Source organism: Pseudomonas sp. Pso3, assembly GCF_055393275.1.
Map to the genome: position 1 here is coordinate 2,052,928 of NZ_AP043687.1, position 445,230 is coordinate 2,498,157.

Here is a 445,230-nt window from a genome sequence, read left to right on the forward strand (position 1 = left end):
AGGCCGAGAAAGGCGATGGAGGTGACCTGCAAGGCCACGCTCATGCCATTGCCCATGGTCAGGAAGGCGCTGCTCATGGAGGAAAACACCGCGATCAGCGCCAGCAGGCTGACCAGGGCGCCAAACTTCTGCAGGAATTCTTTTTGTTTTTCGGTCATTTCTCTGTCTCGCTCGACACGCGTGGGCGAGCTGCCGTCAGTGCGACGTGCAGCCGGAGGCGTAGTGCATGATCTGGTCCTGGGAGGTGGCCCGGGTCTCGACGTCGCCGGTCAGGCGACCTTCGTGAAAGACCAGGATCCGATCGCTCATGCCGAGCAATTCCGGCAGCTCCGAACTGATCAGGACGACGCCGATGCCCTGGGCCGCCAGCTGGTCCATCATTTCGTAGATGGCGTACTTGGCGCCGACGTCGATACCCCGGGTGGGCTCGTCGAAGAACATGATCCGGGCGTCGCGGAACAGCCATTTGCCGATGATGATCTTTTGCTGGTTGCCGCCCGAGAGATAGCGGGTGACCTTGTCGATCGAGGGCGTGCGGATGTCCAGCCGCCGCACGTAGTCCTGGGCGACCCGCGCCTCCTCGCCGAAGCGAATGAACCCCAGCGGCCCGCAGAGGGCGTCCAGATTGGCCAGGGTCAGGTTGTGCGCCAGGGTCATCTTGACCGCCAGGCCATCCTTCTTGCGGTCCTCGGACAGGTAGGCGATGCCTTCATCGATCCCGTCGCGCGGACTGCGGATGGTGACCGCGCGGCCGTTGATCTCCACCTCGCCGGCATCCAGCCGGTCGGCGCCAAAGATCGCCCGGGCGATCTCGGTGCGGCCGGCGCCCATGAGGCCGGCGAAGCCGAGGATCTCGCCGCGGCGCAGCTCGAAGCTGATGTCCTGGAAGACCCCCTTGCGGGTCAGGCCCCGCGCCCGCAGCAGCACCTCGCCGGTGGGCACGGCGGTGCGTGGCGGAAATTTCTCGTCGAGGGAGCGCCCGACCATGCCCGCTACGATGGCGTCGACACTGGTCTCGGCGAAGCGCTGGGTGGAGACGTAGCGACCGTCGCGCAGGATGGTCACCCGGTCGACGATGTGGCGCATCTCGTCCAGCCGGTGCGAGATGTAGAGCATGCCGACGCCGCGCGCCTTGAGGTCCTGGATGACCTTGAACAGCGCCTGGGTCTCGCTTTCGGTCAGGGAGGAGGTCGGTTCGTCGAGGATGAGCACCCGGGCGTCCAGCGACAGCGCCTTGGCGATCTCCACCATCTGCTGCTGGGCCACCGACAGCTTGGAGACCGGCGCGCGGGGGCTGATGGCCACGCCCAGGCGCGCCAGGCAGGCTGCGGTGTCCGCCTGCATCTTGCGTCTGTCGATCAGGCCGAAGCGCACCGGCTCGCGGGCCAGAAAGATGTTTTCCGCCACCGTGAGGTGGGGTACCAGGTTGAGCTCCTGGTGAATGATGGCGATGCCCACCTGCTCGGCTTCCGATACCGACTTGAATTGCCGCTCTTCGCCCAGGTAGCGGATCCGCCCCTCGTCCGGCGGCTGCTGGCCGCTGACGATCTTCATCAGGGTGGACTTGCCGGCGCCGTTCTCGCCGCAGATGGCGTGGACTTCGCCCGGGTAGAGGCTGAGGCTGACATCGTTGAGGGCCACGACGCCGGGAAAGCGCTTGGAGATGTTTTCGAGCGTCAGACAGGGCGCGGGCGCAGCCGGTACGGGGCCGCCACCTTCGCCGCGGGGCGATGGGGTATCCAGCATGGTGCTCTCTCTTGTTGTTGTTCTAGGGTCGCTGCCCTATGTGAGATCCATGGCAGGGAAAGCTACACCCCAGTCTGGATAGCTGGCAAGACCAATTGGATTTTTTCGAATTGGTCTTGCCAGAGTGCGGTCTGATTAGTGAAAGCCTTCTTGCTCAAGGCAGGCGATGGGCGCCGGAGGGTCAGGCGCTCGGGCCAGCGTGGCCTTGCTGCAGAGGAGGGCGCGGGAGAGATAGCCCCAAGGCGCAGACCCGCAGGCGCAGCGCCTGGGCCACGGGTCCAGCTGGATCGTCGGGGAGGAAGGCGCTGTGGGAGGCCCGACCCAAGTCGAGTCGGACCTCCGATCGCAATGTCCTAGCGCAGGGGCGCAGCCGCCGTGGCGCGCGCCGGGCGGGCGTCGCGGAAGGTGACCAGGAAGGCCAGCAGCACGCCCAGGGAGAACAGCGCCGGGAACAGCCAGATGCCCTGCCAGTCATGGCCGGTGGCGCTGGCGTAGTGGTCCGAGACCATCCCGGCGACCCGGAAGCCGACCAGCATGCCCACGCCATAGGTGGCCAGGGTGATCAGGCCCTGGGCCGCGCTCTTGTTCGCTTCGCCGGCCTTGGCGTCGGTGTAGATCTGCCCGGAAACGAAGAAGAAGTCGTAGCAGACGCCATGCAGGGCGATGCCCAGCAGCAGGTAGGCGAGGGCGTCACCCTGGGCACCCAGGGCGAAGCAGCCATAGCGCACCGCCCAGGCCAGCATTCCCACCAGCAGGGTGCGCTTGAGGCCGAAGCGGCGGATGAACAGCGGCAGCAGCAGCATGAAGCCCACCTCCGACACCTGGCCGAGGGTCATCATGCCGGTGGGATTGGCCACCCCCAGTTCAGCGAGAAAGAGGTTGGCGTTCTGGTAGTAGAAGGCCAGCGGAATGCAGATCAGCACCGAGGCGGCAAAGAACACCGCGAAGCTGCGGTCCTTGAGCAGGCGCAGGGCGTCCAGGCCGAGCATCGCGCCCAGGCCGCCGCGGGTGGCCGGCAGCGGCGCGGTGCGCGGCAGGCTGAAGCTGTAGAGCCCTAGGAGCAGCGAGGCACCGGCGCCGAGCAGGAAGGTGTTGCGCAGGGCCCCGGCGGCGATGCCGCTGCGGCTGTCCCAGGCGAAGACGAAGCTGATCGCCAGGCCGGCGGCGATCCAGCCCAGGGTGCCCCAAACCCGGATCCTGGCGAATTGCCGGGCTGGATCGGCCAGGTGGCGGAAGGCCACGGAGTTGGCCAGCGCCAGGGTCGGCATGTAGCAGAGCATGTAGGCCAGTACCAGTGGATAGAAGGTGGTGAAGTCGACCGCCGCATAGAGCTGGTAGAGCAGCACCGCGCCGGCCAGGTGCAGCAGGCCGAGGATGCGCTCGGCGTTGAAGTAGCGATCGGCGATCAGGCCGATCACGAAGGGCGCCAGGATCGCGCCCCAGGACTGGGTGGCGAAGGCCTGGCCGATCTGGCCGCCATTGGCGCCCAGGGTATTGCCGAGAAAGGTCGCCAGGGTGACGAACCAGCTGCCCCAGATAAAGAACTGCAGGAACATCAGGGTGCTCAGGCGTAGCGAAAGTGCGTTCATCGTCGATTCCTTGTTGTGGGTTATGTGACGAAAAAACGAGGCGGATCCTTACTCCAGGCCGAGCATCCGCCGATTGCGCGCCGGATCGGCGTCGCTGCCGGCGAAGTCGTCGAAGGCGCGGGTGGCCGGCTGGATCAGGTGGCGCTGGATGAAGGGCGCTCCTTCGGCCGCGCCCTGGGCCGCGTCCTTGAGGCAGCACTCCCATTCCAGCACCGCCCAGCCGTCGAAGCCGTACTGGGTGAACTTGCTGAAGATGGCGCCGAAATCGACCTGGCCATCGCCCAGGGAACGGAAGCGTCCCGGCCGCTCGGCCCAGTCCTGGTAACCGCCATAGACACCGCTGCGGGCATCGGGACGGAATTCCGCGTCCTTGACGTGGAACATGCCGATGCGCGCGTGATAGCGGTCGATGAAGCCCAGGTAGTCCAGTTGCTGCAGGACGAAATGGCTGGGGTCATAGAGGATGCGCGCGCGGGGATGGTCGTCCACCGCCGCCAGGAAGCGCTCGAAGGTGGCGCCGTCGTGCAGGTCCTCGCCCGGATGCAATTCGAAGCAGAGGTCGATGCCTTCTTCGCCGTAGACGTCGAGGATGGGACGCCAGCGCCGGGCCAGTTCGGTGAAGCCCTCGTCCACCAGGCCGGCGGGCCGCTGCGGCCAGGGATAGACATAGGGCCAGAGCAGGGCACCGGAAAAGCTCGCCACCGCCTTGAGACCGAGGCGGTGACTGGCCTTGGCGGCCAGCTTGAGCTGCTTGACCGCCCAGGCCTGGCGCTCGTCCGGGCGGCCACGGAGCGCCGGCGGGGCGAAGGCGTCGAAGGCCTCGCTGAAGGCCGGATGCACGGCCACCAGTTGCCCCTGCAGGTGGGTGGAGAGTTCGCTGATGGCCACGCCGGCTTCGGCGCACTGCCCGAGCAGTTCGTCGCAGTAGTCCTGGCTGGCGGCGGCGCGTTCCAGATTCGGGCACTGGGGGCCCAGCGTCGGCAGCTGGATGCCGCGGTAGCCGAGGTCCGCCGCCCAGCGCGCCAGGTTGGGCAGGGTGTCGAAGGGCGGTTTGTCGTCGAGAAACTGGGCGAGAAAGATCGCCGGGCCCTTGAGGCCGGGACGAGCGTTGGCGGCCATGTTCAGGCTCCTAGGGTCGGTAAGGGGGTCCAGGCGCCCTGGTGCCGATGGCTGGCCAGGGCGGTTTCGATAAAGGCCAGGCCGCGCCAGCCGGTGGTGATGCCGGGCAGGCCCGGCGCGGGATCGGCGGGATCGCGAATGGCCGCGGCCAGCTCGCGATAGAGATTGGCCAGGGCTTCGAGATAGCCCTCCGGGTGCCCGGCGGGCAGGCGCAGGCGCTGCTGGGTACCGGCACTCAGCCAGGGCAGACCGAGGCCGGCGCGCAGGGTCTGTGGCGGTTGGTCGAGGCTGCGCTGCAGCAGGCTGTTGGGTGCCTGCTGCTGCCATTCCAGACTGCCGCGCTCTCCGTAGAGGCGGATGCGCAGGCCATTCTCCTCGCCAATGCAGACCTGGCTGGCCAGCAGGCTGCCGCTGGCGCCCGCGGCGGTTTCGAACAGCACCATGACATCGTCGTCCAGCCGCCGACCGGGTAGGTGGCTGCGCAGGTGGGCACTGAGGCGGGTGATGGGCTGGCCGCCGATGAATTCGGCGAGGCTGAAGGCATGGGTGCCGATGTCGCCCAGGCACCCGCCCGGGCCGGAGAGGGCCGGATCGTCGCGCCAGGCCGCCTGCCGGTTGCCGGTGGCGGCCAGGTCTTGGGCGAGCCAGCCCTGGGGGTATTCCACATGGATCTTGCGCAGTGCCCCCAGCTCGCCGCGGGCGACGCGCTCGCGGGCTTCCCACACCAGCGGATAGCCGAGGTAGGTGTGGGCCAGCGCATAGCGCAGGGGCCGGGGCAGGGCGGCCAGCGTGTCCGCCAGGCGCTGCACCTGGGCCAGGGAGATGCCGGCGGGTTTTTCCGAAAAGACGTGGAAGCCGGCGCTCAGGGCCGCCTGGGCGATGGGCACATGGAGGTCGTTGGGCGTGACGATCACCAGCAACTCGGCCCGTTGCTCGGGGGGCAGTCGGGCTTCGCTGGCCAGCAGGGTCTCCCATGAGGCATAGACCCGTTCGGGCGCCAGACCCAGCTCGCGACCGGTCGCCTCGTTGTTGGCCAAATCACGGCTGAAGGCGCCGCAGACCAGTTCGAGCGCGCCATCCAAGGCCGCGGCGCGCCGATGGGCCGCGCCGATGAAGGCGCCCTGGCCGCCACCGATCATGCCGTAACGGACCTTGCCGCCGGTTTCAGCCTGCATCCTCTTACCCTCGGTTTGTTATTGTGTTGAGTGTAACCGGTTACATCTGCGGGTATTTGGAGCCTGCGGCGATCGTTAGTCAAGCGCCCGGCGGACGTACGGCTTGCCCGCACGCCGGGCTTTGCGCACAGTTGCACCCTTTCCCACGCCAACCGAGGCCGCATGTCCAATATCCGCAGGGTCGCCGAACTGGCCGGGGTATCGGTCGCGACCGTATCGCGCACCCTGAAGAATCCCGAGGTGGTGGCGCCGGCGACCCGCGAACGGGTGCAGGCCGCCGTGACCGCGGCCAACTACCGGCCCAACGGTATGGCGGTGCAATTTCGCTCGCGCCGCACCGGCAACCTGGTGGTGCTGGTGCCGCTGATCGCCAACAGCTTCTTCGCCCGCGTCATCGCCGGGATCCAGCAGGCGGCCCAGGCGGCGGGGTATCGGGTGCTGCTGTGCGATACCGCGGGGGACGAGGCCCGCGAGCGCGAGTACGCCGAACTGGTCTATGCGCGGCAGGCGGATGGGGTGATCCAGCTGCGCGCCTTCGATCCCTTCGCCGGTGACCCCGACGCACCGCCGGCGGTGAATGCCTGCGAGGTGCTCGCCGAGCATTCCTGGCCCAAGGTGCGGCTGGACAATCGCGCCGCCGCCCGCTGCCTGACCGAACACCTGCTGGCGCTCGGTCACAGGCGCATCGCCCTGATCAAGGGCCCGGAACGCAGTCCGCTGACCCTGGAACGCCTGGCGGGTTATCAGGAGGCGCTCAGCCAGGCCGGTGTCCCCTTGGATCCTGACCTGCTGCACCCGGGTGATTTCACCCTGGCCGCCGGCGCCGCCGCGGTGCGGGCGCTGCTGCGGCTATCGGAGCGGCCGACGGCACTGTTCTGCTGCAGCGACGAGATGGCGATCGGCGCCCTCCAGACCCTTCGCGGCGCCGGACTGCGGGTGCCCGAGGATCTGTCCCTGGCAGGCTTCGACGACATCGCCTTCGCCGCCTACAGCGATCCGCCGCTGACCACCATCGCCCAGCCCGCGGAAGCCTTCGGCCAGCGCGCGGTCGCCCTGTTGCTGGAGACCCTTGCCGGTTCGCCACCGCCCTGTCGGGAGGTGGTGCTGCCCTTCGAGCTGGTGGTACGGGGCAGTACCGGCCCCTGCCGCCCTGGCTGAGAGGCCGGTTGCGCGGAGGTCCGCTCAGACGCGGGAGGCGCGCACCAGCGCCAGTCGCTCGCGGATATAGCTGTCGTTATCGATCGCCTGGACGTCGAAGGGGATGACGATCGCGCGCCGGTCGGCGCGCGAATACAGGCGCGCGAAGATCGAGCCGTCCGGGCAGGTCGGGCTGACCAGCACGGTCCAGCCGTCCAGTTCAGGCGTCAGGCGCTGCATCAGTGTTTGCGTGGGCAGCGTGGCAAGTTTGGCGTTCTTCATCGGTCTGGCCTTGGATGCTTGGTGATGACTTCATTGGGGGCTCGGCGCCGCTCGGCATCGCGCTCGCCGGACGTGCTCGAGCCAGCCGTGCGGCGCAGTCGCTCCAGCAGTCTGGACAGCGTCGGACGCCTCGCGGGGTGGCGCCGCGCCAGGGCGCTGGCGAAGGCGGGTGGCTGCCGGCTGCCGGTCGTGTCGTTCAGCTTTTCGAGAACGGAGTCGAGCCGGCAGCTCTTGATCTGCGAATGGACGCTCATGCTGGACGGAGCCTGATCGTGCGCGCCTTCCTCCTTGAGGGCGACGTTACCCAAGGTCTGCATTTGCCGGCAGCGATGCGGATCCCCAGGAGGCGTTTCGCCTAAGAGTGCCGCGCCGCCTGGACTTGCACTGTCAGTCGTCAGCTAGCTTGTTTCCGTGGCAAGTCGAACTGCGACTTCCTCCACCAGTTGGATAGTTTCCGCCGTCAGGGCTTCGAACTGAAAGAGCATGTCCTGTAGTTGCGGACTGCCCATATCCACATTGCGCAGTTGATCGATTCTCAACGTCAGCAATCTGTGGATCTGCAGCAGGCAGTCACGATCGGGATTCTCGGGGATGACGAACAGGCGGCTCATCGTTGTCTCCATGGACAGGTTCCTCACGCCCATCGATATCGCCTAACCCGCTTGTTTTTTAAGGCAATTCGTCGCCGACGATCTACTTGGAAAGAGCGCCTTGCGTGCTTGACTCTGGTTGTCGGAAGAGCGCTTGAGGGCTCTTGGTCGCATTAGCGACCTTATCTTCAAAAAGCTCGTGAAGAATGCGTGAAAAATTCGTTAAAACCTTTTTAGGTGGTTGTTTAAGTGGGACGTGGTGTTTCAAAAGTTTTAGGCAAGTTGGCAGCAAAACGGACGAACGAACGCTGCGCTTCAGGCCTGACAGACATCCGCTATCCGCGCCTTCAACAGATTCGCCAACTCATCGAAGAGGATCTGCACCGAGCGCAGCGACAGATTGTCCGGGCGGGTTAGCAGCCAGATATCGGTGTCGCAGCCATGCAGCGCCGGACCCAGGCGTTCGACGCCCTCCAGGCTGCTGATCATGAAGTCGGGGAGGGCGGCCACACCGAGGCCGGCGCCGACCAGGCTGCCTACCGAAGACATGCTGCTGCAGCGATAGCGCGGAGTGAGGCTGGGATAGGCCTGTCTCAGCCAGGCGACCGAGACGTGATCGGCGAGGGAGTCGTCCGGGGCGATCCAGGGCAGCTCGGTGGCCAGCTGGCCGTAACCGCTGCGATAGCGTTCGTGACCGCAGACGAAATAGGAGCTGCGACCGAGCCGGCGGCCGATCAGGTGTTCGGGCGGGGCGTTGGACAGGCGCAGGGCGATGTCCGCATCCCGTCGGCTCAGGCTGGCGAAGGTGTTGGAGGTGGCGACTTCCAGGGCGACCGCGGGATAGCGCGGCATGAGGTCGGCGAGGCCGGGCAGCAGCAGGCTGCGCAGCACGGCATCGGTGCAGGTCAGGCGGACCGTGCCGCTGATGACGTTCTCGCCCTGGGTGAGGGCGATGCGCGCCGCATCCAGCGCCTGTTCGGCGCGCTCGGCCTGTTCGGCGAGGGCCTTGGCGCTCTGGGTCGGGGTGTAGCCGCGGCGGGTCTTGTCGAACAGCGCGACCTGCAGATTGGCTTCGAGCTTGCGGATGGCGCGAAAGACCGTGGAGACGTCCACCTGCAACTGTTCCGCCGCGCGGGCCAGGGTCCTGCCGCGGACCAGGGCAAGGATCAGCTTGAGATCGGCATGACCTATCTGATATTGCATCGGTGCATTCTTCCTTTGTCGATTCGCCGATATGGGTTGCGCTCATGCCAATTTATACTGGCCCGGCCCCCCAAGGGCAATCAGGTGGAAGGGCGGACCTTGCAGACAGGGTCGGCGCCTGCAGCAACCACCGCCCACAGCCACGCTGCCAGACCCGCACGAGCAAGCACAACGAAGCGGGCCAGCGTCAAGGATGCCTCCCATGAATTCGATATCCCCCCGCGTCGTCCAGCTCACCGAAGCCAACGGCTTTCTCAAGGAGCACCCCGAGATCCAGTACGTCGATCTGTTGATCACCGACATGAACGGCGTCATCCGGGGCAAGCGCGTCGAGCGGGCCAGTCTCTCCAAGGTCTATGAGCGCGGCATCAATCTGCCGGCCTCGCTGTTCGCCCTGGACATCAACGGCTCCACGGTGGAAAGCACCGGCCTGGGCCTGCACATCGGCGACGCCGACCGCACCTGCTTTCCCATCCCTGGCACCCTGAGCTACGAACCCTGGCAGAAGCGCCCGACCGCGCAACTGCTGATGACCATGCACGAACAGGACGGCTCGCCATTCTTCGCCGATCCGCGCGAGGTGCTGCGCCGGGTGGTGAAGAAGTTCGACGACCTGGGGCTGACCATCTGCGCCGCCTTCGAACTGGAGTTCTATCTGATCGACCAGGAGAACGTGAACGGCCGGCCGCAACCGCCGCGCTCGCCGATCTCCGGCAAGCGACCGGTCTCCACCCAGGTCTATCTGATCGACGACCTGGACGAATACGTGGATTGCCTGCAGGACATGCTGGAAGGCGCCAAGGAGCAGGGGATACCGGCAGACGCCATCGTCAAGGAATCCGCGCCGGCGCAATTCGAGGTCAACCTGCATCACGTCGAAGACGCCATCAAGGCCTGCGACTACGCGGTGCTGCTCAAGCGGCTGATCAAGAACATCGCCTACGACCATGAAATGGATTCCACCTTCATGGCCAAGCCCTATCCCGGCCAGGCGGGCAACGGCCTGCACGTGCACATTTCGCTGCTGGACAAGCAGACCGGGCAGAACATCTTTGCCACCGGCGATCCCGAGCACCATGCGCCGCTGCGCCATGCCATCGCCGGCATCCTCGAAACCCTGCCGGCGTCGATGGCCTTTCTCTGCCCGAACGTCAACTCCTACCGCCGCTTCGGCGCCCAGTTCTATGTGCCCAATGCGCCGAGCTGGGGCCTGGACAACCGCACCGTGGCGGTGCGCGTGCCCACCGGCAGCAGCGAGGCGATCCGCATCGAACACCGGGTCGCCGGGGCCGATGCCAATCCCTATCTGATGATGGCCTCGATCCTCGCCGGCATTCACCACGGCATGACCCAGCGCCTGGAGCCCTGCGCCCCGGTCAGTGGCAACTCCTATGAGCAGCTCGAACAGAGCCTGCCCAACAACCTGCGCGACGCCCTGCGCCAGCTGGACGACAGTGCGGTGATGAATCAGTACATCAGCCCCGAGTACATCGACATCTTCGTCGCCTGCAAGGAAGCCGAGCTGGAGGAGTTCGAGACCACCATCTCCGACCTCGAATACAACTGGTACCTGCACACCGTCTAGGAGGCGTGATCATGACCGTGCTGACGCAACAGGACTGGGAGCAGCGTGCCCAGGCGTTGACCATCGAAGCCCGTGCCTTCATCGACGGCCGCTACCAGGCCGCCCAGGGCGGCGCGACCTTCGCCGACCTGAGTCCGGTGGATGGTCGCCCGCTGGCCCGGGTGGCCAGTTGCATGGCCGAGGATGCCGAGCTCGCCGTGCAGGCTGCGCGGGCGAGCTTCGCGCGAGGCGACTGGGCCCATCGGGCACCGGCGCAGCGCAAGCGGGTGCTGATCGCCTTCGCCGATCTCTTGCTGGCCCATGCCGAGGAGCTGGCGCTGCTGGAAACCCTGGACATGGGCAAGCCGATCAGCGATTCGCTCGCCATCGATGTGCCGGCGGCGGCCAATGCCATCCGCTGGAGCGCCGAGGCCATCGACAAGGTCTACGACGAGGTGGCGCCCACGCCGCGCGACCAGCTCGGCCTGGTGACCCGCGAACCGGTCGGGGTGGTCGCGGCCATCGTGCCCTGGAATTTCCCGCTGATGATGGCCTGCTGGAAACTGGGGCCGGCGCTGGCCACCGGCAACTCGGTGATCCTCAAGCCGTCCGAGAAGTCGCCGCTGACCGCCATTCGCATCGCTGCCCTGGCGCTGGAGGCCGGCATTCCGGCGGGCGTGTTCAACGTGCTGCCCGGCTACGGCCACACCGTCGGCCAGGCGCTGGCGCTGCACCCGGACGTCGATACCCTGGTCTTTACCGGTTCCACCCGCATCGCCAAGCAGCTGCTGGTTTATGCCGGCGAGTCGAACATGAAGCGCGTCTGGCTGGAGGCGGGTGGCAAGAGCCCCAACATCGTCTTCGCCGACGCCCCGGACCTCAGGGCCGCAGCCGAGGCAGCCGCCGCAGCCATCGCCTTCAACCAGGGCGAGGTGTGCATCGCCGGCTCGCGGCTGCTGGTCGAGCGCTCGATCAAGACGCGCTTCCTGGCCTTGGTGGCGGAGGCGCTGCAGGCGTGGACGCCCGGCCATGCCCTGAATCCCGATACCCGCGTCGGCGCCCTGGTGGACGAGGGCCATCTGCGCACCGTGCTGGAGTTCATCGAGGCCGGCCGCGCCGAGGGGGCGCGACTGGTGAGCGGCGGCGAGCGGGCCCTGAGCGAAACCGGTGGCAGCTACGTCACGCCGACTATCTTCGAAGGCGTGGACAACGCCATGCGCATCGCTCGGGAAGAGATCTTCGGCCCGGTGCTGGCGGTGATCGACTTCGATGGCGAAGCGGAGGCCGTGCGCATCGCCAATGACACCCCCTATGGCCTGGCCGCCGCCGTCTGGACGAGCGACCTCTCCCGCGCCCATCGCGTGGCCCGCGCCTTGCGTGCGGGCAGTGTCTGGGTCAACCAGTATGATGGCGGCGACATGACGGCGCCCTTCGGCGGCTTCAAGCAGTCCGGCAACGGACGCGACAAGTCGCTGCACGCCTTCGACAAATACACCGAACTCAAGGCGACCTGGATCAAGCTCTGAACAGGCGCGGCGGCCAGGGCGTTCGCGCCGGAGCCGCAGGCAGAGGAATCTCACCATGCAGCAACACGTCGGCAGTTACTACGCGGCTTCGCGCAACATTCACACCGAATACCCGGTGCTCCAGGGCAGTGTCGACAGCGACGTCTGCATCATCGGCGCCGGTTACACCGGGCTTTCCACCGCGCTGTTCCTGCTGGAGCACGGCTTCAGCGTGACGGTGCTGGAAGCGGCGCGGGTCGGCTTCGGCGCCTCCGGGCGCAATGGTGGCCAGATCGTCAACAGCTACAGCCGCGACATCGATACCATCGAGCGCCAGCTGCCACCCAGGCAGGCGCAACTGCTGGGCGAAATGGCCTTCGAGGGCGGTCGCATCATTCGCGAGCGCATCGCTCGCTATGGCATCCAGTGCGATCTCAAGGACGGTGGCGTCTTCGCCGCCCTGACCGGCAAGCAGCTCGGTCACCTGGAAGCCCAGCAGAAGCTCTGGGAGCGCTACGGCCATACCCAGCTGCAGCTGCTCGACAAGGCCGGCATCGGCAGGGTGGTCGGCACCGATCGCTACCTGGGTGGCCTGCTGGACATGAGCGGCGGCCATATCCACCCGCTCAACCTGGCCCTAGGCGAGGCGGCGGCCGTGGCGTCCCTGGGCGGCAAGATCTACGAGCAAAGCGCGGCCACCCGCATCGACCGCGGCGCCAACCCCGTGGTGCATACCGCTCAGGGTCAGGTGAAGGCGCGCTTCGTGGTGGTCGCCGGCAACGCCTACCTGGGCGGGCTGGTGCCGGAACTGGCCGCCAAGTCCATGCCTTGCGGCACCCAGGTGCTCACCACCGAGCCGCTGTCCGAGGAGCTGGCGCGCAGCCTGCTGCCCCAGGACTATTGCGTCGAGGACTGCAACTACCTGCTCGACTACTTCCGCCTCAGCGCCGATCGCCGGCTGATCTACGGCGGGGGCGTGGTCTATGGCGCGCGGGATCCGGCGGACATCGAGGCCATCATCCGGCCGAAGATGCTGCAGACCTTTCCGCAACTCAAGGGCGTGAAGATCGATTTCACCTGGACCGGCAACTTCCTGCTGACGCTGTCGCGGCTGCCCCAGGTGGGCCGCCTCGGTGACAACATCTACTACTCCCAGGGCTGCAGCGGTCACGGCGTCACCTACACCCACCTGGCCGGCAAGGTGCTGGCCGAGGCCCTGCGCGGCCAGGCCGAGCGCTTCGATGCCTTCGCCGGCCTGCCGCACTATCCCTTCCCGGGCGGGCAACTCCTGCGCGTGCCCTTCACCGCTCTGGGCGCGACCTACTACCAGTTGCGCGATCGCCTCGGTATCTGACCCTGTCCGCCCGCCGGCTACCGGCGGGCACTCTGGAGGTAAGCCATGTCCCCTATGCCCCTCATCGGCGTGACGGCGTGCCGGCAGACGCTCGGCAAATACGATTCCCATACCGTCGGCGACAAGTACGTCGAGGCGGCGGGTCATGCCGGCGTGCCGGTGGTGCTGCCGGCGCGCAGCGTGCCGAGCGATCCGCAGGCGCTGCTGGCGCACCTTGACGGTCTGCTGTTCACCGGCTCGCCTTCCAATGTCGAGCCCCATCACTATCAGGGACCGGCAAGTCTCGCCGGCACCCACCACGATGCTGCGCGCGACGCCTACACCCTGCCGCTGCTGCGCCTGGCCATCGACCGCGGTATCCCGGTGTTCTGCATCTGCCGCGGCTTTCAGGAGCTGAACGTGGCCCTGGGTGGCAGCCTGCACCAGCGCGTCCAGGAGCTGCCCGGGCATGCCGATCACCGCGAGCCCCAGAGCGAGCTGCTCGCCGAGCAGTACGCGCCCACGCACCCGGTCGCGGTGCCGCCGGGCGGGGTGTTCGAGCGCCTCGGCCTGCCGGCCAGCTTCCAGGTGAATTCGCTGCACAGCCAGGGTATCGCGCGCCTGGCGCCTGGGCTGCGCATCGAGGCCCAGGCGCCGGATGGCCTGGTGGAAGGGGTATCCCTGGCCGACGCGCCCGGTTTCGTCGTCGGGGTGCAGTGGCATCCCGAGTGGAATTTCCGCGACAACCCCGAATCCCTGGCGCTGCTGGACGCGTTTCGTGACGCCTGCCAACGCCATGCCGCCGCGCGCTAGGCACCTTGCCGCACACGCCGCACTCTGAATAACAAGACCAACAGCAGGACAGAGACCTATGACTGAACAGCGCAAGGGCACGCCGGTCGGCGGCTCGGACACCGCCGGGCCGGCAGCCCTGGCCGATCCGTCCGCCAAGGGCCTGGCCGCCGGCTCCCTCGGCCTGCTCGCCTGCGTGGTGCTGGGCATCTCCACCATCGCCCCCGTCTACACCCTGACCGGCGCCCTGGGCCCCACCGTGCGCGAGGTGGGCGTCTATCTGCCGGCGGTCTTCATCGTCGGCTTCCTGGCGATGCTGCTGGTGGCCCTGGGGTATCGCGAGCTGAACGCGGTTGATCCGGACAGCGGCACCTCCTTTACCTGGTCGACCCGCGCCTTCGGTCCCATGATCGGCTGGATCGGCGGCTGGGGCCTGGTCACGGCCACCACCATCGTGCTGTCCAACCTCGCCGGGGTGGCGGTGGACTTCTTCTATCTGTTCCTCGCCCAGCTCAGCGGCCGGGCCGAGTTGGCGGCGCTGTCGCAGCACCTGCTGGTGAACGTCGTCACCTGTTGCGTCTTCATCGCCATCGCGGTCTGGATCAGCTGTCGCGGCATCGGCATGACCATGAGCGTCCAGTACGGTCTGGTGGCCCTGCAGCTGCTGGTACTGATCGGCTTTTCCCTGGCGGCCTTCAATGCCGCGCCCGAGGCGGCGCCGGTGGTCTTCCACCCGGAGTGGTTCAACCCCTTCAATGTCGAATCCTTTTCCGCCTTTGCCGCGGGGCTGTCGCTGTCGATCTTCATCTTCTGGGGCTGGGATGTCTGCCTCACGGTGAGCGAGGAATCGGTGGGCAGCCAGAAGGTGCCGGGGCGGGCGGCCACGGTCACGGTGCTGCTGATCCTGCTGCTGTACCTCTTCACCGCGGCGGCGACCCTGCAATTCGCCGGCATCAGCGAAGCCGGCCTGGGCCTGGGCAATCCGGAGATCCAGGAAAACGTCTTCGCCCACCTGGCCGGTCCGGTAATGGGGCCGCTGGCGATCCTGATGTCCATCGCGGTGCTGGCCAGCACCGCCGCCTCGCTGCAGTCCACCTTCATCTCCCCGGCGCGCACCCTGCTGGCGATGGGGTACTACGGCGCGGTGTCGCGGCGCTTCGCTCATATCTGCCCGAGATCGCGCACGCCGCGCTATGCCACCATCGCCGCGGGCATCGCCACCGGCGGCTTCTATGTGGTCATGCGTACCCTGAGCGACAACGTCCTGGCGGACACCATCACCGCCCTGGGCATGATGATCTGCTTCTACTACTCGCTGACCGCCTACGCCTGCGTCTGGTACTTCCGCCGCAGCCTGTTCGACAGCCTGCGCCATGCGCTGCTGCGCGGCCTCTGCCCGCTGCTGGGTGCCATCATCCTTTCGGTGATCTTCTGGCAGACCGCCATCGCCAGCCTCTCGCCGGACTTCGGCAGCGGCTCCCACCTCGGCGGCATCGGCCTGGTGTTCATCATCGCCGTGACGATCCTGGCACTGGGTCTGGTGCTGATGCTGTTCGCCCGCTGGCGCGCGCCGGCGTTCTTCCAGGGCGAGACCCTGGAAGCACTTCCGCACCGGGGCTGAGGAGGTGGGCAGGGCGCCCGCCCCCCGGGGTCAGTGACCCATGACCGCTGAGCCGCTCGCCCGGGTGCCGGCGGGAAAGCCGTGGCGCCGGGCAGTGGCGGCGATGGCCAGGGCGCTCAGGGACAGCGCCACCACCGCCCAGCTCAGCGCCTGGGGGCCGATGCCGTCCAGCAACAGGCCGCCGAGGATGCCGCCCCCGGCGATGGCGCTGTTCCAGGTCACCACGTTCATCGCCAGAGCAGCATCGGCGCCACTCCCCGCGGTATCCGCCAGGGCGGTCTGCAGCAGGGTGGCCGCACCGCCAAAGGTCAGGCCCCAGCCAAAGACGCCCAGGTACTGCAGCGACGCCGAGTCACGATTGAGTCCCAGCAGCAGCGCGATCGCGGCGAAGCCGAGGAGACTCAGCAGCACCGCCCGCCGCAGGCTGTGGTCGACGATCCGCCCGGTGATCCAGATCCCCAGCAAGGACGCCGCCCCGAAGGTCAGCAGCACCCGGTCGACCTGGTGGCCCAGCCCGGCCTGGGCGACGAAGGGGGCGATATAGGTGTAGAGCAGGTTGTGGGCCAGCATCCAGGTAAAGACCACGCCGAGGATGGCGCGAATGCCGGGCGTGGCGAACACCTGGCGCAGCGGCAGGCGCTGCCCCTCGGTCTGCCCCGGATAGTCGGGCACCTTGGCCAGCACCCAGACGATCAGGCCGAGGGTGAGGGCGGACATGCAGGCAAAGGCCAGCCGCCAGCCCAGCAGCCCGCCCAGCCAGGTCCCCAGGGGTACGCCCAGCGACAGGGCGACCGGCGTGCCGAGCATGGCGATGGCCATCGCCCGCCCTTGCAGGCGCGGCACTACCAGGCGCCGGGCATAGCCGGCCAGCAGACTCCAGGCGAGGCCGGCCGCGGCCCCGGCGGCGAAGCGGGCGACCAGGGTCAGCGGATAGCTGGAGGAGAGCGCGGTGAGGGTGTTGAACAGCAGAAAGCCCAGGATGGTCGCCAGCAGCACCCGGCGACGCCGCCAGCGCGCCGTCGCCAGGGTGAGGGGGATGGCGGCAGTCAGCGAGCCGGCGGCATAGGCGGTCACCGTCTGCCCGGCCAGGGCATTGGAGACCTGGAGTCCCTGGGCGATCCCGGGGAGCAGGCCGGCGGGCAGGGTCTTGGTCATGATGCAGATGAAGCCGGTCATCGCCAGCGCCAGCAGCGCGGCCACTGGCAGGCGTTCAGGGTTGGGGGTCGCGGTCACGGCTAGGCTCCTTGGATATGTATCGATCGGTATATATCTAAGCAGCAGGTCCTCTAGCTGGTCAATGAATTCTGTATCGTCTAGTATAAAAATCGATTTTGACGAGGAGTACGGCTGTGGCTCAGGTGGGGCGTCCGCGGTCCTTCGACCGCACCCAGGCAATCGATGACGCGATGCTGCTGTTCTGGCGCTATGGCTATGAGGCGACCTCCCTGAGTCGGCTCAAGGCGGCGATCGGCGGCGGCATCACCGCGCCCAGCTTCTATGCGGCCTTCGGTTCGAAGGAGGCGCTGTTCAAGGAGGTAGTCGCCCGCTACATGGAGACCCATGGCCGGGTGAACGATCCGCTGTTCGACGAGACCCTGGCCCCGCGGGAGGCGATCGCCTCGGCCCTCGGGCGTTCCGCGCGGATGCAGTGCGACGAGCGCCTGCCCAAGGGCTGCCTGGTGGCGCTCGGCACCCTGGGCTCCTATGCGGATGAAGACTCCAGCATTCCGCTGCCCCTGCGCGAGGCCCGTGCCCGGATCCGCGCCGGTCTGCTGGCCTGCGTCAGGCGCGGTATCGACCGTGGCGATCTCGCGGCGGGCACCGAAGCGCCTGTCCTGGCGACGCTGTTCGAAGGCTTGCTGCTGGGCATTTCACCCATGGCGCGGGATGGCGTGGCGTTGCCCGTGATCGAGGGCGCCATCGCCCTGGCGCTGACGCTCTGGGACGCTCATCGGCCGTGATCGCACGGGGGTGGCGTCAGGGCGCCTGCCGTTCTGCGCTGGGCATGGCGGGCGAGGAGTCTGCCAGGGCTATGCGGTCGATGACGTCCTGGTAGGGGACGAGATCGAGAAAGGCCTCGACCTGGGTCGCCCGTGCCCCGTCCATCCTGAAGATCCACACGTATTCGTTGCGATAGGGCGCCCCATCGCGCGCGGTGGCCGTACCCATCCAGCGCACCACGACCTGATCCTCGCGTGCCCAGATGCCCTCGACCCGGGGCACGATGGGCGTGGCCAGGCGCTGCGCGAAGGGGCGTACGGCGCGTTGCAGAAAATCCTCGCGGCCATGGTAGGTGCCCGCTGCCGGACCGCTGCCCCGGATGGTCCAGACCACCGTGGGCGAGAGCAGGTCGTCGAACAGACTGCCGCGGCCCGCGCTCCAGTTCGCGAAGGCCCGTTCGACCAGGCGTTGGTTGCGTTCAGCGGTGGATTCGGCGGCTGCGACGCCGCTCCAGAGAACACTCAAAAGGGCGAGCGCCAGCAGCGCGCTTCCGGTCAGACGTTTGGCTGGATTCATGGCGGTAGGCTCGTGCAGGTCGGAATGAGGTGGGCAGCGGCGCCGGCAAACGGCACCTGCCTGGAACCCACCTTAGGCCGCTGGCGGCGTCCGCATAACCGGCCCGTGGCTGGACACTCCGGTTAGCGCGCCTTGACGCCAGGGGGCATCCTCCGATTCCGGCCGCCGGGTGACGCCTGGCGGCCAGCGTCCACGCCGTCTCCGCTCAACCCACCAGCGGCGGCGTCCGTGGCGGTATCTGGCGCTTGGAGCCGGTCGCCTCGTAGGCGGCGGCCAGGCGCAGCAGGTTGGCGTCGTCATAGGCGCGACCGGCGAAGGTCAGGCCCACCGGCATGCCGATGTCGGCCATCACGCCCATGGGCACGGTCACGGTCGGCACGCCCAGGTGGCGGATGGCGAGGTTGCCGTTGGCGACCCAGACGCCGTTGCTCCAGGCGATGTCGGCCGAAGCGGGATTGATCTCGGCATCCGCCGGGGCCACGTCGGCCACGGTGGGAAAGAGCACCGCGTCCAGGCCCTGGGCTTCCAGCCAGTCTTCCAGGTCCAGCTTGCGCGTCCGTTCCAGGCCGCGCAGGCCGTCGGGGAGGGTGGCGATCTGCTCCAGGGTCTTGAGTCCCCGCTCGGCCATGCGCACGTATTCGGCCATGCCGGCGGCCAGGTCGCCTTCCCGATTGGGCAGGGTGCCGGGCTCGTGGGGAAAGATCAGCTCGCCGTCGACGTCCACCAGGCGATTGAGCCTGGGATCGTTGTTGTCGCGCAGGAAGGTGTCGAAGCCCCAGGCGGACAGGTCCCAGAGTTCGTCATGGAGAAATTCCCGGGAGACGATGCCGCGGTTGAACACCGTGGGTGCGCCGGGGCGGTCGCCTTCGCAATTGGAGACCAGCGGGAAGTCCACCTCGATCACGCTGGCGCCAGCGGCTTCCAGGGCCGTGCGGGCCTGTTCCCAGAGGGCGATCACCGAGTCGCGGGTCTGGATGCGCTGGCCGGTGGGACCGCCGATGCCGGGATTCTCGCTGGTGCCGGCGTCCGGATCCTGGTTGATGAACATGCGCGGCACGCCCAGGCGCTTGCCGGCCAGAGCATTGGGACCGGTGGCCAGGGCCGGGTAGGACGCCGGACGTACCGCCGAGGCCAGCGGCAGCGGCACCCAGGGTTGCAGGCGCCAGAGGTCGCCGGAGGTATCGGGATCGTCGGCCACCACCACGTCGAGCACTTCCAGCAGATCGGCCATGGTGCGGGCATAGGGCACCACCACGTCCATGGTCGGCGTCAGCGGCCAGTTGCCGCGCACCGAGATGATTCCGCGCGAGGGGGTGTAGGCGCACAGGCCGTTGTTGGACGCCGGGCCGCGGCCGCTGGACCAGGTTTCCTCGGCCAGGCCGAAGGCGGCGAAGCTGGCCGCGGTGGCGGTGCCAGCGCCATTGGAGGAGCCGGAGGCGAAGGGCGCGGTCAGGTAGCCGGCGTTGTAGGGGCTTTCGGCGCGGCCATAGACGCCGCGCTGCATGCCGCCGTTGGCCATGGGCGGCATGTTGGTCTTGCCCAGGCAGATGGCGCCGGCGGCGCGCAGCCGCTCGACGGTGAAGGCGTCGCGCTGGGCGACCAGGTTCTTGAAGGCCGGGCTGCCGGAGGCGGCGGTAAGGCCCTTGACCAGGTAGCTGTCCTTGGCCGTGTAGGGGATGCCGTCCAGCGGCCCCAGGGTCTCACCGCGGGCGCGCCGGCGATCGGACGCGGCGGCTTCGGCCAGGGCCTCGGGGTTGCGCACCACCACGGCATTGAGCGCGGTGGCGCTGCTGGGTGGATCGTAGGCGTCGATCCGGGCCAGGTAGGCCTCGACCAGCGCTACCGCAGTGGTCTGGCCGGTTTCGAGTGCGCGACGCAACTCGGCGATGGAGCGTTCGGTAACTTCGATCATGGTGGGTCGCCGTTGAGGATTCCACGGTATGGGACAGGCGGCTGCCAGAGATCCCGGGAGAAAAAAGCACCGCTGCAGTGTACACCCGAAGCCCACCGCCTTTTGATTGCGTCCGCGCATGGAAGCCTTGCCGGACCGCCCATGCAGGTTGAGCTGTCGGCCTCTATGCTTGGCGTTAACTCAACCCGTTGGCCACGCCTGGAGGCGATCCCGTGGCCGGAGTCGATCATGCTGAAATGGCTGAGCAACGAGCGCAGGGTGCTGCGCTTTTCCATTGCCGTCACGGTGCTGCTGGCGGCCGTGGGTATCGCCTTCGGGGTGCTGTCCGGTTCCTATGCCATCGTCTTCGACGGCTTCTATTCGCTGACGGACGCCTTCATGAGCGGCGTGGCGCTGCTGGTGGCCATGCTGATCCACCGGCATGCGCAGGAACCGGAGGGCGATCGGCGGTTGGCCGAGCGCTTCAACATGGGTTTCTGGCACCTCGAACCCATGGTCCTGGCGCTCAACGGCAGCGTGCTGTGCATCGTGGCCTGTTACGCGCTGGTCAACTCGATCATCAGCCTGATGAGTGGCGGCAAGGCACTGGCATTCGGCATGGCGCTGCTCTATGCGCTGGTCGCGGCCTTGAGTTGCTTTGGATTCGCCGCCCTGGTGCACCGGTTGAACCGCGACATCCAGTCGGACTTCCTCAGGCTCGACATCAAGAGCTGGATCATGTCGGGCAGCATCTCGGCTGCCCTGGTGGTGGCCTTCCTGATCGGCGCCCTGGCCCAGGGCACGGCCTATGCCTGGGTCACGCCCTACATCGATCCCCTGGTGCTGTCGATCATCTCCGTGCTGATCATCCCCATACCGCTCAGGCTGGTCTGGCAGGCCGTCAGGGAGATCCTCATGGTGACCCCGCCGGAGCTCAAGCGGCAGGTCGATGAAGTCGCCCGGGGCATGGTCACGCGCTTCGGCTTTCTCGACTATCGCGCCTATGTGGCCAAGGTCGGCCGGGCGCGGCAGATCGAGCTGTACTTCATCGTGCCCCTGGGGTGGCCGGCCAAGACCCTGGACGAATGGGACGCCATCCGCGACCAGATCGGCGAGGCCATCGGCGGCGAGGGGCCGGACCGCTGGCTGACCATCGCCTTCACCACCGATCCGGCCTGGTCGCGCTAGCGCTGCACTACTGGCGCGCCGTGCAGAGGCGTTCGACGTCCGCGGCCAGCTGCTGGAGGATGACGCGGTCCTCGGCCTGGCCAAGGGTGGCCTCGGCGCGGGCCAGCGCCAGGCGCGAATGGCGCAGGCACTCGCGCCTGATCCGGGCATCGCCCTGGACCGCCAGGCGCGCCAGGGCTTTCTGCAGCCGCATGCCCACTTCCACCAGCGGCGCCGCATCGCGACCCACCGGCAGGAAGAAGTCGTCGAACAGGTCATCCAGCGACAGCTCCGGCACCTCGATCCGCGGATAGCGGGGCTCGACCGCATCCCGCGGTTCGGTGAGCGCCGTCAGCAGCCGTTGCGCGCGACCGAGGATGGCGATGGCGGTGCCCGAGTCGCTGCGCGAGGGCACCAGCGCCCCGGTGGCGATCTCGCCGAGCACCGTCAGGCCGAAGCGCGGATCCTGGTCGTGTACCCGCCGGGCATCCAGGGTGAAGGCGGTGCGCAGACGCTGGTCCTTTTCCGGTGGCAGGCCCTCGACCCAGAGCAGCGGCTGCGCCGGATCGAGAAAGGCGCCGGGCAGAACGGCCAGACGCAGGCGACCCTGGTCGCCGCAGAGGTCCGCCAGCAGCGGCATGTCCACCCGTTGCAGATAGCCGGTGCGATCGGCCATGACCGGGCGGCCGCTGGCGGGCTCATCGACGGGCGCCGCCACCCCGCCCAGGTAGGGCTGGGCCAGCCAGCGCTGCAGACTGTGTCTGGCGGCGTCCTCGATGCTGTCGCTGGTGGCATCCAGCTGGCCCAGTCGCGAGAGATGGTCGATCCAGCGCAGCAGGGTAAAGACGATCAGCAGGATCACCACCAGGGTCACGGCGAAGAGCACCACCCGGCCGTTGTCGCCGTAGAGCCCGGTGCTCAGGGCGATGATGCCGACCAGGCTGAACAGGAAGGAGCCGAGAAAGGTGGCCAGGGCGTTCTGGGTGGTGCTGTCTTCCAGGAGCAGCGGATAGGCACGGGGCGTCACGCTGCTGGCGGCGGCGTTGTAGGCCGTCACCATGGTGCTGAGGGAAAAGGTGGTCACCGCCAGCATGCTGCTGGCGATGATGGTGAGGATCTTGTCGACCGCATCGGCGCCGACCTTGGCCGGCAGCGAGGTCGGGATATGGTCGCGCAGGAGCAGGGCGAGGAGGGCGGTCGCCACCCCGGCGACCGAGAACAGGGTGGCGCGAAACCACAGGCGTCGCTGCAGTCCGCGCAGGACCCAGCCCAGGCGGGCCAGCACCGCGCGTCAGCCCATGGCCGGCGGTACGGGGGTGGCGCTCAGCTGGGCGAGACGCTGGTCGGCCTGCTGCTGGAGCTTGTCGCGCATCTGCCGGGCGGCCTCCCGGGCGTCACCGGATTTCAGGCCATTGCGGTCGGCATCCACGGTGGTGAGCACGGCGCCCAGGGCACCATGGACCAGGCGGCCACCGGCCAGGGTGTCGCTGCGCAGCGGCTCGACGGTGAGCGGCGTGGCCGTGGCGGCCAGGTCCAGGGCCTCCAGGCACAGCTGGGCGGTGGCGATGGGGATCTGCACGGCATTGGCCGCGGCCAGATTGAGCGCCTGCTGGCGGCGTTCGCCCTCGGCACTGGCGCCGCTGGCCTGGCGATCGGCTTCCAGGTAGTTGGCGAAAGCCTGCACATCGGCATCGGCACAGGTGCTCAGGGCTTCCTGCAGGCGCTCGCCGACGGTGATCAGGTCGGCGTGGCGGGTCACCGGTTGGCGCTGCTGGCTGAGCTTGAGGCCCTTGAGGATCAGGGCGACACCCAGGCAGGCCGCCACGGTGGCCGCCGCGCCACTGCCCGGGGTGGGCAGGGTGGAGCCGGTGCCGTCGCGGAACTGGGCGAGGGTCTGCTGCCAGAGAGTAGAGGTTTCGTTCATGCCAACCGCCTGCAAGCAAAGGGTAAGGGATTCGGTCACGACCGAACGCTGTTTGGATCGTGCGAAACGGCTGAGGTTCGCAAGCTAAGTGCAATAAGCGACAGGCTTTATTTCGATTTACGTCGTACCTCGGCCGGCGTTTCGGTTAAGGTGATCCTGAAACAATAAGTTACAAGGAGTCACCTGTGGATCCTGCTGCGCTCGCCTGGGTCGCCCATGACACCCGGCTGATCTCGTGCTGCCTGGCCGCCATTCTGGCCATCGTCCTGCTCATCGGCGTCACCCGTCTGCCGCCCTTCCTGTCCATTCTCATCGGCACCTTCATCGCCGGCCTGGGCGCCGGCTTGCCCGCCGAAGGCGTGGCCAAGGCCTTCAGCAAGGGTGCGGGCGGCATCCTCGGCGAGGCCGGCATCATCATCGCCCTGGGCTCCATGCTCGGCGCGCTGATGGCCGAGTCCGGCGCCGCCGACCGCATCGCGAGTACCCTGCTGGGGCTGGGCAAGGGCCGCAGCCTGCCGTGGGTGATGGCGCTGGTGGCCATGGTCATCGGCCTGCCGCTGTTCTTCGAAGTGGGCCTGGTGCTGATGGTGCCCATCATCTTCGTCATGGCGCAGCGCTCCGGACAGCCGCTGCTGCGCATCGCCATTCCGGCGCTGGCGGGCATGACCACCCTGCATGCTCTGCTGCCGCCGCATCCCGGTCCGCTCATTGCGGTCGGGGCGCTGCACGCGGACCTCGGTCTGACCATGCTCCTGGGGTTGGCGATCGCCATCCCGGCGGTGATCCTGGCCGGGCCGCTGTACGGCGGCTGGCTGTCGCGGCGCATGACCATCCAGCCGCCGGCGGAACTGGGCGAGCTGTTCAGCGCCCGCGACCAGCACGCCCGCCAGCCGGGTTTCGGCCTGTCGCTCCTGGTGATCCTGCTGCCGGTGCTGCTGATGCTGGGCAGCACCTTCGCCAAGGTCGCCCTGGATCCCCACAGCGGCCTGGCGGAGGGGCTGAAGTTTCTCGGTGAACCCCTGATCGCCCTGGGTCTCGCCGTGCTGGCGGCCACGGTGCTGCTCGGCTGGGGCAGCGGCATGCCGCGCGAGCGCGTCGGTGGCGTGCTGCGCAAGAGCCTGGCACCCATCGCCGCGCTCCTGCTCACCATCGGCGCCGGCGGCGGCCTCAAGCAGACACTGCTCGACGCCGGCGTCAGCCATACCGTGGCCAAGGTGGCCGAAGGCGCCCATCTGCCCTACATCCTGCTGGCCTGGCTGATCGCCGTGGCGCTGCGCCAGGCGACCGGTTCGGCGACGGTAGCCACCACCACCACGGCCGGGATCCTCGCGCCGGTGGTGGCCGGGCTGGCCGGTCCTCAGGCTTCGCTGATCGCCCTGGCCATCGGCGCCGGCTCGGTGTTCTTCTGCCACGTCAACGACGCCGGCTTCTGGATGGTGCGCGAATACTTCGGCCTGGAGCTCAAGCAGACGCTGTGGGTCTGGTCGGTGCTGCAGACGCTGGTTTCCGTCACCGGCCTCGCGGGTACGCTATTGTTGTCGCTCTGGCTCTAGCTGAGAGGTGCCCATGGAGACCGCTCCCACCCTGAACCGCCCGCGCCGCCGCGATCTGTTCCTGGGCTTCTTCGGCCTGGGTATCACGGCCTTCGGCGGGGTGTTGCCGCTGGCGCGGCGCTACCTGGTGGAGAAGCGTCGCTGGCTGTCGGCGGAGGAATTCACCGAGTTGCTCGGTCTCTGTCAGTTCCTGCCGGGTGGCAACATCATCAATCTCTCGGTGGCGGTGGGCATGAGATTCGCCGGCTGGAGCGGCGCCCTGGCCGCTGCCGCCGGACTGCTGGTGGGGCCGACCCTGGTGGTGGTCGGCCTGGGCGTGCTCTATGACCGCTACCACGACGATCCGCTGGTGGGGCGCGCCTTCGCCGGACTCGCCGCCGCGGCGGCCGGGCTGCTGGTGGCCATGGCCGTCAAGCTGGTCCAGCCCCTGCGCGGTCGCTGGCTGGCCCTGGGCATCGCCTGCCTGGCCTTTCTCGCCCTGGCGCTGCTCAAACTGCCGCTGCTCTGGACCATGCTGGTGCTCACCCCCATCAGCGTGCTGCTCAGCTATCGGCAGGGCCTATGAGCACGACTCTCCTGGCCCTGGCGCTGATCTTCACCCAGCTGTCGCTGCTGGCCTTTGGCGGCGGTAACTCGGTGCTGCCGGAGATGCAGCGCCAGGTGGTGACGGTGCACGGCTGGATGAGCGCCGCCGACTTCGCCGCCCTGTTCGCCCTGGCCCAGGCCGCGCCCGGTCCCAACCTCATGATCGTGCCGCTGATCGGCTGGCACGTGGCCGGCTGGCCGGGGCTGCTGGTGACCTCCCTGGCCAAGTTCGTGCCGTCCTCGCTGCTGACCCTTGGCGTGCTACACCTCTGGCAGCGCTTCGCCGATCGCCCCTGGCGGCGGCATCTGCAGGCCGGGCTGGTGCCGGTCACCGTCGGCCTGGTGGCGGCCAGCGCCTGGCTGGTGGGCAGCAGCGTGGCCACCGCGCCGCTGTGGGTGCTGATCCTGGCCGCAGGCGCCCTGGGCTCGCTGTTCACCCGCTGGCATCCGCTGTGGCTGCTGGCCGGCGGGGCCCTGGTCGGGGTGCTGTTCGGACCCTGAACCGCGAGGGGCCCCAGGCACCGCCGGACGCGGATAGCGTCGAAGTCCTTACCTCAATCGAGAACACCGCTGTGATCACCCGTCCCCAGAATCCCTCGTTGCGCGAGCTGCTGTTCACCGTGCGCGGCTCCATCGTCCAGGCGATCTGGCCCAAGCTGCTCTATGTGGTGCTGCTGAGCCTGGCGGTGACCCTGAGCCATGACGTCTTCCTGCGCTTCGACTTCGGCCTGACCACCACGCCGCTGACGCTCTGGGGTCTGACCCTGGCGATCTTTCTCGGCTTTCGCAACACCACCGCCTACCAGCGCTTCTGGGAGGCGCGCGGTCTGTGGGGCGAATTGCTGATCGCCGGGCGCAACCTGGCGCGCCAGGTGGAGACCCTGGTACCGGGCCTGACTGCGCCTGAGCGCCGCCAACTGCTGACTCCGCTGCTGGCCTTTGGTTATGCCCTGCGTGACCACCTACGCCGTGAAGCGCCGTCGGCCGATCTGCAGCGCGTGTTGGTGGGAGAGGATGCTTTGCTCGCGGCACCGCACCGACCCAGCGCGCTGATCCGCCGGCTGGGCACCCGGCTGGTCGCCAGGGCCCGCGAGGAAGGCCTCGGCGATCCGCTGATCGCCAACCTCGACCACCAGCTGGACCGGCTGACCGCGGTGCTCAGCGGCTGCGAGCGCATCCGCCAGACGCCCATTCCCTATCCCTACATCCTGATGCTGCACCGGGTGGTGCACGTCTATTGTTTCCTGCTGCCGTTCTGCCTGGTGGACAGCCTGGGCTGGTTCACGCCCCTGGCGGTGCTGGTGCTGGCCTACACCTTCTTCGGCCTGGACGCCCTGGGCGACCAGATCGCCGATCCCTTCGGCACCCAGCCCAACCACCTGCCACTGGACGCCCTCAGCCGCGGCCTGGAGATCGCCGTGCTGGACCTGCTGGGCGAGCCTACGCCCGAGCCGATCCGGGCGGAGGCGGGGTTGTTGCGGTGAGGGCAGGGCGGATAGCCCCCTATCCCCGTGGGAGAGGGCTGGAGTGAGGGCACGCCTCACCGCGGACACTGGGCACGACAGTGCGCCCACGGTGATAGCCCGATGACCGATCGGCAGCTACCGGTTCCGCAAGCGCCGAACGCCTGCACGAATAGCCCCCTCTCCCCGTGGGAGAGGGTTGGGGTGAGGGCACGCCTTACCGCTGACACTGGGCACTACAGTGCGCCTACGGTAATAGCCTGACGATCGATCGGGAGCCTACCGGTTCCGCGAGCGCCGAACGCCTGCACGAATAGCCCCCTCTCCCTGTGGGAGAGGGTTGGGGTGAGGGCACGCCTCACCGCGGACGCCCAGTGGAAAAGGCTGCGCCGTTTTCCACGCTACGGCTGTCGATACGCCCGGCGTCGATTCAATCTTCCGGGTCCTTTGGTACCCGCCGCGGTCGCCTGAGCAACTCCCCCTGGCAATTCGGGCAGCGCTGCTGTAACGGCCCCGCGGCGCATTCCGCGCAAAAGGTGCACTCATAGGAGCAGATCAGCGCCTCCTCGCTCTCCATCGGCAGCGCCTTGGCGCAGTGTTCACACGAGCTACGCATGTCCAGCATGACTGTCTCTCCCTGATCAGGCGCCAAAACGCGCCGCGTAGTCCTGGGGGCTGACCGCCAGGTGCTTGTGAAAGGTGCGCCGGAGATTTTCCGGATGGCCGAAGCCGCACAGGCGTGAGACCGTGGCGATGGAGGCCTGGCCGTCCTGCAGGAGCACCCGCGCCGTCTCCAGGCGGACCTGCTCGACATAGCGCCCCGGTCCCATGCCCACCTCGCGGCTGAACAGGCGCGACAGGGTGCGCGGCGCCATATGGGCGCGTTCGGCCAGGCGCTCAAGACCCAGGTCTTCCCCCAGGTGACCGGGAATCCAGTCGAGCAGGGCGGCCAGTCGCGGCGTCCGCCCCGGGTCAGGGGCCAGGCAGGCGCTGAATTGCGCCTGGCCACCGGGGCGGCGCAGGAACATCACCAGCCGGCGCGCCACCGCCAGGGCCAGAGGGCGCCCGAGATCGGCTTCCACCAGCGCCAGCGCCAGGTCGATGCCGGCGGTGACACCGGCCGAGGTGAAGACATGGGGATCGCCATCGCGTCCCTGGGGATCGTAGGTATGCAGGCGATCGCCCTGCACCGCGATGGCCGGAAAGGTCGCGAGTTCGTCGACATAGGCCCAGTGGGTGGTGGCGCGCCGGCCGTCCAGCAGCCCGGCACTGGCCAGCAGCAGGGCGCCGGAACACACCGAGCCGAGTCGTCGTACCCGGGGTTCCAAGTCGCGCAGCCAGGCCAGCAGCCCGGCGTCCTGGCGCAGCGTCTCGATGCCCAGGCCGCCGGGAACGAGCAGGGTGTCCACCTCGCCCACGTCGAGGTCGTACCAGCTCTGTTCGGCCTGGATGCCGATCCCGGCGGAGGTACGCACCAGCCCTTCGGCGGCGCCCAGCAGGCGCAACTGATAGTGGGCGGGCAGCCCCTGGCGCTCCCGTTCCAGATTAGCCGAGGCGAACACCTGCAGCGGACCGGTGACGTCCAGACTCATGACATCGGGATAGAGCAGGGCGGCGATCAGCGGCATGGGTGGCTCTCCGTAGCGATCTGCCGAGGATGCCCTGGCCGCCAGGCTGGCGACAAGGTCAAACACCCCACGAATCTGGCCATCCTGCGACAGGTTGGATTTGGCGGCACCCGCGCCCGGCCTTATCATCGCCGCCCATGAACTACACCGATCCCAAGCAACTGGCGCCGCTGCTGGAAGCCATCCTGCTCGCCGCCGGCCGACCTCTGACCCTGGAGCGCCTGGCCGAACTCTTCGAAGAGTACGAACGCCCCGAGCCCGCCCACCTGCGTGCTGGTCTCGCGGTGCTCGGCGGCTCCTGCCGCAAGCGCGGCTTCGAACTCAAGGAAGTGGCCTCCGGCTATCGTCTACAGGTGCGCGAAAAGTACGCGCCCTGGGTCGGACGGCTCTGGGAAGAGCGCCCGCCGCGCTATTCCCGCGCCATGCTGGAGACCCTGGCGCTGATCGCCTATCGCCAGCCCATCACCCGCGGCGAGATCGAGGAGGTGCGCGGGGTGGCGGTCAACAGCCAGATCGTCAAGACGCTGCTGGAGCGCGACTGGATCCGCGTGGTCGGCTATCGCGACGTGCCCGGGCGCCCGGCCATGTTCGCCACCACAAAGACCTTTCTCGACTATTTCGACCTGCGCAGCCTCGACCAACTGCCGCCCCTGGCCGAAGTCCGCCAACTGGAGCCCGAGCCGGCCTCGGTGCTGGAAGACCCCGAACTGAGCCTGGCGGCCCTGGGCGTCGGTGATGCGGAAGAAGCGGAGGAGGGCTCCCTGGTGCTTCCCGAACGAACCAGCTTCCGCACCCTGCTCACCGAGCTGGACGCCATGGAAACCGGCCTTAAGACCGATTTCGATGATCTGCAGCAGGCGGCGGACGAGGAAGACCAGGGTTGAGTCGGGCCCGTTGGGCTTCGCGTTGCTCAACCCAACCTTCACGCTGAACCGCCCCTTTCCCGCCGAAAGCAGACCCCTTGCTCGAACAGCCCCCTCTCCCTCGGGGAGAGGGTTGGGGTGAGGGCACGCTTCACGATGAAGGCCCAGGCGGAAAAGGCTGCGCCGTTTTCCACGCTACGGTGCTTTCCTGGCCGCGGAAGACCAACCGCTCGCTCGAACAACCCCCTCTCCCTCGGGGAGAGGGTTGGGGTGAGGGCACGCTTCACGATGAAGGCCCAGGCGGAAAAGGCTGCGCCGTTTTCCACGCTACGGTGCTTTCCTGGCCGCTGAAGACCAACCGCTCGCTCGAACAGCCCCCTCTCCCTCGGGGAGAGGGTTGGGGTAAGGGCAGGGCTCACCGAGGGTGCTTGACCGGAACAGGCTCCGATGCGTATCGCGGCCATGGGCCGCTCCTACGGAAGATCCAGCTGCTGTAGGAGCGGCCCATGGCCGCGATAAAGACAGTGGCTCTTATCCTCGGAACTCCCCCGCAGGAGCGGCCGCATCCGTGGACCGACCTTGCCGCAAACGAAAACGAAAAAAGCGCCCGAAGGCGCTTTTTCAGCTGAGTCCTACAGACCTCAGGCCGGCGCGTTGACCAGCGCCTTGCAGGTATCGAGCATACGGTTGGAGAAGCCCCACTCGTTGTCGTACCAGGCCATAATCTTCACCAGCTTGCCGCTCACCTTGGTGTGGTTGGCGTCGAAGATCGACGACAGGCGGTTGTGGTTGAAGTCGATGGAAACCAGCGGCTTGTCGTTGTAGCCCAGTACCGGCGAGGCTTCGGCCGCGGCCTTCATGAAGGCGTTGATGGTCTTGGCGTCGGTTTCCTTGGCGGTCAGGATGGTCAGATCGACCAGTGACACGTTGATGGTCGGCACCCGCACGGCCATGCCGCTAAACTTGCCTTGCAGCTCCGGCAGTACCAGGCCCACGGCCTCGGCGGCACCGGTCTTGGTCGGGATCATCGACTGGGTGGCCGAACGCGCCCGGAAGGGATCGGAGTGATAGACGTCCGACAGGTTCTGGTCGTTGGTGTAGGCATGGATAGTGGTCATCAGACCGTTCTCGATGCCGAGTTCGCGCTGCAGCACCTGGGCGACGGGCGCCAGGCAGTTGGTGGTGCAGGAGGCGTTGGAGATGATCTGGTGCGACTGGCGCAGGATGTTGTCGTTGACGCCATAGACGATGGTGGCGTCCACGTCCTTGCCCGGGGCCGAGATGATCACCTTGGAGGCGCCGGCTTCCAGGTGGGCAGCGGCCTTGTCGCGGTTGGTGAAGAGACCGGTGCACTCGAACACCACGTCGACCTTCATCTCTTTCCACGGCAGCTCGGCCGGATTGCGGATGGCCGTCACGGCGATGCGATCGCCATTGACCACCAGCTTGTCGCCCTCGACGGACACCTCGGCAGGGAAGCGGTCATGAACGCTGTCATACTGTAGGAGATGCGCATTGATGGCGGCGTCGCCCAGGTCGTTGATCGCGACGACCTCCAGGTCCTGGCGATAGCCTTCGGTATACAGCGCCCGCAGCACGTTGCGGCCGATGCGTCCAAAACCATTGATGGCAATACGAATACTCATTGAGAGAAACCTCGCGATAGCTGGGTTTTGTTGTAAAAAACATTACACATGACGCGTGCTAAGCGGAATAATAGCGCCAATTTGGCTGTGAATGTTTTAAATAACAACAAATTTAGCCCGGTGGAGAATCGAAACCATGCATCCTCGCGTCCTCGAAGTCACACAGCGGTTGGTGGAACGCAGTCGTCCGACCCGTGAGCGTTACCTCGCCATGATCCGGGCCGCCGCCAGCGACGGTCCGCAGCGCGGCAAACTGCAATGCGCCAATTTCGCCCATGGCGTCGCCGGGTGTGGATCCTCGACGGATAAGCAGCGCCTCCGTTTGATGGACCAGGCCAACGTCGCCATCGTTTCCAGCTACAACGACATGTTGTCGGCTCATCAGCCCTATGAGCACTATCCGGAGATCATCAAGCAGGCCCTGCGCGAGATCGGCTCCGTCGGTCAGTTCGCCGGTGGCGTACCCGCCATGTGCGATGGCGTGACCCAGGGCGAGGCCGGCATGGAGCTGAGTCTGGCGAGTCGCGAAGTCATCGCCATGTCCACCGCCGTGGCCCTGTCGCACAACATGTTCGACGCCGCGCTGCTGCTCGGCATCTGCGACAAGATCATTCCCGGCCTGATGATCGGCGCGCTGCGCTTCGGCCATCTGCCGATGATCTTCGTCCCGGGCGGCCCCATGCCGTCGGGCATCTCCAACAAGGAGAAGGCGCGCGTGCGCCAGGCCTTCGCCGAGGGCAAGGCGACCCGCGAAGAGCTGCTGGAATCGGAGATGAAGTCCTACCACAGCCCCGGCACCTGCACCTTCTATGGCACCGCCAACACCAACCAGGTGGTGATGGAGGTCATGGGTCTGCACCTGCCGGGTTCCTCCTTCGTCAATCCCTACACCCCGCTGCGTGACGAACTCACCCGCGAGGCGGCGCGCCAGGTGACCCGCATCACCCACCAGGGCGGCAACTTCATGCCGCTGGGCGAGATCGTCGACGAGAAGTCCATCGTCAACTCGGTGGTGGCCCTGAGCGCCACCGGCGGCTCGACCAACCACACCCTGCACATCCCGGCCATCGCCCAGGCCGCCGGCATCCAGCTGACCTGGGACGACATGGCCGAGATTTCGGCGGTGACCCCGACCCTGGCCCAGGTCTACCCCAACGGCAAGGCCGACGTGAATCACTTCCACGCCGCCGGTGGCGTCAACTTCATGGTGCACACCCTGCTCGAGGCCGGGCTGCTGCACGAAGACGTCAACACCATCATGGGTCGCGGCCTGTCGCGCTACCTGCAGGAGCCCTTCCTGGTGGACGGCAAGCTGGAATGGCGCACCGGTCGGGCCGAGAGCCTGGACGAAGACATCCTGCGTCCGGCCAGTCGCCCGTTCAACGAGGAGGGCGGTCTGCGCGTCATGCAGGGCAACCTCGGTCGCGGCGTGATGAAGGTGTCGGCCGTGGCGCCCAAGCACCAGCTGGTGGAAGCCCCGGCGCGGGTCTTCCATGACCAGAGCGAACTGGCGGCCGCCTTCAAGGCCGGCGAGCTGGAGCGCGATTTCGTCGCGGTGGTACGCTTCCAGGGACCCAAGGCCCTGGGCATGCCCGAGTTGCACAAGCTCACCCCCTATTTGGGCGTGCTGCAGGATCGCGGTTTCAAGGTGGCGCTGGTCACCGACGGCCGCATGTCCGGCGCCTCGGGCAAGGTTCCGGCGGCGATTCACGTCTGCCCGGAAGCCATCGATGGCGGTCCGCTGGCCAAGGTCTGTGATGGCGATCTCATCCGCGTCGATGGGCGTACCGGAGAGCTGAAGATTCTGGTCCCGGCGGACGAATGGATGGCCCGCCAGGCGGTCGAAGCGCCCCAGGGCACCGGGGTAGGCTGTGGTCGTGAGTTGTTCGCCTTCATGCGCGGCGCCATGAGCACGGCCGAATCAGGTGCCAGTGCATTTACTTCCAGCCTGGAGGCGCTGAAATGAGTTTGGCTTTGGTTGGCGACATCGGGGGCACCAATGCCCGCTTCGCCCTGTGGCGCGACGGTCGCCTGGAGGCCATCGAGGTCTTCGCCTGTGCGGATTACGCCTGCCCGGAAGACGCCGTGCGCAAGTACCTGGCGCAGACCGGCGTGGCGCTGGACGACATCACCGCCGTGTGCCTCGCCTGTGCGGGCCCGGTGGGCGAGGGTGACTTCCGCTTCACCAACAATCACTGGGTGATCAAGCGCGAGCAGTTCTGCCGCGAGCTGGGCCTGACCCATCTGCTGCTGATCAACGACTTCACCTCCATGGCCTGGGCGATCGCCCGCCTGGACCCGGCGGACTCCGTCCAGGTGCGCGACGGCATCGCCCTGCCGACCCGCCCGCGCCTGGTGATCGGGCCGGGCACCGGCCTGGGTCTCGCCAGCCTGGTGCCGAGCGGCAAGGATCGCTGGATCGTGCTGCCCAGCGAGGGCGGTCATGTCGACCTGCCGATCAACACCCAGCGCGAATTCGATATCTGGAAGATCCTCAAGCGCCAGTTCGGCAACCACGTCTCCGCCGAGCGCGTGGTGTCCGGCAGCGGCCTGGTCAACCTCTATCACGCGAGTTGCGAACTGGACGGCCGGACCGCCGCCCTGCACAGCGCGGCGGACATCTGCGAGCTGGCGCTCAAGGGCGATGCCTATGCCGACGCCGTGCTGGAGCAGTTCTTCATCTGGCTGGCGCGGGTCGCCGGCAACGCGGCCCTGACCCTGGGCGCCCTGGGTGGCGTCTATATCGCCGGCGGCATCCTGCCGCGCTTCGTCGAGCGCTTCCAGAATGGCGCCTTTGCCCATGCCTTCGCCGACAAGGGCAAGACCAGCAGCGCCTACCTCAAGGACATCCCGGCCTGGCTGGTGACCGCCGAGTACCCGGGGCTGTTCGGTGCCGGCGTTGCCCTGGATCAGACCATTGCCGAGGCACGGCAGGCCTGATCCATCCCCGGGGACGGGCGACTACTCAAGGTCGCCCGACCCCGGTATGCTGCCGGCACTACCGGTAGCTGGCCTCCGGCCAAGACAACAAGAGCGAACATCGCCATGTCCACCCTGGGCAAATCCCTCCTGGTCGTCGATGACGACGGGGAAATCCGTGAGCTTCTCGACGCCTATCTCACCCGTGCCGGCTATCTGGTGCGCGCCGTCGGCGACGGCCGCGAACTGCGCCGGGCGCTGGGCGACTTCGTCCCCGATCTGCTGATCCTCGACGTCATGCTTCCCGGCGAAGACGGCTTCGCCCTCTGCCGCTGGATGCGCGAGCAGTCGAGCTGCCGCCAGGTGCCCATCATCATGCTCACCGCCAGTTCCGACGAAGCCGATCGGGTGATCGGCCTGGAGCTGGGCGCCGACGACTACCTGGGCAAGCCCTTCAGTCCGCGTGAATTGCTGGCGCGCATCAAGGCGCTGCTGCGCCGGGCCGGCTTCGGCGAGACGCGCCCGGCGGCCACCGGTCTGCTCACCTTCGACGACTGGCGCCTGGATCCGGTCAGCCACCGGCTGTTCCATCGCGACGGTGAGGAGGTGATCCTCTCCGGCGCCGATTTCACCCTGCTCAAGCTGTTTCTCGACCATCCCCAGCAGATCCTCGATCGCGACACCATCGCCAATGCCACCCGCGGCCGCGAGGTGCTGCCGCTGGAGCGCATCGTCGACATGGCGGTGAGTCGCCTGCGCCAGCGCCTGAGAGACACCGGCAAGTCGCCGCGGCTGATCCGCACCGTACGGGGTTCCGGCTACCTGCTCGCCGCCGAGGTCAGCGGACTGGTCGCCGATGCGGTGTAGCGGTCTGCTCGCGCGGCTGGTGCCGCGTTCCCTGTTGGCGCGGATGCTGCTCCTGACCCTGCTGGCGGTGCTCCTGGCCCAGGGTGCCTCGGCACTGTTCTGGTCCGCCTCCCTGCGCAGCGACCGCAACCAGGGCCTGCAGACGGCGGCCCGCAGCCTGGGCTATTCCATCGCCGCCAGCGTGCGCTACTTCAGCCTGCTGCCGCCGGCCTATCGGCCGCTGGTGCTGGAGCAGTTGCGCAACATGGGCGGCACGCGCTTCTTCGTCTCCCTCAACGAAAAGCCGCTGACCATGCAGGCACTGCCGGATACGCCCGGCCGCCGGGCGGTGCTCCAGGGGGTCGAGGCGGTGCTGCGCGAGCGCCTGGGCGCGGCCATGCCCATGTACGTCGAATTCATCGGCCCGCAGCAGCTGCGGCTGTTCAACGGCGCCGTGGCGCTCGACGAATTGCCGCGCTCCTGGGCCCACTACGCCCTGAGTCTGGAGCCGCTGGAGCCGCCGGTGCTGGTTACCCAGATCCGCATCGGCGAAGGGGAGTGGGTGTATCTCGCCACCTTGATGCCGGCGCCTTACTACAGCCTGGACGAGTCCTGGCTGCCGCTGCAGCAGCTGCTGTTCATGGTCTTCAGCAGCGCCTTCCTGCTGCTGTTCATCGGCCTGCTGATCCGCTGGCAGAGTCGCCCGCTCAAGCGGCTGTCGCGTGCCGCGCGAGAGCTCTCGCTGGAGGTGCATACGCCGCCGGTGCGCGAGGAGGGCGCCCAGGAGATCCGCGAGGTCACCCGCGCCTTCAACGCCATGCGGGAACGCATCGCCCGTTACCTGGACGAGCGCGCCCAGCTGTTCAGCGCCATCTCCCACGACCTGCGCACGCCCATTACCCGGCTGCGCCTGCGCGCCGAGCTGGTGGACGACGAGGTGATGCAGGCCAAGCTGGTGCGCGATCTCGACGAGCTGGACCTGCTGGTCAAGGGCGCCCTGCAGTGCGTCAAGGACACCGACATCCACGAGAATCTGGAGCCGGTCGACCTGCAGGCGCTGCTGCGGCAGCTGGTGGAGCCCTTCACCCAGGAGCAGCCACCGCGGGTGCGCCTCACCGGGGAAGCCCGGGGCACCCTGCTGGGCAAGCCGCTGGCGCTGAAACGCTGCATAGGCAACCTGCTGGACAATGCCCTCAAGTATGGCTATCGCGCCCACCTGCAGGTGGAAGACGACGGCCAGGCCTTCGTCCTGCATGTCGATGACGAAGGCCCGGGAGTGCCGGAGCAGGAGCTGGAGCAGGTGTTCCAGCCCCATGTCCGTCTGGCCACCGACCGCCAGGGTTACGGCCTGGGCCTGGGCATCGCCCGCAACCTGGCCCATGCCCATGGTGGCGAGGTGGAGTTGCGCAACCGCCGCGAGGGCGGTCTGCGGGTTACCCTGACCCTGCCGCGCAGCTAGGTAGCCGTCTTTCGCTATGTCACCAGCCCGTGACAAATCTCCTTCCCTTCGTTACCCACGGCCGCAGTCGTCTGACTAGACTCGGCCCAGCTCCAATAAAAAAACAACAAGGAACGATCCCCTCATGAATGCGTTGAATCGTCTCGCTCTCGCCGTCTCCCTTTCCTGCGCCGCGCTCGCCGCCCCCCTGACCGCCCATGCCGGTGAGGTAGAGGTGCTGCACTGGTGGACCTCCGGTGGCGAGGCTCGCGCCGTCGATGTACTCAAGCAACTGATGCAGAAGCAGGGCGATACCTGGAAGGACTTCGCCGTGGCCGGTGGCGCCGGCGAGGCCGCCATGACCGTGCTCAAGACCCGTGCCGTCTCCGGCAACCCGCCGTCCGCCGCCCAGCTCAAGGGCCCGGACATCCAGGAATGGGCCGGCATGGGCTTCCTGGCCAACATCAGCGACATCGCCAAGCAGGGCAACTGGGACACCATCCTGCCCAAGCGCGTGGCCCAGACCATGCAGCACGATGGCGAATACGTCGCGGTACCGGCCGGCATCCACCGCATCAACTGGCTGTGGATCAACCCCGCCGTCTTCAAGAAGGCCGGCGCCAAGGTCCCCACCACCCTGGACGAATTCTTCGAGGCCGCCGACAAGCTCAAGGCCGCCGGCGTCGTGCCCCTGGCCCATGGCGGCCAGAACTGGCAGGACGGCACCATCTTCGAATCCCTGGTCATGGCCATCATGGGCCCGGAAGGCTACGACAAGGTCTTCGTCCAGACCGATGCCGACACCATCCGCAGCGACAAGATGGTCGAGGTGTTCAAGACCTTCAAGCGCATCAAGGGCTATGTCGATCCCAACGCCGCCGGTCGCGACTGGAACCTGGCCACCGCCATGGTCATCGAGGGCAAGGCCGGCATGCAGATCATGGGTGACTGGGCCAAGGCCGAATTCACCGCTGCCGGCAAGAAGCCGGGCGTCGACTACGAGTGCGTGGTGATGCCGGGCACCCAGGGCGACTTCATCTACAACATCGACTCCCTGGCCATGTTCAAGATCAAGAACAAGGATAACCAGAAGGCCCAGGACGACCTGGTGCGCACCGTCATCGACAAGCCCTTCCAGGAGGTGTTCAACCTCAACAAGGGCTCCATCCCGGTACGCAACGACATCGACCTGGCTAAGTTCGACAGTTGCGCCCAGCAGTCCGCCAAGGACTTCCAGGCGGCCAACGCCGACGGTAAGGCCGAGCCGAGCATGGCCCACAGCATGGCCAACACCAGCTATGTGCAGGGCGCGATCTTCGACGTGGTGACCAACTTCTTCAACGACGCCAACGCCGATCCGAAGAAGGCCACCGAGCAACTGGTCGCCGCCATCCAGGCCGCCAAGTAAGGCCAATCGCGGCCATGGCGGTCCGCCGCTGAGACCGCTCCTGCAGGCGCCCGAACTGCCTGTAGGAGCGGCCCATGGCCGCGATAAGCCCAGGTGCTGTGCCGCGATGCATTCTGAGACCGGCCAGCTCCATAAAAATAATACCACCCCTTGGGAGCGCCCCATGGCTCTTACCGAAACCCTTCCCGTCGCGACCGTCAGTCGACGTCCGGACCGGCTGCAGCGCCTGCTGCCCAAGCTGGTGCTGGCGCCCACGGCCATCGCCATGGTCGTCTGCCTCTATGGCTACATGCTGTGGACGGCGGTGATCTCCTTTACCAACTCGCGCTTCCTGCCCAGCTACAATTTCGCCGGCTTCGCCCAGTACGCCCGGCTCATGGAAAACGATCGCTGGCTGGTGGCCTGCAAGAACCTGGCGATCTTCGGTGGCCTGTTCATCCTGCTGAGCCTGGCCATCGGCGTCTTCTTCGCCATCCTGCTGGACCAGCGCATCCGCCGTGAAGGCTTCATCCGCACCATCTACCTTTATCCCATGGCGCTGTCGATGATCGTCACCGGCACCGCCTGGAAGTGGCTGCTCAACCCCGGCATGGGGCTGGACAAGTTGCTGCGCGACTGGGGCTGGGAGGGCTTTCGCTTCGACTGGCTGGTGGATCCCGACCGGGTCATCTACTGCCTGCTGATCGCCGCCCTCTGGCAGGCCTCGGGCTTCGTCATGGCCATGTTCCTCGCCGGCCTGCGCGGCGTGGATTCCTCCATCCTCAGAGCCGCTCAGGTCGACGGGGCAGGGCTGCCGACCATCTACCTGCGCATCGTCCTGCCCAGCCTGCGGCCGGTGTTCTTCAGCGCGGTGATGATCCTCGCCCACATCGCCATCAAGAGCTTCGACCTGGTGATGGCCATGACCGCGGGCGGCCCCGGCTACGCCTCGGACCTGCCGGCCGTGTTCATGTACCAGCACACCTTCACCCGCGGCCAGATGGGCCTGGGTTCGGCCAGTGCGGTGCTGATGCTCGGCGCGGTGCTGGCGGTGCTGGTGCCCTACCTCTACTCGGAATTGCGGAGCAAGCGAAATGGCTAAGGCTCTGAACGTCAATCGCGTGGCCATCCACGCCACCCTGATCATCGCCTGCGCGGTCTATCTGGTGCCGCTGCTGGTGATGCTGCTGACCAGCTTCAAGACTCCGGACGACGTCCGCACCGGCAACCTGCTGAGCCTGCCCCTGGACTGGACGATCATCGGCTGGCTCAAGGCCTGGGAAGTGGTGCACAGCTACTTCTGGAACTCCTTCATGATCACCGTCCCGGCGGTGCTCATCTCCACCTTCATCGGCGCGCTCAACGGCTACGCCCTGTCGAAGTGGCAGTTCCGCGGGTCGAATCTGCTGTTCAGCCTGCTGCTGTTCGGCTGCTTCATTCCCTTCCAGGTGATCCTGCTGCCGATGTCCTTCACCCTCGGCCAGCTGGGCCTGGCCAACACCACCGCCGGCCTGGTGCTGGTGCACGTGATCTACGGCCTGGCCTTCACCACGCTGTTCTTCCGCAACTACTACGTGGGCATTCCCGACGCCCTGATCAAGGCGGCGCGGCTGGACGGCGCGGGTTTCTTCACCATCTTCTTCAAGATCCTGCTGCCGCTGTCCACGCCCATCGTGATGGTCAGCCTGATCTGGCAGTTCACCCAGGTGTGGAACGACTTCCTGTTCGGCGTGGTGTTCGCCAGCGGCTCGTCGCAGCCCATCACCGTCGCCCTCAACAACCTGGTCAACACTAGCACCGGCGCCAAGGAATACAACGTCGACATGGCCGCCGCCATGATCGCCGCGCTGCCGACGCTGCTGGTCTACATCTTCGCGGGTAAGTATTTCGTCCGGGGCCTGACCTCGGGCGTGGTCAAAGGATAAGGAAGGCCACCATGGCAGCTCTCGAACTCAAAAGCGTACGCAAGACCTACGGCAACGCCGCCCAGGAAGCCCTGAAGGGTATCGACATCCGCATCGACGCCGGTCAGTTCCTCATCCTGGTGGGGCCCTCCGGCTGCGGCAAATCCACCCTGATGAACGCCATCGCCGGCCTCGAAGACATCAGCAGCGGCGCCATCTGCCTGGACGGCGAGGACGTCACCCAGGTCGAGCCCAAGGACCGGGACATCGCCATGGTGTTCCAGTCCTACGCACTGTATCCGACCATGACCGTGCGCGAGAACATCGCCTTCGGCCTGAAGATCCGCAAGACGCCCAAGGAGCAGATCGACGCCGAGGTGGCGCGGGTTAGCAAGCTCCTGCAGATCGAGCATCTGCTGGACCGCAAGCCGGCGCAACTCTCCGGTGGTCAGCAGCAGCGGGTGGCCATGGGCCGCGCCCTGGCCCGCCGGCCCAAGCTTTATCTGTTCGACGAGCCGCTGTCCAACCTCGACGCCAAGTTGCGGGTGGAGATGCGCACCGAGATCAAGCTGATGCACCAGCGCCTGCAGACCACCACCGTCTACGTCACCCACGACCAGATCGAAGCCATGACCCTGGGCGACCGCGTCGCGGTGATGAAGGACGGCGAGGTGCAGCAGTTCGGCACCCCCGAGGAGATCTACAACGATCCGGCCAATCTCTTCGTCGCCAGCTTCATCGGCTCGCCACCGATGAACTTCGTGCCGGTGCGCCTGGAAGCGCGCGAGGGCAGGGTGGTCGCCCAAGTCACCGGCGATACCGGCGACAGCCAGGTGGACCTGCCCGATCTGGACCCGGCGCTCGCGGGGCGAGAGGCTATCCTTGGGGTGCGCCCGGAGCAGATCCAGTCGGCGCATCCGGCGGACAACGCCGTGCCAGGCATCCTGACGCGGATCCAGGTGGTCGAGCCGACCGGTCCCGATACCCTGCTGTATGCCGAGTGGAACGGCACCAAGGTCTGCTGCCGGGTGGCCCCGGGGGAAGCGCCGCGGGCCGGCGACCAGGTGCTGTGGCGGATCGATTCGCGACGGGCGGTGCTGTTCGATCCTGCGAGCGGTCGCCGACTTTCTTGAACGGAGCTCATGGCTGAAACGTTACAGCAATGGTAAGGTCCGCCCGCCGCCGCGCCTGACGTCGGGTCGCGGCCCTACCAGAGGCCAGGAGTGCACCTCCGGCCGCCGTGACAGAAAGGAGAACAACAATGGCACTACCCCGCGTCGTGGTCTTTGGCGAAGCCCTCACCGACATCGTCCAGGGTAATCCTGGCGAATGGCGGGGTTACCCGGGCGGTGCCCCCTGGAACGTGGCGCGTGGCCTGGCCCGGCTGGGCGTGGAAAGCGCCTTTGGCGGCGCCATCAGCCAGGACGGTCTGGGTGACGAGATCGCCTGGCAGTCGGAAACCGCCGGCCTCGATACCCGCTTCCTGCAGCGCGTCGCCGCCGATCCGCTGGTGGCCATCGTGCCGTCGAGTCGTCCGCCGCGCTATTTCTTCGCCGGCGAAGCCGATCTCCAGTTCGATCCGGCGCTGCTGCCCGAAGGCTGGCTGGAGGCCGCCGAGGTCTGCCATTTCAGCTGCATCAGCCTGGCCCGCTATCCGCTGGCCGACACCCTGCTGGACCTGGCCCGTCAGGCCAAGGCCGCCGGCAAGCGCCTGAGCTACGACCCCAACTGGCGCAACCTGATGGACGATCGCTATCGCCAGCAGACCTTTCCCGAGCTGGTGCGCCTGGCCGACGACATCAAGCTGTCCGACGAAGACATCCGCCAGATCTATCCAGGCCTGGACGAGCGTGCCGCGCTGGACGAATTGCGCGCTCTCAATCCCCACGCCCGCATCCTCTTCACCCGCGGCGAACACGGCCTGGTGCTCTATACGCCGGAAGGCGAGTGGCAGCAGGCCGCCATCGCCGTGGACGTGGCCGACACCGTGGGTGCCGGCGACGCCTGCATGGCCGGCTGGCTGGCCTCCGGCCTGCTGGGCCTGACCGATCTGCAGCAGCGCCTGAGATTCGCCGCGGCCAGTGCCTCGGTGTCCTGCCGCCATGCCGGCGCCTATGCGCCGACCCGCGCCGACGTCGAAGCCCTGCTGCAGGTGAGCCCCCACTAGACCGCGTTCCCACAACAACAATAGCCGCCAAGGAAACCCGATGGACTTCCCCGATTTTCGTCGTCGCGACACCCTGCTGGAGCACGTCCGCCACACCCTGGCGTTCTACCATCCCCGCTGTGTCGATCCGCAAGGCGGCTTCTATCACTTCTTCAAGGACGACGGCACGGTCTACGACAGCCGGACCCGCCATCTGGTCTCCAGCACCCGCTTCGTCTTCGATTTCGCCATGGCCTACCGGCACTATGGCGATCCGGCCTTTCTGGACGCGACTCGCCATGGCCTGAGATACCTGCGCGAGCGGCATCGCCAGGCCAATGGCGGCTATGCCTGGCTGCTCGACGGCGACACCGTGGTGGATGGCACCAATCACTGCTATGGCCTGGCCTTCGTGGTGCTGGCCTATGCCCACGGCCTGCAGGCCGGCATCGAGGAAGCCCGCGGCTGGCTGAGCGAAGCCTGGGAATCCCTGGAGACCCATTTCTGGCGCGAAGCCGATGGCCTCTATGTCGACGAGATCAGCGCCGACTGGCAGACCGTGGCGCCGTATCGCGGCCAGAACGCCAACATGCACGCCTGCGAAGCCCTCCTGGCCGCCTTCGAAGCCAGTGGCGAGGTGCGCTACCTGGACCGCGCCGAGACCCTGGCGCGCAACATGACCCAGCGCCAGGCCGCACTGACCCTGGGGCAGGGCGGGGTGGCCGACGAGGTCCCCGGCGGCCTGGTCTGGGAGCACTACCACAGCGACTGGTCCATCGACTGGGACTACAACCGCGACGATCCGGCCAATCTGTTCCGGCCCTGGGGTTTCCAGCCGGGGCACCAGATCGAATGGGCCAAGCTGCTGCTCATCCTCGAGCGTCATCGCTCGCAGCCCTGGCTGCTGCCGCGCGCCCAGGCGCTGTTCGACATCTCCTGGCGCCTGAGTTGGGATGACGAGCACGGCGGTCTCTACTACGGCTTCGCCCCTGACGGCTCGCCCTGCGATCCGGACAAGTATTTCTGGGTGCAGGCCGAAGCCCTGGCCGCCGCGGCGCTGCTCGCGGAGCGCAGTGGCGAGGCGCGCTACTGGGAACACTATGAGGCGCTCTGGCGCTACAGCTGGACGCATTTCATCGATCACGAGCACGGCGCGTGGTGGCGCCTGCTCGACCGTCGGAACCAAAAGTACTCCGACGACAAGAGTCCGGCCGGCAAGGTCGACTACCACACCATGGGTGCCTGTTACGAAGTCCTCAACGTCCTGCCGTAAGTATTAGAGACGCGGGTTTCGGGCACCCGGGGTGTCATCACTTCAATAAAAAGGGATCTCAGTAATGAACAAGCAAAACCACAAGAATCGTCCGGGGCGCGCACTGCCCCTGGTGTCGCTGCTGGCCCTGGCGGTCGCCGCGGGTGCCCAGGCGGCGCCCCAGGCCAATCCGGGTGGCAACTTCAGTGGCGTCAACAACACCGAGGCCGCCTTCGAGCCGCTGGGCAACACCATGACCGGTGACTGGGGTGGCGTGCGCAAGGACCTGCGCGACAAGGGCTGGGACATCAAGCTCGAATACGTCGGCGAGGGCGCGACCAATCTGCGTGGCGGCTATGACGACGACCGCACCGGGCGCTGGAGCTCCCAGTACATGTTTGGTCTCTGGGGCGACATGAACAAGATCGCCGGCTGGGAGAACTCGGTGTTCAAGCTGGCCATCACCTCCCGCGACGGCCGCAACCTGACCGACGACCGCATCACCGATCCGCGCGTCGGCGGCTACTCCTCGGTGCAGGAAGTCTATGGCCGTGGTCAGACCTGGCGTCTGACCCAGCTGTGGCTGTCCAAGGGCTTCTTCGATGGCCGTCTGGACATCAAGGCCGGTCGCTTCGGCGAGGGCGAGGACTTCAACTCCTTCGAGTGCGACTTCCAGAACCTGGCGTTCTGCGGCTCCCAGGTCGGCAACTGGGAAGGCGTCTGGTACAACTGGCCGGTCAGCCAGTGGGCCCTGCGCGTCAAGTACAGCCTGACCCCCGAGCTGTTCGTCCAGGTCGGCGCCTACGAGCAGAATCCGTCGCTGCTGGAAACCGGCAACGGCTTCAAGCTCAACGGCAGCGGCACCAAGGGTGCGGTCCTGCCGGTGGAAATGGTCTGGTCGCCCAAGGTCAACGGCCTGCCGGGCGAATACCGCGTCGGCTACTACTACAGCACCGCCGATGCCAACGACGTCTACGAAGACGTCAACGGCAACTCCGCGGCCCTCACCGGGCTGGATTACAAGGAGCACTCCAGCAAGCACGGTTACTGGGTCGTGGCGCGTCAGCAGATCACCGCGCACAACGATGACCCGAGTCGCGGCCTGTCGGTCTTCGCCAACTTCACCGCCCATGCCAAGGACGTCAACAAGGTCAGCAACTACGTCCAGGCCGGCCTGGTGTACAAGGGCCCCTTCGATGGTCGTCCCAAGGATGACATCGGCTTCGGCGTCGCGCGCATCAGCACCAACAGCGACTTCCGCGACAACCAGCGCGCCCTCAACCAGGCCGCCGGTGCCACCGACTACGACGATCCGGCCTACACGCCCCTGCAGCACAACGAGTACGACGCCGAGCTTTACTACGGCGTGCACGTGACCAACTGGCTGACCGTGCGCCCCAACATCCAGTACATCAAGAGCCCGGGTGGCGTGCGTGAAGTCGACAATGCCGTGGTCGGCGGCCTGAAGGTTCAAGCGGTTTTCTAAATCGTCCCCATAGCCCGCCATCCTGCCGGATGGCGCTGGACAGGGCCCTGCAGTGGTTATACTGCAGGGCCTTTTTCATTTCCGAGGTTGCCGTGGGTAAGGTCGAAAGTCCCTGCATCAGCCAGTGCAAGATCAAGGACGAAGTCTGCCAGGGATGTGGCCGCAAGCGCTCAGAGATCAAGGGCTGGAAGGAATTGAAGGACAAGGAGCGCAAGGAAGTCATCGACAAGTCCAGGAAACGCCTGAAGAAGCTCAAGAAGGGATAGGGTTGCCGGCGAATATCGTTATCGCGGCCATGGGCCGCTCCTACAGCACAGGCCAAATTACAGGAGCGGCCGCATCGGCGGACCGCCATGGCCGCGATAAAGACATCCAGCCCAGGTCGAGCCCGCGCTGTTGGAGCTGAACCCCTACTCGGACAGCCCCCTCTCCCTTGGGGAGAGGGTTGGGGTGAGGGCGCCCCTCGCCAACAACCCCCCTTGCGGAAAAGGCTGTGCCGTCTCCACGCTACGTATCTATGCGTACGGAGCCTGCCTGTAGGAGCGGCCCATGGCCGCGATCTCAGGCACGGCTAGTCCCCAATCACGGCTCAACCCGCCTCATCCAGCAACCCCATGAACGCCTGCGCCGCATTCGAATGGGTGCGCTCGGTATGCAGGATGTACCCGAGCTGGCGCTCCAGCTGAATCCCCGGCAACGGCAGGCGACGCACCTGGTCGTCCAGCAGGGTACGCGGCAACACGCTCCAGGCCAGGCCGATGGACACCAGCATCTTGATGGTCTCCAGGTAGTTGGTGCTCATGGCGATATTGGGTGTCAGTCCCTGGGCATCGAACAGCCCATGCACGATCAGCCGGGTAAAGGTATTGCCACCGGGAAACACCGCCGGATGGCGCGCCACGTCGGCCAGGGTGACCTCCGCCTGGTTCGCCAGCGGATGTTCGGGCGCCGCCACGAAATCCAGCGGATCGCTCCACACCGGCACCGCCTTGATCGGCGCCGCGGTCTGGGGCGCCAGGGTGATGATCGCCAGCTCCACCCGCCCATGCAGGATCTCGTCGTAGGCCGCTTCCGAATCGAGAAAGCGGATGTCCAGGGCGACGTCGGGATAGTCCCGGGTGAAGCGCCTGAGGATCGGCGGCAGCCGGTGCAGGCCGATGTGGTGACTGGTCGCCAGCGTCAGCCGCCCGCCGATGGCACCATTGAGATTGGTCAGGGCACGCCGGGTGTCATCGATCACGCCTAGAATCTGGTACGCGCGGGGGAGCAGGGCGCGTCCCGCCTCGGTCAGGCTGACCTCGCGCCCGATGCGATCGAACAGCCGCAGTCCCAGCTGCAGCTCCAGGGCGGCGATGCGTTTGCTCACCGCTGGCTGGGTCAGGTGTAGCCGCTCGCCCGCATCGGAAAAGCCGCCGGTTTCGGCCACCGCGACGAAGGCATTCAGATTGGCGAGATCCAAGACGTCGAATTCCTTTTGGTTATGCGCTTCATGAAAAAGATGAATTTGTTTCATGCGAGCCTAGCGCGGTATCTTTGACCCCACAAGCACCAAGGGCATGCAAAGGCCCGTGCCGTTCCACGCCTGATGAGGAATCGATCCATGGCTGGCAAGACGCTCTACGACAAACTCTGGGATATGCACCTGGTCAAGCAGCGCGACGACGGTTCCGCGCTGCTCTACATCGACCGCCACATCATCCACGAAGTGACCTCGCCCCAGGCTTTCGAAGGCCTGCGTCTGGCCGGCCGCAAGCCCTGGCGTCTGGACGCCAACCTGGCGACCCCCGATCACAACGTGCCGACCACCCCCGATCGCAAGGAAGGCCTCGACTCCATCAAGGACGAGATCTCGCGCATCCAGGTCCGCACCCTGGACGAGAACTGCGACGACTTCGGCGTCACCCAGTTCAAGATGAACGACGTCCGCCAGGGCATCGTCCACGTGATCGGCCCGGAGCAGGGCGCCGTGCTGCCCGGCATGACCGTGGTCTGCGGTGACTCCCACACCTCCACCAACGGCGCCTTCGGTGCCCTGGCCCATGGCATCGGCACCTCCGAAGTCGAGCACGTGCTCGCCACCCAGTGCCTGGTGGCCAAGAAGATGAAGAACATGCGGGTGTTGGTGGAGGGTGAATTGCCCTTCGGCGTCACCGCCAAGGACATCGTGCTCGCCGTCATCGGCAAGATCGGCACCGCCGGCGGTAACGGCCATGCCATCGAATTCGCCGGCAGCGCCATCCGCGCCCTGTCCATGGAAGGCCGCATGACCATCTGCAACATGTCCATCGAGGCCGGTGCCCGGGTCGGCATGGTCGCGGTGGACCAGACCACCATCGACTACGTCGAGGGCCGTCCCTTCGCGCCCACCGGCGCCGTCTGGGAAGCCGCCGTCGCCCAGTGGCGCGGCCTGGTGTCCGATGCCGATGCCCACTTCGACACCGTGGTCGAACTCGACGCCGCCCAGCTCAAGCCGCAGGTCAGCTGGGGCACCTCGCCGGAGATGGTCCTGGCCGTCGACCAGCAGGTACCGGACCCGGCTCGCGAAGCCGATCCGGTCAAGCGCGGTTCCATCGAGCGCGCCCTGAAGTACATGGGCCTCAAGGCCAACCAGCCGATCACCGACATCGTGCTGGACCGCGTCTTCATCGGCTCCTGCACCAACTCCCGCATCGAGGACCTCCGCGCCGCCGCCGCCGTGGCCAAGGGCCGCAAGGTCGCCGCCACCCTCAAGCAGGCGCTGGTGGTGCCGGGCTCCGGCCTGGTCAAGGCCCAGGCCGAGCGTGAAGGCCTGGACAAGGTGTTCATCGAAGCCGGTTTCGAATGGCGCGAGCCGGGTTGCTCCATGTGCCTGGCGATGAACGCCGACCGCCTGGAGAGTGGCGAGCACTGCGCCTCCACCTCCAACCGCAACTTCGAAGGCCGCCAGGGCGCCGGTGGCCGTACCCACCTGGTGAGCCCGGCGATGGCCGCCGCCGCCGCCATCGCCGGTCGTTTCGTCGACGTCCGCGACTTCGCCAACGCCTGAGGAGCCTGACCATGCAAGCCTTTACCCAGCACACCGGTTTGGTCGCACCCCTGGATCGCGCCAACGTCGACACCGACCAGATCATTCCCAAGCAATTCTTGAAGTCGATCAAGCGCACCGGCTTCGGCCCCAACCTGTTCGACGAGTGGCGCTACCTGGATGTCGGCCAGCCCGGCCAGGACCACAGCAAGCGTCCGCTGAATCCCGAGTTCGTGCTCAACCAGCCGCGCTACCAGGGCGCCAGCATCCTCCTGGCCCGCGAGAACTTCGGCTGCGGTTCCAGCCGCGAGCACGCGCCCTGGGCGCTGGATGGCTACGGCTTCCGCTCGGTGATCGCGCCGAGCTTCGCCGACATCTTCTTCAACAACAGCTTCAAGAACGGCCTCTTGCCGATCATCCTCAGCGATGCCGACGTCGACGAGCTGTTCCGCCAGGTCGAAGCCAGCGAGGGCTACCAGCTGGTGGTCGATCTCGAGAGCCAGACCGTGCGCCGTCCCGATGGCGTGGCGCTGTCCTTCGAGATCGATGCCTTCCGCAAGCACTGCCTGCTCAATGGCCTGGACGACATCGGCCTGACCCTGCAGGATGCCGACGCCATCGCGAGTTTCGAAGACCGCTATCGCCAGAGCAGTCCCTGGATGTTCCCCAGCGCCTGAACCCAGTCGCCGGCCCGCGAGGTCGGCGCTCTTTCCGGAGGCTCCATGAGCGGTGACCACGAGCAACACGTACAGCAGCAATTCGGCGCCACCGCCGAGGCCTATCTGACCAGTGCCGTCCATGCGCAGGGCGCCGAACTCCTCGAACTGCGCGACGCCGTGGCCCAGCGCGAAGGCGCCAAGGTGCTGGATCTCGGCTGCGGTGGCGGTCACGTCAGCTACAACGTGGCGCCCGTGGCCGGGCAGGTTGTCGCCCTGGACCTGGCCGAGGAAATGCTCTCGGTGGTCAAGCGCAGCGCGGCCGAGCAGGGCCTGGACAACATCAGCGTCCAGCCCGGCATGGCCGAGCACCTGCCGTTTGGCGACGCCAGCTTCGACTTCGTCTTCAGCCGCTATTCGGCGCACCACTGGCGCGACATCGGCGCGGCCCTGCGCGAAGTGCGCCGGGTACTGCGCCATGGCGGCGAGATGGCCATCATCGACGTGATCTCGCCAGCCAACCCGCGCCTGGATACCTACCTGCAGACGGTGGAGATCCTGCGCGACATCAGCCACGTGCGTAACTATTCCTTCGCCGAGTGGCACCGCCTGCTGGACATGGCGCGCCTCGGCGTGACCCGTTGCCGTCGCCAGCGCCTGCGCCTGGACTTCGCCAGCTGGACTGCGCGTATGCGCACCCCCGAGCCACAGTGCCAGGCCATCCGCAGCCTGCAGAGCAAGATCGGCCAGGAAGTGCGCCAGTATTTCGAAATCGACCGCGACGGCTCCTTCACCGTCGACGTCATGGTTCTCTGGGCCCAGCCCATCTGATTTGGAACAGGAAAAGACAATGAGCAAGCAGATCCTCATCCTGCCGGGCGACGGCATCGGTCCGGAAATCATGGCCGAGGCGGTCAAGGTGCTGGAAGCGGTCAACCGCGACCATGACCTCGGCTTCGAACTGGTTCATGACGACCTGGGCGGCGCCGCCATCGACCGTTACGGCGTGCCCCTGGCCGATGAGACCCTGGCGCGTGCCCGCGCCGCCGACGCCGTGCTGCTGGGCGCCGTGGGCGGTCCCAAGTGGGACAAGCTCGAGCGCGACATCCGTCCCGAGCGCGGTCTGCTGAAGATCCGTTCCGCCCTGGGCCTGTTCGGCAACCTCCGTCCGGCCATCCTCTATCCGCAACTGGCCGAAGCCTCGACCCTCAAGCCGGAAGTGGTCTCCGGCCTGGACATCCTCATCGTCCGCGAGCTGACCGGTGGCATCTACTTCGGCTCGCCGCGCGAGACCCGGGTGCTGGAGAACGGCGAGCGCCAGGCCTTCGATACCCTGCCGTACAGCGAAGGCGAGATCCGCCGCATCGCCCGCGTCGGCTTCGACATGGCCCGCCTGCGGGGCCGCAAGCTGTGCTCGGTGGACAAGGCCAACGTCCTCGAATCCAGCCGCCTGTGGCGCGAAGTGGTGGAGGAGGTGGCCAAGGACTATCCGGACGTCGAACTCAGCCACATGTACGTCGACAACGCCGCCATGCAGCTGGTCCGCGCGCCCAAGCAGTTCGACGTCATCGTCACCGACAACATGTTCGGCGACATCCTCTCCGACGAGGCCTCGATGCTGACCGGTTCCATCGGCATGCTGCCCTCGGCGTCCCTGGATGCGCACAACAAGGGCATGTACGAACCCTGCCACGGCTCGGCGCCCGACATCGCCGGCCAGGGCGTCGCCAACCCGCTGGCCACCATCCTCTCGGTGGCCATGATGCTCAGATACACCTTCGGTGCCGCCGCGGCGGCCGAGGCCATCGAGGCGGCGGTGGGCCAGGTGCTGGACCAGGGCCTGCGGACCGGCGACATCTGGTCGGAAGGCAAGCAGCGGGTCGGTACCCGCGAGATGGGCGAAGCAGTAGTAGCGGCGCTCGTTAGGCGTTAATCTGATCGGCCGCCAGGGGAGGCGGCCGTCCTCAAGACAACAAAGGTGCAGTAGCGATGAAACGTGTAGGTCTGATCGGTTGGCGTGGCATGGTGGGCTCCGTGCTCATGCAGCGCATGCTCGAAGAGCGGGATTTCGACTTGATCGAGCCCGTGTTCTTCACCACCTCCAACGTCGGCGGCGAAGGCCCGGCCATTGGCAAGGGCGTGGCGCCGCTCAAGGATGCCTACAGCATCGACGAGCTCAAGACCCTCGACGTCATCCTCACCTGCCAGGGCGGCGACTACACCAGCGAGGTGTTCCCCAAGCTGCGCCAGGCTGGCTGGAAAGGCTACTGGATCGACGCGGCCTCCAGCCTGCGCATGCAGGATGACGCCGTCATCGTGCTGGACCCGGTCAACCGTCGCGTCATCGACCAGGCCCTGGCCGATGGCCGCAAGGACTTCATCGGCGGCAACTGCACCGTCAGCCTGATGCTGATGGCCCTGGGCGGCCTGTTCGAAGCCGGTCTGGTGGACTGGATGAGCGCCATGACCTACCAGGCTGCCTCCGGCGCCGGTGCGCAGAACATGCGCGAGCTGATCCGCCAGATGGGCGCCACCCACGCCGCCGTCGCCGACAGCCTGGCCGATCCGGCCAGCGCCATCCTGGACATCGATCGCCAGGTCGCCGAAACCCTGCGCAGCGAAGCCTTCCCCACCGAGCAGTTCGGTGTTCCCCTGGCCGGCAGCCTGATTCCCTGGATCGACAAGGAACTGCCCAACGGCCAGAGCCGCGAAGAGTGGAAGGCCCAGGCCGAGACCAACAAGATCCTCGGTCGCTTCAAGAATCCGATTCCCGTGGATGGCATCTGCGTGCGCATTGGCGCCATGCGCTGCCACAGCCAGGCCCTGACCATCAAGCTCAACAAGGACGTGCCGCTGTCCGACATCCATGGTCTGATCAGCCAGCACAACCCCTGGGTCAAGCTGGTGCCGAACAACCGCGACGTCAGCATGCGCGACCTGACTCCGGCTGCCGTCACCGGCACCCTGAGCGTGCCGGTCGGCCGCCTGCGCAAGCTGAACATGGGCTCCCAGTACCTGGGCGCCTTCACCGTGGGCGACCAGCTGCTGTGGGGCGCCGCGGAGCCGCTGCGGCGCATGCTGCGGATCCTGCTGGAACAGTAGGTCGACGGCTAAACGTTTGCCTAGGGAGGAGGGCCGCCAGTAAAGTGCGGCCCTCTTTCGTTGCGGACGCCCCATCATGACTGCCAGAGATATCGCCCTCGTCGGCGCCACCAGCGCCTACGGCGAAGCCATTCGTGAACTCCTCGACGAGCGTGACGTGCCTCTCGGGCGGCTGCACCTGCTCGCCAGCGGTGAGTCAGCGGGGCAGAATCTGCCCTTCCGAGGCAGCAACCTGCGCGTCACCGGGCTCGAAGGCTTCGATTTTGCCCAGGTCGGCATCGCCATCCTCGCCGTGCCCGCCGCCGTGGTGGAAAGCCTGAGGCCGCAACTGGCCGCCGCTGGTTGCGCCGTGCTCGATCTCAGCGGCGCCTCCGCCGCGCTGTCCGTACTGCCGCGCATCAATGGCGAACGCCTGGACAGCCTCGCGGCGAACGCCTGGCTCGGCGTCCCCCTGGCGGCTGCCCAGGCCGCTGCCAGCGTGGCCGCCGTGCTGGCCCGCCTGAATGCGCTCACCGATGCGTCCATGACCGCCTGCCTGGCGGCCTCCGGTGCCGGCCGTGGCGGCGTCGAGGAATTGGCGCGGCAGGCCACCGAATTGCTCAATGGGCGCCCGGTGGAAGCCCGGCTGTTCGAAGGCCAGCTGGCCTTCAATCTGCTCGGTCGCACCGGTGCACCGGCCGCGGATGGCTATACTGCCCAGGAACATCGCCTGCTGGACGAATGTCAGCAGGTGCTGGGAGCGACCTTGCCGGTGCTGGATGTCACGGCCCTGCAGGCCCCGGTCTTCTTTGGCGACAGCCTGGCGCTGAGTCTGAGGGGCAAGGAGCAATGGCAGCTGGAGCAGGTGCTCGAGGCCCTGGGTGACGAGCCGGGTCTGGCGCTCGACGAAGACGTCGATTGTCCGTCGGCGGTTGGCGATGCCCTGGGGCGGGAAGAGGTGCTGGTGGGGCGGGTACGGCGACATCCGCGGGATGCGCGACGGCTGGAATGCTGGCTGGTGGCGGACAATGTCAGATTGTCGGCACTGACGGCCGTTCAGCTGGCCGAATTGTTGCTTAAACAGTCGGCCTAAAAGATACTTCGTGAAATGCTTCGCCCTTTTGGCTTGAGTAAAAGGGCAGTGGACGTGGCACGCAGCGATGGACACAGGCGCCCGCACGGTGGCGCGATCGACAGCTTCTAAAAAGGGACGGTCATGGTTCGAGTTCAGAAACTGGTGCGGGCAATTGCAGCGGCGAGCGCCTTGATGTCTGGCGCGGCCCAGGCGCTCAGCCTGGGGGAGATCCACCTCAACTCCGCCCTCAATCAGCCCTTCGATGCCACCATCGATCTGTCGGACCTGCGTGACCTCGGCACCGCCGACTTGCGCCCCAATCTGGCGTCCGTCGAAGAGTTCGGCAAGGCCGGCGTCGACCGTGCCTTCTTTCTCAACGACCTCAAGTTCACCCCGGAGGTGCGCAACGGGCGCACCGTCATCCGCGTGACCTCGGCGCGTCCGGTGCGCGAGCCCTATCTCAACTTCCTGCTGGAAGTGAACTGGCCCAGCGGCCGTATCCTGCGCGAGTACACCGTGCTGCTGGATCCGCCGCTCTATACCCCGCAGGCCGCCGCCGCGCCGTTCGCGCCCCAGGTCCCGGCCACGCCGCGAGCACGCGCCAACACGCCGAGCGCACCGCGTCCGGCCACGCCGCCAGCCGCGCCGGCGCCGAGTGCGACCCAGACGCCTGGCACCTACACCACCGAGCCGCGCGACACCCTCTGGGAAGTGGCGGCGCGCAATCGCCCTGCCTCCAGCGTCAGCGTCGACCAGACCATGCTGGCGATCCAGGATCTGAATCCCGACGCCTTCATCGATCGCAACATCAATCTGATGAAGAGCGGACAGGTGCTGCGCCTGCCCGATCAGGCCCAGGCCGGTACGCGACCCCAGCGCGAGGCGGTCGCCGAGATCGCTCGCCAGACCCGTGCCTGGAAGCAGGGTGGCACCGCCGCACCAGCCGGTACGCCGCGCCGTCAGGTGGACGCCTCCGCCCAGCTGAGCGGCAACGAGGCGCCGGCCGCCGCCGCCCCCAGGGACAATCTCAAGCTGCTCTCCGGTCAGCCGGCCGGGCGCGCGGGCGAGTCCGCCGGTGGCAAGGGCGGTGACCAGTCCCTCGCCGATCGCCTGGCGGTGACCCAGGAAAGCCTGGACACCACGCGCCGCGAGAACGAAGAACTCAAGAGCCGCCTGGGCGATCTGCAGTCGCAACTCGACAAGCTGCAGAAGATCATGCAGCTCAAGGATGCCCAGCTGGCGCGGATGCAGGCCAACATGGCCAATCCGCAGGCCGCGGGCCAGCCGGCCCAGCCGGCGGCGACCCCGGAAGCCGCGGCGCCGGTCGCGCCTGCGCCAACCGAGAACACCGCCACGCCGGCGCCCCAGGAGCCGACGGCCGCGACCCCGGCCATGCCGGTCGAGGCCACCCCTGCGCCCGCCACCACGCCGCCGGCCAGCGAGGCGGGTACCGGCTCGGCGCCGCCCGCGGCCAGCGAGCCCAAGGTCATTCCGGTCACCCCGAGCACCCCGGCCACCGAACCCACCGAGGCCACCAACAGTTTCCTCGACGAGATCCTCAGCAATCCGCTGTGGCTGGGCATCATCGGCGGCAGCGCGTTACTGGCGCTGCTGGTGCTGCTGATGATCAACTCGCGCCGCAATGCCGTGAAGGAGGCCGAGCGTGAGCGCGACGCCGAAGCCGCGCGCAGCGATACGGTGTTCGACGCCGATCCCGAACTCGGTGATCACCACGCGCTCGCCGGCCTGGAATTGAACCAGGGTACCCAGGACGCCGCACGAGACGCCGATGCCCAGGACGATGCCCTGGGTCAGGCCGACATCTACATGGCCTATGGTCGCTTCAGCCAGGCGGCCGAGGTGCTCAAGAAGGCCAGCGACCAGGAGCCCCATCGCGCCGATCTGCGCCTCAAGCTCATGGAAGTCTATGCCGAGATGGGCGACAAGGACGGCTTCCAGCGCGAAGAGCGCGAACTCAAGGAGATCGGCGGCGCCCAGCCGGCGGTCGAGCACCTGAAGTCGCGATATCCGGCCATGGCCACCGTCGCGGTAGCCTCCGCTGCGGTCGGCGCGGCTGCCCTGGCCGCCGCCCACGAACTGAGCGAGGAGCAATCCCGCAACCAGGGCTTCTCGGCCACCGAAGACAGCCAGGACTTCGATCTGTCCCTGGATGACTTCGGCAGCGAGGACACCCAGGGTCATCAGCCTGCCGGTCCGGCCGAGGAGCCGCTGTTCGGCGAGGCCTTCGCCGATGCTCAGGCCAAGGCGGCCGACCCGCGCGACGATTTCGACTTCGATCTGAATTTCGATGCCGAACCCGCGGCCACCCCGGCGGCGACTCCCGCCGCCAAGGACGACGACTTCGCCCTGGACTTCAGCGAATTCGAACGGCAGGGCGACCTGGCGCACGAGGAGCCTCTTGCGGATTCCAGTGCCGGCTCGGCCTTCGACGAGCCGCTGGCGCCGCCGGCGACCTCGACGACCGACGCCGAATTGCCCGCGAGTTTCGATCTGTCCGACTTCGACGACGAGCAGCCGGCGCCCAAGCGCGAAAGCGACGAGGAATTCGCCGCCCGCCTGCAGGAGGCCTCCCGCCAGTTCGATGCGGAGACCACCAGCGGCACCACCGGGGGCGATGGTCTGGACGACTTCGACTTCCTGTCCGGCGAAGACGAGACCGCCACCAAGCTGGACCTGGCGCGTGCCTACATCGACATGGGCGATCCGGAAGGTGCTCGGGACATCCTCGACGAGGTACTGGCCGAGGGTAACGCCGGGCAACAGCAGGAAGCGCGCGAGATCATCGCCCAGCTCAGCTGAGGCTGGCCGGACTTGGCAGAGGAGGGGAGGCGCTATAAGCTGCCTCCCCTTTTTTTCGCCTGGCCGTCGCCTTGGATTTTCTAGACCCCACCATCATCGTCCCGCCGCAGCGCATCGCGCTCGGCGTCGAGTACAAGGGCGCCCGCTATCGCGGTTGGCAGCGCCAGCAGCCGGGCGTGCGCTCCGTTCAGGAGACCCTGGAAGACGCCCTGTCCGAGGTCGCCGCGGCGCCCATCGCGCTGCATTGCGCCGGGCGTACCGACTGTGGCGTGCACGCCACCGGCCAGGTGGTGCATTTCGAGTCCCCGGTCGCGCGGCCACTCAAGGCCTGGGTGATGGGCACCAACGCCAATCTGCCGTCCGACATCAGCGTCACCTGGGTCAAGCCGGTCAGCAACGAATTCCATGCCCGTTTCAGCGCCATGGCGCGGCGTTACCGCTATGTGATCTATAACGATCCGATCCGGCCTGCGCACCTGGCGGAGGAGGTCACCTGGAATCATCGTCCGCTGCGCATCGAGCCCATGCGCGAGGCAGCCCAGGTGCTGCTCGGTACCCATGATTTCACCTCCTTCCGGGCCAAGGCCTGCCAGGCCAAGTCGGCGATCAAGACCATCCACCACCTGCGCCTCTGGCAGAGCGGGCGGCTGATCGTGCTGGACATCCGCGCCAACGCCTTCCTGCATCACATGGTGCGCAACATCGCCGGGGTGCTGATGGCGGTGGGCTGTGGCGAGCGACCGGTGGAGTGGGTCGCCGAGGTCCTGGCGGCGCGGGAGCGGCGCCTGGGTGGCGTAACCGCCCATCCCTACGGCCTCTACCTGGTGGACGCCGAATATCCCGAGAGCACGCCGGTGCCCAAGCGGCCGCTGGGTCCGCTGTTCCTGGGGCATATCCCCGAGCTGGATGACCCCCAAGGCTGACGCTGCGCGGGTGGTCTGCTAACATCCATCGATTTGGAACGAGGTCATTCCGGTTTGGCTAACGTTCGAGTGAAGATCTGCGGGATCACCCGGGTCGAGGATGCGCTGGCCGCCGCGGCCGCCGGCGCCGATGCCATCGGCCTGGTGTTCTATGCGCGCAGCCCACGGGCGGTGAGCGCTGCCCAGGCGCGCCAGATCGTCGCGGCGCTGCCGCCCTTCGTCACCAGTGTCGGGCTCTTTGTCGATGCCTCGCCCTGCGAGATCGAGGAGACGCTGGACGCCGTGCCCCTGGACCTCCTGCAATTCCACGGCGACGAGACCCCGGCGCAGTGCGCCCGGTATCGCCGTCCCTATATCAAGGCCCTGCGCATGCGCGAGGATATCGACCTCGCCGCCATCGCCCGGGACCATGCCGGCGCCCGCGGGCTGCTGCTCGACACCTATGTCGCCGGCGTACCCGGTGGGACAGGGCAGGCCTTCGACTGGACGCGGGTACCCCGGGATCTGTCGCTGCCGCTGATCGTGGCCGGTGGCCTGGACGCGACCAACGTCGCCACCGCCATCGCCGCGTCCCGCGCCTATGGCGTGGACGTGAGCGGCGGCGTAGAGCAGGCCAAGGGCATCAAGGATGCCGCCGAGATCGTGCGTTTCGTGGCGGCCGTGCGGGGTGCGCCGGTCGCCTGATGTGACCCTCGTCGGGTGGTTGCCGTCCACACCTGCGACATATTCAAGCAGATCCGCCCTGGTGGGCCTGCCGTCCGACTCCCCGGGAGTCGGCATGAGACAACAGGGTAGCGGCCCGGGCAACAGCGGGCGCTGCCGAACCTATTACAGATGCTCAAGGAAGGCGCGGCCGCGGTCGCGCTGGGAGCCCATGCAAGTGGAGAGAGATGCATGAGCAATTGGCTGGTCGACAAACTGATTCCTTCCATCATGCGGTCCGAGGTGAAGCGCAGTTCGGTGCCGGAAGGTCTTTGGCACAAGTGTCCGGCCTGCGAAGCGGTCCTCTACCGTCCGGAGCTGGAAAAGAACCTGGACGTGTGCCTGAAGTGCGGTCACCACATGCGCATCAATGCGCGGCGCCGCCTGGACATCTTCCTCGACGCCGAGGGTCGTGAAGAGCTGGGCACCGAGCTGGAGCCGGTGGACCGCCTGAAATTCCGCGACAGCAAGAAGTACAAGGACCGTTTCACCGCCGCGCAAAAGGAAACCGGCGAAAAAGACGCCCTGATCTCCATGCGCGGCACCCTCAAGGGCATGCCGGTGGCGGTCTGCGCCTTCGAATTCTCCTTCATGGGTGGCTCCATGGGCGCCGTGGTCGGCGAGCGCTTCGTGCGCGCGGCCAATGTGGCCCTGGAAGAGCGTTGCCCGCTGATCTGCTTTTCCGCCTCGGGCGGTGCGCGGATGCAGGAAGCCCTGATCTCGCTGATGCAGATGGCCAAGACCTCCGCGGTGCTGGCGCGTCTGCGCGAAGAGGGCATCCCCTTCATCTCGGTGCTGACCGATCCGGTCTATGGTGGCGTCTCCGCCAGTCTGGCGATGCTGGGTGACGTCATCGTCGCCGAGCCCAAGGCCTTGATCGGCTTTGCCGGTCCGCGGGTGATCGAGCAGACCGTGCGCGAAAAGCTGCCGGAAGGCTTCCAGCGCAGCGAATTCCTGCTGGAGCACGGCGCCGTCGACATCATCGTCTCGCGCAAGGAATTGCGTGATCGCCTGGCGCGTCTGCTGGCGACCTTCCAGCACCAGCCGGTACCGGCGGCCTGATGGCTTCGCGCAGCCTCGCGCAGTGGCTGGCCTATCTCGAGCAGCTGCATCCGTCGGCGATCGACATGGGCCTGGACCGGGTGCGCGAGGTCGCGCAGCGGCTGGGCCTGACCCGGCCGGCCCCGCGGGTGGTGACCGTGACCGGCACCAACGGCAAGGGCTCCACCTGCGCCTTTCTCGCCAGTCTGCTGCGCGCCAGCGGACAGCGGGTCGGCGTCTATGCCTCGCCGCATCTAGTGCGCTACAACGAGCGCGTCGATGTGGACGGCACCCTGGCCAGCGATAGCGATCTGTGCACCGCCTTCGCCGCGGTGGAAGCCGCGCGGGGCGAGATCAGCCTGACCTATTTTGAAGTGGGTACCCTGGCGGCCTTCTGGCTGTTCGAGCGTGCCCGGCTGGACGTCGCCGTCCTCGAAGTCGGTCTGGGCGGACGCCTGGACGCGGTCAATCTGATCGACGCCGATCTGGCGCTGGTCACCAGCATCGGCCTCGACCACGCCGAATGGCTGGGCGACACCCGCGAAAGCGTCGCCGTGGAAAAGGCCGGTATCTTCCGCGCCGGCAAGCCGGCCCTCTGCGGCGATCTGAAGCCCCCCGCGCCGCTGATCCAAGCCGCCGAGCGCCTGGGTGCTCCCTTGCTGCTGCGCGGCGAAGCCTTCGACCTGCAGATCGAGAGCGCCGGCTGGTTCTGGCGCGGGCGCGATGCCCAGGGCAACGCCCTCGCGCTGCCCGGTCTGCCGTTGCTCGACCTGCCCATGGAAAATGCCGCCCTGGCCTTGCAGGCCTACGCCTTGCTCGACCAGCCCTGGCTGCCGGAGCAGATCGCCGCGGCCCTGCAGGCGACGCGCATGACCGGACGGCTCGATCGCCGCCAGGTCGAGCGGGCAGGGGAGGCTCGCAGCGTCCTGCTGGACGTGGCCCACAATCCCCACGCCGCCGAGTACCTGGCCCGGCGCCTGGCCATGAAGCCGATCGCCGGCGTACGTCGTGCGGTGTTCGGCGTCCTGGCCGACAAGGACCTGGACGGCATCCTGGCGCCCCTGGAGGGTCTGTTCGCCAGCTGGGCGGTGGCGACCCTGCCGACCCCGCGCAGTCGCGACGGTGCCGAGGTGGCCGCACGCCTGGTCGAGCGCGGTGCCCAGGCCGAGGCCCATGCCTCCCTGCTGGCCGCCTTCGAGGCGCAACTGGCCGCCAGTGCGGCCGACGACGAGGTGGTCGTGTTCGGCTCCTTCTACAGCGTCGCCGAGGTGCTCGCGCAGCTCTCTTCCCCATCCGAATCCGCGGAGGCATAACCCATGCTCAAGCAAAGAGTCATCGGAGCGCTGGTGCTGCTGGCGCTGATCATCATCTTCGTGCCCATGCTCTTCAATCGCCAGGACGACGCCCGCAAGGTGGCGGTCGAGGCGCCGCCCCAGCCGGCCGCACCCAGCGTGCCCGCGACCGAGGTGCAGCCGGTACAGACGCCCGAGGCGCCGCCCGTGGTGGTGGTGCCGGACGAGCCGGCCAAGCCGCTCGGCAAGCCGCAGACCCCCATTGCCGGTACCGCCGGCCAGGCGCCGACGCAGAATGCGCCGGTAAGTCCCGCGCCTGCCCAATCCCAGCCTGCCGCGCCGGTCGCCAAGGCACCTGCCGCCCCTGCGCCCGTTGCCAGCGCGCCAGCGGCGCCCTCAGCTACACCGGCGCCGGCGGCCAAGCCGGACTCGCGGCTGGGCGCGGCCAATCTGCCCAACAGCTGGTCGGTCCAGCTCGCCAGCCTGTCGTCCCGGCCCAGCGCCGACGCCCTGCAGGCCAAGCTGCGCAGCCAGGGCTACAACGCCTATGTGCGCACCGCCGATGGCATGAATCGCGTCTTCGTCGGGCCGGTGATAGAGCGCAGCGAGGCGGATCGGCTGCGCGATCAGCTCAACAAGCAGAATGGCGTCAAGGGTTTCGTCGTGCGCTTTCAGCCGGAGCGCGGTTAACCCGGTCACAAGGCTCTGCTAGAATGCAGGGCCTTTTTGTAAGTGGACCTTGCCGTGGGCTTCACCTGGGTGGACTGGGCGATCGTCGCCGTTGTCATCGTTTCCAGCCTGATCAGTCTCAGGCGCGGCTTCGTCAAGGAAGCGTTGTCACTGGCCACCTGGATCGTCGCCGGTGGCGTGGCCTGGGTCTTCGGTGGGGCACTGTCCACCTATCTGGTCGACTATATTCAGGTGCCGTCCGGGCGAGTGATCGCCGCCTGTGTCATTCTTTTCGTGCTGACGCTACTCGTGGGTGCCCTGGTGAGCTTCTTGCTTGGCGAACTGATCCGCGTCACCGGATTGTCGGGCACCGATCGCTTTCTCGGCATGGCCTTTGGCGCCGCCCGCGGTGCCTTGCTGATCACCGTGGCCGTGGGGCTGTTGAGCCTGGGGCCGGTCCAGCAGGATGGCTGGTGGCAGCAGTCGGTGCTGGTTCCACATTTTCTGCTGGTGGCCGATTGGTCGAAGAATCTGCTGTTGGGCTTTGCCGGCCAGTGGCTGGGCGCGACGCCCATGCCCAGTCTGCAACTGCTGCCGCAGCTGGGGCCCAAGGCTCCTTGAACGCTTTTCCAGGCCTCGCCTTGCGGGGTCATCCTGCGATGGTCCGCCGTCGCATCACTTGAAACAGTGGGGTCGCGTCACATGTGTGGCATCGTAGGTATCGTGGGCAAGACGAACGTCAACCAGTCTTTGTACGACGCGCTCACCGTCCTTCAACATCGCGGTCAGGATGCCGCCGGTATCGTCACCAGCCTGGACGGTAAACTCTTCCTGCGCAAAGACAACGGCCTGGTCCGCGACGTCTTCCAGCAGCGGCACATGCAGCATCTGGTCGGCCACATGGGCATCGCCCACGTGCGCTATCCCACCGCCGGCAGCTCCAGCTCCGCCGAGGCGCAGCCGTTCTACGTCAACTCGCCCTATGGCATCACCCTGGCGCACAACGGCAACCTGACCAACGTCGAGCAGCTGTCCCGCGAGATCTACGAATCCGATCTGCGCCACGTCAACACCACCTCCGATTCCGAGGTGCTGCTCAACGTCTTCGCCCACGAGCTGGCGGTGCGCAACAAGCTGCAGCCGACCGAGGACGACGTCTTCGCCGCGGTCTCCGAGGTCCATGAGCGCTGCCGTGGCGGCTATGCCGTGGTGGCCATGATCACCGGCTACGGTATCGTCGGCTTCCGCGATCCCAACGCCATCCGTCCCATCGTCTTCGGCCAGCGTCACACCGAATACGGCGTGGAGTACATGATCGCCTCCGAGAGCGTCGCCCTCGACGTACTCGGCTTCACCCTGATCCGTGATCTGGAGCCGGGCGAGGCGGTGTACATCACCGAAGACGGTCGCCTCTACACCCGCCAGTGCGCGCAGAATCCGCAATACGCGCCTTGCATCTTCGAGCACGTCTACCTGGCGCGTCCGGATTCCATCATCGATGGCATCTCGGTCTACAAGGCGCGCCTGCGCATGGGCGAGAAGCTCGCCGAGAAGATCCAGCGCGAGCGCCCCGAACACGACATCGATGTGGTCATCCCGATTCCGGACACCAGCCGCACCGCGGCGCTGGAGCTGGCCAATCACCTGGGCGTCAAGTTCCGCGAGGGCTTCGTCAAGAACCGCTACATCGGCCGGACCTTCATCATGCCCGGCCAGGCCGCGCGCAAGAAGTCGGTGCGCCAGAAGCTCAACGCCATCGAACTGGAATTCCGCGGCAAGAACGTGATGCTGGTGGACGACTCCATCGTCCGCGGCACCACCTGCAAGCAGATCATCCAGATGGCCCGCGAAGCCGGCGCCAAGAAGGTCTACTTCTGCTCGGCGGCTCCGGCGGTGCGTTTCCCCAACGTCTACGGCATCGACATGCCCAGCGTGCACGAGCTGATCGCCCACGGCCGCACCACCGAGGAAGTCGGCGAACTGATCGGCGCCGACTGGCTGATCTACCAGGATCTGCAGGACCTGCAGGAAGCCGTGCGTACCCGCAAGGCACCCAAGGTCGAGCAGTTCGACTGCGCGGTGTTCGATGGCGAGTACATCACCGGCGACGTCGATGCCGCCTATCTGAACCGGATCGAACAGGCGCGCAACGACGCGGCCAAGGTCAAGCACAAGGCGGTCAGCGCCATCATCGATCTCTACAACGACTAAGGAGCTGCACATGAGCCAAGACTGGGATGCCGGACGCCTGGACAGTGATCTCGAGGGCGCGGCCTTCGAGACCTTGGCGGTGCGGGCAGGGCAGCAGCGCTCGCCGGAAGGCGAGCATGGCGAAGCCCTGTTCCTGACCAGCAGCTACGTGTTCCGGACCGCCGCGGATGCCGCGGCGCGCTTCGCCGGCGAGGTGCCGGGCAACGTCTATTCGCGCTACACCAACCCTACGGTCCGTACCTTCGAGACCCGTATCGCGGCCCTGGAAGGCGCGGAGCAGGCGGTGGCCACCGCCTCGGGCATGTCGGCCATCCTGGCCATGGTCATGAGCCTGTGCAGCGCCGGTGACCATGTGCTGGTTTCGCGCAGCGTGTTCGGCTCGACCATCAGTCTGTTCGAGAAGTACTTCAAGCGCTTCGGCATCGAGGTGGACTATCCGCCGCTGGCCGATCTGGACGCCTGGCAGGCGGCCTGCAAGCCCAACACCCGGCTGTTCTTCGTCGAGTCGCCGTCCAATCCCCTGGCGGAGCTGGTGGACATCGCCGCCCTGGCCGAGATCGCCCATGCCCGGGGCGCGCTGCTGGCGGTCGACAACTGCTTCTGCACCCCGGCGCTGCAGAAGCCGCTCGCGCTGGGTGCCGACATCGTCATCCATTCGGCGACCAAGTACATCGACGGTCAGGGTCGCGGCATGGGCGGCGTGGTCGCCGGTCGTGCCGAGCAGATGAAGGAGGTGGTGGGTTTCCTGCGTACCGCGGGCCCGACCCTGAGTCCCTTCAACGCCTGGCTGTTCCTCAAGGGCCTGGAGACGCTGAAGATCCGCATGCAGGCGCACAGCCAGACCGCACTGGAGCTGGCACGGTGGCTGGAAGGCCAGCCCGGCGTCGAGCGGGTCCACTATGCCGGCCTGGAAAGCCATCCGCAGCATGAGCTGGCGTGCCGCCAGCAGAGCGCCTTTGGCGCCGTGGTGAGCTTCGAGGTGGCCGGTGGGCGCGACGCCGCCTGGCGCTTCATCGACGCCACCCGGATGATCTCCATCACCACCAACCTGGGCGATACCAAGACCACCATCGCCCACCCGGCGACGACCTCGCACGGGCGGCTGTCGCCGGCCGAGCGCGCCAATGCCGGGATCAGCGACAGCCTGATCCGCATCGCCGTGGGTCTCGAAGACCTGGGCGATCTGCGCCAGGACCTGGCCCGCGGACTGGCGGCGCTATGAGTCTGACGTTCGCACCGGTAGAGCTGCGTGTCGCCCTGGTCACCGGCGCGGCGCGTGGGATCGGGCTGGGTATCGCCGCCTGGCTAATAGCCGAAGGCTGGCGGGTAGTGGTGGCCGATATCGAGCAGGAGCGCGGCGCCAAGGTGGCCGCCGCACTCGGCGAGCGCGCCTGGTTCGTGGCTCTGGACGTGGCTGACGAGGGTCAGGTGGAGGCCGCCGTGGCCCAGGTGATCGGCCAGTTCGGTCGGCTGGACGCCCTGGTCAACAACGCCGGTCTCGCCACCGCCCAGGGCCAGCCGCTGGAAAGCCTGGCGCTGACCGAGTGGCGCAAGGTGCTCGGGGTGAATCTGGACGGCCCCATGCTGCTGGCCAAGCACTGCGCGCCCTATCTGCGCGAGCAGCAGGGCGCCATCGTCAACATCGCCTCGACCCGCGCCCGGCAGTCCGAGCCCCACAGCGAAGCCTATGCCGCGAGCAAGGGCGGGTTGCTGGCCCTGACCCATGCCCTGGCCGTCAGCCTCGGCCCGGAAGTGCGGGTGAATGCCCTCTGCCCGGGCTGGATCGACGCCCGCGATGCCCATGTCCGCGCGGCCGAACCGCTGTCCGCCTCCGACCACGAGCAGCATCCGGTCGGACGGGTAGGGACGGTGGAGGACGTGGCGGCCTGCGTGGCCTGGCTGCTCGGCGGCAACGCCGGTTTCCTCACCGGCGAGGCCATCACCCTGGACGGCGGCATGACCCGCAAGATGATCTACCTGGAATAGCGCCCGAAAAAAATAAAATTGGAAAAATCCTTGACGGATCAAGGGGCTACGAGGAGAATGCGCGTCACCCGAAGGGGATGGCTGATTAGCTCAGCTGGGAGAGCACCTGCATCACACGCAGGGGGTCGGCGGTTCGATCCCGTCATCAGCCACCAAACTCTTCGGGAAGTGTTCCGCAAGGTGCACGCAATGCGCGGCGGTAGTTCAGTCGGTTAGAATACCGGCCTGTCACGCCGGGGGTCGCGGGTTCGAGTCCCGTCCGCCGCGCCATACGAGTCGTTCCGGGTCCTCTGAACTGCCCGAACGACGCAAGAGAAGCTGCCCTAGGGCAGCTTTTTTTGTGCCTGGAGAAAAGGCCGGCCGATCCTTCGCGGACTGCCACCGTTTTGGCGGCCAGCGCCGGCCCCGGTCAAATCACGAATTCCGCCACCACCTGACGGAGACCGGCCGCCAGGCGCGACACCTCATTACTGGCGCTGGAGGTCTGACTGGCGCCCGCGGCGGTCTGGTCGGACAGGTCCTTGATGCTGATCAGGCCCCGGTCGATGTCCTTGGCCACCAGGGCCTGTTGTTCGGCGGCCGTGGCGATCAGCGCCGTACGCTCGTCGATGCCGTTCATGGCTCCGGCGATGGCCAATAAGGCACCGTTGGCTTCCCGGGCAACGGCCAGGGATTGTTCGGCGGTCTGGCTGCTCTGCTGCATGGCCTTCACCGCGTCCGTCGAATCCTGCTGGATGGTGCCGATCATGGCCTCGATCTCCCGCGTCGACTGCTGGGTGCGGTGGGCGAGGGCGCGGACCTCATCCGCGACTACGGCGAAGCCGCGACCCTGATCGCCGGCGCGTGCCGCTTCGATGGCGGCATTGAGCGCCAGCAGATTGGTCTGCTCGGCGATGGCGCGGATGACGTCGACCACGTTGCTGATGGCCTGGGCGCGCCCCGACAGCGTCTGGATCTGGCCGCTGCTCTGATCGACCTGGGTAGCCAGCCGTTCGATGGCGGTCAGGGTCGCGGCCACGTGTTGCAGGCCGGCCTGGGTCAGGGTGCTGCCCCTTTGCGAGGCGCCGGCGCTTTCCTCCGCGTGGCGCGCCACCTCGTCCACCGCGGCGCTCATTTCCGTCACCGCGGTGGCCACCTGGCCGATCTCGTCGTTTTGCCTGAGCAGGCCGCGATTGCCAGCGTCGATCACCGCGGTCATCTCCTCGGCGGAGGCGGCCAACTGACTGGAGCTGTCCGCCAGATGGGCCACGGTATCGCGCAGATTGGCCTGCATGTCGGCCAGGGCGGTCAGCAGGCCGGCGGCCTCGTCGCGGCCCGTGACCTGGATGTCTTCGGCAAGATCCTTGTTGGCGATCCGCTGGGCGATGCGCAGGGCTTCGCCGATGGGCAGGGTGATGCTGCGCGTCAGCAGGAAGGCCAGGGCGATGGTGGCCAGCAGGGTGGCGAGGATCAGCCCCGCGACCCAGGCCAGGCCGTGGTCGTAGATCCGTCCCGCTTCGATGCCCGAGGCGACGGCGCCCCGGTCATTCAGCGCGGCCAGGTTTTCGATCTGCGCCTGCAGCTGGTCGGCGGCCGCCCGCATGCGGCCGTTGGCCAGGGCCTCGGCACCGGGCAGATCCCCCGTCCGGTAAAGGGTCTCGAAGCTGTCCAGCAGGCCCAGATAAGCCGTGGCCCCGTCCTGCACCGCCTGGTACAGCCGCTGCTCCGCATCGCTGGACACCAGGGGCGCATAGTCCTTTACCCCGGTGGCGAAGCGGCTGCGCAGATCGACCAGGGCCGTGGCCATGTCCGGCTGGCGCGCGGGGTCCCGGGTGCCCAGGGCTCTCAGGCTTTCGAGGCGCAACCTGAGCAGCGCCGCGGTCATCTGGCCGGCCTGGCGGACGCTGGGCATCCAGTCCGTTTCCACCTCGATTTCCGACTGCCTGAGTTGCCGCATCTGGATCAGGGCGATGGCCCCGAGCGCGATGACGATTGCTACGATAATCGAGAAGGCCAAGGCCGACCGGCGACCCACCTTGAGTGTGCGCATCATCATGACAGTCACCGTGAGGGTAGCCCCGGCGGGACACCGGGTTGGAGTTGTGATGTGCATCACACGCTATAGGGGGTGGCTTAGCGGCGGCTTAAGGCCGAGCCGGCCATAGGACCATTGGTCTGACTATGGCTGGACGCCCGAATCAGTGCCCTCGTGGGAGCGACGATCCCGGCTGGCGCTAGCCGGCCGGGGCACCCATCTGCGCCGAGATGCGCGCCGTGGTGGCGAGCATCTGCTCGACGTACTCGGCCTTGAGGTCTTCGCGGAAGCGGAAGCAGGGAAAGGACACGCTCAGGCCGGCGATGACCTGGCCGAAGCGATCGCGGATCGGCGCCGCCAGGCACCTCATGTTGGCCTCGAATTCCTCGTGGTCTTCGGCGAAGCCCAGCTCACGAACCCGCGCCAGTTCCGCGAGGTAGGCGGCCAGGCTGTCGAGGGTGTTGGGCGTGCGACGGACAAAGGTTTCCTGGGCGAGGATCTGCCGCACCTCGGCATCGGGGCGCCAGGCCATCAGCACCTTGCCGATCCCGGTGCAATACAGCGGAGCCCGCCGACCGATGCGTGAATACATGCGCAGGGTGTAGCGCGAATCGAGCTTGTGCACATAGACGATGGCGCCCTCGTCGAAGATGCCGAGGTGGACGGTCTCGCCGGTGAGGTCGTTGAGCAGGCGCATGCCCGGTTCGGCTTCGCGGACCAGCTCCAGCTGGGGCAGGGCGCGGGCGCCCAGTTCGAACAGCTTGACGCTGAGGCGGTAGCGGTCCTCGGCGTCCTGGACCACATAGCCCAGCGCCTTGAGCGTCTGCAGGAAGCGGTGGACGGTGCTCTTCGACAGGTCCAGCTGCTGCGCCAGCTCCGAGACGCCGCAGTCGTCCTCGCGCTCGCCGAGGGCTTCGAGCACCGCCAGGGTGCGCCCGACGGCGCTGACCATGTCATTGCCGAGTTGCTGAATCTTTTCCATGGGACCGCCGGTCGCCTGGTTGCCGGAACACTGTTCCATTCTGATTGACGGATGCGGGAAAGGCCAGCAACACTGTTCGCCAGCGAATGGAACAACGTTCCAAAGCATTTCGCGCGTAAGGGTCTTCTCTCACCGCTGGCGGTCGCCGGGGGTGCGAACAAAAACAACAACGGAACCCGCGACGATGAAATCCATGACCAAGGCCCCGGGCGCATTGGCGCCTGCCGCTCATACTCCCCGCTGGCTGCCCCGCGCCCATCCGGTGTCCTGGCAGATGCTCGGCATCACCACCCTGGCGATGCTGATGATTTCGGTGGATCGCCAGCTGTTGCCGACCGTGCTGCCGGCGATCATGCAGGAATTCGGACTGGACGCCGCCCAGGGCGGCTGGCTCAGTTCGCTGAGTTTCGTCGGTACCCTGGTCGGCGCCCTGGTGGTAGGGGTGCTGGCCGACAGCGTCGGCACCGGCCACCGCCGTGCCTGGAGCTGGGTGGGGGCCTGCGCCCTGACCATAGGCTCGGCCTTCGCCACCGTGTACGCGCGCTCGCTGGGCGCCCTGCAGGTGCTGAGATTCACCATGGGCCTGGGCACCGGCGCCATGGAGCCGGTCAACATCGCCGTGGCCAGCGAATTCTGGCAAAAGGAAAATCGCGGCTTCGCCCTGGGCGTCCACCATACCGGCATGCCCCTGGGGCAATTCGTCGGCCCGGTCCTGATGGGACTGATCCTGGCCAATGGCGACTGGCGCGCCACCTTTCTCTGGATTCCCCTGATCGGTCTGCCGATCATCCTGCTGCAGCTTTACCTCGGCCGCCGCCGCAACGAGGAACAGGTCTATGCCTGGATCCGCGAGGAGGGGCTGACCGTGCCGGTCGACACCGCCGCGCCGGTCTCGCGCAATCCGCTGAGCAACCTGCGTCAGGCCTTTGCCGAGCGCAACGTGCGCCTCTGCCTGGTGATGAACTTCCTGTTTCTCTGGACCGAGATGGGCGTGGCCACCTTTCTGACCTACCAGCTCACCAGCCAGCTGGGGCTGAGCCTGGCCGAGGCCGCGGTGATCTCCGGCGCCTCGGGGCTGGTGGGTTGGGCGGGGCAGATCTTCTGGGGGACGCTGAGCGATCACCGCGGCCGCAAGTTCGCCCTGGGCATCCTGACCGTCGGTTTCTCGATCTGTGTGGCGCTGTGCATGTTCATCGACAGCCGCACCATGGCCTGGACCCTGCTGCTGGCCTGGGGCCTGTTCCGCAACTCGCCCTATGTGGTGCTCTATTCGCTGGCGGTGGATTCCTCGCCCCGCGCGGCGGGTAGCGGCCTGGGCCTGCTGATTGGCGTGGGCCTGGGCCTGGCGGGCTTTCTGGTGGGGCCGGTGGCCGGCTACGTGATCGAGCATTTCGGCTGGCACTGGAGCTACGCCATGCTCGCCCTGAGCTGCCTGCTGGTGCTGATACCGCTGCGCTTCGTGGAGGAGACCCAGCATGGCGCCACCTGAGTGCCTGTTCGATCATGGCGATGAACTGGGCGAAGGCCCGGTGTGGGATGCCCGGCAGCAGCGCCTGCTGTGGGTGGATATCCTCGCCGGTCGCCTGTTGCGCGCCGCGCCGCAGCCGGCGGCTCCGGTCGAGGTGCTGGAGTTCGGCCGACCGCTGGGCTGCGCCGTGCCCCATGTCGACGGTTCCACCTGGCTGGCCTTGAGCGACGGCGTCTGGCGCCTGGCCGTCGGCGCCGCCCAGCCGACGCCCGTTGCGCAGCCGCCCCGGGCGGTCCATGGGCCTCAGCACCGTTTCAATGACGGCAAGTGCGATGCGCTCGGCCGCTTCTGGCTGGGCACCACGCTGCTCGACGAGGCGCCCGGCGGTGGCCGGCTGTATTGCCTGGACCTGGATGGCCAACTGCATCAGGTGCTCGACGGCATCACCGTGTCCAACGGCCTGGGCTGGAGCCCGGACAACCGGACCTTCTACTACATAGATTCGCCCACCCGCCGGGTGCAGGCCTTCGACTTCGATCTCGCCAGCGGCCAGCTCGGTCGCGGGCGCACCCTCATCGACTTCGGCGAGCAGCCCGGCGTGCCCGATGGCCTGGCCGTGGACAGCGAAGGCGCGCTGTGGATCGCCCACTGGGACGGCTATCGCCTGAGTCGCTGGAGCGCCGAGGGCGTATTGCTCGCCTGGGTGGAGCTGCCGGTGGCGCGGGTCACCTCCTGCGCCTTCTATGGCGCGCGCCTGGAGCAGTTGCTGATCACCACCGCCCGGGTGGGTCTCGATGATTCCGCCCGCCAGGCGCAACCCCTGGCCGGGCGCAGCTTTCGCCTCGATCCCGGCGTGACCGGCCTGGCGGTGTCCGCCTGCCGCGTCCGGGTTCCGGACCATCCTCAGGAGTCTGCATGACGCTACCCCTCGTTTCGTCCCCCCTGACCCGCATCGGCCTCATCGGCGAATGCATGGTCGAGTTGCGCAGTCAGGAAGATGGCCAGCTGGGCCAGGCCTTTGGCGGCGATACCCTGAATGCGGCGGTCTATCTGCGGCGGCTGCTCGGCGACGACCCGGTGCAGGTGGATTACCTTACCGCGGTGGGCGACGACAGCCTGAGCCAGGCCATGCGCGCACGCTGGCGGGAGGAGGGGGTGAGTGACGCGCGGGTGCGGGTATTGCCCGGGCGTCTGCCGGGACTCTATCTGATCCAGACCGATGCCGACGGCGAGCGGCGGTTTCTCTACTGGCGCGGCGAGGCGGCGGCGCGGGAGTGTTTCGACGGCGCCGAGGCGCAGCCGCTGCTGGCGGCCCTGGCCGAGTATCAGCTGCTCTATCTCAGCGGCATCAGCCTGGCGGTGCTGACCGATACCGGTCGCGAGCGGCTGCTGGAGGCCCTGCGCCAGGCGCGCGCCGCCGGCACCCGCATCGTCTTCGACAACAACTACCGGCCGCGGCTGTGGCCGAATCTGCAGGCGGCGCGCACGGCCTATCACCGGTTGCTGCAGCTCACCGACCTGGCGCTGGTGACCTGGGAGGACGACGCCGCGCTGTTCGGCTTCGCCGACGAGGCGGCGCTGCTTGCCCAGTACGCCGAGTGGGGCGTGGCCGAGGTGGCGCTCAAGCGCGGCGCGCGCAGCTGCCTGCTGCAGCATCGCCAGGGGCGCCAGGAGGTGGCCGGCGAAGCCGTGGCCCGGGTGGTGGACACCACCGCCGCCGGGGATTCCTTCAGCGCCGCCTACCTGGCCTGCCGCCTCCAGGGCGGGGCGCCCGAGGTGGCCGCCGCCTGGGGGCATCGCCTCGCCGCCACGGTCATCCAGCATCCCGGCGCGCTCATCCCGCGCGCCGCCATGCCGGCGCTGCCGCCCCTGATTCCCGCGCTCACTGCCCAGGCCTGAAGTCATGAAGATCACCGAAGCCCGCGTCATCGTCACCTGTCCCGGTCGCAACCTGGTCACCCTCAAGATCGTCACCGACGAAGGCCTCTATGGCCTCGGCGACGCCACCCTCAATGGCCGCGAACTGGCGGTGGTGGCCTACCTGGAAGAGCACGTGCTGCCGGCGCTGATCGGTCGCGACGCCCACCGCATCGAAGACATCTGGCAGTACCTCTATCGCGGCGCCTACTGGCGGCGCGGACCGGTCACCATGACCGCCATAGCCGCGGTGGACGTGGCGCTCTGGGATCTCAAGGCCAAGGCCGCCGGTATGCCGCTGTACCAGTTGCTCGGCGGCAAGAGCCGCGAGCGGGTGATGGTCTATGGCCACGCCACCGGCAAGGACATCGAGAGCTGCCTGGACGAGGTGGCCCGCCATGTGGAGCAGGGCTATCGCGCGGTGCGGGTGCAGTGCGGGGTGCCGGGCATTCCCACCACCTACGGCGTGGCCAAGCGCGAAGGCGAGCGCTACGAGCCGGCCGACAGTGACCTGCCGGCCGAGCACGTCTGGGACACCGCCAAGTACCTCAATCACGTACCCAAGCTGTTCGCCGCGGTGCGCGAGCGCTTTGGCGACGACCTGCACCTGCTGCACGACGTGCATCACCGGCTGACGCCCATCGAGGCGGGACGGCTGGGCAAGAGGGTCGAGGAATACAACCTGTTCTGGCTGGAGGACTGTACCCCGGCGGAAAACCAGGAGGCCTTCCGCCTGATCCGCCAGCACACCACCACGCCGCTGGCGGTGGGCGAGGTGTTCAATTCCATCCACGACTGCCGCGAGCTGATCCAGGAGCAGCTGATCGACTATATCCGCGCCACCCTGGTGCATGCCGGCGGCATCACCCACATGAGGCGCATCGCCGATCTGGCCGCGCTCTACCAGGTGCGCACCGGCTTCCATGGCGCCACCGACCTGTCGCCGGTGTGCATGGGCGCGGCGCTGCACTTCGACAGCTGGGTGCCCAACTTCGGCATCCAGGAGCACATGCCCCACGAGGCGCGCATCGAGGAGGTCTTTCCCCATGCCTATCGCTTCGACAACGGCCATTTCACCCCGGGCGAGGTGCCCGGCCACGGCGTGGACATCGATGAAGACCTCGCCGCCCGTTATCCGTACAAACGCGCCAGCCTGCCGGTGAACCGGCTGGTGGATGGCACCCTGTGGCACTGGTGAAGGAGGAGTCCAGGATGAAAGCCTTTCAGGTCAGAGCGCCCCACGAATTCAGCATCGCAGAGGTCGCGGTACCCACGCTGGCGCCCGGTGAGGTCCGCGTCGGAGTGGCCTATGCCGGCATCTGCGGCTCGGACATGCACATCATCCATGGGCAGAACGCCTTCGTGCGCTTTCCCCGCGTCACCGGCCACGAGTTCGCCGGCGTGGTGCGCGAGGTGGGCGCGGGCGTGAGCGGCCTGGCGGTGGGCGATCCGGTCTGCGTCGATCCGGTGATCGCCTGTGGCAGCTGCTATCCCTGTCGCATCGGCCGGCCCAATGTCTGCAGTCGCCTGCAGGTGCTGGGGGTGCACCGCGATGGCGGCTTCAGCGAAGAGGTCTGCGTACCCGCCGCCAACGCCCATCGCCTGCCGCCCGGTCTGCCGCTGGCCCAGGCCGCCCTGGTCGAGCCCTACAGCATCGCCCTCAATGTGCTGGAGCGGATGCAGTTCCTGCCCGGCGATGGCCTGCTGATCTACGGCGCCGGCGTGATCGGCCTGACCCTGGTGCAGATGGCCAGGGCACTGGGCATCGCCGACATCACGGTGACCGATTTGCTGGACGATCGCCTGGCCACCGCCCGGACCCTGGGCGCGACCCGCACCCTCAATGGTAGCGAGACCAATGTCGAGGCGGCCATGCGCGAAGCCACCGGCGGCGAGGGCCTGCCGCTGATCGTCGACGCCGCCTGCCATCCGGCCTTGCTGCCGGAGATCGTCCGGCTGGCGTCGCCGGCCGGGCGCATCGGCCTGCTGGGCTTCAGCGCCACGCCCAGCGAGCTGGTGCAGCTGGAGATCATCAAGAAGGAACTGACGCTGGTGGGCTCGCGGCTCAACAACGGCCGCTTTCCGCGGGTCATCGAGCTGCTGGCGACGGGCCGGCTGGATGCCACGGCGCTGATCAGCCACCAGGTGGCCAGCCAGGAGATGCCGGGCGCCATCGAGCTGATCGAAAGGCACCCCGAGCAGACCCGCAAGGTGCTGGTGCAATGGGGTGGCAACGCCTGACAACACGGGCTCCCCGAGGGGCGCCGCTGCGATGCCTTACCGAATAAAGACAATGAGCGGGAGGTAACAAATGGCTGGACAAGGTCGTGGACTGGTACTCGTCATGCTGTTCCTGGCGGGGGTCGTCAACTATCTGGATCGCTCGGCGCTGTCGGTGGCGGCGCCGCTGATCCAGAAGGACTTCGCGCTCAGCGCCGGCGAGATGGGGTTGCTGTTCAGCGCCTTCTTCGTCGGCTATGCGGCGTTCAACTTCATCGGTGGCTGGGCCGCCGACCGCTATGGCGCCAAGACCACGCTGCTGCTGGCCATGGTGCTCTGGTCGGCGTTCAGCGGCCTGACGGTGCTGGCCTCGGGCTTTGCCGCGCTGATCGTGATCCGGGTGCTGTTCGGCATGGCCGAGGGGCCCCTGAGCGTCTCCACCAGCAAGATGGTCAACAACTGGTACGCGCCGCACAACCGCGGCCGCACCCTGGGCCTGTCGATGTCGGGCACCCCCCTGGGCGGCGCCATCTCCGGCCCCATCGTCGGCGTGATCGCGGTGGCCTACGGCTGGAAGGTGTCCTTTGTCGTCATCATGCTGATCGGCTTCGTCTGGGCGGTGGTCTGGTACCTCTGGATCAAGGACAAGCCAACCGGCCAGCTGGCCGCCGACATCGCCGCCGAGGAGCGCGCCGTGGCCGTGGTGGACACCGAGGTCAGGCCGCTCAAGTACTACCTGCGCCAGCCCACGGTGCTCTTCACCGCCCTGGCGTTCTTCGCCTACAACTACACCCTGTTCTTTTTCCTCACCTGGTTTCCCAGCTACCTGATCCAGGCCTATGGCCTCAACGTGAAGGACATGAGCATCGCCACGGTGATCCCCTGGGTGCTGGGCTTCATCGGCCTGGCGGTGGGCGGCTATCTGTCCGACTGGGTGTTCCGCAAGACCGGCCGGTTGATGTTCTCGCGCAAGGTGGTGCTGGTGACCTGCCTGCTGGCCTGCGCCCTGTGCATCGCCGTGGCCGGCCTGGTCAGCACCCTCTATGCCGCGGTGGCTCTGGTGGCGCTCTCGGTGTTCTTCCTCTACCTGACCGGCGCCATCTACTGGGCGATCATCCAGGACACGGTGCCGGCGGCGCGGGTGGGCGGGGTGAGCGGCTTCATGCACTTCCTGGCCAACACCTCGGGCATCATCGGCCCGGCGGTGACCGGCTACCTGGTGCAATTCACCGGGGCCTTCACCAGCGCCTTCCTGCTAGCCGGCGCCCTGACCGTGATCGGTTCGCTGTGCGTGGCGCGCTTCGTCAAGCCGCTGGCCGAGCGGCCGGCGGACGCACCCGCCGAGCTGGCCACTGGAGGCGCCCGATGAGCGATTTCGAACGTATTCCTTCGCGCTATCCGGCGCCCGCCATCGGCATCGTCCACCTGGGCCTAGGCGCCTTCCATCGTGCCCACCAGGCGGTCTACCTGGAGCGCAACCTGGCCCGCCATGGCGGCGGCGCCTGGGGCCTGTGCAGCGCCAACCTCAGATCGGGGCGGGCGCTGGTGGAGACCCTCAGCGCCCAGCAGGGTCGCTATCACGTGGCCGAATACCGCAACCGGCGCGAAGGGGTGCTGCGCGAGATCGGCGTCCTGCGCGAGGTGCTCTACGCTGGCGACGGCGGGGCCGGGCGCGAGGCCCTGCTGGCCCGGCTGGCCGATCCCGGGGTGCGCATCGTCACTCTGACGGTGACGGAAAAGGGCTATTGCCTGAGTCCGGCCAGCGGCGCGCTGCGCCGCGACGATCCCGGCATCGTCCACGACCTAACCGAACCGCGGGCGCCGCGCACCGCGCCGGGGCTGCTGGTGGAAGGCCTGCGCCGGCGCCGGGCGGCCGGCATCGCGCCCTTCACCGTCCTCTGCTGCGACAACATGCCGGACAACGGCCAGCGGACCCGCCAGGCGGTGGTATCCCTTGCCGAGGCCCAGGACGCCGGGCTGGCGGCCTGGATCGCTACCGAGGTGGCCTTTCCCTGCAGCATGGTGGATCGCATCGTTCCGGCCATGGACGAAGCCGCCTTCGCGCGGCTGCGCGATCTCGGCTGCGATGACCCGGCCGCCGTGGTCGGCGAGGCCTTCAGCCAGTGGGTGGTCGAGGACCGCTTTCCGCAAGGGCGCCCGGACTGGGAACGGGAAGGGGTGCAGATGGTGGCGGACGTCCGCCCCTTCGAGACCATGAAGCTGCGCCTGCTCAATGGCAGCCATTCGCTGCTGGCCTATGTCGGCAGCCTGGCCGGTCACGGCACCGTGGCCGAGGCCATGGCCGATGAACGCCTGGCGGCCCTGGTGCACCGCTATATGAGTCGCGAGGCGGCGCCGACCCTGGACATGCCGGAAGGCGTGGATCTGCCGGGCTATGCCCAGGCGCTGGTCGCGCGCTTCCGCAACGATGCCCTGCAGCACCGCCTGCGGCAGATCGCCATGGACGGCTCGCAGAAGCTGCCGCAACGCTGGCTGCTGGGCGCCCGGCAGCTGCTGGAGCAGGGCGGTGATCCGGCCTGCACCGCCCTCGGCGTGGCGGCCTGGATCCACTATGGTGAAGGCGAGGGCGAGGCGCTGGACGATCCCCTGCGCGCGACCCTGGCCGCCTTGCCTACGGGCGCGGCGCGGGTGGACGCCGTGCTGGCGCTGGCCGAGGTCTTTCCCCCTGACCTGGCCGCGCACCCCGTCTTTCGCGCCGCGGTGCAACGGGCCCACGCGCGCATCGCCGCGGCGGGTATCGAAGCGGCCATCGCCGATCTGACCGAGCAAGGAGTCTGACATGGAACACACCTGGCGCTGGTTCGGCCCGCGCGATCCCATCTCTCTCGCCGACATCCGCCAGACCGGGGCCACCGGCATCGTCACGGCGCTGCACGAGATCGCCAATGGCGAGGTCTGGCCGGTGGCCGCCATCGCTGAGCGCAAGGCGCTGATCGAGGCGGCGGGGCTGTCCTGGTCGGTGGTGGAGAGCATCCCGGTCCACGAAGACATCAAGCGCGGCCTGCCGGGTCGCGAACGCTATCTGGAGAACTACTGCCAGAGTCTGCGCAACCTCGCCCAGTGCGGCATCGACGTGGTCTGCTACAACTTCATGCCGGTGCTCGACTGGACCCGCACCCAGCTGGCCCATCGGTTGCCCGACGGCGGCTGGGCGCTGAGATTCGATCAGGACGCCTTCGCCGCCTTCGATCTCTGCATCCTGCAGCGTGACGGCGCCGAGGCCGAGTACAGCACCGCGGAGATCGAACGGGCGCGCCGCTATCACGCCGGGCTCGACGACGCCGGTCGCGACGAACTGGTGCGCACCCTCATCGCCGGTTTACCGGGCGCCGAGGAGGGCTATACGGTGGCCGACCTGCGCGCCCTGCTGGCCACCTATGCCGGCATCGACGCCGCGCGGCTGCGCGAGCACCTGGCGACCTTTCTCCAGGCGGTGGTGCCTGTGGCGGAAGAAGTGGGCATCCGCCTGGGGGTGCATCCGGACGATCCGCCGCGACCGCTGCTGGGTCTGCCCCGGGTGGTCTCCACCGCCGCCGATGCCCAGTGGCTGCTGGATGCTGTGCCGAGCCCGGCCAACGGCCTCACCTTCTGCACCGGCTCCTATGGCGTGCGCGCCGACAACGACCTGGTGGCCATGGCCCGCCAGTTCGCGCCGCGCATCCATTTCGTCCACCTGCGGGCGACCCGGCGCGAGGCGGATCCGCGCAGCTTCCACGAGGCCCATCATCTGGATGGCGACGTCGACATGGTCGGGGTGATCCGCGAACTGGTGCGCGAGGAGCGTCGCCGCGCACGCGACGGCGGAGCGCGCCTGCCCATGAGGCCGGACCATGGTCATCAGCTGCTGGATGACCAGGGGCGGCGGACCAATCCGGGCTATTCGCTGATCGGCCGGCTCAAGGGGCTGGCGGAATTGCGCGGCGTGGAACAGGCCGTGCGGCAACTGGAAGAGGAGGGCGGTTGATGCGGATCTGCACCTATCAGGCACCCCTCAGGCGTGATCCGGACCAAATTCGAAGGCTGACGTGGAGACTCCTATGGAATTGATCACCCGCAGCGGCGCCGCGGCCGCTGCCCGCGCCACCCTGCGTCTGCATCCGCAAGACGATGTGCTCATCGCCCGCCAGGCGCTGGTACCCGGTCTGGAATTGCCGGAGGAGGGCGTGCAGGTCCGCGAGCCGGTGCCCGCCGGGCACAAGGTCGCCGTGCGCGCCATCGCCGCAGGTGCGCCGGTACGCCGCTATGGCCAGATCATTGGCTTCGCCCGCGAGGCCATCGCCGCCGGCAGCCATGTGCACGTACACAACCTGGCCATGGGCGACTTCGCCCGCGAACACGCCTTCGGCATCGAGGCCCGCGGGACACCGGCGCCCATCGAGCGCAGCTTTCTCGGCATCGTCCGCCCGGATGGCCGGGTGGCGACCCGCAATTACATCGGCATCCTCACCTCGGTGAATTGCTCGGCCACGGTGGCCCGGGCGGTGGCCGACCATTTCCGCCGCGACGTCCATCCCGCGGCGCTGGCGCCCTATCCCAACGTCGACGGCGTGGTCGCCCTGACCCACGGCGTCGGCTGCGGCATCGACACCCAGGGCGAGGGCATGGCGGTGCTGCGCCGCACCCTGGGCGGCTATGCGGCCCACCCCAACTTCGCCGCCGTGCTGTTCATCGGCCTCGGCTGCGAAGCCAACCAGATCCCCTCACTGCTGGCCGACCAGGGCCTCGCCGAGCATGCGGGACTGCAGACCCTCAATATCCAGGACAGCGGCGGCACCACCGCCACCGTGGCCCGTGGCATCGCCGCGGTCGAGGCGTTGCTGCCCGCGGCCAATGCGGTGCAGCGCGAACCGGTCAGTGCGCGGCATCTGGTCCTCGGCCTGCAATGCGGCGGCTCGGACGGCTATTCCGGCATCAGCGCCAATCCGGCCCTGGGCCGGGCGGTGGACCTGCTGGTGGCCGCCGGGGGCACCGCCATCCTCTCGGAGACGCCGGAAATCTACGGCGCCGAACACCTGCTCACCCGCCGCGCCGCCAGCCCGGCGGTGGGCGAGCGCCTGGTGGAACGCATCCGCTGGTGGGAAGACTATTGCGCCCGCTTCGGCGCCAGCCTGGACAACAACCCCTCGGCGGGCAACAAGGCCGGCGGCCTGACCACCATCCTGGAAAAATCCCTGGGCGCGGTGATCAAGGCCGGTTCCACCGATCTGATGGCGGTCTATGGCTACGCCGAGCCGGTGCGCACCCCGGGCCTGGTGTTCATGGACACCCCCGGCTACGACCCGGTCTCGGCCACCGGCCAGGTGGCGGGGGGCGCCAACCTGATCGCCTTCACCACTGGCCGGGGTTCGGCCTATGGCTGCGCACCGACGCCGTCGCTGAAGATCGCCACCAACACCCGGCTGTGGGAGAGCCAGCGCGACGACATGGACGTGGATTGCGGGGGCCTGGTGGACGGCAGCACCACCCTGGAAGAGCGGGGCGCCTTCATCTTCGAGCGCCTGCTGGCGCTGGCTTCGGGGGAGCGCAGCCGCAGCGAGTTGCACGGCTACGGGCAGAACGAATTCGTCCCCTGGCAACTGGGCGCCACCACCTGAGTGGGCGGTATCAGGGCTCTGCCAGCCCGGTGTCGATGCCGCTGGTCACGGCCTCGCCATCCGGTTGCAGGTGCCGCCAGATGATGATCGCCGCGGTGTGGGTGAAGGCCGCGGCCAGTTCGAGATCCATCGCATCCGGCAGTCGGGGGTGTTGGAAATACATCGCCAGGGAACCGAGGCTCTCACCGTCCGCAGTCTTGACCGGAAAGGACCAGCAGCCACGGAAGTCGTATTGACGTGCCATCCACGCCCGGGATTCCCAGAGCGGCTCCTCCAGCACATCGCGGGTGATGACCGGCTCACCCAGCGCGATGGCCAGCCCGCAGGCCAGCGAATCAAGGGAGATCGGGCAACCCTCCACGTCCCGGGCGTAGCGCTCCGTCATACCCACCACATGGCTCAGACCCGTGCTCTTGGAGAGAAAGAAGGCGCACCGGCGCTGATCACCCGCTTCGGCGATCAGGGCCTGGATCAGAATGCCCAGCGACCGGCGTAGGCCTTCTCCCCTCATGGCGGACTGGAAGGCGTCCTTCTGCGCGGTAAGCCATTGCTGACTGCGTTTCAGCTGGCGTTCGCGTTCACGCAGTGCCAGCTCCGCCTGGGTGCGCAGGGTGATATCGGCGAAGGTGACGGCGACACCGGCGACGGCTCGCGGATTGCCCGTATCCGGGTAGATTCGCCGCAAAAACCAGCGGCTGTCCCGGGACTGCACCACCGCCGTGCGGGGCTCGCCATCCTGCAACACCTGCCGAATGTCCTCGAACAGCTGGGGATCCTGGAACTTGGGTACCAGATCCCGCACATGCCGCCCGGTATCGGCCTGTTGCAGCGGCAGCAGGTCGGTCATGGCCGGGGTGAACCAGAGGATCTTCAGCTCGGCATCCAGGCAGAGGGTCATCACGGCGCCGGAGGACAGGACCCGCCGCTGCATCTGCAACTGCCCGATATGGTCCTGCAGCGAGTCGTTCGCCCGGTTCAGGTCCTCGTTGCTCAGTTGCAGCTGGTCGTTGGTGTCCTTGAGTTCGTTGTTCAAGGCCTTGAGTTCTTCGGTGAGTGCCTGCAGCTCCTCGCGCGAGGCTTCGAGCTCTTCCTGCGAAAGGCGGATCGCTTCACGCCAGTCCGCTTCCTCTACCACCCGAGTGTCATCGAAAACGTCTGGAGACGCGGGTGTCCCCGCGCTCCCTGACTGACGGATGAAGGACACCAACACCTGATCCTGTTGACCCGGACCATCCAGGGGCGTGATGCGCAAGGTGACGCTCAAGGTGGCGTCGAAGCGATCCGGCAAGCCCGCGACCAGCGTTGGCTCGCCACCGTGCAGGGCGCCGGTGAGGTGATGGCGCAGGGTGGCGACCCAGGGGCGGGGCACCAGATCGAGCAGTCGGTAGCTCGGTTCACCGACCGGCAGGCCGAGAAAGGCCTCGGTGTTGCCGTACAGGCGCAGCACCTGCCCCTCGACGTCGATCAGCACCGAGGGCAGCTCGAAATGTTCGAGGGCGGTGCGCTCGGCTTCGAGGGCGCGCGCTGTCCGGCCGGATCGTCGCCGGGGCAGGGTGGGCGGCGGGCCTGGCAAGGGCCCTGCCTTGCGATGGATATTCCAGCGCAGGGCCACGGGTTCGAAGCCGAAGCGATGCAGGGGATAGGCCTCGCTCTTGCCCAGCAGCAGATAGCCGCCAGGCCGTAGCGCGCCGTGCAATAGCTGCAGCACGAAGTCGATGGTCTCGGGTTCGAGGTAGATCAGCAGATTCCGACAGCTGATCAGATCCATCGCGGCGAACGGCGGATCGAGCAGCAGGTCCTGGACCGCGAAGACCATGCGCTCGCGCAAGGAGCGCCGAACCCGATAGGCCCCATCGACGGCATAGAAGAATCTTTCCAGACGTGCGGGTGACAGCGTCGCCAGCTCTCTGCCGCGATAGGCGCCACGGCTGGCCTGGGCCAGCATCTCCGGGGCTGGCTCGGTGGCGAACAGCTGCGCTCCGGTGGTGCAGCCATGGGCGGTACGCAGTTCGTCGAGCAACATCGCCATCGAATAGGCTTCCTGCCCCGTGGAGCAGGCGGGGATCCAGATGCGCAGGGGCTCGGTCGCCGGACGCTTCAGCAGCGGCAGCAGCACCTCTTCGCCGAGTACGTCCCAGGCGTCCGGATCGCGAAAGAATTCGGTGACATGGATAGGGATGCCCTTGACCAGGGCCACCAGCTCGGCGGGGTCGTCCTCCAGCAGCGCGGCATAGTCGCCGAAGGCCCAGACCCGGCGTACATCCATGCGCTGCTGGATGCGCCAGAGCAGGGGGGACGTCTTGTAGCCGCTGAAGTCGAACGCCGCCTGGCGGCGGATCAGTTCCAGGATCTGCTCCAGGGTCGTTGCCAGGGGGGTCGGCTGGGTCGTGGGCTCCGGCCAGCGGTACTCCGGCGCGGCGCAGCCGATCAGATAGCGCGCGATAGCGGCGATGGGCAGGGCCAGATGATGCAGACCGCGCTGGGCGATGGCGTTGGGCATGCCCTGATGGGCGGCCGTCAGCGGATCCTGGACGATGACCGTGCCCCCGCACTGGCGGATGTGGATAGCCCCGGCGGTGCCGTCCATGCCACTGCCGGACAGGATCACCGTGACGGTACGGGCGGCCGCCTGCGGCGAAAGGCTCTCCAGGAAGGCATCGATGGCGTCGGTTTCCGGCCGTCGCTGCCCACCTTCGGCTGGGCGCGTGTGAAAACGCTGGTCTTCCAGGGTCAGGATGGCGGCGGGCGAGGGCAGATGGACAGTGCCGGGCTTGGGGTGGGTGTCACTCGCGGCCGTCTCGACCGGCATCGCTGACCAGTTTTGCAGGAGGCTGCGCAGACCACTGGAGCTGCTGGGCGGTAGATGCTGCAGCACGACGAAGGCGAAGGGCAACTGGGTGCCGATGGCCTCGAACAGCTGCTGCAGCGCGGTGATGCCGCCGGCGGAGGCGCCGATCACGATGAGCGGGGGAAGCGCGACAGCCTCCGATGGGGACTGGAGTCTGGTCATGGGAGAGTCCTTGGCGGTGCCCGGGCGGGGGCATCGGGGCGAGGGGCGGCCACAGGAGCGGGTGGCGCCGGATCCCTACCAGCATAACGTCACCCCGCCTTTGCGCCAGCGAAGCGGCGCCTTCTCGCGCCCGGTTGCCCGCTAACGGCGCCCATGGAGCAAGCCATAGAGCACCGGGATCAGACCCAGGGTCACCAGGGTGCCCAGGGCCAGGCCGCCGATCATGCTGATGGCCATGCCCGTCCACAGGGGACCGGCAAAGAGCATCAGCGGGATGAGACCGAGGATGCAGGTCAGCTTGGTCATGATGATCGGCCGCAGGCGCTCGCCGGCGGCGTCGAGCAGCGCCGGGATCAGGGGCTTGCCGGCCTGGCGTTCGGCTTCGATGCGTTCGAGCAGCAAGACCGCGTTGTTGACGATGATGCCGGCCAGAGACAGCAGGCCGAAGGTGGCCATGAAGCCGAAGGGATGGCCACTCAGCCAGAGCGCCAGGGCCACGCCGATGAGGATGAAGGGGATGCTGGCAACGATGATGAGCACCTTGCGCCAGGAGTCGAATTGCCAGAGGAACAGTAGCAGCATGGCCACGGCGGCCAGCGGCAGGTAGCGCAGCAGGGCGTCGTTGGCGGCGGCGGAATCCTCGCTCTCGCCGCCCAGCTCCAGGCGGTAGCCGGGCGGCAACTGCAGGGTCGGCAACTGGGGCGCGAGGGTGGCGACCAGGGTAGCGGCGGTCATGCCGGGATTGCGCGCGCTGACCGTGAGGGTGCGCTGCAGATTGCGTCTGACCTTGACCCCGGCCTCGCTGGCCAGCTCGATCCGGGCCACCGCCCCCAGCGGCAGCGGCGCGCCGCCGCCCTGGGGATAGACCAGCAGGCTGCCTGGATCGCCGTCAGGGGCAGGGCTGCGCGCGGCGATCTCGACCGCATACTGGCCATCGCGCAACCGGGCGCCGCTCAGGCCGTCGCCGGCCAGTTGCAGCGTCTGGGCCAGGTCGCGCCGGTCGAGTCCGGCGGCGCGGGCCCGAGCCGGGTCCACCTCGACCTGATAGCGCAGCAGCCGCGGACCCCAGTCGTCCTGGATGTCGCGGGTCCCGGGGACGGCGGCGAGCAGGTCGGCAAGATCGCTGCCCAGCTGACGCAGGACCGCCTCGTCCGGGCCGCTCAGGCGATAGACCGCCAGGCCGCTCTCGGTGGTGCCCAGGGAAAAGCGCTTGGGCTGGGCGCGCACCTCGGGATAGCCACGCGCCAGCTCGGCGCCGACCCGGGCCATGACCTGGGCGAGATCGGCGTCCGGGCGAGTGGTCACGGTGAAATAGGCGACATTGGGACCGGGCAACGGCGGATTGAGTCCCAGCACGATGCGCGGCCCGCCGTCGGCGACGTAGCCGATGCTTTCGACGATATCCGCATCCTCGCCCAGCCAGCGACTGAAGCCCTGCATGAGGTCCAGGGTGCGCTGGGCGGAGGTCCCCGGTTCCAGCTGGACGGGGATCTGGAACTGATTGCGATCCGAAGGCGGCAGGAAGTCGTAGGGCAGGCTGAGCACCTTGAGGGTGGCCAGCACCAGCAGCCCGAGCATGGCCAGCAGATAGGCCAGCCGGTGCCGCAACAGGGCTTCCAGCAGGCGGCGATAGCCGCGGTGCAGGGCGCTGTCGGTGCTGGCGCCGGTATGGGTGGAATCCGGCACCAGGTGCAGGCAGAGCAGCGGCGTCACGGTCAGGCTGAGCGCCCAGGAGCCCAGCAGGGTCAGCGCCAGCACCACGGCCAGGGACCTCAGGTATTCGTTGGTGCTGGTCTGGCCGAGAAAGAAAGGCGAGAAGGCCAGGATGATCACCAGCGAAGAGGTCAGCAGCGGGATGGCCAGGGTCCGGCCGGCGGCCTCGCAGGCGGCGCGGCGGTCCTCGCCGGCGCGCAGGCGCCGTTCGATGTCTTCGGCGATGACGATGCCGTTGTCCACCAGCAGTCCCAGCGCCAGGATCAGCGCGGCGATGGACACCGTCTGCAGTTCTATGCCCAGGGCGCGCATGACCAGCAGGGTGGCCAGTACCGTGAGCGGCACGATGGCGCCGACGATCAGGCCCAGGCGCCAGCCCAGGAACAGCATGACCACCGCCATGACGATCACCATGGTTTCCATCAGCACGTGCTGCATGCGCGCCATGGCGTGATGGACCACCTCGGCCTGGAAGGTCACCCGGTGCAGGGCGAACCCGGCGGGCAGGCTGGCCTCCAGGGCCTTGAGCCGGTCGTGCAGCGCAGCGCCGAAGGCTTCCACGTTGCGTCCCGGGGTCATGGCGATGCCCAGCACCAGGGCGCGCTCGCCGCGATAGAAGGCGGCGCTGCGCACCGGCTGCGCGGGTTCGACCCGCACCTGGGCCAGCTCGGCCAGGGGCACGGCGCGGCCGTCGGCCAGCTGGATCGGCACGGCGCGCAGCGCGGCGGGATCGGCCAGTTCGCCGCCGATGGCCAGGCTCAGCGCACGGTCGCCCTGGCGCAGGCTGCCGCCGCTGACCAGTGCGTTGCGCGCCCGCAGCTGCGCCAGCAGGGCCTGGGGCGAAAGACCGGTCCGCGCCAGGGCGGTGGCGTCCAGTTCGAGGGTGACGCGGTCTTCCTGCAGGCCATAGAGGGCGATGCGATCCACCCCGGGCAGATCATAGAGCGCCCGACGCAGCCGTTCGGCTTCGCTGCGCAGTTCGCTCGGGCTGAAGCCGGGCGCGGTCACGGCGATGGACGCCACTGCCACCCGGCCGAAGTCGTCGTCCACCACCGGCCCCTGGGTGCCTTCGGGCAGCTCTTGCGCCACCTCGGCGACCTTGTTGCGCACCCGTTGCCAGAGCGCCGGCAGGTCCGTGATCTCGTCCCGTGCGGTGAGCTGGACGATGGCCTGGCCGGGTCTCAGGGTGGTCACCAGGGTCTTGAGTTCGGGCAATTCGCGCAGCCGGTCTTCCAGCGGCTTGGCCAGCAGCTCTTCCACCCGGTCGCTGGGCAGGCCGGGCAGGGCGACGCTGACCAGGGCGTCGCGCACCGTGACGCTGGGCTCCTCCTGGGAGGGAAAGCCGAGAAAGGCATAGAGACCGCCGAGCAGCAGGGCCAGGGCGACAAAGAGCACCAGGCGACCCCGGCGCAGGGCGAAAGCGGTCAGGGACATAACTTACTCCCCCGTGAGCACGGTGCCGGGCCGATAGGGCAGCACATGCTCGCCCGCGCGCAGGAAGGCGGCGCCGGCCACCACGATCTGGTCACCCTCGGCGAGCCCGCTGGCGATCAGCGCCTGGCCCTGCTGCAGGGCCGCTACCGTGACCGGGCGCGGTTTCACCTGCTGGGTCTCCGGTTGGTAGACATAGACCTGACCGGCGCTGCCGCTCTGACCGGGCAGCAGCGCGCCCAGGGGCACCGCCAGCTGCGCCTGGGCCGGCAGCGGCAGACGCACGTCCAGCAGGCTGCCGCTGGGCAGGGCCGGTGCCTGCTGGTCGAGGGCGAAGACCGCTTCCTGCAGCAGGCCCTGCTCGGCACGCGGCGAAAGACCGACCAGCCGGAGCGGCAGGGGCGCGCCGTCGCGCGTGGCATAGGCCTGGGCCTGAGTGCCGGGCGCCAGCCTTTGGGCCAGGGCGGCCGGCACCTGCACCACCACCTGACGTTCGCCGTCGGCCTGCAGCCCGAACAGGGTCTCGCCCGCGCCCACCAGCCGCAGCGGCTCCGGCGCGCGCAGGACGATCTGGCCAGCGAAGGGCGCTATCAGCCGGGTCTGGGCCAGGGCGCGGCGCGTCAGGGCCAGTTCCGCCTCGGCGCCTCCTTGCTGGGCCTGGGCCGCACCCAGGGCTGCGTCGGCGGCTTCCAGCTCGGCCTTGGCCAGGTTGCCGTCGGCGAACAGCTGCCGAGCACGCCGCTGTCCGGCGCGGCGCTGGTCCAGCTCCACCCGAGCGGCCTGCACCCGAGCGCTGGCTTGGGCCAGGCGCAGGCGTGCCGGTTCGGCGTCCTGCTCGGCGAGCAGTTGCCCGGCCGCGACCCGGGCACCCACGTCCACGGCCACCCTCAGCACCCGGCCGCCATTTTCGAAGGCCAGCGCCGAGCTGTGCGGCTGGCGCACCAGGCCGGGTAGCAGCGGGGCCTGGGCCGCAAGGCGCGCGACCGGCGCGAGCTTGACGGTGCGCAGGGGCACCGGACCGGGGCGTTCATCGGGTGAACAGCCGCCCAGAAGGGGCAGCAGCAGGAGTAAGGCGAGGGCGGAGGTCAGGCGCGGGCCAGGCATGGCGGGCTCCAGGATCAGAAGCTGTAGGTCAGGGCGACTTGGGCGGTGGTGGCGGTGGCGCGCTGCCGCAGCGGGCTGTCGCGTGCCTGGTCGCCGTAGTAGGCGGTGGTCAGGGTCGCCACCGAACTCCAGTGCGGATCGAAGGCGTGCAACCAGTTCAGCGCGGCGGAATAGGCATAGATGCCCCGGTCGAGCCGCGCCGGGGCGAAGCCGCTGGCGGCGCTCTGGGCGGCGGTGACGCCGAAATAGGTCTGGTTGAAGCGGCTGTCACCGGCGTGGGCGTCGAGATCCAGCGCCAGGGTGTCCTGGTCGGTGTGCAGGCCGATGGCTTCCACGCCCAGGCGATAGCGATTGCCGCGCTGGGCCCCGGCCAATCGCCATTCGCCCTCGGCGTTGAGGCTGAGCCAGGGCGCCAGGGCCTGGCTCAGATTGAGGTCCAGCACCGTGGCGCCGTCGACCTCGCCCATACCCTTCAAGCGGTCGGCGCCTGGCCGCGAGGCGTTGTCGCGGTCATCGCGGCCGAAGTCGTAGTTGAGGGCGCCGCTGAGGGTCAGTCCCTGGGCCGACTGCCATTGCAGGCCGAGGCCGCGACTGGTGTCGGCAAAGAAGGGTCCACGCTGCACCACCACCAGCGGCAGCAACTGCGGCCGGTAGGCGGCCGAACCCATGTAACGACTGACCGCGCCGGCCACCAGGCCGAGGCTGACGTCGGTGTGGTCGCCCCAGGGCGAGGCGTCGGCCGCCTGGCCGGCCAGGGGTGTCAGGCAGAGTAGCAGCGGCAGCAGGGTGGTGCGGGTCATGGCGAGTCCTCTCAGGTGGCGGAAGGGTGGTCGAGGCCGTGCAGGGCGCGGTACAGGCGCAGGCGATTGAGGCGCAGGGCCTGGCCGGTCTGGCGCAGCGCCTCGCCGGCGCGCAACCCGTCGAGACCGGCCTGCAGGCTGTCGCCGGGATCGCCGGCCCCGGCCTGCCACTGGCGCGCCAGACGCTGGCGGCGCTGTTGGCTCAACTGCAGCTGGGCGGCCAGGGTCTGCCGCTGCGCGAGCAACAGGCGGCGCTCTTCCAGGCCGTCGGCCAGTTCGCGAAAGGCGTCCTGCAGGGTGCGTTCGTAGGCGGCCAGGGCCAGGTCGCGAGCGGTCCTGGCAGAATCCAGGTTGGCCTGGTTGCGCCCGCCGTCGAACAGCGGCAGGGACAGCGACGGCGTCAGCAGGCGCAGCCCCTGGCCGGCGCTGAACAGGTCCTGCAGTTGCGGACTGGCCAGGCCCACCGCGGTGCTCAGGCGAATGCTCGGGAAAAAGGCGGCGCGGGCCGCGCCTATGCTGGCGTTGGCCGCCTGCAGGCGCTCCTCGGCCGCGCGTACGTCGAGACGCTCCAGCAGGCGGCTGGAGGGCAGGTCGGCCAGCTCGCCCGGCAGTTCCGGCGGCGGACCGGCCGGGGCAGGCGCAGCGCTGGGCGAGGGCGCCAGCCGGTAGCCGGTGACCCAGGCCAGCGCCCCATAGGCCTGGGTGCGTTGGCTCAGGCGCTGTTGCTCCAGTTGGCGTGCGTCCAGGGCGGCCTGGGTCAGGGGCTCCAGGGCAGCCGGGGCCAGGTCGCCGGCGGCGATGCGTGCCCGGGTCCGCTGCACCAGCTCATCGCTGAGGGCCGCCATGGCCTGGGCGCTGAAGACCTGGGCATCGGCCTCGCGGGCCAGCAGGAAAAGGCGCGCCACCTCGGCTACCAAGGCGCCGCGCGCGGCCTGCTGGCCATAGGCGCTGGCCAACAGTTGGTGGCGGGCCTCTTCGCCGAGGCTGGCTACCCGCCCGAAGAAGTCCAGTTCGAAGGCGTCCACGCCGAGGGTGGCGGTGGCCAGGTCCTGCTGGTAGCGCTCGTCCAGCGCCTGGTCGGCGAAGCGCTGGCGCGGCCGCTGCACCGCCAGGCCCAGGGTGGGCCAGCGGTCGGCCTGGCGCGCGCCCAGCTGCGCCCGCGCCTGCTCGACCCTGAGCTGGGTTATCCGGTAGTCTCGATTGCCCGCCAGCGCCTGGCCCACCAGCTCTGGCAGGAGAGCTTCAGCGCTGACCGCGGCCAGCAGTTGGCGCTCGTCAGGGCTGAGATCAACGCCCACCGCGGGGGCAGCGTCCTGCCGCTGCCACAGCCCCTGGTGCGCGGGCACCGGCAGGGGCGGCCGCTGGTAGTCGGGAATCAGCGAGCAACCGCTGAGGCCTAGCAGACCGATCAGCAGCAACTGGCAGGTGATGGAAGCGGCGAGTGAAGGCATGGCAGGCGGACCCGGTGCAAGGCATGGGTCGCAGCCTAGGGACGCCGAATCAAGATTCCTTCGGCGAATTGTCGAGATTCGATCAAGAGAGCGGACGTGGGCGACAAACTCATACTCATCGTCGAAGACGACGCCGACAGCGCCAGCGTGCTGGAGGCCTATCTGCTGCGCGACGGCTTCGCGGTCATCCTCGCCGAAGACGGTCGCCAGGGGCTGGAACTCTTCCAGCGCGAGCGACCCGATCTGGTGCTGCTCGACATGATGCTGCCGCGCCTCGGTGGCACCGAGGTGCTGGCACAGATCCGCCGCGCCGGGGATACCCCGGTGATCATGGTGACCGCCATCGGCGACGAGCCGGAAAAGCTCGGCGCCCTGCGCTATGGCGCCGACGACTACGTGGTCAAGCCCTACAACCCCAAGGAGGTGGTGGCGCGGGTGCACGCGGTGCTGCGTCGCTGCCACCAGGCGCCGCGCGATGACCGCTGGCTGCGCCATGGCGCCCTGACGGTGGATCTGGAACGTTTCAGCGCCACCGTTGAGTCACGGGCCCTGGAGCTGACGCCCACCGAATTCGGCCTGCTCGCCACCCTGATGCGCACTCCGCACAAGGCCTTTACCCGCGAGGAATTGCTGGAGCGCTGCCTGCCGGAAAGCGAGGCCCTGGCGCGGGTGGTGGACACCCACCTGCACAACCTCAGGCGCAAGCTGGAAGCGGCGGGCCTTCCCGGCGTGCCGGTGACGGTGCGCGCCATTGGCTATCGCTTTTCATGAAGCGCCAGGCGCCGCTGGGGCGCTGGGTCGGCTGGCGCATGAGCCTGCTGGCCCTGGGCGCGGTGCTCTTGATCGCTGCCGGCATGTACCTCTGGTTTCTCTTCGGCGACTGGTGGGTGCTGCGCCAGGTGCCCCAGGCGGCGCGGGCGGAAATCCTCCAGCTGCGCGCCGATCCGCAGGAAAACGAGGCGCGACTCTGGGCGCTGTTCAGCCACTATTATCCGGTGCGCTATTTCCTGCCCGGCATCGCCAGCCGCGACTGGTGGGTGCTGGCGGGGCTGCTGCTGGCGGCCGTGCCGCTGATCCTGCTGGCCGGCTTCCGGCTGTCACGCCCGCTGTCGAGCCAGTTCTCCGCCATCGCCGCGGCGGCGCGGCGGGTGGCCTCCGGCGATCTGGAGACCCGCCTGGAGGTGGCCGAGACGGCGCCGGCGGAATTGCGCCGCCTGGCGCTGGACTTCAACAGCCTCACCGCGCGGCTGCAGCAATACGAGCGCGACGTGCGGGATTCCAGCGCCATCCTCGCCCATGAGCTGCGCACCCCGCTCAACGCCGCCTCGGTGCGGGTGCAGGGCATCCTCGACGAGGTCTTTCCCGCCGATGCCCGCCAGTTGCAGATGGTCAAGCGCCAGCTCGACCTGCTCAACACCCTGGTGGGCGATCTGCACACCCTGTCGCTGGCCGAGGCCGGGCAACTGGCGCTGGATCAGCGGCCCTTCGCCCTGGCGGCATTGGTGGAAGAGCGGCTGGCCTGGTTCGCGCCCCAGCTGCAGGCCGAGGCCATCCAGCTGCGCCTGGAACTGGATCCCCGCCAACGGCTGTGCGCCGACCGCCATCGCATCGGCCAGTTGCTCAACATCCTGCTGGAAAATTTCCTGCGCTATGGCGCCAGCGGCGGCGAACTGGAGATCGTCCAGCTGGCCCTGGCCGAAGGTCTGGTGCTGGAATTCCGAGATCGAGGCCCGGGCATCGCCGAAGCCGATCGCGAGCGGGTCTTTCACCGCTTCTGGCGCGCCGACAGCTCCCGGGCACGGCACCTGGGCGGCAGTGGCCTGGGCCTGTCCATCGCCCGCGCCATCTGCGCGGCGCATCAGGGCCGCATCGTCGCCCTGGGGCGCGAGGGTGGGGGGACGGTCATGCGCATCGAATTGCCGGGACGGCTGTCCTAACGCGGCGGGCGTCTGGAACGACTGCCCCTGTCTGGGCGACAGGGGCAGCGGGGCTCAGGCGGAGGCGTCGTCTGCAGGAGCGGCAACGGTCTCGGCCGCTGCAGGCGCTTGCGCTTCGGCAGGCGCGGCGGTGTCCGCCTTGGCCTTGGCCTGCTCACGGCGGGCCTGGGCGCGCTGGCGGCGTGCCTGCTGCTTGGCATAGACCGCCTGGGAGGCGGTCACGGTGCCAGCCGGCTGGCCATCCAGATCCAGGCGCGGGGCGTTTTCGGTCATGGCCGCCCAGTAGCGGGTGCCGCGACACCAGGTGGCGATCGACTGCTTGAGCTGATCACCGGAGATGCCCAGGCGCTCAAGGTGCTGCTCGGCGTCCTTCAGGATGCCTTCCTTGAGCGGCACCTTGGGTGCCGGATTGACCGGGAAGGCCAGCGGGAAGTGCTTTTGCAGACGGCGGATGCCTTCGACCACCGGATCCTGCTCGCGGGGCTTCTGCTCGCGGGGCTTGGCTTTCGGTGAAGGTCTCCGCGCCGGCCGCTCGTTGCTCTCGGTCTTTACCTGCGCTTTTTCGGCCCGCAGGCGGTCGCGTAGTTCAGCTAGTTGCTCAAAGCCCATCGTTCAGCTCACCGCTCCAAATAGAATTCACGTGCAAGGGTAACCCATGCCGGGCTTGGACCGCGCCAATCGCAGATCGGCACGCCCAAGGCTGGCGGCCCGTCATTCTAAAGGCTGGTTTGCCGCTCGTGCATCCTTGGCGGCGTCATTCCCGGCGGATGGTGTGCCCTGCTGGGCGTTTTCCAGGTCCGGTACGAAAGTCGCCGAGCGAAGGTGAGGCGGATTGAAACGACCAACGGGAGTAACCGCCCAAGGCTGCTCAAAGGGGTAGCGCTCACCAACCAAAAAGCAGAGGGAGCGCAGTGTACGTGCGGTAAAGGAGCATTCCGACCGGGCTGGCGATCCAGGGGTTTTCAACGAAGCATCGCCGATGCGCAGGCACTTCTCGTACTGGACCTAGCCGCCTCCGGTCAGGCGCGACACCCACTGCGCCAGTCGCAGCTTGAAGGGCGAATAGGGCGGCAGCAGCAGACGAACGGCCAGCAGCGGACCGGCGGCGAGCACGCTGCGCTCGTGGGAAAAGGTGCGAAAACCGGCCTGACCATGGGCGCTGCCGCTGCCGGAGTGATTGACGCCGCCAAATGGCAGGTGCAGCTGGGTGTACTGCTGCATGCACAGATTGAGGCCGACGCTGCCGGAGCTGGTGCGGGCGATGACTCGCTGCTGGATGTCGCGGTCGCGACTCCAGAGATAGAGCGCCAGGGGCTTGGGCCCGGCGTCGATGCGCTGCAGCACCTCTTCCAGGTCGTCGTAGGCGATCACCGGCAGGAGCGGACCGAACAGCTCCTGACTGTCCAGGGGGCTGTCGATAGCCGAGCAATCCAGCAGGGTCGGGGCGAGATAGCGCCCGGCCACATCGTGCGCGCCGCCATGGATCAGCTGCGCACCGGCCGCCCGGGCCTGTTCCAGCAGCCCGATCAGTTGGCTGGCGTGGCGTTGATGGATGAGTCGGGCGTAGTCCGGGCTGGCCGCGGCATCGGTGCCGTAGCGCTGCACCAGCAGGGCGCGACAGCGCTCCTTGAAGGCCGGCAGCAGGCGGCGGGCGACGAAGACATGATCGGGCGCCACGCAGGACTGGCCGGCATTGAGGAACTTGCCCCAGAGCAGCAGCTCGGCGGCGGCGTCCAGGTCGGCGCTGGCGTCGATGATCGCCGGCGACTTGCCGCCCAGCTCCAGGGTCACCGAGGCCAGGTGCCGGGCGGCGGCCTGCATCACCAGGCGGCCCACGGCGGTGGAGCCGGTAAAGAAGAAGTGGTCGAAGGGCAGCGCCAAGAGCGCCTGGGCGGTGGAGACATCGCCTTCGCAAAAGGCCACGGTGTCCGGGGTGAAGGCCTCGGCCAGCAGTTCGCGCAGCACCGCGTTGACCGCCGGGGTGAATTCCGAGGGCTTGAGCATCACGCTGTTGCCAGCCGCCAAGGCCGACACCAGGGGGCCGAGCAGGGTAGAGATCGGGTAGTTCCAGGGGCCGATGATCAGGCAGCGCCCGCGCGGCTGGCTGTGGATGTGCGCCGGGCAGCCGAGGGACGTCAGGGTCGGGCGCACCCGCCGTGGCTTCATCCAGCGGCGCAGGTGGCGGCGCGCGTGCTGGATCTCTTCCAGCACCGGCATGATCTCCGACAGTTCCACCTCCACCTCGGGCTTGCCGAAGTCCTGGCGAAAGGCCGCATAGAGCGCCCCCCGCCGCGCCACCAGGGCGCCATGGAGGCGCTGCAGCAGGCTCAGGCGCTCGGCGGCGCTGGAACCGCGCAGGGCCAGGGCACGCGGTCCCTGGGCGGCGAACAGCCGCTGCAGCATCTCGGGGTCGACCAGGGCGGGAGCGGGATCGGGGAGGGGCGCATTCATGGCAGCAGTCCGCAAGGGGGCAGGAAGGGGACGATTCGGTGACGACGGCAGTCTTCAGCCTGGGCGCTGCCAGCGCCAGCGCGGCACCGGCCGGGGGCCGCGGGCACTGAGGGCGAGAAGGGCCGCCAGCCCCAGGGCCAGCAGGGCGAGCAGGGCGCTGGTCAGGGCGGCCGGTCGGACCGCGGCGCCCTGCAGCCAGAGCGACGCCAGCGCCGGGCCGGCGGCGCAGCCGAGCAGTTGCAGCGAGGGCACCAGGGTGGCGACGCGGCCACTGGCGTCCAGCCGCAGGGCCAGGCTGATCTGGAAGGGGGTGAGGGTCTGCCAGAGAAAGGTGAAGGTCAGGCACAGCAGCACGAAACTCAGGTGCGCCCCCGGCGCCAGGCCATAGATCAGCGCGGCCAGGCTGCCCAGCGTCAGGGTCGCCAGGGTCAGGGTGGTGGCGGCCGGCAGCCAGGCCACCAGGACCGCGCCGGCCAAGCCGCCGAGCAACTGGGCGGCGAAGCTGGCGGCGATCAGGGTCTGGGCTTGGCTGGCGTCCAGTCCGAGGGCTTCGCCATAGGGTTCCAGGTAGGCCCAGAGCGCGCCGATGGCCGCCAGCTGGCAACCGACGAAGGCCAGCAGCAGTGCCTGGGGCAGTCGCCATCTATGGCGGACCGGCGCGCTGCCAGGGACGTCCACTGCCGCCAGCCGGCGTGGCAGGGCGACGGTCAGCGGCAGGGCCAGGGCGGTGACACCGGCCAGCAGCCGGAAGCCGCCGGCGCTGCCCAGCCGGGGCAGGATCCACAGCGCCAGCAGGGCGGCCAGCAGGCCCTGGCAAAAGGTCTGCAGTGCCATGAACAGGCCGGACAGCCGCTCGGCGGTGGGTTGACGGACGATCAGCGCCACCGCCGCCCAGAGCAGCAGGCCTTCGCCAAGGCCGGCGAGGGCGCGCAGGCCGAGCAACGGCAGATCACCGCTGGCCTGGGCGCTGGCCAGGTCGGCGGCGACCGCCAGCAGCGTCGCCGGCCACAGTACGGCTGGCAGCCCCAGGCGCGGGCCCAGGGCCTCACCGGCGATCACGCCCAGGCCCAGGGCGACGATCTCGCCCATGGCCACCAGGCCGAGGCCGTCGAGGCTGGCCCGGCCGCTGGTGAACAGCTCGCCGAGCAGCAGCGGCTGCAGGCCGAGGATGAGCAGCGCCAGGGAGCCCAGCAGCAGCGCGGCTTGGACCTGGCGAGGCGGAGCGGGCGCGGTGACGGTCATGGGGTTTACCTTCGAAGAGTGGCTAGTAACCACGGCTTTCCGCCGGCAGCCGGCCCTGACGAAAGGCCTCGGCGGCGGCGCGCTGGTCGCGCTGGAGTCGGCGGGTGGCGATCAGCACCACCCACCAGGGCAGGCGGGTGAGCACCGCGCCGGTGGCCTGGGCCAGGGTGTAGGCCTTGGCGCATTTCTCGAACAGCTCGGCATTGAGGGCGGCGCGACTGGCGGTGGTCCCCAGGCACAGTGGCTGGCCGCCGAGCAGCTGGACGTTGCCGCGCGCGGCCAGGGCTTCCGCCAGGGCATCGCCCCGGGCCACCGCGGGCGCCATCCGCCCCAGGTGCCGGGCCTGCTCGTCGAACAGGTCCGGCAACTGGCCGCCGAAGTCCGCCACATGCTGCCCGTAGCGCCCCGCGCCCTGGATGATGGCGCCGACATCCGGTCGCGACCGGTAGACGAGTGCATGATCCAGGGCGGCGCCGCTGCGGCGGGCCAGCTCGATCTCGCAGGGCGCGGCATCGCCCAGGGTGCCGTACCAGAGGCTCGCCGCCCCCGGTATGCGCACCGACAGGGCCAGGGCCGAGCGCTCGCCCTGGCGGGCCAGACGCTGCTGCAGATCCAGCCATTGCTGGCGCGATTCGGCTTTCATGGGCAGCCTCATACCAGTTGGAAGACCCGGTCGAAACGCTCCAGGGCGTCGTCGATCACGGCGTCGGTGTCGGCCAGGCTGGTGTAGATGCGGCTGCCGGCCAGGGTGATGAGGCCATGGGCGGTGTAGGCCGCGCCCATCTCTTCCATCATGTGCTTGCGCGCCTTGGCCTCGTTGCGCACCCGCAGCAGCTTGAGCGGATTGCCGGTGTCGAGCAGCAGCACCCCGGAGGTCTGCAGGTGGACGATGGAGCCCAGGTTGTAGGCGACATAGGGCAGGTTGCGGCGCTGGATGATCTCCTCCAGGCCCTGGCGCAGTCGATCACCGGCGCGGCCGGCCTGGCCGGCGGCGTCGAGCCGCTGGATCTCCTTGAGGGCGTAGTAGCCGGCCACGCAGCACAGCGGATTGGCCGACAGGGTGCCGCCGACGAAGGCGCGCTTCGACGAGGTGCCGATGCCGCCCACCAGCAGCTGCATGACCTCGGCCTTGCCGCCCAGGGCCCCGGCCATGGGATAGCCGCCGGTCAGGCATTTGCCGAGCACGGTGAGGTCCGGCAGCACCTTGAAGTAGCCCTGGGCCCCACCCATGCCGGCGCGGAAACCGGTCACCACCTCGTCGAAGATCAGCAGGGCGCCGAATTCGTCGCAGAGCTTGCGCACCTCGCGGTTGAAGTGCGGATGCACCGGGCGAGTACCGCTCTCCGGGCCGAAGGGTTCCACCAGCACCGCCGCGGTGCCGCCGCGCAGGCGATTGAATTGCAGGCGCCGGCGCAGGGCTTCGAGGTCGTTGGGCGGGCTTTCCTGGGTGTGGGCGGTGGCGCCCCGGGGAATGCCGAGGGCCTCCATGCGCCCGGTGCCGGGCAGGCGCATGCCGTACACCAGCTGATCGCTCCAGCCGTGGTAGGCGCCGCCGATCTTGATGATCCAGCGGCGCCCGGTATAGGCCCGCGCCAGGCGTACCGCGGCCATGGCCGCCTCGGTGCCCGAACCCAGCAGCCGCACCTGGTCGATGCCGGGCACGCTCTGGCAGACCAGTTCGGCCAGCTTGACCTCGTATTCGTGCAGCAGGCCGGTGACCGGGCCGCACTCGGCGAGGATGCGCTGCACCTGGTCGCGCACGCCGGGATGATTGGAGCCGAGCAGGGTGGGGCCGCCGGCCTGGAGGAAGTCGATGTACTGGTTGCCGTCGACGTCGGTGAGGTGGGCGCCCTCCGCCCGGGCGATGGCCAGGGGGAAGGGATGGTTGAACGCCAGGTTGTGCTGGATGCCCCCGGGAATGAAGCGCTTGGCTTCTTCGGCGAGCCGCCGCGAGCCCTGGCAGCGCTCGTCGAAATAGCCCATGACCTTGGCCAGCGCCTCGCGGCGCAGCGGGCGCATGGGCTGTTTGACCAGGGCGTCGAAACGGCGATAGAGCGTCTCGGTATCCGGCCAGGCGGAAATCGCCGGAGGCGTGGGTACCAGGGGCGGCGGGGTGGTCAGGGGCTGATTCATGGCGGACCTCAGGACGGGAGGGAGGCGGTGAGGGTGGTCAGCAGGCGCTGGCGCGCCAGGCTGTCGGCTGCGGAGACACCTGGGCGGCTGGCGATACGACCGACCAGGTAGTGCTCGCAGAAGGCTTCCAGCTGCTCCAGCACCGCCAGGGTCTGGCGCGCGCTGGCGCCGTAGCAGAGCACTCCATGGTTGCGCAGCAGATAGGCCGGGCTCTCGGCGCTCAGGGCGCGATCCAGGCGCTTGGCCAGCCAGCCGGTACCGGAGGGGGCATAGCCCACCAGCGGCAGGCGGCGGCCCAGTTCGGGCCAGCGCTCGGGATCGTCGACGCTCAGGGCCTCGCCCAGCAGGGTGCAGGCGCTGGCCAGCGGCTGGTGGGTGTGCAGGCTGCAGCCCGCCGCCGGAAAGCGCCGCAGCACCCGGGCGTGCAACCCGGTTTCCACCGAGGGCGCGCGATCGCCTTCGAGCTGGTGCAGATCGGCCAGGCGCAGGATGCAGACGTCTTCCGCGCCCATCTGGTAGTAGTCGAGGGCGGAGGGGGTCACCGCGATGCGCTCGGCGTCCAGGCGCAGGGCCAGGTTGCCGCCGGTGGCGGCGAAGAAGCCGCGGCGCACCAGGTGCAGGCAGAGATCGACCACCTGTTCGCGCGCTTCGAGGGTATCGCTCATGGTCGGGCTCCCTGGTTGGGGTTGAGGCGGCGATAGAGCGGCGCCAGGCGCCGGCGGACTTCGAGAAAGGTGGCGTAGCTGTCGTCGTAGCGCGCCCGCGCCTGGGGGCAGGGCTGGTAGAGCCGCGGCGGTCGCTGCAGCGCCGGCACGTCGCTGAAGGCCAGGGCGCCGATGCCGGCGGCGGCGATATAGGCCGAGCCCCGGGCATTGGCCTGGATCGGCGCATCGGGCTGGGCGATCACCTGGCCGGTGACGTCGGCCATGATCTGGCACCAGAGATTGGACTGGGCGCCGCCGCCCACCGCCGTTATCCGCTCTGGCCGGCGGCCGAGGAAACGGCCGAAGGGTTCCAGCATCCAGCGGGTGTTGAGCGCCACCCCTTCGAGAAAGGCGCGGATGATGTCTTCCCGCGTGTGCTCCAACGACAGATTGATCAGTGCCGCGCGCAGGCTGGGATCGTCCACCGGGCTGCGCTCGCCATACAGCCAGGGGGTGTAGAGCAGCCCGCGGGCGCCCGCCGGCACCCGGGCGGCGATGCGGTCGAGCAGGGCATAGAGATCCGGGTGCTGTTCGTCGCTGAGGAGTTCGTCCGGGTGGTAGAGCACCTTGTCGCGCAGGAACGACAGGTTGGCGCCCGCCGCGGTCTGCAGCGCCATGGCCAGGTAGCGGCCCTTGACCGCGCTGGGCACGGCGGCCATGTGGCGCAAGACATCGGACTTCTTGAAGGGCACATGGGCGCCCAGCCAGGAGGAGGTGCCGAGATAGAGGTGCGGCGCGAAGTCCTCCACCGCCGAACCCACCGCCACCGCCGAGGTGTCCACCGAGCCGGCCACCACCGGGGTGCTGCGCGGCAGGCCGAGCTGGTCGGCCACCGCGCCGGTCAGGGTGCCGATCACCTCCGCCGAATCCACCAGGTCGGGCAGCTTGTCGCGGTCGAAGCCCAGGGTGCGGATCAGCCCGGCGTCGTACTTCACCTGGCGCGAATCGCGGTTGTCGGTGATCCAGGCGGTGCAGATGGAATCGGCGGTGGCGCAGCAGCGACCGGTAAGGCGCAGATTCATGAAGTCGAGGACATTGAGAAACTTCACCGTGCGCGCATAGCGCTCCGGCTGGTGGTCCTGCAGGTAGGCGATGTGCCCGGCGGAATCCTTGCCCGACAGCGAGGGCGCGCCGCCGGTGAGGCGGATCCAGCGCCATAGCTTGAAGGGCGAATACCCGGCGACCTTCAGCCGGCCGCCGCCGACCCGCCGCGCCACCGACTCGGCCCCGCGCATGTCCAGCCAGAGCAGCGCCCGGCCCAGGGCTTGGCCGTTGGCGTCCACGCACACCGTGCCCTCGGTCTGGGTCGAGCAGCACACCGCCACCACGCGCCGCCGCCGCGCCGGATCCGCCGCCAGCAATTCGCCGGCGCCGCGCAGGAAGGCCTGCCACCAGTCTTCCGGCTCCTGCTCGGCGCTGTGCCCTTCGACGTGCAGGGTGACGCCGTGGAAGGTCCAGGCGACCACCTCGCCGCCAAGGGTGACCAGGGCGCTCTTGCAGCCGGAGGTGCCGAGGTCCACCACCAGCACCAGGCCATCGAGGGCGGTGGCCTGGACCGGCGCGGGCGGCGTGGCGAAGACGTGAGGTTTCATGGGCGCCAGCTCAGAAGGGGCGGGCCACGGACAGCACCCAGCGGGCCTCGTCCGTCGCGCGCTGATGGTCGCCGTCTTCGGCAATGTAGAGTTCGCGCGCCCGGGTATGGGGACTCAGGTAGTCCAGGCCGAAGTCGAAGCCCCAGTGGCGATGCACCAGGCCGACGCCGTAGTCGCTGAAGTTGGCCTCGGAGAAATTGCGGATCTGCTGGTAGCCGGCGTGCAGCTTGAGGCTGGTGCGCGGGGTCAGCTCGTAGCGATAGTCCAGGTCGTAGAGCAGGCTGCCGCGGGAGTTGTGCTCGCCCTTGGCATAGCACTCCAGGCCCTTGGTGGGGTCGGGGTTGAATTGCAGCTGGGCGCCGCAGACGCCGGCGGTGTTGGCGCCGCGGTAGTTTTCCGAGAGCACGTTGAGGATGCGCCCCTGCAGTGCCCCGTAGCCGATCTCCAGCACGGCGAACTGGCTGTTGTAGTTGGTGCTGCGAAAGCCATCGGGGGCGCCGGTCTCCGGATCGATGCGGCTGGGGGCCTTGAAGTGGGCGCCGGGAAAGAATTCCCCTGCCAGGCCCACGCCAAAGTGCCAGGCTTCCGGATCGCCGAAGCGGTAGCCGCCAGCCAGCAGGACGTTGGCGCCATCGCCGTCGAGGAACTGCTTCTTGCTCACGCTGCCGATTTCCGCCAGGCCGATCAGGCCGCTTTCATGGGCGAATTCCACGGTGACCTTGGCCCCCGGCCGATTGAGCGAGTCCGAGATGCTGCGGTTGCGCACGTCCGAGAGCAGGCGCGGGGTGATGGTCAGGGCATAGCTGGCCAGGTCGTCATCGGCCTGGACCGCGCTGCCGAGAACGCTCAGGCACAGCAGGGCCGCCGCCTGGGTGCGGTGAAGAATCCGGTTCATGGGGTCGCTCCTTGCGGTGGCTTAGCTGCAGTGCGGGGTGGCGGGGAGGGTGCTCAGCGGGGTGAGCTGTTCGGTCTTGCCGAGCACCTCGGTGCCGACATAGGCGCGGATGTTGAGGTCGTCGCCCTTGCGGCGGACGTAGCCCTTGTACTTCTTGCCATCGCGCGGATCGAACACCCAGCCGTCGCGCCAGGTGCCGCCGTCGTCGCGACTCATCTGGAAGATGCGCGTGCCGCAGGTGTCATGGGCATTGCCGGCGTCCTTGTCCCAGACGATGGTGCCGCACAGGGCACTGGCGTTGTCGGCGCAGGGCGTGACCCTGACGGCGGCGCCCTGGTCGGCGGTCAGCCAGAGGCCCTGGACAGGTGCCGTGTCGGCGGCCAGAGCGGGCGCCAGGGGTAGCGCCCAGAGGGCGACGGCGAGCGCGAGGGGTGTTTTCATGGAGGTGGCTCCTGCTGTTTGTTGTGGTTGTGGCTGGAGGCAGTAAGGGCAACGCGGTTGCTGATATGATAGTTATCGCTACACGATAGTTATAACTATCATTTTACTGCCCATCAAGGTGTTTTTTCGTCTAGACGAGAGCTTTTTCATGGTCGCCAAAGAGTCCGCTCCATCCTCCCGCGCCACGCCCAAGGCCCGCCCCAGCCAGCAGCGGGCAGCGGAAACCTACGAACGCATCCTGGCCGCGGCGGCGGAGGTGCTCTGTCAGGTCGGCATCGAGCGGCTGTCGACCAATCTGGTCTGCGACTGCGCCGGGCTGACCCCGCCGGCGCTCTATCGCTACTTTCCCAACAAGTACGCCCTGCTGGAGGAGCTGGGCCGGCGCCTGCTGGAAAAGCAGAATGCGCAGATAGACGGGCGGATCAATGCCGAGCTGCTGGCCGGTCCTTTGGAGCGGGTGGAAGACGTCTTGACCGGACTTTTGCTGGATACCTACCGGGTCACCGCCGAGACCGCCGGTGGCATGTGGATCCTCAAGGCGCTGCGCGCGGTGCCCTCGCTGGAGCACGTGCGCCTGGATTCGCACCGCCGGGTCGCGGCGCAGCAGACCGAGTTGCTGGTGCTGTTGCTACCCAGCGTGCCACCGGCCGCCGTGGCCCAGGTCGCGCGGATCGTGGTCGAGCTGATCCACTCCACCGTGGAGCTGCTGTTCGATGAGGGTCTGCCGGCGGAAAGCACCTGCCGCACCGTCGCCGCCATGCTCAGCGGTCATCTGGGGCGCCTGCGCGACGGCTGAGCCGTTCGCCCGCCGGAGCGAGCATCAGTGGGGGACTCAGGTCAGAATCGGCAGGCGTTTCACCACTGTCGAGGCCCGTCATGCCTGATCTGGATATCGCCACCTACATCGCCGCCTGGCCCAGCCTGCGCCTGGAAGCTGCCCCGCCCTGGACGCTAACCGGTGCCTGCGAGCACCAGGTCAGGCTGCTACTGGCGCGGCTCGGTCCCGGCTATCGGCGCCAGGGCGACAGCGCTATCCATGAGACCGCGGTGGTGGAGGCGGGCGCGGTGCTCAAGGGGCCGGTCATCATCGGGCCCGGCACCCTGGTGGCGGCGGGCGCCTATCTGCGCGGCGGTGTTCATCTGGGCGCCCACTGCGTGGTGGGGCCCGCCTGCGAGCTGAAGAGCAGCCTGCTGCTGGACGGCAGCAAGCTCGCCCACTTCAATTTCGTCGGGGATTCGCTGATCGGCAGCGGGGTGAATCTGGAGGCGGGCGCCATCGTCGCCAACTACCGCAATGAAAGTGACGGCGCGGTCATCCGCATCCGCCACGGAGACCGGGTGATAGAAACTGGGGTGATCAAGTTCGGCGCCCTGATCGGCGACAATTGCCGGCTGGGCGCCAATGCGGTCATCGCGCCGGGCGCGCTGCTGTCGCCCGGCACCCGGGTCGCGCGGCTGGAGCTGGTTGACCAGGGCGTGCCTTAAGGCGAGTCGGGCGCCGCAGTGCCCTGGCCAGCGAGATAGGCGTCGGTGGCTTCCAGCGTCGCATAGGCGAAGGCCAGCGCCGCCATCAGGGCGGCATGCACCTGGGCCGCCGGCACCCGGACCCCGTTGAAGTCCAGATCCAGGGTGGCGCAGGCGTCATGGATCACGGTCACGGCGTAGCCCAGATCGGCCGCGGCGCGGACGCCGGCGTCGATGCACATATGGCTCATGGCACCCACCACCACCAGCGATTCGATACCGCGCTCGTCCAGCAGTTGCCTGAGATTGGTTTCGCGAAAGGCATTGGGATAGTGCTTCACCACCACCGGTTCGCCGGCGCGGGGCACGACGGCGGCCTGGATCTCGACGCCATCGCTGCCGGGCACGAAGATCGGCGCCTCGGCGCTCAGCGACAGATGCTGCACATGGATCACCGGCACGCCCTGGTCGCGGGCGTGGGCGATGATCCGCGCGGCATTGGCGACCGCGGCCTCGATGCCGCTGAGGGGCAGTTTGCCGCGGGGGAGGTACTCGTTCTGCAGATCGATGACGACGACGGCGTGCTTGCTCATGTCCAGCCTCTCGGAAGATGCTTCAGGTTTTGGGTCCGGCCATGATTGGCCAACCGCGCCCGCCGGCGAAGGGGCGTGACCGACAACTTCAGGGGCGCCAGCGACACATGCACGATCAACCACCGATCGAACTCGGCCTGCTGCTCTATCCCGGCGTGCAACAGGCGACGGTCCATGGCCTCACCGATCTGTTCGAGATCGCCGGGCGCCTCACCGGGACCGCGGAGGATGCCGAGCGCCCGCGGTTGCGCGTCAGCCACTGGCGGCTGGAGGAGGGCGAGACGCTGCCCAGGCGGGTCTACGATTCCCTGCCCGGGGCAGGCGGCGCGCCCCAGGTGCTGATCCTGCCGCCCAGTCTGGCCGAGCCGATTTCACCGGCCGCCGCCGCGCCCTATCGTGACTGGCTCCGCCAACTGCATGGCGAAGGCGTGCGCCTGGCCTCGATCTGTGCCGGTGCCTTCCTGCTGGCGGAAACCGGTCTGCTCGATGGCCGTACCGCCACCACCCACTGGCTGCATGTCGAGCGCTTCGCCACCCGTTTCCCCCGCGTGAGTCTGGACGCCGACCAGTTGCTCATCGACGGCGAGGACCTGGTCACCGCCGGCGGCCTCATGGCCTGGACCGATCTCGGTCTGCGCCTGGTCGACCGCTACCTGGGCGCCAGGCGGATGCTCGACACCGCGCGGACCCTGGTCATCGACCCGCCTGGCCGACAGCAGCGCTACTACAGCGCCTTTTCGCCGCGCCTGAACCACGGCGACAGCGCCATCCTCGCCGTACAGGAATGGCTGCAGGCGACCGGCGCCCAGGACCTCGCCCTGGACACCCTGGCCCAACGCGCCGGACTGGAACCTCGTACCTTTCTGCGCCGCTTTCGCCAGGCCACCGGCATGACCACCACCGCCTACGGCCAGCAACTGCGCGTCGGCCGTGCCCGCGAGTTGCTGCAGGCCAGCCGCCTGCCGCTCGAACGGGTCGCCTGGGAGGTCGGCTACAGCGATCCAGGCGCCTTCCGCAAGGTCTTTACCCGGGTCGTGGGGCTGAGCCCGGGGGATTACCGGCGGCGGTTTGGCGGATTGGCGGGAAGCGGACGCTGAGGGCGAGGGCGGGGCCAGCCGACCGCCACCCCGGCGGTCCCTCGGGCGGTATGCGGACGGCCAAGGACCCGCTGAGCGCAGCTCGTCCAGAAAGCCGTAGCTGTGATCGGAAAGGCCCGCCCGCAGGAATCCGTTGTCGCCAAGCGCAACGGTAGAATCCGCCGGTACCGATCCTTTTGGGGCAGCTGCCGAGAGCGGTAGGGCCGTCCCAGTCTCAGGTGTTCACCCTCTATCTACCGACGGATGCCCGGTGCGCGGAACGGGCGATTCGTCTCCCTGTTTGAACTGAGCCCTGATCCATTCCTCCACAGAAAGAGTACAGATGACGGTGCCTCCAGCTTCCGCGAGGCATCGATCCGAGCGCCGCGCGCTCAGAGATGACAAGCCCCATGCAGGTAACAATGAGTCAAGATCCAAACTTTCAGCTGCTGTTCGAGGCGCTGCCTCACCTGGTCCTGGTACTGACGCCTGGTCCCGATTTCATCATGGTGGCGGCCAACGAAGGGCGGCTTCGCGGCACCAATACCCGACGGGAGGACTGCATAGGTCGCTCGATTTTCGAGGTGTTCGCCCGCAACCCGGACGGGCAGTCGGAGTTCGGCGCCGGTGTGCTGCGGGCCTCGCTGGAGCGGGTGGTGCAGACCGGCAAACCGGATCGTATGGCGATCACCAAGTACGACATTCCCCGGCCGGCCAGCGAGGGGGGTGGTTTCGAGGTCCGTTACTGGAGCCCGCTGAATGTCCCGGTGCTGGATGACCGGGGCGAGGTTCGCTACATCATCCACCAGACCGAAGACGTCACTGACCAGGTGCTGGCCGAGCAACATTCCAGCACCCATCTGAAGCTTGCCGACGAACGCTTTCGCGCTGCCCTTCTGGCCTCCGAGGCAGGCATTTTCGACTGGTACATCGATGAACACAGCTTCTATTGCGATAGTGCCTTGCAGCAGCTGTTCGGCTTGCCGGACGTCCTGACCTCGGAACCCGTCGAGCGCTTCCTCGACCATGTGCATGTCGCTGACCGGGGCATCGTCAGAACGGCGCTGGCGGAATGCGTCCATGGCAAGGATTTCGTCGTGGAGTTTCGCCTGAAGCGCGACGCAGGCAGACAGTGGCTCCTGAGCAAGGGCAAGGTCTTCCGGGATGCCGCCGGCAACCCGTCCTACGTCACCGGCACCTGCGCGGACATCACCGCGCGCAAGCAGGCGGAAAAGGCCTTGTCCGACCTCAATGAAACGCTCGAGGCGCGGGTCGCGGCCGAGGTGGCGGAGCGTTCCCGCGTGGAAGACACCCTGCACCAGGCGCAGAAGATGGAGGCCGTGGGTCAGCTCACCGGGGGTATCGCCCATGATTTCAACAATCTGCTCACCGGGGTCATCGGCAGTCTGGAGCTGATGCAGCGGCGTCGGCGCAGCGGTGACGAGACGAATGACGAGCGCTACATCACGGCGGCGGTCACCTCGGCGCAACGCGCGGCGGCCCTTACCCAGCGGCTGCTGGCCTTTTCCCGCCGCCAGACCCTCGATCTGAAACCCCTGGAGGTCAATCCCCTGGTGGCGTCCCTGGAGGACCTGCTGCACCGCACCACCCGGGAAGACATCACCATCACCACGCACCTGGCCGCGGGCCTGGCCCTGGTGCGGATGGACGCCAACCAGCTGGAAAGCGCCGTGATCAACCTGGCCATCAACGCCCGCGATGCCATGCCGGATGGCGGCACCATCACCATCACCACTGCAGCCGTGCATCTCTCGCCGGAAGAGGGTGCCGCGATGGATCTCGCTGAGGGTGATTACGTGACGCTCACCGTGGCCGATACCGGGGTGGGAATGACGCCCGAGGTGCTGGCCAAGGTGTTCGAGCCCTTCTATACGACCAAGCCGATCGGGCAGGGGACGGGCCTGGGGCTGTCCATGGTGTATGGCTATATGCGTCAGGCCAACGGCGGGGTCCGCATCCTGTCCCAGCCGGGGAAGGGCACCCAGGTGCAGCTGTACATGCCGTGCCTGGGCGGTGACCTGGACATCCTGCCCAGCGAAGAAAGCCGCAGCGCTCCCCTTGGCGTCGGGGAGGTGGTGCTGGTCGTCGAGGATGAAGCCGTGGTGCGGTCGCTGATCGTGGAAGTGCTGGGCGAACTCGGCTATCAGACCCTCGAAGCCGGGAATGCCCAGGAAGCCATGCCGTTCCTGGAAAATCCCCAGCGCATCGACCTGATGATCTCCGACGTGGGCCTGCCCGGCATGAATGGCCGCCAGCTGGCCGATCTGGCCCAGGCCAACCGCCCGGAACTCAAGGTGCTGCTGGCGACCGGCTATGCGGAAGGCTCGAACGTGGAGGGCTATCTCGCTGCCAACATGGAGATCATCACCAAGCCCTTCGCCATCGATGCGCTGGCGAACAAGATCAGCGAGATGTTGAATCCGGCGGGTTGAGGAGAGCCCGGGGACGGGCTTGCGCGACTGCCCGCGTTCGGCCATCCGGGCTGTTCCCCGAGCAACAGTTGTCCGGGAAACTGTTCGGTCAGGGACTTCCAGGCGGCGAGGTTTTCACTTAAGTCACTGATATAGCGAGATTTTCGCGCTGGCACGGCATGTGCTCCAGCTCAGGGGCCACCTTTAAGGGAGTCCCTGCATGGCCGTCGCCCCCTCGCTCACTGCCGTTCCCCACGCCTTACCCGAACGTCCCGCCACCGTGTTGCGCGACGCCACCGAGGCCCTCGATGCCGCGGCGGCGCTGGCGGAGGATTTCGCCCGCGAAGCGCTCAGTCGCGATCAGGAGCGGCGCCTGCCCTGGGCCGAGATCGAGCGTTTCTCGGCCAGTGGTCTCTGGGCCATCACCGTGCCGCGGTCGTTCGGCGGCGCCGGGGTGGGCTTCGGCACCGTGGCGGAAGTCATCGCTCGGATCTCCACGGCAGACCCCTCCCTGGGCCAACTGCCGCAGAATCACCTGGGCGTGGTCAACAACCTGCTGCTGACCGGCAGCCCGGACCAGCAGCGTCACTACCTCGGCCTCGTGCTCCAGGGCTATCGCTTCGGCAATGCCTTCTCCGAGGCGCGCAGCAAGACCGTTACCCAGTTCGAGACGCGCATCCGCTTTACCGGGGACACCGCCTGGATCGATGGCGAGAAGGCCTATTGCACCGGCGCGCTGTTCGCCCATGTGGTCCCCACGGTGGCGCTGGACGAGGAGGGTCTGGCTCATCTCGCCCTGGTCCCGCGCGATGCCGGTGGCCTGACGGTGATCGATGACTGGGACGGCTTCGGCCAGCGCACCACCGCCAGTGGCCGGGTGCAACTCAAGGGCGTCAGTGTCCGGCGCAGCGCGGTGCTGCCGGCCTGGAAGGCCTTCGAACGGCCGACGGCGGACGGCCCGGTGTCCCAGATCATCCAGGCGGCGGTGGACGTCGGCATCGCCCGCGGCGCCTTTGCCGCCACCCTAGCGGCTGCCCGGGTGGCGCGGCCCTGGACCGACAGCGGACTCGAGCACGGCTGGCAGGATCCGCTGAGCCAGGCGCTGATCGGCGACCTGAGCTGGCGGCTGGCCGCCGCCGAGGCCTTGCTGGAAGACGCCGGCGCCGCCGTCGACCGGGCTCTGGCGGCGCCCTCCGCAGCCAGCGTCGCCGAGGCCTCGGTGGTGGTGGGGCAGGCCAAGATCGCCTCCACCGAGATCGCCCTGGCCGCCGCCAATCGCCTCTGCGAGCTGGGCGGCACCCGCAGCGTCTCGGCGCGCTTCGGCCATGACCGCCACTGGCGCAATGCCCGCACCCATACTCTGCACGATCCGGTGCGCTGGAAGTACCACCTGATCGGCAACCACCTGCTCAACGGCGTCGAGCCGCCCCGTCACGCCTGGAACTGATGCCATGACCGATCTCGCCCCTGCCATCCAAGCCGAACTCGCCTTCGCCGACCAGGTACTCGCTGACCTGCGCGAGGCGCTGCCCCTGGACGCCCGCGCCCGCGATCCGCTGGTGATCGCCACGGTGGGTGACCTCCAGGTGCGCCTGGCCGCCGCTCGCGCCCTGCAGCGACCGCACCGCAGCGAAGACGCCCCGGTACGCCAGATCCAGGCGCGCCTGGCTGCCGACCATGCCCGCCAGCTTGCGGCCGAACTCAAGCGCGAATGGCTGACGGACGCCCCGGCGCCCCGTCAGCCCGGGCCGAGCGTTCGCGACCTCCGGCGCCTGCTGGGCGAGCACCACCTGACTATCACCGACTAGAAAAGGACTGCCATGTCACTGCGTACACTGCTTCGTTCCCTCCTGCTAATGCCGCTGCTGGCCACGACCGCGCTGGCGGCTGCCGACGAGATCCCGTCGCTGGCCGGCAAGCGCATCGCCATCAGCATGACCGGCACCAGTCACTACTTCGATCTCAAGGCCTTCCAGGCCCAGGTGGAAGAGGTCAAGCGGCTGGGCGGCACGCCCATCACCCTGGACGCCGGTCGCAACGACAAGAATCTGGTGACCCAGCTGCAGACCCTGGTGACCCAGAAGCCGGACGCGGTGATCCAAACCCTGGGCACCCTGAGCGTGATAGACCCCTGGCTGCGCCGCATCCAGGCGGCCGGCATCCCGCTGTTCACCATCGATGCGCCCTCCCAGTACAGCCTCAACAACACCACCTCGGACAACGCCGCCGCTGGGCGGGAGCTGGCCGAGCAACTGGCAAAGGACACCGGCGCCAAGGGTGACATCCTGGTGTTCAACGGCTTCCAGGGCGTGCCGGTTTGCGCTATCCGCTACGCCGAGTTGCGCAAGGTACTCGACGCCCATCCGGGACTGAAGATCATCCAGCCCGAGTTGCGCGACGTGATTCCCAACACCGTGCAGGACGCCCGTGGCCAGATCGCGGCGCTACTCAACAAGTATCCCAAGGGGCAGATCGCCGCCATCTGGTCGGCCTGGGACATTCCCCAGCTCGGCGCCAGCCAGGCGCTGATCGAAGCGGGCCGCACCGAGATCAAGACCTATGGCGTCGACGGCACGCCCGAGGTGCTGGAGTTGCTCAAGCGCGGCGACAGTCCGGTCGGCGCGGTGGTCGCCCAGCAACCGGCGCTGATGGGCCGGACCGCGGTGCAGAACGTTGCCCGCTATCTGGCCGGTGCGCGCGACCTGCCTAGGGAGACCCATGTGGCGACCCTGCTCACCACCCCTGGCAACCTGAGTCAGGTCGCGGCGCTGCGAGGTGATCCATGAGCAGGGCGATCCTCGAACTGCAGGGTATCTCCCGGCGTTATGGCGCCACCCGGGCGCTGGACGGTGTGGACCTGACCCTGAGGGCCGGCGAGATCCACGGCCTGATCGGCGAGAACGGTGCCGGCAAGTCCACCCTGATCAAGGTGCTCGGCGGCCTGGTGACGCCCGACACCGGGGCGCTGCGCCTGCATGGTGAAGTCCTGACGGGCGTCGGGCCGCGCGAGTTGGCCCGCCGTGGCATCGCCATCATCCACCAGGAGCGGCTGCTGCCGCCCAACTTCACCCTGGCCGAGGCGCTGTTCTTCGGGCAGGAGCGGCGCCTCGGCCCGCTGCTGGATCGCCGTGGGCAGGAACGGGCGGCGGAGCGGTTGCTGGCCGAGCGTTTCGGCCTGGACTGCCGCGCGCGAACCCGGGTGGCGGACCTGAGCAGCGCCGAACAGCAACTGCTGCAGATCAGTCGGGCGCTGCTCGGCACGCCGGAGGTGCTGGTGCTCGACGAACCCACGGTGGCCCTGGCCCATGGCGAGGTGGAGCGCCTGCTGACCCTGCTGCGCCAGTTGCGCGACCAGGGGCTGGCCCTGCTCTATGTGTCCCATTACCTGCAGGAGGTCGAGCGCCTTTGCGATCGCGCCACGGTATTGCGTGGCGGCCGGGTGGTGGCCGAGGTTACGCCCAGCGTGACGCCGGCAGCGGCCATGGCGCGGTTGATGATCAACAGGGACCTGGGCGAGGCCTATCCCAAGGCCCGGACCGCGCCAGGCGAGGTGCTGCTGGAGACCCGCAGGCTGGGCCGTCCGGGGGCCTTCGCCGAGGTCGACGTGCAGGTGCGCCGTGGCGAGGTGGTCGGAATCGCCGGCCTGGTGGGCTCAGGTGCCAAGGAGCTGCTCAAGACGCTGTTCGGTCTGTTGCCGGTAGCCGAGGGCGAGTTGCTGCTGGACGGTCGCCCGCACCGCTTCGCCAGTCCCCGCGCGGCGGTGCGAGCAGGACTGGCGTTGTTGCCGGAGAATCGCCGCCAGCAGGGCGTGGCACTTGATCTCACCGTGACCGAGAATCTAACGCTGGCCGCCCTGGAACGTTTCAGCTGGTTCGGTCTCCGCCGGCCAGGCGCCGAACGCCAGGCGGCGCTACGGCTACGCGAGGCGCTGGACATCCGTACCCCGGATCTGGAGACGCCGGTGCGTCAGCTCAGCGGCGGCAACCAGCAGAAGGTCGCCCTGGGCAAATGGCTGGCCCGGGACGCGCGGCTCTATCTGCTCGACGAACCCAGCGTGGGCATCGATCTCGCCGCCCGCGCCGAACTCTATCGCCAGGTCGCCCGGCTGGTGGAGCAGGGCGCCGGCGTCCTGATCCTGTCAGTGGATCTGCCCGAATTGCTCAATCTCTGCGACCGCATCCACGTGATGCACCGCGGCCGCCTGCTGCCGGCACGCCCGGCGGCCGAGTTGACGGCGGAGGAGCTTCTGGCCGCCGCCACCGGCGCCCGTGAGTGGCCCGCCAGACCGCAGCGGAGGGCAGATCTTGGCCTCGCCTCCTGAGCGGTTGTCGATCCCGGTCTTGACCCGGCGCCCGGACCTCTGGCGCCATGGCGCGCTGCTGGCCTTCGCAGTGATCGCGGTCCTGTTCGCCTGGCGCGCACCGGGCTTTCTCGGCGCCGGCAATCTGGCCAACATCCTGGCCCAGGCCGCCATTCCCGGCATTCTCGCCCTGGGCCTGACCCTGGTGATCGTCGGCGGCGGAGGTAACGTGCTTGCCGGTGGCCTGGACCTGTCGCTGGCGGCCAATCTCGGACTCTGCGCGGCGTTACAGGCGACCCTGGTCAACGCCGGCTACGGCGCGCCGCTGGCCATTGGCCTGACCCTGGTCTGCGGGTTGCTGGTCGGAGCGCTCAACGGCCTGACGGTGACCCTGCTGGGCCTGCCGCCGCTGCTGGCCACCCTGGCCAGTCTCAACGTGGTAGCCGGTCTGGAACTGGTGCTGAGCGAGAATACCGTGCTGCCGGCCAGTGCGCCCTGGCTGGATCTGCTGGGCCTCGGCAGCTGGCTGGGCATACCGGCCGCGGGTTGGGTGCTGCTGGTGACCGCTCTGGCGCTGGCGGTGCTCCTGCAGCGCACCCCCTATGGGCTGCGCCTGGCGACGGTGGGCGATCATCCCGAGGCGGCTCGCGCCGCGGGTCTACCGGTGCGCGGGCTGGTGTTTTCCAGCTATCTGCTGGCCGGCGGCTGCGCGGGCCTGGCGGCGCTGTTGTCGGTCGCCTGGTTCAGTGGCAGCACCCCGGGTTCGGGCGAGTTGCTGCTGCCGGTGGTGGCCATCGCCTTTCTCGGCACGGTGTTCTCCTGGCGCTCGCAACCCAGCGTCGGCGGCACCCTGCTGGCGGCCCTGCTGGTGGGGATGCTCGGCAATGGCTTTCAGTTGTTCGGGGTGAGCAGCTTCCTGGTCAATGGCGTCCAGGGCACGCTGATCCTGCTGGTGGTGGCCGCGGCCAGCCTGCGCCAGGAGAGCCGTCGATGAACGCGACCCTTGCCCTCGGCCGGTCCGGTCTGCGCCTGGCGTTGCCGCTGCTGTTCCTGGCGCTGGTGGTGGTCTTCGCCCTGGCCGCGCCCGGCTTTCTCAGCCAGGGCAACCTGCTCAGTCTGTTGCTGAACAATGGCCTGGTCCCGGCGCTGGTGGCCCTGGGGTTGACCTACGCCATCGCCGCGGGCGGCATCGATCTTTCGGTGGGCATCGCCCTGGATCTGGCGGCCTTCGGTTGCATCGCCTTACTCAACGCCGGTTGGCCACTCGCCGTGGCGCTCGCTGGCGGGGTGGGGCTGGGCTTGCTGGTGGGGCTTGCCAACGCCCTGCTGGTGGCCGGCGTGGGGCTGTCGCCGTTCCTGGCCAGCCTGGGCGTGCTGTTCATCGGTACCAGCCTGCAACAGCTGCTGTCCGAGGGCGGCCTGCCGCTCTACCTCAAACCCGAATTCCGACCCCCCGCGAGCAGCTGGCTGGGCGCACCGGCGGCGGTCTGGGCGGTGGCGCTGCTGGCACTGGTCTACGGGGTGGTACTGGCGCGCGGACGCCTGGGACGCGCGCTGCTGGCCCTGGGCAGCCAGCCGCTGGTGGCGCGTCATTCGGGGTTGGCGCTGCGCCGCCTGGCGCTCTGGACCTGCCTGGCCACGGCCCTGGCGGCGGCGGTCGCCGGCATCCTGCTGGCGCTGCGTATCGATGCCTATGTGCCGCTCTCGGGCAATGCCTACCTCATCAACGGCATCGGCGCCGTCTTCATCGGCGCCAGCCTCAATCGCCACGGCCGGCCCAACGTCCCCGGCAGTCTGCTGGGTGTACTGCTGTTGGCGGTGGCCGCCAACGGCCTGCTGCTGGTGGGCTGGAATTTCTACTGGCAGCAGGTGGCCACCGGGCTGCTGATCCTGCTGGTGCTGACCCTCAACCAATTAGCGCGGCGCCGCGACGCGTCGCGCTAGGAGTCCCCCATGTCCCGCGAAATCCGCCTCAATGCCTTCGACATGAATTGCGTGGCCCACCAGTCGCCCGGACTGTGGCGCCATCCGCGCGACCGCTCCTGGGAGTACAAGGACCTCGAATACTGGACGGAGCTGGCGCAACTGCTCGAACGCGGGCTGTTCGACGGCCTGTTCATCGCCGATGTGCTCGGGCTCTACGACGTCTACGGCGGCGGCCCGGCGGCGACCCTGCGCGAGGCCACCCAGGTGCCGGTCAACGATCCCCTGGCGCTGATCACCCCCATGGCGGCGGTGACCCGTCACCTGGGTTTCGGCCTCACCGCCTCCCTGAGCTTCGAGCATCCCTATCCCTTCGCCCGGCGGCTTTCCACCCTGGATCACCTGACCCGGGGGCGCATCGGCTGGAACATCGTCACCTCCTATCTGGAAAGCGGCGCGCGCAACCTCGGCCAGTCCGCGCAGGCCGATCACGATGCCCGCTACGACTACGCCGAGGAATACCTGCAGGTGGTCTACAAGCTGCTGGAAGGCAGCTGGGAAGAGGGCGCGGTGCTGCGCGACCGCGCCTCCGGCCGCTTCACCGATCCGGCCAAGGTGCATCCCATCGGCCACCACGGGCGGCACTTCCAGGTGCCCGGCTATCACCTCTGCGAACCCTCGCCGCAGCGCACGCCCGTGCTCTACCAGGCCGGCGCCAGCAGCCGTGGCCGGCAATTCGCCGCCGAGCACGCCGAATGCGTCTTCGTCGCCGCCCCGTCCAAGACGGTGCTGAAGAAAACCGTGGCCGATATCCGCCGCCGGGCTGCCGAGGCCGGTCGCGATCCGCGCCAGGTGCTGATCTTCAACCTGCAGACGGTCATCGTCGGCGAAACCGATGCCCAGGCGCGGGCCAAGTGGCAGGACTACAAGGGCTACGTGAGCTACGAAGGCGCCCTGACCCTGATCTCCGGCTGGACCGGTATCGACTTCGCCGCCTACCGCCCGGACCAGGTCCTCAAGCACCTGCACACCAATGCCATCCAGTCCGCCGTGGAGGCCTTTTCCACCGCCGATCCCGGCAAGCAATGGACGGTGCAGGAACTGGCCGACTGGGTCGGCATCGGCGGCTTCGGGCCGCTGCTGGTAGGCAGTCCGGCGACGGTGGCGGACGAGTTGCAGAGCTGGGTTGAGGAGACCGACGTGGATGGTTTCAACCTGGCCTATGCCGTGACCCACGAGACCTTCGCCGACGTGGTGGACTTGCTGGTTCCGGAGCTACAGCGGCGCGGGGTCTACAAGCGCGCCTATCAGCCGGGCACGCTACGCGAGAAGCTCGGCAGCGCCGGCCCGCGGCTGCCGGCGGAGCACCCGGCCGCCGGCTATCGCGACCTGGCGCGGCAGCGGGAGGAAAGCGCGATACGGGTGCCGGCCTAGTCCGGACTCCCCGCACTCATTTGGCGAAGATGACCTTTTTCCATTGCCTGTTGGCTCCTTGCCCTTGAATGGATCGTGAAGGCTAACCCTTATCCGGAGATCGATGGTCTTTGCATCAAGAAACGCTGTCGCTCTGGTAGCCATGCGCAGATATAGGCAACGTAATCACGCAACGCCGAGTGCTAGCACCTAGGCTGCTGGTCCTGCCCCTTCATGTCGTCAAAGAGCTTAAGATTAAGGTGGAAGTACAGGTGTCAAGCCAAAACGTCTTCCTCGACTATGTCTAGGGATGCTTCAGCTTCGATCTGGTGACGAGTCCATTCCGCAGCCACCACCGGATTCTCTCGAATTTGATCTTCGATGCGTAGCGTTTCACGGAACTCGCGCGCGAGTGCGTTCATAGTCCAGTGAGGTTCGACGCCAAGCGTCTCGAGTTCTTGGCGTATCTCGGCCAACGCCAGGCGGAAGAACTCTTTGCGCGGATTCACCTTGTTGATTTGCTGGCGTAGGAAATGCCTGTGCAATTTTTTTTCCAGCCCCGGTGCGTCGTCGCTGAAAATCATGGCGTGGACGTCAAATTCGAAGGGCACGCTGGCATCACCCAACTCACGGATTCGGTCAAGCGGTTCCAGGCGCCGCGTCATCCCAATTTTGAAAACTTCCTCACCAAAAGAGCCGATGTTGGAAATGACGTATACGTGACCTGCCCGGGTCTGTTGCGCCATTGAAAGAGCACGTTGGTTCTTTTCTTCTGCGGTCTTTAACTGCTCTTGTAGCGCTGCTAGGCGTGCCTCGAAGTCTGCACGCTGGGCCTCGTTGGCCGCCGCAACCTGCTGCTGTGCTTTTTCCATAGCCTTGCGCAGGGTGCTCTCTTCTTTGGCCGCTTCTTTTAAGGCGCGTTCGTATTCACGGCGTGCCTTCTCTTCTTCTCGGATTTGCTCACGTAGCTGGCGTTGCTCTTCGCGCTCACGTTCTTTCAAGGCATGCGCGGTTACCGCCCACTTTAGTTCGTTAAGGCGAGCTGCATGGTACTCCACCGTAATTCGCGCGTTACGGAACGGCGAGCCATTGAGATTGACGAGCGCGAAGGCATCGCGGATTTCCTGCTCAAGCTTGCCGTGATTATCCGTCTTGGTCCGTGACAGGATTGAATCGACCTTGCCGTTGTAGGCATCGGTGACGAAGCGAATGGCAATCTGGCGACGGTTGGCCTCGGCATAGTCGCAGGTTGCGGACCGACCGAGCTTTACCAGAAGGCGAGAGGATTCTCGCGCCTGTTTGAGTTCTTTTCCGGCTTCAGTGAAGCCAAATTCTTCGGCCAAATCATCAAGAAGATTATAGGTCGGTACGATGTATTCATCGCCATACCCTTCGATAAGGTTTTTCATCGCCTGAGCGGCGTCCGTCAATTCTTTAGCCTTACCCATTGCGGCATAGGCATCACCCGCGATCTTATGCGCCTGAACGTTTGCCATAACCACGATTCGATCGGCTTCGCCTGTCGCGGATTGAAGCTTGGTCTCTGCCTTTTCAAGGTGAAGCCGGGCGCTTGCTAGCAGGTTATCCCGTTGCCCCTTGGCATCGATAAGCAGGCGCTCGGCTTCTGCTTCTGCATCCATGACAGGTTGGAAGCGCTGCATTTCATTTAGCGTGGTCTCCAATTCGGCCCGTAGCTGTGCCTCCTGGCGCTCGAGCTCCTCAATCTCCTTATGACGTGCCGAGAGGCTAAGCAGTAGTTCGGCGATACGGCCCTTAGCCTTGGTGTGCTTGATCAGCAATACGAAGGCTGCCACCAGAGCGGTGATCAACAAAAATTCCATCTAGGCTTCCTTTCCCTGTAGTGATGTCAGGCAAGGATACACCGGTATGATGGTTTTGGGTGGTCCGAAAGCACCGATTGGCTAGAACATGTAGAGAGGATAGGAGGTATTGATATATTTTGTGTTTAATGAGGGTTTATGTCTGGAGGATCTAGTATGTGTGAGGTTTATAGGTCCTCATTTTAAGAGGTTGCAGTAATTTTAGATTAAATTTTGTGTTTGGTTGTCGGATCGATAGTGCTGCTAGGATATCTAGGCGTGCTAGGGTGCCATATAGTAATGATGCGAAATGTCAGTTTATTTGAATGGAGGCTGGCGTTCAATGTGGCGCATGATGGGGCGCTGTAGATGAAATATCCCTGTTTTGAATTAGGCAAAAGCTTATTGGATGTCAAGTGGCATTCGGTCTGTCCGTTGCTATTACTTTAACGCTATTGCTATAAACACTAATGCAGCCTCGCTCGAGGCTGACAAGCCTCTAGACTAACGGCTCGGCGATGCGCTCCAGCAATTCCGGCCCATCGTTCTTCACGCTGCCCACGGCCTTGCCCACCGGGTACCAGTCGAAGGCGTCCACCGGCGTACCCTCGACCTCGCCGATCTCGCTGGCGCGTTCCATGGGCAGCTCGGGGTCCAGCCATTCGCGCGCCACGGCGGGTGGCAGGACCAGCGGGCGGCGGTCGTGGATGTCGACCATGCCGGCGTCGGAGGCAGCCGTGATGATGACGAAGCCGTCATCGTCCTGAGGTGCCTGGTCGGCCGGGCGGAAGTGGCCGATGGCGGCAAAGAACAGCGGTTCGCCGGATTTCAGCCTGATGAAGTAGGGCTGCTTGAGCTTGGGATCGGCGGAATCCTTCTTCCATTCGTACCAGCCATCGGCGATGACCAAGGCGCGGCCTCTTTGCCAGAGGCCGCGAAACATTCGGCTGGTGGCCGCCGTCTCCACGCGCGCGTTGATCACCGGCGGCCGCTTGGCCTGGCGCGCCCAGGCGGGCTGGTAGCCCCAGCGCACCGGATCCAGGTGCAGGCCATCGGCCTGCTGGTGGAGCAGCTGAACCCGGGTGCCGGGCGCCACGTTGTAGCGACCCAGGGCGCGGGGCTCCAGGCCGGTGCGGACGTCCGCGGGCTGGGCGCCCAGGGCGTCCAGGTAGTCGAGGGCATAGCGGTACTGGGCGAAACGGCCACACATGGGATGCTCCTGGGCGAGGGAGACACAGGCTGAAGCGCCGCGCGTCCCTACTTTGGACCGCGCCCCACGCGCGAAGTACCTGGCGCTCAGGCCTTGGGCGCCGCCGTCTCGCGTCCGGCCAGACCACGGTCGTGCAGCATCATCCCCGCGACCAGGGCTGCGACGAAGCCATAGATCTTCGCGATACCCAGCCCCAGCGCCGCCAGGGCCGGGCCCGGGCAGAGGCCTGCCAGACCCCAGCCCAGGCCGAAGAGCGCTGCGCCCAGCAGCAGGCGGCGGTCGATGGGTGCCATTGGCGGCAGATGGAATCGGGTGTCAAGCAGAGGGCGGGTGAGTCGACGCTGCAGCTGGACGGCGGGTAGGGCGACCAGCAGGGCGCCGCCCAGAACGAACAGCAGGCTGGCATCCCAGTGACCGCTGGCGAGATCGAGGAAGCCCAGGACCCGGGCGGGATCGAGCATCCCCGAGAGGGCCAGGCCACTGCCGAAGAGCAGACCGGCCAGCAGCGTGATGACCAGCTGCCAGAGCATCATCTTAGCAACCCACCCAAGGTGGCGGTCGCCAGTCCAAGGAGCAGGAAGACGGCGGTCGCGGCCAGCGAGCGGCGCGACCCTCGGGCCACGCCGAGGATGCCATGACCAGAGGTGCAGCCCGAGCCCAGCCGGGTGCCGAAGCCCACCAGCAGCCCGGCCAGCAGCACTGTCGGCCAGGTCGCGTTCACGGTCGGCTGGGGGAGGTCGTGCAGACCGCGCACCAGCAGCGGACCCAGAACCAGGCCCAGCAGGAAAACCAGACCGGTGCCAACCTGCTGGCCGCCCAGCAACCGACCAAAGATGCCGCTGATGCCGGCGACCCGGCCGTTGACCAGCAACAGCAGGCTGACCGCCGCACCCAGCAGCAGTCCGCCCGCTAGGGCAGGGAGATAGGCGGCGAGGGTCATGCTGGCGTGTCCTGCGCCTGGCAGAAGATCTGGTAGAGCGCCTGCAGCAGCTGGGCGGCCTTGTCTTCGGTGAGCCGGTAGAAGATCTGCTTGGCCTCGCGGCGGGTGGTGACCAAGCCGGCTTCGCGCAGCACGCCGAGTTGCTGGGAAAGGGTGGGCTGGTGGATGTCCAGGCGGGCTTCCAGTTCGCCGACCGCGTACTCGCCTTCGGCCAGGGCGCAGGCCAGCAGCAGGCGAACCGGATGCGCCAGGGTCTTGAGCAGGGCGGCCACCTCCCGGGCGCGGACCTGCATATCTTGGGCAGAGAGGGCCGCGCCGGGGGAGGGTTGGGCAGGAAGAGTCGTCATAAGCACGCCTGAGCGAGGACAATATAAATATTTATATAATGTATATTGTCTCTCCGGCAAGCGTGATGTGGCGCGTTGATCCGCGCCTGGGTGGTACCCGTCAGCCGATCAGCGCCCGGGCGAAGTCGCGATAGCCGTGCAGCGGGCGCCCCAGCATCTGCACCAGCCGCTCGCGGTCGCCGGGTTGCGGCAGCATGCCGTCGCTGACATAGCGCTCGGCCATGAGCCTCATCTCGTAGGCCATCCAGGCCGGCATGAAGGTCGCCATGTTCTGCTCGAAGCTTTGGGGATCGTCGCCGGCGTAAAGGATAGGGCGACCCAGCAGTTCGCTCCAGATCGCCGCGGCGCCCTCGCCGGTGAGGCTGTCCGGGCCGACCAGGTTGAGCGTCGTGCTGGGCAGCCTGCCCGGCGCCTGATCGCGGCGGATGAGCTCGAGGGCGGCGACCTCGGCGATGTCCCGGGCATCGACCATGGCCACGCCCTTGCCGCCGAGAGGCATGGGATAGATCCCGTGCTGCAGGATGACGTCCTTGAGCATGGCTTCGTTGTCGATGAAATAGCTGTGCCGCAGGATGGTGGCGCCAAAGCCCATGGCCGCGAGCATGCGTTCGGCGCCGAACTTCACCGCGAAGTGCGGCACGTTGACCGCGCTGTCGGCGCCGAAGACCGAGAGATAGACGACCCGCTCGACGCCGCTCTCCCGGGCGATGTTGAGGGTGATGAGCGCCTGGGTGAATTCGTCGCCGGTCACGGCGTTGAGCAGGAAGAGGGTGGAAACGCCGCTGAAGGCGCGGCGCAGGGCGGCGAGATCGAGCAGGTCGCCCTGCATGACCTCAACGGCGGCAGGAAAATCGGTGCCGGCCGGGTTGCGGGTCAGCACCCGGACCTTGGCATCGCGCTGCACGAGTTGTTGCACGAGGTGGCGGCCTACGCGGCCGGTGGCGCCAGTGACGAGGATGGTCATGTCGGTAACTCCAGGTGGGTGAGGGGTGGAGCCACCTTAAGTCGTCTCACCTTGAGTCAATAGCCGCTAAAATAGGAAAACTTCGTTCCATAATCGAGACACTGCCTTGGACTTCAGTCTGCTCTTCGACTTCCAGCTCATCGCCACCCACGGCGGCATCGGCAAGGCCAGTCGCGCCAGTGGCCGACCCAAGGCCAGCCTGTCGCGGCGGCTGGCCGAGCTGGAAGAGGCCCTGGGCATCAGGCTGATCGAGCGGGGTGGGCGCAGCCTGCTGCTGACGCCGGCCGGTGCCGAGCTGGCGGCTCGTACCCTGGGGCCGCTGCGCGAAGTGCAGGAGGCGGTGGCGGCGGTGCAGGAGGGGGTGGCGGTGCCGCGTGGGCGGTTGCGCATCGCGGCGCCGCTGCTGTTTTCCCAGGTGGCGCTGGGACGTCTGAGTGCGGATTTTCGCCGGCAGTATCCGGAGATCCTGATCGAAGCGGTGGGCGAAGATCGCCTGGCCGATCTGGTGGACGAGCATTTCGACCTGGCCATCCGCATCAATCCGGCGGCCGACAGCCGCCTGGTGGGGCGCTGTTTCGCCCGGGATCGAAGGGTGCTGGTGGCAGCACCTGGCCTCGATCGCCCCCCGGAATCCGCTGCCGAACCCATGCCCCTGCCGGCGGTGGTCATGCCCGGCCATGGCGACGGCGAGGTCTGGACGCTCGCGGAGGACGGGGCGCGCTTCCTGCCCCAGCCGGTGGTGCAGCTGACCTCGCTGTTGACCGTCCGCGAGGCGGTGCTCGCCGGGGCGGGTGCGGCGCTGTTGCCGCTGTCCCTGGTGCAACGGCAGCTGGACCAGGGCGCGCTCAGCCGCTGGGGCACCCAGGCCGGCGAGACCGAACTCTGGGTGCTGCACACCTCGCGGCGACTGCAGAGCCCCAAGGTCAGGGCCTTCGTCGATTTCCTCTGCGCGCGCTATCCGGACGGCATCTTTCGGCTGGACTAGCGGAGTCCGCTGGCGGCGAGACGACAGCCTGCGTATCACCCGCCGCCCTTTGTCCGGATAATGGCGGCCACTCTGTCGCCAAACCGGAATGCTGTGCATGGAAATCAAGGTCAATTTTCTCGACAACCTGAGGCTCGAGGCCAAGTTCGACGACTTCTCGGTGATCGCCGATCAGCCCATCCGCTACAAGGGTGACGGCTCGGCCCCGGGGCCCTTCGACTATTTCCTGGCGTCCTCGGCGCTCTGCGCGGCCTATTTCGTCAAGCTCTATTGCCAGACCCGCGACATCCCCACCGATAACATCCGCCTGGCCCAAAGCAACATCGTCGACCCGGAGAATCGCTACAAGCAGACCTTCAAGATCCAGGTCGAGCTGCCCGCCGAGCTGTCCGACAAGGACCGCCAGGGCATCCTCAGATCCATCGATCGCTGCACGGTGAAGAAGGCGGTGCAGGCCGGTCCGGACTTCATCATCGAGGCGGTGGAAAGCCTCGACGCCGATGCCCAGGCCCTGCTGCTGCCCAGCGATGGCACCCGCCAGACCTACATCCCCGGCAAGGACCGGCCGCTGGAAGAGACCATCGCCAAGCTCTCCGGCATCCTCGCCGAGCTGGGCATGAAGGTGGAGATCGCCTCCTGGCGCAACATCGTGCCCAACGTCTGGTCGCTGCACCTGCGCGATGTGCAGTCGGCGCTGTGCTTCACCAATGGCAAGGGTGCGACCAAGGAAGCGGCCCTGGCCTCGGCGCTGGGCGAATTCATCGAGCGCCTCAACTGCAACTTCTTCTACAACGACCAGTACTGGGGCGAGGCCATCGGCAACGCCGCCTTCGTCCACCATCCGGACGAACGCTGGTTCCAGCCGGGGCCCAAGGACGCGCTGCCCCGGGAGATCCTCGACCGCTACTGCCGCAAGCTCTACGACCCGGAAGGCGAACTGCGCGCCTCGCACCTGCACGACACCAATTCCGGCAACGTGGCGCGCGGCATCTGCGCGCTGCCCTTCGTGCGCCAGTCCGATGGCGAGGTGGTGTACTTCCCCTCGAACCTGATCGAGAACCTCTACCTCAGCAACGGCATGAGCGCCGGCAACACCCTGGCCGAAGCCCAGGTGCAGTGCCTGTCAGAAATCTTCGAGCGGGCGGTGAAGCGCGAGATCCTCGAAGGCGAGCTGGCGCTGCCGGATGTGCCTGAAAAGGTATTGGCCCGCTATCCCGCCATCGTCGAGGGCATCCGCGGCCTGGAAGCCCAGGGCTTCCCGGTACTGGTCAAGGACGCCTCCCTGGGTGGTGAATTCCCGGTGATGTGCGTAACCCTGATGAATCCGCGCACCGGCGGGGTGTTCGCCTCCTTCGGCGCCCATCCGCGCCTGGAGATCGCCCTGGAGCGCAGCCTCACCGAGCTGTTGCAAGGCCGCAGCTTCGAGGGCCTCAACGACCTGCCGCAGCCGACCTTCGAGAGCCAGGCACTGATGGAGCCCAACAACTTCGTCGAGCACTTCATCGATTCCAGTGGCCTGGTCTCCTGGCGCTTCTTCAGCGCCAAGGCCGATCACGAGTTCGTCGACTGGGACTTTTCCAGCGAGGGTGAAGACGCCACCGCTCAGGAGGCCGCCACCCTGTTCGGCATCCTCGCCGAGCGGGACCTGGAAGCCTACATGGCGGTGTACGAGGAACTGGGCGCGCCGGCCTGTCGCATCCTGGTGCCGGGCTACTCGGAGATCTATCCGGTCGAGGACCTGATCTGGGACAACACCAACAAGGCCCTGCCGGTGCGCGAGGACATCCTCAACCTGCACCGCCTGGACGATGCGGCCCTGGAATCCCTGCTCGAACGCCTGGACGATACCCAGGTGGACGACTACACCCGCATCGCCACCCTGATCGGCGTGGAATTCGACGAGAACACCGTCTGGGGCCAGTTGACCCTGCTGGAACTCAAGCTGCTCATCCACCTGGCGCTGCAGCAGTTCGAAGAGGCCAAGGAAGAGGTCGAGACCTTCCTGCAGTTCAACGACAACACCCTGGAGCGCGGCCTGTTCTACCAGGCGCTCAATGCGGTGCTGGAAGTGGAGCTGGACGACGAACTGGAACTGGCCGACTTCGAGGTCAACTTCCGGCGCATGTTCGGCAATGAGCGACTGGACGCCGCCCTGGGTTCGGTTTCGGGCGAGGTGCGCTTCCACGGCCTGACGCCCACCAGCGTCAAGCTGGAAGGCATCGACAAGCACCTGCGACTGATCGACAGCTATCGCAAGCTGCACGCGGCGCGGGCCAGGGCGGCCGGCATCGCGCTCTGAGGTAGCGCCCCGCCCGTAGCGGGGCGGGGCCTTCCCAGCGGTCAGCAGACCGCGATATGGGAATCCGCGCGCGGCTCGGTGCCGCCGCAGAGCACGCCGGTTTCCGGATCGCGGACGATGATCTGGCCGCGACCGAAGTCGGTGGAGTCGTGGGCGATCTCGATCTGGTGGCCGCGCCGCGCCAGGCCACTGGCCAGGGCGCGGGAAGCCGCCTGCTCGATGCCGACCTTCATCTCCCCCAGCCATTGCCAGCGCGGCGCATCCAGCGCCGCCTGCGGATTCAGGCCGAAGTCCACCAGGTTCATCACCATCTGCACATGCCCCTGGGGTTGCATGTAGCCCCCCATGACGCCAAAGGGTCCGATGGGCACGTCACCTCGGGTCAAAAAGCCCGGGATGATGGTGTGGAAGGTCTGCTTGCCCGGCGCCAGGGCGTTGGAATGCGCGGCATCCAGGCTGAATTCCGAGCCGCGATTCTGCAGGCCGATGCCGCTGTCGGGCAGCACCACGCCGGAGCCGAAGCCGTGGTAGGCGCTCTGGATGAAGGACACCATGTTGCCCTCGCCATCGGCGGTGGCGATGTAGACGGTGCCGCTGGCCTGGGGATCGCCATGCAGCGGCGGCTGGGCCTGGTCGGTGATCTCGGCGCGGCGGCGCTCGGCATAGGCGTCGTCCAGCAGCACGCTGGCGGCGACCCTCATGTGCTCGGGATCGGTGATGTAGTGCAAGCCGTCGGCATAAGCCTTCTTCATCGCCTCCAGCTGGCGGTGCCAGGTGAGCTGGCTGTCGCGCTGGTCGAAGTCATAGCCCTTGAGGATGTTCAGGGTCATGAGGGCGATCAGGCCCTGGCCGCTCGGCGGGATCTCCCACACCTGATAGCCACGGTAGTCGACCTTGATCGGCTCGACCCAGCGCGGCTGGTAGCCGGCCAGGTCAGCGGCGGTCAGGTGGCCGCCGGTCGCGGCGGCATGGGCGGCCAGGCGCTGGGCGAGGGCGCCGCGGTAGAAACTCTCGCAGCGGGTCTGCGCCAGGTCTTCCAGGGTGCGCGCCTGGGCCGGATTGCGAAACAGCTGGCCGGCGACCGGGGCCTTGCCGTCGATGAGGAAGGTGTCGAACCAGGCTTCCAGTTCGGGCGACTTATCCCGGCTGGCCTGGTACTCGGCCTGGGCGATGCGCCACTGGTGGGCGACCACCGGCGAGACCGGGAAGCCATCGCGGGCCAGGGCGATGGCGGGCTCAAACAGGGTCGCGAAAGGCAGCTTGCCGAAGCGCCGCGACAACTCGGCCCAGGCCGCCGGACAGCCCGGCACCGTGACCGGCAGCCAGCCGTGCACCGGCATGCGTTCGTGGCCAGCGGCCTTGACCGTGGCGATGTCCAGGCTGGCCGGGGCATGACCGCTGGCGTCCAGGCCGTGCAGCCTGTCCTTGACCCAGACCAGGGCGAAGGCATCGCCGCCGATGGCATTGCCGGTGGGTTCCACCACGGTCAGGGCCGCGGCGGTGGCGATGGCCGCGTCGATGGCGTTGCCGCCCTGGCGCAACATGGCGATGCCGGCCTCGGCGGCCAGCGGCTGGGAGGTGGCGACCATGCCATTGCGCGCGAAGACGCTCTGGCGTTGCGAGGCATAGGGGTAGTCGTGGGCGGAGAAATTCAGCATGGCAGGCTCTTCGTCTTCAATCGGGTAGCGGCGTGCGTCGGCTCAGAGCACGCGACTGAGGAATTCGCGGGTGCGCGGATGGGTGGGATTGCCGAACACCTGGGCGGGCGGGCCTTCCTCGATCAGTTCGCCCTGGTGCAGCACCACCACGCGATCGGCCACCTCGCGGGCGAAGCCCATCTCGTGGGTCACCACCACCATGGTCATGCCGTCCTCGGCCAGTTCCTTCATCACCTGCAGCACCTCGCCGACGGTTTCCGGGTCGAGGGCGCTGGTGGGTTCGTCGAACAGCATGGCCTGGGGCTTCATGGCCAGGGCGCGGGCGATGGCCACGCGCTGCTGCTGGCCGCCGGAGAGTTGCGCCGGATAGTGGTCGGCCTTGTCGGACAGCCGCACCCGGGCGAGCAGGGCGCGGGCCTGCTCCACGGCGGCGGTGCGCGCCACGCCGAGCACCTGGATCGGGGCCTCGATGATGTTTTCCAGCACCGTCATGTGCGGGAACAGATTGAACCTCTGGAACACCATGCCGATGTCGCGGCGGCGCCGGGCGATGTTGCGCTCGGAGTCCCTGACCCTCGATCCATCGGGACGCTCGCGAAAGCCCATCAGCTCGCCGTTGACGCGGATGGTGCCGCCCTGGATGTCCTCCAGGTGGTTGAGGCAGCGGATGAAGGTGGTCTTGCCGGAGCCGGAGGCGCCGATCAGCACCACCACCTCGCCGCGGCGCACCTCCAGGCTCACGCCCTTGAGGATGTCCAGCTCGCCGAAGGCCTTGTGCACCTCCAGCGCCTGGATCACGGGTTCTTGCGTGGTCGTCATGGCTAGCGTCCCCGTAGCTTGAAGCCCTGCAGGCTGAACAGCCGGCCGGTGGCGGTGGGTCTGTGACCGTCGGCCTTGCCGAAGCGCCGCTCCAGCCAGGCCTGGAAGAAGCCCCAGAGGGTGGTCAGGACCAGGAAGTAGATGGCCACCACCAGGTACAGCTCGAAGACGCGAAAGGTCGCCGAGGTGATCATCTGGGTGCTGAGCAGCAGCTCCTGCACCCCGATGACGCTGACCAGGGTGGTGTTCTTGAGCATCACGTTGAACTCGTTGCCGAGCGGCGGAATGATCACCCGCAGCGCCTGGGGCAGCACGATGCGCCGCATCAGCTTGGCCGGCGTCATGCCCAGGGAACGCGCCGCCTCGTACTGGCCGCGATCCACCGCACCGATGCCGGCGCGGATGATCTCGGCCATGTAGGCGCCTTCGTTGAGACCCAGGGCGATGATGGCCGCCTGGATGTTGCCCGGGATCACCAGGAAACCCAGGTCCAGGTCCTCGAAGCGGAAGATGCCGCCGGCCGCCAGGGCCGTGTAGAGGAAGACGATCTGCACCAGCAGCGGCGTGCCACGCATCAGCCAGACATAGAAGCGCACCGGGTATTGCAGCGCCCGGTAGCGCGACAGCCGTGCCAGCGCCGCCAGCAGGCCGAGCGCGCAGCCCAGCAGCATGGCGCCGACGGCGATGACGCAGGTCAGCCCGAGGCCGTAGAGGTAGACGTCGCTCGGGTGCAGCAGGTACTGCCAGAACACATCCCAGCTGAAGTTCATCGTGACCGTCCCTTAATCGAGCTTGTCGCCTTCCAGGTGCCACTTGGCCATGAGGGCGGCGTAGCTGCCATCGGCCTTCATGTCGGCGAGGATCTGGGTGAGGGCGGCGCTGAGCTGGCTATCGTCCTTGCGCACGCCGATCCCGGTGAGGATGCGGGCGAAGGCCGGCACCCCGGTCTCGAACTGGCCGGGCGCCACGCCCTGGTAGTAGGCGGCGGTTTCCACGGTTGTGCCGTAGGCGTCGGTCTGGCCCAGGCGCAGGGCCTGGAAGGCATCGGTGTCGCTGTTGTAGGCCACCAGCTTCATGGGCGCCTTGCCGGCCTTCTTCAGTTCTTCGTTGTGGGCGTCGAGCAGGGTGCGGATGGTGGAGCCGTTGAGCACCGCCACCTTCTTGCCGGTGAGGTCATCCAGGGTATGGATGCCGGCCTTGTTGCCGGCCGGCACCACCACCGCCTGGCTGGAGTACATGTAGTTGACGATGTCGATCACCTGGCGGCGCTCGGGCTTGTCGAACAGCTGGTCGATCAGCAGGTCGCACTGACCGGCCAGCAGCGCCGGGATCAGGCCCGAGAAGGGCACTACGCGCCAGTCGACCTTCTTGTCGCCGAGGCGCTTGGCGATCTCGGCGCCGAGGTCGACGGTGAGGCCCTTGGGCTTCTGGGCTTCGTCGAAGAAGCCGATCGGCGGGGTATCGAGGGCGCCGCAATAGGTGATCTTGGAGGCCTTGGCCAGGCGCTCGGGGATCTGGGGAGCGGCCTGGGTGAAGCCGGCAGCGAGGGTCAGGGCGAGCAGACTGCAGGAAAGCCGGTGGCGGGTCATGGTCTTCTCCGGAAGGACGGGGGTGGGCAGGGCGGATGGCTCAGCGCGGGGGCGCACTTCGGGTCTGGTCGCCCGATCGTTCGATAAAGGTCAGCAGGTCGGGCACCGTGCCCTCGATGTGCTCGCGCAGCACCCGCTCGGCCTCGGCGGCATCGCCGGCGCGCAGGGCGGCGAGGATGGGCGCGTGTTCGTCGCGGGCCGACTGGGGCCGGTCGGCGTGCAGCCAGAGCTGCATGTGCGGCTCGATCAGGGCATAGAGGCCGTTGATCTGGCGCAGCAGCCGCGGCCGGCCGGCCAGGCTGCACAGGTATTCGTGGAAGGCGCGGTGCTGGGCGACCCAGGCGCCGGGTTCCTGCTCGTCGTCCAGGTCTTCCAGCAGCCGCTCCAGGCGCGTCATCTCGCGGGGGCCGACATGGGGCGTGGCCAGGCGGATGGCCAGGCCTTCGAGGGCGCTGCGCATCTCGAACACCTCGCGCATGTCGTCCAGGTCCAGGCCGCTCACCACCGCGCCGCGGTGCGGCCGGAGGATCACCAGGCCTTCGGCGGCGAGGCGCTGGAAGGCGCTGCGCACCGGCATGCGACTCATGCCCAGGGTGGTGGCGATGTCCTCGGCGATCAGGCGTTCGCCATTGCGATAGTGCCCGGCGCAGATGGCCTGCAGCAGATGGCGATAGGCCTCTTCTTCGGCGCTCAGGGCGGTGGAGCGGGAAAGGGCGGAGAGCGGCATGGGCTGGCTTCCTGGATTTTTGTATCCAATCTGCCAAGGCAAGGCCCATGCCAGGGAACCAAATGCTTGCCAGCGCTGGGCCGCGGGTCAGGGCGGTCCGGCGCCGGCGTTACCTTTTGCACCAGCCTGGGTCGCAGTTGCCGCCGCCTTGGTACCCCAGTACCCGAAACGGGGCGGCGTCAGTCCAGCAACTGGCCGTCGGCGGCGAAGAAGGGATAGGGCCCGGGATAGTTGCCCAGCGGCAGATGGTGGGTCACCAGCGCCTCGTCCGCCCAGCGATGCAGCAGCAGGCCCGGCGGCTCCAGGCGGAAGCGCGAGGGCGCCGCCTCGCGCAGGTCCAGGTCGACCTGGTGCGACACGCCGGGGCAGACGCAGGCCAGGGTGCCGCCGAAGCGGCGCTGGATCAGCCGGTGCAGGTGACCGCAGAGCAGGCGTTCCACCTGGGGATGGCGGCGGATCACCGCTTCCAGTTCGGCACCGCCGGCCAGGCCGATGCGATCCATATGGCCGATGCCGACCGGGAACGGCGGGTGATGCAGGAGCACCAGGGTCGGCTGTTCGGGTGCCTGGGCGAGCTGGTCGTCGAGCCAGGCCAGTTGCCTGGCGTCGAGACGCCCCCCGTGCTCGCCCGGGATATGGGTATCCAGGCCGATCAGCCGCAGCGGGCCGCAGTCCTGCTGCCAGTCCAGGGTGCCCTGGGCCGGCAGATAGGGGTGATCGGCGAAGGCGGCGCGCAGGGCGGCGCGGTCGTCGTGATTGCCGGGGATGACGAAGAAGGGCATGGCCAGCTCGGCCAGCACCTCGCGCAGGGTGGCGTATTCCTCGGGGGTGCCGAAGTCCACCAGGTCCCCGGTGATGACCAGGGCATCCGGGCGCGGTTGCAGGGCGTTGAGGCGGTCCACCGCCAGGCGCAGGGCGCCGAGGGTATCGACCACCCCGTAGGACAGCCGGCCGCCGGCCTTGATGTGCAGGTCGCTGAGCTGGGCCAGCAGGAAGGGCGCGTGCATTAGGGTCTCCAGTCAGGAAGCCAGGGTGAAGAGGGCGTCGGGGCGCACGTTCAGGTGCAGCAGGTCGCCCGGTTGCGCCTGCAGGGGCTGGGCGGTGTCCACCAGCAGCGGCTGGCCGGTGCCCACCTCCACCAGCAGCCGCGAATGGGCGCCCTGGAAGAATTGCCCGACCAGGATGCCGGTGAGGTGCGCGGGCGTCGCGCTCGGCTCCAGGTGTTCCGGGCGACAGAACAGGGTGCTGGCCGCGCCGGTCCAGGGCAGCCGCCCGCCAGCGACCGCCACCTCGGCGCCGCTGTGGGCGCGCACCTCGAAGCGGTTGAGCTGGCCGACGAAACCGGCGACGAAGCGACTGGCCGGGCGCTGGTAGATCTGCGTCGGGGTGCCGATCTGGGCGATGCGGCCTTCGCCCATCACCACGATGCGATCGCCCAGGGCCAGGGCTTCCTGCTGGTCGTGGGTGACGTAGACGGCGGTAGTGCCGAGTTCGCGCAGCAGCGCGCCGATGTCGGCCCGCAACTGCTCGCGCAGCTGGGCGTCCAGCGCCGCCAGGGGTTCGTCGAACAGCAGCACCCGGGGGCGCGGCGCCAGGGCCCGGGCCAGGGCCACGCGCTGGCGCTGGCCACCGGACAGCTGCTGGATGCGCCGCTCGGCCAGGGGCTCGAGGTGCATCATGGCCAGCAGCTCGGCGACCCGGGCATCGCGCTCGGCGCGCGGCAGGCCACGGATCTTCAGGCCGTAGGCGATGTTGCCGGCCACGTCCAGGTTGGGAAACAGGGCGTAGTTCTGGAACACCATGCCGACGTCGCGCCGCTCGATGGGCAGGCCGGTGACGTCGCGGTCGTCGAACAGCACCTGGCCACCGGCATCGGGCTGCTCCAGGCCGGCGATCAGGCGCAGGGTGGTGGTCTTGCCACAGCCGGACGGGCCGAGAAACACCAGGGTCTCGCCCGGGTGGATGTCGAGGTCCAGGGGCTGCAGCACCTGGCGGCCTCCGGCAAAGGTCTTGGCGCAGTGGCGCAGGCGGACGGCGGTACCTTGGGTCATCGCAGGGCTCCACGGGACAGGCGGGCGCTGAGGGCCTGGAGGGCGACCAGCAGCGGCACGATCAGCAATAGGAAGATCAGGGTGTAGGCGGAGCCCACCTCCAGCCGCGCCGAGGCGTAGCTGTCGGCCAGGCCCACCGGCAGGGTCTTGGTCAGGGGCGTGTGCAGCATCCAGGTGAGGTTGAATTCACCCAGCGAGAGGGTGATCACCATGAGGCTGCCGGCGAGGATGCCGGCGCGGGCATTGGGCACCACCACGCCGAAGAAGCGCTGCCAGGGACCGGCGCCGAGGCTGGCGGCGGCTTCCTCCAGCAGCGGCAGCTGGCTGCGTCTGAGCACCGCCATCACCGGGCGGATGAGGAAAGGCAGGGTGAACAGCAGGTGGCCCACCAGGATGATCGCCGGGCTGCGGCGAAAGCCGCCCAGGTGACCGTAGGTCAGCAGCAGCGCCAGCGCCGAGGCGAAGCCGGGCATGGCCACCGGCAACACCAGCAATTCCTCGAAGGCGCGGGCGAAGCGGTTGTCCAGACGCACCAGGGCATAGGCCGCCGGGACGCCGAGCACCACTGCGAGGGCCGCCGTGCCCAGCGCCAGTTGCAGCGACAGCCAGACGGTGGGCGCATAGGCCTGCCAGACCTGGATCACCCAGTCGAGGGTGAGGCCGCTGGTGAGGCCCTGGAAGTAGTGGCGGGTGAGGCCGGCCAGTACCGAGAGCAGCACCGGCACCAGCAGGAAGGCTGCCACCAGCAGGGTGAACAGCAGTTGTAGCCAGAAGCGCAGGGGTCGATTCATCGCAGGTCTCCCTGGACGCCGCCGAGGCGCCGCGCCAGCAGCAGGACCAGCCAGGTGACGAGGCCGAGCACCACCGAGAGCGCCGCGGCCACGCCGAAGTTGGCGAAGTTGGTGAAGGTGTCGTAGATGGCGATGGGCGTCACCGCCAGCCGCGTGCCGAGGGTGAAGGCGGTGCCGAAGGCGCCCATCGCGGTGGCGAAGCACAGGGCGCCGCTGGACAGCAGCGCCGGGGTCAGGCCCGGGATCAGCACATCGCGCACCACAGCGAAGAGCCCAGCGCCCAGGGAGCGGGCGGCTTCTTCCAGGCTGGTGTCGAGGGTCTCGCAAGCCGCCATCACCGTGAGGATCACCCGCGGGATGGAGAAATAGAGATAGCCGAGAAACAGCCCGAACAGCGAATAGGCGAACACCCAGGGCTCGCCGACCAGGCTGCGGCCGAGACCGGCGAACAGCCCCTGGCGGCCGCCCAGCAGGATGATCAGGAAGCCCACCACCACGCCCGGAAAGGCCAGCGGAAAGGTCAGCAGGGCCACCAGCAGGCTGCGCCCGACGAAGGCATGCCGCGCCAGGAAGCAGCCGGCGATGCCGGCCACCAGCAGGGTGGCCAGGGTGGTGACGGCGGCCAGGGCCACCGTCTGCGCGAGTCCGGACAGGTAGCCGGCGCTGGTCAGCACCTGCCAGTAGCCGGAGCGGCCGGCAGCGTCCGGACGGGCACCGAGTACCAGCAGCTGCGCCAGCGGCAGCAGCCAGAAGGCCAGCAGAAAGGCGCTCGCCGGTGCCAGGGCGACGAGCACCGGCCAGGGCAGCCGGCGCGGCACCCGGCGGCGCCCGAGGGAGACGGCGAGGCCCTGCATCTCAGCGCACCTCGGCCTGATAACGCTTGGCGAAGGCTTCCTGGACCGCCGCCATGTGACCGTAGTCGACGGTGCCGGCGCGGGCATAGTCGGCGTCGGGCAGGAAGCGCGCCTTCACCTCGGCCGGCAGCGGCACGTCCCGCACCGGGCGCAGATAGGCCTGGGCCCAGAGCGCCTGGCCCTTGTCCGAGAGCACGTAGTCCAGCACCTTCTCGCCATTGGCGCGATGCGGCGCGCCTTTCACCAGGCTCATGGTGTAGGGCACGGTGAGGCTGCCTTCCTGGGGGATGACGAAGGCCACCGGGGCGTTGTCCTTGTAGCGGGCGCGGTAGGCGTTGAAGTCGTAGTCGACCAGGATCGGGATCTCGCCGGAGAGCAGGCGGGCATAGGCGGTCTGCTTGGGCACGATGGGATCGTTGGCGGCCAGCTTCTTGAAGAAGGCCATGGCCGGGCCGAAGTCGTCGAGGTTGCCGCCCAGGGCCTGGTTGAGCGCCACTGCGGTGACGTAGCCAACGAAGGCGCTGGAGGGGTCCAGGTAGCCGACCAGGCCGCGGTACTCGGGGTTGAGCAGATCGGCCCAGCGCTGCGGCACCGGCTTGCCGCCCAGGGCCTGGGTATTGACCATGAAGCCGAGGGTGCCGGAATGGATGGCGGTCCATTCACCCTGGGGGTCCTTGAGGCCCGCCGGGACCTGGTCCCAGTGCTTGGGCTGGTAGGGCTGCAGCACCCCGGCCTTGGCGGCCTGGATGCCGAAGGTCACCCCGTAGTAGACGACGTCTGCCACCGGGGCTTCGCGTTCGGCCACCAGCTGGGCCAGCGACTGGCCGGAATTCTTGTTGTCCTGGGGGACTTCGATGCCGGTGTCGGCGGCGATGGCCTTGAGCTGGGCGCCCCAGTCGGCCCACTCCAGCGGGCAGTTGTAGCAGATGGCGGTTTCGGCGGCCTGGGCGCTGGCCAGGCCACAGGCCAGGACCACGCCGGCCAGGAGGCGACGCACGGGGAAGAGTGATTTCATCGGTAGGGCTCCTTCAAGGGGCCGGCACTGGTGCCGGGACGGACGAGGCAGGGCAGACACTGCTGGTGGGTGGCACTGCCGGCGATCAGCGCCAGCAATTCGGTGACGAGCACGGCGCCCAGGCTCTGCAAGGGCTGCATGACGCTGCACAGGCTGGGTTCGAGGCGGGCGCCCATGGCGATGCCGTCGAAGCCCACCACCGAGAGGTCGGCGGGCACGGGCACCCCGTGGCGCTGCAGTTCGGCGATGACGCTGATGGCCAGCAGATCGTTGGTGCAGAGCAGGGCGGTCGGGGCGTGGCGCTCCAGTAGCGGCGCCAGCTCCGCCCAGTCGGCGTCGGTGTGACTGGCCAGTTCCAGGCGCGGCAGCGTCGGCAGGCCGGCGGTGGCCATGGCCTGGCAATAGCCGGCGAACCGGCGCTCGCTGCGATCCGATTGCTGGGCCGGCCCCGAGACCAGGGCGATGCGGCTGTGTCCCAGGCCGAGCAGGTGCTCGGTGGCCATGGCCATGCCCTGGCGGTTGTCCACCGCCACCGCCGCATAGGGGCGCTGGGGTTCGTGATAGGCCAGGATGAAGGGCGTCTGCTCCTGGCTCAGCTCGGCCAGCACCCCGCTGCGGTCGGCATCGGCCACCGTCAGCACCAGACCGGCGACGCGCTGGCGCAGCAGTTCCTCCACCACCGCCGCCTCGCGCTCCGGCTGGTAGTCGGTGGTGGCGATCACCAGCGAATAGCCCTGGCTGCGCGCGGTGCGCTCCATGGCCTGCAGCTGTTCGGCGAACACCGGGTTGAGCAGGCTCGGCACCACCACGCCGATCAGCCGGGTGCTCTGCTGGCGCAGCTGGCGGCCCAGCAGGTTGGGGCGGAAATTGAGACTGCGCGCGGCGTCCAGCACCCGCTGCCGAGTGCTCTCGCGCACCTGCTCGGGCGTGGCGAAGGCACGTGCCGCGGTGGCCCGGGAGACTCCCGCCTGTTGCGCTACCTGTTTCAGATCGGTCATGCCGGCCTCGTTTGAGATCGATCTCATTGGGGGCAGACAATGCCGGCGGCAGATGTCGGGACGATGACAGCGAGATGAAGCTTCTGCTCTGGCCCTGCGCGCCGGTAGGTCCTCCGGCGCGCAGGGCAGCAGGCGAGGGCGGGATATACCTTGGTATAGCCAAACGTCCATCGTTTCGATGGCTGGGACGGGGTGGCGCGCCTAGATTAGCCCGGTGTCCGAACCCTGCGCGGCAGGGCCGGCCGCTCTCCCAAGGCCCCCATTCAAAGAGGTACGCCATGAAGACCCTTCCTGGCCTCTACACCCCCGCCGTGGCGCCGCGCTCGCTGCGGCAACGTCCCACCTCCCTGTGGGCCGATGCCCTCTGCCTCGCCCTCGGGCTGATCGCCCTGGCGCTGATCTGGCATGGCGTCGCCGAGATGCGCGCGCCCCTGGCCGTGCTCGACGCCGATCCCATGACCCTCGACCTGGCGCGACTGCCCGAGTACGCCCTGCGCACCACCCTGCGCATGTTCATCGCCCTGGGCGCCTCGCTGCTGTTCACCTTTGTCTTCGCCACCCTGGCGGCCAAGAGTCGCAAGGCGGAGCTGCTGATCCTGCCGGCCATCGACATCCTGCAGTCGGTGCCCATCCTCGGCTTCCTGACCTTTACCGTGAGTTTCTTCCTGGGGCTCTTTCCCGGTCGCCAGCTGGGCGCCGAGTGCGCGGCCATCTTCGCCATCTTCACCAGCCAGGCCTGGAACATGGCGTTCGGCTTCTACCAGTCGCTGCGCACCGTGCCCGAGGACCTGCAGCAGGTGAGCCGCCAGTTCGGGCTGTCGCCCTGGCGCCGGTTCTTTCGCCTCGAGCTGCCGTTCGCCATCCCCGGCCTGGTGTGGAACACCATGATGTCCATGTCCGGCGGCTGGTTCTTCGTGGTGGCCTCGGAAGCCATCACCGTGGGCGACAACACCATCAACCTGCCGGGCATCGGCTCCTGGCTGGCGCTGGCCATCGCCCGGCAGGACATCGCCGCCATCGGCTGGGCGGTGCTGGCCATGGGCCTGGTGATCCTGGTCTACGACCAGCTGTTCTTCCGCCCGGTGGTGGCCTGGGCCGATCGCTTCCGCGTCGAGCAGACCGCCAGCCAGCAGGTGCCGCGCTCCTGGGTCTACGACCTGGTCCGGCGTGCGCGCCTGGGACGCATGCTGGGCGGCTTCGGCAGCTTCTGCACCCAGCTCGCCACCCCGCGGATCCGCCGCGCCTGGCCGCACTGGCACCTGGCGCCGCACCGCCGCGCCTGGCTGCAGCGCGGGCTGGACGTGCTCTGGTACGGCGCGCTGCTGGTGGTGCTGCCCTATGGCGTCTATGCGCTGTACCGCTTCATCGCCGCCGACGTCTACTGGGTGGAAGCGGTCGCGGTGCTCGGCCTGGGGCTGCTGACCATGGCCCGGGTGCTGCTGCTGATCGCCGTCGCCAGCCTGATCTGGGTGCCCATCGGCGTCTGGATCGGCCTGCGCCCCGGCTGGTCGCAGCGCCTGCAGGCGGTGGCCCAGTTCCTGGCCGCCTTTCCGGCCAACGTGCTGTTCCCGGTGGCGGTGGTGGGCATCGTCAGCTTCCACCTCAATCCGGACATCTGGCTGTCGCCGCTGATGGTGCTGGGCACCCAGTGGTACATCCTGTTCAACGTCATCGCCGGCGCCAGCGTGCTGCCCAACGACCTGCGCGAAGCGGCCCGGCTGTTCGGTCTCAAGCGCTGGCAGTGGTGGCGGCAGCTGGCCCTGCCGGCGATCTTTCCCTACTACGTCACCGGCGCCCTGACCGCCGCGGGCGGCTCCTGGAACGCCAGCATCGTCGCCGAGGTGGTGAGTTGGGGCAATGAACGCCTGCAGGCCCATGGCCTGGGCGCCTACATCGCGCAGATGACCACCGCCGGCGATTTCCCGCGGGTCGCCCTGGGCATCGTGGTGATGTCGATCTTCGTACTCGGATTCAACCGGCTGCTGTGGCGGCCCCTGTATGCCTACGCCGAGCGGCGCCTACGGCTCGACTAAGAGCCTGTTCAAAGGCTGCTTCGCGTCGGCCGAACTGCGTTGGAAATGGCTTCGGAATGCTCATTTACCACTCGTAAACTCCGCTTCCTCAGCCATTTCCGCCTTGTCTGTCTCTAGCTCGCTAGCCTTTAAACAGGCTCCAGAGGAGAAATGCCATGAACCTGACCGCGCTGAATGCCCGTCCCCTGATCGATGTCCAGAACGTCCGCCAGCTCTATGGCAACGCCGGCGGTCCGGCCCGGGTCGTGCTGGACGAAGTCTCCCTGACCCTGCACGAAAACGAGATCGTTGGCCTGCTGGGGCGCTCCGGCTCGGGCAAGTCGACCCTGCTCAGATCCATCGCCGGCCTGCTCACCCCCAGCGGCGGCACCGTCCATTTCCCGCCCAAGGACGACGGCCAGCGCGCCCGGGTCAGCATGGTGTTCCAGAGCTTCGCGCTGTTTCCCTGGCTGACCGTGCTGCAGAACGTTGAGATCGGCCTGGAAGCCCTGCACGTGCCGCTGGACGAGCGCCGTCGTCGCGCCCTGGCCGCCATCGACCTGATCGGCCTGGACGGCTTCGAGAGCGCCTATCCCAAGGAGCTCTCCGGCGGCATGCGCCAGCGCGTCGGCCTGGCCCGTGCCCTGGTGGTGCACCCGGACGTGCTGCTGATGGACGAACCCTTCTCGGCGCTGGACGTGCTCACCGCCGAGACGCTGCGCACCGACCTGCTCGACCTCTGGGTCGAGGGGCGCATGCCGATCCGTTCGATCCTCATGGTCACCCACAACATCGCCGAGGCAGTGCTGCTCTGCGATCGGGTGCTGATCTTTTCCAGCAATCCCGGGCGCGTCGCCAGCGAGATCCACATCGACCTGCCGCAGCCGCGCAATCGCCACGATCCGGCCTTTCGCGAACTGGTGGAGGAGATCTATGTGCGCATGACCGGCGAGACCACCCCGGCGCCCCACGACGCAGGGGTTCCCGGCAATGGCCTGGGCATGCGGCTGCCGACGGTCTCGACCAACGCCCTGGCCGGCCTGCTGGAGGCGGTCCAGGCCGCGCCCTACGACGGTCGCGCCGACCTGCCGGAACTGGCCGGCGGGCTGGGCTATGCGCTGGACGAGCTCTTTCCCCTGGCCGAGGTGCTGCAGCTGCTGCGCCTGGCGGTCCTCGAGGGCGGCGATCTGCGCCTGCTGCCGGCCGGGCGCGCCTACGTCGAGGCGGGGGTGGACGTGCGCAAGCAGCTGTTCGCCCGCCAGTTGCTCAACTTCGTGCCGCTGGTGGCCCATATCCGCCGGGTGCTGGACGATCGCCAGGGCCACACGGCGCCGGCGCGGCGCTTCCGCGACGAACTGGAGGACTTCATGGACGAAGCCGACGCCGCCCGCACCCTCGGCAGCGCCATCCAGTGGGGGCGCTATGGAGAGCTCTTCGCCTATGATCAGGCGGCCGATATGTTCAGCCTGGAAAATCCAGGTTAAGAGCGACCACGAACGAGAAACTGGCCATGGATCGACGACCCTTCGCCACCACCACCCATTGGCTGCGGCTAGGGGGCCTCTGCGCCCTGGCGCTGGGCATCGCCCTGCTGGACACCCTCACCGACCGGGAGATCGCCATCGGCGTCTTCCAGGTGGTGGTGGTGCTCCTGGCGGCCGGTTTCCTGTCCGCGCGCGGGGTCACGGTCACCGCCCTGGGCTGCACGCTGCTGGTGCTCTGCAGCTATGTCGCCACCCGTAGCGGCGACCAGGAGGCGGGGCTGGTCAACTGCATCATCAGCCTGCTGGCCATCGTCGCGGTCGCCGCCCTGTCGCTGCGCCTGGAGGCCGCCAAGCGCGCCGCCGATGCGGCCCGGACGCGCCTGGTCCAGGCCGGGCGCCTGAGCCAGCTGGGTGAACTGGCCGCGTCCATCGCCCATGAGGTGAATCAGCCGCTCACCGCCATCGCCGCCAGTGGCAACGCCTGCCAGCGCTGGTTGAGCAATCAGCCGCCGCAGGTGGAGCGCGCCGTGCAGGCCGCGCAACGGGTCATCGACGACGCCCACCGCGCCAGCGCAGTGATCGCCCGGGTGCGCAGTCTGGTGCGCCAGGCGCAGGTGGCCAAGGATTGGCTCAACGTCGCCGATACCGTGGAGAAGGTGCTGGATTTCGTCCGCGCCGAATTGAGCCAGCGCCAGGTCGCCGTGGAGGTGCGCCTGCAGGAGGGCCTGCCGCCGCTGCTGGCCGACGAAAGCCAGCTGCAGCAGGTCATCCTCAATCTGCTGCTCAATGCTCTGGACGCCCTAGAAGGGATACCGCCCGAGCAGCGGCGGGTGGTCATCCAGGTGGGGCAGGACACCGCCGGCGCCATCCGCCTCGGCGTCGAAGACAGCGGTCGTGGCTTGACGCCGGTAGCGCGCGAGCAGATGTTCGAGGCTTTCTACACCACCAAGGCGCAGGGCATGGGCCTAGGCCTGGCGCTGAGTCGCTCCATCGTCGAAGCCCACGGCGGGCGGATCTGGGCCACCTCGTTGCCGGAGGGCGGCACCGGGGTCTACTGCAGCCTGCCCAAGGATCCACAACCATGACCTCAGCGAGCATGACCGACCAAACTCAGCCCACCCTGGTCCACCTGGTGGACGACGACGCCTCGGTGCGCGCCGCCGTGGAAGACCTGCTGGCGTCCGTGGGGCTCGATACCCGCAGCTATGCCTCGGCCGCCGACTTTCTCGAGCGGGCCCGGCTGGACGCGCCGGGCTGCCTGGTGCTGGACGTGCGCATGCCCGGCATGAACGGCCTGGATCTGCAGCAGGAGTTGCAGCGGCGTGGCCTGGCGCTGCCGATCATCTTCATCACCGGCCATGGCGACATCCCCATGTCGGTCCGGGCGATGAAGCAGGGCGCCCTGGAATTCCTCACCAAGCCGTTTCGCGACCAGGACCTGCTCGATGCCATCGACCAGGCACTGCGCAAGGCGCAGGACGCCCATGCCCAGCGCCGCCAGTTGCAGGATCTGCAGAGCCGCCTCGACACCCTCAACGACGGCGAGCGATTGGTGCTGGCGCGGGTGGTGACCGGGCTGCTCAACAAGCAGATCGCCGCCCAGCTGGGGGTCAGCGAGATCACCGTCAAGGTGCGTCGCGCCGCCCTGATGCGCAAGCTGCAGGCCGGTTCCCTGGCGGAGCTGGTCAAGATGGTCGAGCGGCTGGAGGCGTCGCGCGGCTAGGCCTTTCCTGTCGGGCGTACAGGCGCTGGACCGGCTCCGCAGCCTGGTTGTCGCGCCAATCACTTGCGCGCTAAAGAAAGGCAATAGTCAGTCGATACGGGTTTTAGAGGATCGCCTTTCGCCGATCCAAGGAGCCCGTCTTGAACCTTCGTCAGCTACGCATCGCCCCCCGCGCCATCCTCTGCTTTGGTGCAGTCACCCTGTTCGTGATGCTGCTAGGAGCCTTCGCCCTGGTCCAGCTCAAGGCCCTGCGCGCCACCGAGCAGGCGATGGAGGCCGAGTGGCTGGCGAGTATCCAGACCACCGATGACATCCAGATCGCCTTGATGCACACCCGGCTGGAGAGCATTCGGCTGCTGGCCACTGAGGACAGCGCCGCCATGGCCATGGCAACGCGGAAGATCCAGCAGAATCGCGATCTGATGAATGCGCGCACGGCCTATTACCGCGACCATCTGATCTCTACCGCTGAAGAGCGCGCCAATTTCGAGCAGGCCGCGCTGCAGATGAAAGGCTACCTGGACGGGCTGGATCGCATCGTCACCCTGGCCGCCAGCGATCGCGCCGAGGCCCTTAGGCTGGCCAATGGCGAGCAGCGCCAGCGGGCCGAAGGCTATCAGGAGCAACTGACCCGCCTGCGCGATTTCAACGGCGAAGGCGCCCGTCACGCGGGGGAGGCGGCCACCGGCATCTATGACCGCAGCGTCAGCATCGTGGTCGGCATCATGCTGCTGGCGGTGCTGGTGACCCTGCTGCTGGCCTGGCGTCTGACCCGTAGCCTGGCTCAGCCGATCGGCGACTCCCTGGCCGTGGCCAATGCCATCGCCCAGGGTGAGCTGACCGGCCGGATAGATCCCACGGGCAAGGACGAAGCCGCCGGCCTGATGCGCGCCCTGGCGCAGATGCAGGACAATCTCAAGGATACCCTCCACGGTATCTCGCGTTCGTCCGACCGCCTGAGTGATACCGCCCGCACCATGCACGCCGTCACCGACCAGGCCAGTCGCGCCCTGGCCAGCCAGAACGCCGAGATCGACCAGGCCGCCACCGCGGTCACCGAAATGAGCGCCGCCGTGGAAGAGGTGGCGCGCAACGCCGCCTCCACCTCCCAGGCCGCGCGGGAATCCAGTGCTGCGGCGGAAAACGGCAACACCAAGGTCGGCCAGGCCCTCGACGCCATGCAGCGTCTCACCCAGCAGGTGCAGTCGACCTCGGTCCAGGTCGAAGGCCTGGCCGGGCAGGCCCAGGACATCAGTCAGGTGCTCAGTGTGATCGGCGCCATCGCCGAGCAGACCAACCTGCTGGCGCTGAACGCCGCCATCGAGGCCGCCCGCGCGGGCGAGCAGGGTCGCGGCTTCGCCGTGGTCGCCGACGAGGTCCGCGCCCTGGCGCACCGCACCCAGACCTCGACCCGCGAGATCGAGCAGATGATCCAGGCGATCCAGAAGGGCTCAGCCGAAGCCGTGGATTCCATGCAGCTCAGCACCACCCAGGCCCAGGCCACCTATGTGATCGCCCAGGAAGCCGGCACGGCCTTGAGCGACATCCTCCAGGCCGTGCGCCTGATCGACGAGCGCAATCTGCAGATCGCCACCGCCTCCGAAGAGCAGGCCCATGTCTCCCGCGAGGTGGACCGCAACCTCATCAGCATCCGCGATCTGTCGGTGCAGACCAGCGATGGCAACCGCGAAACCGTGGGCGCCAGCGAGCAGCTGTCGGAACTGGCCGGTGAACTTCAGACGCTGGTGCGCCGCTTCAAGCTGGCGTGAGGGGCAGGGCGCGCTGACGGCGGTCGCGCGCCCGCTCTTCTTACATTCGGTTACCTTTGGCCACCCTGTTTCGCCGGCTCATCAGCCCGAACCCGCCGGGCGCTTTCCCGAGTAGTGGCTTTTTGGTATCAATGGTTATTGTAATACCTATTTAGTTGCGTCCCTCGACGCTCTCGCAGAGAAACCATGGCGCTGCCCCAATACAGTCTCAGAGTACCTGTCTCCCAATTGCAGCTGGGCATGTACGTCTGCGAACTGGATCGACCCTGGGCGGGCACGCCCTTCCTGTTCCAGGGCTTTCCCATCCAGAACGCGCACGACCTGCGCACCCTGCAGGAGACCTGCGAATTCGTCTGGGTGGATCGCCGCCAGAGCCATACGGTGACGCCGCTGTCCGCCAGCCTGTCGGCAGGCGCTCAGGCCAAGACCTATGCCATCGACTACCGCGATGAGGTCAAGACCACCGAACCGGTGTGGCGTGAAGCCCGCGCCGTGTCGATGCGCATGCTCGACGCCGTTAAGTTCGGCAAGGAACTCGACGTCGGCGAAGTGCGCCGCGCGGTCGGCGAGTGCGTCGAGAGTGTGCTCAAGCACCCCGCGGCCAGCCTCTGGCTGGCGCGCATCAAGCAGCGCGACCACTACACCGCGGAGCACTGCCTGCGCGTCTCGCTCTATGCCATCGCCCTGGGCAAGGCGCTGGGCCTGCTGCCTCTCGAACTGGAAGAACTCGGGGTGTGCGGCATGCTGCACGACGTCGGCAAGATCAAGGTGCCCGACGAGATCCTCAACAAGCCAGGCCGCCTGACCGACGAAGAATTTCGCATCATGCAGGCCCATACCACCTACGGCTATCAGTTGCTGATGGCCAACAGCGAGGTGCCGCCGGCCGCCGTCGACGTCGCCCATACCCACCACGAGCGCATGGATGGCAAGGGGTATCCCCGCCAGCTGCCGGCGCACCGCATCCCCTTCAAGGCCAGGATCATCGCCGTGGTGGACGCCTACGACGCCATCACCAGCGATCGCCCCTACAGCGAGGGCCGCTCCAGCCTGGAAGCCCTGCGCGTACTGTTCGAAGCCCGGGGCACGCAATTCGACGAAGTCGTCGTGCTGGCCTTCATCCAGCTGATCGGCGTCTATCCGCCGGGCGAGATCGTCGAGCTGAGCACCGGCGAGGTGGGCATCATCATCGGCTTCGACGCCGGCAGCAAATTGAAGCCCCGCGTGCTGATCGTGCTGGACGCCAGCAAGCAGCCGCGCCCGGAGCGGGTGCTCGACCTGGCGCGCAATCCGCTCGATGAGCAGGGCCGTCTGGTCAGCGTTCGCGAAGTGAAACCCTCGGGTGCCTATGGCATCGACATAGACGCCTACCGCGCCAAGGGACTGGTGGTGCCGGGCTGAACGGGTGAGGGGTCGCCGTTTGGGGGCCGACCGTCAGAGGGTCTTCAGACCCGTCGGCGTCTCCAGGTAGGCCAGCAAGCCGGGTCTCTCTTCAGGCAGCACCGCGACGGGTCCGGCAAAGCCGATCGCCTCCAGCTGCTGCCCGAGCCCCGCGGCATCGGGATGCCTGAGCTCCAGGCGCTGCAGGCGACAGCCCTGATCGATCAGCCCAGCCGCCGGGTGCCGGGCGTTGCCCCAGTCGATCAGGCTGGGCAGGACCCCGCCCAGTGGCAGCTGCCCATCGGCATGGATCGAGATCTGCCAGGCCAGCGCGCCGCGACTCATCGACTCGATGCGGCCGAAGGTCCGCGTGAGGTGCGCATCCGCCTGCGCCAAGCCCTGGGTCCCGGCCACCCAGTGGGCCAGGCGGGGCGCAGCATCCGGTGCTAGCTCATCCAGCCCGAACCAGCGCGATCTGGTCGGCGGCGGCGCGTCCGGGTCCGGGGCTATGACTTCCAGATAGCCGTCCCCCAGCCCCAGCAGCAGGTTGTGGGTACCCATGCGCGCATGCTGGCCGCCGGGCTGCAGCGCCACGCCGAGGCGCTCCTCGACATACCGGGCGCCCGCGGCCAGGGTCGGGGCCACGATGACCAGGTGGTCCAGATGGGAGAGTCTCATGGGGTCGATTCCTGAGCGGGCAAGTTCGAGCAGGGGCGGAGCGGCCTGATCCGCTCAGGGCTCACAGGCCGGGCTCGGATCAGGGCGCCAGCCACTGTGGAGGGTAGCGGTTGCACTCAAGCCCGTGGGTCTTCGCCAGTAGGCTCGTTCGGCATCGGTCTGGGCGATTGCCACGCCGGCTTCTCCGGGCCTCGCTCATCGAAGGCGCGGCGCGCTGCCCGAAAATCTTCCACATTCTCGATAACCCAGGTCCAGATGGGCGTCATCCGGAGCAGCAGGCTCATGCCCAGCGGCGTCAACTCGTATTCGACCCGGGGCGGGACTTCGTCGAAGTCGTGCCGCAGCAGCAGGCCGTCGCGTTCGAGGGCGCGCAGGGTCTTGGTCAGCATCCGCTGGGTGATGCCCGACAGTTGCCGCGCCAGTTCGGCGTGCCGCATGACGCCATAGACCCCCAGCGCATGCAGGACCCCCAGGGACCAGCGACTGCCCGCATGGGTCAGCACCTCGCGGCGTACGCCGTCTTCGTCCCGCCTGAGTGTCTGGCAGATGGCTTCGGACTGTTGGAGGAGTTCCAGATCGGTCATCTCGTCCCCTGGTATCACGCGTGTGCCTTCTTCTGAGCGCCGCTGGCGTCTGCCAGCATTCGCTCATCTTATACCTGACGTCAGGAGTCATGATGACTAACCCATTCCCTACCGCTACCCAATCCATTCTCGTGCTTGGCGCGGGCGAACTCGGCTTGCCGGTACTGCGCAATCTCGCCCGGCTTGCCAAGGAGAAACCCGGTTCGAAGGTGAGCGTGTTGCTGCGCCAGTCGACCCTCGACAGCCAGGACGCTGGCAAGAAAAGGGAGCTGGACGAGCTGCGCGCGCTCGGCGTCGCCCTGGTGGCAGGCGACCTGGTCAATGATTCCATCGCCGAACTGGCGGCGGTCTTCGCGCGATTCGATACCGTCATTGGCTGCGCCGGCATGGTCGCTGGCCGGGAAACCCCCATGAAGCTGGCGCGTGCGGCACTCGCCTCGGGTGTGAAGCGCTACTTTCCCTGGCAATTCGGGGTGGACTACGACGTCATCGGCCGCGGCAGCCCCCAGGACCTGTTCGATGCGCAACTCGAGGTGCGCGAATTGCTGCGCGCCCAGAGCCAGACCGAGTGGGTGATCATTTCCACCGGGATGTTTACCAGCTTCCTGTTCGAACCCGCGTTCGAGGTCGTCGATCTCGTGACGGATACCGTCAGAGCGCTGGGCAGTCTGGATACCCAGGTGACCCTGACGACGCCAGAGGATATCGGCAGGCTGACGGCGGAGATCGTGTTTTTCGAGCCGCGCTTTCGTAACGAGATCGTCTATCTCGCCGGTGATACCCTGGCCTATGGCGAGTTGGCCGCGCTGCTGGAGCGGGTGCTGCAGCGGCCCTTCAGCACCCGGGTGTGGACGCTTCCCCAACTGCTGGATGAGCTGGAGAAAGAGCCTGACGAGCAGCTCAAGCACATCTGGAAGTACCGCGCCGTCTTCGCCCAGGGCCGCGGCGTCGCCTGGCCGATGGAGACCACCTTCAATGCCCGACACGGTTTCCCGGTGACCAGTGCTGAGCAGTGGGCGCGAGAGCACCTGGTCGAGGCCGGACGGGCCGAGTGAAGCATGCAGGACTTCGGGTCATTCCTTTCCTGCATCGCCAAGATTCCCTAGAGACGTAGGGCGGCTTTGGATATTTCCGATAAAACCTTCCCGTCGCTTTTGCCCGTGCCGACCCTCCCGCATGCCGCCTTGGCCGAACGCGGCACCGAGATCTGCCCCCGACTGCGGCGACTGGCCGCCTAGGGGCGCAGATTTCTGGACGCCTGAGTCGCGCAGAGCACCCTGAACGACGCCACATATCCGAGAGCGTCCCGTGCTTTGACCTTTCGTGCGCGGACACCTAGGGTCAGGCAGGGCGCATTCGTCTGACGATTGTGCTCAATCGGAATACCAATTCAGGCAATGGGAGTGTCAGATGTCTTTTGCTCGTTCGGCCTTGGCCAACCGCTTTTCCGCTCTAGTGCTCACCGCCGCAACCGCTACCCTGGCGCTGCCCCTGGCCGCCGCGCCGGGGGTCGAGGGTTCCCTGTCCGCCGTCCAGGGCGATGCCCGGGTCGCCAAGGCGCTGGAAGCGCTGCGCGCCGACGATGGTCGGACCTTCACGGAACAGAAGCACATCGCCCAGATTCCCGCGCCGCCGTTCAAGGAAAAGGTGCGCGCCGAGTATTACCTCAAGCGCTTCCAGGAGCTGGGTCTCAAGGACGCCAGCATCGCCCCGGAAGGCTATGTGATCGCTACCCGCAAGGGCACTGGCCAGGGTCCGCAGCTGGTGGTGTCGGCGCACCTGGACACGGTGTTTCCCGAGGGCACCGACCTGACCCTCAAGGAAAAGGACGGCAGGACCTACGGCCCCGGCATCGGCGATGACGCCCGGGGCCTGGCGGCGTTGCTGTCGGTGATCGACGCCCTGAACAAGAGTGGCATCGAGACGGTGGGCGACCTGGTCTTCGTCGGCACCGTGGGCGAGGAAGAGCTGGGCAACCTGCGCGGGGTGAAGGCGCTGTTCAAGGATCGCCAGGGCATCGACGGCTTCATCTCGGTGGATGGCATCGACGTGCGCCGCATCGTCAATCGCGGTACCGGCAGCCACAGATACGAGATGACCTTCAAGGGACCGGGTGGCCACAGCTTCGCCGAATTCGGTCGGCCCAGCGCCATCCACGCCATGGGTCGCGCCATTGCCAAGATCGCCGAGGTCCGTCCGCCCAAGGAACCCAAGACCACCTTCACCGTGGGCACGGTGCAGGGCGGCACCTCGGTCAATGCCATCGCCGGCGAGGCGCGCCTGACCCTGGACATGAGATCCAACGAAGAGGCCGCGCTGCTGGCCGAAGAGAAGGAGATTCTGGCCCTGGTGCAGGACGCGGTGAAGGAAGAGAACCAGCGCTGGGAGACCGACCAGATCTCGGTGGACATCAAGCTGATCGGCGATCGTCCGGCCGGGGGCACGGCGGAGGATTCGCCCATGGTGCAGACGGCGCAGCGCTCCATTGCGGCGGTCACCAAGGGCGCCAAGGTCACCCTCAGCGGTGGCAGCACCGATTCCAACACCGCCATGTCGCTGGGCATTCCGGCCATGACCATCAGCGGTGGCGGGGAGGGTGGCAGTGCCCACTCGCTGGCGGAATGGTACAAGCCGGTGGACGCCTACCAGGGTCCGCAGAACGTGCTGCTGACCAGCCTGACCCTGGTCGGCGTCAAGGGCGTCAGCGAGCCGGTGCTGCAGGCCAAGGGCAAGTAGCCCGCAGCCGGCCCTGGCAGCTGTCCGCAAGGGACAGGTGCCAGGGCCGGCGGCCTCATTCGCTCGCCGGCTTCAGTCGCAGGCAGGCCAGGGAGCTGGCCAGGATCGCCACGCCGGACAGCGGATACAGCAGGGTCGAGGGCACCAGCGGAATGAGCGCCCCGGCCAGCAGCGGACCGACGCTGGCGCCCACGTCGCGCCACATGGCGTTGGAGGCCAGCGCCGGCAGCCGGGCCTGACCCGGATGGCGGGTGGCGACCAGGGTCACCACCAGGGGGATCTGCAGGGCGCGCAGGATCAGCACCCCGCCCGCGCCGAGGATCAGCCAGTGAAAGCCGAAGGCGATCAGGAACAGCGCGGTCAGCGTCGAGCAGACCACCAGCATGGGCGCCGCGCCATAGCGATCCGCCGCCCGCCCGCCGAGCGGGCTGAGCAGCATGTCGGACAGATAACGCAGCGCCATCAGCAAGCCAGCGACCAGCACCGCATTGCCTCCGAGTACCGCCTGGGAAAAGGCCGACAGACCAAAGATGAACAGGCCGTCCAGGGTCACCCCTTCGATAAAGGACCAGGTGACGATGCGATCCGGCCAGCGCAGGCGCCGTCCGGGCGCCGGCAATTCGTGCCCGGCGCGGGGCAGCCCCAGGGCCAGCAGCAGGCCGATCAGGCAGAGTCCGCTGCTCAGCAGCAGCACGGCGCGCGGTCCGTACTGCAGGGTCAGCCAGGCGCCCACCGAGAGCGCCAGCATGGGACCGATGGCGATCAGCGACCGGGACGTACCGGTGCGCCGGGCGGCGCCGGCCGGATCGGCGGTGGCCAGCACCTGGGTGGACAGGTTGAAGGTGGCGAAGCTCAGGCCCCAGGCCAGGCGCAACCCCACCAGTGCCCAGAAACCCGAGAGATTGGCGTTGCCCAGGGCGCAGAGGGCGGCCACTGCGGAAGCCACCACCAGACTGCGGCGATCGCCGAAGCGGGCATAGAGCTGCACCACATAGCGGTAGCCGACGATGCGGATCACCCGGTTGGCGGCCAGCAGGATGCCGGCCTCGATCAGGGTGATGCCGAAGACCGGGGCGTACATGGGCAGGACGAGATAGAGCAGCACGTCGCTGGGCAGGCAGCAGGCGAGGACGATGGCCGCGCGCCGGGAGGCCTGGTCGACGGACCGGGAAGAGGTCATGCGCGAAAGATTCCTGTGGGAGGTGACGTCCAGCCCGGCGGTCGGCGACTGGACAGCGGATTGCAGTGACGGCTCGGCCCTACAGGCGCCAGGCAGAGGCCGTGGCTGCAACGAGACTGTCATTATCTCTTCTTTTGCAAGAGGTGTCCGCCAGGCGAAACGGCTGAACTAACCTCAGCCGCGCGCAATCCGTTTCAGTGCGTCTTGCGCCGCGCAGTGGCTGCCCGGCCCTGCCACGTCCCGTCATGAAAAGGAGTCGTCAGTGACCGTAGCTGCCCATCATTACCACCCTGTCCGGCCCGGCCCGCTGCACGCGCTGCTGCTGGCCGGTTCCGTCCCGCTGTTCATCGGCGGCCTGCTCAGCGACATCGCCTACTACCAGACGATGCAGATCCAGTGGGCCAACTTCGCCGCCTGGCTGATCGCCGGGGCGCTGTTGCTGTCCGGGCTGGCCCTGCTGTTCGCCCTCGGCAATCTGTTCGGCGCGCGCTTCCGCGGCCGCCGGCCGGCGGCCTATTTCCTCCTGCTGTTGCTGGCCTGGGTGCTGGGGCTGGTCAATGCCTTCGAACATGCCAAGGATGCCTGGGCGGTGATGCCCGCCGGGCTGATCCTCTCGGTGATCGTGTCGGTGCTGAGCCTGGTGGCTGCCTGGATCGGTCTCTCCAACCTGCGTTCGGAGGTGGTCCGATGAGCACTCCACGAGTCTTGAGCGTCCTGGGTCTGGCCGTGCTGCTGGCCGCCTGCGGCAACGAAGGCGGTGCCGACACCCAGGCCCGCGGACCCGATCCCAAGCTGCCCGAACCCCAGCGCGGCCTCCTGCCGAGCATGAAGATCGCCGAGCCCGCACCGTGGGGCGATCGCACCCCCAGCGTGCCCCAGGGCTACACCATCACCGCCATCGCCACCGATCTGCGCATTCCGCGACAGATGCTGGTGCTGCCCAATGGCGACATCCTGGTGGCCGAAGGCCGTGGCGGCAACGCGCCCAAGCTCAAGCCCAAGGACGTCATCGCCGGCTACATCAAGGCCCAGGGCAACACCCAGGTGAAGGGCGGCAATCGCCTGACCCTGCTGCGCGACGCCGATGGCGACGGCAAGTACGAACTCAAGACGGTGTTCGCCGAGAACCTCAACGCGCCCTATGGCCTGGCCTTCGCCAACGGCCGGATCTACGTGGCCAACCAGGATGCCCTGGTCAGCTTTCCCTATCAGGACGGCCAGACCCAGGCCAGCGGCGCGCCGGACAAGCTGGTCGAGCTGCCGGCGGCGATCAACCACCACTGGACCAAGTCCCTCGCTGCCAGCGCCGATGGTCGCTATCTCTATGTGGGCATCGGCTCCAACAGCAACGTCGGCGAGCGCGGCATGGACGTCGAGGTGGATCGCGCGGTGATCTGGCAGATCGATGCCCAGAGCGGTGCGCACAAGAACTATGCCACCGGGGTGCGCAATCCCACCGCCCTGGCCATACAGCCCGACAGCGGCCAGCTCTGGGCGGTGGCCAACGAGCGCGACGAGATCGGCCCGGACCTGGTGCCGGACTACCTGACCTCCATCCGCGAAGGCGGCTTCTATGGCTGGCCCTACAGCTACTGGGGGCAGAACGTCGATACCCGTGCCCAGCCGCAGGATCCGGCCAAGGTGGCCGCCGCCATCAAGCCCGACTACAGCTTGGGCTCCCACGTCGCCGCCCTGGGCGTGACCTTTTCCACCGCGGCGGTGGGCGGGCAATTCACCGATGGCGTCTTCGTCGGCGAGCACGGCAGCTGGAACCGCGACAAGCCGGTGGGCTACCGCGTGGTCTTCGTGCCCTTCCAGCAGGGCCGTCCGGCCGGCGAGCCCATCGACTTCGCTACCGGGTTCTACGGCGACGACGGCAAGACCCGCGGCCGCCCGGTCGGGGTGGCGGTGGATCAGCGCGGTGGCGTCCTCATCGCCGACGACCTGGCCAACACCGTCTGGCGCGTGACGCGTACCCAGTAAGGTGCGAGATGGATCGGCTTGCCGCGCAGTCGGGCGGCAAGCCGATCAATGCATGCGGTGCTGCAGATCGCCGAGCACCACCAGGCTGCCCACCACCATCAGCACCAGGATCAGGCTGGTGAACAAGAGCAGATAGAGGTCGTGGCGGTGCGAGCGGCCCAGGCTGATATGCAGGAAGCAGCGCAGATGCACCAGGATCTGCAGCAGACCCAGGCCGAAGATGACCCCCAGGGTGGTGCCGCGCGGCCAGTTCGGGAAGAGCACCAGGCCGATGGGGATCAGACTCAGCGTCACCGCCAGCAGCAGGCCGACGACGTAGCTCGTCAGCTCCCGACGATAGTCATCTCTCTTCATGGCAGCAGCCCCTGCAGGTAGACCACCGAGAGGATGGCTACCCAGACGATATCGAGAAAATGCCAGAACAGGCCCAGCCGCATCAGCCGGGTCTTCACCGGCGTATCCAGGCCGAACACCCTGAGTTGCACCAGCATCACCACCAGCCACAGACAGCCACTGGCGACGTGCACCCCGTGCATGCCCACCAGGGCGAAGAAGGCCGAGAGAAAGGCGCTGCGCTGGGGCAGGGCACCCTTGTCCGCCATGCCGAGGAAGTCGTGCACCTCCAGGCCCAGAAAGACCAGGCCCAGCGCCAGGGTTACCAGCAGCCAGGTCACCAGGGGCCGCAGGCGACCCTCGTGGTACTTCATGGCCAGGGACGCCAGGCCATAGGTGAAGCTGCTGGCCAGCAGCACCAGGGTCTGCAGGGTGACACTGCCGATCTCGAAGACGTCCCGGGCGACCGGGCCCCCGGCGGTGGCGTGCTGTAGCGTCGCGTAGATGGCGAACAGCAGCGCGAACACCAGGGCGTCGCTCATCAGGAAGATCCAGAAGCCGAACAGCGAATACTCGGCCTCGGCGTGGGTGGCGTGATCGGTGGCGCCGACATTGAGGCCGGCGTGGTTCATGTCGCGCGGACTCATGGGCCCATCTCCGCCAGGCCACGGTTGCCCGGCCCGGTTTCCTCGTCGCGGTTGACCGCTCGCGTCGCGGCGACGAGATCCAGCCAAGCCTCGTGTTGGCGGCGGATGTCTGCAGCGGAAATCAGCCGCTCGGTATCGCGCTGGAAGCTGCGGGCGATCACCGCGCCCCAGGCCACCCCCAGGCCGAGCACGGCCAGCCAGCCGATGTGCCAGACCAGCCCGAAGGCGCAGGCAAAGCCCGCCGCCCCGACGATGGCAGGCACCGCGCTGTTCTTTGGCAGTTCGATGTCGGCATAGGTGCGCGGCCGGTCATAGGCCAGGTCGTGCTCCTTGAGCCAGGTGAAGGGGTCGCGGTCGTTGATCGGCAGCGGCACGGCGAAGTTGTATTCCGGCGGCGGCGCGGCCACGGCCCATTCCAGGGTGCGGCCATTCCAGGGATCGCCCACCGGCACCCGGGTACTGTCGCGGTGGCGGATGCTCACCACCAGCTGGATCACCAGGCTGGCCAGGGCGGCGAGCAGGATCACCGCACCCAGCTCGGCGACCCACAGCAGCGGGGCGAAATCGGGATTGTGGATCGCCTGGCTGCGCCGCGGCAGGCCGGAGACCCCAAGCACGTACAGCGGCATGAAGGCGAGCAGGAAGCCCAGGCCGAAATTCAGGGCGGCGATGCGGCCCCAGCGCTCGTCGAGGCGAAAGCCGAAGGCCTTGGGAAACCAGAAGTGATAGCCGGCCAGCATGCCGAACAGCATCCCGGGGATCAGCATGTTGTGGAAGTGGGCGACCAGGTAGACGGTGTTGTGCACCTGATAGTCCACCGGCGGTGTGGCCAGGGTGATGCCAGTAAGGCCGCCGATGACGAACAGCATGATGAACATCACCGCATAGATCAGCGGCGTGGTCAGGCGGATGCGCCCGCGGAACATGGTCGCCATCCAGTCGTAGATCTTCACCCCGGTGGGAATGCCGATGAGCATGGTGGCGATGCCGAAGGCGGCATTGATCTTCGGGCTCTGGCCCATGGTGAAGAAGTGGTGCAGCCAGACGGTAAAGGACAGCACCGCGATCACCAGGGTGGCCCAGACCAGGGAGTGATAGCCATAGAGCCGCTTGGTGGAGAAGGTGGCGAAGACCTCGGAGAACACCCCGAAGGCCGGCAGGATCAGGATGTACACCTCTGGATGGCCGAACAGCCAGAAGAGGTTGATGTAGTTCATCAGGTTGCCGCCCTGGGTGTTGGTGAAGAAATGGAAGTCCAGGTAGCGGTCCAGGGCCAGCAGCAGGGTGGCCACGGTCAGCGGCGGCATGGCGAAGATCATCAGGATGCTGGTGCACAGCGCCGTCCAGCTGAACAGCGTCATATGGAACAGGCGCATGCCCGGCGTCCGCTCCTTGTAGAGGGTGACGGCGAAATTGAGGCCGGTCAGGGTGCTGCCGATGGAGCTGAGGGTCAGCGCCCAGATCCAGTAGTCGGGGCCGACGCCGGGCTGGTATTCGGCGCCGGTATAGGGCGGATAGCCGCTCCAGCCACCGGTCGAGAAGCGACCCAGCACCAGCGAGACCATCACCAGGGCCGCACCGGCCACGGTCAGCCAGAGGCTGATGGCGTTGAGCAGCGGAAAGCGCACGTCGCGGGCACCGATCTGCAGCGGCATGACGAAGTTGATCAGCCCGGTAAGGAAGGGCATGGCCACGAAGAACACCATGATGGTGCCGTGGGTGCTGAACAGCTGGCCGAAGTGCTCCGGTGGCAGATAGCCCGGGGCATCGATGGCCAGGGCCTGCTGGGTGCGCATCATCACGCCTTCCACCACGCCGCGGCTGAACATCACCAGGGCCAGCACCACATACATGACGCCGATGCGCTTGTGGTCCAGGCTGGTGAACCACTCCTGCCAGAGATAGCGCCACTTGCCGAGCCAGGTGATCACCCCGGCGGTGGCCAGGGCGCCAAGGATCACCACGCTGGCGCCGCAGGTGGCGACCAGGCTGTAGAAGGGCAGGGCATCGTAGCCCAGGCGACCGAACAGCAGGTGCCAGAGGGCCGAGGAATCAGTCATGGGTGGCTCCCTGGAAGGTGGCGCAGGCGGGTACCGGATCCTGGCGATAGCGCGCCAGCACCCAGGCGAAGAGGGCGGGTTGGGTCAGGCGCAACGCGGCGGCCTGCTCCAGGGTGCCGGGGCGGGATAGCACCTGGTAATGGGCGCAATCCAGCGCCTCGCGGGTCTGGCTGACGCCCTGGGTCCAGCTGGCGAAGTCCTGCGCATCCAGCACCCGGATCGGGAAATGCTGATCCTGGAAGCCTTCGCCGCTGTACTGGGCATTGCGGCCCTCGAACTGGCCGGGCGCGGGAATCTGCAGGTAGCGCTGGGTCTGCATGCCGGCCATGGCGTAGATCTGGCCACCGAGGCGCGGCAACAGCAGGGATTGCATCACCGTATCGCTGGTGAGTCTGAGCTGCACCGGGCGTCCGGCTGGCAGGACCAGTTCATTGACCGTGGCGATGCCCTGTTCGGGATAGAGAAACAGCCACTTCCAGTCCAGGCCGATCACCTGGACCTCCAGCGGCGCCTGGCTGGGTGTCGGCGAGCGATAGGGATCGAGGCTGTGGGTGCGGGTCCAGACCAGCACCGCCAGCACCGCGACAATCAGCGCTGGCACGCCCCAGGCGAAGACGTCCAGCAGCCAGGAGAATTCCCAGCGCGGCCGGTAGGCGGCGCGCGTGTTGCCGTGGCGATAGCGCCAGACGATCAGCGGGGTGAGCAGGATCACCGGCAGGACCACCACCAGCGCCAGGCCGACGATCCACAGCAGCAGGTCGCGTTCGCCACTGGCGGCGAGACCGGCCGGGGCGAGAAAGCCGTGCTGTAGCGGCGAACAGCCAGTGAGCGAAGCGGCCAGCAGCAGGCCAGCCAGGGACCCGACCGCCAGGCGGCGCCTCGAGGTGCTCCCCGGGCAGGGAGAAGAAGGACGCGACTTTCGCGCAAGGGACATGAGCGGACTCGACCGTAACCAGTTGTTGCAGCCAACAGACCGCCCGAGCAGGCGAGCCGTTCACTGCATACTGGCGCTTGGCCGCCCCCCCGCTCGGGGCACGACCGCGTGCGAGGTGCGGGCTAGGGCTGTTCGGTCTTCCACTGGCCGAGCAGGATGGCGACGAATTTTTCTGCGGCGGGCGACAGGGAGGCGCCGCGACGCGAGACCAGGCCCAGCGTCCGGGTCACCTCCGGATCACTGAGGGGCACGCTGACCAGGGTCGGGTGGTCGGCATCCGGCATGGCCAGACTGGGCATGGCCGAGACGCCGAGGCCGGCTTCCACCATGCCCAGGGAGGTGGACAGGTGCTGCACCTCATAGAACCACTTGGGGCGGATGCCGCGGGCGGAGAGGGCATGATCGAGCAGCACCCGGTTGCCGCTCAGACGTCCCACGCCGATCAGCCGGTGCTCGACCAGCTCGGCCCAGCTGATCGACGGGCGCCCGGCCAGTTCGTGGTCGCGCCGGCAGGCCAGCACGAATTGCTCCTGCACCAGGGGCACGAATTCGATGTCCGGGTGCTGACCGCTGAGCATGTTGATGCCGAAGTCGGCTTCGCCGCGCAACACGGCTTCCAGGCCGTCGTTGGCGCTGAGGTCCAGCAGGCGGATGCGGATCTTGGGGTATTGCTCGTTGTACTGGCGGATCACCGAGGGCAGAAAGTAGAAGGCCGCGGTGGGGATGCAGGCCAGGGTGACCTGGCCGGTCTGGCGCTCGGCCAGTTCGCGGATGCTGAGGATGGAGTCCTCGAAGTCGTCCAGCAGCCGCCGCGCCTTGGGCAGGAAATCGCGCCCGACGCTGGTGAGGCCGACGCGACGAGTGGTGCGTTCGAGCAGGGGCGTGCCCAGGCCGTCTTCCAGCTTCTTGATGCGCCGGCTCAGGGCCGGCTGCGACAGGTGCAAGGCATCGGCGGCCTCGTGGAAGCTGCCCAGTTCGGCGATTTTCACGAAAGATCGAATATCTTGCAGCTCGTAGTCCATGAACGCCCCGTTTCGTAAAGCCGGCTTTATTAATTATCCAAGTGGAATAATAGCGCTGATATTTGCATTGGATAGATTTATATCCGGCTGCCAATCTTGTTCCCAGAACATCAATAACCGCTATTGATCAACAAGAGTCAGCAGTCATGCAACGTATTCCCTGCGTTCTCATGCGAGGTGGCACCTCCAAGGGCCCCTTCTTCCACGCCAGTGACCTGCCCAGCGATCCCGCCGCGCGCGACGAGATGCTGATCGACCTCATGGGTGCCGGCCACGAGCTGGAAATCGACGGCATCGGTGGCGGCAGTCCCCAGACCAGCAAGGTGGCCATCATCAGCCCCTCCAGCCACGCCGATGCCGACGTGGATTACCTCTTCGTCCAGGTGATGGTCGCCGAGCGGCGCGTCGATACCGCACCCAACTGCGGCAACATGCTCTGCGCCGTGGGGCCCTTCGCCGTGGAGCAGGGGCTGGTTGCCGCGAGAGACGGCAAGACCCTGGTGCGTATCCGCAACCTCAACACCAACAGTTTCGTCGATTCCCTGGTGCATACGCCCGGCGGCCTGGTGCGCTATGAAGGCGACACCGCCATCGACGGCGTGCCCGGCACCGCCGCGCCGGTGCAGCTGACCTTTCTCGACGCCGTGGGCAGCAAGACCGGCCAGCTGTTTCCCACCGGCCAGGCCACGGATGTCTTCGACGGCGTGCCGGTGACCTGCATCGACATGGCCATGCCGATGATGATCGTCGAGGCCCGCCACCTGGGCGTGACCGGCAGCGAGCGGCCGGCCGAACTGGACGCCAACGCGGCGCTGCTGGCCCGGCTGGAAGCCCTGCGGCTGCAGGCGGGTCGGGCCATGGGCCTGGGCGATGTCAGCGGCAAGGTGATCCCCAAGCCGGTACTGATCTCCCCGCCCCAGCAGGGCGGCACCCTGCAGGTGCGCTATTTCATGCCGCACAGCTGCCACCGGGCGCTGGCCATCACCGGCTCCATCGGCCTGGCCACCGCCTGCGTCACCTCGGAGACCGTGGTGATGGCGCTGCTCGGCGAGTCGGCGCGTGACCTGACCCATGTCCGCCTGGAGCATCCCAGCGGCGGGATCGACGTGGTGCTGTCGCGCGGCGGCGCGGACGGCACTACCATCCAGGCCTCGGTCGTCCGGACCGCGCGCCGTCTGTTTTCCGGTCATGTCTATGCGCCTACCGCGCGGAGGCTCGCCGGCTAACGCGACACCCCCAACCACCAGCGCATCCGCACAACTTCAATAAACGGTGATGCCCATGAAACTTGCCAAATCGCTGTACTTCCAGATCCTCTGCGCCGTGGTCCTCGGGGTGCTGGTCGGTCACTTCTGGGCGCAACAGGCCGTCGCGCTCAAGCCCCTGGGTGACGCCTTCATCAAACTGATCAAGATGATGATCGCCCCGGTGGTGTTCTGCACCATCGTCACCGGCATCGCCGGCATGACCGACAAGAGCACCCTGGGCCGGTTGATGGGCAAGACGCTGCTGCTGTTCCTGGTGCTCACCGTCATCAGCCTGTTCATCGGCCTCGGCGCGGTCTATCTGTTCCAGCCCGGCGTTGGCATGAACATCGATCCCGCGACCCTGAGCACCGCCAGCATCGCCCAGTACACGGCGTCGGCGGCCAAGCTCAGCGTGGTGGACTTCTTCATGCACATCATCCCGGACACCTTCATGGGGGCGTTCAACAAGGGTGAGGTGCTGCCGGTGCTGTTCATCGCCGTGCTCTGCGGCTTCGCCCTGTCCGCCATGGGCGAGCGCGGCCGGCCGGTGCTGGACGTGCTGGAGTCGGCGTCGCAGATGGTCTTCCGCATCTTCGGCTACCTGATGCGCTTCGCCCCGGTGGGTGCCTTCGGCGCCCTGGCCTTTACCGTGGGCCAGTACGGCATCACCTCGCTGGGCTCCCTGGCCAAGCTGATCGCCACCCTCTACATCGCCTGCGCCTTCTTCGTCTTCGTGGTGCTGGGCGCGCTGTGCCGCTCGCGCGGCTTCAGCCTGTGGAAGCTGTTGCGCTACTTCCGCGAGGAATTCCTGGTGGTGCTGGGCACCTCGTCCACCGAGCCGGTGCTGCCGCGCATGCTGCAGAAGCTCGAAGGCCTGGGCTGCAAGAAGGGCGTGGTCGGTCTGGTGCTGCCCACCGGCTACTCCTTCAACCTGGACGGCACCGCCATCTACCTGTCGCTGGCCGCGGTCTTCATCGCCCAGGCCTGCAACATCGACCTCACCGTCGGCCAGACCCTGACCATGCTGGCGATCATGCTGCTGTCCTCCAAGGGCGCGGCAGGGGTGACCGGCAGCGGCTTCGTCGCCCTGGCCTCGACCCTCACCGTGATCCACGACATCCCCCTGGCCGGGCTGGCGCTGCTCATCGGCATCGATCGCTTCATGTCCGAGGCCCGCGCCCTCACCAGCCTGGCCAGCAACGCCGTGGCCACCGTGGTGATCGCGCTGGGCGAGGGCGCCTGCGATCGCGACAAGCTGATGCGCGCCCTGGCCAGTGGCAAGGCCGAACCCGTGGCGCTGCCCGAGGCCGCCGAGTGGACGGCACCGGACGTTCGTCCCCACGCCTGATCGTTCCAACCCCGCTACCGCTGCAATCCCACCTCCGCGCCGTCAGCTGGCCGGAGGCGGGGATCGGCTGGCCCGCGTCCGGCCAGACCCACAACAAGAACAAGGGATATGCCTATGCTCGCGCTTCTCGGTCTGATCATGGTGGTGACCTTCACCTACCTGATCATGAGCAAACGTCTGTCGCCCATCGTGGCGCTCACCGTGGTGCCCATCGTCTTCGCCCTCATCGGTGGCTTCGCCCCCACCACCGGCAAGATGATGCTCGACGGCCTGAAGATGGTGGCGCCCTCGGCGGCGCTGCTGCTGTTCGCCATCCTCTTCTTCGGCCTGATGATCGACGCCGGGCTGTTCGATCCGCTGATCCGCAAGATCCTCAAGCGCGTCAACGGCGATCCGGTCAAGATCGCCATCGGCACCGCGCTGCTCTCGCTGCTGGTGGCCCTGGACGGCGACGGCACCACCACCTACATGATCACCTGCGCGGCCATGCTGCCGCTGTACAAGCGCATCGGCATGAATCCCATGGTGCTGGCGACCGTCTCCATGCTCTCGCTGAGCATCATGAGCGGCATGAGTCCCTGGGGCGGCCCGGCCACCCGCGCCATCGCCGCGCTGGGGCTGGACGCCACCGCCTACTTCATTCCCATGCTGCCCACGGTGATCGGCGGAGCGGCCTGGGTGGTCTTCACCGCCTACTTGCTGGGTCGCCGCGAGCGCGCGCGCATCGGCAACGTCGCCCTGGAGAGCGGCGGGGCAGCCGGCGGCAAGTGCTACATCGAGGAGATCCTCGGTGATTCGCCGACCAAGCGGCCGCGTCTGGCCTACGTCAACCTGGTGCTGGTGATCGCGGTGATGACCGCCCTGGTCATGGGCGTGATGCACGCCGCCATCCTGTTCATGATCGGCTTCGTGCTGGCGCTGATGATCAACTATCCGCAACTGGAGCTGCAGAAGGAGCGCATCCTGGCCCACTCCGGCAATGCCATGACCGTGGTGCTGCTGGTGTTCGCCGCGGGCATCTTCGCCGGCATCTTTTCCGGCACCAAGATGGTCGACGCCCTGGCCCAGACCCTGGTCGACTGGATTCCGCCGGCCTGGGGCCACTGGTTCCCGCTGGTGGTGGCCATCACCAGCATGCCGCTGACCTTCGTGCTGTCCAACGATGCCTACTACTTCGGCGTGGTGCCCATCCTGGCCAACGCCGCCGCGGCCTACGGCATCGATCCGGTGGAGATCGCCCGCGCCTCGGTGTTGGGCCAGCCGGTGCACCTGATGAGTCCGCTGGTGGCCTCGACGCTGCTGCTGGTGGGTATGGTTGACCGCGACATCGGCGACTTCCAGAAGGCCACCGTCAAATGGGCGGTGCTGACCTCCCTGGTCATCACCGCCATCGCCCTGCTCACCGGCGCCATCTCCTTCTTCGTCTGACGCCGGTGGAGCAACTGTCTTTATCGCGGCCATGCCGGTACGCCGTAGCGGCCGCTCCTACGGTGGCGTCCGTGCCTGTAGGAGCGGCCCATGGCCGCGATATGCGATCAAGACAGTTGCTCCCACAAAAGCATCAACCGCTGTGGGAGCGGCCTTATTACTGCTGTGCCGGAATGGGCTTGAGACCGCTGTCCTCGATGGCCTTGGCGGCGTCTTTCGAGGCCAGGTACTGCAGCAGGGCGCGCGCGGCATCCGGGTGCGTGCTCTTGCTGACCACGGCGCCGGAGTAGAGGGTCATCTTCTGCGCCTGGTCGGGGATCAGGCCGACGATGTCGATGCCCTGCACCGGCTTCAATTCGCTCAGCTGCTGGAAGCCCAGCTGCGCCTCGCCACGGGCGACGACTTCGCCCACCGGCTCGGCGGGGATCATGCGCGCCTTGGCCTTGAAGGCATCGCTCAGCTGCATGCGCGGGAACAGGATGTGCGCCAGATAGACACCGCTGGCGCTGTCGGAATAGGCCACCGACTGGGCACTTTCCAGACTCTGCTTGAAGGCCTCCATGGTGGAGATGTCCGGCTTGGGCGCGCCCTTGCGCACCGCCATGGCGATGAAGGATTGCCCCAGGTCGACCCGGCTGTCCTTGAGCGCCTGGCCGTTGGCGACCAGCTTGTCCAGCGCCGAACCCACCATCAGCACTACGTCGGCCGGCTCGTTGCGGGCCAGGCGCTGGGGGATGGCCTGGGGCGTGTCGCCCATAGACGGCGCGGCGGCGATGTCCAGTTTCACGCCAGTGGCCTTTTCATAGGCCGGGGCGACTTCGCGGATGGCGCCCATGATGCCGCCCGAGCTCAGCACCGTGAGGGTGGTGACGGGTTGTGCGGCCAGCAGTGGCGTGGAGGCCAGCAGCAGGGCGCCAAGGGCGAGGGTGGGCAGACGTCGAAACATGGTGAAGACTCCAGGGTGAAAAGACCGACGATAGACCGCGGGCGAGGCGGAAGCGCGTTAGTCCGAATGAAGAAAAATTTAATTTACCGACCTGGTCGTTTTCCCTAGGGTGTCCGGTCCGCCAGACCGGGCGCCAGATCCAGAGGCCATCATGACCCAGGCTTTGGTCATCGAAGACGACGAGGTGACCGCCCACGCCATCGCCAGCGAATTGCGGGCGCAAGACTATCAGGTACGTTGGGAAAGCACCGGCCGCGAGGGCCTGGCCGCGGCCATCGCCGGCGGCCACGACATCATCACCCTCGACCGCATGCTGCCGGATTTCGATGGCCTGACCATCGTCAGCACCCTGCGTGGCCTCGGCATCGCCACCCCGGTGCTGATGCTCAGCGCCCTGTCCGATGTCGACGAGCGCGTGCGCGGCCTGAGATGCGGCGGTGACGACTACCTGACCAAGCCCTTTTCCCTGGTGGAGATGATGGCCCGCCTGGAGGCGCTGCTCAGGCGGCCGGGCGCGCAGTCCGCCAGTCACCAGTTGCGGGTCGGCGAGCTGACCCTGGACCTGATCGAGAACACCCTGACCCGGGCCGGCGAGGCCATCGCCCTGCTGCCCACTGAATTCAAGATCCTCACCTACCTGATGCGCAACGCCGGGCAACTGGTGACCCGCACCATGCTCTTCGAGCAGGTCTGGGGCTATCACTTCGATCCGGGCACCAACATCATCGACGTGCACATGGGGCGGCTCAGACGCAAGATCGAGCGGGCGGGGCGGCCGCTGGTGCATACCGTTCGCGGAGCCGGCTATGTCCTCGTCGTCCCGGACTAGGCGCTGGCGCTCGGGCAGCAGCCGCCTGCTGGCGCTCTATGCGCTGCTCTTCGTGGCCTGGGGCGCGGTCTTCACCGGGGTGCTCTACTGGCAGATCTCCGGTTACCTGGGCGCCGTGGCGGAGCGCACCTTGCTGCAGCGGGCGCACTACTACGGCAAGGTGGCCGATGCCGACCTGCTGGGCGAGCTGCAGGCCAGCGAGGTCTATTCCATGCCCGGCATCGACGCCTACGGCCTGTTCGAGGCCGATGGGCGCTATGTGGCCGGCAACCTGGTCAAGCTCCTGGGCAACCTGCCGGACGACGGCCGGGTGCACTACCTGCAGCGCGGCCTCAGGACCACCGATGCCCTGGACGAGACCCGCAGCAGCCATGCCTTTCTGCAACGCCGCGCCGACGGCCGCATCCTGGTGCTGGCCCGCGACGGCGGCTCCATCTCGGCGGTGGGCGGCATCATCGGCCAGGCGCTGTTCTGGGGCCTGTCGCTGACCCTGATCCCTGGCCTGGTCGGCTGGCACCTGTTGCGGCGACGACCGCTGCGGCGCGTCGAGCGACTGCAACGCAGCCTGGAACGGATCGTCGCCGGTCACCTGGAGGAACGCCTGCCACTGTCGCCGCGCCACGACGAGCTGGACATGCTGGCCGATGCGGTCAATACCACCCTGGCGCAGCTGGAGCGCTCGATGCACGAGGTGAAGGGCGTCTGCGACGGCATCGCCCATGACCTGCGCACCCCGCTGACGCGGCTGCGGGCGCGCCTGCACCAGCTGCAGCAACTGCCGCTGGCCGAACCCCAGGCCGACAGCCTCGGCGAGGCGCTGGCCGAGACCGAGGCCATCATGTCGCGCTTCCAGGGCCTGCTGCGCATCTCCGAGCTGGAGGACACCCGGCGGCGCATGGCCTTCGCGCCCCTGGACCTGGCCGCGCTGCTGCGCCAGGCCCATGACTTCTACGAACCCCTGGCCCAGGAAAAGGCCCAGACCCTGAGCCTGGAGCTGGGCGAGGCGCTGCCGGAGGTGCAGGGCGACGCCGAGTTGCTGTTCGAGGCGCTGGTCAATCTGCTCGACAACGCCCTCAAGTTCGCTCCCGAAGGGGGCAGGGTGCGGCTGGTGGCGCGTGGCGTTGGCCTGGCGGTGCGCATCGAGGTGATCGACGACGGCCCCGGCATTCCCGAGGCCGAGCGCGAGAGCGTGCTGCGCCGGCTCTATCGCGGCGATGCCAGTCGCCAGCAACCGGGCTATGGCCTGGGCCTGTCGCTGGTGGCGGCCATCGTGCGGTTGCATGGCTTCAGCCTGAGCATCGAGGCGGCCGAACCGGTGGGCGCGCGGGTGATCATCAGCAGCGCCGGGTGAGGTGCGCCTTCCTAAATTTTTCTTCATTTTGCTTCATTTGAGACCGGGGCAGGGCTCTCCCAGGATGGCGGGCCCCTCCTGCCACACCGGATCTGCCGCTCGTGAAACACCCCTTGCTACTGGGCCTCGCCGCCCTGGGTCTCGCCTGGCTCGGCCAGGTCGAAGCCGCGCCCGCCGCTGCGCCCGCCACCACCGTGCTGATTCCTTCGCCGCCCCAGCTCTCGGCCAAGGCCTGGGTGCTGATGGATGCCACCACCGGCCAGGTGATCGCCGAAGAGAATGCCCACGAGCACCTGCCGCCGGCCAGCCTGACCAAGCTGATGACCGTCTACGTGGCGACCCGCGACATCCAGGCCGGCCAGCTCAAGGCCGACGACCCGGTCACCGTCAGCGAGCACGCCTGGCGCACCGAAGGCTCGCGGATGTTTCTCGATCCGCGGAGCCAGGTGTCGGTGCACGATCTCCTGCAGGGTATCGTCATCGACTCGGGCAACGACGCCAGCGTGGCCCTGGCCGAGCACATCGCCGGCAGCAACGAGAGCTTCGCCAGCCTGATGAACGCCACCGCGCAGCGCCTGGGCCTGCACGACAGTCACTTCATGAATCCCACCGGGCTGCCCGACCCCGAGCACTTTTCCTCGCCCTACGACATGGCGCTGCTGGCCCGCGCCATCATCCAGGACGAGTCGGCCTACTATGAGCTCTATGCCAGGAAGTACTTTACCTGGAACGGCATCCGCCAACCCAATCGCAACCTGCTGCTGTGGCGCGACCACACCGTGGACGGCCTCAAGACCGGGCATACCGAGGCGGCTGGCTATTGCATGGTCACCTCGGCGCTGCGCGACGGACGCCGGCTGATCACCGCGGTGTTCGGTTCCAACTCGATCAACAACCGCGCGGCGGACACCCAGAAGCTGCTGACCTATGGCTATCGCTTCTTCGACAACCTGAGCCTCGACAAGGCCGGCGTCGCCCTGGGCACCCCGGCGATCTGGGAGGGCGAGCAGGCGAGCCTGCCGGTGGGCGTGACCGAAGACGTGGTGCTGACCCGTCCCAAGGGCCAGCAACCACCCGAGCGCCGCCTGGTGCTGAACGAGCCGCTGGTGGCGCCCATCGCCCAGGGCGCGGTGGTCGGGCGCCTGGAGCTGGTGGAGGGCGACCGCGTCCTGCAGACCCGCCCGCTGGTGGCCCTGGAGGCGGCGGCGCAGGGCGGCTGGTGGTCGCGCTGGCCGGAGCACCTCTACCGGCTGGTGCTGCACTGGTTCGGCCGGGTCTGACCCGCGCGGGCGGCCTCAGGCCGCCTGCTGCAGGTGCTCGCGCAGAAAGGCATTCATCCTTTCCAGGGTCCAGCGCACGCCTGGCAGCACCCCGAGCATCTCGATGAAGCCATGGATCATGCCCGGCAACTCGTGGTACTCCACGGCGTTGCCGGCGCCGATCAGCGCCTGGGCATAGAGGCGGGCATCGTCGCGCAGGGCGTCGCATTCGGCGCCAAAGATCAGCGCCGGCGGCAGGTCGGCGTGGGAGCGGGCATAGAGCGGCGAGACGCGCGGATCGCGGGTGTCCACGTCCTGGAGATACATCCCGGAGAAGTAGTCCATCATCGGCCGGGTCAGCGGCGGGACCTCCGCATTCTCGATGCGCGAGGGGTGATTCCAGGCCTCGGGCGTGTTGTCGACGCCGGGGTAGATCAGCACCTGGGCCTTGAGCCTGAGCGGTCCTTCGCGCAGGTGCAGCGCGGCCATGGCCGCCAGGCCGCCGCCGGCGCTGTCGCCGGCCACGGCGACGCGGTCGAGATCGAGATTCAAGGCGCTGCCGGCCTGGGCCAGCCAGTGCAGGGCGGCCAGCACATCGTCGGGGCTCGCCGGTGCCGGATGCTCGGGGGCGAGGGCATAGTGCACCGCCAGCACCGCGAAGCCGGTGCCCAGGGCGATCTGGCGGCAGAGCGAATCATGGCTGTCCAGGTCGCCGATCACCCAGCCACCGCCGTGCAGATAGACCACCAGCGGGCGCGGTCGATCGTCTTCCGCATAGGGGCGGTAGAGGCGCAGCGGGATGGGGCCGAGCGGACCGGGGGCGCTGAGTTCGTCCACCCGCGTCACGGGCGCCGGCGGCAGGCCAAGGGCGCGATTCAGCTGCACATAGGCGGCGCGCGCCTGCGCCGGGGTGAGGCTATCCAGCGGCGGCTGCGGGTGGGCGGCCAGCTGCGCCAGCAGGCCGCCCACCTCGGGAGTGAGGCGCGCGAAGACGTCGGGCATGGGGCTTCTCCTGTGGTCCCGGGCGCCAGGATGGACGCCGGGTCGCCGCCAGCCTCGCCGCAGGCTTGGGGCGGGTCTATCGATCAGATGAACGATGGCGGCGGCTGTTGGACCTCGGCTAGCCCGCGGCCGTTGCGCGGTCGCGCCCGTGGCTGAGGGCGGCCTATCCTGCATCTGAACGATAGGCGCGCCGCCGCGGTACGGTAGACTCGGACCCAAGCCAGGCCCCGTCAGGGGGCCGGCATCCTACCCAGACAATCAAAACAATGGGGGTAGCATGGATCAGTCAGCCGTCGTTTCCTGCAGTGTGCCCAGCGACGTGGTCGCCCGCTTCAGCCAGGTCGTCCTGGCGCTGCAAGCCCGCCTGCGGGGCGGGGCCATCACCGAATTCCATGCCCAGGCCCTGGCGCAGCTGCAACGCCTGGTCGCCTTCGACAAGGCCTGGTGGGGCAACTCCGCCTGGCGCGACGGCGTCCCCGTGGCGCACAGCACCTTTCTGCTGGGGCTGCCCGGGAGCTATACCCGCGAATGGGATGCCCTCAAGGCCGACGACCGCACCCTTGGCGACCTGCACCTGGTGCAGGGACGCTGCCAGGTGTTCGACTGCCAGGACCTGACGGCCTCGCCGAGCCTGGCCGCGCTGGGGCAGCGGTATGGCCTGGCCCACGGCCTGCGCATCGTGCTCACCGACGACCAGACCCGCCTCGGTGTCCATCTCACGCTGTTCCGCGAAGATCCCGCCATCCCCTTCACCGCCCTGGAATGCCAGCTGGTGGAGTGGCTTATGCCGCATCTGCTGCATGCCGAGCGTGAGAGTTGCCTGCGCACCCTGGCGACCCTGAGAGACAGCCAGGGCAGCTTCGACGAACTGGCCCTGGCGGTGTGCGATCGCTATGGCGTGCTGCTGTCCATGGAGCCCGGCTTCGCCGCCCTGCTGGCGGGGGAGTGGGAGGGCTGGCAGGGCAATCGCCTGCCGCCCGCCTGCGATCCCCAGGGCACCTACCAGGGCCGTACCCTGCAGCTCGAGGCCCAGCCGCTGGGCGATCTGCTGCTGCTCAAGGCGCGCCGGCGCAGTTCGGCGGAACGCCTCAGTGCCCGCGAGCTGGAAGTGGCCCAGTGCTTCGCCCTCGGCCAGACCTACAAGGAAGTCGCCCGCAACCTGGGCATGGCGCCGGCCACGGTCCGTCATCACCTGAGGCGCATCTACGAGAAGCTCGGCGTCAACCGCAAGGCGCAGATCGCGCAACAGGTCGCCGCCGCGCCGGACTGATCTCCCCCTGATCCCTACGCCAAGACCGGGCGCCTCGCGCGCCCGGTGAGGCCTCGCTCGCCCGCTCGAAAGCCCTGAGGAATCCCGCCATGCCGTCTCTGCCCGGAATGCTGACCCGCGCCGCCGTCCTGTCACTCGCGGCGCTGGCCGCCACCACCCACGCCACCGAGAAGGGCATGCCGACCACCGCCGCCGGGGTACAGGACTTCGGCGCCGGCTTCATGCCGCCGTCGACGCCCGTCGGTACGATCGGCATGCGCTTCAGCGACTACCAGGCGCGAGTGATCAAGGACAGCCATGGCCGGGACGATGGCAACGATTTCAACATCAACGTCCTGGCCATCGGCCTGGCCTATCTGCGCATGACCGATCAGCAGCTGTTCGGGGCGCGCTACGGCTTCGGCGCGGTCTCGGTGTTCTTTCGCATGGATGCGGACCTCGGTATCAACGCCGGCGGGCAGCGGGTGTTCAGCGACAGCGCCGAGCTGTTCCGCCCGGCCGACTTGCAGCTGATCCCGCTGATCCTCGCCTGGGAGCCGGCGCCCGGCGTCGGCATCAACACCCAGCTGTCGATCCAGGCGCCCACCGGCGACTACGACAAGAATCGCCTGGTCAGTCCCGGGACCAACCACTGGACGGTCTCGCCGATCTTCAATGCCAGCTACATCAGCCCCAGCGGGCTGGAGCTGTCGTCCAGCTTCCAGGTCGACATCAATGCGCGCAACTCGGCCACCGACTACCGCAGCGGGGTGGAGTACCGCCACGAATTCGCCGTCGGCCAGCACGTCGGTCCCTGGACGGCGGGGCTGGGCGGCTACTACTACCGCCAGCTCAGCGACGACGACGCCCCGGGCCTGACCCGCGGCAACCGCGCCCGCACCCTGGCGCTGGGGCCGGCGCTCAGCTACTTCGACCCCGCCTCGGGGCTACCGGCCATCTGGTTGCACGCCTACAAGGAATTCGAGACGCGCAACCGGGCGGAGGGCTATACGGTGGCGCTGAAGATCGGCGCCAGCTTCTAGCGGGGTGGACTAGCCGCCCATCATCTCGCGCACCCGCGCCGCCAGGGTGTCCACGGCGAAGGGCTTGGTCAGGATCTCCATGCCGGGGTCCAGGTGGCCGTTGCCGATGGCGGCGTTCTCGGCATAGCCGGTGATGAACAGGGTCTTGAGCCCCGGGCGTGACTGGCGCCCCGCATCGGCCATCTGCCGGCCGTTCATGCCACCGGGCAGACCAACGTCGGTGATCAGCAGATCCAGGTGCACATCGGACTGCAGGATCTTCAGGCCGGTGAGGCTGTCGGCGGCTTCGATCACCGCGTAGCCGAGGTCTTCGAGGATATCCACCACCAGCATCCGCACCGTTGGCTCGTCGTCGACGATGAGCACCGTCTCGCCCTGGGCGCTGCCGGCCATGTCCAGGCGCGTGGCCAGGTCTTCGTCGGCCGGCGCCTCGCCCAGGTAACGCGGCAGATAGATGCACAGGGTGGTGCCCTGGCCGACTTCGGAGTAGAGCCGCACCTGGCCGCCCGACTGGCGCGCGAAGCCATAGATCATCGACAGGCCCAGGCCGGTGCCCTGGCCGATGGGCTTGGTGGTGAAGAAGGGCTCGAACACCCGGGCCACCACCTCGGGCGGGATGCCGACCCCGGTATCGGTCACGCACAGCGACAGGTACTGGCCTTCCGGCAGATCCTGGGCGCGGGCGGTCTCGCGATCCATCCAGCGATTGGCGGTCTCGATGGTGATGCGGCCGTCGTCGGGCATGGCGTCGCGGGCATTGATGCACAGGTTGAGCAGGGAGTTTTCCAGCTGGCTGGGATCCACCAGGGCGGGCCAGAGGCCGGCGGCACCGACCGTCTCGACCTGGATGCTCGGACCCACGGTGCGCTGGATGAGGTCGGTGAGGCCATCGATCAGCTGGTTGACGTCCACCGGTCGTGGCGCCAGGGTCTGACGCCGGGAAAAGGCCAGCAGCCGGTGGGTGAGGGCGGCGGCGCGCTTGGCCGCGCCCTGGGCGGCCACCAGGTAGCGATCGAGTTCGCGCAGCCGACCCTGGGCGATGCGCGTCTCCATCAGTTCCAGCGCGCCGGAGATACCGGCCAGCAGGTTGTTGAAGTCGTGGGCGAGGCCGCCGGTGAGCTGGCCGACGGCTTCCATCTTCTGCGCCTGGCGCAGCTTTTCCTCGGCCTGCATCAACTCGGCCGAGCGTTCGGCCACGCGCACCTCCAGGGTGTCGTTGAGGGTGCGCAGGGCGGCCAGGGCCTTGTCGCGCTCGGCCTCGATGGCGCGGCGCTCCTCGACGTCGATGAGCACGCCGGGAAAGCGCAGCGGCGTCCCGTCGGCGGCATGGTCGACCCGGCCGTTGGCCTCGATCCAGTAGTAGTGGCCGTCGGCGCGGCGCACCCGGTACTGATGGGCGAAGGATCCGGCCTGGGCGATCACCACCTCGATGGCCCGGGCGAGGCCCTCCTTGTCATCGGGATGGACGTTGGTGACCACCTGCGCCAGGCTCAGGCCCTCGCGGCCCAGCTGCGGATCGAGGCCGAAGACCGTGGCGAAGGCTTCGTCCACGGTGAATCTGTCGGTCGGCAGGTCCCAGTGCCAGGTGCCGATGATGGCGCCTGCGGAAAGCGCCAGCTGCACCCGCTCGATGTTCTCCCGGGCCAGGGCCTCGCTGACGCGCAGCCGTTCCTCGGCGTTGCGCCGCTCGGTCACGTCGCTGAAGAGGATGGCGATCTGGCGCTCGTCCGGGTCGCCGACCCGCACGGCGCGCACGTCGAACCAGCGTTCGAAGGTGTTGGCGTAGTTCTCGAAGGTCGCCGGTTCGCCGGTCTTGGCCACATGGCCATAGGTGTCGAACCAGAACTGCTCCAGGTTGGGGGCGAACTCGGTCACCCACTTGCCGCGCAGATTGACCCCAGCCTGGCGTTCGAAGGCCGGATTGGCCTCCAGGAAGCGGTAGTCGATGGGCTTGTCGTCGGCATCGAACTTGACCTGGACGATGGCGAAGGCCGAGCCGATGGTCTCGATGATGGCGCGAAAGCGCTCTTCGCTCTTGCGCAGGGCGGTTTCCGCCGTCTGCAGCTGGCTCATGTCCAGCATGGCGCCGATCATCCGCGTGGGGCGGCCGTAGACATCACGGATCACCCGGCCGCGGTCGAACACCAACGCATAGGAGCCGTCCGCACGCAGAAAGCGGTATTCGTCGGTCCAGACCAGGCCGTCGCCATCGATCACCCCATGGATGGAGGCGTCGATTCGCGTGCGGTCGTCCGGATGGATCTGGGCGAGCCACCAGCTGCCGGTAGAGTCCACCGCTTCCGGGGCGTGGCCATAGGCCGTGGTCAGGGCTTCGTTCCAGCGCACCTGGCCGGTGCTGAAGTCCCAGTCCCAGATGGCGTCGTTGGTGGCTTCGGCCACCAGCCGGTAGCGTTCCTGGGTTTCCTTGAGCGCCAGGCCCGCCAGGTGTTCGACGGTACGATCGCGGAGGATCTTGACGAACCCCAGGGGCTCGCCGTCGTCGTCGGTCAGGGCCATCATCTCGCCCGAGGCCCAGAAGCGCTGGCCGTCCTTGCGCAGGTGCCAGCGCTCATCCATGGCGCTGCCATCCCGCAACGCCTTGGCCATCTCGTACGCGGCACGACGGTTGGCCCGGTCTTCAGGGGTGAAGAAGCGCGAGGCATCCTGGCCGATCATCTCCTGGGCGGTCCAGCCCATGACCTGCTCGGCGCCCGGATTCCAGTCCGTGATGAGCCCCTCGCGGTCGCAGACCACGATGGCGAACTGGGTGGTGCTTTCCAGCACGGCGCGGCTGCGTGCCTTGCTGGGGCGGCGGGGGGCGTCTTTGTCCGGCAGGGCCTCCTGCAAGGCGGCGCGCAGGCGCAGCACCTCGGCTTCGAGTTCGGCGCGCGTCAGCGTGGCCAGGGGTCCCTCACTCATCTTGCTGGGCATCCTCGGGGGCAGGGATCTTCAGGGTCGTTCGACCGCAAAAAGTCGGAGAGTGTGGCAAGGGCCCGCGAGGGCGAAAAGGCCCTGCCGCTGATCGGCAAACCCGGCGGATCGGTGGCTTGCCGGTGGCCGGGCAAAACCGCTGCATGCCAGCGAAACGGTGCGCTCGCGCGGGCTCCCGGGCTAGACGAGGGCAAGCGCAGCGGCGGCTAGCCGGCAGCCGGGGCCCAGGATCGCGCTATGCCCGCGCGCCTGACCGTCCGGCCCGGGGGACGAACGGTCAGGGGCTGGAACCCGGTCGGCGCGCGGGCTCTCTACGGTTGCACGCGACGGGTTCGGCAAGGGCCCGCGTCCGTCTCTTCGACCGCTCCAGGAGCACCACGCCATGGCCACGGAATCTTCCCCCGCAACCACCACGCTCAAACGCGCCATCACCCTGCCCATGCTGCTGTTCTTCATCCTCGGCGACGTGCTGGGCGCGGGTGTCTATGCCCTGGCGGGGACGATCGCCGGGCGGGTCGGCGGTGCCATCTGGGCGCCGCTGCTGATCGCCTTGCTGTTCGCCCTGCTGACCGCTGCCTCCTATGCGGAGCTGGTCACCAAGTACCCGAGGGCGGGCGGCGCGGCGGTCTTTGCCGAACGCGCCTTCGGCCGGCCCTGGCTGTCCTTTCTGGTGGGTTTCTCGATGCTGGCCGCTGGCGTCACCAGTGCCGCGGGGCTGGCGGTGGCCTTTGCCGGTGGCTATCTGCAGGCCCTGGTGCCCTGGCCGGCCGGCTGGGTCTGCCTGGCCTTCCTGGTGCTCATCGGCCTGCTCAATGCCCGGGGCATCAAGGAATCGCTGTCGGTCAACCTGGTGATGACCCTGGTCGAGTTGTCGGGCCTGGTGATCGTCATCGTGGCGGCGGCCTGGTTCGTCGCCCAAGGGCAGGGTGAGCCAGCGCGGCTGCTGGAGGTGGATGCGCCCTCGGCCACGGTGGCCATTCTCAGCGCCTCGCTGCTGGCCTTCTATTCCTTCGTCGGCTTCGAGACCTCGGCCAACCTGGCCGAGGAGGTGCGCGATGTCAGCCGCGTCTATCCGCGGGCGCTGTTTGGCGCCCTGGTCATCGCCGGCATCGTCTACATGCTGGTGGGGGCGGGCGCCGCGCTGGTGCTGCCGGTGGCGCAGCTCAAGGCCTCGGGCGCGCCGCTGATGGACGTCCTCGGCGCCTCGGGGCTGGGCGTGCCGACCCGGCTATTTGCCGTCATCGCTCTGATCGCGGTAGCCAATGGCGCGCTGCTGACCATGATCATGGCCAGCCGCCTGGCCTACGGCATGGCCCGCCAGGGGCTGCTGCCGGCGGTGCTCGGTCGGGTACTGCCGCGGCGACAGACCCCGGGGGTCGCCATCCTCGCCACCACCGCGGTGGCCATCGCCCTGACCTATACCAGCACCCTGGATGTGCTGGCCGAGACCGTGGTGCTCTTGCTCCTGGTGGTGTTCATCAGCACCAACCTGGCGGTGCTGGTGCTCAAGCGCGACCGGGTCGAACACGCGCATTTCCGCGTCCACTGGCTCTTTCCGGTGCTGGCCCTGGCCTCCTGTGCGCTGCTCCTGGCCCAGCAGGGCGCGGCGACCTGGTGGCGCGCCGCCCTGATGCTGCTGGTCGGCGCCGCGCTCTATGGCCTGACGCGGCTGGCCGGCGCGCGCCGGGTCACCGCCTAGCCGCCCACCAGCGCATAGAGGGTCTGCATGTCGGCCGGCTTGGTCAGGTGATGATCGAAGCCCGCCGCCAAGGCCTCGGCCTTGTCCTGGGCCTGACCCCAGCCGGTCATGGCGATCAGCTTGACGGCCTGCCCGGCCGGGATCTCGCGGATCGCCCGGGCCAGTTGGTGACCGGTCAGCCCCGGCATGCCGATGTCGGAGATGACGATGTCGGGGCCATAGCTCTGGAACAGCGTGAGCGCCGCCTGGCCGTCGTAGACGACCCGTACCTCGTGGCCATCCAGCTCCAGCAATTCGGCGATGGTGTCGGCGATGTCGGGGTTGTCGTCCGCCACCAGGATCCGCCGGGTGGCCGGCAGCGTTGGCGCCGCTGCGACGGGCTCGGCAATTGCCGCCGGAGGCGCCACGGTCAGCGGCAGGCTCACGGTGAAGCGGCTGCCCTGACCCAGGCCGGCGCTGGTCGCGGTGATGTCGCCACCCTGCAGCCGCGCCAGTTCGCGGGACAGCGCCAGGCCGATACCCAGGCCCGGCGAGCGTTCCGCCAGGCGCGGATCGATCTGGCCGAACATCTGGAAGAGATCGGTCAGGCATTCGGGCGCGATGCCGATGCCGTTGTCGGCGATCTCCACCCGTACCTCGTCGTCGCCCGCTTGTACGGCGAGGGTGATCCGACCGCCCGCCGGTGTGTAGCGGGCGGCGTTGCCCAGCAGGTTGATGAAGATCTGCTCCAGGCGCAGCGTATCGGCGTACAGCCAGAGCGGCGCCTCGGGCAGTTGCAGCATGAAGCTCTGACCCTTGTCCTGCATCGGCGCCTGGGCCGCGTCGGCCGCCGCTTGGAGCACCGTCTGCAGGGTAACGAAGGCGTTGTGCAGGGTGATGCGCCCAAAGGTGATGCGTGAGATGTCCAGCAGGTCATTGAGCAGGGCGCCCATGCGTTCCACCTGCCGCTCGATGGTCTGGCAACTGCGCTGTTGCTGTTCGAGCGAGGCCTGGGGCGCGGCGATCAGCGCCGCCGCATGGCGGATGGGCGCCAGGGGATTGCGCAGCTCATGGGCCAGCACGGCGAGGAATTCATCCTTTTGCCGATCGTTGTCGCGCAGCTGCTGTTCCTGGCGCTTGCGCTCGGTGATGTCGAGAAACCAGACCGCCACGTTGCCGTCGAAGGGCGTGGCGCTGATCTGCAGCCAGCGGCTGGTGCCACTGGCATCGGCGCCCTGTAGTTCGACGGACCAGGCCGCCTCGTCGGCCTGGTGCTCACCACAGGCCTGCAGGATGCGCGGACCGGCCCAGGGCAGGCTGGGATGCGCGGCGCTGCCGTCGTGGCCCAGGGTGGCGGCGCCGATGGGGTTGAGATAGTCCCAGACGAAGCCGCCTTCGGCAGCGGGCACGGCGATGCCAAAGGACACCTGCGAGCTCTCCAGCGCCACCCGCAGGCGGCGTTGCGAGTGCAGCGCGGCCTCCTGGATCCGGGCGCGATCGATCACCAGCGCCGCCTTGGAGGCGCACAGATCGGCCAGGCGCTGCTGGCGCGGCGTGGGTTCCCCGGCCTCCGGCAGGTGCACGGTGAGCGCGCCGAGGGTGCCGTGCAGGGTACTGCGCAAGGGCACGGCATGCAGGGCGGCAAAGCCCAGGCGGCGGCCAAGCGTGGCCAGGGCGGCGAACTCAGGCGCGGTCGCCAGCTCCGGTATCACCACGCGGGTACCGCTGCGCAGGGCGGCGGCACAGGCGCTGTCCGCGGGCTGCAGGGCGGCCAACTGGTCCTGCTCCTCGGCCGCGAAGCCCGGCGCGAAATACAGCTGCGGCGGCTTGCCGTCTTCCAGCAGCGAGACGCAGCCCAGGGACGTCTGATGAAAGTGGCAGAGGACCTCGAGGATCTCCTGCAACTGTTGCGACAGCGAGGGCAATTGCAGCAGGCGATGATTGAGCCGTTGCAGGACCTCCAGATCGGCGACCTGCAGCTGCAACTGTTCCTGACTCCGCTGCAGGCCCCGCAGGTAGTCGTCCCGCTCCTCTTCCAGCAGCCGGCGGGCGTCGGCTGCGGCCAGCAGGGCTTCGCCGACCTGGCGGATCTCCAGGACGTCACTGTCCGGCAGCACGGGTGGCTGGCGCTGGCCCAGCGCCTGGGCGGCGGCCTGCAGCGCCTGTACCGGCTGGCTGATGCGCCGCGACAGCAGCAGGGCCATCGCCCAGGCGAAAGCCACCGACAGCACCAGGCCACCGCCATAGAGGGCGAAGGAGCGATTGGCGGCCGCGGTCACCTCTTCGGTGGGGATGGCGGTGGTCACGGTCCAGCCGGAATCGGGCAGGCGCACGAAGGCGGTATAGACCTGGCGGCCTTCGCGGGTACGGGCGGTGCCGACGCCTTCCTCACCCGGTTGCGTCAGGATCGCCGCCAGGCCTGGCAGGGCGGGCTCGCCCAGGCTTTCCTCATGCAGACTGGTACGGGCAATGCGCAGGCCGTGGCGATCGAATACCGAGCCCACCCAGTCCTTGGGCAGGGCGCGGGCCAGACGCGCCGCGCGGATGCTTTCCGGTGTCATCACCGCGGTCAACACGAAGCTCAGCTGACCCTCACGCAACACCGGGACCCTAATCGGAAAGGCCAGCTGGCCGGAGGGCCCCTTGCCCAGCTGACCGATGACCGGGTGACGTCGGGCGACCACCTCGGCGAAGCTTTCCGGCTCGGCCAGCGAGCCCGCGGGTTGACGCTGTTGCGTCGAGATGCGCCGGACCACCTGGCCATCCGGTGTGGCGAGCAGCACCGAGCGCCATCCCGGCGCCAGCGGCAGGACCCGCTCGACCAGGGTGGCGAAGCCCTCCAGGTCGCCCGCCGCCAGCAGGGGCGACTCGGCCAGGGCCTGGAGGATGGTCACCGAACGGCGCAGTTCGCTCTCGATGGTGGTGGCGGCCTGGCGGCTGGATTCCAGCGCCCGCTGTTCAGCTTCATGCTGCTGGTGATGGACGAGCAGCCACAGCCCCAGCCCGGCAATCAGCGCCAGGGGTACGATCCCGGCGAAGGCGATGGCCAGCAGGCGGTTGCGCAGCGGGACCAGGTGCGCAGGGCGGGACTTGATAGGCGACATGGGCATTTCGATGGTGGAGAAGGCTCATTCTAGCCTGAGTTAGAGTGGTCCTTTGCCAGGCTTGAGCTCCCGTCGTCGGGCCGGTGTATATCGCTGCAGGCCGCGCCAGCTCTAGCCTGCAGCTTATCGAGGGGGTGCCGCTGATCGGCGATGGGTGGCTATTCAGTCAAGGGACGGTGACGCCGAACAGAAGGAGGTGAATCTGCCCTGTCTGCCCGGAGTCATTCCATGCGTACCCTGAGATTGTCGGCCCGTTCGGCCGTGTGTTTTGCCGCCGTCACCCTGTTGCTGCTGGTCCTGGCGGTCACCTCGGCCGTCGGCCTGAATTCGCTCTATAAAGCGGAGCAGGACGTCGAGACCAATTGGATGGCCAGCATCGCCCAGACCGCCAAGATGGATACCCTGGTGCTCCGTCTGCGCCTGGAGACCTTGCGCATGGTGGCCTCGGAGGACGACCAGATGAAGCAGACCGCCGCGGCGACCATCGCCCAGACGCGCGGCCAGCTGCAGAAGGAGGTGGCGGCCTATCAGGCCCTGGTCGCTTCGCCTGAGGAGCAGCGGTTGGCCGATGCCGTGTCCGCCGGCGTCAAGGCCTACGACGCCCGGCTCGACGAGATCGTTGCCATCGCCCGGACGCGTCCGGCCAGCGAAGGGACCGCCTACGTCAACGCCAACATCCGTCCGCTGACCAACGACCTGCAGGAGAAGATCGTCGCCCTGGGTGACTTCAACCAACGCGGCGCCAAGCAGGCGGGCGAGCTGGCCAACCAGACCTATAGCCGTAACCTCTGGCTGCTCGGGGTCATCTCCGCCGTGGCCGTGGTCCTCACCGTAGTAATGGCTGTGCTCTATACCCGCAGCATCCTGCAGCCGCTGCGCCAGGTGCTGGCCATCAACAAGCGCATTGCCGAAGGCGATCTGCGGGTGTCGGTTGTGGCAGAGGGTCGCGACGAGATGGCCGACCTGATGCGGGCCACGGTGCAGATGCAGCAGACCCTGCGCGACACCGTCAGCCACATCGGCGAAGCCTCGACCCAGCTGGCGTCCGCCGCCGAAGAGATGAATGCCGTGACCGAAGAAGCCAGCCGTGGCCTGCAACGCCAGAACGGCGAGGTGGAACAGGCTGCCGCGGCGGTCAACGAGATGACCGCCGCCGTGGAGGAGGTGGCGCGTAACGCCGCCTCGGCCTCGACCTCGGCGCAGCAATCCGAGCGCTCCACCGGCCTGGGCGCGGCCCGCGTCACCGAGACCGTCAATGCCATCAACTCCCTGACCAGCACCGTGTCCCACACCAGCGAGCAGATCGTCGCTCTGGCCGGACAGGCGCAAGGCATCGCCACCGTGGTCGATGTCATCCGTGGCATCGCCGAGCAGACCAACCTGCTGGCGCTGAACGCCGCCATCGAAGCCGCCCGGGCCGGTGAACAGGGTCGCGGCTTCGCCGTGGTCGCCGACGAGGTGCGCGCCCTGGCCCACCGAACCCAGGAATCCACCCGCGAGATCGAGCAGATGATCGGCGGCATCCAGAGCGGTTCGGAAGGCGCCGTGCAGGCCATGCAACGCAGCCGCGACGAGGCCACCGCCACCCTGAAGATCGCCCACGAAGCCGGTGCCGCCCTGGAGGAGATCGCCCGCTCCATCACCGAGATCAACGAGCGCAATTTCCTCATCGCCACGGCTTCGGAAGAGCAGGCCCAGGTCGCCCGATCGGTGGACCAGAATCTGGTCAGCATCCGTGACCTGTCGATCCAGACCTCGGCCGGTGCCCACCAGACCGCCGCGGCCGCCCATGAGGTCTCACGCCTGGCGGTGGACATGAATCGCCTGGTCGGTCGCTTCTCGGTCTGATCCAGCTGAACGCCTGGAAAGGCCCTGCCGAGAGCCCCTCGGCAGGGCCTTTTCGTTTCCAGTCTCCCGGCAGGCCGGTATGGCGGGACCAGCGGCGGGAACCGGTTCGGGGTGCCAGGGGGTCTGCAGCGAAAGATCCCAGGAGAGACGGCCATGTACCTCATCCAGTTGCTGCTACCCCTGAACGACAACGACGGCCAGCGCCTGCCCGGGGCGCTGTTCCAGGAGGTCCGTGAGGAACTGGTGGTGCGCTTCGGCGGGCTGACCGCCTTCAGCCGGGCGCCGGTGGAGGGCCTGTGCCAGGACGAGGCGGAGCGCGTCGAGGACGACGAGCTGCTGGTCTACGAGGTCATGACCGAAGCCCTGGACAGGGCCTGGTGGGCGGACTATCGGCGCCGGCTGGAAGCGGCCTTTCGCCAGCGCGAAATCCTGATCCGCGCCCAGCCGACCGAACGCCTCTAGGCTTCGGCCAGCACTACCCGCGCCCGGCCGGCGCGCTTGGCCTGGTACAGGGCGCCGTCGGCGCGGCGGATCAGTTCATGGACATTGAGGCTGCCATCGGTGCAATGGGCGATGCCGATGGAGGAGGTGGTCTGGAGGCTGATGCCCTGCAGCTGCCAGGGTCGCTGCAGGGCACTGCACAGGCGCTCGGCCAGGGCCAGGGCCGCATCGGCGGAGGTCTCGCGCAGGAAGACGATGAATTCGTCGCCGCCGATCCGGCCAAGCAGATCGCCAGTGCGCAGGCAGGCGCTGACCCGGGCGACGAAGGCCACCAGCAGCAGATCGCCGAATTCGTGGCCGAATTCGTCATTGATGGCCTTGAAGCGGTCGAGGTCCAGATAGAACAGGGCGCAGGGCAGGTGGCCGGCAGCGCCAGCCCGGTAATGGGCGATCTGGTCGAGGATGCTGCGGCGGTTGGCGATGCCGGTCAGGGCGTCCAGGTAGGCCAGTGACCGGAAGCGCCTTTCGCTTTCCTGCAAGGCGGTCTCGGCCAGTTTGCGCTCGGTGACGTTGCGACTGACGATGGTCAGCAGCCGCCGTCCACCCTGGGCATCGAAGTGCGGGGTCTTGACCACTTCCCAGGTGTTGATGCGACCGTCCGGGCCCAGGAAGGACTTTTCGATCTGGGTGGGCGCGCCGTTCTGCCAGGCCTGCTCGTCGGTGTCGATGTTGTAGCGGAAGGCCTCGGCATGGGTCGGAAACCGCTCGATCAACTCGACATCGGTGATGCCCACATAGTCGAAGCCGACCATGGCATAGGCTTCGAGCACGATGCGATTGACGAATAGCCAGCGCCCCTGGCCGTCCTTGGCGACGATGAACTCCTGGATCGAATCGAGGAGGGTGCGCAGATCGACGTCGGAATCGGCGGGGGACATGGGCAGGGCCTGGCGGTCGCATGGGTTTCCAGGCTATCGGCCTGTCAGGGTGGGAAATGAGGTCCCTCGTCGGGTCACCCGTCGCCTGGCCAGGAAGGTGGCAACAGGCGAAGCGGCGCGGACCGGCCGCCGACGAACGGCAGTGTTCCCGAGCCTGCGCCTTTGACGGCCACAAGCGAGGCGGCCCGCTACAGCGCGGGTTCGGTCAGGAACCTAGGTCTGTCCCATGGGCCGAATGAGGTATTCATCAGCTGCCAGATGTGCCCCTCATGCAGACCACGACAAGAGCCGTTACCGGCCAGCACGCCACCTCGAACCCGGTCACTCTCGAACCCGCCAAGGCGCTTTACCAGGCGTTGCTGGTAGACCACCCGGGTGTCCAGGCGCAGGAGCGGGCCCGTCTCTTTCTCGACGACCAGCTGCAGGCGGTAGCCGGTATGAGCGCCGACCTGCCGGAAGACTCCGACGGCCTGGAGGCCTGGGTGCTGGAGAACAACGCCCGGGTCGGCGCCCAGTACCGCGACTACCTGGCCGCACGCAAGGCCGGGGCGCCGCGCCGCTATTTCGGCAGCAAGGCCCATGCGCTGTATTTCCTGCGCGGCGTGGCGCCGACCAAACTGGTGGATGGCGCCTGGCTCTATGGCACCCTGGCCCACTGGGACGACCTGCGCTATCGCGCCGCCATCCAGATCTACCTCGAAGAACTGGGCGACGGCCAACCGGACAAGAATCACGTGGTGCTCTATCGCAAGCTGCTGGCCAGCCACGGCTGCGAGGACTTCGCCGACCTGAGCGACGACCACTATGTGCAGGGCGCCATCCAGCTGGCCCTGGCCCATAACGCCGATCACTACCTGCCCGAGGTGCTGGGTTTCAACCTGGGCTACGAGCAACTGCCGCTGCACCTGTTGATCACCTCTTACGAGCTCAACGAACTGGGCATCGACCCCTATTACTTCACCCTGCACGTGACCGTCGACAACGCCGGCACCGGCCATGCGCGCAAGGCCCTGCAGGCGGTGCACGACGCCATGCCCGCGGAAGGCCGCGCGGTCTTCTACCAGCGCGTGGTGCAGGGTTATCTGCTCAACGAACTGGGCGCCAGCACCACCTCGGTGATCGCCGGCTTCGACCTGGAGCAGGCGGTGATCGAGGTGCTGGCGGAAAAGAGCAGCGTCGGCCGCTATGTGCATTCCGACTATTGCCGCATCGGCGGGCGCAGCGTCAGCGACTGGCTATACGATCCGTCGCAGATTCCGGACTTCCTCCAGGTGATGCAGGAACAGGGCTGGATCAAGCGCCACGAGGACCCCACCAACAGCCGCTTCTGGCGGCTGATCCAGGGCGAACGCGCGGAGATGTTCGGCGTCTTCACCGCCTACGAGCAGCAACTGATCCACGACTGGATCGCCGGCGATTTCGTGCACAACGGCGCCCGCAAGCAGGCCACTGGCGAGCGAGTGGCCGTGCTGCCGCGCCGCGAGGTGAGCTTTCGCGCCCGCCAGCGCCAGCAGGAACGCCTGTGCCCGGCGCTGGAAGCGGAGCAGGGCGGGGCGGCCAATGCGAGCAGGGCCCAGACCAGCGATTTCGACAGCGAGGAAGCCGCACTGGAGCAACGGCTGGCGAGCCAGCCCAGTCGCGCCGCCGCCATGGCGCTGCTGGTCGAGCAGCTGTCGCCGGCGCGCCATCACAGCCGCGCCGGCCTGCTGGCGACGCGGCTGTTCGTCTCGCTGTTGGGCTGACGCCCAGGCCAGGACCCGCGAGGGTCCTTTTTTCATTTCGATTGCCACCTAAGGACCTGCCCGTGACGGCCATGGAACACCCCGAACACCCCGCGACGACCCCGGACCCGACCAAGGCGCTGGAGCTGCTGGTCGAGACGCTGCGTGCAGCCGACTATCACTTCATCACCCCGACCCCGGCCTCTCACGCCCGGGTCAATGCCCGACCCGGCAATGCCTGGGCGCGGGATCTGCAAGGCGTCTTCGGCTGGAGCCGGCCGTTTTCCCGCGAGGTGCTGCCGGAGTCCCTCATCGACGCCCTGGCCGCGGCCGAGCTGCTGACCCCGGTGCCCGGCGGCTGGCGCAGTCGGGTGCGGGTATCGAGCCTGGGCGATCAGCTGTTCGTGCATTCCGCCTATCCCACCGAAGAAGCCGATGCGGTGTTCTTCGGCCCCGATACCTATCGCTATGCCAATGCCCTGGAAGCCCAGTTGCGCTTCGAGACCGGCACCATCCGCCGGGCGGTGGACATCGGCAGTGGCGCCGGTCCCGGTGCCATCCTGATCGCCCTGGCGCGGCCTGATGCCGAGGTGCTGGCGGTGGACATCAACCAGCGCGCCCTGGCACTGACCCGGGTCAATGCCGCGCTGGCCGGAGCCGACAATCTGCAAGCGTGCTACAGCAATCTGCTCAAGGACGTGGACGGAGACTTCGACTTCATCCTGTCCAATCCGCCCTATCTGGTCGATCCGGGCGAGCGCGCCTATCGTCATGGCGGCGGCGCGCTGGGCGCTGGCCTGTCGCTGGCCATCCTCGACACGGCGCTGGAGCGCCTGGCCCCGGGTGGCACCCTGCTGCTCTATACCGGCGTCGCCATGGTCGAGGGGCGCGATCCCTTCCTGGAAGAGGTCCGCACGCGTCTGGCCGACCAGGACGTGGCTTGGCGCTATCGCGAGCTGGACCCGGATGTCTTCGGTGAAGAACTGGAGAGCGGCGTCTATGCCCATACCGATCGCATCGCCGCCGTGGTCCTAACGGTGACCCGACCGCACTGAGGGTGTACGCCAGCGGCTACACTGGCGGGCACGTCTTTATTGCCCACCCGTGTCCCGGAGTCCGCCATGCAACTGCTGCTGAACCAGACCTCGCCCTATGCCCGCGCTGCGCGCGTCACCGCCCTCGAAGCCGGCTTCGGCGAGCGACTGACACTGGTGTGGAGCGATCCCTGGAACGACGATCCGACCTTGCTGGCGGCCAACCCGGGCAACAAGGTTCCGGTCCTGATCACCGACGAGGGCCTTGCCCTCAGCGAGACCCTGCTGATCTGCGTCCATCTGCACCAGTTGGGTGGCGGCAGTCCGCTCGCGGCCGAACGGCTGCAATTGGCCGGCCTGGGCCAGGGCCTGATCGACGCCGCCTTCGGCACGGTGATCGCCCGCAAGCATGGCGGTGCGGCCCAGGATGACTCGGTGCTGGGTGCCCGCCGACTGGCGGCCATCGACCGGCTGCTGGCGCGCTTGGCGGAGACGTCTGCGCTGGATGCACAGGACCTCGATTTCAGCCACTACCTGGTGGCCGTCGGCCTGGACTACCTGAGCTTTCGCCTGCCGGAGATCGACTGGTCCGCGCACCCACGGCTGGTGGCCTTCCACCAGCGCCTCACCGCACGCCCGAGCTTTAGCGCGACGACCTTCCAGTAGGGCGAGAAGAACCCCACGCGGCCGGCCGCGTGGGAAAGCCCTACAACTCGATCAGGATCTTCAACTGGGTCCCGGCCTTGTCCAGCAAGGCCTCAAAGCCCTGTTCCACCACGTCGTCCAGGGCGATATGGCGGGTCACCACCTTTTCCGCCGGCAGCTGGCCACTGGCGATCAGGGCCGCCACCTGGGGCCACATCAGCGTCGAGTAGCACCAGGAGCCGCGCAGGTCGACGTCCTTGTAGGTCAGGGTGAAGCCGTCCAGCGCTGGCGGCTTGCCCTGCATTCCCACCTGCACCACCACGCCCTGGCGGCGCACCGCTTCCAGGCACAGCCCCAGCGGGGCCTCGGCGCCGACGCATTCGAAGGCCACGTCCACGCCGACGCCACCGGCGGTGTGGGCGCGCACCTCGCGTAGCACATCGGTGCTGCCGGGATTGAGGGTGATGAGGTCGTCCACCAGGCGCCGGGCCATCTCCAGGCGGTTGTCGTTGAGATCCACTAGGAAGATGCGGGTCGCCCCGGCGGCGCGCGCGGCCATCACCTGCAACTGGCCGATGGGCCCGGCACCGGCCACCAGCACGCTGTCGCCGGGTTTCACCCCGCCCCTGTGGGTGGCGTAGACGGTGACCGCCGTGGGTTCGATCAGCGCCGCGTGCGCGGTGCTGAGGTCGTCCGGCATGGGGATGGCGTTGTAGTCCTCCACCAGGGAGTACTCGGCCATGCCGCCCCAGGGATGGGACAGGCCGATGATCGCCAGCTGTTCGCTGAGCTGGTACTGGCCGCGGCGGCCGTAGTAGTCGTCCCGCGGCGAGACCATGGGCTGGATGGAGACCCGGTCACCGGGTTTCACCGCGGTCACCTGGCTGCCCACGGCCTCCACCACGCCGGAATACTCGTGGCCGAGGATCTGCGGCACCTGGCCGCCGGTGTAGCTGTGCGGCGCGGTGGGAATGAAGATGGGGCCGCCCAGGTATTCGTGCAGGTCGGTGCCGCAGATGCCGCAGAACTGGTTCCTGACCAGCACCTGGGTGGGGCCCGGCGCTCCGGGTGGCGGGACGTCTTCCACCCGGATGTCGCGGGCGGCATGGAAACGGGCTGCTTTCATGGCGAGGCTCCTCTAGCGTTCGCAACGGGGCAGAAAGGCCTGGATCAGGGCGTTGACCTGGTCGGCGGCTTCCATCTGCACCATATGGCCCTGGCCCTCCAGGATCTCGACCTGGACGGCCGCGGGCAGGCCTTCGGCATGCTGGACCGGAATGATGGCGTCGGCCTTGCCCCAGATCAGCAGCGCGGGAATTTCACCGCCCAGTACCTGGCGCATTACCTGGGCCTGCTGGCCATTGGCGAAGAGGTTACCCGCCAGCTGGTGCAGCGCCTGGTCCACGCCTTCCAGCCGCTTGTACTTCAGCAGATCCTCCAGCAACGGCCGGGTGACCAGGCCCGGATCGCTGAACAACAGGCTGACCGGGCCCTTGAGCTGGTTGCGGCTGGTGGCGGCGATGAAGCCTTCGAGGTAGTCACCGTTGATCTCCGAACCCAGCCCGGCACTGCCGATCAGCACCAGGCCGGCGACCCGCTGCGGCGCCACCTGCGCCAGGTGCAGGGCCACGGCGCCCCCCATGGAGTGACCGACCAGCACGGCGCGGGGGATGTCCAGATGGTCGAGCAGCGCCAGCACCGCGGCGCCCAGCTCGGCGAGGTCGCCCGTGGCCAGCGTCTTGCCGGACTGGCCATGGCCGGGCAGGTCCAGGGCGATCACCCGGCGCTCGGCGGCCAGGGCCTCGTGGTTGAACAGCCAGTTGTCCAGATCGCCGGAGAAACCATGGATCAGCATCACGGGCAAGCCACCTTCACCGCGCTCCAGATAGCGCAGCGGCCGGCCGTCGAGTTCGATGCGCTGGGCCTGGGGACCGGCCTCGGCGGCGTCTTCGCCACCGGGCACGAAGTCTTCCTCGAACCGTGCGATTACGGCGTCGATCTCTTCGTCGCTGGCCTCGCCTTCCACTACGATGGCCAGCAGGGCGCCCACCGCCAGGGTCTCGTCCTCGCGGGCCAGGCAGCGGCGCAGGGTGCCGGAGAAGGGCGCCTCGACGCTGCTGCTGATCTTGTCGGTCTCGACGTCGAGCACCTCATCGCCCTTGGCGATGGGGTCGCCTTCGGCCTTGAGCCAGGCGTTGACCCGGCCCTCGCTCATGGATAGCCCCCACTTGGGCATGGTCAGGGTATGGATCTGGCTCATGCGGCCTGCCTCCCTTGGGTGATCTTCAGCACGGCGCGCTCGATCTTGGCCGCGTCGGGGATGTAGAGGTCTTCCAGGGCGTCGGAGAAGGGCACCGGAGTGTGCGGCGCGGTCACCAGCTGCACCGGGGCGCGCAGGTCGTCGAAGGCCTGTTCGGCGAGCAGGGCGGCGATGTCGGTGGCCACCGAGCAGCGCGGATTGGCTTCGTCGATGACCACCGCGCGACCGGTCTTTTCCACGCTTTCCAGGATGCTGTCCCTATCCAGCGGGCTCGTGGTGCGCAGGTCGAGCACCTCGCAGGAGACGCCCTGGCGCGCCAGGTTGGCGGCGGCGTCCATGGCCAGGTGCACCATCCGGCCATAGGTGATGAGGCTGACGTCGTCGCCCTCGCGCAGGAAGCTGGCCTCGCCGAAGGGGATGGCATAGGACTCTTCCGGCACCTCGCCCTGCATGCCATAGAGCAGCTTGTGCTCGCAGAAGATCACCGGGTCGTTGTCGCGGATGGCCTGGATCAGCAGCCCCTTGGCGTCGTAGGGGGTGGCCGGGCAGACCACCTTGAGCCCGGGGATGTGCGTCCACCAGGAGGTCAGCATCTGCGAATGCTGGGCCGCGGCCCGCAGGCCGGCGCCGACCATGGTGCGCAAGACCAGCGGGGTGACCGCCTTGCCGCCGAACATGTAGCGGAATTTGGCGGCCTGGTTGAGGATCTGGTCCAGGCAGCAGCCGGCGAAATCGACGAACATCAGTTCGCATACCGGCCGGGTGCCACGGGCGGCGGCGCCCACCGCCGCGCCGACGTAGCCGATCTCCGACAGCGGGGTGTCCAGCACCCGCCCGGGAAACTTGTGATAGAGCCCCTTGGTGACGCCGAGCACGCCGCCCCAGGCGTCCTGTTCGCCGGGCGCGCCGGCGCCGCCGGCGTTGTCCTCGCCCATGAGGAAGACGGTGGGGTCGCGGCGCATCTCCTGTTCCAGGGCTTCGTTGATGGCTTGCTGGTAGCTGATCTTTCTGGCCATGGTGGCGCTCCTTGTTGTTTTCCGATCAGGCGTAGGTGACGTAGACGTCGGTGAGCAGGTCTTCCGGGCCAGGCTTGGGATCGGCCTTGGCCTTGCGCACGGCGTCCTCGATGAGCTGTTCCACCTCCTGGTCGATGCTGTCGAGCAGGGCGGGTTGCAGCTGGCCGGAGCGCGTCACCCGCTCGCGGAATTGCATGAGGCAGTCGCGCTGCTCGCGGGCCTGCTTGACCTCGTTGGGATCGCGATAGGTCTGGGCGTCGCCCTCGAAGTGGCCGAAGTAGCGGGTGAACTTCACCTCGATCAGCGAGGGGCCTTCGCCGGCCCGGGCGCGGGCCACGGCGGCCGCGGCGGCTTCATGGACGGCGAAGAAGTCGAAGCCGTCCACCGTCACCCCGGGCATGCCGAAGCCGGCCGCACGGTCGGCGATGTGGTCGCAGGCCACCGACCAGTTGGAGGCGGTGGCCTCGGCATAGCCATTGTTCTCGGCGACGAAGATGCAGGGGAGATTCCACACCGAGGCCAGGTTCATGGCCTCGAACACCGCGCCCTCGTTGGAGCCGCCATCACCGAAGAAGGCCACGGCCACGGCGTCGCTGCCCTTGAGCTTGGCGGCCAGGGCGGCGCCGGCGGCCAGGGGCGCGCCGGCGCCGACGATGCCATTGGCGCCGAGCATGCCCTTTTCCAGATCGGCGATGTGCATGGAGCCGCCCTTGCCCTGGCAGACCCCGGTCTTCTTGCCATAGATCTCGGCCATCATGCCGTAGACGTCCACGCCCTTGGCGATGCAGTGGCCATGGCCACGGTGGGTGGAGGCGATGCTGTCCTCGTGGCCCAGGTGCGCCATGACGCCGGCGGCCGAGGCTTCCTCACCGGCATAGAGGTGGACGAAGCCGGGAATCTCGCCGGTGGCGAATTCCACGTGCAGCCGCTCCTCGAAGGCGCGGATGGTGCGCATCACCCGGTAGGCATGGCTCAGGTTTTCGACGCTTGGGGTCTCGCTCATCTTATTGTTCTCCAGGATTGCCGAGGGCCGACGTGGGCCGGCGGCGGACCAGCAGGCGCTGCTGCGCCGCCAGCTCCAGCACCCGCTCCACGTCGATGCTCAGGGGGCCGTCGAGGTCCAGCGTCACCTGCGGACGCGCCTCGGGGCCGAATTCGATTTCCCGCTCGCCGTCCAGCGCCAGGGTGCCGGCGGCCAGCGACAGGCTGCGTGGCTCGCCTGGCAGCAGCAGGCCGCTGGCGGCGATCCCGGCCTGGGCCAGCACGCCGGGGGCGAGGGGGACGGTCAGTTGCGCCGGCGCCTCGGGCTCCAGCCGCACCCAGCCGCCATGGGGGGCGCTGCGGGCGACCGGATGCCAGAGGCCGCAGAGGGCCGACAGGCCGATGGCCCAAGGCTCGGCGAAGGTGGTGAAGACCTCGGCCAGATCCTCCACCCGGGTCACCGCCCGGGCGCCGAGATAGGCCTGGCGACAGACCGCCACGTCCACCAGCGCCCAGTCACGGATGCCGCGCTCCGGCACCTCCACCCGCAGCCGCTTGTTGCGCCGCAGCGCCAGCGCCGGATCGACCCGACCACTCGCCACCAGGCCGCCGGCCAGGCCCGCGCTGGTGGCCTCGCGCAATTCGGGAAAGGCGTTGTTGGTGCCGGTGGACAGGGTCAAGAGCGGCAGGTCGCCCACCTCGGCGGCCACCGCCTTGTGGGTGCCGTCGCCGCCGAGCACGGCGATCACCGCCGCGCCCTGGGCCAGCAACAGCCGCGCGGCGCGGCGGGTGTCGTCCACGGTCTGGGTCAGCGGCAGATTGAGAAACACCAGCTCCGGCCAGCGCTGCTCGCGGGCCTGGCGACTGCCGCTGGCCTTGAGCACGGCGGCGGCGATACCGGTCATGTCCGGCGGTAGGAGCACCCGCTCCACCCCGGTGGCACCAAAGGCCGCCAGCAGGCGCATCACCACCCCGGCCTTGTCGGTGCTGGAGGTGAGGGCGGCATTGCCGGTCAGCCGGCGCAGGTCACGCCCCGAGGCGGGGTTGGGCAGGATGCCGACGGTTATGGGCATGGCAGCGCTCCTAGAGGGAAAAGCCGCCGTCCACGGCGATGGCCTGGCCGGTGACGTGGGACGCCTGGGCGAGGTACACCACCAACTGACCCATGTCGGCTTCGGTCTGGGCCTCGCCCTGCGGCAGCAAGGTGGCCTGGTGGCGGGTCCAGGATTGCTCCTCGCTTTCTCCTGGCTGGCGCCAGCGCCCGGACAGACCGTCGTCGCCGCGCCACATGCCGGTGCCGACGATACCGGGGCAGAGTGCGTTGACCGTGATGCCCTCGCGCGCGACCTCCTTGGCCAGCGCATTGCTGAAACCGATCACGGCGAACTTGGAGGCGCTGTAGTGAGCAAGATCGGGAAAGCCGACCTTGCCGGCGATGGAGGCCGTATTGACGATTCGACCGAAGCCCCGTGGTCGCATGACTTCGAGCTCGGCCTTGCAGCAAAGAAAGACACCCTTGGCGTTGATGTCCAGGACCAGGTCCCACGCGGCTTCGTCCAGTTCCCGCACCGAAGCGATGCTGATCACCCCAGCATTGTTCACAGCGATGTCCAGCCGCCCAAACTCATCCTGGCAGCGCCGCACCATGGCCTGAACACTGGCCGCGTCGCGCACGTCCACGGCGAGGGCCAGGGCGCGTCGTCCAGCGGTCTCCACAGCGGCGGCGCCTTGGAGCGCCAGGTCCAGTGTCAGATCTGCCACAGCGACATCGGCGCCGGCCTCGGCCAGGGCGGTCACGATGCCAAGGCCTATGCCACGTCCGCCACCCGTCACCAGGGCGGTCTTGCCAATCAGGGGTGCGCTCATGGGTCTGGCCCTCTTGTCGTTGTCTTGGGAGCGTCGCAGAGCCCTGAGCAAGGCGGGTGCCAGGTCGCTATAGCTTCGCTGCAGGCCAGGCTGGGTGCGGCTTTGCGGGGGGATGGCCAGGTCCGGCGGGACGGGCGCTTTGCGCCGGGGCGTCTCAGGGCTGCGACGGCAGGGCGAGACGCTGAGACGATTCGTCTCACGGCGCGGCGGACTTGAAGGCCGGGGCCAGGGGGCGCTAAATGAAGGGCAGAACAATGACCGGCCTTCCATGCCATGACCGGAATTCAGGGAGAGACGCCCATGTTGTCTACCCAGGCCCGCTATCACGCCCGCGCCATCGACCAGGCCCTGCGCGCGCCCTTGCGCACGGCCAGTCCGCCCGGGCGCATCCTCGATTCCTGGCGTCGTTCCTTCGAGCAGTATCAACTCGACCCGGGCAGCCTGCGCGGCCCGCGCATCCTCTCGCGCTACGAATTGCGCCAGCACCAGCAGGCGGCGGAAGACTTCCTGCGCGTTGCCGATGGCGAGCTGGGCGCCCTGCATGCGCGGGTCGAGGCGGCCGACTACTGCGTGCTGCTGGCCGACGCCCAGGGCCATACCCTGGATTACCGGGTCAGCGATCGGCTGGACGACGAATGCCGCCGCGCCGGGCTCTACCTGGGCACCTGCTGGTCCGAGCAGGAGGAGGGCACCTGCGGGGTCGCCGCGGTGCTCACCGACCGGGCGCCGGTGACGGTGCACAAGGCCGATCACTTCCGCGTGGCCTTTACCGGCCTGACCTGCACCGCCGCGCCGGTGTTCGCGCCGAGCGGCGAGTTGCTCGGGGTACTGGACGTCTCGGCGCCGCGTTCGCCGGACGACCGCCGCAGCCAGCTGCTGATCCAGCAGTTCACCCGCGACAGCGCCCAGCGCATCGAGAATGCCTACTTCATGCACAGCGCCCGGGGCGACTGGGTGCTCTGCGGCCATGCCCAGGCCAGCTATCTCGACACCCAGCCGGACTTGCTGCTGGCCTGGGATCAGAGCGGACGCCTGACCGGTCTGAATCGCCCAGCCCGGCAACTCTGCCTCGCTCAGCTGGGCTATCTGCCGCAGCGCCTGGACGAGCTCTTCGGTCGCGATGCCCCGGCGCGGTTGCAGGAGGACCATGGCGAACCTCTGCGCCTGGGCGAAGCACATTTCCACGCCCGGGTACGGGCGCCGCGTCAGCGTCTTGGGGTGGTGATCCCGCTGGTCCGCGAGCCGCTTGCGGCGAACCCCGAGGAGGAGCCGCGGGTCAGCCAGGCGCTCGCGACCGCCCTGCGGCTCTATCGCCATGGCCTGCCGATCCTGGTCACCGGCGAGACCGGCACCGGCAAGGAGGTGTTTGCCCGCGGCCTGCACCAGGGGGGCGATCGTGCCAGTAAGCCCTTCATCGCCCTCAATTGCGCGGCGCTGCCGGAAAGCCTGATCGAGAGCGAATTGTTCGGCCATGCCGCGGGGGCCTTTACCGGCGCCCAGCGCCAGGGTCGCGATGGTCTGATCGTGGCGGCCGATGGCGGCACCCTGTTTCTCGACGAGATCGGCGACATGCCCCTGGCGCTGCAGACCCGGCTGCTGCGGGTGCTGGCCGAAGGCGAGGTGCTGCCGGTGGGCAGCGCCCAGCCGCGGCGAGTGGATGTGCGGCTGGTCTGCGCCACCCACCGCGACCTCCATGTGCAGGTCGCCGCCGGGCTGTTTCGCGAAGACCTGCTCTATCGCCTCAATGGTGCCGTCTTCCAGCTGCCACCGCTGCGCACGCGTGCCGACCGCCTGGCGCTGGCGCGGCGGCTGCTCGAAGAAGAGTGCGGCAAGCGTCCGGCGCCAGAGCTGGCGCCCCAGGTGCAGGAGGCCATCCTGGCCCATGACTGGCCGGGCAATGTGCGCGAATTGCGCAATGTGCTGCGCTACGCCTGCGCCCTGTGCGATGGCGCCCTTATCACCCTCGATCATCTGCCGGTCAGTCTGCGGATGGGTGACGCGCCGGCCGCCGAGCCGCCACCCGAGATCGACAGCCCCGAGCGGCGGGCGATCCTGGCGGCCCTTGTCCGCCATCGCTGGAAGGCGATTCCGACCGCCCGGGCGCTGGGGATGTCCCGGGCCACCCTCTACCGGCGGCTCAAGTTGCACGGCATCGCGATGCCGCATCGCCAGTCCGAGGACTGAGGCGTTCCGCCGAACGGTCATGGCCAGCAGGGGCTGCCCTGGCACGGTGGTTACCGCAGACAACCGAAACGGCGGGCGCCGGCATCGCTGGCCCCGGTCGTCTCGCTGCGGGACGTCAGCGCGGTCGCCCAGGAGTCACACCTCAGACACAGACCCTGAGGAAGCCCCCCTGATGCGTACCCTGCCGCTGTTGCTTGCCCTGCCTGCCGCCCTGGCTCTGCTGAATCGCACCTCGTCCCGGCGTTCGCCGCAGATCGATCACCAGCAGCTGAATGGCCGGACTATCGTCGTGACCGGCGCCTCCAGTGGCGTCAGCCGCGGCGTGGCCCTGGCGCTGGCCCGGCACGGTGCCAACCTGGTGCTGGCCGCGCGGCGCAGCGAGGCGCTGGAAGCCCTGGCGGTCGAGGTCCAGGCCTTGGGCGTGGCCGCCCTGGCAGTGCCCACCGACGTGGCCGACGTGGCGCAGATGACCGCCCTGGCCGAGCAGGCCGAGCAGCGCTTCGGCCGCATCGACGGCTGGATCAACAATGCCGGCGTGGTCGCGGTCGGGCGTTTCGAAGAGGTGCCCCTGGAAGACCACCTGCGCCTACTGGATACCAATGTGAAGGGTGTGGTGATAGGTACCCACCTGGCCCTGCAGCGTTTCCGCCGCCAGGGCTACGGCCGGCTGGTCAACGTGGCCTCGGTGGACGGCGAGATTCCCCACGCCTACCAGGCGTCCTATTCGGCATCCAAGGCCGCGGTGCTCAGTCTCGGTCGGGTGCTGCAGCAGGAATTGCGCCGTGGCCGCCAGCCGAACATCCAGTTGTCGACGGTGCTGCCCTGGGCGCTGGATACGCCGATCTGGGGCCATGCTGCCACCTATACCGGCCACCGCGCCGACCTGCCCACCAAGGATTCGCCGGACAAGGCGGTGCAGGCCATCGTCGGCGCGCTGCTGCAGCCACAAAAGGAAATCACCGTGGGCTACAAGGCCAAGCTGGCCTACTGGGGGCATCGCCTGGCGCCGGAGCTCAACGAGCGCTTCACCGCGGCCGCGGTCCAGCGCGCCGAGATCGACTGGAATCCGGCCAAGGCCGCCACCTCGGGCAATCTGCAGCAGCCCGATCAGGCGGGACCGACTATCCGGGGTTCGAATTTCTAAGGCATGGACGTCCCAGCTAGTGCCAGGACGCGCTATGTGCTCCGGTACGCGCTTCGGGACCGGTGATGGTCAGCGAGGGTAGCGCGCCAGGGTATAGGGCGGTCTGGAGTGTCTGGGCCAGGATAGCCCGGGTGCAGAGCAGGGCGGTCGGAGCAGCGCCTTGCAGGCGGGTGGCGAGCTCGGGCCAGCACAGGATGGCTGCCGGATCGAGCTCCAGGCAGGGCAGCAGGGGCAACCCCTCCGCCAGCATGATCTGACTGTGAGCCTGCAAGTCGGCGATTGGCGGCTCCCCGGCGGTGACCAGCAGGATTCGCCGATGCCCGAGCACGATCAGCCGCTGGGTGGCCAGCGCGATGCACTGGCCGTGCGCCTCGGCGGAGCGGCAGTGGTCAAGGTCGTTAGCCAGCGCCAGCCTTTGCGATGGCGTGGCGAAAGGATCGAGCGGACGGATGGCGGGACGAGTATCCATGGATGGGCCTCTGCCACGGCGTGGTGGTCAAGAGGTCCAGCGTGCCGGTAGTGGATGGCAGCTTCATGACAGCCTCGCATCCGTTTACGCCCCCGTGCCCGAGTGAACGGAGGGCATTTCCCGTCGGCGGACAGGCCCCGAATAGAGACCTTGCGTTCTTCACCGAGGCGGCTAGCCTGAACAGGGTGACGTTCCTCCGGGAGCCCTGCTGATGGACAGGTTGCATGAACGCTTGGCCCAACTCGATCCGCCCGTGCGCCACGAGCTGGAGCGGCGCAGCGACGGCTTGCTGATCACCCTCATCGAGGCCGATCACAATGTGCGGGTGTCGCGCCTGCTGAAGGCGGACGACATGCGTGAGGTGGAGCAGGTCAATCTGATCCTGCTGCACGCCATCAACGAACTCAGACGCAAGGGTGCCCAGGTACCCCTCGACAAGGACACCGTTCTGCTGACGCGGCTGCCCTGCGCGGGGGTCGGTACTCCAGGTTGAGCGGCGTCTCTAGTCCTCCAGCTCCAGATCCAGCAGCGCCGCACCCAGGCCCTTGCCGTGGGCGTCCAGCGCCAGCGAGCGGGTGACGCCGCCGCGCAGGGCACCGGGCAGCACGAAGTTCAGCGCGCCCAGGGCCGGCAATTCGTAGCGGCGCACCGGCGCGGCATCGGCTGGGCGACTGTCGGCGAACCAGGCGGCGACCCGTTCCGCGGTGAGCGCCTGGCGCAGGCGGTCGAAGTCTTCGCGGCGATAGGCGATCACCGCCATGTTCGAAATGTCCCCCTTGTCGCCGGTACGGACGTGGGCGATCTCGCGCAATTTCATGGCAACGTCTCCAGCTTCAGGGTAGGGGTGACGGCCGCACGCGGCCACAGCAGCGAGGCCACGGCGATCACCTCGCGGACCGCCTTGGTGGCGCCGCCGCCGCCGGCCGGACCATTGGTGTACAGGGTTTCCACCTCGTTGCCGATCTGCACCGCCGCCGCCCGGCTGGCGCAGCGGCCGACGACGCGCAGGCGCACCTCCCAGGGTTCGCCGCTGGCCCGGGCCGCTAAGGTGGCGCCGTGCAGGGCGTCGCAGCCGACCAGTTCGCAGCGCAGCTCTTCCACCGGTACACCACAGAGTTGCAGGCGTTCGCGCACCACGTCAGCCGCCAGCCTGGCCCGGCCCACGGCGCCCGGGCCGGCGTAGGAGATCTGGCCTTCGCCATGCCAGCCGTCGCGATAGCCCACCGAGACCTTGAGCTGGTCCGGGCGCGGCTTGCCCCGGCCTCCGCTGACCGCGACCCGATCAGGTGCGGACTGCTCCAGGGCGACGCCGGAAAAGTCGGCGGTGACGTCCGGCGTCAGGTAGGCCGCCGGGTCGTGGACCTCATAGAGCAATTGTTCGGTACAGGTCGCCGGGGTCACGCAGCCACCGGAGCCGGCGACCTTGGTCAGGGTCGCCTGGCCGTCGGCGTCCACCTCGGCCAGGGGAAAGCCCAGGCGGGCGAGGTCGGGGACGTCCTTGTAGCCGGGATCAGCGAAGTAGCCGCCGGTGACCTGGCCGGCGCATTCCAGCAGGTGGCCGACCAGGGTGCCGCGTCCGCGACGCTCCCAGTCATCCGCCGCCCAGCCGAATTCATGCACCAGCGGCGCCAGGAATAGCGAGGGATCGGCAACCCGCCCGGTGATGATGATATCGGCATCGGCCTCCAGCGCCTGGACGATGCCTTCCACGCCCAGGTAGGCGTTGGCCGAGATCAATCGGTCGCCCAGTTCGGCCAGGGTCTGGCCGTTGTCCAGCCGGGCGTCGGCGGGCAACTGGGCCAGCACGTCGTCGCCGGCCACGGCGGCGATCTTCAGACCGGTTACGCCCAGCTCCCGCGCCAGGGCCGCGACCTTGCGCGCCGCGGCGGAGGGATGGGCGGCGCCCATGTTGGTGACTACCCGCAGGCGCGGCCGTCCGGCCTTATTCAGCAGCGGCAGGATACGGCGCATCCTGGCTTCCAGCAGCGGATCGAAACCGGCCTTGGGATCGGCCAGCCGCGCCTGTTGCGCCAGGGCGATGGTGCGTTCGGCCAGGCATTCGAAGACCAGGTAGTCGAGCCGGCCATGCTCGGCCAGTTCCACGGCGGGTTCGATGCGATCGCCGGAATAGCCGGCGCCGCAGCCGATGCGAAGAAGACGGCTCATCTAGAAGACTCCCAGGAGCAGGGCGGTCAGGGTCATCAGTACCGAGGCCGCGAACAGGAAGGGGATGGTGAAGCGCTGATGATCGGCCAGGTCCAGCTTGCACAGGCCCACCAGCAGGAAGGTCGCCGGGGTCAGGGGGCTGACCGGGAAACCGGTGGTGTGCACCCCGAGCAGCGAGGCCTGGGCCACCTGTACCGGATCGACCCCCAGGTTGCGGCCGACCTCGGCGATCACCGGCATGACCCCGAAGTAGTAGGAATCCGGATCGAACAGCAGGCTCAGCGGCATGGATAGGAAGCCCACCACCGCCGGGATCAGTTGGCCATGCCCGGCCGGAATGGCAGCGACCGCTACCTGGGCCATTGCCTTGAGCATGCCGCTGCCCTGCATGATGCCGGTGAAGACACCCGCGGCGAAGAGGATGCTGGCCATGGTCAGGGCGGTCTTGGCATGGGCGTCGATACGCGCCTTCTGGGCGTCGACCGAGGGGTAGTTCAGGCACAGCGCGGCCACGGTGCCGAGCATGAACATCACCACCGGATCGACCCAGCCGGCGATCATCACGATCATCACCACCAGGGTCAGCAACAGGTTGAGCCAGAAGCGCTCTGGGCGCCGCAGGGCGCGCTCGGCCTCGCTGAGCACCCGCTCCGGCGCGACGCCGGTGCCCCCGGCTTCCAGCCAGGGCGCCTGGCCGGCCAAGGTCAGGCGCTTTTCTTCACGACGACCGAGCCACCAGGCACTGGCGAAGACGAAGGCCAGGCCCACCAGCTGTACCGGGATCAGCGGCTGGAACAGCTCGGCCACCGGCACGTGGAGGGCAGCGGAAGAGCGCAGCACCGGGCCGGTCCAGGGCAGGAAGTTGACCCCGGCGGCCATGGCGGCGACACAGGCGAGGATGCGCCGGTCCAGGCCCAGGCGGGTGTAGAGCGGCAGCATGGCGGGGATGGTCACCAGGAAGGTGACCGCGCCGGAGCCGTCCAGATGCACCAGCAGGGCGAGCAGGGCGCTGCCGCAGACGATGCGCGTCGGCCGGGTGCCGACGGTGCGCAGGATGCGGTCGATGATGGGATCGAGCATCCCGGCGTCGGTCATGATGCCGAAGAACAGGATGGCGAAGACGAACATGCCGATCACCGGGGCGACGCCCTTGATGCCGGCGATGATGAAGGCGCTGGTGCCCAGGCCGAAGCCACCGATCAGGGCCGCGGCGATGGGGATGACGATCAGGGCGACCAGGGGCGAGACGCGTTTGCTCATGACCGCGACGAGCAACGCGAGAATGGTGACGACACCGAGCAGGGCGAGCATGGCGGACTCCTTGGACCGTGGCGCGGCAGGCGGGCGCACGGGAGGTTTTGTTGTTGTGGGTCCAGTATTCGAAGACGTCCGATGTCCTGTAAATTGGAATCTTCCGAAGCAGCGTTCAGAAAAACAAAATGAAGAATCTGCTCCAGCATGTGCAGGCCTTTCTCGCCGTGGCTCGCCAGGGCTCCTTCGCCCGGGCGGCGGAGGAATTGCACCTGTCACCCCCGGCGCTCACCGTGCAGATCCAGCAACTCGAAGCCTGGCTGGAGGTGCAACTGCTGGAGCGCACCCCGCGGCGGGTCCAGCTGACCACCGCCGGGGAAGAATTGCGCGGCCCCCTGGAGCGCATCCTGGTGGACCTGGGCGATGTCCAGACCCACGCCCGGGACCTGGCCGGCCTGCGCCGCGGGCGGATCACCCTGGCGGCCTTGCCGTCCTTCTTCATGGGGCCCTTTCCCGAGTTGCTGAAGACCTTCCAGGCCCGTCATCCGGCCATCGAGGTCCGCCTGCAGGACGTGGTGGCCGGCCGGGTCGAGGCGCTGGTCAGGGAAGGGCAGGTGGACCTGGGCATCGGCGTCCGTCCACGGGCCGTAGGCCTGGACTTCCAGCCGCTGTACGTCGATCACCTGCAGCTGTTCGTCCCCCGCGACCATCGCTGGGCAGGCCGCACCGAAATTACCCTGGCCGAACTCGACGCCGTGCCCCTGCTGCTCACGGGGCGTGACAGCAGCGTGCGCGAGTGCCTGGACTTCGCCTTCGCCGCCACCGGCCTGCGCCTGGTGGCGGCCCTGGAGGCCAACTACATGAGCACCCTGCTGGCCCTGGTGGCGGCCGGGCAGGGCCTGGCCCTGCTGCCGGAATCGGCGGGTGGCGAGGCCCCGGTGGTGGCCCTGCCGGTCCGCGGCGAGAGCCTGGCCCGGCCGCTGGGCATCCTGACCCCCACCGGCCGCAGCCTCACCCCGGCGGCTCAGGCCTTCGTCGCCTTGCTCCGGGAGCGGCTGCAGGCCGGCTAGTACTCGAAGGGCTGGCCCAGCTCCTGTTGCAGCCAGTCCAGAAAGCGCCGCACCCGGGCGTAGCGCGAGTGCGCCCGGGGAAACACCAGGTGGTGAGCGGCCACCGGCAGGTCGTCATCCTGAGGCAGCACCCGCACCAGATCACTGCGGGCCAGATAGTCCGCCGCCAGCACCGTGCTCTCCAAGGCGAAGCCCAGGCCATGGCGAGCGGCTTCCAAGGTCATGTAGGAGCGATCGAAACTCAGGGTATAGGGGCGTTCCGGCAGCGCCAGGCCCTGCTGGGCGAACCAGTTGGGCCACTTCATCAGAGTGGCCTCGGACAGAATCAGCTCGCTGTGCAGCAGATCCGCCGGCGAGTGGATCGGACGTTTTTCCAGCAACTGCGGCGCGGCCAGGACCGCCAGGCGCTCGCGCTGCAGGGTGCGGATCTCCAGGTTCGGCCAGCTGGGCAGGCCGTGGCGGATGTCGATGTCCACCTTGTCGCGGCTGAAGTGCAGGGATTCGTAGGAGCAGGAGAGATTGATCTGCAGGTCGGGATGGCTCTGGCGGAACTGTTCCAGCCGTGGCATCAGCCAGAGCAGGCCGAAGCTCGGCGCCGAGTGCAGGCGCAGGCATTCCAGGCCGGCATCGCTGGCGGCGCGATCCGTGGCCATGGCCAGCCGGTGCAGCACCTCGCTGACCTCTTCGAGGTATTGCTCCCCGGCCGGGGTCAGGGTCATGCCGCGCGCGCCGCGGACGAAGAGGGCGCGCCCCACCAGGGCTTCGAGCTTGGCCAACTGATGGCTGACCGCCGAGGGCGTCAGCGCCAGTTGCTCGGCCGCGCGGGCGACGTTGGCGAAGCGGGCGGTCTGCTCGAAGGCTTGAAGGGCTTTCAGGGGTGGCAGGGAAAGCGTCTTGCCGGAATCCATGAGTTGCGGGTCCTGTGGCCAGTTCGAGGTCGATTCTCAGGTGGTAAGACCCGACTGCCAAGTCGCAGGCATGAATTTTATTCAGCACGGTCTGACGCAGGCTGCGTTGCTGGGGCCCTGGGGCGGGGGCACTCTGGCCCTCAGCGAAAGCCCTCCACAACAACAAGAAGGATAGCGTCATGCCCCTGCATTCCCTGCTGCTGCAAGACAAGATCGCCCTCGTCACCGGCGCCGCCTCCGCGCGCGGCATCGGTCGAGCCACGGCCCAGGCCTTCGCCGCCCAGGGCGCGCGGGTCATCATCCTCGACCTCGATGCCAGCGCCGCGCGGGATGCCGCCGCCAGCCTTGGCGAAGGCCACCTGGGCCTGGCGGCCAACGTGGCCGACGAGGCCCAGGTCAGGGCCGCGGTCGACCAGGCGCTCGCCCACTACGGTCGCCTCGACGTGCTGGTCAACAACGCCGGCATCACCCAGCCGGTGAAGACCCTGGAGATCGGCCGCGCCGACTACGACCGCATCCTCGACGTCAACCTGCGCGGCACCCTGCTGATGTCCCAGGCGGTGATCCCGGCCATGCGCGAGCAGGGCGGTGGCAGCATCGTCTGCCTGTCCTCGGTGTCCGCCCAGCGCGGCGGCGGCATCTTCGGCGGTCCGCACTACAGCGCCGCCAAGGCCGGGGTGCTGGGCCTGACCAGGGCCATGGCGCGGGAATTCGGACCGGACGGCATCCGCGTGAATGCCCTGACCCCCGGCCTGATCCAGACCGATATCACCGGCGGGCTGATGCACGACGAGCGCCGCCAGTCGATCATCGACGGCATCCCCCTGGGTCGCCTGGGCGAGCCCAGGGACGTGGCCAATGCCGCGCTGTTCCTGGCCAGCGATCTCTCCGGCTACCTGACCGGCGTCACCCTGGACGTCAACGGCGGCATGCTGATCCACTGATCGCCCCCTCGTTTTCAACGCTCTGCATCGACAAGGGCGCCGCGTCTGCGGCGTCCATAACAACAAGAGATCAGACCATGACTACGCTCACCCTGGCAGCGGCCACCTCGGCGCGCGCCAACGCCTATCGCAAGACCGCCTGGCGGCTGATGCCCTTCCTCATGCTGTGCTACTTCTGCGCCTATCTGGACCGGGTCAACGTCGGCTTCGCCAAGCTGCAGATGATGAACGACCTGGCCCTGAGCGAAGCCGTCTACGGCCTCGGCGCCGGCATGTTCTTCATCGGCTACTTCCTTTGCGAGGTACCCAGCAACATCATCCTGCACAAGGTCGGCGCCCGCCGCTGGATCGCCCGCATCATGATCACCTGGGGCATCCTTTCCGGGATGTTCGCCTTCGTCGAGACGGCCTGGCAGTTCTACCTGCTGCGCTTCCTGCTCGGCGTGGCCGAGGCCGGCCTGGCGCCGGGCCTGCTGCTCTATCTCACCTACTGGTTTCCTTCCTACCGCCGCGCCCGCATGACGGTGCTCTGGTTCGTCGCCATTCCGCTGTCGGGCATGATCGGCGGACCGCTGTCGGGCTGGATCATGAATCAGTTCGCCGGCGTCCACGGCTGGGCTGGCTGGCAGTGGATGTTCGTCATCGAAGCCATCCCCACGGTGGTGGTGGGGCTGATGGTGCTCGGCTACCTCAAGGATGGCGTGCACCAGGCGACCTGGCTGGACGACGAGGAAAAGGCGCTGATCCAGAAGGAGCTGGCCGAGGACAACCAGCACAAGACCGAACACGCCAGCGTGCGCGACTTCATCCGTGATCGCCGGCTGTGGCTGCTGGCCGCCATCTACTTCTGCGTGGTCATGGGCCAGTACGCCATCACCTTCTGGCTGCCGACCCTGGTGCGCAATTCGGGGGTCGCCGATCCGCTGCACATCGGCCTGCTCACCAGCCTGCCCTATATGTGCGCCATCGTCGCCATGCTGCTGGCCGGGCGCAGCGGCGACCGGCACCGCGAGCGCCGCTGGCACCTGGTGATTCCCATGCTGCTGGGCGCCTGCGGCCTCAGCCTCGCGGCGGTGTTCGGCCACAACGTCACCCTGTCGATCCTCAGCCTGTGCCTGGCCGCGGCCGGCATCCTCTCCGCGTCCTCGCTGTTCTGGATGCTGCCCACCACGCTGCTGGGCGGGGTCACCGCCGCCGCCGGCATCGCCGCGGTGAACAGCTTCGCCAACCTGGCCGGCTTCTGCTCGCCCTACCTGATCGGCTGGATCACCACCAGCACCGGCTCCAGCGCCATCGGCATGTTCCTCATCACCGGGGTGCTGGTGATCGGCGCCACGCTGGTCCTGCGCATTCCCGCCGCCCTGGTCAATCGCTAATCGAGGTACAGATCATGACCGCTTCTTCGCCACTACCCGCAACGCTCTCGCTGGCCGAGCGCGCCCACAACATTCGCCGCCATGCCCTGCGCATGGGCCAGATCCAGGGCCAGGGTTATGTCGGCCAGGCCCTGGGCGTCGCCGACGTCCTGGCGGTCGCCTACTTCCATGCCCTGAGCTACCAGCCCCATGAGCCTGAGTGGGAAGGGCGCGACCGCTTCTACCTGTCCATCGGCCATTACGCCATCGCCCTCTATGCCGCGCTGATCGAGGCCGGAATCGTGCCGCAGGAAGAACTGGAGACCTATGGCTGCGACGACAGCCGCCTGCCCATGTCGGGCATGGCCGCCTACACCCCCGGCATGGAGATCACCGGCGGTTCCCTCGGCCAGGGCCTGGGCATCGCCGTGGGCGCCTGCCTCGGCCTCAAGCGCAAGCAGTCGAAATCCTTCGTCTACAACCTGCTGTCCGATGGCGAACTCAACGAGGGCGCCACCTGGGAAGCGGCCATGTCGGCCTCCCACTGGCAGCTGGACAATCTCATCGCCCTGGTGGACGTGAACAACCAGCAGGCCGACGGCCATTGCCGCGAGATCCTCGCCTTCGAGCCCCTGGCCGAGCGCTGGCAGGCCTTCGGCTGGTTCGTCCAGCGCGTCGACGGCAACGACCGCGCGGCGTTGGTCACCGCCTTCGACCGGGCTCGCCAGCACCCGGGCGCGCAGCCCCGGATCATTCTCTGCGATACCCGCATGGGCAAGGGCGTGCCCTTCCTGGAAACCCGCGACAAGACTCACTTCATCCGCGTCGAGGCGCACGAATGGGCCCTGGCCCTCGACGCCCTGGATGCCGGGAGGGACTTCTGATGACTACCACCGCCACCAAGCCACGCCTGACCACCTCGGCGATGATCGCCAGCATCGCCGCCGAGGGCCAGCCGACCCGACCAGCACCGTTCGGTCATGCCCTGGCGGCCCTGGCCGAACAGCGCCAGGACATCGTCGGCCTCACCGCCGACCTCGCCAAGTACACCGACCTGCACATCTTCGCCAAGGCCCATCCCGAGCGCTTCTACCAGATGGGCATGGCCGAGCAGCTGCTGATGAGCGCCGCCGCCGGTATGGCCCGCGAAGGCTGCGTGCCCTTCGCCACCACCTATGCGGTGTTCGCCTCGCGACGCGCCTACGACTTCATCTGCATGGCCATCGCCGAGGAGAATCTCAACGTCAAGATCGTCTGCGGCCTGCCCGGGCTGACCACCGGCTACGGCCCCAGCCACCAGGCCACCGACGACCTGGCGATCTTTCGCGCCATGCCCAACCTCATGGTGATCGACCCCTGCGACGCCCTGGAGATCGAGCAGGCGGTACCGGCCATCGCCGCCCACCAGGGGCCGGTCTACATGCGCCTGCTGCGCGGCAACGTACCCCTGGTGCTGGATCGCTACGACTACCGCTTCCAGCTGGGCAAGGCCCAGGTGGTGCGCCCCGGACGCGACGTGCTGGTGGTGTCCACCGGCCTGATGACCATGCGCGCCCTGGAGGCCGCCGAGGCCCTGGCCGCGGATGGCGTGGACGTCTCGGTGCTGCACGTACCGACCATCAAGCCACTGGACGAAGCCACCCTCCTGGCGGAAGCCCGCAAGCCGGGACGACTGGTGGTGGCGGCGGAGAACCATTCGCTGATCGGTGGCCTGGGCGAGGCCGTCGCGACCACCCTGTTGCGCAACGGCGTGACGCCCACCTTCCGCCAGATCGCGCTGCCCGACGCCTTCCTCGACGCCGGGGCGCTGCCGACCCTGCACGACCGCTACGGCATCTCTACCAAAGCGGTCTGCCAGAAGATCAAGGGTTGGTTGTAGGGCGGGGAGAGGGCGCCTGGTTACCTCAGGGAGTGCACTGAGGAAGCCAGGCGCCGCCAGGGCGATTCGAAGACTCGACGCCGCCCGCCCATCCGGGCAAGGTGATCAGCTGTCTCTCACCGCCCGCTGGCCGCCATGTCCGATACCGATGACCTCACCCTGCGCAAGCTGGAGATCTTTCTGGCTTTCATGCGCAGTCGCAATCTGGCGCGGGCCGCCGCCGAGCTGGGCACCAGCCATGTCAGCGTGCACCGCGCCATCCATTCGCTGGAAAACGCCCTGCGCTGTCCGCTGTTCAAGCACGAGGGGCGTACCCTGACGCCGCTGGACGGCGCCTTCGTGCTGGAGGCGCGGGCCGAGCGACTGATGCAGGACCTGGCGGAGACGGTGCGGCTGACCCGGCAGGCGGCGGGCTTCTCGGCCGATCGCTTTCGCCTGGGTGCGCTCTATTCGCTGACGGTCAAGACCGTGCCCCAGCTGATCATGGGCCTCAAGCTCAGGCGTAGCGAACTCAACATCGACCTGGTGCTGGGTTCCAACGCCGATCTCGCCGAGCAACTGCACGACTTCAAGCTGGACGCCATGCTGGTGGCCCTGGACGACGCCGTGGTGGATGCCGATTGCGAGAGCGTCGAGCTGTTCAGCGACGATATCTTTCTCGCCGCACCCAGCGACTCGCCCTTCGCCGACCAGGCCGAGGTGGACCTGCGCGATCTCGCCGGGGTGCCCTTCGTGACCCTGACCCAGGGCTTCGCCACCTTTCGCGACGGCCGCCAGGTGTTCGCCCAGGCCGGCTTCGAGCCGGAGGTGATCATGCAGGTCAACGACATCTTCTCGCTGATGAGCATGGTCAGCTCAGGGGTGGGCTACGCCCTGCTGCCCGGGCGGGTCGAGGCGGTCTACCAGAACCGCCTCAAGCTGCTGCCCCTGGCCCCGCGCTACCGGCTGCAGCAGCGCATCGGCGCGGTCTTTCTGCGCAGCCGCGAGCGCGATCCCAATCTGCTGGCCTTCGTCGCCGAATGCCGGATGTACGCGCGCAACTAACCCACCAGCGCCCGCACGCAGAAAAACAGCAGCGACGGCCCCAACAGGCAGCCCAGACCCGTGTGGAAGGTGGCGGTGAGGGCGCCATAGGGCACCAGGCGGCGGTCGGTGGCGGCGAGCCCCGCGGTGACGCCGCTGACGGTGCCGGCCAGACCGCCGAAGACCATCGCCGAGCGCGGGTTGTCCAGCGCCAGCAGGCGCGCCGACGCGGGCGTCGCCACCATGACGATGATCGCCTTGATCAGGCCGGTGGCGATGGACAGCGCCATGACGTCGGAGCTGGCGCCCAGGGCGGCGCCGGTCACTGGGCCGACGATGTAGGTCACCGCGCCCGCGCCTATGGTGGTCATGCTCACCGCGTCGCGGTAGCCGAAGGCCCAGGCCACGGCGGCGCCGACGATGAAGGGCAGCACGGTGCCGAGCAGCAGGGCCACGGCGCCGATCATTCCGGCCTTGCGCGCCTCGGTGGCCTGGACCTCGAAGGCGGTGGCGACGATGGCGAAGTCGCGCAGCATGGCGCCGCCCATCAGACCGATACCGGAAAACAGCGCGAGGTCGGCCAGGCCTTTCTGGCCCCCGGTGACGGTCCCGCCGACCCAGGCCAGCACCAGGCCGATGACGATGGCGATGGCCGAGCCGTGCACCCGGCCAAAGGTCAGCCGGCGCGAAAGGATCACCGAGATCCACATGATCAGGCCGATCAGCGCGAAGGCGGCGACCAGGCCGTTGTGTTGCAGGGCTTTGGTGACGATGTCGTTCATCCTAGCGACCTCCGACCGGTGCGGCATGAGTGACCGCTGGCGCGGGGGCCACGGCGGCGTCCGGCAGTGGCGGTAGCGGTTCGCCGCGATGGCTGCGGCTGATCAGGGCGATGGTCAAGCCGCAGATCCCCACGGCGCCCACGGCGGCCAGCACCGCCACCGGTCCGCCGTGCAGGGCGGTGACCACGTTCTGCTGGGCCGCCATGGCCACCACCACCGGGATGTACAGCGCGCCCCAGAAGCCGACGCCGAATTCGCATTCCTTGCTCATGCCTCCATGCCGCTCCATGTAGAGCCGGGCGCAGATCAGCAGGAGCATGGCGATGCCCACCCCGCCGACATTGGACTTGACCCCGAGCAGGACGCCCAGGAAGTCGCCGATGATGACGCCTGCAAGCATGCAGACGGCCAGGAGCGCTACACCGTAGATGATCATTGTTGTTGTCCTCGGTTGTGCTTGGGGTGGGGTGAAGCCTGGGGCAGCGCTCCCGCTCTTGCCCCCTCTCCCTGAGGGAGAGGGCTGGGGTGAGGGCAGCCGCCCTGTCTGAAGGTCTCCGTTGTTCCTGTAGGTTGGGTGTAAGCCTGGCACGGCTCCCGCTCTTACCCCCTCTCCCTCGGGGAGAGGGCCGGGGTGAGGGCGGCCGACTCGTGCGAAAAGCTCAGTCCAGTCGCGCCGCCTCCTCGCGCCGCAGCGCGTCCAGGGTGTCGGGGTGGGTATCCTGCCAGGCCAGAACACCGCTGGCGGGCAGCACGCGCCTGGCCAGCTGGGTGAGCACGCTGCCCGGCGCCAGCTCGATGGCCAGGCGCACGCCGCGCTCGCGCGCGGCTTCCAGGGTGGCGTGCCATTCGATGGGCCGCGCCATGTTGAAGGCCAGGTCGTCGCGCAGCTGTTCGGCGCGCACCAGCCGCCGTGCCGAGGTGCCGCTCAGATAGGCCAGGCGCGGCGTGCGCAGCTCCACGCCGGCGAAGGCCTGGTCCAGGGTCGTGGCAGCCTCCGCCAGCAGCGGGCAATGGGAGGGCACGCTCATGGCCAGGCGCTTGGCCGCCGCCGCGCCCTGGGCGCGCGCCGCCTCGGCCAGCGTGGCCAGGCCCGCGTCGCTCCCCGCCACCACGTATTGCTGCTCGGCATTGGCGTTGGCCAGGTACAGCGGCGCGTCAGGACGCTGGTGGTCAGAGACCAGCTTCTCGACCGCACCGCGCCCCAGGCCAAGGATCGCCAGCATGCCGTAGCCGGACGGGTAGGCCGCCTGCATCAATTCACCGCGGCGGGCCACCAGGCGCAGGGCATCGGCGAAGCCCAGGGCCTCGGCCACCACCGCGGCGGCATAGGCGCCGATGGACAGCCCGGCCACCAGTTGCGGCGCCGGGCCGCGACTCAAGAGCAGGCGCGCCGTGGCGACGCCGGCGATCAGCAGGCAGAGCTGCACGGCGCGGGTGTGTTCCAGGGCCTGGGCGGAGTCCAGGCTCAGGGGGTCGGTGTCCAGCACCTCGGCGGCTTCCGCCAGCGTCCGCCGGATCTCGGCGTCGTCGGGCAGAGCGTGCAGCATGTCGGGCCGCTGGGCGCCCTGGCCGGGAAATTGGAAGAGGGTACTCATGCGGCATGCGCCTCCGGCCAGGGATCGCCTACCAGATGGGGACCGGCGGCGGTCTTGAGCAGTACGCGTGGGGCGTTTCCGGCCCAATCGGCCAGGGCCACGCCGCCGAGCGGAGTTTCCAGCAGGATGTCCAGACGACAAAGCGCTTGCCCCTGCAGGGACGTCAGCAAGGCCCGGGCCTGGTCGCGCGACAGCGGGGTTGCGCAGCGGATCAGCAGATCCAGATCGCTCCCGGCGTGCAGCGCCGGCCAGCCGGAGGCCAATTCATAACCCGCGGCGCCGGTGGGTCCCCAGGGCAGCCCCAGGTCATCCAATAGCGGTTCGATAAAGGCCAGGGTCGAGAAGACGGGCAGGTCACGGCAATCCGTGGAGACTCTCAGGGCCTCGGGTGAGATCTGGCGTCTCACGGCAGAAGGCTCCAGTAAGGCCGCCAGCCGTTCGGCGCGGGTGGTGCCGCGCAGGCCGACCGGAATGCGGTCAGCCTCGGGTGCAGCCCGCCGGACCACCACCGGCAGGCCGGCCTGGACAACCTCTACCGCCCAGGCCGGGGCTTCCGGCGGGAGGCCATCCGGCGTCAGGCCCCAGAGCAGGTCGTGGGGTCTGTATTGGGCTCCCATCGACCGCCCGCTCATCACGCGTTCCATCCTGCCCGCAGGCGTTCGCGCACCTCGCGAGAGGCCGCGCGATTGGCGCCATCCAGCCGCAGCCTGAGATCGGTGGCTCCGCTGGCCAGCACATCCGCCTGGGCGTCGGCCAGGGCCTGGCGCACCTGCTGCACAGCTTCGGCCGAGGGCTGGTCGGGCTGGGCCACTTCCAGCTGGCGCCAGAGCAAGCCCAGGGAGGCATAGCTGTCCAGGTCATAGGCCATGGGCGGGATGTCCGCCGCCAGGCGCTCCAGCTCCTCGACGCTGCGCAGGGTGACCCGGGCCGCCGAGGCCTTGCCCATGGCATGCACCTGCACCTGGGGATCGCGCAGGGCCAGCAGCCGATTGGCCTGGTAGCCATGGGCGAGAAAGCCACCGGACATGGCCTTGCCCACCAGCAGCCCCAGCACCGGGTGCCCGGCCAGACGCGCCTCGGCATAGGCCCCGGCGGCCCCGGCCAGGGCCTGGTGGATGCCATAGGCTTCCTCGCGGCGCCCATAGGCCTGGCTGGGCACGTCCACCAGGGCGATCAGGGTGCGTTTCATCTCAGCGCCACCATCCTCGGCGATGGCCTGTTGGATGGCCCGGGCCAGGCCCCAGCCCTCCAGCAGGCCCACCTCGCCCTGGCGGGCGCGGGGAAAGGGATTGCCGGCATCCGCTACCACCGCCAGCCAGCGCGCGGGGCGTCCGGCCAGTTCGAGGTCGGCGACGCGCAGGGAGGCGGGCAGGCCGTTGACGGCCTCACCCTGACCGGCCAAGGCCTGGAACCAGGTCAGGCCGCGTTGCGAAGGCTGGGTGCTCATGGCTGGTCTCCGGCATAGAGGTGGCGGACCGCGGCGGCGTCCGCCTGGGGACGGGTGTCGAGATCGGCGAGGCGCGTCAGATAGTGTTCGGCCTGCTGGCTGCGCAAGGCGCCGGCAACGCCCTGGCTGAAGCCCTGGCGGATGGCGGCGGTCACGGCGGCGCTGTCGTCGGCGACGAAGACATCGGCCAGGCCCGTGGCGACCCGCTGCTCGCCGCCGGTCAGGCTCCAGATGAAGGGGCGGTCGCGGGAGTCATATTCCTCGATGCCGGCTTCCTGCTCGATCACCTGGGGTCCGTTGAGGCCCAGGCGGGCCTCGCGGGTGACGATCAGCTGACTGCAGAGGCCCGCGGCAATGGACATGCCGCCAAAGCAGCCGACGCTGCCGGCGATGACGCCGATGACCGGCTGATGCGCACGCAAGGCGACGATGGCCGCCTGGATCTCGGCGATGGCCGCCAGCCCCAGGTTGGCTTCCTGCAGCCGTACACCGCCGGTTTCCAGCAGCAGCACGGCGCGGGTCGGGGTGCCGGCGAGGTTGTCTTCCAGCGCCAATTCCAGCGTCCCGGCGATCTTGGCGCCGCCCACTTCGCCCATGCTGCCGCCCTGGAAGGCACCTTCGATGGCGCAGACCACCGCCGGCTGGCCGTCGATCAGCCCCTTGGCCACCACCACGCCGTCATCGGCCTGGCAGACGATGCCCTGCCTGGGCAGCCAGGGCGACATCAGCCGCTCGAAGGGCCCGACCAGCTCGCGAAAGCTACCGGCGTCGAGCACCGTGCGCGCCCGTTCGCGGGCACCGAGTTCAACGAAGCTGCGGCTGTGCAGCAATTCCCGCACGTCGGGAAGGGTGGCTTCAGACATGGGCGGCTTCCTCCAGGTCGAGGGTTTCCAGACCTTGCTCCAGGCGCAGGCGCACCACGCCGGGGGTGGCGCCGAAGTCGTGGATGTCCAGGGTCAAGGCCGGCAGGTCATCGCGGGCGGCGAACAGCCGGTCGAAGAGGGCGCGCCAGCGCGGTTCGCTGCCATTGACCGAGGTGGTCACCTTGAGGGTGAAGTCGGCATTGGCGGGTTCGAGGAGGACTTCGAGATCCCCCGAGCCGACGCAGCCCACCAGGGCACGGCCCTGGCGGCGCTGGCTGGCCGGATAGCTGCAGCTGAAATGTTCCATCAGAGGTCTCCAGGGAGCCGTGGCTCCAGGCGATCGACGAGAAGGGTGGCGGCCAGCAGATCGGCGGCCCCACCGGGCGAGGCATTGGCGGCCAGCAGCTCCCGGTCCAGGGCCAGCAGCTGGCGGCGGCCGGCCAGACTGGCGCTGCCACCGGCGTCCAGTACCGCCTGGGCACCCTGGTGCATGGCGCTGAGGGCGGCGGGGCCGGCGCGGTGTAGCACGCAGGTGTCGTCCAGCCGGGTCATGATCGCCAGCAGGGCATCCAGGCGCGCGTTCTGCTCGCCGGCACCGGCCTGGCGGCTGGCGCGCAGTTGCGGCAGGCCGCGCTGGTGGATGGCGGGAAAGCCGGCGGCGGCTTCAGCCCGGGCGCCGCCGACGCCATAACGTTGGGCGACGCGCTGGCCGTGGCTCGACAGAGTGCTGGGAGCATCAGGATCCGGGAGGCTAGCCAGGCGACCTGCCGCAAGGCACAAGGCCTCAGCAGAGCCAGGACGCCCATGCACGGCCGCCGTCACCAGCAGTCCCAGCGCCCAGATGGCGCCACGGTGGGTGTTGACGCCACCGGTCACGCTCAGCATCGCGGCTTCGCCATCGCGACCCAGGCGGCCGATCAGGCGGCGCAGGTCGGCCGCGGGCAGCCCCAGCTTGGCGGCTTCGGCCATGGCCTGGAAACAGGGCCTCAGCGCCTGGGCGGAGGTCAGCATCAGGCCAAGGCTGAGGTCCTGGTGGGCACCCTGGCCGCGACGATCCACCAGGGCCGGCTTGGGTGAGAGTTCGGCTTCGTCGACCAGGGCCGTCACGGCCAGGTCGGCCAGGCGTTCGGCGGGAGACGGGGCAAGACGGGCGAGGGCGCGCATCACCAGCTCCTGAATTTGGCCGGGGGTTGATAGAGGCCGCCGGACCATTCCACCAGTTCGCCGATGCTCTTGGCGGCGAGCAATTCGCGACTGGCGTCGGTGCGGCGGATGCCGAGGTCCTCGGGCAGCGCGACCAGGCCTTCCTGGCGCAGCCGCCGTGCTTCGGTCGGATCGCTGCGCAGACCGATGGCGGTGACCCCGGCCACTGCGGCGATCATCGCCCGGCGCTCTTCCAGGGAGCGGGCGCGGTAGAGATAGGCGATGCCTTCTTCGGTGAGCAGGTGGGTGACGTCGTCGCCATAGACCATGATGGGCGCCAGGGGCATGCCGCTCTTGCGCGCCACCTCCACGGCATCCAGGGTGTCGACGAAGGTGGGTTTGCCGCCTTCCTGGAAGGTCTCGACCATCTGCACCACCAGCTTCTTGCCGCGCTCCAGCAGCGCCGGGGCGCTGTCGCCCGTCTGTTGGCGCATGTCCAGCCAGGCCGGGGTGGGATGGCGGCGGCCGCGCGGGTCATGACCCATGTTGGGCGCGCCGCCGAAGCCGGCCAGGCGCCCGCGGGTCACGGTGGAGGAATGGCCATCGCCGTCCACCTGCAGGGTGGCGCCGATAAAGAGGTCGACGGCGTACTGACCAGCCAGCTGGCAGAGCAGGCGGTTGGATCGCAGCGAGCCGTCGCGACCGGTAAAGAAGACATCCGGGCGCTGGGCGATGTAGCCCGCCATGCCCAGCTCGGTGCCGAAGCAGTGCACGCTTTCCACCCAGCCGCTCTCGATGGCCGGGATCAAGGTGGGATGGGGATTGAGCGTCCAGTGCCGGCAGATCTTGCCCTTGAGGCCCAGGCGCTCGCCGTAGGTGGGCAGGATCAGCTCGATGGCCGCGGTGTTGAAACCGATGCCGTGGTTGAGCGACTGCACCTGGTGGCGCTCGTAGATGCCGCGGATGGCCATCATCGCCATCAGCACGTGCACCGGCTTGATGTGGCGCGGATCGCGGGTGAACAGGGGTTCGATATAGAAGGGCCGGTCGGCCACCACCACGAAATCCACCCAGTCCGCGGGGATGTCGACCCGCGGCAACTCGGACACGTCGTCCACCAGCTGGTTGACCTGGACGATGACGATGCCGTCGCTGAAGGCCGCCGGCTCGATCAGCGCCGGGCTGTCCTCGGTGCTGGGGCCGGTATAGATGTTGCCGGCGCGGTCGGCCATGAAGCCGGCACTGAGCACCACCTTGGGGATGAGGTCCACCAGCAGCCGGGCGTAGAGTTCGATGTAGGTGTGGATGGCGCCCACTTCCAGCAACCCGTCTTCCAGCAGCTGACTGATCCTCAGGCTCTGGGTGCCGGCAAAGGAGAAGTCCAGCTTGCGGGCGATGCCGCGTTCGAAGAGATCCAGGTGCTCGGCGCGACCGACGCTGGGCATGATCATGTGCAGGTGATGCAGCCGGGCCGGATCGACCTGGGCGAGACTGCGGGAGAGGAAATCGGCCTGCTTCTGGTTGTTGCCTTCCAGCACCACCCGGTCGCCGGGGGCGAGCAGCTGTTCCAGGGCCGCGACGATGGATGCGGTGGGCAGCACCTTGCCATCGGCCAGCGCGGCCACCCGGTCCAGGCGCTGCTGCTTGTCACCGCGGCGCCTGGCGATCCGAGCCGGTGGGTGGGATGTCGTTGTCATTGGAGTCTCCACGAATCACCTGTCGTGGAGTCACCCTAGACCTCGCCTCCCTGGCGTTCAATCAACCTGAAGGCGGAATCGTTACGCTGAAGTTAACGATCCCGCCTGCATCAGGCCGCCGCGACCGGCTCAGGTCTTGTCGACCGGAGTGAACACCGTGGTGGTCTTGGAGAACCAGCCGGTGGGGGTCACGTCGACATTGGCGTTGTCGTATCTCAGGCTGTTCTGCACCTGCTTGAGCGTCAGGTTGGCCTGCCAGTATTGCTCGTGGCCCAGCTCCTGATTGGCCCGGTGCATCAGATCCAGGGTTTCCTGGGCCGGCAGCACGGCGGTGGAGTAGTCGACGTCGACGCCGGCCACCTTGAGGATCTCGCCGGCGGCCTTGGTATCGCCCTGCTGGATCTTCTCGTTGGCCTGGACCACGGCCTGGTTCTTGGCCGGGGTGGCGACATAGTCGTCACGCAGCGCCATGCCGCTCCAGATCGGCAGCCAGGACGTGGCCTTGGCGTCCTGCGCGGAGACCTGCATGAGTTTGCCGTCCTGACCGCGCAGGTCCCTGGCCGACTTGAGGTAGGCGGTCTTGTCGGTCTGGGCGGTCTGCAGCGCGCTCTCGGCGGCGGCCAGGTGCTGCTTGGCCTGATCGACATGGGCCTCGAAGAGGTCCTGGCGGGCGGCGACCACGTCCATGAAGGCCTGCTGTCCCTGCTGGGAGATCGCCGGCAGGGTGGCGACCTGCTGGGTGGCGATGTCGGGTCGGGTGTCGGCCAGGGCGGCGGTGGAAAACACCGAGGCGATGGTCAGGACGAGGAGGCTCTTGGCGATACGACGATTGAGGTTCATGTGCTTCTCCCGGATACGAAAGTAACTGGAACCGCGGGGGTATCGGGCAGGGTTGCGAGATACCTTGGGGTCAGTGTCCATCCGGTGAGCTTAACGAACGCTTAGCAGGCTATCGGTAGGTGTAATTCCAGGTGTCGGACGCTGGAACGGAAACAGCGCCCGCCCCGGAGAGTCCGGAGCGGGCGCTGTTGGCGGGCCGAAGGGCCTAGCGCACCAGGCAGGGCTTCTTGTTATCGAAGGTCCAGTTGGGCGAGAGGAATTGCATGGCCATGGCGTCGTCGCGCGCACCGAGGCCCTTGGCCTTGTACAGCTCGTGGGCGCGGGCCAGGGCGTCCATGTCCAGCTCCACGCCCAGGCCACCCTGCTGCGGCACCGCCACCAGGCCGCCCTTGATCTCCAGCGGTTGCCGGGTCAGGCGCTGGCCGTCCTGCCAGATCCAGTGGGTGTCGATGGCAGTGATCTTGCCCGGCGCCGCGGCGGCGACGTGGGTGAACATGGCCAGGGAGATGTCGAAGTGGTTGTTGGAGTGCGAACCCCAGGTCAGGCCCCAGTCGTTGCACATCTGCGCCACCCGCACCGAGCCCTGCAGGGTCCAGAAGTGCGGATCGGCCAGGGGGATGTCCACCGATTGCAGCTGGATGGCGTGACCCATCTGGCGCCAGTCGGTGGCGATCATGTTGGTGGCGGTGGGCAGGCCGGTGGCGCGGCGGAATTCGGCCATCACCTCGCGTCCGGAATAGCCGTTCTCGGCGCCACAGGGATCCTCGGCATAGGCCAGGACGTGGTGCTGGTCGCGGCACAGACGGATGGCTTCCTTGAGCGACCAGGCGCCGTTGGGGTCCAGGGTCACGCGCGCCTCGGGGAAGCGCTCGGCCAGGGCGGTGACCGCCTCGATCTCGGCGTCGCCGCTGAGTACGCCGCCCTTGAGCTTGAAGTCCTTGAAGCCGTAACGGTCATAGGCCGCCTCGGCCAGGCGCACCACGGTCTCGGGGGTCAGGGCCTCTTCGTTGCGCACGCGAAACCAGGCGTCGTCGCTCTCGGCTTCGCTGCGGTAGTCCAGGGTGGTCTTGTTGCGGTCGCCGACATAGAACAGGTAGCCGAGCATCTCCACGGCGTCGCGCTGCTGGCCTTCGCCGAGCAGGGCCGCCACCGGCACCTCCAGGTGCTGGCCGAGCAGGTCGAGCAGGGCGGCTTCCAGGGCGGTGACGGCGTGGATGGTGATGCGCAGGTCGAAGGTCTGCAAGCCACGGCCGCTGGCATCGCGACCGGCGAAGGCCTGGCGGACCTGGCCGAGGATGCGCTGGTACTGCCCCAGCGGCTGGCCGATGAGGAATTGACGGGCGTCTTCCAGCGTCTGGCGGATGCTCTCGCCGCCGGGCACCTCACCGACGCCGGTGCGGCCGGCGCTGTCCTTGAGGATCAGCACGTTGCGGGTGAAGTAGGGGCCATGGGCGCCGCTCAGGTTGAGCAGCATGCTGTCCTGGCCGGCGACGGGCACGACTTCCAGCGAGGTGACCACCGGGGTGCCGGTGTGCAGGGCGGGGGTGGCGTTGAATTGGGTCATGGTCGGGCTCCTTGGCGATCAGCGAGAGGTTTCAGCGGCGAGCGGGGCTTCGGCAGGCGGCGTGGGCACGCCCCGCAACTCGACGCGCTTGATCTCGCCGACGACGAACAGGTAACTGATGGCGGCCACCAGGGCATTGGCACCGACGAACACCAGGGCCATCTTGAAGGAACCGGTGGCGGCGATGATGTAGCCGATGATGATCGGGGTGGTGATGGACGACAGGTTGCCGATGGTGTTGAACAGGCCACCGGAGAGGCCGGCGATCTGCTTGGGCGAGGTGTCGGAGACCACCGCCCAGCCCAGGGCACCGATGCCCTTGCCGAAGAAGGCCATGGCCATGAAGCCCACCACCATCCAGTCGGCGTCGACGTAGTTGCAGAGGATCATGCTCATCGACAGCAGCATGCCGGCGACGATGGGGGTCTTGCGCGCCACGCTCAGGCTGCTGCCGCGACGCAGCAGCCAGTCGGAGATCACCCCGCCGAGCACGCCGCCGATGAAGCCGCAGATGGCCGGCAGGGAGGCGATGATGCCGGCCTTGAGGATGGTCATGCCGCGTTCCTGCACCAGGTACACGGGGAACCAGGTCAGGAAGAAGTAGGTGAGGGCGTTGATGCAGAACTGGCCCAGGTAGATGCCGGCCATCATGCGATTGGTCAGCAACTGGCCGATGTAGCTCCACTTCGGACCTTCGCTCTTCTTGCCGGGGGTGTCCAGGTCGACCAGGCCGCCGTTGCTGGCGATGTATTCGACCTCGGCGCTGTTGGCGCGGGGATGTTCGCGGGGGCTGTAGATCACCGCCATCCAGACCGCCGAGAAGGCGATGCCCAGGGCGCCCATCACCACGAAGACGTGCTGCCAGCCGAAGTGGTAGACGATCCAGCCCATCAGCGGCGCGAACAGCACGGTGGCGAAGTACTGCGCCGAGTTGAAGATGGCCGAGGCGGTACCGCGCTCCTTGGTGGGGAACCAGGCGGCGACGATGCGGGCGTTGCCGGGGAAGGAGGGCGCTTCGGCCAGGCCGACCATGAATCTCAGGGCGAACAGCAGGAACACCGCGGTGCCGATGCCGAATTCACCGATGTAGCCTTGCAGCATGGTGAACACCGACCAGGTGAAGATGCTCGCCGCATAGACCTTCTTCGACCCGAAGCGATCGAGCAGCCAGCCGCCGGGGATCTGGCCGAGCACATAGGCCCAGCCGAAGGCGGAGAAGATGTAGCCGAGGGAGACGGCACTGATGCCGAGGTCTTTTTGCAGGGCGGAGCCGGCGATGGAAATGGTGGCGCGGTCGGCATAGTTGATCGTGGTCACCACGAACAGCATGAACAGGATCAGATAGCGGACGCGCGTCTGCTTGGTTTCGTGCATGGAGAGCTCCCACTGGTTTGTTTTTGTGTGCGGGCTGACATCGTGTAGCGGGCTTAGGTTGTAAGTCGTCTGACAACGATAGCGCTATCATTAAACAGATAACGCTATCATTCAACTGCTAAATCTGTGGCTGGGCGCAAAAAAGTGGCTAGGAACTCTGGCGCTCGATCAGGGCGAAACCGGTGTCGAGGCTTACCGCAGTTTGATCGCCCGCGAGACGGTCGAGCAGCGCCTGGGCGACACGCTGGCCCATGGCATCGGCGTTGACGCTGACCGTGGACAGCGCCGGGGTGGCGAAGCGGCCGTTGGTGGTATCACCGAAGCCGACCACCGCCAGCTGTTCGGGGATGCGCAGGCCGCGGCTGCTGGCTTCGGCGACCACACCCAGGGCCAGGGTGTCGGAGCTGCACAGCACCAGTTGCGGGGGCTCGGGGCGTTCCAGCAGGCGCGCCAGGCCGATGCGGCCGACTTCCCAGGTGGCGGGTAGGGGCAGCACTTCCATGGGCAATTCGGGGATGCCCAGTTCGACCAGGCGGGCCTGCAGAGCCAGGTTGCGGCGCATGGCGCGAGGATCGTCCACCGAGATCACCCCGAAGCGGCGATAGCCGCGGGCGACGAAGTGCTCCGCCAGGGCCACGCCGACCTGCTCGTGGGAAAAGCCCACCTGCATGTCCAGGGCCTCGGCGCTCAGGTCCCAGGCTTCCACCACCGGGATGTTCAGCGCCGCCAGCCGCGCGCGACTCGCCGGGGTGTGCAGGGTGCCGGTGAGGACGATGCCATCGGGGCGGCGGCCGAGGATGGCTTCCAGCAGTTCCTCTTCCTTTTCCGGTGAATAGCCGGTGGGACCGATCAGCGCCTGGTAGCCTGCCGCGGTGAGGCGATCCATGATCGCCTGCACCACGGTGGCATAGATGGAATTGGCGATGGTGGGCAAGAGGATGGCCACCAGCCGGCTCTTGCTGGAGGCCAGGCTGCCCGCCAGCAGATTGGGTACGTAGCCCAGTTCCTTGACCACGGCCAGGACATGCTCGCGGGTGGCGGCGCTCACCAGGCTCGGGCGGTGCAGTGCCCGGGACACGGTAATGGGCGACACCCCGGCGGCGAGGGCGACCTCGCGCACGGTGAGGGGCAGCTCGGTGGTGCCATCGAGCTGGGCGATTTCGCGTCGGGACTTCCTGGCCAAAGCGGGTCCTTGGATGAGAGAGGCTGCCATTATGAGAGCAAGGCCCGGCGGTTGCCATGGGCGCCGGCCAGAGCCCCGGCTAGTTGACCGCTCGCGTTGCCCGGGCGCGGCCGACCCGCGATTGATTGGGGCGACCGAGCAGGGCGGAAACGTTCTGTCCGACCTCGACCAGTCTCTTCAGGTCGACGCCGGACGCTATGCCCAGGCCGTCGAGCAGATAGACCAGGTCCTCGCTGGCGACATTGCCGCTGGCGCCCTGGGCATAGGGACAGCCGCCGAGCCCGGCGACGGAGCTGTCGAACACCGCGACGCCTTCGAGCAGGCTGGCGTAGACGTTGGCCAGGGCCTGGCCATAGGTGTCGTGGAAATGCCCGGCCAGTTGGCTAAGGGGCACCTCCCGGCCCAGCCGCTGCCAGAGCGCCCGGGTCCGACCCGGGGTGCCGACGCCGATGGTATCGCCGAGCGAGACCTCGGCGCAGCCCAGCTCCAGCAGTTCGCGGGTCACGCTCGCCACCTGGTCGGTTGCGACCTCGCCATCGTAGGGGCAGCCCAGCACGCAGGACACATAGCCGCGCACCCGGATGCCCGCCGCCCGCGCGCCCTCGACCACGGGCACGAAGCGCGCCAGGCTCTCGGCGATGGAGCAATTGATGTTGCGCTGGGAGAAGCCCTCCGAGGCGGCGGCGAACACGGCGATTTCGTCCACCCCCGCCGCCAGGGCGGCTTCGAAACCTTTCAGGTTGGGCACCAGTACCGAACGCACCACGCCCTCGGGCCGGCCGAGTCCTGCCAGCACCTCGGCGGTCCCGGCCATCTGCGGCACCCAGAGTGGCGAGACGAAGCTGCCCACCTCCAGATGATGCATGCCACTGGCGATCAGCGCCGTGCACAGCTGGATGCGCTCGGCGATGCCCAGCGCCTGGGGCTCGTTCTGCAGGCCATCGCGGGGTCCGACCTCGACCAGCCGCACCCGGGACGGCAGGGCCTCGCTCATGGTGCCACCTCCTCCAGTTCTATAAGGGGGGTGCCCTCGGCCACCAGCTCGCCCGGGCTGCAGAACAGCGCCGCCACCACGCCCGCACGGGGCGCGCGGATGCTGTGCTCCATCTTCATCACCTCCAGCACCACCAGCGGGGCCCCGGCTTCCACGGCGTCGCCGACGGCCACCGAGACGGCTACCACACTGGCGTTCATCGGCGCGGTAAGACCACCGGCATCCGCCTGGCGCGCGACCTCGGCCAGCGGATCGGCCCAGGTGACGGCTTCGAAACGGTCCTGCCATTCGACAAACAGCGTCGGCCCTCGGCGATGGAGACGGGCGCTGTGGCGAACGCCGTCCACCTGCCAGTGGAGCCGATCACCGCTCAATGCGACGGCCAGCGGGTCGACCAGGCTCAGGCTGCGCACCTCGCCACGACAGGCCAGGCGCAGCGCGATGCGTGGTGGTCCACCCAGGCGCCAGCCCTGGCGGGACGCCCAGGGTGACGTGGGATCGGCAGCGGCGGGCAGCGTCGCCAGCCAGGCCTGGCCCGCCAGGGTCCAGAAGGCCTCCGGCAGTTCTGCGGGTGCGGGCAGCAAGGCCGCCTGATGCCGCTCGATGAAACCGGTGTCCAACTCCGCCGCGGCAAAGGCCGGATGGGCGAGCAGGCGCTGCAGGAAGGCGAGGTTGGTGGCGAAGCCGCCCACCGCGGTGTCCTGGAGCATGGCCAGCAACCGCTTGCGCGCCTGTTCGCGGCTGTCGCCCCAGGCGATCAGCTTGGCCAGCATGGGATCGTAGAAGGGCGACACTTCGTCGCCTTCCTCTACGCCGCTGTCCACTCGCCGCCCCGGACCGGCCGCGGGCTCGCGATAGAGCTGCAGGGTGCCCGAGGCCGGCAGGAAGCCCTGGTCGGTGTCCTCGGCATAGAGGCGCACCTCGATGGCATGGCCGTGCAAGGGCACCTGCGCCTGGGTGAGGGGCAGGGCTTCGCCCGCGGCCACGCGCAGCTGCCAGGCCACCAGGTCCAGGCCGGTGATGGCCTCGGTGACCGGGTGCTCCACCTGCAGCCGCGTATTCATCTCCATGAAGAAAAAGTCGCCACGGGCGTCGAGCAGGAATTCCACGGTGCCGGCGCCGACGTAGCCGATGGCCTGGGCCGCCTGCACCGCCGCCTCGCCCATGGCCCGGCGCAATTCGGGCGTGAGACCCGGCGCGGGCGCCTCCTCGATCACCTTCTGGTGGCGGCGCTGGATGGAGCAGTCGCGTTCGTTGAGATAGAGGCAATGGCCGTGCCCATCGGCGAACACCTGGATCTCCACGTGGCGCGGTTGCAGCACGTATTTCTCCACCAGCATCCGCGCATCACCAAAGGCCGAGAGCGCTTCGCGCTGGGCCGAGGCGAGGCCCTCGGCCAGGTCGGCTTCGTGTTCGACGATCTTCATGCCCTTGCCGCCGCCGCCGGCGGTGGCCTTGAGCAGGACCGGATAGCCGATGCGCGCCGCGGCGTCACGAAAGGTGGCCAGGGACTGGTCCTCGCCGTGATAGCCCGGCACCAGGGGCACCCCGGCATCGGTCATCAGCGCCTTGGCCGCGGACTTGCTGCCCATGGCGCGGATCGCCGCGGCGGGAGGACCGACGAAGACCAGCCCGGCCGCGGCCACCGCCTCGGCGAAGGCGGCATTCTCGGACAGGAAGCCGTAGCCCGGATGGATCGCCTGGGCGCCGGTGGCCAGGGCCGCGGCGATGATGCGCTCGCCCAGCAGATAGCTGTCGGCCGGCTTGGTCCCGCCCAGGTCCACTGCCTGATCGGCCTGGCGCACATGGCGGGCGTCGACATCGATGGCGCTGTGCACGGCGACGGTACCCAGGCCGAGGGCCTTGGCCGTACGCATCACCCGGCAGGCGATCTCGCCGCGGTTGGCGACGAGCAGACGGTCGAAGGTCATGGCGAGGTCTCCTGCCAGGCGGGACGACGTTTCTCCAGAAAGGCCTGCAGGCCTTCCTGGGCTTCGGGGGTGACGCGTACCTCGGCGATCAGGCCCTCGGTGAAGGAGCGCACCTCGTCGGGGGGTGCGCCCGCGCCAGCGCCGTCCAGCAACCGCTTGCAGGCGCGCAATGCCTGGGGCCCGTTGTCCAGCAGCCGGGCGATCCAGGCCTCGACCAGGGTGTCCAGGTCGGCAGCCGGCGCCGTCTCGGCCACCAGGCCCAGTTCGGCGGCGCGTTCGCCGGAAAAGCGCTCCGCGCCGAGCATGTAGCGCCGCGCCATGCGCTCGCCCAGGGCGCGAGTCACGAAGGGCGCGATGACCGCCGGCACCAGGCCGATGCGCACCTCCGACAGGCAGAAGATGGCGTCGCCCGCGGCCAGGGCCAGGTCGCAGCAGCTGACCAGGCCCACCGCGCCGCCAAAGGCCGCGCCCTGGACCACCGCCAGGGTCGGCATCGGCAAGGCCTGCAGGCGATACATCACCTCGGCCAGGCGCTCGGTGTCGGCGCGATTGGCGGCGGCGTCCAGGCGGGCCGAGGCCTGCATCCAGGCGAGGTCGGCGCCGGCGCAGAAGTGCCGCCCGCGGCCGCGCAGGAGCAGAAAGCGCAGTTCCTGATCGCTGGCGATCTCGGCGAGCACGCTGCCCAACTCCGCGATCAGCTGCGCATCCAGGGCATTGTGGCGATCCGGGCGATCGAGCCAGAGGGTGGCGAAGCCGCGTGGATCACGGATCAGTTCCAGGGTGTGGAAGTCAGTCATGGCCTACATCCGGAAGACGCCGAAGGTCGTCGGCTCGAGAGGGGCGTTGAGACTGGCCGACAGGGCCAGGGCGAGGACCTCGCGGGTCTGGGCCGGGTCGATCACCCCGTCGTCCCACAGCCGCGCGCTGGAATAGTGGGCATGGGCCTGGCGTTCGTACTGCTCGACGATGGGGGCCTTGATCCGCGCCGCCTCCTCGTCGTCGAAGGCCTCGCCGGCGCGTTCGGCCTGCTCGCGCTTGACCTGCACCAGCACCCCGGCCGCCTGCTCGGCACCCATCACGCCGATGCGCGCGTTGGGCCACATCCACAGGAAGCGTGGATCGTAGGCGCGACCGCACATGCCGTAGTTGCCGGCGCCAAAGCTGCCGCCGATGATCACGGTGAACTTGGGTACCTGGGCGCAGGCCACCGCGGTGACCAGCTTGGCGCCGTGCTTGGCGATGCCGCCTTCCTCGTATTTCTTGCCGACCATGAAGCCGGTGATGTTCTGCAGGAACAGCAGCGGGATGCGACGCTGGCAGGCCAGTTCGATGAAGTGCGCGCCTTTCTGCGCCGATTCGGCGAAGAGGATGCCGTTGTTGCCGAGGATGGCCACCGGATGGCCGTGCAGGTGGGCGAAGCCACAGACCAGGGTGGTGCCGAATTGCGCCTTGAATTCATCGAAGACGCTGCCGTCCACCAGCCGCGCGATCACCTCGCGCACCTCCAGCGGCTGCTTGGGATCGGCCGGCACCAGACCGTGCAGTTCCTCGGCCGGGTAGAGGGGTGGGATAGGCGTCTTCAGCTGCAAGTCGCCCAGCTTGCGCCAGTTGAGGTTGGCGATGCAGCGCCGGGCCAGCGCCAGGGCATGGGCGTCGTCTTCGGCGTAGTGGTCGGCCACGCCGGAGGTCCGGCAATGGACATCGGCGCCGCCCAGCTCCTCGGCGCTGACCACCTCGCCGGTGGCGGCCTTCACCAGCGGCGGGCCGGCGAGAAAGATGGTGGCCTGCTGGCGCACCATGATGGTCTCGTCGCTCATGGCCGGCACATAGGCGCCACCGGCGGTGCAGGAACCCATCACCACGGCGATCTGCGGGATGCCCTGGGCGCTCATGGTCGCCTGGTTGAAGAAGATCCGCCCGAAGTGCTCGCGGTCGGGGAAGACGTCCTCCTGGCGCGGCAGGTTGGCGCCGCCGGAATCCACCAGATAGAGGCAGGGCAGCCGGTTCTGCAGGGCGATGGCCTGGGCGCGCAGGTGCTTCTTTACCGTGAGCGGATAGTAGGAGCCGCCCTTCACCGTGGCGTCGTTGGCGATGATCATGCACTCGACGCCCTCGATGCGGCCGATGCCGGCCACCACCCCGGCGGCCGGTACCTCTTCCTCGTAGACGTCGAGGGCGGCCAGGGCGCCGATTTCCAGGAAGGGCGAGCCCGGGTCCAGCAACAGATCGATGCGCGCGCGGGGCAGCAGCTTGCCGCGCGCGGTATGGCGCGCCTGGGCCTTGGCCCCGCCGCCTTCGCGGATGCGCGCCAGCAGCCCGTCGAGCCGGGCCAGTTGTTCGGCCATGGCGGCGGCGTTGCGCTGGAAGTCCGGGGTGCGCCGGTTCAGCGTGGAGGTCAGCACGGTCATGAAGGCGTCCTCACCGGGTTTCGTTGAACAGCTCGCGGCCGATCAGCATGCGGCGGATCTCGCTGGTGCCGGCGCCGATCTCGTAGAGCTTGGCGTCGCGCAGCAGGCGGCCGGTGGGGTATTCGTTGATGTAGCCGTTGCCACCGAGGATCTGGATGGCTTCCAGGGCCATCTGGGTGGCCTTCTCGGCGGTGTAGAGGATCACCCCGGCGGCGTCCTTGCGGGTGGTCTCGCCGCGGTCGCAGGCCTGGGCCACGGCATAGAGATAGGCGCGGCTGGCGTTGAGGCCGGTGTAGAGATCGGCCACCTTGCCCTGGATCAGCTGGAATTCGCCGATGCTCTGGCCGAATTGCTTGCGGTCGTGGACATAGGGCAGCACCACGTCCAGGCAGGCCTGCATGATGCCCACCGGGCCGCCGGCGAGGACCACCCGCTCGTAGTCCAGGCCGCTCATCAGCACCTTGACCCCGCCATTGACCTGGCCCAGCACGTTGTCCTCCGGCACCTCCACGTCGTCGAAGAACAGCTCGCAGGTGTTGGAGCCGCGCATGCCCAGCTTGTCGAACTTGCTGCCGCGGCTGAAACCCTTCCAGTCACGCTCGACGATGAAGGCGGTGATGCCATGGGCCGCCTTTTCCGGTTCGGTCTTGGCGTAGATGACATAGGTGTGGGCATCGGGGCCGTTGGTGATCCAGGTCTTGCTGCCATTGAGCACATAGCGATCGCCGCGGCGTTCGGCGCGCAGCTTCATGGAGACCACGTCCGAGCCGGCGTTGGGTTCGCTCATGGCCAGGGCGCCGACGTGCTCGCCGCTGACCAGGCTGGGCAGGTAGCGGGCCTTCTGCGCGGCGCTGCCATTGCGGTGGATCTGGTTGACGCAGAGATTGGAGTGGGCGCCATAGGACAGGGCCACCGAAGCCGAGCCGCGGCTGATCTCTTCCATGGCCACCGCATGGGCCAGGTAGCCGAGTCCTGCGCCGCCGTATTCCTCGCCCACGGTGATGCCGAGCAGCCCCAGGTCACCAAAGGTGCGCCAGAGATCCATGGGGAAGCTGTTGCTGGCATCGATCTCGCCCGCGCGGGGCGCCACCTCGCGGGCGACCAGGGTGCGCACCTGATCGCGCAGCAGGTCGAGGGTCTCGCCCAGGGCGAAGTTGAGACTCGGGTAGCTCATGGGGTCACCTGTTGTTGGGATTGTCGGGTGCGAGCGGTCAGCCAAACAGGCGTGCGCAGGGCGGCCGCCAGGCACGGTGCGGAGCGGAAAGGGACAGGGCGGGGCGGCGTTATCGGCCAGGCGCGGGCGTGGCCCGAAAGCGATAGCCGCAAGGACGTCGGGCAGGGCCGCCGACGGCTGGGCAAGGGTGCGCTCGACGCGCGGGTGCGGAACGCGGGCGCCAGGGCGCTCATGGTCCGTCCTCCTGTTCATTGTTCTTGTCATGGCGACCGCGAGAGGAAGGCGGCGCGCCTGTGCCTCTGAGTCTAGGAGGAGAAATGCGCTATCGTGAAACGATAAAAATAGAATCCAGGTATTGGAAAATCAGATGGCACTGCTCAAGGACATCTCGATGCGGCAACTGCGCTATTTCGTCGCCGCCGCCGAGAACAGCCAGTTCTCCCTGGCCGCCAGCGCGGTCAACGTCAGCCAGTCGGCGGTCACCACGGCGGTCAGCCAGCTGGAGGCGATGCTCGCCGTGCGGCTGTTCGAGCGCCTGCCCCATGGGGTGAAGCTCACCGCCGAGGGGCACCAGTTCTATCACCATGCCCGGCACATCCTCGACACCCTGCAGGACGCCGTCAGCCAGCCGCTGTTCCAGAGTCATGCCCTGACTGGCCAGGCGCGCGTCGGCGCCTCCTATGCAGTGCTCGGCTACTACCTGCCGACCCTGCTGGCGCGCTTCAAGCGCAGCTATCCGCAGATCGACATCGACCTGCGCGACATGGACCGACCCAGCATCGAAGCCGGCATCACCGACGGCACCCTGGAGCTGGGTCTCACCGTCATCTCCAACGTCGACGCCACCCAGCCCTTCGAGCGTCATCTGCTGATGCGCTCGCCGCGTCAGCTCTGGCTGCCCAGCGCCCATCCGCTGCTGGCGCCGGAGCGCGTCACCCTGGCCGATATCGCCCCCTATCCCTACATCCTCGCCACGGTGGACGAAGGCGAGACCTCCACGTTGCGCTATTGGCGCGCGGCAGGCCTGGAACCCAACGTGGTGTTCAAGACCTCGTCCATGGAATCCCTGCGCGGCCTGGTCGCCCACGGCTTCGGCGTGACCATCCTCTCCGACATGCTCTATCGCGGCTGGTCGCTGGAAGGCCGCAAGCTGGAAGCCCGCCCGGTGGCCGATACCATCCCGCCCATGGAGCTGGGCCTGATCTGGAGTCCCGAGGAGCGCCTGGGCCCTGGGGCCCAGGCGTTTCGGCAGTTCCTCGTGTCGGCGGCGGGGTAGCAGGGCAAGGCGCCTCGACCTCAGCCCCTGGACTGCGCCGGATCCGCACTGCGTGGATAGGTGCGCTCTTCCTCGATGCGGCCATCCGCGGTGTGGATCTTGACGCTGCCGGTCTTGCCGTCCAGGTATTGCGCCGCCTGGTGGACGATGGCGTCCTTGGTCGAGGCCTTGAGCAGGGCGCGATCGCCGTGCTCTTCCTTGAATTCCCAGCCGGTGTCGGTGGGTAGGATGTGGTAGTTCTGCATCTGGTCTCCCTGGGGCCCTTTGGCCCTTGCCTGGTCTTGGGTTGCAGCTGTTTCGACCCGCGTTCGCCCAAGAACATTCGAGCGAAGCGGCCCAGCCAGGCCCGGCAGGGGACCAGGCCGCGCTACTCAGCCCTGCAGATAGACCACCTGGGTATGGGTGTACTCATAGAGGCCGTGCTTGCCGTCGGCGCCGCCGATGCCGGACTTGCGCACCCCGGCGTGGTAGCCCTGCATGGCTTCGAAGTTCTCCCGATTGATGTAGGTCTCGCCAAAGTCGATCTCGCGCATGGCGTGCATGGCCTTGCCCAGGCTGCGGGTATAGACGGAGGAGGTGAGGCCGTATTCGCAGTCGTTGGCCAGGGCGATGGCTTCGTCGAGATCATCGACTATCTGGATCGGCAGCACGGGGCCAAAGATCTCTTCGCGCATGATCGGCATGTCCGCGCGACAGTCCGCCAGCACCGTGGGCTGGAAGTGAAAGCCGCGACCCAGGTCGGCACGACGGCCACCGGTGACCAGGCGGGCGCCCTGGCCGAGGGCGACGTCGACCTTGGCCGCCACCTTGTCCAGACCGGCGGCGTTGATCAGCGGTCCCATCTCCACATTGGTGTCGGCCTGGGGGTCGCCATAGCGGGTGGCGGCCATGGCGCGGCCGATGCGCTCGATGAAGTCCTCGGCCACCGCGCGCTCCACATAGACCCGTTCGGCGCAGTTGCATACCTGCCCGGTGTTGATGATGCGTGAATCGCGGATCGCCCGGACCGCCAGGTCCAGGTCGGCATCGGCCAGGACGATGGCCGGCGCCTTGCCGCCCAGCTCCAGGTTCAGCTTGGTCAAATTCGGTGCGGCAGCGGCCATGATCCGCGAGCCGGTGGCGATGCTGCCGGTAAAGCTGACCATGTCGATGCCAGCATGGGCGCTGAGCTGGCCCCCTACGGAACCGGCGCCGCTGACCAGGTTGAACACCCCGGGCGGCAGATCCGTCTCGGCCACCAGGCGGGCGAATTCATGGGCATTGATCGGGGTTTCTTCGCTGGGCTTGATGACGATGGTGTTGCCGGTGAGCAGCGCCGGCGCCAGCTTGCGGGCGATCAGGAAGAAGGGGAAGTTCCAGGGCAGGATGCCGGCCACCACGCCCAGTGGCTTGCGCAGCAGAAAGATCTGCTCGTCGGGTCGGTCGCTGGTGATGATCTCGCCTTCGATACGCCGCGCCCACTCGGCCATGTAGTCGAGGTAGTCGGCGGTGAAATTGACCTCCACCTCGGCCAGACCGTGGATCTTGCCCTGTTCGGCGACAATCGTTTGGGCCAGTCGCGGTGCCTGCTCGCGCAGCTTGGCGGCGATGCGCCTGAGATGGCCGGCACGCTCGATCGCCGGTTTGCGGGCCCAGGCCTTTTGCGCGCGGCGAGCGGCGGCGATGGCCTGGTCGACGTTGTCGCGGCTGGAGGCCGGCACCCGGGCCAGGGCCTCGCCGGTGGCCGGGTTGTGGACGAGAAAGTCCTCGGCGGCCGGCAGGAAGCGGCCGTCGATATAGTTCTGGTAAAGGGGCAGATCGGCCATGGCGGACTCCGGGTCAGTAGGTGCGAGAGGGCGCCTGGGGCGCGTCGAGGGGGCGATAGCGGGCCAGGTTGGCCAGCGCTGCCTGGCGGAACAGGCTGATGTCGATGCCGACGGCGACGAACTGGCAACCCCAGTCGCGATAACGCCAGGCATCGTCTTCCTGGGGCGCCAGGATCCCGGCCACCTTGCCGGCGGCGCGGGTGGCGTCGATGGCGGCGCGGATGCGCGCCTGCACCTCGGGATGGCCCGGATTGCCGGCGTGACCGAGGCCGCTGGAGAGATCGGCCGGACCGACGAAGACGGCATCCACCCCTTCCACCGCGGCGATCTCGGCGACGTTGTCGCTGCCCAGGCGCGACTCCACCTGGACGATCAGGCACAGCTCGGTATGGGCGTTGTGCAGGTAGTCGGGCACCGCGTCCCAGCGGGTGGCGCGGGCCAGGCCGCCGCCGACGCCGCGGATGCCATGCGGGGGATAGCGCATGGCCCGCACCAGGGCGCGGGCCTGGTCGGCGGTTTCCACCATGGGCACCATCAGCGTCTGCACGCCGATGTCCAGCAACTGCTTGATCAGCACCGCATCGCCAGTCACGCAGCGCACCACCGGCGCCGTGGGGTAGGGCGCCACCGCCTGCAACTGGGCGAGGATGCTCGGTACCGTGTTGGGTGCGTGTTCGCCGTCGATCAGCAGCCAGTCGTAGCCGGTGCTGGCGGCGATTTCGGCGGCATAGCCGGTGGCGAATCCGGCCCAGAGGCCATAGAGGGTATCGCTGCCCGTGAGGCGGGCCTTGAAGGGATTGCGTGGCAGGTCCATGACGGTGGTCTCCAGGGGAATCAGGAAGGGGTGTCGGGCAGGCGCACCAGCAGGCCGTAGCTCAGGGCACCGGCCACCGCGACCGCGGCGGCGATGCCGAGGGCGAGGCCGAAGGAGCCGGTCTGCTGGACGATCATGCCGGTGATGACCGGGGCGAAGGCGCCGCCGAAGTAGCCGCCGAAATTCTGGATGCTGGCCAGCGAGGCGACCTGATGCGAGGGCACGGCGACGCTGACCAGCGACCAGGTGCCGGCCACCGCCACGTTGAGGCTGAACAGCGCCAGGCTGAAGCAGAGGATGACGCTGCCGATGCCGGCCACCCCGGCGCTGCACAGGGCGAACAGCCCGGCTGCGGCCAGACCGCCGCAGATCGGCAGCTTGCGGCTGAAGGCCAGGCTGCGCCCGCTGCGGGTCAGGCGATCCACCAGCAGGCCGCCGCCGATCACGCCACAGGCGCCGGCCAGGAACGGCAGGCTGGCGACCCAGCCGGCCTGGGACAGGGACAGGTGGTGGACCCGCTCCAGGTAGGCCGGCAGCCAGGTCAGGAACAGCGACAGCATGTAGATGATGCCCACGTAGCCGATCACCACGCCCCAGGTCAGGCGGCGGCGGAACAGCCCCAGCCAGTCGGCGAAGGTCAGTCGCTGGCCGGCGTCCTGGGGTGGCAGCCCGGCGTCCAGGTGCGCCCGCTCGGCGGCGTCCAGCGCCACCTGGACCCGGTCGCGATAGCTCAGGTACCAGAGCGCCGCCACCAGGACGCCCAGCACGCCCATGGCGATGAACATCTGCCGCCAGCCCAGCCATAGCAGCAGGGCGGTGAGGATCGGCTGGGAGATCGCCGGTCCCAGCGAGGAGGAGAGGTTGAAGATGCCGGAGGGCAGGCCGCGCTCGCGCACGTTGAACCACTCGCTGACCACCTTGGCGCCGGCCGGGAATTGCGGCGCCTCGCCGATGCCCAGGCCGACGCGGGCGAGGATCATCAGGTGCAGGCTGCTGAGCAGCCCGAGCACGCCCTGGGCGATGGACCAGAGGCAGATGCCCAGGCCCAGGGTCAGGCGCGCGCCGAAGCGATCCAACAGGCCGCCGATGGGCAGCTGGGCGAAGGCATAGGCCCAGGCGAAGGCCGACAGCAGCAGGCCCATCTCGGTCGGCGTGAAGCCCAGTTCGCCGCTGATGGTCTGGTTGGCGATGGCCAGGGTGCTGCGGTCCAGGTAGTTGACGAAGCCGGCCAGCACCAGCAGCGCGAGGGCGATCACCTGGACCCGCTTGAGCCGGGCACTCTTGGGTGGCAGCGGCGTTGCCGCGGGGCGCACATCCGGCAGGGGCGTCGCCAGGGTGTCTTGGGTCGCTTTCATCCAGCCCTCCTGGGCAAGGCCTCAGTGGCGATAGGGACGTTCCAGGGCGCACTCCGGATTGAGGCGCACGCCGAAGCCGGGCCGATCCAGCGCCGAGGCGCGCATGCGGCCGCGCACCGGGACGGGTTCGTCGAGCAACTGCGGATGGAACATGGGCACCACCTCGTCGGCCTTGGGCGCCATCATCAGGAACTCGGCGAAGGGACTGTTGGTGCGGGTGATGACGAAGTGGTAGCTGTAGACCGAGGAGCCATGGGGCACCACTAGGGCGTTGTGGGCATCGGCCAGGGCCGAGATGCGGATCAGCTCGGTGAGGCCGCCGCACCAGCCGACGTCGGGCTGGAGGATGTCGCAGCAACCCATTTCCAGCAGCAGGCGGAAGCCCCAGCGGGTGGCCTCGTGCTCGCCGGTGGTGACCAGCATGCCCTTCGGCACGTTGCGTTTGAGTTCGGCATAGCCCCAGTAGTCGTCCGGTGGCAGCGCCTCCTCGATCCACTTGAGACCGAATTGCTGGGCGCCCTGGGCCAGGCGGGTGGCGTAGTTGAGGTCCAGGCTCATCCAGCAGTCGAGCATCAGCCAGAAGTCGTCGCCGACCCGTTCGCGCATGGTCGCCAGGGCCTCCAGGTTCTTGCGCAAGCCTTCCTCGCCCTCGGCCGGGCCATGCTGCAGCGGCAACTTGCCGCCGATGAAGCCCATCTCCTTGGCCAGGTCCGGCCGGGCGCCGGTGGCATAGAACTGCAATTCGTCGCGCACGGCGCCGCCGAGCAACTGGTGCACCGGCTCCTGGCGCAGCTTGCCGAGCAGGTCCCAGAGCGCGAGATCCACCCCGGAGATGGTGTTGAGCACGATGCCCTTGCGCCCGTAGTAGAGGGTGGAGAGGTACATCTGGTCCCAGATCTTTTCCAGGTCGGTGACCTTGGCACCCTCCAGGAAGCGCGCCAGATGCCGCTCGACGATGAAGGCGCCCAGCTCGCCGCCGGTGGTGACGGCGAAGCCCACGGTGCCGTCGCTGGCCTCGACTTCCACCACCAGGGTGCCCAGCACATTGATGCCGAAACTGCGCCGGCTCTGGCGGTATTCCGGGTACTTGGCCATGGGCGTGGCGATGTGGTCGTCGATCCAGTGGCCGTCGCCCTGGTCGTGGTAGTCGGCGCCGCCGCCGCGAAGGGTGTAGGCGCGCACCTGCTTGATGGTGGGTAGGGTCATGGCGAGGCTCCCTTAATGACTGGGCGTGAGCTGGGGTTGGGGATCGGCCTGGTCGCGGCGGCGCAGGCCGAGGATCAGGGCGGCGGCGACCAGGGTGGTGCCGGCGAGCAGATAGAGGCCGGCGCCGGGGTGGGCGAAGGTCACCTCGGCCCAGCGCTTGGCGAGAGGCGCGATGAAGCCGCCGATGGCGCCGCAGGTATTGATCAGGGCGATGCCGCCCGCGGCGGCGCTGCCGCGCAACTGGTCGGACGGAAAGGTCCAGAACAGCGGCTGCACGGCGATGAAGCCGGCGGCGGCGAAGCACAGGGCGATCAGCGCATAGAGCGGCGAGAAGGTTACCGAGGCGGCGATGCCTAGACCGGAGATGGCCAGGGTGGCGGCGGCGGTGCGCCGGCGTTCGCCGGTGCGATCCGACCAGCTGGGGATCAGCCAGGCGGCGAGCAGGGCGCAGATCCAGGGAATCGCCGAGACCAGGCCGACCAGCAGCCCGACCTTCTGCCCGAGTAGCCCGGCCACCTGGGTCGGCAGATAGAAGACCACGCCATAGACGCTGGCCTGGATCAGCAGGTAGATGCTGCACAGCAGCAGGATGCGCGGCTGACCGAGCAGGCGCAGCAGCCCGCCATGGTGCGGCTTGGCGGCGTCCTCGGCGTCCAGCGCCTGCTGCAACGTCTGCTTTTCTTCCGCACTCAGCCAACGGGCATCGCGCGGCCGATTGTCCAGGTAGAACCAGGCCCAGACACCCACCAGGCTGGCCAGTAGCCCTTCGACCAGGAACATCCATTGCCAGCCGTGCAGACCGCCGAAGCCGTCGAATTCCAGCAGCAGGCCCGACAGCGGACTGCCGAAGATGAAGGCCAGGGGCGCGCCGAAGTAGAAGAAACCCAGGGCCCGGGCGCGGTAGCGCGAGGGGAACCAGTAGGTGAGGTAGAGGATGACGCCCGGGAAGAAGCCGGCTTCGGCCACCCCGAGCAAGAAGCGCAGCACATAGAAGGCCGTCGCCGTATGGGCGAACATCATGGCGGCGGAGATCAGACCCCAGCTGACCATGATCCGGCACATCCACAGCCGGGCGCCGACGCGGTGCATGATCAGGTTGCTGGGAATCTCGAGAAAGGCGTAGCCGACGAAGAAGACCCCGGCGCCAAAGGCGAAGGCCGCGTCGGAGATGCCGGTGTCGGCCTGGAAGGCGACCTTGGCGAAACCCACGTTGGCCCGGTCGAGAAAGGCCATGACGTACATCAGCAGCAGGAAGGGCAGCAGGCGCCGGGTGACCTTGGCGACCAGCCCCGGTGACAGGGTGGTGTGCATGGCGATCTCTCTTGTTGTTGTGATTCGGCCACGGCTCAAGGTAGTCGCAGTTGCAATGCCTGGATAATCGCTTTTTGTTTAGGACCGATACCCTTAAGGTATCGATTCGTGCGCGGGGCTTGGCCAGAGCCTTCCCGCCCTGCAGGACCCGCCGCCGCTCGCCCCATCAGGACGCCGCCAATGAACGCTTCCCCCCATGCCCGCGCGCTGTTCAGTCGCCTGCGCTACAAGCACCTGCTGATGCTGGTGACCCTGGCCGGCACCCGCAATCTGCACCGCGCCGCGGAAGCCCTGCACATGTCCCAGCCAGCCACCACGCGGATGCTGCAGGACGTCGAGGAAGCCTTTGGCTGCGCGCTGTTCGAACGCCAGGCGCGCGGCCTGAAGCCCACGGCGCTGGGGGCAGAGATCCTGGAGTTCGCCCGGCGCGCCCTCAATGGCCTGGATCGCTGCGCCGAAGACCTCGATGCGCGGCGCTCCGGTGGCTATGGGCATCTGGCGGTGGGCGCCATCATGGGCGCCTTGCCCGATCTGGTGGTGCGGGCCATCGCCGAGAGCAAGGCGCGCCAGCCGGGCCTGCAGCTACGCATCCTCGGCGACACCAGCGACCAGCTCACCGAGCTGCTGGAGCAGGAGCGGATCGATGTGGCCATCGCCCGTTTCACCCAGCCGGCCGATCTCGGTCGCTTCACCTTCGAGCCCCTGGGCAACGAGCACCTGGCGGTGGTGGTGCGCACCGGGCATCCGCTGGCCGGGCGCGCCGCGCCCGATCTGGCCGAACTGGTGGCCGAGTGGCCGTGGATCCTGCAGCCCGAAGCCAGTCCGGCCCGGGTGGCGCTGGAGGCCGCCTTCGCCCGGCGCCAGTTGCCACCTCCCGCGGACGTCATCGAATGCGGCTCGGTGTTCGCCATGCTGCAGCTGGTACAGATCACCGACGCCATCCTGGTGCTGACCGAGGCGGTGGTGCGCGATCACCTGCGTACCGGGCTGATGGTCTCGCTCGACCTGGAGATCATCGAACCCCTGACGCCCTTCGGTATCCTGCTGCGCACGGGGCAGGTACCCGGCGCGGCCCTGGAAGGCTTTCTCGGCCTGCTCAGGCAGCAGGCCGCTGGCGCCGCGGCCTGAACGAGATGGCGTGGGACGCCGCCGGCTGTGCACGGCGAGAAATATTTTCGCTACGCCTGTTGTTTCTTCCCTGATAAATCAGTATCTTAGCGGCCGCTGGTGCAGAGAACCCCGCTGAACAGGTTCTCGGCAAGTGCCAGCAGGATGCCGCAAGGCTTCCATGCGCAGCGGTAGTTCAGTCGGTTAGAATACCGGCCTGTCACGCCGGGGGTCGCGGGTTCGAGTCCCGTCCGCTGCGCCACCTACCACCCGCGAGCTCTGGCTCGCGGGTAACGAAAGAAGCGGCCCTTGCGGCCGCTTTTTTTTCGTCCTGCACCTTTGTCGCCAAGTCTTGCCGCCAGGAAACCCCCGACGCTTCGTTAGTCTCCAATGGCCTAACGTCGATGCGTAGGAGTGGCCATGAAGATCGCCTGTCTGGGTTGGGGGTCGTTGATCTGGAAGGCGGCGGAATTGCCGGTCGCCTCGGACTGGTTCGAGGACGGCCCCAGGTTGCCCATCGAATTCGCCCGGGAAGGTGACAGCGGCGAGTTGGCCACGGTCATCTGTGACGGTGTGGCCGAGGTCCAGGTGCTCTGGGCCTATCTGGCGGTCGACACCCTGGAAGAAGCGCGCGACGCCCTGCGTGAGCGCGAGGGGGTGCCAAGAGAGCAGCCCGAATGCATCGGCAGCTGGCCGAGTGGTCCGCATTCGCCTTTTCAGCCGCGCATCGCCGCCTGGGCCGCGGAGCAGGGCGTCGACGCCGTGGTCTGGACGGCCTTGCCGCCGCGCAGTGGTGGTCTGAATCAGCGCATGCCCACAGCGGCCGAAGCGCTCCACTATCTGCGCACCCTCGATCACGAGCGGCAGGCCCATGCGCGGGACTATATCCGGCGCACGCCCGTGGCCATAGATACCGAATACCGCCGGGTAATAGCCCAGACCTTCAACTGGCAGCCCCTGCCCGAAGCCCAGCCAGACCTGGACGCCTCGGCCTGAGGCGCATGCCAGAGCGTCTAGCCAGGTCCAAGCCCGGAAGTTTTGCCAACTTCTGCATGATTATGCAGTTTAGTTGAGCGTTCTTACTTGGCTGGCTGTTCTTTGATGGCTTCGGTTACTACCGGGTAACTTGCGAAGAGGCCTCGCAAGACCTTGTTGGCGCCAATCCGCGGCCTGGCTTAAGATTTTCTTAATATTCAAACTTGCAGACACAAGAAGTGGCCTCTATTTTTTCAAAAGGATTACTTGTCGCTGGCATCCGGGGCATCAATCCTTTATTGTCGCGTGCAACTTTCGCCTGCGGGCGAAGTTTCCACCCGCTTTTTCAAATAGCCCTCAGGAGTGCCCATGTCCCGTCTCGCCGAATTCCGTGCCGCCGAAGAGCAACTTCGCGCCCAATTGCAGCTGCTCGAAGATCTCAAGCAGGACAGTTCCCTGCAAAAAGAAATCGAATTCGAAAGTAAGCTCCAGGCCCTAATGGATGAATACCACATGAACCTGGGCGATATCATCGGCATCCTGGATCCCAACGCTGCCCCCAAGCACAAGGCGCAGACGCCGCACCCGGAAAAGCCGGCAGGCAAGCGTCGTCCGCGCAGCACCAAGCGTTATCAGCATCCCAAGACCGGCGAAATCATCGAAACCAAGGGCGGCAACCACAAGTTGCTCAAGGCTTGGAAAGCCGAACACGGCGCCGATACCGTGGAAGGCTGGTTGCAGTAACGTCTCGACGGGATTGCAGTCGGTAGCCGTGCAAGGCGAGTCTACCGACTGGAATCTTTTCCCACCGCTGCAGCCTCTTCACCTCGCGCACTTCCGCCCTCTCCAAGTCTTTACCAGGGACGAATATGTTCCAGGCAGCTGCTCTAGCTGCAATCACCCCCGCATTCATCATATCTTTTAGTCGCCTCTAGGCTCATAAGAAAGGCCAGTGCCATTCAGACTTATGCAGAGGGTCTAGGGTGCGGGGATAACGGCGAAGGCGGCTTGTTTCCGCACTGGATAAGCGGCATTCAGCCCAGCACGGCTAACCTTCGGCGCGCAGGCGATAACCCACGCCGGGCTCCGTGACGATATAGCGCGGCGCTACCGGGTCGTCCGCGAACTTCTGTCGGAGATGGCCAATCACGATGCGCAGATAATGACTGTCCTGCGCATGGGTCGGGCCCCAGATATCGATCAGCAATTGTCGCTGGGTCACCACCCGTCCCGGATGTTGGGCGAGGGCGGCCAGTACGGCGTATTCCTTGCGCGTCAGGGCCACTTCGCTGCCGGCCAGCGTGACCCGGCGATAGGCGAAATCCACTTTCAGATCGCCAACCTCCAGCGCCGCCACCTGCTGGCTCGCCGTGGCCGAGGTCTGGCGCAACAGGGCGCGACTGCGCGCCAGGAATTCCTGGATACCGAAGGGCTTGGTCACGTAGTCGTTGGCGCCGGCATCCAGGGCGCGGACCTTCTCGCGCTCGTCCGCCCGCACCGACAGCACCAGCACCGGCACCGCGGACCATTCGCGCAATTCGACCAGCACCTCCTGGCCGTCGCGATCGGGCAGACCCAGGTCGAGGATCACCAGGTCCGGCTGGCCCAACGCCGCCTGGGCCAGGCCTTCGGTGCCGGTGGCGGCTTCGCTGACCTGGTAGCCCTGGGCCGCGAGACTGATGCGCAGGAATTTGCGGATCTGGGGTTCATCGTCGATGACGAGGACGTGAGCGGGCATCTGAACGGGTTCCACACGAGAGGGCGTCATCATAGCCGCTGCGGCTGCCGCATGAGCCAGTCTTATGCCGCCGGAGGAGCGGGCAGCGGCAGGTGCATGCGCATCGTGGTGCCGCGACCGTCCAGGCCGTCTTCCACGCTGACCCGTCCGCCATGGGCGCCAACCATGCCCTGGCAGATCGCCAGACCCAGACCGGTACCCTGGCCACCGCGATCGCCGCGCGCCGCGGTATAGAACATGTCGAATATCCGCGTGCGATCCTCGGGCGGAATGCCCGGGCCTTCGTCGGCCACGGCCAGCTGCAGTTCATTGCCCTGGCGCAGCAGGCTGATCTCCAGCCGCCCGCCGGGTGCGGAGAAGCGGATGGCGTTCTCCAGTACATTGACGAGCGCCTGTTCGATCAGCGCCGGATGAACCCAGAGCAGCGGCAGACCCGGCTCGATCCGGGTGGCTACCCGCAATCCCGTCAGCAGCGGCTGCAGGCGTTGCAGGGCACTGGCGAGGATGTCGCCGGGGTCGACCCAGTCCCGCGCCAGCTGCAGGCTGCCGTGGCCGAGGCGGGTCATGTCCAGCAGATTCTGGATATAGCGGTCGAGGCGTTCGGCCTCCTGGCGGGTGGCGTCCAGCAACTCCTGGCGATCGCTGGCGGGTATGGCTTCGCCCAGAGTCGCCAGGGCATCGATGGAGCCGCGCATCACCGTCAGCGGTGTGCGCAGGTCGTGGGACACCGAGGCGAGCAGGGCGCTGCGCAGCTGTTCGGTCTCGCCGTGCAGGCGCGCGGCCTCGAGATCCTCGCTGAGGCGCACCCGGGCCAGGGCCTGGGCCAGCGGCTGCGCCAGGCTGGCCAGCTGGCGACGCTCGGCGTGATCCAGCGGCTGGGCATCGTCACGCCGTACGCCCAGCACGGCCAGGCTGCCGCCCTCGCCCAGCAGCGGCCACCACCACCAGCCGCCGGAGGGCAGGGTATCGGTGCCGCGACCCGCCGGCTTTTCCTGCTTCCAGGCCCATTCGGCGGCGATGCGTTCGTTGTCGGCCAGGTGCAGATCGCCCGGTTGGCTCACCAGCTGCCCCGCCTTTTCCGGCAACAGCAGGCAGACGTGGCGCGTGGCGTCGCCCAATTGCTTGAGGGTGACGCTCGCCACCGCCTGACGATCGCTGGCAGCGCTCAGCTGGCGGGTGAAGTCCAGCAGCGCCAGGGTCTCGCGCTGGGTCCGGCGCAGCGCCTGCAGCTGGCGCCGCTGACGGGCGGCCAGGTCGCCGGTGAGCAGGGCCATCAACAGGAAGAAGGCCAGGGTGAGGACGTCCTGCTCGCGGTTGATGGTCAGCGAGAAGGCCGGCGGGATGAACAGGAAATCGTAGGCGAGAAAGCCCAGCAGGGCGCAGAACAGCGCCGGACCGCGACTGCTGCGTACCGCCACCAGCAGGACGGCGGCCAGAAAGATCAGCGAGATATTGGGCAGTTCCAGCAGTCCCGATAGGCCTTCGGCGATGGCCGCGGCCACGGCGGTCGCCAGGACGGCGGCGCCATAGGGTCCGGGCTTGATGGACCGGCGCGGGCGGGCGGCGGGCGGGGCGTCGCGATCCAGATCGAGGATGGCGATCTCCAGCCCCTGGGCCAGGCGCAGCAGGCGACTCGCCAGACGGCGCCGCAAGCTGAAGCCGCGCGGCCGGCCGCGGCCGATCAGCAGCACGCTGGCGCGCTGGTCGCGGGCATGGCGGACCAGGGCGCGGGCCGGATCGCTGTCGCGCAGGGTCAGCACCTCGCCGCCTAGGCGTTCGGCCAGGCGCTGACTGGCCTGGAGGTTGGCGCGGGCGGCGTCGTCCAGCGGCTGGCCGGTGTCGACGTGGACCAGGGTCCAGGGCAGGTGGCGCTGGTCGGCGAGGCGACTGGCATGGCGCACCAGGCGCTCCGCCGAAGGTGCGGTGCCGGCGCCGACAATCAGGCGACCCAGTAGCGGCGGGGCGGCCTGGCCCTGCTGGCGGTATCTCAGGGCGAGCGCCGAATCCACCTGGGCGGCGGCGGTGCGCATGGCCAGCTCGCGCAGGGCGGTGAGATTGGTCTGGCTGAAAAAGGCATCGATGGCCGCGCGCGCCTGCTCGGGCACATAGACCTTGCCCTCGCGCAGGCGCTCCAGCAATTCCCGCGGTGGCAGGTCGATGAGCACTAGGTCATCGGCATCGAGCAGTACCTGGTCCGGCACGGTCTCGCGCACCTGGACGCCAGTGATGTCGCGCACCTCGTCATTGAGGCTTTCCAGGTGCTGGACATTGACCGTGGTGTAGACGTTGAGGCCGGCCGCGAGCAGGTCTTCGACGTCCTGCCAGCGCTTGGCATGGCGACTACCGGGGGCGTTGCTGTGGGCCAGTTCGTCGACCAGCACCAGCTCCGGCGGATCCGCCAGCAGGCCTTCCAGATCCAGTTCGCTGAGCTTGAGGCCGCGGTGCTCGACCCGCCGCAGGGGTTGCTGCGGCAGGCCGGCGAGGAGGGCGGCGGTCTCCCGCCGCCCATGGGTTTCGACGATCCCGGCGCGCACCCGGCGGCCCTGGCGCAGGGCGGTCTGGGCCGCCTGCAGCATGGCGTAGGTCTTGCCCACGCCGGGCGCCGCCCCCAGGAAGACCTTGAGGCGGCCACGGCCTTCGCGGTGTTCGGCGAGCAGCGCTTCGGCGCGCCCGGTGCTGTCGGTCATTTGCTCAGGTCTGCCAGGGCCAGGTTGAGGAGCAGGACATTAACCGTTGCCGGACCGAAGCGCGAGGTGCGCGTCTGTTCGCTCACCAGGGCTTCCAGGCGTTCCGGGGCCAGGCCGCGCGCGGCCGCGACCCGGGCGATCTGATAGCGGGCGCCGGCCGGGGTGAGGTCCGGGTCGAGGCCGCTGGCGGAGGTGGTCACCAGTTCCTGGGGCACCGGGCCCTGGCCGGTCACCTGGACCTCGGGCAGTGCCTTCTCGATCCGCTCGCGCAGCGCCGGTGCCGATTGGGCCAGGTTGCTGGCGCTGCTGGAGACGGTGGCGTAGTCGCCAGCCGAGGGGCGCGGCTGGAACCACTCGGGGCCGCTGAATTTCTGCGCGATCAGGCGTGAGCCGACCACGCTGCCGTCGGCGCGCTGGATCAGGCTGCCGCCGGCCTGGTCGGCGAACAGCACCTGGCCGAGCACCGTCACCAGCAGGGGGTAGGCGCCCCCGGTCAGGGCGCTGAGCAACAGGAGCATCAGCACGGCGGAACGCAATTGCATGAGCATGGCGGTCTCCTCAGACCAGACCCAGGGCGCCGAGCGCCAGGTCGATAGCTTTGATGCCGACGAAGGGCACGACGATGCCGCCCAGCCCATAGATCAGCAGGTTGCGGCGCAACAGGGCGGCGGCGCTGGCGGCCTTGACCCGCACTCCGCGCAGCGCCAGGGGAATCAGCGCGACGATGATCAGGGCGTTGAACACGATGGCCGACAGGATGGCGCTCTGCGGACTGGCCAGGTGCATTACGTTGAGCACGTTCAGCTGCGGATAGATGCCGGCGAACAGCGCGGGCAGGATGGCGAAGTACTTGGCCACGTCGTTGGCCACCGAAAAGGTGGTCAGGGCGCCGCGGGTCACCAGCAACTCCTTGCCCACCTGCACCACGTCGAGCAGCTTGGTGGGGTCGGAATCCAGGTCCACCAGGTTGGCGGCCTCGCGGGCGGCCTGGGTGCCGTCGTTCATCGCCATGCCGACATCGGCCTGGGCCAGCGCCGGGGCGTCGTTGGCGCCGTCACCGCACATGGCCACCAGCTTGCCCTCGGCCTGTTCGCTGCGGATGCGCTCCAGCTTCTTTTCCGGCGTGGCTTCGGCGATGACGTCGTCCACCCCGGCCTCGGCGGCGATGGCGGTGGCGGTCAGGGGGTTGTCGCCGGTCACCATCACGGTGCGGATGCCCAGGGTACGCAGCTCGGCGAAGCGCTCGCGGATGCCCGGCTTGACCACGTCCTTGAGGTGGATGGCGCCCAGCAGCCGGCCTTCGCCGCAGACCAGCAGCGGGGTGCCGCCACTCTTGGCGATGGTCTCGATCTCCCGGGCCAATACCTCCGGCAGGTCGGCGCGGGTCTGGCCGAGAAATATCAGCACGGCGTCCACCGCACCCTTGCGATACTCGCGGCCCTGCCAGTCGATGCCCGACAGGCGCGTCTCGGCGCTGAAGGGAATGGGGATAACCTGGGCGCGCGGCGGCTCTTCCAGCGGGTGCAGGTTGCGCAAGTACTCCACTATCGAGCGGCCTTCCGGGGTCTCGTCGGCCAGCGAGGCGTAGAGCGCACCCTCGGCCAAGCCCTTGGGCGTGATGCCGGGGGTAGCGTACAGGGCGCTGCAACGGCGGTTGCCGAAGGTGATGGTGCCGGTCTTGTCCAGCAGCAGGGTATGGACGTCACCGGCGGCTTCCACGGCGCGCCCCGAGGTGGCGATCACGTTCAGTCGGACCAGGCGATCCATCCCGGCGATACCGATGGCCGAGAGCAGGCCGCCGATGGTGGTGGGGATCAAGGTCACCAGCAGCGCCACCAGGAACAGCAGCGGCAACTCACCACCGGCCAGGGCAGCGAAAGGCTGCAGGGTCACCACCACCAGCAGGAAGATCAGCGTCAGGCCGATCAGCAGGATGTCCAGGGCGACCTCGTTGGGGGTCTTCTGCCGCTTGGCGCCTTCCACCAGGGCGATCATGCGGTCCAGGGTCGACTCGCCGGGGTTGGCGGTGATGCGCACCCGGATCCAGTCCGACACCACCCGGGTGTTGCCGGTGACCGCTGAGCGATCGCCACCGGATTCGCGGATCACCGGTGCCGATTCCCCGGTAATGGCCGCCTCGTTGACCGCGGCCACGCCTTCGATGATCTCGCCGTCACCGGGGATCAGTTCGCCGGCTTCCACCCGCACGATCTGGCCCTTGCGCAGCGAGCTGCCCGGCACCATCCGGTGCTCGCCGTTTTCCTCCAGGCGGGCGGCGAGATTCTGGCCGATGCCCTTGAGGCTGTCGGCGCGGGCCTTGCCACGCCCCTCGGCGAGGGCTTCGGCGAAGTTGGCGAACAGCAGGGTGAACCACAGCCAGAGGGTGATCTGCACTGCCACCCCGGTGCTCACGCCATTGTCCGGCGCCAGGCACAGCAGGGTGGAAAACAGTGCGGTGATCTCGACCACGAACATCACCGGCGAGCGGATCTGCTGGCGCGGGTCGAGCTTGACGAAGGCCTGCCGCAGCGCCTGGCGCCACAGGGTGCCAGGGGTAGGAGTGGGCAGGGTGTGGGTCTGGGCATCCATTTCAGCGGACTCCGAACAGTTGCAGATGGTCGGCGATCGGCCCCAGGGCGAGCGTCGGCAGGAAAGTCAGGCCGCCCACCAGCAGCAGGGTGATCACCAGCAGGGTGACGAACAGCGGGCCGTGGGTGGGAAAGCTGTTGGGGCCGAGCGGCACGGGTCGCTTGGCGGCCAGGCTGCCGGCGATGGCCAGGATCGGCAGGATGTAGCCGAAGCGACCGATCAGCAGGGCCAGGCTCAGCATCAGGTTGTGGAAGGGGGTGTTGGCGCTGAAGCCGCCAAAGGCCGAGCCGTTGTTGGCCGTGGCCGAGGTGTAGGCATAGAGCAGCTGGCTGAAGCCATGGGGGCCCGTCGCGCCGATCCCGGCCACGCCGGCCGGAACGCTGGCAGCGATGGCGCCCAGCACCAGTACGCCCAGCGGCATGACCAGCAGGGTCGCCACCAGCAGCCGTACCTCGGGGGCTTCCAGCTTCTTGCCCAGGTATTCCGGGGTACGACCCACCATCAGGCCGGCGATGAAGACGGCGATCAGCACATTGAGCAACATGCCGTAGAGACCGGCGCCGACGCCACCGAAGATCACCTCGCCGAGCATCATGTTGAACAGGGCGATCAGGCCGGTCAGGGGGGCCAGGCTGTCATGCATGGCGTTCACCGAGCCGTTCGATGCCGCCGTGGTCACCGTCGCCCAGAGCGCCGAGGCGGTACCGCCGAAGCGGGTCTCCAGGCCTTCCAGGGACGCCCCCTGGGTGATCGACAAACCGGCCAGCGCGGGGCTGGCGTGATTCTGGGCGCCGATGGCCACGGCGCCGCCGACCACCAGCAGGCCGAACATGGCGGCGAAGATCGCCCAGCTCTGTCGCCGATCCTTGACGTAGTGGCCAAAGCTGAACACCAGCGCGGCCGGAATCATCAGGATGGCGGACAGCTCCAGCAGATCGCTCAGCGCCGTGGGGTTCTCGAAGGGGTGCGCCGAGTTGACGCCAAAGAAGCCGCCGCCGTTGGTACCCAGCTGCTTGATCGCGATCTGGCTGGCCGCCGGGCCCAGCGGCAGGGTCTGGCTGGCGCCCTGCAGGGTGGTGGCATCGACATAGGCGGCGAAGGTCTGGGGCACGCCCTGCCAGATCAGCAGCAGCGCCAGGGGCACGCACAGCGGCAGAAGCACATAGAAGGTGGCGCGAAACAGATCGACCCAGAAATTGCCGATCTCCTGGGCGCTGCGGCGGGTGATGCCGCGGGCCAGGGCGGCCAGCACGGCGACGCCCACCGCGGCGCTGACGAAGTTCTGCACGCCCAGGCCGACCATCTGGCTGAAGTAGCTCAGCGAGGCTTCGCCGCTGTAGGCCTGCCAGTTGGTGTTGGTGACGAAGCTGATGGCGGTGTTCAGCGCCAGGGTCCATTCCAAGCCGGGCAGGTGCTGCGGATTGAGCGGCAGTTCGCCCTGCAGCAGCAGGATGGCGAACAGCAGGATGATCCCCAGCAGGTTGAACAGCACCAAGGCAATGGCATAGGCGCGCCAGTCCTGGCCACGGCCATCGGTGCCCACCACCTTGAGGGTCAGGCGCTCCAGGGGCCCGCCGACAAAGGTCAGCCAGGTCCGCTCGCCTTCCAGCGCGCGGTAGAAGTAGCGCCCCAGGAAGGGCGCGGGAAGAAAGGTCAGGGCCAGGAAGGCCAGGATCAGGAACGCGGCTTGGCTGTCCATGCCGCCTCCCTAGGACCGGCCGGCGCGCAACAGCGCCGCCAGCAGATAGACGAACAGACCCAGTGCCAGGAGCAGGGCCAGAAGATTCCAGGGGGTCATCGCGAGTTCTCCAGAGACGGCCGTTGCCGCGTGGAGAAATTGTCGGGAGGAGGGGTGTAAAGAAGCGAGGCGGGGAGCGGTGGCGGGGCGTAAAGAAAGCGTTAAATCGGCCCCGCCCGCCAGTGCTGGCGGGGCCTTGCGGCTATTGCTTGGGCGCGGCCTGCTGTTCTTCCTTGGCCTTCTTGTTGGCCTCGTGGTGACCGATGGCGCAGCCCGCGGCGGCACCGGCAACGCCGTGACCACCGGCGACATGACCCGCGGCGCCGCCGACCACGGCGCCCTTGACGCAACCGGCGGCGAAGGTGGCTTGGCTGGCGCCGAGCAGCAGAGCAGACAGGGCAAGGGTAGGCAGGAGCTTCATGGTGGCGACCTCTCGTGGGTGCGAAGTAATGTCCTGTAACAATTGACCTGGCGGCGCTCCGGGGGTTCGCTGCCTCGTGCAAATCTTCCGTGGACAAGCCGCATGCCAGAGCCTGCCAGCCTCCAGGCTACGGGTGGGGCGCCTGATGCAGGACGGCCCAGTAGGCTGGTTTCGGCCGCTGCTGGCGGTCGAACAGCAGCGGCTGGTCGTCTCCCGGTACGCCGGGCGGATTGTTCAGATAGCTGTGGTCGTCGGCCACGCCCCACCAGGTCACGGCGCTCACCTCGGGGTGCCTCAGGACCATGGCCATGAAGTCGCGATAGCGTTCGGCCTGAAGGTCCAGCCGCTGCGGCAGACCGAGTACGGGGTGGTAGTCGTGGTGCTGATAGAGACTCATGTCCAGCTCGGTGATCTGGTTTTCCATCCCCAGCTTGGCGAAGGTGGTGAGCGACTGATCGATGGCCGCCAGGGACGGCCAGTAGATACTGATATGGGTCTGGTGGCCGATGCCCTGCACCGGCACGCTCTCGGCCAGCAGGCCCTTGACCACCCGCGCGAGGCAGTCGCGCTTGGCGGGCTCGTGGGTGTTGAATTCGTTGATGAACAGGCGCGCCTGGGGATCGGCGGCATGGGCGGCGCGAAAGGCCTCGGCCAGATAGTCCGGACCGACCACCTGCAGCCAGCGATCGTCACGCAGGCAACTGGGCTGGTTGGGGTCTATGGCCTCGTTGACCACGTCCCAGGCATAGACTCGCCCGCGGTAGTGGCCGACCACCGTGGCGATATGCACCCGCAGGCGCTGCAGCACCTGCTCCCGGGTGGCCGGCTGCCCGTCGGCACCCCGCCAGAACCAGTCCGGGGTGTGGCTGCCCCAGAGCAGGGTATGGCCGCGCACCGCCAAGCCGTGCTGCTCGGCGAAGGCGACGATGGCATCGGCCGGCCCGAAGACATAGCGATCTTCCTGCGGATGGATGCGCAGGGGCTTCATGGCGTTCTCGGCCACCAGGCTGCCGAATTGCTGCGCCAGCAGCGCCCCGTCGGGACCCGCGAGCTGATCGGGTTCGATGGCGGCGCCGATCTTCAGGCGCCCGCCATAGGCCGCCGCCAGGGAGCGGGTGGCGATCGGCTCCGCGGCTAGGGCAGCGGCACTCCAGAGACCCAGAGACACCAGCAGGGCGAGCAGAGCGCGCGGCATAGTGATGATCTCCCAGCAATCGGTAGTGGGTGGCGGACGGCCGTTCAGCCATGAGTATGCGGCGACTCTTCCTTGGCCTTGGCCTTGGCCGCCAGGTGGTGGCCGATGACGCACCCGGCCACCGCACCGGCGATGGCATGGTGACCTGCGACATGCCCGGCCACCCCGCCGACCACGGCACCCTTGATGCAACCCGCCGCCAGACTCGCCTGGCTGAGGGCAAGCAGGAAAAATGACAGGGTGATGACCGCAAGACGTTTCATGGCAGGTATCCGAGGCGTGCTGGAGCGCCGAAGGTAACGGCACCCGGGTTAACAGGCGCTTAAGACCAGCGCCTATGCCGCTGCCCGCGTAGCGTGGAAAACGGCGCAGCCTTTTCCACCGGCAGCCATCAAGGCCTCTCCCGGCGGCTACGTGGACAAGCTTCGCGTTGTCCACCCTACGGCGAAACCCCCATAAAAAAACCGCCCCGAGGGGCGGTTTTTCAGTACCGAACGCTAGCGTCAGACTTCGACGGCGGCGATACGGGCCTTTTCCGCGCTTTCACGGAATTCGGCGATCTGATCGAAGCTCAGGTAGCGGTAGACGTCCGCGGCCATGCTGTCGATGCTCTTCGCGTATTCCATGTACTCCTCGACGGTGGGCAGCTTGCCCAGGATCGAGGCCACCGCTGCCAGCTCAGCCGACGCCAGGTAGACGTTGGCGCCGTCGCCCAGGCGGTTGGGGAAGTTGCGGGTGGAGGTGGAGACCACGGTGGCGTTGGCGGCAACGCGGGCCTGGTTGCCCATGCACAGCGAGCAGCCCGGCATTTCCATGCGCGCACCGGCCTTGCCGTAGATGCCGTAGTAGCCTTCCTCGGTCAGCTGGTGCTGGTCCATCTTGGTCGGCGGCGACAGCCACAGACGGGTCGGGATCGAACCCTTGACCTTGTCCAGCAGCTTGCCGGCGGCGCGGAAGTGGCCGATGTTGGTCATGCAGGAACCGATGAACACCTCGTCGATCTTGTCGCCGGCCACCTGGGACAGCAGGCGGGCGTCGTCCGGATCGTTCGGGGCGCACAGTACCGGCTCGTTGACCTCGGACAGGTCGATCTCGATGACTTCGCTGTATTCGGCGTCGGCATCGGCGGCGAGCAGTTCCGGGTTGGCGATCCAGGCTTCCATGGCGCGCGCGCGGCGCTCCAGGGTGCGCGGGTCACCGTAGCCTTCCTCGATCATCCAGCGCAGCAGGGTGATGTTGGACTGCAGATACTCGGTGATGGACTCGGGCGACAGCTTGATGGTGCAACCGGCGGCGGAACGCTCGGCGGAGGCATCGGACAGCTCGAACGCCTGCTCCACGGTCAGGTCTTCCAGGCCTTCGATCTCGAGGATGCGGCCGGAGAAGATGTTCTTCTTGCCCTTCTTCTCGACGGTCAGCAGGCCCTTCTGGATGGCGTAGTAGGGGATGGCATGCACCAGGTCACGCAGGGTGATCCCGGGCTGCATCTTGCCCTTGAAGCGCACCAGGACCGACTCCGGCATGTCCAGCGGCATGACGCCGGTGGCCGCGGCGAAGGCCACCAGGCCGGAACCGGCCGGGAAGGAGATGCCGATCGGGAAGCGGGTGTGGGAATCGCCACCGGTGCCGACGGTGTCGGGCAGCAGCATGCGGTTCAGCCAGCTGTGGATGATGCCGTCGCCCGGACGCAGGGAGACGCCGCCACGGGTGCGGATGAAATCCGGCAGGGTGTGGTGGGTCTTGACGTCGATGGGCTTGGGATAGGCCGCGGTGTGGCAGAAGGACTGCATCACCAGGTCAGCCGAGAAGCCCAGGCAGGCCAGGTCCTTCAGCTCGTCGCGGGTCATCGGGCCGGTGGTGTCCTGGGAACCGACGGTGGTCATCTTCGGCTCGCAGTAGGTGCCGGGGCGCACGCCCTCGACGCCGCAGGCCTTGCCGACCATCTTCTGCGCCAGGGTGTAGCCCTTGCTGCTCTCGGCCGGCTGGTCCGGCTTGTTGAACAGGTCGGTCGGACCCATGCCCAGTTCGGCACGCGCCTTCTCGGTCAGGCCGCGGCCGACGATCAGCGGGATACGGCCGCCGGCGCGGACTTCGTCCAGCAGTACGGGGGTCTTGAGTTCGAAGGTGGCGAGCACCTCGTCACTGCCGTGGCGGGTGACCTTGCCGGCCTTGGGATAGACGTCGATGACGTCGCCCATTTCCAGCTCCGATACGTCGAATTCGATCGGCAGGGCGCCGGCGTCTTCCATGGTGTTGTAGAAGATCGGGGCGATCTTGGAGCCGAAGCAGAAACCACCGGCGCGCTTGTTGGGCACGTAGGGGATGTCGTCGCCAAAGAACCACAGCACCGAGTTGGTGGCGGACTTACGGGACGAACCGGTACCGACCACATCACCGACATAGGCGACCGGGAAGCCCTTGGCACGCACTTCCTCGATCTGCTTCAGCGGACCGATGCTGCCTTGCTGCTCGGGCACGATGCCGTCGCGAGCCATCTTCAGCATGGCCAGGGCGTGCAGCGGGATGTCCGGGCGCGACCAGGCGTCAGGCGCAGGAGAGAGGTCGTCGGTGTTGGTTTCGCCCGGCACCTTGAACACGGTCAGGGTGTACTTCTCGGCGATTTCCGGACGCTTCTTGTACCACTCGCCCTCGGCCCAGGACTGCATGACGGCCTTGGCGTGGGTATTGCCCGCCTTGGCCTTCTCGGCCACGTCGTGGAAGGCGTCGAACATCAGCAGCGTGTGCTTGAGTTGTTCGGCGGCCACGGCGCCCAGTTCGGCGTCGTCCAGCAGCTCGACCAGGGTGGCGATGTTGTAGCCGCCCTGCATGGTGCCCAGCAGCTCGGTGGCGCGCTGCTTGGAGATCAGCGGGGACTGGGCTTCGCCCTTGGCGATGGCGGAGAGGAAACCGGCCTTGACGTAGGCGGCTTCGTCGACGCCCGGCGGCACGCGGTTGGTAACGAGGTCGACGAGGAATTCTTCTTCGCCGGCCGGGGGATTCTTCAGCAGTTCGACCAGACCGGCCGTTTGCTCGGCGTTCAGCGGCTGGGGCACGATGCCCTGGGCGGCACGCTCTTCTACGTGTTTACGATAGGCTTCAAGCACAGGTTGACCCTCATCAGTGGTCCAATATTGCGTCCGGGGGCTGGCGCCCCGAAATGTATCCGGCAGGGTAAGACGGGGGAGGCTGCGGGCAGGACCGCCGTCGCGCCGGACGCATTCCGCTGGAAGCTGTTTTCAAAGTTTTACGCCGGCTGCTGGAGAGCTGATCGGCAGCAGGGCGGTTGATGAGGCCGCCGCTGCCGGATCGCCGGATACTTTGCTCGTGACGCTTTGAAAACAGCTTCGTATCGGACATTGCGCCTATAAGGCTGCCTAATTCTACGCCAAGCCTCGAGCGAAGTTAAGCGCCGCGTTGTCGCATCGCTGCGTCGGCTGTTTAGACCTTGGCCGCAGGCTGCTACCGGCCCAGGTGCGCGAAGCGTCCGCTGAAGGGTTTGGCGATGGGGTAGGCCAGGTCACCGTGCTTGCTGGTGCCCAGTCCCAGGTCGACCAGGGATTCGGCCAGCTTGACCGCGGCGCTGACGCCTTCGATCACCGGAATGCCGATGGCTTCGCTCAGGGCCTCGCGCAGATCGGCCATGCCGCCACAGCCGAGCACGATGGCGCCGGCGCCTTCCTCGTCACGGGCGCGGCGGCCCTCGGCGGCGATCAGTTCGATCAGGCTGTCGTCGGCGGCTTCCAGGGCCAGCACCGGCAGGTCGATGCAGCGCACCGAGGTGCACAGCTCGGCGAAGCCGTAACGCTGCAGCAGGTGCTCGGCGATAATGCGCGTGCGGGTGAGGGTGGTCACCACCGCGAAGCGGGTGGCCAGCAGGCTGGCCAGGTGAAAGCCGGCCTCGGCGATGCCCAGTACCGGCCCCTGGGCCATTTCCCGCGCGGCCAGCAGGCCCGGATCGCCAAAGCAGGCGATGACGTGGGCCGCGCAGCCGGCCTCGACGCCCTTGCGCATCTCTTCGATCACCCCGACCGCGGCCACGGCCTCGTCGTAGTGACTTTCGATGGACACCGGACCGGCGTCCGGATTGCTGGCGAGAATGGTGGTGCCCGGTCGGGCAATGGCCTGGGCCGCGCGACCGATCTTGGCGGTCATGCTGGCGCTGGTGTTGGGATTGATGACCTGAATCTGCATGGGAGCCTCAGCTGCGTTTGAAGATGCTGCGGAAATCGGGCTCGGCGGCCGTGGGCCGGTCGATCCGGAGGGATTCACGGATGAGGCGCAGGTGCTGCGCCATCCACTCGCTGGCAGCCGTGCCGTCGCCGCGGGCGAGCAGGTCCAGCAGGTCTTCGTGCTGACCGCAATCGCAGCCCAGGCTGTGCCGCGAGCCATAGATGGCGATCAGCAGCGAAGAGCGACTGGCCAGTTGGGCCACCTGTTCGGTCAGCACCTGATTGTCGGCCAGGGCGGCGAGTTCGACGTGAAAGCGCGCGGACAACTGGATCGCCAGGCTGTGGCGGCCGCCATGCTGCGCTTCGTGCTCTTCGAGGCACAGTTGCCGCAGGGGCGTGAGCTGGGCGCTGTCGACGCGGGCGGCCACCAGGGGCATCAGCGCCGGTTCGATCAGTTGGCGCGCAGCGAGGATGTCCTGGGCCTCCTTGGCGCTGGGTTGGGCGACCTGGGCGCCGCGATTGGCGCGCAGGGTCACCAGCCGCTCTAGGGCCAACCGCTGCAGCACCTTGCGAATGCCGGTGCGGCTGATGCCGAAGGTTTCCGCCAGGGTGTCTTCCGGCAGCCGGGTGCCCGGGGTCAGACGATGCTCGACGATGGCTTCGAGAATGTCCTGGTAGATCCGTTCGTCCCGGGGCGAGGCGGCAACGGCGAGCGGCGAGGGTACTGCACTCATGGGCTGACTCCGGCGATTTGCCTGAATTGTATACAAAGTCTCGGGCGACGACGATGGGCGAATGCGTTCCGCCTCGTGCGCCAAGGTAGCGCCTGTCTGCCACCAAACGCCCCAGAGAAGTGCATCTGCGGTAACGCCTGCAGGCCTGGGTTAGAGCCTCTTTTCCTCAAAATTCTCTATCGAGCCAGGAGGTTAAGGACATTTTTCGGTAGCTGGCACGTTCTCTGCCTGGTGGATTGTATACAAAACAAGGCGGGCGCCGTATGCAGGTGCCCGCCACCACGGAGGAGGCTATTAATGAACCAGCAGATTCCCCCGGGCTACAGCCCGCGCCTGTACAACGAAGACCTCGGCCCGGTCGAGCAGAAATGGAGCTGGTACAACATCTTTGCCTTCTGGATGAGCGACGTGCACAGCGTTGGCGGCTATGTCTTCGCCGCCAGCCTGTTCGCCCTGGGGCTGGCCAGTTGGCAGGTACTGATCGCGCTGCTGGTGGGGATCTGCATCGTGCAGGTGGTCGCCAATCTGGTCGCCCGGCCCAGCCAGCAGGCCGGCGTTCCCTATCCGGTCATCTGCCGGCTGGCCTTCGGCGTCTTCGGCGCGAACATTCCGGCGGTGATCCGTGGCCTGATCGCGGTCGCCTGGTACGGCATCCAGACCTACCTGGCCTCCAGCGCCCTGGTCATCGTGGTGCTGCGCTTCTTTCCCGCGCTGGCGGTCTATGGCGACAGCAGCTTCCTGGGTCTTTCCTACCTGGGCTGGGGCGGCTTTCTGACCCTCTGGTTCCTGCAGGCCTGCGTCTTCTGGGCGGGCATGGAGTCCATCCGCCGCTTCATCGACTGGGCCGGCCCTGCCGTCTATGCGGTGATGTTCCTGCTCGCCGCCTGGATCGTCTGGCGCGCCGGCTGGAGCAACATCAGCTTCACCCTGGCGGAAAAGCAGCTGACCGGCTGGGCGGCCTTTGGCCAGGTGATCGTCGCCATCGCTCTGGTGGTGTCCTATTTCTCCGGCCCCACGCTGAATTTCGGTGACTTCAGTCGCTACTGCCGCTCCATGCAGGATGTGCGGCGCGGCAATTTCTGGGGCCTGCCGATCAACTTCCTGGCCTTCTCTCTGGTCACCGTGGTGATCGTCTCCGGCACCCTGCCGGTATTCGGCGAGATGATCCACGACCCCATCGCCACCGTGGCCCGTATCGACAACACCACCGCGGTGCTGCTGGGCGCCTTCACCTTCGTGACCGCCACCATCGGCATCAACATCGTCGCCAACTTCGTCTCGCCGGCCTTCGACTTCGCCAACGTGGCGCCGAGCAAGATCAGCTGGCGCGCTGGCGGCATGATCGCGGCCGTGGCCTCGATCTTCATCACCCCCTGGAACCTGTTCAACAACCCCGAGGTGATCCATTACACCCTGGATGTCCTGGCCGCCTGCATCGGCCCGCTGTTCGGCATCCTGCTGGTGGACTACTACCTGCTGCGCAAGGGCCGGATCGACGTCGATGCCCTGTTCGACGATTCCCCGCAGGGCGCCTACTGGTATAGCGGTGGCGTCAACTGGGTCGCGGTCCAGGCGCTGGTGGCCGCGGCGCTGATCGGGTTGTGCTTCACCTTCGTGCCCTGGTTCAAGCCGATCGCCAACTTCGCCTGGTTCACCGGCTGCTTCCTCGGCGGGCTGTTCTTCTATGCCCTGAGCCGGCGCAGCGCCAGCCCGCTGCCGAGCCGCGGCGTCGCCGCGGTGTGATTTGACCTGAGGTTCTGCACGACCGGCGCGGGCCACCCGCGCCGGTCGTTGCCGTTTCCGGCTAGACTAGGCGTTTTGCTCCAAGGCTTGCCGCCCATGCCCGCTCCTGTCATCAAGACGCCCTGCGTCGGCCTGTGCTCGACGATGTTCGGCGACCACGTCTGCCGTGGTTGCAAGAGATTCCACCACGAGGTGGTGAACTGGAATCTCTACGGCGAAGAGGAGCGTCGCGCCGTCTGGGCGCGCCTGGAGCTGCTGCTGGTGCAGGTGGTGTCGGCCAAGGTCGATGTCTTCGATGCTGCGCTGTTGCGCCAGCAGTTGCAGCAGCGCAGCATCCGCTTCCGGCCGGATCAGTCCGAGTATTGCTGGGCCTATCAGTTGCTGGCCCGGGGTGCGCGCCATATCCAGCAGCTGGACGCCTATGGGGTGCGCCTCTTGCCGGAATTTCGCGAGCGCCCGCTGGCCGAATTGCGCGACGCCATCGACCGGGAATTCTTTCTGCTCTCCGAAGCCCACTACGACCGCTACATCGCCCCGCGCTTCCTGCTCGAAGGGGTCGACAGCCGCGTCTGAGCGTCAGCAGGCGAGCGGCGCTGCCCAGGCGCGCGCCTTTCTCTATAATGCGCGGCTTTTGCACGGGATTACGCTGATGTCCTTGCCCGAGATGAACGAATTCCTCGGTTGCCGTACGCCGGATGCCTGGGTCGAGGCCGCGCTGCAGGATCTGCCGACGCTGCTGCAGGACCACGCCAACAACGAGAAGAAGGCCGCCGGCGCCGCCTTTCACTACCTGTTCACCTATTCCAATCGCGCCGAACTGTCCTGGAAGATGTCGCGCATCGCCCGCGAAGAGTTGCGCCACTTCGAACAGGTGCTGCAGATCATGAAGCGCCGCGGCATCGAGCATCGCAACGTCAGCTCGGCACGCTATGCCGGCGCCCTGCGCAAGCTCTGCCGCAACCATGAGCCGCTGAAGCTGACCGACAGCCTGGTGATCGGTGCCTTCATCGAATGCCGCTCCTGCGAGCGCTTCGGTGCGGTGGCGCCCCATCTGGACGCGGAGCTGGGCAAGTTCTACAGCGGCCTGCTGGCCTCCGAAGCCCGGCATTTCCAGGACTATCTCAAGCTCGCCTACCTCTATGGCGAGCGCGACGACGTCGACGCCAAGATCGCCGAGGTCCGCGCCCTGGAAGTGGAGCTGATCACCTCCAGCGATGGCGAGCTGAGATTCCACAGCGGTATTCCAACCGCTGCCTAAGTCGCGCTACTTGCAGGCCTTGGTCTGGCCCACGTAGGGATTGCCATGGCCCATGATGCAGGCCAGGCGCTGATTGCGCTGGCGCTCCCAGGCCTCGGGCGGGTACTGCTTGGTCCAGGCGGTGTAGAGCTGGCTGTCCTGCTTGGACAGCCGCAGGCCGTAGCGATCGCTCATGTAGAAGTAGGTGCGGGCGACCATGCCGCGGATCTCCGGACGCGGCATGGCGGTCTTGGCCTTGAAGTCCACCACCATCTGGCAGGCGCCGTACTGGCTGGGTTTCTGCGGCAGCCAGCCAAAGGCGAAGTTGCTGCGATCGCCATTGACCTCGCCGACCACCGGCACCAAGTTGAAGAGATCGGCCTCGGCCTTCTGGTACACCGGGTCGCTGGCCGTGCAGTTCTTGCGACCGCCTTTCTGCCAGCACTGGCGCTGGTGACCGATCACCCACGCCGGCACGATGTGCTCCCACTCGATGCGGCTGGCGCGCTGGGCGCTCTTGCGCGGGACGTAGCCGCAGCTCTTCAGATCCACGGTCTTGCCGCTGTAGTGGCAGCCGCAATAGAAGTCCACGCCCTGCTTGGCATAGACCTTGGTCGCGACCACCTTGGCTTCGCTGAAGGTGCGGGGTGGCTGGGGTGTCGCCAGGGCGCTCAGGGAAGCCAGGCTCAGGCAGAACAGCAGGGCGGGGCGCAACGACATGGAGAATCCGTCCGAAAAAGCGCGGATACTACCGACCCGCCTGGGGTCGCGGTGTGACTGGGTTCACTGGAATCCGCCGCGCATCACCCGCCGGCTGAAGCGAAACACGATTCGATATCAATGACTTAGAGGTATGGCATGGCAGCCTGGGACATCTTCTGCACTGTGGTGGACAACTATGGGGACGCGGGTATCACCTGGCGTCTGGCCCATCAGCTGGTCGCCGAGCATGGACAGCAGGTCCGCCTCTGGATCGACGACCTTTATCCCCTGGCGCGGATCCAGCCGGGGGTCGATGGCACGGCCGAGCAGCAGTGGCATCGCGGGGTCGAGGTACGCCTCTGGCGTGCCGACTGGACGCCGGCCGAGCCGGGCGACGTGGTGGTGGAAGCCTTCGCCTGCCAGTTGCCGGAAGGCTTCATCACCGCCATGGCGGGGCGCGCCGAGCGACCGCTCTGGCTCAATCTGGAATACCTGAGCGCCGAGGAGTGGATCGAAGGCTGTCATGCTCTGCCGTCGCTGCAGCCCACCGGGCTGAACAAGTACTTCTTCTTTCCCGGCTTTACCGCCAAGGTCGGCGGTTTGCTGCGCGAGCGCGACCTGCTCGAGCAGCGGGACGGCTTCCAGCAGGCGGTCGCGACGCGGGACGATTTTCTTGCCGGGTTGGGCGTCCGCCGGCAGCCGGGCGAGCGCCTGTTCTCGCTGTTCGCCTACGAGAATCCGGCGCTGATCGACTGGCTCGATGCCCTGAGCGCCGCTAACCGGCCGACCTGCCTGCTGGTGCCGGAGGGGCGGGTGCTGGCCAACGTCGCCGCCTGGCTGGGCGTCGACTGGCTCAAGGCCGGCGACAGCCACGGCCGTGGCGCGCTGCGGGTGCAGGTGCTGCCCTTCGTCTCCCAGCAGCAATACGACCGCCTGCTGTGGTGCTGCGACTTCAATGCCATCCGCGGCGAGGACTCCTTCGTCCGCGCGCAATGGGCGGCGCATCCCTTCGTCTGGCACATCTATCCGCAGGAAGAGGACGCCCACTTCGTCAAGCTCGAGGCCTTCCTGGCGCGCTATGTGGCGTCCGGCACCCCTGAACTGGGCGCGGCGGTCAGTGCCCTGTGGCTGGCCTGGAACGGTCGTGGCGACCTGGCTGCGGCCTGGTCGGCGCTGGACGCACAGGTCGAAAACTGGCGTCTGCTGGCGCGTGACTGGAGCGATCGGATGGCTTCTCACAGCGATCTTGCCGCCAGCCTGGTGCATTTCCATACAGATTGGCTATCATATGGCGCCTCGAAATCCCGTTCTTCCATCCATACGGATAACCGCATGAAAACCGCACAAGAGTTCCGTGCCGGCCAAGTGGCCATGATCGACAACGCTCCCTGGGTCATCCAGAAAGCTGAATACAACAAGTCCGGCCGTAACGCTGCAGTGGTCAAGATGAAGCTGAAGAGCCTGCTCTCCGGCAGCGCGACCGAGACCGTCTTCCGCGCCGACGACAAGCTCGAGCCGGTAATTCTGGATCGCAAGGAAGTAACCTATTCCTACTTCGCCGATCCTCTGTACGTCTTCGTCGACGCCGACTACAACCAGTACGAAGTGGAGAAGGACGACCTGGGCGAAGCCATCGCCTTCATCGAAGACGGCATGACCGACGTCTGCGAAGCGGTGTTCTACAACGACCGCGTCATCTCCATCGAACTGCCCACCACCATCGTGCGCCAGATCGCCTACACCGAGCCGGCCGTTCGCGGCGACACCTCGGGCAAGGTCATGAAGACCGCTCGCCTGAACAACGGCTACGAGCTGAAGGTCTCCGAGTTCTGCGATATCGGTGACCACATCGAGATCGACACCCGTACCAACGAGTACAAGTCGCGCGCCAGGGTCTAAACCAGGCGTCTCGACCAGAAAGCCCGGCTTGCCGGGCTTTTTGCTGTCTGGGCTTTCGCCGCAGGCCGGCCTGGCCGGTCTCTCCAAATCCGTTCGCCGCTGGATAGAATTGCCGTGGAATCGCTGTTTACCTTGTTGATCGATATCGTCCTCGGGGCGGTGCTGGGTGTGGTGGGTGGGCTGTTCGGCATCGGCGGTGGCCTCATCGCCATTCCGGTGCTGGCGCTGCTGTTCGGCCTCGACCAGCAACTGGCCCAGGGCACCGCTCTGGTGATGGTGGTGCCCAACGTGCTGCTGTCGGTCTACAAGTACAACCAGCGCAACCGCATCGACTGGCAGCGCGCCGCCTTGCTAGCGGGCGCGGGCATGGTCTCGGCCCTGGTGGGCACGGCACTGGCGGTCTCCCTGGACGCCCGCTCCATGCGCCACGGCTTCGTCGGCTTCCTGCTGCTCCTTGTGCTCTACAACCTCTGGCAACTCTATCGCCGTGGCCAGCCACCGCTGACCACGCCGAGCCGTCTGGGCCTTGGCGTGCTGGGGCTGGTGGCGGGACTGGTCGGTGGGCTGTTCGGCGTCGGCGGGGCGGTGATCGCCACGCCCATCCTGGCGGGCGTGATGGGGCTGACCCAGGTCGCGGCCCAGGGCATGTCCCTGGCCATGGCGTTGCCCACCACGGGCGTCACCCTGGCCAGCTATGCCTGGCATGGCGAAGTGGATTGGAGCGTCGGCATTCCCCTGGCCATCGGCGGCCTGCTCAGCGTCAGCTGGGGCGTGAAGCTGGCCCACCAGTTGCCCGAACGGCTGCTGCGCCTGCTGTTCTGCGGTTTTCTGCTGCTCTGCGCGGCGCTGCTGGCGCTGCGCTGACTACTGCCGAAAGCCCTCGGCGATATGCTCGGCGAGGGTGTCGATGATCGGCGAGGCGCTGCGTGGATTACGCAGCAGTTCGATGGAACAGGAGGGCAGGTCGGGCATGCCGTCGGCTTCTCCCAGCCGGCGCAATTCGCTCGGCAGCAGGCTCTCCAGCTGCGCGGTGACAGCCAGGCCTGCCTTGACGATGCCCAGCAGAGCGGCAAGGCTGGGGCTGCTGTAGGCCAGGCGATAGCCACGGTCGCGATTGTCCAGGGCGCGGCGGGCCCATTCGCTGAGAAAGCAGGAGGTATTGAACATCGCCAGCGGCAGCGGATCGCGCTGGTGGATGTCGAAACCAGGCGCCTCGGCCCAGACGAAGCGTTCCCGCCGCAACGGCAGACCGATCTCGTTGCCCGGTTCGCGGGTGACGATGGTCAGATCCAGATCCTGACGCTGCAGCAGACCCGCGGTGGGCTCGCAGTGGACATCCACCTGCACCAGCGGGTAGGCCTTGGCGAAGCCCGCAAGGATGCCCGGAATGAACCTCATGACGTAGTCGTCAGGGGTGCCGATGCGCACCGTCCCCACCATGTGCGGCTCGCGCAGAGTGGTCATCACCTCCCCATGCAGCTTGAGGATCCGCCGGGCAAAGCCCAGCAGGATCTGGCCTTCCGCAGTCAGACGGACCTGGCGGCCGTCACGCTCGAACAGTCGCCGCTGCAGCACGTCCTCTTCCAGCTTGCGCATCTGCATGCTCACCGCCGACTGGGTGCGGTTGACCACCTCGGCCGCGCGGGTGAAGCCGCCCTGATCGGCGATGGCGACAAAGGTGCGCAGCAGATCGGTCTCTATGCTGGGGTAGTTCATGGCATCAGCTCGGTGAATGGATCGCATCAGAAAGATTCGTTGGATTGATGTTAAGCCGGCTTCCAGACTTGAGCCATACCCTCTGGAGAAGGAGATGCACCATGGCTCAGCTCATAGCTCACCGAGATTCGTCCGGGCGTTCCCCTGGTGTTGCGGGCGTCACCTCTCGTCTGCGGCAGGCCTGGGCCTGGTTGCGGCGGGCGATAGAGCTTTCCCGCCAACGCCGAGCGCTCTATCGGCTGGATGAAGGCGCGCTGCACGACCTCGGCCTGAGTCGCGCCGATGCCTGGCAGGAGGCCGACAAGCCGTTCTGGCAGCAGCCCGCGGAGGAGCGCCGCCGCCGATCCTGCTAGGGTGAAAGATCCCTTCCTCTATCAGGAGCTCGGATGGACAGCCTTTCCCTGCGCGAGGCCCGGCGTCTGGCCTTGCGCGCCCAGGGTTTCGGTAATCAACCCAGGGGTGGCGCGGGGCCGGCCGCCCTGTATCGCCAGGCCGCACGCCTGAACGTGCTGCAGATCGATTCGGTCAATGCGCTGGTGCGCTCCCACTACCTGCCGCTGTTCAGCCGTCTCGGCCACTATGCCTTCACCGATTTCGATGCCCTGGCCTGGGGCCAGGGGCGCAGGCGCCAGCTCTATGAATGCTGGGCCCACGAGGCTTCGCTGGTGCCGGCCGAGGTCTGGGCCGAGCTGCGCTGGCGACGCGATCAGGCGCGCCAGGGCATCGGCATCTATCGGCAGCTGGCACGCTTCGCCGTCGAGCAGCCGCAGGTCGTCGCCCAGACCCTGGAGGCGGTGGTGCAGCGGGGTGCCCTGGGCGCCGGCAGCCTGGCCAAGCGGGTCGAGCAGGCCGGTCCCTGGTGGGATTGGAGTCCGGGCAAGCTGGCGCTGGAGTGGCTGTTCGCCGCCGGCGAGGTGACCGTGGCCGGGCGGCGGGGCTTCGAGCGCCTCTATGACCTGCCCGAGCGGGTGCTTCCGGCGGAGATCCTTGCGGCGCCGGCTGATGCGCCCGAAGCCGCCCGCCGCGCCCTGCTGCTGCGCAGCGCCCGTGCCCTGGGCGTGGCGAGCGAGGTCCAGCTGCGTGACTATTTTCGTCTCAGTCCGGCCGAAGCTCGCCAGGGCCTCGCCGAATTGCTGGAGGAGGGCAGTCTGCAGTCCCTCCAGGTGCAGGGCTGGTCGAAGCCGGCCTATGTCGCCGAGACGCCCAATCCCGGGCGCCCGGTGCGCGCCGCGGCGCTGCTGTCGCCCTTCGATTCGCTGGTCTGGGAGCGCGAGCGCACCGAGCAGCTGTTCGGCTTTCGCTATCGACTGGAGATCTACACGCCGGCGCCCAAGCGGGTCTATGGCTACTATGTACTGCCCTTTCTCTACCGGGAGCGGCTGGCGGCGCGGGTGGATCTGCGCGCCGAGCGGGCGCAGTCACGGCTGGCGGTGCATGCCGTGCATCTGGAGGCGGCGGGGCTGGATGACGAGGGGCTGGACGCCCTGGCGGGGCAGTTGCGTGCCCTGGCCGACTGGCTCGGTCTCGCCGACCTGCAGTTGCACGGGCCGGCGGACGTCTTGCGCGAGGCGGTGGCGCGGCACTAGAGCGCGCCGCGCTCTTCCTTAGCGGCGAATGCCCTTGAGCGTCTCGGCGATCATGAAGGCCAGCTCCAAAGACTGGTCGGCATTCAGGCGCGGGTCGCAATGGGTGTGGTAGCGATCGGACAGGGCGTCTTCGGTGACCGGGCGGGCGCCACCGATGCATTCGGTGACGTTCTGGCCGGTCATCTCGATATGGATGCCACCCGCGTAGGTGCCCTCGGCCTGGTGCACGCCGAAGAATTCCTTGACCTCGCCCAGCACGCTGGCGAAATCCCGGGTCTTGTAGCCGGTAGAGGCCTTGATGGTGTTGCCGTGCATGGGGTCGGAGCTCCACAGCACCTGGCGACCCTCCCGCTCGACGGTCTGGATCAGGCGCGGCAGGTGATCGCCGACCTTGCCCACGCCCATGCGCACGATGAGATTGAGGCGACCCGGATCGTTCTCGGGGTTCAAGGTATCGATCAAGCGGATCAGGTCTTCGCTGGTGGTGGAAGGACCGACCTTAACGCCGATGGGGTTGTTCACGCCGCGCAGGAATTCGACGTGGGCACCGTCGGGCTGGCGGGTGCGATCGCCGATCCAGAGCATGTGCGCCGAGCAGTCGTACCAGTCGCCGGTCAGGCTGTCGCGCCGGACGAAGGCTTCCTCGTAGTTGAGCAGCAGCGCCTCGTGGGCGGTGAAGAAATTGGTTTCCTTGACCTGGGGGGCGGTGTCCAGGCCGCAGGCACGCATGAAGGCCAGGGTCTCGTCGATGCGGTCCGCCAGCTGGTGGTAGCGGTCGGCCAGGGCCGAGTTGGCGATGAAGTCCAGGTTCCAGCGATGGACCTGGTGCAGGTCGGCGAAACCGCCCTGGGCAAAGGCGCGCAGCAGGTTGAGGGTCGCGGTGGACTGGTTGTAGGCCTGGATCAGGCGCTGCGGATCCGGGATGCGGCTGCCTTCGGTGAAGTCGATGCCGTTGACGATGTCGCCGCGGTAGGCCGGCAGGGAAATACCGTCCTGGACTTCATCGCCGGACGAGCGCGGCTTGGCGAACTGGCCGGCCATGCGGCCAACCTTGACCACCGGGCAGCCGGCGGCGAAGGTCATGACCACCGCCATCTGCAGGAGCACCTTAAAGGTGTCGCGAATCTTGCCGGCGGAAAATTCGAAGAAGCTTTCCGCGCAATCGCCGCCCTGCAGCAGGAAGGCCCGGCCCTGGGTGACCTCGGCGAACTGCCGGCGCAATTCGCGGGCTTCGCCGGCGAACACCAGCGGCGGATAGCCGGCCAGGGTGCGCTCGACATCGGCGAGACGGGCTTGATCGGGGTATTCGGGCTGTTGCTGGATGGGCAGGCCTCTCCAGCTGGTGGGGCTCCAGGGCGCGGACATGATTCTCTCTGAGGGTGCGATGAAGCCGTCCATGGTAACCGATAGCGGCGGCATGGCTCGATAGACAGTGCCCATCGCGGCTACCATGGACGGCTATAGAGGAGGGTGGTGATGGTCGAGACGGAAGTGTTGCTGGAAGAGGTCGTCGATGACCATGGCCGGATCCGGGTGGTAGAGGTGGGGCCTTATCGCTTCCTGGAGTTTGGCGAGGAGGTGGAGCAGAGCTGCGTCTTTACGGCGGACCCCGCCTGGCTGGAATACGACTACAACCGCGCCATGCTGCTGGGCGCGCTCTGCCACCCGCAGCCGCGGCGAGCGCTCTTTCTCGGCCTGGGCGCCGGCACCCTGACCCAGGCCTGCCTCAAGTGGCTGCCCCTGGAGGCGGTGGAAGCCCTGGAGCTGCGCCCCGCGGTACCGCGCCTGGCACGCCAGCATCTGGGCCTCGACGAGGACCCGCGCCTGGCCATCCGTATCGGCGATGCCCTGGACCTGCTCGACAGCGCGGCGCCTGCCGATCTGATCTTTGTCGATCTCTATACCGATGTCGGTCCGTCCAGTGCCCATCTGGCCTGGCGCTTCCTGGAAAACTGCCAGGCCAAGCTCAACCCCGGCGGCTGGCTGATGATCAACCAGTGGAGCGCCACCGACGGCAAGCCCCTGGGCGCCGCACTGCTGCGCGGCCTGTTCCGCCATCGTTACTGGGAGTGCCCGGTGGTCGAGGGCAATGTCATCCTGCTGGTGCCGGCCAGTCTGGAGCAGGAGCTGGACGAGGCGGGCACGCGGCAGCGCGCCCGGGAGTTGACCCCGCGGATAGGGTTCGATGTGGAGGCCTATCTGGACAACCTGCGTGCGGCAACCTGACCACAAAAGTAGACCAAGGTTCTCTGGAGAAATGTCCAGGGTTCGGGTATCATTCGCCCCGGTCTTTTTGACCTTCCGTTCAGGAACTGCATTTTCCCGGTCCGCCGCCATGGCCACACCGGTCGTGCGTTCGCCCGACGGCGAACAATCCTAGACGCTTCACCCCTTTTTCATCCGCTATTTCGCAAAAAGCTCACACCTTGGCTGCCTGGGCGACTTCGGTCATTCGGATAAGCGCAGCTCTTGGCTTTGGGGTCTTTGCGAAGCACACGAGGCAAGACAATGACCCAGGACACCAGCGGTTTCGCTGCGCTCAATCTCAATCCCGCCATCCTCGCCGCCATCAAGGCCGTCGGCTACGAAGAGCCGTCGCCCATCCAGTCGCAGTCCATCCCGGTGATTCTCTCCGGCCACGACATGATCGGCCAGGCCCAGACCGGTACCGGCAAGACCGCAGCCTTCGCTCTGCCGCTGCTCTCCAAGCTCGACCCGTCCCGCCGCGAACCCCAGATTCTGGTGCTGGTTCCCACCCGTGAACTGGCCCTGCAGGTGGCTACCGCCTGCGAAACCTATTCCACCGAGATGCCCGGCGTGAAGGTCGTGGCCCTCTACGGCGGCGCGCCCATGGGCCCGCAGCTGAAGTCCCTGCGCATGGGCGCCCAGGTTCTGGTCGCCACCCCCGGTCGTCTGTGCGACCACCTGCGTCGCGACGACAACCTGCTGGCCACCGTCCAGCACCTAGTGCTCGACGAAGCCGACGAGATGCTCAAGCTGGGCTTCATGGATGACCTCGAATTCATCTTCGAAGCCATGCCGGAATCCCGCCAGACCGTACTGTTCTCGGCGACACTGCCGCCGTCGATCCGCGCCATCGCCGAGCGTCACCTCAAGGAGCCGCAACACGTCCGCATCGCGGCCAAGACCCAGACCGTCGCCCGCATCGAGCAGGCGCACCTGATGGTCCACGCCGACCAGAAGCCGGCCTCGGTGCTGCGCCTGCTGGAAGTGGAGAACTTCGACGCCCTGATCGCCTTCGTGCGCACCAAGCAGGCGACCCTGGACCTGGCCGAGCTGCTGGAACGCCAGGGCTATCGCGTCAGCGCCCTGAATGGCGACATGCCCCAGGCGCAGCGCGAGAAGACCATCGAGTCGCTGAAGGATGGTTCGCTCGACATCGTGGTCGCCACCGACGTCGCCGCTCGCGGCCTGGACGTGGCGCGCATCACCCACGTCCTGAACGTGGACATGCCCTACGATCCGGAATCCTACGTGCACCGTATCGGTCGTACCGGCCGTGCCGGTCGTGAAGGTCGCGCGCTGCTGCTGGTCACCCCGCGCGAGCGCCGCATGCTGCAGGTCATCGAGCGCGTCACCGGTCAGCGCGTCGGCGAGATCCGCCTGCCCGACGCCGAAGCCGTGCTGGAAGCCCGTATCTCCCGCCTGGCCGATGGCGTGGGTTCGCTGCTGGCCGATGCTGACACCACCCATGGCGCCCTGCGTCAGGAGCTGTGCGAGCGTCTGCAGTGCGATCCCTCGACCCTGGCCGCGGCCCTGCTGGCCAAGCTGACCAGCGGCCGCGCCCTGGACATCGAGTCGGTCCGTCGCGAGCAGCCGCTCACCCCCGGCGCCGGCCGTGGCGAGCGTCCCCGTGGCGAGCGCAGCGAACGGGGCGATCGTCCCGAGCGTGGTGAGCGTCCGGACCGTGGCGAGCGTCGTCCGATGCAGCCGTTGCCGGAAGGCCGCGTGCGCTGCCGCACCGCCCTGGGCGCCCGTGATGGCGTCGCCGCCAAGAACCTGCTGGGTGCCATCATCAACGAAGGTGGCATGGATCGCGAGGCCATCGGCCGCATCCAGATCCGTGACTCGTTCAGCCTCGTGGAACTGCCCGAGGAAGGCCTGGAGCGTCTGCTGACCAAGCTCAAGGACACCCGCGTAGCCGGCAAGGCCCTGCGCCTGCGTCGCTATCGCGAGGATTGATCCCGAGGCTTTTGCCTGGCGATAAGAGGCCCCGGCGCTGCAAGGCGTCGGGGCCTTTTTGTTGCGCAGGACGTCTGGTACGACCAACCTGTGCTCACGCGCGTATACGCTACGGGTCGCCGTTTTCCCCCTTGCGAAGGGACTGGTAGGCCGCGAAATCCACGGGAACGGTCTCAGGCAAGAACCGTGGGAGGAGTGGGATTGCGAGCGCTGCTAAGGGCTAGCTGCCTCTGACAGCGAGATGTACCTGGTAATGTTCCAGAACGTACTGGACGTCTTCGGCGACTCTTCGCCGCTCCCCACAGAATACGAAAGTACCCAGGCCATCCTTGTGGCAGAAAAAGGCGCCCGACGCTATGTCTCCCGGACGCGGTAGGGTCTTCATGCTCAATGTCGAAAGGCTTTCGATCGCTGCGAGCGTCAGGTGGGAGACATGGAGCGTTTCGCGGGACAGGTGCTTTTTCGGAAACATCATATAGGCCCAGGCTTCGCAGCGGCGGCTGGTCTGCAGGGATTCACAGAGGCCGAGTTGCAGGGCGAGGTGAAGCAGGCGCAGGTCCAGGCCATGAGCGAACGCTATCATCTCGGTCGTATGTCCGCCGCCCGGGCGGAAGGCGATTTCCAGCAGTTCCAAACCAGCGCCTGCGTCGCCGAAGGCTTCGATGTGATAGACCCCGTCAGGGCAATCGAACGCAGCTATCACCCGTTCGGCGAAGGGACGCCAGAGCGCCTCGAGATCCTCCTGGGGAACTGAGAGATACCCCAGTGGTTGCTCGGCAAGGTAGTCGATGGGTTTCCCCAGGTATTCACCGGCACTGAGGAACGCCAGTTGCTTGCCGAGAACGATGGCATCGAGTTGATACAGAGGCTGGCTGTTATAGGTTTCGATGATGTACTGGTGTTCGCTCATGTCCTGGTAGCTGTCACCCGTATCGCGGGGGAGGCCGGAGAGCTCGCGGGCATCGGTGATGATCCTGACCCCCACGGCGCCCGCCAGCGATCGGGGTTTCAGAATGACCGGAAGGGTAGCCGCGCCGCTTTTCAGCTCGTCGAAGGTGACTTCCTTGGCGGTGGGTATGTTGAACAGCTGGGCGATCTGTTTCATCCGCTTCTTGTCGCGAAACCGCACAGCCATATCGAGCGTAAGCCCTGGCAAGCCCCAGCGATCGTTGGCCCACGCCGCGACGTGCACCGCGAATTCGTCATTAGGAAGGACTGCGGTAATGGCGTAGGTGTCGGCGATTCGACCAAGGACGCTGTCAATTTCGCCATGGACGGCGAAATCCCGGACCAGGAAGGTGTCGCTCCGCATCAATTCCGCTCCAGCCTGGCCCAACAGGTCCTCCAGGAGGTAGACGAATGTCCATCGCGCTAGCTCATAGGTGTCCCTGAGTCTGGCGACCACCTCATCGACATCCAGTTCGGAGGAAATGATCAATAGGGTGTTGTGCTGGTCAATTCTCATGATGAACGGGGCCTTTGGTCGTGGCGGATATCTGTGGGAGCAGCGGTCCCAGGCCGCTATCTACGGTTCAGCGGCCACAGCGACGCTGTAATGCCTGTTCAGGTAGTCGATGTCCTGAAGCACGAGATCGCGATCGCCGCAAAAGACGAATGAGCCCAGCGAGTCCTTGTAGCAGTAGAATTCTCCCGACGCGACATCGCCGGCCTTGGGTATCGAATGGGTGCTAAGCGTTGGCAGATTTTCCAGGGGTGGTAAGGACACCTGGGTGACGTAAAGCGGTGTGAGGGAAAGGTGCTTTTTAGGAAAGGTCATATAGCCAAAGGCTTGGGCCTTCCGCTGGATATCTAGTGAAGGTTCCAAGCCCAGTTGTGCCGCGAGATGGATTAGCTTCAGGTCCAGTCCGTAGACCATCTCTATCATCTCGACAATGGCCGCGCCGCCAGGTCGATAGGCGATTTCCAGCAGTTCTGCGCCAGCAAAGGCCTCTATGTGATAGACCCCGTCAGGCGCATCGAAGGCGGCTATCACGGCTTCGGTAAAATGGCGCCAGATATTCTCGATCATCTCCTCGGGAACCGCTATCACGCCGACCGGTTTTTCCTGCAGGAAATCCATGGGTTTGCCTAGATATTCGCCGACCGATAGGAAGGCCAGTGTTCCTTTACGGACGATACAATCAATATGGTAGATGCAGGCTGGATTATAGGTTTCGATAAGATACTGATGTTTGCTCATATCCTGATATTCAGGGTTCGAATCGATATTGATGGACGACATTTCGTCTGCTTCGGTAATGATCCGGACGCCTTGAGCGCCCGCCAGCGAACGCGGTTTGACGATGATGGGAAACTGCACCTGCCCAAGCTTGATTTCATCGAGCGTTATTTCTCTGGCGGTCCTGATTCCTGCGCGCTGAGCGATCTCTTTCATTTTCTTCTTGTCGCGAAACCTTTGCGCCTCTTCTCGGGTGATGCCTGGAAGTTGCCAGCGCTCATTTGCTGAAGCGGCTACGTAGAGCGAAAATTCGTCGAAAGCCACCGCGGTAGAAATGCTGTAGTGGCGAGCTATCTTATCAAGGGCTGCCTCTACCTCGGTGGCAATGGCGAAGTCAGAGACGAGAAAGTTTTCCGGGCGTTTCAATTCCTCTCGCGCCTCGCCCAGATAATCCTCCAGCAGGAAGACGAACCTCCAGGTCTGCAGGTCATACTTCGCCTTGAGCGCCGCTACGTTCAAGGCGACATCCAGGTCGGAAGAAACGATCAGTACCGTATGTTCGAGCTGCATTTCCAAATCCTGTCATGCTTGCGGCTATTGGTGCGCGCAGGGCCCCGGGCCCTGCGCGCCTAGAGCGCCCCACTATTTCCAGATGGGCGCCGGAAGTCTTCAGATATAACTTTTCAGGCTTCCGCGCCGTTTGACATCCAGCGTGGCACAGTGGAAGGAGCCACCGAAGGTCTGGAAGTGCTTGAAGGGACAGAGGATGGTCTTGAAACCCCACTGGCGGAAGGCGTTGATCAGAGCCTCCTCGTCCTGCTCGACGACCACCGTTCTTTCGTCCAGCATCAGCACATTGATGTGAATCCACTTGGAAGTGATGTAAAGAGGATGGTCGTCGGGCAGGTTGGACGGCGGCGGAGTCAGGATTTCCCAATCTTTGAAGATGTCAGGAATCTGCGGTACCCAGCCCTTGTTGACGAGTACGCGGCCTGGCGCCAGCGGCAGTATCGTCGTGTCGATGTGCATGGGTCCTGGCTCTTCGAACTCATAGATGTGGATGCGATAATCCGATCCGAGGGTTCTGCGCAGCCATTCGATGCCCTTGTTATTCGTTACATGGCTGCGCTGGCCGATGATGTCGCGGCCCATCTTCATGAAGTCGGCCGCGTCAAATAGCGGTTCCACCTCGGTGATTATGGAGTTGAATGGAATCTCCTGGTCGAAGTCATAATCCTTTTTCCAGATGTTGTCTTTCAGCATCGGCTTGGGGGCTGAGATCCAGTCAGCACCTCTGCTAAAGTAATCGTTCAGGATGTCACGAAAAGCGAAGGTCTCGAAGTAACGGCTGCGCCAGGCCATGGGCACTTCAATGATCTTTTTGCCGATTGCGAAAAGGCAGTCCCTTGGCATGGCGGAGTAGAAGGTGCCACCTGTAGTGAAATGGGGAGTCACTATGGGCTGATGGTGATTGAACTCGTTTGGCCGTTTTACTCTTATGCCCTCGGCTTCCAGGATCCTGGCCAGCGTATTGACTTCCTGCCTGGCCTTGATGACCAGTTCTTCCGGAAATCGCTGTCCAGAGTATGTCTGGAAAAAGTCGCTCGACTCTCTGGGTATGATGGCTCTCAGACCGGTATCCCATTCAGGTACGCGGATGTCATCCATTATGCCAACTATGACCTCCTCCAGGGGATCCCACTCCGTATAGACTTCTACGGGGCTTTCCAGGTTGGAAAAGGATGACGGCTCTTCTGTTTGGAATTCCATGATAAATGGCCTTCGGCAGTAAATGAAGAGTATATGTTTGGCGAAAAAATAGTGGGTGGCAAGAGAGGCGGTTAGGAAGTTATATATTGTCGGATTATAAGATGACGGTATTCGTATGTGGTGGTCGGGTGCCGCTGCTAAGGGTGTGGGTGAGTGTGCGCGCCTTCTGCTTAATTGATAGTTCTTGCTTGGGTGGTGATTTGTAGTGGATGTTCCTGATTACTGCTGCGTTTTTCTAAAATACCTGTGGTTGGCGGCTTGGCCTGGTTAGGCTAGTTCATATAACGAAGATACGCCGGTCCGCGCGATAGGTATTGGCATGCATGTAATAAGCAGGCCGAAAATTGATATGCTGATAGTATTTCTTTGGAAATCATGCTGCTGGCATGTTCATGGCTTATTAAAGTCGCTTCGGGAGATTCCACGTTGCGGGGAGGGGCTACGGGGCGCTATCGAAGGCCCACTGTGGAAGTTGCCCAGGAGGTTGGGCTGCACCTTGCCAGCATCGGTACCCTGTGACGCGAAGATACGCTGGTCAAGGCTGATCACCGCCCGGCTGCCTTTCCTGCAAATCGGGATAGGCCGGTTCGCCAGCGGCACAAATGGAGATGCCTCATCACTGGGTGGCTCGTGCTAGAGCCATAGATAGGTCTTCGGCGTCGAGTGCTTCTTGAAGGGGCAGGGCAGCCTGGGTATCGAAGGTCTGGGCCTTTCCAGTTGGGCCGCAGCAGCAAGTTCGCTTCAGCTAAGACCTTGTCTCTTTGCCGAGCCAAGATGCGATCTGGTGGGCGGCAATGGATATGGCCAAGGGAGGGCAGGCTTGGCTGCGCTCTGTGGCTGTCAGCGATCTATCAGCGCCTGCCGGGCAGCGGTCCGGATGCCGCCTGCGCTGGCGGTCTGGTTGCGCCCAGCCAAGGGCGCCGAGGTACGTCCAGATGCGGCCACAGGGTCTGCGGTCGCTTTAAAGAATTACCTTGTCCTTGAGCTTTTCCGCTGCCAGCTGCAGCGCCTGGATGACCCGCTCCTTGTCGTAGTTCTGGATGTTGTTGGTATCCAGGTACATGGAGAAGCCCGGCAGTTCGTGCTCGACATAGCTGGGAGAGGCGCCCAGGTCGCGACGGAAGTCCACCACCTGATAGATCTGCACCGGCTTGCTGAAGCCCTTGACGGTGATCCAGCTCTTGTCGCGGCACATGATGGTTTCCTTGACCAGCGAGTAGGTCTCGTGGCTGATCAGGATCTCGCCGGCATCGGCGGCATTCTCCAGGCGGCTGGCCAGGTTCACTTCGCGACCGATGATGGTGTAGTCCATGCGCGTGCTGGAGCCGAAGTTGCCGACCGTGCAGTAACCGGTGTTCAGGCCCATGCGGATCTCCAGCGGCTTGTTGATGCCCTGGCTGCGCCACTGCTGGCGCAGGACCTTCATGTGCTTGCGCATGGCGATGGCCATGGAGACCGCGGCCACGGCGTCCTTCTTGGCGCCCTGGCTGTTGGCGTCGCCAAAGAACACCATCACGCAGTCACCGACGAACTTGTCGATGGTGCCACCGTATTTGACGGCGATCTTCGACATCTCGTTGAGGTAGTTGTTGAGCATGTCGGTGAGGGCTTCGGCCTCGAGTTCTTCGGACAGCTCGGTGAAGCCCTTGATGTCGGAGAAGAACACCGTGATCTTCTTGCGCTGGGTGCCCAGGGCGATGTGCTGCTTGCCGGTGAAGATGGACTCCCAGACCTGGGGCGAGAGGTATTTGGCCAGGTTGTGCGCGAGGATCGCCGACTTTTCCTGCTCGCGCTTGAGATCGTCGTTGATCTGGATGAGGCGCTTGCGCTGGCGATGCAGGAAGTAGCCGGTGCCCCAGAGGTGCAGCATGGTGCCCACCACGCTGGTGACCGCCACCAGCAGCGGACTGGTGAGGTCGACACCCTGGAAGAAGGTGGCGCTGCCCAGCGCCGCGGCGCTGGTGGCGAACAGCAGGCACAGGCCGAGCAGGCGCGGGCCACCGCGCAGCATGCTGGTATAGCCGAGCATGAACAGCAGCATCAGGGTGGGCATCAGCGGGAAGCGCAACACCACCGCGGCCATGCCGACATGGATGGCGTCCAGGGCGGCGAGGATGATATCGGTCTGGGCGCCGCGATCGCGTCTGAGCTTGAGACTCAGGGTCTGGGCCACATGGGGGTAGAGCAGGGCATAGGGGATCAGCCACAGGCCCACCGCATCGGCCTGGGTGTAGTACCCGGCGGTGACGCTGGCGGCGGCGATCAGATAGGCGAATACCCGGGCGTAGTAGACGCCCAGGCTGTCACCGGACGCAGCGAGGAACCGGTTGAGCGCAAACTTCATCTGTCGGGTCCGTTTCGAAAAAGGCGAGAGGTCGGGATAACTCCGTTCGCGACGATGAAAGCGGCCGGGTTTTCTAGCATTCGCGATCTTAGCCGACCGCCCCGGTAGCGGCCAAGAATGTCAGCCATTCCGCTGCTGTGACAGCCAAATTCGGCAGTCGTCCCTGGGGTACACTGCGGCATCTTTACAGGAGAGACGCTATGGATGCCCTCGAAGCCCTTTGCAATCGCGCCTCGGTCGGTCGCCTGACCGAACCGGGCCCAACGCCCGCGCAACTCGAGACCCTGCTGCGCGCCGCGGACCGGGCGCCGGACCACAAGCTGCTGCGCCCCTGGCGGCTGATCCTGGTGAGCGGCGCCGGCCGCACGGCGCTCGGCGAGCTCTATGCCGATGCCCTGCGCCGGCGCGAGCCCGACGCCGATGCGGCGGCCCTGGACAAGGCGCGGCGCATGCCGCTGCGGGCCCCCCTGGTGATCGCCGTCGTCGCCACGCCCCAGGAACACCCCAAGGTGCCGGTCCAGGAGCAGATCATCACCGCCGGCTGCGTCGCCCACGGCCTGGTCAACGCGGCCTTCGCCCTGGGCCTGGGTGCGGTCTGGCGTTCCGGTGAATTCAGCTATGATCCCTGGGTGCTGCAGGGGCTGGGACTGGCCGAGGACGAACAACTGGTGGGCTACATCTACCTGGGCACGCCGGAGATGGCGCCGCGGATCCCGGCGCCGCGTGATCTGAGCGGCCAGGTCAGCCATTGGTCAGGACCGGTCTGAGCGGCAGGGTGACGGTGGCGAGAAAGCCGCCGTCCGGGTGATTGCTCAGGTGCAGCTCGCCACCATGGCGCTGGATGGCGCGGCGGGCGATGGCCAGCCCCAGGCCATAGCCGGTGGCCTGCTGCTGATCCGAGCGGAAGAAGGGCTCACCCAGCCGGGGCAGGTCGTCGACCTTGACTCCGGGGCCATGGTCACGCACCTGGATGCACACCTCGCCCGCGGCGGCGGTCGCCGAGATGACGATCGGCAGGGCGGGCGGGTTGAAGCGCAGCGCATTGCGCAACAGATTGTCCAGGGCCCGTTCCAGTACATCGGGCCAGCCGTCCAGTCGCAGGGCGGCGGGAACGTCCAGCTCTACCCGCTGCTGCGGGGCGCTGAGCTGGGCATCCTCGACCAGGCCTTCCAGCAGCGGGTGCAATTCCAGCTGCTCGGGCGGACCGGGATCCGCTTCCTGGCGAGCCAGGGCGAGGATCTCGCCGATCAGGGTTTCCAGGCGATCGCATTCCAGGGTCAGGCGCGGCCACATGTTGCCCAGGTCATGGGGATCGGAGCGTTCGGCCAGCGCCAGGGCGATGCGCAGGCGGGCCAGCGGGGAGCGTAGCTCGTGGGACACGTCGCGCAGCAGCTGTCGCTGGCTGTCGATCAGGCGCTGCAGATGGGCGCCCATGCGATTGAAGTCTTCGGCCAGCACGCCCAGTTCGTCCTTGCGGCGGGCGAGGCGGGCGAGGGTGTCCTGCTGATAGGCGGTCTGCCCGAGATCATGGACCGCACGCCTGAGATGATTGAGCGGACGGGTCAGGCTGAGGGTCAGCAGCAGGCTGAACAGGGTCAGCACCACCGTGGCGATGGCCAGCATGCCGACCGGCCAGAACAGGCTCTGGCGGCGCCAGGCGCCCAGTTCGGGGGTGGGCAGGTGGTAGATGAACAGGTAGGTCTGGCCGCTCGGGCTGGTGTATTCGTCGGTCAGTCGTCGCCAGGGCAGCGGCCGGTTGGGGTCGCGGGCGCCAGGACCGGGGCGCTGCTGACGCTGCGGCTGGTCGAGATCCTGGTCGAAGATGCGCGGTGGCAGGGTGCCGCGCACCAGGGGCGAGCCGTTCTCGCCCAGCACCAGCACATCGATGCCGTAGCGGCCCTTGCGCTGTTCGAGCAGGCCTTGGGCGGCGGCGGGACCGTCGTTTTCATAACGTTGCACCCACTGTTCGGGGAGATCGCGCAGGCCGGGATGCTGCGCGAGGATCCAGGAATCCTGGTCGGCCAGGTGGCCGAGCAGCATGGTCAGGCCGACCGCGGACAGGATGGCCAGCCAGAAGGTGGCGAAGATGCGCCAGAAGAGGGAACGAAAAACCATGCAGTCGCCTTAGAAGCTGCTCAAAGTCTGCTGCGCGTCGGCCAAACGGCGTTGAAAATGCCTTCGGAATGCTCATTTACCACTCGTAAACTCCGCTTCCTCAGGCATTTTCGCCTTGTTTGTCTCTAGCTCGCGAGATTTTGGGCAGGTTCTTGGTCAGACGCTGCGCCGAGGACCATCGGCGCAGCGATCGGGGATCAGGAGGACTTGTGGTCCTGCTTCCATTGCTGGAACTCGGCCCACTCCTTGGCGCGATCCTCACGCTTCTTTTCCATTTCGTCGAAGCGCTTCTGCTGATCGGGCTTGAGCAGGGCGCGAATGGACTGACGGGTCTTGTCGCGACTGCCATCCAGCTGATCGTGCAGGGCCTTGCGCTGATCCTCGGGCAGCTTGTCGAGGTAGCTCTTGACGATCTCGCGCTGCTGCTGGCGCTCCTCGCCCATCAGCTTGCCGACCTGCTCGCGTTGCTCGGGGGTCAGCTTGAGGCCGCGCAGGGGGCCATCGCCACGCGGACCGCCATCCATCAGCTTGCCGTGGGGCGGCGGGGTGATGTCGGTGCTGTCCTGGGTAGCGGCCAGGGTCAGGGTCGGCAGCAGGGCGGCGAACAGCACGGCGGGCATGAGTTTGCGCATCGGGAAATCTCCTTGGGATGACCGGTGCAACACCGGATGAGCCCAGTCTAGGAGCGGGGGAGTCAGTGGCGGTCAGCGGGGGTAAAGAGGGGGTAAAGGCTGCGCGGTGGGCTAGACGCTGTAGTAGTAGCCGCGGCCCCGCAGCGCCAGGATGCGCGGACGACCGTCGGCATGGCTGCCGAGTTTGCGGCGCAGATTGCTGACATGCATGTCCAGGCTGCGATCGTAGAGGGTCAGCTTGCGGCCCAGGGCCGCCTGGGCCAGGGCCTGCTTTTCCAGGGGTTCGCCCGGTTGCCGCAGCAGGGCTTCGAGGATGCGGCTCTCGGTGAGGGTTAGGGTGATCTCGGTTTCGCCGATGTTGGCGACGCCGCGCGCCAGACTCAGCGACAGGTCGCCCAGCTGCAGGCGGGCCGCGGGCTGGGCCGGATGACTGCGTCTGAGGATGGCTCGGAGGCGCGCGGTGAGTTCGCGCGGATCGCAGGGCTTGGCCAGGTAGTCGTCGGCACCCAGCTCCAGGCCGAGGATCCGGTCGAGGGGTTCGCCCCGTCCCGACAGCATCAGCACGGGCAGTTGCGGATGATCGCTGCGCAGCTGCTTGAGCAATTCCAGGCCACTGCCGTCAGGCAGCATCACGTCCAGCACCACCACATCCGGTGTCGCCTCGCGCAACTGGGTGCGGGCGTCGCTGCCGGCATGACAGGCGTTGACCTCGAAGCCTTCCTGTTTCAGCCAGGCACCGAGCAGGTCGCACAGTTCTTGGTCGTCGTCGATCAGCAGTATCTGACTCATGGGATCAGTCTCGCGGTTCATCCATGGGTTGCAGATGGCGCGCCAGATAGAGGCCCTGACCGAGCATGAACACCAGGGTCATTGCCAGACTGCCAAAGACCTTGAAGTCGACCCAGAAGCTTTCGTAGGTGAAGGCCACGTAGAGATTCGCGCAGCCGCAGACGATGAAGAAGACGATCCAGGCGATGTTCAGCCGCGTCCAGATGGGGGCTGGGAGGCGCACCGCGTGGCCCAGCATGCGCTGGATCAGCGGCTTGTCGCCGATGAAATGGCTGCCCAGGAAGGCCAGGGCGAACAGCCAGTTCACCACCGGCGCCTTCCATTTCAGGAAGGTCTCGCTATGGAAGGCCAGGGTCATGCCACCAAACACCAGGCAGGCGATCAGCGTCAGCCACTGACTCTTCTCCAGCCGGCGCTGGGTCGCGAAGATCGCGCCGTAGACCACCAGGGAGGCGATGATCAGCACCGCGGTGGCACTGAAGATGCCGCCCAGGGTAAAGGCGTGCCCGGCGAACTCCAGCGGACGCGGATCGAGCTTGTAGACCAGGAAGAACAGGAGCAGAGGGATGAAATCGATGAATTGTTTCATTAACGCAGCCGATAGCAGTGCATCGCGGCATAATACCTGATGAAGCCGGAGGAGAAAGCCATGCGTATCGACCTGCACTGTCATACCACCGCGTCGGACGGCGCCTTCGCGCCCGCCGAGGTGGTCAGACGCGCCCATGAGCGCGGGGTGCAACTGCTGGCCATCACCGACCACGACACCCTGGATGGCTATGCCGAAGCCCTGGAAGCCGCGGACGGCCTGGGTCTGCGCCTGCTGCCCGGGATCGAGATGTCCTGTACCTGGGGTGGGGCGACCCTGCATGTGCTGGGCTACAACTTCGCCCCCGAGGCGCCCGAATTGAACGCTGCGCTGGAAGCCCTGCACGAGGGACGCTGGGAACGCGCCCGGGAAATCGACCGGCGGCTGGCGGCCAAGGGCATGCCCGGCACCCTGGACGGCGCCCGGGCGGTGCAGCTGGCCCTGGGCGACAGTCGCAATGCGCCGGCCCGGCCGCATTTCGCCGAATACCTGGTGCAGGCCGGCTTCGTCGAAGACCGCGGCGATGCCTTTCGCAAGTGGCTGGGCGGCGGCAAGCTCGGCGACGTCAAGCAGCACTGGCCGACCCTGGCCGAGACCCTGGCGACCCTGAAGGGCGCCAAGGCATGGATCAGTCTGGCCCACCCGCTGGCCTATGGCTTCACCCGCACCAAGCTGCGCAAGCTGATCGGAGAATTCGTCACCGGCGGTGGCCACGCCATCGAGGTGGTCAATGGCGTGCAGCCGGCGGAGCAGGTCGGCACCCTGGCAATTCTGGCGCGGGAATTCGGTCTGATGGTCAGTGCGGGCAGCGATTTCCATGCGCCGGCCGACTGGTCGGAGCTGGGGATGTACCGCCCGTTGCCCGAAGATCTGCCGCCCCTCTGGGCGCGCTTCAGTCAACCGCTGTACCCTCAGAATCGGGAACCCCAATGAGCCAGTTCATCGAGATTCATCCGCAGAATCCCCAGCCGCGGCTGATTCGTCAGGCCGTGGAAATCATCCAGTCCGGCGGTGTCATCGCCTATCCCACCGATTCGTCCTATGCCCTGGGCTGCCGTATCGGTGAGAAGAGCGCGGTGGAGCGTATCCGCCGCATCCGCCAGCTCGACGACAAGCACAACTTCACCCTGGTGTGCTGCGACCTCTCCGAGCTGGGCATCTATGCCAAGGTGGATACCAGCGCCTTTCGCCTGCTCAAGGCCTACACACCAGGACCCTATACCTTCATCCTCAACGCCACCCGCGAGGTGCCGCGCATGCTGCTGCATCCCAAGCGGCGCACTATCGGCGTGCGGGTGCCCCAGCATCCCATCACCCTGGCGCTGCTGGAGGCGCTGGGCGAGCCGCTGATGAGCGTGAGCCTGATCCTGCCGGGGGATGACGAGGCCCTGGGCGATGCCTGGGAGATCCGCGAGCGTCTCGAGCATTTCGTCGACCTGGTGATCGAGGGCGGTCCGGGTGGCCTGCAGCCCTCCACCGTGATCAGCCTGGCCGACGACGAGCCGGAAGTGATCCGCGTCGGTGCCGGTGATCCCACGCCCTTCATGATCGAAGCATGAGCGAAGCCCTGGACCCCCAGCTGCTCGAACCCGAGCAGCTGCGCCTGGCGCTGGTCTATGGCGAGGCCTTCACCGAACTGCCCCAGGACCTCTACATTCCGCCGGATGCGCTGGAGGTCTTTCTCGAAGCCTTCGAGGGGCCTCTCGACCTGCTGCTCTATCTGATCCGCAAGCAGAACATCGACATCCTCGACATTCCTGTCGCCGAGATCACCCGGCAGTACATGAGCTACGTCGAGCTGATGAAGGCGGTGCAACTGGAGCTGGCCGCCGAATACCTGCTGATGGCCGCCATGCTGGCGGAGATCAAGTCGCGCATGCTGCTGCCGCGCGCCGAAGGCCTGGAGGCCGAAGAGGAAGATCCGCGCGCCGAACTGATCCGCCGGCTGCAGGAATACGAGCGCTTCAAGAAGGCCGCCGAGGACCTCGACGACCTGCCGCGGGAGGGACGCAACTTCGTGGTGCCCAGCTTGCCGGCGCCCGAGGCGCGGGCGCGCAAGCTCCTACCCGAGGTGGAGCTGGGCGAGTTGCTGCTGGCCATGGGCGAGGTCCTGCGCCGCGCCGACCTGTTCGAGAGTCACCAGGTGACCCGCGAGGTGCTGTCCACCCGCGAGCGCATGAGTCAGGTGCTGGAGCGCCTCAAGGATGGCGCCTTCGTACCCTTCGTGGCGCTGTTCACCCTGGATGAAGGCCGGCTCGGGGTGGTGGTGACCTTCATGGCCATCCTCGAGCTGGTCAAGGAATCCCTGGTGGAGCTGGTGCAGAACGAGCCCTTCAGCCCCATCCATGTCCGCGCCCGGGTCAGAGACACTGATGCGGAAGGGGTCGCTCAGGCGTAAGCCAGCGCTGCCGTCGCGGCCGCGCTCTTGCGCTTGCCGACCCGCAACCGGGCGCCTTCACCGGCCGCGGCCAGGGCCGCGGCTTCAGCCACGCTGGGACTGCCGGTGTGTTGCAAGGCGACCGCACTCGGCGCGGCGATGCCCTCCTGTTGCGCCAGACGTTCGGCGGAGAAGCCCTGCAAGGGTAGTTGCCAGCGCTGGGCCAGGTGTTGCAGTGCGTTTTCCTCCACACGGCGGTCCACCGTCGCCAGCGCCGTGAGGGCGTTGGGGTCGCAGCCGGCCTCCTGCAGCACTGCCAGGGCCAGCGCGGTCAGCTCCTCCACCGAACAGCCCCGGCGGCAACCCAGGCCCAGGACCAGCGCCATCAGGCCTGAGGCGCCTGGCGATGGAACAGCCAGCTGCAGGCGAGTCCCAGGAGCAGCCAGAACGGCAGGTTGCTGGCCAGCACGGCGATCTGGAAGTGCCGTTGCAAGGCCTCCGGTGCCAGGCTCGCCTGGGCGACGGGTTGGGGCGCACCCAGCAGATGGGGAATGAGCAGCAGCCCGAGGGCGGCGATCTTGAAGCCGGGATGGCGAGTGAACGCCAGGAGCGCGAGCGCCGCGGCAGTGGCACCGGCAGTGCCCAGCCACCAGGCTTGACGCAGGGTGAGATCCGCCGCGGCCGTGCCGGGTAGCTCCGGCGGCAGGCCGAGGCTGGGCGCCAGGCAAAAGGTGGCATAGCCGGCCAGGCCCCACAGCAGGCCCTGGTGCAGGCGGGTCGGGCCTCTTAGATTGAACAGGCCCGCCAGGATCAGGCCGAAGCCTACCGCCACCACCAGGTTGCCGCCAAAGGTCGACAGGGTTCGCGGCCAGCCATCCGCCGGCGTCCAGGCTGCTTCTTCACCATGATGATGCTGTCCGGCCATGGCGGGCGCCTCGGTCTGGACCTCGTAGGTTTCCGCCTGGAGGATGAGCGGGGTCAGCCACAGGCTTTGCAGGGCACTCAGCAACAGGGCCGCAAGGAGGCCGGCCACGCCGGCACTGAAGGCAATACGCTGGAACATGGCGAACTCCTTTTAGTGGCAGGGGAAGCCTTCGCTATGGCGGGTATCGTGAGCGCCGTTGTGCAGCGCCTCGACATGGGAGAAACCGGCCAGAAGCACCAGGCCCAGGCCGAGCAGGCAGGCGAGCAGGGTGGCGGTCAGACGCTGGGTGCGGGTACTGGTCTGGGGCAGGGCGGTGGTCGAGCGGGTAGCGGTCATGGCAGGGCCTCGGAGTCGAAGCGGCAGGGACGCGCCGAGGCAGCGAGCCGCAGGCGGCCGCCGTCCAGCACGACCGCCCACCGCGGGTTGCTTGAAAGCAGCAGGCCGGTCTCCGGACTCACGAGGGTTGCAGGCTGCAACTACCAGGATCGCCTTCCCCAGACTTGCCGGCCGGGTGGCTCTGTGATCCTGCGCTCGTCTACCGTTGCGGGGGCAGTGCCGGACTCGGACCGGCTTCCCGTTTCACCGCGACCCATGGCGGAGTCGCGACACCTGAAGCAGCGGCGAGCAGACCACGCGCCTCGTCCGCCGGTCAAGTCTGGCCGATTGACACCCCGGCGGGGCGCTCGTAGCCTGTCGCGTTGCGAGGTGCTCTTGTCGGCAAGAGCTTGAAAGGGAACGCGGTGCGACACCGCGGCTGCCCCCGCAACTGTAAGCGGCGTTTTTAGCCTCTCCACTAGAGCCTGTTCATAATTTGCTGCGCGTCGGCCAAACTGCGTTGAAGCTGCTTTCGGAATGCTCATTTACCATTCGTAAACTCCGCTTCCTCAAGCATCTTCGCCTTGTTTGACTCTAGCTCGCGAAATTATGAACACGCTCTAAGGCCACTGCTCACGCGGGAAGGCCGGAGCCGGGCGCCGCGAGCCAGGAGACCTGCCTCGCCACGTTTCGAACACGCAACCGGGCGGGGTGATCCGGGCTGCCATTGGGGCCTCGCCGCGGCGCGAGCGCCTGGCATGCCTGCCCGTCTTCTTTCGCTTTCTCTCTAAGGGCAGCCCATGAAAACCCTGGCCAAGACCCCCGTCACCATCGTCACCGGCTTCCTCGGTTCCGGCAAGACCACCCTGCTGCGGCACATGCTCGACCACGCCGAAGGCCGCCGCATCGCGGTGATCGTCAACGAATTCGGCGAGCTGGGCATCGACGGTGAAATCCTGCGCCAGTGCAGCATCGGCTGTACCGAGGAAGAGGCCCAGGGCCGCGTCTTTGAACTGGCCAACGGTTGCCTGTGCTGCACCGTGCAGGAAGAATTCTTCCCGGTGATGAAGGAGTTGGTAGCCCGCCGCGGCGACATCGACCATATCCTCATCGAGACCAGTGGCCTGGCCCTGCCCAAGCCCCTGGTGCAGGCCTTCCAGTGGCCGGAGATCCGCAACGCCTGCACGGTGGATGCGGTGATCACCGTGGTCGACAGCCCCGCGGTGGCGGCCGGCACCTTCGCCGCCCATCCCGAGCAGGTGGACGTCCAGCGCCGCCAGGACCCCAACCTCGACCATGAATCGCCGCTCCACGAGTTGTTCGAAGACCAGCTCGCCAGCGCCGATCTGGTGATCCTCAACAAGGCCGATGGCCTGGATGCCGAGGCCCTGGCGCGGGTACGTGCCGAGGTCACCGAGGAGTTGCCGCCGGCGGTCAAGGTGGTGGAAGCCAGTCGCGGCGTGCTGCCGCTGTCGGTTCTGCTGGGGCTGCAGGCCGAATCCGAGGCCCATATCGACAGCCGTCCCACCCACCATGACCTCGAAGGTCATGAAGACCACGATCACGACGAATTCGACTCCTTCGGCGTCCAGCTGCCCGAGGTGGCCGAGGCGACCCTGCTGGCGGCCCTGGCCGAGGTGGTCAAGACCCATGGTGTGCTGCGGGTGAAGGGCTTCGCGGCCATCGCCGGCAAGCCGCTGCGACTGCTGGTCCAGGGGGTCGGCACCCGCTTCGACAAGCACTTCGACCGCCCCTGGAAGACCGATGAGACCCGCAGCACCCAGCTGGTGCTGATTGGCCAGGAGCTGGACCAGGCGGCCATCACCACCCAGTTGCGCGCCGCGGTCGCCTGACGCCAGATGCATCTGCTGCGTACCCAGCCGGGCGGCTTCGTCCCCGACGACGGCATCGCTCACCTGGCGCAGACGCCCGGTGAGATCGTCGTGCTCTGCAGTGGCGATTCGCACCTGGCGCTGCTGGCGGAGGCGACCCGTAGCCTGGACGAGGACTATCCGAGTCTGCGCCTGGCCAATCCCATGCAGTTGCAGAACCACGCCTCGGTGGACCTCTATGTCGAGGAGGTGCTGAGCCAGGCGCGAGTGGTGTTCATCTCCCTGCATGGCGGCCAGGGTTACTGGCGCTATGGCATGGAACGGCTGGCCGAGTTGGCCGCGCGGGGGCTGACCCTGATCGCGGTACCCGGCTGCGATCGGCCCGATCCGGAGCTGATGGCCCTGGGTACGGTGGCCCCGGAGCTGGCCGAACGGCTGTGGCGCTATCTGCGCCAGGGAGGGCTGGGCAATGCCCGGGATTTCCTGCATTGCCTGGCGGCCGAATGCCTGGGTGCCCCGTACACCTACCAGCCGCCACGGGAATTGCCGCGGGTGGCGGTCTATCAGCCGGAAGGCCTGGGTCTGGACGGCTGGCGCCAGCACTGGCGACCGGATTGGCCGACCGCGGCGCTGCTGTTCTATCGCACCCATCTGCAGTCGGCCAACACCGCCTTCGTCGACGTCTTCTGCCAGCAGCTGGCCGCCGAAGGGCTGAATCCGTTGCCTATCGCCGTGGCCAGTCTCAAGGAGCCGGCCTGTCTGGAGGAGGTGGAGCGGCTGCTGGACGAGACCAACGCCGCGCTGATCCTCAATACCACCGGCTTCGCCCAGTCCAGTCCGGAGCGGCCGAATCTGACGCCGTTCCGTCGCCCGGTGCCGGTGCTCCAGGCCATCTGCGCCCAGGACAATCGCGAGCGCTGGCTGGAGAATCCCCAGGGTCTGGGTGCCCGCGACCTGGCCATGCATATCGCCCTGCCGGAATTGGACGGGCGCATCATTACCCGGCCGATCAGCTTCAAGGGCCTGGCCTGGCGCTGCGAGCGCAGCCAGAGCGACGTGGTCAACTACCAGGCCGATGGCGAACGCATGGCCTTCGTCGCCCGTCTGGCGCGTAATTGGATCGAACTGGCACGGCGTCCTGCGGCGGACAAGCGCATCGCCCTGATCCTGGCCAACTATCCGACCCGCGATGGCCGCATCGGCAATGGCGTGGGCCTGGATACCCCGGCGGCAGCGCTCGGGGTACTGCGCGCCTTGCAGACGGCCGGCTATCCGGTGGCCAATCTGCCGGACAGCGGCACCGCCCTGATCGAGCGTCTGCTCGGTGGGGTGACCAACGACAGCGCCCTGCGCGATCTGCGCCCGGCGTTGCAGAGCCTGGCGCTGCAGGACTACCAGGCGTTGTTCGCCGGGTTGCCGCTCAGCCTGCAGCAGGCGGTGATCGAGCGCTGGGGCGGACCCGAGACCGATCCCATGCACCGTCGCGGTCGGCTCATGGTGGCCGGGGTGCGCTTCGGCCTGACCTTTGTCGGCATCCAGCCGGCGCGTGGCTATGACGTCGATCCGGCGGCGGTCTACCACGATCCTGCGCTGGTGCCGCCCCATGGCTACCTGGCCTTCTATTTCTGGCTGCGCGAGGCCTATGGCGCCCAGGCCGTGGTGCATCTGGGCAAGCACGGCAACCTGGAATGGCTGCCGGGCAAGGGCGTCGGGCTGTCGGCGGAGTGTTGGCCGGACGCCATTCTCGGACCGCTGCCCAACGTCTATCCCTTCATCGTCAACGACCCGGGCGAGGGCGCCCAGGCCAAGCGCCGCACCCAGGCGGTGATCATCGATCACCTGATGCCGCCGCTGACCCGGGCCGAGAGCTACGGGCCGCTGCGCGATCTGGAGCGGCTGGCCGACGAATACTATGACGCCAGCCTGCTGGATCTGCGGCGCGCCACCGAGTTGCGCGGCGAGATCCTGCAACTGGTGCGCGAGACCGCCCTGGATCGCGAGCTAGGGCTGGTGATCACCGACGATCCGGACAGCTGGCTGCCGCAGCTGGACGCCTATCTCTGCGATCTCAAGGAATCCCAGATCCGCGACGGCCTGCATGTGTTCGGTGAATCCCCGACCGGGCAATTGCGTCGCGATACCCTGGTGGCGCTCTTGCGCATCCCCCGTGGCGATGCCCAGGGCGGCAATGCCAGTCTGTTGCGGGCGCTGGCCAAGGATCTGCAGCTGGAGTTCGATCCCCTGGCCGCCGACCTGGGCGAGCCCTGGCAAGGGGCGCGCCCGGCTTGCCTGGCGGCGCTGTCCGCCGAACCCTGGCGCACCCTGGGCGATACCCGGGAGCGCCTGGAATTGCTGGCCCTGGCGCTGGTCGCCGCGATGGTCGATGCCGAGCCTTTGCCGTTGGCGCTGGACGAATTGCCGGCGACCCGTCCGGTGCTGGAACACCTGGTCACCCAGGTGGCGCCGGCACTGGACGGCTGTGGCCCCGCTGAAATCGTCGGCCTCCTGGCGGCCCTGGACGGGCGCTTCGTGCCGGCCGGTCCCAGCGGCGCGCCCAGTCGCGGGCGGCTGGATGTCCTGCCCACCGGGCGCAACTTCTTTTCCGTGGACGTGCGCAACCTGCCGAGCATGACCGCCTGGCGGCTCGGCTGGCAGTCGGCCAATCTGCTGCTGGAGCGTCATCTGCAGGAGGAGGGCGACCACCTGCGCCAGCTGGGTCTTTCGGTCTGGGGCACGGCGACCATGAGGACCGGCGGCGACGACATCGCCCAGGCCATGGCGCTGTTGGGTGTGCGCCCGGTGTGGCAGACCGGCAGCGCCCGGGTCGAAGACTTCGAGATCCTGCCGCTGTCGCTGCTGGATCGTCCGCGGGTGGACGTCACCCTGCGCATCTCGGGTTTCTTCCGCGATGCCTTCGGTGGTCTGGTACGGCTGTTCGATGCCGCGGTCCAGGCGGTCGCTGCCCTGGACGAGCCGGACGATCTCAACCCCCTGGCCGCCCAGGTTCGCCACGAGCGCGCTGCCCTGGAAGCGGCCGGTACCGCTGCTGACCTCGCCCGGCGTCAGGCCGGCTGGCGCATCTTCGGCGCCCAGCCCGGTGCCTATGGCGCCGGTGTTCAGGGCGCGGTGGAAGAACGCCAGTGGCAGGATCGCAGCGAACTGGCCACGGCCTACCTCAACTGGGGCGGCTACGCCTATGGCGCCGAGGATGAGGGCACCGCCGCTCGCGATGACTTCTCCCGCCGCCTCGGTCGGCTGCAGGCCGTACTGCAGAACCAGGACAACCGCGAGCACGACCTGCTCGATTCCAACGACTACTACCAGTTCCAGGGCGGCATGCTGGCCGCCGCTGAGACCCTAAGCGGCCAACGGCGCGCCAGCTACTTCGGCGACCATGCCCAGGCCGATCTGCCGAAGATCCGCACCCTGAAGGAAGAGCTGGGCCGCGTGGTGCGCTCCCGGGCAGCCAATCCCAAGTGGATCGCCGGCATGAAGCGCCATGGCTACAAGGGGGCCTTCGAGATGGCCGCCACCGTGGACTACCTGTTCGGCTTCGGCGCCACTACCGAACTGGTGGAGGATCACCAGTACCGGCAACTGGCCGATGCCTATCTGCTCGACGCCGATACCCGTGACTTCGTCGAGCGCCATAACCCCGAGGCCCTGCGCGACATGACCGAGCGCCTGCTGGAGGCCCAGCAGCGCGGTCTCTGGCAACAGCCGGGCGACTACCGCGAAGCCCTCGAACAGCTGCTGATGGATATGGATGAAGCCTGAGATGACCGCCCCTGTCTTTCCCCTGGCCGCCGTGGTCGGCGCAGACAGCCTCAAGTTGGCGCTGTGCCTGAATGCCATCGATCCCCGTATCGGCGGTGTGCTGATCGAAGGTCCCCGGGGCATGGCCAAGTCGACCCTGGCCCGGGGCCTGGCCGATCTGCTCGGCGGCGGTCCCTTCGTCACCCTGCCTCTGGGCGCCAGCGAAGAGCGCATCGTCGGCACCCTGGATCTGGATGCGGCGCTGGGCGAAGGCCGGGCGCGCTTCGCGCCGGGCGTACTGGCGGCGGCCCATGGCGGCGTGCTCTATGTCGACGAGGTCAATCTGCTGCCGGATCACCTGGTCGACCTGCTGCTGGATGTGGCGGCCAGTGGGGTCAACCGGGTGGAGCGCGACGGCATCTCCCATGAGCACGCCGCGCGCTTTTTGCTGGTGGGCACCATGAATCCGGAGGAGGGCGAGTTGCGTCCGCAGTTGCTGGACAGGTTCGGCTTCGCCCTGGCGCTGGACAGCCGGCCGGCCCCCCGGGAGCGGGCGGAGATCCTGCGCCGGCGGCTGGCCTTCGACAGCGATCCGTCAGCCTTCATTGCGCAGTGGGAAGCGGCGCAGGGGGAACTGCGTCAGCGCTGCGCTGTGGCCCGTACACGGCTGGCCGACATTCCACTGGACGATGCCGCCCTGGAGGCCATCACTGCAGGCTGCCACCAGGCCGGTGTCGATGGCCTGCGCGCCGACCTGGTCTGGCTACGCGCGGCGCGCGCCCATGCGGCCTGGCGCGGCGCCACGGCGATCGAAAACGCCGATATCGCCGCCGTGGCCGAATACGCCTTGCGCCATCGGCGCCGCGAACTGGCGGATGGTCCCTCATTAATACCACCCCTACAGGATGATTTGACTCCCACTACTCTGGAGCGAGAGCCTGGCGATCAACAGGAGCAGGGGGATGCCGAGACCGCGCAGGGCGAGGGCGATAGCTGGGGTGCCCTGGCGCCGGAGCCCACTGCAACGGGTCCCAGACGCCGATTGGGCGGGGCAAAAAAGCCCTAGGCATCCGATCATCCGGCACCCTGGATCGCGATGCCCGAAGCGGGACGGGCAAGGCCGCAGGCGGTCGCCAGGGCGCGCGTTCGCCGGGTACCGAAGGCCCTGTTGCCTGGGTGTCGACGCTGCTCCGCGGGCGTCCACGTTGCGCGAGTGATCTCCTCCGGCAACCACGCCGGCAGCGTCCCGCCCAGCTTTGGCTGGTGATCCTCGATCACTCCGCGTCCACCCGCCGCCACGGTGCCCTGGCCCAGGCCAAGGGGCTGCTGGCCGACTGGTTCGAGCAGGCCTATCGCCAGCGGGTCAGGGTCGCGGTCCTGCAGACGGCGGGGGCGCGACCCGAATGGTCTTTCCAGGGCCAGCGTAGCGGGCAGGCCCTTCAGGCATGGCTGGAGCAGCTGGGCGCGGGAGGCGGAACGCCTTTGCTGGCGGGACTGGTGGAAGCTCAGGCCTGGTTGACGAGCCGTCGGCGGCAACACCCCGGCGAGGAATGCCAGCTGCTGCTGGTCACCGATGGACGTCTGCGTGAGCTGGAGGGGTTGGCCCTACCGGACTGTCCCATCCGGGTGCTGGATATCGAGTTGGGACCACTGCGCCTGGGACGGGCAGGGGAACTGGCTCGGCGCCTGGGCGCGGAATACCTTCACCTCGAGGAGGTACCGGTGGTCTAGCCACCGGTGCGGCGTAGGTCGGGTCGAGGCGGTCCCATCGTCGAAGCCCGACATCGGGGAACTCGAGCCTCGTTCTGTTGGGCTTCGCTGCGCTCAACCCAACCTACCAGAGAGCCTCAATGCCCGCCCTTCATCGCCTTGACCAGGGTATCCACGTTGTAGCGGAACATGGCGGCATAGGTGGGCGCCGGGCCGTCCGCCGGAGACAGGGCTTCGACGTACAGCTCGCCACCCGGCTGGGCGCCGCTGGCCTTGGCGATCTGCTGTACCAGGCGCGGATCGTTGGAGTTCTCGAAGAAGTAGGTGGCGACATGCTCCTGCTTGATCTGGCGGATCAGCTTGGCGACGTCCTGGGCGGACGCCTCGGCTTCGGTCGATAGCCCCAGCGGCGAGATGAAGGTCACGCCATAGGCGTCGGCGAAGTAGCCGAAGGCATCATGGGAGGTCAGTACCTTGCGTTTGGCCTTGGGTACCTGGCCGATCTGCTCGCGGGCATAGCGATCCAGGGCTTCCAGTTCGGCGATGTAGCGATCGCCGTTGGCCTTGAAAGTGGCCGCGTCCGCCGGATCCACCGCGGACAGCGCCTTCACCACGTTGCGGGTGTAGACGACCACGTTCAGCGGGTTGTTCCAGACATGGGGATCGATACCGCCATGGTCGTGATCATGGTCCGCGTTGCCATGTTCATCCTCGTCTTCCGCCATCTCGCGGGTCTTGATCCCCTCACTGAGCACCACCGGCGGGCGCGCCTGGCCGGAGGCCTTGATCAGGCGGTCCATCCAGCCTTCCAGGTGCAGGCCGCTCATGAACACCACATCGGCCTGCTTCAGCGCCTGGGCATCGGTGGGCGTCGGTTCATAGGCATGGGGATCGCCATTGGGACCGACCAGGGAGGAGACCTGCACCTGATCGCCACCGACCTGTTTGACCACGTCGGCGATCACGGTAAAGGTGGCGACGGCCTTGACCGGTGCGGCCTGGGCCTGGCCGGCAGCGGCGAGCAGGAGGGCAGCGCCCAGGGAGAACAGGGATTTCATGGTGACTCCTTTCAGTGGGTGAGGTGGGGGCGGGGGCGCAGTCGCCGGTAGAGACCCAGGCGACCGAACAGCAGGGACAGGAGGTAGCAGCCACCCGCAGTGAGGACGATGGCCGGACCCGAGGCGCAGCCAAGGTGGTAGGACAGCACCAGGCCGATCAGGCCGCTGAGGCTGGCGATCAGGCTGGCTACCGCCATCAGCCCGGGCAGGCTGTTGGCCCAGAAGCGCGCCGCGGTGGCCGGCAGCATCATCAGACCCACCGCCATCAGGGTGCCCAGGGCCTGGAAGCCGGCGACCAGGTTGAGCACCACCAGCAGCAAAAACAGCAGGTGATAGAGCGAACCGCGACCACCCACGGCGCGCAGGAAGCCCGGATCGAAGCACTCCAGCGCCAGCGGCCGGTAGATCACCGCCAGCACCAGCAGCGACAGGGTGGCGATGCCGGCGACCAGATAGAGCGCCGTGGCGTCGATGGCCAGGATGGTGCCGAACAGCACGTGCAGCAGATCCACGCTGGAGCCGTGCAGTGACACGATCAGCACCCCGGCGGCCAGGGACATCAGATAGAAGCTGGCGAAGCTGGCATCCTCGCGCTGGCTGGTGAAGCGGCTGACCAGGCCGGCGAGACCGGCCACCAGCAGGCCGGCGAGCATTCCGCCGATGCCCATGGCCGGCAGCGACAGCCCGGCGACCATGAAGCCCAGGGCTGCGCCTGGCAGCACGGCATGACTCATGGCATCGCCTACCAGACTCATGCGCCTGAGCATCAGCAGGACACCCACCGGACCGGCGCCCAGCGCCAGGGCCAGGCAGGCCACCAGGGCGCGGCGCATGAAGCCGAATTCGACGAAGGGTTCGACGAGAAATTGATAGAGGGTCATGCGCGTTCACAGACCGCCGCGTTGGCGTCCCAGCGTTCGGCGAGATTGCGCGCGCGGGCCAGATGCTCGCTGACCAGCACCTGATCGGTGTCGCCCCAGGCGATGGCCTCCCGGGCCAGCAGCAGGGTCTCGGGAAAGTGCTGGCGAACCTGCTCCAGGTCGTGCAGCACGGCGATTACCGTGCGGCCCTGGCCATGCCAGCGGCGGACGATGGTCAGCAGGTCCGCAGTGGTGCGCGCATCGATGGCGGTGAAGGGCTCGTCCAGCAGCAGCACGGGAGCGTCCTGCAACAGCAGGCGGGCGAACAGTACCCGCTGGAATTGCCCGGACGAGAGGGCGCCGACCAGGCGGTCCTCCAGGCCTTCGAGACCGACCGCCTGCAGCGCCCTGGCCGCTTCCTCCCGGTGGGCGGCGGTCACCCCGCGCCAGAGGCCCAGGCCGCGCCAGGCGCCCAGCACCACGGTTTCCAGCACGCTGAGGGGAAAGCTGCGGTCGATCTCGGCGGCCTGCGGCAGGTAGCCCAGACGGCGTTGCGGCACCGCGCGGCTGACCCGGCCACTGACGGGTCTCAGGGTGCCGGCGATGGCCTTGAGCAGGGTGGACTTGCCGGCGCCATTGGGGCCGACGATGGCGGTGAGGCTGCCGGTCCGGAAGCAGCCACTGAGATGATGGATGGCCGGATGTCGCTGATAGGCCAGGGTCAGGTCCTGGAGTTCGATGGCCGCGCTCATGGCAGGGCGACCGCCCAGAGCACGGCCAGCCACAGGGCGACCAGGGGAATGCTGGCGAGCAGCAGGCGGGCGGGTACGGAGAGCAGTAGAAGGGAAGCGCGCGGGGATGCCATGATCGAGCCTTGGATAACGTGTAAAAGTTATAACATAACAAATGCAGTAGCGTCATCAGTGCGCGCGGGATGAATCACGCTAGGCCAGCAGGGTCGGGTTTTGCCGCAGAATGTTCCCTGCCCCAAGCAAGAGGCAGGGAAGGGCGCGACCCTGTCAGGCCGCCTGGGTCTCCGCCATCCGCTCTTCCAGCCGTTGCAGGAAGTTGAGCAGCAGCACCTCTTCTTCCTTCAGCCCCTTGCGCTTGCGCGGTTTGGGCAGGGTGCAGAGGTCACCGGCGAGGAAGGCATCCAGCACCCCGGGATGGATGTAGCACTTGCGGCAGACCGCCGGGGTATTGCCCAGGGTGCGGGAAACCGCCTTGACCATGTCCACCAGTTCCTTCTTGGCATCGGTCTGGGTCTCGCAGCGCAATTCGCGCAAGGCTTCCAGGGCAAGGGCGCTGCCCGCCCAGGTGCGATAGTCCTTGGCGGTGAAGTCGGCGCCGGTGAGTTCGTGCAGGTAGGCGTTGACGTCCGACGAGGTCACGGTATGGCGTTCGCCATCACCGTCCACATACTGAAAAAGGTGCTGGCCGGGCAGCTCCAGGCACTTCTTCACGGTGCGCGCCAGCCGCGGATCGCTGACCTTGATGTCGTGCTCCACCCCGCTCTTGCCGCGGAAGTGGAAGGCGATGGTATTGCCATGCACCTCGGCGTGCCGGTTGCGCAGCGTGGTAAGGCCATAGGACTTGTTGCTCTTGGCATACTGGGCGTTGCCGACCCGGATCAGGGTCGCGTCGAGCAGGCTGATGACCGTGGCCATGACCTTTTCCCGACAGAGGCCGCGGCGGGCGAGATCCTCTTCCACCCGCTGCCGCAGCTTGGGCAGGGCCTGCCCGAAGGCCAGCATCCGCTCGTACTTGTCGGTATCACGGATCTCGCGCCAGCGCGGGTGGTAGCGATACTGCTTGCGACCGCGGGCGTCGCGTCCGGTAGCCTGCAGATGGCCGTTGGCGTCCGGACAGATCCAGACGTCGGTATAGGCCGGCGGGATGGCCAGCTTGTTGATCCGCTCGACTTCCGCCTGGTCGCGGATGCGCTCGCCAGCGGGAGTGAAGTAGGCCCATTTGCCACGCGGCTTGCGCCGGCTCAGACCCGGCTGGCTGTCGTCGACGTAGTTGAGGTCGGGCGGCAGGGGGGTGCAGAGGGCGGTACCGGTGTCGTCACGCTCATCGGCGGGGATGGGCAGGTCGGTCTGGGCGAGGCGTTGCATTATTTTGGAGGGTTTCGAGCGAGAGGTCATGACTGCACCGACGATTTCCTGGTCGAAACGGTGGACTCCAGGAAACAGGACCCGGTTCTCATGACAGCGCTCGAGCCGACCGACGCACAGTTGCGCGAAGCCTTGCTGGCCAAGGCACGGGCGCGCCGCCCAGGGACCACCTTCTGTCCTTCGGAAGTTGCGCGCGACCTTGCGGCGGACTGGCGACCACTGATGGAGCCCCTGCGCGAGGTGGCACGGGAGCTGGCTCGCGCAGGCCAACTACGGGTGACGCAGAAGGGCGAGGTCCTTGATACCGAAGCGACCTGGCGCGGTCCGATCCGATTAAGCTTGGCTTAAGCGGCGTTTAAGTTTCGATTAATGGCCGATGGCTACTCTGGAAACCGTTCAGACAGCAACCAGAGGCATCACCATGAAAAAGCTTACCGCCCTTGCGACCGCCACCCTCTTGCTCACCGGTATGGGCGTTGCCCAGGCCCGCGATCTCGGCCGCGACGAAGCCCTCAAGCTGCGTGACAGCGGCAAGATCAAGAGCTTCGAGGTGCTCAACCAGGCCGCCATCGCCAAGCATCCGGGCTCGACCACCCACGAGACCGAACTGGAAGAAGAATACGGTCGCTACATCTATCAACTGGAACTGCGTGACCCCAAAGGTGTGAAATGGGATCTGGAACTCGACGCCACCACCGGCGAAGTCCTGAAAGATCAGCGCGACGACTGACCGTTGTCCTCGCCGGACTCTTGCTGCTCGGCAGCGTCTCGCCGCTGATCCAGGCCCGCGACCTGGATCAGGACGAGGCCCTCAAGCTGCGCAAGGAGGGGGTTATCCGCCCGCTGGAGACCCTCTTGCAGCGGGTGAACGAACGCTATCCCCAGGCTCGGCTGCTGGAAGCCGAACTGGAAGAAGAAGACGGTCAGTATCGCTACGAGATCGAGATCCTCGTCGGCGATGTCGTCCGCGAATTGGAAATCGGCGCGATGGATGGCGCCATCATGAAGGACGAGGTGGACGACTAGATGCGCCTGTTGCTGGTGGAAGACGATGTCGCCCTGGCCGACGAAATTTCGGCGTTCCTTGCCCGCCAGGGCTATGCCGTGGACTGGCTCGCCGATGGCCGCGACGCCGCCTGGCAGGGTGCTCAGGAGCCCTATGACCTCATCGTGCTCGATCTCGGCCTGCCGGGGCGGCCAGGGCTCGAGGTGCTCAGCGAGTGGCGCGCAAAGGCGCTGGCGACGCCGGTCCTGATCCTGACCGCCCGCGACAGCTGGGCGGAGCGCATCGACGGTCTCAAGGCCGGTGCCGACGACTACCTCACCAAACCCTTTCACCCCGAAGAGCTGGGCCTGCGCATCGCCGCCTTGCTGCGGCGGGTTCGCGGCGTGGCCAACCAGCCGCTCCTGCAGGCCGCCGGACTCGCGCTGGACGAGGCGCGCCAGTGCGTGGTGCGTGGCAGCGAAACCATCTCCCTGAGCGCCGCGGAATTCCGTCTGCTGCGCTGTTTCCTGCTGCATCCCGGGCAGATCCTCTCCAAGACGCGCCTGAACGACCACCTCTACGACGGCGAGAGCGAGCGCGACTCCAATGTCATCGAGGTGCACGTCAATCACCTGCGGCGCAAGCTGGGGCGGGAAGTCATCGAGACGCGGCGCGGCCAGGGCTATCGCCTGGGCGGTGTCGATTGAGGTCCATCCAGGCCCGCCTCAGAGTCGGGCTGGTGGCCATTCTGCTGGTGGCGGGCCTGGTGCTGGTCCTCGGGGGCGCCTGGCTGGTGGACCATGCCTTGCGCCGCTATCTGGAGACCGGGCTGCGCGGCGAGACGGAAAATCTGCTCGCTGCCCTGGTACGCGGGCCCCATGGCCTGCAACTGGACGAGGGGCGCCTGGGCAGCCTCTACACCCGCCCGCTGTCCGGTCGCTATTTCCTCATCGAGATCCCGGTGCTGGATATCCGCTGGCGCTCGCGTTCGCTGTGGGACGCGCAACTGGAAGCGCCGCCCAGGAGTGGCCTGAGCGAGACCCTGGCGGACGGCCCCAGCGGCCAGCGATTGCTCACCTACCGCGCTGACTACCAGCGCTATGGCCAGACGGTACGGGTCGTGGTGGCCGACGACTACAACCCGCTGTTGACCAACCTGACGCGCATCCTCGCGTTCGGTGCCCTGCTGGGGCTGGCGACCCTGCTGCTGGTCCTTCTGCTGCAACGGCTGATCGTGCGCCGGGCACTGCGCCCGCTGGACCAGGTGCGCGAGCAGATCGCCCAGCTGCATCAGGGGCGCCGTTCGACGCTGGACGCCGGCATGCCCATCGAGCTTGCGCCGCTGGTGGAGGAGATGAACGCCTTGCTGCGCCATACCGAGGACGGCCTGAAGCGCGCGCGGCATGGCATCGGCAACCTGGGGCATGCGCTCAAGACGCCGCTGGCGGTGCTCACCAGCCTGGCCGAGCGTCCCGAGCTCCAGGCACTGCCCGAGCAGCGCGAGGTCTTGCGCGAGCAACTGGCGCGTATCCGCCAGCGGCTGGAGCGGGAGTTGCGCCGCGCCCGGCTGGCCGGCGAGGCCCTGCCAGGCGCTCATCTGGATGCCGCCGAACTGCGCGAGCTCTGCCGGCTGCTCAATCGCCTGCATGGCGAGCACCAGCGGTTCGACTGCCATCTGCCCGAAGGACTGCGCCTGCCCTGGGACCGGGAAGACCTTCTGGAGCTGTTCGGTACCCTGCTGGACAACGCCGGCAAGTGGGCGGATCGGCAGGTTCGGCTGGAGGTGGCGCAGCGGGAAGAGGGTTATCTGATCCGGATCGAGGACGACGGCCCCGGCGTGCCGGAGGCGCAGCGCGCGGCCATCCTCGAGCGGGGTTCCCGACTGGACGAGGCGGTGGCCGGCCATGGCCTGGGGCTGGGAATCGCCAAGGACATCGTCGAAGGTTGCGCTGGAACCCTCGTCCTTGAGACTTCCCGGCTGGGTGGGCTGGCGGTGGTCATCTGCCTTCCGGCGCCGGTGCGCACAGCGTCTACGAGGTGACTTCTCGGTCAAGTTCTGCAGCGCGATGCCGATAACGGCATCAGCTCTTGCGAACAAGGAGAACCTCGTGAGCCTCAAACTTAAAGTCACCTTACTGGCGGTCCTGCCCGTCTGCCTGTTCACGCTCGTGCTGGGTGGTCTGTCTTACTGGGTCTTGCACGAGCAGGCGCTCAAGGACGTCGCCGATGCCCGCGAGCGACTGATGGTGCAGAGTCGCAACGGCCTGCAGAACACCGTGGAAGCGGCCATGACCGTGGTCAAGCCGCTGTACGACAAGGCCGCCGCGGGTGATACCGAGGCGCGCCAGGAGGCCATCCGCCTGCTGTCCGCCATCAGCTACGGCAAGGATGGCTATATCTTCGGCTACGATTCCAACGTGGTCCGCCTGTTCAAGGGCAACGACCCGGCCGGGATCGGCAAGAGCTTCAAGGACAATCGCGATCCCAGCGGCGTCTACCTCAACCAAGAACTGGTCCGGGTCGGCAAGGATGGCTCGCATTTCAGTCGCTACAGCTCTTCGCTGCCGGGCAACAAGGACGTGCTGGTGCCCAAGCTCGCCTATACCGACTACCTGCCCAAGTGGGATCTGGTGATCGGTTCCGCGGTGAACCTGGATGGCGTGGAGGCCGAGGTCGCCGCCGTGGCCGACCAGGTCGCCAAGCGTACCCAGGACCAGCTCTGGCTGATCTTCGGTACCTCCGGCGTGCTGCTGGTGGTGATAGGTATCGCCGCGCAACTTTTTGCCGCCCGGACCCTCAGGCCCCTGGCGCAGATTCGCGAGAACCTCGATGACATCGCAGCCGGCGAGGGTGATCTGACCCGCCGCCTGCCGGTCAACGGTCGCGACGAGATCGGTGAACTCGCCGCTGCCTTCAATCGCTTCGTCGATCGCATCCAGGGCACCATCGCCCAGGTCGTCGACATCACCCACCAGTTCACCGGTCTGCTTGACGATGTGGCCCAGCAGGCCCAGCGCACCGATCGCGACATGCAGCGTCAGCGCAGCGAAACCGATCAGGTGGCGACCGCCATCAACCAGATGTCCGCCGCGGCACAGGAGGTGGCGAGCAGCGCCCTGCGGGCCTCCGAAGCCACCCGCCAGACCGAGGAGAAGGGCCGGCTGGCCCGGGAGACGGTGGCCACCAGCGTGGCGCGCATCCACGAGCTGGTCGAGGAGGTACGCCAGAGCAGCGTCTCCCTCGATGGCCTCAAGCAGGACGTCGGCGCCATCGTCGGCGTACTGGACGTGATCCGCGCCATCGCCGAACAGACCAATCTGTTGGCACTCAACGCCGCCATCGAAGCGGCCCGGGCCGGTGAAGCCGGGCGCGGTTTCGCCGTGGTCGCCGACGAAGTACGCGCGCTGGCCAGCCGGACGCAGCAGAGCACCCAGGAAATCCAGGGCATGATCGATCGTCTGCAGCAGGCCACTGGCCGTGCGGTGGGAGCCATGGAGCGCTCGGGGGGCATGGGCGAGGCCACTACGGCCCAGGCCGAGCAGGCGGGGACAGCCCTGGCTGCCATCAGCGAATTGATCGCCACCATCAATGCCATGAACACCCAGATCGCCAGTGCGGCGGAAGAGCAGACAGCGGTGGCGGAGGAGATCAATCGCAGCGTCCATACCATCGCCGGTGCCGTGGACAGCATGGCCCAGGGGGCTCAACAGGGTGCCCAGAGTACCGCCGGAATGGTCGGTCTGGGCGAGCGGTTGGACGGATTGGTTCGCCAGTTCCGTGTATGATCGCTGGCGCGTCGGGTTCTCCGGCGCGCCTCTTCAGGTCGAGTTGGGGGTGCTCACGGGAACCCCACGGCTTCCGAGGCTCTAAGCAAGGCCTGTCATCCTTGTTTGGAATCGCGAAAGCCAATGAAAAGTGCTCGGCTGGAAAACAAGACGTTCCTGATCCTGCTGGTGGTGGTCTCGCTGGCCTTCGTCTGGATCCTCACCCCGTTCCTGGGGGCGGTGTTCTGGGGCGCCATCCTCGCCATCCTGTTCGCCCCGCTGCAGCGCTGGTTCGTCCGCCGCTTCAACAACAGGCGCAACCTCGGGGCGCTCTGCACCCTGTTCGTGATCCTGCTCATCGTCATCCTGCCGGTGGTGTTCATCGCCATTTCCCTGGTCCAGGAAGGCTCGCTGCTGTATCAGCAGATCAGCAGCGGTCAGCTTAACTTCGGCCAGTACTACCAGCAGATCTGGGGCGCCTTGCCGGATTCGGTACGCAGCGTCCTGCAGCGCTTTGGTGCCGGTGACCTGGACGGCATCCGCCAGAAGCTCTCCGCTGGTGCCATGCAGGGCAGCCAGTGGGTAGCCACCCAGGCCTTCAGCTTCGGGCAGGGCACCTTCCAGTTCCTGATCGGCTTCGGCGTGATGCTCTATCTACTGTTCTTCCTGCTGCGCGACGGTTCGCAGCTGGTGGCGCTGATCCGCAAGGCCATTCCGCTGAGCGACATGCACAAGCGCAGCCTGATGGCCAAGTTCACCGCCGTGGTGCGCGCCACGGTCAAGGGCAACATCATCGTGGCCGTGGTGCAGGGCGCCTTGGGCGGCTTCATCCTCGGCGTACTGGGTGTGCAGGGCGCGGTGCTCTGGGGCACCCTGATGGCCTTCCTCTCGCTGCTGCCCGCGGTCGGCTCGGCGCTGATCTGGGTGCCGGTGGCCATCTACTTCCTGGCCACGGGAGCGGTGATCAAGGGCGTGATCCTGATCGTCTTCGCCGTGGTGGTGATCGGCCTGGTGGACAACCTGCTGCGCCCCATCCTGGTCGGCAAGGACACCAAGATGCCCGACTACGTGGTGCTGATCTCCACCATCGGCGGCATGTCGCTGTTCGGCCTCAACGGCTTCGTCATCGGCCCGCTGATCGCCGCGCTGTTCATGTCGACCTGGGACCTGTTCAGCCACCGCGACGATATTTGATGAGCGACGTGCTCCAGGGGACTGGAGCACACGAACGGGCAGGGCGCGTCAGCCTTGGTCGGGCTCCGAGGGGTAGCGGGTCGCGACCAGACTTTCCTTGACCTTGCGCAGGTGCGGCTGGAAATCCACGCCGCGCTTGAGCGTGACCCCGGTAGCCAGGATGTCCAGCACGGTGAGCTGGATGATCCGCGAGGTCATGGGCATGTAGATATCGGTGTCTTCCGGCAGCGGAATGTCCAGGCTGTGGGTGCAGACCTTGGCCAGCGGGGTGTTGCTGGCGGTGAGGCCGAGCACCGAGGCGCCGTTGTCGCGGGCCAGCTTGGCCACGTCCACCAGTTCCCGGGTGCGGCCGGTGTAGGAGATGATCACGAAGAGATCGCCGGTCCTGGCGATGGAGGCGAGCATCCGCTGCATCAGGACGTCCGAATGCGCCGACACCGCCATGTTGAAGCGAAAGAACTTGTGCTGGGCGTCGAGGGCCACGGGCGCCGAGGCACCGAGACCGAAAAAGTGGATCTGCCGCGCCTGGATCATCAGGTCGACCGCGCGATCCACCGTGCGGGCGTCCAGCCGCTGGCGGGCGCTGTCCAGCGAGGCGATGGTGCTGCTGAAGATCTTTTCCGCGTAGGCCTCGGGTTCGTCGTTGGCTTCCACCGCCTGGCTGACATAGACCGCGCCACTGGCGATGCTTTGCGCCAGCTGGATCTTCATTTCCGGATAGCCGCTCACGCCCAGGGAACGGCAGAAGCGGTTGACGGTGGGCTCGCTGACCTGGGCCGCCTGGGCCAGGGCGGCGATGGTGTAGCGGGTGGCCTGCCGGGGATTCTGCAGGATGACCTCGGCGACCTTGCGTTCTGCGCGGTTGAGTTCGCCGATACGGGTCTGGATGGTTTGCAGCAGGGTGCTGGCACGATCCATGAGAACTCCTAGTGGTTGTTGTGCCTCTATCCTAAGGCTATAAAAGGTGTGGGCCGGGCTTACCCCTGCGCCGTATTTTTTAATATAAAGACTACGCGAATCGCCCCGGCTCCCCTATGATGGTGCTGGAATATCTCAAACTTTAAGTAAAAGAACGAATATTTATGGCTGGCGTCCGAGTTCTACCCTGTACCCTGGCAATCTTCGGCGCGTTGGGCGACCTGGCTCTGCGCAAACTTTTCCCTGCCCTGTATCAGCTGGATCGTGAAGGTCTGCTGCACGAGGATACCCGCATCATGGCGCTGGCGCGTGACCAGGGCGATGGGGTCAAGCAGCTGGAACACATCGAGGAGCGCCTGCGCCACTATGTGCCCAAGGCCGATTGGGACGAAGCGGTATGGACCCGGATGCGTGGTCGTCTCGGCTATCGCGCCATCGATTTCCGCAATCGCGAAGACTATACGGGACTTGCCGAGGATGTGGGTGAGACGTCGCCGCTGATCGCCTATTTCGCCACCCCGGCGCTGGTCTACAGCGCCATCTGCGAGAACCTCGCCGCCGTCGGCCTGTGCGAGCGCACCCGGGTGGTGATGGAAAAGCCCATCGGCTACGACCTGGAATCCTCCAAGGTGGTCAACGATGCCGTGGCGCGCTTCTTTCCCGAAGACCGCGTCTATCGTATCGACCACTACCTGGGCAAGGAAACCGTCCAGAACCTCATCGCCCTGCGTTTCGCCAACAGCCTGTTCGAGACCCAGTGGAACCAGAACTACATCTCCCACGTGGAGATCACCGTGGCCGAGAAGGTGGGCATCGAGGGTCGCTGGGGCTACTTCGACCAGGCCGGCCAGCTGCGCGACATGGTGCAGAACCACCTGCTGCAACTGCTCTGCCTGACCGCCATGGATCCGCCGGCGGATCTTTCCGCCGACAGCATCCGCGACGAGAAGGTCAAGGTCCTCAAGGCCCTGGAGCCCATCACCGCCGACCAGCTCGCCAGTCGGGTGGTCCTGGGTCAGTACACCTCCGGCTACAGCGACGGCAAGCCGGTGCCGGGCTATCTGGAAGAGCCCAATTCCAACACCGAGAGCCGCACCGAGACCTTTGTCGCCATCCGCGCCGATATCCGCAACTGGCGCTGGTCCGGGGTGCCTTTCTATCTGCGCACCGGCAAGCGCATGCCGCAGAAGCTGTCGCAGATCGTCATCCATTTCAAGGAGCCACCGCACTACATCTTCGCTCCCGAGCAGCGCAGCCTGATCAGCAACCGCCTGATCATCCGCATCCAGCCGGACGAAGGCATCTCGCTGCAGGTGATGAGCAAGGATCAGGGCCTGCGCAAGGGCATGCAGCTGCGCAGCGGTCCGCTGCAGCTCAACTTCTCCGAGACCTTCAAGCACCTGCGTACGCCGGATGCCTATGAGCGACTGCTGCTGGAAGTCATGCAGGGCAACCAGTCGCTGTTCGTCCGTAAGGACGAGATCGAAGCGGCCTGGAAATGGTGCGACCAGCTGATGGATGGCTGGTCGAAGATGGGTGATTCGCCCAAGTCCTATGCCGCCGGCAGCTGGGGTCCGCTGACCTCCATCGCACTGATCGCACGAGACGGGAGATCCTGGTATGGCGACGTCTGATCTGGGGCAGGGCGTGACCCTGCGCGAACTGCCTGACCGCGACGCCCACGCGGCGACGCTGGCCGAGACCGTCACCACCGCGCTGCGCGAAGCCCTGGCGGCCCGCGGCGAGGCGCTGCTGATCGTCTCCGGCGGTCGCAGTCCGGTGCCCTTTCTGGAGCGCCTGGCCCAGGCCGAGCTGGACTGGTCCAAGGTGCTGGTGACCCTGGCGGACGAGCGCTGGGTACCCGGTGACCATCCGGACAGCAATGCCGGCCTGCTGCGCAAGCACCTGTTCCAGGGGCCTGCCGCCGCGGCCGGCTTCGTCGACCTCTACAGCCCGGCCAGCTCCACGGAAGAGGGCATGGCCCTGACCGAAGCCCGGCTGCGCGACGCCCTGGCGACGCCCGATGTGCTGGTGCTGGGCATGGGTGACGACGCCCATACCGCCTCGCTGTTCCCCGGCAGTCCCGGCCTGGAAGAGGCCCTGGATCCGGCCAGCGAGCGCCTCAGCTTTCCCGGCGTGGCACCGTCCGCGCCCCAGACCCGCATCACTCTGAGCCGTGCCTACCTGAGCCGCGCGCGGCAACAGATCCTCGCCATCCAGGGCGCAGGCAAGCGACAGGTGCTGGAAACCGCTCTGGCCGAGGGCGACGAGCTGGCCACTCCGATCAAGGCGTTCCTGCGCGAACCCCTGGTCGTCTTTTGGTGCCCCTGACGAGGAGTTGAGTTTTGGACATGCAGAACAAGATCGCGACCCTAGATGCCCTGTGCGCCCGCGCGCGGATCCTGCCGGTGATCGTGATCAACGATCCCGCTGACGTGCTGCCGTTCGCCGACGCCATGGCTGCGGGGGGACTGACCGCCCTGGAAATCACCCTGAGGTCGGCCCACGGGCTGGACGCGGTGCGCCTGCTGCGCCAGGAACGTCCCGAGCTGGATGTCGGTGTGGGCACCGTGCTGGACGTGCGGATGTTCGATGCCGCGGTCGAGGCCGGCGCCCAGTTCATCGTCACCCCGGGCACCACCGAGGAAATCCTCCAGGCCGGGGTAGCGGCGCCCATCCCGCTGCTGCCCGGCATCGCCACGCCCTCGGAGATCATGCAGGCCTACCGCCTGGGGTATCGCCGCTTCAAGCTGTTTCCCGCCAACGTCTATGGCGGCGTCGATGCGCTCAAGGCCTTTGCCGGTCCCTTCGCCGAACTCAAGTTCTGCCCCACCGGCGGCGTCAACCCGGGCAATGTGAAGAGCTACTTCCAGCAGCCCAACCTGCTGTGCGTCGGCGGCAGCTGGATGCTGCCCGGCGATGTGGTGAAGGCCAAGGACTGGACCCGCGTCGAGCAGCTGTGCCGCGAGGCCCTGGCCACACTGGACTGACACTGCGGCCATCCGTCACCCGCCAGGCTAGTGCGGTGTCTCTGAAGTTCGCGCAAGAATTGGCGAGTGATTTTTTGGCTATGGCTAGGCGCCGGTACGAGTCATAGCAGGGCTATGGCGAGGAGTGGCAACGCCGCCATAGCCGAAAAAGCGCCGCCAAAATTGTGCAGTCAACTTCTGAGACACCACACTCGCTAGGCTGGCGCGAGCAGGGGCGCTATCATGCGCCCCTGTCTTTTTCCTGGCGCCCGTTCCGTGGCGCCTTTGTCGTCCACTACACCGGGAGGTGCCTGATGACCCTCGACAAGAATCCCCCAAACGAAATCCTCGAAGAAAGCGCACCCGCGCCGGCTGGCGAAAAGCTGCAGAAGGTGCTGTCGCGCCTGGGCGTCGGCTCTCGTCGCGACGTCGAGGCCTGGATCGGCGAAGGCCGCATCAAGGTCAACGGCGTGGTCGCGCCCCTGGGCCTGCGCGTCATGCCCAAGGACGCCATCGCGGTGGACGGTCGCCTGCTCAAGCGCGACCAGGCCGAGGAAGTGGTACGCCGCGTGCTGATCTATAACAAGCCCGAAGGCGAGATCTGCACCCGTGACGATCCCGAAGGCCGACCCACCGTCTTCGACCGCCTGCCCAAGCCCAAGCAGGGCCGCTGGATCAATGTCGGTCGCCTGGACATCAACACCACCGGCCTGCTGCTGTTCACCACCGATGGCGAACTGGCCAACCGGCTGATGCACCCGTCCTACCAGATGGACCGCGAGTACGCGGTACGGGTACGGGGCGAGGTGACCGAAGAGATGCTGCTGCGCCTGAAGAACGGGGTGATCCTCGAAGACGGCCCGGCGCGCTTCACCGATGTCCAGCAGGCGCCGGAAGGCGACGGCTTCAACCACTGGTTCCATTGCGTGGTGATGGAAGGTCGCAACCGCGAAGTCCGCAGGCTGTGGGAATCCCAGGGCCTGGTGGTGAGCCGGTTGAAGCGCGTACGTTTCGGTCCGGTGTTCATGACCAGCGATCTGCCGGTCGGGCGCTGGCGCGAGATGACCCAGGGGGAGATCGACATCCTCGCGGGCGAAGTCGGCCTGCCGCCGGTGGCGCTGCCGTCCATGGGCGGCAAGACCAAGGAAAAGCTCGAGCGTCAGCAGCGCAAGACGGCGCGGCCGATCGATGCCGGTCGGGGTTCGCGCAACAAGCTCAACAAGACGGGCAAGACCGGCAAGCCCCAGGGGTCGGCCGTGGCCGAGCGTCCCAGCGAAATGGGCCGCAAGCCGGTCAGCAAGGGCCGTACCTCGCCGGGCATCGCCCCGCGTCGTGGTCCGAGTGGTGGCGGTACCGGCAAGGGCGGTCGCCGCTAAGCAGAGAGGTCGCCTGGTCCCAGGCGACCGCTAGGCCAGGCTGCAGAATCGATTGCGGCCTTCGGCCTTGGCCTGATAGAGGGCGCGATCCGCGCGCAGCAGCAGGCAGCGCGGAGACTCGACGTCGCGCAGGGTCGCCAGGCCCAGGCTCAGGGTGACCGGCAAGGGGATGGCACCGGCGGTCTCCGACTGGGCCTCCACCGCCGCTCTCAGGCGTTCCGCCACGATATGCGCCGCTTCATGGCCAGTGGCCGACAGCAGTACACAGAATTCCTCGCCGCCAAAGCGAAAGACCATGTCCATGCTTCTCAGGCTGTTGCCGAGGGTGCGGGCGGTCTGGCGCAGCACGTCGTCACCGACGCTGTGGCCGAATCTGTCGTTGATGCGCTTGAAGTGATCCAGGTCCAGCATCAGCAGCGACAGCGGCTGCTGGGTGCGGCGGGCGAGTTCCAGTTCCCGCACCAGGGCACGATCCAGGGCGCTGCGATTGCCGACACCGGTCAAGGCATCGCGCAGGGCGTTGTTCTGGGCCTCGCGGTAGAGCAGGGCGTTGCGCAGGGGAAACAGCAGGCTGCCGAGCAGGTATTCCAGCGCCCCGAGTTCGCTGTCCTGGAAGCGCTCCTGACGGTAGAAGGTCAGATCGCCCAGACGCAGGTCCCCCTGGCTCAGGTGATAGTGCACCTGATGACCCTGTTCTTCGCCCAGGCCGATGGCCACGTCTTCCGCGGCATGTCGGTAGGTGAGGCCGGGCAGGTCCACTAGGGTATCCACCTCCTGCCGGAAGAGTTGCAGGACCCGTTCGAGCTCCAGCGAGGTCTGCAGGACGCTGAGCAGCCGCTGACGCAGTGCGCCCAGCACCGCCGGATCGCTGTCGCGGGCGGGGGCAGCCAGGTTGGCGTTGCGCTGCTGGCGAGCGCGATCGAGATTGATGGTGTTGGACGAGGGCGGGACCATGCCTGTTCTCCTTGGCGGATAGTCCCTCTACAGCGAGAAGCGTGCCAGTCTTTCAGTGGCAGTAAAATCAATGACTTAGGCGTATGGTGGCGATTGGCCGTCTGTAAGTTGACGCCTGGAAGCCAGGCGGGACGCTTTCGCGACCCGCTCGTGACGACTTTCCGACGCGTGGCCTATACCTTGAGTACTAGCTTGCCGAAGTTCTCGCCGGAGAACAGCTTCATCAGGGTCTCGGGGAAGGTGTCCAGGCCTTCCACCACATGCTCGCGGGATTTGAGCTGGCCGTCGGCCAGCCAGATCGCCAACTGCTTCTGCGCCTCGGCATAGCGAGCCGCGTGGTCGAGCACGATGAACCCTTCCATGCGCGCGCGATTGCTAAGCAGCGCCAGATAGTTCTGCGGGCCCTGCACCTTGTCGCTGTTGTACTGACTGATGGCGCCGCAGAGCACCACCCGTGCGCGGAAATTGATCTGCGCCAGCACCGCGTCGAGGGTCGGACCGCCGACGTTGTCGAAATAGACGTCGATGCCGTTGGGGCACTCGCGCTGCAGGGCGGCTGCGAGGTCCGGTTCGGCCTTGTAGTCGATGGCGGCGTCGAAGCCGAGCTCCTCGATCAGATAGCGGCATTTCTCCGCGCCACCGGCGATGCCCACCACATGGCAGGCCTTGAGCTTGCCGATCTGGCCGACCATGCTGCCCACCGCGCCGGCGGCGCCGGAGACCACGATGGTCTGGCCGGCCTTGGGCTCGCCGACCTCCAGCAGGCCGAAGTAGGCGGTCAGGCCGGTCATGCCAAGCACGGAAAGGTACTGGGGCAGGCTGGCCTTGCTGGGGTCCACCTTGTAGAAGCCCTGGGGCTCGCCCAGGTAATAGTCCTGGATGCCGAGCATGCCATTGACGGTATCGCCCACCTTGAAGTCCGGGTGGTTGGACGCCACCACCTCGCCGACGCCCAGGGCGCGAATGACCTCGCCGATGCCGATGGGCTTGATATAGGACTTGCCCTCGTTCATCCAGCCGCGCATGGCCGGGTCGAGGGAAAGGTACAGATTCTTGATAAGCACCTGACCGGCGCCGGGTTCGCCGATCGGCTGCTCGACGCGCTCGAAGGTGTCGGCGGTGGGTTCGCCGGAGGGGCGTTTGGCGAGCAGGAATTGGCGATTGGTACGGGACATGGTGTTCTCCTGACGGGAAGGATCCAGTTCCGACCCGTCAGGAGGGGCGCGGGTTCTAACGGCGGCGTGCGGTCAGTAGCAAACTGGCCAAAAGACCGGCGACCAGGCCCCAGAAGGCCGAGCCGATGCCGGCCAGGGTCAGGCCCGAGGCGGTGACCAGAAAGGTGATGAGTGCCGGTTCGCGCTGGCCGGGGTCGGCGAGGGCGCCGTGCAGGCCGTTCATGATGGAGCCGAGCAGCGCCAGGGCGGCTACCGAGATCACCAGTTCGCCTGGCAGCGAGGCGAACAGCGCTGCCAGGGTGGCGCCGAACAGCCCGGCGATGCCATAGAAGAGTCCGCACCAGACCGCCGCGGTATAGCGCTTGCTGGCGTCCTCATGGGCCTGGGGACCGGTGCAGATCGCCGCGCTGATGGCCGCCAGGTTGATGCCATGGGAGCCGAAGGGTGCCAGCAGCAGCGAGGCGAGGCCGGTGGTGGCGATCAGCGGCGAGGCCGGGACCGCGTAGCCATCGGTGCGCAGCACGGCGATACCGGGCATGTTCTGCGACGCCATGGCCACCACGAACAGCGGGATGGCGATGCCGATGGTGGCGGCCAGGGAAAAGGTCGGGGTGGTCCATACCGGCACCGCCAACTCCAGGCGCAGGCCGTGGAAGTCCAGCAGGCCCAGCCCGGCGGCCAGCAACAGGCCAGCCACCAGGGCGACCAGCACGCAATAGAGCGGCCACAGCCGCTTGGCCACCAGATAGGCCAGGGCCATGCCCAGCACCAGCGCGGTCTGGTGCTGGGCCGCGGTGCAGATCTCGATGCCGATGCGAAAGAGGATGCCGGCCAGCAGAGCGGCGGCCAGCGCCGGCGGGACCCGGCGCAGCAGGCGGTCGACGCTGCCGGTGAGACCGCAGAGGGCGAGCAGCACGGCGCAGAGGACAAAGGCGCCGATGGCGTCGCTGTAGGGCACCGACGGCAGGCTGGTGACCAGCAGCGCGGCGCCCGGGGTCGACCAGGCGATGACGATGGGGGTGCGGTATTTCAGCGACAGGCCGATGGTGGTCAGCGCCATGCCGATGGACAGTGCCCAGATCCAGGAGGAGATCTGTCCGCTGCTCAGGCCGGCATTCTGGCCGGCCTGGAACATCAGCACCAGGGAACTGGTGTAGCCCACCAGCATGGCGACGAAGCCGGCGACCACGGCGGCGGGCGAGGTATCGGCCAGCGGGGAAAGGCGTTGCGGAGCCGCGTGCATCGAAAAACCTCAGTGATGGCCGAACAGGATGGGATAGAGGGACAGCACCAGCAGCAGGGCCATGCTCCAGTTGAACAGCCGCAGCCGTGCCGGGCTGCTGAGCAGACGGCGCAGGCCCATGCCGAACAGCGTCCAGAGGCTGACGCTGGGCAGGTTGATCAGGGCGAAGAGCAGGGCAACCAGCAACAGGTTGGCGGTGAAGTTCTCGGCCGGAATATAGGCGGTGACCGCGCCGATGGCCATCACCCAGGCCTTGGGGTTCACCCATTGAAAGGCTGCTGCCTGGAAGAAGCCGAAGGGCTTGCCGCTGCCCGATTCGCGCGGCGTGGGGGCAGAGGCGGTGGCCAGCTTCCAGGCCAGATACAGCAGGTAGGCGCCGCCAATGACCCGCAAGGCGATCTGCAGCGGCGGATAGAGCACGAACAGCTGACCCAGGCCGAGGCCGGTGCAGATGACCAGCAGCATGTGGCCCAGGCTGATGCCGAACATGTGCGGCAGGGTCCGCCGAAAGCCGAAATTCACTCCCGACGCCAGCAGCATCATGTTGTTGGGGCCGGGCGTGGCGGAGGAGACGAAGGCGAAGAGCATGAAGGCGGAGAGCAGTTCGACGGTCATGAGGGGCATCCCTGGGCTTTGCGCCAGCTTAGCCAGGCCGCTCGGGCCGGTATCCGTACACCAAGGCCGCGAACCAGCGGTACAGTTTTCAGGAGTCGACCGAAGGGGTCAAACTGTCCTGGCTTTCGGTTTCGCTCTCCTGGCGGCCGGCCAGGGCCTGATTGAACGCCAGCCAGCCCTCGGCCGCGTCCGCTCCCGCCGAAGCCAGCGCCGCCTGCACCAGGCGCATCTGTTCACGTCTCAGGGTCTGCTCCAGGGCGGCGCCACCCCGGGTCAGGGATAGCCGTCGCTTGCGCTTGTCTGCGGCATCCGTCTCCATGGCCACCAGTTGCATCTCCAGCAACTGCCGCAGCGGAATGTTCAACGCCTGCTTGCTGACGTTGAGCACCTCCAGCAGCGCCTTGTTGCTCAGGCCCGGCTCGCGCGCGATGAAGAACAGGATGCGCTGGTGGACCCGGCTCAGGCCGCGCCGCGCCAGCATGTCGTCGGCCTTGGCGGTGAACGCCTGATAACCGAAGAAGAAGGTCTCCATGACCAGGCGCTGTTGGGAGGTCTGATTTAGGTCAAGCATATTGACTTGTCTTTCCGGAGTGGATTAGGGTCGGTCAAGTAGTTTGACTCATTACCAGGCCACGGGCCACAGGAGGGCAGATGGCATTTTCCGAACGGGTGACCCGACTCAAGAGCAGCCTGATCCGCGACATCCTGGCAGCGGCGCAGCGCCCGGAGGTGATGTCCTTCGCCGGAGGACTGCCGGCCGAGCGCTGCCTGCCAACGGTGGACTGGAGCACGATGCCGGCCGGCCTGGGTCAGTACGGCATGAGCGAGGGCGAGCCGGCGCTGCGCGAGGCCATCGCCGCCCAGGCCCGCGCCTATGGCCTGGACTGCACGGCGGACCAGGTGCTGGTGACCACGGGTTCGCAGCAGGCCCTGGATCTGATCGCCAAGCTCTATCTCGATGTCAGCACCCCGGTACTGGTGGAAGGCCCCACCTACCTGGCGGCGCTGCAGAGCTTCCAGTTCTTTGGCGCCGAGTGCCTGGAGGTCAGCCTGACGCCGGAGGGGCTGGACCTGGAGGCCTTGCGCCTGCGCCTGGAAGAGCGACGCCCGGCCTTCGCCTATCTGATCCCGACCTTCCAGAATCCTTCCGGGGTGCGCTATTCCGCAGCCAACCGTGCGGCGGTGGCAGCCCTGCTGGACGAGTACGGCGTGACCCTGGTCGAGGACGAGCCCTATCGCGAACTCAGCTACGACGGCGCGCCGGCGCGGCCGCTGTGCGGCCAACTCCGGCGCAGCGCCTGGATTCACACCGGCAGCCTGTCCAAGACGCTGCTGCCCGGCCTGCGCGTGGGCTACCTGATCGCCTCGCCTGAATTGCTCAAGCCCCTGCGGGCGCTCAAGCAGGCGGCCGATCTGCACACCTGCCGCATGAGCCAGTGGCAGGTGCTGCAATGGCTTGGTAGTGAGCGCTATGCCCGGCACCTGGAGGAGGTAAGGACCTTCTACCGTAAGCGTCGCGATGGCTTCGCGCGGGCGCTGACGCGACACTTCAGCGACATCGCCGACTGGCAGATTCCCCAGGGTGGACTGTTCTTCTGGTTACGGCTGAAAACGCCCCTGGATACCCGTACGCTGCTGGATGCCGCCCTGGCGCAGGACGTCGCCTTCATGCCGGGCGAGCCATTCTTCGCCGAACCGGATCGTCACCGCGGTCTGCTGCGGCTCAATTTCAGTCATGTGCTGCCCGAGCGGCTGGACACGGGCCTTGCGCGCCTGGCCAGCGTGATCCGGGAAGCCACCCCCCATGACAAGGAGCTGTGAGATGTATCAGGTCTATGGCGATCGTCGTTCCGGCAACTGCTACAAGGCGGTGCTGATGCTGCACCTGCTCGGCCTGGAGTATCGCTGGCACGAGGTCGATATCCTCGCCGGCGAGACGCAGAGCGAAGCCTTTTTGGCGAAGAATCCCAACGGCAAGATTCCGGTGCTGGAGCTGGAAGACGGCACCTGCCTGTGGGAATCCAATGCCATCCTCAACTTCCTCGCCGACGGCACGCGCTTCCTGCCCAGCGAGCCGCGGCTGCGGACCCAGGTGCTGCAGTGGCAATTCTTCGAGCAGTACAGTCACGAACCCTATGTGGCGGTGGCGCGTTTCATCCAGCTCTACCAGGGGCTGCCGGCGGAGCGCCGGGAGGAGTACGAGGTCTGCCTGGTGCGCGGCTACAAGGCCTTGCGGGTGATGGAGCAGCAGTTGCAGCGCACGCCCTTCCTGGTCGGCGAGGACTACTCGATCGCCGATATCGCGCTCTATGCCTACACCCACGTCGCCCACGAAGGCGGCTTCAGCCTGGACGACTATCCGGCCATCCAGGCCTGGCTGGCGCGGGTAGCGGCGCAGCCGGGGCATATCGCCATCGGCTGAAACGCGAGCGGGGAGCCAGGGCTCCCCGCGGGACGCTCGGACGTGATCAGCGAGCGCTGACCACGAACTGCCAGTACTGGTTGAGGCGGCGCTCGCCACCGTTGGCGGTCAGCAGCACGGAGGACGGTGGCTTGGACTGCAGCTCCGGCAGGGATTTCATCAGCGTCAGCCAGTTGCTGTAGTAGGTCTGCAGGCAGCGGCGGGCGGTGCCGTTGTTCTGCAGGGAGGTGAGGGCCTTCTGATAGGCCGGCTCGATCTGCGACAGTGCCTGGACGACACAGCTGTCGGTATCGGAGAAGCGAGCCGTATCGCCGATGCGGGTTCCGGCGATCACCGCCTTATTCGCACAGCTCTTGAAGGCGACCATGCTGGCCTGCTCGAATTGCAGGGCATCCTGATCCATGGCGAAAACGGGGGCGCTGCAGACGGCGGCTGCAACGAGGGCTAAGGCGTAAGCGTGGCGTTTCATGGTGGCGTCCCTGGCTACGTCATACAACGTGATGGCATCAATGCACAGCGGCAGACTGCACCGCCGGACAAATGTTCAGCGCGAAAGGCGGCAAAGCGCCATCAGGTGAATTCCACCAGACCGACGGTAGTGAGACCTATGAACAGGGCGGTCAGGGCGACCATGGCAAACGCCAGGAGATAATCTTCCATCAGGGCTTTCCCTACTACGATGACGGCAGTAGGACCGATGGCAATTGGCCAGGTTCGTGCGGAAGCGCAGCGCGCGCAAGCGGGCCGACGAAAGGTCATCGGGCCGAGGGGAGGGCGACGACGCCCGATGGGCGCCGTCGCCTAGACATCACTCTTCCAGGCGGTTCTTGTCGAGTTGCTTGGCCAGGCCGGCGCCCAGATCGGCACCCGTTACCGGTGCAGCATTCGGGTCCGACATGGTGCGGGTCGCGAGCTGTTCGACCGCCTTGGCCTGCATCGGCGGCAGCTTGACGCTGGCCAGGCCGTCGCCGCCGTCCACGGCGGGGCTGGGCTGTTCCACGAACTCCCAGTCCTGACCCTGGTTCCAGGGACCGCGCATATCGCCTTCGCCTTGCGACATGTTGTAGTAGACGCTGGCGAATTCCGGCCGCGGTGGCATCTTGCCCTGGGGGAAATTGGGCTGGATGGAGTGCAGCGCGTTCTCGAAGGACTTCTGGTGCGCGATCTCGCGGGTCATCAGAAAGCTCAGGGTATCCTTGATGCCGGCATCGTCGGTGACGTTGATCAGGCGCTCGTAGACGATCTTGGCCCGGGCCTCGGCGGCGATATTGGATCGCAGGTCGATGGTCGGCTCGCCGACGGTGTCGATGTAGGCCGCGGTCCAGGGCACCCCGCCCGAGTTGATCAGTTGCGGGCCGCCACCGTAGAGGATCTGGGTGAGGTGGGAGTCATTGCCGGCACCGGTCAGGGAGCGGTACATGTCCGCTTCTTCCTGGGTCTTTTCCGCCAGGTCGCCCTTGGCGCCCTTGTTCAGCATGGCGATCATCGAACCGATGATTTCCAGGTGGCTGAGTTCTTCGGTGGCGATGTCGAACAGCATGTCCTTGCGGCCCGGGTCGAGTTCGGCTATCGCCTGGGTGAAGTAGCGCATGGCGGCGGCGAGTTCGCCTTGGGGACCGCCGAATTGCTCCAGCATCAGGTTGGCGAGACCGGGATTGGGTTCGGACACGCGCACGGTGTATTGCAGTCGCTTGTTATGGACGAACATGTGACCTCCAGGGGCTAGTCACGGTATAACTCGGGCGTTTCAGCGCTTCGCGGTCAGATCGGGGTCGGCGGAGCGTTCCAGGAAGGCGCGGGTGGTGGCGGGCAGGTCTTCCAGCAGCCAGGCCGCCATGGCCTTCTCCTGTTCGAGGATGCGTTCGCAGGCCTGCTGCGTTTCGCTGTCGCCGATCTCGGCAGCGGCCGCGATCAGCGTGGTGTAGGTGGCGATTTCGATGTTCTCGAAGACATAGCCGGCGATGGCCCCCTTGATGACCTCATCGCTCATGGGTGCGCCGCCGATGGCCTGGCCCAGCGCCATCAACTTGCCGCCCATGTCCTTGAGGGTCGAGGGGCTGCTGCCGTGACGGCTCAGGCAGCCTTCGATCACCTGCCGCTGTTCCTGGGTCTCGCGGATGTGCTGCTCGATACGCTGGCGCAACTGCGGATAGTGCTCCAGGCGCGCGGCCTGGGCGGAGAGCATCTTCTCGGCCTGTTCCTCCATGGCATGGGCATCACGCAGCCAATCGATGAGGTTGTCTTGCTTGGAAGCGGTCATGGAAAACTCCTGCTCGTGGAGAGTGGCGACAACGGGCTGCAGCGCCCCGCCAGATTGCGTTCTGTCTGCTTATTAGTGGCCCTGGCCTAGCCAGAGATTCGGCTCATGGTGGCCTTTCGGATCGATGGGGAAGCCCTGGGCTTTTTGTTTTACAAGCCCAGCGGCAGGGGATTGTCTGGAACGCCGAGTTGTTGGACAGGCGCCTGTCGGCTGTACAACTCTTGTATTAGCCAAATAGCGTCTTTAGTCATATCTTTGCCGTTCACCCCCTCGAGCAAACCGTTCATTCCGTACTTGCCGAAGCCAGGGACATCTGTGTCAGGATCCGGCGAATGCATGGGAAGGAGTCAGCATGAAAGGGGCTGAGGAACAGCTGCCAGGCGTAGGCCCGGTCAGGCCGCCGGAGGCACGCTGGCCGGATCCGAATGTGCCGGGGCTGGAGCCGGACGAGATCATCGCGCAACTGCGGGCGTCGGCTGCGGGCGCTGACTGGGCCTGGTACCAGCGCCGTGGCCACTGGTCTTGCATGGCCACCGGAAATGACGCCGGTGGCTGGCCGGAATTGCTCGACGACGAGGAACTGGCACTGCTGTCCGCCCAGGCCTCGCTCCGCTGCTATCCCACCGGCAGTGGCCCGACCCCGCTGGGCTGGTTGCTCGCCCGTCCCGATGGCCATACCGATTTCGCCGCCCTGGCCCTGAGATTCGGCTTCGTGCTGCAGCGCCTGCAGTTGCAGCGGGCTCAGGCCATCCAGCAGGTGCTCTACGACATCACCTACCTCGCCAGTTCGACTCTGGATCGCCAGCTGTTCATGCAGCGCACCCATGAGTTGCTGGTGACCCTGATCGATGCGGAGAACCTCTGCCTGGCATTGCTCGATCCCGACGCCGACCGGATCCACTATCCCTATTACTTCGATCAGCGCGACGAGAGCCCGCCAGCGCCGGGTTCCTTCGAGCCGCTGGACCGCGAGCAGCCGAGCCTGACCGCCTTCGTGCTCATGCACGGCGAGCCGCTGCTACTGCCCAAGGAGGCCATGGAGGCCGCCCAGGCCAACGGACCCTATTACTGCCAGGGCAGCGTGCCCGAATTCTGGATGGGCATACCGCTCAAGGATGGCGCCGACCGCACCTTCGGCGTGCTCAGCCTGCAGGTCTACGACCGCGAGCGCCGTTACGGCCCCGAGGACCAGGCGCTGTTCCAGGTCATCGCCCGCGACGTCGCCATGGCCCTGGACCGCATCCTCCGGCGCGAGGATCTGGAAGCCACCGTGGGCCAGCGCACCCAGGAGCTGTCGGAGGTCAACGCCCGGCTGCGCGAGCAGATCGCCGAGCGCGAACGCGCCGAGCAGTTGCAGGCGGCGCTGTTCCGCATCGCCGAGCTGTCCAGCGCCAGCACCGACATGCCGGAATTGCTGGGGGGGCTGCACCGCGTCGTCGGCGAGTTGCTCTATGCCCACAACTTCTACATCGCCCTCTACGACGACGCCTCGGGCGAGGTGAGCTTTCCCTATTTCGCCGATGAGCGCCGTGCCGCGGCCCCCGTCGCCCGGCGCGGCAGCCGCGGCTATACCGAATACACCATCCGCCAACGGCGGCCCTGCATCATCGATCGGCACAAGGCCCGCCTGCTCATCGAGCGCGGCGAGATCACACCGGTCGAGGGCACCCCGGAAGCCTGTTCCTGGCTGGGCATCCCGCTCTATGACGGCAAGCAGGTGCGCGGCGTACTGGCGGTGCAGAGCTATCGCGAAGACGTCCGTTACAGCCAGCGCGACCAGGAGCTGCTGACCTTCGTCTCGCGCCACATCGATACCGCCTTGTCCCGGCGCAGCGCTGCGGAAGCCATCCAGCAGTCGCGCCAGGCCCTGGAGGTCAGGGTGCAGGAGCGCACCCGGGCCCTGGATGCGGCCAATGCCCGACTGCTGTACGAGAACAATCACGATGCCCTGACCCGGCTGCCCAATCGCAGCTTCTTGCAGCAGCGCCTGGGCGAACTCTGGACGGCGCTGGAGCGCGACGGCGCCGGCCTGGCGGTGATGTTTCTCGACCTGGACAGGTTCAAGCGCATCAACGACCAGTTCGGCCATCCCTTCGGCGATCTGCTGCTGGTGGCGGCGGGGGAGCGGCTGTCCGGCTGCCTGCGGGAGACCGACCTGCTGGCGCGGCTGGGGGGCGACGAATTCGCCATCCTGGTGCCCGGTGGCGGCCTGGATTCGCCGGTGGCCATCGCCCAGCGCATCATCGACGCCTTCGATCGCCCACTGGTGATCGACGACCACAGTCTGTTCGCCTCCTGCAGCATCGGCATCGTGGTGGCCGATCCCAGTCTGCATCGCCAGCCGGATGACCTGCTGCGCGATGCCGACACGGCCATGTACCGGGTCAAGCAGGGCGGCCGCGACAACTTCGCGGTGTTCAACCGGGAACTGCGCCAGGTGGTGTCCGACCAGGTGGTGCGCGAAGGCGCGCTGCGCAAGGCGCTGAAGAACGGCAACGAACTGGAGCCCTTCTTCCAGCCGATCATCGAGGTCGGCACCGGTCGCGTGGCGGCGCTGGAGGCGCTGATCCGCTGGCGACAGCCCGATGGCAGCGTGCTGGCGCCGGGGGCCTTTCTCCCCGAGCTGGAAGGCCTGCGCCTGATCGGGCGGCTGGATACCTACATGCTGACGCGCATCGCCGCCACCCTGGCCGAGCCCGCCCAGGCCCACTGGCCGGTGGTGCACGTCAATTGCTCCAGCTACAGCATCGTGCAGCCGGAATTCGCCGACGAGGTGCTGAGCATCCTCGCCGCGTACGGTGTGGCGCCGTCACGGATCTGCCTGGAATTGACCGAAGGGGCCCTGGTCGCCGAGCCCGAGCGTGCCAAGGCGGCCATGGAGGCCCTGGATCGCCACGGGGTCTCGGTGGTGCTGGACGATTTTGGCGCGGGCTTCTCGTCGCTGGGCTATGTCCACGAATACCGCTTTCGCGGCCTCAAGATCGACAAATCCTTTGTGCTGCGTCTGGGCGACAGCACGCGCAGTGTCGCCATCGTCCGCGCCATCGTGCGCATGGCCGAGTCGCTGGGCCTGGATGTGGTCGCCGAGGGCGTCGAGGACGCCCAGGCACTGCAACTGCTCAAGGACATGGGCGCCCGCCATGCCCAGGGCTATCTGTTCGCCCGGCCGCTGGACCTGCAGGCGACCCGGCAGCTGCTGGGCAGGGCCGCCGGCTAGAAGGTGACGCCGGCCACCAGGATCAGGTTGGTGTAGGGCTGGCACTCGCCGGTACGGATCTGCACCCGCGCCTGGCGACACAGCGTCTTCATCTCGTCATGGGAAACCAGGCGGCGGCTGCCCAGGGCGCCGTCGGCGTTCAGGCGCTCCAGTTCGGCCAGGGCCGGGGGCTGGACCTCGAGGGTTTCCTCGGCGAGCAGATGGCTTTCCACCTGCATCTCGCTGAGCAGCGCCTGCAGCACACTGAGGAAATCCGGGACGCCCGGGGTCACGGCCAGATCGACCAGGGGCGTGCCCGGCGGCACCGGCATGCCGGCGTCACCGATGACCACCAGGTCGCCGTGGCCGAGACTGGCGACGGCCTGGGACAGGGCGATGTTGAGCAGAGCGGTCTTCTTCACCGGGCGAGCTCCTGGCGGGTGGGGATGGAGGGCTGGGCGCCCGGACGGGTGACGGCGATGGCGGCGGCCTGCTGGCCGAGGGCGATGGCCGCCGAGACGCTCAGACCCTCCGCCAGGCCGGCGGCGAAGCCACCCAGGAAGGTGTCTCCGGCGGCCGTGGTGTCCACCGCCTTGACCGGCGTGGCCGGGTGGTGCTGGCAGCCGTCGGCGGAGACCTGCAGCAGGCCCTGGCCGCCCAGGGTCAGCAGCACCTGCCGGGCGCCAGCGGCGACCAGTTGGCGCGCAGCGGCTTCGGCCTGCTCCAGCGTGTCCACCGGCAGGCCGGTCAGCAGGCTGGCCTCGCTTTCGTTGGGCACCAGGTAGTCGATATGGGCGTACCACTCGGCCGGCAGCGGTCCGGTGGCCGGCGCCGGATTGAGGATCACCGTCTTGCCCAGCGCATGGGCGCGGGCGAGGGCGGCGCCCACGGTAGCCAGCGGGACCTCCAGCTGGGCGATCACCAGCTTGGCCTGGTCCAGCACGGATTCCTGGGCCTGCAGATGGGCGGCGGACAGTTCGCCGTTGCCACCGGCGACGATGACGATGGCGTTCTGGCCCTGGTCGTCCACCAGGATGGAGGCGATGCCGGTGGGCACCTCGGCCGCCACCGAGACGCCCTGGCAGTCGATGCCCTCCTGGAGCAGGCTGCGGGTGAGGAAGTCGCCATAGGGATCGGCGCCGACGCAGCCGATCATGGCGACCCGGGCGCCCAGGCGCGCGGCCGCCACGGCCTGGTTGGCGCCCTTGCCGCCGGGTGCGGTGGTGAAGGTATGGCCGGCGAGGGTCTCGCCGCCCTTGGGCAGGCGCGGGGTGCGCACCACCAGGTCCATGTTCAGGCTGCCGATGACGACGACGTCAGGGTGCATGGGAGGTCTCCAGAGCAGAGGGCGCCGCGGTGGATTCGCGCAGCACCAGCCGGGGTACGGCGATGTCGTGGGTGGAAGGGCTGCCGACCGTCTCGCGGCGCGCCAGCAGCAGCTGGGCCGCGCGTTCGCCGAGGTCACGGATCGACTGGCCGATGGTGGTCAGGGCCGGGTAGAGATAGCGGCTGAGTTCGATGTCGTCGAAGCCCACTACGGACAGCTGGCCGGGGACGCTCAGGCCCCGTTCGGCGGCGGCGCGCAGCACGCCCAGGGCGATGGTGTCGTTGCCGGCGAAGATCGCGGTGGGGCGCTCCGCCCGGGCCAGCAATTCGCGGGCTGCGGCATGACCGGCGGCGGCGGTGAAGGAGCAGCGCTGGATGGCGCCAGGGGCGATACCGGCCTCCGCCAGGGCCTGCTGGTAGCCGGTGATGCGCTCGCTGGCGACGGGAGAGTCGGCCGGGCCGCCGATGCAGGCGATGCGCCGATGACCGAGTTGCAGCAGGTGGCGGGTGGCGAGCAGGCCACCCTGGTGGTGATCGATGCGGATATGCGCGGCCTGGACGCCATCCAGCGGCCGGTCGGCCAGCACCAGCGGGATGCGCAGGCCGGCGAGGGCGCGGGCGAAGCGCGGATCGCCATCCACGGTGGCGACCACCAGGCCGTCGATCCGGCGCTCCTTCAGCACCCGCAGATAGCGCAGCTGCTTGTCGGCGTCGTCATCGGAATTGCAGAGGATGACGCTGTAGCCCTGGCGTTCGCAGTGGTCCTCGATCCCTCGCGCCAGCTCGGCGAAGTAGGGGTTGACCGCATTGGGCACCAGCACGCCGAAGGTGCCGGTGGCGCGACTGCGCAGGGAGCGCGCCACGCCGCTGGGCACGTAGCCCAGTTCGGCGATGGCCGCCTCGACCTTTTCCCGCACGCCCGGGCTGACCGGGCGGCTGTTGTTCACCACATGGGAGACGGTGGTGTAGGAGATGCCGGCGCGGGCGGCGACATCCTTGATGGTCGCCATCAGCCCTTGCTCTTGGCGCGCTGGCTGCGGTAGGTGTCGAGGATCACGGCGACCACGATGACCGCGCCGGTGATGATGCGCTTGGTCGGCTCGCTGGCGCCGATCTGGGCCAGGCCCGCGGCCAGCACCGAGATGATCAGTACGCCGAAGAAGGTGCTGATGACCGAGCCGCGACCGCCCATGAGGCTGGTCCCGCCGATCACCACGGCGGCGATCACCTGCAGCTCCAGGCCGACGCCGGCATTGGGATCGGCGGCTTCCAGGCGGGAGATCTGGAACAGCGCGGCGAGGCCCGCCAGCAGGCCCATGTGGGCGAAGACGATGACCTTGTAGGGCTTGGGATTGATCCCGGCCAGGCGCACCGCTTCCTCGTTGGTGCCGATGGCGATCAGGTAGCGCCCGAGCACCGAGCGGGTCAGCAGCAACTGGGCGACCACGATCACCAGCAGGGCGATGACGAAGGAGGGCGAGATGCCGAAGGCGAAGGGCGTCGACAGCCAGGCATAGGCATCACCGATGTAGGCGGTGCGCGAATCGGTCAACTGGTAGGCCGCGCCGCGGGCCATTTCCAGCACGCCCAGGGAGACGATGAAGGAAGGGATGCGCCAGGCCACGGTCACGCTGCCGGTGAGGGTGCCGGTCAGGGCGGCGCAGAGCATGCCCAGGGCCGCGGCGGGCAGGATGCCCCAGCCCCATTCCAGGGTGGCGACGCTGACCACGGCGGCGGCCAGGGCCACTACCGAACCCACCGAGAGGTCGATGCCGCCGATGATCAGGATGAAGGTCATCCCGGTCGCCAGCACCATCAGATCGGGGATCTGGTTGGCCAGGGTGGTGAAGGTGGCATAGGAGAGAAAGTGACTGCTCATCAGGGAGAACAGCACGATCATGGCCAGCAGGGCAGCGGCCAGGCCGACGTAGGTGCCCAGGCCCAGGCCGAAGGCGCGCCGGGAGGAGGTGACGGGAAGACTGCTCATCGAATGGCTTCCTGAGAAAGGGGTTGCGGCGGGACAGATTCTTCCAGCAGGGCTTCGCGGGAGCGATAGCCGGCGAAGGCGGCGGCCAGCAGCCGCTCCTGATCCCAGTCATGGCGTTCGAAGGTGGCTTCCAGGCGGCCGGCGGAGATCACGCCGATGCGATCGCAGATCAGCATCAGCTCGCGCAGATCGCTGGAGACCACGACCAGGGCCTTGCCCTGGCGGGTGAGTTCGGCCAGCAGGCCATAGATCTCGAACTTGGCGCCGACGTCGATGCCGCGCGTGGGTTCGTCGAACAGCAGCACCTGGCAGTCGCGTTCGAGCCAGCGGCCGATGACCACCTTCTGCTGGTTGCCCCCGGAAAGTTCGCCCACGGGCTGGCTGCCGTCGTTGCAGCGGATGCGCATGCCCTTGATATGACGCTCGGCCAGGGCGGCTTCACGGGCGCCGCTGACCAGGCCCTGCTGAGCGACCTTGGCCATGTTGCCCAGGGCCAGGTTGGCGCTGATGGGCTGGCTGAGCAGCAGACCTTCGCCCTTGCGGTCCTCGGTGATCAGGGCGATGCCCTGGCGTACCACCTTGGCCGGCGAGGCCAGGTCGACCGGTTTGCCGGCCAGGTGAACCGCGCCGGAGTCGGCGCGATCGGCACCGAAGATCAGCCGCAGCAGTTCGGTCCGTCCGGCGCCGATCAGCCCGGAGATGCCATAGATCTCCCCGCCGCGGACGCTGAAGGAGACGTCCTGGACCTTGTCGGCGCGCGACAGGCCCTTGACCTCCAGCAGCGGCGGCCCGAACCGGCGCTCGCCCATGTCCAGGTGCTCGCCGAGATCGCGGCCGACCATGAGGCTGACGATCTGGTCGGTGCCGTACTCCGCCATGGGCGCATCGGCTACCAGGCGGCCATCGCGCAGCACCACCAATTGCTGGGCGATACGCTTGAGTTCTTCCAGGCGATGGGAGATGTAGACCAGGGCCACGCCCCGGGCACGCAGCCGCTCGATCTGCTCGAACAGCAGCTCCACCTCGCGCGAGGTGAGCATGGCGGTGGGCTCGTCGAGGATCAGCACCCGGCAATCGCCGATCAGGTTGCGGGCGATTTCCACCATCTGCTGGTGACCCACGCCCAGTTCGGCGATGGGGGTATCCGGATGGATGGACTCCAGGCCGACCTGGGCCATGGCCAGCCGCGCCTGTTCGCGCAGCTGGCGGCGGTCGATCCAGCCCAGCCGCCGGGGCAGGCGGTCGAGAAAGAGATTTTCCGCCACGGTGAGGGTGGGCAGCAGATTGAGCTCCTGCATGACCATCCGCACCCCCTGGGCTTCCGCCTCGCGGCGGCTGCCCGGAGCGTAGGGTCGGCCGAGAAAGCTCAGCTCGCCGGTGGTGGGTTGCACCAGGCCACAGAGGATCTTGGACAGGGTGCTCTTGCCGGCGCCGTTTTCTCCAGTGAGCGCCAGCACCTGGCCGGCGCGCAATTCCAGGTCCACGCCGCCGAGTACCGGCTGTGCATAGGTCTTGCCGATGCCACGGGCGCTGAGGATGACCTCGGACGACATGGGGCTCTCCTCGGATCAGGGCTGGGTGACGAGTTCGACCGGGGTCTCGATCACGCCGTCCTTGGCACCGGTAGGCTCGCCCTTGACCAGCTTGAGCGCGGCTTCGATCCCGAACACGGCCTGCTTGGCGGCGAACTGGTCGGCGGTGGCGAGGACCCGACCGTCCTTGAGCATCGGGTGGATGGCCTTGATGTTGTCGTAGCCGACGATCTGCACCTGGCCTTTCTTGCCGGCCGCGCGCACGGCGGAGACAGCGCCCAGCGCCATGCTGTCGTTGCCGGCCAGCAGGGCCTTCAGGTCAGGGTATTCGTTGAGCATGGCCGCGGCGACGGCGTTGCCCTTGTCGATTTCCCAGTTGCCGGATTGCACGCCGACGATCTTCATGCCGGCCGCTTCCATGGCGTCCTTGAAGCCTGCGGTGCGCTGCTGGGCGTTGGTGGTGGTGGAGACGCCCTCGATGATGCCGACCTGGTCACCCTGCTTGAGCTGCTTGGCCAGGTACTCGCCCACCAGGCGCGCGCCCTTGCGGTTGTCGGGACCGACGAAGGGGATGTCCAGGGACTTGGACTTGAGCACCTCGGGATCCAGGCGATTGTCGATGTTGACCACCTTGATGCCGGCGTCGCTGGCCTTCTTCAGTACCGGAACCAGGGCCTTGGAGTCGGCCGGAGCGATGACCAGGGCGTCGACCTTGGACACGATCATCTGCTCGACGATACGGATCTGGCTGGAGGTGTCGGTCTCGTCCTTGATCCCGTTGGAGATCAGGTCGAAATCGGCGGAATGGTCTTTCTGGTAGGTCTTGGCGCCGTCTTCCATGGTCAGGAAGAATTCGTTGGCCAGGGACTTCATGACCAGCGCGACCTTGGGCTTTTCGGCGGCCGTGGCGTGACTGGCGGCGAGCGGCAGGATCAGCGAAGCGGAGGTGAGAGCGATAGCCGCCAGCAGGCGGGCAGGGCGAAAGGCCAGCATAGGGGAATCTCCGAATTCTTATGGTTCTTGTGGTCGCGCAAACGTTTGCGCGAAAGCGAGAATGTCCGCTTCGTTGGTAGCTGTCAACGGAAGTCACTACATGAATCGATTCAGCGCCAGGGGACGGCAGGTTGGCCCCGGCCCTGTAGCCCCCGGTATACTGTGCAATCGTGTTCAACCAGGCGCCCGGCGCCCGAGAGTCTTTGCCATGTCCTTTTCCGAATCCGCCCTGAAATCCCTCATCCGCGCCGTGCCCGATTTTCCCAAGCCGGGGGTGATCTTTCGGGACATCACGCCGCTGTTCCAGTCGCCCGAAGGCCTGCGCGCCGTCATGGCGGAGTTGCTGGAGCGCTATCGTTCGGCGTCCTTCACCCATGTCGGGGCGCTGGATGCCCGCGGATTCCTCATCGGCCCGATCCTGGCCTATGAACTGGGCAAGCCGCTGGTGCTGTTCCGCAAGCAGGGCAAGCTGCCGGCCGAGTTGCTGACCGAGGTCTACAGCACTGAATACGGCGACTCCGTGATCGAGGTGCACAAGGACAGCGTCGCCGCCGGTGATTCGGTGCTGCTGGTCGACGACCTCATCGCCACCGGCGGCACCCTGGTCGCCGCTGGCAACCTGATCCGCCGCCTGGGCGCCGAGGTCCACGAGGCCGCCGCCATCGTCGACCTGCCCGAACTGGGCGGCTCCAAGCGCCTGGAAGCCACCGGCATCCCCACCTTCGCCCTGACGAGCTTTGCGCTGTCCGAGTATTGAGTGGCCCCTCGATCGCGGCCATGGGCCGCTCCTACAGGCGCACCGGATACCTGTAGGAGCGGCCCATGGCCGCGATAACAGCGTCGAACCTGACCTTAGCGTTCTGCCGGCACCTCCCGAGGTGTCTGTTCGCGGACAAGGCTGCGCCGTTGTCCACCCTACGACGGTGGTGCCTTTGCAGGACGGGTCGCATCGGCAGATCACCTTGGCCGTAGCAGATCACTCAAGTCGTAGGTTGGGTTGAGAGCAGCGAAGCTGAACGGATGTTGCCTCCGCGGCGCCTATCTCGTTGGGCTTCGACGACGGAGCCGTCTCAAGACAACCCGCGATCTAGCGCAACCTTGGCAGACCCTTGTCAAAGCTCGGCCGTCGGCCCTTTCGGCTCCAGCGGATACAGGTCCACCTCGTCCGCCAGCTTAGGCAACTCGTCGAGGAAGGCGAGGGTATGGGGCTGGTTGAAGTGGTCGTCCTGGGCGGCGACCGAGGCCCAGCGGGTCTGGATCACCCAGAGGTCGCCATCCTCGCTGCCCTGGAACACCCGGTAGTCCAGGCAGCCTGCGTCGGTCACCGCCACGGCGGCGAGATCGAGCAGATGGGCGCCCAGCGCCTGGGAGCGTTCGGGCTGGGCCCTGAGCAGGGTGAGGCTGTGGACGTCCGGCATGGCGTTGAGGTCTCCTGAAGGTTCGGGGATTCGACCCTCCAGGATGGCGGACGTCGCAGCCGACTCAGCGATTGATCAGGCTGAGGAATTCGGCGCGGGTGGCGTCGCTGGCGCGGAACTGGCCGAGCATCACCGAGGTGACCATGGAGGAATTCTGCTTTTCCACGCCGCGCATCATCATGCACATGTGCTGCGCTTCGATGACCACCGCGACCCCGGCCGCACCGGTCACCTGCTCAATGGCCTCGGCGATCTGCCGGGTCATGTTTTCCTGGATCTGCAGCCGACGGGCGAACATGTCGACGATACGCGCCACCTTGGACAGGCCGAGCACCTTGCCCTTGGGCATGTAGGCGACGTGGGCCTTGCCGATGAAGGGCAGCATGTGGTGCTCGCACAGGGAGTACAGCTCGATGTTCTTGACCAGCACCATCTCGCTGTTGTCGGAAGTGAAGAGCGCCTCGCCCACCACCTCTTCCAGCGTCTGGTTGTAGCCACGGCAGAGGTACTGCATGGCCTTGGCCGCGCGCTTGGGCGTGTCCACCAGCCCCTCCCGGCCGATGTCTTCGCCGAGTCCGGTCAGGATCGAGGAGTAGTGCTGTTCGAGAGACATTTGGGTTCCTGTTTGTCGATAAGGAGGTTGGCGCTCGGATGAGACGTCACCCGAGTCGCGGAGTCACTCGTCGCGACCTTCGAGCATGGTGCGCTTGAGCAAGACATAAAGCGAGCCGGTACCGCCGTGGCGGGGCAGGCAGGAGGTGAAGCCCAGTACCTGGGGGTGCTGGCGCAGCCAGGTGTTGACGTGGCTCTTGATCAGCGGACGGCGCCCGTCCAGGCGCGCGGCCTTGCCATGGGTGATGCGCACGCAGCGGATTTCCAGGCGGGTGGCCTCGGCGAGAAAGTCCCAGAGGGTTTCCCGGGCCTTCTCCACGGTCATGCCGTGCAGGTCCAGACTGCCCTCGAACGGGATCTGTCCACCCTTGAGGCGGCGCAGCTGGGTGTCTTGGACACCGTCGCGACCCCAGTAGAGTTCGTCCTCGGCGCCCACATCGATGACGAAGGCATCGCTCAGGCCATCGACCCGGATAGCGGTCGTGGTCCTGGTCGCATCGGCACGGCGCTGGGCGACCTGGCCCAGGTCGGCGCGCGGTTTGCCGGTGTCGGCGCGATCCTGCTTGAGCGGACGGATCCCGCGGGTGAAGTCGGCGAAAGAGGCATCGTCGTCGTGCATGGCGTTCTCCGGTGTAGGACGTCATTCTACCGGCGGGTCAGGCCTCGTGCAGCAATCGGCTCACCGCGGCCAGCGCGGCCCTTTGCCGCTCGGGCCAGTCGCCGGCGATTTCCAGCAGCGGCTGGCCATGGGCCTGCAGCCAGTCGCGGCAGTGGGCGAAGAACGCCAGCCGCTCGGTCAGCTCCGGCTGGCAGCGCTGACCGTCGTCCTGCCAGGCGACGTCGCGGGGGTCGAGCAGCAGGTGCAGATCGTAGCGGCGGGCCAGCAGCGCCGGCTCCAGCCAGGCGGGCGCGGCGCCGAACAGCAGCCGACTCCACAGCAGATTGCTCAGCAGATGGGTGTCCAGCAGCAGCAGGGGCGGCGCGGCGGCACGCGCCTGGTCTTCCCGGCGCACTTGCTCGCGGGCGATGAGCTCCACATCCGCCAGTGTGGTGTCGGTACCGTGCCGCTCGCAGTATTCGCGGACGTACTCGTCGACCCGCATACCGCCGAACCTTTCGCTCAGCACCTGCGTCAGCCAGGACTTGCCACTCGATTCGGGGCCGGTCAGTACCACCACCTTCATGGCGCGGTCGCCAGGGCGCGACGCCAGTCGAGCCAGCCATAGGCCGCCAGGCCGACGAAGACCGCATAGAGGATCGCGGTGGGGTAGAGGCCCTTGTAATAGAAGAGGCCCACATAGATGACGTCCAGCACGAACCACAGCACCCAGCACTGCAGGCGCTTCTGCGCCATCCAGAACTGGGCGACCAGACTGAAACCGGTGAGCGCGGCGTCCAGCCAGGGCAGGGCGGCATCGGTATGGGTGCCCATGAGATAGCCGAGGGCCAGGCTGCCCAGGGCGCCAATGGCCAGACCGGCCAGCAGGGGTTTCGCCGCCAGTGAAGTGACCTCGCGGCCCTGGTGCTGCTGGCCGCCCTTGAGCCATTGCCACCAGCCATAGAGTTGCAGCACCGCATAGATGCACTGCAACAGCATGTCCGAATAGAGCTTCACGTCCAGGAAGATCCAGGCGTAGAGCACCACCATCACCAGGCCGATGGGCCAGGCCCAGATGTTCTGGCGCACCGTCAGCCAGACGGCGATCACCCCGAGAACGGCGGCCAGCAGCTCCACGGGCGACATGCCCAGCAGGGTGGTGAGCGACTCCAGAAACGACATGCTTCACATCCGGAAAGATTGAATTGGTCATTGTACGGCACCTAATGGCCGTCTATCGGTCTCTTCAACCGGTCTCGCTCTGGTAAGGTGCCGGGCGCTGACTTCAGCACGTGCTGTCTTGGGTACCGCGAAGGGCCATGCCCTGCGGAGCGTCACGGTTCGAACCCCGTTGCCGCCGGAGCCTGCAGCTCCGGCTACCTGCAAATGTTTCACTTGGATGGAGTAATACCATGGACCTATGGAGTGCCTTGCAGGCGCTGATTCTGGGGATCGTCGAGGGCATCACCGAGTTTCTGCCCATTTCCAGCACCGGCCACCAGATCGTCGTTGCCGATCTGATCGGCTTCGGTGGGGAAAGGGCCATCGCCTTCAATATCATCATCCAGCTGGCGGCCATCCTGGCCGTGGTCTGGGAATACCGCTTCAAGGTCTTCGAGATCGTCACCGATCTGCCGCGCAAGTCCTATGCACAGCGTTTCACCGGCAACCTGATCATCGCCTTCCTGCCCGCCGCGGTCCTGGGCGTGATCCTGGGTGACCTGATCCACGAATACCTGTTCAACCCCATCACCGTGGCCTTCGCCCTGGTGATCGGCGGCGTGATCATGATCTGGGCGGAAAAGCGTACCCATCGCATCCGCGTGGAAGAGGTGGACGACATGCGCTGGCATGATGCCCTCAAGGTCGGCTGCGCCCAGTGCCTGGCGATGATCCCGGGCACCTCGCGTTCCGGTTCCACCATCATCGGCGGCCTGCTGTTCGGCCTGTCGCGCAAGGCGGCCACCGAGTTCTCCTTCTTCCTGGCCATGCCGACCATGGTCGGGGCGACGGTCTACTCCGTGTACAAGTACCGTCACCTGTTCACCGCCAGCGACGTCCTGGTGTTCGGAGTCGGCTTCGTCACCTCCTTCCTCTTCGCCATGCTGGCGGTCAAGGCCCTGCTGAAGTTCATCGGCAACCACAGCTACGAAGTCTTCGGCTGGTACCGCATCGTCTTCGGACTGCTGATCCTGGCCACCTGGCAATTCGGCTGGATCGACTGGCACGCGGCCAAGGCGGCCGGGTGAAACCCGAGAAGGAACAGCAGAGCCGGCGCAAGCCGGCTCGTGCGTCTGGGCAGAATGCTTCCCCCAAGGCCGCCAAGCGGGCAGCGCCGCTGACGCCCTATCAGCAGCGCGCCGCCATCGCCCGCCAGGACATGCTGGCGCTGCTGCAGATCGCCGTCTTCATCCTGCCCCTGGTGGGCATGCTGTCGCTGGCCTTCGGCCGCGGGGTGCTCTGGCCGATGCCGCTCTATCTGGTGGCCAGCGTGGCCACCTACCTGCTCTACAAGCACGACAAGCAGCGCGCCCGCGACAAGGGTTGGCGCGTGCCGGAGCGCATGCTGCACCTGGGCGAATTGCTCGGCGGCTGGCCGGGCGCCCTGATCGCCCAGCAGCGCTTTCGCCACAAGACCGTCAAGCTGAGCTTTCGGCTGGTGTTCTTCGCCATCGTCGCCCTGCACCAGCTGCTCTGGCTGGATGTGCTCTGCGGCGGCTTTCTGCACCGTCACCTGCCGCTCTGAGGTCAGACAGGCGGCGGGGCAGGTGATGGGCTAGGCTTGGCGGGCGAAAGCCCCCGTTGCCCAGGAGCCCCCCGTTGCGAACCCCTCTGTCGATCCTCACGCCCCTTTTCCTGTCCCTGACCCTGGCCGCCTGTAGCCAGGGTCGCGAGAACTCCCTGCCCACGGCTCCCGAGGCCGGTTCCGGTTACCGCCCCGGGCTGACGGCCAGCGCAGCCACCCGGCAGATGGCGGCCGCGGCCAACCCCCTGGCCGCCGAGGCCGGCCGGGAGATCCTGCGCCAGGGCGGCTCGGCCATCGACGCCGCCATCGCCATGCAGGCCGTCCTGACGCTGGTCGAGCCGCAATCTTCCGGGATTGGCGGCGGCGCCTTCCTGCTCTACTGGGACGGTCGCAAGGTCCAGGCCTACGACGGTCGCGAGACCGCGCCAGCCGGGGCTACGGAAAGGCTCTTCCTGCACCCGGATGGCAGCCCCATGGCCTTCGAGGAGGCACGGATCGGCGGTCGTTCGGTCGGGGTGCCCGGGGTGCTGCGCGCCCTGGAGCTGGCGCATCGCGACCACGGCAAGTTGGCCTGGCAGGTGCTGTTCGAGCCGGCCATCCGCCTGGCCCGGGAGGGGTTCCCGTTGTCGCCGCGGCTGCATAACCAGCTGCTCCACGACCCCTTCCTCAAGCAGTCACCCGGCATGGCCGCGCTCTATCTGGATGCCCAGGGGCAGGTGAAGCCGGTGGGCACCCGGCTGCGCAACCCGGAATTGGCCGCTACCCTCGCCGTGATCGCCCGGGAGGGCGCCGGAGCGCTCTATCGCGGCGACCTGGCCCAGGCCATCGACAGGGCCGTGCAGGAGAGCCCCAATCCCGGCAGCCTGAGTCTTCAGGACCTGGCCGGCTATCGCGCCAGGACGCGCACGCCGCTGTGCACCGACTACCAGCGCTGGCGCGTCTGCGGCATGCCACCGCCCGCCGGCGGCATCACCGTGGCCCAGACCCTGGGCATTCTCCAGGCCCTGGAGGCCCGCGATCCGGCCTGGGCCCTGGCGCCGTTGCGGCCAGTGCCGACCGCGCTGCCGGCGGGCCAGGAGCCGCGTCCCGAAGCCGTGCACCTGATCGCCGAGGCCGAGCGCCTGGCCTATGCCGATCGCGCCCAGTACGTAGCCGATCCGGAGCTGGTGCCGGTCAACGTCAAGGGGCTGCTCGATCCCGGGTATCTGGCCAGTCGTGCGCAGCAGGTCGGTGAGCGCAGCCTGGGCAAGGCCGCACCGGGTGTTCCGCCCGGTCCGACCCTGGCCTGGGCACCGGATCGCTCGCCGCTGCGCATCTCCACCTCCCAGGTGGTGGCGGCGGATGCCTGGGGCGGTGCCCTGTCCATGACCACCACGGTGGAGAGCTACTTCGGCTCCCACCTGATGGTGAAGGGCTTCATGCTCAACAATCAGCTGACGGACTTTTCCTTCGTGCCGCGGGAGAAGGGCCTGCCGGTGGCCAACCGGGTGGAGCCGGGCAAGCGACCGCGCTCGACCATGTCGCCAACCCTGGTGTTCGACCGCCAGAGTGGCGAGCTGCTGGCGGCCCTGGGCTCGCCGGGCGGTTCGCAGATTGCCGGCTATGTGGTCAAGACCCTGGTCGGCTTGCTGGACTGGCAGCTGGATCCCCAGGCGGCTGCGGGCCTGCCGAATTTCGGCAGCCGTAACGGCCCCACCGAGCTGGAGCGCGGCGAGACCACCCCGGCCTTGCGCCAGGCACTGGAGCAGCGTGGGCACCAAGTACGCGAAGACGAGATGACCAGCGGCATCCAGGTGATACGCCGAATGGGCTCAGGTTGGCAGGGCGGCGCCGATCCGCGGCGGGAGGGCGCGGCGCTGGGGGATTAGGCAGGCGTCGGAGGGCGATAGCCCTTCACTCCAGCCCTCTCCCTGGGGGAGAGGGGGCGGTTTTGCTGGGGGGAGGTCAGGAGCAGGGATGGCCCGCCAGTGGGCCATCCAGGTGGGGTCAGGCCGGCTGGTCGAGTTGCAGGACGCGGGTGGTGCGCTCGCGCACTTCGCGCAGCAGTTCGGGCTCTTCCGCCAGCTTGTGACCGAAGGCCGGGAACATGGCGCGCAGCTTGGCCTGCCAGTCTTCGCTCTGGAAGCGGCTGGGGAAGCAGCGCTCGACCAGGGTCAGCATGATGGACACCGAGGTGGAGGCGCCTGGGGACGCGCCCAGCAGCGCGGCGATGGTGCCGTCGCCGGAGGCGACGATCTCGGTGCCGAATTGCAGCACGCCGCCTTTCTGCGGATCCTTCTTGATGATCTGCACCCGCTGGCCCGCCACTTCCAGGCGCCAGTCCTGCTTGCGCACGGCCGGGTAGAAGGCCCGCAGTTCCTCGACGCGCTGGTCGAAGGATTGCAGCACCTGGCCGACCAGGTAGCGGGTCAGCGGCATGTTGTCCCGCGCCACGGCGAGCATGGGGCCGATGTTGCCCGACTTGATCGACTTGGGCAGGTCGAGGAAGGAGCCGCGCTTGAGGAACTTGGTGGTGAAGCCGGCGAAGGGCCCGAACAGCAGGGACTTCTTGCCATCCACCACGCGGGTGTCCAGGTGCGGGACCGACATCGGCGGCGAGTTGACGCCGGCCAGGCCGTAGACCTTGGCCTGGTGCCGTTCGACGATGTGCGGATCGTCGCAGCGCAGCCACTGGCCGCTCACCGGGAAGCCACCGTAGCCGGCGCCCTCGGGGATGCCGGACTTCTGCAGCAGCGGCAGGGCCGCACCACCGGCGCCGAGGAAGACGAACTTGGCGATCAGGGTGCGGGTGGCACCGGAACGACTGTCCTCGATGGTCAGGCGCCAGCGCTGGTCGGCCTCGCGGGTCAGGTCCACCACCTTCTGGTTGTAGCGGACCTGGGTGCCGGGACGGGTCTGCAGGTGACCGAGCAGGCTCATGGTCAGGGCGCCGAAGTTGACGTCGGTACCCCCGGCCACATGGGTCGCGGCCACGGCTTCGGTGGCCGGCCGGCCTTCCATCACCAGGGGCATCCACTCGCGCAGCTTGGCGTGATCCTCGGAATACTCCATGCCGTCGAAGCAGGCGTGGTCCTTGAGGGCCTCGTAGCGCTTGCGCAGGAAGGCCATGTCCTTGGCGCCATGGACGAAGGACATGTGCGGCACCGGGCTGATGAAGGCGCGCGGCGAGCCGAAGTGGCCTTCCTCGACCAGGTAGGACCAGAACTGCTTGGAGGCCTCGAACATGCCGTTGATGCTGAGGGCCTTGGTGATGTCGATGCTGCCGTCCGCCTTTTCCGGCGTGTAGTTCAGCTCGCAGAGGGCCGCATGGCCGGTTCCGGCGTTGTTCCAGGGGTTGGAACTCTCCGCCGCGCCTACGTCGAGCAGTTCGAGCACCTCGACGGTGCTCGTGGGCTCCAGTTCCTTGAGCATGACCGCCAGGGTCGCGCTCATGATTCCCGCGCCGACGAAAACGAAATCCGACTCTTCGTTACCACTGTGCATTCATCGTACTCCTGAGACAGTGTCTCGCTTTACACCTGAGGGAGAGCGGGCGTCGGAGCCCGCCCTCGAGTTGGGCAACCCCGGGCTGACCGCGAACGGCCGGGCAGGGGTGAGCAACCGGTAGGGCATGGCAGTCAGTTGCGACAGCGGCCGTCCGGCAATGTTCTGATTTGTTGAGTGGGGAGCAAGGGTCCTGGCGGACCGGCGGCGGCCGGTACCAGGCGGGGAGATCAGGATGCGACAGGGAACCCGTCGAGCGTGCCGGAAGGGGGCGCTACGTGTTACGAGACGTGGCAGGAGACCCCTGGTCTCCCGGCGCAAACGATAGGTGATGATCGCGGCGATCCTGGTCGAGTACCCGTTTCGGTGCGAAATGATACCTAGGGTAACTGCTTAGGGCACCCTCTATTTTATTCGTGTAGTGGGTGTCGCGACCCACTACACGAACCTCGTCTCAGCCGTTGATGCCCTGGCTGCGCAGGTAGTCGTCGTAGCTGCCGCTGAAATCCACCACCCCGGCCTCGCTCATGTCGAGGATGCGGGTGGCCAGCGAGGAGACGAATTCGCGGTCGTGGCTGACGAAGATCAGGGTGCCCGGATAGTTTTCCAGCGCCAGGTTCAGCGCCTCGATGGATTCCATGTCCAGGTGGTTGGTGGGTTCATCCATCACCAGCACATTGGGCTTCTTCAGGATCAGCTTGCCGAACAGCATGCGACCCTGTTCGCCACCGGAGATGACCTTGACCGACTTCTGGATGTCGTCGCTGGAGAACAGCATGCGACCCAGGGTGCCGCGCACCATCTGTTCGCCGCCCTGGGTCCACTGACCCATCCAGTCGAACAGGGTGACGTCGTCGGCGAAGTCCTCGGCGTGGTCCTGGGCGAAGTAGCCCACGTCCGCGCTGTCGGTCCACTTCACCTCGCCGCTCTGCGGCGCCATCTCGCCCACCAGGGTGCGCAGCAGGGTGGTCTTGCCGATCCCGTTGGGGCCGATGATGGCGACCCGCTCGCCGGCTTCGATCTGCAGGCCGAGACGCTTGAACAGCGGGGTGCCGTCGAAGCCCTGCGTGACGTTTTCCAGGGTCACCGCCTGGCGGTGCAGCTTCTTGTACTGCTCGAAGCGGATGAAGGGGCTGACGCGGCTGGACGGCTTGACCTCGTCCAGCTGGATCTTGTCGATCTGACGCGCCCGGCTGGTGGCCTGCTTGGCCTTGGAGGCGTTGGCCGAGAAGCGGCTGACGAACTGCTGCAGCTCGGCGATCTGGGCCTTCTTCTTGGCGTTGTCCGACAGCAGGCGCTCGCGGGCCTGGGTGGCCGCGGTCATGTACTCGTCGTAGTTGCCGGGGAACAGGCGCAGTTCGCCGTAATCCAGGTCGGCCATGTGGGTGCAGACGCTGTTCAGGAAGTGGCGATCGTGGGAAATGATGATCATGGTGCTGTTGCGGGCGACCAGGATGCCTTCCAGCCAGCGGATGGTGTTGATGTCCAGGTGGTTGGTCGGTTCGTCGAGCAGCAGCAGTTCCGGATCGGAGAAGAGCGCCTGGGCCAGCAGTACGCGCAGCTTCCAACCGGGGGCGACGGCGCTCATGGGGCCGAAGTGCTGGTCCTGGGGGATGCCCAGGCCCAGCAGCAGTTCGCCGGCACGGGCTTCGGCGGTGTAGCCGTCGTATTCGGCGAACTGGACCTCCAGCTCGGCCACGGCCATGCCGTCGTCTTCGCTCATTTCCGGGAGGGAATAGATGCGGTCGCGCTCGGCCTTGACCTTGGCCAGCTCGGCATGGCCCATGATCACGGTGTCGATGACCGTGCAATCCTCGTAGGCGAACTGGTCCTGGCGCAGCTTGCCCAGGCGCACGTTGGGCTCGAGCATCACCTGGCCGCCAGTGGGTTCCAGGTCACCGCCGAGAATCTTCATGAAGGTGGACTTGCCGCAGCCGTTGGCGCCGATCAGGCCGTAGCGATGGCCGTTGCCGAATTTGACGGATACGTTCTCGAACAGCGGCTTGGCGCCAAACTGCATGGTGATGTTAGCGGTGGAGATCAAGGGGGTTACCTATCAAGGACTTACAGCGTCGCCGGATTCGCCGATACCGATTTGATACCAATTCCGAGCTTTGCTATCTCGCTCCAGTCTGAACCTGAGTTGATCCAGCGAGCGTATGTGGAAAGGAGGATCTGGATGGTGTTTCCCAGCTGTTGGGCGATGAAGGCGATGTTCATGCCGGACATTAAGCACATTGTCGCATAGGTGTGACGGCAGTTATAAGGCCGCCGGTACCGGATGCCGAGGGCGGCCAGGGTAGGGCGCCACTGGTGATGGATGTCTGACGTCTGCTTCACATGCTCGGCGTTCTTCGAGGGCGGGAAGACGAACGGGGTCTCCTTGATCTTGCCGGAGCCCTTCCGGCGGCGCTCGGCGTACTGCTGGGCGAAGCGCAGGGCGTGAATCGATCGCTCGTTGAGCAGGATGGTCCGCGACTTGTGGGTCTTGGTCCGCTCCTCGACCTCGCCCAGGGCGACCACCCGGAAGATCCGGACGTGCCCACTCTCGAGATCCACCGCATCCCACTGCAGCGCCAGGGCCTCAGCGATCCGGACGCCGCTGTAGAACATGAACTCATAGAGCGCGGCATAGATGCTGGTGGGCCAGTGATCGCGGGCATACATCGCCTCGATGATCCGGTCGGCCTCGGCCTGGCTGAACGGGTCCACCTCCTTCTTCGTCCGGCGCGGCAGCTCCAGGGCCTCGGCCGGGTTCTTCTCGATCAGCCCATCGCTGACCGCCGATTTCAGCACCGTCGACAGCCGGGTCATCGCGTTGCGCTTCACCGCTGGCGAGGTCCAGTCGGTCTCGGCGACGATCCGCCGCAGTAGGGCCGGGGTGATGAGGTCGATCCGGGTCCGGGCCAGGTGCGGCTGCCAGTACATGTTGAGCGCGCTCAGGTAGTTGTTCCTGGTGCCCTTCGCCATCCCGCGGCTGTCCAGCCAGAGCTGCGCGTACTCGCCGAAGGTGTTGCTGCTGGCGGCCAAGGCCGAGCCCGGGAAGAACTCGGCATACTTGGCGTCGTCCATCAGGCCCAGCTTGATCAGGTCGACTACCTGAGAACGCAGTCGGGATGCAGCCGCGATGCCCTTTTTCGTGATGGGATAGGGGAGTGTCTCGCTGTGTCGCCTGCTGTTCCAGGTGAAGCGGATGCGGAGCGACTTCCGGAAAATTTCGACTCCGGTGGGCATATCCATTGCGCTTCCAGCCATTCGTCATACCTCCGTTTGCTGTAGATGGTCTCGCGGCCCTGCTTGATCCAGATGCCGGAGGGGATTTGGTTGCGGGCGCGCCGCGTTCGGAGCGCTCGGACGGTGATGCCCAGGTACTGGGCGAATTGGGCCTCGTTGAGCTTGTCGCGGTCGTCGACCAGTTGCTCTGCTGCAGACATGGGGACTCCTCGCCGGCCGGCGGCCAGCTGTGCGGGATGATAGGAGAGGGTGGCGCGGAAGGGGTCAGGCGGACTTGCGAGGCCGGGAGCCGGGTACCCAGTCGTCCATGCCGCGATCGAAGCTCTTGCAGATGCGCCCCCTGACTGGCTTGCGGATCTTGTCGCCGCGCCATCCGCGGTGGTACCGGGTGATGAGGACATTTCGCGGAATGCCGGTCTCGCGGGATATCTGGGCCAGCAGCTCCAGTTCCTCCGCGCTCAGTCGTGGTCGTGCTGGCGCGTACAGGTCTTTGCCGGCCAGCTTCCGATACCGCATAGCGCTTAAGGACAAACCAGTGGCCTTGCAGGCATCGGCAATCTCCGTGCTGACCTTGCGCAGCGGCTTTATCAAGTCTTCACCCTCCAGGCACTGGGCGTAGTAGCGGTCATGGATGGCGCGATAGGGGATGTCGTAGCGTTCGGCGATCTCGCGCAGGGTTAGAAGCTCGCCGCGAATTTCGAGCCGGCGGCGGGGCGGGGCTCCTCCAGGCATAGGTCACCTCAACGTTGCTTAGGCGGTGTTGGTGGATTGCAGCGCAGGCGCGCGCAGGTGCCGACGCGCTGGCCGGTGGTGCGGCAGTAGATCGGGGCGTTCATGAAATCGAGCCTTGGGTCAGGGAATCCATTGCGGACTGGATGAAGGCGATGGCTGCTTCCCCGTTGATCGCGTTACCGTAGGCGCGCAGGCGTCCCACTCGGGCGGTAGCCCCATCAGCCAGCGGGAATGTGCCGGGTTCAACTGGCCGGAACTTGCCATCCCGGCATCCGAGCCAGTCAACATCTCGCCAGAAGCCGTTAACCGGACAGGAATCGCTGGTGCCAATGTGAATGCCTGCTCGCTCAGCGGCTTCCCCCTGGCATGTTCCAGTCGGCCCGCCAGCCACTCTGGAGTTGCCGAAGCACTTTTCCAGTCTCGAGCTGCTGGCGTCGCCCAGCCGGCCAGCGCCGCGATCTGATTCAGCGGGCGACCGGTGTCCCAAGGCCTGGCGTCCTTGGCGCCGCGGTTTGCGTCCATCGCTGTGGGCGTGGGCCATCCAGTAGAGCCGGTCGCGGATGTTCGGAGCACCGACGCCCGCAGCCGGGAACGGGACGGCCCCGAAGGCGTACGCCATGGCTTCCAAGTCAGCTTGTACAAGGTCGATCCAAGGGTCTGCGTCTTTGCTCGCAACCTGCTCTCCAAAGACGACTGGAGGCTGGTGCTCGCGGATGAGCCAATGGAAGTCCGGCCAGAGGTGCCGCTCGTCATCAAACCCAGCTCCCGCGCCTGCCTGGGAGAAAGGTTGGCAAGGACAGGAACCGGTCCAAACAGGTCGATCATCTGGCCAGCCGGCGCGGCGAAGAGCGTGGGACCACACCCCGATGCCGGCGAAGAAGTGGCACTGAGTGTATGGCTTGAGGTCGTCTGGTCGAACATCGCGGATGTCCCTCTCGTCCACGTCACCAGGCGCTATGTGCCCAGCGGAAATTAGGTTGCGCAGCCACGCGGCCGCATACGGGTCAATTTCGTTGTAGTAGGCGGGCATGAGGCGCTCACTGAGCATGCTAGATTGATATGATTGTTAGGACGAAATTTTAATGATTAGGGCGGGGCCCTCCATGACAGTCAGATGGAAAACAAAAAATAAGAAGTTTAAGCCGGAAATTGTGCTTGATCTCTACAAGAAGTCAGTGAAGGTTTCTCCCGAGGGCCGGATAGGTTTTGACTTAAGAAAGTTTGATTACGATACGTTGCTGTTCACGATGCTAGAATTTGATGAAAATTATTGTTCTCACAATGCGCAGGAGTTCGCGCGTGAAGCAATAATGACTTGCGCTTACAATGGAGATTTTTCCAAGGATTTTTTCTTGGTTTCGCTTAGGAATGAGATTAAAAGGCACTTGGGTGTGCCTGAGGAGCTATACGTATTAAGTTCCTCCATCTCGGTAAAGGCTGGCTTTCCTATAGGCAGGATCGAAATTGATGGTGCTATTGTGGAGTCATTTCCTTCCGGGTTCCCAGATGACTTCAAAACGCGTGAGGTTTTCAATGATCGATGGCAGTTCGCAGACCCGCCCCTGTGTGACGATCACTGCCCTGTTCTCGTGACCGTGAAGAACAAGCACTGGCGGGATGCGTTCGAGAAGGCGCTCGATACATTGGACTTTGTCAGAGGCGTGTTCTGTCTGATTTTCAATCCTAAAGCCCAGTTGTCTTTAGGTGAGCGGTTTGGTGCTTATGCCGGAAACAAGATAGCCTTGGGTGGCATGCACTGCCTTCATAGGGTGGATGGTAGTCTTGCGGTAGACGATACATACTGGTACGAGCGAGGATATAAGAAGGCTAAAGCACTTCTCGTCACTGATAAGCAGTTTTTAGGTGCCGCCCTAGACTTCGACAGTATTGTTGATGGTATAGATAATCATCCTGATTCAAGTCTTTTGAAAAAGTCAGTGCTTAGATATGTTCGTGCGCTGGATAGTGTCGACAAAAACTCCACCGTCCTCCAGTTATGGACAGCTCTCGAATCATTAGCTGGAAGAGGCGGTAGCGGGCCCGATGGTATTGTCCAGCGCTGCTCTTTTCTGTATGAGGAGCGGGAATATCACTGCCAAGTGCTCGAGCATTTGCGCGAGTATAGAAATGCTAATGTTCACTCTGGTGTTGCTTTGGATAGTCCCGACTGGCATTGCCTTCAGCTCCAAGGATACCTAAGGGATATTTTGCGTTTTTATATATTTAACGATTTTGCTGGTGCTACTGTTGATGATGCAAACAGATTTTTAGATCTATCGACGTCTAAGGATAGATTAAATAGAGAAATAATCATGAGGGAGAATGCACTCAAATTCTTGGGTTATGAAAGTTCAAGCGATGCGGTGAATAATTCCGAGGACAAACCAAGCGAAGAGCTGCCTACCGAATTTTAATACGCTCTTAGATGGTGAAAGTCTGCCAGGCTTGCCATGGAATACCCTTAAATGTTAGTCGCCGCAGAAACACCCTATGGCATCGTCCACCTCATCGGCGAACAACACCTGCTGCTGGCGGGCATAGGCTTGCATCTCGGCATAGCTCGGGCGGTCTTTCCGGAAGGTGGCCGCACGGCCACCCGACTCGACTAGCGTTTCCATCCGGGCCCACCAGTCCGCGCTGCGGAGGTCGGACTGGATGATGCTGTAGGTCTGCTGCCTACCCTTCAGGAAGCACAGGTCGCAGTTGCCCAAGAGGGTCTTGCCGTTGACGGTTGGCAGCTCAAGGCGGAACGGTTGCTCTGCCCAGAAGACATCGATGTCGGCCAGGGTGATTCCGGCATCCGCCAGCGGCAGCCGCATGTGCTCCCGAGGCGTCTCCGTGCTGGTGCCACGCTTTCGGATCTTGGCCACCCGCCGATGCTCGTCGGCGCGGATGCCTACCATCTGATCCCACTCTCCATCGCCATCCGCCCAGCTGATCGACTTTAGGTACCGGTGCATCGCGCGGATCTTCAGCTCGACCGTGCAGTAGCGTGTCACCGGGTTCGGCAGGTAGCGACGCTTGCGGATCGCCGCCTCGAAAGGCTCTCCCTGGCGGCTGGCGGTCTCAAAGTCGACCAAGGTAAATCCGGCATCAGAGTCCCGGAACTCCACCCATATCACGCCCAGTCCCCATTCCTCGTCGCAGCGCTGGACAAACCGAAGGGTCTCCTCGCGCTCCTTGCCGGTATTGGCGAAAAGGTAGGTGATTTCCTTGCCAGGGTTAGCAAGCTGCACTTGGCGCGCCAGGTAGGCGCTGGTGCGGCCGCCGGAAAAACTCAAGGCCGTCCGGCCGTCGGCGTGATAGGCGCGCATGGATTACCTCAGTCGCGCCGAGGCGCTTGTCAGTGCGTCCTGTAGTGCAGGACCTTCTCGATGGTGCGGCGGTGGACGCCGTATTTGCGGGCCAGCGCTTCTGCACTGGCAATTTCGTTCAGCCGGCGAATCTCGCCCTGCTTCCATTCGTGCAGTTGCCGGATGTGCTCGGCGTCCTCTGCCGTCAGCTTCTGGTTGTGGCGCATGCGTCACCCGCCGAGGGATGGAATAAGGCGGCTATGCCGCCGCCTGCTTCTGGTTGGTAATGACGCCAGCGTGGATCCACACCTGCTGGATGCCGGCCGGCACCTTGGCCATAGGCTCTTTCATCGTCCCGGCCATAACCGCGCTGTCGAGGTCGCCGGAGCGGGTCAGGGCCAGCAGCAGCTTCAGCGCCTGGGGGCGGGCGGTGGGCTGCAGTACGTCGAAGCGGTCCAGCAGCACCAGGCGGATGCCGGACAGCCGCGCGATGGCGATGGCCAGCAGGGTGTCGGCGCGCCACTTCTCCGATTCCGAGAGCAGCCCGTAGAGGCGCCTACCGTAGGTGATGTCGATCTCGGGGGTGATGACCACCGGGTGCCAGGTGGCCACCGCGGCCTGGGCCGCCAGCAGCTCGTTGAACGGGTCCAGCGCGCCGGCGAGGATCTCGGCCGGGATGCCGGTGGGCGCCAGGGCCTCGGCGATCAGCGACCAGGCCACGACGTCGGCATGGTGCTGGGCGGCGTTGGCGATCGCAGCGTCGTGACCGGCGATAGCGCCATGGGCATCCACCAGTGCCTGGTGCTTGGCCCGGGCCTTGTCGCGCTCCTGGCGGATCTCGGTGATGGCCTGCTCGGCGTTCTCCATGGCCTTGGCGTCCGGTACCGCGGCGGCCTGCTGTTCCAGGGTGGCCAGCTGCTGAGCAGCAGTGCGGGACTGATCGACGTCGCGCTGGCTGTTCGCCACGGCGCGCTGGGCGCTCTGCAGATAGCCCTGGTACTCGGTCAGGCGGCGGGCGGCCTCGGGGTCGGCGACCTTCTCCGGCGCCACATAGGCCACCAGCTGGCCGCGCTCCATCAGCACCTGGCCCTGGCAGTGCGGGCAGGCCAGCGGGTCATGTGCCGGCTCGCCGGCGGCGGCGCGCTGGGCCTCGGCTACCTTCGGGGTCCATTCGTCCACCCGGGCCTGGTCGGCGCCGAGCTTCTCCTGGCGGCGCTGCAGCAGGTCAGCGGTGTCGCGCAGCTGGGTCATGTGGGCCTGGCGCTGGGCGGCGGCCTGGGCGTTGGCCTTGTGGACGCCCAGGGTCTGCTGCGCTTCGGCCAGGTCGCTATCGAGATCGGCCAGGGCCTTGGCGGCCTCAGCGATCTGCTCCTCGGTGACCGTGGTCGGCGGCAGCTCCGGCTCCCAAGTCTCGGCCTTCTGGCTGCCATAGTTCTCGGCGGTGATGGCCTTCCAGGCGCCGCGCGACTCCGCAGCGTATTCCTTGGCCTGGGCCTCGGCGGCGGGGAAGCCGCCGCGCAGCAGGGGCTTCACCTTTTCAAACTTCGCCAGGTCGGCGCCCTTGGCTTCCAGGCGGCGGGCCACCTCAGCGGCGCCGGCGCCCGCACCGGTCAAGTCGAACAGGACTTTCCGGCGCTCCTTACCATCCAAGGCCGCGAATCTCGCGGCCTCCAGCACGAAGGGTAGGAACGGCGCATCAGGAATTACCACTGATTTACCACCCGGCAGCATCATCCAGGCGGTCTGGCTTTCGCCGGCGGCGTCGACGTAGGCGACGTGGGCCTCGCCTTTCTTGCCGTCGTCATTGACCAGTTGGCCCAGGTCCTTCTTCAGGGACACCCGGCGCGGCTGGCCGGTGAACGCCATGCTGATCGAGTCCAGCAGGCTGGACTTGCCGGCGCCGTTGTCACCGGATACCAGCAGCAGGGGCTCAGATACGACAAGGGCTGCATTTCGCAGCCCCTGGACGTTGGTAGCGGTGATATTCGTGATGCGCATGCTGGTTACTCCATCGAGACGACTTCGTCGAGGTCCTTGGTGACGCGGTAGGTGTTGTGCAGCGGGTTCTCCGCTTCGCTCTGCACGGCGATGACCTTGTCATCCAGCAGGCGGACCACCAGGGCGCGGGCGGCGTCGCTGCTGATGGCGAACCGGCTCTGCAGGTAGTCGATGGTCACGGGCGGTGTGGCGCGGGCCAGGACGGCGCAGATGTCGGAATAGGGCACGATGCCGTAGGCCGCGGGCGGCGGTGCGGCGGGATCCTCAGGGGTGTTGTCTTCCAGCTCGGCCTCATCGGCCTTGCCGTCTACCGCACCGCCTTCAGGCGCCGGCGCAATCACCTCGCGGCCGCCGGTGCTGTCCATGGGCGAGACGGTCCCGGCAATCTCCATCGCCTCGACCAGGCGGGCGGCGCGGTTGTAGCCGATCTTGAGCGCGCGCTGGATGGCAGAGATCGATGCCCGGCGGGTGCTGATCACGAAGCGGGTGGCCTCCTCCAACAGGGCGTCGTCTTCCAGGTCGTCACGCTCGCCACCGCCGCCCAGGCGCTTCTCCAGTTCCTCCGGGCTGCCCAGCAGGTCGGCAGCCGCCAGCGGCAGGTCCGACTGGTCGCGGTCAGGCTGGATGCCGTCCAGGCCGTCGTTGTAGTCGTTCGGTGCCAGCACCAGCAGGCAGAGCTTGCCGGCGGACTTCGTCAGCTCGGTGTTCGACGGCTCGTTGGCGTCGACCTTGGCCGTCACGGTCAGGGCCTTCGCTTCCACCTTGATCGACCGGATATCCATCGGTACCGACACGACATCGCGCGCGGCAATGATCCGGACGGCCAGCTCGACGGCCTCCTCGACCTTCTCGGTGAGGCGGTCAATGACCTCCTGCTGCTGGCCCTCGTTCAGCTTGTGATAGGGCGCCTTGAGATTGTGCAGCTCGAAGCGGCACGTCTCGATCAGGTCGTGCACCAGCAACTGGTGGGCGAGTTCGGAGGGGCGGCAGCCGTGACGCTCTGCGCTTTCGATGATGGCGCGGTGTTCCATTTTCATGGGGCGTGTTCCTACTGGTGGGCGATCTTGTTGAGCGACTGCAGCTGGGCGTCGCTGAGGTAGGTGTGGGCGCCGTAGCGCTTGAACTGGTCGCGGATGTCGGTGGTGAACTGGATCTCCCAGTCCGTATCCGCGCCGTCCTCAGCGGCGTCCAGCAGGACGGTGAACTGCTCGACGCGGTCGAACAGCTCCTCTACGGTCCGGCTGGCCATGGCCATCACTCCATGCTGAAGTCGTCGGTGTCGTCTTGGGCGGCGCCGGTGTCAGCCTTTTCCGGCTTGGTGTCAGCTTTTTCGGCCGATTTGTCGCGTTTCTCGGCCTCGGTGTTAACCGATTCGGCCTTTTCGTCACGTTTGTCCGGCTCGGCGTCCAGGATCTCGCCGGTCGCGGTATCGACGGTCCGGGGCGCGGCCTCAGCCTGGCGCAGGGCGTCGATGTCCACCGCGTAGTTCCCGCCGGCATCAGGCTTGGCGTCGAAGACGTCGCGGACCTCTTCCTCGGTCTGCAGGCCCATGCCCAGATCCGGCGCGTAGGCGCGCTGCCAGAACGCTGCGGCGCGGTAGACGAACATCTGGTCGGGCATCGTCTTCCACTTGCTGCCGCTCTTGCTCGCCCAGCCCTCGGCGTTGACCATCTGCCAGGTCACCCAGATGCCGTCGAGGCGCTCGCCGGTCTCCTTCTCGATGGCCCAGGCGCGGCAGCCGAAGTCCGGCTTGCCCGCTTCGCCTTTCCACTCGTAGCGCAGCGCGCTGAAGCGGCCGCAGGTATTCACCGTGGCGATCAGGAATTTGCTCGACCAGCTCGGGGTGCCGTGCACCACATAGAGGTTCTGCATCACCATCAGCGGGTTCGCGCCGATGCGCTGGGCCATGTCCAGGGCGATCAGGCAGTTCGGCAGGTTGCCCTGGTACTGCTTGGGCACCAGGTCGGACTGGACGAAGGCCTTGGCGATACGCTGCATCAGCTCGAAGCCTTCCAGGTTGAAGAAGCTCATGGACACCGGCATCTGCTCACGCGCCGGGCGTTGCTGCAGGGACTGCAGCGTCTGGGTGTTGCTCATGGGGTCACCCCTTGTAGGGACAGGTGGGATAGCGCGGGCAGTACCGTGCGGAGCACAGCACCGATTTCGGGTTGCCGTAGAACAGGCCGCCATGGATCAGGCGGGAGGCCATCTGGAGCAGGCCAGGGTTGTCTTCATCGCCGACCAGGGCCTGGCGGGCGCCGGTGACCTCGCCACGGCCTACGCACGGTCCGGCGCCGGTCTTTAGGCCGATGATCTCGGCGGGGGCCGTCAGCGGCTGGCCGATGGCGAACTCGGCGAGCAGCTCGTAGACGCCGAGCTGCGGCCGGTGGCCGGCGGTGACCGCGACACCGGTGGAGCCCACAGCACGGGCTCCGCTCTTCAGGTCGCTGATGCCCAGTCGGCTATCCACGCGCCGGATGCGGTCGGTGGTGCCAGTGAGCGCCAGGCCCAGGTCGCTGATCTCCAGCCGCTCGCACGTCACCTCGATGCCGACATAGTCCTGGGTGGGCGCGATGTCGGCGCAGTAGCGGCTGTGCAGCGTCAGGCCGATGCGCTCGACCTGCTTCGGCCCGCTGTCCTCCCAGTCGACCTCGTGCTCAGGGTTGTAGAGGGTGTCGACGAACAGGCCGGCCGCGTCGTCCGCGCTGATCGGCGCGCCGTCCATGGTGGCTTGGTCGAAGAGGGCGGTGGATGCGTGGATCGACGTGCCCAGGTGCGCGGCGCCGCTGGAGCGGCTGCGCATTCCCAGGAGGTGCTTCGCCTCCCAGCGCGCCGGGCAGTCGAACAGTTCGGCCAGCGAGCTGGCGCGGATGGTGACGATGTTCACGACGCCACCTCGACCGACCAGCGCCGACCGGGCCGGCGTATCATCGGGGAGCGGATCGGGGTGTCGATCAGCCGAGTCTCCGGCGGCAGGCCCAGGGCCTCGGGCAGCGACTGCCTGGCGCGCAGCAGCAGGGTGTGGCGCGCTTCGACGTCGGCGACCTGTTCGCCGATGACTGCGGGAGCGGGGGCGGTGGTCATGCTGCTGCCCCCTGCGACTTGGCCCAGCGCTTCGCGACCTCCTGAGAGATACGCACCCGGTTGTGATCGTGGGCGCGGTCGTCGATGGCGCCCAAGGCATAGGCCATCTCGTTCATGCCCTCGGCGATGCCGTCATTGAAGGCCGGGATGCGTGCGATCCAGGTCTCGATCAGCCGCTGGGCTACTTCCTGCTCGGTGCTCATGCTGCCTCCTTGCGGCGCTTGGCCAGTTCGTCGGTGAAGAAGTTGTCGTGCTCGGCGAGCAGCACCCGGCGCCACTCCATGAGTTCCTTGGCCAGCGGCAGGCTAATGCTGGCGAGGGTCATGTAGGCCTCGTTGAACTGGCGATCGCGCATGCTGGCCAGCGTCTCCAGCAGCACCACCTGGCGCTGCGGATCGATCTGCATATCGCAGTGGATGGCGAAGGCCAGCATCACGTCGGGCTGCCGGGTGTCGATGTCGTACTCGAGCTGGAGCACCTGCTCGTGGGCGCACTCGAGCGCCCGCTCATGCTGGATGGCGAGGGTCATGGTGTGGGTCTCGATGGGCGCCTTGGGCGCGGGGTAAAAGGCCGGGCTGCAACCGGTGGGGGCGGTGTGCAGCAGCCCGGCGAACGGGGCTACTCGTCCTGGTAGCCGATGATCACCATCGGCTGGTCCTTGACGGGCTTGGTGTACTCGATGGCGCCGAAGAAAGCGGCGCAGGTCATGGCGAGCACGATCAGGTAGGTGCGCATGGTGCTTTCCTCGGTTGTCTTCCCGTCTGGCCCTGTTGCCAAGGCCAGCCAGTGAAAACGGCGCATTGCGTGCGGGTCTCTCGCGCGGAGCGGGCCAGGTGCCCTCAATCAGCCGTCCCGGTCGCCCCTCGGGGTCGCCTTCGCGTGGGCAGGCTTTCGGGCCTGTCTGATTGCCGGTCGCCGTAGCGGCAATGCGGTCTGTGGTTTCTTTGTTGCGTCGGATTGTGAAAGAGCAGGGGCGGCGGAGCTGCCCGGCCAGTGGTTGCTGGCTGTGAGTTAAAGTTACAACCCTGCTTTGTAGCCTGCAAGCAAAACTTGTAATTTTTTCCAAAAAAAAGTTGTAGGGCACAAAAAAGCCCGCACTTGGCGGGCTTCTGGTATCGGCCTGGTCAGTCAGTAGCAGGCATTCCGCGCCAGCTGAACTCATACCCGGTACCGCTCTGCTCTACGGATAGGCCGTCGACCTCCCGCATCTCGTCCACGACCCGCTCCCAGTCGTCGTCGTGGTCCGTCTCCAGGCGCTCGACCCTGCACCGCCTTTCTAGCTGCGCGTGCGGCTCGGCGATGTGAGCGTTGATGCGGCGACATAGCCGCTCGTAGCTGGAGACTTGAACCTGTTTCTTAACTACCTGGGCATTGCTGCGGGACATCGGTACCTCCTTACTGTGACACTGTTCAAATATACAGTATGCGACAGGCAGCGAAGCGGCAAGGTTCCGGGCAGAAAAAAGCCCGCGCGGGGCGGGCTTTCCCTATTGATGGGCGGGTATTAACGGCGGTTTTGAGTCTTCCTTTCGGCCGTCATCACGACCCATTTGATAGGAAGACTGCACAGTCTGAGCGACACTCTGATTCGACTGGTGGAGTGCGAAGTAGCCACCTACCACAATAGCCACTACAGCTAGCAGCTGCACAACTACGGCAGCCCAGTAATTTGCCTTTACCGTAGCAGCCTGCTTTGCGGCTTCTTCGGCTCCTTCAGCTGCTTTCAATGCACGATCTGAGAGCAGCTCGAAGCGTTTTTCACGTTCCATTTGCGCGGCAATGAAGCCGGCAAAACGTTCGCTAAGCGCTTTATCTCGTTCAGCTTGAGCGGCATAGAAACTAGCTAGCCGTTCATCTAGCGCCTTGTCGCGCGCTGCCTGCTCCTGCCTAGCCGACTCATGACGTAGGTCCAATTCACGTTTGAGATGTTCGTCTCTAAGGGCCAGGTCGTGGCGAAAGTCGTCTTTAGTCATGCCATCAGTATCTGCAGAAATTTCGCTATTGTCAGCAATCGGTCCTTTACCGGTCTTGCTAGGGACACGAAGTTTCGTAACTTTTTCGAACTGGGCCTGGACATCTTCAGCCCTGTGATAGCTGTCCTCAGTCACCTTCATGCCCCTCTAGGGGTTTCTCTTCGTCCTCTGAAGGGTTCTCCTCTAGCCACCGCTTGACTGAGAAAGCCATGTGTTGACGCACGAAGCCGCAATTTGTGCAATATAGGCCCAATACAGGTATGCCGGAGGGTACACGCGCATTCCTGATAGGAAGCTTCAGTTTGGTGCTTAGGTCGGTTTCAGGATCACCCATAAGCATCCAGTCATCGGCCCCGCATGACATACAAATTGATCGCTCTGCTTTGGCCTGCAGAAACCGGATGAGATCACCCATCGTTATCAAATCTATGTCTTTTGAACGCTCGTCCGCCATCGCTAGTCCTCTATAGCCTCGCCTTTGAAGTATCAGCGATGCTTATTTGCTGTTGCTTTAATTACGGCACGATCTTGCTTGGCGGCACGATGGCGCCGACCGGGTAGCAATGCTGGATCTGCTCCCAGGGGATGCTACGTCGACCGAAGGCATCGTTGATCGACATCAGACTGACCTCGTAGTCATCCGCCCGCAACAGCTCCTTGACCATGCTCTCGCCTTCATCATGAACACCGTGCAGCTTGATGTAGACGTATTCGCCTGGCACCAGGTCGCCGTTGGGCTCAATGATCGCGACCCAGCCTGATCGGATGGCAGGGGACATGGAGTCGCCGCGAAGGCGCAGCGCATACGCATCCTTGTCCTGGGTGGGAAATTTGATGTGCCCCTCGCTGGGACTCAAGGCGGTCCAGTAGCCCTCTGCACCGAGCTGGGCGGTCCCGACGATAGGGATCTGCCGGAAGGGCGAGGTGATTGGGATCGGCTGGCCGACGTTGGACTGTTCGGCATCCGGGCGCGAGCCGCCAATGAGTAGGTGCTCAGCGGAGGTGCCGAGGATGACAGCCATCTCTTCGACGCGCTTTCTTCGCGGCTCAGTTTCTCCCGCTTCCCACTTCTGGACAGCCTGAGGCGTCACGCCGAGTTGTCTGGCGAGTTCCGATTGGTTCAGCCCGCGCGCTTCGCGTGCGGCTGTGATTCTAGAGCCGATGCTATTCATGCGGGCCAGATTACAACCTTGGCTTGTAGGGAGCATTGCAAGTTTTGCTTGTATCATTTCGTCCTTGCCTGTAACTTTTGGTTGTAGTCCAACTGACGAGGTCCCTGTTATGCAGCAGGAACAGAACGCGCCGACTCGCGCAGCTATAGCAGCTGGTGGCCAATCGGCCCTGGCGCGAACGCTGAAGGTCACCCCTCAAGCAGTCCAGCGCTGGTGCGCGCTGGGCAAGGTTCCCGCCGAGCGCGTCCTCGAAATCGAGGCGGCTTCCGGGGTTTCGCGTCACGAGCTGCGGCCGGACATCTATCCGATACCCGAGCCCTCCAAACTAGCGTCCTAGCCATGAACACAACCGCATTGAGCCCTACCAGGGATGACATAGCACGGGAGATCGAAACCCTGATCTTGCAGCGCGTTCCGCGCGTAAGTCAGAAGCAGATCGCCCTGGAAGTCGGTTGCAGCGAATCGACGGTTTCTCGATGGAATGAGGACGAGTACCAGCGCTGGGCGAAGGTGCTCGCGCTATTGGGCCTGCGTGTCGTTCCAGATAGTGCGGTGGTGGTGACGGCCGAGTACCTCTCGGCGCTCGAAACCATGGCACGCATCGGCCTCAAGGCTGAGAAGAAGCGCCCAGGACCCCTGGGCTGGGATTGAGTCATGACCGCAGTTCTGGTCAACGATGATGAATGGGCCCTGTTCGCTGGTGAGCCGGCGGAGCTGCTGAAGCTCTACGTGGCTCTGAAGCGCCGCATGGACTTCGCCACCGGCATCGCTGGAAAGCAGACGCTCATCAATGAGATAGTGCTACGTGAAGGCTTCACCGTGGACCCTATCCCTGGGCGTCCTACCCCTAAGCCCGTCACTCGAGAGCAGTACCGATCGGCCGTCCGCAGACTGGAAAAGATCGGTGCTCTCAAGGTAGTCGGCCCCCTCGTTTTCGAGTTTCCCCACGCTCGCACGTATCAGTCCGCCCAAAAGAGCTACAACCGAGCTACAACCGAGCTACAACCAGGGCAGCAACCGAGCAGCAACCGGCCAGAACCCAGCAACGACGGGGTTTCCAGCCAGGAGGAGGGTGGAGCTGCAACCGGGTCATTTTTTGAGCAACCCGCTAGCAGCAACCTACTTCCGGAGTCCGGTAATACACCACCACCATCACCGCGTGCGTGCGCAACCGACTCCCGCACCAGGTTCGCCATGACGGCGGATTGGGAGCCGAACCCGCAGACCTTCAAGGCCACGCTCACGATGAACGCCATGGCCGGCGTCCAGATCCAGGCTGACCAGCTCATGGAGTTCCGCTCCTACTGGATCACCAACCCTGATGAACACCGAACCCAAGCCCGCTGGGAGCACGCGCTCGCCCAGCATCTGAAACGGGAGCACCGCCATGCACAAGCCAACCCCGGACGCTATGCCGCAGCAGAAGCCGCTCAGAACCGCCCAGCGCGTGGTCAACCTGGCCGCGGTCGCAACCTCTCAGCTACAGAACAGGTCCGGGAAGCCATCGAGCGCGGACGCTTCGAGCGAGCCCAAGCGTGTGGACCCGCTGCGCATGGAGTTGCTGGAGCAACTGTGGATCACGATGGTGGAGACCTACGGCCACCGCTGGACGGCGAATTTTGGCGTGACTCCGAAGCCTGACCACGCCTGGGCCAAGCACCTGACCGGGATCTCTGGTCGCCAGCTCGCTAACGGCCTGGCAGCCCTGTCCAGCCTGGAGAACGATGGCTGGCCGCCCTCGGCACCGCAGTTCCGCGCCATGTGCCTCAACGTCCCCGGTCTGCCCACCGAGGAGGAGGCGTGGGACCAGGCCCTGCGCGGTGAGTACGGCCACGATGCCGTGCGCGTAGCCGCCAAGCTGACTGGCACCTACGACCTGCGTACCGCGCGGCCGGACAACAAGGGCCTGCGCAAGACCTTTGGCCGCAACTACGCCGTGGTCCGGGCCCGTGCCGTCATGGGCAAGCCGCTTGAGGACACGATCCCCCTCGGCATTGAGCACGAGCACAAGTCGCCGATGCAGGTGCAGTTCGCCCATAGCCACCAGCAGGCGCGGGACCTCATGCAAGCCCAGGGCATTCCCAACGATCCCGCGCAAGCCCGCGCCATGCTGCTGGCCAAGATGCGTATCCGGAGAGACAACCATGCGTGACTTCAAACCAGAGGACCTGGCCCTGGTGACCGGCTGCCGCGTGTCGCCGCACCTCATCGGCTCAACCGTCGAGCTGTGGTTCCGCGCCGAGCCGGGCGAAGACTTCATCGGTCCGGACGGGAGGTGGTGGTTCAGCTCCAGCAACACCCCCGCCTGGATCGTGTTCGTCAACAGCGATCGTGACTGGGCATTCGTTGCTGAGCACCACCTCATGCCGCTGGGCCGCGACTTCGCCCCGGTACGCCAGGGCGAGAAGGAGCTGGGCCATGCGTGAGTTCGCCGCGGTGGAGTTCGTGGTGCCTGGCAAGCCTATCGGCAAGGGCCGCCCGCGCATCGGCAAGGTAGGCGCCCATGCCCGCATGTTCACGCCGAAGGAGACGGTGGCCTATGAGGGGCTGATCGCCCATGCGGCCCAGATCGCCATGGCCGGCCGGGGCCTGATCCCGCACCCAGTCATGGTCGAGCTACAGATCCTGCTGCCGATCCCTCAGTCGAAGTCAAAAAAGTGGAAGGCCCAGGCTGTCGCCGGCCAGGTATTCCCGACCACGAAGCCCGACATGGACAACGTGATCAAGGCGATCTACGACGGCCTCAATGGCGTGGTGTGGCGGGACGACGTCCAGGTGGTCGACGCCATCGTGCGCAAGCGCTACGCCGAGACGCCGTGCGTGCGCGTGCGGATCGTGCCGCTGATGACGGAGGAGGCGGCGTGATGGGCATCTACTGGCTACTGATCCTGCTGGCGCACCTGCACGACCTGCATGGTCTGCGCTCTCAACGCTCTGCCCGGCTTTCCTGTGACTGGCTGGGCGATGTAGAGGGGCAGGGCGATGACTGATCTCGTGATCCGCACGCCCGCCGACCGCGAGCGCCTGATGTCCTTCCTCGCCGGCCTGGATCTCTCGAAGCCGCGGAAGATCGCCATCACCGAGATCCGCAGCCAGCGCAGCGACGCCCAGAACCGCCTGCTCTGGATGTGGAACAACGCGATCCAGAGACACCTGGCCGACAGCTTTGGCCAGTTCGCCAGCGCCCAGGAGTGGCACGAGATCCTGGTGGCGCGCCTGTGGCCGTGCGAGGTCCGGAAGGTGGCCATGCCTGGGCCCGCCGGCGGCGAGTTCAAGATCGGCCGAGCCAAGACCAGCGGCTTCACTCAGGCCCAGATGACCGAATACCTCGACCTGCTCGACCGCTACTGCGCCGAGCATCTCGAACTGCTGCTGCCTCACCCCGAGGACCTGATGTTGGCCATCTACGGCCAGAGGCGGACGGCATGATGACCTTCCTGTCTTACCTGGTCCCGCTGGCAGGAGTCGGCATCGTCGGTCATGGCCTGCTCCAGCTGAAGCGCGAGCGGGAGGCCCGAGAGCTACGCAGGCTGCTCCGTGACCGCCATGACCAAATCGAGCGCCAAGCAAAGCGCCGCCTGTGATCCACCCGGCAAGGACGCCTGCAGTTGTCTGCGCCGCCAGGTGGCCGCGCAAGTCGCAATCCAGATTTCCGAGGTATCCCAGATGCGCCTGAGTTCAGCCCGAGACGAGTGGTTCAACGCCTACTACCGCCCAGGGGACGGCACCAACCGCCATTGCGAGTCGCTGGCGTTGGTCGGCCCCTACCAGAGCACCGAGCGCGTGCGCGGCGTGACCGGGTTGGTGAACGAGACCATCGGCGCCCACGTCCGCAGCGTGGTGGAGCGCTTGCCGGCGGACCTGTTCGCCTTCGGCAACCACCTGTATCACCCGGACAGCAACGACCTGTGGCGCGAGGTAGCCGAATGGTCGGTGTTCCAGCTGGCCTACCTGCGCGGGCCTAAGATGTACGCGAAGAAGCACGCCAAGGCCGAGTTCGTCGCCATGGCGGTGCTATACCGGTACCGGCGCCAGCACCAGGGCGGGCAGAGCGCCGCGCCGGACCCGCTTCCGACGCCGGAGGCCTTTCGCACCTTTCTCGATTACACCTACGGCGTGGAGCTGGATGCCCGGAACTGGGACCGGGAATGGGAGGAGTTCGTCCAAGCCTGTTTCACCGCCTGCAACGACCTGGACAAGATGGCTCTGGCGCCCGTCGCGAACCTTCTTCGGGCGATGAAGTGTGCGGCTTGACACAAATGTGCGGCTGGCGGCATGATTTATTCATCGTGTGAAGCAGCACCCCATCAGAAGCCTCGGCAGATTCGTCTCCCGGGGCTTTCTTGGATCTGGCCATTGGAGATGACCATGGATCGATCCGAGAGAAGGCATCACGCGCAACGCGTGAAGGCCAAGTTCTACCGAAAGCAGAGTGCCCATGAGGCGTGGACGAATGACGCCAGGATGGCAGGTATATTCGCCAATCACGGTAAGGTCTGCTCTTGCTTCATGTGCGGCAACCCTCGCCGCTACTTCCACATGCTGACCATGCAGGAGCGGCGTGCTGATGCCGCAGGATGGCCCGTATGAGCCGAAGCCGCAGAAAGACACCTATCTTCGGAATGACGACCTGCGAAAGCGAGAAGGCCGACAAGGCCAAATGGCATCGCAAGTTCCGGCGTGCGGCGAGAATGGATGTCGAAGGCAGCCAGTTCACCAGCTTCCGTCAGTACGGCAGCACCTGGTGCATGGGGAAGGATGGCAAGCAGTACGTGTCGGACGCGGACCGGCGTTTTCCGGGCTGCCTCAGAAAGTAAGCAACGCCCCGGCCGATGTGCAGGGGTTTTTGCTTCAGCCTTCGAAATCCAGGGTGGCGCCAATCTCCCGCATCTTGCTGTAGATCGTCTCCAGCTGCTCCTCCGGCAGAGTCAGCCTCGCAGCGATGAAGAAGAGCATCTGCGCGCTCAGCTCGCGGGGCTGGGCGCCGCCAGTGTACTTTCGCCACTGCCTGCCATCCGACAGGCCGGCCAAGTCGGCAAGCTCATCGCCGGTCGCCTTCATGCCAGCTGCTTTCAATAGCGCCTTGAGCTGGGCCAGGTCTTCGGTGGTAGGCGGCTGGTAGTGCTTGATGCGCTGCATGGTGGACCCCAAAGAGAGACCCCGCTTTCGCGGGGCCTGGGTATTCAGTTGAAGAGCTTGATGACTATCGCCGTCACGCCGGCCACGGCACTGACCAGGCCAGTGGCAACTGCAACGGGGTACCAGAAGATGTCTACTCGCAGCTTGTTGGTCTCAGCGTTGAGCTTGCTGGTTTCGGCCATCAGCTTGGCGATCTCGGAGTGGATCTTTTCGAGTTCGGCGTGGGTCATTTCGAGGCTCATTGGTTCGTCCCTTTGGGGCTGTCGGGCCGCGCGGTATGCGCTTCCCATGTGAAATATATTAGGCCCATTGGGCCTATTTTGCAACAGGGCAAATTCGCCTTTCATCGTTATTTATCAGGCTCGCCTCGGCGGGCCTTTCGCATTTCTGGAGCATCGAAATGGACCCATCCGATCTGGGCGGCGGCAACCCGACCGGGTGGTTCACCGCGGGCGGTATCGGCCTCGCCTGGGGCCTGACCTGGCTTCGCAAGTTCTACTCCAGCACGAACGCCTCCGTCGCGAATGATCGCGCCGAGAAGGACATGCTGGAGCGCTTGACCGAAGAGAACAAAGACCTTCGGACGACACTGGAGACGGTGACGAAAGAACGCAACGAGATGTACCGAACGGTGGGCGAACTCACCGGGACCATGAAGGCAATGAAGTCGCAGCTCGACCTGCAGGAAGCCCAGATCAGCCAATTGACGAGCGAGGTCTCGCAGCTACGGCAGGCCTTGCAGAGGACCGGTTATGAACGGCGAAACCCTGAAGCGCGCTAAAGCATGGTGGCGACGGTACGAACTGTGGGCGCTGGGGGCACTGCTGGTGCTGAGCGGTGGCATCTTCGGGTACCAGGCCGCCATGTACAGCGCTCACCGGATCATGCTCGTAGAGCTCGCTGCGATCCGTGACGCCTACGATAAGGCGCTGGGCAAGAAGGATCAGCGGCTCGAAACCCTCGCGAGCCAGACCGGGAAGGCTGCTGAGGTTGCCGCCGGCGCAGCGCAGCAGGCCAGTGAGGCGGCAGCTAAAGCGGCGGGTGCAGCTCATGGTAAGCAAGCTGGAGAATTACGATGAAAAGAGGGCAGAGAGAACTGCCCTCCAGAGCAATCATTCTTTATTCACGATCTCGATCTGTTCCTCAATCTGCCCTTTTATCGGGCTCGCCTGGCCCTGAAAATTTACGGTCCCGTTAGCGAAAACATTTACAACCAAGCGGTCTGGAAAGGTGATCTTAACGGTCCCGATTGCGTTTTCTGCACCGAAGGTGGCTTTGGGATACATGAGACGCAGGATCTCAATGAGGCGTTTTGGATCACCACAGGAAATTGCCATTTTGTACTCCTTACATAATGGGATAGCCCCAAGCGGATCGGCCGTCTCCGGAATTTCTGAAGGCGGCGGTAGACGATCACCACTTGGTTAGCGTCAGGGGGACGAAATGGTCAGGCCTTTTCCGACTTCAGCTTTCTTCTCGACCGCTGCGGATAGTTGGCTACAAATGGCCCCGGCAGCGGATCTGCTTGAGTGGGTCAGAGCAACGCTCCTGAAGCCCACTGACCCGCTTTTCAACGAGGACCATATCCACCTGCTCGACGCGGACATCGGCTTCCTCTGGGCCAGGACGGGCTTCATCAAGGGCAGCCGTTTGGTGCTGGGCCAGGCCGAGCAGGTGGCGTTCCGCGCCGGCGGCTGGCAGAAGGCGAGGGCGGAGCAGCAGATGGTGGAGTGGTTCGGGCGAGTACCCGACTTCCTAATCACCCTGGCCGCCGACTACTGCGCCGAATGCAGCGACGCCGAGTTCTGCGCCCTAGTCGAGCACGAGCTCTACCACATCGCCCAAGAGCTGGATGGCTTCGGCGCCCCAGCGTTCACCCGAGACGGCATGCCCAAGCTCAAGCTGCGCGGCCACGACGTCGAAGAGTTCGTCGGCGTGGTGCGTCGCTATGGCGCCAGCCCGGACGTGCAGCGCCTGGTGGAAGCCGCGAGCAGCCGCCCTGAGGTGGAGAAAATCAACATTGCGAGGGCCTGCGGAACCTGTCTGCTCAAGTCGGCTTGACCTCTGACAGACCCTTGACGGAAGTAGAACCATGGCCACCCTGAGCAACGATGTGAAAGCCTTCATCGTTCAGGCCCTGGCCTGTTTCGACACGCCCTCCCAGGTGGCAGCAGCCGTCAAAGAGGAATTCGGGATCGAGGTCAGCCGCCAGCAGTGCGAAAGCCACGACCCCACGAAGTACGCCGGGCGGGACCTGGCCAAGCGCTGGAGGGTCCTGTTCGAGGACACCCGCCGGCGCTTCCGCGAGGAGACCGCGGACATTCCGATCGCCAACCGCGCGCACCGCCTCCGCACCCTTGGCCGCATGGCCGAGAAGGCTGAGGGGATGCGCAACCTGGCGCTGACTGCCCAGCTGCTGGAGCAGGCCGCCAAGGAAGTGGGCGACGTCTACGTCAACCGCCAGACCAAGGTCGAGATGCCGCACGACGATCTGCCGCCGACCCGCGTGCAGGTCGAGGTGGTGGACGCGAGGGTGCGCGATGAATGAGCTGACTCAGCAGCAACTGAAAGATGTCCTGTCGTACGACCCGCTAACCGGAATCTTCCGCTGGAAAGTAAACCGCCCTCGAGCACGTGCTGGACAGGACGCTGGCTACCTCAACAGCAGGGGCTACAAGCGAGTCCAGATAGATGGACAGGCCTATGCACTCCATCGGCTAGCGTTCCTGTACATGGACGGCGAGCTTCCAGAGGGGGACGTCGACCATATCAATCGTGACCGAATCGATAACCGGTTCGAGAATCTTCGTCGGGCAAGTAGAGCCGCGAACCTCCGGAACAAGGGAACGTACCGACGCTCAGCACTGGGAATGCCTGGAGTGAGCCAGCGCGGGCAGCGATTCCGGGCCTACATCAATCGTGACGGCAACCGGTTCAACCTCGGAACGTATGACACCGCGGAGGAGGCGAGCGAGGCCTACTGGAGCGCGAAGCGTGAGCTGCACCCCGAGTACTCACCATGCCCACATTGAACGTCCCCCAGGCGCGGTTCCTGCAGCTGCCGCACAAGTTCCGGGGGTTCGTGGCGGGGTTCGGTTCGGGCAAGACCTGGGTGGGCTGCGCAGCGCTCTGCAAGCACGTTTGGGAGTGGCCCAGGATCAATTCCGGCTACTTCGCCCCGACCTACCCGCAGATCCGGGACATCTTCTTCCCGACCATCGAGGAGGTCGCCTTCGACTGGGGCCTCAAGGTCCGGACCAAGGAGAGCGACAAGGAGGTCGAGTTCTACAGCGGCAGCCAGTACCGCAGCACGACGATCTGCCGGTCCATGGAGAAGCCCCAGACCATCGTCGGTTTCAAGATCGGCCACGCCCTGGTGGATGAGCTGGACGTGCTGCCCGCGGCCAAGGCCCAGCAGGCCTGGCGCAAGATCATCGCGCGGATGCGCTACAAGGTGGACGGGCTGAAGAACGGGGTGGACGTCACCACGACCCCGGAGGGCTTCAAGTTCGTCTACCAGCAGTTCGTCAAGCAGCTGCGAGCCAAGCCGACGCTGGCAGAGATGTACGGCCTGGTGCAGGCCAGCACTTTCGACAACGAACTCAACCTGCCGGACGACTACATCCCCTCGCTGATGGAGTCCTATCCCGAGCAGCTGATCTTGGCCTACCTCGACGGCCAGTTCGTGAACCTGACCGCGGGCACGATCTACACCGCCTATGACCGGAAGCTCAACGGCAGCCAGGAGACCATCCAGCCCGGGGAGCCGCTCTTCGTGGGGATGGACTTCAACGTCGGCAAGATGTCGGCCATCGTCCACGTCAAGCGCCTGGGCATGCCGCACGCGGTCGACGAGATCATCAACGGCTACGACACGCCGGACATGATCCAGAAGCTCAAGGAGCGGTACTGGCTCTATACCGGGACCGAGTACCGCAACACTCGGCTGATCCGGATCTACCCGGACGCCAGTGGCGATTCCCGCAAGTCGGTGCGGGCCAGCGAGACCGACATCTCCCTGCTCAAACAGGCCGGGTTCATGGTCGTCGCCCCGGGCGCCAACCCGCCGGTCAAGGACCGCATCAACGCCATGAACGCCATGTTCCGCAACGCAGTGGGCGAACGGCGCTATCGCGTGAACGCCGACAAGTGCCCGACCTATGCCGACGACCTAGAGCAGCAGGTCTGGGCGGAGAACGGCGAGCCCGACAAGAAGCAAGGCAACGACCACCGGCCCGATGCCGGCGGCTACTTCATTCACAAGGAATACCCGATCACCAGGTACTCCCTCGCAGGCGTCGCATAATGGGTGTCAAACAGTTCCTCTCCGACAAGCTGGTCAACCTCGTGGCCAACCTGGGCACCGAGCGGGACAAGGCGTCCCATTCGGGCTACCTGATGTCGACCCTGACCGATCAGCAGCTCCTCGCGGCCTACCGCAGCAGCTGGTTGCCGCGAAAGATCATCGACATCCCGGCGCTCGACGCCTGCCGGCGCTGGCGTGGGTGGCAGGCTTCCAAGGAGCAGATCCAGGCCATCGAGGCCGAGGAGAAGCGCCTGGCGCTGGTCGCCAGGGTCCACACCGCCATGATTCGAGGCCGCCTGTTCGGTGGTGCTGCGGTGTTCATCGGCACCGGCGAGCGCGACACAGCGAGCGAACTGCGGCCCGATCGTATCGGCCAGGGCGGCGTGAAGTACCTGACCGTCATGAGCCGGCGTCACCTGAGCCCGACCGAGATCGAGCGAGACGTCCAGTCGCCGCGCTATGGGATGCCCAAGGCCTACCGGCTGGCTGGGTCCAGTGTCGACATCCACCCTTCGCGTTTGGTCATCTTCCACGGCGCCGAGCACGCCGACCCCGAGCTGGTCGAGGGCGAGGCCCATGGCTGGAGCGACTCGGTCCTGACCTCGGTCATGGAGGCAATCAAGCAGAGCGACGGCACGCTGGCCAACGTAGCCAGCATGGTGTTCGAGGCAAAGGTCGACGTCATCAAGATCCCGGATCTGATGCAGAACCTCGAAGACAAGGGTTGGGAGAAGCTGCTGATGGATCGCCTCCGGCTGGCGGCCATGCAGAAAGGTATCAATGGCACGCTCATGCTGGATGCTGGTGAGGACTACCAGACCAAGACGGCCAACTTCAGCACGCTGCCCGACATCATCGACCGCTTCCTGCAGAACGTGACCGGCGCCGCGGACATCCCAGCCACCCGATTCCTCGGTCAATCCCCGGCTGGGCTCAACGCCAGCGGGGAGTCAGACCTGCGCAACTACTACGACCGGATCCAGTCGGGCCAGGAGCTGGAAGTGCGGCCCGCCATGTCGGTGCTGGACGAGTGCCTGATTCGCTCGGCCCTGGGCAGCCGGCCTCCTGAGATCCATTACGTCTGGAACAGCCTCTGGCAGCCCACGGCGACGGAGCGCGCCACCATCGGCAAGACCGTCGCCGACACCATCAAGGTGATCAAGGACACCGGTCTGTTCCCGGACGCCGCGCTTTCCAGTGCCGCAGAGACGGCCCTGGTCGAGTTCAGCGTCCTGCCCGGCCTGGAGGCGGCCATGGAGAAGTACGGCGAAGAGCTGCCAGACGAGGAGGGCGGCGAGGGCGATCTGGACCCTGATGGCCAACTCGATCCCGAGCCCGCACCTACAACCTGAAGTAGCGCCCAGCGCCAAGGAAAACACCATGCTCCTGCACGACTCCGTGTCGGTTTCGGCTGTCCGCCGAACCACTGACGGCTACCTCGTGGCCGAGGCCCGGGTAGCGCGCACTGGCATCCAGGACTACCTCGGCACCGAGGTGGGCAAGCCTGAGATGCCCATCGTCCGGCTGTACCGCCCGCCCGAGGCCGTATTCGCCGAGGACGCCATGCGCTCCTACGCCTATCGGCCCATGACCAACGGCCACCACGGCGATGTGAACGCCGCCAACTGGAAAGAGCTGGCTGTGGGCCAGACCGGTGCCGAGGTGCTGCGCGACGGTGAGTTCGTCCGCGTCCCGATGGTGGTGATGGATGCAGCGGCTATCCGCGATGTCGAGGGCGGCCGCCGCGAGCTCTCCATGGGACTGGAAGCCATCGTCGTCTTCGAGGATGGCGTCACTCCCGACGGCGAACCCTACGACGCCCGCGTGGAAAGCATGCGGATGAATCACCTGGCGCTCGTTGATCGGGCGCGAGGTGGCGAGCAACTACGGATCGGGGACCAGCGCAGCCCCGGTGCGAATACCCCTGCGCACCCCAACGACAACGGAGGCCATCCCATGGCTGATTCTCTGCGCACGGTCATCGTCGATGGCCTGTCTGTGCAAACCACTGACCAAGGCGCCCAGGCGATCGAGAAGCTGACCAAGCAGCTGGCCGACGCAGGCGTCAACGTCAAGACGCTGACCGATGCTCACACCGCGGCCATCGCAGGCAAGGACCGCGAGCTGGCAACCAAGGACAACGAGATCGAGAAGCTGAAGGGGCAACTGCTCTCCGACGCCCAGATCGATGCTCGCGTCCTGGCGCGCGGCGACCTGATCGGCAAAGCCAAATCCATCGCCGACGCCGACTACAGCGGCAAGAGCGACGACGAGATCCGCAAGGCCGCCGTGGTGGCCAAGCTGGGCGACGCCGCGGTGGCCGGCAAGAGCGCCGACTACATCACCGCTCGCTTCGACATCCTGGTCGAGGACTCCAGCGATCCGGTGCGCCAGCACCTGAGGGCGCAGGACGGCCAGCCCAAGAACCCCAACGACAACGGTCAAGACGCCTATGAGGCGCGCGTGACTGATGCCTGGAAAGGAGGTGCCAACTAATGCCGTCCATTCAGACCAGCTATTCCGAGAACATCCGCGCCAGCGTACCGGGCCACATCCCGGACATGACCCACGCCGACGTCGTGTCTCGCACTGTCGAGTCGGCTGCCGGCCTGGGCTTCGGCCTGCCGGTGTTCCAGGGCACCGCCGACAAGGCCGTCCGCGTCTTCGCCACTGGCGATACCGCGGCCAAGTTCGTGGGCGTGTCGGTCCTGGACCGCTCCGCCAGCGGCCCCAACGGCTTCGTCCAGTTCGAGTCCGCGCGCATCCTGCTCAACGGCCCGATCAGCGTTACCGCCGCCGTGGCGGTTAAGGCGAGCGACCCGGTAACGGTCACCGCCGACGGCACCTTCAGCAACACCGGTGGCATCACGATTCCGAACGCTCGCTGGGACACCAGCGCCGCGGCCGGCGCCGTCGCCAACATCTTCCTCAAGTAAGGAGCCGACATGCGCGCCCCCTTCAAGCTTCTGGACGCCCAGGCCGCCCTGGGCTTCGTGATCTCCCAAACCACGCACATCGAGCGTGGCGTCAACGCCATCCAGTACCCGGACATCCAATATCCGGAACTCGTACCGGTGGATACCTCTGCCAGTCCCTGGGCCAAGACCGTCACCTACTTCTCCTCGGACAAGTACGGTAAGGCCGACTGGATCAACGGCAACTCCGACGACATTCCTCGCGCCGGTACCGAGCTGAGCAAGTTCGAGACCCAGGTCCACACCGCCGGTGTCGGCTACGGCTACGGTCTCGAAGAGATCAGCCAGGCTGCGATGCTGGGCTACAACCTCGACGCCGAGGATGCCGCTGCTGCGCGCCGTGCCTACGAAGAGATGGTCGACCGTGTCGCGATCTACGGCGATAGCTCCAAGGGCTTCTATGGCATCACCAACGCGCCGAACGTGACTGCCGGTTCGGTCACCAACGGCAGCTGGGCCACCGCCACGTCGGACAAAATCCTCGCCGACGTGAACAACCAGCTGTCCGGTCAGGCCCAGGGCACTCTGTACGGCGCTCTGGCTGACACCCTGCTGCTGCCCATGGACGCCCTGACCCTGCTGGCGACCCGCATGGTGACCGAGCTGTCCACCGAGACCATTCTCAGCTGGCTGCTGCGCAACAACGTCTACACCGCGCAGACCGGCCAGCCGCTGAAGGTCCGAGGCCTCCGTGGCCTGGAGCGAATGGGCGCCGGCAACACCCGCCGCATGGTGGCCTACCGCCGCGACCCGTCGGTGGTGAAGTTGCACCTGCCCATGCCGCACCGCTTCCTGCCGGTGTTCCAGGCGGGTCCGCTGCGCTTCGAGATCCCCGGCATCTTCCGCCTCGGCGGTGTGGATGTCCGCCAGCCGCTGCAAGTCCGCTACGCCGACGGCCTGTAAGGAGGTCCCATGCCCGAGATCATCAACACCAGCGGCACGCCGATCGGCCTGCCCGACGGCTCCGTCATCCCGCCGAAGCAGGCCGCGCCGGTGGACAACTGGGACGACTTCAAGGACCGCGCCAACCTGAAGCACTACGTTCAGCACGGTGTGCTGGTCGTGGCGGCCAGCGCGGGCGGCCAGCCTTCGTCCTCGAACCCGAGCCAGGGCGCCAGCGAGACCGAAGAGGAGCAGCAGAAGCGCGACCTGCGCGGCAAGCTGGACCTGCTCGGCATCCAGATGCACCCGAACACCGGACTGGAAAAACTGCGCAAGGCCCTGGCCGAAGCCGAGGCCGCGAAGGCGCGCACCGACGTCATCGAGGCCCTCAAGGCCAAGGACGTCGAGTTCGACGAGACCGCGAGCCTGGACGAGCTGAAAGCCAAGCTGGAAGCCGCCGAGTAACACCCCGGGCGGTTCGCCGCCCATCTATTCGAGATCGACGCCATGGCAGATTCCTACGGCACCCTGCTGGGCGCCGACGCCTACCACGCCGCCCGCGCCAGCACCGGCTGGGCAGGTGACGAGGCCAGCAAACAGGCCGCACTGCTGCGTGCCTCGGTCTACATCGACGGCCGGTACCGGAAGCGTTACCGCTCCGGCCGCTGGGTGTCGATGTTCCCCGGCGAGAAAGCGCTGGGCCGCGCCCAGGCCCGGGAGTGGCCACGTATCGGCGCCCAGGATTACAGCGGAAACCCCATTGGCGCCGGCGAGGTTCCCGCCGAGGTCGAGCAGGCCACCTATGAGGCCGCCCTGCGCGAGCTGGTGAGCCCAGGCAGCCTGAGCCCTGACTTCGTTGCCACCAGTCTGGTCAAGAGCGAGAAGGTCGGCCCGCTGGAAACGACCTACGCGGTGCCTGATGCCAGCGCCCCGGGCGCCGCCCCGACCCGGCCGGTAATCACTCTGATCGACGAGATCATCGCGCCGGTGCTGGTCGCCCGGTTCGAGCTGCCCGCCGTGGTGGTCGTGTGACCGAGGCCGAGATCCTCGCCGCCATCGACGGCATGGCGCCGGCGCTGCAGCGGGCCTACCTGGAGCAGATCCGCGCCGCGGTCGACGCCGCAGTCATCACCGAGGTGGAACAGCTGATCGCCCAGCAGGACGACGCTGGTCTGGTGACCCTGCTGTCCCCTGGCGCCTTCGCCGCGCTGCTGGAGGCGGTCCGCGCCGCCTACATCAAGGGCGGCACCCTGGTGGTCATCAAGATGCCCGGCGGACGGAAGGTGCAGTTCGACCAGCACGCCGAGGCCGCACAGCGCTGGCTCAACCAAAACGCCGCCGACCTGACCGGCACCATCGCCCGGCAGCAGGCCGAGGCAATCCGCGTGATGACCGCCGCCGGCCGCGCCGCCGGACGCACGCCGCGCCAGATCGCGCTGGACGTCGTCGGCCGCCGCAATGAGCGCACCGGGCGTCGCCAGGGCGGTGTGCTGGGGTTGTCTGCCCCTGAGGCCCAGGCCATCGCCACCACGCGCGAACAGTTGCGCAGCGGCGTCGCTGAACGCATGCGCCAGTACCTGGCCAAGGCCGACCGCGACCGGCGCCTGGATGGGATCGTCGAGCGCGCCATTGAGCAGGGGAGACCGGTGACGGTCACCGATGCACAGCGGATCACCACTGCCTACGCGGCGGCCAAGGTCGACAAGCATGCGCTGCTGGTGGGCAAGGCCCAGGCGCATGAGGCACTGAACGCCGGCTTCAACCGCCTGCACGGCCAGGTGCTCGAAGGCCCGGTCAAGCCGCGGTCGGTGGAGAAAATCTGGCGCAACAAGGGCGACCTGCGGGTCCGCCATGCCCACGTCACCCTCGGCGGTGTTCGCGTGAGCTTCAACCAGCCGTTCCAGTCGCCAACCGGCGCGCGGCTCAACTACCCCGGCGACAAGACGCTGGGGGCCTCCTGGGCCGACCTGGCGAACTGCCGGTGCACGGTCTCGTATCGAGTGACGTGGTGATCGAAATGCGCGTATCCGTTGACACGCAAGACCCTGGCTATAGCCCTGGCCTGATCGGCCGCGGCGTGAAGGTGTTCCTCGATGACATCGAGCAGCGCCGAGTGGTGACCGCAGACGACGAGCTTGGGCTGGTCGTGATGTACGACGTGGACGAGCAGGGGCAGGTCAAGATGGAGGGCGACGAGGTCGTCCGCATCACTGCCCATGGCGCTGTGAAGATCGAGATGCCCTATGCCTGACATTCATGACCGCGGCCGGGCCCTGGCCATCCGCATGCTGGCTCCGCGCTCCAAGGGCGGGAAGGGCCTGAACCTCACACTGACCAAGCCAGGCCAGAAGGCCTACGACCCTGCAACCAGCACCGTCACCACCGCACCCCAGGCCTTCACCGGCTCGGGCCTACGCGAGAGCTACAAGCAGACCGACATCGACGGCACGCTTATCCGCCAGGGCGACGTCAAGCTGCTGGTCTCGCCGGTGCAGGCCGACGGTACCGATCTGCCGGAGCCAGTCACCGGCGACCAGATCCGGTTCGACGGCAAGGTGCTGAAGGTCATCAGCGTCGAGCCCTGGAACTACGCGGGTGTTGCCTGCGGCTACGAGGTCCAGGGGAGGGCGTAGGCCATGGCCAAGACGCACCACATGACGGCGCGCTATGGCGACCTCGACGGCGACTTCGTGGCTCAGCTGGAAGAGTTCCAGCTGCAGGCCTTGGCCGCCATTGAGCAGACCCTGCGCGACGTGGTGATCCAGATCGGCGAGTCGCTGATCAACCTTAGCCCGGTGGACACCGGCCGGTTCAAGGCGAACTGGCAGCTGACCATCGGCGCCCCGGCGAACAGCAGCCTGATCACCACCGACAAGGAGGGCGACGACACCATCGCGCGCCTGGTGGCCGCTGCCAATGCCCTGGAGCCCGGGCAGGTGGCTTACCTGGTCAATACCCTGGTCTACGGCATCCCGCTGGAGTACGGCCATAGCCAGAAGGCGCCCCACGGCATGGTCCGGATCACCATCGAGCAATTCCAGCAGATGGTCAAAGAGGCCGCGGAGGCGCACCAGGTATGAGCCAGAAGCGCATTCGCCAGCTGATCGAGTCGCGGCTATCGGCCTGGGCCGTTGCCGAGGGCTACCCGGTGGCCTACCAGAACCAGGACTTCACCCCGCCCGAGAACGGGATCTACCTCCGCGCCTACCTGCTGCCGGCGCCAACCGGTAGCGACACCCTGGCCGGGGATCATCGCAGGTACCAGGGCGTGTTCCAGGTCAGCGTGGTGGTACCGACCGGACAGGGGGCTGGCCAGGCCGAGAACATCGTCGGCGAGCTGGCGGACCTGTTCCCGCTGTATGACCGCCTGAGCCTGGACGCCTTCACCGTGGTGATCATGTCCCCGGTGAGTCAGGGACCTGAGGTCCCCGAGGCTAGCACCTTCACCTTGCCGGCCAGCTTTAGCTACCGCGCCGACACCAACTGATTCGCCCGTTGGGCAAACCCGAGACCCGCCCTGTGCGGGTTTCTTCATTTCTGCACGAGGAATAGACCATGGGCTACAAGCTCCCCAACGGCGCCACCTTCCAGATGGCGTCCACCTACGGCCCCGCCGTCGCCATCAGCGCTATCAGCAACGCCAGTGAAGCTATCGCGACCATCGGCTCCGGCGCGGCGATCGCCACCGGCGACATCGTCCTGCTCACCTCCGGCTGGACCCAGCTGAATGGCCGCGTGGCGCGCGTCAAGGCTGTGAACTCCACCGCCGTCACGCTGGAAGGTATCGACACCACCAACCCGACCGGCTTCCCGGCTGGCGGCGGCGTGGGCTCCATGAAAAAGATCACCGCATGGGTGGTCATCCCGCAGATCACCGAGGTGGCCTTCGCCGGCGGCGAACAGCAATACACCGACGTCGTCTTCCTCGAGGACACCCAGGGGCGGCAACTGCCGACCGACAAATCTGCGGCGAGCATGACCCTGACCATCGCGGACGACCCGGTCCAGGCCTGTGTGCCGGTTTTGAAAGCTGCCGATGCGAACCAGCAGGTCGAGGCCGCGCGGCTGAACCTGCCTGGCAATGACGCGCTGTTCTACGGCGCCTTCATTTCCTACTCCAAGCAGCCGGTGGTTGCGCGTAGCCAGATCCTAACGCGCACCGTTGGCCTGGCCCTGCAGGCCGAGCCCACCCGCTATTCCACCGCTGCCTGAGGCTGATCATGGCGAAGAAATTCTCGATTCAGCAGGCGCCGACCTTCAAGGCTGACGTGTCGCTGCCCCGCGTGGGCGGTGACGTCATGGTGGTCCCGTTCACCTTCCGTTTCCTGGACCGCGTCGAGTTGGCCAAGGTCATCGACGGCTGGAACCAGCAGGAGAAGGAGCTGGTGGAAGTCGCCCAGGGCAAGTCGGTCGAGGAGGCCACCCAGCTGGAGGTCGACATGCAGGTCGGCCAGATCCAGCAAGTGGTGGTGGGCTGGGGCTTCGACGACGAGTTCAACGAGGACTCCATCCGTGCGCTGGCGCTGACCTCGGTCAATGCTCCCGCCGCGGTGCTCAGCGCCTACCACCAGGCCTATCGGCCGGCCAAGTCGGGAAACTGAGGGAGGCGGCGCGCGCGCTCTACGGTGGCGCGCCGCCCGAGGCAGCACTCTCGGCCTTTGGCCTATCGGCAGCGATGTTCGAAGAGGACGACGTGGAGGTCTGGCAGCACAACTGGCTGGCTTTCAACGTGTTCGAGGCGATGTCGACCCAATGGCGCACCGGCATGGCCGGCGCCAGCGGGCTCGACTATGCCGCCTTACCCGTGGTGATGCGCCTGGTGGGCGTGCCCAAGAAGGATCGCGACCAGGTGTTCCATGACGTTCGCATCATGGAGGCCGAGGCGCTGGCAGTGATGGCGGAGCAGAAACCAGAATGACGAACATCGCCCAACTAGGCATTCGGGTCGAATCGGAAAGCGTCGATACTGCCGCCACTGATCTCGACCGCCTGGTGCAGGCCGGCACCCGCACCAACGCCGAACTAGCCGCGCTCAACCTGAAGTCCCGCGAGGCCACCCGCTCCCTGTCCGACATGGCACAGCGGCAGCGGGAGTCGGCCACGTCCCTGGCCCAGATTGCCAAGGCCGCGGTGACGGTTAACCACGAGCTGCAGTCGCTGGGCCTCAAGCAGACCTATGTCGCTGAGAGCATGAGCGACATGGCCCTGTCTTCGCGGCAGACCGTGGACCAGCTCGAGCTGTTGAATAGCCGCCAGCAGCAGTCGGTGCAGTCAATGGCGAACCTCGGCTCTGCCGTGGATCGCTCGTCTGCCGAGTTCCGGGCTGCCGCGGCGTCGCTGCGGGAGATGACGGCGCAGCTGCAGGCCTTGGCGGTCACCGCACCGAAGACCATTCCGCCGCTGAAGTCGCAGAAGGAGCAGCTTGCCCAGCTGCTGGGCCAGATCGATCCGACCGTCGCTGCCCTGGATCGTCTGGACGCCCAGCAGCGCAAGCTGCAGAGCTTCAAGGCGAAGGGCCTGATCGATGCCGAGACCTTCGAGCGATTCAACGGCCAGCTGCAGCAGACCCGGTCGGGCCTGACCGACTTCGATTCGGGCCTCACCCGAACTGGCAACACGGCCAAGCAGACGGCCGCGGCCCTGCGCAACGTGCCGGCCCAATTTACCGACATCGTGGTCAGCCTCCAGGCTGGCCAAGCGCCCCTGACCGTACTGCTGCAGCAGGGTGGCCAGCTGAAGGATATGTTCGGCGGTATCGGGCCGGCGGCGAGCGCGCTGGGTGGCTACGTGCTCGGCCTGGTCAATCCGTTTACGGTCGCCGCCGCTGCTGCCGCCGTGCTCACCCTGGCGTACTACCAGGGCAGCGAAGAGGCCACCGCATTCGAGAAGGCCCTGATCCTTTCCGGCAACGCCGCTGGCACCACCGCAGACCAGTTGGCGGAGACTGCGAAGCACATCTCCAACGTGGTCGGCACCACCGGCCAGGCAGCCGCGGCCTTGGTGCTGATGGCGCAGAGCGGCAAGATCGCCGCCGAGAACATGGAGCAAATCGGCGTTGCCGCCGTGTCGTTCTCCAAGGCCACCGGCACCGCCATCGAGGACGTGGTCGCGCAGTATGTCGCCCTGGGCAAAGAACCCGTAGAGGCTTCGCGCAAGCTCAATGACCAGTACGGCTACCTGACCGCTGCGGTCTATGAGCAGATCACCGCGCTGGAAGCCCAGGGCGAGCGCGAGCAGGCCGCGGCGCTTGCCCAGACCGCCCTGGCAGATGCTCAGGATCAGATGGCAACCCGCGTCCAGGAGAGCCTGGGCTCGCTGCAGCGTGGCTGGAATTCCCTGGCATCTGCTGCCAAGGGCGCTTGGGACGCGATGCTCGGCATCGGCCGGGAGGAGACGCTCCAGATCCGGATCGACAAGCTGTCCAGCTTCATCGACAAGCGCTCGAAGCTAGGCGGCTACGACAACGCCGATTACGAGCGGCAGCTGGAGGTCCTGAAGGCGCAGCTGGCAACTGAGCAGCAGCGATCCAAGGAGCAAGGCGATAGGCGCAAGCAGAACGCAGACGCTATCGAGGCCGCGACCAAGGTAAAGGCGCTGACCGATGAGACGCTCAGCAACGAAGAGAAGCGGAACAAGAAGAAGGAGGAATACCTCCGCCTGATCAGCGAGATCCGAAAGGCGAACCCTGATTCGGACCTGGTCAAGCAGGCCAACGTCGACAAGGTCCTGGCTAACATCGACGACAAGTACAAGGACCCGAAGACCCGGACCCGCACGCGCCGCAGCGCCGTCGACCTGACGGACCTGAACGATGAGCAGAACGCCCGGAAGGCCCTGGTTTCCAGCTACGCCAACAGCCAGAAGGAACTGGAAGCCCAGCAGAAGGCTGGGCTGATCACCCAGGAGGCCTACTACCGCCAGCGCGTGGTGCTGATCAACGCCGAGAAGGAGCAGGTCACCGCCGCCTATCAAGGCGAGATCGATGCGCTGGAGCAGGCGAAGGCCCGCAGCACCACCAGTGCAGAGCAGCGGATCCAGCTCGACCAAAAGATCGCGGATGCCCGCGCCAGCATGGTCAAGGCCCAGAAGGATGCGGACAGCGAGCTGTCGGTCCTGGCGCTGAACGAGCAGGGCCGGCTGAAGAAGCAGGAGGAGTCGGTCCGGACCTATACCGATGCCCTGCAGCAGCAGGTTCGCACGCTGCGCGACCAGGGCCAGCGCTCCGCCGCGACGCTCGGCATGGGTGACCGCCAGCGCTCGCTGTACGACAGTCAGAACGCGATAACCGACCGGATCAACAGCAGCCGCCTGGACCTGGCCAACCAGTACGGAGACGGCTCGCGCGGCATGAGCATCGAGGAGTACCAGCGCAAGCTGGATGCTCTGAAGGCCACCGAGAACGACCTCCGCGCCACTGTCGTGGCCAACTACGACGATATGAGCCGGGCCCAGGGGGACTGGCGCAACGGCGTCACGGCGGCGCTGCAGGACTATCAGGACTCGGCCCGGAACATCGCGGGCCAGACCAAGAGCCTAGTGACCGGAGCCTTTGGCAGCATGGAGGATGCGGCGGTGAATTTCGCCATGACGGGCAAGGCGTCGTTTTCCGACTTCACCAAATCGGTCATCGCAGATATGGCGAGGATTGCGGTGCGGTCTGCCAGCAGCCAAGCGCTTTCGGGCCTACTGAGCATCGCGGGCTCAGTGGCTTCGTCTTACTTCGGCGGAGGCGCCAGTTCGTCAGCAGGTGCTACTCAGGCGGGGTATACCGGTACCGACTTCAGCACCTGGGTAGCGGGACAGCGAGCTACTGGCGGACCCGTGTCGGCGGGCTCGCTGTATCAGGTCAACGAGCGCGGCCCGGAGCTGCTGAGCCAGGGTGGCAGGAGCTACCTGATGATGGGCGGGCAGGGCGGTTCCATCACCCCTTTGGGGAGCCCGGGCACTGGCGCAGCGATGGCAGCCCCTTCGATCCAGATCACCACCGAGGTGCACATCGATGCGAATGGCAACGCCACCACAACGACCGACGCCAACGGAGCGGGCGACGCGGGCAAGCAGCTCGGGAAGATGATCAACGATGGCGCGCTCCGCGTCGTGCAGCAGCAGCTCGCCACCGGCGGCGCCATCTGGAGGCTCGTGAATGGCCGTTGAAACCTTCACCTGGCGGCCATTGAGCGGGGCCCAGGGGCAGATCGACCACCGTACCCGAACCTCCCGGTTCGGTGATGGCTACGCCCAGGTGGTCGGCGACGGCCCCAACAACCGCTCGCAGTCATGGCCGCTGACCTTCAAGGGGCGCCGCGACTCCATCATCGAGATCCGAGATTTCCTTGATCGACACGCAGGCTACCGCTCGTTCCTCTGGACGCCGCCGCTGGGAAGCGTCGGCTTCTACCGGGCCAAGGAGGTGTCCATCTCTCCAGTCGGCGGCGCGATATACACCCTCACGGCAACCTTCGAGCAGGCCTTCCACCCATGAGTTTGCAGACGCGGTATCAGCAGCTGGAGCCTGGCGCCGAGATCCGGCTATTCGAGCTGGACGGCAGCGACTTCGGTGCGGACGTGCTGTATTTCCACGGCCATGCCATCCCGCATACCCCTGAGGAGATTGCAGCGGCGGGCGCCAACGCGGATCAGCTGCCGGCCAAGTCGATCTGGTGGAAGGGTGTCGAGTACGCGGCTTGGCCTGTCCAGCTGGAGGGCATCGAGGCGACCAGCGATGGGACGGCGCCGCGGCCAACGTTCTCGGCGGGCAACGTCTCGGGGCGGATCACCGCGCTGTGCCTGGCCTTCGAGGACCTGCTTCAGTTCCGCCTGGTGCTGCGGGAGACGCTGGTCGAGTACCTGGACGCGCGCAACTTTCCTGCCGGAAACCCAACTGCCGACCCCACCCAAGAGGTCGTCGAGGTCTGGTACATGGACCAGAAGACCAGCGAGGACGGCGAGGCGGTGGCCTGGGAGCTGGCATCGCCAGGTGACCTCACCGGCGAGGCCGTGGGTCGGCAGTGCACGACCTTCTGCCATTGGGCCATGACCGGAGGCTATCGCGGGCCAAACTGCGGCTACACCGGGCCTTACCGGGATGAAGACGGCAAGCTGACCGACGACCCGGCGCGGGATGTCTGCGATGGCACCCTGGGCACCGGTTGCGTGCCGCGCTTCGGCGGAGGCAACGAGCTACCCCACGGCGGCTTCCCAGCCGTCTCCCTGATCGCCAGGAGCTGATCATGCTGAAGTACATCCTGGCGGCCGTGCAGGCGCACGCTGCCGAGGTCTACCCGCGCGAGTGCTGCGGATTGGTCATCAAAGACGGGCGCCGCCAGCGGTACGTGCCGTGCGAGAACACCGCGGCCGACCCGGGCGAGGAGTTCCGCATCGCTCCGGAAGCCTACGCTGCTGCCGAGGACCAGGGCGAGATCCTGGCGGTGGTGCACAGCCATCCGGACGCCAGCAGCAGGCCCTCGCCGGCGGACGTCGCCATGTGCAACGCCTCCGGCCTAACCTGGTACATCCTGAGCTGGCCGGAGGGCGATCTGCGAACCCTGGTGCCGGAAGCAGACGTGCCGCTGCTGGGCCGGGCTTTCGTTCATGGCGTCCAGGACTGCTGGGCGATCTGCGCCGACTGGTACCGGAGGGAATGGGGGCTCGAGTTTCCGGCCTATAGCCGCACCGATGGCTGGTGGGAGCTGGCGGAGAACGCCAGCCTCTACGAGCAGCACTACGAGGCCGCGGGGTTCTACCCGGTGGACCGGCCGCAGCGCGGCGACATGATCGTGCTGCAGATCGGGCGCACGGCTCATCCCAACCACGCAGGCATCTACCTCGGCACCGACCCCTCACTGCCGGGTGAGCAGGCCCAGGTCTTCGGCCCAGGGCCGTTTCTGTTGCACCACCTGCATGGCCGGCCCTCAGAGGTCATCGTCTACGGCGGCAACTGGCACGAGCGTGCCCGGCTGATCCTGCGCCATCGAAGCGCACCACCGCCGTAGCTGTAGATCAGTGCCAACGCCAAATGCGGACCTTCTGCCGGTAGTTGATGAGTTTTGCTGCTCGACCTGAGTATCTAATCCAGGCGATCTCGAAGAGGTACATCGGTACAGCAGAAACTATCGCGGCGATTGGAGACCGCGCGAGAGGAGCGTCAGTGATCAGGAAACTTTCTTTCAGGCCCATGGCGATTATCCAAAGCCCGAACCACAGCAGGAAAATGATCTGGCTTGTATGGCCTCTACTCACTTCCCGGTCGATCCAAACCGAATCGAATCGATACTTTCGGATCCATCGACGTTCGCGCAGTTCGAAGCGCCTGGTGAGAGCTCTCAGTGACCTGAGAAGGCTGGCATGACTGGTTTTCACGGCTGATTTCAGACGATGAATACCGCGGCCAGCGATCCATACGACAGCCGCGCCGAATAGAGCGGCGGCAGCGTTTTCCCAAAGCCATAACGCGAGTTTGATTGCGAGATTGGTGTCTAGCATGACCATTCCTTGGTAAGTGAAAAGCGAAGTCGTATGACCTGCTTCGAATGCGGGCTCAAGCGCGGTAGCGCAGCGTATCGGCAACCATTTCCCTGACTTGAGGATGTCGGATCTGCCGAGCGGTCCGCCAGGTGTGCCTTGTCGTCACCCTCATTCGGCAGCTGCGCTGCGAGCAGTGCTATCTCTGCTTTGGGCTAAACTCGACGAAAATTAGTCGAGGAAGGCGCTATGCGGTGGATTGTGATGGGACTGGGCGCGCTGGCGCTGGCGGGGTGCACTACCCCAGCTGATCTCATGAAGGGGGCGCCGGAAGTCTCTGCTACGACAAAAAAGGATCCACGTTCGTACGCGCTTTGCGTCCATCCGTTGTGGCAAGAGGTACGCCCTCAAGCTGCTGTCGCGGAGACGTTAAGCGGGTATCGGTTGACGATTTCCGCTGAGGCTACGGGGCAGACAGACGAGGTCTTGGACGTCAATCGAAACGCTTCCGGGGGAAGCACCGTAAAGCTTTACCAGCGAGCAGCCTGGGCCTCCATCGGGCGATCAGGAATCTCAGAAGCGGTTCGCCGCTGCTTGTAAATCAGCCGCCTCCGGGCGGCTTTTTCATACCTGGAGAAAACATGGCATCAGCAGCCCACTACACCCCGGCGACCATCATCAAGCTTTCCGGCCCGCTGGCACGACTGTTTGGCCGAACCCATCGGTATTTCTTGGACCGGGGCACTGCCGAGGAGGCGTTCAGCGCTCTGCGGAACACGCTGGATGGGTTCCGCGAAGCTGTCATGGCGCTGGAGCGCCGCGGCCTGGTCTATGCCGTGTTCCGCAATCGCCAGAATGTAGGTGCTGATTCTTTCGAACTGAGCGGTACCCGGGAAATTCGCATCGTGCCGGTGATGCGAGGAAGCAAGCGCGCGGGTGTGTTGCAGACCATCATCGGCGTCGTTCTGATCGCAGCATCGTTCATCCCTGGTTTTCAGGCGCTGCTCGCACCCGGTATCGCTCTTGTCGCTGGCGGCGTCGTCCAGATGCTCAGCCCCCAGGCAAAGGGTCTCAAGACCAGCGCTGCGCCTGAGAACCAGCCCAGCTACGCCTTCGGCAGCGCCAAGAACACCACCGCTAGCGGTAACCCCGTCCCGATCTGCTATGGCCGCCGGCGCTGGGGCGGCGCCATTATCAGCGCCGGCATCTACGCCGAAGACGCCACCTGATCTACCCCTGAACATCCGAGCCCGCCCAGTGCGGGCTTTTTCATGCCTTGGAGTAACGCATGACCGCCGCATTGCCTTCCGAACTTACCGGCCGCAAGGGCGGCAGCAGCAAGCCCAAGGAGCCCAGCGAGGCCGTCGACAGCCTGCGCAGCATTGCCAAGGCCAAGATGCTCATTGCCGTGGGCGAAGGGGAGTTCGCTGGAGCGCCCGCTGCGCAGACCATCTACCTCGATAACACCCCGCTGGCCGATGCCCAGGGCAATAGCAATTTCACCGGTGTCGCCTGGGAGTGGCGCCCGGGCACCGTCGAGCAGTCCTATATCCCCGGCCTGCCGTCGGTGGAGAACGAGACGACCATTAATGTGGAGCTGCGCAGCACCGCGGCCTGGGTCCGCTCGATCAGCAACACCCAGCTCTCCGCCGTGCGCCTGCGCTTTGCCTGGCCGGCTCTGCAGCAGCAGGACAGCGAGGGCAACATCAATGGCTACCGGATCGAGTACGCGGTAGACGTGGCCACCGACGGCGGCGCCTACCAGCAGGTGCTGCTCGAGGCGGTGGACGGCAAGACCACGACCCGCTACGAGCGCTCGCGCCGGATCGATCTGCCCAAGGCCATCAGCGGCTGGCAGATCCGCGTCCGCCGGATCACCGCCAACCAGAACAACAACCGCATCGCCGACACCATGTCCATCGCGGGCATCACCGAGGTGATCGACGCCAAGCTGCGCTATCCCAATACGGCGCTGCTCTACGTCGAGTTCAGCGCTGAGCAGTTCAGCAACATCCCTGCGGTGACCCTGGAGTGCGACGCGCGCAAGGTCCAGGTGCCCACCACCTACGATCCGGTGAACCGCACCTACTCGGGCGTCTGGGACGGCAGCTTCAAGTCGGCCTGGACCAACAACCCGGCCTGGATCACCTTCGACATCGCCACCAACGACCGCTTCGGCCTGGGCAAGCGCATCAAGCCCTGGATGGTCGATAAGTACGAGCTCTATCGGATCGCCCAGTACTGCGACCAGCTCGTGCCGGACGGAAAGGGCGGCCAGGAGCCGCGCTACCTCTGCGACCTGAACCTGCAGAGCCGCACCGGCGCCTGGGAGCTGCTACGCGACGTCTCCGCCATCTACCGCGGCATGACCTATTGGGCCCAGGGCCAGTTGAACGTGCAGGCAGACATCCCGCGATCGGCCGACGTCGACTTCGCCTTCACCCGGGCGAACGTCATCGACGGCAAATTCACCTATGGCTCCGCCAGCGAGCGCACCCGCTATACCCGCGCTCTGGTGAGCTACGACAACCCGGCCAACAACTACGACACTGACGTGGCCGCCGCCTCGGATGCCAAGCTGCAGCGCCGCTATGGCGACAACCCGGTCGAGATCAGTGCGATCGGCTGCACGCGCGAGTCCGAGGCCCAGCGCCGCGGGAAGTGGATCCTGCTGACCAACAGCCAGGACCGAACCGTGACCTTCCGGGTCGGCATGGATGGTCGCATTCCGCTGCCGGGCCACGTCATTCCCGTGGCTGACAAGCTCATCTCCGGCGCCGAGATCGGTGGGCGCATCAGCGCGGCATCCGGCACCGTCATCACCCTGGACCGTGACACCCGGGCGAAGGCGGGCGATCGCCTGATCATCAACCTGCCCAGCGGTGCCTGCGAGGGTCGTACCATCCGCCAGGTGGCGGGTCGGCAGATCGCGGTGACCACTGCCTACAGCGAAACGCCGCAGGCTGAACTGGTCTGGACCCTGGATGCCGACGACCTGGCGGTGCCGCTGTACCGCGTGATGAAGGTCACCCGGCCGGAGGAGGGCGTGTTCGAAATCTCGGCGCTGCAGTTCGAGCCGTCGAAGTTTCCCGCTATCGATACCGGGGCCAAGCTGGAAAGCCGGCCGATCAGCATTCTGCCCACCGGTACCGTCGAAGCGCCGGCCAGCGTGGCGCTGTCGGCCTACCACGCGGTGAACCAGGGCATCACCGTCACCACCATGACCATCTCTTGGACGGCAGTGCCTGGCGCGGTGGCCTACGATGTCGAGTGGCGGAAGGACAGCGGCAACTGGGTTCGCATCCAGCGCACCGGCAGCCTGGCTGTCGACGTGCCGAGCATCTACGCCGGGGGCTACCTGGCGCGCGTGCGTGCGGTCAACGCCGTGGACATCGCCTCGGTCTGGAAGACGTCGAGCCTGACGCAGCTGACCGGCAAAGTTGGCGCGCCGCCGGCGCTCGCCCTCCTGAAAACCACTGCGGGCGCCTGGAAGATCACCCTGGACTGGGCATTCCCAGCCGAGGGGGCAGGGGACAGCGCCTATACCGAGATCCAGCAGGCCACCACCGCCCAGGGCGACAACGCCCAGAGCATGGGTCTGTTCGCGTTCCCGACCAACACCTACACGCTGAACGGGCTGGCGGCCGGCGCGCGCCTGTTCTTCCGTGGCCGGCTGATCGATCGCATCGGCAACGTGGGCCCCTGGACCAACTGGACCGTGGGCACCGCCAGCACGGATGCCACCGAGTACAACCAGCTCATCACCGAGGAGTTCGTCCACAGCGCCCTGGGCCAGGAGCTGTTCGATCGCATCGACCTTGTCGACGCGGACGCCTCGGTCCCGGGATCGGTCAGCAGCCGCATCGCGGAGACCCGCAGTGCCCTGCAGCAGGAGCTTGACGCCGTCCAGAACCAGCTCGATCAGATCGGCGACCTGGCCGACGCCCAGGAGTACAAGAAGACCGAGGCCTACAAGGCCGGCGCCATCGTCACGGTTGACAACGCCCTGTTCCAGGCCAAGAAGGACGTGCCTGCGGCGGCCGATGGCAGCAGCGCGCCGCCAGCGACCACCTACTGGCGCGACGCCGGGGCAATCATCCGTGAAGGCGATGGGCTGGCCTCCCGCGTGACCTCCACCGAGAACACCGTCCGCACCCAAGACGGCAAGATCACCGCCAATAGCAACGACATCACTCAGCTGAAGACCTCGGTTTCTGGCAAGGCCGAAAGCACCACCGTGCAGGCCCTGCAGAACCAGGTCACGAGCCAGGGCAATACCGTCACCGCCCAGGGCTCGGCGATCACCAGCATCAACGCGGCGCTGGGCGATAGCGGCAGCGAAAACCTGCTCTATAACCCGGGCTTCGAGACTTGGGCCGATGGCTATGTGGTTGCGGCTGGCTGGTATGCAGACGGCGATGCCAACGTGGGCAAGACCTACAGCAAGGTCGCCTCTTTCCTGAACGCCCAGACCTTCGCCCAGCGCATGGTGCTGACCAGCCTGTCGGCGTCGGCCGGCGCCTACATCTACAACGAGGACGTCCGGAACAAGGTCGTCACCGGCGCGCAGAAGCTGGCGGCGTCCATTTACGTCAAGGCGACCGCAGGAGCCGTCGTGTTCGTGGCGTTCCGCGCCTTCGACGCGGCCGGCAATGCCACCTACTACACCGAGAGCACGCGGGTCGTTGCGGATGGCACCGCGCAGCGGCTGACCTGCGTAGGCGAGTGCCCGGCCTCGACAGTCGGTATCCGGCTGATCCTGCGGGTCTACGGCACCGCCACGCTGTCGACGGTCACCGTGGACTGCGATAACGCGCAGCTGCAGCTGGGCACGACTGTGACCGGCTGGAAGGACAACACCAAGACGGTCATCGACAGTCTCGCCGGGCAAGCCACGGCCACCAGCCAGCTTGCGGGCCGGGTGACGAACGTGGAGGGCACGCTCACCAGCCAGGCCACCAGCATCACCAATCTGCGCAGCGACCTCGGCAACGCCGGCGGGGAGAACCTCCTCTACAACCCGACGTTCACCGAGGTGAGCCCGGATCCTCGCCTGGCGCTGGGCTGGAACATGGATGGTGGCGTCGTCGACTCGACGACCTCGGCATCCGCGAGCCTGGTGCAGTCCTGGCTCAGCTCGGCTGAAAAGTCGATGCGGATCGACTTTAAGGGGGTCGACACCAGCGCCCGTTATTTCTCGATCAACACCTCGGTCGCATATCGGGTCAAGGCAGCGGCTGGCCAGGCCGTCACCGCATCCATCTACATGCGCGGTACGCCGGGCATCCGGATGCAGATATTCGTCCAGGCGCTGAAGGCCGACGGCGTCGCGATCGGCGCGCCGGTGTCCCAGCTGTTCGAGATCGACGCCACCGGCAAGCGGTTCTCGTTCACCCACCCTGGGCTGCCGGCCGATACTGCCCTGGTATCCCTGTTCTACCGTGTCCGCTCTTCGGCTTCCGGCCTCACGGACGGCTTCGTTGAGGGCACCCGGGCACAGCTTGAGGTCGGTAACTCGGCCACGGGCTGGAGCAACAACGCCAAGGTCCTCTCGGCGCAGCAGGATGCGACCGCTACGGCCCTGTCCGGCCTGACCACCACCGTCAACAACCAGGGGAGCAGCATCACCAGCCAGGCAGGCCAGATAACCAGCCTGAGCACCAGTATCAAGGGCGCTGTGCAGCAGGCCTTCAACATGGTGCCGAACCCCACGTTCGATCCGGCCTTCAACACCCTGGGCTTCTACATCGCGAAAACCACTGATGCAGGTGTTCCGGCGGGCTGTCCCTTCCCGTTCGCCGCGCGCATCCGCAACCGTGACAACGTCGTTCCCTTCGAACAGATGCCGAACTTCCCAGTGAAGGCCGGCGACGTCTATCGGATCTCGGCGTTGCTGGCATGCGAAGCGAACAGCGGCACCCGCCCGTTCCAGCACTATCTGTTCCGGGGCACGAGTGCTCTGGCAGGGCAGCAGGCCTTCGCCAACTCGCCGGCGCTGCAGCCGACGCAGACCTGGACCCGTCACACCTGGGATTTCACCGTCCCTGCGGGCACAAACTTCATGCGCCCGTTCTTGCAGATCGAGACCGGATCGAATGGCGAAACTGCCACTTGGTACGTCACCGACTGGCACTGCGAGAACATCACGGCGGCCAAGCAGGCCCAGGCCACGGCGGACGCGGCAGCGACGGCAGCGACGAACCTAGGGACCCGCGTTACCTCGGCAGAAGGGAGCATCACAAGCCAGGCCACGCAGTTGACCAACCTGCAGGCGCAGATCGCCGGCACCGGCATGTTCGCGGCGGGCGTCAACTTCGAGTTCCTGAACACGCTGCGGGGCGCCTATTTGGAGCAGGCCGCCAGCGGAGCAACGCTGACTGCCTACCAGCAGAACGCGACCCTGACCGGCTACGCCAACTTCCGGCTGCCGACGTTCGCCAACACCAATGGCGCGCAAAACTACCTGGTAAAGATGCGGATCCGCCGGCGCAACACCACCCGCAATCCTGGCCGCATCTACTGGGCCAACGAGGACGGTGGTTTGTCGGAGGCCCGGACGGCGACGTTCACCATCAACCTGAACACCACCGACTGGCAGGACATCGAGATCGATCTGTCGGGCAACACGGCCTGGGCGAGCAAGACGGGCAACTTCACCATCCGCTTCGACTTCCTGAACTCTCAGGACACGTCTGCGGTGGTGGACATCGCCTACATCGCCATCGGGCGCCGTGCAGCGGCAGCATCGGCCACTGCGCTGACCGATACCCAGGCACAGGTGACCCAGCAAGGCTCCACGCTGACCTCTCAGGCTTCGTCGATCAGCACGCTGCAGACCTCGCTGGGCAATACCAATGCTTCGGTGCAGCAGATCAGCCAGGCCCAGGCCAACACGGATGGGAAGATCAACGCCAACTGGGCGGTGAAGCTGGGCGTCACCCAGGACGGGTTGTACTACTTCGCCGGTATCGGGGTAGGCATTGAGCCTGGTGGTGGCAACGTCGGCCTGCAGTCCACCGTAGCGGTCGCGTCGGATCGGTTCATGGTGCTAGGTCCTGGCATCGACGGGAAGGGCAAGGCGTTCTTCTCCGTTGTGAACGGCCAGACCTTCATCGATACCGCCTTCATCAACAAGCTTTATGTCTCGCAGGCGCTTGTTGGGCAGTCGATCGTTTCGCAGAGCCTGACTTCCTACGGTTCTCCTCGAATGATTGCTGATTACAACGAAGGCCAGATCACTATCCAGAACGCCAGCACACAAGGGAGGTACATGATCATGCGTCAAGACGGCATTTTCCTGGTCGCCGATGGCGTGGTGCTCGTCGAAATGAGCCTGAACTGATGCCTGGGTTCATCAACAGAGACGCCCAGAACCGTGTGATCTTCCAGCTGAACGAGAGCATCGTCCGGCTGGTCGGCTCCCACATGGTGAACGGCGGAACCACCAGCGGGCGGATCGACATCCCCGACTCTATCTCCGGCTCACCCTTCTATTTCTTCACGCCCAGTGAGAACCAGCAGGGTGTCCAGAGCACTGGCAACCAAGTCCGCCTGGAAGGCCGCTCCATCATTTGGAGCGGCATGCCCGTCGGGACCGTTATTCGCTATGGGGTCTACTGATGCCGGGCTTCAAGCTGCGCCGCCAGAACCAGACCGTTGCAATCGACACGGACTACTTCAACCTTGCGCTGCGCCAGACGGGAAGGGTGCGCACGGCCTCCTCGGGCCAGGCGAACCCTTACGTCCGTGTGGTGACCTTTACCGTCAACGCAGACCAGCCGATCCTGGCTGTCAGGGCGCCTTACCCGGTGTGCATTACCCATTCGGTAGTGAACGGTGGCCAGGTGACCTACACGCTATATGGGATCCCCGATAGCGCCGTCGACTTCGATGTCGAATTCTGGCTGTTCGACCTGCCCAAGTACGGGATGATGTTCACCTCTGCGGGCAAGTTCATCGTGCGCAATCCCGCCACTCGGGAGCCGGTCTTCGATTCCCGAATGAAGTACCTCAAGGTGCAGGACTTCTTCCTGGGGAACTCGAACTCAGATGAGACCCGGAACTATGGGAAATACCCAGCGGTTGTTCTGGCAAATCGGGCGTGGGCTTATATCGTCCAACCCATGACCCAGCAGACGACGCGCATTGAAAGCCTGACTTCCACGGTCTGGACCGATGGCAACGCCGTGAAGTGCGGCAGCCGAAACATTTACTACATGGTCCGCCCATACAGCAGTAACGATCGAGCCATCAACTATAACGGTGGCAATCGCCAGATCATGGTTGTCGACGTCGAAAACTACTGATCCACCCAATCCTATCAAGCCCGCCGCGTGCGGGCTTTTTCATGTCCGGAGGACACCGCTATGCCTTATGTCGTACTCGCCCCCTTTTACAACATCGACCCGTCCATGGAGTTCGCCACCGAGGCGGAAGCCGAGGCCAAGGCCAAAGAGATGCTCAACAGCAACCCCAACATCGAGGTCCGCACTGCCCAGCTGCTGAAGAAGTACAGCGCCAGCGTGCGGGTGACCTCGGCGGTGATCGAGGACGCGGCGCCCGCCCAGACCGGCGACGTTGGATCGGTCTGACCCTGCTGTCCTCACGAGCGTGAGGAATAGGCCTGCGAATCACCGGTGATCCGCCCTAATCCTCACGATCATGAGGACGCCACTACACACAGCCCGCCCCGCGCGGGCTTTTTTGTGCCTGGAGAAAACCATGCGGACATCCGCCGAGGGCGTCGCCCTCATGCACCACTTCGAGAGCTGCCGGCTGGTTGCCTACCCTGACCCGGGCAGCAAGGACGGCCACCCCTGGACCATCGGCTGGGGACACACCGGCCCCGAGGTCAAGAAAGGCCTGGTCTGGACCCAGGCGCAGGCCGACGCAGCCTTCCTCCAGGACCTCGCAGCCACCGAGGCCGGCGTCCAGCGCCTGGTCAAGGTCCCGCTGACCCAGGGCCAGTTCGATGCCCTGGTTTCGTTCGCCTACAACGTGGGCCTGGACGAGAACCGGAACGGCAAGGCCGAGGGCCTGGGCGAATCGACCCTTCTGCGCAGGCTGAACGCCAAGGACTATGCCGGCGCCGCGGAGCAGTTCCCGCGCTGGAACAAGAACGACGGCGCGGTCATGCACGGCCTGACCAAACGCCGCACCGCTGAGCAGGCCTTGTTCCTGGGCTCCACAGCCCGGGTGGCCATCGCCGCGGGTGAGCAGGCGAAGCGCGCCACCGCCTGAGTCGAGCTGACCCACAATCGCGTCACCTCATAGGAGAGGGACTATGCAGTATCAACGCCGCCTACCGAACGCCATGGGGCCGGTCTACGACCAGATGGAGGAAAGGGACCGCCTTGATGGCCTGATGACCACCGGCACCAACGTCCTGACCAAAAGCCTGTTTGGCCGCCTGCGTGCCGAGCCGCTCACCGCCGCCACCACGTTCAACGGCAACATGGAGCTGGAGGCCGAGTTCCTCTCGCTGCGCCTGGGCATCCCGAACATCCATACCGATGCGATCGCTGGTGTAAAGGTGAGCATCGGCGTGCTGTCCTCGGTGCCCGCAGCTGACTATCAGCTGTGGATCAACCCCGAGAACAACGAGTGGCTGGATTTCACCATCGACCTCCCTAAGCGCCTCGGCGAAGAGCGCCCGAGCATCACCTACATCGATGCTGCGGCGCTGGCCAGCGTAGCGCGCACCGACGTCGCGAACGGTCGGACCCTCATCATCTACCGCATCGAGTTCCCAGCGAACTCCGTCGCGTCGATGCCAGCCAACAACCAGTATTACTGGCGCGGCTCCAAGGCGCCCCGGGTGCTGCGCACCAGCAGCCAGGCCGTTCAGGGGGTTACCACCAAGGCCTCCTACACCAACCAGGCCGCCTATGCCGCAACCAAGGGCGGCGACGACTACGCCGTCGTGCCGGTCGTCCAGTACCAGACTGTAGCCCGTGGCCACCAGGTGATGATCTGCGGCGATAGCATCCAGGAAGGGATCGGCGGGGACGTACGCTGCTATGGCGCCATGCAGCGATCGGTCTACGAGCTGTCGACGCCCGATCGGCCGCTGGAGTATTTCAACGCCGCGCTGCATGCCCAGGGCCCGGACGTCTACAGCCGGTTCCTGGCGGACCACGTAGCTGTGGTGCGGCCGACCATCGTCACCTACTCGCCGTGGTCAGGTAACGATGTTGCGGCCGGTACCGGAATCACCCCCGCGGCCATGCGTCGGCTCAAGACCTCGCTCGGCCGAGTGTTCTCCTCGCTCCAGGCGGCAGGCCTCCGGCCGATCATGCTGCTGCCCGAGGCCACGCCGGTCAACACCGGTTACCGCAACGTGGGCGCAAACGACCAGGGACGCCGGGACTTCAACGCCACCTGGTTGCCCAGGGTCTCTGGCGGGATCGTCATCAAGGGCTTCGCCGCGGCGATTACCGGCGGCCGAGACGCTGCTGGCCAGGATCAGATCCGGGATGGCGCGACCGGGGACAACGTCCACCCCAATGACTTCGGCCACGACCTGATCAAGGACACGGTCAAGCCTTACTTCCAGCTGCTGCTGGATAGGGTGGCGTGATGGCCGTGCTCGAGCAGTACAGGGCGGCCGTCATCGCGGGCGCCGCAATCGTGTTGCTCGCCCTAGGCGTGCTGGCTGGCGCCGGCGCGGCCTACTGGGTGACCGCCGGCCACTATCGGCCCATCGTCGACGCTAAGACGAGAGCTGCGGAGGCCTCGGCCAGCGCCCTGGCTTCCTGCCGGACCACCAGCAGCACGCTGGAAGGGCAGGTCGGGGAGCAGAACCAGGCCCTGGCCGATCTACGCCTGGCCGCCGAGAAGCGCGCCAAGGATGCCGAGCCGATCCAGCAGCAGGCCGCGAAGGCAGCCGTCGGCGATTACCAGGCCGCCAATCGCCTGCAGCAGGAGCGCACTGGCGGCGACCCGGCGACGGCCGCCGCGGCCATCATCGACAAGGAGCTGGGGCTATGAGGTGGATCACGGTGGGGATGCTGGTCGCGCTGGCGGGGTGCGGCGCTAGGCCCGTCGCCGAGCCAGAGCCGCGCGTAGTGCGCGTAGAGGTTCCGGTACAAGTACCGTGCCGAGCGAGGGCGCCTGCGGAACCGATTTGGGCGGCAGAGGTGCTGCGTAGGGATGACAGTCTAGAGGTAAAGGTGCGGGCTTTGCTGGCAGAACGGCGACAACGCATCGGTTATGAGCGCGAATTATTGGCAGCCAACTCCGTCTGCCAATAATTAGCCGGCTCCAAAATTTTAAAGCCTATACATCATTGGCCCTTTCTTGAATTTCTCTTCGGCGGTGCAAGTCGTCGATAAATAAATAATTCGCGTAGATAACGCTAGTGATCGAAGAAAATTGTATCAAGGTTAAGAATACAACATAGCCAGCGGCTATCGCTCGGATTGGAATACGAATGCTTTCGTATCCCGCAAATCCTGTTATTGCCAGTTTGGCGAAGTAGATTAGCGTGATGCATAAGGCTACAAAGCCAGCCTCCATCACGCTGCCGACTATGCTTTCCAGGCGCCTGGTATCTTGTAAAGTGGAACTAAAATCCGCGATTTTTATTTTTTCCGGATCTTGAAGTCTTTTTATTGCATTTGGATAAATGAATGCTATCCAAATCCCCATGATGGTAAAGACCATGCCGGACACTGCTAGCAATGTGTTGCAATAGTCTTTGAAATCAGAATAGCTGAACTTGGGCTCGTAGTAGTATGCAAGGGCGCCCGCTATTAGCGAGACTATTGCCATCACAAAGATTTTATGCATTGGCTGCTGCCTGGTTGGCTTGAATTTCTTTTCTAATCGGGCTCAGGTATCTTTCCCGATTTTCCTGCACCTTAGCATACAATTTTTCAGCCTGTAGCACTGGCTCGCTCTGGTCGTCAATCGACAGGTTTTCGGTGAGTCGATATCTGCTAGCCCATACAATTCGATTGGAGTTGTCTAGCATGAAGCCTACATTCTCCCACGAAACAGAACTGCCATCTGCACCGTAAGTTTCAATAATGGCTTTTATTTCTGCAGGTGTGGGCTTTGCCTCAACTCGCAGTTCTACCTTGCGGACAGATTCATCTTCCGCAGAGGTGAATGGAACTGCGAATCTCTGAAAGTATCTCGCAAATCCCTGGCGTTTATCGACATTTTTTATCGATACAGTCTCGCGCCGAATTATGTGCGTTACACGGCTGGCTAGATCATTTATTTCGGCAGATGAAGTGGAGAGTGCAGTCATCGAGAGATTGAACTGAAAGTGATATTTATATTTGTCGTCCCCGTCGGGAAATTCGATTCTAGTAAACCCCTTTTCCGTTTGGCTGGTCTTGAATTCTGGCAGTGGAACTCGGAAGTCAATGCACCCGCTTACCCAATCTTGGAACATCACCGAGTCGCAGCGAGAATTTTCGAATTTTATCGACGCAACGATATTAAGTTCGGGTACCACCCAGTAATAGCACGGCCGGCCCCAGATCAACTGTTTGTTCTTCTTGGTTTTGGTTTGCTCTACTGCCTTTTCTGTAGTGCCGTCGGCATTTACAGTTATTCCGTAAAGGGGGCCATGCTTATCTGTGTCGCCTTTCCAAAGAACCAGAAGGTAGTCGCCTGTGGCTTCATCGTAATGAATCTGGTGACTATAGCAGGCTGTTTTGTTCCGGTTTTTTTTAGGGTCCCACGGATTGGTCGCGTCAAAGTTTCGACCAGTAGTCCATTCCTTCAATTTGGCGAAAGTAGTAGCCAAATCAAGTCCTTTAGGATCCGTGCCGAAATGGCGGTAAAGGCCACATTTGTCGACGTTAAAGAAATTCAAGTGGCCGTTCTGGAGCATTTCAGCATTCCGTTAAATGGTGATAGGCGTCACACTATCATCCGTTTTACCTATTGGGAACAGAGTAGGGGTCAGCGATCTGCCGCACTCTCTGCCCGTCCCACTGCCCAGCCAGCACCATCTCGTAGAGCCGGCCGTCGATCTCAGCGGCGGTCGGTGTCACGAACACGCCAAGGACTTCCTCCTGGCGCATGTCCACCAGGTAGATGCGGCCCTCGCGCGCCGACTGAACTGGCCCACCGGGAGGCGCCCCAGTTCTGGCCTGACGAAGCTGGGTCCGCTTGATGTCGCCCACACGTCGCCAGTTAGCGGGCACGTCAGCTCGTAGCTGAGCCTGATGTCCCACCTGCGAGGCCAGGTCGCGTGAATCTCCAGCGTATGGTCGAGCCCGGCGTCAGCCAGCTCGCAGAACTCGACGCACTCCGGCTGGCTGACGGCCCGCCGCTCCAGCAGCGCCAAGGCCCCTACGGTACAGAACCGATGCCACATCTCCGGGAAGTGAGCCGGTCGCGCTCGTCGGTGAGGTAGTCCCTCAGCCCGGCGACGGTAGGGTTATCTGGGTCAAAAAGCATGATCGCGTCCTTACTGTTCGTGCATACAGTAATTCCGTCGATCTGGATGTCGAGTGGGTAGTGACGAAAGGAGGGAATTTCGGGTTGGCAGAACGCCGCGAGAGGGGCAGCGAGCGATACCAATTCTGATACCAATCGCTGCGTTCGGGAGTGTTTTGAGGGGTTCTGAAGGCATCCTAGAAAGCCTAGATCCCCAGCAAAACTAGAGCCTTACGAGCACAAGCTAACGCCACCTATACTGCATGGTGATGTTAGCGGTGGAGATCAAGGGGGGTACCTGTAGGGGTTTCAGACCGGAGCTCGCCTGCGACCCGAGCCGGCGGGCGGCTTGGGCGGGGCGTTTCGATCGGATGGGCAGAGCTCCAGCGGGCAGGGTCGAGGGGTCGCGACGATGCGCGGCGGCCTGGCTGGGCTGCGGTAAAGGCGGGCGGCGCCCGACATGCCGCCTATTGTGTCATAGCTGCGAGTTCCTTTGTACGGGGCGGGCGGCGGCCGGGTGTCGCTGGACTAGCGGGCGGTCGGGTCGGGGGTGCCAGGCCGGGGTACCACTTTCCAGATCGCTTCGGTCAGCTGATCCAGTGTCCACGGCTTGTGCAGAAAGGGCACCCCGGACGGAATGTCGTTTCTCAGGCCGGCGTAGCCGGACATCAGTACGAAGGGCACCGCGGGCCAGCGTTCACTGACGATCTTCGCCAACTGGACGCCGTCGATCACGCCCGGCATCCGCACGTTCGACACCACCACATTGACCTGCTGCCAGTGCAGCTCGAGGAACTGCAGGGCGGCATCGGCAGTGCCGAAGGTCTCGACATGGAAGCCTTCCTGCTTGAGGACCTCGCGGACCAGTGCCTGGAGCAGCAGTTCATCCTCGGCCACGACGGCGAGCAGATTCGGGGTGCTGGCGGAGCGGGTCGGCGTATCCATAGGCAGGCAGTCCGGAGTGGAGAAATACCTGAAGTCTAGTCAGCCTTGGCCAGGCTGCTGGCCAATGGCCCGGATCAGCACTCAGCTTTTTTAGGGATGAGCCTCTAGGTCCAGGCAGCTGACTCGCGCGAAGGCTCTGGCAAGGGGTCGACGCCGCTTGGCAGTCGGGCGACGTGCGGTAAGCGTCAGGATGAAACATCTGGCGCCGCCGACCTACTAACCTCTGAGACCGACCGGCACAGGAGCCACGGCATGATCCTTTCTCTTTCTCCGGCGCCCGATACCACGTCCCCGCTCGCCCTCTGGCTGGGTGGCGATCAGGCACCGCTGAACGATTCCGACATGGCTGACGAGGAGATCGATACCGACATCCCCGACGAAGTGGTCGAGAACCTGACCGAGCCGGCCAAGCCGCCAGCGCCGATTCCGGATCCCGGTCCGCTGTAGGCGCGCATCCGATTTCACCTGCGGTCAGGCCGGCGTCAGGTCAGGGCGTTCGCGCAGCGCCCGGTGATAGAGCAGGGCGCTGAGCCCCAGGCCAGCCAGGGCCATGAGGCCGGCGAAGAGGAAAATGGCGCTGAAGCCGAAGCCATTGGCGATAGCGCCGGCCAGTGGACCGGTGATGCCCAGGGCCAGATCCAGGCACAGCGAATAGGCGCCCAGGGCGGCGCTACGGTTGGTCGGGGGAACCTTGACGATGGCTTCCACACCCAGGGCTGGATAGACCAGCGACAGCCCGAACCCGGCCATGGCTGCGCCGATCAGTGCCATCTGCGGCGTGACCGCCAGCCAGAGCAGCAGCAGACCCAGGGTCTCGACGGTGAAACAGGCCAGGGCAACCCGAAAACCACCCAGCTTGTTGATGGTGCCGGCGAACAGCAGTCGCGCGCAGATGAAGGCGGCGCCAAAGGCGGTCAGGCAAAAGGCGGCATTGGGCCAGCCGTTGCTCGCGTAGTAGAGCGTGACGAAGGTGGCGATGGCGCCAAAGCCGATGGAGCTCAGCAGCAGGCAGAGGCCAAAGGGGCTGATGCGCCAGAACACCTTGTGAAAGGGCAGTCGCTCACCGGGAATCACCGGTGCCGGCTCCTTGTTCCAGGCCAGGGCCAGACCCAGGGCGCCAAGCAGCGCGATAGCCACGCCCAGGCTCCACAGGCCCAGACCCGCGACCATGGCCACGCCCAGGGGGGCGCCCAGGGCCAGGGCGCCATAGGCGGCGATGCCATTCCAGGAGATTACCTTGCTGACGTGCTGCATGCCGACGCTGCCCATGCCCCAGCTCAGGCAGCCAGTGCCTATCATGGCCTGGGACATGCCGAGAATGATCCTGCCGACGATCAGTAGGCCCAGGCTGAGGCCAGGCACGCTTTGCAGCGAGGTGGCCAGCAGGGTGAGCACGCCACAGGCGACGCAACCGAAAAGGCCGTAGATCACCCCGCGCTTGGCGCCGATGCTGTCGGCCAGCTTGCCGGCCAGGGGGCGGGTGAAGAGGGTGGCGAGGTACTGGATGCTGATCGCCAGTCCCGCGATGACCGAGCCGTAGCCGAGATCGTCGTGCACGTAGCCCGGCAGGATCGCCAGCGGCAGGCCGATCGCCAGGAACAGCAGAAAGCTGAAGACGACGATGGAAACGATACGCAGCGTGACGGCGAGGGAGCTGGCGGTTGGGGCGGTCGTGGTCATGGCTGTTCTCGAGAGGACTCGTCGAAACGGCAGAGGAGGCGAACGCTGAGCGCCAGGCCTGCCAGCGCGGCCAGCGCGGCGCAGAGAAAGCTCGCGGCATAGCCGAAATGGGTGGCCACCGCCCCGATCAGCGGACCGGTCACCGCCAGGGAGAGGTCGATGAACACCGAATAGCCGGCCAGGGCGGCGCCCCGGTTGGAGGACGGCACCCGCTGCACCGCCTCCACGGCCAGCGCCGGGAACACCAGCGAGAAACCGATGCCGGTGAGCGCTGCGCCTACCAGGGCAGTGGTCACGCTGGGGGCCAGCCAGAGGACGGCCAGGCCGACGGCTTCCACCGCCAGGCTGACGATGGCGACACGAAAGCCACCGTGGCGATTGATGGCGTTGGCGCAGACCAGGCGTACCCCGATGAAGAAGGAACCGAACACGGTCAGGCACAGGGCCGCGCCGCTCCAGCCCTGACTGGCGTAATAGAGGGTGATGAAGGTTGCCAGGGTGCCGAAGCCGATGCCGCCCAGCGCCAGGCCGAGCCCGAAGGGCAGGACCCGGCCCAGCACCGTGGTGAAGGGCAGGCGCTCGCCGCGGACCGGGACGATGGGCGGGCGGGGCTTGGCGATGCGATAGCCCAGGGCGGCCAGGCCGATGATGCTGACACCCATGATCCACAGCCCCAGGGTATCCACCAGCACTACGCCCAGCGGCGCGCCTATGGCCAGGGCGCCATAGCTCGCGACGCCGTTCCAGGAGATCACCTTGGCGGTGTTGGTCGGACCGACCCGACCGATCGCCCAGGAGATGGCGCCGGTCCCCGAAAGGCTTTCGGCGCAGCCCAGCACCAGTCGGCCGAGCAGCAGGGCGACGAGGCTGACCCAGGGCCAGGCCTGCAAGAGCACCGACGCCAGCATCAGCACGCCGCTGAGCCCGCAGCCGAGCATGCCGTAGAGTACCGACTGCTTGGCGCCGACCGTGTCGATGATGCGGCCGGCATGGGAGCGCGAGAACAGCGTCGCCAGGTACTGACTGCTGATCACCAGGCCGGCGATGATGGAGTTGAAGCCCAGTTGGTCGTGCACATAGCCCGGCAGCACGGCCAGGGGAATGCCGATGGTAAGGTAGGCGATAAAGGTGAAGAGCACCGTACCCAGGGTGATGCGCGTGGCCAGAGCGGGTGAGGGTGCGGGCGGTAGGCTGGCGGTCGACATCGGACTCGAGAGGTTGTCTGACAATGTGGGATAGATTGCTTTCGTCCGGTAAAGGTCACATGCGATGACATTTTTTGTCCACGCTCGAGAGGGAGCGAAGCGGGCGCCAGGCACTGGCTGGGGTGGTCTGCTGCTGTTGGCCGCGTGGGTGGCCTTGCCCGGCTGGGCGGCGGAGCGGATCGAACTGCGCATCGGTGGGCAGCGCCTGGCCGTCGAGGTGGCGGCGACACCGGCGCAACGGGCCCAGGGATTGATGGGGCGACCGCCACTGGCTGCTCGCGAGGGCATGCTGTTCGTCTTCGCTGGGGATGACGAGCGCTGCCTGTGGATGCGCGATACCCCCAGCGCGCTGGCCGCCGCCTTCATCGATGCCAGCGGCAGGATCCTCAACACGGTCGAGATGCTGCCGCTGACCGATACCCGGCACTGCTCGAGGGCGCCGGCGCGCTATGCGCTGGAGGCCCAGGCCGGCTGGTTTGCGGCGCGCGGGATCAAGCCGGGCGAATCCGTACAGGGATTGGAAGGAGTGGCGCCAGCATCCCGGTGAGCGCGTGTAATTGAAGTCTTTTATTATTTAAAAGTCATTCAAAAACATGAGCTTGAGAGATGATTTTAGTGTTGGGTATAGGTACTTTGTGAGAAATCACTTTAAGTACAGGGTAGCGCTCGAAACGCAGTCGAAATCTGTATCCAGGTGACTCGGCAACTGCCCTCTACCCACGAAGGCGATGACGCCGTCCGTTGCTTCCTACCGTTTCCTGCCAAAGAATCAGCCAGGCGATCGCTAATGGATCCAGGCCTCGACACGCCGGTTCTTGACCCGGCCATTGGCTGACAGTCCGGCAACCGGCAACTGGTCGCCCAGGGAGAGCACTTCGCTGGCGAAGGCCTGCTGATGGCGCAGCGCCGTGGCTACCGCGGTGGCCCGCAGGCGCGCCAGTAGAGATGCCCGTGCCGGATCCTCGGTGGCATCGTTGAAGCCCACCAGGATCAGCTGCCGGTTGGCGTTCTCGGGCTGGCGCATGAAGGCGGCCAGCCGCTCGACATCGCGCAGTGCCTTGTTGTCCAGGCGTGCGCTGCCGGCGGTGAAGCGGAAGTTGACCGTGAGGCGCTGCGCCCGGCGCGCCAGCTCGCTGTAGGCCGGAGGCATGCCGCGGGTGTCGCCTATGGTCAGGGGCTCGATGCGCTGGGCGACGAAGCCGCTTTGCTGCACCACCGCCTGGCCCGCCGGGGTCTGGCTGAATTCCAGCAGGCTCCGCGTCCAGTCCGAACGCTGAGCCGGAGGTGCATAGAGGAAGAGGCGGCGGGCGAGCGGATAGTCTTCGGTGGCGATGCTGGCTTCGCTGGGCGCGATGGCGCGGCCTTCACCGTCGCGCAGGGCAAGCTTTGGCGATCCGGCAGCCGCCGCCAGGCTGGTGAAGCCTATGCCGGCGGGGTCGTCGGCCACCCGCTGCGCCAATTCCTCGTTGGACTCGAAGCGCCGGGCGGCGGCGCTCAGGCGTTTGCCGGCCGGATTCAGGACCAGCTCGCGAAAGGTGTCGTAGGTACCCGATCGGTCATCCCGCGCATAGATCCGGATCGGGCCGGGCGTGCCGCCCAGCTGCTGCCAGTCGCCAACGTCGCCGGAGAAGACCTGCGCCAATTGCTGCAAATCGAGTTCCCGCAGCGGATTGCCGGGATGCACGATGATCGCCAGACCATCCAGGCCGATGACGTATTCCGCTTCCTTGCTGCGCAGGTCACCCAGATTGGCCAGGGCACTCACTTCGCTATCGGTGATGGGGCGCGAGGCCGCGGCGAGATCGGTCGCGCCCGCGGCCAGGGCGGTAAAGCCGGTACTGGAGCCATGGGCCGCGATCTGCACGGCCACGGTATTGCCCTGCGGGGCTCGGGCCATCAGGTGCCATTCGTCCATGACGGCGGTGGGCACCACCTGTGGATCCCGATAGCCGCGTTCGGCGAGCAGGGCCGCGACCAGACGTGGCCCGAGCCGGGCATTGATGGTGTTGGAGCCCTGCAGGCGCAGGAGGATGGTCGTGGATTCGCTGGCCAACAGGGGTGAGGGCAGCAGAGGAAGCAGGGTCGCGAGCACCGCTCGCCGCAGAAAGGCGCGGCGGAATACCGGGGCGGAGCAATTCATGGGTCGGCCTCGAGCCTAAAGGCGAGGCCGACACCTTAGGCATGCCGCATGACGTCGATGTGACAGCCGCTCACGCCAATTCCAGCCAGATCGGCGCATGGTCGGAGGGTTTCTCCATGCCGCGGATCTCGTAGTCCACCCCGGCGGACACGATGCGCTCGCGCAAGGCCCGCGAAGCGAGGATGGTGTCGATGCGCAGGCCGCGCTTGGGTTCGTCCTCGAAACCGCGGCTGCGATAGGGGAACCAGCTGAAGCGATCGTCGACTTCGGGATGCAGCTGGCGATAGCTGTCGAGCAGGCCCCAGCCCAGCAGCCGCTGCATCCATTCGCGTTCTTCCGGTTGAAAGCTGCAGGCACCGGTACGCAGCCAGCGCTTGGCATTGGCGGCGCCGATGCCGATATCACGATCCTGGGACGAGATATTGAAGTCGCCCATCAGCAGCAAGGGCGTGTCCGGCGAAAAACGTTCTTCAAGTAGATTCTGAAGATCCGCGTAGAACTTCCTCTTGCCAGGGAATTTTGTCGGATGGGCGATGTTCTCGCCTTGAGGAAAATAGCCGTTCATGACCACCAGCGGCTGACCCTGGCGGTCGGCGAAGACGCCATAAATGAATCTCTTCTGGGACTCCTCGCCATCGCCGGGAAAGCCCTTGTGCAACTCCAGGGGCGCCAGGCGCGACAGCAGGGCCACGCCGTAATGACCCTTCTGGCCATGGTAGTGCACGTGATAACCCAGGGCCTCGACCTCGGCCCGGGGAAACTGGTCATCCGAGACCTTGGTTTCCTGCAGTCCGATCACATCCGGCTCATAGCGTTCGATGATGGCAGAAAGTTGATGAGGTCTTGCGCGCAAGCCATTGATATTGAAGCAAACTACCTTCATGACGCCCTCTCTAAAGGTGGATGGCCCTAGCCTAGCAGAAAGCCTGTCGCCGAAGCGGCAGGCGGGCGAACCCTGGCCACTCCCGTTTGTCTCACAGCGCAACGCCCGTTAGCATCCCTGTATGAATAAGCCGAACGCTCTACGCCGCGCCCTGATTGGAATTTGTTGTCTGCACGGCGTGGCCTGGGCGGCACCCGCCGAAGTCAGCGTTCGCGTCCAGCCTGCCAATAACGCCTTGCGAGACAACATCCAGGCCTATATCGGCTCCGTCGAAGGGCGCGATGTCGCCGGGTTGCAACGCCTACGCCCGGCGACGGAGCGGCAGGCCGAGCAGGCAGCCCAGGCACTCGGCTACTACCATGCGCAGATCGAGACCCGCGTCGAGCCGGGGGAGACGCCACGGCTGGTGGTCGAGGTACGCCCCGGCGAGCCGGTCAGGCTGCGCAACGTGGATATCCGTATCGAAGGGCCGGCGCGCGAGTTGCGCGCCTTTCGCCAGCCGATACCGGCCGGACTCAAGGCGGGCCAGCCGCTGAACCAGGGCCTCTACGAAGACGCCAAGAGCCTGATCCAGAATCAGGCGCAACGGTATGGTTTCTTTCGCGGCACCTTTACCCAGCACCAGCTCCGGATCGACCCTGCCACCGGATTTGCCGACATCGCCCTGGTGTTCGACAGCGGGCCGCGTTTCGTCCTCGGCAAGGTGTCCTTCGAAGGGGATGCGCCCTTCGATCCCGATCTGCTTCAGCGCATGGTGCCCTTCGCCCAGGGGACGCCCTACGATTCCGAGCTGATCGCCGATTTCCAGAGCAATCTGTTGGCCAGCGGCTTCTTCGATGGGGCGCGGCTCGATACCTATCCCAAGCAGGATGGCGCCGCCGAGGTGCCGGTGACGGTTACTCTGCGCACGCGCAAGCCGCTCACCTTCGGTTTCGGCCCCGGCTACTCCACCGATGTCGGTCCGCGGCTGAGATTCACCTGGGAAAATCACTGGCTCAATCCCCAGGGCCACAGCCTGGGCGCCGAGGCCGAGTTGTCGGCGCCACGCCAGAGCATCGCCACCTGGTACGACATTCCCGGGCAGGACCCGATCAACGACAAGTTCCGCTTCGCCGGCGGCTACCAGTACGAGCAGATCGCCAACGACGACTCCCTCAGCCAGTTGCTGACCGTGGGGCCCGAGTGGCATCGCAAGTTTCCCAACGGCTGGGAGCGGGTGCTCTCGCTCAAGTGGCGCAACGAAAGCTATCGGCTGGGCGACGATGAGGGCACCTCCAACCTGGTGATGCCTGGGGTGGATTTCTCCCTGCTGCGCAGCGACAACCGCATCGACCCCAATCGCGGCTATCGCCTGCAATTTGGCGTCTCGGCGGCGAAGGAGGGGTTGCTCTCGGATGCCAACATGATCCACACCACGGCGCTGGCCCGTGGCCTGATCACGGTGGGCGACGGGCACCGCTTTCTCGGACGCCTGCAACTGGGCGGCAACTTCACCAATGGCTACAACAAGGTCCCGCCATCGCTGCGCTTCTTCGCCGGCGGTGACCAGAGCGTTCGCGGCTACGACTACCAGACCCTGTCGCCGGAAAACGACGAAGGCGACTACGTGGGCGGTCGCTACCTGGTCGCCGGTGGGGTCGAATACCAGTATCCCCTGCGCGACAAGTGGCGGCTGGCCACCTTCATCGACCAGGGCAGCGCCTTCAACGACCTCAACAACTACGAACTCAAGACCAGCGTCGGCGTGGGCGTGCGCTGGGTCTCGCCGGTCGGCCCGATCCGCGTCGACCTGGCGCACGGTCTCGACGAACCCGGCGGTATCCGCCTGCACTTTTCCATAGGACCTGAGCTGTGAAGTCGGTAGGCGGTGTCATCCTCGGCGTACTGGCGGCCCTGCTGGGCGCTCTGATCCTCCTTCTCGCCCTGGTGCTGGGCAACGCCGGCGTCAGCCGGCTGGTGCTGGAACGGGTGCCGGGTCTGACCCTGACCGACTTCCAGGGGCGCCTGGGTGGCCATTGGCAGGCCCGGCAGCTGGTCTGGGAGGGGGGCGCCACTCGGGTAACGGTCGAGGCACCCAAATTCGCCTGGCGACCCGCCTGCCTGCTCAGGCTGCAGCTGTGCATCGATACCTTGGTCGCCTCGCGCGTCGCCATCGAGCAGGCGCCCAGTCCCGAGCCGGCGCCGGAGAAGAGCGGGCCCATCCAGTTGCCCAGCCTCGGCTTGCCGCTGGGGGTGCAGCTGGGTGAGGTACGGATCGGCGAGATCCGCTACAACGACGCCGAACAGGCCCGCGACCTGGAGCTCCAGGCCCGCTGGCAGGCTGATGGGATAGCCATCGAGCGCCTGGCCGGCATGGCGCACGGCATAACCCTGGATACCCACGGCCGGTTGCAGCCCAGCGGCGCCTGGCCGCTGCAGTTGCAGGGCACCCTCGGCCTGCCTGCGCCGGAGGCCGCGCCCTGGTCGCTGGCGCTCAAGCTGAACGGCGACTTGCAGAAGACCTTGCAGCTGGAGGCCGACAGCAGCGGCTATCTGCCCGGCCGCCTGACCGGCACGGTGCAGCCGCTGGTGGACAACGTCCCGGCCGATCTGCAACTGGTGGCCGATGGCTTCAAGGCGGCCGCCAGCCTGCCCGATACCCTGCGGCTGAACGACCTCAAGCTGACCGCGCGAGGCGATCTGGCTGCGGGCTACGCCCTGGTCGGCCAGGCGAAACTGCCGGGCGAGGGCGGTCCGGTGGACCTGAATCTGGAGGGTCGCGTCGATGCCAAGGGCGCGCGGATCTCGGCCTTGCGCCTCCAGGCCGCGCCCGAGCAGCGTGTGGCGCTGGCCGGCCAGATCGACTGGCAGCAGGGGCTCGCCGCCGACGCCACACTGGATTGGCGCGACTTTCCCTGGCGCCGGCTGTATCCCATGGCGGAGCCCCCGGTAAGTCTGCAGCGTCTGCAGGGCGAGGTGGCCTATAGGGATGGTGCCTACCTGGGCAATCTCAAGGCTGCGGCGACCGGACCGGCCGGCGCCTTCACCCTGGCCACCCCCTTCAGCGGCGATACCACCCAGCTCAATCTGCCCTCACTGGATCTCCAGGCCGGCCAGGGGCGGGCGCAGGGCAAGGTCAACCTGGGCTTCGCCGAGGGCGTGAGCTGGCAGGTGGCCCTGGATCTGAGCCGCCTTGATCCGGCCTTCTGGGTCGCCCAGCTGCCCGGCAGCCTGGCCGGTCCGCTGCGCAGTTCCGGTGCCTTCAAGGATGGCCGCCTGCAGCTGGACGCCGATCTGGATCTCAAGGGTCGGCTGCGCAACCAGCCGGCCGTGCTGGCAGCCAAGGCCAAGGGCGCCGGCGAGCAGTGGCAGGTTTCGCAGCTGGACATCCGCCTGGGTGACAATCGCATGCAGGGGCAGGGCGCCCTCGATCAACGGCTGCAGGGCCAGCTGCAACTGGATCTGCGACGCCTCGGCCAGCTCTGGCCCGATCTGTCCGGCAGCGCCCAGGGCCGCCTGGATCTGGCCGGCACCCTCAAGGCGCCGGCTGGCCAGCTGCGCCTCGACGGGCGCCAGCTCGCCTATGCCGACAACCGCATGAGCAGCCTGGCGCTGGCGGCGACCCTAGATGATCGCCAGCGCGGCAACCTGGAGCTGACCGCCCAGGGTCTGCAGGCGGCCGGGCGCGATTTCGGCGTCCTGCGCCTGCAGGGGCAGGGCGATCGCCGCCAGCAGCAGGCCGAGCTGTCGCTCAAGGGGCCACAGCTCAACCTGGCGCTCACGGCCGGCGGTACCCTGGCCGACAACGGTGACTGGAAAGGCCAACTGGCCCGCGGCTCGGTTGCCGCCAGTGGCCAGAACTGGACCCTGCAAAGCCCCGCGCGCATCGAGCGCCTGGCCAACGGGCGTCTGGAACTGGGCCGGCACTGCTGGCGGTCCGGCGCGGCCAGCCTCTGTGGCGACGATCAGCAACTGCTGCCCGACACCCGTCTCGCCTGGCACCTGCGCGCCTTCCCGCTCGCCAGTCTGCAACCGCTGCTGCCCCCGGAACTGGCCTGGCAGGGCACCCTCGATGGGGACGTCGACCTGCGCCTGCCCAAGGCCGGACCCGATGGCGAGATCCGTCTCCAGGCCGGTCGTGGCAGCCTCAAGCTGCGCGACGCCGCTGGCCAGTGGCAGACCTTCAGCTACGACAGCTTGGACGTCACCAGCGCCCTGAAGCCGCAGCAGGTGGACACCCAGGTGCGCCTGACCAGTGCCGATCTTGGCCGACTCGACATCCAGGCGAGGCTGGATCCCCGCGATCCGAACCAGGCGCTGGCCGGTCGCTTCCAGTTGCAGGGCCTGAATCTGGCCCTCGGCAAGGCCTTCGTCGAAGGCATCGAACACCTCGAAGGCAAGATCAACGGTGCCGGCGAGCTGGGTGGCACCCTGCTGCAACCGAGGGTCAACGGCCAGATCCAGCTCAGCGGGGGCGACATCGGCGGCGGCAGCGTGCCGACGCGCCTGCAGGACCTCGGCCTGACCGCCCGCATCCAGGGCGACACCGCGCTGCTCGACGGCGGCTGGCGCAGCGGCACCCAGGGGCGCGGCCAGATCCGGGGCAGCGTAGGCTGGGCCAACGGCCTGGACGTCAATGTGGCGGTCACCGGCGACAAGCTGCCGGTCAATGTCGAGCCCTATGCGCAGCTGGAAGTGGTGCCCGATCTCAAGATCCTGATGAAGGACGGCCGCCTGGCCCTGGCCGGCGAGGTGCGGGTGCCGCGCGGGCGCATCCAGGTGCAGCAGCTGCCGCCATCCACGGTCAAGGTGTCGGACGATGCCGTCATCGTCGGCCAGGAGGCTCCGGCCAAGCAGCCGGCGATGCAGATCGCCATGGACGTCGATGTGCTGGTCGGATCCGACAAGCTCACCTTCGATGCCTTCGGCCTGTCCGCCGAAATCGTCGGCAAGGTGCACATCGGCGACAACCTCGACACCCGCGGCGAGTTGAACCTGCGCAACGGTCGCTACAACGCCTATGGTCAGCGCCTCACCATGAGACGCGCACGGCTGTTCTTCCAGGGGCCCATCGCCCAGCCCTATATCGATGTGGAAGCCGTGCGGGTGGTGCAGGAGCAGAACGTCACCGCCGGCCTGCGGCTTTCGGGTTTCGCCCAGCAGCCGCGCATCGAGGTGTTCTCCGAACCGAGCATGAGCCAGGAGCAGGCGCTGGCCTACCTGGTGCTGGGACGCCCGCTTTCCAGCGGCAGCGAAGGGGACAACAACGTGCTCGGTCAGGCGGCACTGGCCCTCGGCCTGGCCGGCAGCTCCGGTACTGCCGGCGCCCTGGCGCAACGGTTGGGTATCCAGAACTTCCAGCTGGATACCGCCGGTTCGGGGGACAAGACCAGCGTGGTGGCCTCGGGCAATCTCACCGACAGACTGTCGGTGCGCTATGGGGTAGGGGTGTTCGATTCCGCCAACACCGTCGCCCTGCGTTACCAGCTCACCCGCCGGCTCTATCTGGAGATCGCCAGCGGTCTGGCCAACTCCCTGGATTTCTTCTATCGCCGCGATTTTTGACGCAAGGACGCGTAACGCTTTGATCGGGTGCGGAAAACGTGTTTACTCCCTGTCCCGTCTCATGAGAAAGGAGCAGTTCATGGCAACCGTCAATTTGCGTGGCAACCCGGTCGAGGTGCAGGGCAACCTGCCGCAGGTCGGCCAGCAGGCCCCGGCGTTCAGCCTGGTCAACGGCGATCTGCAGGACATTACCCTGGCCAGCCTCGCCGGCAAGCGCAAGGTGCTCAACATCTTCCCCAGCGTCGATACCCCGACCTGCGCCACCTCGGTGCGCAAGTTCAACAGCGAAGTCGACAAGCTGGATAACACCGTGGTGCTGTGCATTTCCGCCGACCTGCCGTTCGCCCAGAAGCGCTTCTGCGGCGCCGAAGGCCTGGAAAAGGTGGTGAACCTCTCCACCCTGCGCGGTGCCGAATTCCTGCAGAACTACGGCGTCGCCCTGGCCAGCGGTCCGCTGCAAGGCCTGGCCGCCCGCGCCGTGGTGGTGCTGGACGAGCAGGACAAGGTGCTGCACAGCGAGCTGGTCCCCGAGATCGGTCAGGAGCCGGACTACGCGGCCGCACTCGCCGTTCTCGGCTGATCGCCGCCAACCCACCGCTCTGCGCGGTGGGCGCTTCGAAACGGGCAGGCGCCTTTTGTGTCTGCCCGTTTTGCTTTAGGTAAAATCGCGGTAAAGGGGCTGGTTAGCCGTCTCGCTACTGCTTATCTTCCGCCTTTCCCAGCGTGTACGTATCTTCCGATGTCCGACTCTTCGCCTCGCTCTTCCTCCCGTCGCCGACTGGTGTGGCTGCTCGTCCTCGTGGTGCTGGTGGCTGCGGGCGGCTGGTATTGGTATCACCAGCATGGCCAGAAGAACGAGGCCGCTGGCGGCAAGGGCGCGCGTTCGCCTTTCGGCATGACCGGCCCCACGCCGGTACGGGTGGTGGCGGTTGAGCAGCGCAGCTTTCCCATCGTGCGCAAGTCCATCGGCACCGTGACAGCGCTCAATACCGTCAATGTGCGCACCCGGGTCGCTGGCGAACTGGTGCGGGTGGCCTTCGAGGAGGGCCAGAAGGTCAAGGCCGGCGAGTTGCTGGCCAGCATAGATCCGCGTCCCTATGAAGTGGCCCTGCAGCAGGCCGAGGGCACCCTGCAGCAGAACCAGGCGCAGCTGCGCAACGCCGAGCTGGACCTCAAGCGCTACCAGGGGCTGTTCCGCGAGGACAGCATCGCCAGGCAGACCTTGGATACCCAGGAAGCCCTGGTCAACCAGTACCGCGGCACCCTCAAGAACAGCCAGGCGGCGGTGGCCGATGCCAAGCTGAATCTGGCCTTCACCCAGATCAAGGCGCCCATCGCCGGGCGCGTCGGCCTGCGCCAGCTGGACGGCGGCAACCTGCTGTCCGCCAACGACAGCACCGTGGTGGCCGTGATCACCCAGACCCAGCCGATCTCGGTGGTCTTCACCCTGCCGGAAAGCCAGCTGGGCGAATTGCTCAGGCGTGCCCGCGCCGGCCAGACCCTGCCGGTCGAAGCCTGGGATCGCGGCGGTTCCCACAAGGTCGCCGACGGCACCCTGCAGAGCTTCGACAACCAGATCGACACCGCCACCGGCACCCTCAAGTTCCGCGCCCGTTTCGCCAACGGCGACGAGGCGCTGTTCCCCAACCAGTTCGTGACCGTGCGCGTGCGCGAGCAGGTGCTGGAACAGGCCCTTGTGGTGCCTTCGGCCTCCATCCAGTTCGGCTCCAATGGCACCTTCGCCTACGTGGTCGGGGCCGACAACAAGATCCAGGTGCGCAGCCTCAAGCTGGGGCCGGATGACGGCAGCCTGACCGTGGTCACCGAGGGCCTGGCCGCCGGTGACCGGGTGGTGACCGAAGGCACCGATCGCCTGCGCGAGGGCAACGAGGTGGAAGTGGTCACCGGGGCCTCGGCGGCGCCCAGCGAACCAGCCAAGCCGGCGGTACGCAAGCCCGGCAAGACGCAGGGCTGACCGGCCGCGATGGATATCTCGCGCCCCTTCATCCTGCGCCCGGTCGCCACCACCCTGCTGATGGTGGCGCTGCTCATCGCCGGTCTGCTGGCCTATCGCCTGCTGCCGGTCGCGGCCCTGCCGCAGGTGGACTATCCCACTATCCGCGTGCTCACCCTCTATCCGGGCGCCAGTCCCGACGTCATGACCAGCGCCGTGACCGCGCCGCTGGAGCGCCAGTTCGGGCAGATGCCCGGCCTGTCGCAGATGGCCTCCACCAGCTCCGGTGGGGCCTCGGTCATTACCCTTAGATTCAATCTCGAGTTGGACCTGTCGGTCGCCGAGCAGGAGGTCCAGGCGGCGATCAACGCGGCCAACAACCTGCTGCCCAACGACCTGCCGGCGCCGCCGGTGTACAACAAGGTCAATCCAGCGGATACGCCCATCGTCACCCTGGCGATCAGCTCCAGGACCTTGCCGCTGCCCACGCTCTACGACCTGGTCGATACCCGCATGGCGCAGAAGCTCGCCCAGGTGACCGGGGTGGGGATGGTCAGCCTGGCCGGTGGCCAGCGCCCGGCCGTGCGCATCCAGGTCGATCCGGACAAGCTCGCCGCCCACAACCTGACCCTGGCCGACGTGCGCAGCCTGGTCACTAGCGAAAACACCAACCAGCCCAAGGGCAGCTTCGACGGTCCCACCCGGGTCGCCACCCTGGACGCCAACGACCAGTTGCGCGACCCCAAGGCCTACGGCGACCTGATCCTCAACTACGCCGACAACGGCGCCCTGCGCCTGGGTGACGTCGCCACCATCGCCCAGGGTGCGGAGAACGACCGCCTGGCCGCCTGGGCCAATCGCAGTGGCGCCATCCTGGTCAATGTCCAGCGCCAGCCCGGCGCCAACGTCATCCAGACCGTCGACCGCATCCAGGCGCTCTTGCCCAGCCTCAGGGAAAGCCTGCCGGCCGGTCTCGACATCGCCGTGCTCAGCGACCGTACCGAGACCATCCGCGCGGCGGTCACCGACGTCCAGCACGAGATGCTGCTGGCGGTGGGGCTGGTGGTCATGGTCACCTTCGTCTTCCTGCGCCGCTTCAGCGCCACCCTGATCCCCTCGGTCACGGTGCCGCTGTCGCTGATCGGCACCTTTGGCGCCATGTACCTGGCCGGCTTCTCGCTGAACAACCTGTCGCTGATGGCCCTGACCATCGCCACCGGGTTCGTCGTCGACGACGCCATCGTCATGCTGGAAAACATCTCCCGGCATCTGGAAGAGGGCGCCACGCCCCTGGAAGCGGCGCTCAAGGGTGCCCGCCAGATCGGCTTCACCCTGGTGTCCCTGACCGTCTCGCTGATCGCGGTGCTCATCCCGCTGCTGTTCATGCAGGACGTGGTCGGCCGGCTGTTCCGCGAATTCGCCATCACCCTGGCGGTGGCCATCCTCATCTCCCTGGTGATCTCCCTGACGCTCACGCCGATGATGTGCGCCCGGCTGCTCAAGCGCGAGGAGGCCGCGGAACATCGACTGGTCTGGCTGGAGCGGCTGATCGCCGGCTACGGTCGCGCGCTGCGCTGGTCGCTGGCCAACCGGGCGCTGATGCTGCTGCTGGCGGTCGCGACCTTCGTGCTCACCGCGGTGCTCTACCTGCTGGTGCCCAAGGGCTTCTTTCCGGCCCAGGACACCGGCTCCATCCAGGGCATCACCGAGGCGCCCCAGTCCATCTCCTTCCGCGGCATGAGCGAGCGCCAGCAGGCGCTGGCCGAGGTGGTGCTGCAGGACCCGGCGGTGGCGAGCCTGTCCTCCTACATTGGCGTCGACGGCGACAACGTCACCCTCAACAGCGGCCGCATGCAGATCAACCTCAAGCCGCAGAGCGAGCGCGACGTGACGGCGCAGGAGGTGATCGACCGCCTGCGTCCCGAGGTCGCCAAGGTGGTGGGCATCACCCTCTACATGCAGCCGGTGCAGGACCTCAGCGTCGAGGACCGGGTCAGCCGGACCCAGTACCAGCTCAGCCTGGACTCGCCCGATGCCAGTCTGCTCGACACCTGGGTGCCGCGCCTGACCCAGGCCCTGCAGCAACGCCCGGAAGTCACGGATGTCACCAGCGACCTGCAGAACAAGGGCCTGCAGCTGTACCTGACCATCGACCGAGACGCCGCGGCGCGCCTCGGTGTCCAGGTCTCGGCCATCACCGACGCCCTCTACGACGCCCTCGGTCAGCGGCAGATCTCGACCATCTACACCCAGGCCAACCAGTATCGGGTGGTGCTGGCCAGCGCCGCCGCTGACAGCCTGGGTCCGGACGCCCTCAGCCAGGTCTGGGTGAAGGCGGGCAGTGGTACCTCGTCCAGCGGCAGCAGCGGCACCGGAACGGCCACCACCAGCGAAACCACCACGGACACCGGTCGCGCGCCGGTGCGGCTGTCCAGCCTGGTGAAGATGGAACAGCGGCCGACCCGGCTGGTGATCAACCACCTGAGCCAGTTCCCGGCGGTGACCCTGTCGTTCAACCTGGCCAACGGCGTTTCCCTCGGCGCCGCCGTGGCGGCCATTGATGCGGCCAAGCAGGAGATCGGCCTGCCGGTGGGCATCAACACCCACTACCAGGGCGCGGCGGCAGCCTTCCAGGCCTCGCTGTCCAGTACCCTGCTGCTGATCCTGGCGGCGGTGGTGGTGATGTACATCGTCCTGGGAGTGCTCTACGAGAGCTTCATCCATCCCCTGACCATCCTCTCGACGCTGCCCTCGGCGGCCATCGGCGCGCTGCTGGCCTTGCTGCTCACCGGCAACGACCTCGGCCTGATCGCGGTGATCGGCATCATCCTGCTGATCGGCATCGTCAAGAAGAACGCCATCATGATGATCGACTTCGCCCTCGACGCCGAACGGCACCAGGGGCTGAAGCCGGAAGAGGCCATCTACCAGGCCGCCTTGCTGAGATTCCGGCCGATCCTCATGACCACCCTGGCCGCGCTGTTCGGCGCGGTGCCGCTGATGCTGGCCACCGGCGCCGGCGCCGAGTTGCGCCAGCCGCTGGGCCTGGTGATGGTCGGCGGCCTGCTGGTCAGCCAGGTGCTGACGTTGTTCACCACCCCGGTGATCTACCTGGCCTTCGACAGCCTGGGCGAGCGCCTGGGTCGGCGCAGGACGGCCTGAGGTGAATCTCTCGGCGCCCTTTATCGCCCGGCCGGTCGCGACCCTGCTGCTGAGCCTGGCGCTGCTGCTGCTCGGCGCCATCGCCTTCCGGCTGTTGCCGGTGGCGCCCCTGCCGCAGATGGACTTTCCCACCATCACGGTCTCGGCGACCCTGTCCGGCGCCAGTCCCCAGGTGATGGCCTCCAGCGTCGCCACGCCGCTGGAGCGTTCCCTGGGCACCATCGCCGGCATCAGCTCCATGACCAGCCGCAGCAGCCAGGGCTCGACCCAGATCATCATCCAGTTCGACCTGGACAAGGACGTCAACACTGCCGCCCGCGAGGTGCAGGCGGCCATCAACGCCTCGCGCAACCTCTTGCCCAGCGGCATGCGCCAGATGCCGCGCTATCGCAAGGTCAATCCGTCCCAGGCACCCATCATGGTGTTCTCCCTGACTTCCAAGACGCTGAGCAAGGGCGAGCTGTACGACCTGGCGTCCACGGTGCTGGCGCAGAGCCTGTCCCAGGTCAACGGCGTGGGCGAGGTGCAGATCGGCGGCAGCTCCCTGCCAGCGGTGCGCGTCGAGTTGGAGCCGCGGCAGCTGGAGCACTATGGCCTGGCGCTGGATGACGTCCGCACCGCCATCAACAGCGCCAACCAGCGCCGGCCCAAGGGCGCGGTGGCCAATGACGAGCACAACTGGCAGATCCAGGCCAACGACCAGCTGTTCAAGGCGGCCGACTACGCGCCCCTGATCATCCGCTACCAGGATGGCGCGGCCTTGCGCCTGCGCGATGTCGCCAAGGTCAGCGACGCCGTGGAAGACCGCTACAACGCCGGCTTCTACAACGACCAGAGCGCCGTGCTGCTGGTGGTCAATCGCCAGGCCAACGCCAACATCATCGAGACCATCGCCGCGCTCAAGGCGCGCCTGCCGGCGCTGGAAGCCATCGTCCCGGCCAGCGCCCGCCTGGAAGTGGCCATGGACAGATCCGGGGTGATCAAGGCGACCCTGCATGAAGCCGAGCTGACCCTGATCATCGCCGTCTTCCTGGTGATCGGCGTGGTCTGGCTGTTCCTCGGTCGGCTGCGCAGCGCGGTGATCCCGGCCCTGGCGGTACCCATCTCGCTGGTGGGTACATTCGCCGTCATGTACATCCTGGGCTTTTCGCTCAACACCCTGTCGCTGATGGCCTTGATCCTGGCGGCAGGGCTGGTAGTGGACGATGCCATCGTGGTGCTGGAGAACATCGCCCGCCACATCGACAACGGCATGGCGCCGCTCAAGGCGGCCTACCAGGGTACCCGCGAGGTCGGCTTCACCCTGCTGTCGATGAACGTCTCCCTGGTGGCGGTCTTCGTCGCCATCCTCTTCATCGGCGGTATCGTCGAGAAGCTGTTCCGCGAATTCTCCCTGACCCTGGCGGCGGCCATCCTGGTGTCGCTGGTGGTGTCCCTGACGCTGACGCCCATGCTCTGCGCACGCTGGCTCAGGCCTCATGACCCGGCCACCGAAAGCCGCCTGCAGCGCTTCAGCGAGCGCGCCCATCGTCGCCTGGTGGCGGGTTACGACCGCAGCCTCGGCTGGGCGCTGCGCCATCGGCGCCTGACCCTGCTCAGTCTGTTCGCCACCATAGCGCTCAACGTGGCGCTCTATGTGGTGGTGCCCAAGACCTTCATGCCGCAGCAGGACACCGGCCAGCTGATCGGCTTCATCCGCGGCGACAACGCCCTGTCGTTCCAGGTGATGCAGCCGAAGATCGAGATCCTGCGCAAGTCGCTGCTGGCCGATCCGGCGGTGGCCAGTGCCTCCGGCTTCGTCGGCAGCTCCGGCTCCGGCAGCGGGGTGAACAACGCGGTGATGCTGATTCGCCTCAAGCCCATCGCCGAGCGCCAGCTGGATGCCCAGAAGGTCATCGAGCGTATCCGCGCCAATGCGCCCAAGGTGCCGGGCGCCCAGCTGTTCCTCATGGCCGATCAGGACCTGAGATTCGGCGGGCGCCAGCAGAGCACCTCGTCCTATGAGTACAACCTGCTCTCCGGCGACGTCGGGCTGCTGGAAACCTGGCAGCCCAAGGTGCTGGCCGCGCTCAAGGCGCTGCCGGAGCTGACCGCGGTGGACGGTCGCGAAGGCAGCACCCAGCAGATCACCCTGCAGATCGACCGCGAGAAGGCCAAGCGCCTCGGCGTGGACATGGAGACCGTGGCCGCGGTACTCAACAACTCCTTCGCCCAGCGGCAGATCTCGACCATCTATGAGCCGCTCAACCAGTACAAGGTGGTGATGGAGATCAATCCGCGCTATGCCCAGGACCCGACCGTCCTCGAGCAGGTGCGGGTCATCACCGCCAGCGGCGCCCAGGTGCCGCTGTCGGCCTTCGCCTACTACACCAACAGCCTCGCCGAGGACCGCGTCACCCACGACGGCCAGTTCGCCTCGGAAAGCATCAACTTCGACCTGGCGCCGGATGTCAGCCTGGAACAGGCGACCCGGGCGGTGCAGCGCGCCGTGGCCGCCATCGGTCTGCCCAGCGATGTGCAGGGGCGCCTGGGCGGCTCCGCCAACATCTTCGCCAGCACCGTGTCCGGGCAGCCGCTGATGATCCTCGGCGCCCTGGTGCTGGTCTACATCGTGCTCGGCGTGCTCTACGAAAGCTATGTCCACCCCCTGACCATCCTCTCGACGCTGCCGTCGGCCGGGGTAGGGGCCTTGCTGGCCATCCAGCTCACCGGTGGCCAGTTCAGCCTGATCTCCATGCTAGGGCTGTTCCTGCTGATCGGGGTGGTGAAAAAGAACGCCATCATGATGGTGGACCTGGCGCTGCAGCTGGAACGCCAGCAGGGCCTGACGCCCGAGGAAGGCATCCGCCAGGCCTGCCTGCTGCGCCTGAGGCCCATCCTCATGACCACCATGGCCGCCATTCTCGGCGCCGTGCCGCTGCTGATCGGCGATACCGAAGGCGCCGAAATGCGCCAGCCGCTGGGCCTGGTGATCGTCGGCGGACTGGTGCTGAGCCAGATCCTCACGCTCTACACCACCCCGGTGGTCTATCTCTATTTCGAACGCCTGCGCCGCCGCGTCAATCGCTGGCGCGGCATCCGTACCGACGCTGCCCTGGATACGCCGCTATGACCCCAACCCTGCGCCTGCCGACGCTGACCCTGGCTCTGCTGCTGGCCGGCTGTACCCTGGGCCCGGACTACCAGCGGCCGACCACCACGGTGCCGGTCGCCTATCGCCACGCCGAAGGCTGGCAGGCGGCGGCGCCCAAGGACCTGGAGATCCGTGGCGACTGGTGGCGGCGCTATGACGATCCGACCCTCGACCGTCTGATGGTCCAGCTCAACCAGCGCAACCAGAGCCTGGCCCAGGCCGAGGCGACCTATCGGCAATCCCTGGCGCTGGTCAGCCAGGCGCGGGCGTCGCTGTTCCTGACCCTCTCCAGCAGCCTGGGCGCCACCCGCTCCGGGCGCGGGGGTGGTTCGGGCAGCAACACCGTCATCCGCAACTCCAATGGCACCAGCAGCACCGTCAGCAGCGGTGGCTCCAGCACCATCAGCAACGCCTACGACGCCAGTCTGGGGGTGAGTTGGGAGCTGGATCTCTGGGGCCGCGTCCGGCGCCAGGTGGAGGCGGATCGGGCCTCTGCCCAGGCCAGCGCCGCGGAGCTCGCGGCCACCCGCCTGAGCCTGCAGACGCAACTGGCGACCAATTACCTGCAACTGCGCGTACTGGACGCCCAGCAGCGACTGCTCGACGCCACCGTGGCCGCCTACGAGCGATCGCTGCGCCTGACCCAGAATCAGTACCGCGCCGGCATCGTCACCCCGGCGGATGTGGCCCAGGCCACCACCCAGCTGAAGAGCACCCAGGCCGACGCCATCGACCTCAGGTATCAGCGTGCCCAGCTGGAAAACGCTATCGCGGTGCTGGTCGGCGAGGTCCCGGCCAATTTCCAGCTGGCCGCGGTCAAAACGATTCCCGAGTTGCCGCCGCTACCGAGCGCCGTGCCCTCGACGCTGCTCGAACGTCGTCCGGACATCGCCCAGGCCGAGCGCCAGGTCATGGCCGCCAATGCCGCCATCGGCGTCGCCGAAGCCGCCTATTATCCCGACCTGACCCTGAGTGCCAGCGGCGGCTACAGCGCCAGCCAGTGGGGCAACCTGATCAGCACGCCGAATCGCTTCTGGTCGATCGGGCCGTCCTTTGCCCTGTCGCTGTTCGATGGCGGCCTGAGACGCGCCCAGGTGGAGTCCGCCGAGGCCAGCTACGACGCCAGCGTCGCCGGTTATCGCCAGACCGTGCTCGCGGGCTTCCGCGAGGTGGAAGACTATCTGGTGCAGTTGAGTACCTACAGCGACGAAGCCGGCGTGCGCCAGGAGGCCCTGGATGCCGCGCGCCGCGCCCTGCAACTGGCCGAGAACCAGTACCAGGCCGGCCTGATCGGCTATCTCGACGTGGTCACCCTGCAGACCACCGCCCTGAGCAACGAGCGCACGAACCTGACCCTGCTCGGCAGTCGCCTCAGCACCAGCGTCCAGCTGATCGCCGCGCTTGGCGGTGGCTGGGATGGCAATCTCACGCCGCCCGCACCGCCACGGCGGCCCTGATCCTGAGCAGGAAAAAGCCGCGCAGATTCGGGATTGTCGAGGCTGCGGGCGCGCCAGCGGTCGAGGCACGACGGCCGATCACCGGCGTGCCGGAGTGGATGGAGCTGAACGCTTGCGTGGATAGCCCCCTCTCCCTGCGGGAGAGGGCTGGGGTCAGGGGGCCCTTTGCCGCGAAGTCCCCAGTGGAACAGGCTGCGCTGTTTTCCACGCTACTGCACGGGAGGGCAACGTCACGCCCCAGCGGCCCTGACGGCGGGCACAAAAAAGCCGGGCGATGGCCCGGCTTTTTCACGACTGGCTCTTAGTTGGGGAAGAGTTCGCCCAGCTTCATGCTCAGCATCATGTTGCCTTCGACGCGCAGCTTGCCGGACATGAAGGCCTGCATGCCGTCGGTCTCGCCGCTGACGATGCCGGCCAGGGTGGCCTGGTCCATGATCAGGGTGCAATCCGGGTCGGCGGCGTCGCCCTGCTGGACGTCGCAGGTGCCGTCCTTGACGACCACGTAGTAGTTGTCACCACCCTCGACGTCGAATTGATAGGTGAGGTCCAGGCCGGCCGCGGCGGAGGGGTCGAACTTGCTCTTCAGGGTGGCGATGGCTTCGGCTGCGCTCATGGCGAGGGTCCTTGTGGTCTTTTTCGATGAGGCCCACTCCAGGCGGAGGGGCAGGGCACTCGACCGAGGGTAGGGGGCGACAGGAGGCCTGTCAACGGATATTCATACGCTTGTTTGAAAGGCGCGGGCGCATGCCCGGCCGGATCACGGCCCACGGCGGCCTGTGCAGAAAGACCGCCCGGGAGTCGCCGAGTTTCTATCGGTCGGGCGACTCGGTATGCTGGGCAGGGCACTGCTGCCGCCATCCTAGGAGAGTCCGTGGAGTTTCTTGCCGACTATGCCAGTTTCCTGGCCAAAACCGTCACCGTGGTGGTCGCCATCATCGCCGTGCTGCTGTTCACCGCCGCCGTTCGCGGCCGCAACCGGCGCAGCTCGGCCGGCCAGCTGCAGGTACAGAAGCTCAACGACTTCTATCGCGATCTGCGGCTGAGGTTGCAGCAGAGCGTGCTGGGCAAGGAGGCCTTCAAGGCCCTGCGCAAACGCGAGACCAAGGCCGAGAAGACCAAGCGCAAGAGCGAGACCGGCAAATCGCGGGTCTATGTGCTCGACTTCCATGGCGACATCAAGGCCACGGCCAACGAACACCTGCGCAACGAGATCACCGCGGTCCTGACCCTGGCGACGCCCAAGGACGAGGTGGTGGTACGGCTGGAAAGCGGCGGTGGCCTGGTGCACAGCTATGGCCTGGCCGCCTCCCAGCTGGCGCGCATCCGCCAGGCCGGGATCCCCCTGACCATCTGTGTCGACAAGGTGGCCGCCAGCGGCGGCTACATGATGGCCTGCATCGGCGATCGCATCCTCTGCGCGCCCTTCGCCATCCTCGGGTCCATCGGCGTGGTCGCCCAGTTGCCCAATGTCCATCGCCTGCTGAAGAAGCACGACGTGGACTTCGAGGTCTTCACCGCCGGTGAGTACAAGCGCACCGTCACCGTATTTGGCGAGAACGACGAGAAGGGCAAGGAGAAATTCCAGCACGACCTAGACACTACCCACGTCCTGTTCAAGAACTTCGTCGCCCACTACCGGCCGCAGCTCAACATCGACGAGGTCGCCACCGGTGAGGTCTGGCTGGGCCAGGCCGCGCTGGGCAAGCAACTGGTGGACGAACTGCGTACCAGTGACGAATACCTGGCCGAACGGGCCCAGGTGGTCGAGGTCTTTTCGCTGCGTTTCGTCGAGAAGAAATCCCTGCCCGAACGCCTGGGCATGGCGGCGAGTCTCGGTGTCGATCGTCTGGTGACCACCTGGTGGGAGCGTCTGGGCGAGTCGACCCGCTGGCGCTGAGGTCCATAGGACGGGCGGCCCCATAACAAGACTCCAACGGAGGTTCTGCGATGAGCAATTTTCAGGCGCTCTGGGTAACCGAAGGGGCACATGGTGCTTTTCGGCAAGAAGTGGTGACACGCACCCTGGACGACCTGCCCGCGGGCGAGGTGCTGATCCGGGTGCGCTACTCCTCGCTCAACTACAAGGACGCGCTCTCGGCCATCGGCAACCGCGGCGTGACCCGGCGCTATCCCCATACCCCGGGGATCGATGCGGCGGGCGTGGTGGAGCAGTCCAGCGCGGGCGAATTCGCCGTGGGCGACGAAGTCCTCGTCACCGGCTATGACCTCGGCATGAACACCCCCGGCGGCTTCGGCCAGTACATCCGGGTGCCGGCCGCCTGGGTGATCCGGCGCCCGGACAATCTCGGCCTGCGCGAGGCCATGGTGCTGGGTACCGCGGGTCTCACCGCGGCGCTGTGCGTCGAGAAACTGGAACAGATGGGCCTGACCCCGGAGGCTGGCACCGTGCTGGTCACCGGCGCCAGTGGCGGCGTGGGCAGTCTGGCGGTCAAGCTGCTGGCGCGGCTCGGCTATCACGTGGCGGCGTCCACCGCCAAGCTGGAGCGCGCGGAGTGGCTGCATCGCCTGGGCGCCCGGCAGATCCTCGACCGTGCGACCCTGGCCGATGGCGTCGGCAAGCCGCTCCTGGATCAGCAGTGGGCCGGAGCGGTGGATACCGTCGGCGGCGACATCCTCTTCAACGTCATCAAGTCGCTGGAATACGGCGGCAGCGTGGCCTGCTGCGGCATGACGGCGGGCACCAAGTTCGAAGCCGGGGTCTTTCCCTTCATCCTGCGCGGGGTGAATCTGCTAGGCGTGGATTCCGTCGAATTGCCGCTGATGGCCAAGGCCGCGCTCTGGGACAAACTCTCGGTGCAGTGGAAGCTCGACGACCTGGACAGCCTGACCCGCGAGGTCGGCCTGGAGGAACTGCCCGATACCATCAGCCAGATCCTCGCCGGCAAGATGGTGGGCCGGGTGGTGGTCGATCTCGGTTGAGCGAAGGCCAGGTAAAAAGAAACCCGCCATGGCGGGTTTCTTTTTGCGTCCAAGCCAGCGATCAGGCCTGGCGACGGCGGAATAGCGGCTCCGGTTGGTCGACCGCGCTCTGGTAGGTCACGCTGAAGTCGCGCAGACCGGCCAGGGCCGCTTCTGGATCGCGGTCGGCGCGGACCACATAGGCGTCGAAGCCGCAGCGCTTGAGAAAGAACAGCTGGTCCTGCAGCACATCGCCGATGGCGCGCAACTCGCCAGTCCAGCCGAAGCGCTCGCGCAGCAGCCGGGCGTAGGAGTAGCCGCGACCGTCGACGAAGGCCGGGAAGTTGATGGCGATCAGCGCAAAGTGCTTAAGGTCGCCGGCGATGCTTTCCGGCTCTTCGTCGCTGTCCAGCCAGATGCCCAGTTTGCCGTCGCGGCAGGTGAGGGCATGGCCGTGCTCCAGCCACAGGGCGGCCGGGATGATCACGTCGTCGCTGTTGGGAACGTCTGCGAAGGCGACGTCCTTGGGCAGCAGGTGCCAGTTGTCGGTGACCAGCTGGTCGCCCTTAATGATTCTTTGCATAGACGCGCTCCTTGAAGGGGTCGATACCGATACGGCGGTAGGTGTCGATGAAGCGCTCGTCTTCGGTGCGTTGCTCGACGTAGACGTTGATCAGCTTGCCGATCACCTCGGGCATCTGGTCCTGGGCGAAGGAGGGGCCGAGGATCTTGGCCAGGGTGGCGTCGCGGCCGGCGTCGCCGCCCAGGGACACCTGGTAGAACTCCTCGCCCTTCTTGTCCACGCCGAGGATGCCGATGTGGCCGACGTGGTGGTGGCCGCAGGCGTTCATGCAGCCGGAGATGTTGAGGTCCAGCTCGCCAATGTCGAACAGATAGTCCAGGTCGTCGAAGCGGCGCTGGATGGCTTCGGCGATGGGGATCGACTTGGCGTTGGCCAGGGAGCAGAAATCACCGCCCGGGCAGCAGATCATGTCGGTCAGCAGGCCGATGTTGGGGGTGGCGAAGCCATGCTCGCGCAGCGCGTGCCAGAGCTCCAGCAACTGGTCCTGGCGCACGTCGGCGAAGATGACGTTCTGCTGGTGGGAGGTGCGCAGCTCGCCGAAGCTGTAGCGATCGGCCAGGTCGGCCATGGCGTCCAGCTGGCGATCGGTGACGTCGCCGGGGGCCACGCCGGTGGGCTTGAGCGACAGGGTCACGGCGACATAGCCCGGACGCTTGTGGCGGAAGGTGTTGCGCTGGCGCCAGCGGGCGAAGCCGGGGTGCTCGGCGTCCAGGCGGGCGAGGGCCTCATCCTGGTCCTGCAGCTCGGCATAGGCCGGATCGACGAAGAAGGCGGAGACCCGCGCGACCTCGGCGTCGGTCAGGGTGATGGGACCGTCCTTGAGGTGGGCCCATTCGGCCTCGACCTTTTCGGCGAAGGCCTCGGCGCCCAGGGCCTTGACCAGGATCTTGATGCGCGCCTTGAACTTGTTGTCGCGGCGACCGTAGCGGTTGTAGACCCGCAGGGTGGCTTCCAGGTAGCTGAGCAGGTGCTGCCAGGGCAGGAATTCGCGGATGAATTCGCCGGTGTGGGGGGTACGGCCCTGGCCGCCGCCGACCAGCACGCGGAAGCCCAGTTCGCCGGCCTCGTTGCGCACCGCTTCCAGGCCGATGTCGTGCACCTCGATGGCGGCACGATCCAGAGCGGCGCCGTTGACGGCGATCTTGAACTTGCGCGGCAGGAAGGCGAATTCGGGGTGGAAGGTCGACCACTGGCGGATGATCTCGCACCAGGGGCGCGGATCGATCAGCTCGTCGTGGGCGACGCCGGCGAACTGGTCGGTGGTGGTGTTGCGGATGCAGTTGCCGCTGGTCTGGATGGCGTGCATCTGCACGGTGGCCAGCTCGGCGAGGATCTCGGGGACGTCTTCCAGCTCCGGCCAGTTGAACTGGAAGTTCTGCCGGGTGCTGATGTGGGCGTAGCCCTTGTCGTAGTCACGGGCGATCTGCGCCAGCTTGCGCACCTGGGTGGTGTTCAGCAGGCCATAGGGCACGGCGACCCGCAGCATGGGCGCATAGCGCTGGATGTAGAGGCCGTTCTGCAGGCGCAGCGGGCGGTATTCTTCGCCACCCAGCTCTCCGGCCAGGAAGCGGCGGGTCTGGTCGCGAAACTGGGCGACACGTTCTTCGACGATCCGTTGATCGTACTGATCGTAAACGTACATGGTCATCCTGCTGTCAGGCGGCGCGCACGGCTGCGCGTGATCGAAGTCTTGGGCACCCGGGGGCGCTCTGGCGACTTTTCTAGGCCGTGCACGATAGCAGCAGGTCTATATGCTTAAAAGCGATGTTTCTTTATATATAAATCTATTCCGGCGATAAGCGGAGAGTGGATGGGCGGCGCCGGACACCGCCCACCGCGGGCCTCAGTTGAGGCCCAGCTTGCCGCGCAGGGTGGAGAGGTCTTCGGCCAGGGTGTTGACCGGACCGACCAGGGCCTTGCGGTCACGCTCGCTGACCTTGTCGTAGGTCTCGAAGCCGCCGTCCTTGGTCTTGTACTTGGCCAGGATCTTGTCGACCGTGGCGAAGTTCTTGTCGACCTTGGCGACGAAGGCCTGGTCCTGCTTCTCGATCTGCGGGCGGAACAGGTCGACGATCTTCTTGGCGCCATCGACGTTGGCCTGGAAGTCGTAGAGATCGGTGTGGCTGTAGCGCTCTTCCTCGCCCGACACCTTGGTCGCTGCCACTTCCTCCATCAGCGCCGCAGCGCCACCCACCACCTTTTCCGGCGGGAAGGTCAGGCCGTCGACGCGGGCCTGCAGGTCCTTGACGTCGGCCAGCAGCTTGTCGGCGACGGGACCCTGGCCCTCGGTGGTGTTCTGGGTGAAGAGTGCGTATTCCAGGCGGTGGAAGCCGGTAAAGTCCTCGGATTTCACGCCCTGCTCATGGTCGTCTTCGCGGGAGTCGATGGCGGCGTCCAGGTCGCTGAACAGCTCGGCGATGGGCTCCACCTGCTCGTAGGAGACCCGCGTCGGCGCATAGAGCTTGCGCGCGGTGGCCAGGTCGCCGCGCTTGACCGCCGCGGTGAAGGCCTGGGTCTGCTCGGTGAGCTTGGCCAGGTTGTCGGTGACATAGATCTTGTAGTCGGAGATGGGGCCGACCAGATCCAGCGGCGAGTTGGCCGCGAAGGCCGGCGTGGCGAGGGCCAGACCGAGGGCAATGGCGAGGAACGAGCGTTTCATTCGACTTCTCCTGTCGAGGTATTAAAGCGATGCGGCGGCCAGCAGGCTGCGGCCGAGGTAGTCCTTGGCATCGGTGATCCCCGGCAGGACGAAGAAGTAACCGCCGCCGATGGGCTTGATGTATTCCTCCAGGGGCTCACCATCCAGCCGCTTCTGCACGGCGATGAAGCCCTGTTCCAGGTCGGCCTGGTAGGCGATGAACAGCAGGCCCATGTCGAGCTGGCCGTTCTTGCGCACACCGTTGGAGTAGTTGAAGGGGCGGCGCAGGATCAGGTTGCGCTGGCTCTCCGCGGTGCGGGGATTGGCCAGGCGGATATGGGCGTCCAGCGGCGTGACCTTACCCTTGGGATCGCTGGCATAGTCCGGCACATCGGTCTCGTGACCGCCGGCCATGGGCGCGCCACTGGCCTTGCGCCGCCCGAAGATGGCTTCCTGTTCCTGCAGCGGGGTGCGATCCCAGCGCTCGACGAAATTGCGGATGATGCGCACCGCCTGATAGCTGCCCTGGGCCGCCCAGGCCGGCTCGCCGCTGCCGGGCTGGACCCAGACGATCCGGTCCATCGCCTGCTGGTCGGTGGAGTCGGGGTTGGCCGAGCCATCGCGAAAGCCCAGGAAGTTGCGCGCGCTCTCGGCGGGCTGACCGGGTGGCGGATCCTGCACCGGCACGCTGCCTTCCTGCTTCCAGCGGATCGCCAGCAGGTCGGGCAGATTCTTCACGATGTCGCGCAGGGCGTGGATGTTGGTGTCCGGGGTGTTGGCACAGAATTGCAGGCAGAGATCACCGTGGCAGCAGTCCGCTTCCAGGGCGTCGTTGGGAAAGCCGGTCATGCGCTGCAGCTGCCGCGGCTTGACCGCGGTGAGGCCGAAGCGGTCATCGAAGAGCGATTCGCCCACCGAGACGGTGATGGTCAGGTTGTCCGGCGTCACCACAGGACCGAGGATGCCGGAATCCAGCGGTGGCAATTTGGGGTCGACCTCGGGCACCGGGCCGCCCTGCATGAGAAAGCGGATGCGCTCGTCGAGGGTCCGCAGCAGGCGTTCCAGGTCCTCGCGATCGCTGGCCAGCACATCGAAGGCCACGATCATTCCGGCCGCCGGCCGTGGGGTGACGATGCCGCTCTGGTGCAGGCCAAGGAACGCCTGGCGCTGATGGGTATTGGCGCTGCCGGGGGCACGGGTCACCTCGGCGGTGCTGGCCGCCCGGGCGTGCATCGGGCAGAGCCCGGCACCGGCCAGGGCCACGCTGGCGGCGCCGAGGCCACCCAGCAGGCGGCGACGTTCGATGTTGGGCTGATCGGGAGCGGACTTCTTCATGGCGTGGTCTTGGTCGCGGCCAGACCCAGGGCCGGGGCGACCTGGTCGAGGGAATCGGCCAGCGCCTGGGCCGCGGCGGCGATGCGCTGGCGGTCGTCGGGGGAAAGGGTGGAGTAGGGACGCTGGACATCGCCCAGGGCCGTAGCGAAGGCGTCGGCCTGGGTATCCAGGCGGTGCTGCAGCTCGGGATGACCCTTGCCGAGCAGGGGGCGCAGCAACTCGATCACCTTGCGCGTGCCATCCAGATTGGCGGAGAAGCCGGGCAGCACGAGCTGGCTGTAGCGCTCTTCCTCACCCGAGATCCGGGTGCCGGCCAGGTTGTGCAGCAGGCGCGCGGCATTGCCACTGAGTTGTTCGGGCGGCAGCGACTGGCCGAGCAGGGCGTCGCGCAGGGCGGCGGCGTCCTGCTCGAGGCGGATGGCGACTGGTGCCAGCTCCTGGGTGCTGTTGCCGGCGAAGAGGCCTTGCTCGAGGCGATGGAAGCCACCGAAGGCCGGATCCTGCTCGCGCTTTTCATAGTAGTCGGCGCGGGCGTTGAGGCGATTGTCCAGTTCGGCGAAGCGCTGCGCGGTCGCCGCCAGGCGCTGGTAGGGCAGGCGAGCGGCCGCATAGGCGGCGCGTGCCTGCTCCAGATCGCCCGCGGTCAGCGCCTGCTGCAGGGTGGCGAGACCCTGCAGTAGCAAGCGGCTCTGCTGATTCAGGTAGACGCGGTATTCCGACAGCGGACCGACGAACTGGGTCAGGGTCGGACCGGCCTTGCTGGCGGCTTCCGAGGCGGCGGTTGGGAGTACCTTCAGGGTGCCCCGCGGATTGCTCAGCAGACCACAGGTGATGGCGTAGTCGCCAGGGGCCAGGGTGGCATTGATGACCTGGCTGAGGCCGGGGGCGATGTTCTCGCGCTCCTCGACCACCAGGACGCCATCGAGAATCTCCCACTCCACCGCCCGGTCCGAGCGGTTGACGATACGAAAGCGCGCCGGCCCGGCAGGCACCTGCAGGGCGTTGGGTTCGCAGCGATTGGCGAGGATGTCGACCTTGACTTCGCCGTCGGCCACGGTGGCGTGACGCTCGCCTGCGGCGCGCGAGGCATAGTAGAAGGCCGCGGCGGCTGCGATCAGCAGCGTGGCCGAGCCGATCACGGCCAGGCGCAGCGCCAGGGAGCCCTGCTTCGGCGGATGGGGGTTGGCGTGGTTCACGACGGGCGCTCCAGCGAGGCAGGGGTGGTCACGGCAGGACGCTGGGGCGGCGCCGGGGTGCGGAAGAACAGCGGCAGGGTGACTGCCAGGAACAGCAGATAGGCGCCCAGCGTGCTGACGGTCGGAGTGTCCTGGTAGCCGAACATGCCGGCCAGCACCGTGCCCACCGGGCCGTCGGCGGGCAGCACGTGACTCCAGTCGAAGACCACCTGCTGCAGCGAATTCCACAGGCCGGCTTCATGCAGCGCCTTGACCGAGTTGGTGAACAGGCCGGCCGCGACGAAGAGGATGAACAGGCCGGTGAAGCGGAAGAACTTGCCCAGGTTCAGTCGTACGCCGCCGGTATAGAGGCCGTAGCCCACAGCGATGGCGATGATCAGCCCCAGCAGGGCACCCAGGGGCGCGCCGGGGCCGGCGCTCTGCTGGAAGATCGCCAGCAGGAAGAACACGGTTTCCAGGCCTTCGCGGGCGACCGCCAGGAAGACCATGCCGATCAGGGCATAGACCTGGTTGCGCGAAGCCGACAGGGCGTTTTCCAGGGAGTCGTGCAGTTCGGTCTTGATCGAGCGCGCCGCCTTGCGCATCCAGAACACCATGGAGGTGAGGATGGCGGTGGCCGCCAGACCGACCACCGCTTCGAACAGCTCCTGCTGACGCTGCGGGAATTCGGCGCTGGCCAGTTGCAGGCCGGCGCCGACGAACAGCGACAGGGCGGCAGCCAGCATGACCCCGATCCAGACCGCTGGCATCCAGTGGCCGCGACCGGTGCGTTGCAGGTAGCTGGCGATGATGCCAACGATGAGCGCCGCTTCGATGCCTTCGCGGAGCATGATCAGAAAGGGAACGAGCATGAAAGCTATCACCGACAGAAGCGAAGGGGCGCAGAGGCGCCCGGAGGTCGGTGATTTGTATCACAATGATTCGGATTGTTAAATGCGGATGATTCTCGTGCCTTGCGGATCCGCCGACTGGTTGGCAGCGGATCGGGCGGCAGGCGACCGTCAGCCCTGGAAGACCACGGCGGTGTCCGGCGCCTTGCCCGTGGCGAACCGGCGGATCTCCCGCCAGGTGCGCAGATCGACCACCGCCAGCTGATTGTCCTCCAGGGCGGCGAACAGGCGCTCGCCACGGGGATCGAGGTTGAGCCCGGGCACCGCGCTGCCCATGGGCAGGTAGGCGACTTCGGCGAAGGTATCGGGCCGCAACAGCGAGAGACTCTTGTCCGCCAGGTTGGAGACCAGCAGGCGACCATCGGGCAGGGCGGCTACCCTTACCGCTTCGCCGCGCAGCTTGACCTGGCGGATCGGCGTCAGGTCGCGGGCATCCAGCGCATGGAGGATGCCGGCGAAGCGATCCAGCACATAGAAGGTGCGCTCGTCCGGACTCAGGCAGCAGCCCTCCGGCGCCTGGCCGAGGTACCTCTTCACCGGCAGCACGGCAGGATTGTGCGCATCGACCAGGATCACCAGACCGCTCAGGGTGTCGGCAACGTAGGCGCGGCGTCCGTCACGGGTCAGGACGAAGTAGTGGCTGCGGGTGCCACCAACCGGGACGATCTGGCTGGGATATTCGGCGGTGGCGGGGCGATCAAAGCGGATGAGCAGCGAGTCGGTCTCGCTCAGCACATAGAGGCGACCCTGGTCGTCCAGGCGCATGCCGTGCAGGCGGTGATAGGGCGACAGGTCGATGGCTCTCACCAGCCGGCGCTCGGCGAGATCGATCACGCTGACCTGATGGCCGCCTTCGCCGGGCGCCTGCCAGCTCTTGACCCCGTACTGGCCGACGTAGGCATAGCGACCCTGGCGGTCCGCGACGATTTCATGGGGTTGCTCGGGCAATTCCAGACTGCCGATGCGCTTGCCATCGGCCAGGCGATAGAAGCCGAGGCCGGGGGCTTCCTTCTCGACCAAGGCGAGGTATTCGTCGCCCGCTGCAAGGGCGTTGAGCGGATAGCCGCCCAGCAGTGGCAGGGCGGCACTGGCAGCCAGCAGGCCGAGGGTCCGGCGGCGATTCAGGTGGGGCATAGGAGGTCTCCCGAGCGGCAAGCCTCCCTGCCAGGGTCAAGCATCCGTGCTAGTCGAATAGACCCTTGAACCAGGTCCAAACTCCGAAGGAGTAATCGGGAAAGATGTCGATGCCCAGCGCCGACTTGAGCAGATAGAGAAGCAGCAGACCCACCAGGCCGCAGGCCAGCAGGATCACCGCCAGCACGGTGGCCTTGCCGAGCAGGGACAATTCCTGCTCCAGGCGGGAGAGTTGACGGTAGTTGCGACCGGCGAGGAAGACGAAGTAGTAACGGCGGTGCCAGAACTTGACGGTGCCGCGCAGATCGACGCTGTGCTTGCCCCAGCTGCGGGTGCCGAATGCCAGCTTGAGGGCTTCCAGCTGCTCCTCGGTAAAGGATTCGCGCAGCTCTTCGGGCAGGCGTTCCTTCAGACCGGCGATGAAGGGGTCGTGGCGTTTGATGCGATCCTGCATGGAAAAAGCTTCCCTCTGAATGGTGCGAGTGCACTCTGAGAGGCCGCCCGGCCTGGCGTTCCGCCAGATCTGATGGGCGGGGCCAGTCGCAGGACGATCGGTCAGACGCTGACGCGCACCGGGCGCAGCACCTCGGCCCGGGCCCGCAATTGGCCGCAACCGCCATCGACATCCTGGCCCGCGGAATTGCGCACCTTGGTCAGCAGACCGCGGCTGTGCAGGTAGCGCACGATCTGCACGATGCGCTCGCCAGTGGGTCGCTGGTAGTCGTCCACTTCCAGGCTGTTGTAGGGAATCAGGTTGAGCACCCCATATTTGCCCTTCATCAGCCGCAGCAGTTCGTCCATCTCGTCCTGGCTGTCGTTGATGCCGGCCAGCAGCGTCCACTGGTACTGGATCGGATAGCCGATCAGTCGGGCGTAGGCTTCCCCCTGCTCGATCAGCTCGCCGGGTTCGTACCGGGGCGCCTTGGGCAGCAAGCGGGCCCTTCGCTCGGCATGGGTGCTGTGCAGCGACAGCGCCAGCGCCGGCCTGACCGCCTGCTGCGGCAGTCGCTCGAATACCCGCGGATCGCCGACGGTGGAGAACACCAGGTTGCGATGGCCGATGCCACCGGCCGTGCCCAGCAGGTCGATGGCTTCCAGCACGTTGTCCAGGTTGTGCGCCGGCTCGCCCATGCCCATGAAGACCACCTTCTTGACCGGCCTGATGCGTCGCGCCAGGGCCACCTGGGCGACGATCTCGGCGCTGCCCACCTGACGCAGGAGGCCGCTCTTGCCGGTCATGCAGAACACGCAGCCCACCGCGCAGCCGACCTGGGACGACACGCAGAGTCCATCACGGGGCAGCAGCACGCTTTCCACCGCCTGGCCATCGCCGAGGGTCACCAGCATCCGCGCCGAACCGTCGGCGCCCGGGTGCTCCGAGGTCACCCGGGCCAGGCCTTCCAGTCGCGCGGTCAGAGCCGGAATGGCGTGGCGCACCTCCAGGGGCAGGAAGTTTTCCGCCTGCTGGCGCCGGGTGCCGGTGTCCAGGGGCAGCCCCTGACACCAGGCGCGCAGGATGCGGGCGCTGTGCTTGGGCTTGGCGCCGGCATCGGCGAGCAACTGGACGACATCGGAGATACGCATTGGAAAAGGGCAGGTCGAGGGCGGGCGGCGATAATAGGACAGGGCAGGGATGCTATCCTAGTCCTTTGCAAGACGAGGACCCGTCATGAAGTTCATCCACCAGCGCGAGCATCTCAACGAGGGCGACCTGGTCGTCATCCAGAGTTCGGGGGTGTGCAACATCCGCCTGATGAACGATGCCAATTTCCGCAGCTTCAAGAATGGCGGCCGCCACACCTATCACGGTGGCGCCTTCGACACCTTTCCGGCGCGCATCACGGTACCGAGCACTGGCTTCTGGAACATTACCCTGGACACCGTCACCAAACGGCCGATCAGCGTGACGCGCAAGCCCGAGATCAAGCACTCGATCAAGATCGTTCGCCGCTCGCCTTCCGAGCTGCGCTGAGCCGGCGGTCACCCGTCCCTGGGTGACTCCTGCCGCTACTTCGGCTGCAATTCGAGCAGTCGCGCCTTGGCACCGTCTTCCAGCACCCAGAGGCTGCCGTTGGGGCCTTCCTCGACGTCGCGGATGCGCGTGCCCATGGCATAGCGCTCGACCTCGCGCACCTCTTCGCCCTTGAGTTCGATCCGCACGAGCGCCTTGGACGACAGCCCGCCGATGAAGGCATTGCCCTTCCAGGCGGGGAAGCGGTCGCCTGCGTAGATCATCAGGCCGGCCGGCGAGATCACCGGCGTCCAGGTGATCTTGGGCGGGATGAATTCCGGGCGCGTCGCGTGATCCGGAATCGGCTTGCCGCCATAGTGATCGCCGTTGGAGACCTCGGGATAGCCGTAGTTGCCGCCGCGCTGGATCAGATTCAGTTCGTCGCCACCCTGGGGGCCCATTTCCTGTTCCCACAGCCGGCCCTGGGCGTCGAAGGCGATGCCCAGTGGATTGCGATGGCCCAGCGACCAGACTTGGGCCGCGACGCCGCCTTGCTGGGCGAAGGGGTTGTCGGCCGGCGTGCTGCCATCGTCGTTGAGGCGGATGAGTTTGCCCAGGTTGCCGCTCATGTCCTGGGCCGGGGTGAATTTCTGCCGTTCCCCCGAGGTGATCCATAGCTTGCCGTCCGGGCCGAATCTCATGCGATGGCCATAGTGACCGTTGCCGGTGACCTTGGGTGTCTGCCGCCAGATGACCTTGAGATCACCCAGCGAACCACTGCCGTCCTCCTTCAGGGTCAGCTTGGCCCGGGCGACCGCCGCCCCCTGGGTGCCGTCTTCGCCTGCCTCGGCATAGCTGAGGTAGATCAGCCCGTTGCTGGCGTATTGCGGATGCAGGATGACATCGCCCAGCCCGCCCTGGCCGGCGGCGACCACCTTGGGTACTCCGCTGATATCCTGGGCCTTGCCGGTCTGCACGTTCAGGTGCTTGAGAACGCCGCCTTTCTCGGTGACCAGGGCGGTGCCGTCCGGCAGGAAGGCGATGGCCCAGGGTGCGTCAAGGGTGGCCCGTGGGGTGGCGGTGAAGGGCCACTGAGCTTCACTCAGCGCCTGGGGCGCGGCACTGGCATTCAGGGTGGCGAGACCGAGCAGGAGACTGCCGGCGGCTAGGGTAAGGCCTTTCATGGGCACGCGGTCCTCGTCGATGGAAGTCCCTACACCCTAGTAGGGACGCCCGGGAAAAGGGCCGCGTTTTTGTTACCTGAGGCGTCTGTCAGGCTAGTTGTCGTACCCCAGATTCGGCGCCAGCCAGCGCTCCGTCACCGCCAGCTCCTGGCCCTTGCGCTCGGTGTAGCTGTCCACCTGATCCCGGTCGATCTTGCCCACGGCGAAGTACTGGGCCTCGGGATGGGCTAAGTACCAGCCACTGACGGCGGCGGCGGGGAACATGGCGTAGTGCTCGGTAAGGAAGACGCCGCTGCGACCGGCCTCGTTGAAGCGGGCCTCGGGGTCCAGCAGCTTGAAGAGGGTGGCCTTCTCGGTGTGGTCGGGGCAGGCCGGGTAGCCGGGGGCCGGGCGGATGCCCTTGTACTGCTCGCGGATCAGCGCCTCGTTGTCCAGGGTCTCGTCCGCGGCATAGCCCCAGTGCTCCTTGCGCACCCGCGCGTGCAGCCACTCGGCGCAGGCCTCGGCGAGACGGTCGGCCAGGGCCTTGACCATGATGGAGTTGTAGTCGTCGCCCTTGCGTTCGTAGTCCTTGGCCAGCTCCTCGGCGCCGATGCCGGCGGTGACGATGAAACCACCCACGTAGTCGGTGACGCCGGTTTCCTTGGGTGCGACGAAGTCGGCCAGCGACAGGTTGGGCTTGCCCTCGGGCTTGATGGTCTGCTGGCGCAGGTGGTGCAGGGTGGCCAGCGGCTGGCCGTCCTCGCCATAGACTTCCAGGTCGTCGTCACGCACCTGGTTGGCCGGCCAGAAGCCGAACACGGCGCGGGCCTTGATCAGCTTCTCGTCGATCAGCTTCCTGAGCATGGCCTGGGCGTCGTGGAACAGTGCGGTGGCCGCTTCCCCCACGACCTCGTCGGTGAGGATGCGCGGGTACTTGCCGGCCAGGTCCCAGGAGATGAAGAAGGGCGTCCAGTCGATGTACTCGGCCAGGACTGCCAGGTCAATGTCTTCCAGTACCCGGGTGCCGGTGAAGCTGGGCGTGGGCGCCTGGTAGCCGAGCCAGTTGAAGGCGGGCTTGTTGGCCACTGCCTTGGCATAGGACAGGCGTTCGGTGCGGGCGCTGCGATTGGCGGTGCGCTCGCGGACCTCGACGTAGTCGGCGCGGGTGCGCTCGACGAAGCCGGCCTTGAGTTCCTTGGACAGCAGCTGAGTAGCTACGCCCACGGCGCGGGAGGCATCGGTGACATAGACCACCGCATCGTTCTTGTACTGCGGCTCGATCTTGACCGCGGTATGGGCCTTGGAGGTGGTGGCGCCGCCGATCATCAAGGGCAGGGTGAAGCCCTGGCGCTGCATCTCCTTGGCGACATGGACCATCTCGTCCAGCGAAGGGGTGATCAGACCGGACAGGCCGATGATGTCGCACTTCTCGGCGATGGCGGTCTGCAGGATCTTTTCCGCCGGGACCATGACACCCAGGTCGACGATGTCATAGCCGTTGCAGCCCAAGACCACGCCGACGATGTTCTTGCCGATGTCATGGACGTCGCCCTTGACCGTGGCCATGAGGATCTTGCCCTTGGCTTCGGGCTTGTCGCCTTTCTCCGCCTCGATGAAGGGAATCAGGTGCGCCACCGCCTGCTTCATCACCCGGGCGGACTTGACCACCTGGGGCAGGAACATCTTGCCCGAGCCGAACAGGTCGCCGACCACGTTCATGCCGCTCATCAGCGGGCCTTCGATAACCTCGATGGGCCGCGCGCACTGCTGCCGGCATTCCTCGGTGTCCTCGACGATATAGGTGGTGATGCCCTTGACCAGCGCATGCTCCAGTCGCTTGTCCACCGGCAGGCCGCGCCATTCCTCGGTCTCGGCTTCCTTGACCGCGCCGCCGCCCTTGTAGTCGTCGGCGATGGCCAGCAGGGCATCGGTGCCGGCCGGGGTACGGTTGAGCACCACGTCTTCGACCCGCTCGCGCAGGGCGGCCGGGATCTCGTCATAGATCTCCAGCTGGCCGGCGTTGACGATGCCCATGGTCAGGCCGTTCTGGATGGCGTGGTAGAGGAAGACCGAGTGGATGGCCTCGCGCACCGGGTTGTTGCCGCGGAAGGAGAAGGAGACGTTGGACACGCCACCGGAGGTCAGGGCGTAGGGCAGGTTGTCGCGGATGAAGGCGCAGGCGTTGATGAAGTCGACCGCGTAGTTGTTGTGCTCCTCGATCCCGGTCGCCACGGCGAAGATGTTGGGGTCGAAGATGATGTCTTCCGGCGGGAAGCCGACCTGGTTGACCAGGATGTCGTAGGAGCGCGCGCAGATCTCGTTCTTGCGCGCCTCGGTGTCGGCCTGGCCGTCTTCGTCGAAGGCCATGACCACCACCGCCGCGCCGTATCTCTTGCACAGCTTGGCGTGATGGATGAAGGCCTCGACGCCTTCCTTCATGGAGATGGAGTTGACGATGCCCTTGCCCTGGATGCACTTGAGACCGGCCTCGATCACCTCCCACTTGGAGGAGTCGATCATGATCGGCACTCGGGAGATATCCGGTTCGGAGGCGATCAGGTTGAGGAAGGTGACCATGGCCGCCTTCGAATCCAGCATGCCCTCGTCCATGTTGATGTCGATGACCTGGGCGCCGGCTTCCACCTGCTGCTGGGCCACTTCCAGGGCCTCGGCGTAGTTCTCTTCGCGGATCAGCCGGGCGAACTTGGCCGAGCCGGTGATGTTGGTACGCTCGCCGACGTTGACGAACAGCGAGTCGCGGCTGATGGTGAAGGGCTCCAGGCCGGAGAGGCGGCAGGCCTTGGGAATCTCGGGCAGCTGGCGCGGCGGATGCTTGGCGACCGCCTCGGCGATGGCCTGGATATGCGCCGGGGTGGTACCACAGCAGCCACCGACGATGTTGAGCAGGCCGCTGGCGGCGAATTCCTCGACCACCGCCGCCATCTGCGCGGGGCTTTCATCGTATTCGCCGAAGGCATTGGGCAGGCCGGCGTTGGGGTGAGCGGAGACGAAGGTGTCGGCCTTGGTCGCCAGTTCCTCGACGTAGGGCCGCAATTCCTTGGCCCCCAGGGCGCAGTTGAGGCCGACGGAAATCGGCTGGGCGTGCCGCACCGAGTTCCAGAAGGCTTCGGTGGTCTGGCCCGACAGGGTACGGCCGGAGGCGTCGGTGATGGTGCCGGAGATCATGATCGGCAGCTCGACGCCGACCTCCTCGAACACGCCCTGGACCGCGAAGATGGCCGCCTTGGCGTTGAGGGTGTCGAAGATGGTTTCGATCAGGATGAGGTCGGCGCCGCCTTCGATCAGGCCGCGGGTGGCCTCGGTGTAGTTCTCCACCAGCTCGTCGAAGGTGACATTGCGATAGCCGGGGTTGTTGACGTCCGGAGAGATGGAGCAGGTCCGACTGGTCGGGCCAAGCACCCCGGCGACGAAACGCGGGCGATCCGGGGTCTCCAGGGTCTTGGCGTCGGCCACCTCGCGGGCGACTCGGGCGCCGGCCAGATTCAGCTCATAGGTGATGGCCTCCATGCCGTAGTCGGCCTGGGAGACGCGCGTGGCATTGAAGGTGTTGGTTTCCAGGATGTCGGCGCCGGCATCCAGGTAGGCCTTTTCGATCTCGGCGATGATCTTCGGCTGGGTCAGCAGCAGCAGGTCGTTGTTGCCCTTGACGTCGCTCGGCCAGTCGGCGAAACGCTCGCCACGGTAGTCCGCTTCTTCCAGCCGATAGCTCTGGATCATGGTGCCCATGCCGCCGTCGAGGATGAGGATGCGCTGCGCGAGGGCGTGGCGGAGGGCGGCGAGGCGAGAGCTGCGATCGGTCATGGGCATTCCACAGAGATGAAGAGACGCTGGACAAAGGGTGGCAGCATAGCAAAAGCCGGCGCCTGCCCCGGTATTGGCGACGGTCCATGATGAACAGCGCTCATGCAGGGTCGGCGAGTCTTTCATGGCGAAAACGTCTGACGATCTGGCGCGTCTGGTGGGCAAGCCCTTCAAGTGCTGCTTTACTGGCAATTGACCGACGTTTACTGTGCGTCAAAACAGTGTCATGGAAGGTGGCCGTGATTCCTCTGGTGATATGCGACGACTCGAACATGGCGCGCAAGCAGCTGGTTCGCTCCCTGCCCGAAGGCTGGGCGGTATCCATCACCCAGGCCACCAACGGCGAGGAAGCCCTCACGGCGCTGCGCCAGGGGCTGGGTCAGGTGATGCTGCTGGACCTGACCATGCCGATCCTGGACGGCTACGGCACCCTGGCGGCCATCCGCAACGAAGGCCTGGCAGTCAAGGTGATCGTCGTCTCCGGCGACGTCCAGGACCAGGCGGTGGCCCGGGTGCGCGAACTTGGCGCCCTGGACTTCCTGCGCAAGCCGGCCGATCCCGCCGAACTGGCCGCGGTACTCGAGCGCCATGGTCTCTATAGCCCCAGCCCTGCGGCGCTGCCGGAACCGGTTGTGCGTCCCGAGCTGGAGGTGAGCTTCCGCGACGCCTTCCGCGAGGTGGTCAACGTTTCCATGGGCCGCGCCGGCGCGCTGCTGGCCAAGGCGCTGGATGTCTTCGTCCAGCTGCCGATTCCCAACGTCAACATCCTGGAAGTCAGCGAGCTGCACATGACGCTGGTGGACGCCCAGCGCGAGGATCGCCTCAGTGCGGTCTGCCAGGGCTATATCGGCGAGGGCATCGCCGGCGAGGCGCTGCTGATCTTCCACGACTCCGAATTCGACGACATGGCCAAGCTGGTGCGCTGGCGCGAGGCAGGGGAGTCCGGTGACATCGAGATGCTGCTGGATCTGTCGAGCATCATCATCGGCGCCTGCCTGGCCGGCATCGCCGAGCAGTTCGACATCCGCTTTTCCCAGGGTCATCCGACCATCCTCGGCCACCATGCGTCCATCGACGAACTCATCGTCGTCAACAAGACCCGCTGGAAGAAGACCCTGGCGGTCGAACTCAGCTACAGCCTGGAAGGCCATAACGTCCACTTCGATCTGCTGCTGCTGTTCACCGAGGATTCGGTGAAGCGCATCACCCGCAAGATCGGCTACCTGATGAGTTGAGCATGGCGGCACAGATCGATATCAACGAACTCCACTGGCTGCTGGACATCGTGCAGAACATCGATGTCGGCGTGGTGGTGCTGGACCTCGACTACCGCATCGAGGTCTGGAACAGCTTCATGGAAAACCATTCCGGACGGATCCTCAGCGAGGTCAGCCAGCAGTCGCTGTTCGCCGTCTTCGCCGAAATCGACGAGGCCTGGTTTCGCGCCAAGGCCGAGAGCGTGGTGCTGCTGGGCACCCGGGCCTTTTCCATCTGGGAACAGCGGCCCTACCTGGTCCACTTCAAGAGCTACCAGCCGATCACCGGCGTGGAAGCCTTCATGTACCAGAACGTCACCCTGCTGCCGCTGCGGGATTCCACCGGTGCCATCGCCCACATCTGCGTGGTGATCTACGACGTCACCGATGTCGCCATCAATAAGCGGCAACTGGAGCTCTCCAACGACAAGCTGCAGGAACTGTCGCGTACCGATCGCCTGACCGGTCTGGCCAACCGTGGTTACTGGGAAGAGCGCCTCACCGAGGAATTCGCCCGCCACCAGCGCTATGGCGGTCGCCTGGCGCTGATGATGCTCGACATCGATCACTTCAAGCGCATCAACGACACCTATGGTCATGCCGTCGGCGATCAGGCGATCAAGGCGCTGGCCGGGGTGATCAAGACCCATGTGCGCAATGCCGACATCGCCGGACGCTACGGCGGCGAGGAATTCGGCGTGGTGCTGCTGGACACGGCGGTGGAGGGCGCCCGGTTGCTCGCCGAACGCCTGCGCGAGGCGGTCGAGGCCATGCGGCTCGACGTGCTGGGGACGCCCATCGCCTTCACCATCAGTGTCGGCATCACCGATCTGTCGGTGCCCCTGGGCAACCACGAGCAGATGATCCAGCAGGCGGACAAGGCCCTGTACGAGTCCAAGCACAACGGGCGCAACCGAGTGACCAGCTTCGTGCAGCGGCTCGACTGAGACGATTATCCGACTGTTTCACTAGGGCTTTCGTCGAGGGGTGGGGTGGCGTAAACTTGTCACACCTGTTGAGGAGTGACCATGAGCGCCATCACCATTACCGACGCGGCTCAGGATTACCTGGCCGACCTGTTGGAAAAGCAGAACACCCCCGGGATCGGTATCCGGATCTTCATTACCCAGCCCGGCACCCAGTACGCCGAGACCTGCATCGCCTACTGCAAGCCCGGCGAAGAGAAGCCCGATGACCAGCCCATCGGGCTGAAGAGCTTTACTGCCTATATCGACGCCATCAGCCAGCCCTTCCTGGAAGACGCCCTGGTGGACTACGCCACCGACCGCATGGGCGGCCAGCTGACCATCAAGGCGCCCAACGCCAAGGTGCCCATGGTCAACGAGGACAGCCCGCTCAACGAGCGCGTCGACTACTACCTGCAGACCGAGATCAATCCGGGGCTCGCCAGCCACGGTGGCATGGTCAGCCTGGTGGACATCGTCGACGACAATGTCGCGGTCCTGCGCTTCGGCGGCGGCTGCCAGGGCTGTGGCCAGGTCGATCTGACCCTCAAGGATGGCGTCGAGCGCACCCTGCTGGAGCGGATCCCCGAACTCACCGCCGTGCGCGACGTCACCGACCACACCAACCGCGAAAACGCCTACTACTAGAGATAGCGCGTGTTGCGGGTACGAAGGGCTATCGACCGATTCGATAGCCCTTCGGCGTTTCAGTGGCGCGCGGCGTCGTCCGGCAGGGCCATCAGGCGCTGTTCCTGCGCCCAGTCGAAGGCCTCGCCGCGGGATTCCGCTTCGTGGCGACGCTCGTCCAGTCGCTGGTAGAGCGCCAGCTCTTCGTCCGGCATGAAGTGCAGGCAATCGCCGCCAAAGAACCACAGCAGGTCGCGCGGCACCCGGTGGGCGATCTGCGGATAGCGGCTGAAGATCTGGCTGAGCAGGTCCTGGCCGAGATAGGCGTACTCTTCGGGCGCCTGCGGCAGGCCGGCGACTAGTTCGTCGAAGCGGTCGAGGAACAGCGCGTGGTTCTCCGAGGGCACCTGCTCGGCCGCGCCGACGTCGGCCAGGACCGCACGCAGCTGGGCGAGGAGAGCAACGTGGTGGGCGAGATAGGAAGTGGCCATGGGTGTCTCCTGAAAAAGCGGCTGCGCAGTATAGGGGCACTGTCCGACATTGTCTGGTTCGACTAGGATCGAACCTTTGCCCTCTGCCGGGGTTATAGGAAGTAGCACTTTTCTTTGCGAATCAGTTCTTGCCGGGAGGCACATGAGTCTAGCTCTCTCCATTCGTGGTCTGACCAAGACCTACAACAACGGCTTCACCGCGCTCAAGGGCATCGACCTCGACGTGGTCGAAGGTGATTTTTTCGCGCTGCTCGGTCCCAACGGAGCGGGCAAGTCGACCACCATCGGCATCCTCTCGACCCTGGTCAACAAGTCCGGCGGCGAGGTCTCGGTGTTCGGCAACGACCTGGACAAGGATCCGGCGGGCCTCAAGCGTTGCCTCGGCGTGGTGCCCCAGGAATTCAACTTCAACCAGTTCGAGAAGGCCTTCGACATCCTGGTGACCCAGGCGGGCTACTACGGCATCCCGGCGCGGATCGCCGGCGAGCGGGCCGAGGAGTACCTGACCCAGCTCGGCCTGTGGGACAAGCGTGACACCCCCTCGCGCATGCTCTCCGGTGGCATGAAGCGGCGCTTGATGATCGCCCGCGCCCTGATCCACAAGCCGCGCCTGCTGATCCTCGACGAACCCACCGCCGGCGTGGACATCGAGCTGCGCCGCTCCATGTGGAATTTCCTCACCGAGCTGAACGGGCAGGGGACCAGCATCATCCTCACCACCCACTATCTCGAAGAGGCCGAACAGCTCTGCCGCAACATCGCCATCATCGACCATGGCGAGCTGGTCGAGCACACCAGCATGCGCAAGCTGCTGCAGAAGCTCAATGTCGAGACCTTCATCGTCGACGTGGTCCAGCCGCTGACGGCGGCGCCGCAGCTGGAAGGCTATCCGACCCGGCTGCTGGGCGATCACTCCTTCGAGGTGGCCATCGACAAGGCCAGCGGGGTCAATGCCCTGTTCCGCCAGCTGGACGCCGCCGGCATCCAGGTGCAGAGCCTGAGAAACAAAGCCAATCGCCTGGAGGAGCTGTTTGTCTCCCTGGTGGAAAAGAATCTAGCCAAGGTCGCCCGATGAGTACCGAATTCCAAGCCAACCTGGTGGCGCTGCGGACCATCGTCCATCGCGAAGTGCGCCGCTTCACCCGCATCTGGGCGCAGACACTGCTGCCGCCGGCGATCACCATGGTCCTGTACTTCGTGATCTTCGGTAACCTGATCGGCAATCGAATCGGCGGCATGGGTGGCTTCACCTACATGCAGTACATCGTGCCGGGCCTGATCATGATGTCGGTGATCACCAACGCCTACAGCAACGTGGTCTCCAGCTTCTTCAGCAGCAAGTTCCAGCGCTCGGTGGAAGAACTGCTGGTCTCGCCGGTGTCGCCCCACGTCATACTCATCGGCTATGCCATGGGCGGCATCCTGCGTGGCCTGGCCGTGGCGGCCATCGTCAGCGTGCTGTCGCTGTTCTTTACCCACATGCAGGTGCACCACCTGGGCATCATGCTGCTGGTGATCATCCTCACCGCGGCGATCTTCGCCCTGGGCGGCTTCATCAACGCCGTTTACGCGCGCAACTTCGACGACATCTCCATCGTGCCGACCTTCGTCCTGACGCCCCTGACCTACCTGGGCGGGGTCTTCTATTCCATCGACCTGCTGCCGGCCTTCTGGCAGAAGGTGTCCCTGGTCAATCCGATCCTGCACATGGTCAACGCCTTCCGCTACGGCATCCTCGGGGTGTCCGACATCCGCATCGGGGTGGCGATCGCCTTCATGCTGGTCGCCGTGGTCGTGCTTTATCTGGTCAGCATCCGTCTGCTCGTGAGCGGGCGCGGCATGCGTCATTGAGTGTCTGAGCGTCATGCATAGCGTAGAACAATCGCCCCTGGGCAAAAGCACCGAGTACGTCAGCCAGTATGCCCCGGAGCTGCTGTATCCGATCCCGCGGGCGCCCAAGTGGGCGGAGCTGGGGCTGGACGGGCAGGGCCTGCCGTTTCGCGGCGTGGACATCTGGACCTGCTACGAGCTGTCCTGGCTGCTGCCGTCCGGCAAGCCGGTGGTGGCCATCGGCGAATTCGCCATTCCCGCCGATTCGCCGAACATCATCGAGTCCAAGTCCTTCAAGCTCTACCTCAATTCCCTGAACCAGTCGGCGTTCGCCACCCTGGCCGACGTCGAAGCCGTGCTGGTCAGGGACCTGAGCGCCGCTGCCGGGGGGACCGTCGGTGTCAGCCTGGTGTCGCTGGACGACTGGGCGGCCCGTGGTGTGCAACGCCCCGATGGCCAGTGCGTCGATGAGCTGGATATCAGCCTGGATCGCTACGCCCACCCGCAGGCGGATCTGCTAAGCGTGGGTGGAGCCCGGGATAGTCAGAGGTTTTACAGCCATTTGCTCAAGTCGAATTGCCCGGTCACCGGTCAGCCGGACTGGGGCACCGTGGTGATCGATTACGAAGAGGGGTTGGCACTGGAGGCGGCGAGTCTGCTGCGCTACCTGGTCGCCTTCCGCCAGCATGCGGATTTCCACGAGCAGTGCGTCGAGCGCATCTATCTGGATCTGTGGCGGCTGCTCAAGCCGGCGAAGCTGACCGTGTTCGCCCGCTATGTGCGGCGTGGCGGGCTGGACATCAATCCCTACCGAAGCAGTGACGCCATCCAGCCCGCCGCGGAGCGTTACGTTCGGCAGTGATCAGATGCCCATGCTGCTCAGGCTGTTCATGATCGAGCGGAGCGTGCCGGCCATGGTTGGGTGACTGACCTCGAAGCGCTCCACGGCCAGATTGACGCCTTCCACCAGACTGCCATCCCGGGTATGGGTGGCATCTTCGTTGGCCAGCTGGAATTCGATGTCCCGGATCAGCAGTTCCAGTTCCTCCCGGTCCTCGGGCGAGGCGGGTGGGTCCTGGTCCAGCTGGTGGCGGAGGTGGTCGAGTTGTTCCTGCAGATGAGAGGTGGTCATGGCGTTTCTCCTGTGTCCGGACTCTTTGACCGCAACGTTGGGTCAAAGATCGAGTGTCTGAGCCTGGCCCTAAGCCAAACTGGCAAAGCTATGACTATAATCGGCGCCTTTCAGGCGTCTGAGTTCAACGAGGAGAGAAGCGATGACGGTCGAGCGACGTGGTTCCAGGGTCTGGGGAGCGCTCCTTGCAACGGCCCTGACGTTTGCCGGTCAGGCGATGGCGGCCGAAGCCGAGAATCCCGATCCCTGGGAAGGCTTCAACCGCAAGATCTTCGTGTTCAACGATACCCTGGACACCTATGCCCTCAAGCCGGTCGCCCAAGGCTATCAGCGCTTCACGCCCGGCTTCGTGCAGACCGGCGTGAGCAACTTCTTCAACAACCTGGGGGATGTGCGCAACCTGGCCAACGATCTGCTGCAAGGCAAGGTCGAGCACGCCGGGGTCGATACCGCGCGCCTGCTGATGAACACCACCCTGGGTGGCCTCGGCCTGGTCGACGTGGCCACCAAGGCCGGCCTGCAGCGCAACGACGAAGATTTCGGCCAAACCCTGGGCAAGTGGGGTGCGAGCAGCGGTCCCTACCTGGTCCTGCCGTTCTTCGGCCCCAGCAGCGTGCGTGACGGCCTCGGTCGCATCCCGGACAGCTACACCAGCGCCTATCCCTACGTGGACGATGTCGCCGTACGCAACAGTGCCTTCGCCCTCAGCACCGTCGACACCCGCGCCGGTCTGCTGCAGGCCGAGCGCCTGATCACTGGCGACAAGTACGTGTTCATTCGCAACGCCTACCTGCAGACCCGTGAGTTCAAGGTCAAGGATGGCCAGGTGGTCGACGACTTCTAGTCCCGGCCCCAATGAAAAAGGCAGCCCTGAGGCTGCCTTTTTTGTTGGCAAGGGCGCCTAGCGCATTTCCAGCACCGACAGGCCCAGCAGCTGCTTGCCCGAATCGGTGGCCTGGACCCGCAGGACCTCGGCGTCCGCTTCCAGGCCGGGGAGTTCGGCGTGGTTGGAGGGGATGAGCACGGTCACCTTGTCGCCGACCTGCAGGCGGGTGGCGGCCTCGATCTGGAAACCGGTGCTGGACAGATCGACGCAGCGCGCCTCGAAGGAGGCGTCGCCGACCTTCAATACGGCCTTGGAGTCGACGTGCATGCGAATGAAATCGCGCTTCTCACTGTAAGAACGGTCGATGGTACTCATGGCAATCCTACTGCTTGGGAGGATGGAAGGCGGTTTGTTGGAGGTATAAACTCCATAAAGGCACCCTGTAAAGAAATTCCATCCGGTTGGCAAGCTTGAACGCCCCGGTGGATGGGAGTAGTGTCTCCGCCGTGTCGTAATCACCGTGGCCCGTGTCGGATCCTGTCCGCCGGTTTGCCGTTCGGGTGCATGCCTGGATCCTCTATGTCTAATTCGCCTGCCACGCTCTTGATCATTGACGATGACGAGGTGGTTCGCCTCAGTCTCGCCGACTATCTCGAAGACAGTGGCTTCAATGTCCTGCAAGCCAGCAATGGCCAGCAGGGCCTGGAAATGTTCGAGCGCGAACAGCCCGACCTGATCATCTGCGATCTGCGCATGCCGCAGGTCGATGGGCTGACGCTGCTGCGCCGCATCAGCGAGCTGTCCATCGATACGCCGGTGCTGGTGCTGTCCGGCGCCGGCGTCATGAGCGACGTCGTGGAAGCCCTGCGCCTGGGCGCCGCCGATTACCTGATCAAGCCGCTGGAAGACCTGATGGTGCTCGAGCACTCGGTCAACCGCGCCCTGGATCGCGCCCGCCTGCGCCTGGAAAACGATCGCTACCGGGTCAAGCTGGAAAACACCAATCGCGAGCTGCAGGCCAGCCTGAGCCTGTTGCAGGAAGACCAGAACGCCGGACGCCACGTGCAGATGAACATGCTGCCGGTGACGCCCTGGGAAACCGAGGGGCTGAACTTCGCCCACGAGATCATCCCGTCGCTGTATCTGTCCGGCGATTTCGTCGACTACTTTCGCATCGACGAGCACCGCGTCGCCTTCTACCTGGCCGACGTCTCCGGCCATGGCGCCTCGTCGGCCTTCGTGACCGTGCTGCTCAAGTTTATGACCACGCGCCTGCTCTACGAGTCCAAGCGCAACGGCACCCTGCCCGAATTCAAGCCCTCGGATGTGCTCGGTCACATCAACAGGGGTCTACTGGATTGCAAATTGGGCAAGCACGTGACCATGCTGGGTGGCGTCATCGACGAAACCACGGGTACCCTGGCGTACAGCATCGGTGGCCATCTGCCCTTGCCGGTCCTGCATACCCCGGAAGAAACGCGGTTCCTGGTCGGCAAGGGGCTGCCGGTCGGCTTGTTCCAGGAGGCGACCTACAATGACCACCAGATGGATCTGCCCGAGCGTTTCAGCCTGACCCTCTTTTCGGATGGCATCTTCGACCTGCTGCCGGGAGACAATTTGAAAGAGAAAGAACACAGCTTGCCCGACTACGTCCGCCGCGCCGGCGGTACACTGGCAGGCCTGAGCGAAGCCCTGGATCTGGCATCCGTCACCGAGATGCCCGACGATATCGCTTTGCTGGTGTTGAGCAGGAACCTGGCATGAGCACCGGAAAAATCCAATTTGCCGAGCAGGATGGCACCTTCGTCCTGAAGTTTACCGGCGAGGTGCGTCTGACCCTCTGCTCGGCGCTGGACGCGACCATCGAGCACATCTTCTCGTCGCTGAATTTCTCGTCCATCGTCATCGATCTGACCGAGACGCAGAGCATCGACAGCACCACCCTGGGCCTCTTGGCCAAGCTGTCGATCCTGTCGCGGCAGCGCATCGGGCTGCTGCCCATGCTGACCACCAACAACCCGGACATCCTGCGCCTGCTGGATTCCATGGGTTTCGATCAGGTGTTCAATATCGTCGAGACCGTATTGCCTTGCCCGGATTGCCTGACCGACCTGCCACCGCAGGACCAGTCCGAAGCCGAGGTGCGCAGTCGCGTGCTTGAAGCCCATCGGGTGTTGATGGGCCTCAATGAATCCAACCGCAATGCCTTTCGCGATCTGGTCAGTGCCCTCGAAAGGCACTGACCGCGTCAGCTCTTAGCGCTTGCCGGGCAGCAGCACTTCCAGCTTTTCCTGATCGCGCGCGAACTGGCGAATGCCTTCGGCCAGCTTTTCGGTGGCCATGGCGTCTTCGTTGTGCGCCCAGCGGAAGGCCGCCTCGTTCAGCTGCTGCTTGGGCTCACCACCCTTGCTGTCGGCGGTCAGCACGCGCGGCAGGTCGCCCTGGGCTTCCGACAGCTGCTGCAGCAGTTCGGGGCTGATGGTCAGGCGGTCGCAGCCGGCCAGCTGCTCGATCTGGTTCAGGTTGCGGAAGCTGGCACCCATCACCACGGTGTCGTAGCCATTGGCCTTGTAGTACTGGTAAATGCGGGTCACGGACTTCACGCCCGGATCTTCGGCGCCTTCGTAGTCACGGCCTTCGGCCTTCTTGTACCAGTCGTAGATGCGACCGACGAAGGGCGAGATCAGGAATACGCCGGCGTCGGCGCACGCCGCGGCCTGGGCGAAGGAGAACAGCAGGGTCAGGTTGGTCTGGATGCCTTCCTTCTCCAGTTGCTCGGCGGCGCGGATGCCTTCCCAGGTGGAGGCGATCTTGATCAGCACGCGATCCTTGCCGATGCCGGCCTTCTCGTACAGTTCGATCAGGCGGTGGGCGCGATCCAGGGTAGCGCTGGTGTCGAAGGACAGGCGCGCATCCACCTCGGTGGAGATGCGACCGGGGATCAGCTTGAGGATCTCGCCACCGACGGCCACGGCGAAGCGATCGCAGGCCAGGCCGATGTCGCCATTGGCGCCGCTGAAGGCGGCCTGCAGGTGTTCTTCGTAGCGGGGCAGGGCAGCAGCCTTGAGCAGCAGCGAGGGGTTGGTGGTGGCGTCGTAGGGCTTGAGGCGGGCGATGGCGTCCAGATCGCCGGTATCGGCGACGACCGTGGTGTATTGCTTGAGTTGTTCCAGCTTGCTCATGGCAGGTCTTTCCTTCGGTTAGCGAATGGACATCGTGGAGACGTGACTCAGTGGCCCCTGAGAAGTTCAGTGGCCTCGTCATACAGGCGCAGCGGTTCAGGGCTGCGATGCAGATCGGTGGACAGCAGTTGACGGAAGCGCCGCGCGCCGGGAAACCCCTGCGCCAGGCCGAGGATATGGCGGGTGACGTGGTGGATGGGCCCCCCCTGTTGCAGATGCGCCTCGACATAGGGCCGCAGCTGCAGCATGACGTCGTGGCGGGTCTGTTGCGGACGGTCGCAGCCGTAGAGCGCCGCGTCCACCTCGGCCAACAGGTAGGGATTCTGATAGGCCTCGCGACCCAGCATCACCCCTTCGAACACCTCCAGCTGCTCGCGGCAGGTGTCCAGGGTCTTGATGCCGCCATTCAGGATGAATTCGAGATCCGGAAAATCCTGCACCAGCTGCGCGGCCACGTCGTAGCGCAGCGGCGGGATCTCGCGATTCTGCTTGGGCGACAGCCCTTCGAGGATGGCGATGCGCGCGTGCACGGTGAAGCTGCGGCAACCGGCCTCGGCGACCTGGCCGACGAAGTCCCGCAGGGCGTCGTAGCTGTCCCGCCCGGAGATGCCGATGCGGTGCTTGACCGTCACCGGGATGGCCACGGCATCGCGCATCGCCTTGACGCTGTCGGCCACCCGCTCGGGATAGGCCATCAGGCAGGCGCCGATCATGTTGTTCTGCACCCGGTCGCTGGGGCAGCCGACGTTCAGGTTGATCTCGTCATACCCCGCCTGCTCACCCAGCCGCGCCGCAGCGGCCAGTTCGGCCGGCACGCTGCCGCCCAGCTGCAGCGCCAGGGGATGCTCGGTTTCGTCATGACGCAGGAATCTCTGGGCGTCGCCATGCAGCAGGGCGCCGGTGGTGACCATCTCGGTATAGAGCAGGGCGTGCTGGGACAGCAGGCGATGGAAATAGCGGCAGTGGCGGTCCGTCCAATCCATCATGGGCGCCACGGAAAAGCGGCGGGACGGCTCAGGGCGCATGGTTGCTGGGGGTAGGGCGGTTTCGGCAAGCATCTGGAAACTTCGTTTGTAGCACTGTTCTGCCCGGTTTCAGCGTGCTTTTCCTGGCTCAATGCTGAATCTAAGCACTCGGAAAAAACGTATAGAGCTCGGCGGCAGACGGGAAGGATGGCACGGCGGGAAGGCGCCAGGGCGTGAATGTTTATGCCCTGATCCGACTGCGCCGCGAGAGGGAAACAGTCTATCAAGAATCGCGGGTGCTGAGCGGGCGGGGACGGTCCTGGCTTGGCCAGAGAGCGGTTGAAGTGACTAACGGGGTGGGAGCCAGCTATGACTGCAGGATTGCACTGTAACTGGGACCGTCTTGCCCGTGTGAGGTGATTTCCTTTGGGACTGATCGGGTCACCGTTGTTGCTGCCGTTCGTGCCTGTCATGGCTGTGGCGCGGCAGCAGCGAGGGGATGTGCAAGGAGGCTTCCAGGGTTGGTCATGGATGGCTCCGTCAGACGTCTTGGCGCATGTCGGCCCCTGCTGTTATGTGAGTCTCCAGGGCCTCGCTGTCGCGCAGTGCGACTTCGCCATTCGTATGACGGTATCGCCATCTGTCGTCTCGCGCAGGAAGTGAACACGGTCCTGCCGGATAATCCGCGCGTCATCCTTCCCTGCCCATGCCCCTCTTAATGACCAGCCTAACCAATACCTCTTATCAAACCCTTATCGCGCTTACCACTGAAATCGATCGCCTCCGTCACGAGCTTGCAGCCGCGGAACAATACAAGGCGGATTCCGCGTTTCTGCGCAGCGTCCTGGCTGCCTCAGGGGACTGCATCAAGGTTCTCGATCTTGAGGGACGGGTTGCCTACATGAACGACGGCGGGCAGGCGCTGATGGAGGTCAGTGACTTCAATTCGATCAAGGGCTGCCCTTGGCCGAACTTCTGGGAGGGTGAGGGGCACGAGGATGCTAGGCGGGCGCTACAGGCGGGGCGTGAAGGGCGGACGGGGCGCTTTCAAGGCGAGGCCAAGACGTTCAAGGGCAACGCGAAATGGTGGGATGTTCAGGTCACACCCATCTTCGATGAGGCTGGTCAGCCCCGGCGGATCCTGTCCGTGTCACGCGATATCACCCAGGCCAAGCTGAACGAGCTGGAGGTGGCTGAGCAGGAGGCGAACTACCGCAACCTCTACAACGCCATTGCCATCGGCTTCTGCATCGTCGAGGTCCGCTGCAACGACCAGGGCGCACCGGAGGCCTATCGTTTCCTCAAGGTGAACAAGGCGTTCGGCGAGATCACGGGCCTGACCGATATCACCGGGCGTTGGATGGGTGAACTGGCGCCTCAGGGTGAGTCTCCCTGGGCCGAGCGGTACGCCGAGATGTTGGCTACCGGTAAGGCCGTGCATTTCGAGCACCTGGCCTCGTCACTGAATAATCGGCACTACGACGTCTATGCCTATCCCCTGGGGCAGCAGGCACCCAACCAGGTTGCCGTGCTGTTTTCCGATATCACTGCACGGAAGCACCGCGATGCTCAACGTGCCGCGCTGATCGAGCTGAGTACTCGGCAACATGACTTCGACAGTGCCGCCGATATCGCTTATCTCGCGGCGGAGATCACTGGTCGTACCTTGGGGGTGAGCCGAGTCGGCTATGGGGTCATCCAGCCGGGTGGGCTGACGCTGGTCATTGAGCGCGATTGGACGGCGCCGGGGATTCCCTCCGGCGCCGGTCTACATTTTCTGAACAGCTACGGCGAGGCCTTAACCGGGCTCGACGAGGGTAAGGCGATCGTGGTCAACGATGTCGCCGTTGACCCTCGCACCCGGCGCGGTGCTGCGGCCTTTGCTGAGGTAGCCGTGTCGGCACTGGCCAACATACCGCTCTTCGACGGGGGCAAGCTGGAAGCCGTCTTGTTCGTCAACAATGATCGGCCACGCGTCTGGTCTGAGGACGAGCTGAATTTCATCTCAGACGTGGCAAAGCTCGCCCAAGCGACCATAGAAAGACGGCGATCAAAGCGGCAACTCCGTCAGCTCGCAACGTCGCTGGAGGGGCAGGTCGCCGAGCGGACCCGTGACCGTGATCGTCTCTGGCGGCTCTCTGGCGATCTCATGCTGGTAGCCGACGCTGAGGGACGCATCATCAGATCGAATCCGGCCTGGAGCGAGATCCTTGGCTGGTTGCCAGAGGAGCTCATAGACGTGAGCTTTTTCGACCTTATTCATCCTGACGACATCGCTCATACAGAGCAGGGTGCAATAGATGTAATTGAGCACGGTATGCGATTCACCGGGTTCGAGAATCGCTATCGCCGCAAGGGCGGTGACTACCGGTGGATCTCCTGGACCGCACAGGCCGGGGAGGGCGTCATTATTGCGGTGGGACGCGATATCACCGAAGACAAGGAGCAGGCGGTGGCCTTGGCCGCTGCCGAGGACGCCTTGCGCGAGAGCCAGAAGATGGAAGCAGTGGGCCAGCTCACCGGCGGCCTGGCACACGATTTCAACAACCTGCTGGCGGCCATCAATGGCGCCATGGAGCTGCTCAGAATGCGGCTCAACCAGGGACGGCTGAAAGACCTGGATCGCTATATTGGCGCGGCCCTGGGCGCCTCCAGCAAGGCGGCTGCCTTGACGCATCGCCTCCTGGCATTCTCGCGCCGGCAGGCGCTCGATCCGCGGTCGACGGACGTCAATGCACTGGTGGCGGATATGGCTGACCTCATCAGCCGCACGGTGGGTCCGGAGATCGAACTCGTGGTCGTCGCCGAACCCGAGCTCTGGCATGCGCGGATCGATCCGCCCCAACTGGAGAACGCGCTGCTCAATCTCTGCATCAACGCGCGGGACGCGATGCCTGGCGGGGGCCGCATTACCATCCAGACCGCCAATCACCACTTCGAGGATCCCGCCGCCGAGAATCTGGATCTGGATCCAGGTGATTACCTATCTTTGTGTGTGATCGACACCGGGACCGGCATGCCCCCTGAGCTCTTGAGTCGCATCTTCGATCCGTTCTTCACGACCAAGCCGGTCGGAGAGGGTACCGGGCTAGGCCTGTCGATGATCTACGGTTTCGCCAAGCAGTCCGGCGGCTGGATCACGGTCGATTCGACCCCAGGTGAAGGCACGACCATGTGCTTGTACATGCCGCGGTGCAATGAGCATGACCCGGCGAGTGATTGCCTCGGTGAGACAGCAGCAGAGCCGGAAAAGAAAGGGCGCGGTGAGGTGGTGCTGGTCGTTGAGGATGAGCCGGTGCTGCGGATGCTGGCCACCGAGATCCTCGGGGACCTGGGCTACACCACGCTCGAGGCGTCAGGAAGTGCGGGCGGGCTGGAGATCTTGAATGCTGATGGCCGGATCGATCTGTTGATAACGGACGTGGGCCTGCCGGGTCTCATGAATGGTCGGCAATTGGCCGAGACTGCGCGGGCGGTGCGCCCGGCGCTCAAGGTACTCTTTGTCACCGGCTACGCCGATACGGCCTTCCAAGACGAGGGTCAGCTCGGATCAGGTATGGAGGTGCTGGCGAAGCCCTTTTCCGTTGAAGCCTTTGCTGCTCGAGTTGATCGGCTGCTGGGCAACTAGCCGTTCAGCCGGACAGTGCGCTGCTCAGCTCAGCTCAGCTCAGCGCCTGGGCTATCGCGGACTCCAAGGCGGCTGGCATCCAAGGCTTCTGGAGATAAACCACGTTGGAAGGGAGATCGGCCTGGATCTCGAAGCCGTAGCCAGTGGTGATAATGACTGGCAGCGTTGGCCAGCGGCTGATGAGCAGGTTGGCCAAGTCGCCGCCGGTCAACTGTCCAGGTACCAGGTGGTCGGTGATGAAAAGATCGGGTTGCCCGCTGCGCAGAAGGGCTACCAGTGCATCGTCGGCGGTCAGATATTTCGTGCAGCAAGCGCCACGCTCTTCGAGCAGGTCTTCCAGAATCTGGCCCAACATCGGGTCGTCTTCGACCACGGCAACCCGAAAGGACGTCAAATTCAGCATCAGACCAAGACCAGCCGTGAGTAAAGGACGGACTGTATCAATAATCAGCATTAACAGCTTCGCTTTTACAGAGGCCTTGCTGCTACTGCATGATAGCGCGTACTGCGTCCTCAAGCTGCTGATACGACCAGGGCTTGGCTACGAAGGTGGCGTTGGGTGGCAAACGGTGGGTACTGGCATCCGCGTAGCCCGAGGTGATGAGTACCTTCAAGTTGGGCCAGCGCAGAGAAGCGATCTGAGCGAGCTGGTGGCCGTTCAGACTGCCTGGGGTAAGGATATCGGTGACCAGGAGGGCGATGTTATCGGCGTTTGATTCAAGGCACGCAAGCCCTGCGTCGGCCCAGTCGCATTCGATCACGCCATTGCCCAGATCGCTCAATACGTCCTTCATCAATTCCCGGACGAGGGGCTCGTCTTCCACGAGCAGGATCTGGAGCTGGTTGTTCATCACGCCACGATAAATGTCTTGCTGGAATACTAAGAGCGAGACGATTCGGCAAGGTTTTACCCGCCTGACGACCGGGCTAACAGGTGCGACAGGGAGCGTTTACGTGGTGTGACCAGTAGGCGATGAATGGCGCTTTCCAGAAACGATTGCCTGGGATCGGCGCTGATACCATTTTCCGCTCCACCATCCTTCCGACTGTAAACGTGTCTGCTGATCTTCCCTTTCCGAATCAAAAAGTCGAAGCGCCTGTGACTTCGCTCCTCAATGACATTCAGCGAGCAAGCGACCTTGCATCGTTGGACCTTCACCATGGGCGTGCAGGTGCGTACCTGGCGGCGCTTCGCGATCTGGAGGTCCTGGCTCGCGAAGACCTGGACGGTGTGTTCCTGGTGCTCGATCGCCTCTATCAGGCCCAGTTCAGCCGCCTTGGGATGCTCGGCGCGTTGTAGAGGATTTGTGCTCGTCCAATCGTCCGCGTCTGCGCCGTTTTGCAGGTGAGCTCGCGGATGTTCGGCCACCGGGTTTACTGCCTGGAGGCGCTGCGCGAAGCCATTGCCACCTACGTGACCCGGGCGGCCGAGAAGCTGCGTGAGCAGGGATCGCTGTGCTCCACGCTGCTGGTGAGCGTCCAGACCGGCCAGCACGAGCCCGAGGACCGCCGCTATTATCGCAGCCTGGGCATTCAGCTGGCGCACCCGACCGACGACACCCGCATCCTGGTGCAGGCCGCCCTGGCTGGCCTGGATCCTATCTACCGCGAGGGCTACGCCTACTCGAAGTGCGCCGTAGTGCTGGGCAGCATCGTGCAGACCGACGAGTACACGCCGGACCTCTTCGCCCCGGCCAGGCAGGGGCGCCCGAGCGAGTTGATGCAGGTGGTGGAGCGGATCAACGCGCGGTACGGGCGGGCGGCGCTGCATGTGGGGCGGGTGCCCGCCGATCTAGGGTGGCAGATGCGGCGGGAGCTGTTGTCGCGAGGGTATACGACTCGGTGGGGAGAGTTGCCAGAAGCGGTGTAGGCTGAGAGGGCGTGCTAGCTTTTGTTATGTTCTGTGACTCTAATTAGCGTTCTAAGAGTTTCAAGTAGCTGGTCCTCTTCGTCTATTACGAGGAGGTTCTTCATGTTAGAGAACTCAGTAAATATCTTTCTGGTTTCTGGATCTATTCTAGTGTCTGAAGCCATAGTGACTAAGTTATTTCGTGTCTCTAGAGCTCTTGCCTTTGAAGTGTCTAGGTCAAGCTCGGAAAAAATGCATAAGAGGTTTTTTGCAAGAGTGTTTGATGCCTTTCTGCATATGCTTGAAATCTCGTCAGGCAGGCAGATCACCTCTTCTAGCTGTTTTCTCTGATTTAGACGAAAAAAACTGGTCGGAAAGAAGAACTGGCCGTCAAGCCAGAAATTTATCATAGACATGCCGTTATGAGTTACAGCGTTTCTCAGGCTGTAAATAAAGTTACCTAGCTCTCCTAAGAGACATTTCCAGGAGATTTCCTTGTTAGATGCCAGTGAGCTGGTATCTTTTATGGTTTGGAAGCTGGATATGTATGCGGAAAATATGCATTAATTTCGCCATTGCCTCTGGCGCTCTGATTGTTTTTCCAGGCACTAAGGGTTTCGTGGCATTCATATAATATTTTGTCTAAAAAGAAGGCGTGGTCTTTAATTAGGTTCGGGAGATAAGTGATTGCTAGCTGTCGGTGATGACTGATTTGATCTTCTTTTGTCATGGTGTGCGCCAGGCATCTATATTTGAGTGGTGGTTTCTTTACGAGCTTGTCAGAATGATAGATAGGAGCTTGAGAGGTCAATTAAATACTATATCGGTTCTTCGATTTATTCGCATTCATTAACCGCGATTTATAAGGTTTCTTTTTAGCTCATCAACACATGCCGCATATGCTCTTTCTATTTGATTATTGAACTCGTCGCGTGCTCCCCCTGCGCCAAATATTATTCGTCTTCTTTCTATGTTCCTGCCGTTTTCGTTAAGGCTTTTGATGTGGTCCTCATCATAGTAGTCATCAGGAAAGTCATCGCTGGGTGGAGGGCGCGTCGCTTCCAGATGAGTATTCATATTTTTGATTAGTGTTTTTTCAAGTTCTTCAAATTCTCTCAGGGTCTGTGTCGTCGATTCTGAAAGTATTAGACCTGCCTCTAGCAGGTCGGGCTGAGCCGCAGATTTTTGCTCTTCGAGCTTGTTAAAGCGATTCTTTGCTTCGTCTATGGATGCTAGCCACAATCTTCTTTTTGGGTCTATTTCAGGAGACATGTATTTGGATAGGTCGTGCTGGCTGAACGGATTTCTTATTGTCTCTATCGCCAATTTTCGCCGGTAAAGATTCTGGATTAAGCGCTTTGCTAGCTGATGTCTTTCCGTCGCGAGTGACTGCTTTTTCCAAGTGTCGAGTCCTGCAATCGCAGCTATTAAGGCGAGCAAGGCCACCAAGCCCGTAAATGCCGTGCTGATTGCACTGACAGCATCCCAAGACACAGTGCTTGGAGAAGACAGGCAGCTGGACACTAAAGTGGATAATTCGAGTCTATTCATCGCTGTATCGTAGTTATTGACTGGGTTTTAGTGATTGGCCGTTAAGTCCGGAGTAGAGACTAGGTTAGGCCGCCTTAGGAGGATGCCGTCATTACGCCATTGAGCTTAAACCATTCCCGCTCCACCGCCCGCTTCGCCGTCGCCTTGGTGGCGTACAGATGCCGCAGCCGCCTTGGCTTGCTCTGGTCGCCTTCGGTGAGCGTGTGCTCCCTACCGGTCTTGGGATCGCGGTAGTAGGCGATGATGCCGGTGTAGTCGCCCGAGATCTCGTCGACCAGGTCGGCGACCAAGTCTTCGGGCAGCTTGGCTTCCAGCTCGAGGCGCGTGGTGTAGCCGCCGTCCGCGGTGAGGCTATGCTGCACGTTCCCCCCGTACCAGATGATGGCGTCGATCTCGGCCTTCACGCCCTGCAGGGTGTAGGTGAGCTCGGGCATGAGCTCAGGCCTGCCCAGGGCGAGCTGGTAGGTGAGGGTGGCGGTACCGCGCTGCAGGCGGTTCCACTCGGCCCGAGCGGCACGCAGCGCGGAGAGCTCGTCGGCGTAGGTGTGGCGCAGGTCCTTCACGTTCTCGCCACCGCCGGCGACGGCCTCCTGCTTCTTGGCGCTGTGGACGTCGTAGTGGAAGGCGCGCATGGCGTCGTAGCGCTCGCGATCAGCCTGCAGGTAGCAGCGCTGGTCACTATCCCGGCAGATCAGGCTAGCGCCTTCTGTTCTTTCGAAAATCCTGACAGGGCCAGGTAGGCCACGCCTGCCATGATCGCTACGTCTGCGAGGTTGAAAACGCCCGTATGGAGTGAGCCGAGGTTCAGGACCAGGTAGTCGACGACGTGGCCATCGCGAAAGAATCTATCGATGAGATTTGAACCGCCTCCGAGAGCGATCAGGTATAAAGCCGCCGAGCGACCTGGGGACTGCTTCCAACGCGAGAGTGCCCAGTAGATAACGCCTGCCACCGCTGCCAGCCCGCAAAGGAAGATCACTGATTTCACTGTCGGTGGCAGATCCTGACCGACGCTGAGGAAGGCGCCAGGATTCAGACTCAGGACCACATCCATCCATAGGCTAGAGATGCCAATTCGATAGGAAATTGCTGCAAGCTGAGCCAACGCAGCGAGCTTGATCAGTTGGTCTACCGCTACGAATGCCAGTCCCGCCCCTATAACAGCCCAGAGGGTCCAAGTGCTCCGCTTCATCGAAATCTCCATCTATGTACGTTAGCCAGCGGCATGATCGCATCGAAGCTGCCTTTTAGCTTCGAAGATGGGTATTTCGTCGAGCATCCAAGAGGCGGAGGGTCCGGTCGCGTCTCGCGCAGCTGATAGTCAGAATGCGGTCTGGTATTGCTTGCGACCGGAAGAGGTAACCGCCCCGCGGGTTGATACCAAGTAAAAAGCGGACACCCTCAGCGGTGTCCGCACGCCGCCTGCCCGTTACTTCGGCATCAGCACGGTATCGACAACGTGGATCACGCCGTTGGACTGCATCACGTCGGCGATGGTGACGGCGGCTTTGCCGCCCTTGGCGTCGACCAGCCAGAGCTTGCCGTCATGCAGCTTCACGGTGAGGTCCTCGCCCTGGACGGTTTTCAGCCTGGTCATGCCGCCATGCATCTTGGCTTCGGCCATCAATTGCTTGGCGGTGTGGGTGCCGGGCACCACGTGGTAGGTGAGGATCTTGGTCAGGTCGGCCTTGTGCTCGGGCTTGACCAGGGTATCGACGGTGCCGGCCGGCAGCTTGGCGAAGGCTTCGTTGGTCGGCGCGAAGACGGTGAAGGGACCGCTGCCGTTGAGGGTGTCGACCAGACCGGCCGCCTTGACGGCCGCCACCAGCGTGGTGTGGTCCTTGGAGTTGACCGCATTCTCGACGATGGTCTTGGACGGGTACATGGGCGCGCCGCCGACCATGACGGTATCGGCGGCGAAGCTGAGCGGGGCGGTGGCACCTAGGATCGCGAGACTGGCTACGATGGCGATGCGCTTGAGCAAGGTGTGCATGGTACGTCTCCTGAGTTCTTCAGCCCTCCGGATGAGGGTGATGAATGTACGGAGCGGCCCGGCAAACGGATGCATCACAGCGCGATTATTTTTCCCTGGGCGATGACCGGTCCCGTGGGCGCGCCGGTCGGCGAGCCGGTTCGCGGTTCAAGGGAGACCGCCAGTACCGCTCCAGGCGTTAGTGCCGGTGCGAGTCCCGCGGGTACGGCCAGGGTCACGGCCGTGGCGTCCTGGAGCAGACCGAGCGAATGGGGTTTGCCATCCGCCGTGATGATCCAGGCCTCGGCGCTCCTGCCTGGCCAATCCGCTTTGCTGGCGGGCACGAACAGCAGCTGCCGGCCGTTCGCCTGCAAGGTGACGCTGAATGCCAGGCTGCCGTTACTCTGTTCCAGGCGGGCGAGCAGGGCGGGCGTCGCGACCTGGACCGGGCGCAGCAGCACGAGCAGCGCCAGCACCAGGGCAGCGGCCAGTGCCAGCCCGGTCGTCCAGCGCCACAGGCGCGGGTTGTTCCAGCGGCGGGTCGGCTCGAGTGCCGGTCGCTCCGTCGGGAACAGCCGTTGCTGGATACCGTGCCAGACGTGGGCTGGCGGCTCGACGACCGGAAATTCATCGAGCCAGTCGGCGAAATGCCGTTGCCAGGCCGCCAGTTGCGTCTGGTAAGCAGGCTCCCGCCGCACGAGTTTTTCCACCTCCAGGCGTTCTTCGGCGGACAGTACGCCAAGGGCGTATTCCGCGATGAGCAGCGCGTGCCGGTCGTTAGGAGGGATGTCGTCGTTCATAGGCCCAGGCACGCTCGCAGTTGCAGGAGGCCACGCCGAATCCAGCTTTTCATCGTGCCGAGCGCGATGCGGTGGCGGGCGGCCAGTTCGGCATAGGAATAGCCCTCGAAGAAGGCGACCCGGATATAGGTCTGCTGGTCCTTGCCCAGGGTTTTCAGGCAGAGATCGATCTGGCGACGCTGGCGATGGGCTTCGAAGTCTTCGGCGACGGACTGGGTTGCCGGCCACTCAGCCAGGCTGTCGAGCGGCTCGTGCCGACGCTGGGCACGGCGGCGATCGATGGCCTTGTGGCGCACCAGGATCGCCATCCAGGTCAGGGCGCTGGACAGTGTGGCGTCGAAGGTGCCGGCCTTGAGCCAGATGGCGGTATAGGCCTCCTGCAGGACCTCTTCCGCCTCCGCACGATCGCCCACGTACTGCAGGCATACGCCGAACAGCCGGCTCGAGGTCACGCGGTAGAGCGTTTCGAAGGCCAGGCGATTGCCCTGGCCACAGGCCTGCAGCAGGACATTGAGCGCGACGGGCTCCGGGTTCATTTCAGGGCTGGCCGATGCGGCTGATCTGCTCGTCAAGGATGGCGTTCCGAAAGGAGGCACGGCAGTTTTTGTTTTTGTTCGCTAAGGGCCGCGTTTCGCTGAGCGCTGAAGCGCGAGTCCTGACAGCTTCACTCCCCAGCCCTCTGCAGGGCGACGGGCGCTGGGTCCGATGTACCATCGAACGAATGGCTTCGCAATCGCGATCATCGTCGTGCGCCTACGGCGTCTCGACTGCGGGTGGTTGGCTGCCTGGCAGGCTCTGGCTCCGTATCCGGCTCTTGACCACCTTTACACAATCCTACATGCCAGGCCGTAGCTGCCCTGCAGGCTGAGCGGCTAGCATGCACGTCCAGATCGTCCGACTGTTCAGGTAGCCCCGATGTCGCTGTCATCCGAATCCCCGCGCTGGACCTCGCGCATCCTGCTGGTGGATGACGATCCGTCGATCCGCGAGTTGATCTGCGGCTATCTGGCGCGCTTCAGCATCAATGCCCGCGGGGTGGGTGATGGCCTGGAGATGCGTCGGGCGCTGGCGGAGGAGGCCTTCGACCTGGTGGTGCTGGATCTGATGCTGCCGGGAGAGGATGGGCTTTCCCTCTGTCGTTCGCTGCGGCGCGACAGCGGCATTCCCATCCTGATGCTGACCGCCCAGTGCGAGCCGGCGGATCGCATCATCGGCCTGGAGCTGGGCGCCGACGACTATATGGCCAAACCTTTCGAGCCCCGGGAGCTGGTGGCGCGGATCCAGTCGGTGCTGCGGCGGACCCAGGATGGCCGCGTGCCCCAGCGCAAGGCGCCGCGGACCAGTGTCAGCTTCGATGGCTGGAAGCTCGACGGCGTCCTGCACCAGCTGCATTCGCCCGCCGGGGTGATGGTGCCCCTGTCCAATGCCGAGGTACGGCTGCTGTGGGTGTTCATCGAGCAGCCGCGCCAGGTGCTGAGCCGCGAGCAACTGCTCGATGCGACCCGCGGGCGGGCGATCGAGGCTTTCGATCGCAGCATCGATCTGCAGGTGTCGCGGCTGCGCAGCAAGCTGGGTGATGACCCGCGGGCGCCGCAGTTGATCAAGACCGTGCGCGGCGAAGGCTATCTGTTCGATGCCAGGCAGATAGGGCACTAGCCGTGCGCCGCCTGGATACCCTGTTCGCCCGCCTGTTCGCGGTCTTTCTGCTGGCCATCCTGCTGGGCCATCTGCTGGCCTTTTTCTGGTTTCGGCATGGCCTCGGCGAGCGACCGCCACCCCCGCCGCCGCCCATGGAGGGCGAGGCCGGCTTCGATCGGCCACCGCCGCCCGGACCTTTCCCGCACCGGGAACCCGGCTTCTGGCGGCACATCGAGTGGTTTCTCGGCGGCCCGCTGATCTTCCAGCTGGGCTCGCTGGTGATCGCCGCCTGGCTCGGGGCGCGGTTGCTGACCCGGCCGCTGCGCCAGCTGACCGAGACCGCCGAGCACCTGAGTCACAACCTCGACGGTTCGCCCATTCCCGTCACCGGGCCCTGGGAGACCCGCGAGGCCGCACGGGCGCTCAATCGCATGCACCAGCACCTGCTCGAACAGCTCCAGCAGCGCGGGCGCATGCTCACGGCCATCTCCCATGACCTGCGCACGCCCCTGGCGCGGGTGAAGCTGCGCATCGAGGACATCGACGATCCGCGCCTGCACGCCCGGGTCAGCCAGGACGTGGACGACATGATCGAGTTGCTCGATGGCACCCTGAGGTACCTGCGCGAACAGCACCGCCAGGAGCGGCCCATCCTCTGCGACGTTCAGGCGCTGGTCGAGGCCATGGCCGAAGACGCGGCCGAGGAGGGCGCCCAGGTCGCCGTCAAGGGTAGCTGCCAGCCGCTGAAGGTGGCGCCCATGGCGCTGCGCTCCTGCCTGGGCAATCTGCTGCAGAATGCCCTGCGCTACGCCGGCCAGGCAGAGATCCGCCTGAGCGAGCAGCCGGAGCGGTTGATCATCTCCATCCTCGACCGCGGGCCGGGCATACCGGCGCAGTATCGGGAAGCGGTGTTCGAACCCTTCTATCGCCTGGAGGGGTCGCGCAACCGATCCTCTGGCGGGACCGGGCTGGGGCTGGCCATCGCCCGGGAAGCGGCGGCGCACATGGGCGGCGAGCTGACCCTCGGCGAAACCCCCGGCGGCGGCCTGACCTGCCAGGTGGTGCTGCCACGCCCCTGATGTATCGCCTGGCATACAAAGTGACCAAACGGCCGACATCTACGCGGCGGATACTGGGAGGTGCGGAACACTGATGTCCGCATTTCCCAGGAGAGACATCCATGATCAGCGGAATAGGCAGTGGCTACTCCAGCTACTACAGCAGTGCCAGCGCGATCAAAGGCACTGGCGCGACAGCGTCCGGCAGTAGCGTCAGCGGCAGCGAAGACGGTAATCCGTTGAAGAAGCTGTTCGGCAAGCTCGACAGCGATGGCGACGGCTCCATCAGCAAGAGCGAACTCACCACCGCCGCCAGCGCGGCGAGCGATACCCAGACGGATACCGACGAGAGCGGGGATATCGACGTCGACAAGCTGCTCGGCATGCTCGACCAGGATGGCGATGGCAGCGTCGGCGAAAGCGAATTCGCCTCGGCCTTCGCGCCGCCGCCGGGTGGGCCTCAGGGGCAGAGGGGCACCGAAGAATCCAGCGATTCCAGCGATTCCAGCATCGCCGGCCTGGGCGGTTCAGCGCCTCCGCGCATGCCGCCGCCACCGCCACCGCAGGGGGCGAGCGGGCAAGGGGACAGCGAGGCCGATTCCAGCACTCAGGACGCGTCGAGCCCCTACACGCAACTGGTCCAGGCGGTGTTGCGCCAGTACCAGAGCATCGGCAGCAACGGCAGCAGCACTGCCGCGGGCAGCACCTTGAACGTGGCCGCCTGAGCAAAGATCGGTAGTGCAGGGCAGGGCGGCCAGGGGCCGTCCGGTCCATGCACTCAGACTGCACTCGACTTCCTGCATGACTCCGCATGCCTCCAATGGCGCTCACCCGAGCCTTCGGCCAGGTAAATTCGGCGTCACTCTCTGACGAAGCTCCTCAGCAAAATCTCCAGCTGTTTCAAGATGTTGCCATCACCAGCTGGCCTTGGATTCTCACGAAAACGTTATGATATAACGTGCGCCTTCATTGGCTTGGCCGATGCCCAGCTGTCGGCGGCGGGTATCGGCGCTTTCGCTCTGCTAAGGACTGTCATGCCTGTATCCCGCTCCCTTCGCCTGGTGCTGACCGCTTCGGCCCTGGCGACCCTGGTTGCCTTCGTGCCACCGCTGTCCAGCGCTGAAGAACGCGTCTTCGACGTAGTCGGCCCTTTCGAGATCGGTGGGTTGGACCCGTCGATTTCCGGTTTCGTCTTCCAGCGCATGCAGATCACCGAGACCCTGCTCGAAGCCGATGCCCAGGGTAAGCCGATTCCCGGACTGGCAGAGCGCTGGACGGAATCCGCAGATGGCCTGACCTGGCGGCTTGGCCTGCGCCAGGGGGTGACCTTCCATGACGGCAGCGCGCTCACGGCTAAGGCCGCGGCGGCTGCCCTCGATGCGGCGCGGGGCAAGCCGGGGGTGCTCAAGCAGGCGGGCATCGAGTCGGTCATCGCCGAGGGCAACGAAGTGGTGATCCGGCTGGCGAAACCCTTCAAGCCCCTGCTGGCACTGCTGGCGCATTCCTCCACCAATATTCTGGCGCCGGCCGCCTATGACGCCGAAGGCAAGGTGCAGAAGATCATCGGCACGGGGCCGTACCGGCTGACCCTGCTGGAACCGCCGCAGCGCCTGGCCGCCGAACGTTTCGAAGGCTACTGGGGCGCCAAGCCGGAGATCGCCCGGACAACCTACCTGGCCGCCGGCCGCGGTGAGACCCGCACCCTGATGGCCGAGAGCGGCGATGCCGAGCTGGTGTTCCAGCTCGACCCGCCCAGCATCGCCCGCCTCAAGCGCTCCAGCAGCCTAAAGGTGCTGATCGAGCCAGTCCCGCGGGTGGTGTTGCTGACCCCGAACTCCGGCGCTGGTGCCACGGCGCCGGTCGAGGTCCGGCAGGCGCTCAGCCTGGCCATCCAGCGCGACGGCGTCGCTGCCGCCGTGTTGCGGGCGCCGGGCACCGGGGCGACCCAGTTGTTCGCGAAGAACGTGCCCGCCTGGCACGACCCCGCGCTGGCGCCGCTCGCCTACGATCCGGCGGCGTCACGCAAGCTGCTGGCGGGGCAGGGTTGGACCCCCGGCGCCGATGGCATCCTGCAAAAGGACGGCACGCCACTCAGGCTCAAGCTGCTGACATATTCCGACAGACCCGAGCTGCCGCTGATCGCCACCGCCCTGCAGGCACAGTTGCGCGAGGTGGGTGTGGACGTGGAGGTCGCGGTGCAGAACTCCAGCGCCATCCCGGCCGCGCACAACGATGGGTCGTTGCAACTGGCGCTCTATGGCCGCAACTTCGCCCTGGTGCCGGATCCCCTGGTCACTCTGCTCAATGACTTCAGCCATGGCGGCGCCGAATGGGGCCCTCTGGGCTGGAAGAATCAGGCCTTCGACCAGGCCATGGCCGCCTTACTGGCTAGCGATGATCCAGCCGAGCAACAGCGTCAGCGCTATGCCGCCATGGCCCAGGTGCAAAAGGACCTGCCGGTGATTCCGGTGGCGTGGTACCGCCAGACGATGGCCGTCTCCAATGCCGTCGAAGGCGCTGCCATCGATCCCTTCGAGCGCACCTTTGGCCTGAGCACGCTGCGGTGGGCCCAATGACCCGGCTGCTCGCCTTTCGCCTGCTGCAGGCGGGCCTGGTCGCCCTGCTGGTGGGCGGTCTCACCTTCCTGTTCATGAACCTGCTGCCGGGCGATGCCGCCTACCGCATCGCCGCCGGACGCTACGGCTATGACCTGGTGGATACCGCCGCGGCCGAGGCGGTGCGGGCCGAGCTGAATCTGGATCAGCCGCTGCTGTGGCGTTTCTTCGCCTGGATCGGCGATCTGCTGACCCTGGATCTCGGTCACTCGCTGGTCTCCGGCAAGCCGGTGATGGACGTCGTCGCCCACGAACTGGGCAGCTCCATCCGTTTGGCCATCGGCGCCGTGTGCCTGTCGCTGCTGCTGGGTCCGCCGCTGGGCGTGATGGCCGGTCTGCGCCCGGGCGGCCTGCTGGACCGCGGCCTGCTGGTGCTGACCACGGCGATCCGCGCGCTGCCGCAATTCGTCCTGGGCGTGATCTTCGTGCTGCTGTTCGCCATCTCCTGGCAACTGTTTCCGGCGGCCGGCCACGGTACCTTCTGGCACAGCGTCCTGCCCACGCTGACCCTGGCGCTGGGGCTGGCTGCGGTGTCGTCGCGGGTCGCCCGGGATGCCACGGTGGAGGTGGCCGCATCCGCCTACTACCGCTTCGGCCGCCTCAAGGGCCTGAGAGGCGCCGGCGTCTTCCTGCGCCACGGCCTGCGCAATATCGGCGTGCCGGTGGTGACCTACCTGGGCGTGCAGCTGGTGTATCTCATCGAAGGCGTGGTGGTGGTGGAGACGCTGTTCGCCTGGCCGGGCATCGGCCACGGCCTGGTCCACGCCATCGTCCAGCGCGACGTGCCCATGGTGCAGGGCACCGCCCTGGCGATGGGGCTGCTGTTCGCCATCCTCAATACCCTGGTCGATCTTGCCAACCACCTGATCGATCCGCGTGGGAGAGCCTCATGAATCTCGACGCTACCGTCGCTTCGGCGGCGCCTCCGGTCAAATCCTCCGCGCGTGGGCTCGGCCTGGGTCTGCTGGCGGCCCTGATCGCCTTCGCCTTCCTCACTCCGCTGCTCTGGCCGGGCGACATCGCCCGTCAGGACTATGCGGCGATCCTCGCGGCGCCCAGCAGCGCCTATCCGCTAGGCACCGATCACCTGGGTCGCGACATGCTGGCGCGGCTGGCGGTCGCCGTCCGCTTCTCGCTGGGCCTGGCTTTCATCAGCGTCTGCACCGCCGCCATTCCCGGCGTGCTGCTGGGCATCCTGGCCGCCTGGAAGGGCGGGCTGGTCGACAAGCTGCTGGGCGGCCTGGCCGAGCTGTTCCTGGCCCTGCCGGGCCTATTGCTGGTGCTGCTGATCGTCGCGGTGTTTCCCGGCTCCTTCGTCGCCCTCTACAGCGCTGTGGCCCTGGTGCTCTGGGTGGAGTACTTCCGCATGACCCGGGCGCTGGCGCGTACCGTGCTGGCCTCGCCGGCGGTGGCCGCCAGCGGGCTGCTGGGCTTCGGGCCCGTCTACATCGTCCGCCGCCATCTCTGGCCGCAGCTGGCGCCGGTGCTCCTGACCATCGCCGCCTTTGGCGCGGCTTCGACCATCATGGCCATCGCCGCTCTGGGCTTCGTCAGCATCGGCGTACGCCCGCCCACCGCCGAGCTAGGACTGATGATCACCGAGTTGCTGCCCTATTATGCCGAGGCACCGCGGGTGATCGCCCTGCCGATCCTGGCGATCTTCCTGACCGTGCTGTCGCTGCTGCTCATCACCGGAGGCCGCAAGCCATGACCGCCTTGCTCACCACCACGGCGCTGGAGATCCGTACCGCTGATACCCAGCTGGTGGAACCGCTGTCCATCCGCCTGGCGCCGGGTCAGGTGTTGTCGATCATCGGCGAGACCGGCTCGGGCAAGAGCCTGTTCGCCCAGGGCGTCGTCGGCAATCTGCCAGCGGGGCTAGAGGCCCACGGGCAGATAGGCCTGGCGGACGGCTTCAGCGAAGAAGGCCGCCAGAGCGGTCGCCGGACGCATTGGGGCAGGGGGCTCGCGGTGCTGCCCCAGGAGCCCTGGCTAAGCCTGGACCCGACCATGCGGGCGCTGTCCCAGATCGCCGAGACCTATACCCAGGTGGTGGGCATCGGTCGGACCGAAGCCCGCGACAGGGCCAGCGCGGATCTGGCGCGGCTGGGCCTGGCCGGCGCCGAGCGCAAGTATCCCTTCCAGCTGTCCGGGGGCATGGCCCAGCGCCTGGCCTTCGCCGCCACCCATGCCGGCGGCTCGCCGGTGCTGATCGCCGACGAGCCCACCAAGGGGCTGGATCGCGACCGCATCGACGAGGTCATCGACCTGCTCAAGGCCATGCTCGCCGAAGGCGGCAGCCTGCTCATCATCACCCACGACCTGGAAGTGGCGCGCCGGCTGGGTGGCGAGGTGATGATCATGCTCAAGGGACGGGTCATCGAAGCCGGTCCGGCCGAGCAGGTGCTGGGCCAGCCGCAGCATGCCTATACCCGCCAGCTGCTGGCCGCCGATCCCGCGCGGTGGCCAAGACGTCCGTCGCGGCCCCTTACCGGCGAAGCCGTGGTCGCGGTGGAAGGGCTCGCCGCCCAGCGCGGTGGCAGGCAGCTGTTCGAGGAGTTGTCCTTTACCGTCCGGCCCGGGGAAATCCTCGGCGTGACCGGGCCGTCGGGCTGTGGCAAGTCGACCCTGGGCGACATCCTGCTCGGCCTGGCCACACCCGGCGCCGGGACGATCCGCCGTCAGCCGGGGCTCGGTCGCTTCGCCTTTCAGAAGCTGCACCAGGATCCCGTGGCCGCCTTCGCGCCTTCGGTGACCATCCGCCAACTGCTAACGGATCTGGTGCGACTGCATCGGCTGGATGCGACGCGCATCGGTCGGCTGATGCGGCGCCTGCGCCTCGACGAGCGCCTGCTGGATCGACTGCCCGGCAACATTTCCGGCGGTGAGCTGCAGCGCTTTTCCCTGCTGCGGGTGCTCCTGCTCGATCCGGCGCTGATCTTCGCCGACGAACCCAGCTCGCGGCTGGATCTCATCACCCAGAAGGAGATGATCGAGCTGCTGGTTGAAACCGCCGATGAATCCGGAACCGCCATCCTCCTGGTCAGCCATGACGAGGACCTGGTGAATGCCGTCGCCGATCGGCGTATCCATCTGGCAGATCCGGCGCTTGCGCGGAGTCTGGTGGATCGGCAATCCCGTTCCAGGGTGATGGAGGTGGTCTCCACCGCTCAGGAATAGGGTTTTCGCCGGCATCCCTCGGCGCCGGCTTCACCCTCCCAGCCAAGAGCGCCTCCTGACACCCGGCGGCCACAGTCGCGTGTTGCGTGCAACGGCCGTGACTAACAGCCCTGGGTAGCGGGCAGGAGGTGGCCACACCCTGCTTCGAGCGCCGCAGATTCAACTTGGTATTACTTTATTGCAAGTTGCCGGTAATGCGCTTTGGGTCAGTTAGAGCGGAATCTCGGTTGGCGGCACAACCACTGGGCGACGTGATCCAGGTTTTTAGTCGATCTTTGTTTGGTTGGGGCGTCCACTGCGAAGTTCGTAAGTTTCCACTGTTCAATTAAGGCATTCTTATAATACGTCCGCTTTTTATCGTCAGTGCTAGTTGGTTGTCAGCGGCTGTTGGCGCTAAAAGCCTTGGTGTCTCAAATGTCCAAATTTGAATTTTGAGTGAAAGAGCGCCTTATTACTTGACGCATGCTGAAAAGAAAAAGCAGCATTATGCATCCCGTGTAGACGTGCCCCTCTTGCAATCGACTGCGCCAGGCGATTGCAAGGCGGTGTCCGTACAAGAGAACGCTCTAGCAATGAAGTTCATGTGACGACTGATTTCTACACCCTTGGTTGGGTAAGAGTACAAAAGTTTATGTGGCCCATTTTGACAAGGGCCTCAAGTTCTAGCGAAGGGCTGAATTAGTCAGCCTGCAACTCCGCTTTTTGGCGCTAAGGAACTGATGATTCTTATATCCGCAGTCTTTTCTTTCTGGTAGTCGATTCGCCAGCGCCATGACCTGATTTTAGAGTCCGTACTGGGGAGTGCGGGCTCTCTTCAATGCGCATATCAAGCCTCGCCGGTGCGGCTTTGCTCTCCGGCGCGCGTCTGGCTGCGCGTCTTCAACCACTATTAGTCGCCGACAATGAATAGGGGAAGTTATGCAAAGCTCGCGTTATCAGAAAGGAGCTATATCCAATAGCCCTTTGACCAGTTTCAGCCGATTCTTCGGCCCCTGGACGCTTGGGGTGGTGGGCGGCTGTACGCTGCTGCTTGGCTGCAAGGCAGCCTTCGCCGAGGGCTTGGTTGACGACAGCAAACTGGTGCTGACGGTACGCAACTTCTACTTCAACAGTGACCGCGCCAACGGACGGGCGAACCAGGAAGACTGGACTCAGGGTTTCCTGCTGGACTATCAGTCAGGGTTCACGCCGGGCCCGGTGGGGGTCGGGATCGATGCCTTCGGTTACCTGGGCCTCAAGCTCGATGCCGGCCCGGGGCGCCGTGGCACCGGTAACTTGCCCGTCCATGCCGGGAACGAGCCGGCTGACGAATATTCCCGTGCCGGCGCTGCGCTGAAGCTGCGTCTGGGCAATACCGTGGTGCGCTATGGGCAACAGGCGCCCACGGCGCCGGTGTTCGCCATCAGCACCAGTCGCCTGCTGCCGCAGACCGCCATGGGTTGGAGCCTGCTCAGTAACGACGTGACGGATCTGTTGCTGGAGGCAGGGCATTTCACCTCTTCCACCGATCAGGTCAGCACCAACCGCAACGGGGATCTCTGGGCCGGATACGCACGGCAGCGCGCCGACCACATCGATTTCGCCGGTGGCAAGTACAGCCCGGTCAAGGGCGTCAGCCTGTCGCTCTATGCGGCGCAGCTGGATGACATCTGGAACCAGTACTACGGCAACCTGAATCTGGTGAAGGCGCTGTCCGGCACCCAGGCGCTGACCTTCGATGCGAATCTCTATCGCACGCGGGATACCGGAGCGGCCAAAGCGGGTCCCATCGACAATACCTCCTATAGCCTGGCCACCGCCTTCAGCCAGGGGCCGCACACCTTCACCCTGGGCTGGCAGCAGATCCACGGTGATACGCCGTTCGACTATGTGGCCCTGGGCGACAACGACCGCCTGGGCGGCGGAATCTTCCTGGCCAACGCCGTCATGCTCTCCGATTTCAATGCCCCGGGCGAACGCTCCTGGCAGGCGCGCTACGATCTCAACTTCAAGTCGCTCGGCGTGCCCGGCCTCAGCCTCATGACCCGCTACCTTGAGGGCAGTGGTATCGATGGCCGTGATCTGCCGGCCAACAGTGCCTATCGCGGGCTCTATGGCGCCGACGACCACGAGCACGAAGTCGACCTGGAGGGTCGCTACGTGCTGCAGTCGGGCGCGGTCAAGGGGCTGTCGATCCGGGTCCGCCAGGCCTGGCACCGCGGCTCGCCATCCACCGGCGGTTCGGTCAATCAGCTGCGGGTCATCCTCGACTATCCGCTGCAATTGCTCTGACGCTACCGTCCTCCCAATGGACGCCGCAACCGCTGGCAAGCGGTTCGCGGCCGTCCGTCGCCCCTGGCTTAAGGGGGCACCGCTGCGCCGATATCCCTAATAGTCATTTTATCAGGGATGCCCACCCATGAATCTTCGCAGCCTGAACGTCGCGCCCCGCGCCGTGCTGTTCTTTTCCATGATCGTCCTGATCGTCTTCGCCCTCGGCGGCGTCGCCGTGGTGCAGATGGGCAAGCTGTACGATGCGGAACAGGAGGTGGAGACCAACTGGCTGCCGGGCAACCAGCTGGCGGCGAAGATGAGTGGCGGATTGCTGCGGCTGCGCCTGGAAAGCCTCAGGGCCACCACCACGCCGGATCCGCAGCTGCGGGCCCAGACCGTCGCGGCCTTCCCCGGCTATCGCGAGGCCTTCTTCACCGCGGTCAAGGACTACGAAAGGACCGTGGCCGACGCTGAAGATCGCCAGCTGTACGCCGCCGTGGTCAAGGGCGCCGAAAGCTACCGGACACTGCTGGATACCTTCGAACCCAAGCTGCGCGCGGGCGACAACGAAGGCGCCATCGCCCTGATCAACACCTCGATCCGTCCGCTCACCAACGCGCTGGAAAAGACCATCGCCGAGCTGAACGCTTTCAACGAGCGCGGTGCCAAGGCCGCTGGGCAGGCGGCCGGTGCCACCTATGCCAACGGCCTGCTCTGGGTCTATGGGCTGATCGGCCTGACCATAGCGGCCACCGTCGTGCTGGCCGCGCTGCTGATCCGCAGCATCACCCTGCCGGTGGGCGAAGCCCTGCGAATCGCCCAGCGGATCGCGCGCAAGGACCTCACCGAGCGCATCACCGTGGTCGGTCGTGACGAGGCTGCGGGGATGTTGCAGGCGCTGGCCCAGATGCAGGGCAATCTGCGCGACACCCTTTCCCATATCGCCGACAGCTCGACCCAGCTGGCGTCCGCAGCGGAAGAAATGACCGCGGTGATCGATGAAGCCGGGCGCGGTTATGTGCGGCAGAACGACGAGGTCAATCAGGCTGCCAGCGCCGTGACCGAGATGAGTTCGGCGGTGGAGGAGGTCGCGCGCAACGCCGCCGATGCGGCCAGCACCTCGCTGCATACCCAGACCCTGACCAGCGATGGCCTGGACAAGGTCACCCGCACGGTCCAGTCGATCGAGGCACTGGCGCAGAACGTGGCCAGTACCAGCGAGCAGATCCAGGCCCTGTCCTCCCGTGCCCAGGACATCAACGCCGTGGTCGAGGTCATTCGCGGCATCGCCGAGCAGACCAACCTGCTGGCGCTGAACGCCGCCATCGAGGCGGCCCGGGCGGGCGAGCAGGGCCGTGGCTTCGCCGTGGTCGCCGACGAGGTACGGGCGCTGGCCCATCGTACCCAGCAGTCGACTCGCGAGATCGAGCAGATGATCGGCGCCATCCAGAGCGATTCGTCGCTGGCCGTAAAGGCCATGGCCGAGAGTCAGCAACTGGCGGGCGAGTCCACCTCGGTCGCCCAGTTGGCCAATGTGTCCCTGGAACAGATCGCGGCATCCATCTCCCAGATCAACGACCGCAATGCGGTCATTGCCACCGCCGCCGAGGAGCAGGCCCAGGTGGCCCGCGAAATCGATCGCAACATCACCAGCATCCGCGACCTGGCGACCCAGAGCGCGACCGGAGCCACCCAGACCGCCAGCGCTAGCGCCGAGGTCTCCAGGCTCGCCACCGGACTGAATCGCGTGGTGCGGGAATTCGCCGTCTGACCTGGCATCGTCGCGCCGTTCCCGCCTAGCCCGGGCAGGAAGGGCGCGCAGCCTCCCGCTGCATCTTTGCCTCAGTCACCCATGCTGCAATAGCCTGACTACTACCCGTCGCGCGGCACTCTTCCAAGCGGCGGCGGGGCCTCTGGCACGCCCGCTCGGCGCTGGCACACCCGCCAGACTGTCTTTAGTATCCCGTTACATCGCGTCTGGCATCCGGTAGAGAACGAATCGGCGCTTGGCCTGCCTAAACAGTGTCCAATCAACCCGGAGTCCTACCATGAACGCGAAGAAAATCTCTGCCCTGATGTTTGCTGGTCTGATCGCCGCCAGTGGCGCTGCCTTCGCCACCGAAGGTGCAGGCAATCCGCCGAAGGCCAACAGCGCCGGTATGGGCACCCCGGCGGGTCAGAAGACCGGTGAAGGCGCAGGCGCCGCTACCGGTGCTGGCAAGACCACGCTCAACGAGCAGGGCCAGAAGCAACAGCAGTAAGGTCGAAGGGTCGCTGGCACCGCCGGCGACCCTGAACCTGCGTCTAGAATGGAACTTTACAGGCCTCTTGTGTCCAAGGGAGCCGAGCGTGTGGGTACAGGGGTCAGATGGTGAGTGCGGAACAGAGCAAGGTTGTCCTGGTCGTCGAGGATGAACCGCAGATTTTGATGATTCTTGCGGATTATCTTTCCGAACTGGGCTACACCGTCCTGCAAGCCCCCTCGTCGCTC

The 445,230-nt window shown here is 66.5% G+C and carries 418 protein-coding genes, 3 tRNA genes, 8 pseudogenes and 2 riboswitches (2 of these 431 cut by a window edge); of the genes and pseudogenes, 224 read left to right on the top strand and 205 right to left on the bottom strand.

The features are described from left to right. The 5 genes from ACZ5R1_RS09610 to ACZ5R1_RS09630 all read right to left on the bottom strand — a co-directional run. Window positions 1–158 carry the 5' end (the start) of an ABC transporter permease gene (locus ACZ5R1_RS09610; protein WP_027599698.1) on the bottom strand. Its footprint begins 829 nt before the window's first position, so 158 of the gene's 987 nt are visible here — the first part of the coding sequence; its start codon is at window positions 156–158; its stop codon lies off the left edge, out of view. A gap of 37 nt (window positions 159–195) precedes the next feature. Continuing rightward, entirely contained in the window at window positions 196–1,746 is a 1,551-nt protein-coding gene (locus ACZ5R1_RS09615) for a sugar ABC transporter ATP-binding protein (protein ID WP_464713101.1), read from the bottom strand. Window positions 1,747–2,099: 353 nt separating this feature from the next. Then, window positions 2,100–3,335: an MFS transporter gene (locus ACZ5R1_RS09620; RefSeq protein ID WP_464713102.1), complete on the bottom strand. Its 1,236-nt coding sequence runs from the start codon at window positions 3,333–3,335 to the stop codon at window positions 2,100–2,102. Window positions 3,336–3,383: 48 nt separating this feature from the next. Continuing rightward, window positions 3,384–4,454, bottom strand: a complete 1,071-nt coding sequence (locus ACZ5R1_RS09625) for a sugar phosphate isomerase/epimerase family protein (protein ID WP_464713103.1) — start codon at window positions 4,452–4,454, stop codon at window positions 3,384–3,386. 2 nt (window positions 4,455–4,456) lie between these two features. Then, a complete protein-coding gene (locus tag ACZ5R1_RS09630) occupies window positions 4,457–5,629 on the bottom strand; it encodes a Gfo/Idh/MocA family protein (protein WP_464713104.1) in 1,173 nt (390 codons plus the stop codon). Window positions 5,630–5,791: 162 nt separating this feature from the next. Here ACZ5R1_RS09630 and ACZ5R1_RS09635 point away from each other — a divergent pair, with 162 nt between their 5' ends. Continuing rightward, window positions 5,792–6,787, top strand: a complete 996-nt coding sequence (locus tag ACZ5R1_RS09635) for a LacI family DNA-binding transcriptional regulator (protein ID WP_464713105.1) — start codon at window positions 5,792–5,794, stop codon at window positions 6,785–6,787. Window positions 6,788–6,811: 24 nt separating this feature from the next. Here the strand turns inward: ACZ5R1_RS09635 and ACZ5R1_RS09640 are convergent, their stop codons facing one another. From ACZ5R1_RS09640 to ACZ5R1_RS09655, 4 genes are all read right to left on the bottom strand, one after another. Further along, window positions 6,812–7,048 carry a hypothetical protein gene (locus ACZ5R1_RS09640; protein WP_027602026.1) on the bottom strand — a complete coding sequence of 79 codons (237 nt, stop codon included), beginning with the start codon at window positions 7,046–7,048 and terminating at the stop codon, window positions 6,812–6,814. After that, window positions 7,045–7,365, bottom strand: coding sequence for a hypothetical protein (locus ACZ5R1_RS09645; protein ID WP_145247888.1), 321 nt, complete (start codon window positions 7,363–7,365; stop codon window positions 7,045–7,047). The genes ACZ5R1_RS09640 and ACZ5R1_RS09645 overlap by 4 nt, the downstream gene beginning before the upstream one ends. A gap of 81 nt (window positions 7,366–7,446) precedes the next feature. Further along, complete coding sequence (locus ACZ5R1_RS09650) at window positions 7,447–7,659, bottom strand: hypothetical protein (protein ID WP_169742406.1); 213 nt, start codon at window positions 7,657–7,659, stop codon at window positions 7,447–7,449. 294 nt (window positions 7,660–7,953) lie between these two features. Then, window positions 7,954–8,841, bottom strand: coding sequence for a LysR family transcriptional regulator (locus tag ACZ5R1_RS09655; protein WP_042133648.1), 888 nt, complete (start codon window positions 8,839–8,841; stop codon window positions 7,954–7,956). A gap of 202 nt (window positions 8,842–9,043) precedes the next feature. Here ACZ5R1_RS09655 and ACZ5R1_RS09660 point away from each other — a divergent pair, with 202 nt between their 5' ends. From ACZ5R1_RS09660 to ACZ5R1_RS09680, 5 genes are read left to right on the top strand one after another with little or no spacing between them, the layout of a single operon-like run. Beyond that, a complete protein-coding gene (locus ACZ5R1_RS09660) occupies window positions 9,044–10,426 on the top strand; it encodes a glutamine synthetase family protein (RefSeq protein WP_042133650.1) in 1,383 nt (460 codons plus the stop codon). 11 nt (window positions 10,427–10,437) lie between these two features. After that, entirely contained in the window at window positions 10,438–11,931 is a 1,494-nt protein-coding gene (locus ACZ5R1_RS09665) for an aldehyde dehydrogenase (protein ID WP_074582868.1), read from the top strand. Between the two features lie 55 nt (window positions 11,932–11,986). After that, a complete protein-coding gene (locus ACZ5R1_RS09670; RefSeq protein ID WP_464713106.1) occupies window positions 11,987–13,264 on the top strand; it encodes an NAD(P)/FAD-dependent oxidoreductase in 1,278 nt (425 codons plus the stop codon). Between the two features lie 45 nt (window positions 13,265–13,309). Beyond that, window positions 13,310–14,056 carry a gamma-glutamyl-gamma-aminobutyrate hydrolase family protein gene (locus tag ACZ5R1_RS09675; RefSeq protein WP_278897085.1) on the top strand — a complete coding sequence of 249 codons (747 nt, stop codon included), beginning with the start codon at window positions 13,310–13,312 and terminating at the stop codon, window positions 14,054–14,056. A gap of 58 nt (window positions 14,057–14,114) precedes the next feature. Continuing rightward, a complete protein-coding gene (locus ACZ5R1_RS09680; RefSeq protein ID WP_464713107.1) occupies window positions 14,115–15,656 on the top strand; it encodes an APC family permease in 1,542 nt (513 codons plus the stop codon). Window positions 15,657–15,686: 30 nt separating this feature from the next. On the opposite strand, the gene ACZ5R1_RS09685 is transcribed toward ACZ5R1_RS09680, so the two are convergent. Continuing rightward, window positions 15,687–16,832 (bottom strand): MFS transporter, encoded by a 1,146-nt coding sequence (locus tag ACZ5R1_RS09685; protein ID WP_464713276.1) that lies wholly within the window; start codon window positions 16,830–16,832, stop codon window positions 15,687–15,689. Between the two features lie 173 nt (window positions 16,833–17,005). Between ACZ5R1_RS09685 and ACZ5R1_RS09690 the strand changes: the two genes are divergently transcribed. Further along, on the top strand, window positions 17,006–17,617 hold the full coding sequence (locus ACZ5R1_RS09690; RefSeq protein WP_044342576.1) for a TetR/AcrR family transcriptional regulator: 612 nt from the start codon (window positions 17,006–17,008) through the stop codon (window positions 17,615–17,617). Between the two features lie 16 nt (window positions 17,618–17,633). Here the strand turns inward: ACZ5R1_RS09690 and ACZ5R1_RS09695 are convergent, their stop codons facing one another. Both ACZ5R1_RS09695 and ACZ5R1_RS09700 read right to left on the bottom strand, forming a co-directional pair. Further along, complete coding sequence (locus ACZ5R1_RS09695; protein WP_027602036.1) at window positions 17,634–18,173, bottom strand: nuclear transport factor 2 family protein; 540 nt, start codon at window positions 18,171–18,173, stop codon at window positions 17,634–17,636. Between the two features lie 205 nt (window positions 18,174–18,378). After that, complete coding sequence (locus tag ACZ5R1_RS09700; RefSeq protein ID WP_027602037.1) at window positions 18,379–20,085, bottom strand: amidase; 1,707 nt, start codon at window positions 20,083–20,085, stop codon at window positions 18,379–18,381. A 228-nt stretch (window positions 20,086–20,313) separates the two neighbouring features. Here ACZ5R1_RS09700 and ACZ5R1_RS09705 point away from each other — a divergent pair, with 228 nt between their 5' ends. Next, window positions 20,314–21,252: a cation diffusion facilitator family transporter gene (locus ACZ5R1_RS09705; RefSeq protein WP_027602038.1), complete on the top strand. Its 939-nt coding sequence runs from the start codon at window positions 20,314–20,316 to the stop codon at window positions 21,250–21,252. A gap of 7 nt (window positions 21,253–21,259) precedes the next feature. Here ACZ5R1_RS09705 and ACZ5R1_RS09710 read toward each other — a convergent pair whose 3' ends face one another. Beyond that, the gene (locus ACZ5R1_RS09710) at window positions 21,260–22,516 is read right to left on the bottom strand and encodes a DUF2254 domain-containing protein (protein ID WP_464713108.1); all 1,257 of its coding nucleotides are present in this window, start codon (window positions 22,514–22,516) and stop codon (window positions 21,260–21,262) included. Window positions 22,517–22,522: 6 nt separating this feature from the next. Next, on the bottom strand, window positions 22,523–23,155 hold the full coding sequence (locus tag ACZ5R1_RS09715) for a cyclodeaminase/cyclohydrolase family protein (RefSeq protein ID WP_464713109.1): 633 nt from the start codon (window positions 23,153–23,155) through the stop codon (window positions 22,523–22,525). Window positions 23,156–23,340: 185 nt separating this feature from the next. On the opposite strand from ACZ5R1_RS09715, the gene ACZ5R1_RS09720 reads away from it, so the two are divergent. The 4 genes from ACZ5R1_RS09720 to ACZ5R1_RS09735 all read left to right on the top strand — a co-directional run bounded on the left by ACZ5R1_RS09720 (window position 23,341) and on the right by ACZ5R1_RS09735 (window position 26,777). Continuing rightward, window positions 23,341–24,708, top strand: a complete 1,368-nt coding sequence (locus ACZ5R1_RS09720) for a GntT/GntP/DsdX family permease (RefSeq protein ID WP_027599676.1) — start codon at window positions 23,341–23,343, stop codon at window positions 24,706–24,708. Window positions 24,709–24,721: 13 nt separating this feature from the next. Next, window positions 24,722–25,273: a chromate transporter gene (locus tag ACZ5R1_RS09725; protein ID WP_027602041.1), complete on the top strand. Its 552-nt coding sequence runs from the start codon at window positions 24,722–24,724 to the stop codon at window positions 25,271–25,273. After that, on the top strand, window positions 25,270–25,794 hold the full coding sequence (locus ACZ5R1_RS09730) for a chromate transporter (protein WP_007158686.1): 525 nt from the start codon (window positions 25,270–25,272) through the stop codon (window positions 25,792–25,794). Before ACZ5R1_RS09725 ends, ACZ5R1_RS09730 begins: the two co-directional genes overlap by 4 nt. A gap of 71 nt (window positions 25,795–25,865) precedes the next feature. Next, window positions 25,866–26,777, top strand: a complete 912-nt coding sequence (locus ACZ5R1_RS09735; RefSeq protein ID WP_077172616.1) for a bestrophin family protein — start codon at window positions 25,866–25,868, stop codon at window positions 26,775–26,777. A 409-nt stretch (window positions 26,778–27,186) separates the two neighbouring features. On the opposite strand, the gene ACZ5R1_RS09740 is transcribed toward ACZ5R1_RS09735, so the two are convergent. Further along, a complete protein-coding gene (locus tag ACZ5R1_RS09740; RefSeq protein WP_027602043.1) occupies window positions 27,187–27,381 on the bottom strand; it encodes a DUF1272 domain-containing protein in 195 nt (64 codons plus the stop codon). 16 nt (window positions 27,382–27,397) lie between these two features. Further along, window positions 27,398–28,384 (bottom strand): GlxA family transcriptional regulator, encoded by a 987-nt coding sequence (locus tag ACZ5R1_RS09745; RefSeq protein ID WP_007158683.1) that lies wholly within the window; start codon window positions 28,382–28,384, stop codon window positions 27,398–27,400. Window positions 28,385–28,521: 137 nt separating this feature from the next. Here ACZ5R1_RS09745 and scpB point away from each other — a divergent pair, with 137 nt between their 5' ends. After that, the gene (scpB, locus tag ACZ5R1_RS09750) at window positions 28,522–29,268 is read left to right on the top strand and encodes an SMC-Scp complex subunit ScpB (RefSeq protein WP_464713110.1); all 747 of its coding nucleotides are present in this window, start codon (window positions 28,522–28,524) and stop codon (window positions 29,266–29,268) included. Window positions 29,269–29,888: 620 nt separating this feature from the next. On the opposite strand, the gene gap is transcribed toward scpB, so the two are convergent. Then, the gene (gene gap, locus ACZ5R1_RS09755) at window positions 29,889–30,893 is read right to left on the bottom strand and encodes a type I glyceraldehyde-3-phosphate dehydrogenase (protein ID WP_007158681.1); all 1,005 of its coding nucleotides are present in this window, start codon (window positions 30,891–30,893) and stop codon (window positions 29,889–29,891) included. Window positions 30,894–31,029: 136 nt separating this feature from the next. Here gap and edd point away from each other — a divergent pair, with 136 nt between their 5' ends. The 12 genes from edd (at window position 31,030) to ACZ5R1_RS09815 (ending at window position 44,537) form a co-directional block, all read left to right on the top strand. Beyond that, window positions 31,030–32,859, top strand: coding sequence for a phosphogluconate dehydratase (gene edd / locus ACZ5R1_RS09760; RefSeq protein WP_007158680.1), 1,830 nt, complete (start codon window positions 31,030–31,032; stop codon window positions 32,857–32,859). Beyond that, entirely contained in the window at window positions 32,856–33,833 is a 978-nt protein-coding gene (locus tag ACZ5R1_RS09765) for a glucokinase (protein ID WP_145150421.1), read from the top strand. Before edd ends, ACZ5R1_RS09765 begins: the two co-directional genes overlap by 4 nt. Window positions 33,834–33,938: 105 nt before the next feature. Then, the gene (locus tag ACZ5R1_RS09770; protein WP_007158678.1) at window positions 33,939–34,679 is read left to right on the top strand and encodes a response regulator; all 741 of its coding nucleotides are present in this window, start codon (window positions 33,939–33,941) and stop codon (window positions 34,677–34,679) included. Continuing rightward, window positions 34,669–36,117, top strand: coding sequence for an ATP-binding protein (locus ACZ5R1_RS09775; protein WP_464713111.1), 1,449 nt, complete (start codon window positions 34,669–34,671; stop codon window positions 36,115–36,117). Before ACZ5R1_RS09770 ends, ACZ5R1_RS09775 begins: the two co-directional genes overlap by 11 nt. 124 nt (window positions 36,118–36,241) lie before the next feature. After that, window positions 36,242–37,504, top strand: coding sequence for an ABC transporter substrate-binding protein (locus ACZ5R1_RS09780; protein WP_027599668.1), 1,263 nt, complete (start codon window positions 36,242–36,244; stop codon window positions 37,502–37,504). A gap of 163 nt (window positions 37,505–37,667) precedes the next feature. Further along, entirely contained in the window at window positions 37,668–38,585 is a 918-nt protein-coding gene (locus tag ACZ5R1_RS09785; RefSeq protein WP_058792075.1) for a carbohydrate ABC transporter permease, read from the top strand. Then, window positions 38,578–39,408: a carbohydrate ABC transporter permease gene (locus ACZ5R1_RS09790; RefSeq protein ID WP_464713112.1), complete on the top strand. Its 831-nt coding sequence runs from the start codon at window positions 38,578–38,580 to the stop codon at window positions 39,406–39,408. Before ACZ5R1_RS09785 ends, ACZ5R1_RS09790 begins: the two co-directional genes overlap by 8 nt. 11 nt (window positions 39,409–39,419) lie before the next feature. Further along, window positions 39,420–40,520: an ABC transporter ATP-binding protein gene (locus tag ACZ5R1_RS09795; protein WP_464713113.1), complete on the top strand. Its 1,101-nt coding sequence runs from the start codon at window positions 39,420–39,422 to the stop codon at window positions 40,518–40,520. 128 nt (window positions 40,521–40,648) lie between these two features. Beyond that, a complete protein-coding gene (locus ACZ5R1_RS09800) occupies window positions 40,649–41,554 on the top strand; it encodes a carbohydrate kinase family protein (protein ID WP_058792074.1) in 906 nt (301 codons plus the stop codon). Window positions 41,555–41,594: 40 nt separating this feature from the next. Further along, window positions 41,595–42,806, top strand: a complete 1,212-nt coding sequence (locus ACZ5R1_RS09805) for an AGE family epimerase/isomerase (protein ID WP_464713114.1) — start codon at window positions 41,595–41,597, stop codon at window positions 42,804–42,806. 64 nt (window positions 42,807–42,870) lie between these two features. Next, window positions 42,871–44,271: a carbohydrate porin gene (locus ACZ5R1_RS09810; RefSeq protein ID WP_007158670.1), complete on the top strand. Its 1,401-nt coding sequence runs from the start codon at window positions 42,871–42,873 to the stop codon at window positions 44,269–44,271. A gap of 92 nt (window positions 44,272–44,363) precedes the next feature. After that, complete coding sequence (locus ACZ5R1_RS09815; protein WP_007158669.1) at window positions 44,364–44,537, top strand: DUF1289 domain-containing protein; 174 nt, start codon at window positions 44,364–44,366, stop codon at window positions 44,535–44,537. A 323-nt stretch (window positions 44,538–44,860) separates the two neighbouring features. Here ACZ5R1_RS09815 and ACZ5R1_RS09820 read toward each other — a convergent pair whose 3' ends face one another. After that, window positions 44,861–45,730, bottom strand: a complete 870-nt coding sequence (locus ACZ5R1_RS09820) for a LysR family transcriptional regulator (RefSeq protein ID WP_144944716.1) — start codon at window positions 45,728–45,730, stop codon at window positions 44,861–44,863. Window positions 45,731–45,871: 141 nt separating this feature from the next. On the opposite strand from ACZ5R1_RS09820, the gene leuC reads away from it, so the two are divergent. From leuC to ACZ5R1_RS09910, 18 genes are all read left to right on the top strand, one after another. Further along, window positions 45,872–47,296 carry a 3-isopropylmalate dehydratase large subunit gene (gene leuC / locus ACZ5R1_RS09825; protein ID WP_027602049.1) on the top strand — a complete coding sequence of 475 codons (1,425 nt, stop codon included), beginning with the start codon at window positions 45,872–45,874 and terminating at the stop codon, window positions 47,294–47,296. An 11-nt stretch (window positions 47,297–47,307) separates the two neighbouring features. Beyond that, on the top strand, window positions 47,308–47,952 hold the full coding sequence (gene leuD, locus ACZ5R1_RS09830) for a 3-isopropylmalate dehydratase small subunit (RefSeq protein ID WP_027599661.1): 645 nt from the start codon (window positions 47,308–47,310) through the stop codon (window positions 47,950–47,952). A 45-nt stretch (window positions 47,953–47,997) separates the two neighbouring features. Further along, window positions 47,998–48,762, top strand: a complete 765-nt coding sequence (locus ACZ5R1_RS09835; RefSeq protein WP_027599660.1) for a class I SAM-dependent methyltransferase — start codon at window positions 47,998–48,000, stop codon at window positions 48,760–48,762. A gap of 19 nt (window positions 48,763–48,781) precedes the next feature. Further along, complete coding sequence (gene leuB / locus ACZ5R1_RS09840; RefSeq protein ID WP_027599659.1) at window positions 48,782–49,864, top strand: 3-isopropylmalate dehydrogenase; 1,083 nt, start codon at window positions 48,782–48,784, stop codon at window positions 49,862–49,864. 56 nt (window positions 49,865–49,920) lie between these two features. Then, window positions 49,921–51,033 (top strand): aspartate-semialdehyde dehydrogenase, encoded by a 1,113-nt coding sequence (asd, locus tag ACZ5R1_RS09845; protein WP_007158663.1) that lies wholly within the window; start codon window positions 49,921–49,923, stop codon window positions 51,031–51,033. Window positions 51,034–51,109: 76 nt separating this feature from the next. Beyond that, window positions 51,110–52,105, top strand: coding sequence for an aspartate-semialdehyde dehydrogenase (locus ACZ5R1_RS09850; protein WP_464713115.1), 996 nt, complete (start codon window positions 51,110–51,112; stop codon window positions 52,103–52,105). 123 nt (window positions 52,106–52,228) lie between these two features. Then, window positions 52,229–54,907, top strand: a complete 2,679-nt coding sequence (locus ACZ5R1_RS09855) for a motility hub landmark protein FimV (protein WP_464713116.1) — start codon at window positions 52,229–52,231, stop codon at window positions 54,905–54,907. 71 nt (window positions 54,908–54,978) lie between these two features. Then, entirely contained in the window at window positions 54,979–55,830 is an 852-nt protein-coding gene (truA, locus tag ACZ5R1_RS09860) for a tRNA pseudouridine(38-40) synthase TruA (protein WP_007158660.1), read from the top strand. Between the two features lie 54 nt (window positions 55,831–55,884). Next, the gene (locus tag ACZ5R1_RS09865) at window positions 55,885–56,514 is read left to right on the top strand and encodes a phosphoribosylanthranilate isomerase (protein WP_044342557.1); all 630 of its coding nucleotides are present in this window, start codon (window positions 55,885–55,887) and stop codon (window positions 56,512–56,514) included. A gap of 210 nt (window positions 56,515–56,724) precedes the next feature. Then, a complete protein-coding gene (gene accD, locus ACZ5R1_RS09870) occupies window positions 56,725–57,594 on the top strand; it encodes an acetyl-CoA carboxylase, carboxyltransferase subunit beta (protein WP_007158658.1) in 870 nt (289 codons plus the stop codon). Then, window positions 57,594–58,886: a bifunctional tetrahydrofolate synthase/dihydrofolate synthase gene (folC, locus tag ACZ5R1_RS09875; RefSeq protein WP_464713117.1), complete on the top strand. Its 1,293-nt coding sequence runs from the start codon at window positions 57,594–57,596 to the stop codon at window positions 58,884–58,886. The genes accD and folC overlap by 1 nt, the downstream gene beginning before the upstream one ends. A 3-nt stretch (window positions 58,887–58,889) precedes the next feature. Continuing rightward, window positions 58,890–59,555: an SPOR domain-containing protein gene (locus ACZ5R1_RS09880; RefSeq protein WP_288478638.1), complete on the top strand. Its 666-nt coding sequence runs from the start codon at window positions 58,890–58,892 to the stop codon at window positions 59,553–59,555. Between the two features lie 54 nt (window positions 59,556–59,609). Next, window positions 59,610–60,155, top strand: a complete 546-nt coding sequence (locus ACZ5R1_RS09885) for a CvpA family protein (RefSeq protein ID WP_007158655.1) — start codon at window positions 59,610–59,612, stop codon at window positions 60,153–60,155. Window positions 60,156–60,236: 81 nt separating this feature from the next. Further along, window positions 60,237–61,745, top strand: coding sequence for an amidophosphoribosyltransferase (gene purF, locus ACZ5R1_RS09890; RefSeq protein WP_007158654.1), 1,509 nt, complete (start codon window positions 60,237–60,239; stop codon window positions 61,743–61,745). Window positions 61,746–61,755: 10 nt separating this feature from the next. After that, window positions 61,756–62,967: an O-succinylhomoserine sulfhydrylase gene (locus tag ACZ5R1_RS09895; RefSeq protein WP_044342554.1), complete on the top strand. Its 1,212-nt coding sequence runs from the start codon at window positions 61,756–61,758 to the stop codon at window positions 62,965–62,967. Next, window positions 62,964–63,731, top strand: a complete 768-nt coding sequence (locus ACZ5R1_RS09900) for an SDR family oxidoreductase (RefSeq protein WP_464713118.1) — start codon at window positions 62,964–62,966, stop codon at window positions 63,729–63,731. Before ACZ5R1_RS09895 ends, ACZ5R1_RS09900 begins: the two co-directional genes overlap by 4 nt. 79 nt (window positions 63,732–63,810) lie before the next feature. Then, window positions 63,811–63,886, top strand: a tRNA-Val gene (locus ACZ5R1_RS09905). A 38-nt stretch (window positions 63,887–63,924) separates the two neighbouring features. Beyond that, window positions 63,925–64,001 (top strand) — tRNA-Asp (locus ACZ5R1_RS09910). A 139-nt stretch (window positions 64,002–64,140) separates the two neighbouring features. Here ACZ5R1_RS09910 and ACZ5R1_RS09915 read toward each other — a convergent pair. The 3 genes and pseudogenes from ACZ5R1_RS09915 to kdgR form a co-directional block, all read right to left on the bottom strand. Next, window positions 64,141–65,004 (bottom strand): methyl-accepting chemotaxis protein, encoded by an 864-nt coding sequence (locus tag ACZ5R1_RS09915; RefSeq protein ID WP_371099737.1) that lies wholly within the window; start codon window positions 65,002–65,004, stop codon window positions 64,141–64,143. A gap of 39 nt (window positions 65,005–65,043) precedes the next feature. Next, a pseudogene (locus ACZ5R1_RS09920) lies at window positions 65,044–65,823 on the bottom strand (MCP four helix bundle domain-containing protein); the annotation flags it as partial. A 121-nt stretch (window positions 65,824–65,944) separates the two neighbouring features. After that, the gene (gene kdgR, locus ACZ5R1_RS09925; RefSeq protein ID WP_340246193.1) at window positions 65,945–66,727 is read right to left on the bottom strand and encodes a DNA-binding transcriptional regulator KdgR; all 783 of its coding nucleotides are present in this window, start codon (window positions 66,725–66,727) and stop codon (window positions 65,945–65,947) included. 193 nt (window positions 66,728–66,920) lie between these two features. Here kdgR and ACZ5R1_RS09930 point away from each other — a divergent pair, with 193 nt between their 5' ends. The 9 genes from ACZ5R1_RS09930 to ACZ5R1_RS09970 all read left to right on the top strand — a co-directional run bounded on the left by ACZ5R1_RS09930 (window position 66,921) and on the right by ACZ5R1_RS09970 (window position 77,947). Then, window positions 66,921–68,216, top strand: coding sequence for an MFS transporter (locus ACZ5R1_RS09930; RefSeq protein WP_464713119.1), 1,296 nt, complete (start codon window positions 66,921–66,923; stop codon window positions 68,214–68,216). After that, window positions 68,203–69,114, top strand: a complete 912-nt coding sequence (locus tag ACZ5R1_RS09935; protein ID WP_464713120.1) for an SMP-30/gluconolactonase/LRE family protein — start codon at window positions 68,203–68,205, stop codon at window positions 69,112–69,114. The genes ACZ5R1_RS09930 and ACZ5R1_RS09935 overlap by 14 nt, the downstream gene beginning before the upstream one ends. Continuing rightward, window positions 69,111–70,094 (top strand): sugar kinase, encoded by a 984-nt coding sequence (locus ACZ5R1_RS09940; protein WP_115945480.1) that lies wholly within the window; start codon window positions 69,111–69,113, stop codon window positions 70,092–70,094. The genes ACZ5R1_RS09935 and ACZ5R1_RS09940 overlap by 4 nt, the downstream gene beginning before the upstream one ends. A gap of 4 nt (window positions 70,095–70,098) precedes the next feature. Then, a complete protein-coding gene (gene manD, locus ACZ5R1_RS09945) occupies window positions 70,099–71,310 on the top strand; it encodes a D-mannonate dehydratase ManD (RefSeq protein ID WP_464713121.1) in 1,212 nt (403 codons plus the stop codon). Between the two features lie 14 nt (window positions 71,311–71,324). Beyond that, window positions 71,325–72,353 (top strand): Zn-dependent oxidoreductase, encoded by a 1,029-nt coding sequence (locus ACZ5R1_RS09950; RefSeq protein ID WP_464713122.1) that lies wholly within the window; start codon window positions 71,325–71,327, stop codon window positions 72,351–72,353. Window positions 72,354–72,423: 70 nt separating this feature from the next. Next, on the top strand, window positions 72,424–73,701 hold the full coding sequence (locus tag ACZ5R1_RS09955; protein WP_044342545.1) for an MFS transporter: 1,278 nt from the start codon (window positions 72,424–72,426) through the stop codon (window positions 73,699–73,701). After that, window positions 73,698–75,131: a mannitol dehydrogenase family protein gene (locus ACZ5R1_RS09960; RefSeq protein ID WP_027602063.1), complete on the top strand. Its 1,434-nt coding sequence runs from the start codon at window positions 73,698–73,700 to the stop codon at window positions 75,129–75,131. Before ACZ5R1_RS09955 ends, ACZ5R1_RS09960 begins: the two co-directional genes overlap by 4 nt. A 1-nt stretch (window position 75,132) precedes the next feature. Beyond that, a complete protein-coding gene (gene uxuA / locus ACZ5R1_RS09965; protein WP_197851849.1) occupies window positions 75,133–76,317 on the top strand; it encodes a mannonate dehydratase in 1,185 nt (394 codons plus the stop codon). A 73-nt stretch (window positions 76,318–76,390) separates the two neighbouring features. Continuing rightward, entirely contained in the window at window positions 76,391–77,947 is a 1,557-nt protein-coding gene (locus ACZ5R1_RS09970) for a UxaA family hydrolase (RefSeq protein WP_464713123.1), read from the top strand. Window positions 77,948–77,957: 10 nt separating this feature from the next. Here ACZ5R1_RS09970 and ACZ5R1_RS09975 read toward each other — a convergent pair whose 3' ends face one another. The 5 genes from ACZ5R1_RS09975 to ACZ5R1_RS09995 all read right to left on the bottom strand — a co-directional run bounded on the left by ACZ5R1_RS09975 (window position 77,958) and on the right by ACZ5R1_RS09995 (window position 87,456). Further along, the gene (locus tag ACZ5R1_RS09975; protein WP_464713124.1) at window positions 77,958–80,957 is read right to left on the bottom strand and encodes a chemotaxis protein CheB; all 3,000 of its coding nucleotides are present in this window, start codon (window positions 80,955–80,957) and stop codon (window positions 77,958–77,960) included. Between the two features lie 141 nt (window positions 80,958–81,098). After that, window positions 81,099–84,104, bottom strand: a complete 3,006-nt coding sequence (locus ACZ5R1_RS09980) for an efflux RND transporter permease subunit (protein WP_464713125.1) — start codon at window positions 84,102–84,104, stop codon at window positions 81,099–81,101. Window positions 84,105–84,107: 3 nt separating this feature from the next. Then, window positions 84,108–85,205 carry an efflux RND transporter periplasmic adaptor subunit gene (locus ACZ5R1_RS09985; protein ID WP_464713127.1) on the bottom strand — a complete coding sequence of 366 codons (1,098 nt, stop codon included), beginning with the start codon at window positions 85,203–85,205 and terminating at the stop codon, window positions 84,108–84,110. 14 nt (window positions 85,206–85,219) lie between these two features. Further along, entirely contained in the window at window positions 85,220–86,005 is a 786-nt protein-coding gene (locus ACZ5R1_RS09990) for a MipA/OmpV family protein (RefSeq protein ID WP_464713128.1), read from the bottom strand. A gap of 11 nt (window positions 86,006–86,016) precedes the next feature. Beyond that, the gene (locus tag ACZ5R1_RS09995; RefSeq protein WP_464713129.1) at window positions 86,017–87,456 is read right to left on the bottom strand and encodes an efflux transporter outer membrane subunit; all 1,440 of its coding nucleotides are present in this window, start codon (window positions 87,454–87,456) and stop codon (window positions 86,017–86,019) included. Between the two features lie 96 nt (window positions 87,457–87,552). Between ACZ5R1_RS09995 and ACZ5R1_RS10000 the strand changes: the two genes are divergently transcribed. Continuing rightward, window positions 87,553–88,227, top strand: a complete 675-nt coding sequence (locus tag ACZ5R1_RS10000) for a response regulator (RefSeq protein WP_464713130.1) — start codon at window positions 87,553–87,555, stop codon at window positions 88,225–88,227. Beyond that, a complete protein-coding gene (locus ACZ5R1_RS10005; protein ID WP_464713131.1) occupies window positions 88,224–89,393 on the top strand; it encodes a sensor histidine kinase in 1,170 nt (389 codons plus the stop codon). The genes ACZ5R1_RS10000 and ACZ5R1_RS10005 overlap by 4 nt, the downstream gene beginning before the upstream one ends. A gap of 54 nt (window positions 89,394–89,447) precedes the next feature. On the opposite strand, the gene ACZ5R1_RS10010 is transcribed toward ACZ5R1_RS10005, so the two are convergent. From ACZ5R1_RS10010 to ACZ5R1_RS10050, 9 genes are all read right to left on the bottom strand, one after another. Next, window positions 89,448–90,002, bottom strand: a complete 555-nt coding sequence (locus ACZ5R1_RS10010) for a ProQ/FinO family protein (RefSeq protein WP_044342535.1) — start codon at window positions 90,000–90,002, stop codon at window positions 89,448–89,450. Window positions 90,003–90,398: 396 nt separating this feature from the next. Beyond that, window positions 90,399–91,844: an aldehyde dehydrogenase family protein gene (locus ACZ5R1_RS10015; RefSeq protein ID WP_464713132.1), complete on the bottom strand. Its 1,446-nt coding sequence runs from the start codon at window positions 91,842–91,844 to the stop codon at window positions 90,399–90,401. Window positions 91,845–91,898: 54 nt separating this feature from the next. Next, entirely contained in the window at window positions 91,899–93,086 is a 1,188-nt protein-coding gene (locus ACZ5R1_RS10020) for a hypothetical protein (RefSeq protein WP_150338781.1), read from the bottom strand. A gap of 22 nt (window positions 93,087–93,108) precedes the next feature. After that, window positions 93,109–93,729, bottom strand: coding sequence for a hypothetical protein (locus tag ACZ5R1_RS10025; protein WP_074582753.1), 621 nt, complete (start codon window positions 93,727–93,729; stop codon window positions 93,109–93,111). A gap of 8 nt (window positions 93,730–93,737) precedes the next feature. Then, entirely contained in the window at window positions 93,738–95,219 is a 1,482-nt protein-coding gene (locus ACZ5R1_RS10030) for an aspartate aminotransferase family protein (RefSeq protein ID WP_007158630.1), read from the bottom strand. An 8-nt stretch (window positions 95,220–95,227) separates the two neighbouring features. After that, window positions 95,228–95,884 (bottom strand): class II aldolase/adducin family protein, encoded by a 657-nt coding sequence (locus ACZ5R1_RS10035; protein ID WP_027599633.1) that lies wholly within the window; start codon window positions 95,882–95,884, stop codon window positions 95,228–95,230. Further along, entirely contained in the window at window positions 95,881–97,515 is a 1,635-nt protein-coding gene (locus ACZ5R1_RS10040; protein ID WP_027599632.1) for a xylulokinase, read from the bottom strand. The genes ACZ5R1_RS10035 and ACZ5R1_RS10040 overlap by 4 nt, the downstream gene beginning before the upstream one ends. Before the next feature lie 10 nt (window positions 97,516–97,525). Further along, entirely contained in the window at window positions 97,526–98,410 is an 885-nt protein-coding gene (locus ACZ5R1_RS10045) for a TorF family putative porin (RefSeq protein ID WP_027599631.1), read from the bottom strand. A gap of 21 nt (window positions 98,411–98,431) precedes the next feature. Continuing rightward, window positions 98,432–98,851, bottom strand: coding sequence for a DUF2147 domain-containing protein (locus ACZ5R1_RS10050; RefSeq protein ID WP_314582797.1), 420 nt, complete (start codon window positions 98,849–98,851; stop codon window positions 98,432–98,434). Window positions 98,852–98,999: 148 nt separating this feature from the next. On the opposite strand from ACZ5R1_RS10050, the gene ACZ5R1_RS10055 reads away from it, so the two are divergent. Then, entirely contained in the window at window positions 99,000–99,647 is a 648-nt protein-coding gene (locus ACZ5R1_RS10055) for a TetR/AcrR family transcriptional regulator (protein ID WP_464713133.1), read from the top strand. A gap of 80 nt (window positions 99,648–99,727) precedes the next feature. Continuing rightward, entirely contained in the window at window positions 99,728–100,336 is a 609-nt protein-coding gene (locus tag ACZ5R1_RS10060; protein WP_074582740.1) for a DapH/DapD/GlmU-related protein, read from the top strand. Here the strand turns inward: ACZ5R1_RS10060 and ACZ5R1_RS10065 are convergent. Further along, entirely contained in the window at window positions 100,333–100,908 is a 576-nt protein-coding gene (locus ACZ5R1_RS10065; RefSeq protein ID WP_074582737.1) for a cysteine hydrolase family protein, read from the bottom strand. The two genes, ACZ5R1_RS10060 and ACZ5R1_RS10065, sit on opposite strands and share 4 nt — an antisense overlap. A 107-nt stretch (window positions 100,909–101,015) precedes the next feature. On the opposite strand from ACZ5R1_RS10065, the gene ACZ5R1_RS10070 reads away from it, so the two are divergent. From ACZ5R1_RS10070 to ACZ5R1_RS10110, 9 genes are all read left to right on the top strand, one after another. After that, window positions 101,016–102,005: a GlxA family transcriptional regulator gene (locus ACZ5R1_RS10070; RefSeq protein ID WP_464713134.1), complete on the top strand. Its 990-nt coding sequence runs from the start codon at window positions 101,016–101,018 to the stop codon at window positions 102,003–102,005. Window positions 102,006–102,406: 401 nt separating this feature from the next. Next, window positions 102,407–104,437, top strand: coding sequence for a hybrid sensor histidine kinase/response regulator (locus ACZ5R1_RS10075; protein ID WP_464713135.1), 2,031 nt, complete (start codon window positions 102,407–102,409; stop codon window positions 104,435–104,437). 199 nt (window positions 104,438–104,636) lie between these two features. Next, on the top strand, window positions 104,637–105,863 hold the full coding sequence (locus tag ACZ5R1_RS10080) for an SfnB family sulfur acquisition oxidoreductase (protein ID WP_464713136.1): 1,227 nt from the start codon (window positions 104,637–104,639) through the stop codon (window positions 105,861–105,863). 4 nt (window positions 105,864–105,867) lie between these two features. Continuing rightward, complete coding sequence (locus ACZ5R1_RS10085; protein WP_027599625.1) at window positions 105,868–106,224, top strand: hypothetical protein; 357 nt, start codon at window positions 105,868–105,870, stop codon at window positions 106,222–106,224. A gap of 12 nt (window positions 106,225–106,236) precedes the next feature. Next, window positions 106,237–107,202 (top strand): sugar ABC transporter substrate-binding protein, encoded by a 966-nt coding sequence (locus ACZ5R1_RS10090; RefSeq protein WP_027599624.1) that lies wholly within the window; start codon window positions 106,237–106,239, stop codon window positions 107,200–107,202. Beyond that, a complete protein-coding gene (locus tag ACZ5R1_RS10095; protein ID WP_464713137.1) occupies window positions 107,199–108,737 on the top strand; it encodes a sugar ABC transporter ATP-binding protein in 1,539 nt (512 codons plus the stop codon). Before ACZ5R1_RS10090 ends, ACZ5R1_RS10095 begins: the two co-directional genes overlap by 4 nt. Beyond that, window positions 108,721–109,710, top strand: coding sequence for an ABC transporter permease (locus tag ACZ5R1_RS10100; RefSeq protein WP_464713138.1), 990 nt, complete (start codon window positions 108,721–108,723; stop codon window positions 109,708–109,710). The genes ACZ5R1_RS10095 and ACZ5R1_RS10100 overlap by 17 nt, the downstream gene beginning before the upstream one ends. Then, entirely contained in the window at window positions 109,707–110,660 is a 954-nt protein-coding gene (locus ACZ5R1_RS10105; RefSeq protein ID WP_464713139.1) for an ABC transporter permease subunit, read from the top strand. The genes ACZ5R1_RS10100 and ACZ5R1_RS10105 overlap by 4 nt, the downstream gene beginning before the upstream one ends. Window positions 110,661–110,669: 9 nt before the next feature. Then, window positions 110,670–112,073: an LLM class flavin-dependent oxidoreductase gene (locus ACZ5R1_RS10110; RefSeq protein WP_027602088.1), complete on the top strand. Its 1,404-nt coding sequence runs from the start codon at window positions 110,670–110,672 to the stop codon at window positions 112,071–112,073. A gap of 254 nt (window positions 112,074–112,327) precedes the next feature. On the opposite strand, the gene ACZ5R1_RS10115 is transcribed toward ACZ5R1_RS10110, so the two are convergent. The 6 genes from ACZ5R1_RS10115 to ACZ5R1_RS10140 form a co-directional block, all read right to left on the bottom strand. Further along, window positions 112,328–113,893 (bottom strand): SNIPE associated domain-containing protein, encoded by a 1,566-nt coding sequence (locus tag ACZ5R1_RS10115; protein WP_464713140.1) that lies wholly within the window; start codon window positions 113,891–113,893, stop codon window positions 112,328–112,330. 478 nt (window positions 113,894–114,371) lie between these two features. Beyond that, on the bottom strand, window positions 114,372–115,082 hold the full coding sequence (locus ACZ5R1_RS10120; protein ID WP_027599618.1) for an SOS response-associated peptidase family protein: 711 nt from the start codon (window positions 115,080–115,082) through the stop codon (window positions 114,372–114,374). 86 nt (window positions 115,083–115,168) lie between these two features. Next, a complete protein-coding gene (locus ACZ5R1_RS10125; RefSeq protein ID WP_464713141.1) occupies window positions 115,169–115,615 on the bottom strand; it encodes a DUF6691 family protein in 447 nt (148 codons plus the stop codon). Beyond that, a complete protein-coding gene (locus tag ACZ5R1_RS10130) occupies window positions 115,612–116,022 on the bottom strand; it encodes a YeeE/YedE family protein (RefSeq protein WP_464713142.1) in 411 nt (136 codons plus the stop codon). Before ACZ5R1_RS10130 ends, ACZ5R1_RS10125 begins: the two co-directional genes overlap by 4 nt. Continuing rightward, window positions 116,019–116,369, bottom strand: coding sequence for a sulfite-sensing transcriptional repressor BigR (gene bigR / locus ACZ5R1_RS10135; RefSeq protein ID WP_027599615.1), 351 nt, complete (start codon window positions 116,367–116,369; stop codon window positions 116,019–116,021). Before bigR ends, ACZ5R1_RS10130 begins: the two co-directional genes overlap by 4 nt. Window positions 116,370–116,469: 100 nt before the next feature. Next, window positions 116,470–117,333 (bottom strand): SDR family oxidoreductase, encoded by an 864-nt coding sequence (locus tag ACZ5R1_RS10140; protein ID WP_464713143.1) that lies wholly within the window; start codon window positions 117,331–117,333, stop codon window positions 116,470–116,472. Between the two features lie 106 nt (window positions 117,334–117,439). Here ACZ5R1_RS10140 and ACZ5R1_RS10145 point away from each other — a divergent pair, with 106 nt between their 5' ends. Further along, entirely contained in the window at window positions 117,440–118,318 is an 879-nt protein-coding gene (locus ACZ5R1_RS10145) for a LysR family transcriptional regulator (protein ID WP_464713144.1), read from the top strand. Between the two features lie 97 nt (window positions 118,319–118,415). Then, window positions 118,416–120,617: an OsmC domain/YcaO domain-containing protein gene (locus ACZ5R1_RS10150; protein WP_464713145.1), complete on the top strand. Its 2,202-nt coding sequence runs from the start codon at window positions 118,416–118,418 to the stop codon at window positions 120,615–120,617. Between the two features lie 41 nt (window positions 120,618–120,658). Here ACZ5R1_RS10150 and ACZ5R1_RS10155 read toward each other — a convergent pair whose 3' ends face one another. The 11 genes from ACZ5R1_RS10155 to ACZ5R1_RS10205 all read right to left on the bottom strand — a co-directional run bounded on the left by ACZ5R1_RS10155 (window position 120,659) and on the right by ACZ5R1_RS10205 (window position 131,119). Then, a complete protein-coding gene (locus ACZ5R1_RS10155; protein ID WP_241809125.1) occupies window positions 120,659–122,275 on the bottom strand; it encodes a gamma-glutamyltransferase family protein in 1,617 nt (538 codons plus the stop codon). 42 nt (window positions 122,276–122,317) lie between these two features. Next, on the bottom strand, window positions 122,318–123,094 hold the full coding sequence (locus tag ACZ5R1_RS10160) for an amino acid ABC transporter ATP-binding protein (protein WP_042133785.1): 777 nt from the start codon (window positions 123,092–123,094) through the stop codon (window positions 122,318–122,320). Window positions 123,095–123,096: 2 nt separating this feature from the next. After that, window positions 123,097–123,864: an amino acid ABC transporter permease gene (locus ACZ5R1_RS10165; RefSeq protein WP_007158607.1), complete on the bottom strand. Its 768-nt coding sequence runs from the start codon at window positions 123,862–123,864 to the stop codon at window positions 123,097–123,099. Window positions 123,865–123,876: 12 nt separating this feature from the next. Further along, the gene (locus ACZ5R1_RS10170; RefSeq protein WP_044342000.1) at window positions 123,877–124,683 is read right to left on the bottom strand and encodes an ABC transporter substrate-binding protein; all 807 of its coding nucleotides are present in this window, start codon (window positions 124,681–124,683) and stop codon (window positions 123,877–123,879) included. A 40-nt stretch (window positions 124,684–124,723) separates the two neighbouring features. Continuing rightward, window positions 124,724–125,410, bottom strand: coding sequence for a GntR family transcriptional regulator (locus ACZ5R1_RS10175; protein ID WP_027599608.1), 687 nt, complete (start codon window positions 125,408–125,410; stop codon window positions 124,724–124,726). A 179-nt stretch (window positions 125,411–125,589) separates the two neighbouring features. After that, window positions 125,590–126,417, bottom strand: a complete 828-nt coding sequence (locus tag ACZ5R1_RS10180) for a phosphodiesterase (protein WP_108582674.1) — start codon at window positions 126,415–126,417, stop codon at window positions 125,590–125,592. Window positions 126,418–126,429: 12 nt separating this feature from the next. Next, a complete protein-coding gene (locus tag ACZ5R1_RS10185) occupies window positions 126,430–127,461 on the bottom strand; it encodes an ABC transporter ATP-binding protein (protein ID WP_074582689.1) in 1,032 nt (343 codons plus the stop codon). Then, window positions 127,458–128,252 carry an ABC transporter permease gene (locus ACZ5R1_RS10190; protein ID WP_464713146.1) on the bottom strand — a complete coding sequence of 265 codons (795 nt, stop codon included), beginning with the start codon at window positions 128,250–128,252 and terminating at the stop codon, window positions 127,458–127,460. The genes ACZ5R1_RS10185 and ACZ5R1_RS10190 overlap by 4 nt, the downstream gene beginning before the upstream one ends. Further along, window positions 128,249–129,106 carry an ABC transporter permease gene (locus ACZ5R1_RS10195; protein WP_267398434.1) on the bottom strand — a complete coding sequence of 286 codons (858 nt, stop codon included), beginning with the start codon at window positions 129,104–129,106 and terminating at the stop codon, window positions 128,249–128,251. Before ACZ5R1_RS10195 ends, ACZ5R1_RS10190 begins: the two co-directional genes overlap by 4 nt. Window position 129,107: 1 nt before the next feature. Continuing rightward, window positions 129,108–130,121, bottom strand: coding sequence for an ABC transporter substrate-binding protein (locus tag ACZ5R1_RS10200; RefSeq protein ID WP_144958922.1), 1,014 nt, complete (start codon window positions 130,119–130,121; stop codon window positions 129,108–129,110). Then, entirely contained in the window at window positions 130,118–131,119 is a 1,002-nt protein-coding gene (locus ACZ5R1_RS10205) for a substrate-binding domain-containing protein (RefSeq protein WP_108582670.1), read from the bottom strand. Before ACZ5R1_RS10205 ends, ACZ5R1_RS10200 begins: the two co-directional genes overlap by 4 nt. A 278-nt stretch (window positions 131,120–131,397) precedes the next feature. Here ACZ5R1_RS10205 and ACZ5R1_RS10210 point away from each other — a divergent pair, with 278 nt between their 5' ends. From ACZ5R1_RS10210 to ACZ5R1_RS10235, 6 genes are all read left to right on the top strand, one after another. Continuing rightward, window positions 131,398–133,152, top strand: a complete 1,755-nt coding sequence (locus ACZ5R1_RS10210) for an ABC transporter permease (RefSeq protein ID WP_027602104.1) — start codon at window positions 131,398–131,400, stop codon at window positions 133,150–133,152. A 155-nt stretch (window positions 133,153–133,307) separates the two neighbouring features. Beyond that, the gene (locus tag ACZ5R1_RS10215) at window positions 133,308–134,615 is read left to right on the top strand and encodes an ABC transporter ATP-binding protein (RefSeq protein WP_464713147.1); all 1,308 of its coding nucleotides are present in this window, start codon (window positions 133,308–133,310) and stop codon (window positions 134,613–134,615) included. A gap of 26 nt (window positions 134,616–134,641) precedes the next feature. After that, on the top strand, window positions 134,642–135,700 hold the full coding sequence (locus ACZ5R1_RS10220; protein WP_037007009.1) for a sensor histidine kinase: 1,059 nt from the start codon (window positions 134,642–134,644) through the stop codon (window positions 135,698–135,700). Further along, entirely contained in the window at window positions 135,697–136,338 is a 642-nt protein-coding gene (locus ACZ5R1_RS10225) for a response regulator transcription factor (RefSeq protein WP_074582677.1), read from the top strand. Before ACZ5R1_RS10220 ends, ACZ5R1_RS10225 begins: the two co-directional genes overlap by 4 nt. A gap of 140 nt (window positions 136,339–136,478) precedes the next feature. Beyond that, the gene (locus ACZ5R1_RS10230; RefSeq protein ID WP_074582675.1) at window positions 136,479–138,107 is read left to right on the top strand and encodes a methyl-accepting chemotaxis protein; all 1,629 of its coding nucleotides are present in this window, start codon (window positions 136,479–136,481) and stop codon (window positions 138,105–138,107) included. A 186-nt stretch (window positions 138,108–138,293) separates the two neighbouring features. Beyond that, the gene (locus ACZ5R1_RS10235; protein ID WP_027602108.1) at window positions 138,294–139,508 is read left to right on the top strand and encodes an HD-GYP domain-containing protein; all 1,215 of its coding nucleotides are present in this window, start codon (window positions 138,294–138,296) and stop codon (window positions 139,506–139,508) included. A 33-nt stretch (window positions 139,509–139,541) separates the two neighbouring features. Here the strand turns inward: ACZ5R1_RS10235 and ACZ5R1_RS10240 are convergent, their stop codons facing one another. Continuing rightward, complete coding sequence (locus ACZ5R1_RS10240; protein ID WP_464713148.1) at window positions 139,542–140,165, bottom strand: VOC family protein; 624 nt, start codon at window positions 140,163–140,165, stop codon at window positions 139,542–139,544. Between the two features lie 116 nt (window positions 140,166–140,281). Then, window positions 140,282–140,749 carry a winged helix-turn-helix transcriptional regulator gene (locus tag ACZ5R1_RS10245; protein WP_027602110.1) on the bottom strand — a complete coding sequence of 156 codons (468 nt, stop codon included), beginning with the start codon at window positions 140,747–140,749 and terminating at the stop codon, window positions 140,282–140,284. 92 nt (window positions 140,750–140,841) lie between these two features. Here ACZ5R1_RS10245 and ACZ5R1_RS10250 point away from each other — a divergent pair, with 92 nt between their 5' ends. Next, window positions 140,842–141,804, top strand: a complete 963-nt coding sequence (locus ACZ5R1_RS10250) for an aromatic alcohol reductase (RefSeq protein ID WP_464713149.1) — start codon at window positions 140,842–140,844, stop codon at window positions 141,802–141,804. 355 nt (window positions 141,805–142,159) lie between these two features. Next, a complete protein-coding gene (locus ACZ5R1_RS10255; RefSeq protein WP_042133815.1) occupies window positions 142,160–143,485 on the top strand; it encodes a M20/M25/M40 family metallo-hydrolase in 1,326 nt (441 codons plus the stop codon). A 55-nt stretch (window positions 143,486–143,540) separates the two neighbouring features. Here ACZ5R1_RS10255 and ACZ5R1_RS10260 read toward each other — a convergent pair whose 3' ends face one another. Further along, complete coding sequence (locus ACZ5R1_RS10260) at window positions 143,541–144,665, bottom strand: MFS transporter (RefSeq protein WP_464713150.1); 1,125 nt, start codon at window positions 144,663–144,665, stop codon at window positions 143,541–143,543. 262 nt (window positions 144,666–144,927) lie between these two features. Between ACZ5R1_RS10260 and ACZ5R1_RS10265 the strand changes: the two genes are divergently transcribed. Together ACZ5R1_RS10265 and ACZ5R1_RS10270 are read left to right on the top strand one after the other, a co-directional pair. After that, a complete protein-coding gene (locus ACZ5R1_RS10265; protein WP_042133819.1) occupies window positions 144,928–145,356 on the top strand; it encodes a DUF2231 domain-containing protein in 429 nt (142 codons plus the stop codon). Further along, a complete protein-coding gene (locus ACZ5R1_RS10270; RefSeq protein WP_058786338.1) occupies window positions 145,353–146,648 on the top strand; it encodes a PQQ-dependent sugar dehydrogenase in 1,296 nt (431 codons plus the stop codon). Before ACZ5R1_RS10265 ends, ACZ5R1_RS10270 begins: the two co-directional genes overlap by 4 nt. A 45-nt stretch (window positions 146,649–146,693) precedes the next feature. Here the strand turns inward: ACZ5R1_RS10270 and ACZ5R1_RS10275 are convergent, their stop codons facing one another. The 5 genes from ACZ5R1_RS10275 to ACZ5R1_RS10295 all read right to left on the bottom strand — a co-directional run bounded on the left by ACZ5R1_RS10275 (window position 146,694) and on the right by ACZ5R1_RS10295 (window position 151,644). Beyond that, the gene (locus tag ACZ5R1_RS10275; RefSeq protein ID WP_278896898.1) at window positions 146,694–147,002 is read right to left on the bottom strand and encodes a cytochrome o ubiquinol oxidase subunit IV; all 309 of its coding nucleotides are present in this window, start codon (window positions 147,000–147,002) and stop codon (window positions 146,694–146,696) included. Further along, on the bottom strand, window positions 146,999–147,628 hold the full coding sequence (locus ACZ5R1_RS10280; RefSeq protein ID WP_027602117.1) for a cytochrome (ubi)quinol oxidase subunit III: 630 nt from the start codon (window positions 147,626–147,628) through the stop codon (window positions 146,999–147,001). The genes ACZ5R1_RS10275 and ACZ5R1_RS10280 overlap by 4 nt, the downstream gene beginning before the upstream one ends. Beyond that, window positions 147,625–149,688, bottom strand: coding sequence for a cbb3-type cytochrome c oxidase subunit I (locus tag ACZ5R1_RS10285; RefSeq protein WP_464713151.1), 2,064 nt, complete (start codon window positions 149,686–149,688; stop codon window positions 147,625–147,627). The genes ACZ5R1_RS10280 and ACZ5R1_RS10285 overlap by 4 nt, the downstream gene beginning before the upstream one ends. After that, entirely contained in the window at window positions 149,681–150,622 is a 942-nt protein-coding gene (locus ACZ5R1_RS10290) for a cytochrome ubiquinol oxidase subunit II (protein ID WP_288434438.1), read from the bottom strand. The genes ACZ5R1_RS10285 and ACZ5R1_RS10290 overlap by 8 nt, the downstream gene beginning before the upstream one ends. 122 nt (window positions 150,623–150,744) lie before the next feature. Further along, window positions 150,745–151,644 carry a LysR family transcriptional regulator gene (locus tag ACZ5R1_RS10295; protein ID WP_007158583.1) on the bottom strand — a complete coding sequence of 300 codons (900 nt, stop codon included), beginning with the start codon at window positions 151,642–151,644 and terminating at the stop codon, window positions 150,745–150,747. Between the two features lie 146 nt (window positions 151,645–151,790). Here ACZ5R1_RS10295 and ACZ5R1_RS10300 point away from each other — a divergent pair, with 146 nt between their 5' ends. The 3 genes from ACZ5R1_RS10300 (at window position 151,791) to ACZ5R1_RS10310 (ending at window position 155,667) form a co-directional block, all read left to right on the top strand. Beyond that, window positions 151,791–152,870, top strand: coding sequence for a 4-oxalomesaconate tautomerase (locus ACZ5R1_RS10300; protein ID WP_464713152.1), 1,080 nt, complete (start codon window positions 151,791–151,793; stop codon window positions 152,868–152,870). Window positions 152,871–152,925: 55 nt separating this feature from the next. Further along, a complete protein-coding gene (gene dctA, locus ACZ5R1_RS10305) occupies window positions 152,926–154,239 on the top strand; it encodes a C4-dicarboxylate transporter DctA (protein ID WP_007158581.1) in 1,314 nt (437 codons plus the stop codon). Between the two features lie 114 nt (window positions 154,240–154,353). After that, a complete protein-coding gene (locus tag ACZ5R1_RS10310; protein ID WP_007158580.1) occupies window positions 154,354–155,667 on the top strand; it encodes a CitMHS family transporter in 1,314 nt (437 codons plus the stop codon). A 157-nt stretch (window positions 155,668–155,824) separates the two neighbouring features. On the opposite strand, the gene ACZ5R1_RS10315 is transcribed toward ACZ5R1_RS10310, so the two are convergent. After that, window positions 155,825–156,613, bottom strand: a complete 789-nt coding sequence (locus ACZ5R1_RS10315) for a substrate-binding domain-containing protein (protein ID WP_027599585.1) — start codon at window positions 156,611–156,613, stop codon at window positions 155,825–155,827. A gap of 151 nt (window positions 156,614–156,764) precedes the next feature. On the opposite strand from ACZ5R1_RS10315, the gene ACZ5R1_RS10320 reads away from it, so the two are divergent. From ACZ5R1_RS10320 to ACZ5R1_RS10330, 3 genes are all read left to right on the top strand, one after another. Then, the gene (locus ACZ5R1_RS10320; RefSeq protein WP_007158578.1) at window positions 156,765–157,442 is read left to right on the top strand and encodes a response regulator transcription factor; all 678 of its coding nucleotides are present in this window, start codon (window positions 156,765–156,767) and stop codon (window positions 157,440–157,442) included. Then, window positions 157,420–158,793 (top strand): sensor histidine kinase, encoded by a 1,374-nt coding sequence (locus ACZ5R1_RS10325; RefSeq protein ID WP_464713153.1) that lies wholly within the window; start codon window positions 157,420–157,422, stop codon window positions 158,791–158,793. Before ACZ5R1_RS10320 ends, ACZ5R1_RS10325 begins: the two co-directional genes overlap by 23 nt. 113 nt (window positions 158,794–158,906) lie before the next feature. Continuing rightward, window positions 158,907–160,073 (top strand): D-alanyl-D-alanine carboxypeptidase family protein, encoded by a 1,167-nt coding sequence (locus ACZ5R1_RS10330; RefSeq protein WP_464713277.1) that lies wholly within the window; start codon window positions 158,907–158,909, stop codon window positions 160,071–160,073. A 15-nt stretch (window positions 160,074–160,088) separates the two neighbouring features. Here the strand turns inward: ACZ5R1_RS10330 and ACZ5R1_RS10335 are convergent, their stop codons facing one another. Continuing rightward, the gene (locus tag ACZ5R1_RS10335; protein ID WP_464713154.1) at window positions 160,089–161,054 is read right to left on the bottom strand and encodes an alpha/beta hydrolase; all 966 of its coding nucleotides are present in this window, start codon (window positions 161,052–161,054) and stop codon (window positions 160,089–160,091) included. Window positions 161,055–161,331: 277 nt separating this feature from the next. Between ACZ5R1_RS10335 and ACZ5R1_RS10340 the strand changes: the two genes are divergently transcribed. Together ACZ5R1_RS10340 and ACZ5R1_RS10345 are read left to right on the top strand one after the other, a co-directional pair. Next, window positions 161,332–162,324 carry a helix-turn-helix transcriptional regulator gene (locus ACZ5R1_RS10340; protein WP_464713155.1) on the top strand — a complete coding sequence of 331 codons (993 nt, stop codon included), beginning with the start codon at window positions 161,332–161,334 and terminating at the stop codon, window positions 162,322–162,324. A gap of 107 nt (window positions 162,325–162,431) precedes the next feature. After that, the gene (locus tag ACZ5R1_RS10345) at window positions 162,432–163,346 is read left to right on the top strand and encodes a SphA family protein (RefSeq protein ID WP_027599580.1); all 915 of its coding nucleotides are present in this window, start codon (window positions 162,432–162,434) and stop codon (window positions 163,344–163,346) included. A 9-nt stretch (window positions 163,347–163,355) separates the two neighbouring features. Here the strand turns inward: ACZ5R1_RS10345 and ACZ5R1_RS10350 are convergent, their stop codons facing one another. Beyond that, on the bottom strand, window positions 163,356–166,265 hold the full coding sequence (locus ACZ5R1_RS10350; RefSeq protein ID WP_464713156.1) for a PAS domain-containing hybrid sensor histidine kinase/response regulator: 2,910 nt from the start codon (window positions 166,263–166,265) through the stop codon (window positions 163,356–163,358). Window positions 166,266–166,659: 394 nt separating this feature from the next. Here ACZ5R1_RS10350 and ACZ5R1_RS10355 point away from each other — a divergent pair, with 394 nt between their 5' ends. Further along, entirely contained in the window at window positions 166,660–167,976 is a 1,317-nt protein-coding gene (locus ACZ5R1_RS10355; protein ID WP_027602127.1) for an APC family permease, read from the top strand. On the opposite strand, the gene ACZ5R1_RS10360 is transcribed toward ACZ5R1_RS10355, so the two are convergent. Next, window positions 167,973–171,059, bottom strand: a complete 3,087-nt coding sequence (locus tag ACZ5R1_RS10360; RefSeq protein ID WP_464713157.1) for a hybrid sensor histidine kinase/response regulator — start codon at window positions 171,057–171,059, stop codon at window positions 167,973–167,975. The genes ACZ5R1_RS10355 and ACZ5R1_RS10360 overlap by 4 nt on opposite strands. Window positions 171,060–171,287: 228 nt before the next feature. Here ACZ5R1_RS10360 and ACZ5R1_RS10365 point away from each other — a divergent pair. The 3 genes and pseudogenes from ACZ5R1_RS10365 to ACZ5R1_RS10375 form a co-directional block, all read left to right on the top strand. Next, a pseudogene (locus ACZ5R1_RS10365) lies at window positions 171,288–172,004 on the top strand (MCP four helix bundle domain-containing protein); the annotation flags it as partial. A gap of 198 nt (window positions 172,005–172,202) precedes the next feature. After that, window positions 172,203–172,907, top strand: coding sequence for a methyl-accepting chemotaxis protein (locus ACZ5R1_RS10370; protein WP_420030755.1), 705 nt, complete (start codon window positions 172,203–172,205; stop codon window positions 172,905–172,907). A 153-nt stretch (window positions 172,908–173,060) separates the two neighbouring features. Continuing rightward, window positions 173,061–173,369 (top strand): hypothetical protein, encoded by a 309-nt coding sequence (locus ACZ5R1_RS10375; protein ID WP_074582648.1) that lies wholly within the window; start codon window positions 173,061–173,063, stop codon window positions 173,367–173,369. Here ACZ5R1_RS10375 and ACZ5R1_RS10380 read toward each other — a convergent pair. Then, window positions 173,366–174,286 (bottom strand): GGDEF domain-containing protein, encoded by a 921-nt coding sequence (locus tag ACZ5R1_RS10380; protein WP_044342025.1) that lies wholly within the window; start codon window positions 174,284–174,286, stop codon window positions 173,366–173,368. The genes ACZ5R1_RS10375 and ACZ5R1_RS10380 overlap by 4 nt on opposite strands. Before the next feature lie 269 nt (window positions 174,287–174,555). On the opposite strand from ACZ5R1_RS10380, the gene ACZ5R1_RS10385 reads away from it, so the two are divergent. The 3 genes from ACZ5R1_RS10385 to ACZ5R1_RS10395 all read left to right on the top strand — a co-directional run bounded on the left by ACZ5R1_RS10385 (window position 174,556) and on the right by ACZ5R1_RS10395 (window position 177,707). Further along, on the top strand, window positions 174,556–176,028 hold the full coding sequence (locus ACZ5R1_RS10385; RefSeq protein WP_464713158.1) for an iron-containing redox enzyme family protein: 1,473 nt from the start codon (window positions 174,556–174,558) through the stop codon (window positions 176,026–176,028). Between the two features lie 71 nt (window positions 176,029–176,099). Further along, window positions 176,100–177,062, top strand: a complete 963-nt coding sequence (locus ACZ5R1_RS10390; RefSeq protein WP_464713278.1) for a methyltransferase — start codon at window positions 176,100–176,102, stop codon at window positions 177,060–177,062. A 66-nt stretch (window positions 177,063–177,128) separates the two neighbouring features. Continuing rightward, a complete protein-coding gene (locus ACZ5R1_RS10395; RefSeq protein ID WP_464713159.1) occupies window positions 177,129–177,707 on the top strand; it encodes a glutathione S-transferase family protein in 579 nt (192 codons plus the stop codon). Between the two features lie 40 nt (window positions 177,708–177,747). Here ACZ5R1_RS10395 and ACZ5R1_RS10400 read toward each other — a convergent pair whose 3' ends face one another. Genes ACZ5R1_RS10400 through ACZ5R1_RS10425 form a run of 6 tightly spaced genes read right to left on the bottom strand, consistent with a single transcriptional unit; the run spans window position 177,748 to window position 183,809 of the window. After that, complete coding sequence (locus ACZ5R1_RS10400; RefSeq protein WP_464713160.1) at window positions 177,748–178,812, bottom strand: 2,3-butanediol dehydrogenase; 1,065 nt, start codon at window positions 178,810–178,812, stop codon at window positions 177,748–177,750. Between the two features lie 12 nt (window positions 178,813–178,824). Next, window positions 178,825–179,946, bottom strand: a complete 1,122-nt coding sequence (locus ACZ5R1_RS10405; RefSeq protein ID WP_464713161.1) for an acetoin dehydrogenase dihydrolipoyllysine-residue acetyltransferase subunit — start codon at window positions 179,944–179,946, stop codon at window positions 178,825–178,827. Next, a complete protein-coding gene (locus ACZ5R1_RS10410; RefSeq protein ID WP_007158561.1) occupies window positions 179,943–180,962 on the bottom strand; it encodes an alpha-ketoacid dehydrogenase subunit beta in 1,020 nt (339 codons plus the stop codon). Before ACZ5R1_RS10410 ends, ACZ5R1_RS10405 begins: the two co-directional genes overlap by 4 nt. 25 nt (window positions 180,963–180,987) lie before the next feature. Beyond that, the gene (locus ACZ5R1_RS10415) at window positions 180,988–181,965 is read right to left on the bottom strand and encodes a thiamine pyrophosphate-dependent dehydrogenase E1 component subunit alpha (protein ID WP_007158560.1); all 978 of its coding nucleotides are present in this window, start codon (window positions 181,963–181,965) and stop codon (window positions 180,988–180,990) included. A gap of 1 nt (window position 181,966) precedes the next feature. Further along, the gene (locus ACZ5R1_RS10420; protein WP_464713162.1) at window positions 181,967–183,016 is read right to left on the bottom strand and encodes an ATP-NAD kinase family protein; all 1,050 of its coding nucleotides are present in this window, start codon (window positions 183,014–183,016) and stop codon (window positions 181,967–181,969) included. A 10-nt stretch (window positions 183,017–183,026) separates the two neighbouring features. Next, a complete protein-coding gene (locus tag ACZ5R1_RS10425; protein WP_077172706.1) occupies window positions 183,027–183,809 on the bottom strand; it encodes an SDR family NAD(P)-dependent oxidoreductase in 783 nt (260 codons plus the stop codon). Between the two features lie 300 nt (window positions 183,810–184,109). On the opposite strand from ACZ5R1_RS10425, the gene ACZ5R1_RS10430 reads away from it, so the two are divergent. Both ACZ5R1_RS10430 and ACZ5R1_RS10435 read left to right on the top strand, forming a co-directional pair. Beyond that, window positions 184,110–185,993, top strand: a complete 1,884-nt coding sequence (locus ACZ5R1_RS10430; RefSeq protein ID WP_464713163.1) for a sigma-54-dependent Fis family transcriptional regulator — start codon at window positions 184,110–184,112, stop codon at window positions 185,991–185,993. Window positions 185,994–186,165: 172 nt separating this feature from the next. Further along, window positions 186,166–187,137 (top strand): SDR family NAD(P)-dependent oxidoreductase, encoded by a 972-nt coding sequence (locus tag ACZ5R1_RS10435; RefSeq protein ID WP_464713164.1) that lies wholly within the window; start codon window positions 186,166–186,168, stop codon window positions 187,135–187,137. Window positions 187,138–187,153: 16 nt separating this feature from the next. On the opposite strand, the gene ACZ5R1_RS10440 is transcribed toward ACZ5R1_RS10435, so the two are convergent. Beyond that, a complete protein-coding gene (locus ACZ5R1_RS10440) occupies window positions 187,154–187,606 on the bottom strand; it encodes a type 1 periplasmic-binding domain-containing protein (protein ID WP_108582638.1) in 453 nt (150 codons plus the stop codon). 211 nt (window positions 187,607–187,817) lie between these two features. Between ACZ5R1_RS10440 and ACZ5R1_RS10445 the strand changes: the two genes are divergently transcribed. Continuing rightward, window positions 187,818–188,099, top strand: coding sequence for a hypothetical protein (locus ACZ5R1_RS10445; RefSeq protein ID WP_042133866.1), 282 nt, complete (start codon window positions 187,818–187,820; stop codon window positions 188,097–188,099). Between the two features lie 9 nt (window positions 188,100–188,108). Here the strand turns inward: ACZ5R1_RS10445 and ACZ5R1_RS10450 are convergent, their stop codons facing one another. Genes ACZ5R1_RS10450 through ACZ5R1_RS10460 form a run of 3 tightly spaced genes read right to left on the bottom strand, consistent with a single transcriptional unit; the run spans window position 188,109 to window position 191,083 of the window. Continuing rightward, window positions 188,109–188,423, bottom strand: a complete 315-nt coding sequence (locus tag ACZ5R1_RS10450) for an AtuA-related protein (RefSeq protein ID WP_027599562.1) — start codon at window positions 188,421–188,423, stop codon at window positions 188,109–188,111. Continuing rightward, the gene (locus ACZ5R1_RS10455; protein ID WP_464713165.1) at window positions 188,420–189,772 is read right to left on the bottom strand and encodes an acyclic terpene utilization AtuA family protein; all 1,353 of its coding nucleotides are present in this window, start codon (window positions 189,770–189,772) and stop codon (window positions 188,420–188,422) included. Before ACZ5R1_RS10455 ends, ACZ5R1_RS10450 begins: the two co-directional genes overlap by 4 nt. Beyond that, complete coding sequence (locus ACZ5R1_RS10460; RefSeq protein WP_464713166.1) at window positions 189,773–191,083, bottom strand: CitMHS family transporter; 1,311 nt, start codon at window positions 191,081–191,083, stop codon at window positions 189,773–189,775. 128 nt (window positions 191,084–191,211) lie between these two features. On the opposite strand from ACZ5R1_RS10460, the gene ACZ5R1_RS10465 reads away from it, so the two are divergent. Continuing rightward, window positions 191,212–192,093: a LysR family transcriptional regulator gene (locus tag ACZ5R1_RS10465; RefSeq protein WP_042133873.1), complete on the top strand. Its 882-nt coding sequence runs from the start codon at window positions 191,212–191,214 to the stop codon at window positions 192,091–192,093. Here the strand turns inward: ACZ5R1_RS10465 and ACZ5R1_RS10470 are convergent. Further along, a complete protein-coding gene (locus ACZ5R1_RS10470) occupies window positions 192,090–193,001 on the bottom strand; it encodes a LysR substrate-binding domain-containing protein (protein ID WP_464713167.1) in 912 nt (303 codons plus the stop codon). The two genes, ACZ5R1_RS10465 and ACZ5R1_RS10470, sit on opposite strands and share 4 nt — an antisense overlap. Window positions 193,002–193,195: 194 nt before the next feature. Here ACZ5R1_RS10470 and ACZ5R1_RS10475 point away from each other — a divergent pair, with 194 nt between their 5' ends. The 5 genes from ACZ5R1_RS10475 (at window position 193,196) to ACZ5R1_RS10495 (ending at window position 198,223) form a co-directional block, all read left to right on the top strand. Beyond that, on the top strand, window positions 193,196–193,945 hold the full coding sequence (locus ACZ5R1_RS10475; protein WP_027599557.1) for an SDR family NAD(P)-dependent oxidoreductase: 750 nt from the start codon (window positions 193,196–193,198) through the stop codon (window positions 193,943–193,945). Between the two features lie 77 nt (window positions 193,946–194,022). Beyond that, window positions 194,023–195,321 (top strand): MFS transporter, encoded by a 1,299-nt coding sequence (locus tag ACZ5R1_RS10480; protein WP_077172714.1) that lies wholly within the window; start codon window positions 194,023–194,025, stop codon window positions 195,319–195,321. A 14-nt stretch (window positions 195,322–195,335) separates the two neighbouring features. Beyond that, window positions 195,336–196,184, top strand: a complete 849-nt coding sequence (locus ACZ5R1_RS10485; protein ID WP_464713168.1) for a transketolase — start codon at window positions 195,336–195,338, stop codon at window positions 196,182–196,184. Then, a complete protein-coding gene (locus ACZ5R1_RS10490; protein WP_288479218.1) occupies window positions 196,184–197,179 on the top strand; it encodes a transketolase family protein in 996 nt (331 codons plus the stop codon). Before ACZ5R1_RS10485 ends, ACZ5R1_RS10490 begins: the two co-directional genes overlap by 1 nt. A gap of 135 nt (window positions 197,180–197,314) precedes the next feature. Then, complete coding sequence (locus ACZ5R1_RS10495; protein WP_464713169.1) at window positions 197,315–198,223, top strand: LysR family transcriptional regulator; 909 nt, start codon at window positions 197,315–197,317, stop codon at window positions 198,221–198,223. Here ACZ5R1_RS10495 and madM read toward each other — a convergent pair. The 18 genes from madM to ACZ5R1_RS10585 form a co-directional block, all read right to left on the bottom strand. After that, window positions 198,220–198,984: a malonate transporter subunit MadM gene (madM, locus tag ACZ5R1_RS10500; RefSeq protein WP_027602155.1), complete on the bottom strand. Its 765-nt coding sequence runs from the start codon at window positions 198,982–198,984 to the stop codon at window positions 198,220–198,222. The two genes, ACZ5R1_RS10495 and madM, sit on opposite strands and share 4 nt — an antisense overlap. A gap of 1 nt (window position 198,985) precedes the next feature. Further along, window positions 198,986–199,420 carry a malonate transporter subunit MadL gene (gene madL, locus ACZ5R1_RS10505; RefSeq protein WP_027599553.1) on the bottom strand — a complete coding sequence of 145 codons (435 nt, stop codon included), beginning with the start codon at window positions 199,418–199,420 and terminating at the stop codon, window positions 198,986–198,988. Window positions 199,421–199,643: 223 nt separating this feature from the next. Continuing rightward, a complete protein-coding gene (mdcH, locus tag ACZ5R1_RS10510) occupies window positions 199,644–200,579 on the bottom strand; it encodes a malonate decarboxylase subunit epsilon (RefSeq protein WP_169853775.1) in 936 nt (311 codons plus the stop codon). Further along, window positions 200,576–201,196, bottom strand: a complete 621-nt coding sequence (locus ACZ5R1_RS10515; RefSeq protein ID WP_232104541.1) for a malonate decarboxylase holo-ACP synthase — start codon at window positions 201,194–201,196, stop codon at window positions 200,576–200,578. The genes mdcH and ACZ5R1_RS10515 overlap by 4 nt, the downstream gene beginning before the upstream one ends. A 14-nt stretch (window positions 201,197–201,210) precedes the next feature. Beyond that, window positions 201,211–202,026 (bottom strand): biotin-independent malonate decarboxylase subunit gamma, encoded by an 816-nt coding sequence (gene mdcE, locus ACZ5R1_RS10520; protein ID WP_464713170.1) that lies wholly within the window; start codon window positions 202,024–202,026, stop codon window positions 201,211–201,213. Continuing rightward, entirely contained in the window at window positions 202,023–202,889 is an 867-nt protein-coding gene (locus ACZ5R1_RS10525) for a biotin-independent malonate decarboxylase subunit beta (RefSeq protein ID WP_464713171.1), read from the bottom strand. The genes mdcE and ACZ5R1_RS10525 overlap by 4 nt, the downstream gene beginning before the upstream one ends. Continuing rightward, entirely contained in the window at window positions 202,882–203,196 is a 315-nt protein-coding gene (locus ACZ5R1_RS10530) for a malonate decarboxylase subunit delta (protein WP_314582689.1), read from the bottom strand. The genes ACZ5R1_RS10525 and ACZ5R1_RS10530 overlap by 8 nt, the downstream gene beginning before the upstream one ends. Beyond that, window positions 203,196–204,053, bottom strand: coding sequence for a triphosphoribosyl-dephospho-CoA synthase (locus ACZ5R1_RS10535; protein WP_464713172.1), 858 nt, complete (start codon window positions 204,051–204,053; stop codon window positions 203,196–203,198). Before ACZ5R1_RS10535 ends, ACZ5R1_RS10530 begins: the two co-directional genes overlap by 1 nt. Beyond that, window positions 204,053–205,729 carry a malonate decarboxylase subunit alpha gene (gene mdcA / locus ACZ5R1_RS10540; protein ID WP_464713173.1) on the bottom strand — a complete coding sequence of 559 codons (1,677 nt, stop codon included), beginning with the start codon at window positions 205,727–205,729 and terminating at the stop codon, window positions 204,053–204,055. Before mdcA ends, ACZ5R1_RS10535 begins: the two co-directional genes overlap by 1 nt. A 129-nt stretch (window positions 205,730–205,858) precedes the next feature. Then, window positions 205,859–206,569 (bottom strand): YfdX family protein, encoded by a 711-nt coding sequence (locus ACZ5R1_RS10545; protein ID WP_464713174.1) that lies wholly within the window; start codon window positions 206,567–206,569, stop codon window positions 205,859–205,861. Between the two features lie 205 nt (window positions 206,570–206,774). Next, complete coding sequence (gene gudD, locus ACZ5R1_RS10550) at window positions 206,775–208,133, bottom strand: glucarate dehydratase (protein WP_145150613.1); 1,359 nt, start codon at window positions 208,131–208,133, stop codon at window positions 206,775–206,777. A gap of 18 nt (window positions 208,134–208,151) precedes the next feature. Beyond that, window positions 208,152–209,507 carry an MFS transporter gene (locus ACZ5R1_RS10555; RefSeq protein WP_027602164.1) on the bottom strand — a complete coding sequence of 452 codons (1,356 nt, stop codon included), beginning with the start codon at window positions 209,505–209,507 and terminating at the stop codon, window positions 208,152–208,154. A gap of 148 nt (window positions 209,508–209,655) precedes the next feature. Beyond that, complete coding sequence (locus ACZ5R1_RS10560) at window positions 209,656–210,690, bottom strand: LacI family DNA-binding transcriptional regulator (protein WP_042133898.1); 1,035 nt, start codon at window positions 210,688–210,690, stop codon at window positions 209,656–209,658. A gap of 79 nt (window positions 210,691–210,769) precedes the next feature. Beyond that, window positions 210,770–211,684: a hydroxymethylglutaryl-CoA lyase gene (locus ACZ5R1_RS10565; RefSeq protein WP_464713175.1), complete on the bottom strand. Its 915-nt coding sequence runs from the start codon at window positions 211,682–211,684 to the stop codon at window positions 210,770–210,772. Then, on the bottom strand, window positions 211,681–213,615 hold the full coding sequence (locus ACZ5R1_RS10570; RefSeq protein ID WP_464713176.1) for an acetyl/propionyl/methylcrotonyl-CoA carboxylase subunit alpha: 1,935 nt from the start codon (window positions 213,613–213,615) through the stop codon (window positions 211,681–211,683). Before ACZ5R1_RS10570 ends, ACZ5R1_RS10565 begins: the two co-directional genes overlap by 4 nt. Continuing rightward, window positions 213,612–214,412 (bottom strand): enoyl-CoA hydratase-related protein, encoded by an 801-nt coding sequence (locus ACZ5R1_RS10575; RefSeq protein ID WP_464713177.1) that lies wholly within the window; start codon window positions 214,410–214,412, stop codon window positions 213,612–213,614. Before ACZ5R1_RS10575 ends, ACZ5R1_RS10570 begins: the two co-directional genes overlap by 4 nt. Window positions 214,413–214,415: 3 nt before the next feature. Further along, entirely contained in the window at window positions 214,416–216,023 is a 1,608-nt protein-coding gene (locus ACZ5R1_RS10580) for a carboxyl transferase domain-containing protein (protein ID WP_288463849.1), read from the bottom strand. Window positions 216,024–216,033: 10 nt separating this feature from the next. Next, window positions 216,034–217,197, bottom strand: a complete 1,164-nt coding sequence (locus tag ACZ5R1_RS10585; protein WP_027602170.1) for an isovaleryl-CoA dehydrogenase — start codon at window positions 217,195–217,197, stop codon at window positions 216,034–216,036. Between the two features lie 367 nt (window positions 217,198–217,564). Between ACZ5R1_RS10585 and ACZ5R1_RS10590 the strand changes: the two genes are divergently transcribed. After that, window positions 217,565–218,473, top strand: a complete 909-nt coding sequence (locus ACZ5R1_RS10590) for a LysR family transcriptional regulator (RefSeq protein WP_181083710.1) — start codon at window positions 217,565–217,567, stop codon at window positions 218,471–218,473. 20 nt (window positions 218,474–218,493) lie between these two features. Here the strand turns inward: ACZ5R1_RS10590 and ACZ5R1_RS10595 are convergent, their stop codons facing one another. The 6 genes from ACZ5R1_RS10595 to ACZ5R1_RS10620 all read right to left on the bottom strand — a co-directional run bounded on the left by ACZ5R1_RS10595 (window position 218,494) and on the right by ACZ5R1_RS10620 (window position 224,964). Beyond that, entirely contained in the window at window positions 218,494–218,718 is a 225-nt protein-coding gene (locus tag ACZ5R1_RS10595; RefSeq protein ID WP_042133910.1) for a DUF2188 domain-containing protein, read from the bottom strand. Between the two features lie 126 nt (window positions 218,719–218,844). Further along, a complete protein-coding gene (gene aldA, locus ACZ5R1_RS10600) occupies window positions 218,845–220,278 on the bottom strand; it encodes an aldehyde dehydrogenase (RefSeq protein WP_464713178.1) in 1,434 nt (477 codons plus the stop codon). 13 nt (window positions 220,279–220,291) lie between these two features. Next, window positions 220,292–221,092, bottom strand: coding sequence for an aldolase/citrate lyase family protein (locus ACZ5R1_RS10605; protein WP_464713179.1), 801 nt, complete (start codon window positions 221,090–221,092; stop codon window positions 220,292–220,294). Between the two features lie 20 nt (window positions 221,093–221,112). Further along, entirely contained in the window at window positions 221,113–222,447 is a 1,335-nt protein-coding gene (locus tag ACZ5R1_RS10610; RefSeq protein ID WP_288492381.1) for an MFS transporter, read from the bottom strand. Window positions 222,448–222,468: 21 nt separating this feature from the next. Further along, the gene (rhmD, locus tag ACZ5R1_RS10615) at window positions 222,469–223,653 is read right to left on the bottom strand and encodes an L-rhamnonate dehydratase (RefSeq protein WP_027599531.1); all 1,185 of its coding nucleotides are present in this window, start codon (window positions 223,651–223,653) and stop codon (window positions 222,469–222,471) included. A gap of 12 nt (window positions 223,654–223,665) precedes the next feature. Continuing rightward, window positions 223,666–224,964 carry an MFS transporter gene (locus ACZ5R1_RS10620; protein WP_027602175.1) on the bottom strand — a complete coding sequence of 433 codons (1,299 nt, stop codon included), beginning with the start codon at window positions 224,962–224,964 and terminating at the stop codon, window positions 223,666–223,668. Between the two features lie 180 nt (window positions 224,965–225,144). Between ACZ5R1_RS10620 and ACZ5R1_RS10625 the strand changes: the two genes are divergently transcribed. The 4 genes from ACZ5R1_RS10625 to ACZ5R1_RS10640 all read left to right on the top strand — a co-directional run bounded on the left by ACZ5R1_RS10625 (window position 225,145) and on the right by ACZ5R1_RS10640 (window position 227,790). Further along, window positions 225,145–226,092 carry a LysR family transcriptional regulator gene (locus ACZ5R1_RS10625; protein ID WP_464713180.1) on the top strand — a complete coding sequence of 316 codons (948 nt, stop codon included), beginning with the start codon at window positions 225,145–225,147 and terminating at the stop codon, window positions 226,090–226,092. Window positions 226,093–226,256: 164 nt separating this feature from the next. Beyond that, window positions 226,257–226,333: transfer RNA gene (locus ACZ5R1_RS10630), tRNA-Asp, on the top strand. 158 nt (window positions 226,334–226,491) lie between these two features. After that, the gene (locus ACZ5R1_RS10635; RefSeq protein ID WP_027599529.1) at window positions 226,492–227,067 is read left to right on the top strand and encodes a hypothetical protein; all 576 of its coding nucleotides are present in this window, start codon (window positions 226,492–226,494) and stop codon (window positions 227,065–227,067) included. Between the two features lie 348 nt (window positions 227,068–227,415). Next, complete coding sequence (locus ACZ5R1_RS10640) at window positions 227,416–227,790, top strand: histone-like nucleoid-structuring protein, MvaT/MvaU family (protein ID WP_007158514.1); 375 nt, start codon at window positions 227,416–227,418, stop codon at window positions 227,788–227,790. Between the two features lie 304 nt (window positions 227,791–228,094). On the opposite strand, the gene ACZ5R1_RS10645 is transcribed toward ACZ5R1_RS10640, so the two are convergent. From ACZ5R1_RS10645 to ACZ5R1_RS10700, 12 genes are all read right to left on the bottom strand, one after another. Continuing rightward, window positions 228,095–228,784, bottom strand: a complete 690-nt coding sequence (locus ACZ5R1_RS10645) for a response regulator (RefSeq protein WP_241810241.1) — start codon at window positions 228,782–228,784, stop codon at window positions 228,095–228,097. A 62-nt stretch (window positions 228,785–228,846) separates the two neighbouring features. Beyond that, the gene (locus tag ACZ5R1_RS10650) at window positions 228,847–231,471 is read right to left on the bottom strand and encodes a sensor histidine kinase (protein ID WP_074582566.1); all 2,625 of its coding nucleotides are present in this window, start codon (window positions 231,469–231,471) and stop codon (window positions 228,847–228,849) included. Next, window positions 231,468–232,019 (bottom strand): potassium-transporting ATPase subunit KdpC, encoded by a 552-nt coding sequence (kdpC, locus tag ACZ5R1_RS10655; protein WP_145247720.1) that lies wholly within the window; start codon window positions 232,017–232,019, stop codon window positions 231,468–231,470. Before kdpC ends, ACZ5R1_RS10650 begins: the two co-directional genes overlap by 4 nt. A 10-nt stretch (window positions 232,020–232,029) precedes the next feature. Next, on the bottom strand, window positions 232,030–234,060 hold the full coding sequence (gene kdpB, locus ACZ5R1_RS10660; protein WP_464713181.1) for a potassium-transporting ATPase subunit KdpB: 2,031 nt from the start codon (window positions 234,058–234,060) through the stop codon (window positions 232,030–232,032). A 1-nt stretch (window position 234,061) separates the two neighbouring features. Continuing rightward, on the bottom strand, window positions 234,062–235,759 hold the full coding sequence (kdpA, locus tag ACZ5R1_RS10665; protein ID WP_464713182.1) for a potassium-transporting ATPase subunit KdpA: 1,698 nt from the start codon (window positions 235,757–235,759) through the stop codon (window positions 234,062–234,064). A gap of 9 nt (window positions 235,760–235,768) precedes the next feature. Further along, entirely contained in the window at window positions 235,769–235,858 is a 90-nt protein-coding gene (locus tag ACZ5R1_RS10670) for a potassium-transporting ATPase subunit F (RefSeq protein WP_017640468.1), read from the bottom strand. Window positions 235,859–236,000: 142 nt separating this feature from the next. Beyond that, on the bottom strand, window positions 236,001–236,219 hold the full coding sequence (locus tag ACZ5R1_RS10675; protein ID WP_027602181.1) for a hypothetical protein: 219 nt from the start codon (window positions 236,217–236,219) through the stop codon (window positions 236,001–236,003). Between the two features lie 127 nt (window positions 236,220–236,346). After that, window positions 236,347–237,414, bottom strand: coding sequence for an endo-1,4-beta-xylanase (locus ACZ5R1_RS10680; protein WP_464713183.1), 1,068 nt, complete (start codon window positions 237,412–237,414; stop codon window positions 236,347–236,349). A 44-nt stretch (window positions 237,415–237,458) separates the two neighbouring features. After that, a complete protein-coding gene (locus tag ACZ5R1_RS10685; protein WP_464713184.1) occupies window positions 237,459–237,677 on the bottom strand; it encodes a hypothetical protein in 219 nt (72 codons plus the stop codon). A gap of 240 nt (window positions 237,678–237,917) precedes the next feature. Continuing rightward, window positions 237,918–240,518, bottom strand: coding sequence for a bifunctional aconitate hydratase 2/2-methylisocitrate dehydratase (acnB, locus tag ACZ5R1_RS10690; protein ID WP_042133928.1), 2,601 nt, complete (start codon window positions 240,516–240,518; stop codon window positions 237,918–237,920). 355 nt (window positions 240,519–240,873) lie between these two features. Further along, window positions 240,874–241,605, bottom strand: a complete 732-nt coding sequence (locus tag ACZ5R1_RS10695; RefSeq protein WP_027599521.1) for an aspartate/glutamate racemase family protein — start codon at window positions 241,603–241,605, stop codon at window positions 240,874–240,876. Between the two features lie 7 nt (window positions 241,606–241,612). After that, entirely contained in the window at window positions 241,613–242,317 is a 705-nt protein-coding gene (locus tag ACZ5R1_RS10700) for a GntR family transcriptional regulator (protein WP_077172741.1), read from the bottom strand. A gap of 297 nt (window positions 242,318–242,614) precedes the next feature. Here ACZ5R1_RS10700 and ACZ5R1_RS10705 point away from each other — a divergent pair, with 297 nt between their 5' ends. From ACZ5R1_RS10705 to ACZ5R1_RS10715, 3 genes are all read left to right on the top strand, one after another. After that, complete coding sequence (locus tag ACZ5R1_RS10705; RefSeq protein WP_027599520.1) at window positions 242,615–244,060, top strand: NCS1 family nucleobase:cation symporter-1; 1,446 nt, start codon at window positions 242,615–242,617, stop codon at window positions 244,058–244,060. Between the two features lie 96 nt (window positions 244,061–244,156). Beyond that, entirely contained in the window at window positions 244,157–244,633 is a 477-nt protein-coding gene (locus ACZ5R1_RS10710) for a DUF1289 domain-containing protein (protein WP_027602188.1), read from the top strand. Between the two features lie 73 nt (window positions 244,634–244,706). Beyond that, on the top strand, window positions 244,707–245,318 hold the full coding sequence (locus ACZ5R1_RS10715) for a MiaE family protein (RefSeq protein ID WP_169886934.1): 612 nt from the start codon (window positions 244,707–244,709) through the stop codon (window positions 245,316–245,318). 6 nt (window positions 245,319–245,324) lie between these two features. Here ACZ5R1_RS10715 and ACZ5R1_RS10720 read toward each other — a convergent pair whose 3' ends face one another. Continuing rightward, window positions 245,325–246,017: an endonuclease gene (locus tag ACZ5R1_RS10720; protein WP_007158498.1), complete on the bottom strand. Its 693-nt coding sequence runs from the start codon at window positions 246,015–246,017 to the stop codon at window positions 245,325–245,327. Window positions 246,018–246,155: 138 nt separating this feature from the next. Between ACZ5R1_RS10720 and earP the strand changes: the two are divergent. The 3 genes and pseudogenes from earP to ACZ5R1_RS10735 all read left to right on the top strand — a co-directional run. After that, window positions 246,156–247,283, top strand: a pseudogene (earP, locus tag ACZ5R1_RS10725) (elongation factor P maturation arginine rhamnosyltransferase EarP); the annotation flags it as partial. Between the two features lie 48 nt (window positions 247,284–247,331). Further along, window positions 247,332–247,898 (top strand): elongation factor P, encoded by a 567-nt coding sequence (gene efp, locus ACZ5R1_RS10730; protein ID WP_464713279.1) that lies wholly within the window; start codon window positions 247,332–247,334, stop codon window positions 247,896–247,898. A 123-nt stretch (window positions 247,899–248,021) separates the two neighbouring features. Further along, window positions 248,022–248,762: a sulfite exporter TauE/SafE family protein gene (locus tag ACZ5R1_RS10735; RefSeq protein WP_464713280.1), complete on the top strand. Its 741-nt coding sequence runs from the start codon at window positions 248,022–248,024 to the stop codon at window positions 248,760–248,762. Here the strand turns inward: ACZ5R1_RS10735 and ACZ5R1_RS10740 are convergent, their stop codons facing one another. Then, window positions 248,763–249,614, bottom strand: coding sequence for a LysR substrate-binding domain-containing protein (locus ACZ5R1_RS10740; RefSeq protein ID WP_044342058.1), 852 nt, complete (start codon window positions 249,612–249,614; stop codon window positions 248,763–248,765). A 101-nt stretch (window positions 249,615–249,715) separates the two neighbouring features. On the opposite strand from ACZ5R1_RS10740, the gene ACZ5R1_RS10745 reads away from it, so the two are divergent. Then, window positions 249,716–249,967, top strand: coding sequence for a DUF1127 domain-containing protein (locus tag ACZ5R1_RS10745; protein ID WP_197851670.1), 252 nt, complete (start codon window positions 249,716–249,718; stop codon window positions 249,965–249,967). Window positions 249,968–250,000: 33 nt separating this feature from the next. Further along, window positions 250,001–251,200 carry a winged helix-turn-helix domain-containing protein gene (locus ACZ5R1_RS10750; protein ID WP_464713185.1) on the top strand — a complete coding sequence of 400 codons (1,200 nt, stop codon included), beginning with the start codon at window positions 250,001–250,003 and terminating at the stop codon, window positions 251,198–251,200. An 18-nt stretch (window positions 251,201–251,218) separates the two neighbouring features. On the opposite strand, the gene ACZ5R1_RS10755 is transcribed toward ACZ5R1_RS10750, so the two are convergent. Then, window positions 251,219–252,565, bottom strand: a complete 1,347-nt coding sequence (locus ACZ5R1_RS10755; RefSeq protein WP_464713186.1) for a class II 3-deoxy-7-phosphoheptulonate synthase — start codon at window positions 252,563–252,565, stop codon at window positions 251,219–251,221. 111 nt (window positions 252,566–252,676) lie between these two features. On the opposite strand from ACZ5R1_RS10755, the gene ACZ5R1_RS10760 reads away from it, so the two are divergent. Further along, window positions 252,677–253,426: a spermidine synthase gene (locus ACZ5R1_RS10760; protein ID WP_464713187.1), complete on the top strand. Its 750-nt coding sequence runs from the start codon at window positions 252,677–252,679 to the stop codon at window positions 253,424–253,426. A gap of 282 nt (window positions 253,427–253,708) precedes the next feature. Then, window positions 253,709–255,403 carry a DEAD/DEAH box helicase gene (locus tag ACZ5R1_RS10765; protein WP_007158490.1) on the top strand — a complete coding sequence of 565 codons (1,695 nt, stop codon included), beginning with the start codon at window positions 253,709–253,711 and terminating at the stop codon, window positions 255,401–255,403. 220 nt (window positions 255,404–255,623) lie between these two features. Here the strand turns inward: ACZ5R1_RS10765 and ACZ5R1_RS10770 are convergent, their stop codons facing one another. The 4 genes from ACZ5R1_RS10770 to ACZ5R1_RS10785 form a co-directional block, all read right to left on the bottom strand. Continuing rightward, the gene (locus tag ACZ5R1_RS10770; RefSeq protein ID WP_464713188.1) at window positions 255,624–256,868 is read right to left on the bottom strand and encodes an ATP-grasp domain-containing protein; all 1,245 of its coding nucleotides are present in this window, start codon (window positions 256,866–256,868) and stop codon (window positions 255,624–255,626) included. A gap of 60 nt (window positions 256,869–256,928) precedes the next feature. Beyond that, on the bottom strand, window positions 256,929–258,152 hold the full coding sequence (locus tag ACZ5R1_RS10775) for an ATP-grasp domain-containing protein (RefSeq protein ID WP_464713189.1): 1,224 nt from the start codon (window positions 258,150–258,152) through the stop codon (window positions 256,929–256,931). Window positions 258,153–258,251: 99 nt separating this feature from the next. Beyond that, complete coding sequence (locus tag ACZ5R1_RS10780) at window positions 258,252–259,352, bottom strand: amidinotransferase (protein ID WP_027602197.1); 1,101 nt, start codon at window positions 259,350–259,352, stop codon at window positions 258,252–258,254. Between the two features lie 961 nt (window positions 259,353–260,313). Further along, window positions 260,314–261,696: an adenylate/guanylate cyclase domain-containing protein gene (locus ACZ5R1_RS10785; protein WP_007158489.1), complete on the bottom strand. Its 1,383-nt coding sequence runs from the start codon at window positions 261,694–261,696 to the stop codon at window positions 260,314–260,316. Window positions 261,697–261,896: 200 nt separating this feature from the next. Here ACZ5R1_RS10785 and ACZ5R1_RS10790 point away from each other — a divergent pair, with 200 nt between their 5' ends. Beyond that, on the top strand, window positions 261,897–262,463 hold the full coding sequence (locus tag ACZ5R1_RS10790; RefSeq protein ID WP_042133943.1) for a nitroreductase family protein: 567 nt from the start codon (window positions 261,897–261,899) through the stop codon (window positions 262,461–262,463). On the opposite strand, the gene ACZ5R1_RS10795 is transcribed toward ACZ5R1_RS10790, so the two are convergent. From ACZ5R1_RS10795 to ACZ5R1_RS10810, 4 genes are all read right to left on the bottom strand, one after another. Further along, entirely contained in the window at window positions 262,438–263,811 is a 1,374-nt protein-coding gene (locus ACZ5R1_RS10795; RefSeq protein WP_027602199.1) for a sensor histidine kinase, read from the bottom strand. The genes ACZ5R1_RS10790 and ACZ5R1_RS10795 overlap by 26 nt on opposite strands. A gap of 197 nt (window positions 263,812–264,008) precedes the next feature. Continuing rightward, entirely contained in the window at window positions 264,009–264,443 is a 435-nt protein-coding gene (locus ACZ5R1_RS10800; protein WP_007158486.1) for a Spy/CpxP family protein refolding chaperone, read from the bottom strand. Between the two features lie 111 nt (window positions 264,444–264,554). Further along, window positions 264,555–265,232, bottom strand: a complete 678-nt coding sequence (locus tag ACZ5R1_RS10805) for a response regulator transcription factor (RefSeq protein WP_007158485.1) — start codon at window positions 265,230–265,232, stop codon at window positions 264,555–264,557. Window positions 265,233–265,236: 4 nt separating this feature from the next. Then, window positions 265,237–265,821, bottom strand: a complete 585-nt coding sequence (locus ACZ5R1_RS10810; RefSeq protein ID WP_144944902.1) for a septation protein A — start codon at window positions 265,819–265,821, stop codon at window positions 265,237–265,239. Window positions 265,822–265,881: 60 nt separating this feature from the next. Between ACZ5R1_RS10810 and ACZ5R1_RS10815 the strand changes: the two genes are divergently transcribed. The 3 genes from ACZ5R1_RS10815 to ACZ5R1_RS10825 all read left to right on the top strand — a co-directional run bounded on the left by ACZ5R1_RS10815 (window position 265,882) and on the right by ACZ5R1_RS10825 (window position 268,219). Next, a complete protein-coding gene (locus tag ACZ5R1_RS10815) occupies window positions 265,882–266,754 on the top strand; it encodes a PHP domain-containing protein (RefSeq protein WP_007158483.1) in 873 nt (290 codons plus the stop codon). After that, on the top strand, window positions 266,751–267,380 hold the full coding sequence (locus ACZ5R1_RS10820) for an L-threonylcarbamoyladenylate synthase (RefSeq protein ID WP_027599504.1): 630 nt from the start codon (window positions 266,751–266,753) through the stop codon (window positions 267,378–267,380). The genes ACZ5R1_RS10815 and ACZ5R1_RS10820 overlap by 4 nt, the downstream gene beginning before the upstream one ends. 110 nt (window positions 267,381–267,490) lie before the next feature. Next, window positions 267,491–268,219, top strand: a complete 729-nt coding sequence (locus ACZ5R1_RS10825) for a segregation and condensation protein A (protein WP_169853965.1) — start codon at window positions 267,491–267,493, stop codon at window positions 268,217–268,219. Here the strand turns inward: ACZ5R1_RS10825 and ACZ5R1_RS10830 are convergent. The 3 genes from ACZ5R1_RS10830 to ACZ5R1_RS10840 are packed head-to-tail and all read right to left on the bottom strand — an operon-like array spanning window position 268,210 to window position 269,459. Further along, window positions 268,210–268,584: a cobalamin biosynthesis protein gene (locus ACZ5R1_RS10830; RefSeq protein ID WP_027599502.1), complete on the bottom strand. Its 375-nt coding sequence runs from the start codon at window positions 268,582–268,584 to the stop codon at window positions 268,210–268,212. The genes ACZ5R1_RS10825 and ACZ5R1_RS10830 overlap by 10 nt on opposite strands. Then, window positions 268,584–269,261 carry a CbtA family protein gene (locus tag ACZ5R1_RS10835; protein WP_027602204.1) on the bottom strand — a complete coding sequence of 226 codons (678 nt, stop codon included), beginning with the start codon at window positions 269,259–269,261 and terminating at the stop codon, window positions 268,584–268,586. Before ACZ5R1_RS10835 ends, ACZ5R1_RS10830 begins: the two co-directional genes overlap by 1 nt. A gap of 12 nt (window positions 269,262–269,273) precedes the next feature. Beyond that, window positions 269,274–269,459: a CbtB domain-containing protein gene (locus tag ACZ5R1_RS10840; protein ID WP_007158478.1), complete on the bottom strand. Its 186-nt coding sequence runs from the start codon at window positions 269,457–269,459 to the stop codon at window positions 269,274–269,276. An 86-nt stretch (window positions 269,460–269,545) separates the two neighbouring features. Then, a riboswitch (cobalamin riboswitch) is annotated at window positions 269,546–269,751 on the bottom strand. 58 nt (window positions 269,752–269,809) lie between these two features. After that, window positions 269,810–270,135: riboswitch (cobalamin riboswitch) on the top strand. Window positions 270,136–270,238: 103 nt separating this feature from the next. Here ACZ5R1_RS10840 and cobW point away from each other — a divergent pair. Genes cobW through ACZ5R1_RS10860 form a run of 4 tightly spaced genes read left to right on the top strand, consistent with a single transcriptional unit; the run spans window position 270,239 to window position 276,757 of the window. Then, window positions 270,239–271,291 carry a cobalamin biosynthesis protein CobW gene (gene cobW, locus ACZ5R1_RS10845; protein WP_144953752.1) on the top strand — a complete coding sequence of 351 codons (1,053 nt, stop codon included), beginning with the start codon at window positions 270,239–270,241 and terminating at the stop codon, window positions 271,289–271,291. Window positions 271,292–271,297: 6 nt separating this feature from the next. Next, window positions 271,298–275,047 (top strand): cobaltochelatase subunit CobN, encoded by a 3,750-nt coding sequence (gene cobN, locus ACZ5R1_RS10850; RefSeq protein WP_464713190.1) that lies wholly within the window; start codon window positions 271,298–271,300, stop codon window positions 275,045–275,047. A gap of 1 nt (window position 275,048) precedes the next feature. Then, window positions 275,049–276,092 carry an ATP-binding protein gene (locus ACZ5R1_RS10855; RefSeq protein ID WP_464713191.1) on the top strand — a complete coding sequence of 348 codons (1,044 nt, stop codon included), beginning with the start codon at window positions 275,049–275,051 and terminating at the stop codon, window positions 276,090–276,092. A 20-nt stretch (window positions 276,093–276,112) separates the two neighbouring features. Then, the gene (locus ACZ5R1_RS10860) at window positions 276,113–276,757 is read left to right on the top strand and encodes a vWA domain-containing protein (protein ID WP_464713281.1); all 645 of its coding nucleotides are present in this window, start codon (window positions 276,113–276,115) and stop codon (window positions 276,755–276,757) included. Window positions 276,758–276,873: 116 nt separating this feature from the next. Here ACZ5R1_RS10860 and ACZ5R1_RS10865 read toward each other — a convergent pair whose 3' ends face one another. The 4 genes from ACZ5R1_RS10865 to ACZ5R1_RS10880 form a co-directional block, all read right to left on the bottom strand. Further along, the gene (locus ACZ5R1_RS10865; RefSeq protein ID WP_027599496.1) at window positions 276,874–277,794 is read right to left on the bottom strand and encodes a metal ABC transporter substrate-binding protein; all 921 of its coding nucleotides are present in this window, start codon (window positions 277,792–277,794) and stop codon (window positions 276,874–276,876) included. An 11-nt stretch (window positions 277,795–277,805) separates the two neighbouring features. Then, window positions 277,806–278,675, bottom strand: coding sequence for a metal ABC transporter permease (locus tag ACZ5R1_RS10870; RefSeq protein WP_007158472.1), 870 nt, complete (start codon window positions 278,673–278,675; stop codon window positions 277,806–277,808). Next, entirely contained in the window at window positions 278,672–279,406 is a 735-nt protein-coding gene (gene aztA / locus ACZ5R1_RS10875) for a zinc ABC transporter ATP-binding protein AztA (protein ID WP_027602208.1), read from the bottom strand. Before aztA ends, ACZ5R1_RS10870 begins: the two co-directional genes overlap by 4 nt. A gap of 267 nt (window positions 279,407–279,673) precedes the next feature. Then, entirely contained in the window at window positions 279,674–280,771 is a 1,098-nt protein-coding gene (locus ACZ5R1_RS10880) for a DNA topoisomerase IB (protein ID WP_464713192.1), read from the bottom strand. Window positions 280,772–280,861: 90 nt separating this feature from the next. On the opposite strand from ACZ5R1_RS10880, the gene ACZ5R1_RS10885 reads away from it, so the two are divergent. From ACZ5R1_RS10885 to ACZ5R1_RS10915, 7 genes are all read left to right on the top strand, one after another. Further along, a complete protein-coding gene (locus ACZ5R1_RS10885) occupies window positions 280,862–281,119 on the top strand; it encodes a DUF3253 domain-containing protein (protein WP_042133966.1) in 258 nt (85 codons plus the stop codon). 73 nt (window positions 281,120–281,192) lie between these two features. Continuing rightward, window positions 281,193–281,501, top strand: a complete 309-nt coding sequence (locus tag ACZ5R1_RS10890) for a PepSY domain-containing protein (RefSeq protein WP_464713193.1) — start codon at window positions 281,193–281,195, stop codon at window positions 281,499–281,501. A 20-nt stretch (window positions 281,502–281,521) separates the two neighbouring features. Then, the gene (locus tag ACZ5R1_RS10895; protein ID WP_007158466.1) at window positions 281,522–281,797 is read left to right on the top strand and encodes a PepSY domain-containing protein; all 276 of its coding nucleotides are present in this window, start codon (window positions 281,522–281,524) and stop codon (window positions 281,795–281,797) included. Then, window positions 281,798–282,463, top strand: coding sequence for a response regulator transcription factor (locus tag ACZ5R1_RS10900; protein ID WP_007158465.1), 666 nt, complete (start codon window positions 281,798–281,800; stop codon window positions 282,461–282,463). After that, a complete protein-coding gene (locus ACZ5R1_RS10905) occupies window positions 282,460–283,797 on the top strand; it encodes an ATP-binding protein (protein WP_464713194.1) in 1,338 nt (445 codons plus the stop codon). The genes ACZ5R1_RS10900 and ACZ5R1_RS10905 overlap by 4 nt, the downstream gene beginning before the upstream one ends. Window positions 283,798–283,822: 25 nt before the next feature. After that, on the top strand, window positions 283,823–285,541 hold the full coding sequence (locus tag ACZ5R1_RS10910) for a methyl-accepting chemotaxis protein (RefSeq protein WP_177411481.1): 1,719 nt from the start codon (window positions 283,823–283,825) through the stop codon (window positions 285,539–285,541). A gap of 123 nt (window positions 285,542–285,664) precedes the next feature. Next, the gene (locus ACZ5R1_RS10915) at window positions 285,665–286,714 is read left to right on the top strand and encodes an AI-2E family transporter (RefSeq protein WP_027599490.1); all 1,050 of its coding nucleotides are present in this window, start codon (window positions 285,665–285,667) and stop codon (window positions 286,712–286,714) included. Window positions 286,715–286,762: 48 nt separating this feature from the next. Here ACZ5R1_RS10915 and ACZ5R1_RS10920 read toward each other — a convergent pair whose 3' ends face one another. After that, entirely contained in the window at window positions 286,763–287,632 is an 870-nt protein-coding gene (locus tag ACZ5R1_RS10920; protein WP_007158461.1) for a MurR/RpiR family transcriptional regulator, read from the bottom strand. A 164-nt stretch (window positions 287,633–287,796) separates the two neighbouring features. Here ACZ5R1_RS10920 and zwf point away from each other — a divergent pair, with 164 nt between their 5' ends. The 4 genes from zwf to rluB all read left to right on the top strand — a co-directional run bounded on the left by zwf (window position 287,797) and on the right by rluB (window position 291,977). After that, window positions 287,797–289,266, top strand: a complete 1,470-nt coding sequence (gene zwf, locus ACZ5R1_RS10925) for a glucose-6-phosphate dehydrogenase (RefSeq protein WP_027602213.1) — start codon at window positions 287,797–287,799, stop codon at window positions 289,264–289,266. Further along, window positions 289,253–289,963 (top strand): 6-phosphogluconolactonase, encoded by a 711-nt coding sequence (gene pgl, locus ACZ5R1_RS10930; RefSeq protein ID WP_027599489.1) that lies wholly within the window; start codon window positions 289,253–289,255, stop codon window positions 289,961–289,963. The genes zwf and pgl overlap by 14 nt, the downstream gene beginning before the upstream one ends. Window positions 289,964–289,983: 20 nt before the next feature. Further along, on the top strand, window positions 289,984–290,622 hold the full coding sequence (locus ACZ5R1_RS10935) for a bifunctional 4-hydroxy-2-oxoglutarate aldolase/2-dehydro-3-deoxy-phosphogluconate aldolase (RefSeq protein WP_464713195.1): 639 nt from the start codon (window positions 289,984–289,986) through the stop codon (window positions 290,620–290,622). A 293-nt stretch (window positions 290,623–290,915) separates the two neighbouring features. Continuing rightward, the gene (rluB, locus tag ACZ5R1_RS10940) at window positions 290,916–291,977 is read left to right on the top strand and encodes a 23S rRNA pseudouridine(2605) synthase RluB (protein ID WP_042133979.1); all 1,062 of its coding nucleotides are present in this window, start codon (window positions 290,916–290,918) and stop codon (window positions 291,975–291,977) included. A 30-nt stretch (window positions 291,978–292,007) separates the two neighbouring features. On the opposite strand, the gene ACZ5R1_RS10945 is transcribed toward rluB, so the two are convergent. From ACZ5R1_RS10945 to ACZ5R1_RS10965, 5 genes are all read right to left on the bottom strand, one after another. After that, window positions 292,008–292,931: a GGDEF domain-containing protein gene (locus tag ACZ5R1_RS10945; protein WP_027599487.1), complete on the bottom strand. Its 924-nt coding sequence runs from the start codon at window positions 292,929–292,931 to the stop codon at window positions 292,008–292,010. A 173-nt stretch (window positions 292,932–293,104) separates the two neighbouring features. Then, the gene (locus ACZ5R1_RS10950; protein ID WP_007158455.1) at window positions 293,105–294,106 is read right to left on the bottom strand and encodes an NADP-dependent oxidoreductase; all 1,002 of its coding nucleotides are present in this window, start codon (window positions 294,104–294,106) and stop codon (window positions 293,105–293,107) included. 55 nt (window positions 294,107–294,161) lie between these two features. Beyond that, window positions 294,162–295,349, bottom strand: coding sequence for a benzoate/H(+) symporter BenE family transporter (locus tag ACZ5R1_RS10955; protein ID WP_464713196.1), 1,188 nt, complete (start codon window positions 295,347–295,349; stop codon window positions 294,162–294,164). Window positions 295,350–295,358: 9 nt separating this feature from the next. Further along, on the bottom strand, window positions 295,359–295,964 hold the full coding sequence (locus ACZ5R1_RS10960) for a LysE family translocator (protein WP_042133985.1): 606 nt from the start codon (window positions 295,962–295,964) through the stop codon (window positions 295,359–295,361). An 88-nt stretch (window positions 295,965–296,052) separates the two neighbouring features. Continuing rightward, a complete protein-coding gene (locus tag ACZ5R1_RS10965) occupies window positions 296,053–296,535 on the bottom strand; it encodes a MarR family winged helix-turn-helix transcriptional regulator (protein WP_077172765.1) in 483 nt (160 codons plus the stop codon). Between the two features lie 80 nt (window positions 296,536–296,615). Between ACZ5R1_RS10965 and ACZ5R1_RS10970 the strand changes: the two genes are divergently transcribed. Together ACZ5R1_RS10970 and ACZ5R1_RS10975 are read left to right on the top strand one after the other, a co-directional pair. Next, window positions 296,616–297,785, top strand: coding sequence for an aminotransferase-like domain-containing protein (locus ACZ5R1_RS10970; protein WP_464713197.1), 1,170 nt, complete (start codon window positions 296,616–296,618; stop codon window positions 297,783–297,785). A 1-nt stretch (window position 297,786) separates the two neighbouring features. Next, entirely contained in the window at window positions 297,787–298,386 is a 600-nt protein-coding gene (locus tag ACZ5R1_RS10975) for a glutathione S-transferase family protein (RefSeq protein ID WP_464713198.1), read from the top strand. 46 nt (window positions 298,387–298,432) lie between these two features. Here the strand turns inward: ACZ5R1_RS10975 and ACZ5R1_RS10980 are convergent, their stop codons facing one another. The 3 genes from ACZ5R1_RS10980 to ACZ5R1_RS10990 all read right to left on the bottom strand — a co-directional run bounded on the left by ACZ5R1_RS10980 (window position 298,433) and on the right by ACZ5R1_RS10990 (window position 300,646). After that, complete coding sequence (locus ACZ5R1_RS10980; RefSeq protein ID WP_235389917.1) at window positions 298,433–298,855, bottom strand: hypothetical protein; 423 nt, start codon at window positions 298,853–298,855, stop codon at window positions 298,433–298,435. 339 nt (window positions 298,856–299,194) lie between these two features. Beyond that, window positions 299,195–300,094 (bottom strand): manganese catalase family protein, encoded by a 900-nt coding sequence (locus tag ACZ5R1_RS10985; RefSeq protein ID WP_007158448.1) that lies wholly within the window; start codon window positions 300,092–300,094, stop codon window positions 299,195–299,197. A 39-nt stretch (window positions 300,095–300,133) separates the two neighbouring features. Beyond that, window positions 300,134–300,646, bottom strand: coding sequence for a ferritin-like domain-containing protein (locus ACZ5R1_RS10990; RefSeq protein WP_007158447.1), 513 nt, complete (start codon window positions 300,644–300,646; stop codon window positions 300,134–300,136). 352 nt (window positions 300,647–300,998) lie between these two features. Between ACZ5R1_RS10990 and ACZ5R1_RS10995 the strand changes: the two genes are divergently transcribed. Next, entirely contained in the window at window positions 300,999–303,863 is a 2,865-nt protein-coding gene (locus tag ACZ5R1_RS10995) for a sensor domain-containing phosphodiesterase (protein ID WP_464713199.1), read from the top strand. On the opposite strand, the gene rbsD is transcribed toward ACZ5R1_RS10995, so the two are convergent. From rbsD to ACZ5R1_RS11025, 6 genes are read right to left on the bottom strand one after another with little or no spacing between them, the layout of a single operon-like run. Then, window positions 303,860–304,264: a D-ribose pyranase gene (gene rbsD / locus ACZ5R1_RS11000; RefSeq protein ID WP_077172769.1), complete on the bottom strand. Its 405-nt coding sequence runs from the start codon at window positions 304,262–304,264 to the stop codon at window positions 303,860–303,862. The two genes, ACZ5R1_RS10995 and rbsD, sit on opposite strands and share 4 nt — an antisense overlap. Further along, on the bottom strand, window positions 304,261–305,169 hold the full coding sequence (gene rbsK / locus ACZ5R1_RS11005) for a ribokinase (protein WP_007158444.1): 909 nt from the start codon (window positions 305,167–305,169) through the stop codon (window positions 304,261–304,263). The genes rbsD and rbsK overlap by 4 nt, the downstream gene beginning before the upstream one ends. Then, window positions 305,159–306,178: a LacI family DNA-binding transcriptional regulator gene (locus ACZ5R1_RS11010; RefSeq protein WP_027599476.1), complete on the bottom strand. Its 1,020-nt coding sequence runs from the start codon at window positions 306,176–306,178 to the stop codon at window positions 305,159–305,161. Before ACZ5R1_RS11010 ends, rbsK begins: the two co-directional genes overlap by 11 nt. Continuing rightward, a complete protein-coding gene (locus ACZ5R1_RS11015; protein ID WP_464713200.1) occupies window positions 306,178–307,155 on the bottom strand; it encodes an ABC transporter permease in 978 nt (325 codons plus the stop codon). The genes ACZ5R1_RS11010 and ACZ5R1_RS11015 overlap by 1 nt, the downstream gene beginning before the upstream one ends. After that, window positions 307,152–308,708, bottom strand: coding sequence for a sugar ABC transporter ATP-binding protein (locus ACZ5R1_RS11020; protein ID WP_464713201.1), 1,557 nt, complete (start codon window positions 308,706–308,708; stop codon window positions 307,152–307,154). Before ACZ5R1_RS11020 ends, ACZ5R1_RS11015 begins: the two co-directional genes overlap by 4 nt. Window positions 308,709–308,723: 15 nt before the next feature. Next, window positions 308,724–309,680 carry a sugar ABC transporter substrate-binding protein gene (locus ACZ5R1_RS11025; RefSeq protein ID WP_007158440.1) on the bottom strand — a complete coding sequence of 319 codons (957 nt, stop codon included), beginning with the start codon at window positions 309,678–309,680 and terminating at the stop codon, window positions 308,724–308,726. 208 nt (window positions 309,681–309,888) lie between these two features. On the opposite strand from ACZ5R1_RS11025, the gene ACZ5R1_RS11030 reads away from it, so the two are divergent. Continuing rightward, a complete protein-coding gene (locus ACZ5R1_RS11030) occupies window positions 309,889–310,437 on the top strand; it encodes an adenine phosphoribosyltransferase (protein WP_464713202.1) in 549 nt (182 codons plus the stop codon). Between the two features lie 355 nt (window positions 310,438–310,792). On the opposite strand, the gene ACZ5R1_RS11035 is transcribed toward ACZ5R1_RS11030, so the two are convergent. From ACZ5R1_RS11035 to pnuC, 5 genes are all read right to left on the bottom strand, one after another. Further along, entirely contained in the window at window positions 310,793–311,098 is a 306-nt protein-coding gene (locus ACZ5R1_RS11035) for a putative quinol monooxygenase (RefSeq protein ID WP_074582473.1), read from the bottom strand. A 64-nt stretch (window positions 311,099–311,162) separates the two neighbouring features. Then, on the bottom strand, window positions 311,163–311,711 hold the full coding sequence (gene folE / locus ACZ5R1_RS11040) for a GTP cyclohydrolase I FolE (RefSeq protein ID WP_027599472.1): 549 nt from the start codon (window positions 311,709–311,711) through the stop codon (window positions 311,163–311,165). A gap of 63 nt (window positions 311,712–311,774) precedes the next feature. Next, window positions 311,775–312,329, bottom strand: a complete 555-nt coding sequence (locus tag ACZ5R1_RS11045; RefSeq protein ID WP_007158436.1) for a Smr/MutS family protein — start codon at window positions 312,327–312,329, stop codon at window positions 311,775–311,777. Between the two features lie 37 nt (window positions 312,330–312,366). Then, window positions 312,367–312,894: an AAA family ATPase gene (locus ACZ5R1_RS11050; RefSeq protein WP_464713203.1), complete on the bottom strand. Its 528-nt coding sequence runs from the start codon at window positions 312,892–312,894 to the stop codon at window positions 312,367–312,369. Continuing rightward, entirely contained in the window at window positions 312,891–313,454 is a 564-nt protein-coding gene (pnuC, locus tag ACZ5R1_RS11055) for a nicotinamide riboside transporter PnuC (protein ID WP_288476410.1), read from the bottom strand. Before pnuC ends, ACZ5R1_RS11050 begins: the two co-directional genes overlap by 4 nt. A gap of 266 nt (window positions 313,455–313,720) precedes the next feature. Between pnuC and ACZ5R1_RS11060 the strand changes: the two genes are divergently transcribed. Genes ACZ5R1_RS11060 through ACZ5R1_RS11070 form a run of 3 tightly spaced genes read left to right on the top strand, consistent with a single transcriptional unit; the run spans window position 313,721 to window position 316,922 of the window. Then, on the top strand, window positions 313,721–314,557 hold the full coding sequence (locus tag ACZ5R1_RS11060; protein ID WP_027599468.1) for an undecaprenyl-diphosphate phosphatase: 837 nt from the start codon (window positions 313,721–313,723) through the stop codon (window positions 314,555–314,557). Further along, window positions 314,554–315,054, top strand: coding sequence for a DUF1294 domain-containing protein (locus tag ACZ5R1_RS11065; RefSeq protein WP_027599467.1), 501 nt, complete (start codon window positions 314,554–314,556; stop codon window positions 315,052–315,054). The genes ACZ5R1_RS11060 and ACZ5R1_RS11065 overlap by 4 nt, the downstream gene beginning before the upstream one ends. A 56-nt stretch (window positions 315,055–315,110) precedes the next feature. Beyond that, complete coding sequence (locus ACZ5R1_RS11070) at window positions 315,111–316,922, top strand: gamma-glutamyltransferase family protein (protein WP_464713204.1); 1,812 nt, start codon at window positions 315,111–315,113, stop codon at window positions 316,920–316,922. Window positions 316,923–317,040: 118 nt separating this feature from the next. Here the strand turns inward: ACZ5R1_RS11070 and mqo are convergent, their stop codons facing one another. The 5 genes from mqo to ACZ5R1_RS11095 form a co-directional block, all read right to left on the bottom strand. Continuing rightward, the gene (mqo, locus tag ACZ5R1_RS11075; protein ID WP_007158430.1) at window positions 317,041–318,537 is read right to left on the bottom strand and encodes a malate dehydrogenase (quinone); all 1,497 of its coding nucleotides are present in this window, start codon (window positions 318,535–318,537) and stop codon (window positions 317,041–317,043) included. A gap of 454 nt (window positions 318,538–318,991) precedes the next feature. Then, window positions 318,992–320,581, bottom strand: coding sequence for an ABC-F family ATPase (locus ACZ5R1_RS11080; protein ID WP_027599464.1), 1,590 nt, complete (start codon window positions 320,579–320,581; stop codon window positions 318,992–318,994). A gap of 20 nt (window positions 320,582–320,601) precedes the next feature. Beyond that, on the bottom strand, window positions 320,602–321,792 hold the full coding sequence (locus ACZ5R1_RS11085; protein ID WP_464713205.1) for a tyrosine-type recombinase/integrase: 1,191 nt from the start codon (window positions 321,790–321,792) through the stop codon (window positions 320,602–320,604). A gap of 243 nt (window positions 321,793–322,035) precedes the next feature. Then, window positions 322,036–322,503 carry a hypothetical protein gene (locus ACZ5R1_RS11090; RefSeq protein WP_464713206.1) on the bottom strand — a complete coding sequence of 156 codons (468 nt, stop codon included), beginning with the start codon at window positions 322,501–322,503 and terminating at the stop codon, window positions 322,036–322,038. Window positions 322,504–322,603: 100 nt separating this feature from the next. Beyond that, window positions 322,604–323,533 (bottom strand): DNA cytosine methyltransferase, encoded by a 930-nt coding sequence (locus ACZ5R1_RS11095; RefSeq protein ID WP_464713207.1) that lies wholly within the window; start codon window positions 323,531–323,533, stop codon window positions 322,604–322,606. A gap of 73 nt (window positions 323,534–323,606) precedes the next feature. On the opposite strand from ACZ5R1_RS11095, the gene ACZ5R1_RS11100 reads away from it, so the two are divergent. Beyond that, window positions 323,607–324,917, top strand: coding sequence for a hypothetical protein (locus ACZ5R1_RS11100; protein ID WP_464713208.1), 1,311 nt, complete (start codon window positions 323,607–323,609; stop codon window positions 324,915–324,917). A 54-nt stretch (window positions 324,918–324,971) separates the two neighbouring features. Here ACZ5R1_RS11100 and ACZ5R1_RS11105 read toward each other — a convergent pair whose 3' ends face one another. The 13 genes and pseudogenes from ACZ5R1_RS11105 to ACZ5R1_RS11165 form a co-directional block, all read right to left on the bottom strand. Further along, window positions 324,972–325,817, bottom strand: coding sequence for a phosphoadenosine phosphosulfate reductase domain-containing protein (locus tag ACZ5R1_RS11105; RefSeq protein WP_464713209.1), 846 nt, complete (start codon window positions 325,815–325,817; stop codon window positions 324,972–324,974). Between the two features lie 29 nt (window positions 325,818–325,846). After that, a complete protein-coding gene (locus ACZ5R1_RS11110) occupies window positions 325,847–326,023 on the bottom strand; it encodes a hypothetical protein (RefSeq protein WP_464713210.1) in 177 nt (58 codons plus the stop codon). Window positions 326,024–326,054: 31 nt separating this feature from the next. Beyond that, entirely contained in the window at window positions 326,055–327,794 is a 1,740-nt protein-coding gene (locus ACZ5R1_RS11115; RefSeq protein ID WP_464713211.1) for an AAA family ATPase, read from the bottom strand. Window positions 327,795–328,117: 323 nt separating this feature from the next. Then, window positions 328,118–328,336, bottom strand: a pseudogene (locus ACZ5R1_RS11120) (DNA translocase FtsK); the annotation flags it as partial. Window positions 328,337–328,842: 506 nt separating this feature from the next. Next, window positions 328,843–329,043 carry a hypothetical protein gene (locus ACZ5R1_RS11125; protein ID WP_464713213.1) on the bottom strand — a complete coding sequence of 67 codons (201 nt, stop codon included), beginning with the start codon at window positions 329,041–329,043 and terminating at the stop codon, window positions 328,843–328,845. A gap of 5 nt (window positions 329,044–329,048) precedes the next feature. Then, a complete protein-coding gene (locus tag ACZ5R1_RS11130; protein ID WP_464713214.1) occupies window positions 329,049–329,891 on the bottom strand; it encodes a recombinase family protein in 843 nt (280 codons plus the stop codon). 4 nt (window positions 329,892–329,895) lie between these two features. Continuing rightward, window positions 329,896–330,681 carry a RecB family exonuclease gene (locus ACZ5R1_RS11135; protein WP_464713215.1) on the bottom strand — a complete coding sequence of 262 codons (786 nt, stop codon included), beginning with the start codon at window positions 330,679–330,681 and terminating at the stop codon, window positions 329,896–329,898. After that, window positions 330,678–330,878: a hypothetical protein gene (locus ACZ5R1_RS11140; RefSeq protein ID WP_464713216.1), complete on the bottom strand. Its 201-nt coding sequence runs from the start codon at window positions 330,876–330,878 to the stop codon at window positions 330,678–330,680. The genes ACZ5R1_RS11135 and ACZ5R1_RS11140 overlap by 4 nt, the downstream gene beginning before the upstream one ends. Then, window positions 330,875–331,081: a hypothetical protein gene (locus ACZ5R1_RS11145; protein WP_288357048.1), complete on the bottom strand. Its 207-nt coding sequence runs from the start codon at window positions 331,079–331,081 to the stop codon at window positions 330,875–330,877. The genes ACZ5R1_RS11140 and ACZ5R1_RS11145 overlap by 4 nt, the downstream gene beginning before the upstream one ends. After that, window positions 331,078–331,407 (bottom strand): hypothetical protein, encoded by a 330-nt coding sequence (locus ACZ5R1_RS11150; protein ID WP_464713217.1) that lies wholly within the window; start codon window positions 331,405–331,407, stop codon window positions 331,078–331,080. The genes ACZ5R1_RS11145 and ACZ5R1_RS11150 overlap by 4 nt, the downstream gene beginning before the upstream one ends. Window positions 331,408–332,002: 595 nt before the next feature. Further along, window positions 332,003–332,263, bottom strand: a complete 261-nt coding sequence (locus tag ACZ5R1_RS11155) for a DUF1654 domain-containing protein (protein WP_464713218.1) — start codon at window positions 332,261–332,263, stop codon at window positions 332,003–332,005. Window positions 332,264–332,365: 102 nt separating this feature from the next. Beyond that, complete coding sequence (locus tag ACZ5R1_RS11160) at window positions 332,366–332,986, bottom strand: hypothetical protein (RefSeq protein WP_464713219.1); 621 nt, start codon at window positions 332,984–332,986, stop codon at window positions 332,366–332,368. Between the two features lie 380 nt (window positions 332,987–333,366). Beyond that, entirely contained in the window at window positions 333,367–334,023 is a 657-nt protein-coding gene (locus ACZ5R1_RS11165) for an XRE family transcriptional regulator (protein ID WP_464713220.1), read from the bottom strand. Window positions 334,024–334,132: 109 nt separating this feature from the next. Between ACZ5R1_RS11165 and ACZ5R1_RS11170 the strand changes: the two genes are divergently transcribed. The 11 genes from ACZ5R1_RS11170 (at window position 334,133) to ACZ5R1_RS11220 (ending at window position 338,840) form a co-directional block, all read left to right on the top strand. Then, complete coding sequence (locus tag ACZ5R1_RS11170; protein ID WP_464713221.1) at window positions 334,133–334,360, top strand: Cro/CI family transcriptional regulator; 228 nt, start codon at window positions 334,133–334,135, stop codon at window positions 334,358–334,360. Between the two features lie 2 nt (window positions 334,361–334,362). Then, on the top strand, window positions 334,363–334,674 hold the full coding sequence (locus ACZ5R1_RS11175; protein ID WP_108582068.1) for a CII family transcriptional regulator: 312 nt from the start codon (window positions 334,363–334,365) through the stop codon (window positions 334,672–334,674). 3 nt (window positions 334,675–334,677) lie between these two features. Beyond that, the gene (locus ACZ5R1_RS11180; protein ID WP_464713222.1) at window positions 334,678–335,664 is read left to right on the top strand and encodes a DnaT-like ssDNA-binding domain-containing protein; all 987 of its coding nucleotides are present in this window, start codon (window positions 334,678–334,680) and stop codon (window positions 335,662–335,664) included. Continuing rightward, window positions 335,648–336,175, top strand: coding sequence for a hypothetical protein (locus ACZ5R1_RS11185; RefSeq protein ID WP_464713223.1), 528 nt, complete (start codon window positions 335,648–335,650; stop codon window positions 336,173–336,175). The genes ACZ5R1_RS11180 and ACZ5R1_RS11185 overlap by 17 nt, the downstream gene beginning before the upstream one ends. Next, on the top strand, window positions 336,168–336,449 hold the full coding sequence (locus ACZ5R1_RS11190; protein ID WP_464713224.1) for a hypothetical protein: 282 nt from the start codon (window positions 336,168–336,170) through the stop codon (window positions 336,447–336,449). Before ACZ5R1_RS11185 ends, ACZ5R1_RS11190 begins: the two co-directional genes overlap by 8 nt. Continuing rightward, window positions 336,442–336,888, top strand: coding sequence for a RusA family crossover junction endodeoxyribonuclease (locus ACZ5R1_RS11195; RefSeq protein WP_464713225.1), 447 nt, complete (start codon window positions 336,442–336,444; stop codon window positions 336,886–336,888). The genes ACZ5R1_RS11190 and ACZ5R1_RS11195 overlap by 8 nt, the downstream gene beginning before the upstream one ends. Continuing rightward, window positions 336,888–337,013, top strand: a complete 126-nt coding sequence (locus tag ACZ5R1_RS11200; RefSeq protein WP_464713226.1) for a hypothetical protein — start codon at window positions 336,888–336,890, stop codon at window positions 337,011–337,013. Before ACZ5R1_RS11195 ends, ACZ5R1_RS11200 begins: the two co-directional genes overlap by 1 nt. Beyond that, window positions 337,006–337,452: a recombination protein NinB gene (locus tag ACZ5R1_RS11205; protein ID WP_464713227.1), complete on the top strand. Its 447-nt coding sequence runs from the start codon at window positions 337,006–337,008 to the stop codon at window positions 337,450–337,452. Before ACZ5R1_RS11200 ends, ACZ5R1_RS11205 begins: the two co-directional genes overlap by 8 nt. Beyond that, window positions 337,449–337,607, top strand: coding sequence for a hypothetical protein (locus ACZ5R1_RS11210; protein ID WP_273807259.1), 159 nt, complete (start codon window positions 337,449–337,451; stop codon window positions 337,605–337,607). The genes ACZ5R1_RS11205 and ACZ5R1_RS11210 overlap by 4 nt, the downstream gene beginning before the upstream one ends. Next, the gene (locus tag ACZ5R1_RS11215) at window positions 337,570–338,277 is read left to right on the top strand and encodes a hypothetical protein (protein WP_464713228.1); all 708 of its coding nucleotides are present in this window, start codon (window positions 337,570–337,572) and stop codon (window positions 338,275–338,277) included. The genes ACZ5R1_RS11210 and ACZ5R1_RS11215 overlap by 38 nt, the downstream gene beginning before the upstream one ends. A 332-nt stretch (window positions 338,278–338,609) precedes the next feature. Further along, window positions 338,610–338,840: a hypothetical protein gene (locus ACZ5R1_RS11220; RefSeq protein ID WP_273807261.1), complete on the top strand. Its 231-nt coding sequence runs from the start codon at window positions 338,610–338,612 to the stop codon at window positions 338,838–338,840. A 34-nt stretch (window positions 338,841–338,874) separates the two neighbouring features. Here the strand turns inward: ACZ5R1_RS11220 and ACZ5R1_RS11225 are convergent, their stop codons facing one another. Together ACZ5R1_RS11225 and ACZ5R1_RS11230 are read right to left on the bottom strand one after the other, a co-directional pair. Beyond that, the gene (locus ACZ5R1_RS11225; protein ID WP_273807262.1) at window positions 338,875–339,162 is read right to left on the bottom strand and encodes an XRE family transcriptional regulator; all 288 of its coding nucleotides are present in this window, start codon (window positions 339,160–339,162) and stop codon (window positions 338,875–338,877) included. Window positions 339,163–339,206: 44 nt separating this feature from the next. After that, entirely contained in the window at window positions 339,207–339,392 is a 186-nt protein-coding gene (locus ACZ5R1_RS11230) for a hypothetical protein (RefSeq protein ID WP_273807517.1), read from the bottom strand. A 170-nt stretch (window positions 339,393–339,562) separates the two neighbouring features. On the opposite strand from ACZ5R1_RS11230, the gene ACZ5R1_RS11235 reads away from it, so the two are divergent. Then, window positions 339,563–339,943, top strand: coding sequence for a hypothetical protein (locus ACZ5R1_RS11235; protein ID WP_077172953.1), 381 nt, complete (start codon window positions 339,563–339,565; stop codon window positions 339,941–339,943). Further along, window positions 339,915–340,241 carry a hypothetical protein gene (locus tag ACZ5R1_RS11240; RefSeq protein WP_273807263.1) on the top strand — a complete coding sequence of 109 codons (327 nt, stop codon included), beginning with the start codon at window positions 339,915–339,917 and terminating at the stop codon, window positions 340,239–340,241. Before ACZ5R1_RS11235 ends, ACZ5R1_RS11240 begins: the two co-directional genes overlap by 29 nt. Before the next feature lie 33 nt (window positions 340,242–340,274). Here the strand turns inward: ACZ5R1_RS11240 and ACZ5R1_RS11245 are convergent, their stop codons facing one another. Next, entirely contained in the window at window positions 340,275–340,499 is a 225-nt protein-coding gene (locus ACZ5R1_RS11245) for a hypothetical protein (protein ID WP_273807264.1), read from the bottom strand. A gap of 106 nt (window positions 340,500–340,605) precedes the next feature. Here ACZ5R1_RS11245 and ACZ5R1_RS11250 point away from each other — a divergent pair, with 106 nt between their 5' ends. From ACZ5R1_RS11250 to ACZ5R1_RS11355, 22 genes are all read left to right on the top strand, one after another. Beyond that, window positions 340,606–341,223, top strand: coding sequence for a putative metallopeptidase (locus tag ACZ5R1_RS11250; RefSeq protein ID WP_464713229.1), 618 nt, complete (start codon window positions 340,606–340,608; stop codon window positions 341,221–341,223). A 31-nt stretch (window positions 341,224–341,254) separates the two neighbouring features. Beyond that, complete coding sequence (locus ACZ5R1_RS11255) at window positions 341,255–341,710, top strand: DUF2280 domain-containing protein (protein ID WP_464713230.1); 456 nt, start codon at window positions 341,255–341,257, stop codon at window positions 341,708–341,710. Then, window positions 341,703–342,194 (top strand): HNH endonuclease, encoded by a 492-nt coding sequence (locus tag ACZ5R1_RS11260; protein WP_464713231.1) that lies wholly within the window; start codon window positions 341,703–341,705, stop codon window positions 342,192–342,194. Before ACZ5R1_RS11255 ends, ACZ5R1_RS11260 begins: the two co-directional genes overlap by 8 nt. After that, the gene (locus ACZ5R1_RS11265) at window positions 342,182–343,468 is read left to right on the top strand and encodes a terminase large subunit domain-containing protein (RefSeq protein WP_464713232.1); all 1,287 of its coding nucleotides are present in this window, start codon (window positions 342,182–342,184) and stop codon (window positions 343,466–343,468) included. The genes ACZ5R1_RS11260 and ACZ5R1_RS11265 overlap by 13 nt, the downstream gene beginning before the upstream one ends. After that, a complete protein-coding gene (locus tag ACZ5R1_RS11270; RefSeq protein ID WP_273807269.1) occupies window positions 343,468–344,820 on the top strand; it encodes a DUF1073 domain-containing protein in 1,353 nt (450 codons plus the stop codon). The genes ACZ5R1_RS11265 and ACZ5R1_RS11270 overlap by 1 nt, the downstream gene beginning before the upstream one ends. A 28-nt stretch (window positions 344,821–344,848) precedes the next feature. Beyond that, the gene (locus ACZ5R1_RS11275; protein WP_464713233.1) at window positions 344,849–345,964 is read left to right on the top strand and encodes a DUF2213 domain-containing protein; all 1,116 of its coding nucleotides are present in this window, start codon (window positions 344,849–344,851) and stop codon (window positions 345,962–345,964) included. Further along, complete coding sequence (locus tag ACZ5R1_RS11280) at window positions 345,964–346,404, top strand: structural cement protein Gp24 (protein WP_115945623.1); 441 nt, start codon at window positions 345,964–345,966, stop codon at window positions 346,402–346,404. The genes ACZ5R1_RS11275 and ACZ5R1_RS11280 overlap by 1 nt, the downstream gene beginning before the upstream one ends. A 9-nt stretch (window positions 346,405–346,413) precedes the next feature. Further along, window positions 346,414–347,346, top strand: coding sequence for a DUF2184 domain-containing protein (locus tag ACZ5R1_RS11285; protein ID WP_464713234.1), 933 nt, complete (start codon window positions 346,414–346,416; stop codon window positions 347,344–347,346). A 9-nt stretch (window positions 347,347–347,355) separates the two neighbouring features. Next, complete coding sequence (locus ACZ5R1_RS11290; RefSeq protein ID WP_464713235.1) at window positions 347,356–347,790, top strand: hypothetical protein; 435 nt, start codon at window positions 347,356–347,358, stop codon at window positions 347,788–347,790. A gap of 42 nt (window positions 347,791–347,832) precedes the next feature. Further along, window positions 347,833–348,357: a DnaT-like ssDNA-binding protein gene (locus ACZ5R1_RS11295; RefSeq protein ID WP_464713236.1), complete on the top strand. Its 525-nt coding sequence runs from the start codon at window positions 347,833–347,835 to the stop codon at window positions 348,355–348,357. Further along, a complete protein-coding gene (locus ACZ5R1_RS11300) occupies window positions 348,354–349,337 on the top strand; it encodes a hypothetical protein (RefSeq protein ID WP_464713237.1) in 984 nt (327 codons plus the stop codon). Before ACZ5R1_RS11295 ends, ACZ5R1_RS11300 begins: the two co-directional genes overlap by 4 nt. After that, window positions 349,334–349,576: a hypothetical protein gene (locus tag ACZ5R1_RS11305; protein ID WP_115945628.1), complete on the top strand. Its 243-nt coding sequence runs from the start codon at window positions 349,334–349,336 to the stop codon at window positions 349,574–349,576. Before ACZ5R1_RS11300 ends, ACZ5R1_RS11305 begins: the two co-directional genes overlap by 4 nt. Beyond that, the gene (locus ACZ5R1_RS11310; protein WP_115945629.1) at window positions 349,569–349,958 is read left to right on the top strand and encodes a hypothetical protein; all 390 of its coding nucleotides are present in this window, start codon (window positions 349,569–349,571) and stop codon (window positions 349,956–349,958) included. The genes ACZ5R1_RS11305 and ACZ5R1_RS11310 overlap by 8 nt, the downstream gene beginning before the upstream one ends. A gap of 3 nt (window positions 349,959–349,961) precedes the next feature. Further along, a complete protein-coding gene (locus tag ACZ5R1_RS11315) occupies window positions 349,962–350,405 on the top strand; it encodes an HK97 gp10 family phage protein (protein WP_181902016.1) in 444 nt (147 codons plus the stop codon). After that, on the top strand, window positions 350,402–350,812 hold the full coding sequence (locus tag ACZ5R1_RS11320) for a DUF4128 domain-containing protein (RefSeq protein ID WP_115945631.1): 411 nt from the start codon (window positions 350,402–350,404) through the stop codon (window positions 350,810–350,812). The genes ACZ5R1_RS11315 and ACZ5R1_RS11320 overlap by 4 nt, the downstream gene beginning before the upstream one ends. A 68-nt stretch (window positions 350,813–350,880) precedes the next feature. Then, window positions 350,881–351,537 (top strand): phage tail protein, encoded by a 657-nt coding sequence (locus ACZ5R1_RS11325; protein ID WP_115945632.1) that lies wholly within the window; start codon window positions 350,881–350,883, stop codon window positions 351,535–351,537. Between the two features lie 8 nt (window positions 351,538–351,545). Continuing rightward, entirely contained in the window at window positions 351,546–351,926 is a 381-nt protein-coding gene (locus ACZ5R1_RS11330) for a phage tail assembly chaperone (protein ID WP_115945633.1), read from the top strand. A 74-nt stretch (window positions 351,927–352,000) separates the two neighbouring features. Beyond that, window positions 352,001–352,243, top strand: coding sequence for a DUF1799 domain-containing protein (locus ACZ5R1_RS11335; RefSeq protein WP_464713238.1), 243 nt, complete (start codon window positions 352,001–352,003; stop codon window positions 352,241–352,243). Next, the gene (locus ACZ5R1_RS11340; protein WP_464713239.1) at window positions 352,240–355,479 is read left to right on the top strand and encodes a phage tail tape measure protein; all 3,240 of its coding nucleotides are present in this window, start codon (window positions 352,240–352,242) and stop codon (window positions 355,477–355,479) included. Before ACZ5R1_RS11335 ends, ACZ5R1_RS11340 begins: the two co-directional genes overlap by 4 nt. Beyond that, a complete protein-coding gene (locus ACZ5R1_RS11345; protein WP_464713240.1) occupies window positions 355,469–355,807 on the top strand; it encodes a phage tail protein in 339 nt (112 codons plus the stop codon). The genes ACZ5R1_RS11340 and ACZ5R1_RS11345 overlap by 11 nt, the downstream gene beginning before the upstream one ends. Continuing rightward, the gene (locus tag ACZ5R1_RS11350) at window positions 355,804–356,553 is read left to right on the top strand and encodes a phage minor tail protein L (protein ID WP_464713241.1); all 750 of its coding nucleotides are present in this window, start codon (window positions 355,804–355,806) and stop codon (window positions 356,551–356,553) included. The genes ACZ5R1_RS11345 and ACZ5R1_RS11350 overlap by 4 nt, the downstream gene beginning before the upstream one ends. 2 nt (window positions 356,554–356,555) lie before the next feature. After that, window positions 356,556–357,317, top strand: coding sequence for a C40 family peptidase (locus ACZ5R1_RS11355; RefSeq protein ID WP_464713242.1), 762 nt, complete (start codon window positions 356,556–356,558; stop codon window positions 357,315–357,317). Between the two features lie 7 nt (window positions 357,318–357,324). Here the strand turns inward: ACZ5R1_RS11355 and ACZ5R1_RS11360 are convergent, their stop codons facing one another. Further along, entirely contained in the window at window positions 357,325–357,807 is a 483-nt protein-coding gene (locus tag ACZ5R1_RS11360) for a hypothetical protein (protein ID WP_464713243.1), read from the bottom strand. Window positions 357,808–358,427: 620 nt separating this feature from the next. Here ACZ5R1_RS11360 and ACZ5R1_RS11365 point away from each other — a divergent pair. The 10 genes and pseudogenes from ACZ5R1_RS11365 to ACZ5R1_RS11410 all read left to right on the top strand — a co-directional run bounded on the left by ACZ5R1_RS11365 (window position 358,428) and on the right by ACZ5R1_RS11410 (window position 369,038). Next, on the top strand, window positions 358,428–359,015 hold the full coding sequence (locus ACZ5R1_RS11365) for a tail assembly protein (protein WP_464713244.1): 588 nt from the start codon (window positions 358,428–358,430) through the stop codon (window positions 359,013–359,015). A 59-nt stretch (window positions 359,016–359,074) separates the two neighbouring features. Continuing rightward, window positions 359,075–362,077: pseudogene (locus tag ACZ5R1_RS11370) on the top strand (TipJ family phage tail tip protein); the annotation flags it as partial. Between the two features lie 2,631 nt (window positions 362,078–364,708). Further along, window positions 364,709–365,128, top strand: a pseudogene (locus tag ACZ5R1_RS11375) (phage tail tip fiber protein); the annotation flags it as partial. Beyond that, window positions 365,128–365,406 (top strand): hypothetical protein, encoded by a 279-nt coding sequence (locus ACZ5R1_RS11380; protein ID WP_464713245.1) that lies wholly within the window; start codon window positions 365,128–365,130, stop codon window positions 365,404–365,406. The pseudogene ACZ5R1_RS11375 and the gene ACZ5R1_RS11380, both read left to right, overlap by 1 nt. After that, window positions 365,406–366,092: a hypothetical protein gene (locus tag ACZ5R1_RS11385; RefSeq protein ID WP_464713246.1), complete on the top strand. Its 687-nt coding sequence runs from the start codon at window positions 365,406–365,408 to the stop codon at window positions 366,090–366,092. The genes ACZ5R1_RS11380 and ACZ5R1_RS11385 overlap by 1 nt, the downstream gene beginning before the upstream one ends. 60 nt (window positions 366,093–366,152) lie before the next feature. Further along, window positions 366,153–366,377 carry a hypothetical protein gene (locus tag ACZ5R1_RS11390; RefSeq protein ID WP_464713247.1) on the top strand — a complete coding sequence of 75 codons (225 nt, stop codon included), beginning with the start codon at window positions 366,153–366,155 and terminating at the stop codon, window positions 366,375–366,377. A gap of 130 nt (window positions 366,378–366,507) precedes the next feature. Then, window positions 366,508–367,026: a lysozyme gene (locus tag ACZ5R1_RS11395; protein WP_464713248.1), complete on the top strand. Its 519-nt coding sequence runs from the start codon at window positions 366,508–366,510 to the stop codon at window positions 367,024–367,026. A gap of 43 nt (window positions 367,027–367,069) precedes the next feature. Further along, window positions 367,070–368,365, top strand: a complete 1,296-nt coding sequence (locus tag ACZ5R1_RS11400; protein ID WP_464713249.1) for an SGNH/GDSL hydrolase family protein — start codon at window positions 367,070–367,072, stop codon at window positions 368,363–368,365. Window positions 368,366–368,415: 50 nt separating this feature from the next. Next, complete coding sequence (locus ACZ5R1_RS11405; RefSeq protein ID WP_464713250.1) at window positions 368,416–368,775, top strand: hypothetical protein; 360 nt, start codon at window positions 368,416–368,418, stop codon at window positions 368,773–368,775. After that, window positions 368,772–369,038, top strand: a complete 267-nt coding sequence (locus ACZ5R1_RS11410) for a hypothetical protein (protein WP_464713251.1) — start codon at window positions 368,772–368,774, stop codon at window positions 369,036–369,038. The genes ACZ5R1_RS11405 and ACZ5R1_RS11410 overlap by 4 nt, the downstream gene beginning before the upstream one ends. 25 nt (window positions 369,039–369,063) lie before the next feature. Here the strand turns inward: ACZ5R1_RS11410 and ACZ5R1_RS11415 are convergent, their stop codons facing one another. From ACZ5R1_RS11415 to ACZ5R1_RS11425, 3 genes are all read right to left on the bottom strand, one after another. Continuing rightward, window positions 369,064–369,450, bottom strand: coding sequence for a hypothetical protein (locus ACZ5R1_RS11415; RefSeq protein WP_464713252.1), 387 nt, complete (start codon window positions 369,448–369,450; stop codon window positions 369,064–369,066). Window positions 369,451–369,568: 118 nt separating this feature from the next. After that, window positions 369,569–370,633 carry a hypothetical protein gene (locus ACZ5R1_RS11420; RefSeq protein WP_464713253.1) on the bottom strand — a complete coding sequence of 355 codons (1,065 nt, stop codon included), beginning with the start codon at window positions 370,631–370,633 and terminating at the stop codon, window positions 369,569–369,571. A gap of 1,079 nt (window positions 370,634–371,712) precedes the next feature. Continuing rightward, window positions 371,713–372,129: a response regulator gene (locus ACZ5R1_RS11425; protein ID WP_027602230.1), complete on the bottom strand. Its 417-nt coding sequence runs from the start codon at window positions 372,127–372,129 to the stop codon at window positions 371,713–371,715. Between the two features lie 252 nt (window positions 372,130–372,381). Here ACZ5R1_RS11425 and ACZ5R1_RS11430 point away from each other — a divergent pair, with 252 nt between their 5' ends. Then, the gene (locus tag ACZ5R1_RS11430; protein WP_027599462.1) at window positions 372,382–372,576 is read left to right on the top strand and encodes a hypothetical protein; all 195 of its coding nucleotides are present in this window, start codon (window positions 372,382–372,384) and stop codon (window positions 372,574–372,576) included. Between the two features lie 24 nt (window positions 372,577–372,600). Here the strand turns inward: ACZ5R1_RS11430 and ACZ5R1_RS11435 are convergent, their stop codons facing one another. Next, the gene (locus ACZ5R1_RS11435) at window positions 372,601–373,809 is read right to left on the bottom strand and encodes an MFS transporter (protein WP_288463225.1); all 1,209 of its coding nucleotides are present in this window, start codon (window positions 373,807–373,809) and stop codon (window positions 372,601–372,603) included. Continuing rightward, the gene (locus ACZ5R1_RS11440) at window positions 373,806–375,014 is read right to left on the bottom strand and encodes an MFS transporter (protein ID WP_027599460.1); all 1,209 of its coding nucleotides are present in this window, start codon (window positions 375,012–375,014) and stop codon (window positions 373,806–373,808) included. Before ACZ5R1_RS11440 ends, ACZ5R1_RS11435 begins: the two co-directional genes overlap by 4 nt. Before the next feature lie 136 nt (window positions 375,015–375,150). Between ACZ5R1_RS11440 and ACZ5R1_RS11445 the strand changes: the two genes are divergently transcribed. Next, a complete protein-coding gene (locus ACZ5R1_RS11445; protein WP_316856454.1) occupies window positions 375,151–375,561 on the top strand; it encodes a DUF192 domain-containing protein in 411 nt (136 codons plus the stop codon). Between the two features lie 237 nt (window positions 375,562–375,798). Here the strand turns inward: ACZ5R1_RS11445 and ACZ5R1_RS11450 are convergent, their stop codons facing one another. Then, entirely contained in the window at window positions 375,799–377,154 is a 1,356-nt protein-coding gene (locus ACZ5R1_RS11450; protein ID WP_081737499.1) for a substrate-binding domain-containing protein, read from the bottom strand. A gap of 70 nt (window positions 377,155–377,224) precedes the next feature. Next, complete coding sequence (gene xthA / locus ACZ5R1_RS11455) at window positions 377,225–378,037, bottom strand: exodeoxyribonuclease III (protein WP_284670625.1); 813 nt, start codon at window positions 378,035–378,037, stop codon at window positions 377,225–377,227. A gap of 121 nt (window positions 378,038–378,158) precedes the next feature. On the opposite strand from xthA, the gene ACZ5R1_RS11460 reads away from it, so the two are divergent. From ACZ5R1_RS11460 to ACZ5R1_RS11490, 7 genes are all read left to right on the top strand, one after another. Continuing rightward, window positions 378,159–379,892 carry an autotransporter assembly complex protein TamA gene (locus ACZ5R1_RS11460; protein WP_464713254.1) on the top strand — a complete coding sequence of 578 codons (1,734 nt, stop codon included), beginning with the start codon at window positions 378,159–378,161 and terminating at the stop codon, window positions 379,890–379,892. Beyond that, window positions 379,889–383,581: a translocation/assembly module TamB domain-containing protein gene (locus ACZ5R1_RS11465; protein WP_464713255.1), complete on the top strand. Its 3,693-nt coding sequence runs from the start codon at window positions 379,889–379,891 to the stop codon at window positions 383,579–383,581. Before ACZ5R1_RS11460 ends, ACZ5R1_RS11465 begins: the two co-directional genes overlap by 4 nt. A gap of 79 nt (window positions 383,582–383,660) precedes the next feature. After that, complete coding sequence (gene tpx / locus ACZ5R1_RS11470; RefSeq protein WP_027599454.1) at window positions 383,661–384,161, top strand: thiol peroxidase; 501 nt, start codon at window positions 383,661–383,663, stop codon at window positions 384,159–384,161. Between the two features lie 159 nt (window positions 384,162–384,320). Continuing rightward, window positions 384,321–385,556 (top strand): MdtA/MuxA family multidrug efflux RND transporter periplasmic adaptor subunit, encoded by a 1,236-nt coding sequence (locus ACZ5R1_RS11475; protein WP_464713256.1) that lies wholly within the window; start codon window positions 384,321–384,323, stop codon window positions 385,554–385,556. 9 nt (window positions 385,557–385,565) lie between these two features. Next, window positions 385,566–388,697: a multidrug efflux RND transporter permease subunit gene (locus ACZ5R1_RS11480; protein WP_464713257.1), complete on the top strand. Its 3,132-nt coding sequence runs from the start codon at window positions 385,566–385,568 to the stop codon at window positions 388,695–388,697. Between the two features lies 1 nt (window position 388,698). Then, window positions 388,699–391,809 (top strand): efflux RND transporter permease subunit, encoded by a 3,111-nt coding sequence (locus ACZ5R1_RS11485; RefSeq protein WP_074582444.1) that lies wholly within the window; start codon window positions 388,699–388,701, stop codon window positions 391,807–391,809. Next, entirely contained in the window at window positions 391,806–393,287 is a 1,482-nt protein-coding gene (locus tag ACZ5R1_RS11490; protein WP_464713258.1) for an efflux transporter outer membrane subunit, read from the top strand. The genes ACZ5R1_RS11485 and ACZ5R1_RS11490 overlap by 4 nt, the downstream gene beginning before the upstream one ends. 301 nt (window positions 393,288–393,588) lie before the next feature. On the opposite strand, the gene ACZ5R1_RS11495 is transcribed toward ACZ5R1_RS11490, so the two are convergent. After that, entirely contained in the window at window positions 393,589–393,900 is a 312-nt protein-coding gene (locus ACZ5R1_RS11495) for an SCP2 sterol-binding domain-containing protein (RefSeq protein ID WP_007158414.1), read from the bottom strand. 258 nt (window positions 393,901–394,158) lie between these two features. Here ACZ5R1_RS11495 and sohB point away from each other — a divergent pair, with 258 nt between their 5' ends. Continuing rightward, window positions 394,159–395,184, top strand: a complete 1,026-nt coding sequence (sohB, locus tag ACZ5R1_RS11500) for a protease SohB (protein ID WP_007158413.1) — start codon at window positions 394,159–394,161, stop codon at window positions 395,182–395,184. A gap of 50 nt (window positions 395,185–395,234) precedes the next feature. Continuing rightward, on the top strand, window positions 395,235–396,227 hold the full coding sequence (locus tag ACZ5R1_RS11505) for a YhdH/YhfP family quinone oxidoreductase (protein ID WP_007158412.1): 993 nt from the start codon (window positions 395,235–395,237) through the stop codon (window positions 396,225–396,227). A gap of 61 nt (window positions 396,228–396,288) precedes the next feature. On the opposite strand, the gene ACZ5R1_RS11510 is transcribed toward ACZ5R1_RS11505, so the two are convergent. The 9 genes from ACZ5R1_RS11510 to ACZ5R1_RS11550 form a co-directional block, all read right to left on the bottom strand. Then, window positions 396,289–396,789 carry a DUF934 domain-containing protein gene (locus ACZ5R1_RS11510; protein ID WP_197851644.1) on the bottom strand — a complete coding sequence of 167 codons (501 nt, stop codon included), beginning with the start codon at window positions 396,787–396,789 and terminating at the stop codon, window positions 396,289–396,291. Further along, on the bottom strand, window positions 396,773–398,431 hold the full coding sequence (locus tag ACZ5R1_RS11515) for a nitrite/sulfite reductase (RefSeq protein WP_027602240.1): 1,659 nt from the start codon (window positions 398,429–398,431) through the stop codon (window positions 396,773–396,775). Before ACZ5R1_RS11515 ends, ACZ5R1_RS11510 begins: the two co-directional genes overlap by 17 nt. A 201-nt stretch (window positions 398,432–398,632) precedes the next feature. Next, window positions 398,633–399,448 carry an iron uptake system protein EfeO gene (gene efeO / locus ACZ5R1_RS11520; RefSeq protein ID WP_027599445.1) on the bottom strand — a complete coding sequence of 272 codons (816 nt, stop codon included), beginning with the start codon at window positions 399,446–399,448 and terminating at the stop codon, window positions 398,633–398,635. A 21-nt stretch (window positions 399,449–399,469) separates the two neighbouring features. Continuing rightward, window positions 399,470–400,762 (bottom strand): iron uptake transporter deferrochelatase/peroxidase subunit, encoded by a 1,293-nt coding sequence (gene efeB, locus ACZ5R1_RS11525; RefSeq protein WP_027599444.1) that lies wholly within the window; start codon window positions 400,760–400,762, stop codon window positions 399,470–399,472. After that, window positions 400,759–401,958, bottom strand: coding sequence for an iron uptake system protein EfeO (gene efeO / locus ACZ5R1_RS11530; RefSeq protein WP_464713259.1), 1,200 nt, complete (start codon window positions 401,956–401,958; stop codon window positions 400,759–400,761). The genes efeB and efeO (ACZ5R1_RS11530) overlap by 4 nt, the downstream gene beginning before the upstream one ends. Then, the gene (efeU, locus tag ACZ5R1_RS11535) at window positions 401,955–402,809 is read right to left on the bottom strand and encodes an iron uptake transporter permease EfeU (RefSeq protein ID WP_027602242.1); all 855 of its coding nucleotides are present in this window, start codon (window positions 402,807–402,809) and stop codon (window positions 401,955–401,957) included. Before efeU ends, efeO (ACZ5R1_RS11530) begins: the two co-directional genes overlap by 4 nt. A gap of 150 nt (window positions 402,810–402,959) precedes the next feature. Continuing rightward, window positions 402,960–403,982 carry a twin-arginine translocation pathway signal protein gene (locus tag ACZ5R1_RS11540; RefSeq protein ID WP_464713260.1) on the bottom strand — a complete coding sequence of 341 codons (1,023 nt, stop codon included), beginning with the start codon at window positions 403,980–403,982 and terminating at the stop codon, window positions 402,960–402,962. 49 nt (window positions 403,983–404,031) lie between these two features. After that, complete coding sequence (locus ACZ5R1_RS11545; RefSeq protein ID WP_007158404.1) at window positions 404,032–404,436, bottom strand: hypothetical protein; 405 nt, start codon at window positions 404,434–404,436, stop codon at window positions 404,032–404,034. Window positions 404,437–404,537: 101 nt separating this feature from the next. Then, the gene (locus tag ACZ5R1_RS11550) at window positions 404,538–405,566 is read right to left on the bottom strand and encodes an RNA methyltransferase (protein WP_027599440.1); all 1,029 of its coding nucleotides are present in this window, start codon (window positions 405,564–405,566) and stop codon (window positions 404,538–404,540) included. An 85-nt stretch (window positions 405,567–405,651) separates the two neighbouring features. On the opposite strand from ACZ5R1_RS11550, the gene ACZ5R1_RS11555 reads away from it, so the two are divergent. After that, window positions 405,652–405,954, top strand: a complete 303-nt coding sequence (locus ACZ5R1_RS11555) for a DUF1883 domain-containing protein (protein WP_017640573.1) — start codon at window positions 405,652–405,654, stop codon at window positions 405,952–405,954. A 35-nt stretch (window positions 405,955–405,989) separates the two neighbouring features. On the opposite strand, the gene ACZ5R1_RS11560 is transcribed toward ACZ5R1_RS11555, so the two are convergent. Next, complete coding sequence (locus ACZ5R1_RS11560; RefSeq protein WP_464712274.1) at window positions 405,990–407,117, bottom strand: PQQ-dependent sugar dehydrogenase; 1,128 nt, start codon at window positions 407,115–407,117, stop codon at window positions 405,990–405,992. Between the two features lie 93 nt (window positions 407,118–407,210). Further along, window positions 407,211–410,927, bottom strand: coding sequence for a methionine synthase (gene metH / locus ACZ5R1_RS11565; RefSeq protein WP_464712275.1), 3,717 nt, complete (start codon window positions 410,925–410,927; stop codon window positions 407,211–407,213). Window positions 410,928–411,154: 227 nt separating this feature from the next. On the opposite strand from metH, the gene ACZ5R1_RS11570 reads away from it, so the two are divergent. From ACZ5R1_RS11570 to nfuA, 3 genes are all read left to right on the top strand, one after another. Further along, a complete protein-coding gene (locus ACZ5R1_RS11570; RefSeq protein WP_115945666.1) occupies window positions 411,155–412,156 on the top strand; it encodes a response regulator in 1,002 nt (333 codons plus the stop codon). A gap of 2 nt (window positions 412,157–412,158) precedes the next feature. Then, complete coding sequence (locus ACZ5R1_RS11575; protein WP_007158398.1) at window positions 412,159–413,124, top strand: sensor domain-containing diguanylate cyclase; 966 nt, start codon at window positions 412,159–412,161, stop codon at window positions 413,122–413,124. A gap of 81 nt (window positions 413,125–413,205) precedes the next feature. Continuing rightward, on the top strand, window positions 413,206–413,790 hold the full coding sequence (gene nfuA, locus ACZ5R1_RS11580) for a Fe-S biogenesis protein NfuA (protein ID WP_007158397.1): 585 nt from the start codon (window positions 413,206–413,208) through the stop codon (window positions 413,788–413,790). A 59-nt stretch (window positions 413,791–413,849) separates the two neighbouring features. On the opposite strand, the gene ACZ5R1_RS11585 is transcribed toward nfuA, so the two are convergent. After that, window positions 413,850–414,260, bottom strand: a complete 411-nt coding sequence (locus tag ACZ5R1_RS11585) for a PA2817 family protein (protein ID WP_007158396.1) — start codon at window positions 414,258–414,260, stop codon at window positions 413,850–413,852. A 142-nt stretch (window positions 414,261–414,402) separates the two neighbouring features. Between ACZ5R1_RS11585 and ACZ5R1_RS11590 the strand changes: the two genes are divergently transcribed. The 3 genes from ACZ5R1_RS11590 to queF are packed head-to-tail and all read left to right on the top strand — an operon-like array spanning window position 414,403 to window position 416,952. Beyond that, the gene (locus tag ACZ5R1_RS11590; protein ID WP_027599434.1) at window positions 414,403–415,335 is read left to right on the top strand and encodes an ABC transporter ATP-binding protein; all 933 of its coding nucleotides are present in this window, start codon (window positions 414,403–414,405) and stop codon (window positions 415,333–415,335) included. Continuing rightward, a complete protein-coding gene (locus ACZ5R1_RS11595; protein WP_027599433.1) occupies window positions 415,332–416,111 on the top strand; it encodes an ABC transporter permease in 780 nt (259 codons plus the stop codon). The genes ACZ5R1_RS11590 and ACZ5R1_RS11595 overlap by 4 nt, the downstream gene beginning before the upstream one ends. 13 nt (window positions 416,112–416,124) lie before the next feature. Then, window positions 416,125–416,952: an NADPH-dependent 7-cyano-7-deazaguanine reductase QueF gene (gene queF / locus ACZ5R1_RS11600; protein ID WP_108582870.1), complete on the top strand. Its 828-nt coding sequence runs from the start codon at window positions 416,125–416,127 to the stop codon at window positions 416,950–416,952. Here queF and ACZ5R1_RS11605 read toward each other — a convergent pair whose 3' ends face one another. Next, the gene (locus ACZ5R1_RS11605; protein WP_007158392.1) at window positions 416,953–417,222 is read right to left on the bottom strand and encodes a DUF4404 family protein; all 270 of its coding nucleotides are present in this window, start codon (window positions 417,220–417,222) and stop codon (window positions 416,953–416,955) included. 217 nt (window positions 417,223–417,439) lie between these two features. On the opposite strand from ACZ5R1_RS11605, the gene ACZ5R1_RS11610 reads away from it, so the two are divergent. Continuing rightward, entirely contained in the window at window positions 417,440–418,066 is a 627-nt protein-coding gene (locus ACZ5R1_RS11610) for an MlaA family lipoprotein (protein ID WP_376781520.1), read from the top strand. A 57-nt stretch (window positions 418,067–418,123) separates the two neighbouring features. Here the strand turns inward: ACZ5R1_RS11610 and ACZ5R1_RS11615 are convergent, their stop codons facing one another. Further along, the gene (locus ACZ5R1_RS11615; protein WP_027602250.1) at window positions 418,124–418,423 is read right to left on the bottom strand and encodes a PilZ domain-containing protein; all 300 of its coding nucleotides are present in this window, start codon (window positions 418,421–418,423) and stop codon (window positions 418,124–418,126) included. A gap of 204 nt (window positions 418,424–418,627) precedes the next feature. On the opposite strand from ACZ5R1_RS11615, the gene rssB reads away from it, so the two are divergent. Next, the gene (rssB, locus tag ACZ5R1_RS11620) at window positions 418,628–419,812 is read left to right on the top strand and encodes a two-component system response regulator RssB (RefSeq protein ID WP_007158389.1); all 1,185 of its coding nucleotides are present in this window, start codon (window positions 418,628–418,630) and stop codon (window positions 419,810–419,812) included. Continuing rightward, entirely contained in the window at window positions 419,809–420,291 is a 483-nt protein-coding gene (gene rssC, locus ACZ5R1_RS11625) for an anti-sigma factor antagonist RssC (RefSeq protein ID WP_007158388.1), read from the top strand. The genes rssB and rssC overlap by 4 nt, the downstream gene beginning before the upstream one ends. A gap of 12 nt (window positions 420,292–420,303) precedes the next feature. Here the strand turns inward: rssC and tal are convergent, their stop codons facing one another. Continuing rightward, complete coding sequence (gene tal / locus ACZ5R1_RS11630; RefSeq protein ID WP_027599427.1) at window positions 420,304–421,230, bottom strand: transaldolase; 927 nt, start codon at window positions 421,228–421,230, stop codon at window positions 420,304–420,306. A 47-nt stretch (window positions 421,231–421,277) separates the two neighbouring features. Continuing rightward, entirely contained in the window at window positions 421,278–422,255 is a 978-nt protein-coding gene (gene dusA / locus ACZ5R1_RS11635; protein ID WP_464713282.1) for a tRNA dihydrouridine(20/20a) synthase DusA, read from the bottom strand. Between the two features lie 658 nt (window positions 422,256–422,913). On the opposite strand from dusA, the gene ACZ5R1_RS11640 reads away from it, so the two are divergent. Further along, entirely contained in the window at window positions 422,914–425,823 is a 2,910-nt protein-coding gene (locus ACZ5R1_RS11640; protein WP_464712276.1) for a PAS domain-containing protein, read from the top strand. Window positions 425,824–425,857: 34 nt separating this feature from the next. Here ACZ5R1_RS11640 and ACZ5R1_RS11645 read toward each other — a convergent pair whose 3' ends face one another. Both ACZ5R1_RS11645 and ACZ5R1_RS11650 read right to left on the bottom strand, forming a co-directional pair. Beyond that, window positions 425,858–426,277 carry a response regulator gene (locus ACZ5R1_RS11645; RefSeq protein ID WP_340246888.1) on the bottom strand — a complete coding sequence of 140 codons (420 nt, stop codon included), beginning with the start codon at window positions 426,275–426,277 and terminating at the stop codon, window positions 425,858–425,860. 31 nt (window positions 426,278–426,308) lie between these two features. Then, window positions 426,309–426,674 (bottom strand): response regulator, encoded by a 366-nt coding sequence (locus ACZ5R1_RS11650; protein ID WP_464712277.1) that lies wholly within the window; start codon window positions 426,672–426,674, stop codon window positions 426,309–426,311. Window positions 426,675–426,796: 122 nt separating this feature from the next. On the opposite strand from ACZ5R1_RS11650, the gene ACZ5R1_RS11655 reads away from it, so the two are divergent. After that, on the top strand, window positions 426,797–427,123 hold the full coding sequence (locus tag ACZ5R1_RS11655) for a hypothetical protein (RefSeq protein WP_464712278.1): 327 nt from the start codon (window positions 426,797–426,799) through the stop codon (window positions 427,121–427,123). A gap of 57 nt (window positions 427,124–427,180) precedes the next feature. After that, window positions 427,181–427,693: a DUF4113 domain-containing protein gene (locus ACZ5R1_RS11660; RefSeq protein ID WP_464712279.1), complete on the top strand. Its 513-nt coding sequence runs from the start codon at window positions 427,181–427,183 to the stop codon at window positions 427,691–427,693. An 828-nt stretch (window positions 427,694–428,521) separates the two neighbouring features. Here the strand turns inward: ACZ5R1_RS11660 and ACZ5R1_RS11665 are convergent. From ACZ5R1_RS11665 to ACZ5R1_RS11690, 6 genes and pseudogenes are all read right to left on the bottom strand, one after another. Further along, the gene (locus tag ACZ5R1_RS11665) at window positions 428,522–429,223 is read right to left on the bottom strand and encodes a hypothetical protein (protein WP_464712280.1); all 702 of its coding nucleotides are present in this window, start codon (window positions 429,221–429,223) and stop codon (window positions 428,522–428,524) included. 74 nt (window positions 429,224–429,297) lie between these two features. Next, a pseudogene (locus tag ACZ5R1_RS11670) lies at window positions 429,298–429,909 on the bottom strand (phage late control D family protein); the annotation flags it as partial. Between the two features lie 5 nt (window positions 429,910–429,914). Further along, window positions 429,915–430,415 carry a signal peptidase II gene (gene lspA, locus ACZ5R1_RS11675; RefSeq protein WP_464712281.1) on the bottom strand — a complete coding sequence of 167 codons (501 nt, stop codon included), beginning with the start codon at window positions 430,413–430,415 and terminating at the stop codon, window positions 429,915–429,917. Between the two features lie 237 nt (window positions 430,416–430,652). Beyond that, a complete protein-coding gene (locus ACZ5R1_RS11680) occupies window positions 430,653–431,216 on the bottom strand; it encodes a fasciclin domain-containing protein (RefSeq protein WP_241810281.1) in 564 nt (187 codons plus the stop codon). A 74-nt stretch (window positions 431,217–431,290) separates the two neighbouring features. Next, on the bottom strand, window positions 431,291–431,995 hold the full coding sequence (locus ACZ5R1_RS11685) for an anti-sigma factor (RefSeq protein WP_115945674.1): 705 nt from the start codon (window positions 431,993–431,995) through the stop codon (window positions 431,291–431,293). After that, complete coding sequence (locus ACZ5R1_RS11690) at window positions 431,992–432,531, bottom strand: sigma-70 family RNA polymerase sigma factor (RefSeq protein ID WP_464712282.1); 540 nt, start codon at window positions 432,529–432,531, stop codon at window positions 431,992–431,994. Before ACZ5R1_RS11690 ends, ACZ5R1_RS11685 begins: the two co-directional genes overlap by 4 nt. Before the next feature lie 379 nt (window positions 432,532–432,910). Between ACZ5R1_RS11690 and ACZ5R1_RS11695 the strand changes: the two genes are divergently transcribed. From ACZ5R1_RS11695 to ACZ5R1_RS11750, 12 genes and pseudogenes are all read left to right on the top strand, one after another. Further along, window positions 432,911–433,651 (top strand): response regulator, encoded by a 741-nt coding sequence (locus ACZ5R1_RS11695; RefSeq protein ID WP_027602269.1) that lies wholly within the window; start codon window positions 432,911–432,913, stop codon window positions 433,649–433,651. A 2-nt stretch (window positions 433,652–433,653) separates the two neighbouring features. Next, on the top strand, window positions 433,654–434,712 hold the full coding sequence (locus tag ACZ5R1_RS11700; protein ID WP_464712283.1) for an ATP-binding protein: 1,059 nt from the start codon (window positions 433,654–433,656) through the stop codon (window positions 434,710–434,712). Window positions 434,713–434,813: 101 nt separating this feature from the next. Continuing rightward, a complete protein-coding gene (locus tag ACZ5R1_RS11705) occupies window positions 434,814–435,416 on the top strand; it encodes an EF-hand domain-containing protein (RefSeq protein WP_288434856.1) in 603 nt (200 codons plus the stop codon). A 309-nt stretch (window positions 435,417–435,725) separates the two neighbouring features. Beyond that, window positions 435,726–437,267: an ABC transporter substrate-binding protein gene (locus ACZ5R1_RS11710; RefSeq protein WP_144944968.1), complete on the top strand. Its 1,542-nt coding sequence runs from the start codon at window positions 435,726–435,728 to the stop codon at window positions 437,265–437,267. Continuing rightward, a complete protein-coding gene (locus ACZ5R1_RS11715) occupies window positions 437,264–438,199 on the top strand; it encodes an ABC transporter permease (protein ID WP_464712284.1) in 936 nt (311 codons plus the stop codon). Before ACZ5R1_RS11710 ends, ACZ5R1_RS11715 begins: the two co-directional genes overlap by 4 nt. Beyond that, on the top strand, window positions 438,196–439,017 hold the full coding sequence (locus tag ACZ5R1_RS11720) for an ABC transporter permease (RefSeq protein ID WP_144953881.1): 822 nt from the start codon (window positions 438,196–438,198) through the stop codon (window positions 439,015–439,017). Before ACZ5R1_RS11715 ends, ACZ5R1_RS11720 begins: the two co-directional genes overlap by 4 nt. Next, complete coding sequence (locus ACZ5R1_RS11725; RefSeq protein ID WP_464712285.1) at window positions 439,014–440,486, top strand: ABC transporter ATP-binding protein; 1,473 nt, start codon at window positions 439,014–439,016, stop codon at window positions 440,484–440,486. Before ACZ5R1_RS11720 ends, ACZ5R1_RS11725 begins: the two co-directional genes overlap by 4 nt. Before the next feature lie 963 nt (window positions 440,487–441,449). Beyond that, entirely contained in the window at window positions 441,450–442,757 is a 1,308-nt protein-coding gene (locus ACZ5R1_RS11730; RefSeq protein WP_278388137.1) for an OprD family porin, read from the top strand. Window positions 442,758–442,935: 178 nt separating this feature from the next. After that, window positions 442,936–443,607, top strand: a pseudogene (locus ACZ5R1_RS11735) (MCP four helix bundle domain-containing protein); the annotation flags it as partial. 198 nt (window positions 443,608–443,805) lie between these two features. After that, complete coding sequence (locus ACZ5R1_RS11740) at window positions 443,806–444,510, top strand: methyl-accepting chemotaxis protein (protein ID WP_464713283.1); 705 nt, start codon at window positions 443,806–443,808, stop codon at window positions 444,508–444,510. A 277-nt stretch (window positions 444,511–444,787) separates the two neighbouring features. Then, the gene (locus tag ACZ5R1_RS11745; protein ID WP_037007037.1) at window positions 444,788–445,000 is read left to right on the top strand and encodes a hypothetical protein; all 213 of its coding nucleotides are present in this window, start codon (window positions 444,788–444,790) and stop codon (window positions 444,998–445,000) included. A gap of 107 nt (window positions 445,001–445,107) precedes the next feature. After that, window positions 445,108–445,230 carry the 5' portion of a response regulator gene (locus ACZ5R1_RS11750; RefSeq protein ID WP_085982650.1) on the top strand. It continues 261 nt past the right edge of the window, so only the first 123 of its 384 coding nucleotides appear in the window; the start codon lies at window positions 445,108–445,110; the stop codon falls past the right edge of the window.

Bases quoted from the DNA above. Each gene is read 5' to 3' on its own strand.
- ACZ5R1_RS09615 (WP_464713101.1), bottom strand. From the start codon at position 1,746: ATGCTGGATACCCCATCGCCCCGCGGCGAAGGTGGCGGCCCCGTACCG.
- ACZ5R1_RS09620 (WP_464713102.1), bottom strand. From the start codon at position 3,335: ATGAACGCACTTTCGCTACGCCTGAGCACCCTGATGTTCCTGCAGTTC.
- ACZ5R1_RS09625 (WP_464713103.1), bottom strand. From the start codon at position 4,454: ATGGCCGCCAACGCTCGTCCCGGCCTCAAGGGCCCGGCGATCTTTCTC.
- ACZ5R1_RS09630 (WP_464713104.1), bottom strand. From the start codon at position 5,629: ATGCAGGCTGAAACCGGCGGCAAGGTCCGTTACGGCATGATCGGTGGC.
- ACZ5R1_RS09635 (WP_464713105.1), top strand. From the start codon at position 5,792: ATGTCCAATATCCGCAGGGTCGCCGAACTGGCCGGGGTATCGGTCGCG.
- ACZ5R1_RS09640 (WP_027602026.1), bottom strand. From the start codon at position 7,048: ATGAAGAACGCCAAACTTGCCACGCTGCCCACGCAAACACTGATGCAG.
- ACZ5R1_RS09645 (WP_145247888.1), bottom strand. From the start codon at position 7,365: ATGCAGACCTTGGGTAACGTCGCCCTCAAGGAGGAAGGCGCGCACGAT.
- ACZ5R1_RS09650 (WP_169742406.1), bottom strand. From the start codon at position 7,659: ATGAGCCGCCTGTTCGTCATCCCCGAGAATCCCGATCGTGACTGCCTG.
- ACZ5R1_RS09655 (WP_042133648.1), bottom strand. From the start codon at position 8,841: ATGCAATATCAGATAGGTCATGCCGATCTCAAGCTGATCCTTGCCCTG.
- ACZ5R1_RS09660 (WP_042133650.1), top strand. From the start codon at position 9,044: ATGAATTCGATATCCCCCCGCGTCGTCCAGCTCACCGAAGCCAACGGC.
- ACZ5R1_RS09665 (WP_074582868.1), top strand. From the start codon at position 10,438: ATGACCGTGCTGACGCAACAGGACTGGGAGCAGCGTGCCCAGGCGTTG.
- ACZ5R1_RS09670 (WP_464713106.1), top strand. From the start codon at position 11,987: ATGCAGCAACACGTCGGCAGTTACTACGCGGCTTCGCGCAACATTCAC.
- ACZ5R1_RS09675 (WP_278897085.1), top strand. From the start codon at position 13,310: ATGTCCCCTATGCCCCTCATCGGCGTGACGGCGTGCCGGCAGACGCTC.
- ACZ5R1_RS09680 (WP_464713107.1), top strand. From the start codon at position 14,115: ATGACTGAACAGCGCAAGGGCACGCCGGTCGGCGGCTCGGACACCGCC.
- ACZ5R1_RS09685 (WP_464713276.1), bottom strand. From the start codon at position 16,832: ATGACCGGCTTCATCTGCATCATGACCAAGACCCTGCCCGCCGGCCTG.
- ACZ5R1_RS09695 (WP_027602036.1), bottom strand. From the start codon at position 18,173: ATGAATCCAGCCAAACGTCTGACCGGAAGCGCGCTGCTGGCGCTCGCC.
- ACZ5R1_RS09700 (WP_027602037.1), bottom strand. From the start codon at position 20,085: ATGATCGAAGTTACCGAACGCTCCATCGCCGAGTTGCGTCGCGCACTC.
- ACZ5R1_RS09705 (WP_027602038.1), top strand. From the start codon at position 20,314: ATGCTGAAATGGCTGAGCAACGAGCGCAGGGTGCTGCGCTTTTCCATT.
- ACZ5R1_RS09715 (WP_464713109.1), bottom strand. From the start codon at position 23,155: ATGAACGAAACCTCTACTCTCTGGCAGCAGACCCTCGCCCAGTTCCGC.
- ACZ5R1_RS09725 (WP_027602041.1), top strand. From the start codon at position 24,722: ATGGAGACCGCTCCCACCCTGAACCGCCCGCGCCGCCGCGATCTGTTC.
- ACZ5R1_RS09730 (WP_007158686.1), top strand. From the start codon at position 25,270: ATGAGCACGACTCTCCTGGCCCTGGCGCTGATCTTCACCCAGCTGTCG.
- ACZ5R1_RS09740 (WP_027602043.1), bottom strand. From the start codon at position 27,381: ATGCTGGACATGCGTAGCTCGTGTGAACACTGCGCCAAGGCGCTGCCG.
- ACZ5R1_RS09745 (WP_007158683.1), bottom strand. From the start codon at position 28,384: ATGCCGCTGATCGCCGCCCTGCTCTATCCCGATGTCATGAGTCTGGAC.
- scpB (WP_464713110.1), top strand. From the start codon at position 28,522: ATGAACTACACCGATCCCAAGCAACTGGCGCCGCTGCTGGAAGCCATC.
- gap (WP_007158681.1), bottom strand. From the start codon at position 30,893: ATGAGTATTCGTATTGCCATCAATGGTTTTGGACGCATCGGCCGCAAC.
- edd (WP_007158680.1), top strand. From the start codon at position 31,030: ATGCATCCTCGCGTCCTCGAAGTCACACAGCGGTTGGTGGAACGCAGT.
- ACZ5R1_RS09765 (WP_145150421.1), top strand. From the start codon at position 32,856: ATGAGTTTGGCTTTGGTTGGCGACATCGGGGGCACCAATGCCCGCTTC.
- ACZ5R1_RS09770 (WP_007158678.1), top strand. From the start codon at position 33,939: ATGTCCACCCTGGGCAAATCCCTCCTGGTCGTCGATGACGACGGGGAA.
- ACZ5R1_RS09775 (WP_464713111.1), top strand. From the start codon at position 34,669: ATGCGGTGTAGCGGTCTGCTCGCGCGGCTGGTGCCGCGTTCCCTGTTG.
- ACZ5R1_RS09780 (WP_027599668.1), top strand. From the start codon at position 36,242: ATGAATGCGTTGAATCGTCTCGCTCTCGCCGTCTCCCTTTCCTGCGCC.
- ACZ5R1_RS09785 (WP_058792075.1), top strand. From the start codon at position 37,668: ATGGCTCTTACCGAAACCCTTCCCGTCGCGACCGTCAGTCGACGTCCG.
- ACZ5R1_RS09790 (WP_464713112.1), top strand. From the start codon at position 38,578: ATGGCTAAGGCTCTGAACGTCAATCGCGTGGCCATCCACGCCACCCTG.
- ACZ5R1_RS09795 (WP_464713113.1), top strand. From the start codon at position 39,420: ATGGCAGCTCTCGAACTCAAAAGCGTACGCAAGACCTACGGCAACGCC.
- ACZ5R1_RS09800 (WP_058792074.1), top strand. From the start codon at position 40,649: ATGGCACTACCCCGCGTCGTGGTCTTTGGCGAAGCCCTCACCGACATC.
- ACZ5R1_RS09805 (WP_464713114.1), top strand. From the start codon at position 41,595: ATGGACTTCCCCGATTTTCGTCGTCGCGACACCCTGCTGGAGCACGTC.
- ACZ5R1_RS09810 (WP_007158670.1), top strand. From the start codon at position 42,871: ATGAACAAGCAAAACCACAAGAATCGTCCGGGGCGCGCACTGCCCCTG.
- leuC (WP_027602049.1), top strand. From the start codon at position 45,872: ATGGCTGGCAAGACGCTCTACGACAAACTCTGGGATATGCACCTGGTC.
- leuD (WP_027599661.1), top strand. From the start codon at position 47,308: ATGCAAGCCTTTACCCAGCACACCGGTTTGGTCGCACCCCTGGATCGC.
- ACZ5R1_RS09835 (WP_027599660.1), top strand. From the start codon at position 47,998: ATGAGCGGTGACCACGAGCAACACGTACAGCAGCAATTCGGCGCCACC.
- leuB (WP_027599659.1), top strand. From the start codon at position 48,782: ATGAGCAAGCAGATCCTCATCCTGCCGGGCGACGGCATCGGTCCGGAA.
- asd (WP_007158663.1), top strand. From the start codon at position 49,921: ATGAAACGTGTAGGTCTGATCGGTTGGCGTGGCATGGTGGGCTCCGTG.
- ACZ5R1_RS09850 (WP_464713115.1), top strand. From the start codon at position 51,110: ATGACTGCCAGAGATATCGCCCTCGTCGGCGCCACCAGCGCCTACGGC.
- ACZ5R1_RS09855 (WP_464713116.1), top strand. From the start codon at position 52,229: ATGGTTCGAGTTCAGAAACTGGTGCGGGCAATTGCAGCGGCGAGCGCC.
- accD (WP_007158658.1), top strand. From the start codon at position 56,725: ATGAGCAATTGGCTGGTCGACAAACTGATTCCTTCCATCATGCGGTCC.
- folC (WP_464713117.1), top strand. From the start codon at position 57,594: ATGGCTTCGCGCAGCCTCGCGCAGTGGCTGGCCTATCTCGAGCAGCTG.
- ACZ5R1_RS09880 (WP_288478638.1), top strand. From the start codon at position 58,890: ATGCTCAAGCAAAGAGTCATCGGAGCGCTGGTGCTGCTGGCGCTGATC.
- purF (WP_007158654.1), top strand. From the start codon at position 60,237: ATGTGTGGCATCGTAGGTATCGTGGGCAAGACGAACGTCAACCAGTCT.
- ACZ5R1_RS09895 (WP_044342554.1), top strand. From the start codon at position 61,756: ATGAGCCAAGACTGGGATGCCGGACGCCTGGACAGTGATCTCGAGGGC.
- ACZ5R1_RS09900 (WP_464713118.1), top strand. From the start codon at position 62,964: ATGAGTCTGACGTTCGCACCGGTAGAGCTGCGTGTCGCCCTGGTCACC.
- ACZ5R1_RS09915 (WP_371099737.1), bottom strand. From the start codon at position 65,004: ATGCAGGCCAATCTGCGCGATACCGTGGCCCATCTGGCGGACAGCTCC.
- kdgR (WP_340246193.1), bottom strand. From the start codon at position 66,727: ATGGAAAAGATTCAGCAACTCGGCAATGACATGGTCAGCGCCGTCGGG.
- ACZ5R1_RS09930 (WP_464713119.1), top strand. From the start codon at position 66,921: ATGACCAAGGCCCCGGGCGCATTGGCGCCTGCCGCTCATACTCCCCGC.
- ACZ5R1_RS09935 (WP_464713120.1), top strand. From the start codon at position 68,203: ATGGCGCCACCTGAGTGCCTGTTCGATCATGGCGATGAACTGGGCGAA.
- ACZ5R1_RS09940 (WP_115945480.1), top strand. From the start codon at position 69,111: ATGACGCTACCCCTCGTTTCGTCCCCCCTGACCCGCATCGGCCTCATC.
- manD (WP_464713121.1), top strand. From the start codon at position 70,099: ATGAAGATCACCGAAGCCCGCGTCATCGTCACCTGTCCCGGTCGCAAC.
- ACZ5R1_RS09950 (WP_464713122.1), top strand. From the start codon at position 71,325: ATGAAAGCCTTTCAGGTCAGAGCGCCCCACGAATTCAGCATCGCAGAG.
- ACZ5R1_RS09955 (WP_044342545.1), top strand. From the start codon at position 72,424: ATGGCTGGACAAGGTCGTGGACTGGTACTCGTCATGCTGTTCCTGGCG.
- ACZ5R1_RS09960 (WP_027602063.1), top strand. From the start codon at position 73,698: ATGAGCGATTTCGAACGTATTCCTTCGCGCTATCCGGCGCCCGCCATC.
- uxuA (WP_197851849.1), top strand. From the start codon at position 75,133: ATGGAACACACCTGGCGCTGGTTCGGCCCGCGCGATCCCATCTCTCTC.
- ACZ5R1_RS09970 (WP_464713123.1), top strand. From the start codon at position 76,391: ATGGAATTGATCACCCGCAGCGGCGCCGCGGCCGCTGCCCGCGCCACC.
- ACZ5R1_RS09975 (WP_464713124.1), bottom strand. From the start codon at position 80,957: ATGACCAGACTCCAGTCCCCATCGGAGGCTGTCGCGCTTCCCCCGCTC.
- ACZ5R1_RS09980 (WP_464713125.1), bottom strand. From the start codon at position 84,104: ATGTCCCTGACCGCTTTCGCCCTGCGCCGGGGTCGCCTGGTGCTCTTT.
- ACZ5R1_RS09985 (WP_464713127.1), bottom strand. From the start codon at position 85,205: ATGCCTGGCCCGCGCCTGACCTCCGCCCTCGCCTTACTCCTGCTGCTG.
- ACZ5R1_RS09990 (WP_464713128.1), bottom strand. From the start codon at position 86,005: ATGACCCGCACCACCCTGCTGCCGCTGCTACTCTGCCTGACACCCCTG.
- ACZ5R1_RS09995 (WP_464713129.1), bottom strand. From the start codon at position 87,456: ATGCCTTCACTCGCCGCTTCCATCACCTGCCAGTTGCTGCTGATCGGT.
- ACZ5R1_RS10005 (WP_464713131.1), top strand. From the start codon at position 88,224: ATGAAGCGCCAGGCGCCGCTGGGGCGCTGGGTCGGCTGGCGCATGAGC.
- ACZ5R1_RS10010 (WP_044342535.1), bottom strand. From the start codon at position 90,002: ATGGGCTTTGAGCAACTAGCTGAACTACGCGACCGCCTGCGGGCCGAA.
- ACZ5R1_RS10015 (WP_464713132.1), bottom strand. From the start codon at position 91,844: ATGAATGCGCCCCTCCCCGATCCCGCTCCCGCCCTGGTCGACCCCGAG.
- ACZ5R1_RS10020 (WP_150338781.1), bottom strand. From the start codon at position 93,086: ATGACCGTCACCGCGCCCGCTCCGCCTCGCCAGGTCCAAGCCGCGCTG.
- ACZ5R1_RS10025 (WP_074582753.1), bottom strand. From the start codon at position 93,729: ATGAAAGCCGAATCGCGCCAGCAATGGCTGGATCTGCAGCAGCGTCTG.
- ACZ5R1_RS10030 (WP_007158630.1), bottom strand. From the start codon at position 95,219: ATGAATCAGCCCCTGACCACCCCGCCGCCCCTGGTACCCACGCCTCCG.
- ACZ5R1_RS10035 (WP_027599633.1), bottom strand. From the start codon at position 95,884: ATGAGCGATACCCTCGAAGCGCGCGAACAGGTGGTCGATCTCTGCCTG.
- ACZ5R1_RS10040 (WP_027599632.1), bottom strand. From the start codon at position 97,515: ATGAAACCTCACGTCTTCGCCACGCCGCCCGCGCCGGTCCAGGCCACC.
- ACZ5R1_RS10045 (WP_027599631.1), bottom strand. From the start codon at position 98,410: ATGAACCGGATTCTTCACCGCACCCAGGCGGCGGCCCTGCTGTGCCTG.
- ACZ5R1_RS10050 (WP_314582797.1), bottom strand. From the start codon at position 98,851: ATGAAAACACCCCTCGCGCTCGCCGTCGCCCTCTGGGCGCTACCCCTG.
- ACZ5R1_RS10055 (WP_464713133.1), top strand. From the start codon at position 99,000: ATGGTCGCCAAAGAGTCCGCTCCATCCTCCCGCGCCACGCCCAAGGCC.
- ACZ5R1_RS10060 (WP_074582740.1), top strand. From the start codon at position 99,728: ATGCCTGATCTGGATATCGCCACCTACATCGCCGCCTGGCCCAGCCTG.
- ACZ5R1_RS10065 (WP_074582737.1), bottom strand. From the start codon at position 100,908: ATGAGCAAGCACGCCGTCGTCGTCATCGATCTGCAGAACGAGTACCTC.
- ACZ5R1_RS10070 (WP_464713134.1), top strand. From the start codon at position 101,016: ATGCACGATCAACCACCGATCGAACTCGGCCTGCTGCTCTATCCCGGC.
- ACZ5R1_RS10075 (WP_464713135.1), top strand. From the start codon at position 102,407: ATGAGTCAAGATCCAAACTTTCAGCTGCTGTTCGAGGCGCTGCCTCAC.
- ACZ5R1_RS10080 (WP_464713136.1), top strand. From the start codon at position 104,637: ATGGCCGTCGCCCCCTCGCTCACTGCCGTTCCCCACGCCTTACCCGAA.
- ACZ5R1_RS10085 (WP_027599625.1), top strand. From the start codon at position 105,868: ATGACCGATCTCGCCCCTGCCATCCAAGCCGAACTCGCCTTCGCCGAC.
- ACZ5R1_RS10090 (WP_027599624.1), top strand. From the start codon at position 106,237: ATGTCACTGCGTACACTGCTTCGTTCCCTCCTGCTAATGCCGCTGCTG.
- ACZ5R1_RS10095 (WP_464713137.1), top strand. From the start codon at position 107,199: ATGAGCAGGGCGATCCTCGAACTGCAGGGTATCTCCCGGCGTTATGGC.
- ACZ5R1_RS10105 (WP_464713139.1), top strand. From the start codon at position 109,707: ATGAACGCGACCCTTGCCCTCGGCCGGTCCGGTCTGCGCCTGGCGTTG.
- ACZ5R1_RS10110 (WP_027602088.1), top strand. From the start codon at position 110,670: ATGTCCCGCGAAATCCGCCTCAATGCCTTCGACATGAATTGCGTGGCC.
- ACZ5R1_RS10115 (WP_464713140.1), bottom strand. From the start codon at position 113,893: ATGGAATTTTTGTTGATCACCGCTCTGGTGGCAGCCTTCGTATTGCTG.
- ACZ5R1_RS10120 (WP_027599618.1), bottom strand. From the start codon at position 115,082: ATGTGTGGCCGTTTCGCCCAGTACCGCTATGCCCTCGACTACCTGGAC.
- ACZ5R1_RS10125 (WP_464713141.1), bottom strand. From the start codon at position 115,615: ATGATGCTCTGGCAGCTGGTCATCACGCTGCTGGCCGGTCTGCTCTTC.
- ACZ5R1_RS10130 (WP_464713142.1), bottom strand. From the start codon at position 116,022: ATGACCCTCGCCGCCTATCTCCCTGCCCTAGCGGGCGGACTGCTGCTG.
- bigR (WP_027599615.1), bottom strand. From the start codon at position 116,369: ATGACGACTCTTCCTGCCCAACCCTCCCCCGGCGCGGCCCTCTCTGCC.
- ACZ5R1_RS10140 (WP_464713143.1), bottom strand. From the start codon at position 117,333: ATGACCATCCTCGTCACTGGCGCCACCGGCCGCGTAGGCCGCCACCTC.
- ACZ5R1_RS10150 (WP_464713145.1), top strand. From the start codon at position 118,416: ATGGAAATCAAGGTCAATTTTCTCGACAACCTGAGGCTCGAGGCCAAG.
- ACZ5R1_RS10155 (WP_241809125.1), bottom strand. From the start codon at position 122,275: ATGCTGAATTTCTCCGCCCACGACTACCCCTATGCCTCGCAACGCCAG.
- ACZ5R1_RS10160 (WP_042133785.1), bottom strand. From the start codon at position 123,094: ATGACGACCACGCAAGAACCCGTGATCCAGGCGCTGGAGGTGCACAAG.
- ACZ5R1_RS10165 (WP_007158607.1), bottom strand. From the start codon at position 123,864: ATGAACTTCAGCTGGGATGTGTTCTGGCAGTACCTGCTGCACCCGAGC.
- ACZ5R1_RS10170 (WP_044342000.1), bottom strand. From the start codon at position 124,683: ATGACCCGCCACCGGCTTTCCTGCAGTCTGCTCGCCCTGACCCTCGCT.
- ACZ5R1_RS10175 (WP_027599608.1), bottom strand. From the start codon at position 125,410: ATGCCGCTCTCCGCCCTTTCCCGCTCCACCGCCCTGAGCGCCGAAGAA.
- ACZ5R1_RS10180 (WP_108582674.1), bottom strand. From the start codon at position 126,417: ATGCACGCGCCCTTCCTGCTGGCCCAGCTCAGCGACCTGCACATCAAG.
- ACZ5R1_RS10185 (WP_074582689.1), bottom strand. From the start codon at position 127,461: ATGACCCAAGGTACCGCCGTCCGCCTGCGCCACTGCGCCAAGACCTTT.
- ACZ5R1_RS10190 (WP_464713146.1), bottom strand. From the start codon at position 128,252: ATGAATCGACCCCTGCGCTTCTGGCTACAACTGCTGTTCACCCTGCTG.
- ACZ5R1_RS10195 (WP_267398434.1), bottom strand. From the start codon at position 129,106: ATGCAGGGCCTCGCCGTCTCCCTCGGGCGCCGCCGGGTGCCGCGCCGG.
- ACZ5R1_RS10200 (WP_144958922.1), bottom strand. From the start codon at position 130,121: ATGAAATCACTCTTCCCCGTGCGTCGCCTCCTGGCCGGCGTGGTCCTG.
- ACZ5R1_RS10205 (WP_108582670.1), bottom strand. From the start codon at position 131,119: ATGACCGATCTGAAACAGGTAGCGCAACAGGCGGGAGTCTCCCGGGCC.
- ACZ5R1_RS10210 (WP_027602104.1), top strand. From the start codon at position 131,398: ATGAAGACCCTTCCTGGCCTCTACACCCCCGCCGTGGCGCCGCGCTCG.
- ACZ5R1_RS10215 (WP_464713147.1), top strand. From the start codon at position 133,308: ATGAACCTGACCGCGCTGAATGCCCGTCCCCTGATCGATGTCCAGAAC.
- ACZ5R1_RS10220 (WP_037007009.1), top strand. From the start codon at position 134,642: ATGGATCGACGACCCTTCGCCACCACCACCCATTGGCTGCGGCTAGGG.
- ACZ5R1_RS10225 (WP_074582677.1), top strand. From the start codon at position 135,697: ATGACCTCAGCGAGCATGACCGACCAAACTCAGCCCACCCTGGTCCAC.
- ACZ5R1_RS10235 (WP_027602108.1), top strand. From the start codon at position 138,294: ATGGCGCTGCCCCAATACAGTCTCAGAGTACCTGTCTCCCAATTGCAG.
- ACZ5R1_RS10240 (WP_464713148.1), bottom strand. From the start codon at position 140,165: ATGAGACTCTCCCATCTGGACCACCTGGTCATCGTGGCCCCGACCCTG.
- ACZ5R1_RS10245 (WP_027602110.1), bottom strand. From the start codon at position 140,749: ATGACCGATCTGGAACTCCTCCAACAGTCCGAAGCCATCTGCCAGACA.
- ACZ5R1_RS10250 (WP_464713149.1), top strand. From the start codon at position 140,842: ATGACTAACCCATTCCCTACCGCTACCCAATCCATTCTCGTGCTTGGC.
- ACZ5R1_RS10255 (WP_042133815.1), top strand. From the start codon at position 142,160: ATGTCTTTTGCTCGTTCGGCCTTGGCCAACCGCTTTTCCGCTCTAGTG.
- ACZ5R1_RS10260 (WP_464713150.1), bottom strand. From the start codon at position 144,665: ATGACCTCTTCCCGGTCCGTCGACCAGGCCTCCCGGCGCGCGGCCATC.
- ACZ5R1_RS10270 (WP_058786338.1), top strand. From the start codon at position 145,353: ATGAGCACTCCACGAGTCTTGAGCGTCCTGGGTCTGGCCGTGCTGCTG.
- ACZ5R1_RS10275 (WP_278896898.1), bottom strand. From the start codon at position 147,002: ATGAAGAGAGATGACTATCGTCGGGAGCTGACGAGCTACGTCGTCGGC.
- ACZ5R1_RS10280 (WP_027602117.1), bottom strand. From the start codon at position 147,628: ATGAGTCCGCGCGACATGAACCACGCCGGCCTCAATGTCGGCGCCACC.
- ACZ5R1_RS10285 (WP_464713151.1), bottom strand. From the start codon at position 149,688: ATGACTGATTCCTCGGCCCTCTGGCACCTGCTGTTCGGTCGCCTGGGC.
- ACZ5R1_RS10290 (WP_288434438.1), bottom strand. From the start codon at position 150,622: ATGTCCCTTGCGCGAAAGTCGCGTCCTTCTTCTCCCTGCCCGGGGAGC.
- ACZ5R1_RS10295 (WP_007158583.1), bottom strand. From the start codon at position 151,644: ATGGACTACGAGCTGCAAGATATTCGATCTTTCGTGAAAATCGCCGAA.
- ACZ5R1_RS10300 (WP_464713152.1), top strand. From the start codon at position 151,791: ATGCAACGTATTCCCTGCGTTCTCATGCGAGGTGGCACCTCCAAGGGC.
- dctA (WP_007158581.1), top strand. From the start codon at position 152,926: ATGAAACTTGCCAAATCGCTGTACTTCCAGATCCTCTGCGCCGTGGTC.
- ACZ5R1_RS10310 (WP_007158580.1), top strand. From the start codon at position 154,354: ATGCTCGCGCTTCTCGGTCTGATCATGGTGGTGACCTTCACCTACCTG.
- ACZ5R1_RS10315 (WP_027599585.1), bottom strand. From the start codon at position 156,613: ATGTTTCGACGTCTGCCCACCCTCGCCCTTGGCGCCCTGCTGCTGGCC.
- ACZ5R1_RS10320 (WP_007158578.1), top strand. From the start codon at position 156,765: ATGACCCAGGCTTTGGTCATCGAAGACGACGAGGTGACCGCCCACGCC.
- ACZ5R1_RS10325 (WP_464713153.1), top strand. From the start codon at position 157,420: ATGTCCTCGTCGTCCCGGACTAGGCGCTGGCGCTCGGGCAGCAGCCGC.
- ACZ5R1_RS10335 (WP_464713154.1), bottom strand. From the start codon at position 161,054: ATGCCCGACGTCTTCGCGCGCCTCACTCCCGAGGTGGGCGGCCTGCTG.
- ACZ5R1_RS10340 (WP_464713155.1), top strand. From the start codon at position 161,332: ATGGATCAGTCAGCCGTCGTTTCCTGCAGTGTGCCCAGCGACGTGGTC.
- ACZ5R1_RS10345 (WP_027599580.1), top strand. From the start codon at position 162,432: ATGCTGACCCGCGCCGCCGTCCTGTCACTCGCGGCGCTGGCCGCCACC.
- ACZ5R1_RS10350 (WP_464713156.1), bottom strand. From the start codon at position 166,265: ATGAGTGAGGGACCCCTGGCCACGCTGACGCGCGCCGAACTCGAAGCC.
- ACZ5R1_RS10355 (WP_027602127.1), top strand. From the start codon at position 166,660: ATGGCCACGGAATCTTCCCCCGCAACCACCACGCTCAAACGCGCCATC.
- ACZ5R1_RS10360 (WP_464713157.1), bottom strand. From the start codon at position 171,059: ATGTCGCCTATCAAGTCCCGCCCTGCGCACCTGGTCCCGCTGCGCAAC.
- ACZ5R1_RS10370 (WP_420030755.1), top strand. From the start codon at position 172,203: ATGACCGCCGCCGTGGAGGAGGTGGCGCGTAACGCCGCCTCGGCCTCG.
- ACZ5R1_RS10375 (WP_074582648.1), top strand. From the start codon at position 173,061: ATGTACCTCATCCAGTTGCTGCTACCCCTGAACGACAACGACGGCCAG.
- ACZ5R1_RS10380 (WP_044342025.1), bottom strand. From the start codon at position 174,286: ATGTCCCCCGCCGATTCCGACGTCGATCTGCGCACCCTCCTCGATTCG.
- ACZ5R1_RS10385 (WP_464713158.1), top strand. From the start codon at position 174,556: ATGCAGACCACGACAAGAGCCGTTACCGGCCAGCACGCCACCTCGAAC.
- ACZ5R1_RS10390 (WP_464713278.1), top strand. From the start codon at position 176,100: ATGGAACACCCCGAACACCCCGCGACGACCCCGGACCCGACCAAGGCG.
- ACZ5R1_RS10395 (WP_464713159.1), top strand. From the start codon at position 177,129: ATGCAACTGCTGCTGAACCAGACCTCGCCCTATGCCCGCGCTGCGCGC.
- ACZ5R1_RS10400 (WP_464713160.1), bottom strand. From the start codon at position 178,812: ATGAAAGCAGCCCGTTTCCATGCCGCCCGCGACATCCGGGTGGAAGAC.
- ACZ5R1_RS10405 (WP_464713161.1), bottom strand. From the start codon at position 179,946: ATGAGCCAGATCCATACCCTGACCATGCCCAAGTGGGGGCTATCCATG.
- ACZ5R1_RS10410 (WP_007158561.1), bottom strand. From the start codon at position 180,962: ATGGCCAGAAAGATCAGCTACCAGCAAGCCATCAACGAAGCCCTGGAA.
- ACZ5R1_RS10415 (WP_007158560.1), bottom strand. From the start codon at position 181,965: ATGAGCGAGACCCCAAGCGTCGAAAACCTGAGCCATGCCTACCGGGTG.
- ACZ5R1_RS10420 (WP_464713162.1), bottom strand. From the start codon at position 183,016: ATGCCCATAACCGTCGGCATCCTGCCCAACCCCGCCTCGGGGCGTGAC.
- ACZ5R1_RS10425 (WP_077172706.1), bottom strand. From the start codon at position 183,809: ATGAGCGCACCCCTGATTGGCAAGACCGCCCTGGTGACGGGTGGCGGA.
- ACZ5R1_RS10430 (WP_464713163.1), top strand. From the start codon at position 184,110: ATGTTGTCTACCCAGGCCCGCTATCACGCCCGCGCCATCGACCAGGCC.
- ACZ5R1_RS10435 (WP_464713164.1), top strand. From the start codon at position 186,166: ATGCGTACCCTGCCGCTGTTGCTTGCCCTGCCTGCCGCCCTGGCTCTG.
- ACZ5R1_RS10440 (WP_108582638.1), bottom strand. From the start codon at position 187,606: ATGGATACTCGTCCCGCCATCCGTCCGCTCGATCCTTTCGCCACGCCA.
- ACZ5R1_RS10445 (WP_042133866.1), top strand. From the start codon at position 187,818: ATGGACAGGTTGCATGAACGCTTGGCCCAACTCGATCCGCCCGTGCGC.
- ACZ5R1_RS10450 (WP_027599562.1), bottom strand. From the start codon at position 188,423: ATGAAATTGCGCGAGATCGCCCACGTCCGTACCGGCGACAAGGGGGAC.
- ACZ5R1_RS10455 (WP_464713165.1), bottom strand. From the start codon at position 189,772: ATGAGCCGTCTTCTTCGCATCGGCTGCGGCGCCGGCTATTCCGGCGAT.
- ACZ5R1_RS10460 (WP_464713166.1), bottom strand. From the start codon at position 191,083: ATGCTCGCCCTGCTCGGTGTCGTCACCATTCTCGCGTTGCTCGTCGCG.
- ACZ5R1_RS10465 (WP_042133873.1), top strand. From the start codon at position 191,212: ATGAAGAATCTGCTCCAGCATGTGCAGGCCTTTCTCGCCGTGGCTCGC.
- ACZ5R1_RS10470 (WP_464713167.1), bottom strand. From the start codon at position 193,001: ATGGATTCCGGCAAGACGCTTTCCCTGCCACCCCTGAAAGCCCTTCAA.
- ACZ5R1_RS10480 (WP_077172714.1), top strand. From the start codon at position 194,023: ATGACTACGCTCACCCTGGCAGCGGCCACCTCGGCGCGCGCCAACGCC.
- ACZ5R1_RS10485 (WP_464713168.1), top strand. From the start codon at position 195,336: ATGACCGCTTCTTCGCCACTACCCGCAACGCTCTCGCTGGCCGAGCGC.
- ACZ5R1_RS10490 (WP_288479218.1), top strand. From the start codon at position 196,184: ATGACTACCACCGCCACCAAGCCACGCCTGACCACCTCGGCGATGATC.
- ACZ5R1_RS10495 (WP_464713169.1), top strand. From the start codon at position 197,315: ATGTCCGATACCGATGACCTCACCCTGCGCAAGCTGGAGATCTTTCTG.
- madM (WP_027602155.1), bottom strand. From the start codon at position 198,984: ATGAACGACATCGTCACCAAAGCCCTGCAACACAACGGCCTGGTCGCC.
- madL (WP_027599553.1), bottom strand. From the start codon at position 199,420: ATGATCATCTACGGTGTAGCGCTCCTGGCCGTCTGCATGCTTGCAGGC.
- mdcH (WP_169853775.1), bottom strand. From the start codon at position 200,579: ATGAGTACCCTCTTCCAATTTCCCGGCCAGGGCGCCCAGCGGCCCGAC.
- ACZ5R1_RS10515 (WP_232104541.1), bottom strand. From the start codon at position 201,196: ATGGGAGCCCAATACAGACCCCACGACCTGCTCTGGGGCCTGACGCCG.
- mdcE (WP_464713170.1), bottom strand. From the start codon at position 202,026: ATGAGCACCCAGCCTTCGCAACGCGGCCTGACCTGGTTCCAGGCCTTG.
- ACZ5R1_RS10525 (WP_464713171.1), bottom strand. From the start codon at position 202,889: ATGTCTGAAGCCACCCTTCCCGACGTGCGGGAATTGCTGCACAGCCGC.
- ACZ5R1_RS10530 (WP_314582689.1), bottom strand. From the start codon at position 203,196: ATGGAACATTTCAGCTGCAGCTATCCGGCCAGCCAGCGCCGCCAGGGC.
- ACZ5R1_RS10535 (WP_464713172.1), bottom strand. From the start codon at position 204,053: ATGCGCGCCCTCGCCCGTCTTGCCCCGTCTCCCGCCGAACGCCTGGCC.
- mdcA (WP_464713173.1), bottom strand. From the start codon at position 205,729: ATGACAACGACATCCCACCCACCGGCTCGGATCGCCAGGCGCCGCGGT.
- ACZ5R1_RS10545 (WP_464713174.1), bottom strand. From the start codon at position 206,569: ATGAACCTCAATCGTCGTATCGCCAAGAGCCTCCTCGTCCTGACCATC.
- gudD (WP_145150613.1), bottom strand. From the start codon at position 208,133: ATGACCCAATTCAACGCCACCCCCGCCCTGCACACCGGCACCCCGGTG.
- ACZ5R1_RS10555 (WP_027602164.1), bottom strand. From the start codon at position 209,507: ATGCACGAAACCAAGCAGACGCGCGTCCGCTATCTGATCCTGTTCATG.
- ACZ5R1_RS10565 (WP_464713175.1), bottom strand. From the start codon at position 211,684: ATGAGCGAGGCCCTGCCGTCCCGGGTGCGGCTGGTCGAGGTCGGACCC.
- ACZ5R1_RS10570 (WP_464713176.1), bottom strand. From the start codon at position 213,615: ATGACCTTCGACCGTCTGCTCGTCGCCAACCGCGGCGAGATCGCCTGC.
- ACZ5R1_RS10575 (WP_464713177.1), bottom strand. From the start codon at position 214,412: ATGACTGACTTCCACACCCTGGAACTGATCCGTGATCCACGCGGCTTC.
- ACZ5R1_RS10580 (WP_288463849.1), bottom strand. From the start codon at position 216,023: ATGACCGTGCTGACCTCCACGCTGAACCGGCGCACCCCGGACTTCCAG.
- ACZ5R1_RS10585 (WP_027602170.1), bottom strand. From the start codon at position 217,197: ATGAGCTACCCGAGTCTCAACTTCGCCCTGGGCGAGACCCTCGACCTG.
- ACZ5R1_RS10590 (WP_181083710.1), top strand. From the start codon at position 217,565: ATGGCACTGCTCAAGGACATCTCGATGCGGCAACTGCGCTATTTCGTC.
- ACZ5R1_RS10595 (WP_042133910.1), bottom strand. From the start codon at position 218,718: ATGCAGAACTACCACATCCTACCCACCGACACCGGCTGGGAATTCAAG.
- aldA (WP_464713178.1), bottom strand. From the start codon at position 220,278: ATGGCCGATCTGCCCCTTTACCAGAACTATATCGACGGCCGCTTCCTG.
- ACZ5R1_RS10605 (WP_464713179.1), bottom strand. From the start codon at position 221,092: ATGGACCTGCCACGCAATCCCTTCAAGGCCCGCCTCACGGGCAGCGAT.
- ACZ5R1_RS10610 (WP_288492381.1), bottom strand. From the start codon at position 222,447: ATGAAAGCGACCCAAGACACCCTGGCGACGCCCCTGCCGGATGTGCGC.
- rhmD (WP_027599531.1), bottom strand. From the start codon at position 223,653: ATGACCCTACCCACCATCAAGCAGGTGCGCGCCTACACCCTTCGCGGC.
- ACZ5R1_RS10620 (WP_027602175.1), bottom strand. From the start codon at position 224,964: ATGCACACCACCCTGTCACCGGGGCTGGTCGCCAAGGTCACCCGGCGC.
- ACZ5R1_RS10625 (WP_464713180.1), top strand. From the start codon at position 225,145: ATGAACGCTTCCCCCCATGCCCGCGCGCTGTTCAGTCGCCTGCGCTAC.
- ACZ5R1_RS10635 (WP_027599529.1), top strand. From the start codon at position 226,492: ATGAAGATCGCCTGTCTGGGTTGGGGGTCGTTGATCTGGAAGGCGGCG.
- ACZ5R1_RS10640 (WP_007158514.1), top strand. From the start codon at position 227,416: ATGTCCCGTCTCGCCGAATTCCGTGCCGCCGAAGAGCAACTTCGCGCC.
- ACZ5R1_RS10645 (WP_241810241.1), bottom strand. From the start codon at position 228,784: ATGCCCGCTCACGTCCTCGTCATCGACGATGAACCCCAGATCCGCAAA.
- ACZ5R1_RS10650 (WP_074582566.1), bottom strand. From the start codon at position 231,471: ATGACCGACAGCACCGGGCGCGCCGAAGCGCTGCTCGCCGAACACCGC.
- kdpC (WP_145247720.1), bottom strand. From the start codon at position 232,019: ATGCTCATGCAATTGCGTTCCGCCGTGCTGATGCTCCTGTTGCTCAGC.
- kdpB (WP_464713181.1), bottom strand. From the start codon at position 234,060: ATGGATGCCCAGACCCACACCCTGCCCACTCCTACCCCTGGCACCCTG.
- kdpA (WP_464713182.1), bottom strand. From the start codon at position 235,759: ATGGACAGCCAAGCCGCGTTCCTGATCCTGGCCTTCCTGGCCCTGACC.
- ACZ5R1_RS10670 (WP_017640468.1), bottom strand. From the start codon at position 235,858: ATGACCCCCTGGAATCTTCTGGCCCTGCTCCTGGCACTGGGTCTGTTC.
- ACZ5R1_RS10675 (WP_027602181.1), bottom strand. From the start codon at position 236,219: ATGAAGCTCCTGCCTACCCTTGCCCTGTCTGCTCTGCTGCTCGGCGCC.
- ACZ5R1_RS10680 (WP_464713183.1), bottom strand. From the start codon at position 237,414: ATGCCGCGCGCTCTGCTCGCCCTGCTGGTGTCTCTGGGTCTCTGGAGT.
- ACZ5R1_RS10685 (WP_464713184.1), bottom strand. From the start codon at position 237,677: ATGAAACGTCTTGCGGTCATCACCCTGTCATTTTTCCTGCTTGCCCTC.
- ACZ5R1_RS10695 (WP_027599521.1), bottom strand. From the start codon at position 241,605: ATGCAGATTCAGGTCATCAATCCCAACACCAGCGCCAGCATGACCGCC.
- ACZ5R1_RS10700 (WP_077172741.1), bottom strand. From the start codon at position 242,317: ATGAGTGCAGTACCCTCGCCGCTCGCCGTTGCCGCCTCGCCCCGGGAC.
- ACZ5R1_RS10705 (WP_027599520.1), top strand. From the start codon at position 242,615: ATGAACCAGCAGATTCCCCCGGGCTACAGCCCGCGCCTGTACAACGAA.
- ACZ5R1_RS10710 (WP_027602188.1), top strand. From the start codon at position 244,157: ATGCCCGCTCCTGTCATCAAGACGCCCTGCGTCGGCCTGTGCTCGACG.
- ACZ5R1_RS10720 (WP_007158498.1), bottom strand. From the start codon at position 246,017: ATGTCGTTGCGCCCCGCCCTGCTGTTCTGCCTGAGCCTGGCTTCCCTG.
- efp (WP_464713279.1), top strand. From the start codon at position 247,332: ATGAAAACCGCACAAGAGTTCCGTGCCGGCCAAGTGGCCATGATCGAC.
- ACZ5R1_RS10740 (WP_044342058.1), bottom strand. From the start codon at position 249,614: ATGAACTACCCCAGCATAGAGACCGATCTGCTGCGCACCTTTGTCGCC.
- ACZ5R1_RS10745 (WP_197851670.1), top strand. From the start codon at position 249,716: ATGGCTCAGCTCATAGCTCACCGAGATTCGTCCGGGCGTTCCCCTGGT.
- ACZ5R1_RS10750 (WP_464713185.1), top strand. From the start codon at position 250,001: ATGGACAGCCTTTCCCTGCGCGAGGCCCGGCGTCTGGCCTTGCGCGCC.
- ACZ5R1_RS10755 (WP_464713186.1), bottom strand. From the start codon at position 252,565: ATGTCCGCGCCCTGGAGCCCCACCAGCTGGAGAGGCCTGCCCATCCAG.
- ACZ5R1_RS10760 (WP_464713187.1), top strand. From the start codon at position 252,677: ATGGTCGAGACGGAAGTGTTGCTGGAAGAGGTCGTCGATGACCATGGC.
- ACZ5R1_RS10765 (WP_007158490.1), top strand. From the start codon at position 253,709: ATGACCCAGGACACCAGCGGTTTCGCTGCGCTCAATCTCAATCCCGCC.
- ACZ5R1_RS10770 (WP_464713188.1), bottom strand. From the start codon at position 256,868: ATGAGAATTGACCAGCACAACACCCTATTGATCATTTCCTCCGAACTG.
- ACZ5R1_RS10775 (WP_464713189.1), bottom strand. From the start codon at position 258,152: ATGCAGCTCGAACATACGGTACTGATCGTTTCTTCCGACCTGGATGTC.
- ACZ5R1_RS10780 (WP_027602197.1), bottom strand. From the start codon at position 259,352: ATGGAATTCCAAACAGAAGAGCCGTCATCCTTTTCCAACCTGGAAAGC.
- ACZ5R1_RS10785 (WP_007158489.1), bottom strand. From the start codon at position 261,696: ATGAAGTTTGCGCTCAACCGGTTCCTCGCTGCGTCCGGTGACAGCCTG.
- ACZ5R1_RS10790 (WP_042133943.1), top strand. From the start codon at position 261,897: ATGGATGCCCTCGAAGCCCTTTGCAATCGCGCCTCGGTCGGTCGCCTG.
- ACZ5R1_RS10795 (WP_027602199.1), bottom strand. From the start codon at position 263,811: ATGGTTTTTCGTTCCCTCTTCTGGCGCATCTTCGCCACCTTCTGGCTG.
- ACZ5R1_RS10800 (WP_007158486.1), bottom strand. From the start codon at position 264,443: ATGCGCAAACTCATGCCCGCCGTGCTGTTCGCCGCCCTGCTGCCGACC.
- ACZ5R1_RS10805 (WP_007158485.1), bottom strand. From the start codon at position 265,232: ATGAGTCAGATACTGCTGATCGACGACGACCAAGAACTGTGCGACCTG.
- ACZ5R1_RS10810 (WP_144944902.1), bottom strand. From the start codon at position 265,821: ATGAAACAATTCATCGATTTCATCCCTCTGCTCCTGTTCTTCCTGGTC.
- ACZ5R1_RS10815 (WP_007158483.1), top strand. From the start codon at position 265,882: ATGCGTATCGACCTGCACTGTCATACCACCGCGTCGGACGGCGCCTTC.
- ACZ5R1_RS10820 (WP_027599504.1), top strand. From the start codon at position 266,751: ATGAGCCAGTTCATCGAGATTCATCCGCAGAATCCCCAGCCGCGGCTG.
- ACZ5R1_RS10830 (WP_027599502.1), bottom strand. From the start codon at position 268,584: ATGGCGCTGGTCCTGGGCCTGGGTTGCCGCCGGGGCTGTTCGGTGGAG.
- ACZ5R1_RS10835 (WP_027602204.1), bottom strand. From the start codon at position 269,261: ATGTTCCAGCGTATTGCCTTCAGTGCCGGCGTGGCCGGCCTCCTTGCG.
- ACZ5R1_RS10840 (WP_007158478.1), bottom strand. From the start codon at position 269,459: ATGACCGCTACCCGCTCGACCACCGCCCTGCCCCAGACCAGTACCCGC.
- cobW (WP_144953752.1), top strand. From the start codon at position 270,239: ATGAAAACCCTGGCCAAGACCCCCGTCACCATCGTCACCGGCTTCCTC.
- cobN (WP_464713190.1), top strand. From the start codon at position 271,298: ATGCATCTGCTGCGTACCCAGCCGGGCGGCTTCGTCCCCGACGACGGC.
- ACZ5R1_RS10855 (WP_464713191.1), top strand. From the start codon at position 275,049: ATGACCGCCCCTGTCTTTCCCCTGGCCGCCGTGGTCGGCGCAGACAGC.
- ACZ5R1_RS10865 (WP_027599496.1), bottom strand. From the start codon at position 277,794: ATGAAATCCCTGTTCTCCCTGGGCGCTGCCCTCCTGCTCGCCGCTGCC.
- ACZ5R1_RS10870 (WP_007158472.1), bottom strand. From the start codon at position 278,675: ATGACCCTCTATCAATTTCTCGTCGAACCCTTCGTCGAATTCGGCTTC.
- aztA (WP_027602208.1), bottom strand. From the start codon at position 279,406: ATGAGCGCGGCCATCGAACTCCAGGACCTGACCCTGGCCTATCAGCGA.
- ACZ5R1_RS10880 (WP_464713192.1), bottom strand. From the start codon at position 280,771: ATGCAACGCCTCGCCCAGACCGACCTGCCCATCCCCGCCGATGAGCGT.
- ACZ5R1_RS10885 (WP_042133966.1), top strand. From the start codon at position 280,862: ATGACAGCGCTCGAGCCGACCGACGCACAGTTGCGCGAAGCCTTGCTG.
- ACZ5R1_RS10890 (WP_464713193.1), top strand. From the start codon at position 281,193: ATGAAAAAGCTTACCGCCCTTGCGACCGCCACCCTCTTGCTCACCGGT.
- ACZ5R1_RS10900 (WP_007158465.1), top strand. From the start codon at position 281,798: ATGCGCCTGTTGCTGGTGGAAGACGATGTCGCCCTGGCCGACGAAATT.
- ACZ5R1_RS10910 (WP_177411481.1), top strand. From the start codon at position 283,823: ATGCCGATAACGGCATCAGCTCTTGCGAACAAGGAGAACCTCGTGAGC.
- ACZ5R1_RS10915 (WP_027599490.1), top strand. From the start codon at position 285,665: ATGAAAAGTGCTCGGCTGGAAAACAAGACGTTCCTGATCCTGCTGGTG.
- ACZ5R1_RS10920 (WP_007158461.1), bottom strand. From the start codon at position 287,632: ATGGATCGTGCCAGCACCCTGCTGCAAACCATCCAGACCCGTATCGGC.
- zwf (WP_027602213.1), top strand. From the start codon at position 287,797: ATGGCTGGCGTCCGAGTTCTACCCTGTACCCTGGCAATCTTCGGCGCG.
- pgl (WP_027599489.1), top strand. From the start codon at position 289,253: ATGGCGACGTCTGATCTGGGGCAGGGCGTGACCCTGCGCGAACTGCCT.
- ACZ5R1_RS10935 (WP_464713195.1), top strand. From the start codon at position 289,984: ATGCAGAACAAGATCGCGACCCTAGATGCCCTGTGCGCCCGCGCGCGG.
- rluB (WP_042133979.1), top strand. From the start codon at position 290,916: ATGACCCTCGACAAGAATCCCCCAAACGAAATCCTCGAAGAAAGCGCA.
- ACZ5R1_RS10945 (WP_027599487.1), bottom strand. From the start codon at position 292,931: ATGGTCCCGCCCTCGTCCAACACCATCAATCTCGATCGCGCTCGCCAG.
- ACZ5R1_RS10950 (WP_007158455.1), bottom strand. From the start codon at position 294,106: ATGTCCCGTACCAATCGCCAATTCCTGCTCGCCAAACGCCCCTCCGGC.
- ACZ5R1_RS10955 (WP_464713196.1), bottom strand. From the start codon at position 295,349: ATGCACGCGGCTCCGCAACGCCTTTCCCCGCTGGCCGATACCTCGCCC.
- ACZ5R1_RS10960 (WP_042133985.1), bottom strand. From the start codon at position 295,964: ATGACCGTCGAACTGCTCTCCGCCTTCATGCTCTTCGCCTTCGTCTCC.
- ACZ5R1_RS10965 (WP_077172765.1), bottom strand. From the start codon at position 296,535: ATGCTTGACCTAAATCAGACCTCCCAACAGCGCCTGGTCATGGAGACC.
- ACZ5R1_RS10970 (WP_464713197.1), top strand. From the start codon at position 296,616: ATGGCATTTTCCGAACGGGTGACCCGACTCAAGAGCAGCCTGATCCGC.
- ACZ5R1_RS10975 (WP_464713198.1), top strand. From the start codon at position 297,787: ATGTATCAGGTCTATGGCGATCGTCGTTCCGGCAACTGCTACAAGGCG.
- ACZ5R1_RS10980 (WP_235389917.1), bottom strand. From the start codon at position 298,855: ATGAAACGCCACGCTTACGCCTTAGCCCTCGTTGCAGCCGCCGTCTGC.
- ACZ5R1_RS10985 (WP_007158448.1), bottom strand. From the start codon at position 300,094: ATGTTCGTCCATAACAAGCGACTGCAATACACCGTGCGCGTGTCCGAA.
- ACZ5R1_RS10990 (WP_007158447.1), bottom strand. From the start codon at position 300,646: ATGACCGCTTCCAAGCAAGACAACCTCATCGATTGGCTGCGTGATGCC.
- ACZ5R1_RS10995 (WP_464713199.1), top strand. From the start codon at position 300,999: ATGAAAGGGGCTGAGGAACAGCTGCCAGGCGTAGGCCCGGTCAGGCCG.
- rbsK (WP_007158444.1), bottom strand. From the start codon at position 305,169: ATGCACCCTGACGTCGTCGTCATCGGCAGCCTGAACATGGACCTGGTG.
- ACZ5R1_RS11010 (WP_027599476.1), bottom strand. From the start codon at position 306,178: ATGGCGACCATCAAGGATGTCGCCGCCCGCGCCGGCATCTCCTACACC.
- ACZ5R1_RS11015 (WP_464713200.1), bottom strand. From the start codon at position 307,155: ATGAGCAGTCTTCCCGTCACCTCCTCCCGGCGCGCCTTCGGCCTGGGC.
- ACZ5R1_RS11020 (WP_464713201.1), bottom strand. From the start codon at position 308,708: ATGTCGTCCGAGGTCATCCTCAGCGCCCGTGGCATCGGCAAGACCTAT.
- ACZ5R1_RS11025 (WP_007158440.1), bottom strand. From the start codon at position 309,680: ATGCTGGCCTTTCGCCCTGCCCGCCTGCTGGCGGCTATCGCTCTCACC.
- ACZ5R1_RS11030 (WP_464713202.1), top strand. From the start codon at position 309,889: ATGTCCTTTTCCGAATCCGCCCTGAAATCCCTCATCCGCGCCGTGCCC.
- ACZ5R1_RS11035 (WP_074582473.1), bottom strand. From the start codon at position 311,098: ATGCCGGACGTCCACAGCCTCACCCTGCTCAGGGCCCAGCCCGAACGC.
- folE (WP_027599472.1), bottom strand. From the start codon at position 311,711: ATGTCTCTCGAACAGCACTACTCCTCGATCCTGACCGGACTCGGCGAA.
- ACZ5R1_RS11045 (WP_007158436.1), bottom strand. From the start codon at position 312,329: ATGCACGACGACGATGCCTCTTTCGCCGACTTCACCCGCGGGATCCGT.
- ACZ5R1_RS11050 (WP_464713203.1), bottom strand. From the start codon at position 312,894: ATGAAGGTGGTGGTACTGACCGGCCCCGAATCGAGTGGCAAGTCCTGG.
- pnuC (WP_288476410.1), bottom strand. From the start codon at position 313,454: ATGTCGCCCGTGGAGCTGCTGGCCGCCGTTCTCGGGGTGATCGCCGTC.
- ACZ5R1_RS11060 (WP_027599468.1), top strand. From the start codon at position 313,721: ATGGACCTATGGAGTGCCTTGCAGGCGCTGATTCTGGGGATCGTCGAG.
- mqo (WP_007158430.1), bottom strand. From the start codon at position 318,537: ATGCACAGTGGTAACGAAGAGTCGGATTTCGTTTTCGTCGGCGCGGGA.
- ACZ5R1_RS11085 (WP_464713205.1), bottom strand. From the start codon at position 321,792: ATGGCTGGAAGCGCAATGGATATGCCCACCGGAGTCGAAATTTTCCGG.
- ACZ5R1_RS11090 (WP_464713206.1), bottom strand. From the start codon at position 322,503: ATGCCTGGAGGAGCCCCGCCCCGCCGCCGGCTCGAAATTCGCGGCGAG.
- ACZ5R1_RS11095 (WP_464713207.1), bottom strand. From the start codon at position 323,533: ATGCCCGCCTACTACAACGAAATTGACCCGTATGCGGCCGCGTGGCTG.
- ACZ5R1_RS11100 (WP_464713208.1), top strand. From the start codon at position 323,607: ATGACAGTCAGATGGAAAACAAAAAATAAGAAGTTTAAGCCGGAAATT.
- ACZ5R1_RS11105 (WP_464713209.1), bottom strand. From the start codon at position 325,817: ATGCGCGCCTATCACGCCGACGGCCGGACGGCCTTGAGTTTTTCCGGC.
- ACZ5R1_RS11110 (WP_464713210.1), bottom strand. From the start codon at position 326,023: ATGCGCCACAACCAGAAGCTGACGGCAGAGGACGCCGAGCACATCCGG.
- ACZ5R1_RS11115 (WP_464713211.1), bottom strand. From the start codon at position 327,794: ATGCGCATCACGAATATCACCGCTACCAACGTCCAGGGGCTGCGAAAT.
- ACZ5R1_RS11125 (WP_464713213.1), bottom strand. From the start codon at position 329,043: ATGGCCAGCCGGACCGTAGAGGAGCTGTTCGACCGCGTCGAGCAGTTC.
- ACZ5R1_RS11130 (WP_464713214.1), bottom strand. From the start codon at position 329,891: ATGAGCAACACCCAGACGCTGCAGTCCCTGCAGCAACGCCCGGCGCGT.
- ACZ5R1_RS11140 (WP_464713216.1), bottom strand. From the start codon at position 330,878: ATGACCACCGCCCCCGCTCCCGCAGTCATCGGCGAACAGGTCGCCGAC.
- ACZ5R1_RS11145 (WP_288357048.1), bottom strand. From the start codon at position 331,081: ATGAGCACCGAGCAGGAAGTAGCCCAGCGGCTGATCGAGACCTGGATC.
- ACZ5R1_RS11150 (WP_464713217.1), bottom strand. From the start codon at position 331,407: ATGACCCTCGCCATCCAGCATGAGCGGGCGCTCGAGTGCGCCCACGAG.
- ACZ5R1_RS11155 (WP_464713218.1), bottom strand. From the start codon at position 332,263: ATGTCCCGCAGCAATGCCCAGGTAGTTAAGAAACAGGTTCAAGTCTCC.
- ACZ5R1_RS11165 (WP_464713220.1), bottom strand. From the start codon at position 334,023: ATGAATAGCATCGGCTCTAGAATCACAGCCGCACGCGAAGCGCGCGGG.
- ACZ5R1_RS11170 (WP_464713221.1), top strand. From the start codon at position 334,133: ATGCAGCAGGAACAGAACGCGCCGACTCGCGCAGCTATAGCAGCTGGT.
- ACZ5R1_RS11175 (WP_108582068.1), top strand. From the start codon at position 334,363: ATGAACACAACCGCATTGAGCCCTACCAGGGATGACATAGCACGGGAG.
- ACZ5R1_RS11180 (WP_464713222.1), top strand. From the start codon at position 334,678: ATGACCGCAGTTCTGGTCAACGATGATGAATGGGCCCTGTTCGCTGGT.
- ACZ5R1_RS11190 (WP_464713224.1), top strand. From the start codon at position 336,168: ATGCGTGACTTCAAACCAGAGGACCTGGCCCTGGTGACCGGCTGCCGC.
- ACZ5R1_RS11195 (WP_464713225.1), top strand. From the start codon at position 336,442: ATGCGTGAGTTCGCCGCGGTGGAGTTCGTGGTGCCTGGCAAGCCTATC.
- ACZ5R1_RS11200 (WP_464713226.1), top strand. From the start codon at position 336,888: ATGGGCATCTACTGGCTACTGATCCTGCTGGCGCACCTGCACGACCTG.
- ACZ5R1_RS11205 (WP_464713227.1), top strand. From the start codon at position 337,006: ATGACTGATCTCGTGATCCGCACGCCCGCCGACCGCGAGCGCCTGATG.
- ACZ5R1_RS11210 (WP_273807259.1), top strand. From the start codon at position 337,449: ATGATGACCTTCCTGTCTTACCTGGTCCCGCTGGCAGGAGTCGGCATC.
- ACZ5R1_RS11215 (WP_464713228.1), top strand. From the start codon at position 337,570: ATGACCAAATCGAGCGCCAAGCAAAGCGCCGCCTGTGATCCACCCGGC.
- ACZ5R1_RS11220 (WP_273807261.1), top strand. From the start codon at position 338,610: ATGAGCCGAAGCCGCAGAAAGACACCTATCTTCGGAATGACGACCTGC.
- ACZ5R1_RS11225 (WP_273807262.1), bottom strand. From the start codon at position 339,162: ATGCAGCGCATCAAGCACTACCAGCCGCCTACCACCGAAGACCTGGCC.
- ACZ5R1_RS11230 (WP_273807517.1), bottom strand. From the start codon at position 339,392: ATGACCCACGCCGAACTCGAAAAGATCCACTCCGAGATCGCCAAGCTG.
- ACZ5R1_RS11235 (WP_077172953.1), top strand. From the start codon at position 339,563: ATGGACCCATCCGATCTGGGCGGCGGCAACCCGACCGGGTGGTTCACC.
- ACZ5R1_RS11240 (WP_273807263.1), top strand. From the start codon at position 339,915: ATGAACGGCGAAACCCTGAAGCGCGCTAAAGCATGGTGGCGACGGTAC.
- ACZ5R1_RS11245 (WP_273807264.1), bottom strand. From the start codon at position 340,499: ATGGCAATTTCCTGTGGTGATCCAAAACGCCTCATTGAGATCCTGCGT.
- ACZ5R1_RS11250 (WP_464713229.1), top strand. From the start codon at position 340,606: ATGGTCAGGCCTTTTCCGACTTCAGCTTTCTTCTCGACCGCTGCGGAT.
- ACZ5R1_RS11255 (WP_464713230.1), top strand. From the start codon at position 341,255: ATGGCCACCCTGAGCAACGATGTGAAAGCCTTCATCGTTCAGGCCCTG.
- ACZ5R1_RS11260 (WP_464713231.1), top strand. From the start codon at position 341,703: ATGAATGAGCTGACTCAGCAGCAACTGAAAGATGTCCTGTCGTACGAC.
- ACZ5R1_RS11265 (WP_464713232.1), top strand. From the start codon at position 342,182: ATGCCCACATTGAACGTCCCCCAGGCGCGGTTCCTGCAGCTGCCGCAC.
- ACZ5R1_RS11270 (WP_273807269.1), top strand. From the start codon at position 343,468: ATGGGTGTCAAACAGTTCCTCTCCGACAAGCTGGTCAACCTCGTGGCC.
- ACZ5R1_RS11275 (WP_464713233.1), top strand. From the start codon at position 344,849: ATGCTCCTGCACGACTCCGTGTCGGTTTCGGCTGTCCGCCGAACCACT.
- ACZ5R1_RS11280 (WP_115945623.1), top strand. From the start codon at position 345,964: ATGCCGTCCATTCAGACCAGCTATTCCGAGAACATCCGCGCCAGCGTA.
- ACZ5R1_RS11285 (WP_464713234.1), top strand. From the start codon at position 346,414: ATGCGCGCCCCCTTCAAGCTTCTGGACGCCCAGGCCGCCCTGGGCTTC.
- ACZ5R1_RS11290 (WP_464713235.1), top strand. From the start codon at position 347,356: ATGCCCGAGATCATCAACACCAGCGGCACGCCGATCGGCCTGCCCGAC.
- ACZ5R1_RS11295 (WP_464713236.1), top strand. From the start codon at position 347,833: ATGGCAGATTCCTACGGCACCCTGCTGGGCGCCGACGCCTACCACGCC.
- ACZ5R1_RS11310 (WP_115945629.1), top strand. From the start codon at position 349,569: ATGCCTGACATTCATGACCGCGGCCGGGCCCTGGCCATCCGCATGCTG.
- ACZ5R1_RS11315 (WP_181902016.1), top strand. From the start codon at position 349,962: ATGGCCAAGACGCACCACATGACGGCGCGCTATGGCGACCTCGACGGC.
- ACZ5R1_RS11320 (WP_115945631.1), top strand. From the start codon at position 350,402: ATGAGCCAGAAGCGCATTCGCCAGCTGATCGAGTCGCGGCTATCGGCC.
- ACZ5R1_RS11325 (WP_115945632.1), top strand. From the start codon at position 350,881: ATGGGCTACAAGCTCCCCAACGGCGCCACCTTCCAGATGGCGTCCACC.
- ACZ5R1_RS11330 (WP_115945633.1), top strand. From the start codon at position 351,546: ATGGCGAAGAAATTCTCGATTCAGCAGGCGCCGACCTTCAAGGCTGAC.
- ACZ5R1_RS11335 (WP_464713238.1), top strand. From the start codon at position 352,001: ATGTTCGAAGAGGACGACGTGGAGGTCTGGCAGCACAACTGGCTGGCT.
- ACZ5R1_RS11340 (WP_464713239.1), top strand. From the start codon at position 352,240: ATGACGAACATCGCCCAACTAGGCATTCGGGTCGAATCGGAAAGCGTC.
- ACZ5R1_RS11345 (WP_464713240.1), top strand. From the start codon at position 355,469: ATGGCCGTTGAAACCTTCACCTGGCGGCCATTGAGCGGGGCCCAGGGG.
- ACZ5R1_RS11350 (WP_464713241.1), top strand. From the start codon at position 355,804: ATGAGTTTGCAGACGCGGTATCAGCAGCTGGAGCCTGGCGCCGAGATC.
- ACZ5R1_RS11355 (WP_464713242.1), top strand. From the start codon at position 356,556: ATGCTGAAGTACATCCTGGCGGCCGTGCAGGCGCACGCTGCCGAGGTC.
- ACZ5R1_RS11360 (WP_464713243.1), bottom strand. From the start codon at position 357,807: ATGCTAGACACCAATCTCGCAATCAAACTCGCGTTATGGCTTTGGGAA.
- ACZ5R1_RS11365 (WP_464713244.1), top strand. From the start codon at position 358,428: ATGGCATCAGCAGCCCACTACACCCCGGCGACCATCATCAAGCTTTCC.
- ACZ5R1_RS11380 (WP_464713245.1), top strand. From the start codon at position 365,128: ATGCCTGGGTTCATCAACAGAGACGCCCAGAACCGTGTGATCTTCCAG.
- ACZ5R1_RS11385 (WP_464713246.1), top strand. From the start codon at position 365,406: ATGCCGGGCTTCAAGCTGCGCCGCCAGAACCAGACCGTTGCAATCGAC.
- ACZ5R1_RS11390 (WP_464713247.1), top strand. From the start codon at position 366,153: ATGCCTTATGTCGTACTCGCCCCCTTTTACAACATCGACCCGTCCATG.
- ACZ5R1_RS11395 (WP_464713248.1), top strand. From the start codon at position 366,508: ATGCGGACATCCGCCGAGGGCGTCGCCCTCATGCACCACTTCGAGAGC.
- ACZ5R1_RS11400 (WP_464713249.1), top strand. From the start codon at position 367,070: ATGCAGTATCAACGCCGCCTACCGAACGCCATGGGGCCGGTCTACGAC.
- ACZ5R1_RS11410 (WP_464713251.1), top strand. From the start codon at position 368,772: ATGAGGTGGATCACGGTGGGGATGCTGGTCGCGCTGGCGGGGTGCGGC.
- ACZ5R1_RS11415 (WP_464713252.1), bottom strand. From the start codon at position 369,450: ATGGTCTTTACCATCATGGGGATTTGGATAGCATTCATTTATCCAAAT.
- ACZ5R1_RS11420 (WP_464713253.1), bottom strand. From the start codon at position 370,633: ATGCTCCAGAACGGCCACTTGAATTTCTTTAACGTCGACAAATGTGGC.
- ACZ5R1_RS11425 (WP_027602230.1), bottom strand. From the start codon at position 372,129: ATGGATACGCCGACCCGCTCCGCCAGCACCCCGAATCTGCTCGCCGTC.
- ACZ5R1_RS11430 (WP_027599462.1), top strand. From the start codon at position 372,382: ATGATCCTTTCTCTTTCTCCGGCGCCCGATACCACGTCCCCGCTCGCC.
- ACZ5R1_RS11435 (WP_288463225.1), bottom strand. From the start codon at position 373,809: ATGACCACGACCGCCCCAACCGCCAGCTCCCTCGCCGTCACGCTGCGT.
- ACZ5R1_RS11440 (WP_027599460.1), bottom strand. From the start codon at position 375,014: ATGTCGACCGCCAGCCTACCGCCCGCACCCTCACCCGCTCTGGCCACG.
- ACZ5R1_RS11450 (WP_081737499.1), bottom strand. From the start codon at position 377,154: ATGAATTGCTCCGCCCCGGTATTCCGCCGCGCCTTTCTGCGGCGAGCG.
- xthA (WP_284670625.1), bottom strand. From the start codon at position 378,037: ATGAAGGTAGTTTGCTTCAATATCAATGGCTTGCGCGCAAGACCTCAT.
- ACZ5R1_RS11460 (WP_464713254.1), top strand. From the start codon at position 378,159: ATGAATAAGCCGAACGCTCTACGCCGCGCCCTGATTGGAATTTGTTGT.
- tpx (WP_027599454.1), top strand. From the start codon at position 383,661: ATGGCAACCGTCAATTTGCGTGGCAACCCGGTCGAGGTGCAGGGCAAC.
- ACZ5R1_RS11475 (WP_464713256.1), top strand. From the start codon at position 384,321: ATGTCCGACTCTTCGCCTCGCTCTTCCTCCCGTCGCCGACTGGTGTGG.
- ACZ5R1_RS11480 (WP_464713257.1), top strand. From the start codon at position 385,566: ATGGATATCTCGCGCCCCTTCATCCTGCGCCCGGTCGCCACCACCCTG.
- ACZ5R1_RS11490 (WP_464713258.1), top strand. From the start codon at position 391,806: ATGACCCCAACCCTGCGCCTGCCGACGCTGACCCTGGCTCTGCTGCTG.
- ACZ5R1_RS11495 (WP_007158414.1), bottom strand. From the start codon at position 393,900: ATGAGCGCAGCCGAAGCCATCGCCACCCTGAAGAGCAAGTTCGACCCC.
- ACZ5R1_RS11505 (WP_007158412.1), top strand. From the start codon at position 395,235: ATGAGCAATTTTCAGGCGCTCTGGGTAACCGAAGGGGCACATGGTGCT.
- ACZ5R1_RS11510 (WP_197851644.1), bottom strand. From the start codon at position 396,789: ATGCAAAGAATCATTAAGGGCGACCAGCTGGTCACCGACAACTGGCAC.
- ACZ5R1_RS11515 (WP_027602240.1), bottom strand. From the start codon at position 398,431: ATGTACGTTTACGATCAGTACGATCAACGGATCGTCGAAGAACGTGTC.
- efeO (WP_027599445.1), bottom strand. From the start codon at position 399,448: ATGAAACGCTCGTTCCTCGCCATTGCCCTCGGTCTGGCCCTCGCCACG.
- efeB (WP_027599444.1), bottom strand. From the start codon at position 400,762: ATGAAGAAGTCCGCTCCCGATCAGCCCAACATCGAACGTCGCCGCCTG.
- efeU (WP_027602242.1), bottom strand. From the start codon at position 402,809: ATGCTCGTTCCCTTTCTGATCATGCTCCGCGAAGGCATCGAAGCGGCG.
- ACZ5R1_RS11540 (WP_464713260.1), bottom strand. From the start codon at position 403,982: ATGCCCCACCTGAATCGCCGCCGGACCCTCGGCCTGCTGGCTGCCAGT.
- ACZ5R1_RS11545 (WP_007158404.1), bottom strand. From the start codon at position 404,436: ATGCAGGATCGCATCAAACGCCACGACCCCTTCATCGCCGGTCTGAAG.
- ACZ5R1_RS11550 (WP_027599440.1), bottom strand. From the start codon at position 405,566: ATGCGTATCTCCGATGTCGTCCAGTTGCTCGCCGATGCCGGCGCCAAG.
- ACZ5R1_RS11555 (WP_017640573.1), top strand. From the start codon at position 405,652: ATGAAGTTCATCCACCAGCGCGAGCATCTCAACGAGGGCGACCTGGTC.
- ACZ5R1_RS11560 (WP_464712274.1), bottom strand. From the start codon at position 407,117: ATGAAAGGCCTTACCCTAGCCGCCGGCAGTCTCCTGCTCGGTCTCGCC.
- metH (WP_464712275.1), bottom strand. From the start codon at position 410,927: ATGCCCATGACCGATCGCAGCTCTCGCCTCGCCGCCCTCCGCCACGCC.
- ACZ5R1_RS11575 (WP_007158398.1), top strand. From the start codon at position 412,159: ATGGCGGCACAGATCGATATCAACGAACTCCACTGGCTGCTGGACATC.
- nfuA (WP_007158397.1), top strand. From the start codon at position 413,206: ATGAGCGCCATCACCATTACCGACGCGGCTCAGGATTACCTGGCCGAC.
- ACZ5R1_RS11585 (WP_007158396.1), bottom strand. From the start codon at position 414,260: ATGGCCACTTCCTATCTCGCCCACCACGTTGCTCTCCTCGCCCAGCTG.
- ACZ5R1_RS11590 (WP_027599434.1), top strand. From the start codon at position 414,403: ATGAGTCTAGCTCTCTCCATTCGTGGTCTGACCAAGACCTACAACAAC.
- ACZ5R1_RS11595 (WP_027599433.1), top strand. From the start codon at position 415,332: ATGAGTACCGAATTCCAAGCCAACCTGGTGGCGCTGCGGACCATCGTC.
- queF (WP_108582870.1), top strand. From the start codon at position 416,125: ATGCATAGCGTAGAACAATCGCCCCTGGGCAAAAGCACCGAGTACGTC.
- ACZ5R1_RS11605 (WP_007158392.1), bottom strand. From the start codon at position 417,222: ATGACCACCTCTCATCTGCAGGAACAACTCGACCACCTCCGCCACCAG.
- ACZ5R1_RS11610 (WP_376781520.1), top strand. From the start codon at position 417,440: ATGGCGGCCGAAGCCGAGAATCCCGATCCCTGGGAAGGCTTCAACCGC.
- ACZ5R1_RS11615 (WP_027602250.1), bottom strand. From the start codon at position 418,423: ATGAGTACCATCGACCGTTCTTACAGTGAGAAGCGCGATTTCATTCGC.
- rssB (WP_007158389.1), top strand. From the start codon at position 418,628: ATGTCTAATTCGCCTGCCACGCTCTTGATCATTGACGATGACGAGGTG.
- rssC (WP_007158388.1), top strand. From the start codon at position 419,809: ATGAGCACCGGAAAAATCCAATTTGCCGAGCAGGATGGCACCTTCGTC.
- tal (WP_027599427.1), bottom strand. From the start codon at position 421,230: ATGAGCAAGCTGGAACAACTCAAGCAATACACCACGGTCGTCGCCGAT.
- dusA (WP_464713282.1), bottom strand. From the start codon at position 422,255: ATGCGCCCTGAGCCGTCCCGCCGCTTTTCCGTGGCGCCCATGATGGAT.
- ACZ5R1_RS11640 (WP_464712276.1), top strand. From the start codon at position 422,914: ATGACCAGCCTAACCAATACCTCTTATCAAACCCTTATCGCGCTTACC.
- ACZ5R1_RS11645 (WP_340246888.1), bottom strand. From the start codon at position 426,277: ATGCTGATTATTGATACAGTCCGTCCTTTACTCACGGCTGGTCTTGGT.
- ACZ5R1_RS11650 (WP_464712277.1), bottom strand. From the start codon at position 426,674: ATGAACAACCAGCTCCAGATCCTGCTCGTGGAAGACGAGCCCCTCGTC.
- ACZ5R1_RS11655 (WP_464712278.1), top strand. From the start codon at position 426,797: ATGAATGGCGCTTTCCAGAAACGATTGCCTGGGATCGGCGCTGATACC.
- ACZ5R1_RS11660 (WP_464712279.1), top strand. From the start codon at position 427,181: ATGTTCGGCCACCGGGTTTACTGCCTGGAGGCGCTGCGCGAAGCCATT.
- ACZ5R1_RS11665 (WP_464712280.1), bottom strand. From the start codon at position 429,223: ATGAATAGACTCGAATTATCCACTTTAGTGTCCAGCTGCCTGTCTTCT.
- lspA (WP_464712281.1), bottom strand. From the start codon at position 430,415: ATGAAGCGGAGCACTTGGACCCTCTGGGCTGTTATAGGGGCGGGACTG.
- ACZ5R1_RS11680 (WP_241810281.1), bottom strand. From the start codon at position 431,216: ATGCACACCTTGCTCAAGCGCATCGCCATCGTAGCCAGTCTCGCGATC.
- ACZ5R1_RS11685 (WP_115945674.1), bottom strand. From the start codon at position 431,995: ATGAACGACGACATCCCTCCTAACGACCGGCACGCGCTGCTCATCGCG.
- ACZ5R1_RS11690 (WP_464712282.1), bottom strand. From the start codon at position 432,531: ATGAACCCGGAGCCCGTCGCGCTCAATGTCCTGCTGCAGGCCTGTGGC.
- ACZ5R1_RS11695 (WP_027602269.1), top strand. From the start codon at position 432,911: ATGTCGCTGTCATCCGAATCCCCGCGCTGGACCTCGCGCATCCTGCTG.
- ACZ5R1_RS11705 (WP_288434856.1), top strand. From the start codon at position 434,814: ATGATCAGCGGAATAGGCAGTGGCTACTCCAGCTACTACAGCAGTGCC.
- ACZ5R1_RS11710 (WP_144944968.1), top strand. From the start codon at position 435,726: ATGCCTGTATCCCGCTCCCTTCGCCTGGTGCTGACCGCTTCGGCCCTG.
- ACZ5R1_RS11715 (WP_464712284.1), top strand. From the start codon at position 437,264: ATGACCCGGCTGCTCGCCTTTCGCCTGCTGCAGGCGGGCCTGGTCGCC.
- ACZ5R1_RS11720 (WP_144953881.1), top strand. From the start codon at position 438,196: ATGAATCTCGACGCTACCGTCGCTTCGGCGGCGCCTCCGGTCAAATCC.
- ACZ5R1_RS11725 (WP_464712285.1), top strand. From the start codon at position 439,014: ATGACCGCCTTGCTCACCACCACGGCGCTGGAGATCCGTACCGCTGAT.
- ACZ5R1_RS11740 (WP_464713283.1), top strand. From the start codon at position 443,806: ATGAGTTCGGCGGTGGAGGAGGTCGCGCGCAACGCCGCCGATGCGGCC.
- ACZ5R1_RS11745 (WP_037007037.1), top strand. From the start codon at position 444,788: ATGAACGCGAAGAAAATCTCTGCCCTGATGTTTGCTGGTCTGATCGCC.